The sequence below is a fragment of the Dyadobacter sandarakinus genome, from assembly GCF_016894445.1.
Lineage (GTDB): Bacteria > Bacteroidota > Bacteroidia > Cytophagales > Spirosomataceae > Dyadobacter > Dyadobacter sandarakinus.
In genome coordinates this window covers 3,925,038-4,386,410 of the sequence record NZ_CP056775.1, presented here as the reverse complement: position 1 = coordinate 4,386,410, position 461,373 = coordinate 3,925,038, and the positions used below count along the sequence as shown (strand labels likewise).

Annotated in this window: 397 protein-coding genes, 2 tRNA genes and 1 riboswitch (2 of these 400 running past the window's edge); of the genes, 202 read left to right on the top strand and 197 right to left on the bottom strand. The window is 48.3% G+C overall.

What is annotated here, in order from left to right; genetic code table 11:
- From HWI92_RS17770 to HWI92_RS17745, 6 genes are all read left to right on the top strand, one after another.
- On the top strand, positions 1-242 hold the 3' portion of the coding sequence (locus tag HWI92_RS17770; RefSeq protein ID WP_204657772.1) for a hypothetical protein. Its footprint begins 142 nt before the window's first position; 242 of the gene's 384 nt are visible here — the last part of the coding sequence; the start codon falls outside the window, past its left edge; its stop codon occupies positions 240-242.
- Positions 239-949 (top strand): P-loop NTPase family protein, encoded by a 711-nt coding sequence (locus HWI92_RS17765; RefSeq protein WP_204657770.1) that lies wholly within the window; start codon positions 239-241, stop codon positions 947-949. The genes HWI92_RS17770 and HWI92_RS17765 overlap by 4 nt, the downstream gene beginning before the upstream one ends.
- Before the next feature lie 281 nt (positions 950-1,230).
- Positions 1,231-1,461 carry a hypothetical protein gene (locus tag HWI92_RS17760; RefSeq protein ID WP_204657768.1) on the top strand — a complete coding sequence of 77 codons (231 nt, stop codon included), beginning with the start codon at positions 1,231-1,233 and terminating at the stop codon, positions 1,459-1,461.
- Between the two features lie 216 nt (positions 1,462-1,677).
- Positions 1,678-2,007 (top strand): plasmid mobilization protein, encoded by a 330-nt coding sequence (locus HWI92_RS17755; RefSeq protein ID WP_204657766.1) that lies wholly within the window; start codon positions 1,678-1,680, stop codon positions 2,005-2,007.
- Positions 2,004-2,792 carry a relaxase/mobilization nuclease domain-containing protein gene (locus HWI92_RS17750; RefSeq protein ID WP_204657764.1) on the top strand — a complete coding sequence of 263 codons (789 nt, stop codon included), beginning with the start codon at positions 2,004-2,006 and terminating at the stop codon, positions 2,790-2,792. The genes HWI92_RS17755 and HWI92_RS17750 overlap by 4 nt, the downstream gene beginning before the upstream one ends.
- 163 nt (positions 2,793-2,955) lie before the next feature.
- Positions 2,956-3,396 carry a very short patch repair endonuclease gene (locus HWI92_RS17745; protein WP_204657762.1) on the top strand — a complete coding sequence of 147 codons (441 nt, stop codon included), beginning with the start codon at positions 2,956-2,958 and terminating at the stop codon, positions 3,394-3,396.
- Here HWI92_RS17745 and HWI92_RS17740 read toward each other — a convergent pair.
- The 13 genes from HWI92_RS17740 to HWI92_RS17680 all read right to left on the bottom strand — a co-directional run bounded on the left by HWI92_RS17740 (position 3,393) and on the right by HWI92_RS17680 (position 20,290).
- The gene (locus HWI92_RS17740) at positions 3,393-5,201 is read right to left on the bottom strand and encodes an ATP-dependent nuclease (protein WP_204657760.1); all 1,809 of its coding nucleotides are present in this window, start codon (positions 5,199-5,201) and stop codon (positions 3,393-3,395) included. The genes HWI92_RS17745 and HWI92_RS17740 overlap by 4 nt on opposite strands.
- A 63-nt stretch (positions 5,202-5,264) precedes the next feature.
- On the bottom strand, positions 5,265-6,899 hold the full coding sequence (locus HWI92_RS17735; RefSeq protein WP_204657757.1) for a response regulator receiver domain: 1,635 nt from the start codon (positions 6,897-6,899) through the stop codon (positions 5,265-5,267).
- A gap of 1 nt (position 6,900) precedes the next feature.
- Positions 6,901-9,882, bottom strand: coding sequence for an ATP-binding protein (locus HWI92_RS17730; RefSeq protein ID WP_204657755.1), 2,982 nt, complete (start codon positions 9,880-9,882; stop codon positions 6,901-6,903).
- Positions 9,840-10,952: a DNA cytosine methyltransferase gene (locus HWI92_RS17725; protein WP_204657753.1), complete on the bottom strand. Its 1,113-nt coding sequence runs from the start codon at positions 10,950-10,952 to the stop codon at positions 9,840-9,842. Before HWI92_RS17725 ends, HWI92_RS17730 begins: the two co-directional genes overlap by 43 nt.
- 532 nt (positions 10,953-11,484) lie before the next feature.
- On the bottom strand, positions 11,485-12,156 hold the full coding sequence (locus tag HWI92_RS17720) for a hypothetical protein (protein WP_204657751.1): 672 nt from the start codon (positions 12,154-12,156) through the stop codon (positions 11,485-11,487).
- 2 nt (positions 12,157-12,158) lie between these two features.
- Positions 12,159-13,427, bottom strand: coding sequence for a site-specific integrase (locus HWI92_RS17715; protein ID WP_204657749.1), 1,269 nt, complete (start codon positions 13,425-13,427; stop codon positions 12,159-12,161).
- Between the two features lie 280 nt (positions 13,428-13,707).
- Entirely contained in the window at positions 13,708-14,358 is a 651-nt protein-coding gene (locus HWI92_RS17710; RefSeq protein WP_204657747.1) for a hypothetical protein, read from the bottom strand.
- Between the two features lie 33 nt (positions 14,359-14,391).
- Positions 14,392-14,817, bottom strand: a complete 426-nt coding sequence (locus tag HWI92_RS17705) for a hypothetical protein (protein ID WP_204657745.1) — start codon at positions 14,815-14,817, stop codon at positions 14,392-14,394.
- 199 nt (positions 14,818-15,016) lie between these two features.
- Positions 15,017-16,540, bottom strand: coding sequence for a DUF6973 domain-containing protein (locus HWI92_RS17700; RefSeq protein WP_204657743.1), 1,524 nt, complete (start codon positions 16,538-16,540; stop codon positions 15,017-15,019).
- A 400-nt stretch (positions 16,541-16,940) separates the two neighbouring features.
- Entirely contained in the window at positions 16,941-17,135 is a 195-nt protein-coding gene (locus tag HWI92_RS17695; protein ID WP_204657741.1) for a hypothetical protein, read from the bottom strand.
- 132 nt (positions 17,136-17,267) lie between these two features.
- Positions 17,268-18,002, bottom strand: coding sequence for a class I SAM-dependent methyltransferase (locus HWI92_RS17690; RefSeq protein ID WP_204657739.1), 735 nt, complete (start codon positions 18,000-18,002; stop codon positions 17,268-17,270).
- Positions 18,003-18,021: 19 nt separating this feature from the next.
- Positions 18,022-18,270 carry a hypothetical protein gene (locus HWI92_RS17685; protein ID WP_204657737.1) on the bottom strand — a complete coding sequence of 83 codons (249 nt, stop codon included), beginning with the start codon at positions 18,268-18,270 and terminating at the stop codon, positions 18,022-18,024.
- 127 nt (positions 18,271-18,397) lie between these two features.
- Entirely contained in the window at positions 18,398-20,290 is a 1,893-nt protein-coding gene (locus HWI92_RS17680; protein ID WP_204657735.1) for an amidophosphoribosyltransferase, read from the bottom strand.
- 310 nt (positions 20,291-20,600) lie between these two features.
- Here HWI92_RS17680 and recO point away from each other — a divergent pair, with 310 nt between their 5' ends.
- Positions 20,601-21,296, top strand: coding sequence for a DNA repair protein RecO (gene recO, locus HWI92_RS17675; protein WP_204657733.1), 696 nt, complete (start codon positions 20,601-20,603; stop codon positions 21,294-21,296).
- Between the two features lie 89 nt (positions 21,297-21,385).
- Positions 21,386-22,084 (top strand): DUF4488 domain-containing protein, encoded by a 699-nt coding sequence (locus tag HWI92_RS17670; RefSeq protein ID WP_204657730.1) that lies wholly within the window; start codon positions 21,386-21,388, stop codon positions 22,082-22,084.
- Between the two features lie 341 nt (positions 22,085-22,425).
- On the opposite strand, the gene lptB is transcribed toward HWI92_RS17670, so the two are convergent.
- Both lptB and recJ read right to left on the bottom strand, forming a co-directional pair.
- Positions 22,426-23,157, bottom strand: coding sequence for an LPS export ABC transporter ATP-binding protein (gene lptB / locus HWI92_RS17665; RefSeq protein ID WP_204657728.1), 732 nt, complete (start codon positions 23,155-23,157; stop codon positions 22,426-22,428).
- Positions 23,154-24,890, bottom strand: a complete 1,737-nt coding sequence (recJ, locus tag HWI92_RS17660) for a single-stranded-DNA-specific exonuclease RecJ (protein ID WP_204657726.1) — start codon at positions 24,888-24,890, stop codon at positions 23,154-23,156. The genes lptB and recJ overlap by 4 nt, the downstream gene beginning before the upstream one ends.
- 123 nt (positions 24,891-25,013) lie before the next feature.
- On the opposite strand from recJ, the gene ruvX reads away from it, so the two are divergent.
- The 3 genes from ruvX to HWI92_RS17645 are packed head-to-tail and all read left to right on the top strand — an operon-like array spanning position 25,014 to position 26,866.
- Positions 25,014-25,427, top strand: coding sequence for a Holliday junction resolvase RuvX (gene ruvX, locus HWI92_RS17655; RefSeq protein ID WP_204657724.1), 414 nt, complete (start codon positions 25,014-25,016; stop codon positions 25,425-25,427).
- A 42-nt stretch (positions 25,428-25,469) separates the two neighbouring features.
- Entirely contained in the window at positions 25,470-26,054 is a 585-nt protein-coding gene (gene def, locus HWI92_RS17650; protein WP_204657722.1) for a peptide deformylase, read from the top strand.
- A 17-nt stretch (positions 26,055-26,071) separates the two neighbouring features.
- Positions 26,072-26,866 (top strand): amidohydrolase, encoded by a 795-nt coding sequence (locus HWI92_RS17645; RefSeq protein WP_204657720.1) that lies wholly within the window; start codon positions 26,072-26,074, stop codon positions 26,864-26,866.
- Between the two features lie 7 nt (positions 26,867-26,873).
- Here HWI92_RS17645 and gatC read toward each other — a convergent pair whose 3' ends face one another.
- Positions 26,874-27,161 (bottom strand): Asp-tRNA(Asn)/Glu-tRNA(Gln) amidotransferase subunit GatC, encoded by a 288-nt coding sequence (gene gatC, locus HWI92_RS17640; protein ID WP_204657718.1) that lies wholly within the window; start codon positions 27,159-27,161, stop codon positions 26,874-26,876.
- 525 nt (positions 27,162-27,686) lie between these two features.
- Here gatC and HWI92_RS17635 point away from each other — a divergent pair.
- The 6 genes from HWI92_RS17635 to HWI92_RS17610 all read left to right on the top strand — a co-directional run bounded on the left by HWI92_RS17635 (position 27,687) and on the right by HWI92_RS17610 (position 33,649).
- Complete coding sequence (locus HWI92_RS17635) at positions 27,687-28,526, top strand: MotA/TolQ/ExbB proton channel family protein (RefSeq protein WP_204657716.1); 840 nt, start codon at positions 27,687-27,689, stop codon at positions 28,524-28,526.
- A gap of 63 nt (positions 28,527-28,589) precedes the next feature.
- On the top strand, positions 28,590-29,204 hold the full coding sequence (locus HWI92_RS17630; protein WP_204657714.1) for an ExbD/TolR family protein: 615 nt from the start codon (positions 28,590-28,592) through the stop codon (positions 29,202-29,204).
- A gap of 25 nt (positions 29,205-29,229) precedes the next feature.
- A complete protein-coding gene (locus HWI92_RS17625; RefSeq protein WP_204657712.1) occupies positions 29,230-29,805 on the top strand; it encodes an ExbD/TolR family protein in 576 nt (191 codons plus the stop codon).
- Between the two features lie 26 nt (positions 29,806-29,831).
- Entirely contained in the window at positions 29,832-30,656 is an 825-nt protein-coding gene (locus HWI92_RS17620) for an energy transducer TonB (RefSeq protein ID WP_204657710.1), read from the top strand.
- 218 nt (positions 30,657-30,874) lie between these two features.
- Complete coding sequence (locus HWI92_RS17615; RefSeq protein ID WP_204657708.1) at positions 30,875-31,831, top strand: substrate-binding domain-containing protein; 957 nt, start codon at positions 30,875-30,877, stop codon at positions 31,829-31,831.
- Positions 31,832-31,924: 93 nt separating this feature from the next.
- A complete protein-coding gene (locus HWI92_RS17610) occupies positions 31,925-33,649 on the top strand; it encodes a tetratricopeptide repeat protein (RefSeq protein WP_229248232.1) in 1,725 nt (574 codons plus the stop codon).
- Positions 33,650-33,711: 62 nt separating this feature from the next.
- On the opposite strand, the gene HWI92_RS25345 is transcribed toward HWI92_RS17610, so the two are convergent.
- Positions 33,712-33,918: a hypothetical protein gene (locus HWI92_RS25345; RefSeq protein ID WP_229248230.1), complete on the bottom strand. Its 207-nt coding sequence runs from the start codon at positions 33,916-33,918 to the stop codon at positions 33,712-33,714.
- Positions 33,919-34,041: 123 nt separating this feature from the next.
- Between HWI92_RS25345 and HWI92_RS17605 the strand changes: the two genes are divergently transcribed.
- Both HWI92_RS17605 and aroC read left to right on the top strand, forming a co-directional pair.
- Complete coding sequence (locus tag HWI92_RS17605; protein WP_229248222.1) at positions 34,042-35,412, top strand: BatD family protein; 1,371 nt, start codon at positions 34,042-34,044, stop codon at positions 35,410-35,412.
- A gap of 5 nt (positions 35,413-35,417) precedes the next feature.
- Positions 35,418-36,503 (top strand): chorismate synthase, encoded by a 1,086-nt coding sequence (gene aroC / locus HWI92_RS17600; RefSeq protein WP_204657702.1) that lies wholly within the window; start codon positions 35,418-35,420, stop codon positions 36,501-36,503.
- A gap of 334 nt (positions 36,504-36,837) precedes the next feature.
- On the opposite strand, the gene HWI92_RS17595 is transcribed toward aroC, so the two are convergent.
- Both HWI92_RS17595 and HWI92_RS17590 read right to left on the bottom strand, forming a co-directional pair.
- Positions 36,838-38,181 (bottom strand): Gfo/Idh/MocA family protein, encoded by a 1,344-nt coding sequence (locus tag HWI92_RS17595; RefSeq protein ID WP_204657692.1) that lies wholly within the window; start codon positions 38,179-38,181, stop codon positions 36,838-36,840.
- A 29-nt stretch (positions 38,182-38,210) separates the two neighbouring features.
- The gene (locus HWI92_RS17590) at positions 38,211-39,197 is read right to left on the bottom strand and encodes a formylglycine-generating enzyme family protein (RefSeq protein WP_204657690.1); all 987 of its coding nucleotides are present in this window, start codon (positions 39,195-39,197) and stop codon (positions 38,211-38,213) included.
- 129 nt (positions 39,198-39,326) lie between these two features.
- Between HWI92_RS17590 and HWI92_RS17585 the strand changes: the two genes are divergently transcribed.
- A complete protein-coding gene (locus HWI92_RS17585; RefSeq protein ID WP_204657688.1) occupies positions 39,327-41,198 on the top strand; it encodes an ABC-F family ATP-binding cassette domain-containing protein in 1,872 nt (623 codons plus the stop codon).
- Positions 41,199-41,248: 50 nt separating this feature from the next.
- Positions 41,249-41,881, top strand: a complete 633-nt coding sequence (locus HWI92_RS17580) for a DedA family protein (RefSeq protein ID WP_204657686.1) — start codon at positions 41,249-41,251, stop codon at positions 41,879-41,881.
- Between the two features lie 5 nt (positions 41,882-41,886).
- On the opposite strand, the gene HWI92_RS17575 is transcribed toward HWI92_RS17580, so the two are convergent.
- The gene (locus tag HWI92_RS17575; RefSeq protein WP_229248220.1) at positions 41,887-42,153 is read right to left on the bottom strand and encodes a helix-turn-helix domain-containing protein; all 267 of its coding nucleotides are present in this window, start codon (positions 42,151-42,153) and stop codon (positions 41,887-41,889) included.
- A gap of 360 nt (positions 42,154-42,513) precedes the next feature.
- Here HWI92_RS17575 and HWI92_RS17570 point away from each other — a divergent pair, with 360 nt between their 5' ends.
- On the top strand, positions 42,514-43,086 hold the full coding sequence (locus HWI92_RS17570; RefSeq protein WP_204657682.1) for a hypothetical protein: 573 nt from the start codon (positions 42,514-42,516) through the stop codon (positions 43,084-43,086).
- Here HWI92_RS17570 and HWI92_RS17565 read toward each other — a convergent pair.
- Positions 43,044-43,574, bottom strand: coding sequence for a gamma carbonic anhydrase family protein (locus HWI92_RS17565; RefSeq protein WP_204657680.1), 531 nt, complete (start codon positions 43,572-43,574; stop codon positions 43,044-43,046). The genes HWI92_RS17570 and HWI92_RS17565 overlap by 43 nt on opposite strands.
- A 148-nt stretch (positions 43,575-43,722) precedes the next feature.
- Between HWI92_RS17565 and HWI92_RS17560 the strand changes: the two genes are divergently transcribed.
- Complete coding sequence (locus tag HWI92_RS17560; protein WP_204657678.1) at positions 43,723-44,283, top strand: YqgE/AlgH family protein; 561 nt, start codon at positions 43,723-43,725, stop codon at positions 44,281-44,283.
- 6 nt (positions 44,284-44,289) lie between these two features.
- Here the strand turns inward: HWI92_RS17560 and HWI92_RS17555 are convergent, their stop codons facing one another.
- Entirely contained in the window at positions 44,290-44,511 is a 222-nt protein-coding gene (locus tag HWI92_RS17555; RefSeq protein ID WP_204657676.1) for a hypothetical protein, read from the bottom strand.
- Between the two features lie 158 nt (positions 44,512-44,669).
- Here HWI92_RS17555 and HWI92_RS17550 point away from each other — a divergent pair, with 158 nt between their 5' ends.
- From HWI92_RS17550 to gcvP, 3 genes are all read left to right on the top strand, one after another.
- Positions 44,670-45,926, top strand: a complete 1,257-nt coding sequence (locus HWI92_RS17550; protein ID WP_204657674.1) for a metallophosphoesterase — start codon at positions 44,670-44,672, stop codon at positions 45,924-45,926.
- A gap of 100 nt (positions 45,927-46,026) precedes the next feature.
- Positions 46,027-46,230, top strand: a complete 204-nt coding sequence (locus HWI92_RS17545) for a hypothetical protein (protein ID WP_204657673.1) — start codon at positions 46,027-46,029, stop codon at positions 46,228-46,230.
- Between the two features lie 134 nt (positions 46,231-46,364).
- Positions 46,365-49,259 (top strand): aminomethyl-transferring glycine dehydrogenase, encoded by a 2,895-nt coding sequence (gene gcvP, locus HWI92_RS17540; protein ID WP_204657671.1) that lies wholly within the window; start codon positions 46,365-46,367, stop codon positions 49,257-49,259.
- A 74-nt stretch (positions 49,260-49,333) separates the two neighbouring features.
- Here gcvP and HWI92_RS17535 read toward each other — a convergent pair whose 3' ends face one another.
- The 15 genes from HWI92_RS17535 to HWI92_RS17465 all read right to left on the bottom strand — a co-directional run bounded on the left by HWI92_RS17535 (position 49,334) and on the right by HWI92_RS17465 (position 65,653).
- A complete protein-coding gene (locus HWI92_RS17535; RefSeq protein WP_204657669.1) occupies positions 49,334-49,852 on the bottom strand; it encodes an NADH-quinone oxidoreductase subunit J family protein in 519 nt (172 codons plus the stop codon).
- A 33-nt stretch (positions 49,853-49,885) separates the two neighbouring features.
- Positions 49,886-50,479, bottom strand: coding sequence for a NuoI/complex I 23 kDa subunit family protein (locus HWI92_RS17530; RefSeq protein WP_204657667.1), 594 nt, complete (start codon positions 50,477-50,479; stop codon positions 49,886-49,888).
- Positions 50,480-50,492: 13 nt separating this feature from the next.
- Positions 50,493-51,572: an NADH-quinone oxidoreductase subunit NuoH gene (gene nuoH / locus HWI92_RS17525; RefSeq protein ID WP_204657665.1), complete on the bottom strand. Its 1,080-nt coding sequence runs from the start codon at positions 51,570-51,572 to the stop codon at positions 50,493-50,495.
- Positions 51,573-51,598: 26 nt separating this feature from the next.
- Positions 51,599-52,714: an NADH-quinone oxidoreductase subunit G gene (locus tag HWI92_RS17520; protein ID WP_204657663.1), complete on the bottom strand. Its 1,116-nt coding sequence runs from the start codon at positions 52,712-52,714 to the stop codon at positions 51,599-51,601.
- A gap of 28 nt (positions 52,715-52,742) precedes the next feature.
- Positions 52,743-54,083 carry an NADH-quinone oxidoreductase subunit NuoF gene (gene nuoF / locus HWI92_RS17515; RefSeq protein WP_204657661.1) on the bottom strand — a complete coding sequence of 447 codons (1,341 nt, stop codon included), beginning with the start codon at positions 54,081-54,083 and terminating at the stop codon, positions 52,743-52,745.
- A gap of 31 nt (positions 54,084-54,114) precedes the next feature.
- Positions 54,115-54,621 (bottom strand): NADH-quinone oxidoreductase subunit NuoE, encoded by a 507-nt coding sequence (nuoE, locus tag HWI92_RS17510; protein WP_204657659.1) that lies wholly within the window; start codon positions 54,619-54,621, stop codon positions 54,115-54,117.
- 43 nt (positions 54,622-54,664) lie between these two features.
- Positions 54,665-55,891, bottom strand: coding sequence for an NADH dehydrogenase (quinone) subunit D (gene nuoD, locus HWI92_RS17505; RefSeq protein ID WP_204657657.1), 1,227 nt, complete (start codon positions 55,889-55,891; stop codon positions 54,665-54,667).
- A gap of 17 nt (positions 55,892-55,908) precedes the next feature.
- Positions 55,909-56,409, bottom strand: a complete 501-nt coding sequence (locus HWI92_RS17500; protein WP_204657655.1) for an NADH-quinone oxidoreductase subunit C — start codon at positions 56,407-56,409, stop codon at positions 55,909-55,911.
- 5 nt (positions 56,410-56,414) lie between these two features.
- Positions 56,415-56,957, bottom strand: coding sequence for an NADH-quinone oxidoreductase subunit B (locus HWI92_RS17495; RefSeq protein WP_204657653.1), 543 nt, complete (start codon positions 56,955-56,957; stop codon positions 56,415-56,417).
- A gap of 24 nt (positions 56,958-56,981) precedes the next feature.
- Positions 56,982-57,356 (bottom strand): NADH-quinone oxidoreductase subunit A, encoded by a 375-nt coding sequence (locus HWI92_RS17490; protein WP_204664659.1) that lies wholly within the window; start codon positions 57,354-57,356, stop codon positions 56,982-56,984.
- Positions 57,357-57,552: 196 nt separating this feature from the next.
- The gene (locus tag HWI92_RS17485; RefSeq protein WP_204657651.1) at positions 57,553-59,685 is read right to left on the bottom strand and encodes a T9SS type A sorting domain-containing protein; all 2,133 of its coding nucleotides are present in this window, start codon (positions 59,683-59,685) and stop codon (positions 57,553-57,555) included.
- A gap of 160 nt (positions 59,686-59,845) precedes the next feature.
- Positions 59,846-63,016, bottom strand: a complete 3,171-nt coding sequence (locus HWI92_RS17480) for a sialate O-acetylesterase (RefSeq protein ID WP_204657649.1) — start codon at positions 63,014-63,016, stop codon at positions 59,846-59,848.
- Between the two features lie 75 nt (positions 63,017-63,091).
- The gene (obgE, locus tag HWI92_RS17475; protein WP_204657647.1) at positions 63,092-64,099 is read right to left on the bottom strand and encodes a GTPase ObgE; all 1,008 of its coding nucleotides are present in this window, start codon (positions 64,097-64,099) and stop codon (positions 63,092-63,094) included.
- Between the two features lie 20 nt (positions 64,100-64,119).
- Positions 64,120-64,701, bottom strand: coding sequence for an adenylate kinase (locus tag HWI92_RS17470; protein WP_204657645.1), 582 nt, complete (start codon positions 64,699-64,701; stop codon positions 64,120-64,122).
- 157 nt (positions 64,702-64,858) lie between these two features.
- Positions 64,859-65,653, bottom strand: coding sequence for a T9SS type A sorting domain-containing protein (locus HWI92_RS17465; protein WP_204657643.1), 795 nt, complete (start codon positions 65,651-65,653; stop codon positions 64,859-64,861).
- A 167-nt stretch (positions 65,654-65,820) separates the two neighbouring features.
- Between HWI92_RS17465 and HWI92_RS17460 the strand changes: the two genes are divergently transcribed.
- The 4 genes from HWI92_RS17460 to HWI92_RS17445 all read left to right on the top strand — a co-directional run bounded on the left by HWI92_RS17460 (position 65,821) and on the right by HWI92_RS17445 (position 72,651).
- Positions 65,821-67,620, top strand: coding sequence for a sensor histidine kinase (locus HWI92_RS17460; protein ID WP_204657641.1), 1,800 nt, complete (start codon positions 65,821-65,823; stop codon positions 67,618-67,620).
- Between the two features lie 84 nt (positions 67,621-67,704).
- Positions 67,705-70,350 carry a valine--tRNA ligase gene (locus HWI92_RS17455; RefSeq protein ID WP_204657639.1) on the top strand — a complete coding sequence of 882 codons (2,646 nt, stop codon included), beginning with the start codon at positions 67,705-67,707 and terminating at the stop codon, positions 70,348-70,350.
- Between the two features lie 156 nt (positions 70,351-70,506).
- Entirely contained in the window at positions 70,507-71,841 is a 1,335-nt protein-coding gene (locus tag HWI92_RS17450) for a DEAD/DEAH box helicase (RefSeq protein WP_204657637.1), read from the top strand.
- 69 nt (positions 71,842-71,910) lie between these two features.
- The gene (locus HWI92_RS17445; RefSeq protein WP_204657635.1) at positions 71,911-72,651 is read left to right on the top strand and encodes a tetratricopeptide repeat protein; all 741 of its coding nucleotides are present in this window, start codon (positions 71,911-71,913) and stop codon (positions 72,649-72,651) included.
- 83 nt (positions 72,652-72,734) lie between these two features.
- Here HWI92_RS17445 and HWI92_RS17440 read toward each other — a convergent pair whose 3' ends face one another.
- Both HWI92_RS17440 and HWI92_RS17435 read right to left on the bottom strand, forming a co-directional pair.
- Positions 72,735-73,817, bottom strand: coding sequence for a DUF5074 domain-containing protein (locus tag HWI92_RS17440; RefSeq protein WP_204657633.1), 1,083 nt, complete (start codon positions 73,815-73,817; stop codon positions 72,735-72,737).
- An 11-nt stretch (positions 73,818-73,828) separates the two neighbouring features.
- The gene (locus HWI92_RS17435; RefSeq protein WP_229248216.1) at positions 73,829-75,811 is read right to left on the bottom strand and encodes a TonB-dependent receptor plug domain-containing protein; all 1,983 of its coding nucleotides are present in this window, start codon (positions 75,809-75,811) and stop codon (positions 73,829-73,831) included.
- A riboswitch (cobalamin riboswitch) is annotated at positions 75,811-76,002 on the bottom strand. It overlaps the preceding gene by 1 nt.
- Positions 76,003-76,075: 73 nt before the next feature.
- Between HWI92_RS17435 and HWI92_RS17430 the strand changes: the two genes are divergently transcribed.
- The 3 genes from HWI92_RS17430 to HWI92_RS17420 are packed head-to-tail and all read left to right on the top strand — an operon-like array spanning position 76,076 to position 77,214.
- Positions 76,076-76,633 (top strand): thioredoxin family protein, encoded by a 558-nt coding sequence (locus HWI92_RS17430; RefSeq protein WP_204657631.1) that lies wholly within the window; start codon positions 76,076-76,078, stop codon positions 76,631-76,633.
- A gap of 3 nt (positions 76,634-76,636) precedes the next feature.
- Positions 76,637-76,825, top strand: coding sequence for a type II toxin-antitoxin system HicA family toxin (locus tag HWI92_RS25650; protein ID WP_374757905.1), 189 nt, complete (start codon positions 76,637-76,639; stop codon positions 76,823-76,825).
- Positions 76,822-77,214, top strand: a complete 393-nt coding sequence (locus HWI92_RS17420; RefSeq protein WP_204657629.1) for a helix-turn-helix domain-containing protein — start codon at positions 76,822-76,824, stop codon at positions 77,212-77,214. The genes HWI92_RS25650 and HWI92_RS17420 overlap by 4 nt, the downstream gene beginning before the upstream one ends.
- Here the strand turns inward: HWI92_RS17420 and prfA are convergent.
- Positions 77,211-78,284: a peptide chain release factor 1 gene (gene prfA, locus HWI92_RS17415; RefSeq protein ID WP_204657627.1), complete on the bottom strand. Its 1,074-nt coding sequence runs from the start codon at positions 78,282-78,284 to the stop codon at positions 77,211-77,213. The two genes, HWI92_RS17420 and prfA, sit on opposite strands and share 4 nt — an antisense overlap.
- 111 nt (positions 78,285-78,395) lie before the next feature.
- Between prfA and HWI92_RS17410 the strand changes: the two genes are divergently transcribed.
- Positions 78,396-78,974 (top strand): hypothetical protein, encoded by a 579-nt coding sequence (locus HWI92_RS17410; RefSeq protein WP_204657625.1) that lies wholly within the window; start codon positions 78,396-78,398, stop codon positions 78,972-78,974.
- 15 nt (positions 78,975-78,989) lie between these two features.
- On the opposite strand, the gene HWI92_RS17405 is transcribed toward HWI92_RS17410, so the two are convergent.
- The 3 genes from HWI92_RS17405 to HWI92_RS17395 all read right to left on the bottom strand — a co-directional run bounded on the left by HWI92_RS17405 (position 78,990) and on the right by HWI92_RS17395 (position 81,905).
- A complete protein-coding gene (locus tag HWI92_RS17405) occupies positions 78,990-79,865 on the bottom strand; it encodes an aldo/keto reductase (RefSeq protein WP_204657623.1) in 876 nt (291 codons plus the stop codon).
- 31 nt (positions 79,866-79,896) lie between these two features.
- On the bottom strand, positions 79,897-80,253 hold the full coding sequence (locus HWI92_RS17400) for a hypothetical protein (protein WP_204657621.1): 357 nt from the start codon (positions 80,251-80,253) through the stop codon (positions 79,897-79,899).
- 164 nt (positions 80,254-80,417) lie between these two features.
- Positions 80,418-81,905 carry a xylulokinase gene (locus HWI92_RS17395; RefSeq protein ID WP_204657619.1) on the bottom strand — a complete coding sequence of 496 codons (1,488 nt, stop codon included), beginning with the start codon at positions 81,903-81,905 and terminating at the stop codon, positions 80,418-80,420.
- Between the two features lie 297 nt (positions 81,906-82,202).
- Between HWI92_RS17395 and HWI92_RS17390 the strand changes: the two genes are divergently transcribed.
- The 3 genes from HWI92_RS17390 to HWI92_RS17380 all read left to right on the top strand — a co-directional run bounded on the left by HWI92_RS17390 (position 82,203) and on the right by HWI92_RS17380 (position 85,272).
- On the top strand, positions 82,203-83,666 hold the full coding sequence (locus HWI92_RS17390) for a M20/M25/M40 family metallo-hydrolase (protein WP_204657617.1): 1,464 nt from the start codon (positions 82,203-82,205) through the stop codon (positions 83,664-83,666).
- A gap of 118 nt (positions 83,667-83,784) precedes the next feature.
- Positions 83,785-84,594, top strand: coding sequence for a 4-(cytidine 5'-diphospho)-2-C-methyl-D-erythritol kinase (gene ispE, locus HWI92_RS17385; protein ID WP_204657615.1), 810 nt, complete (start codon positions 83,785-83,787; stop codon positions 84,592-84,594).
- A gap of 66 nt (positions 84,595-84,660) precedes the next feature.
- A complete protein-coding gene (locus tag HWI92_RS17380) occupies positions 84,661-85,272 on the top strand; it encodes a cytochrome c oxidase subunit 3 (RefSeq protein WP_204657613.1) in 612 nt (203 codons plus the stop codon).
- Positions 85,273-85,296: 24 nt separating this feature from the next.
- Here the strand turns inward: HWI92_RS17380 and HWI92_RS17375 are convergent, their stop codons facing one another.
- The 4 genes from HWI92_RS17375 to ettA all read right to left on the bottom strand — a co-directional run bounded on the left by HWI92_RS17375 (position 85,297) and on the right by ettA (position 91,254).
- Entirely contained in the window at positions 85,297-86,871 is a 1,575-nt protein-coding gene (locus HWI92_RS17375; RefSeq protein WP_204664654.1) for an OmpA family protein, read from the bottom strand.
- Positions 86,872-86,914: 43 nt separating this feature from the next.
- Positions 86,915-87,511: an LOG family protein gene (locus HWI92_RS17370; RefSeq protein ID WP_204657611.1), complete on the bottom strand. Its 597-nt coding sequence runs from the start codon at positions 87,509-87,511 to the stop codon at positions 86,915-86,917.
- A 33-nt stretch (positions 87,512-87,544) separates the two neighbouring features.
- The gene (locus HWI92_RS17365) at positions 87,545-88,927 is read right to left on the bottom strand and encodes a UDP-N-acetylmuramate--L-alanine ligase (RefSeq protein WP_204657609.1); all 1,383 of its coding nucleotides are present in this window, start codon (positions 88,925-88,927) and stop codon (positions 87,545-87,547) included.
- Positions 88,928-89,586: 659 nt separating this feature from the next.
- Complete coding sequence (ettA, locus tag HWI92_RS17360; protein ID WP_204657607.1) at positions 89,587-91,254, bottom strand: energy-dependent translational throttle protein EttA; 1,668 nt, start codon at positions 91,252-91,254, stop codon at positions 89,587-89,589.
- Between the two features lie 72 nt (positions 91,255-91,326).
- Between ettA and HWI92_RS17355 the strand changes: the two genes are divergently transcribed.
- The gene (locus tag HWI92_RS17355; protein WP_204657605.1) at positions 91,327-92,607 is read left to right on the top strand and encodes a DUF349 domain-containing protein; all 1,281 of its coding nucleotides are present in this window, start codon (positions 91,327-91,329) and stop codon (positions 92,605-92,607) included.
- A gap of 20 nt (positions 92,608-92,627) precedes the next feature.
- On the opposite strand, the gene HWI92_RS17350 is transcribed toward HWI92_RS17355, so the two are convergent.
- Positions 92,628-93,662: a LacI family DNA-binding transcriptional regulator gene (locus tag HWI92_RS17350; RefSeq protein ID WP_204657603.1), complete on the bottom strand. Its 1,035-nt coding sequence runs from the start codon at positions 93,660-93,662 to the stop codon at positions 92,628-92,630.
- Between the two features lie 280 nt (positions 93,663-93,942).
- Here HWI92_RS17350 and HWI92_RS17345 point away from each other — a divergent pair, with 280 nt between their 5' ends.
- The 5 genes from HWI92_RS17345 (at position 93,943) to HWI92_RS17325 (ending at position 99,179) form a co-directional block, all read left to right on the top strand.
- Complete coding sequence (locus HWI92_RS17345; RefSeq protein ID WP_204657601.1) at positions 93,943-94,554, top strand: RNA polymerase sigma-70 factor; 612 nt, start codon at positions 93,943-93,945, stop codon at positions 94,552-94,554.
- A gap of 139 nt (positions 94,555-94,693) precedes the next feature.
- Entirely contained in the window at positions 94,694-95,887 is a 1,194-nt protein-coding gene (gene uxuA / locus HWI92_RS17340; RefSeq protein WP_204657599.1) for a mannonate dehydratase, read from the top strand.
- Positions 95,888-95,899: 12 nt separating this feature from the next.
- Positions 95,900-97,333 carry a glucuronate isomerase gene (gene uxaC, locus HWI92_RS17335; protein ID WP_204657597.1) on the top strand — a complete coding sequence of 478 codons (1,434 nt, stop codon included), beginning with the start codon at positions 95,900-95,902 and terminating at the stop codon, positions 97,331-97,333.
- A gap of 126 nt (positions 97,334-97,459) precedes the next feature.
- Complete coding sequence (locus HWI92_RS17330; RefSeq protein WP_204657595.1) at positions 97,460-98,455, top strand: sugar kinase; 996 nt, start codon at positions 97,460-97,462, stop codon at positions 98,453-98,455.
- Between the two features lie 58 nt (positions 98,456-98,513).
- Positions 98,514-99,179, top strand: a complete 666-nt coding sequence (locus HWI92_RS17325) for a bifunctional 4-hydroxy-2-oxoglutarate aldolase/2-dehydro-3-deoxy-phosphogluconate aldolase (protein ID WP_204657593.1) — start codon at positions 98,514-98,516, stop codon at positions 99,177-99,179.
- Positions 99,180-99,258: 79 nt separating this feature from the next.
- On the opposite strand, the gene HWI92_RS17320 is transcribed toward HWI92_RS17325, so the two are convergent.
- The gene (locus tag HWI92_RS17320) at positions 99,259-100,431 is read right to left on the bottom strand and encodes a DUF748 domain-containing protein (RefSeq protein WP_204657591.1); all 1,173 of its coding nucleotides are present in this window, start codon (positions 100,429-100,431) and stop codon (positions 99,259-99,261) included.
- Positions 100,432-100,546: 115 nt separating this feature from the next.
- Between HWI92_RS17320 and HWI92_RS17315 the strand changes: the two genes are divergently transcribed.
- Positions 100,547-101,269: a DUF3784 domain-containing protein gene (locus HWI92_RS17315; RefSeq protein ID WP_204657589.1), complete on the top strand. Its 723-nt coding sequence runs from the start codon at positions 100,547-100,549 to the stop codon at positions 101,267-101,269.
- Here HWI92_RS17315 and HWI92_RS17310 read toward each other — a convergent pair whose 3' ends face one another.
- The 6 genes from HWI92_RS17310 to HWI92_RS17285 all read right to left on the bottom strand — a co-directional run bounded on the left by HWI92_RS17310 (position 101,270) and on the right by HWI92_RS17285 (position 111,089).
- Positions 101,270-102,748 (bottom strand): tagaturonate reductase, encoded by a 1,479-nt coding sequence (locus HWI92_RS17310; protein ID WP_204657587.1) that lies wholly within the window; start codon positions 102,746-102,748, stop codon positions 101,270-101,272. It abuts the gene before it with no gap.
- 106 nt (positions 102,749-102,854) lie between these two features.
- Entirely contained in the window at positions 102,855-105,371 is a 2,517-nt protein-coding gene (gene lon / locus HWI92_RS17305) for an endopeptidase La (RefSeq protein ID WP_229248206.1), read from the bottom strand.
- A gap of 119 nt (positions 105,372-105,490) precedes the next feature.
- On the bottom strand, positions 105,491-106,027 hold the full coding sequence (locus tag HWI92_RS17300) for a DUF6702 family protein (RefSeq protein WP_229248204.1): 537 nt from the start codon (positions 106,025-106,027) through the stop codon (positions 105,491-105,493).
- Positions 106,002-107,318: an RIP metalloprotease RseP gene (gene rseP, locus HWI92_RS17295; protein WP_204657584.1), complete on the bottom strand. Its 1,317-nt coding sequence runs from the start codon at positions 107,316-107,318 to the stop codon at positions 106,002-106,004. The genes HWI92_RS17300 and rseP overlap by 26 nt, the downstream gene beginning before the upstream one ends.
- Positions 107,319-107,454: 136 nt before the next feature.
- Positions 107,455-109,284, bottom strand: a complete 1,830-nt coding sequence (locus HWI92_RS17290) for a MutS-related protein (protein WP_204657582.1) — start codon at positions 109,282-109,284, stop codon at positions 107,455-107,457.
- Positions 109,284-111,089: an ABC transporter ATP-binding protein gene (locus HWI92_RS17285; protein WP_204657580.1), complete on the bottom strand. Its 1,806-nt coding sequence runs from the start codon at positions 111,087-111,089 to the stop codon at positions 109,284-109,286. The genes HWI92_RS17290 and HWI92_RS17285 overlap by 1 nt, the downstream gene beginning before the upstream one ends.
- Positions 111,090-111,314: 225 nt before the next feature.
- On the opposite strand from HWI92_RS17285, the gene HWI92_RS17280 reads away from it, so the two are divergent.
- The 5 genes from HWI92_RS17280 to HWI92_RS17260 are packed head-to-tail and all read left to right on the top strand — an operon-like array spanning position 111,315 to position 115,370.
- A complete protein-coding gene (locus tag HWI92_RS17280) occupies positions 111,315-111,884 on the top strand; it encodes an RNA polymerase sigma factor (protein ID WP_204657578.1) in 570 nt (189 codons plus the stop codon).
- Positions 111,865-113,331, top strand: a complete 1,467-nt coding sequence (locus HWI92_RS17275) for a porin family protein (RefSeq protein WP_204657576.1) — start codon at positions 111,865-111,867, stop codon at positions 113,329-113,331. Before HWI92_RS17280 ends, HWI92_RS17275 begins: the two co-directional genes overlap by 20 nt.
- 53 nt (positions 113,332-113,384) lie before the next feature.
- Positions 113,385-113,891 (top strand): QcrA and Rieske domain-containing protein, encoded by a 507-nt coding sequence (locus HWI92_RS17270; RefSeq protein WP_204657574.1) that lies wholly within the window; start codon positions 113,385-113,387, stop codon positions 113,889-113,891.
- Positions 113,892-113,904: 13 nt separating this feature from the next.
- Positions 113,905-114,798, top strand: a complete 894-nt coding sequence (locus HWI92_RS17265; RefSeq protein WP_204657572.1) for a DUF5777 family beta-barrel protein — start codon at positions 113,905-113,907, stop codon at positions 114,796-114,798.
- Positions 114,799-114,800: 2 nt separating this feature from the next.
- Positions 114,801-115,370, top strand: a complete 570-nt coding sequence (locus HWI92_RS17260; protein WP_229248202.1) for a YceI family protein — start codon at positions 114,801-114,803, stop codon at positions 115,368-115,370.
- Between the two features lie 34 nt (positions 115,371-115,404).
- Here the strand turns inward: HWI92_RS17260 and HWI92_RS17255 are convergent, their stop codons facing one another.
- A complete protein-coding gene (locus HWI92_RS17255; protein ID WP_204657570.1) occupies positions 115,405-118,767 on the bottom strand; it encodes a glycoside hydrolase family 2 TIM barrel-domain containing protein in 3,363 nt (1,120 codons plus the stop codon).
- A gap of 178 nt (positions 118,768-118,945) precedes the next feature.
- On the opposite strand from HWI92_RS17255, the gene HWI92_RS17250 reads away from it, so the two are divergent.
- A complete protein-coding gene (locus HWI92_RS17250; RefSeq protein ID WP_204657568.1) occupies positions 118,946-119,713 on the top strand; it encodes a type III pantothenate kinase in 768 nt (255 codons plus the stop codon).
- Here HWI92_RS17250 and HWI92_RS17245 read toward each other — a convergent pair.
- Positions 119,703-120,140 (bottom strand): gamma-glutamylcyclotransferase family protein, encoded by a 438-nt coding sequence (locus tag HWI92_RS17245; protein ID WP_204657566.1) that lies wholly within the window; start codon positions 120,138-120,140, stop codon positions 119,703-119,705. The genes HWI92_RS17250 and HWI92_RS17245 overlap by 11 nt on opposite strands.
- 112 nt (positions 120,141-120,252) lie before the next feature.
- On the opposite strand from HWI92_RS17245, the gene HWI92_RS17240 reads away from it, so the two are divergent.
- Both HWI92_RS17240 and HWI92_RS17235 read left to right on the top strand, forming a co-directional pair.
- Positions 120,253-121,698 (top strand): TonB-dependent receptor, encoded by a 1,446-nt coding sequence (locus HWI92_RS17240; protein ID WP_204657564.1) that lies wholly within the window; start codon positions 120,253-120,255, stop codon positions 121,696-121,698.
- Between the two features lie 44 nt (positions 121,699-121,742).
- A complete protein-coding gene (locus tag HWI92_RS17235; RefSeq protein ID WP_204657562.1) occupies positions 121,743-122,114 on the top strand; it encodes a DUF5618 family protein in 372 nt (123 codons plus the stop codon).
- A 44-nt stretch (positions 122,115-122,158) separates the two neighbouring features.
- On the opposite strand, the gene accC is transcribed toward HWI92_RS17235, so the two are convergent.
- From accC to HWI92_RS17190, 9 genes are all read right to left on the bottom strand, one after another.
- The gene (gene accC / locus HWI92_RS17230; protein WP_204657560.1) at positions 122,159-123,502 is read right to left on the bottom strand and encodes an acetyl-CoA carboxylase biotin carboxylase subunit; all 1,344 of its coding nucleotides are present in this window, start codon (positions 123,500-123,502) and stop codon (positions 122,159-122,161) included.
- A 36-nt stretch (positions 123,503-123,538) separates the two neighbouring features.
- Positions 123,539-124,024, bottom strand: coding sequence for an acetyl-CoA carboxylase biotin carboxyl carrier protein (gene accB / locus HWI92_RS17225; RefSeq protein ID WP_204657558.1), 486 nt, complete (start codon positions 124,022-124,024; stop codon positions 123,539-123,541).
- Between the two features lie 87 nt (positions 124,025-124,111).
- Positions 124,112-124,678, bottom strand: a complete 567-nt coding sequence (gene efp / locus HWI92_RS17220) for an elongation factor P (protein WP_204657556.1) — start codon at positions 124,676-124,678, stop codon at positions 124,112-124,114.
- A 63-nt stretch (positions 124,679-124,741) separates the two neighbouring features.
- On the bottom strand, positions 124,742-125,737 hold the full coding sequence (locus tag HWI92_RS17215; protein ID WP_204657554.1) for a beta-ketoacyl-ACP synthase III: 996 nt from the start codon (positions 125,735-125,737) through the stop codon (positions 124,742-124,744).
- 90 nt (positions 125,738-125,827) lie between these two features.
- Positions 125,828-126,766, bottom strand: a complete 939-nt coding sequence (gene plsX, locus HWI92_RS17210; RefSeq protein ID WP_204657552.1) for a phosphate acyltransferase PlsX — start codon at positions 126,764-126,766, stop codon at positions 125,828-125,830.
- A gap of 132 nt (positions 126,767-126,898) precedes the next feature.
- Positions 126,899-127,093: a 50S ribosomal protein L32 gene (rpmF, locus tag HWI92_RS17205; RefSeq protein ID WP_204657550.1), complete on the bottom strand. Its 195-nt coding sequence runs from the start codon at positions 127,091-127,093 to the stop codon at positions 126,899-126,901.
- Between the two features lie 70 nt (positions 127,094-127,163).
- Positions 127,164-127,745, bottom strand: coding sequence for a YceD family protein (locus HWI92_RS17200; protein WP_229248191.1), 582 nt, complete (start codon positions 127,743-127,745; stop codon positions 127,164-127,166).
- 79 nt (positions 127,746-127,824) lie between these two features.
- Complete coding sequence (locus tag HWI92_RS17195) at positions 127,825-128,457, bottom strand: NeuD/PglB/VioB family sugar acetyltransferase (protein WP_204657548.1); 633 nt, start codon at positions 128,455-128,457, stop codon at positions 127,825-127,827.
- Between the two features lie 84 nt (positions 128,458-128,541).
- Complete coding sequence (locus HWI92_RS17190) at positions 128,542-129,198, bottom strand: hypothetical protein (RefSeq protein WP_204657547.1); 657 nt, start codon at positions 129,196-129,198, stop codon at positions 128,542-128,544.
- A gap of 113 nt (positions 129,199-129,311) precedes the next feature.
- Here HWI92_RS17190 and HWI92_RS17185 point away from each other — a divergent pair, with 113 nt between their 5' ends.
- On the top strand, positions 129,312-130,799 hold the full coding sequence (locus tag HWI92_RS17185) for a M61 family metallopeptidase (protein WP_204657545.1): 1,488 nt from the start codon (positions 129,312-129,314) through the stop codon (positions 130,797-130,799).
- A gap of 10 nt (positions 130,800-130,809) precedes the next feature.
- On the opposite strand, the gene HWI92_RS17180 is transcribed toward HWI92_RS17185, so the two are convergent.
- Positions 130,810-131,721, bottom strand: coding sequence for a TIGR01777 family oxidoreductase (locus HWI92_RS17180; protein WP_204657543.1), 912 nt, complete (start codon positions 131,719-131,721; stop codon positions 130,810-130,812).
- Between the two features lie 51 nt (positions 131,722-131,772).
- Positions 131,773-132,582, bottom strand: a complete 810-nt coding sequence (locus HWI92_RS17175) for a lysophospholipid acyltransferase family protein (protein WP_204657541.1) — start codon at positions 132,580-132,582, stop codon at positions 131,773-131,775.
- A gap of 228 nt (positions 132,583-132,810) precedes the next feature.
- On the opposite strand from HWI92_RS17175, the gene HWI92_RS17170 reads away from it, so the two are divergent.
- Positions 132,811-134,271 (top strand): M48 family metalloprotease, encoded by a 1,461-nt coding sequence (locus HWI92_RS17170; RefSeq protein ID WP_204657539.1) that lies wholly within the window; start codon positions 132,811-132,813, stop codon positions 134,269-134,271.
- 77 nt (positions 134,272-134,348) lie between these two features.
- Here HWI92_RS17170 and HWI92_RS17165 read toward each other — a convergent pair whose 3' ends face one another.
- On the bottom strand, positions 134,349-136,829 hold the full coding sequence (locus HWI92_RS17165; protein WP_204657537.1) for a glutaminase family protein: 2,481 nt from the start codon (positions 136,827-136,829) through the stop codon (positions 134,349-134,351).
- 90 nt (positions 136,830-136,919) lie between these two features.
- On the bottom strand, positions 136,920-139,028 hold the full coding sequence (locus HWI92_RS17160; RefSeq protein ID WP_204657535.1) for a protein-disulfide reductase DsbD family protein: 2,109 nt from the start codon (positions 139,026-139,028) through the stop codon (positions 136,920-136,922).
- A gap of 149 nt (positions 139,029-139,177) precedes the next feature.
- Here HWI92_RS17160 and argB point away from each other — a divergent pair, with 149 nt between their 5' ends.
- The 9 genes from argB (at position 139,178) to HWI92_RS17120 (ending at position 152,285) form a co-directional block, all read left to right on the top strand.
- Positions 139,178-139,963, top strand: a complete 786-nt coding sequence (gene argB, locus HWI92_RS17155) for an acetylglutamate kinase (RefSeq protein WP_204657533.1) — start codon at positions 139,178-139,180, stop codon at positions 139,961-139,963.
- 17 nt (positions 139,964-139,980) lie between these two features.
- A complete protein-coding gene (locus HWI92_RS25725; RefSeq protein WP_510186004.1) occupies positions 139,981-140,244 on the top strand; it encodes a DUF4143 domain-containing protein in 264 nt (87 codons plus the stop codon).
- Positions 140,245-140,350: 106 nt separating this feature from the next.
- Entirely contained in the window at positions 140,351-141,652 is a 1,302-nt protein-coding gene (locus HWI92_RS17150; RefSeq protein ID WP_229248190.1) for a c-type cytochrome, read from the top strand.
- 34 nt (positions 141,653-141,686) lie between these two features.
- The gene (locus HWI92_RS17145; protein ID WP_204657529.1) at positions 141,687-145,031 is read left to right on the top strand and encodes a VCBS repeat-containing protein; all 3,345 of its coding nucleotides are present in this window, start codon (positions 141,687-141,689) and stop codon (positions 145,029-145,031) included.
- 2 nt (positions 145,032-145,033) lie between these two features.
- Entirely contained in the window at positions 145,034-146,353 is a 1,320-nt protein-coding gene (locus HWI92_RS17140; RefSeq protein ID WP_204657527.1) for a vanadium-dependent haloperoxidase, read from the top strand.
- Between the two features lie 128 nt (positions 146,354-146,481).
- Entirely contained in the window at positions 146,482-149,817 is a 3,336-nt protein-coding gene (locus tag HWI92_RS17135) for a SusC/RagA family TonB-linked outer membrane protein (protein WP_229248189.1), read from the top strand.
- A 40-nt stretch (positions 149,818-149,857) separates the two neighbouring features.
- Complete coding sequence (locus tag HWI92_RS17130; protein WP_204657525.1) at positions 149,858-151,555, top strand: SusD/RagB family nutrient-binding outer membrane lipoprotein; 1,698 nt, start codon at positions 149,858-149,860, stop codon at positions 151,553-151,555.
- Between the two features lie 150 nt (positions 151,556-151,705).
- Positions 151,706-151,960 carry a glycine zipper 2TM domain-containing protein gene (locus HWI92_RS17125; RefSeq protein WP_204657523.1) on the top strand — a complete coding sequence of 85 codons (255 nt, stop codon included), beginning with the start codon at positions 151,706-151,708 and terminating at the stop codon, positions 151,958-151,960.
- Positions 151,961-151,994: 34 nt separating this feature from the next.
- On the top strand, positions 151,995-152,285 hold the full coding sequence (locus tag HWI92_RS17120) for a hypothetical protein (protein ID WP_204657521.1): 291 nt from the start codon (positions 151,995-151,997) through the stop codon (positions 152,283-152,285).
- 6 nt (positions 152,286-152,291) lie between these two features.
- On the opposite strand, the gene HWI92_RS17115 is transcribed toward HWI92_RS17120, so the two are convergent.
- From HWI92_RS17115 to HWI92_RS17100, 4 genes are all read right to left on the bottom strand, one after another.
- Entirely contained in the window at positions 152,292-152,804 is a 513-nt protein-coding gene (locus tag HWI92_RS17115; RefSeq protein ID WP_204657519.1) for a thioredoxin domain-containing protein, read from the bottom strand.
- 2 nt (positions 152,805-152,806) lie between these two features.
- Complete coding sequence (argH, locus tag HWI92_RS17110) at positions 152,807-154,144, bottom strand: argininosuccinate lyase (RefSeq protein WP_204657517.1); 1,338 nt, start codon at positions 154,142-154,144, stop codon at positions 152,807-152,809.
- Between the two features lie 493 nt (positions 154,145-154,637).
- Complete coding sequence (locus tag HWI92_RS17105) at positions 154,638-156,515, bottom strand: T9SS type A sorting domain-containing protein (protein ID WP_204657515.1); 1,878 nt, start codon at positions 156,513-156,515, stop codon at positions 154,638-154,640.
- Positions 156,516-156,600: 85 nt separating this feature from the next.
- Positions 156,601-157,692: an RtcB family protein gene (locus tag HWI92_RS17100; protein WP_374757904.1), complete on the bottom strand. Its 1,092-nt coding sequence runs from the start codon at positions 157,690-157,692 to the stop codon at positions 156,601-156,603.
- 147 nt (positions 157,693-157,839) lie between these two features.
- On the opposite strand from HWI92_RS17100, the gene HWI92_RS17095 reads away from it, so the two are divergent.
- Positions 157,840-160,260 carry a TonB-dependent receptor gene (locus HWI92_RS17095; RefSeq protein WP_204657511.1) on the top strand — a complete coding sequence of 807 codons (2,421 nt, stop codon included), beginning with the start codon at positions 157,840-157,842 and terminating at the stop codon, positions 160,258-160,260.
- A gap of 108 nt (positions 160,261-160,368) precedes the next feature.
- Here HWI92_RS17095 and HWI92_RS17090 read toward each other — a convergent pair whose 3' ends face one another.
- Complete coding sequence (locus tag HWI92_RS17090) at positions 160,369-161,229, bottom strand: alpha/beta fold hydrolase (protein ID WP_204657509.1); 861 nt, start codon at positions 161,227-161,229, stop codon at positions 160,369-160,371.
- Positions 161,230-161,334: 105 nt separating this feature from the next.
- Positions 161,335-164,292, bottom strand: coding sequence for a CBM96 family carbohydrate-binding protein (locus tag HWI92_RS17085; protein ID WP_204657508.1), 2,958 nt, complete (start codon positions 164,290-164,292; stop codon positions 161,335-161,337).
- Positions 164,293-164,553: 261 nt separating this feature from the next.
- Between HWI92_RS17085 and dgoD the strand changes: the two genes are divergently transcribed.
- The 6 genes from dgoD (at position 164,554) to HWI92_RS17055 (ending at position 170,975) form a co-directional block, all read left to right on the top strand.
- Positions 164,554-165,702, top strand: coding sequence for a galactonate dehydratase (dgoD, locus tag HWI92_RS17080; protein WP_204657506.1), 1,149 nt, complete (start codon positions 164,554-164,556; stop codon positions 165,700-165,702).
- A 281-nt stretch (positions 165,703-165,983) separates the two neighbouring features.
- Positions 165,984-166,808 (top strand): tetratricopeptide repeat protein, encoded by an 825-nt coding sequence (locus HWI92_RS17075; protein WP_204657504.1) that lies wholly within the window; start codon positions 165,984-165,986, stop codon positions 166,806-166,808.
- Positions 166,809-166,826: 18 nt separating this feature from the next.
- Positions 166,827-167,495 carry a YiaD family glycine zipper/OmpA-like lipoprotein gene (locus tag HWI92_RS17070; protein WP_229249403.1) on the top strand — a complete coding sequence of 223 codons (669 nt, stop codon included), beginning with the start codon at positions 166,827-166,829 and terminating at the stop codon, positions 167,493-167,495.
- A gap of 275 nt (positions 167,496-167,770) precedes the next feature.
- A complete protein-coding gene (locus HWI92_RS17065) occupies positions 167,771-168,622 on the top strand; it encodes an SDR family oxidoreductase (protein WP_229248184.1) in 852 nt (283 codons plus the stop codon).
- 1,148 nt (positions 168,623-169,770) lie between these two features.
- Positions 169,771-170,778: an acyltransferase family protein gene (locus HWI92_RS17060; protein ID WP_204657502.1), complete on the top strand. Its 1,008-nt coding sequence runs from the start codon at positions 169,771-169,773 to the stop codon at positions 170,776-170,778.
- Between the two features lie 50 nt (positions 170,779-170,828).
- Positions 170,829-170,975: a DUF2256 domain-containing protein gene (locus HWI92_RS17055; RefSeq protein ID WP_204657500.1), complete on the top strand. Its 147-nt coding sequence runs from the start codon at positions 170,829-170,831 to the stop codon at positions 170,973-170,975.
- Positions 170,976-171,069: 94 nt separating this feature from the next.
- Here HWI92_RS17055 and HWI92_RS17050 read toward each other — a convergent pair whose 3' ends face one another.
- Positions 171,070-171,618, bottom strand: coding sequence for a putative antibiotic biosynthesis monooxygenase (locus tag HWI92_RS17050; protein ID WP_204657498.1), 549 nt, complete (start codon positions 171,616-171,618; stop codon positions 171,070-171,072).
- Positions 171,619-171,813: 195 nt separating this feature from the next.
- Between HWI92_RS17050 and HWI92_RS17045 the strand changes: the two genes are divergently transcribed.
- Entirely contained in the window at positions 171,814-173,454 is a 1,641-nt protein-coding gene (locus tag HWI92_RS17045) for a carboxylesterase/lipase family protein (RefSeq protein ID WP_229248176.1), read from the top strand.
- Positions 173,455-173,540: 86 nt separating this feature from the next.
- On the opposite strand, the gene HWI92_RS17040 is transcribed toward HWI92_RS17045, so the two are convergent.
- The 3 genes from HWI92_RS17040 to HWI92_RS17030 form a co-directional block, all read right to left on the bottom strand.
- A complete protein-coding gene (locus tag HWI92_RS17040; RefSeq protein ID WP_204657496.1) occupies positions 173,541-173,930 on the bottom strand; it encodes a hypothetical protein in 390 nt (129 codons plus the stop codon).
- 139 nt (positions 173,931-174,069) lie between these two features.
- The gene (locus HWI92_RS17035) at positions 174,070-174,396 is read right to left on the bottom strand and encodes a helix-turn-helix domain-containing protein (RefSeq protein ID WP_229248166.1); all 327 of its coding nucleotides are present in this window, start codon (positions 174,394-174,396) and stop codon (positions 174,070-174,072) included.
- A 1-nt stretch (position 174,397) separates the two neighbouring features.
- The gene (locus tag HWI92_RS17030) at positions 174,398-174,730 is read right to left on the bottom strand and encodes a type II toxin-antitoxin system RelE/ParE family toxin (protein ID WP_204657494.1); all 333 of its coding nucleotides are present in this window, start codon (positions 174,728-174,730) and stop codon (positions 174,398-174,400) included.
- 193 nt (positions 174,731-174,923) lie between these two features.
- Between HWI92_RS17030 and HWI92_RS17025 the strand changes: the two genes are divergently transcribed.
- Together HWI92_RS17025 and HWI92_RS17020 are read left to right on the top strand one after the other, a co-directional pair.
- On the top strand, positions 174,924-175,094 hold the full coding sequence (locus tag HWI92_RS17025) for a hypothetical protein (protein ID WP_204657491.1): 171 nt from the start codon (positions 174,924-174,926) through the stop codon (positions 175,092-175,094).
- Positions 175,095-175,103: 9 nt separating this feature from the next.
- On the top strand, positions 175,104-177,233 hold the full coding sequence (locus HWI92_RS17020) for a type IA DNA topoisomerase (protein ID WP_204657489.1): 2,130 nt from the start codon (positions 175,104-175,106) through the stop codon (positions 177,231-177,233).
- Positions 177,234-177,277: 44 nt separating this feature from the next.
- Here HWI92_RS17020 and HWI92_RS17015 read toward each other — a convergent pair whose 3' ends face one another.
- Positions 177,278-177,670, bottom strand: a complete 393-nt coding sequence (locus tag HWI92_RS17015) for a DoxX family protein (protein WP_204657488.1) — start codon at positions 177,668-177,670, stop codon at positions 177,278-177,280.
- 113 nt (positions 177,671-177,783) lie between these two features.
- Here HWI92_RS17015 and HWI92_RS17010 point away from each other — a divergent pair, with 113 nt between their 5' ends.
- The 6 genes from HWI92_RS17010 to HWI92_RS16985 all read left to right on the top strand — a co-directional run bounded on the left by HWI92_RS17010 (position 177,784) and on the right by HWI92_RS16985 (position 184,512).
- On the top strand, positions 177,784-178,134 hold the full coding sequence (locus HWI92_RS17010; RefSeq protein WP_204657486.1) for a winged helix-turn-helix transcriptional regulator: 351 nt from the start codon (positions 177,784-177,786) through the stop codon (positions 178,132-178,134).
- 341 nt (positions 178,135-178,475) lie between these two features.
- Entirely contained in the window at positions 178,476-180,926 is a 2,451-nt protein-coding gene (locus HWI92_RS17005; protein WP_204657484.1) for an ABC transporter permease, read from the top strand.
- A 125-nt stretch (positions 180,927-181,051) separates the two neighbouring features.
- Complete coding sequence (locus tag HWI92_RS17000) at positions 181,052-182,179, top strand: serine hydrolase domain-containing protein (RefSeq protein ID WP_204657482.1); 1,128 nt, start codon at positions 181,052-181,054, stop codon at positions 182,177-182,179.
- A gap of 81 nt (positions 182,180-182,260) precedes the next feature.
- A complete protein-coding gene (locus HWI92_RS16995) occupies positions 182,261-182,767 on the top strand; it encodes a tetratricopeptide repeat protein (RefSeq protein ID WP_204657480.1) in 507 nt (168 codons plus the stop codon).
- Positions 182,768-182,843: 76 nt separating this feature from the next.
- Positions 182,844-183,272 (top strand): hypothetical protein, encoded by a 429-nt coding sequence (locus HWI92_RS16990; protein ID WP_204657478.1) that lies wholly within the window; start codon positions 182,844-182,846, stop codon positions 183,270-183,272.
- A 79-nt stretch (positions 183,273-183,351) separates the two neighbouring features.
- The gene (locus tag HWI92_RS16985; RefSeq protein ID WP_204657476.1) at positions 183,352-184,512 is read left to right on the top strand and encodes an alpha/beta hydrolase family protein; all 1,161 of its coding nucleotides are present in this window, start codon (positions 183,352-183,354) and stop codon (positions 184,510-184,512) included.
- A 104-nt stretch (positions 184,513-184,616) separates the two neighbouring features.
- Here HWI92_RS16985 and HWI92_RS16980 read toward each other — a convergent pair whose 3' ends face one another.
- Positions 184,617-185,045 (bottom strand): hypothetical protein, encoded by a 429-nt coding sequence (locus HWI92_RS16980; protein ID WP_229248158.1) that lies wholly within the window; start codon positions 185,043-185,045, stop codon positions 184,617-184,619.
- Positions 185,046-186,125: 1,080 nt separating this feature from the next.
- Here HWI92_RS16980 and HWI92_RS16975 point away from each other — a divergent pair.
- Together HWI92_RS16975 and HWI92_RS16970 are read left to right on the top strand one after the other, a co-directional pair.
- The gene (locus tag HWI92_RS16975; protein ID WP_204657472.1) at positions 186,126-186,701 is read left to right on the top strand and encodes a DinB family protein; all 576 of its coding nucleotides are present in this window, start codon (positions 186,126-186,128) and stop codon (positions 186,699-186,701) included.
- Positions 186,702-186,797: 96 nt separating this feature from the next.
- On the top strand, positions 186,798-188,435 hold the full coding sequence (locus HWI92_RS16970; protein WP_204657470.1) for an ABC-F family ATP-binding cassette domain-containing protein: 1,638 nt from the start codon (positions 186,798-186,800) through the stop codon (positions 188,433-188,435).
- A gap of 11 nt (positions 188,436-188,446) precedes the next feature.
- On the opposite strand, the gene HWI92_RS16965 is transcribed toward HWI92_RS16970, so the two are convergent.
- From HWI92_RS16965 to HWI92_RS16955, 3 genes are all read right to left on the bottom strand, one after another.
- The gene (locus tag HWI92_RS16965; RefSeq protein WP_204657468.1) at positions 188,447-189,091 is read right to left on the bottom strand and encodes a nucleotidyl transferase AbiEii/AbiGii toxin family protein; all 645 of its coding nucleotides are present in this window, start codon (positions 189,089-189,091) and stop codon (positions 188,447-188,449) included.
- Positions 189,092-189,132: 41 nt separating this feature from the next.
- Positions 189,133-189,588, bottom strand: a complete 456-nt coding sequence (locus tag HWI92_RS16960) for a helix-turn-helix transcriptional regulator (RefSeq protein ID WP_204657467.1) — start codon at positions 189,586-189,588, stop codon at positions 189,133-189,135.
- Between the two features lie 182 nt (positions 189,589-189,770).
- Entirely contained in the window at positions 189,771-191,021 is a 1,251-nt protein-coding gene (locus HWI92_RS16955; protein ID WP_204657464.1) for a T9SS type A sorting domain-containing protein, read from the bottom strand.
- A gap of 387 nt (positions 191,022-191,408) precedes the next feature.
- Here HWI92_RS16955 and HWI92_RS16950 point away from each other — a divergent pair, with 387 nt between their 5' ends.
- A complete protein-coding gene (locus HWI92_RS16950; RefSeq protein ID WP_204657462.1) occupies positions 191,409-191,654 on the top strand; it encodes a DUF3253 domain-containing protein in 246 nt (81 codons plus the stop codon).
- 95 nt (positions 191,655-191,749) lie between these two features.
- On the opposite strand, the gene HWI92_RS16945 is transcribed toward HWI92_RS16950, so the two are convergent.
- Positions 191,750-192,835, bottom strand: coding sequence for a winged helix-turn-helix domain-containing protein (locus HWI92_RS16945; protein WP_229248156.1), 1,086 nt, complete (start codon positions 192,833-192,835; stop codon positions 191,750-191,752).
- Between the two features lie 18 nt (positions 192,836-192,853).
- On the opposite strand from HWI92_RS16945, the gene HWI92_RS16940 reads away from it, so the two are divergent.
- Positions 192,854-193,978: a sialidase family protein gene (locus HWI92_RS16940; RefSeq protein WP_229248154.1), complete on the top strand. Its 1,125-nt coding sequence runs from the start codon at positions 192,854-192,856 to the stop codon at positions 193,976-193,978.
- Between the two features lie 63 nt (positions 193,979-194,041).
- A complete protein-coding gene (locus HWI92_RS16935; RefSeq protein ID WP_204657460.1) occupies positions 194,042-195,145 on the top strand; it encodes a beta propeller repeat protein in 1,104 nt (367 codons plus the stop codon).
- A gap of 143 nt (positions 195,146-195,288) precedes the next feature.
- Here HWI92_RS16935 and HWI92_RS16930 read toward each other — a convergent pair whose 3' ends face one another.
- Entirely contained in the window at positions 195,289-195,864 is a 576-nt protein-coding gene (locus tag HWI92_RS16930) for a Crp/Fnr family transcriptional regulator (protein ID WP_204657458.1), read from the bottom strand.
- 16 nt (positions 195,865-195,880) lie between these two features.
- Complete coding sequence (locus HWI92_RS16925) at positions 195,881-196,234, bottom strand: hypothetical protein (RefSeq protein WP_204657456.1); 354 nt, start codon at positions 196,232-196,234, stop codon at positions 195,881-195,883.
- 421 nt (positions 196,235-196,655) lie between these two features.
- Here HWI92_RS16925 and HWI92_RS16920 point away from each other — a divergent pair, with 421 nt between their 5' ends.
- Positions 196,656-198,659 carry a T9SS type A sorting domain-containing protein gene (locus HWI92_RS16920; protein WP_204657454.1) on the top strand — a complete coding sequence of 668 codons (2,004 nt, stop codon included), beginning with the start codon at positions 196,656-196,658 and terminating at the stop codon, positions 198,657-198,659.
- Between the two features lie 581 nt (positions 198,660-199,240).
- Here the strand turns inward: HWI92_RS16920 and HWI92_RS16915 are convergent.
- The 15 genes from HWI92_RS16915 to HWI92_RS16845 all read right to left on the bottom strand — a co-directional run bounded on the left by HWI92_RS16915 (position 199,241) and on the right by HWI92_RS16845 (position 220,441).
- Entirely contained in the window at positions 199,241-200,374 is a 1,134-nt protein-coding gene (locus HWI92_RS16915; RefSeq protein ID WP_262897705.1) for a cysteine desulfurase family protein, read from the bottom strand.
- Positions 200,375-200,393: 19 nt separating this feature from the next.
- Complete coding sequence (locus HWI92_RS16910) at positions 200,394-202,451, bottom strand: TIR domain-containing protein (RefSeq protein WP_204657450.1); 2,058 nt, start codon at positions 202,449-202,451, stop codon at positions 200,394-200,396.
- A gap of 1,008 nt (positions 202,452-203,459) precedes the next feature.
- Positions 203,460-204,734, bottom strand: coding sequence for a relaxase/mobilization nuclease domain-containing protein (locus HWI92_RS16905; protein ID WP_204657448.1), 1,275 nt, complete (start codon positions 204,732-204,734; stop codon positions 203,460-203,462).
- Entirely contained in the window at positions 204,722-205,111 is a 390-nt protein-coding gene (locus tag HWI92_RS16900) for a plasmid mobilization protein (RefSeq protein WP_204657446.1), read from the bottom strand. Before HWI92_RS16900 ends, HWI92_RS16905 begins: the two co-directional genes overlap by 13 nt.
- A gap of 762 nt (positions 205,112-205,873) precedes the next feature.
- Positions 205,874-207,205, bottom strand: a complete 1,332-nt coding sequence (locus HWI92_RS16895) for a metallophosphoesterase family protein (RefSeq protein WP_204657444.1) — start codon at positions 207,203-207,205, stop codon at positions 205,874-205,876.
- Between the two features lie 123 nt (positions 207,206-207,328).
- Positions 207,329-208,063, bottom strand: coding sequence for a DUF2971 domain-containing protein (locus HWI92_RS16890; RefSeq protein WP_204657442.1), 735 nt, complete (start codon positions 208,061-208,063; stop codon positions 207,329-207,331).
- A gap of 108 nt (positions 208,064-208,171) precedes the next feature.
- Complete coding sequence (locus tag HWI92_RS16885; protein WP_204657440.1) at positions 208,172-208,873, bottom strand: hypothetical protein; 702 nt, start codon at positions 208,871-208,873, stop codon at positions 208,172-208,174.
- 285 nt (positions 208,874-209,158) lie between these two features.
- Positions 209,159-210,421, bottom strand: coding sequence for a site-specific integrase (locus HWI92_RS16880; protein ID WP_310589481.1), 1,263 nt, complete (start codon positions 210,419-210,421; stop codon positions 209,159-209,161).
- 206 nt (positions 210,422-210,627) lie between these two features.
- Positions 210,628-210,703 (bottom strand) — tRNA-His (locus HWI92_RS16875).
- A gap of 103 nt (positions 210,704-210,806) precedes the next feature.
- Complete coding sequence (locus HWI92_RS16870; protein ID WP_204657438.1) at positions 210,807-211,406, bottom strand: superoxide dismutase; 600 nt, start codon at positions 211,404-211,406, stop codon at positions 210,807-210,809.
- Between the two features lie 63 nt (positions 211,407-211,469).
- Positions 211,470-211,886 carry a nucleoside deaminase gene (locus tag HWI92_RS16865; RefSeq protein WP_204664634.1) on the bottom strand — a complete coding sequence of 139 codons (417 nt, stop codon included), beginning with the start codon at positions 211,884-211,886 and terminating at the stop codon, positions 211,470-211,472.
- 109 nt (positions 211,887-211,995) lie between these two features.
- Entirely contained in the window at positions 211,996-215,154 is a 3,159-nt protein-coding gene (locus HWI92_RS16860; protein WP_204657436.1) for a T9SS type A sorting domain-containing protein, read from the bottom strand.
- A gap of 78 nt (positions 215,155-215,232) precedes the next feature.
- Positions 215,233-218,253: a serine hydrolase domain-containing protein gene (locus HWI92_RS16855; RefSeq protein WP_229248152.1), complete on the bottom strand. Its 3,021-nt coding sequence runs from the start codon at positions 218,251-218,253 to the stop codon at positions 215,233-215,235.
- Between the two features lie 221 nt (positions 218,254-218,474).
- Complete coding sequence (locus HWI92_RS16850) at positions 218,475-219,185, bottom strand: ATP-binding cassette domain-containing protein (protein ID WP_204657434.1); 711 nt, start codon at positions 219,183-219,185, stop codon at positions 218,475-218,477.
- A 140-nt stretch (positions 219,186-219,325) separates the two neighbouring features.
- Positions 219,326-220,441 carry an acyltransferase family protein gene (locus HWI92_RS16845; protein WP_204657432.1) on the bottom strand — a complete coding sequence of 372 codons (1,116 nt, stop codon included), beginning with the start codon at positions 220,439-220,441 and terminating at the stop codon, positions 219,326-219,328.
- A 275-nt stretch (positions 220,442-220,716) separates the two neighbouring features.
- On the opposite strand from HWI92_RS16845, the gene HWI92_RS16840 reads away from it, so the two are divergent.
- Positions 220,717-221,118: a hypothetical protein gene (locus tag HWI92_RS16840; protein WP_204657430.1), complete on the top strand. Its 402-nt coding sequence runs from the start codon at positions 220,717-220,719 to the stop codon at positions 221,116-221,118.
- Here the strand turns inward: HWI92_RS16840 and HWI92_RS16835 are convergent, their stop codons facing one another.
- The 4 genes from HWI92_RS16835 to HWI92_RS16820 all read right to left on the bottom strand — a co-directional run bounded on the left by HWI92_RS16835 (position 221,119) and on the right by HWI92_RS16820 (position 227,266).
- Positions 221,119-222,786 carry a complex I subunit 4 family protein gene (locus HWI92_RS16835; protein WP_204657428.1) on the bottom strand — a complete coding sequence of 556 codons (1,668 nt, stop codon included), beginning with the start codon at positions 222,784-222,786 and terminating at the stop codon, positions 221,119-221,121. It abuts the gene before it with no gap.
- Positions 222,787-222,816: 30 nt separating this feature from the next.
- A complete protein-coding gene (gene nuoL / locus HWI92_RS16830; RefSeq protein ID WP_204657426.1) occupies positions 222,817-224,775 on the bottom strand; it encodes an NADH-quinone oxidoreductase subunit L in 1,959 nt (652 codons plus the stop codon).
- Positions 224,776-224,838: 63 nt separating this feature from the next.
- Positions 224,839-226,065: a serine hydrolase domain-containing protein gene (locus tag HWI92_RS16825; RefSeq protein ID WP_229248145.1), complete on the bottom strand. Its 1,227-nt coding sequence runs from the start codon at positions 226,063-226,065 to the stop codon at positions 224,839-224,841.
- Positions 226,066-226,141: 76 nt separating this feature from the next.
- Entirely contained in the window at positions 226,142-227,266 is a 1,125-nt protein-coding gene (locus HWI92_RS16820) for a hypothetical protein (protein ID WP_204657424.1), read from the bottom strand.
- Positions 227,267-227,472: 206 nt separating this feature from the next.
- On the opposite strand from HWI92_RS16820, the gene HWI92_RS16815 reads away from it, so the two are divergent.
- A complete protein-coding gene (locus HWI92_RS16815) occupies positions 227,473-228,546 on the top strand; it encodes a phage tail-like protein (protein WP_204657422.1) in 1,074 nt (357 codons plus the stop codon).
- Between the two features lie 133 nt (positions 228,547-228,679).
- Here HWI92_RS16815 and HWI92_RS16810 read toward each other — a convergent pair whose 3' ends face one another.
- Positions 228,680-229,045 (bottom strand): hypothetical protein, encoded by a 366-nt coding sequence (locus HWI92_RS16810; protein ID WP_204657420.1) that lies wholly within the window; start codon positions 229,043-229,045, stop codon positions 228,680-228,682.
- A gap of 244 nt (positions 229,046-229,289) precedes the next feature.
- Between HWI92_RS16810 and HWI92_RS16805 the strand changes: the two genes are divergently transcribed.
- The 3 genes from HWI92_RS16805 (at position 229,290) to HWI92_RS16795 (ending at position 239,131) form a co-directional block, all read left to right on the top strand.
- Positions 229,290-232,526 (top strand): CBM96 family carbohydrate-binding protein, encoded by a 3,237-nt coding sequence (locus HWI92_RS16805; RefSeq protein ID WP_204657418.1) that lies wholly within the window; start codon positions 229,290-229,292, stop codon positions 232,524-232,526.
- Positions 232,527-232,599: 73 nt separating this feature from the next.
- Positions 232,600-235,839, top strand: coding sequence for a CBM96 family carbohydrate-binding protein (locus tag HWI92_RS16800; RefSeq protein ID WP_204657416.1), 3,240 nt, complete (start codon positions 232,600-232,602; stop codon positions 235,837-235,839).
- A gap of 76 nt (positions 235,840-235,915) precedes the next feature.
- Complete coding sequence (locus HWI92_RS16795; protein WP_204657414.1) at positions 235,916-239,131, top strand: CBM96 family carbohydrate-binding protein; 3,216 nt, start codon at positions 235,916-235,918, stop codon at positions 239,129-239,131.
- 106 nt (positions 239,132-239,237) lie between these two features.
- Here the strand turns inward: HWI92_RS16795 and HWI92_RS16790 are convergent, their stop codons facing one another.
- Positions 239,238-241,769, bottom strand: a complete 2,532-nt coding sequence (locus HWI92_RS16790) for a PAS domain-containing protein (RefSeq protein WP_204657412.1) — start codon at positions 241,767-241,769, stop codon at positions 239,238-239,240.
- A gap of 134 nt (positions 241,770-241,903) precedes the next feature.
- Here HWI92_RS16790 and HWI92_RS16785 point away from each other — a divergent pair, with 134 nt between their 5' ends.
- The 5 genes from HWI92_RS16785 to HWI92_RS16765 all read left to right on the top strand — a co-directional run bounded on the left by HWI92_RS16785 (position 241,904) and on the right by HWI92_RS16765 (position 249,470).
- The gene (locus HWI92_RS16785; RefSeq protein WP_204657410.1) at positions 241,904-242,323 is read left to right on the top strand and encodes a ribosomal maturation YjgA family protein; all 420 of its coding nucleotides are present in this window, start codon (positions 241,904-241,906) and stop codon (positions 242,321-242,323) included.
- A 130-nt stretch (positions 242,324-242,453) separates the two neighbouring features.
- Positions 242,454-244,145 carry a right-handed parallel beta-helix repeat-containing protein gene (locus tag HWI92_RS16780; protein ID WP_204657408.1) on the top strand — a complete coding sequence of 564 codons (1,692 nt, stop codon included), beginning with the start codon at positions 242,454-242,456 and terminating at the stop codon, positions 244,143-244,145.
- A gap of 167 nt (positions 244,146-244,312) precedes the next feature.
- Complete coding sequence (locus HWI92_RS16775) at positions 244,313-244,723, top strand: response regulator (RefSeq protein WP_204657406.1); 411 nt, start codon at positions 244,313-244,315, stop codon at positions 244,721-244,723.
- A gap of 179 nt (positions 244,724-244,902) precedes the next feature.
- Positions 244,903-246,162 (top strand): MFS transporter, encoded by a 1,260-nt coding sequence (locus tag HWI92_RS16770; protein WP_204657404.1) that lies wholly within the window; start codon positions 244,903-244,905, stop codon positions 246,160-246,162.
- Between the two features lie 227 nt (positions 246,163-246,389).
- Positions 246,390-249,470: a CBM96 family carbohydrate-binding protein gene (locus HWI92_RS16765; RefSeq protein WP_204657402.1), complete on the top strand. Its 3,081-nt coding sequence runs from the start codon at positions 246,390-246,392 to the stop codon at positions 249,468-249,470.
- 147 nt (positions 249,471-249,617) lie between these two features.
- On the opposite strand, the gene HWI92_RS16760 is transcribed toward HWI92_RS16765, so the two are convergent.
- The 5 genes from HWI92_RS16760 to HWI92_RS16740 form a co-directional block, all read right to left on the bottom strand.
- Positions 249,618-250,193 carry a pentapeptide repeat-containing protein gene (locus HWI92_RS16760; protein WP_204657400.1) on the bottom strand — a complete coding sequence of 192 codons (576 nt, stop codon included), beginning with the start codon at positions 250,191-250,193 and terminating at the stop codon, positions 249,618-249,620.
- A gap of 111 nt (positions 250,194-250,304) precedes the next feature.
- On the bottom strand, positions 250,305-251,558 hold the full coding sequence (locus HWI92_RS16755; RefSeq protein WP_204657398.1) for a hypothetical protein: 1,254 nt from the start codon (positions 251,556-251,558) through the stop codon (positions 250,305-250,307).
- Positions 251,559-251,579: 21 nt separating this feature from the next.
- Complete coding sequence (locus HWI92_RS16750) at positions 251,580-252,479, bottom strand: hypothetical protein (protein ID WP_204657396.1); 900 nt, start codon at positions 252,477-252,479, stop codon at positions 251,580-251,582.
- 10 nt (positions 252,480-252,489) lie between these two features.
- Positions 252,490-253,062, bottom strand: coding sequence for a hypothetical protein (locus tag HWI92_RS16745; RefSeq protein WP_204657394.1), 573 nt, complete (start codon positions 253,060-253,062; stop codon positions 252,490-252,492).
- On the bottom strand, positions 253,049-253,579 hold the full coding sequence (locus tag HWI92_RS16740) for an RNA polymerase sigma factor (RefSeq protein ID WP_204657392.1): 531 nt from the start codon (positions 253,577-253,579) through the stop codon (positions 253,049-253,051). Before HWI92_RS16740 ends, HWI92_RS16745 begins: the two co-directional genes overlap by 14 nt.
- 208 nt (positions 253,580-253,787) lie before the next feature.
- Here HWI92_RS16740 and HWI92_RS16735 point away from each other — a divergent pair, with 208 nt between their 5' ends.
- Complete coding sequence (locus tag HWI92_RS16735; RefSeq protein ID WP_204657390.1) at positions 253,788-255,212, top strand: B12-binding domain-containing radical SAM protein; 1,425 nt, start codon at positions 253,788-253,790, stop codon at positions 255,210-255,212.
- 24 nt (positions 255,213-255,236) lie between these two features.
- Here HWI92_RS16735 and HWI92_RS16730 read toward each other — a convergent pair whose 3' ends face one another.
- Positions 255,237-256,157 (bottom strand): helix-turn-helix domain-containing protein, encoded by a 921-nt coding sequence (locus tag HWI92_RS16730; protein WP_204657388.1) that lies wholly within the window; start codon positions 256,155-256,157, stop codon positions 255,237-255,239.
- Positions 256,158-256,253: 96 nt separating this feature from the next.
- Entirely contained in the window at positions 256,254-257,120 is an 867-nt protein-coding gene (locus HWI92_RS16725; RefSeq protein ID WP_229248136.1) for an SDR family NAD(P)-dependent oxidoreductase, read from the bottom strand.
- Positions 257,121-257,311: 191 nt separating this feature from the next.
- Here HWI92_RS16725 and map (HWI92_RS16720) point away from each other — a divergent pair, with 191 nt between their 5' ends.
- Positions 257,312-258,076 carry a type I methionyl aminopeptidase gene (gene map / locus HWI92_RS16720; protein ID WP_204657386.1) on the top strand — a complete coding sequence of 255 codons (765 nt, stop codon included), beginning with the start codon at positions 257,312-257,314 and terminating at the stop codon, positions 258,074-258,076.
- Positions 258,077-258,153: 77 nt separating this feature from the next.
- On the opposite strand, the gene hmpA is transcribed toward map (HWI92_RS16720), so the two are convergent.
- Positions 258,154-259,356 (bottom strand): NO-inducible flavohemoprotein, encoded by a 1,203-nt coding sequence (gene hmpA, locus HWI92_RS16715; RefSeq protein ID WP_204657384.1) that lies wholly within the window; start codon positions 259,354-259,356, stop codon positions 258,154-258,156.
- Positions 259,357-259,465: 109 nt separating this feature from the next.
- On the opposite strand from hmpA, the gene HWI92_RS16710 reads away from it, so the two are divergent.
- Positions 259,466-259,903, top strand: a complete 438-nt coding sequence (locus HWI92_RS16710) for an RrF2 family transcriptional regulator (protein WP_204657382.1) — start codon at positions 259,466-259,468, stop codon at positions 259,901-259,903.
- Between the two features lie 67 nt (positions 259,904-259,970).
- Here the strand turns inward: HWI92_RS16710 and HWI92_RS16705 are convergent, their stop codons facing one another.
- Positions 259,971-262,178, bottom strand: a complete 2,208-nt coding sequence (locus HWI92_RS16705) for a S41 family peptidase (protein ID WP_204657380.1) — start codon at positions 262,176-262,178, stop codon at positions 259,971-259,973.
- 303 nt (positions 262,179-262,481) lie between these two features.
- Between HWI92_RS16705 and HWI92_RS16700 the strand changes: the two genes are divergently transcribed.
- The 5 genes from HWI92_RS16700 to arr all read left to right on the top strand — a co-directional run bounded on the left by HWI92_RS16700 (position 262,482) and on the right by arr (position 267,685).
- Positions 262,482-263,072, top strand: coding sequence for an HD domain-containing protein (locus HWI92_RS16700; protein WP_204657378.1), 591 nt, complete (start codon positions 262,482-262,484; stop codon positions 263,070-263,072).
- A 56-nt stretch (positions 263,073-263,128) separates the two neighbouring features.
- Positions 263,129-263,500, top strand: a complete 372-nt coding sequence (locus HWI92_RS16695; RefSeq protein WP_204657376.1) for a hypothetical protein — start codon at positions 263,129-263,131, stop codon at positions 263,498-263,500.
- 114 nt (positions 263,501-263,614) lie between these two features.
- Entirely contained in the window at positions 263,615-266,014 is a 2,400-nt protein-coding gene (locus HWI92_RS16690) for an ABC transporter permease (RefSeq protein ID WP_204657374.1), read from the top strand.
- 199 nt (positions 266,015-266,213) lie between these two features.
- Positions 266,214-267,113, top strand: a complete 900-nt coding sequence (locus HWI92_RS16685; protein WP_204657372.1) for an SDR family oxidoreductase — start codon at positions 266,214-266,216, stop codon at positions 267,111-267,113.
- A 128-nt stretch (positions 267,114-267,241) separates the two neighbouring features.
- Positions 267,242-267,685: an NAD(+)--rifampin ADP-ribosyltransferase gene (gene arr / locus HWI92_RS16680; protein WP_204657369.1), complete on the top strand. Its 444-nt coding sequence runs from the start codon at positions 267,242-267,244 to the stop codon at positions 267,683-267,685.
- A 12-nt stretch (positions 267,686-267,697) separates the two neighbouring features.
- On the opposite strand, the gene HWI92_RS16675 is transcribed toward arr, so the two are convergent.
- Positions 267,698-268,144 carry a DUF2141 domain-containing protein gene (locus tag HWI92_RS16675; RefSeq protein WP_204657366.1) on the bottom strand — a complete coding sequence of 149 codons (447 nt, stop codon included), beginning with the start codon at positions 268,142-268,144 and terminating at the stop codon, positions 267,698-267,700.
- A 280-nt stretch (positions 268,145-268,424) separates the two neighbouring features.
- Here HWI92_RS16675 and HWI92_RS16670 point away from each other — a divergent pair, with 280 nt between their 5' ends.
- Both HWI92_RS16670 and HWI92_RS16665 read left to right on the top strand, forming a co-directional pair.
- Positions 268,425-269,000, top strand: coding sequence for a porin family protein (locus HWI92_RS16670; protein WP_204657364.1), 576 nt, complete (start codon positions 268,425-268,427; stop codon positions 268,998-269,000).
- 167 nt (positions 269,001-269,167) lie between these two features.
- Positions 269,168-269,779: a TetR/AcrR family transcriptional regulator gene (locus HWI92_RS16665; protein ID WP_204657362.1), complete on the top strand. Its 612-nt coding sequence runs from the start codon at positions 269,168-269,170 to the stop codon at positions 269,777-269,779.
- Between the two features lie 137 nt (positions 269,780-269,916).
- Here HWI92_RS16665 and HWI92_RS16660 read toward each other — a convergent pair whose 3' ends face one another.
- Positions 269,917-270,345 carry a PA2169 family four-helix-bundle protein gene (locus HWI92_RS16660; protein WP_229248134.1) on the bottom strand — a complete coding sequence of 143 codons (429 nt, stop codon included), beginning with the start codon at positions 270,343-270,345 and terminating at the stop codon, positions 269,917-269,919.
- A gap of 645 nt (positions 270,346-270,990) precedes the next feature.
- On the opposite strand from HWI92_RS16660, the gene HWI92_RS16655 reads away from it, so the two are divergent.
- Complete coding sequence (locus tag HWI92_RS16655; protein ID WP_204657358.1) at positions 270,991-272,670, top strand: T9SS type A sorting domain-containing protein; 1,680 nt, start codon at positions 270,991-270,993, stop codon at positions 272,668-272,670.
- 132 nt (positions 272,671-272,802) lie between these two features.
- Here HWI92_RS16655 and HWI92_RS16650 read toward each other — a convergent pair whose 3' ends face one another.
- Positions 272,803-273,870: an SDR family oxidoreductase gene (locus tag HWI92_RS16650; protein ID WP_204657356.1), complete on the bottom strand. Its 1,068-nt coding sequence runs from the start codon at positions 273,868-273,870 to the stop codon at positions 272,803-272,805.
- A gap of 226 nt (positions 273,871-274,096) precedes the next feature.
- Here HWI92_RS16650 and HWI92_RS16645 point away from each other — a divergent pair, with 226 nt between their 5' ends.
- Positions 274,097-274,678, top strand: a complete 582-nt coding sequence (locus HWI92_RS16645; protein ID WP_204657354.1) for a Crp/Fnr family transcriptional regulator — start codon at positions 274,097-274,099, stop codon at positions 274,676-274,678.
- Between the two features lie 36 nt (positions 274,679-274,714).
- Here HWI92_RS16645 and HWI92_RS16640 read toward each other — a convergent pair whose 3' ends face one another.
- From HWI92_RS16640 to HWI92_RS16630, 3 genes are all read right to left on the bottom strand, one after another.
- The gene (locus HWI92_RS16640) at positions 274,715-275,539 is read right to left on the bottom strand and encodes an alpha/beta fold hydrolase (RefSeq protein ID WP_204657352.1); all 825 of its coding nucleotides are present in this window, start codon (positions 275,537-275,539) and stop codon (positions 274,715-274,717) included.
- 151 nt (positions 275,540-275,690) lie between these two features.
- Positions 275,691-276,518 carry a helix-turn-helix domain-containing protein gene (locus HWI92_RS16635; protein ID WP_204657350.1) on the bottom strand — a complete coding sequence of 276 codons (828 nt, stop codon included), beginning with the start codon at positions 276,516-276,518 and terminating at the stop codon, positions 275,691-275,693.
- Positions 276,519-277,490, bottom strand: a complete 972-nt coding sequence (locus HWI92_RS16630) for an aldo/keto reductase (protein ID WP_204657348.1) — start codon at positions 277,488-277,490, stop codon at positions 276,519-276,521.
- A 177-nt stretch (positions 277,491-277,667) separates the two neighbouring features.
- On the opposite strand from HWI92_RS16630, the gene HWI92_RS16625 reads away from it, so the two are divergent.
- On the top strand, positions 277,668-279,659 hold the full coding sequence (locus HWI92_RS16625) for a T9SS type A sorting domain-containing protein (RefSeq protein WP_204657346.1): 1,992 nt from the start codon (positions 277,668-277,670) through the stop codon (positions 279,657-279,659).
- 133 nt (positions 279,660-279,792) lie between these two features.
- On the opposite strand, the gene HWI92_RS16620 is transcribed toward HWI92_RS16625, so the two are convergent.
- Together HWI92_RS16620 and HWI92_RS16615 are read right to left on the bottom strand one after the other, a co-directional pair.
- Positions 279,793-282,399, bottom strand: a complete 2,607-nt coding sequence (locus tag HWI92_RS16620; RefSeq protein ID WP_229248132.1) for an ABC transporter permease — start codon at positions 282,397-282,399, stop codon at positions 279,793-279,795.
- Positions 282,396-282,734, bottom strand: coding sequence for a PadR family transcriptional regulator (locus tag HWI92_RS16615; protein WP_204657344.1), 339 nt, complete (start codon positions 282,732-282,734; stop codon positions 282,396-282,398). The genes HWI92_RS16620 and HWI92_RS16615 overlap by 4 nt, the downstream gene beginning before the upstream one ends.
- Before the next feature lie 356 nt (positions 282,735-283,090).
- Here HWI92_RS16615 and HWI92_RS16610 point away from each other — a divergent pair, with 356 nt between their 5' ends.
- Positions 283,091-283,810 (top strand): GAF domain-containing protein, encoded by a 720-nt coding sequence (locus HWI92_RS16610; RefSeq protein WP_204657342.1) that lies wholly within the window; start codon positions 283,091-283,093, stop codon positions 283,808-283,810.
- A gap of 12 nt (positions 283,811-283,822) precedes the next feature.
- Here HWI92_RS16610 and HWI92_RS16605 read toward each other — a convergent pair whose 3' ends face one another.
- The gene (locus HWI92_RS16605) at positions 283,823-284,647 is read right to left on the bottom strand and encodes an HAEPLYID family protein (protein WP_204657341.1); all 825 of its coding nucleotides are present in this window, start codon (positions 284,645-284,647) and stop codon (positions 283,823-283,825) included.
- A gap of 165 nt (positions 284,648-284,812) precedes the next feature.
- Between HWI92_RS16605 and HWI92_RS16600 the strand changes: the two genes are divergently transcribed.
- Positions 284,813-285,229: a helix-turn-helix domain-containing protein gene (locus HWI92_RS16600; RefSeq protein WP_204657340.1), complete on the top strand. Its 417-nt coding sequence runs from the start codon at positions 284,813-284,815 to the stop codon at positions 285,227-285,229.
- A 53-nt stretch (positions 285,230-285,282) separates the two neighbouring features.
- Here HWI92_RS16600 and HWI92_RS16595 read toward each other — a convergent pair whose 3' ends face one another.
- From HWI92_RS16595 to HWI92_RS16580, 4 genes are all read right to left on the bottom strand, one after another.
- The gene (locus HWI92_RS16595; RefSeq protein WP_204657339.1) at positions 285,283-285,603 is read right to left on the bottom strand and encodes a hypothetical protein; all 321 of its coding nucleotides are present in this window, start codon (positions 285,601-285,603) and stop codon (positions 285,283-285,285) included.
- A gap of 2 nt (positions 285,604-285,605) precedes the next feature.
- Positions 285,606-286,004 (bottom strand): hypothetical protein, encoded by a 399-nt coding sequence (locus HWI92_RS16590; protein WP_204657338.1) that lies wholly within the window; start codon positions 286,002-286,004, stop codon positions 285,606-285,608.
- A 327-nt stretch (positions 286,005-286,331) separates the two neighbouring features.
- Positions 286,332-286,405, bottom strand: a tRNA-Arg gene (locus HWI92_RS16585).
- Between the two features lie 64 nt (positions 286,406-286,469).
- Positions 286,470-287,108: a hypothetical protein gene (locus tag HWI92_RS16580; protein WP_204657336.1), complete on the bottom strand. Its 639-nt coding sequence runs from the start codon at positions 287,106-287,108 to the stop codon at positions 286,470-286,472.
- Positions 287,109-287,292: 184 nt separating this feature from the next.
- Between HWI92_RS16580 and asnS the strand changes: the two genes are divergently transcribed.
- The 5 genes from asnS to murA all read left to right on the top strand — a co-directional run bounded on the left by asnS (position 287,293) and on the right by murA (position 294,662).
- Positions 287,293-288,729, top strand: coding sequence for an asparagine--tRNA ligase (gene asnS, locus HWI92_RS16575; RefSeq protein ID WP_204657334.1), 1,437 nt, complete (start codon positions 287,293-287,295; stop codon positions 288,727-288,729).
- Entirely contained in the window at positions 288,726-289,235 is a 510-nt protein-coding gene (locus HWI92_RS16570) for a dihydrofolate reductase (protein ID WP_262897673.1), read from the top strand. Before asnS ends, HWI92_RS16570 begins: the two co-directional genes overlap by 4 nt.
- A 32-nt stretch (positions 289,236-289,267) precedes the next feature.
- On the top strand, positions 289,268-292,504 hold the full coding sequence (gene porU2 / locus HWI92_RS16565) for a putative type IX secretion system sortase PorU2 (RefSeq protein WP_204657330.1): 3,237 nt from the start codon (positions 289,268-289,270) through the stop codon (positions 292,502-292,504).
- A gap of 65 nt (positions 292,505-292,569) precedes the next feature.
- Positions 292,570-293,310: a DUF4290 domain-containing protein gene (locus HWI92_RS16560; RefSeq protein ID WP_204657328.1), complete on the top strand. Its 741-nt coding sequence runs from the start codon at positions 292,570-292,572 to the stop codon at positions 293,308-293,310.
- A gap of 44 nt (positions 293,311-293,354) precedes the next feature.
- On the top strand, positions 293,355-294,662 hold the full coding sequence (murA, locus tag HWI92_RS16555) for a UDP-N-acetylglucosamine 1-carboxyvinyltransferase (RefSeq protein ID WP_204657326.1): 1,308 nt from the start codon (positions 293,355-293,357) through the stop codon (positions 294,660-294,662).
- On the opposite strand, the gene HWI92_RS16550 is transcribed toward murA, so the two are convergent.
- Positions 294,663-295,520 carry a 3-keto-disaccharide hydrolase gene (locus HWI92_RS16550; protein WP_204657324.1) on the bottom strand — a complete coding sequence of 286 codons (858 nt, stop codon included), beginning with the start codon at positions 295,518-295,520 and terminating at the stop codon, positions 294,663-294,665.
- Positions 295,521-295,672: 152 nt separating this feature from the next.
- Between HWI92_RS16550 and HWI92_RS16545 the strand changes: the two genes are divergently transcribed.
- Positions 295,673-296,998, top strand: a complete 1,326-nt coding sequence (locus HWI92_RS16545; RefSeq protein WP_204657322.1) for a cryptochrome/photolyase family protein — start codon at positions 295,673-295,675, stop codon at positions 296,996-296,998.
- Here HWI92_RS16545 and HWI92_RS16540 read toward each other — a convergent pair whose 3' ends face one another.
- The 13 genes from HWI92_RS16540 to hisH form a co-directional block, all read right to left on the bottom strand.
- Positions 296,999-298,279 carry a M16 family metallopeptidase gene (locus HWI92_RS16540; protein ID WP_204657320.1) on the bottom strand — a complete coding sequence of 427 codons (1,281 nt, stop codon included), beginning with the start codon at positions 298,277-298,279 and terminating at the stop codon, positions 296,999-297,001. It lies immediately after the preceding gene.
- 78 nt (positions 298,280-298,357) lie between these two features.
- Positions 298,358-299,509: a type IX secretion system outer membrane channel protein PorV gene (porV, locus tag HWI92_RS16535; protein WP_204657318.1), complete on the bottom strand. Its 1,152-nt coding sequence runs from the start codon at positions 299,507-299,509 to the stop codon at positions 298,358-298,360.
- A gap of 101 nt (positions 299,510-299,610) precedes the next feature.
- The gene (gene porU / locus HWI92_RS16530; protein ID WP_204657316.1) at positions 299,611-302,973 is read right to left on the bottom strand and encodes a type IX secretion system sortase PorU; all 3,363 of its coding nucleotides are present in this window, start codon (positions 302,971-302,973) and stop codon (positions 299,611-299,613) included.
- Entirely contained in the window at positions 302,951-303,565 is a 615-nt protein-coding gene (locus tag HWI92_RS16525; protein ID WP_229248131.1) for a SprT family zinc-dependent metalloprotease, read from the bottom strand. Before HWI92_RS16525 ends, porU begins: the two co-directional genes overlap by 23 nt.
- Before the next feature lie 67 nt (positions 303,566-303,632).
- Entirely contained in the window at positions 303,633-303,812 is a 180-nt protein-coding gene (locus HWI92_RS16520) for a hypothetical protein (RefSeq protein WP_204657312.1), read from the bottom strand.
- A 149-nt stretch (positions 303,813-303,961) separates the two neighbouring features.
- Positions 303,962-304,735 (bottom strand): phosphoglycerol geranylgeranyltransferase, encoded by a 774-nt coding sequence (locus HWI92_RS16515; RefSeq protein WP_204657310.1) that lies wholly within the window; start codon positions 304,733-304,735, stop codon positions 303,962-303,964.
- Positions 304,716-305,141: a hypothetical protein gene (locus tag HWI92_RS16510; RefSeq protein WP_204657308.1), complete on the bottom strand. Its 426-nt coding sequence runs from the start codon at positions 305,139-305,141 to the stop codon at positions 304,716-304,718. The genes HWI92_RS16515 and HWI92_RS16510 overlap by 20 nt, the downstream gene beginning before the upstream one ends.
- 99 nt (positions 305,142-305,240) lie before the next feature.
- Positions 305,241-305,579 (bottom strand): phage holin family protein, encoded by a 339-nt coding sequence (locus HWI92_RS16505; protein ID WP_204657306.1) that lies wholly within the window; start codon positions 305,577-305,579, stop codon positions 305,241-305,243.
- Positions 305,580-305,639: 60 nt separating this feature from the next.
- Complete coding sequence (locus HWI92_RS16500; RefSeq protein WP_204657304.1) at positions 305,640-305,975, bottom strand: phage holin family protein; 336 nt, start codon at positions 305,973-305,975, stop codon at positions 305,640-305,642.
- Positions 305,976-305,987: 12 nt separating this feature from the next.
- A complete protein-coding gene (gene hisIE, locus HWI92_RS16495) occupies positions 305,988-306,617 on the bottom strand; it encodes a bifunctional phosphoribosyl-AMP cyclohydrolase/phosphoribosyl-ATP diphosphatase HisIE (protein ID WP_204657301.1) in 630 nt (209 codons plus the stop codon).
- Between the two features lie 18 nt (positions 306,618-306,635).
- Positions 306,636-307,409, bottom strand: coding sequence for an imidazole glycerol phosphate synthase subunit HisF (gene hisF, locus HWI92_RS16490; RefSeq protein ID WP_204657299.1), 774 nt, complete (start codon positions 307,407-307,409; stop codon positions 306,636-306,638).
- 1 nt (position 307,410) lies between these two features.
- Entirely contained in the window at positions 307,411-308,133 is a 723-nt protein-coding gene (hisA, locus tag HWI92_RS16485) for a 1-(5-phosphoribosyl)-5-[(5-phosphoribosylamino)methylideneamino]imidazole-4-carboxamide isomerase (RefSeq protein WP_204657297.1), read from the bottom strand.
- Between the two features lie 12 nt (positions 308,134-308,145).
- Entirely contained in the window at positions 308,146-308,733 is a 588-nt protein-coding gene (gene hisH / locus HWI92_RS16480) for an imidazole glycerol phosphate synthase subunit HisH (protein WP_204657295.1), read from the bottom strand.
- Positions 308,734-309,180: 447 nt separating this feature from the next.
- Here hisH and HWI92_RS16475 point away from each other — a divergent pair, with 447 nt between their 5' ends.
- From HWI92_RS16475 to HWI92_RS16445, 7 genes are all read left to right on the top strand, one after another.
- On the top strand, positions 309,181-310,605 hold the full coding sequence (locus HWI92_RS16475; protein WP_229248130.1) for a M14 family zinc carboxypeptidase: 1,425 nt from the start codon (positions 309,181-309,183) through the stop codon (positions 310,603-310,605).
- 96 nt (positions 310,606-310,701) lie between these two features.
- Entirely contained in the window at positions 310,702-311,436 is a 735-nt protein-coding gene (locus HWI92_RS16470) for a HupE/UreJ family protein (RefSeq protein ID WP_204657291.1), read from the top strand.
- Positions 311,357-313,735: a M1 family metallopeptidase gene (locus tag HWI92_RS16465; RefSeq protein WP_204664624.1), complete on the top strand. Its 2,379-nt coding sequence runs from the start codon at positions 311,357-311,359 to the stop codon at positions 313,733-313,735. The genes HWI92_RS16470 and HWI92_RS16465 overlap by 80 nt, the downstream gene beginning before the upstream one ends.
- 548 nt (positions 313,736-314,283) lie before the next feature.
- On the top strand, positions 314,284-316,227 hold the full coding sequence (locus HWI92_RS16460) for a T9SS type A sorting domain-containing protein (RefSeq protein WP_204657289.1): 1,944 nt from the start codon (positions 314,284-314,286) through the stop codon (positions 316,225-316,227).
- 180 nt (positions 316,228-316,407) lie between these two features.
- Positions 316,408-316,782 carry a PadR family transcriptional regulator gene (locus tag HWI92_RS16455; RefSeq protein ID WP_204657287.1) on the top strand — a complete coding sequence of 125 codons (375 nt, stop codon included), beginning with the start codon at positions 316,408-316,410 and terminating at the stop codon, positions 316,780-316,782.
- A 30-nt stretch (positions 316,783-316,812) separates the two neighbouring features.
- Positions 316,813-319,371, top strand: a complete 2,559-nt coding sequence (locus HWI92_RS16450; protein ID WP_204657285.1) for a PspC domain-containing protein — start codon at positions 316,813-316,815, stop codon at positions 319,369-319,371.
- 64 nt (positions 319,372-319,435) lie between these two features.
- Positions 319,436-320,122 (top strand): head GIN domain-containing protein, encoded by a 687-nt coding sequence (locus tag HWI92_RS16445; protein WP_204657283.1) that lies wholly within the window; start codon positions 319,436-319,438, stop codon positions 320,120-320,122.
- 58 nt (positions 320,123-320,180) lie between these two features.
- On the opposite strand, the gene HWI92_RS16440 is transcribed toward HWI92_RS16445, so the two are convergent.
- Positions 320,181-321,257 carry a hypothetical protein gene (locus HWI92_RS16440; protein ID WP_204657281.1) on the bottom strand — a complete coding sequence of 359 codons (1,077 nt, stop codon included), beginning with the start codon at positions 321,255-321,257 and terminating at the stop codon, positions 320,181-320,183.
- Between the two features lie 98 nt (positions 321,258-321,355).
- On the opposite strand from HWI92_RS16440, the gene HWI92_RS16435 reads away from it, so the two are divergent.
- The 9 genes from HWI92_RS16435 to HWI92_RS16395 all read left to right on the top strand — a co-directional run bounded on the left by HWI92_RS16435 (position 321,356) and on the right by HWI92_RS16395 (position 329,904).
- Positions 321,356-322,201 (top strand): outer membrane beta-barrel protein, encoded by an 846-nt coding sequence (locus HWI92_RS16435; RefSeq protein WP_229248128.1) that lies wholly within the window; start codon positions 321,356-321,358, stop codon positions 322,199-322,201.
- 17 nt (positions 322,202-322,218) lie between these two features.
- The gene (locus HWI92_RS16430) at positions 322,219-322,737 is read left to right on the top strand and encodes an acyl-CoA thioesterase (RefSeq protein WP_204657279.1); all 519 of its coding nucleotides are present in this window, start codon (positions 322,219-322,221) and stop codon (positions 322,735-322,737) included.
- A gap of 54 nt (positions 322,738-322,791) precedes the next feature.
- On the top strand, positions 322,792-323,160 hold the full coding sequence (locus HWI92_RS16425) for a Rid family detoxifying hydrolase (protein WP_204657277.1): 369 nt from the start codon (positions 322,792-322,794) through the stop codon (positions 323,158-323,160).
- Positions 323,161-323,490: 330 nt separating this feature from the next.
- Complete coding sequence (gene gltX / locus HWI92_RS16420) at positions 323,491-325,041, top strand: glutamate--tRNA ligase (RefSeq protein WP_204657275.1); 1,551 nt, start codon at positions 323,491-323,493, stop codon at positions 325,039-325,041.
- A gap of 100 nt (positions 325,042-325,141) precedes the next feature.
- Positions 325,142-325,390: a hypothetical protein gene (locus tag HWI92_RS16415; RefSeq protein WP_204657273.1), complete on the top strand. Its 249-nt coding sequence runs from the start codon at positions 325,142-325,144 to the stop codon at positions 325,388-325,390.
- 50 nt (positions 325,391-325,440) lie between these two features.
- Positions 325,441-326,220 (top strand): TIGR00266 family protein, encoded by a 780-nt coding sequence (locus tag HWI92_RS16410; protein WP_204657271.1) that lies wholly within the window; start codon positions 325,441-325,443, stop codon positions 326,218-326,220.
- A 152-nt stretch (positions 326,221-326,372) separates the two neighbouring features.
- Positions 326,373-327,119, top strand: coding sequence for a DUF6443 domain-containing protein (locus tag HWI92_RS16405; RefSeq protein WP_204657269.1), 747 nt, complete (start codon positions 326,373-326,375; stop codon positions 327,117-327,119).
- Positions 327,095-329,629, top strand: a complete 2,535-nt coding sequence (locus tag HWI92_RS16400; protein WP_204657267.1) for an RHS repeat domain-containing protein — start codon at positions 327,095-327,097, stop codon at positions 329,627-329,629. Before HWI92_RS16405 ends, HWI92_RS16400 begins: the two co-directional genes overlap by 25 nt.
- Positions 329,626-329,904, top strand: a complete 279-nt coding sequence (locus tag HWI92_RS16395; RefSeq protein WP_204657265.1) for a hypothetical protein — start codon at positions 329,626-329,628, stop codon at positions 329,902-329,904. The genes HWI92_RS16400 and HWI92_RS16395 overlap by 4 nt, the downstream gene beginning before the upstream one ends.
- Before the next feature lie 184 nt (positions 329,905-330,088).
- Here HWI92_RS16395 and HWI92_RS16390 read toward each other — a convergent pair whose 3' ends face one another.
- A complete protein-coding gene (locus tag HWI92_RS16390) occupies positions 330,089-330,421 on the bottom strand; it encodes a helix-turn-helix domain-containing protein (RefSeq protein ID WP_204657263.1) in 333 nt (110 codons plus the stop codon).
- A 195-nt stretch (positions 330,422-330,616) separates the two neighbouring features.
- Here HWI92_RS16390 and HWI92_RS16385 point away from each other — a divergent pair, with 195 nt between their 5' ends.
- Positions 330,617-330,895: a hypothetical protein gene (locus HWI92_RS16385; RefSeq protein WP_204664864.1), complete on the top strand. Its 279-nt coding sequence runs from the start codon at positions 330,617-330,619 to the stop codon at positions 330,893-330,895.
- Complete coding sequence (locus tag HWI92_RS25645) at positions 330,850-330,978, top strand: hypothetical protein (RefSeq protein ID WP_374757880.1); 129 nt, start codon at positions 330,850-330,852, stop codon at positions 330,976-330,978. The genes HWI92_RS16385 and HWI92_RS25645 overlap by 46 nt, the downstream gene beginning before the upstream one ends.
- A 338-nt stretch (positions 330,979-331,316) precedes the next feature.
- Here HWI92_RS25645 and HWI92_RS16375 read toward each other — a convergent pair whose 3' ends face one another.
- The 5 genes from HWI92_RS16375 to HWI92_RS16355 all read right to left on the bottom strand — a co-directional run bounded on the left by HWI92_RS16375 (position 331,317) and on the right by HWI92_RS16355 (position 339,692).
- Positions 331,317-332,888: a RagB/SusD family nutrient uptake outer membrane protein gene (locus HWI92_RS16375; protein WP_229248126.1), complete on the bottom strand. Its 1,572-nt coding sequence runs from the start codon at positions 332,886-332,888 to the stop codon at positions 331,317-331,319.
- 39 nt (positions 332,889-332,927) lie between these two features.
- Complete coding sequence (locus tag HWI92_RS16370) at positions 332,928-336,446, bottom strand: TonB-dependent receptor (protein WP_374757879.1); 3,519 nt, start codon at positions 336,444-336,446, stop codon at positions 332,928-332,930.
- Positions 336,447-336,611: 165 nt separating this feature from the next.
- Positions 336,612-337,610, bottom strand: coding sequence for a FecR family protein (locus HWI92_RS16365; protein ID WP_204657257.1), 999 nt, complete (start codon positions 337,608-337,610; stop codon positions 336,612-336,614).
- A 139-nt stretch (positions 337,611-337,749) separates the two neighbouring features.
- Positions 337,750-338,331, bottom strand: coding sequence for an RNA polymerase sigma factor (locus tag HWI92_RS16360; protein ID WP_204657255.1), 582 nt, complete (start codon positions 338,329-338,331; stop codon positions 337,750-337,752).
- A gap of 254 nt (positions 338,332-338,585) precedes the next feature.
- Positions 338,586-339,692, bottom strand: coding sequence for a Gfo/Idh/MocA family protein (locus HWI92_RS16355; RefSeq protein WP_204657253.1), 1,107 nt, complete (start codon positions 339,690-339,692; stop codon positions 338,586-338,588).
- Positions 339,693-339,909: 217 nt separating this feature from the next.
- Between HWI92_RS16355 and HWI92_RS16350 the strand changes: the two genes are divergently transcribed.
- From HWI92_RS16350 to HWI92_RS16320, 7 genes are all read left to right on the top strand, one after another.
- Positions 339,910-341,952, top strand: a complete 2,043-nt coding sequence (locus tag HWI92_RS16350; RefSeq protein ID WP_204657251.1) for a DUF3858 domain-containing protein — start codon at positions 339,910-339,912, stop codon at positions 341,950-341,952.
- Between the two features lie 53 nt (positions 341,953-342,005).
- The gene (locus HWI92_RS16345; RefSeq protein ID WP_204657249.1) at positions 342,006-343,892 is read left to right on the top strand and encodes a DUF3857 domain-containing transglutaminase family protein; all 1,887 of its coding nucleotides are present in this window, start codon (positions 342,006-342,008) and stop codon (positions 343,890-343,892) included.
- A 122-nt stretch (positions 343,893-344,014) separates the two neighbouring features.
- The gene (locus HWI92_RS16340; RefSeq protein WP_204657247.1) at positions 344,015-344,953 is read left to right on the top strand and encodes a dihydrodipicolinate synthase family protein; all 939 of its coding nucleotides are present in this window, start codon (positions 344,015-344,017) and stop codon (positions 344,951-344,953) included.
- A gap of 30 nt (positions 344,954-344,983) precedes the next feature.
- Positions 344,984-346,465 carry an aldehyde dehydrogenase (NADP(+)) gene (locus HWI92_RS16335; protein WP_229248124.1) on the top strand — a complete coding sequence of 494 codons (1,482 nt, stop codon included), beginning with the start codon at positions 344,984-344,986 and terminating at the stop codon, positions 346,463-346,465.
- Between the two features lie 160 nt (positions 346,466-346,625).
- On the top strand, positions 346,626-347,627 hold the full coding sequence (locus tag HWI92_RS16330; protein WP_204657245.1) for a 4-hydroxyproline epimerase: 1,002 nt from the start codon (positions 346,626-346,628) through the stop codon (positions 347,625-347,627).
- Between the two features lie 182 nt (positions 347,628-347,809).
- Positions 347,810-349,066, top strand: a complete 1,257-nt coding sequence (locus HWI92_RS16325) for an NAD(P)/FAD-dependent oxidoreductase (protein ID WP_204657243.1) — start codon at positions 347,810-347,812, stop codon at positions 349,064-349,066.
- 77 nt (positions 349,067-349,143) lie between these two features.
- Positions 349,144-350,559, top strand: a complete 1,416-nt coding sequence (locus tag HWI92_RS16320; RefSeq protein ID WP_204657241.1) for an APC family permease — start codon at positions 349,144-349,146, stop codon at positions 350,557-350,559.
- 51 nt (positions 350,560-350,610) lie between these two features.
- Here the strand turns inward: HWI92_RS16320 and HWI92_RS16315 are convergent, their stop codons facing one another.
- From HWI92_RS16315 to HWI92_RS16295, 5 genes are all read right to left on the bottom strand, one after another.
- Positions 350,611-351,993: an aminopeptidase P family protein gene (locus HWI92_RS16315; protein ID WP_204657239.1), complete on the bottom strand. Its 1,383-nt coding sequence runs from the start codon at positions 351,991-351,993 to the stop codon at positions 350,611-350,613.
- A 131-nt stretch (positions 351,994-352,124) separates the two neighbouring features.
- On the bottom strand, positions 352,125-352,286 hold the full coding sequence (locus tag HWI92_RS16310) for a hypothetical protein (protein ID WP_204657237.1): 162 nt from the start codon (positions 352,284-352,286) through the stop codon (positions 352,125-352,127).
- Positions 352,283-352,744: a DUF6934 family protein gene (locus HWI92_RS16305; protein WP_204657235.1), complete on the bottom strand. Its 462-nt coding sequence runs from the start codon at positions 352,742-352,744 to the stop codon at positions 352,283-352,285. Before HWI92_RS16305 ends, HWI92_RS16310 begins: the two co-directional genes overlap by 4 nt.
- A gap of 68 nt (positions 352,745-352,812) precedes the next feature.
- Positions 352,813-353,976, bottom strand: coding sequence for an NRAMP family divalent metal transporter (locus tag HWI92_RS16300; RefSeq protein WP_204657233.1), 1,164 nt, complete (start codon positions 353,974-353,976; stop codon positions 352,813-352,815).
- Positions 353,977-353,999: 23 nt separating this feature from the next.
- Positions 354,000-357,761 carry a hydantoinase B/oxoprolinase family protein gene (locus tag HWI92_RS16295; RefSeq protein ID WP_204657231.1) on the bottom strand — a complete coding sequence of 1,254 codons (3,762 nt, stop codon included), beginning with the start codon at positions 357,759-357,761 and terminating at the stop codon, positions 354,000-354,002.
- Between the two features lie 247 nt (positions 357,762-358,008).
- Here HWI92_RS16295 and HWI92_RS16290 point away from each other — a divergent pair, with 247 nt between their 5' ends.
- The gene (locus tag HWI92_RS16290; RefSeq protein ID WP_204657229.1) at positions 358,009-358,281 is read left to right on the top strand and encodes a nucleotidyltransferase domain-containing protein; all 273 of its coding nucleotides are present in this window, start codon (positions 358,009-358,011) and stop codon (positions 358,279-358,281) included.
- An 81-nt stretch (positions 358,282-358,362) separates the two neighbouring features.
- Here HWI92_RS16290 and HWI92_RS16285 read toward each other — a convergent pair whose 3' ends face one another.
- The 3 genes from HWI92_RS16285 to HWI92_RS16275 all read right to left on the bottom strand — a co-directional run bounded on the left by HWI92_RS16285 (position 358,363) and on the right by HWI92_RS16275 (position 364,039).
- Positions 358,363-362,115 (bottom strand): PVC-type heme-binding CxxCH protein, encoded by a 3,753-nt coding sequence (locus HWI92_RS16285; protein ID WP_204657227.1) that lies wholly within the window; start codon positions 362,113-362,115, stop codon positions 358,363-358,365.
- Between the two features lie 35 nt (positions 362,116-362,150).
- A complete protein-coding gene (tnpA, locus tag HWI92_RS16280) occupies positions 362,151-362,612 on the bottom strand; it encodes an IS200/IS605 family transposase (protein WP_204657225.1) in 462 nt (153 codons plus the stop codon).
- A gap of 302 nt (positions 362,613-362,914) precedes the next feature.
- Positions 362,915-364,039, bottom strand: a complete 1,125-nt coding sequence (locus HWI92_RS16275) for a Gfo/Idh/MocA family protein (RefSeq protein WP_204657222.1) — start codon at positions 364,037-364,039, stop codon at positions 362,915-362,917.
- A gap of 270 nt (positions 364,040-364,309) precedes the next feature.
- Here HWI92_RS16275 and HWI92_RS16270 point away from each other — a divergent pair, with 270 nt between their 5' ends.
- Entirely contained in the window at positions 364,310-365,737 is a 1,428-nt protein-coding gene (locus HWI92_RS16270; protein WP_204657220.1) for a glycoside hydrolase family 125 protein, read from the top strand.
- A gap of 66 nt (positions 365,738-365,803) precedes the next feature.
- Here the strand turns inward: HWI92_RS16270 and HWI92_RS16265 are convergent, their stop codons facing one another.
- The 6 genes from HWI92_RS16265 to HWI92_RS16240 form a co-directional block, all read right to left on the bottom strand.
- On the bottom strand, positions 365,804-366,079 hold the full coding sequence (locus tag HWI92_RS16265) for a hypothetical protein (RefSeq protein WP_204657218.1): 276 nt from the start codon (positions 366,077-366,079) through the stop codon (positions 365,804-365,806).
- An 82-nt stretch (positions 366,080-366,161) separates the two neighbouring features.
- Positions 366,162-366,374 (bottom strand): hypothetical protein, encoded by a 213-nt coding sequence (locus HWI92_RS16260; protein WP_204657216.1) that lies wholly within the window; start codon positions 366,372-366,374, stop codon positions 366,162-366,164.
- Between the two features lie 421 nt (positions 366,375-366,795).
- A complete protein-coding gene (locus tag HWI92_RS16255; protein ID WP_204657214.1) occupies positions 366,796-367,962 on the bottom strand; it encodes a PepSY-associated TM helix domain-containing protein in 1,167 nt (388 codons plus the stop codon).
- A 24-nt stretch (positions 367,963-367,986) separates the two neighbouring features.
- Positions 367,987-370,461 carry a TonB-dependent receptor gene (locus HWI92_RS16250; protein ID WP_204657212.1) on the bottom strand — a complete coding sequence of 825 codons (2,475 nt, stop codon included), beginning with the start codon at positions 370,459-370,461 and terminating at the stop codon, positions 367,987-367,989.
- A gap of 202 nt (positions 370,462-370,663) precedes the next feature.
- On the bottom strand, positions 370,664-371,482 hold the full coding sequence (locus HWI92_RS16245; RefSeq protein ID WP_229248120.1) for a sugar phosphate isomerase/epimerase family protein: 819 nt from the start codon (positions 371,480-371,482) through the stop codon (positions 370,664-370,666).
- 130 nt (positions 371,483-371,612) lie between these two features.
- Positions 371,613-372,047, bottom strand: a complete 435-nt coding sequence (locus HWI92_RS16240) for an META domain-containing protein (protein WP_204657208.1) — start codon at positions 372,045-372,047, stop codon at positions 371,613-371,615.
- Between the two features lie 304 nt (positions 372,048-372,351).
- Between HWI92_RS16240 and HWI92_RS16235 the strand changes: the two genes are divergently transcribed.
- Positions 372,352-373,215, top strand: a complete 864-nt coding sequence (locus tag HWI92_RS16235) for an AraC family transcriptional regulator (protein ID WP_204657206.1) — start codon at positions 372,352-372,354, stop codon at positions 373,213-373,215.
- A 151-nt stretch (positions 373,216-373,366) separates the two neighbouring features.
- Here HWI92_RS16235 and HWI92_RS16230 read toward each other — a convergent pair whose 3' ends face one another.
- The 4 genes from HWI92_RS16230 to uxuA (HWI92_RS16215) all read right to left on the bottom strand — a co-directional run bounded on the left by HWI92_RS16230 (position 373,367) and on the right by uxuA (HWI92_RS16215) (position 377,765).
- Positions 373,367-374,803: a Gfo/Idh/MocA family oxidoreductase gene (locus HWI92_RS16230; protein WP_204657204.1), complete on the bottom strand. Its 1,437-nt coding sequence runs from the start codon at positions 374,801-374,803 to the stop codon at positions 373,367-373,369.
- Between the two features lie 31 nt (positions 374,804-374,834).
- Entirely contained in the window at positions 374,835-375,674 is an 840-nt protein-coding gene (locus HWI92_RS16225; protein WP_204657202.1) for a ThuA domain-containing protein, read from the bottom strand.
- 71 nt (positions 375,675-375,745) lie between these two features.
- The gene (locus tag HWI92_RS16220) at positions 375,746-376,558 is read right to left on the bottom strand and encodes an SDR family NAD(P)-dependent oxidoreductase (RefSeq protein ID WP_204657200.1); all 813 of its coding nucleotides are present in this window, start codon (positions 376,556-376,558) and stop codon (positions 375,746-375,748) included.
- 10 nt (positions 376,559-376,568) lie between these two features.
- Complete coding sequence (uxuA, locus tag HWI92_RS16215) at positions 376,569-377,765, bottom strand: mannonate dehydratase (RefSeq protein ID WP_229248118.1); 1,197 nt, start codon at positions 377,763-377,765, stop codon at positions 376,569-376,571.
- 186 nt (positions 377,766-377,951) lie between these two features.
- On the opposite strand from uxuA (HWI92_RS16215), the gene HWI92_RS16210 reads away from it, so the two are divergent.
- A complete protein-coding gene (locus tag HWI92_RS16210) occupies positions 377,952-378,509 on the top strand; it encodes a Uma2 family endonuclease (RefSeq protein WP_204657196.1) in 558 nt (185 codons plus the stop codon).
- 25 nt (positions 378,510-378,534) lie between these two features.
- Here HWI92_RS16210 and HWI92_RS16205 read toward each other — a convergent pair whose 3' ends face one another.
- From HWI92_RS16205 to HWI92_RS16185, 5 genes are read right to left on the bottom strand one after another with little or no spacing between them, the layout of a single operon-like run.
- Positions 378,535-379,905, bottom strand: a complete 1,371-nt coding sequence (locus tag HWI92_RS16205) for a DUF3748 domain-containing protein (protein ID WP_229248116.1) — start codon at positions 379,903-379,905, stop codon at positions 378,535-378,537.
- A gap of 6 nt (positions 379,906-379,911) precedes the next feature.
- Positions 379,912-382,125, bottom strand: coding sequence for a hypothetical protein (locus tag HWI92_RS16200; protein WP_204657194.1), 2,214 nt, complete (start codon positions 382,123-382,125; stop codon positions 379,912-379,914).
- A 10-nt stretch (positions 382,126-382,135) separates the two neighbouring features.
- Positions 382,136-383,326 carry a sialidase family protein gene (locus HWI92_RS16195; RefSeq protein ID WP_204657192.1) on the bottom strand — a complete coding sequence of 397 codons (1,191 nt, stop codon included), beginning with the start codon at positions 383,324-383,326 and terminating at the stop codon, positions 382,136-382,138.
- Positions 383,327-383,360: 34 nt separating this feature from the next.
- Positions 383,361-385,613: a ligand-binding sensor domain-containing protein gene (locus HWI92_RS16190; protein ID WP_204657190.1), complete on the bottom strand. Its 2,253-nt coding sequence runs from the start codon at positions 385,611-385,613 to the stop codon at positions 383,361-383,363.
- Entirely contained in the window at positions 385,610-387,535 is a 1,926-nt protein-coding gene (locus HWI92_RS16185) for a PfkB family carbohydrate kinase (protein ID WP_204657188.1), read from the bottom strand. Before HWI92_RS16185 ends, HWI92_RS16190 begins: the two co-directional genes overlap by 4 nt.
- Before the next feature lie 476 nt (positions 387,536-388,011).
- On the opposite strand from HWI92_RS16185, the gene HWI92_RS16180 reads away from it, so the two are divergent.
- Positions 388,012-388,551 (top strand): RNA polymerase sigma factor, encoded by a 540-nt coding sequence (locus tag HWI92_RS16180; RefSeq protein WP_204657186.1) that lies wholly within the window; start codon positions 388,012-388,014, stop codon positions 388,549-388,551.
- Between the two features lie 72 nt (positions 388,552-388,623).
- Here HWI92_RS16180 and lgt read toward each other — a convergent pair whose 3' ends face one another.
- Entirely contained in the window at positions 388,624-389,463 is an 840-nt protein-coding gene (lgt, locus tag HWI92_RS16175) for a prolipoprotein diacylglyceryl transferase (RefSeq protein WP_204657184.1), read from the bottom strand.
- A gap of 49 nt (positions 389,464-389,512) precedes the next feature.
- Between lgt and yidD the strand changes: the two genes are divergently transcribed.
- On the top strand, positions 389,513-389,722 hold the full coding sequence (gene yidD / locus HWI92_RS16170; protein ID WP_204657182.1) for a membrane protein insertion efficiency factor YidD: 210 nt from the start codon (positions 389,513-389,515) through the stop codon (positions 389,720-389,722).
- 2 nt (positions 389,723-389,724) lie between these two features.
- Here yidD and HWI92_RS16165 read toward each other — a convergent pair whose 3' ends face one another.
- Together HWI92_RS16165 and prmC are read right to left on the bottom strand one after the other, a co-directional pair.
- Positions 389,725-390,678: an AAA family ATPase gene (locus HWI92_RS16165; RefSeq protein WP_204657180.1), complete on the bottom strand. Its 954-nt coding sequence runs from the start codon at positions 390,676-390,678 to the stop codon at positions 389,725-389,727.
- 36 nt (positions 390,679-390,714) lie between these two features.
- Entirely contained in the window at positions 390,715-391,578 is an 864-nt protein-coding gene (gene prmC / locus HWI92_RS16160) for a peptide chain release factor N(5)-glutamine methyltransferase (protein WP_204657178.1), read from the bottom strand.
- A gap of 91 nt (positions 391,579-391,669) precedes the next feature.
- Here prmC and ribD point away from each other — a divergent pair, with 91 nt between their 5' ends.
- The gene (ribD, locus tag HWI92_RS16155; RefSeq protein ID WP_204657176.1) at positions 391,670-392,761 is read left to right on the top strand and encodes a bifunctional diaminohydroxyphosphoribosylaminopyrimidine deaminase/5-amino-6-(5-phosphoribosylamino)uracil reductase RibD; all 1,092 of its coding nucleotides are present in this window, start codon (positions 391,670-391,672) and stop codon (positions 392,759-392,761) included.
- Here the strand turns inward: ribD and HWI92_RS16150 are convergent.
- Positions 392,733-393,506 carry a shikimate dehydrogenase family protein gene (locus HWI92_RS16150; protein WP_204657174.1) on the bottom strand — a complete coding sequence of 258 codons (774 nt, stop codon included), beginning with the start codon at positions 393,504-393,506 and terminating at the stop codon, positions 392,733-392,735. The two genes, ribD and HWI92_RS16150, sit on opposite strands and share 29 nt — an antisense overlap.
- A gap of 172 nt (positions 393,507-393,678) precedes the next feature.
- Here HWI92_RS16150 and HWI92_RS16145 point away from each other — a divergent pair, with 172 nt between their 5' ends.
- The 4 genes from HWI92_RS16145 (at position 393,679) to HWI92_RS16130 (ending at position 403,873) form a co-directional block, all read left to right on the top strand.
- Entirely contained in the window at positions 393,679-398,517 is a 4,839-nt protein-coding gene (locus HWI92_RS16145) for a S8 family serine peptidase (RefSeq protein ID WP_204657172.1), read from the top strand.
- 295 nt (positions 398,518-398,812) lie between these two features.
- A complete protein-coding gene (locus HWI92_RS16140; protein ID WP_204657170.1) occupies positions 398,813-401,419 on the top strand; it encodes a family 20 glycosylhydrolase in 2,607 nt (868 codons plus the stop codon).
- A 31-nt stretch (positions 401,420-401,450) separates the two neighbouring features.
- Positions 401,451-402,701, top strand: coding sequence for an MFS transporter (locus HWI92_RS16135; protein ID WP_204657168.1), 1,251 nt, complete (start codon positions 401,451-401,453; stop codon positions 402,699-402,701).
- Positions 402,702-402,712: 11 nt separating this feature from the next.
- Entirely contained in the window at positions 402,713-403,873 is a 1,161-nt protein-coding gene (locus tag HWI92_RS16130; RefSeq protein WP_204657166.1) for an AraC family transcriptional regulator, read from the top strand.
- Positions 403,874-403,889: 16 nt separating this feature from the next.
- Here HWI92_RS16130 and HWI92_RS16125 read toward each other — a convergent pair whose 3' ends face one another.
- From HWI92_RS16125 to HWI92_RS16090, 8 genes are all read right to left on the bottom strand, one after another.
- Positions 403,890-405,929, bottom strand: a complete 2,040-nt coding sequence (locus HWI92_RS16125) for a M13 family metallopeptidase (protein WP_204657164.1) — start codon at positions 405,927-405,929, stop codon at positions 403,890-403,892.
- Positions 405,930-405,966: 37 nt separating this feature from the next.
- The gene (locus tag HWI92_RS16120; RefSeq protein WP_204657162.1) at positions 405,967-407,457 is read right to left on the bottom strand and encodes a peptide MFS transporter; all 1,491 of its coding nucleotides are present in this window, start codon (positions 407,455-407,457) and stop codon (positions 405,967-405,969) included.
- A 157-nt stretch (positions 407,458-407,614) separates the two neighbouring features.
- Positions 407,615-408,523 (bottom strand): DUF8428 domain-containing protein, encoded by a 909-nt coding sequence (locus tag HWI92_RS16115; RefSeq protein WP_204657160.1) that lies wholly within the window; start codon positions 408,521-408,523, stop codon positions 407,615-407,617.
- A 149-nt stretch (positions 408,524-408,672) separates the two neighbouring features.
- The gene (locus HWI92_RS16110; RefSeq protein ID WP_204657159.1) at positions 408,673-409,455 is read right to left on the bottom strand and encodes a TPM domain-containing protein; all 783 of its coding nucleotides are present in this window, start codon (positions 409,453-409,455) and stop codon (positions 408,673-408,675) included.
- 4 nt (positions 409,456-409,459) lie between these two features.
- Positions 409,460-409,900: a TPM domain-containing protein gene (locus HWI92_RS16105; RefSeq protein ID WP_204657158.1), complete on the bottom strand. Its 441-nt coding sequence runs from the start codon at positions 409,898-409,900 to the stop codon at positions 409,460-409,462.
- Positions 409,901-409,949: 49 nt separating this feature from the next.
- Positions 409,950-410,531, bottom strand: a complete 582-nt coding sequence (locus HWI92_RS16100) for a LemA family protein (protein WP_204657157.1) — start codon at positions 410,529-410,531, stop codon at positions 409,950-409,952.
- Between the two features lie 134 nt (positions 410,532-410,665).
- The gene (locus tag HWI92_RS16095) at positions 410,666-411,853 is read right to left on the bottom strand and encodes a deoxyribodipyrimidine photo-lyase (RefSeq protein ID WP_204657156.1); all 1,188 of its coding nucleotides are present in this window, start codon (positions 411,851-411,853) and stop codon (positions 410,666-410,668) included.
- A gap of 102 nt (positions 411,854-411,955) precedes the next feature.
- Entirely contained in the window at positions 411,956-413,980 is a 2,025-nt protein-coding gene (locus HWI92_RS16090; protein ID WP_510186001.1) for a CHU_0125 family OmpA-like outer membrane integrity protein, read from the bottom strand.
- 263 nt (positions 413,981-414,243) lie between these two features.
- Here HWI92_RS16090 and rpsL point away from each other — a divergent pair, with 263 nt between their 5' ends.
- From rpsL to HWI92_RS15895, 39 genes are all read left to right on the top strand, one after another.
- On the top strand, positions 414,244-414,657 hold the full coding sequence (gene rpsL / locus HWI92_RS16085) for a 30S ribosomal protein S12 (protein WP_015813784.1): 414 nt from the start codon (positions 414,244-414,246) through the stop codon (positions 414,655-414,657).
- A 114-nt stretch (positions 414,658-414,771) separates the two neighbouring features.
- Entirely contained in the window at positions 414,772-415,239 is a 468-nt protein-coding gene (gene rpsG / locus HWI92_RS16080) for a 30S ribosomal protein S7 (protein ID WP_138282754.1), read from the top strand.
- Between the two features lie 232 nt (positions 415,240-415,471).
- On the top strand, positions 415,472-417,592 hold the full coding sequence (gene fusA / locus HWI92_RS16075) for an elongation factor G (protein ID WP_204657154.1): 2,121 nt from the start codon (positions 415,472-415,474) through the stop codon (positions 417,590-417,592).
- A gap of 137 nt (positions 417,593-417,729) precedes the next feature.
- Complete coding sequence (gene rpsJ / locus HWI92_RS16070; RefSeq protein ID WP_015813787.1) at positions 417,730-418,035, top strand: 30S ribosomal protein S10; 306 nt, start codon at positions 417,730-417,732, stop codon at positions 418,033-418,035.
- 262 nt (positions 418,036-418,297) lie between these two features.
- Positions 418,298-418,918: a 50S ribosomal protein L3 gene (gene rplC, locus HWI92_RS16065; RefSeq protein ID WP_204657152.1), complete on the top strand. Its 621-nt coding sequence runs from the start codon at positions 418,298-418,300 to the stop codon at positions 418,916-418,918.
- Between the two features lie 5 nt (positions 418,919-418,923).
- The gene (gene rplD, locus HWI92_RS16060; protein WP_204657150.1) at positions 418,924-419,553 is read left to right on the top strand and encodes a 50S ribosomal protein L4; all 630 of its coding nucleotides are present in this window, start codon (positions 418,924-418,926) and stop codon (positions 419,551-419,553) included.
- A gap of 2 nt (positions 419,554-419,555) precedes the next feature.
- Positions 419,556-419,843 carry a 50S ribosomal protein L23 gene (gene rplW, locus HWI92_RS16055; protein ID WP_204657148.1) on the top strand — a complete coding sequence of 96 codons (288 nt, stop codon included), beginning with the start codon at positions 419,556-419,558 and terminating at the stop codon, positions 419,841-419,843.
- A 37-nt stretch (positions 419,844-419,880) separates the two neighbouring features.
- Positions 419,881-420,705 (top strand): 50S ribosomal protein L2, encoded by an 825-nt coding sequence (rplB, locus tag HWI92_RS16050; RefSeq protein WP_204657146.1) that lies wholly within the window; start codon positions 419,881-419,883, stop codon positions 420,703-420,705.
- Positions 420,706-420,715: 10 nt separating this feature from the next.
- Positions 420,716-420,994, top strand: coding sequence for a 30S ribosomal protein S19 (rpsS, locus tag HWI92_RS16045; protein WP_204657144.1), 279 nt, complete (start codon positions 420,716-420,718; stop codon positions 420,992-420,994).
- Positions 420,995-421,046: 52 nt separating this feature from the next.
- On the top strand, positions 421,047-421,427 hold the full coding sequence (gene rplV / locus HWI92_RS16040) for a 50S ribosomal protein L22 (RefSeq protein ID WP_204657142.1): 381 nt from the start codon (positions 421,047-421,049) through the stop codon (positions 421,425-421,427).
- A gap of 18 nt (positions 421,428-421,445) precedes the next feature.
- Entirely contained in the window at positions 421,446-422,267 is an 822-nt protein-coding gene (gene rpsC, locus HWI92_RS16035) for a 30S ribosomal protein S3 (RefSeq protein ID WP_204657140.1), read from the top strand.
- 42 nt (positions 422,268-422,309) lie between these two features.
- Positions 422,310-422,735 carry a 50S ribosomal protein L16 gene (gene rplP, locus HWI92_RS16030; protein ID WP_031528746.1) on the top strand — a complete coding sequence of 142 codons (426 nt, stop codon included), beginning with the start codon at positions 422,310-422,312 and terminating at the stop codon, positions 422,733-422,735.
- A 35-nt stretch (positions 422,736-422,770) separates the two neighbouring features.
- Complete coding sequence (gene rpmC / locus HWI92_RS16025; protein ID WP_204657138.1) at positions 422,771-422,965, top strand: 50S ribosomal protein L29; 195 nt, start codon at positions 422,771-422,773, stop codon at positions 422,963-422,965.
- A gap of 13 nt (positions 422,966-422,978) precedes the next feature.
- A complete protein-coding gene (rpsQ, locus tag HWI92_RS16020; protein WP_204657135.1) occupies positions 422,979-423,242 on the top strand; it encodes a 30S ribosomal protein S17 in 264 nt (87 codons plus the stop codon).
- 2 nt (positions 423,243-423,244) lie between these two features.
- On the top strand, positions 423,245-423,613 hold the full coding sequence (gene rplN, locus HWI92_RS16015; RefSeq protein WP_204657133.1) for a 50S ribosomal protein L14: 369 nt from the start codon (positions 423,245-423,247) through the stop codon (positions 423,611-423,613).
- A 44-nt stretch (positions 423,614-423,657) separates the two neighbouring features.
- A complete protein-coding gene (gene rplX, locus HWI92_RS16010; RefSeq protein WP_204657131.1) occupies positions 423,658-423,999 on the top strand; it encodes a 50S ribosomal protein L24 in 342 nt (113 codons plus the stop codon).
- A gap of 42 nt (positions 424,000-424,041) precedes the next feature.
- Positions 424,042-424,602, top strand: a complete 561-nt coding sequence (rplE, locus tag HWI92_RS16005; protein ID WP_204657129.1) for a 50S ribosomal protein L5 — start codon at positions 424,042-424,044, stop codon at positions 424,600-424,602.
- Positions 424,603-424,624: 22 nt separating this feature from the next.
- Complete coding sequence (gene rpsN / locus HWI92_RS16000) at positions 424,625-424,894, top strand: 30S ribosomal protein S14 (protein WP_204657127.1); 270 nt, start codon at positions 424,625-424,627, stop codon at positions 424,892-424,894.
- A gap of 75 nt (positions 424,895-424,969) precedes the next feature.
- Entirely contained in the window at positions 424,970-425,368 is a 399-nt protein-coding gene (gene rpsH, locus HWI92_RS15995) for a 30S ribosomal protein S8 (RefSeq protein WP_204657125.1), read from the top strand.
- A gap of 20 nt (positions 425,369-425,388) precedes the next feature.
- Positions 425,389-425,946 (top strand): 50S ribosomal protein L6, encoded by a 558-nt coding sequence (gene rplF / locus HWI92_RS15990; protein ID WP_204657123.1) that lies wholly within the window; start codon positions 425,389-425,391, stop codon positions 425,944-425,946.
- A 30-nt stretch (positions 425,947-425,976) separates the two neighbouring features.
- Positions 425,977-426,330 carry a 50S ribosomal protein L18 gene (rplR, locus tag HWI92_RS15985; RefSeq protein ID WP_204657121.1) on the top strand — a complete coding sequence of 118 codons (354 nt, stop codon included), beginning with the start codon at positions 425,977-425,979 and terminating at the stop codon, positions 426,328-426,330.
- 14 nt (positions 426,331-426,344) lie between these two features.
- Positions 426,345-426,860 carry a 30S ribosomal protein S5 gene (gene rpsE, locus HWI92_RS15980; protein WP_204657119.1) on the top strand — a complete coding sequence of 172 codons (516 nt, stop codon included), beginning with the start codon at positions 426,345-426,347 and terminating at the stop codon, positions 426,858-426,860.
- A 29-nt stretch (positions 426,861-426,889) separates the two neighbouring features.
- On the top strand, positions 426,890-427,069 hold the full coding sequence (rpmD, locus tag HWI92_RS15975; RefSeq protein ID WP_204657117.1) for a 50S ribosomal protein L30: 180 nt from the start codon (positions 426,890-426,892) through the stop codon (positions 427,067-427,069).
- A gap of 13 nt (positions 427,070-427,082) precedes the next feature.
- The gene (rplO, locus tag HWI92_RS15970) at positions 427,083-427,529 is read left to right on the top strand and encodes a 50S ribosomal protein L15 (RefSeq protein ID WP_204657115.1); all 447 of its coding nucleotides are present in this window, start codon (positions 427,083-427,085) and stop codon (positions 427,527-427,529) included.
- Between the two features lie 58 nt (positions 427,530-427,587).
- Positions 427,588-428,901, top strand: a complete 1,314-nt coding sequence (secY, locus tag HWI92_RS15965; RefSeq protein ID WP_204657113.1) for a preprotein translocase subunit SecY — start codon at positions 427,588-427,590, stop codon at positions 428,899-428,901.
- Between the two features lie 9 nt (positions 428,902-428,910).
- On the top strand, positions 428,911-429,702 hold the full coding sequence (map, locus tag HWI92_RS15960) for a type I methionyl aminopeptidase (protein WP_204657111.1): 792 nt from the start codon (positions 428,911-428,913) through the stop codon (positions 429,700-429,702).
- 17 nt (positions 429,703-429,719) lie between these two features.
- Positions 429,720-429,938 carry a translation initiation factor IF-1 gene (gene infA / locus HWI92_RS15955; protein ID WP_015813810.1) on the top strand — a complete coding sequence of 73 codons (219 nt, stop codon included), beginning with the start codon at positions 429,720-429,722 and terminating at the stop codon, positions 429,936-429,938.
- A gap of 38 nt (positions 429,939-429,976) precedes the next feature.
- Positions 429,977-430,093: a type B 50S ribosomal protein L36 gene (ykgO, locus tag HWI92_RS15950; RefSeq protein WP_015813811.1), complete on the top strand. Its 117-nt coding sequence runs from the start codon at positions 429,977-429,979 to the stop codon at positions 430,091-430,093.
- A gap of 5 nt (positions 430,094-430,098) precedes the next feature.
- Complete coding sequence (gene rpsM, locus HWI92_RS15945) at positions 430,099-430,476, top strand: 30S ribosomal protein S13 (protein WP_204657109.1); 378 nt, start codon at positions 430,099-430,101, stop codon at positions 430,474-430,476.
- Between the two features lie 45 nt (positions 430,477-430,521).
- A complete protein-coding gene (gene rpsK / locus HWI92_RS15940; RefSeq protein ID WP_138282777.1) occupies positions 430,522-430,917 on the top strand; it encodes a 30S ribosomal protein S11 in 396 nt (131 codons plus the stop codon).
- A gap of 75 nt (positions 430,918-430,992) precedes the next feature.
- Positions 430,993-431,598: a 30S ribosomal protein S4 gene (gene rpsD, locus HWI92_RS15935; RefSeq protein ID WP_204657106.1), complete on the top strand. Its 606-nt coding sequence runs from the start codon at positions 430,993-430,995 to the stop codon at positions 431,596-431,598.
- A gap of 121 nt (positions 431,599-431,719) precedes the next feature.
- Entirely contained in the window at positions 431,720-432,709 is a 990-nt protein-coding gene (locus HWI92_RS15930; RefSeq protein ID WP_204657105.1) for a DNA-directed RNA polymerase subunit alpha, read from the top strand.
- A 72-nt stretch (positions 432,710-432,781) separates the two neighbouring features.
- Positions 432,782-433,339: a 50S ribosomal protein L17 gene (rplQ, locus tag HWI92_RS15925; RefSeq protein WP_204657103.1), complete on the top strand. Its 558-nt coding sequence runs from the start codon at positions 432,782-432,784 to the stop codon at positions 433,337-433,339.
- A 135-nt stretch (positions 433,340-433,474) separates the two neighbouring features.
- Positions 433,475-434,581 (top strand): glutamine-hydrolyzing carbamoyl-phosphate synthase small subunit, encoded by a 1,107-nt coding sequence (gene carA / locus HWI92_RS15920; protein ID WP_204657101.1) that lies wholly within the window; start codon positions 433,475-433,477, stop codon positions 434,579-434,581.
- Between the two features lie 163 nt (positions 434,582-434,744).
- Complete coding sequence (eno, locus tag HWI92_RS15915) at positions 434,745-436,016, top strand: phosphopyruvate hydratase (RefSeq protein ID WP_204657099.1); 1,272 nt, start codon at positions 434,745-434,747, stop codon at positions 436,014-436,016.
- 54 nt (positions 436,017-436,070) lie between these two features.
- Positions 436,071-436,406, top strand: a complete 336-nt coding sequence (locus HWI92_RS15910) for an FtsB family cell division protein (RefSeq protein ID WP_204657097.1) — start codon at positions 436,071-436,073, stop codon at positions 436,404-436,406.
- 39 nt (positions 436,407-436,445) lie between these two features.
- The gene (gene gpmI, locus HWI92_RS15905; protein WP_204657095.1) at positions 436,446-437,978 is read left to right on the top strand and encodes a 2,3-bisphosphoglycerate-independent phosphoglycerate mutase; all 1,533 of its coding nucleotides are present in this window, start codon (positions 436,446-436,448) and stop codon (positions 437,976-437,978) included.
- Between the two features lie 18 nt (positions 437,979-437,996).
- Positions 437,997-438,641, top strand: a complete 645-nt coding sequence (locus HWI92_RS15900) for a hypothetical protein (protein WP_204657093.1) — start codon at positions 437,997-437,999, stop codon at positions 438,639-438,641.
- A 325-nt stretch (positions 438,642-438,966) separates the two neighbouring features.
- Positions 438,967-439,920, top strand: a complete 954-nt coding sequence (locus HWI92_RS15895; RefSeq protein ID WP_204657091.1) for a DUF8428 domain-containing protein — start codon at positions 438,967-438,969, stop codon at positions 439,918-439,920.
- Positions 439,921-439,975: 55 nt separating this feature from the next.
- On the opposite strand, the gene HWI92_RS15890 is transcribed toward HWI92_RS15895, so the two are convergent.
- The 4 genes from HWI92_RS15890 to HWI92_RS15875 all read right to left on the bottom strand — a co-directional run bounded on the left by HWI92_RS15890 (position 439,976) and on the right by HWI92_RS15875 (position 443,548).
- Positions 439,976-440,866, bottom strand: coding sequence for a PPK2 family polyphosphate kinase (locus HWI92_RS15890; protein WP_204657089.1), 891 nt, complete (start codon positions 440,864-440,866; stop codon positions 439,976-439,978).
- A gap of 26 nt (positions 440,867-440,892) precedes the next feature.
- Positions 440,893-441,477, bottom strand: coding sequence for an RdgB/HAM1 family non-canonical purine NTP pyrophosphatase (gene rdgB / locus HWI92_RS15885; protein ID WP_204657087.1), 585 nt, complete (start codon positions 441,475-441,477; stop codon positions 440,893-440,895).
- A gap of 88 nt (positions 441,478-441,565) precedes the next feature.
- Positions 441,566-442,465, bottom strand: a complete 900-nt coding sequence (locus tag HWI92_RS15880; RefSeq protein ID WP_204657085.1) for an FKBP-type peptidyl-prolyl cis-trans isomerase — start codon at positions 442,463-442,465, stop codon at positions 441,566-441,568.
- Positions 442,466-442,513: 48 nt separating this feature from the next.
- The gene (locus tag HWI92_RS15875) at positions 442,514-443,548 is read right to left on the bottom strand and encodes a DHH family phosphoesterase (protein ID WP_204657083.1); all 1,035 of its coding nucleotides are present in this window, start codon (positions 443,546-443,548) and stop codon (positions 442,514-442,516) included.
- A gap of 194 nt (positions 443,549-443,742) precedes the next feature.
- Here HWI92_RS15875 and HWI92_RS15870 point away from each other — a divergent pair, with 194 nt between their 5' ends.
- Positions 443,743-444,162: a nucleoside-diphosphate kinase gene (locus HWI92_RS15870; RefSeq protein ID WP_204657081.1), complete on the top strand. Its 420-nt coding sequence runs from the start codon at positions 443,743-443,745 to the stop codon at positions 444,160-444,162.
- 66 nt (positions 444,163-444,228) lie between these two features.
- Here HWI92_RS15870 and HWI92_RS15865 read toward each other — a convergent pair whose 3' ends face one another.
- Positions 444,229-444,744: a fasciclin domain-containing protein gene (locus HWI92_RS15865; RefSeq protein WP_204657079.1), complete on the bottom strand. Its 516-nt coding sequence runs from the start codon at positions 444,742-444,744 to the stop codon at positions 444,229-444,231.
- Between the two features lie 133 nt (positions 444,745-444,877).
- Between HWI92_RS15865 and HWI92_RS15860 the strand changes: the two genes are divergently transcribed.
- The 8 genes from HWI92_RS15860 (at position 444,878) to HWI92_RS15825 (ending at position 454,777) form a co-directional block, all read left to right on the top strand.
- The gene (locus HWI92_RS15860) at positions 444,878-445,474 is read left to right on the top strand and encodes a 3-keto-disaccharide hydrolase (RefSeq protein WP_229249399.1); all 597 of its coding nucleotides are present in this window, start codon (positions 444,878-444,880) and stop codon (positions 445,472-445,474) included.
- A 176-nt stretch (positions 445,475-445,650) separates the two neighbouring features.
- The gene (locus HWI92_RS15855; RefSeq protein WP_204657075.1) at positions 445,651-447,099 is read left to right on the top strand and encodes a histidine kinase; all 1,449 of its coding nucleotides are present in this window, start codon (positions 445,651-445,653) and stop codon (positions 447,097-447,099) included.
- A complete protein-coding gene (locus tag HWI92_RS15850; RefSeq protein WP_204657073.1) occupies positions 447,083-447,859 on the top strand; it encodes a LytR/AlgR family response regulator transcription factor in 777 nt (258 codons plus the stop codon). The genes HWI92_RS15855 and HWI92_RS15850 overlap by 17 nt, the downstream gene beginning before the upstream one ends.
- A gap of 317 nt (positions 447,860-448,176) precedes the next feature.
- Positions 448,177-448,941: an undecaprenyl pyrophosphate synthase gene (uppS, locus tag HWI92_RS15845; RefSeq protein WP_204657072.1), complete on the top strand. Its 765-nt coding sequence runs from the start codon at positions 448,177-448,179 to the stop codon at positions 448,939-448,941.
- Positions 448,942-449,012: 71 nt separating this feature from the next.
- Positions 449,013-451,541, top strand: a complete 2,529-nt coding sequence (bamA, locus tag HWI92_RS15840) for an outer membrane protein assembly factor BamA (protein ID WP_204664616.1) — start codon at positions 449,013-449,015, stop codon at positions 451,539-451,541.
- A 52-nt stretch (positions 451,542-451,593) separates the two neighbouring features.
- On the top strand, positions 451,594-452,238 hold the full coding sequence (locus HWI92_RS15835; protein ID WP_204657071.1) for an OmpH/Skp family outer membrane protein: 645 nt from the start codon (positions 451,594-451,596) through the stop codon (positions 452,236-452,238).
- 11 nt (positions 452,239-452,249) lie between these two features.
- Complete coding sequence (locus HWI92_RS15830) at positions 452,250-452,897, top strand: OmpH/Skp family outer membrane protein (RefSeq protein ID WP_204657070.1); 648 nt, start codon at positions 452,250-452,252, stop codon at positions 452,895-452,897.
- A gap of 281 nt (positions 452,898-453,178) precedes the next feature.
- Positions 453,179-454,777, top strand: a complete 1,599-nt coding sequence (locus HWI92_RS15825) for a hypothetical protein (RefSeq protein WP_204657069.1) — start codon at positions 453,179-453,181, stop codon at positions 454,775-454,777.
- A gap of 5 nt (positions 454,778-454,782) precedes the next feature.
- Here the strand turns inward: HWI92_RS15825 and HWI92_RS15820 are convergent, their stop codons facing one another.
- Together HWI92_RS15820 and HWI92_RS15815 are read right to left on the bottom strand one after the other, a co-directional pair.
- A complete protein-coding gene (locus HWI92_RS15820) occupies positions 454,783-455,526 on the bottom strand; it encodes a lipoprotein signal peptidase (RefSeq protein ID WP_204657067.1) in 744 nt (247 codons plus the stop codon).
- 45 nt (positions 455,527-455,571) lie between these two features.
- Positions 455,572-456,774 carry a proline dehydrogenase family protein gene (locus HWI92_RS15815; protein ID WP_204657065.1) on the bottom strand — a complete coding sequence of 401 codons (1,203 nt, stop codon included), beginning with the start codon at positions 456,772-456,774 and terminating at the stop codon, positions 455,572-455,574.
- A 186-nt stretch (positions 456,775-456,960) separates the two neighbouring features.
- Here HWI92_RS15815 and HWI92_RS15810 point away from each other — a divergent pair, with 186 nt between their 5' ends.
- Positions 456,961-458,055, top strand: a complete 1,095-nt coding sequence (locus HWI92_RS15810; protein ID WP_204657063.1) for a chorismate mutase — start codon at positions 456,961-456,963, stop codon at positions 458,053-458,055.
- Between the two features lie 71 nt (positions 458,056-458,126).
- Here the strand turns inward: HWI92_RS15810 and HWI92_RS15805 are convergent, their stop codons facing one another.
- Entirely contained in the window at positions 458,127-458,726 is a 600-nt protein-coding gene (locus tag HWI92_RS15805) for a thymidine kinase (protein WP_204657061.1), read from the bottom strand.
- A 101-nt stretch (positions 458,727-458,827) separates the two neighbouring features.
- Here HWI92_RS15805 and HWI92_RS15800 point away from each other — a divergent pair, with 101 nt between their 5' ends.
- On the top strand, positions 458,828-459,937 hold the full coding sequence (locus HWI92_RS15800; protein ID WP_204657059.1) for a DUF8457 domain-containing protein: 1,110 nt from the start codon (positions 458,828-458,830) through the stop codon (positions 459,935-459,937).
- Positions 459,938-459,975: 38 nt separating this feature from the next.
- On the opposite strand, the gene HWI92_RS15795 is transcribed toward HWI92_RS15800, so the two are convergent.
- Both HWI92_RS15795 and HWI92_RS15790 read right to left on the bottom strand, forming a co-directional pair.
- Positions 459,976-460,824, bottom strand: a complete 849-nt coding sequence (locus HWI92_RS15795; protein ID WP_204657057.1) for a hydroxymethylglutaryl-CoA lyase-like TIM-barrel protein — start codon at positions 460,822-460,824, stop codon at positions 459,976-459,978.
- A 29-nt stretch (positions 460,825-460,853) separates the two neighbouring features.
- A protein-coding gene (locus HWI92_RS15790; RefSeq protein WP_204657055.1) for an NAD-dependent epimerase/dehydratase family protein crosses the window boundary here: on the bottom strand, positions 460,854-461,373 show its final stretch. Its footprint extends 542 nt past the window's final position; 520 of the gene's 1,062 nt are visible here — the last part of the coding sequence; its start codon lies off the right edge, out of view; the stop codon is at positions 460,854-460,856.

Genomic DNA, 461,373 nt, shown 5'->3' with positions numbered 1-461,373 from the left:
AGCAAGGAATTGTCAATGCGGCCGATATCAAATACTGTCGCCACTATTTTGGGAAACGGCAGGCTGAGAACGAGAGACCAAACCTGGTCGCGGACATGCCCCCTCGGAATAATTCGAATTCGCTAATTATTAGCAAGGAGGTCAACACCATCCAACCTGATCTTGAAGAAGTTGATTGGACGGACGTGGACGAAATAAGTGTGGCAATGGAAGGTATTAAATCAAAATTCACAAAAAGATGAAACAATTAAATTTTATCCTTCAAGCGAAGGGAGGAGTGGGTAAAAGCCTGCTAACATATCTGCTTGCGGTTGCTGAGCAAAATTCTGAAAGGTCGCTATTTGTTGATCTTGACAGCTCAACCGGTACGTCGACCCGCCAGCTGAGATTTTTGGGCGATTTGCGGACAGAGGCGGTTTCGCTTCTCAATGAAAAACAAGTACTGGTAAGGGACAGCCTTATCTCGTATCTCGAAAGTCTCGCCGAAACGGCTTTTGACCGTATCTATTTTGACCTCGGTGCGCCCGAATCGGAGCAGCTTCCCGCATTAATTGAACGGGATATCCCATTTAAGGATTTCGTCGACGAATTGGGCTGCAAAGCCAACTTCCATATTGTTATTGGCGGTGGTGGTATGTATAAATCGAGCGTCGATTATTTGCACAAGCTTCTGAGGGCTTTGCAAAATGAGTTTAAAGTGACCGTCTGGCAAAGCATTACCACGTTCAACAATATTGCGCAGCTCGGCGAAGAGTTGGAAAGGAATTGCAAAGCCCTGGGATTACGATTCCGGAAGTTTGCCGACTTTGATCCCGGGTCAAATTTGGGCAGCCATATACTCGACGGCATAAGGAAAGGTTACAGCATTGGCGAATATCAGACCGGTGCAAAGCTGAGATTGAAGGAAGAACTTAACGACCATTTCAAAGATGAGCTCAACAATCAGTAAGGACGCAATCACAAGAATGAGGGGCGCGTATCAGGCTAAATATGGCTTTGAAATGGATGAATGGACGGCGGTAATGCTGACAGAGCTGCACGAGCACTTTCATGACTGGCAAAAATGTTGCGCAATCCAACAGCGAAATTGGGAAAGCGGCTCATTTGATCAAAGGGCAAATCAACCAAGTGCATTTCAAAAGTGACCGGCAGGCATTTTGATTTGGCATGTCTCGGCTTTTGCCTCCGTCATTGGTCACTTTGGTAGGAATATTATTGATCGCCTATTTCGTGAACCAGGGAGAGAAATACCAGGCTATTGCCCGGTTCCAAGACAGTTACCCTGATTTCGCTCAATTTCGAGAGCTGATTCAGAATGCAGAAGTGCATGAGGAAAAGAATGCCACGTATCTGGTACTTCGCCCTGCTACCGATATCACTTCAATGAAGGTCGGAGAAGAGTATCAATACCACAAAGAGCAAAAATTGGTTTTGGTTCCGCTTCATATTGATAATCAGTAATTAACGATCTGATTTCGACTTTTTTCGACCAGGTTCGACCGTATTCGGCCGGTTTCTAACCTTTCGACTGGCTTTCATTAAGCAAGCCATGTGTTTGTAACTACAATTTCTGCGCTTCGCTCCGAATTTGCAGTTACAAACACACCGGTCGTTCCTCCCTTGTCTTGTCGGGGTGACACCCCGAACCCCCAACAATCCATCAACTTATCGACAACTATGAAAGAGCATTTCGACAATGCGGCTGATCGGCCGCGTCAATCCAAAAAGACGAATAAAGATCGCACAATCCCGCTGCGAGTTACGCAGAGTCAGTACGCGACAATTAAATCGAAAGCAATGTTAGCAGGGTTTTCCGTGTCCGAATATTTACGGAGGCTGGGCATCGGCCATCCGGTCGAAGCCAGGTTCAACAAAGACGAGAAGCGAAACTTAGTGGGTATCGGCAGAAACCTAAACCAGTTAGCCGCAAATGCCAACAACGGCTTCTTTTATCATAAGCCGATTATGGAAGTTTTGGAGCAGCTTAAACGGATCCTGGTGAAATGATAGCGAAAACAACGATAGGGGCAGATTTCCTGGGAGCGATCTGCTACGGTGCCGGCTTGCGCGTCAATGGGAAGGAGATAGAAGAGAAATCGGAGCTGCTTTTGACTCATAACCTGGTTTCAGAAGATCCGAAGGGAATGGCGCTGGAAATGCAGCGGGAGGCGGAGTTCAGCCGGTGTAAGAAACCAGTTTGGCATACTTCACTTAGCTGGAAGCCGGGAGAGAATCCGAGTAAAGAGCAGATGATTGAGGCGGCTAACCGGTATTGTGAGAAGATGGGTGCAAGTACGGAGGATCATCAGGTAGTGGTGTTTCAGCATCATGATCGGCCGCATAAGCATGTTCATGTGTACATTAACCGTGCACCGGTCGGTGGAGGAAAAGCTCTCGAAACATCGCATAATTATGCGCGGAATGTTCGGGTGTGTAAGGAGATATCGAAAGAGTTGGGTTTTACAAAGGTAATAAGACTGGAAGCTGGAAAAATGCGCCAAGTTGGAGACCACCAAGCAACGGCCCAAAAAGTGATTAATGTTGCAATTAGGAACGCTCTGAAGCAAAAAACTACTACTTTCGAAGATTTAGAGCGCCAGCTGATAGATAAGGGAATAGAGTGTAAGTTTGCTATGGAAGATGGAAAATTGAAGTACACTAGTTACCACTATTCGGGAATATCACTGAAGGGGCAGGACGTTGGATTTTCCGCAAGGCAGTTGCAAAATTTATTGGAGGAGAACTTTCAAAAGGGATTGAATCGCGGAAATCGACTTAAGCCAGTCCTATGATCTCCACTTCTGTCTACGGGAGTGTTATAGATTCGCGCCTCCTTTCCATCCAAAACGAAATAGTGGCACTATCCTTTATGAGTCAATAATTGCGGCGTTCAACAGCCTTCAGGTATAAGTCTGCCATGACAAGCGTTTTAAAAATATACAAGTTAAAAGAGTAATGTCAGACGTTCACAGTCCAGAACAGCGTAGTTACAACATGTCGCGGGTAAAGGGGAAAAACACCAAACCTGAACTATCCGTCCGAAGGTTTCTTTTTGCAAACGGATTCCGCTACCGGCTCCATAGTAAAGACATTTTCGGAAAGCCTGACATCATTCTCCGGAAATATAAAACCGTCATATTCGTTCACGGGTGTTTCTGGCATGGTCATCTTGGCTGCAGGCGAGCCTCCTTACCAAAGACAAATACAACTTGGTGGCTATCTAAGATTAGCCAGAACTCTTTACGCGATGAAAGGACGGTGTCCAAATTAAAAGAGCTTGGATGGAAAGTTGTTGTAGTATGGGAATGCGAATTGCTATCGTCCACCAAAGATGACACACTTAGTGCTCTAAAAGATTCTCTTCTAGCCACGAAAACTGAGAAGGCCAATTGTTAACGTTCTTTCATTGCTAAAATGACTCTCTCCACCTCATGATACCCGTCATTTTGTTCTGCTATCCAATAGTTTAAGAACAACTTATGAACTGATCTGATTTCGTCTGCTTTACTGGACCCAAACATCAACTCTGCTAGAATTGAAAATTTTGTTTTTGCCGATGTCGAATGGTCCAATTTCTCGACAAAAGCAGTCATTTGACTTTCGTTTTGAGCAACGATAGATAGTTGTTGTTCGGCCTTTCCGCGATTCCAAATTATGTCTTCTGGAATCCTACCTGGTAGATAAAAGACGTTTGTTAGATAAAAGTCAAGATATAGCTTTTGCAGCTGAATTTGTTGATCTGAATTCCCTGAGCCCGACAAGCTGTCAACAGAAAACGTGATCCTTTCAGCCGTTTGGTGGGATATCTTCCTTTGTAAAAAATTGACCGTTAAATCTGTGGTTGCTGCCGTTCGCCAGTCGAAATGCTCGGAGCTGGGCTTTTGGTCGCCATCAAAAATGACAAAGTTTTGAGATTTACTTTCGCGGCAGAAAATTTTGATAAATTCATTTTTGATTACCGATTCACCTCCAGGATTATAGGTAACATTGAATAAGTTTGAGACTTCTTCGCCCATATTTTCTAATACCGCTGAGACAATTTCTTTCGCAAGGATGTCTTCTACTGTTATTGTTTTTCTTGCTTCAATAGGAAACTCTATATGATAAAATGCTTCTTCCGGCGTTAAATCTTCCTTGACAAGAAATCTGCCATTTCCCGGATTTTGAAAAAAAACCTTTATTGCTTCTTTGGGCAGCCCTTTGATTATAGACGGTGAATGGCTAGTAAGTACAATTTGATGTTTCCTTAATTTTATCTGATTTAATAGAAATAGTTTGAGCCGTGATTGGGCTCCGGGATGTAGCGATACTTCGGGCTCATCAAGCAAAATAAGCGAATAGTCTTTCGCATCAAGAATTCGAAGTACAAGCCTCACGATGGCAACTTCTCCGCTTCCCGCGAAAGCTTCAGAGTATTCAGCATGAGCGGTTTTAAATATAACCGAATAACCCACGTTACGGAAAAAAGAGTGCTCGAGAAACACGCCACTACTATATTCCTTCCCAGAGATAAATGAGATCCATTCGAGCTCCGAATGAGCGAGCTCTCTTTTACTTTTGTTTACAGCTCCTGACTTAGAAAAATAAGTCTCTATTTGGCCAGAAAGAACCTTTTTTAAGTAGGAGGACTTCTTTCTTATAAACTCCTGCTTGTTTTTCGACTTGATACCTTTTACATTTCCAAAATAGAAAAATTTGTCAAAGGCACTTAGCTCTGCTCTGAAATCGATATAGACTACATGTTTTGCGATCGGTTTATCTCTGTCGTTTCTTTTGGGGACCTTTTTCATGCCGGCCCATGTCAAGGGTCTACTTGTTTCCCAATAATTTGGATCCTCTCCTCGCCTAATTCTAGCTTTTATTACTTCCTTTATCTTTTTATCTACATCTTTGTATGAGTACCAAAAAGAATGCCGCTTCCTTTGCTCGTTGTAGTAAGTTACGGGATCAACTTCTGTATCAAACCAAAATTCGTAAGGGGTATGGTTAACTGGTGCCCCATATAACGCGTGAAGGCATGTACTCTTACCACAACCATTTTGGCCAATAAAGACTGTCAATGGAAAGGTAAAGTTGATTCTTGTATCTAAATCGACATTTCTATAAAATGGGAACTGAATAAAGTCAATATATTTTTTAACTTGCCCATTCGCTTTTAATGTTCGAATTATACGGATTACATCAGATAAATCAATATCCATCCAGAGCTTGATCAATAGTTGGAAACAGTCTTTTAGGCGACATTTTCATACAAAATATGCGATCTAGGAGCTCCTTCTTAGCCATTCAGAAGGGTTGTATCCTACTCGTGAGAGTTGGCTGCTGAAAATATTCGAAATGCTTTGAGCAACATCACTCTTCAATTCTGCGAGCCAGACCATATTTAAATTGTCTCCCTTCCTGAATTTTATAATGCCGGCTTCTACAAAAGACGAAACGTTTCCTTGGCCGTCTGATTTGAACTCAACAAGTTTTGAGTTATATACCTCATATTTAACTTTAAGGTAAATAGGGTCGGCATGATTTATCACTATCTGAAAATCACTGATATCGCCGATATTTAACTTCAGTAGTAAAAAGGCCCTCTTATTTGTGGAAATTCTAACACTGTCACATTTGGGCTGCATGCATAACCAATAATTTCCGCGATTTCCTTCCTCCTTTAATACCGTGCCTTGCGTTAAGTAGTATTGAGAAACTTGATATTGGGGCTTAATTGTGGTTAACACAGCAAACTGAATATTACTCGCTGTGGCTTTCTCTGCATTCGCCTCGAAGGTCGATATAAGATTCTTATGACAGTACTTTTTGAAGTAAATTACTTGGTCAATGGGATGAGTGTTTTTTAGAAATGTTTGCTCGATCCCGTTTTGAATAACCGATTTCAAGACTGGCTTTGATATTTCAGGATTAATGCCGATTTCAGGGATCTTATCGGCATCGTCAAAGACAAATGGATAATTGTCTTGATTGTAAGTGTGATCGATGTAGTTTGGTAGTATATTGTCACGCAACTTTGTAGTTATTTCGCTGCTTTTTAGTATAGATTTAATATCACTACCAATGATATCTATCAATAAATCTTCAGCGTCCTTGGGATCTGGAAGTAATGCTTTATGTGTGAGGTACGCTGGATCCAACTCCTTATTGTACGACCCAAGCAATAAAAATGTTTTTGCGCGAACCATGGAAATACACTGGAGAGCAGTTCCCAAAACAAGCCCATCTGTTAGCTTTGCGAACTCTCTGTTTACTATACTTGGCAGGTCTACTAAGGCAACAGTTTTTTGACGTACTTCCTCAGACAAATGCCTATTCTGCGGGGATTCTTTAAAATAGATCGAAATACGAAAGTTTTTATTTTGAAAGCTAAGATCCGTATCGTTGGACTCAAAGCTAATCCCCAACTGTGTCAGCTTCTCTTTTATAGGGTCGTAGATAGCATCAATATCTGACTCTGCGGTTAATATTAGTATTAGCTTTGGAGAACTGTACTCATTTCTCTGTAAAATCTTTTCAATCAATTGCAATGCATATCGTCCCCTCGATTCCTTTTCTGCAACATCAACCTCGTTGTCTTCTTCGGCGGCAATGGCGTGTCCATCAAGCGGGTTCTCGTCTTGTAAAATTATCCTCCAGTCAAGAACATTTACATCGGAGCTATTAGCTAGGTTTATTATATCATCTTCCTCTTCCGGCTTCTGATATTGATAAAATGAGCATGACTTGCCGGATGGTGCGAATGCTTTAGTGATTACATTAGCATTTAGACGATGATCTATGTCCTCATTAACGGGATCTTCGACGTTATTGAAAATCGGCTGATCATCTACAAAACATATTGTTTTTATAAATTTGTCGGCAATCTCGATCGAGTCATTTACGTAGTCCTGGGGCATATTATTTGAGGGGTTTAATTGCAAACGTAACGGTCATATCCTTACGAGGTTCACTGAGAGAGATATCATAGCTGGCATTCCTCAGTACTTCTTTTGATATCTGAAGTCCCATGCCTCTCCCTCCAGCTTTTCTCGAGAACCCAAGCTCAAATATCTTCTCATAATCATTGACAGCTACCTGCGGGCCGTTATTGGAGATATAGAGAGTGCCATCGTCAGTTGCATGTAATCTTATAACTCTGGGTCCGTCGTCGGCTTTTGTCTTCAGCCAGTGAATCGCGTTGTCAACGACGTTTACAAACACAGGATAAAATATTGATCTATATCCATTAATACGGCTTTGCGAAAATCCTTTTGTTCTATTTAGTTGAATATTATGCCGCTCTATCCTCCCTTTAAACACGTCTTGCAGGAAAACGTATATTTCTTCGCACCTTATCACTTCTTCTCGTCTGTAAAGCCTTCGATTAAAGGGTGTCAAAAGGGAGAGATAGCTATCTAAGTGTTCAAAATTTGACCTTATATTTTTATACGTAGTGTCAATTTTTGTATCGATATCGGCCCATCTTTTTAGATCTCTTATGCCCGATCGAAGTGAATTAACCGTACTATTGAATTCATGATGAATGATATTGACAGCAAGTCCAAGTTGAGTCAATTCAATATCGGCGTACATTTTTTCTTTAACCTCTTCAAGTTCTTCCTCAATAGCATCCGTTATCTGAGCGTTGGTTATTATCTTCCCTTGCTCATCTTTTTCCCAATAAATGTTATCCAGTTGGTGAATAATATTTTCTAGAATTAAGTTTGCGTAGTCCTTTTCTTCAATTATTGGAGACTCAATGGATCTAATACTTTCAAATATTTGACTGTCCTCGGACTCTGTAAGTTTAAGGGTTGGTAGTTGAAGCTTGGCACTTCTGATGGTCTGCTCCAAATTTTCCATCAATTCCTGGGTTAATTTCCTAACTCTTGATGAGACTTCTTCGGCAATACTCCTTGCCTCATCATATCGTTTTTTAGTAGTGTCTTTGGCTTCGTCGGATATCAACTCGACATGCTTTTCAATCCTTTTTCTCTGGCTAACTTCCAGCTTAAATGACTTTTGATAGTCACTTACAAGATGATCAACGGCAGCTTCGGCTTCCAAAAAATATTTATTGCTTATGCTCTCGTATTCCTCCAGATATACCTCCCAATTTCGTCGATTTTCTTTAGATAGCACAAAGCCTCGAGGAGCTAGAATCTTATTTCGCATCCTTAAATATACTAAGCTTTTTCGAGCCTCAAACTCATAGTTTATTAATGCATTGCTTGCGTCGTCGACGTCTTTAATTGAGGAAATAGATTGTAGGTTTTTTCGCGTTTTTGTAAGTAGATCCGCGATGTCTTTTTGAATTTTTCCATTTTGAACGTTTTGAAAAAAGGCATTAAGTTCAGCAACAAATTTGTCTTTTCGCTCCTTTGCTCTTTTTTCTCTTTGTTCCCTGGCTCGATACATTTTTTCCCGTTCCTTTCGTAGCGAAAGGAAAACATCGGTGGACTCGCCACCTTTTTCCCTGAAAAAGTCGGCTGCCAATTGCACAAAGAAATTCTTGAGAATACTTCTTAGCTGACGATAGGCTTGATTTTCTATGAAGCCTTCCCTCCCTGCTTTTTCTGTCAAATTGTCATTGAATTCTTTGCTAATGTTAACTGTACCTATAATTCTTCGATAAGAAAAAAAGTAATAGGAGGCGCTTTTGGATCGATTCCGCTCAAAATCCAAAAAATCATAGTTGTTATCCCCGTAGGGTAAAATCCTAATGCCGTCCTTGTAAATGTACAGCCCGCCATATCTATTAAGCTTACTTTTTAGCTGGCTATGTAGAATTGGATCAAGGTAGGATTGCTTGTGATCACCTTGTAAATATGCGCAGTCAATCGAGAATCGGCCACAGGCCGTTCTTTTGAAACTATTCTCATTCCAAATTATTTTGTGATCCGAAAATTCGTGATCATAGATTGTAACATCTCCTCTGAATTGGCCGAAATCGTCAAATTCACCTCTGAAGTGATGGTCAACTTTTTCGAACTCATGAGGGCTTATGAATGCGTCCTCACCTATTAGGTCAAAATAGGTGTCATCATTACCTCTGTAATCTCGGAAAGCAGTTTTTACTGAGGGCTTTGCATGTTGCGGTGTGATGGTATTGGTAAACCCAACAAGCATTTTCTCTAATGTGGATGCCTCATCTTTGTCTTTGTCGTTACCGTCAATATTAGCATTTAGACTGTCATCACATGAGCCTATATAAAAATGTGTTCCCGAATGGTTTTCTAAGGATAAGGCTCCCGGCAGGCTTTGCATCAAGCTTAGTGGATCCACTCGAAAGTTTTTGATTTCGGTAATCAGGTCGCGCGCATTTTCTTTTGTGATGTCACTATTTCTGAATAAACTAAGCAATGAGAGAATTGACTCATTTTTCATTGCTTCAACATCTGCTAGAGAAGGAATAATGCTACCTGAAAATTCCTTTACCGGAATTACAACCTGATCTAAGTTTATCCCTGGGCTTTCAAATAAAGCCCAATTAATAAATGCAGCAACGGTGTTCCCAAGCTCTCCGTTACGAATAGCTCTCGTGACTATTAGTACTTGCTTGCCAATAGAGGCTATGGCTAGCCTCCCAATGCCTTTCTCCCCCATTATTGGGCGTAAGGGCTTATTTGAATCTGTGGGAGGCAGGGGGATCTTGTGATTCGCAAACTTGCTTTCAGTGGCTAGGACCAACCATCTGTTCTCGAAATCTTCCTTCGTCATTCCCAAGCCGTCGTCTCTGAGAATGAAAATTTGGTCTTTTCTTAAATAGTCGACCTCTACATGATCTGCATAGGCATCATGGGCATTTTTGAATAGCTCATTTATGGCTGTCGGAATTCCAGCAATCTGCTGTCTGCCTAAGAGATCAATTGCTCTTGCTCTGGTAACGAATTTAGCCATTTATCCCAATGCTGTTTAATAGATTCTCCAATGGCTTCCGATAATTTTGGAGGCACTGCATTACCAATCATGGTTGCAATGGTGCCTTGATTTGAAGAGTAAAATTGATAATCTAGTGGAAACGACTGTAATGTAGCTCCCTCCCTGAGTGAGAGTGCCCTATCCTGATCGGGATGTGAGTAGCGACCTGTACTTGTGTAAATAAATCTGGTTGTAATTGTAGGTGCTGGCCTATCCCAAAATAGTCTGCCGTAGACATCATAGTGCCCATTGTGATTCTTATAGCATTCCAATTGAAGTTCGCTATCATTCTCCCAAGCTTTTCTAGTGCCTCCGTTGTGAGGGACCTGTCTTACTCTTTGTAGGTTTAAGTCTGATAGCTTAGCACATGAATGCTGAAATCTAGTCTCATCTTTGTTTCCGGCTTCTATTTTTGGGAATATTTCGAAGTTGCCGATTGCTTTTTGAACGGTTACAATTGAATTTTTCGCACGAACCTGTCTTGGGAGCTCGATTTGGTAATTTGACAGACGTGTTGCTAATAGCACGAACCTGCGTCTATTTTGAGGAACACCAAAATATTTTGCATTTAGTACATTTTGATCGAACGTGTAACCTTCTTTCCGTAAAGCTTTTTTAAAGAGATGTAGTGGACTCCCTTTCTTTGTCTCTAAACCCGGGACGTTTTCGATGAAGACAAACCCTGGCCTGTAAAACAAGACAAATTCCTTGAAATCCTCCAGCAAGAGTCTTCCCGACTCCGATTTGGTTTTATCTGATTTAAGATTGGAATAGTATTGACATGGACTGCAACCAACGAATATGAGATTATCTTCGTTTCTTTCAATGGGCAAGTATTCTTGAAGTTTCTCGGGTTCAAGGTTTGAAACGTCTTTATTGATAAACTTGGCATCATTGTTCAGTTCATAAGTATCCTTGAATTTAGGGTCGATGTCAATACCGCCAAGCACCTTAATCCCAATATTCGTAAAGCCACAAGTCACGCCACCCGCTCCACAAAAAAAATCAACGGCCTTTAAATCAGATGTTTGTGTTATCCTACTAGGCATATATATTAAGAAGATATTGCGAAGGCTATGTTCAAAATTGCAAAATACAAAAATAATGGTTGAGATTTTTTACCACTTACTTTACGGTGGGAGTTGTTCTTCAGACTTGCTTGGCGAGAATGTTCGGCTTCGAGCTGCTAGTGACTTTTGATGTCATATTCTCTCTTTATTGTGGATCAGTGGCATAACAGTATCTGAACTGTCAAGTAATCTTTGACGGTTTACGGCTAACATTATTCCATTGCTCTTTAGACATCAGTTACTTTATTTGCGCTATTTCGTCTAAGCGTAAGTTCTTGGTAATTAGTTCGCTAAGGTACATTCGACGTTCTTTTAGACGAATTTCTGTGATCCAGTTGCCATTTTCAACTGTCCTGTGTCTAAGGTATGTCAAGCATCCCTAACATTTCCCTGGCCTTTTCAGTACACTCAGCCTATCGCAGTTATCTCAAATTTTGCGACAACCGTAGGCCAATCAACCTCCGCGCCAAATAAGCAAGGGTGTGCAACTGCTCTGCAGTGTCTCTCTGAACTAGAATTTACTCGAAAGAAATTTTCGTATCTCAATAATCAGTGAATTGGGTAAATAATCCTCCGGCACATTCTCGGTTACTTTTCTAGCAAGTGTACTTCGTTTCCCTTTCTTAAATGGCGTGAAGTTGCGCAAAAGAGCAACAATGTCCTCTTGGTTGGCATCGAAAGTGCTATCCTCTTTTGTGCCATAGAAGATGGTCTTCATGAGAGCAATGAGTGTTGGCTTGGGAAGAAGTGTGTAAATGTCAACCTCTTCTTCGCATCTGGGAGTCACCGTGTTTTCTTCCAGCTGTGGATTGACTTCAGCCAGCAGGCCTTCCAATATGGTTTTTTCTTGTGCAGAATAAGGTTGTGTCAGTCGAATGGGAATTTCATTTACGAAGAAATCCAGAAACTCGAACTTGTCCGGGTAGGCTTCATAGTGATACCGGAAGCATCTGAGAGACTGGCTGAAAGTGGCGAGCCTCACCAGTTTCGAGAAGATCGTGTTTTCATACAAGGTTGTACTGGGTTCCGACGGGAAAACCAAATGAAATTCATTAAGCTGGTCAACGACATCGTACTTAAAATATGGAACAAGGGGTATGTCGTCTCCTTTCATTCCCAGAAACGTTTCTCCTAGTCTCTTTGCTGTCGAATATTTCCCGACTGGTTTCTTACTTTCCTCCATAATCACTCATCTTTAAACCGCTCCTTCCAGATCTCTGAAAGCTGCCGCGCGTACTGTTTTTTGGTTACCTTGATGTATGTTAAAAATGCTTTTTCGGTCCGGTGGCCGGTGATTGCCATGATGGCGTAGGAGGGAGTGCCGGCAAGATACTCATTGGTTGCAAATGATCGCCTGGCTGTGTGGGACGTAATTAACGAAAACTTACTCACCTTTTTCTGCGTCCGGACTTTTCCTTTCTTTTCGAATAAAGCCACGTCATCGCTCAGATTGGCCTTTTCGCCGATTTCTTTGAGATATTCATTCATCTTTTGATTAGATATTACCGGAGGCAAGTTGTTCGGTGTCTTGCCCTTGTATTTCTCCATTACCTTCCTGACGATTGGGTGGATCGGGATTTCTAGGTATTCGTCTGTCTTGATCGTCTTAGTTTTCAGGTATTTGAAATCAGGCGAAATATTTTCGGCTTGTATAGCCGTGAGGTCGGAGAAGCGAAGGCCTGTGAAGCAGCCAACGATGAAGAGATCCCGCACTTTTTCCAGCCTGGACTCGGCTGATAGATCAAGCTTCATCAGGAGCTTGATCTCATCTTCATTTAGGTAAATCGAATCCACCTCTTTACGGGGTGTCGAAAACCGCCGACTCTTGAACTCGATGTTGTCATTTTCCTTGCGCTCGGTCGCCTCGTTCAGGAAGAACTTTAAGAAGCCGGTGTGCTTATTCTGCGTGTTCTCATTGTATTTCTTGACCTCAACCATAAACCTTTTGAAATCGTGGTAGAAATCGAGCGTGATGTCGTTGAACGCAATGGTCTTCTTCTTCGCATCCGTCTGATAGGCTGTCAACATTTTCAAATGCGAGCGGTACGTCTTGATCGTATTGGCATTCTTAAATCCCTCTACGGACTTGATGTATTTGGTGACGAACTCGATCAGGCCGGGCTTACCTTTCTCCGGAGCTGCTTCATATTTATCAGTCCTTATCTCGCGCTCAAATAGCGGTTTCAGGTCGGCGGGAGTGATCGACAGTTTCTGGTAAAGCCGCTGCTGGTATATCTTCTGAACTTCATTTCGCCACCGATCCAGGTTAGCGTTGAGCTCCAAATAGGCTTCATGACTGGCTTTTGCCTTCTGGTTTTTGGCGTCCCAGGATTTGGGCTTTATAAACTGATTGGTAGAAACCACAACCTGCTCAGTTCCATAGCGGAAGTACAAGGATATCAGGCAATTGCCATTTGGTTTTGGTTTTTTGAGATAGTATTTTGTAGTAGCCATGCAGCCGACGACTTGATTTACACAAATCTATCTTAACTGAATTGGTTTACAAAATGGTTTACGACAAAATTACTTTTTAAGGTTGCATGTTACTTGGTTCAATTTTATATATTTGCCATTAGTAGCTCAGAATCAGAATATTTTAACGAAAAGCTCATGAAAGTAGAAATCAAAGGTTCGATTCCGTCCATCACCACAGAATGCATAAAGCCTTGATCATGATCAAGGCTTTTTTGTTTTGGTAAATCTGATTCGTGCATTTCACGGCATTTGGGGTATATCAATCCGGGTAATTATCTATATAGCCCGTGTAAGTCGCAAATATTTCTTTTTGTGATTCGTCAAGCAGGTAACAGAATGAGACTTCCGGTATGCTATACCCAGCAGGGTATTGATAGGCTTTTTTTACGAAAATAGTTAGACAATCCCGCTCCCATATATAAGCTGAATGGCCCTGATTTTCAAAATACCGGTAATTGCCCGGATAGAGTTTTTGTATCTCTGCAACAATTTCCTGATCAGTTTTACAACTGTCACCATAAAGTTCGAATGCAACACCGTAAACTGGTTTTCTTTTTACTTTATCCGATAGTTGAGCAGGCTTTGTCCATTCATTATCATAATCAAAAAACCATTTTGCAGAGAAATTTTTGCCACCCAAGGAATCTGTTTGTAACCACATATAGTTTGTGGAAAATTGCTTCATAGGTGCTTTTAATGCACTGCTCACTCTCATTGGAAATTGAAAGTAAATACCCCGGTAACTCAATTTTGTTACTTCACCACAACTTTCATCGTCTTCCCAGTCTTGAAATGATAAAAACAAGATAAAAGAAACTACTAAGAAAGCTACTATTAATTTCCCTAAGATCGAAAGTAGCGTACTTAGGACAAGTACAGCCGATTTTAAGATGTACAAAAGTGTTTTCATGTGTGTAATTGTTTAATTCGCAGCGTGGAGCCATCAATCCGGAAAGCCGTTAATGTAACCAGTATATTTTCCGTACGTACTTGCCTCTGAAGAACTGATGCCATAACAAAAAGAGACTTCCGGTATTGAGTTGCCTTCTGGATCATCATATATTCTTTTGACAAAAATAGTCAGACAGTCCCGCTCCCATACATAATACTTATATCCCCACTCCACAGTATACGTGTAATTTCCCGGATACATTTCCTGAATTTCGGCCACAATTTCCTGATCAGTTTTGCAGCTATCCTCATGTAGTTCAAAAGCAACTCCATAAATTAATTTGTCTTTCACCTCACTACTTAATTCTTGCTTAATATTCCATTCTGAATCTCTATCAAAGAACCATTTACCTGAGATATTTCTGTTTCCGATTGAGTCAGTTTCAATCCAAGTGTAATTTCTGGTAAATCCACTCATTGGAGTTTTTAATACACCCCGTACTTTCAATGGAAATTGAAAATTAATTTCTCTGAATTTTACTTGTATTACCTGATCACATGTCCCGTCAGTTCGGAAAATGTAAATCACAATGTTATACAGAACTAGAAGTGAAATCGCTATAAATATCAGTCGTATCATCGATAGTAGTTAATATTTAGGTTAATGATTTTATCTTCTAGGGACAATTTGGATCTACATTACTGGTACTTACCAAAGTACTGTTTTTAACAAATACAAACCCGTGAGTTCCTTGATTTACAGCCGTTTTGACACGTGAGATCCATTCTGATGGTGTTCCAGTATTTCCAAATACAGTAAATATCGCACTACCCGCAGCATTGTTCTTGTAATCCATTTCTGTATCCTTGCCTCCCTGCCCTTCTTCATGAGCGAAAGCAAGTGCTACTGCTGAATTCTGCGTGAAAGTTTCGGCATTGTAAATCAGAAATAGTGCATGCTTAAATGCATTTCCTTTACAGTTCCCGCATGTTGCTCCACATAAATTATAGTTTGCCAGCGTGGCTGTTTCAGCAGCATAAGCATTGGACGCATACATTAGCCTCATTAGAAACTTATATGGATCATAATTGTCCGCCAAAGCATTTAGTGCTTGTTTTTCTGATGGTGTTAATGCGGAGCCAGTAAGTGTTGTGATTAAACTTTCAAAGTCTTTTTTAACCATGTCTCCATATGCCGATAGCAAGTTTTTCATTTTGGTTATCATAATTGCTCCTTGCGAATTTAATACAGCAACTTCCGTAGGTGTAAAGGTCACCCCCTTTCCTGCCGCAAGACTAATTAGTGGTGCTACATTGGCATTGGCTGCCACCGGCGGAGTGGGTGCAGGTGGCGCTGGTTTGCATGGGGTAGTCATGGTCCGTAAATTACCGTTGTCACACGGGTCATAACCGCCACCCGGATTGGGAACTGTGCCACCACCACCACTGCCACCAGTGCCTCCGCCAAATGGAGGGATGTATGTATCAATACAAGTAGTTACTGTATTGTAGAGATATTCGATATGATATTGACTGCCAGCGGCACAAGCACAGGAAGCATGCTGCATGTTATGGCAGCACAAGTGTTCTATCGTCTCTGATAATACCATTACGGACGTGCAAACGGGGAGGAGGTTTACTCTTCCGCCGGATCTTGCGTCGGATGGAATATCATCGTAGTCACTCAGGAACACTCTTCCGTAAAAGCTGCGTTTGCGATTACTCCTGTATTCCTTGATCCAGTTTTTGTCAGGGAAATACCAGGCGAGATAGGCCTTAACACCTGCATCTGAGGAATCTATAATGATGTTCCGGAACACTTCGCCGGTATGTTCTCGCCGGTATACGGGAATGGTGTAGGTCGTGTGTTGATTAACTGTGATCTTCCGGACACTGTCCGTTGTACTGGGTAAGGTGCGTATCGGAAACAGGGGAAGTTCGCTTGTACGGGAACCTGCTTCCGCATTCAATCTGAAATGGTTGTAAAGCGCTTTGTCTTTTAGGTTTTTGACTTGCTGAAGAAATTCATTGTAGCTCAGCATCTTGTTTTCCGTTGCCGCATTCTTATTTGCGGCGCTTTGCTGGGGAGCAGCTTTGTTGTCCGTATCATCGCGGCATGATTGGTTGAAAATGGATAATGCAAATGCAATAAGAACTAAAATGTAAGCGGAAACCGGTCTGAAAGGAGAGAATTGCTTCATAGAAATAAGTTGTAAGTATGGATCATCGAGCCTCTTTGGGAGGCGGAGCGTTAAAGATCCTATACTTCACAAACCCTGATGAAAGCAATGAACGAGCGGCTACTCGCGGCTTATCGAAAGGTGAAATAGCAAAATAGTTTTATGCTCGCATTAGCAGAAAATGCTTGCCTTTGAATGGAAAACCAAATTTGATAGAGATGAGAATACAACTGGTATGATGTGCCTAGTCTTATTATGTCGACTTGGCTTATGCTATTTTTATTGAAGTTCTGAGTATGAGCAGGCATACATGAACTTCGGATCATCACATACGAGGAATGCGAGATTCAAATCAGTTTTATTCTGTGCAACTGGCTTATTGTAGAGGGACTTGTATCAACAATTGATCGGCTTGCGGAGTTTAAAGCATTGTAACAACCTGGGTAGGCTGGTACTTGTTGTCAGAAGACCGGATGAGCAGCCAGTAGATTTCGAACGCCGCCAGACCAAGAATAATGAGCAGAATAACCCACTGAATAACCGGTCGTGGCTTTTTCCTGGCTCTGACGTGTTTCTGCGGGAAACCAAAGTACTGGGGAGAAGAAGCTTGTTCCATAGCTGCCAGGTTGATTGGTGAACAAAATTCGTGAATATCGCCGCAGAACAATCGGCGAACATTGACAAATGTGCAAAAAAAGAGGCTGAACTGATGCTCAGCCTCGTTGATTTTTTATTACTCTGATCAACGTTATTTCAATATCGAAAGGTTTTTGCCAGTTTTATGAGTAAGTACGGCATAGGAACTTGGTTTTACTCCCTTTAAAAAAGGAATTGTCTTAATAATAGCAAATTTCAATTTCATGATATAATAGGAGGTGTTTTTCTTTTTATGCATAAGTTGTAACACCTCATCATTATAGAAATAGTTAATATCATTCATGATTTCGAAATTTTCAGATTTTAATAAAAACCTGAATAATGATGGTGTATATATATTGATATGTCCGTAAGAAAGAAAATGATCTAATTTACGATCAACATAAAATGAGAAATCAATGGGAACTTCAAAAATCTGATACTTGGATACGCGCTTGATTTCACGGAGCAATATCCTCTCATGCTCGACATGTTCTAAGACATGAGAGCAAATTACCAGATCAAAATGATCATCAGGATAGGGAATCTGATAGCCATTGAACAACAATATGTCATTCAGATTTTGTATTTTTTTTGATTTAATAAGTTCTATGCCACTTTCTGAAATTTCAATGCAGTTCAAATTTTTACTAAAATCCCATTCTGATAGCCATTTTAAAATACTTCCCTCACCCGCACCTACTTCCAAAACACTTTTAAACTGAATGGATTTTGATAATTCAACTATATTGAGCGCCTTGTACCGTGCACCTGTATTTCTCCATTTAACTGAACTTTCATCATACTGATTTGAATACGAGTCTTTTATGTTGTTTGATAACTGCATTGTCTTTGTAGATATTTTCTTAGAACATGAAAGTACATAAATGATTTATAGGAAATATCTGATAAGTCTGCACTTCGAGATACGTCACTACTTGTGTGGGTTGAGGAATGTTATCCTGATTACGGAAAACAAACCAGTAAACTTCAAAAATGGCGAGGACGAGTATGGCTACGAGAATAACCCACTGAATAACCGGCCGTGGCTTTTTCCTGGCTCTGACGTGTTTCTGCGGGAAACCAAAGTACTGGGGAGAAGAAGCTTGTTCCATAGCTGCCAGGTTGATTGGTGAACAAAATTCGTGAATATCGCCGCAGAACAACCGGCGAACATTGACAAATGTGCAAAAAAAGAGGCTGAACTTGATGCTCAGCCTCGTTGATTTTTTATTGCTCTGATCAGTAAGCTCTTTCCAGCTTGCCTTCGTAAGAGTTGGTAAATGCTTTGTTCACTACTTTATTTCCGCCGCGCGTAGGGTAGTTTCCTGTAAAGTACCAGTCGCCGGGATGCTGCGGACATGCTTTGTGAAGGTTTTCAACGGTTTGAAATACAACAGCAAGCTCTGCATCCAGATCTTTCGGGCGAATGATTTCAGCGATCTTTGCCGAAATTTCTTCATCTGTAAATGGCTCGTAAAGCGCCTTCACGTAGTTGGTATCGTAGGCATTCTGCGTAGCGATCGCCGTTACACTGCGCATGTACACATCTTCGAGCAAATGATCGAGATCGCGCTCTTCCAGAAGTTTCAGCACTGCGCGGTAAGCAACGAAATCTTTCATCCGCGACATATCAATACCATAACAATCCGGAAAACGAATTTGCGGAGCAGACGAAGCTACTACGATCTTTTTCGGCTTCAGCCGGTCCAGCATCGTAAGAATGCTTTTTTCCAGTGTAGTACCACGTACGATCGAGTCGTCAATGATCACAACCGTATCCACATTTTTACGCACAACTTCAAAAGTGGTATCATACACGCTCGAAACCATATCATCACGCAAAGAATCGGCAGTAATGAAAGTGCGCGATTTTACATCTTTGGTTACCAGTTTTTCAATGCGCGGCCGGAAGGAAAGCACCCGTTCAAGGTCGGCTTCGAAAAGGATCCCTTCCATGATCGCCTGTTTCCGCTTTTTGGCAAGATATTCCTCCAAGCCTTCAATCATACCCAAAAAGGCAGTTTCGGCCGTATTGGGAATGTAGGAGAAGATGGTATTTTCAAGATCGTAGTTGATCTCTTTCAAAATCTGCGGGATCAGCAGCTTGCCGAGCTGCTTCCGCTCGTAATAGATATCCGGATCGGTACCCCGCGAAAAGTAAATACGCTCAAAACTGCATGAACGTTTTTCCAGTTTAGGTAAAATCGGCAGCTCATTGTACTCACCATGCTTGTCGATTATCAGGGCTGAACCGGGAGTAATCTCCTGAATCTGCTTATAGTCTACATTAAATGCAGCTTTGATCGCCTGTTTTTCCGATGCAACCACTACCACTTCATCATCTGCGTAGTAGAATGCAGGCCGGATACCCGCTGGGTCACGGATTACAAAGGAAGCACCGTAGCCCGTAAGTCCGCACATGGCATATCCGCCATCAAAATCGCGGCATGAGCGGTAAAGCATCCGCTGCAGGTCGAGATTGTCTTCAATGACATCTGAAAGCGTAGGATTTTCATAAATACCTTTGAACCGATCAAACACGCGCTGGTTTTCTTCGTCCAGGAAATGTCCAATTTTTTCCATTACGGTTACGGTATCAACTTTCTCTTTGGGATGCTGGCCAAGCGACACCAGCTTGCCAAAAAGCTCATCCACATTGGTCATGTTGAAGTTGCCCGCCATCACCAGATTACGGCTCCGCCAGTTACTTTGGCGCAGCATCGGATGGCAGTTTTCCACTTCATTGGAGCCGTGGGTACCGTAACGCAAATGTCCCAGCCATACTTCGCCGGTAAAAGCCAGGTTTTCCTGCAGCCATTTGGCGTCATTGGCACGGTCGCGGTGGTTTTTCAAACCCTTGCGGAATTTCTTATGAATCTTTGAAAAAATGTCAGTAAGTGGCTGGGTTTCTACGGACCTGTACCGGCTGATATAGCGTTTTCCAGGCGGAACATCAATTTTGATGTTGGCTACTCCGGCACCGTCCTGCCCACGGTTAATTTGTTTTTCCATCATTACCGACAACTTGTGCACTGCGTAGAGCGGTGTTTCGTACTTGTCTATGTAATATTGATAGGGCTTTCTAAGACGGATAAGTGCGATCCCGCACTCATGCTTGATGGCGTCGCTCATAGGAAGAGAAATGCGTTAGAAATATTTTTGTTTGCCACTGTGCAAAGTGTATTCCTGAATACCAGCCTAACGAATTTGCATGCTTGTTTAGTTCGCAGGGAGTACAAAGGTACAAATCATCAGACTTAAAAAATTTCAAATTTGCCTTAATTTTCCAGACAGTAAACCAGGCGTCGGCACAAAGGTTTTCAGTACAGATTTTACACGAAAATATCTGCATGCTATATTGAAAAACACAAAATGATGCCAGGCGTAAACCGAACTATGCCTGTCTAAATGTACTTATTTTTATTCCAAAGCGATCATTCGTATGCTGTTTAAAACCCGGGGAATTGTACTGAGCTACATACGATATCGCGAATCGTCGATCATTGCGCGTGTTTACACCGAAGAATTCGGGATGCAGACCTACGTTGTAAATGGCGTGAGGAGCAGCAAATCCAGGGGAAACCGCATTGCTCTGTACCAGCCGCTTACCTTGCTGGATATGGTCGTTTACCATAAGAATAAGGAAGATACCATTCACAGGCTGTCGGAAGTGAAGTGCTATGCACCTTTTCTGACCCTGCCGTATGATATTGTGAAGTCAGGACTGGCGCTTTTTATTACCGAGATCCTGGGCAAGTCGCTGCGGGAGGAGGAGAGTAATGTGCCTTTGTTCCAGTTTATCGAAGACGCCGTTCTGTACCTGGACAAGGCGGATTCCGGGTTCGAGAACTTTCATATACAATTTCTGATGCAGCTTGCGTCTTACCTGGGTTTTGGGGTCGAAACGGTTCAGGATCTGGAAAATGAGCTTGTGGCAGGACGTTTCTCACAAGTGCCCGATACAATTGAGCGAAATGCCATATCTGAACTTTTAACGCATTATTACGGCTTGTCCATTCCTCTGGACCGGGTTCGCAGGGTAAGGATCCTGGAAATGCTTATTTTCTTTTATAAAATACATCTGGACTCGCTGGGGGAGATTAAATCCCTGGAGGTACTGAAAGAAGTGTTAAGATAAACCGCTCAATGCGCGAAGTAGCCATCATGCATATTTGATGAAGGTGGCATAATTTTGATGGTTCACGCTTTACCATCAATCTGTTTTTCATGAAAAATCTGATTTTTACCTTGTGCCTGCTTCTGCCGCTGCTCGGCTTTTCACAGGTGCCCAAAGGAGCCTGGAAATCGCAGGAGCCCACAGGCAGTACCTCTACACTCATTGTGGCTGACAATTATCTGGTGATCGCTTCTTACAGTGTCGGTAATAAGTATTTTGAAAGGGCAGAAGGTGGCCCTTTTACGATGACAGGCGATCAGATGGTTTATACACCGGAATTCAATTCAGCAGATACCAACAAAATTGGTATACCGGTTACATTCACTGTTACTGTGAAAGAAGGAATACTGACGTTGCGGTACGAGGAGGCGATGGTCTGGATGAAGGTAGACGATGCCGCTTCTGCTCCTATGGCCGGCAGCTGGCACATTACCCGCCGCGACAATGGTGATGGTCAGCTTACGCCCATTCACGAGGAAGGTACCCGTAAAACATTAAAACTGCTGTCGGCAACGCGCTTTCAATGGTTCGCCATTGATCCGGCCAAAAAAGCATTTTATGCCACTGGTGGCGGTACCTACACGATCAAGGATGGTAAATACAAGGAGAATATTCAATTTTTCTCAAAGGACAACAATCGTGTAGGCTCATCCGTAGAGGCCTCTTTCAAATTTGAAGATGGAAAGTGGGAGCATACAGGCAAAGGAACCGGCGGTAAACCCGTGCATGAGATCTGGGAAAAAATATAGCTGCATCTATTTAGATTTGTTCAAAATAATTCAAGCTATTTTTTGAATGATTCTAAATAGGTTCTACATTTGCCTTATCAACGTATTATTTCAATGAGCGCTTTTTCACTGACTGAACCGGGTATGCCGGTCACTGAGCAGGACTTCTCAGTAAAATTCTTTCTCGACAATTCGGAATGCATATTCAAGAAATGCTGCGAGAAGTATAAGAAGAAGGGAAAACATTGTAAAAAATGCCCTAAAAAGTAGCTCTGAACGAGTTTGAATAATACAGTTCATGGTGAATAATTGTAAGAGAGGGAATGCCGCAGAGCGTTCCCTTTTCTATGTTACGCACCGGTTCAGATCTTTCTCTTCAGTTCAAAGTTCTGCCCCAGGTATACGCGGCGTACTACTTCATCCTCTGCCAGTTCCTCGGCACTGCCTTGTTTCAATATTTTTCCTTCAAAAAGCAGATAAGCCCTGTCCGTAATGGAAAGTGTCTCATTTACATTGTGGTCCGTAATGAGAATGCCGATGTTTTTATGTTTGAGCCTGGCAACAATACTCTGAATATCCTCGACCGCAATAGGATCTACGCCGGCAAAGGGTTCATCCAGCAGTATGAACTTGGGATCTACAGCCAATGAGCGCGCAATTTCCGTACGGCGCCTTTCTCCTCCCGACAACACCATGCCCTTGCTTTTCCGCACATGGGTCAGGTGAAACTCTTCCATCAGCTCTTCTACCTTTTCCTTCTGCTCGGTTTTTGACAGGGAAGTCATTTCTAGTACCGCTTTCAGGTTTTCCTCTACAGTCAGAGTCCTGAATACCGAAGCTTCCTGAGCCAGATAACCCAGCCCGAGACGTGCACGTTTGTACATCGGCAGATTTGTGATGTCGGTATTATCAAGATAAACCTTACCACTATTAGGCTTTACAAGCCCTACTGCCATATAGAATGAAGTAGTTTTTCCTGCGCCATTAGGCCCGAGCAGCCCCACGATCTCGCCCTGCTCTACCTGGTAACTTACATTATTATTGACAAGACGTACCCCGTATTTTTTAACGAGATTTTCGGTTCTTAAAATCATGCGGTCTGCTGTTCGGGAACGTGATGAATCCTGATGTCTTTCAGGGAAAGTTGTAACGTTTTTTTATCACGAAATGTATTTTCTTCTAGGCTGTAACAAATGGAAAACGGTTTTCCATTAACAAGATCCGGGAAAAAACGCGCGAGCCCAAAGCCGACTGCGGTGAAAATGGAAGAGTTTTGTTGTTTCACATCAAACTTGATGTGCTTTTCCTTCATAATCACCGGTTTTCCTGCCAGCATTACATTCCTGGATTCAAACACCGGAGTCATGTTGCCGGGACCAAAGGGTCCCATTTGCCTAAGTATATTGTAGAACTTGGGGCTGATGTGTTCCAGGTCCAGCGGCATATCAATATCGATCACGGGAATAAGCTGGTCCGGCAGAATCTTGCTGCTCACAATCTCATTAAAGCGTGTCTTGAATGCTTCCAGGTTATCCAGGGGCAAGGTAAGTCCGGCTGCAAAGGTATGGCCGCCATATTGTTCAAGCAGGTCAGCACATTCTTCAATCGCTTCATACACATCAAAACCAGGTACCGACCTGGCTGAACCTGCGGCTTTTCCGTGTGATTGGGTCAGGATAATCGTGGGACGATGGTATTTTTCAATGCACCTGCTGGCCACAATTCCGATCACTCCTTTGTGCCAGTCCTCGCGGAACAAAACCGTGCTTTTGGCCGATGAAAGCCAGGCGTCATTTTCGATCATAAACAATGCCTGCTCGGTCATATTGCTGTCGAAAGTGCGGCGGTCCGTATTGTGCTTGTTGATTTCGAGTGCAAAGTCAGCTGCCTCTTCATCATCTTCACAAAGCAGCAGCTTTACAGCCTCCCGTGCATGCTTGATCCGGCCGGCTGCATTGATGCGCGGTCCAATCCCGAAAACACAGTTGGTAATGTCCAGCACACCGTTCAGGCCGGCAATCTGCATCAAAGCTTTGATGCCGGTTCGGGGTGAGGCATTGAGCTGCTTTAATCCGTAATAGGCTAATACGCGGTTTTCACCGGTGATGGGCACAATGTCAGAAGCAATGCTGACTACAACAAGGTCGAGGTACTCAAACAGGGCCAGTTCATCAATATTATGTTCCTGACAAAAAGCCTGCAATAGTTTGAAGCCCACGCCGCAGCCGGTAAGCTCTTTATAAGGATAGGCGCAGTCTTCTCTTTTCGGATCAAGTGCTGCTACTGCGGGTGGCAGTTCATTGCCGGGGCGGTGGTGATCGCAGATAATAAAGTCGATGCCGCGTTCCTTTGCTGCCGCTACCTTGTCTACAGACTTAATGCCGCAATCGAGGGTAACAATCAGCGTGAAGCCATTTTGTTCAGCATAGTCGAGGCTTTGCCAGGAAACTCCGTAACCTTCTTCGTACCGGTCCGGAATGTAGTAGTCGAGGTTTGCGTGGTATTTTTTTATAAATCCATAAAATAGCGCAACAGAGGTAGTGCCATCCACATCATAGTCGCCATAAACAAGGATTTTTTCACCTGCCAGAATAGCGTCCGAAAGTCTCTTCACTGCTTTATCCATGTCCTTCATCAGGTAAGGATCATGCAAATGCCCGATTTCAGGTCTGAAAAACTGCCTGGACTGCTCAAAATCATAGATTCCACGCTGTACAAGGAGCATAGCAAGTGGCAGACTGATGTTCAGGGATTGGGTAAGTCCGAAGGCAAGCTGCTGCTGCTCTTCGGCGAATGAAGGTTTGTGTGTCCAGCGTTTTTCGATCATAAGACAAAGATAAAGGGATTATTGCTAGCTGCTGCCAAAATGTATTATCCACCGGCAGCCGGGAAAAAGCTATCGGAAACCTAGTATCTTTACAGCCTGTCTGTTCACCAAACGTAATACGCAATGCCACGTCTTCTAGCTATCGACTATGGTTCAAAGCGCACCGGAATTGCGGTTACGGACCCCTTGCAGATCATTGCCACAGCGCTTGAAACCGTAGCAACACACCAGCTGCTCGATTTTCTGAAAAAGTATACAGCACGGGAGCAGGTAGAAGCATTTATTGTAGGAATGCCACGAAAGCTGGATAACAGTGACAGTGAAAACGCAGCCCGCGTCAGAAGCTTTATAAAGGTGCTGGAAAAAAACTTTCTGGATGTACCTATATATACACATGATGAACGCTTTACGTCTTCCATGGCGTTGCAGTCTATGATTGCGGCCGGTTCAAGCAAGAGCGACCGGCGCGACAAGGGCAATATTGATAAGGTAAGCGCTACCATTATATTACAGTCTTTCATGGAGGGACGCCGGTAGCCGGGCCTTTTTTTAACAATTAGTACAAACAAGTTCAGTTTTATGATTTACCCTATTGTAGCCTTCGGCGATCCCATACTCAGAAAACCAACGCGCTTTATTGAGAAAGACGAAATGGATTTGAAAAAACTATCCGATGACATGTTCGAGACCATGCACGGAGCAAGCGGCGTTGGGCTTGCCGCTCCGCAAATTGGGTTAAACATCCGGATTTTTGTGGTGGACGCTACTCCTTTCAGTCGCAAAGACGATGAGGATGACGACGAACCGGATCTGTCGCTGGCTGATTTCCGCAAGACTTTTATCAATCCTGAAATACTCGAAGAGGTAGGTGAGGAGTGGGCATTTGAAGAAGGCTGCCTGAGCATTCCGGGCATCCGGGGCGATGTATACAGGCCCGAAACCGTACGCATCCGTTACCGTGATATTGAATGGAATGAGCATGAGGAGGAGTATTCAGGCATGGCTGCCCGGATCATCCAGCATGAGTATGACCATTTATTAGGTAAGCTGTTTGTGGATTATCTTCCTACGCTCAAAAAGCAATTTATTAAAAAGAAACTGAGCGACATCTCCAAAGGCAATGTAGACGCGGATTACAGAATGCGTTTTTCTTCCCGTAAATAGTTTTAGCTCCGACTTGCATGACATCTCTTTCAGATACTACAACATTAACAGCTGCACTGATTCAAACAGATCTGGTTTGGGAGGATGTTACTGCCAACCTGGCCAATCTTGAAGAGAAAATCAGTGCGCTGGATGAAGTTGATGTCATTGTACTGCCCGAAATGTTCAATACGGCATTCACCATGAATACTTCTGTGGCGGAGCCGATGAACTTTACGACGACGCGGTGGATGAGGCAGATGGCGGAGTTGAAGCAGGCACTGGTAATCGGGAGCTTCGCGGCAAAGCAGGGTGACCAGTTTTTCAACAGGCTGGTTTGTATGAAGCCCGACGGCTCGTTTCAGTTCAGCGACAAGCGTCACCTTTTCAGGATGGGGGGAGAAAATGAGGCTTACACACCCGGTGATGTGCGCCTTATTGTAGAATGGAAGCTCTGGAGAATTTGTCCGCTGGTATGTTACGACCTGCGCTTCCCGGTATGGAGCCGTAACAATGCAAGTGACCCTTATGACGTACTGGTTTATGTGGCCAACTGGCCGGCAAAGCGGGCATATGCCTGGAATACCCTCCTGAGGGCACGGGCTATCGAGAACCAGGCTTATGTATTGGGGGTAAACAGGGTAGGTGTTGACGGAAAACAGATCCATTACCAGGGTGATTCTGCTGCACTCGATTACCTTGGTGAACCATTACTGATGCTGGCTGATGCCGAAGGCGAAAAAGTTGTCCGGCTTTCACGGGAAGACCTGGACAAGTACAGGCTGGCATTTCCCGCATTAACCGATGCCGACGGGTTTGAGCTTCAACGCTGACCTTGGTCTACTCGATTACCTTCGGCACTTTAAAGTAAGATGTAGTACGGGCTGGTGCATTGCCGAGAGCCTCTTCCCTGCTGAGCAAGTTTGTGCTTATATCCTCGCGCCATTTGTTTTCTTCATCGAGTATATGAGTGAGCGGCTCCACGCCTTCAGTATCAATTTCATTTAGCTGCTCCATCCAGGTAAGTACCGAATCCATGCTTTTCAGCAGTGAGGCCTCTTCCGACGGAACTATGTTGAGGCGTGCAAGATGAGCGATCCTGGCCAGCGATGCCTGGTCGATTTTCATATGTTAAGAATTGGTTAAGTTAAACGTACTGCTACATCTGAAAGTCAAATTTACTCCATTTTTGCAAGAATGCTCGGAAGGGGCTGCTCTGCGAAAATTTAAAAATGTTGTCAGGGCTGATAGTAGGAGAAAAATAATATTTGCTTTTATCCGGGAATTCTGAAATATTTTGAACCAGCACTCCGGTCCCGGAAAAGGCCCTGGATGTATTAAGTGTAAAGAGTACAATTTTGTAAACGCTTGCAAGAACAACTATATCTTTATGAATCAGTATAAAATATATGTTCCGTCCTAAGGTTCAATAGGTTCAATCTTAAAAATATACAATTTCTCCAAGGTCAGACAAAAATTCCTGATAAAAATGTGACGAAAAGCTTGCTTTTTTTTAAAAGGAAAACTCATACTTTTGTAGAAGTCGATACTCCAAAAAGCAATCAAAATTTTATTTTACAAAAACCAGTTTTAACCAAAAGTTTTATTTAATTCACAACCAAAATCTCAATTTAACCTTTAAAAGTAAGTCTGATGGAAAAGAAAGCTACAAGTCCGGCACCAGCTGCAAAGCCTGCTGCGGCAGCAACTAAAGGCAAAGGCGGTTTGAACCCGGCATTGGTAATCCCTCTACTATTTGTAATTGCACTTTGTGTTTACCTTTTTGTTCTTGGTGCACCTGAGCACTTCAAGGATGGGGATCACGCAAAAGGCCCGATCGATGGAGATTACTACGGAATCGTTTACAAAGGAGGTCCTATCGTACCAATTTTGATGACATGTTTCCTTATCGTATTAACATTTACAATCGAGCGTCTGATCACTTTGAACAAAGCGAGTGGTTCAGGCAGCATCGACGCATTCGTTCGTAAGTTGAGAGGTCTTCTTGACAAAAATCAAATCGAAGAAGCGATCAGAGAGTGTGACAAACAAAAAGGATCAGTTGGTAACGTTATCAAAGCAGGTCTTTTGAAATACAAGCAGCTGACTACCGAAACTGCTCTTGATAAAGAACAAAAGCTGGCGGCTCTTCAGAAAGAGATTGAAGAAGCAACAACGCTTGAACTTCCAATGCTTCAGAAAAACCTGACGATTATCGCAACTCTGGCGGGTGCATCTACACTCTTGGCCCTTCTTGGAACGGTAATCGGTATGATCAAAGCGTTTGCTGCATTGGGTACTTCCGGATCTCCTGACTCTGCTGCACTTGCAACAGGTATCTCTGAGGCCCTTATCAATACCGCTCTTGGTATCGGTACTTCTGCAATCGCGACAATTTCTTACGCTTACCTCAACAGCCGTGTTGACGACCTTACTTACAGCATTGATGAAATCGGCATGAGCCTTCAATCAAATTTTGCTGCACATTATTAATAGTTTGTGAACTATTTAATAGTAAGGTTTCGTTAATATATAAAAAACTTATATATTTGAATTATGGGAAAGGTAAGGCCTAAGAAGCATGCTCCGCATACGGATATGACCGCGATGACTGACGTGGCGTTCCTGCTGTTGACGTTCTTCATTATGACGGCAACTTTCAAGTCGAATGATGCGGAAATTACTACTCCGACATCTATTTCGCAGATCAAAGTGCCCGATGATAAGATCATGATCATCAGTATCGATCGGGAAGGCAAAGTTTTCTTCGGCGTGGATGCTCAGCCTGTACGGGCGGCAATGCTGGAGAATATCGGACAAGCAAAAGGAGTAACCTTTACAGACACTGAAAAGGCAAAATTTGCGATCCAGTCCAGCTTTGGTTTTCCTTTGAACCAGTTAAAAGCATGGCTCAACATGCCGAAAGACCAAATGAGCCAGGTAAAGCAGCCGGGTATTCCTGTTGATTCAACAGGTGCCAGCGAATTGGCAGACTGGGTTTATGCAGCCCGGAAAGCAGACAGCGGCTTGCGTATTGCATTGAAAGGGGACAACGTTGCGAAGTTCCCTGCGTTTAAGGATGTACTGGCTAACCTGCAATCACAGAACATTAACAAGTTCAACCTGATTACAGGCAGCGAACAGGCTCCTGCCGGTTACTCAAACAATTAATGTTATTATTTAACAATCAGAAGAAATGGCAGCAATTGAAGAATCCGGTGGTGGGCATGGTAAAGGTGATGGTAAGGTTCGCGGTAAGAAAATGTCCACCCGTGTGGACATGACCCCGATGGTGGACCTGGGATTTTTGCTTATTACTTTTTTCATGCTTGCGACAACTATGTCAAAACCTACTTCCATGTCACTGGCTGTGCCTGACAAGACGGAAGAAAAGGAAGAGACTGAGCCACTGAAAGCGTCTAAAGTTTTGACCCTGTTCATGGGTGAAAATGATAACGTTTACTATCTCGATGGTGTAGCAGCTGATGACGACAAAGCGGAGAGTTCTCTCAAGACAACCCGCTACGGGTATGATTTGAGAAATGTAATCTTCTCCTCGCAGAAGCGCATTAATGCAGCTAATCCGAAAGATGAAAAAGGAAATGATGCTTTCGTTGTAGTAATTAAGCCAACACCAGTATCTACCTATAAGAACATGGTGGATGTCTTGGATGAAATGGCAATTACCAAGTCTAAGCGTTATGCATTGGTAGATAACCTGACAGATTCTGAAAAGAAGATTTTAGGTGATCGTATCAAACCTAAAAATTAAGTTTAATCAGTTAAAAAATTAGCACCATGGCAGAGTTAGGCCCGAATGCAACGCTAGATGATATAGTGTTTGCCAATCGAAATAAGGCGTACGGTGCGTTCGAACTCCGTAAAGGATATCGTGCTGATGTCACCAAGGCTACACTGATCGGAGCTGCTCTTTTTGTCCTGGCAATGTTTACGCCGTCAATCATCAACAAGTTGACAGCAGGTCAGGAAAAAGAAGATGTGATGGTAGAGGTAGACTTGATGAACATCCCGCCGCCGCCCATTGACCCAGCTGAACCACCTCCGCCGCCGCCACCACCCGTGGAGCAGCCTAAGGTGAATACTGTAAAGTTCTTGCCTCCCGAGGTTAAGAAAGATGAAGAAGTACCGGAAGAGACTCCTCCGCCAACTGTTGAGGAGATCAAGGAAGCAGTAGTTGCCGACAAGACCATTGAAGGTGATCCTAATGCCAACGAGATTATTGTAGCACCCGAAGCTGTGGCTGCGCCAAGCAAAGGAACAGTAGTTGAAGCGGCACCAGAGCCCGAGAAGGTATTTACAGTGGTTGAGCAGCAGCCTGAATTCCCAGGAGGTACTACTGAGATGTACAAGTATCTTAGTAAAAACATCAAGTACCCGAGTGCGGCTTCTCGTGCAAACGTTTCAGGCAGGGTTTTCATGACCTTCGTTGTAAACACTGACGGAAGTATCCAGGATGTTGCTGTATTGAAAGGACTTGGTTTCGGCTGTGATGAAGAGGCAATCCGCGTTGTGAAAGCAATGCCAAAATGGAAGCCAGGTAAGCAGTCGGGACGTGCGGTTCGTGTTAAATATAACCTGCCAATCAACTTCCAGCTGGAGTAACAAATGAGGGAGAAACCATTGCATGAGAAGATCGGTGATCTTACCTCGGTGTTAATGGCTCTGACATACATTGGAGGAGGGGTCTTTTTGATCTTCTCCTCCTTGTCTTTTAGAATGTTACCTGTTGGTAGTGCACCCAGGTTAGCATTTGCTGGCATACTTATTTTGTATGGGGCCTACCGAGGATATAGGGTCTGGCGTAAACGAAACAGGGAATTATGAACTTCCGGGTAGTAGGCACGAGCCTTGGATTGTTACTTGGCGCGGCTGGCTTTTTGGGTTGTAATCCATCTTCCGACCAGCTTGACAATCCTAGAAATGGTACAATAACGATAGCTTCTGACGAGTCCTTTGAGCCCTTGGTAAATTCTCTTACCAAAGCGTACGAAGGGATATACCCGGATGCACATTTTGTAGTGGATTACAAGCCTGAGCAGGAAGCAATCCGGCAGTTACTGCAGGATAGTGCCCGAATCATATTTGCCACACGTCAGCTGAATGAGAAGGAGCAGGATATTATCAAGCAGCAAAAAGGATCACACCGCTTCCAGCATATAGCTACGGATGGTCTTGCGCTGGTGGTTGGGAAAGCCAATTCAGATACCCTGATCACCATGTCGGAAGTTGCAGGAATTATCCAGGGCAAGATTACAGATTGGTCACAATTGAAAGGCGGAAATCAGCAAGGGGCAATTACCCTCGTGTTTGATAACGCCAATGCGAGCAACCTCAACTACGTTCTGAATAAATTTGGGGTAAAAGACATCAGCAAACTGCGGATAATTGCAGCAGGTTCAAATGAGAAGGTAATTACTGATGTCAGGAGCAATCCGCTGCATTTAGGTTTTATCGGTGTCAACTGGATCAGCGATGGTAATTCATTGTCGTCTCAGGAATTATCCAAGGACATACGCGTGATGGGTGTTTCAAAAAAAATGAACCCTGACTCAATAAGTGATTATATTCAGCCGTTTCAAAGCGGTCTTGAATTTAAAAGATACCCGCTCTACCGTGATCTGTACATCATCAGCAGAGAAGGTTATTCAGGGTTGGGAGGAGGCTTGATGACGTATATTGCCCGTGATGTAGGAGGACTTATTATCCAAAAAATGGGACTTTTGCCAACTGTGCCTTATCCGAGAGAGCTGGAAATTACGACAGGCAAGGATTTTTAAGTAACTAAAGACAATTTGAACAGATTTGGAGTTTGTTATTGAAAAGCCAAATTTTTTATCATTATTTTAACCGGGTAAAAAATGAACAGAAACATGAAATTGAAGTTAGCAGCATTTGTATTTGGCCTTCTGGCGTTCGTCGGCGTGCAGGCACAGACTGTCCAGGACGGTCTTGCATTGATACACGGAGAGCGTTACAATGAAGCAGGAGAACTTTTCAAAAAACTGGCAGAAAGTAGTAATTCAGCGGATAACCAATATTATCTCGGATACTACTACTTGAAAACAAACCAGCTTGACGAAGCACAAAAAGCTTTTGAAAAAGGCCTGACTATAGATGACAAGTCATATTTGAATCAGGTTGGTCTTGGAACAGTAGCATTAGGTAAGGGTGATCGTACCAAAGCGAAAGAACTGTTTGATCAGGCAGAGAAGAAAAAAGGTAAAGATGCCGAAGTATTGTTCAGAATAGGTGAGGCTTACACATTGTTTGAAAAACAAAATGACCCCGCCGAAGCAATTCGTCTTCTGGACCTGGCGGTAAAAAGAGACAAAGACCTTGCTGATGCATATATCGCGAAAGGTGATGCATTGATGCTGCGTAATGAAGGCGGACCTGCTGCAACTGCATATGAATATGCATTGACTGCAAAACCGAACTACCCGGTAGCTTATAACAGCATTGGCCAGATTTACCTGCGCGGTAAAAACTACAACCTTGCTCTTGAAAACTACAAAAAAGCGATAGAAGCAGATGCAAACTTCGCTCCGGCTTACAAAGACCTGGCAGAACTTTACTTCTTCGCTCAGAAATACAAGCAGGCTGCTGAAAACTTCGATTTGTATATCCAGAAAAGCGGAACTACTGATCCTGAGATGAAGTTGCGTGCTGCGCAGTTTGCCTTCACAGCTGATGATTATGCAAAATCACTGCAGTTGCTGGAAGACATTAAAGGAAAGATCAACAATCCGATCACACTGCGTATGTACGGATGGTCTTACTTCAAGACTAACCAACCTGATCAGGCAATCCAAAACCTGAATGAATTTATTAAAGTTGCTCCTGACAAAGTTATCGGAGATGACTACAAGTACCTGGGCCGCGCTTACAATCAGAAAGCAACTACAGGTACTGGCTACGATTCAACAGGTATGTCGTACATCATGAAAGGTGCTGATATGGATACCAGCAAAACAGAAGCTGCTGCGACTTACAAAGAACTTGGCGGACTTTTCTATGCTGCGAAAGATTACCAGAATGCTGCTACTGCCTACGAAAAGGGAATTGCACTTGATACTGCAAAAGCAACAGCAAACGACTACTACTACGAGGGTCTTGCAAATTTCCAGTATGCAGGTTCCATTACGGCACCTGGTGCAGCAGATGCTAATTTTGCTGATAGTGCAACTATTGCAAACAATAAGAAGGCACTGTACATGAAGTCGGATTCGATTTTCACAACTGTGACGCAAAAGTTGCCTGACTGGCCTTACGGATACTACTGGAGAGCCAGCTCGCTTTACAATGCATATGATCGTACGGAAAATGTGGAAAAAGGAATTTCTGCTCCGCATTATCAAAAACTGATTGAGCTTGCAGAAAAGGATCCTGATCCTTCCAAGTACAAAAACTATCTTAAAATTGCATACAATTACCTGGCATTATACAGCCAGAACACATTGTCTGACAATGCAAAAGCGAAGGAGTATTGGGAGAAACTCTTGAAGATTGATCCCGATAACGCTACTGCCAAAGAAGCTCTCGGCATTGCCATTGCTCCGGCAGCAGGTGGAAAAACAGCTCCTAAAAAGCAATAAACAGAAATGCCATAAAAAAACCGGATCGGGCAACGATCCGGTTTTTTTATGGCTTATAAGATCTAGCTTGAAGGTGTAAGTCGGGCAAAACAACTGTTTAAGACATGTAAATGAACAGCGGAATAATTATCATAACACCATTGCCTTAGTCTTGTTACCTCGGCGGGCATTAACATTCGGATTGCTTTTCTTAGTTCTTTTTCAAATAACCTGCGATCGAAGCTCACTTTCTGCAGAATAATTTTAATGTATTCAAGCATCGAGGCCATGGGATAGTTAGTTTTGTGGTTTAGAGCATCTAATTAGTTTAAGGAATTTGCCAACAAAATGTAAGATTCCTAATAAAGGTAACGAAATACAGAATGAAGTTATATGCGATAACAAATATATTTTTGTGTTTTTTCGTTAATGCTTTTGCTCAAAGTCCGGCCAGTAATGTGACCATTGAGTTTGGCAGCAAGAATCTTACACTTGACCAACCTTTCCTGATTTCCGTAGTAATACGTGACTCTGAGAGCAGGCCTTCCATCCTGTTTCCAGAAATTAAGGATCTGGAAAAACGGAGTAAAACTGCTACAAGCTCGGTAAGTACCGTGGACGGCAAAAAAGTTGTCATTCAGACAATCACCCAAGAATATTATGCCACGAAGCCCGGAAACTATCTCATTCCCGAATTTAATATTACTGTCAATGCTACGCGGCTGCATTCTGAGGAGACCATGATCGTTTTCGGAAAGGCACAATCCGCTGAGGCATTGGAGGATGATAGCAAGGTGACAGTGGATGCAGAACTTGAAAGCAACAAAGAAGATATTTTCATTTCTGTTCAGACTGACAAAAAGACTGCCTACATACGGGAGGGTTTTGCATTGAGGGTGTCGCTCTACATCGCCGAAAACGCACCTGTAGAAATGGAATTTTACCGGTTTAATGAACAATTGCAGTTTATCCTCAAAAAGCTTCGTCCGGCAAACTGCTGGGAGGAAAATGTAGGTATTGAAGAAATCGTTAAAAGACGCGTGCAGATCCGCGGCAGAAGCTATACAGAGTACAACATGTACCAGGCCAGGCTTTTTCCTTTTACCACAGAGCATGTCAACTTTCCGGCAGTATCACTCGACATGCTTGTGAATGATCATGAGGGGGCTGTAAATGTAGAGAACAAGGTCATCCGGAAGTTCCGGTCGAAGCCTTTCTCTGTTTTTGTAAAACAACTACCTGATCACCCCCTTCGCGACCAGGTAGCGGTGGGGCAGTACCACCTGAAAGAACAGCTGTCCGGCGAACTGGTATATCCCGGTGAAAGCGTCCGTTATGTATTTAAGGTAGAAGGTACCGGCAATATAAAGGCCATACCCGCCCCGATCATTCAGGCAGGCTCCTCACTGGACATTTATCCTCCCGAAGTAAGTCAGGTCATCAGGCGTACTTACCAAAGCGTGGCAGGCGAAAAAGCATTTGACTACTTTGTAGTACCCAAGAAGGACGGTAAGTTTATTTTAGGCCGGTATTTTCAATGGATATACTTTAATACTGCGGATCAGGCATATGATACATTACGCTCTTCCAAAATGCTTGAAGTCAAAGGAGAGGACTATCAGCTGGCAAATTTGTCGCTCAATGGCTCACCAGGCTTGTATGACAATCTGGAAAGTTTGGACAGTACACAAGAATCAATCAGTTATAAACAGCTATTAAAGGATGCAACCAACATCATTGTTGTAATTTTACTGATTACAATGATTTGGGTTTTCAGGAGATAAATGAAATGGGAAGTACTTACGGTAAGATATTTAAAATAGCCACATTCGGCGAGTCACATGGTGCGGCTATCGGCGTAATCGTAGAAGGCTGTCCGGCAGGAGTGATTTTCAACACTGATTTCATTCAGAGCGAGCTTAGCCGCCGCAAACCGGGACAATCCCGCATTACTACGCAGCGCAAGGAAGCGGACGAATTTGAGGTGCTATCCGGAGTTTTCGAAGGAAAAACGACAGGTACGCCCATTGCCATGATCATCCGGAATGAGGATCAGCGCAGCAAGGATTATTCCCACATTGCAGCACAATACCGACCATCACACGCAGATTATACTTACCAGGTCAAATATGGCGTGCGCGACTACCGGGGCGGAGGCAGGAGCTCAGCGCGCGAAACAGCTGCGAGAGTAGCCGCCGGCGCGCTTGCAAAACTGCTTTTGAACCAGGCAGGTGTCAAAATAACCGCATACGTTTCCCAGGTAGGTACGCTGGCGCTCAGCAAAGCCTATCAGGACCTGGACTTGTCGGAAGCAGAAAACAATGCCGTACGCTGTCCGGATCCTGAAGTTGCCGGGCAAATGTTTGAATACATTGACAGTGTGCGTAAGCAAGGAGACTCCGTAGGAGGCATTGTAAGCTGTGTGGCTACGGGCGTACCGGCAGGCTGGGGTGAGCCGGTATTCGATAAGCTTCACGCCGAGTTAGGTAAAGCCATGTTAAGTATCAATGCCGTGAAAGGCTTTGAGTACGGCAGCGGGTTTGAAGGCGTCCGGATGCTGGGGTCAGCGCACAATGATGCTTTTTTTGTAGATGAAAATGGCAGTGTACATACACGTTCCAACTATTCCGGGGGCATTCAGGGCGGTATTTCCAATGGAGAAGATATTTACTTCCGTGTTGCATTCAAGCCGGTAGCTACGATTATGCAGGATCAGGAGAGTATTGATCAGCATGGAGACGCGGCTGTGGTGCAGGGAAAAGGGAGACACGATCCGTGCGTGGTACCGCGTGCAGTGCCTATCGTAGAGGCGATGGCGGCGCTGGTACTGGCAGATTTATACCTTAGGAACAAAAGCAGCCGGGTAGATCAGTAACCCCTGTTTTTGCGGCGCCTCTGATTAAGGCTCAATACCAGCCAGATCGTACCGACAAACTCGACCGCCAGGCCGCATAAGGTAACCGGATTGCTGAATTGTACTTGTGATGATTTTAGGAAAGAGCCGGTGACAAGAATTAACATTCCGGCCAGGAGGAGTAGTGCAGCGCTTCGTAAGTCAAATCTCACTGACTATAATGTTGGTTCAACAATAAATGCTCCAGAGGCATCGCTGATCCAAAGTAATCATTTGCCGGCGTAAATGCGAATTTTGCCCGGATCAATTTCCTTTAAAACAATAAAGGCTCCCGAAGGAGCCTTTATTGTTTTAATCAGATAACCTGAGTTTTTCCTGGTATCGCCACCGGATACAAACCGTCCGGACCGGGAAGAACTTTCGGAGATGCATCCCATGCCAGCTTGTCTGGGAACAGGTTAATATCAGACTTAATCGCCTCATCCCACGTAATCAGCTTACCGGAGTAGGTTGCCATACGGCCCATGATTGCAGTCATTGTGCTTTTGGCACCATTTTCAGCATCTGCAAACTTGTACTCACCCTTCGCGATCGCAGCAAACAATTCGTCGTGCTCAACCTGATACGGGTTTTTGTCGCCTTTATCGTCATGCTGATACATGACACTGCCTTTGTAATCTTTCAGGATTGTTTTCTTGCCATCAAAGCTGTCGATGCGTCCTTTTGTTCCTACAAACGCTTCGTCAACCCTGTTCCAGGTGCCTTCAAATTGCCGGCACTGGCTTGAAATGGTAGTACCATCCGCATAAACAAGGTCAAGTGTATGGTGATCAAAAATTTCACCATAAGCCTTTCCTGTGCGGACCTGGCGACCACCCGTTCCCTGGATTGAGACCGGATACCCATTTTTCACCCAGTTGGCAACGTCAATGTTGTGAACATGCTGCTCATTGATATGGTCGCCGCACAGCCAGTTGAAGTAGTACCAGTTTCTCATCTGGTATTCCATTTCAGTCTGGTTAGCCTGGCGCTCCTTCATCCAGGGGCTGCTGCCTACCCAGTATACCTGGCCGCCTACGATATCACCCAGTGCACCATCGTGAATTCTTTTGATAGCCTCACGATAGTTAGCCTGGTAGTGGCGCTGCAAGCCTACTACTACATTCAGTTTTTTCTTTTTGGCTTCTTCTGCCAGTTCCAGCACCTTACGAATCCCCGGAGCATCAGTAGCTACCGGTTTTTCCATAAAAATATGCTTGTTATTTTTTACAGCTTCTTCAAAATGCGAAGGACGGAAACCCGGAGGCGTGGCAAGGATAACCACATCCACATCTTTCAGCGCAATCGCTTTTTTGAACGCATCAAAACCAACGAATTTCCGATCATCAGGAACATCGACTTTCATTTTAATGTCGACAGGCGCACCGGCTGCATTCTTGTATTTTTTTGCCGTCAGGTTTTTGTAAGATTCGTCAAGACGGTCTTTAAATGCATCCGCCATGGCCACAATCTGTACATTCTGAGTTGTGCTGAGTGCTTGTGCCGCCGCACCGGTACCTCTGCCACCACAGCCGATCAATGCCACCTTGATAGTGTCATCAACAGAGCTGTTATAAGCCTGGCCTTTCAGCGGATTAATCAAGGCGCCACCGGCAATAAGGCCGGATGCCTTCAGAAAATTACGCCTGTTTTGTTCCATTTGAGTAAAAAATTAAGAGTTCGAATATATCAGTAATCTTCAATCAGCTTAGGGCTGTAATAAGCTTTGATTTCCTCAGGAGAAGGAGTTTTGACGGGACGCACAATGCGGAATCCTACAAAGGAAGCGCTCGTCATCCACCATTCGCTTTTTGGCAGCTGCGGGTCCAGCACTTTCCAATCCGCCTTGGAGCCTACGCGCGCTGCACTTCTCAGGTCTACCGGTTCGTCGTCCCAGGAGCCGCCTCTTACCGAAGTCGGGTACAGTTCTGTAACAGGGGCAAATGCTTCGTTGGCAGGTCTTTTTGCATAATAATCCGGAATGTACTGGTCAAGTGTCCACTCCATTACATTGCCGTGCATATCATAAAGTCCGAATGCATTGGGCTTTTTCTGACCTACTTTCTTGTAGGCAGCATCGCTGTTTTTGCGGTACCAGGCATATTCGCCCAGCTGAGCTTCGTCATTTCCAAACGAGTAGGCTGTTTTAGAACCTGCCCGGGCAGCGTATTCCCACTCTGCTTCCGTAGGCAGGCGGTAGAAAATGCCCGTTTTTTCATAAAGCCATTTGCAAAAGAAAATGGCAGCATATTGTGTCATGTTGATGGCAGGATAGCCAGAGCGGCCCATACCAAAAGACATGTCTACGTAAGGCGGGCTGGGGCGTGTACTTGCGTCCGTTTTCTGAACACTTTTGTCTGGATCAGGGTAGCGGGCAGCCATTTCCTTTTCCATATTTTTGAAAGCATAAAGGTCATATATGTCCCAGATCACTTCGGTTTTGCCCATCCAGAAAGGCTCAATCTTAACCTTGTGCTGAGGGCCTTCGTCTGCTTTGCGCCCTTTTTCCGAGGCAGGGCTTCCCATCATAAATTCGCCGCCCGGAACTGCGACCATGTCATAAACCTGTGTACTTCCTCCGATTTTCTGAGTGTAATTTTTGAAATCTGCATTCTGCGCAACGGCCTGGAAACAAATGGAGATGGTAAGGATTAGGTGAAGAAATTTTTTGGACATGATTAGAAAACGTGTTCTATAAAACCATAAGTAGATATAAAGAGCAATATTAGCCTATTTACCCTTTGAAAGCCAATTTTTTGTTTAAGATCTGTCCTACCTTTACGGCATCGAATAGTAAGTTTACCTATGAATTATCTTTCAGCAGAAAATATCGCCAAATCCTTTGGGGATCAGTGGCTTTTCAAAAATATTAACTTCGGGATCAGCAAGGGCGACAAGGTTGCATTGATCGGGACGAATGGCGCGGGGAAAACTACCTTCCTTAACATACTCACCGGCAAGCTGCCGGCCGACGAAGGTGAAGTAAGCATCCGGAAGGACATCCGGGTAGGATATCTTGATCAGAGCCCTTCTTTCAATGAGTCACTTCCGGTGCTCGAAGTTATTTTTTCTTCCAATAACCCCATTGCGCAGGTTGTAAAGCGTTACGAGCACGCCATTGAAACAGGCGATCATGATGCCCTTGAAAAAGCAATGGAGGATATGGACAAATTTGCAGCCTGGGATTTTGAATACCGCACCAAGGAAATCCTTGGCCGGCTTGGCATTCACGATACGGAAAATGCCTACGGAAACCTGTCGGGCGGGCAGCGCAAGCGGGTGGCAATGGCCAAGGTGCTTTTGGAAGATCCCGACCTGCTGATCCTCGACGAACCTACTAACCATTTGGACCTTGATACGGTTGAGTGGCTTGAAAACTACCTGAACACGTCCAATACGACCCTGCTGGTGGTCACGCACGACCGCTACTTTCTGGATACCGTGTGTAATCAGATGCTTGAACTGGACAATGGGTCGGCATACACCTATAAAGGTAACTATACCAATTTCCTTGAAAAGAAGGCTGAGCGTGAGGAAATGGAGGCCGCAGCAGTAGACAAGGCCCGGAACCTGATGCGCAAGGAGCTGGACTGGATACGCAGGCAGCCCAAGGCACGCGGTACCAAAGCTAAATACCGCATTGATGCTTTTGAAGAACTGAAAGAAAAGGCCAGTCAGAAGAAAGTGGACGTACAGATGGACCTGAATGTCCGCACTTCACGCCTTGGTAGTAAAATCATTGAGCTGGACCATGTAACAAAGGGTTTTGACGGCCGGGAGCTGATCCGGGATTTTGAATATACCTTTCGCCGTGGCGACCGCATTGGTATTGTCGGCAAAAACGGGATGGGTAAATCGACCCTCCTGAATATGATTACCGGCGAGCTGCAACCCGATCAGGGCCAGGTAGTAAAAGGAGAAACCGTACAGTTTGGCTACTATCGTCAGTCTGACCTTGTTTTTAATGAAAATCAACGGGTTATTGATATTGTAAAAGACGTGGCGGAAGTTGTTCAGCTGGGTACCGGAGAAACTGTGACCATTGGCAACCTTCTGCAATCCTTCCTGTTTTCTCCTGCCAAACAATACGATTTCATTTCAAAGCTAAGCGGTGGAGAGCGCCGGAGGCTGCAATTGCTGCTCATCCTGATCAAGCAACCCAACTTCCTCATTCTCGATGAGCCGACCAATGATCTGGATATTGCTAGTTTGAATGTGCTGGAAGAATTTCTGCTGAACTTCCCCGGTTGTCTGGTCATTGTTTCACACGACCGGTACTTCCTCGACAGGCTCGTCCAGCATATTTTTGTGTTCGACGGCGAGGGCCAGATCAGCGATTTTCCAGGAAACTACACCGAGCTCCGCGATTATCAGGACGAGCAGGAAGCTGAGAAAAAAACCGTTTTGCCGGCAATAAAGCCTGTGGTTGTACCTGAGGTTCCTAAGGAAATCATTCCAGTGGGGAAAAAAAAGCTAAGCTATAAGGAGCAAAAGGAGATGGAGCAGCTTGAAAAAGATATCGAGCAAATCGAAAGCCGTAAGGCTGCTTTGGTGCAAAAACTGAATGCCGGCGGCACTCACGCTGAGCTGTCTGGCTGGTCGACGGAAATTGAAAACCTGGCCGAACAACAGGCAAATAAGGAAATGCGCTGGCTTGAACTTTCTGAAAATGCTTAAATTTGATCGCCCCGGTACGGACAACCGGGGCCTGTCAAACTAAAAACCTTATGGATTCAATTGTTGAGTTTTTCCGGTATCTTCTTAATTCTGAGGAACTGATCCGTACCGGAGGCCTGCTGGTAATCACCATTATCGTTTTCGCCGAAAACGGCCTGTTCTTTGCGTTTTTCCTTCCCGGAGACTATCTCGTTTTTCTTGCGGGTGTGTTCTGCGGCACGGGCATTCTCGATGTTCCGATTGGTATCCTGCTGGTTTGCATGTTTACAGCCGCTGTTCTGGGATCTCTGCTCGGGTACGTTTTCGGAAAGTATTTTGGTAACACTTTTGAAAACCGGCGCGACTCTTTCTTCTTTAAAAAGAAACACATTGACACTACCCGCAGCTATTTTGAGAAATATGGCAGCAGGACACTGATCATCAGCCGGTTTCTGCCCATCGTCCGTACTTTCGCGCCCATACTGGCCGGTTTGGTCCGGATGCCTTTTGCTTCATTTTTAATTAATAATGTGATTGGAGGAGCCATCTGGATCGGCGCACTGACTGGCGGCGGCTTCCTTTTCGGTGAGCGCTTTCCCTGGATCGTCGATTACGTACAGTATGTGATCCTTTTCTTCCTCGCAATCACCACTTTCACTGTTATCAAGGGTTACCTCAATGCCCGGAAGGAAATGGTAGAGTAAACTTTTCAAAGCACCAGTGATGCCTTTTTGACCCCGGATGGATTACGCCCGGGCAATGCATCTTTCCCGTGAATGAGTACGAGCATAACCACTGTAATATCCAGGTCTAGTCGCGCCGACATGTTGTAAATAATCTGAATATCCAGTCTGCGCTTGTTATTTTCTATTCTGTTGATCACCGATGCGGATACGGAAAGAATGTTTGCCAATGTTTCCTGAGAAAGTCCGGTCCATTCCCTCAGCTTCCTGAAGTTACTTCCAAAATCGATCATAGTGTGTCTGATAGTAAGTGGATTTGGCAAATTTAAACGCTTTTTGAAATCTGCAAACCGAACCTGCATTTGCGCACGAATTATGTGCGGAAACTGCAGGTTTTCATGCTAAAACCGCACAAGAGCCTGAGAAGTATTTGCCGTACCTTTGTAAGGTTGGTTCCCGGTGAGCGAAGCAACTTTTCTTATTACTTAAATGCTGATCGGTAGCCATGAAAAACCCGGATCGTAATCTATTTTGGTTCTTGCATGGGCTGTGCCTGAGGAATTTGACAAATGTATGAAAGGCAAATATGTTTGTCTGGTCGCATGTATTTGAGTGTATTAGCAGTCAACATGCGAATGCCGGCTTGCATTTACATGAGTAACAAAAGCTGCGCGTGGATGTTTACCTGGTTGCTATTTCTGGCACTAACCCCAGAAATCACCGCCCAGAAGAAAAAGCCATTCTTCGAAATAAGGTCCGTAGATACCTGGGAAGTTACAAAGGTTAAACGCGGAGACTTTCTGCATTGTATTTACAAAGATCCTCTTGGGCAGGAGCTATTTGCTTTTGGCGCAGTGGCTACTATCCGTCAGGATGGGGTCGTGCTCAGGAAGAATCGCTTTATGAAAGGAAGGGGCGAATTCATTTATTTTTCTGACATCACCAATATTGAAAAAGTACGGCTTGTGAAGCGATCCATTCCATTGTTATGTATGGCTGGTTTTATTTTGGGCGAAATGATGATTATCGACGGAATTCCGGATGCGGTCATTCATCCACTTACAGGCATTGCTGCCGTGGTAGTCCTTACTCACGTCATGAAGCACAAGCGCAAATCACTTTACCGCAACCGCATTCCTGATGCAGTTATTGTGGTTCCTCCGGCTTCCGGTAATCAGGAAGTTCATGGTACAGAGCCCTCTTCTTCCCTGAACCAGCCTGAATAAGTAATGTAATTATCTGCCGTTCTCCGGATCATCGCGTCATGTTCCGGCGATACATCTTTCAGGTACCTGGCCGGATTTCCCGCGTAAATAGTTCCGGGAGGGATTTTTTGGCCCTGTGTCACAATGGCGCCAGCCGCAATAATGGAGCCTTTTCCCACGATCACACCATCCATTACAATTGCCCCCATTCCAATCAGCACATTATCTTCAATGGTACATCCATGAACAATCGCATTATGACCAATTGAAACATGGTCACCGATGGTCGTGGCAAACTTTTGGTAGGTACAGTGCACCACTACGCCATCCTGGATATTGGTATGATGCCCAATCCGGATGCTGTTTACATCACCCCTTACCACAGCGTTAAACCATACGGTGCAATGTGTACCCATTGTAACATCGCCCACAATTACAGCATTGTCTGCAAGCCATCCGCCTGCACCAATCTGAGGCGTAAAACCGCGAACTGACCTGATCATTGCCATTTTGAAAATATTTTTTGTTGTATGTGAATTACTTTTGTAAGCCGGTTCGTAAAGTAGTGAAAAGCTTTGTGGCAGCTGCTGCCTTGCTGCACGTTTGTTGTAGAAATTAGATATATTGTGTTTTTGAACTAGTCTTATCTTCCGGATAATGTCTTTTGCCATGAATGTTTCAAAAGGAAGCTTGTTGATTGCCAAACCTTTTCTGGGAGACCCGAATTTTGAGCGGGGAGTCATTATAATGTGTGAGCACAATGATCAGGGGAGTTTCGGGTTTGTCCTTAATCAGACTACCGATCTTTTTCTCGGAGATGTACTCGACGAAACCATTTACCAGGATATTACCCTGCATTTGGGCGGCCCAGTGGAAAAAAACACCCTGCATTTCATTCACCGCCGGCCTGATCTGATCACGGGCGGAAGTGAGATCATGCCCGATGTTTTCTGGGGCGGCGATTTTGACCAGGTAAAAACACTGTTGAACCTTAATACCCTGAAACCCGAAGATGTTCGCTTCTTCATCGGTTACTCAGGGTGGAGCGGCGGCCAGCTCGATGAGGAGCTTCGTCAGGATTCCTGGATTGTTTCCAATACGAACTCTAACTTCCTTTTCTCAACTCCTCCCGGGAATTTCTGGCGGGAAATACTTCGGAATATGGGTGGTGAATATCGCTCTATTGCTCATTATCCCATTGATCCCCGGCTCAACTAGGGGTTTCTAATTGGGTGTATTAAGGCCCTGTACCGATTCATAATCTGACCGGATGCGTCCTACTTCCCGCGTCAGGAACGTTTGAAGCTCTTCATTGAACACCTTTTTGTCATCTTCATTCAGTGAGGCGTAAAGGTCTTTCAGTTCCTGGTTAATGGCGGCGCGCTCTTCTGCATTCGATGCATTGATCGAGCGCAGGTGAAATCTTTTAAAATCGAATTGACTCATAAGCTTGTTATTTATAACCGGCAGTATCGCTGCCGCTGTAAAAATAATCGTTAATCCTCACGATTGTTCCGGTACTGTATATTTTGCCTCATCTCTTCGTCCACCCCGAACGAGAACCATAGCACACGTGTTAACAAGGCTATTACAGAACTTATTCAATGGGCAGAACTTACGTTTTTTTAATTCTTACCGTCATTCTGGTCGCTATCGACTGGTATGTCTGGCAGGGTTTGAGGGTGGCCATCCGTCACTTTTCACCTGTAACACAACGCTGGATTGGGGGAGGATACTGGATATTTACGGCCGCTACGCTGATTGCCTACCTTGTTATGCAGTTCCTGCCGCCTGATTATTTCAAGAGCTCTACAAGAACTTTCGTCATCGCATTTATTGCCGTTCCTTATTTATCCAAGCTCCTGGCAGTACTCATCCTGCTGGTAGACGAGGTACGCCGCTTGTTGCAATGGATGATGAGCTTTTTCTTTCCCTCTGCCGCCCCTGTTCCGCAGGATCCGGGAGAGCCGGCCATTCCGCGGTCAGAGTTTCTGGCCAAAACTGCGATGGTTGCAGGCGCGGGACTGATGGGCACATTCGCATATGGAATTATTTCCGGAGCACACGATTATCGCATCAGGAGGATCCGGGTGCCTCTGGCCAACCTGCCGCGTGCCTTTCACGGCATTCGCATTGCGCAGCTTTCCGATATTCATTCTGGTAGCTTTTTCAATAAAACGGCTGTGAAAGGGGGAGTAGAGATGTTGATGAAGGAAAAGCCGGACCTTGCATTTTTCACAGGCGACCTGGTCAACGACCGGTCTACGGAGGTACAGGATTACATTTCTATTTTCGACAAAGTAAAAGCGCCTCTTGGCGTGCATTCGGTTTTAGGAAACCATGATTACGGCGACTATGTACAGTGGGAAAGTCGTGATGCCAAAATACGTAACCTTCAAAACCTGCAGAAAGCCCATCAGCTCTTAGGCTGGAACCTTATGCTTGACGAAAGCAGGAGTATCCGGGTAGATGGTGAAGAAATTGGTCTGATCGGGATACAGAACTGGGGTGCGGGTAATTTTGCCAAATACGGGAACCTGGCCAAAGCACACCAGCGTACCGACCAGTACCCTGTAAAAATCCTGCTCTCGCATGATCCCAGTCACTGGGAAGCGCAGGTTTTGCCCGACTACAAAGACATTGACCTCGCACTGGCAGGGCATACCCATGGAATGCAGTTTGGTGTTGAAATCGGCAAGCTGAAATGGAGTCCGGTACAATACCGCTACAAGCAGTGGGCAGGGCTTTATGAAGAAAATAATCAGTATTTGTACGTCAACCGCGGTTTTGGGTACCTCGGATATCCTGGTCGGGTCGGCATCTTACCGGAAATAACCATTCTGGAATTGGTAAAAGCGTGATTTAGGGTGTAAATTGAACCTGGCTCCGGGCCAAAATGGCATAATGATTTGCAATGAATAGCGTTCCAATAAAGAACGTCTGCCACAGAAAATTGATCTTATGAAAAAAATAGCGGCACTTGTCCTGCTTTCGGGCTTTATACTCAGCATTTCCGGTCTTGAACAAGTAAGGGCTGAACCTGCAGGGACCAAAATGGAACTAATGGGTAAAAAGAAGAAATTCAAGGGCTACAAGAAGCCCAGATCTAAAAAAATCCTGGGTATTTTCAAGCGCAAGTCAGACTGCGGATGTCCTAATCACTGATCCTGAAAGGAACCTTATTTTGTACATAATCAAGAGTAAGCAAGCCCGTCAATCCCGAAAAGAATTGATCGGATTTGCTTACTTTTGTGTTTAAAGATTATACCTAACATTGGCATGGCCAATACACAAGCCGAATGAAAATCAATCTTCGAAATCAGGATAAATTTGAAAACCGCCACCATGGGAAGGATGCGGACGAGTTGCAGGAAATGCTCAAAACCATTGGAGCGGCTTCTCTCGATGAGCTGATAGACCAGACATTACCGGCTGCCATCCGGCTGTCGAAAAGTTTAAATTTACCAAGACCAAAAACGGAGCAGGAGTTTCTGCAGGGGATCAAAAAGCTGGCAGGTAAAAATGCCGTGCTGAAATCCTACATAGGTACTGGTTATTACGATACAATTACACCCAATGTAATTCTCCGGAACATTCTGGAAAATCCTGCATGGTATACGGCCTACACGCCTTACCAGGCCGAGATCGCTCAGGGACGACTTGAAATGCTGCTGAATTTTCAGACGGTTGTCTCGGATCTTACAGGCATGGAGATTGCCAATGCCTCGCTGCTGGATGAAGCTACCGCTGCTGCCGAAGCGATGACCATGCTGCACAGCCTGCGTCCTGCTCCCAGAAAGAAAGCAAATGCATTTTTTGTTTCAGAGCTCTGCCATCCGCAGACCATTGACCTCATCAAGACCCGTGCAAAGCCTATCGGGATTGAGGTAGTAGTGGGAAATCACGAGACGGTTGATCTGACGGATGAGAGCCTGTATGGTTTGCTGGTGCAGTATCCTGCTACCGACGGGGATGTTATTGATTATACCAATTTGATTGCCAGTGCGCATGAGCTGAACCTGACGGTGGCCGTAGCTGCCGATCTGCTCGCTCTTGCATTGCTGAAATCACCCGGTGAAATGGGTGCAGATGTGGTGGTAGGTTCATCTCAGCGGTTTGGTGTGCCTATGGGCTACGGCGGACCACATGCTGCTTACTTTGCTACAAAAGATACCTTCAAACGCCACATTCCAGGCCGTATTATCGGAGTGTCCGTGGATCAGGAAGGTAATCGTGCATTACGCATGGCACTTCAGACCCGCGAGCAGCATATTCGCCGGGAAAAAGCGACGAGTAACATTTGTACGGCACAGGTACTGCTTGCAGTGATTGCCGGTGCCTACTCGGTGTACCACGGTCCGGAAGGTATTCGCAGCATTGCAGCCCGCGTTCACGGCCTTACAACCTTATTTGTTGAAACATTGAGGACTTTCAACTATGCGGTTCTTACGGATACATTTTTTGATACAGTTACCATACAAACCCCGCTGGCGCCCAAGCTGAGAGAGAATGCGCTGAAATGGGGGATGAATCTTAGGTACAACAATGACACCAGCGTATCGGTATCCATTGATGAAGCCAAGACCTTTGACGACGTGATTGCGTTGCTGAATGTATTTGCGGAGGTTTCTGGATTTCAGGGGGAGATGATTATTGACGACGAGCTTGAAATATCCATTCCTGAAAATCTGGCAAGAACAACGCCTTACCTGACGCATCCTGTTTTCAATACACATCATACCGAGCACGAAATGCTCCGGTACCTGAAATCACTTGAGAACAAGGACCTCTCGCTGGTACATTCCATGATTTCACTTGGAAGCTGTACGATGAAGCTGAATGCAACTGCGGAAATGATTCCGCTCACCTGGCCTGAGTTCGGTGCTATTCACCCGTTTGCGCCTACCAATCAGGTAGGTGGTTATGCACAGCTTGTGAGTGAACTTAATACCTGGCTTTGCGAAATTACGGGGTTTGCGGCTATGTCTTTCCAGCCCAACTCCGGTGCTCAGGGCGAATATGCCGGATTGATGGCGATCCGGGCTTATCATGAAAGTCGCGGCGATTTCCAGAGAACTGTTGCATTGATACCTTCCTCTGCTCATGGTACCAATCCTGCTTCTGCTGTGATGGCAGGAATGAAAGTGGTGGTGACCCGCTGTGACGAGCGTGGTAATATAGATGTGGCTGACCTCCGTGCCAAGGCTGAGCAGTATGCCAATGAGCTTGCCTGCCTGATGGTGACTTACCCGTCAACCCACGGTGTTTATGAGGAAAGTATTATTGAAATCTGCGAAATGATCCATTCATTTGGCGGACAGGTGTATATGGATGGTGCCAATATGAATGCCCAGGTTGGATTGACAAGTCCGGCTTCCATTGGGGCAGATGTCTGCCATTTGAATTTGCATAAAACATTTTGTATACCTCATGGCGGCGGCGGCCCCGGTGTGGGTCCGATTGGCGTTGCAGAACACCTGATGCCTTTTCTGCCGGGCCATGTTAAATTCAGCACACAGCCGTCGTATTTGCCGGAAGGTGAAGCGGGTGCGGTATCTGCAGCACCTTACGGAAGTGCGAGCATTCTCACGATTTCTTACGCTTATATTGCGATGATGGGCGGAGAAGGGCTGACCAATGCTACCCGGTATGCAATCCTGAATGCAAACTATGTGAAAGAAAGATTGAGCGGCCACTTCGAAGTGCTATATACAGGAACAAATGGTCATTGTGCGCACGAAATGATTCTGGATTGTCGCGGCTTCAAGGCAGCAGGAGTAGAGGCGGAAGATCTTGCCAAGCGTTTAATGGACTATGGATTTCATTCGCCTACGCTGTCCTTCCCGGTCGCAGGCACACTGATGATTGAGCCAACCGAATCGGAATCAAAAGCTGAACTGGACCGTTTTTGTGATGCAATGATTGCGATTCGTAATGAGATCAGGGAGATTGAGGAAGGTACAGCAGATCGTACGGACAACGTTTTGAAAAATGCACCGCATACTTCAAGAGTTTTGCTGAGCGAAAACTGGAACCGTTCTTATACCCGTGAAAAAGCTGCATTCCCACTTCAGTATCTGCGCTTCAATAAATTTTGGCCAAGTGTAAGCCGGGTGGATAGTGCCTACGGTGACCGGAACCTGATTTGCTCGTGTATACCGGTAGAAGCTTACTCGGAAGCAGAAGTAGAGTAAATTTCAGGACAAGATATATGCATTAAAAAAGGGCTTTCGTACGAAAGCCCTTTTTTATGTCTGAATAGATAAATTTAGAAATGCCTTTCTCCAATTTCTCTTTTACCAAGCATTACCGCCCCGACCATAGCAACCAGCAAGAGAATCGATGCCAGCTCAAACGGAAGCAAATAATCCCTGAAAAGCAGGCTTCCCAGGTTTTCAATCATGCCCACCTGCGAGTCAAAAGTTTGCGGATCGTAAGTAGGGATAACCGTTTTGCGGTAGGCTCCGAATAAAATCACGAATATGGTACCTCCTACAATGGTGGCAGCTACTTTCGCCAGGTTTGTCTTAGAGTCTTCCTGATCCTGTTTCATGTTGAGGAACATGATAACAAACAGGAAGAGTACCATAATAGCCCCGGCGTACACGATGATGTTTACCGCTGCCAGAAACTGTGCATTCAGCAGAATGTAATGTCCTGACAAGGTAAAGAAGGTCAGGATGAGGTATAGCACACTGTGGATCGGGTTGCGGGATACAACAACCATCACTGCACTAAGCACTGTGAGAAAAGACAAAAAATAGAAAAAAGATACGGACGAATTCATAATAAGTGATCGGCTGAGAGTCTGTGCAATTTGTCAGGGAATGGCGCGGGGAACAACATTGGTCGCCTCACCATGCGCCCTTTTAGCATCGAGCACGTGTGCTTCTTCCTTGGTCCAGGCTTCGCGGGTATAACGGTTATTCATGTCTTCAACCAGCAGGTCTTTTCCCCAGATCACCTGATCACGTTCAGCAAAAACAGGTACAAATTCGTCATGACGAAGATAGACTGCCTGTTTGGGACATGCCTCTTCGCAAAGTCCGCAAAAGATGCAGCGCAGCATATTAACCTCGTATACGGCTGCATATTTTTCTTCGCGGTACAGCGATTCTTCACCTTTCTGACGCTCTGCCGCTACCATTTGTATGGCCTCAGCAGGGCAGGCTACGGCACAAAGCCCGCAGGCAGTACAACGTTCGCGGCCATCGGCATCTCTTTTGAGGATGTGCCGGCCACGGAAAACAGGTCCGAGGTATCTTTTAACCTCAGGATATTGGATAGTCACTTTTTTTGCAAAAAAGTGCTTGATGGTAATCGCAAGCCCAGTCGCAATCGCAGGCAGGTAGGCGCGTTCCATCAGCGTCATTTCTTTATTGCTTACTTGCTTGGAGCGGTTCGTCAGTTGCATGGCAATGCCGGATTTAGTTCAGCCAGGATGTAATGACCGGTTTAAGGAACAATACTGCGGCCCCGGTGATGATGATATTGAAAATAGCCAGTGGAATCAGTTTCTTCCAGCCCAGATTCATAAGCTGGTCGTAGCGGAAGCGCGGGATTGTCCAGCGTACCCACATATAGAAAAATACAAAGAATAAAGCTTTACCAAAAAATACTGCCGTGCCGATCAATGTGGCGACATTGTGGCCTGTTTGGCTGCCCAACGCTGCGGTAAGCTGTTCGTACACCCAGTCCATACCAGGATAATTGTATCCGCCAAAGTAAAGCACGGAAATAATCGATGACGAGACGAACATGTTGATGTACTCTGCAAAAAGATAAAATCCAAGCTTCATACTTCCATATTCGGTATGGTAGCCACCTACCAGCTCCGTCTCGCACTCAGGAAGGTCAAACGGTACCCTGTTACATTCTGCGAAAGAGCAGGTGATAAAGATCAGGAACCCGAGCGGCTGATAAAATATGTTCCAGTTGGCACCATGCTGCTGTGCCACAATTTCACCCAGTGAAAGGGAGCTGCTCATCATCAGGATCGCAATTAGGGATAGTCCCATGGCTACCTCGTAGCTGATGTTCTGTGATGCTGCACGAATTGCGCCCAGCAGGGAAAATTTGTTATTGGAAGCCCAGCCGCCGACCATAATGCCGTATACACCCAGGGCTACAACACCAAAAACGTACAGAATACCAATGTTTGATTCTACACCCTGCAATGCTACTTCATGACCGTCAAAGCGGAAAGTACTGCCAAATGGAATTACTGCACTTGCAAGCAATGCCGTCAGCATCGCTAAACTTGGCCCGGCGATAAAGAGCCATTTATTTGCCAGAGCAGGAATAAAGTCTTCTTTAAAAAACATTTTTCCCGCATCGGCCAGGGGCTGTAACAGTCCGCCCGGCCCTGCGCGGTTAGGTCCCATCCGGTCCTGGATAAAACCCGCTACCTTGCGCTCAGCCCATGTGGAGTACATAGCAATTACCAGCGTAAGTACAAACACGGAAAAGATGGTCGCCGTCTTGATCAGAAATTCTACTAAATCCATTATATATCTTGTTAAATCAAGAATGATCAGTTGTTATTGGCCAGCAAAGAACGGTGATTTGCTTTATCGTTATTTTCCACGCTCTGGTGACGAATGGTTTCTTCGTCGGTCACGTACTCCCGTCCGTCATCAATTTTCTTGAATTGGGAGGCAGCCAGCTTCAATGCAAAATCAGGCTTTTTCACCAGATTGGATCCATATTTATTAGCCGAAATCACCGAGCTTCTCTTCACTTTTGATGGACCTTCAAGTACCCATTCGCTTGTTTTTTTTCTTTCAAAACGGCAGGTATTGCAGATGAATTCGTTGACTTCGCCCCAGGTGTTTTTCCGGGCTGTAACACGGATCACTTCATCACCCCGGTACCAGAGCGTCACTTTCCCACTGCATTTTTCACAGTTACAGTGCGCATCCTCAGGTTTGGTAAACCATACCCGGTTTTTGAAACGATAAGTCTTGTCGGTCAGAGCGCCTACGGGACACACATCGATGATATTTCCGGAAAAGTCATTATCGATTGATTTCTCAATATAAGTACTGATTTCCGAAGCATCGCCCCGGCCCATAACACCATGCTCACGCTTGTTGGTAACCTGATCAGCCGTGTACACGCAGCGATAGCAAAGGATGCATCGCGTCATATGCAGCTGTACGTAGGGGCCGATATCTATTTTGTCAAAAGTCCTGCGCTCTTCCTCGTACCGGGTTTTGGCTGAACCATGCTCAAATGCAAAATCCTGCAAATGACATTCCCCGGCCTGATCACAGATCGGGCAATCAAGCGGGTGGTTGATCAGCAAAAACTCAACAATTGCTTTGCGGGTATCCAGTACGCCAGGGTTCGTGGAATTTTCAACAACCATCCCATCCTGAACCTGCGTAATGCACGAAGGAACCAGCTTGGGCATAGGCCTCGGGTCTTTGGCAGAGCCTTGTGACACCTTCACCAGACAGGCCCGGCACTTACCGCCGGATGCCGGTAGAGGCTTGTAGTAACACATAGCCGGCGGAACAATATGAGCCTGCGCATCGTCTGCTTCCGCAATTTTGCGGGCAGCCTGCAGAATGGTCGTTCCGGGTTCAACCTCTACTTCAATTCCGTCGAATGTAATTTTCAGTAACTGCGGTTTTATTTCTTCCATGACGGTACATTATTCTTTGTAAATAACATCAGGCAACTGCGAGGTCGCCCATGTAAACTGCACCCGGACGGGATGCTTCCTGAGGGTTGGTGATGTGCCATACAAACTCATCCCGGAAATGTCGTATGGCGCTGGCAACAGGCCAGGCCGCAGCATCACCCAGCGGACAAATCGTATTCCCTTCAATCTTCTTCGAAATATCTACCAGCAGGTCGATATCGTGCATGCTTCCATGCCCATGCTCAATGCGGTGCAATACCTTTTCCATCCAGCCGGTTCCTTCTCGGCAGGGGCTGCATTGCCCGCAGGATTCGTGATGGTAAAAACGGGCAAAGTTCCAGGTGTTCCGGACAATGCAGGCTGTTTCATCAAACACGATAAAACCTCCTGATCCCAGCATGGTACCTGTGGCAAATCCACCGTCCGACAGCGACTCATAGCTCATCAGCCTGTCTTCGCCATTGGCAGTTTTGGTGATCAGATGAGCGGGCAGGATAGGGACAGAGGAGCCTCCTGCGACCAGCGCTTTCAGATAGTGGCCGTCGCGTACACCGCCGCAGTATTCGTCAGAGTTCAGAAACTCATCTACACTTACGCCCAGCTCAATTTCGTACACGCCCGGCTTGCGAATATGTCCCGATGCAGAGATCAGCTTGGTACCTGTACTCCGCCCGATACCAATCGCCGCATATGCATCACCTCCATTGTTGATGATCCATGGCATGTTGGCTATAGACTCTACGTTGTTAACCACCGTAGGACTTTGGTAAAGACCTTTTACAGCAGGAAATGGTGGCTTGTTACGCGGATTTCCCCGTTTTCCTTCCAGAGATTCCAGCAAGGCGGTTTCTTCGCCGCATATATAGGCACCTCCTCCCGGTTGCACTACCAGTTCCAGGTCATAGCCGGTACCTAATATATTTTTACCCAGAAACCCCTTTGCAGTTGCTTCGGCAATAGCCTGTTCCAGAATCCGAACTACATAGAGCAGCTCGCCCCGCACGTATATAAACGATTTATGGGCGCCCAGTGCAAAGCTGGAAACGATCATACCCTCGATCAGTAAGTGAGGGATTGAGCGCATCAGGTGGTGGTCTTTGAAAGTACCGGGTTCAGACTCGTCCGCATTGCAGACCAGGTAGCGGGGTATGCCCTCAGGCTTAGCCAGGAATCCCCATTTCATACCCATTGGAAAGCCCGCACCTCCACGTCCGCGTACTCCGGACTTTTTAGCCTCTTCCACCACTTCGTCGGGCGTCATGGTTTTCAATGCTTTCTCAACAGCAGCATAACCACCGTGCTGACGGTACACATCAAAGGTCTCGATACCCGGGACATTGATGTGCTCTGTTAAAATCTTTTTCGCCATTTAAGGATAGTATTTGTATGCTGCGACGCAATTATCTGCTCAGGTCAGCAATAATTTCGTCAACGCGCTCATTCGTCAGGTTCATATAATATTTTTCACGGATCTGAAAAACAGGTCCCCAGCCGCAGGCAGCAAGGCACTCCACTTCTTTCAGCGTAAAGTTGCCATCGGGCGTGGTTTCACCTGCGTCAATGCCTAGCTTCTGCTTCAGATATCCATATACGTCCTCACCACCCATCAGGCAGCATGGACCGGTACGGCAATATTCAATAACGTGTTTACCCACAGGATCCAGGTGGTACATGGTGTAAAAAGTTGCCACTTCGTACACTTCCACCGGTTTAATACTGAGGATGTCCGCCACATAGTCCATCACCTCATTGCTCAGCCATCCCCATTGTTCCTGGGCAATATGTAAAACAGGCAAAAGAGCCGATTTTTGCCGGCCCTCGGGATAACGTGCGATAACTTCTTTTACTTTTTCGAGCCGCTCCGGTGTGAATGCCACAACGTTGGACGTTTCGGTTATATCTGCCATAGGTCTTGAATGAACCTTTGAGGGTAAAAAATTCTGGGGTTAACTATGCGTCCAGCTCTCCGGCTATGACATTCAGGCTGCTCATTGTCAAAATAGCATCGGACAATGTACTGCCTTTGCACATTTCAGGATATGCCTGGTAATAAATAAAGCTTGGCCTGCGGAAGTGAAGCCTGTAAGGAGCACGTCCTCCATCACTGATCAGGTAAAAACCCAGTTCTCCGTTTCCACCTTCCACCGCGTGATATACCTCACCGATAGGAGCATCAATTTCTCCCATAACGATTTTAAAATGGTAAATCAGTGCCTCCATGTTCCTGTAAACCTCATTTTTCGGAGGCAGATAGTATTCCGGTGCGTCGGCATAATAAGGTCCCTCGGGCAGATTGTTAATAGCCTGCTCCACAATCTTCAGACTTTGCCACATTTCTTCATTCCGGACCATATAGCGATCGTAAGTGTCACCATTCTGGCCCACGGGAATAATGAAATCAAAGTCTTCATAGGAAGAGTAAGGATTCATTACCCGCACGTCATAATCCAGCCCAGCTGCACGCAGGTTTGGACCTGTAAAACCGTAAGAAAGTGCTCTTTCCAGGGAAATCGGTCCCACATTAATGGTACGATCCATGAAAATCCGGTTGCGGTTAAGCAGCTTTTCGAGCTCACGCAATACCGGTGGGAACGATTTGATAAACTCGTGAATCTTACGGATGGCAGTGCTCGAAAGGTCGCGCTCCATACCACCTACGCGGCCCATGTTGGTAGTCAGCCTGGCACCACATACTTCTTCATAAATTTCATATACTTCCTCCCGCTTTTGCATAACATACAAAAAACCGGTGAAAGCACCTGTATCAACACCCAGGATACTATTGCAGATAATATGATCCGTGATACGCGCCAGTTCCATCATAATCACGCGGATGTACTGCGCACGCTTCGGTACTTCCACACCCAGCAACTTCTCCACTGTCATGTGCCAGCCAAAGTTGTTGATTGGGGAAGAGCAATAGTTCATCCGGTCTGTCAAGGTCGTAATCTGATAAAACGGACGTCTTTCTGCAATTTTTTCAAATGCCCTGTGAATATACCCGATGGTCTGCTCGCCCGAAACGATTTTTTCACCATCCATTTTCAGGATGTTTTGGAAAATACCGTGGGTAGCAGGGTGGGTAGGTCCGAGATTGAGGGTGGTCAGATCTTCAACCAGCTCAGGTAGCTCGGTGTTGGTAGGCACGTTATGGGGTAATAGCTCAATATCTGCCATGTTCTCTCAAAGTAGGGTCATCGTCCAAAAAGAGCATCAGTCTTGTCGTTGCGCGTCGCATCTTCAAGCGCGTGCTCCTTTCTCATTGGAAAATAGTCCATTTCCTCAATGTTGAGGATACGGATAAGATTGGGGTGGCCGTCAAAAATAATCCCGAAAAAGTCGTAGGTCTCCCGCTCCATCCAGTTGGCTGCGGCAAACAGCGGCGTAAGCGTCGGAATGTGCAGGTCTGCTCCTGAAAGTGATACCTTGATACGGATCCTGAAATTATGTACCAGGCTGTGCAAGTGATACACGACCATGAATTCTTTTCCGGGCACGTCCGGATAATGTATTCCCGTAAGGTCGGTCAGGAAAATGACCTGGTAATGCTTATGCTCCTGCAAAAATGAAATAACCGGGATGATTTCTTCCCGGGTGGTAGATACCGTGAGTAAGCCATAAGGCTCTTCGAAATCAAAAACCTGATCTCCGAATTTACCCAAAAGTTCTTCAGCTACCTCCTGGTTGCTCAGCATACGTTTTACTGGATATTATATGATGCTAGTAATTCCTGATATTCGTCGGTATTCCGTCTGCGCAGCTTTTCATTCTGGGCAAGATGCTGAATGTGCATCAGGCCATCGATGATCTGCTCCGGCCTGGGCGGACAGCCTGGTACGTAAACATCTACCGGGATAATACGGTCAATGCCCTGGAGTACGCTGTATGTGTCAAATATTCCGCCGCTCGAAGCGCAGGCACCTACTGCCATAACCCACCGGGGCTCGGCCATCTGCAGGTAAACCTGTTTTACGACAGGAGCCATTTTTTTGGCGATCGTACCCATTACCATCAGCAGGTCAGCCTGGCGGGGTGAAAAGCTCGGGCGCTCAGACCCGAACCGGGAGATATCATAGTGGGCACCCATGGTCGCCATAAATTCGATCCCGCAGCATGAAGTTGCGAATGGCAGCGGCCAGAGTGAGTAGCTTCGGGCCAGCCCGATTGCTTCGTCAAATGATGTTGCAAAAAAACCAGAACCACTATGTCCTTGCGGAGCATCTACAATTGTTACCTCTTTCATGATTTTTCCGGATTAATGTTCAGCTTATTCCTCCCAGTTCAACACACCCTTGCGGATAACGTAGTAAAAGCCGGAAAGCAGCAATGCCATAAACAATAACATTTCAATAAACCCGAACATTCCCAAACCCTTGAAATTTACTGCCCAAGGGTACATGAAAATCACTTCAACATCAAAAAGAACAAAGAGAATAGCGACGAGAAAGTATTTTACAGAAATTGGTGTCCGGGCGTCACCAACGGACTCAATACCGCATTCAAAAGGATCGTCCTTTAGTTTGCTCTTTCTGCTGGGTCCGATAAGGTGTGTTACAATCATTGTACCACCAATAAAACCGGCTGCCAGGAAGAACTGGACCAAAATCGGCAAATAGTCGGAAGGAAGATATGTATTCTTCATTGATAAAGTTAATTCAGAGGCCAGTGAGGCGGAAAAACGATTAGGTAAAGAATGGTTACTTTTAACCGTATTCTCAAAATTAGCCTTTGCAAATTTATCAATCAAATACTTTTCTTGATCTTTAGTCTAATTAGTATCATACTAAATAAGCCCCGGAGTGCCGGGGCTTATTTAGTAAAAAAGAAAGATTTTCTATTTATCTGATAACAATCTGTTTTGTAAGGCTCTGCCCTTGTCCGGTAACACGGATGATGTATTTCCCGGTCGGAAGATTGCTTACATCAACCTCAAACCTGCTGTTAATAAGCCTCGAAGGAATGTATTTGATGACCCTTCCGAAAATGTCATAAAGCGTGATTGTCGCATCCCGGATGTTGTCGCGCGATTCAATATATACAAAGCTGCTCTGGCTTGGATTGGGGTAGATCACGACATCGTTTTCTTCATTGGTTTTGAATTCCCTCGACGCCGAATCAGAAAAGCAGTTGATTGATGTGTTATTGTTTAAAGTGTAGGTAACCCGCGCTCTTACCGAGTAGGTACCGGATTTCAGGATTTTTACCAGATCGGCAAGCGTGTCTGATTCCGTGCCCGGCCTGCGCCACAGGAAGGCAGTATTCAGCCCTGTTTCACTGATGCTTGCTGTAACACTGAATGGACCCGATGGTTCAATAACCGGCTGCGGCACTTTCTCGCGGATCAACAGCGAGGAAGGATTGGATAAATCGGATATGCACCCGAAAATATTGGTGCCCTGTACCACATAGTTGCCGGCTTCACTGATGCGTGCCGCGGCGCCTGTTGCAAGCGCTGTGTTGGAGCCTTGTTTGTACCATGTATAAATGTCGCTGCCTTCCGATACTGAGAACTGAAAGGAGGAATCAGCACAAGCCTGCTGTTGTCCGCTTTGAAGAATGACCGGCTTTACAGGTTTCGCATCATTATTGAGCACCACAACCGAAGTAAGTATCGAATTTCCGAAACTATCTCTTACAGTAGCGCGATAGGTTCCGGCTTTGGTAACTACAATGGAACTGCTCTTTTCACCCGTACTCCATTCGTAAGAGGCAAAATTGGATGGTAATGTAATCGTCACGCCATTATTGGTAGTCGTACAGGCCGCCGTAATTTTTGGAATGCCGGATGGCGCCACAGGAAGTACAGTCGAAAAAAAGTTGGCATTCAGGCTCTGGTTCCATGCATTGGCAAGGATCGTGAGTGCTTCGGTACCGATGAAGTGGATTCCGTCGGGACGGTTAGGTACCAGCGGGTCAGTTTCAGGGCCTGGGTAAGTAGGGTTGAACTTCGTATCCAACACCGCATTTTGGGCAGCTATAATCTGCGGATAAACTTTGGAAGGAACATTAGGGTCCAGTGAAGCCCGGCTTGTTCTGGCGATCACCCAGGTAATTCTTTTATTCGTATCCGAATTCAGTTTGTTGATCACCTCCTGCAATCTCTCCCTGTACAATGCAGCAGGTGTACCAAATGCTCCGTCAGTCTCTCCCTGCATCCATAACACCGAGCGTACCCCATATTGGTTGATGTAGTTTTTGGCAGCAATCCTGAGGTTGGCATAAGGCATCTGAGGAGCATATTGGTAGCCATAATAGCTTTTGGTAGGCCTGCCCTGCGAACTTTCCGACCAGTTTTCAACCGCCGTACCTTCCCAGGCTGTGTTGATAAACATAACCGGCAAATTGAGCCTTGATACAAGCAAGTCGCCCAGGATACCCCAGCACCAGGCAGATTGCCCACGCGGTGACATGGTTTTTACATTCGTTATTTTGGAAAAAACAGGAGGAGTTGGGTCCGTCAGCAGGTCGTGGTACTGGCCAAGCTCATCATTTTCGTAATTGGAAATATAGATAACCCTGTCATCAACTGCGGACGGGCCAGGGTAAGCTTTGAGCCCCTGTGCATTGGACTGGCCGGCAATCACGAAAACTTCGCCCACGCCTACACGCGCCAGCACGTCACGGCCTACTACCTTACCGTCAGCTATCGCGCGGACTTCCAGCGCATACCAGCCACCGTAAAGTGTAATGTTTCCATTGAAAACACCGCCAGCAGGCGCTACCTGTAAATCCTGCCACGGAGTTTCAACACCCTGACCTTCCACAACGGGAACTGCCCGGACCTCTACCTTGTCCATGGGTATCGTAAATGTGCCGGTAACCGGAATAGTCCTCTGGCCTGTGATGTCACGCTGATAAACGGCCTGATACGAAGGGGTTGTAATCTTTATCTGAGAAAATACTGCTGATGAGGTAAATAAAATCAACAGTAATGCCTTTGCCACTACCCGGAAAGAAATTCTGAAATGCATTGTAAAGCTGATACAGGGTAAAATTTCTATATGCTCTTTTGGAGTTAAACTTTTATTTGTCAGGGAAATTTGATGACGCAAAATGGTCACAAAGGTAAATGATATTTTCTCTAAAATAGCATTATTCCCCTTTTTTGCGCTGATGAAATAAGGCTGTGAGCTAGCGCGCAATCACCAATTTCTGAGATGCAGTCAGTGCAGTGGATCTGAGCTGGATTACATAAAGCCCGCTTGAAATTCCGCTCAGATCAAACGTGTATGCCTTATCAAACTTTTTGATCTTGAAAGTTTTACGGATAACACCATGACTGTCTATGATCAAAATCTCAGCATTTGGAATGTCCTGAACAGTCTCAATGGTAATATCTCCGCTAATTACCGGGTTAGGATGTGTCACAAATCCGGGATTATGCGAGTCCGCATTAAAGTAGTACGGCTTGGAAAATTCAGACAGGCAGGTGAGCGTCGGGCTGTAAACAATGGTATTGCTTACACTGTATGCACCGGAACGTATTGCCTTAATGGTAGCCGAAGTCTCTGTCAATGCAGCGCCATTGTATTTCCAGGTGTAAGTGCCCGCTTCCAGGTTGTTTTCTGAGACCAGCGTATAAGCCCCTGTCTGCCGCACGACCGGCACGGTGGGAGCCGGTTTTACATCCACAGCAATCGTTTTTGAATAAGGCGAGAAACAGCCTTTATCATCCTGAACTTTGGCAGCGTACGCTCCTGATTGGGCAACGTGAATGGTGTCGCCCTCAGCCCCGTTATTCCAGTAAAAATAGCTGCCCTTGTCCGCTTTCAGGATCACAAGGTCACCGTCGCAAAAAGTAGTTACACCCAATGCCTGCACAGTAGGCGAAGGCGGCAAAGGGAGTGTCTGCGTCGTAATTTTATTGCTGGGATCGGAAAAGCACTGGAACTCATTGATGGTTTGAACAGAGAAAGTACCTGCATTTGTAACTTTCAACGTCTGGGTAGCAGCGCCATTGCTCCATAAAAAGCCGGCAGCAGGGCTGGCATTCAGGTTTACACTCAGGTCTGCACAAAAAACCAGCGGTCCTTCCGCACTGATCGTGGGAGTAGGAGGGAGCGGATTAGCAACCACTTTTACCGTAGGGGAAGCCGGCGACACACAGCCGTTCTGATCTCTTACAGACAATGTATAGTCGCCCGTTTGCCTGATTTCCATCTCCCGTCCGTTATATCCGTTACTCCATAGGTAAACGTAAGCTTCGCTGCTGCGCAGGGTGGTATAGTCCCGCTCACAGAACGTAGTTGGCCGCAATGCACTAATTGTTGGCATGGCCGGCAATGGATTTACCTGAATGCTCACAGGATCTGAGGTCGACTCACATCCGTTGATATCGCGCTGCCGGAGTGAGAAACTGCCGCTTTGCGTAACAGCAATCGAAGCAGACGTGGCTTCCGTACTCCATATATTTCCGCTTTGGTAATTCGAGGTAAGTGTAACGATACCGCCTGCACAAAAAATAGCAGGGCCGTTGAGGGATACAACCGGCTTGGCAGGCAATGGATTTACTTTTACCGTAATGGGATCAGACTCGGGTGAAAAGCATCCCAGGTTATCTTTGGCCCTCACCCGGTAATCGCCCGAGTTACGGACAATAATAGATGCGTTGTTTTCGCCGTTAGACCAGATACTGGTTACCTGGGCATTGGACTGGAGACTTACCTGGCCGCCTTCACAAAATGTAACTGCGCCCGAAGCCACAATAGTTGGTTTTTCAGGAAGGGGAGAGGTAAGTACTTGTATGGACATCTTTGCCGAGGTTGCCTGGCATCCGTAAGCATTTCTGGTCGTCACGAAATAGTCACCCCCGGAGGTTACCTGCAGATCCGTGTTTGTAGAGCCGGTATTCCATGTTACGTTTTCGGATGTACTGGCTATCAGCGTGGCCGTATTGCCAAGACAAACAGGATTGCTGCCTTGCAGGGAAATCGTCGGCTGGTCCGGAAGGATACGGTCGTTGATCCGGATTTCGGGAGAAAAAATATAATTACCCCGCCCATCCCGCGCTGAAACGCGGTACGTTCCATTGGATACTTCTATGTTGCTGGAAGTTTGGCCGTTTGTCCATTGGTACGAACCCAGCCCACCTGACCCAGCATTCAAAGCAATGTTTCCGTTACCTATACAAACAGAAGTTACCCTGAGCGGGCTCATTCCTTTATAAGGCTCCGAATTATTGAAAAACTGGTCGTTCAGCTTGGCATTCCAGGCTTCTCCAAGTTGTGTGAGTCCATAGTCACGAAAGTGAACTCCCTCGTCACCGTCTACCCTTGGAATCTGAATCTGATCTGTATTGGGGCCTTCAAATACTGCTGGAACATTCCTGATCACCTTGCGCTGGCCGTCGAGTACACCTGCATCAGAACCATGAAGGTTATCATAGGAAGTCAGTGACACCATCCAGGCAATCTGCTTGCCCGATTCATTCCGGCCGGCTTCAATTACCGCCTGTAAGTCAGCAGCGTAGCTGTCCGGACTTGTATTGGTAAAATTATCAGCTTCACCCTGAAGCCAGAGTATGCCCCTCAGACCGGTAATAGGCGTATATCGCTGCAATACCATCCTGAGATTATTGTAAGGCATGCCAAAAGGTTCAATGGGTACACCCGAATACACGGAGTAGCCAATGCCATTGATACTTTCCCGCCAGGCGCGTACAGCCGTACCATACCACGCAACATTGTAAAAAAGAATAGGAACTTTGAGGCGGCTCGCCAGCAGGTCACCCAGCTTACCCCAGCACCAGGCCGATTTTCCGCGCGGACTGATCTTGGAATCTGCATTAACATGTATAAACTGGGGATAGGGAAGCTCGTCATTCTGGTAAGGCGGATCAACGTTGTTGTAGTCAATCGTATTCACCCGGTCATCCTGGGCACCGGGTCCTCCGTAGCCGTAGTAACCCTGCCCGTTGGACTGGCCTGCAATCATAAAAACTTCCCCGATTCCTACATGACCCACCTGCCCGGAAGCCACTACCTGGCCACCTTTCATGCCCCTTACTTCGAGGCTGTACCAGCCCCCGGCTGCATCAATGCTGCCCGAGTAAAGTCCGCCGGAAGGATTATCGGAAATGGTAATCCAGCCAGTGCTGTTACCTTCATTGAGCGCATTGAGTTTTGCCTCAATCTTATCAACTACTTTGGTGTAGCTGCCTGCGATGTAAATAGTAGCCGAGTTGTTTTTATCTCTTTGGAATACGGCACGATCGGAAGGATAATCTACGCTGATCTGTCCAAATAGTTCTAACGAAGTCAAGCTGAGTACTACCCAAAAACAATACGGTAGATAGTGTTTCATAGTGATAGAGTATGCTTACAAATAACTTTCAGGATACACAAGATGCATGAAAACATCGCGCCTGCAAACTAAAAATTAGTTTACGGAAAACGGCTGATTGAGATGTTTCCATATTTTGTCTTTTAATTGTTCAATACCTTCCTGGGTAATTGCAGAAATTAAAAGTACATCCATTCCGTCCGGCAGCTCATCCTGCAATGAGGCACGTTCCTCATCCGTCAGCAGATCTGCCTTAGAAATAGCTAGTAACCGGTCTTTGTCTAGAAGCGAGGGGTTGTATATTCTTAATTCGTTCAGAAGCGTCTGATACTCTTCCCTGATATCGGTGCTGTCTGCGGCTATTAGAAACAGCAGAATGGAGTTACGCTCAATATGGCGCAAAAAGCGTAGTCCCAGCCCGCGTCCTTGTGAAGCTCCTTCAATAATGCCGGGAATGTCGGCCATCACGAAAGACTTGTAGTCGCGGTACGACACTACGCCCAAATTAGGTACCAGGGTTGTAAAAGGATAGTCCGCAATCTCAGGGCGAGCTGCGGATACGGCTGAGAGCAGGGTCGACTTGCCGGCGTTGGGAAAACCCACAAGTCCCACATCAGCCAGTACTTTCAGTTCAAGTATTACCCAGGCTTCCTGCCCGGATTCGCCCGGCTGGGCGTATTGGGGTGTTTGGTTGGTGGGAGATTTGAAGTGATCATTGCCAAGGCCGCCGCGGCCGCCTTTGAGCAGGATGAGCTCCTGCCCGTCTTCGGTAATTTCAAAAAGCTGCTCGCCGGTTTCGGCATTGCGGGCAGTTGTACCCAGGGGTACTTCAAGGATAATATCTTTCCCGATGGCACCGGTGCGGCGTGCGCCTTCCCCGGCTTTGCCGTCAAATGCCTTGACGTGCTTGGTATATTTCAGGTGGAGCAAAGTCCACAGCTGCGCATTTCCTTTGAGGATAACGTGCCCACCCCGACCGCCATCGCCGCCGTCAGGTCCACCCTTTTCGACGTGCTTTTCACGTCGGAAGTGCATGGAACCTGCGCCGCCGGCGCCGGAGCGAACATTGAGTTTAACGTAGTCGATGAAGTTGGAAGAAGCCATGTGTATAGTATCCGGGCATGTTAAGCCTGTGTGAGCTGAGAGATCGTATCCGTAATCTCCTCAAAAATAGATTCAATTTCACCTATGCCTTTTACAGCGATGAATTTACCCTGCGCGTCATAGTAATCGGCTACGGGGGTTGTTTTCAGATTGTATTCCTGAATGCGCTTGCTGATCAGTGTTTCGTTCTGATCATCAGGCCGGCCGGAAGTTTTGCCCCGGTTCAGCAGGCGCGTCAGCAGCTCCTGGTCATCTACCACAAGCGCGATCATTACCGAGATACTTTCCTGGTAGGTGGCCAGGAGCGCATCCAGTGCCTCAGCCTGGGTAACTGTTCTTGGAAAACCGTCAAAAATAAAGCCTGCAGCATCGTGATGCTCCCTGAGCTTGTTGTCGATCATTCCGATCACTACTTCATCGGGCACCAGAATCCCCTTATCCATCAATGTTTTGGCCCTCAGTCCCAACGCTGATCCTGCCTGGATTTCAGAACGCAGCAGGTCGCCGGTTGAAAGATGGATCAGGTTGTATTTTGCTATAATTTTCTCACTTTGAGTGCCTTTCCCGGCACCCGGAGGGCCAAACAATATAAGATTCAGCATAGTAGCTTTGGAGAATTGATGTCAATTAAGTTTGGTGAAATTTGCGCAAATTTACAATTCTTACTAAAAGGCTCCTTATACGCCGGGATAATTTTGAAAATAAAAATCCCCTTAATGTTTCTGATTAAGGGGATTAGGATGATTACTGAACAACTTGTCAGGGTATGACCACCCTTTTAACCGTACCATCCTCATTCTGGACAACGCTGACGAACACCGTACCCTTGATGTTCTTTTTCAGCTCTACCTGCCCTACAAACTCGCCTGAAAAGTCCTTGATCTCCCTTTTACCCACTTCCTTACCTTTCACATCAGTTACTGAAATGGTCACGTCGCCTTTTGCAGGCACCGAAAACCGGACATTCAGCACGCCATTATCGGGATTGTTCGGGTAAATGCTCAATGCGCGTACACTGGCGGGCTTCATTGCATCCTTTTCCCAGCTTTCGGCCATTTTGTCTCCGAAATTTTCCATATCCTTCATGAAGATTTTGGCTTTAGGGGTAAAATCGCGCTCAAAGTTCCGGTACTGCTGCCTGAACTTATCGGCATTGTAACTGAATGTTTTGGCAAGATCATCATCCCATTCATAGTTGAAGGCCAAAACGTCACGGTCATCCCGGTGATCCATAATGGTCTTTTTCTTACGTTGTGAAAACTGGCGGTCCCCGTCGTCGAAAGTGATGGAAATGCGCTGCTTCTTATTCTTTTCAACACCCAGCGAATCCAGTACTTTATCAATAAAGGCATCCCGCTCTTTGTCTGACATGCTGCCTACCTCGTAGGTTTTATCAATATTTTTTGTCTTTCCGTCCTGATCCTCCGAAACCTGGATGCGGACCTGGGCTTTTTTCTCACTTTTGTCGGCCTGCGCCCAGGCACTGGTAAGCATTACAGGTGATGCAGCAAGGAAAAAAGACAGTGCGATCCTGGTCAAAACAACAGCTTTCATAGTAAGTAGTGATTTGTATTTGAAGATATTACAAGGGTACTGGAGCCGTTTGCGCAGGGTTGTTAAATAATGTTAAATGAAAAACCCAGCCTCTCAAATGCGCTATTTTTGTTTGGGAAGAATGTCGGGCTCCGCAAGCCTGACGTTGCATGGAGAACCAAAAGTTTATGACCAAACGTAAAATTCAGATCATAGTAGGGCTGATGTGCCTCGCGCTCATCGGGCTCATCGGATTTCAGTTTTACTGGATCAGAGAGGCCATTGCAATCCGCAACGACCAGTTTAACCGGAAGGTGGCAGAATCGGTACAGGAAGTGGTACACCGGCTGGAAAAGCAGGAAATGATGTACCTTCTGCAGCGGCGCATTGAAACCGAGCAGCAAAAAAGCAAGCTCGAACGCATGGCCAAGCTGCGTACCATGCCAATCAGAAAAGCAGTTTCCGAAAAAACGGCCAGAGTGCAGGAAGCTCCCGCAGCCACCCGGCCGCGCATGCAGATCGCCATCGGCGCAAACGGAGAGGAGATCCAGATTATCACCGAAGCAGTTCCTACGGATGTGCTCAGCCCCAATTTTAAGGTGATGGTGGATCATCAGCAGCAGATCATCGAAGAATTTTTCCAGGCGCAGCAGTTTGGCATGGCCGGCATTGACGACTTTATGCGGCGCAGGCTGGACGATGAACGCAGGCTTGGCAATGCATTTCAGGGGGTGTATGATCCTAAAATGCAGAAAGGCGGTAACCGCGACTCCGTAGCCGCCAGGCAGTTCAACAGGAAGGTTGTACCTGCAAGATCAGGCAGGGGAAACATGCAAAGATCCAGGGAGCTGCTCAGCTCGGGACAGCTCGACAGGGCTGATCTGCTGAAAGAGGTGATGAAAGAGATTATTTACACCACAAGGCCCATTGAGCAGCGCGTCAACCGGTTTTTGCTGGACACGTTGCTGAAAAAAGAATTTCTGGAAAATGGTATTGCCCTTCCGTACGAATTTGCTGTGCAGGGCAGGTCTCCCGAGAGTTTTGTTTGTTCCACTGTTAACCTGAAACCTTCGGAATGGGAGCAGAAATCCTTTCGCGCATCCCTTTTTCCCAATGAATCCATACAGGCGCCCAACTCACTCTTTGTATATTTTCCCGATCAGCAAAAGTACATTCTGAGCAATATGGGCGTGATGTTTGGCGGCTCGGGCATACTGATCGTCGTGATCATGGCTTGTTTTTATATGGCCGTGACCACCATCCTGCGCCAGAAAAAGTTGTCCGACATCCGGAATGACTTCATCAACAACATGACCCACGAATTTAAAACGCCCATTTCGACCATTGCGCTGGCAGCTGAAATGGCACAGGAGAATTCGGGTACAATCAGTGCAGCCAGCGCGGGCTCCCGGCTCGACCGCTACCTGGGTATTATCAGGGAAGAAAACAAGCGGCTCGGCACCCATGTTGAAAAAGTACTGCAAATGGCTTTGCTGGATAAAGGGCATGTTAAATTGACACTCAGCGAGGTCAATGTGCACGACCTGATTGAAAAAGCACTGAATGTGCAAAGTGTACAAATCGAACAGCGCGGCGGCGATGTGGAACTGGATTTTGAAGCGCCGGATGAAATCATCCGGGCAGACGAGGTGCATTTAACCAATATCTTCAATAATCTCATCGACAATGCGATCAAGTATTCACCTGAGGTACTGCACCTCAGCATTGCAACCCGCAATGAGCATGGTGGAGTAGCCGTGTCCATTTCTGATAGGGGCATCGGTATGAGCCGCGATCAGCAAAGCCGAATTTTCGATACATTTTACCGGGTACCAACCGGCAATGTGCATGATGTAAAAGGATTTGGGCTTGGACTGAGCTATGTCCGCAAAATGGTAGAAGCGCACAGCGGCACGGTACAGGTGCACAGCAAGCCGGGTGAGGGCAGCACTTTCACCGTTTGGCTGCCAATCCGCAAAGAGGCCTGACCGTTTAGAATTTTCACCTGCAACCCCTAACTTGCCGCTTTTTCCAAACGGCCAACAGCTGCTACAGCACATTCTTTTATACAAATGATTTCCAAAACGTATGCCCCGCAGGAGATAGAGGATAAATGGTACTCCTATTGGATTGAAAACAAGTTTTTCCAGTCTAAACCCAACCCGGACAAGGAGCCTTACACCATTGTAATACCTCCGCCCAATGTTACCGGCGTGCTGCACATGGGGCATATGCTCAATAATACCATCCAGGATATCCTGATCCGTAAGGCCAGGATGGAAGGAAAAGAAGCCTGCTGGGTTCCCGGTACCGACCATGCATCCATCGCTACGGAGGCCAAGGTTGTAGCCATGCTTAAAGAAAAAGGTATTAACAAGAATGATCTTACCCGTGATGAATTTCTAGAATACTGCTGGGAATGGACGCACAAGTATGGCGGGATTATTCTTAAACAGCTGCGTAAGCTGGGCGCTTCCTGCGACTGGGACCGGACCCGGTTTACCATGGAGCCCGACCTCTACGATTCGGTAATAGACGTTTTTATTGACCTTTATAACAAAGAAGATATTTATCGTGGCCATCGCATGGTTAACTGGGATCCGCAGGCGCGCACTACGGTGTCAGACGAGGAGGTGATCATGAAGGAGGTCAGTCAGAGGCTGGTTTACCTGAAATATCCTTTGGTTGGAGGACAGGAGGAGGGGAGTATGGAGGATGGGATAGTAATTGCTACTACGCGGCCGGAGACGATCATGGCGGATGTGGCGATTTGCGTTAATCCCAATGATGAGCGTTACCGGCATCTGGTCGGGAAAATGGTGGCTATTCCGCTGATCGGGCGTGCTATCCCTGTTATCGCCGATGATTATGTAGAAATGGAGTTCGGGACGGGATGCCTTAAAGTGACGCCGGCCCATGATATCAATGATTACGAACTTGGCAAGCGGCATGGTCTCACGATCATCGACCTGCTGAACGAAGATGGTACCCTGAATGAAAAAGCGCAGATCCTTGTGGGGGAAGATCGTTTTGCAGCCCGTAAGAAGATCATTAAAATGCTGGAAGAGGCAGGAAATGTTGTTAAAATAGAGGAGTACAAGTCGAATGTGGGCCACTCGGAGCGGACCAATGCTGTGATCGAGCCCCGGCTGTCGGAGCAATGGTTTCTGAAAATGGAAAAAATCAGCAAGCCTGCCCTCGATAATGTCATGGATGATACCATTCAGCTGATTCCCGCCAAATTCAAGAATACTTACCGGCACTGGATGGAAAATGTTCGCGACTGGAACATCAGCCGCCAGCTCTGGTGGGGGCACCGTATTCCGGCCTACTACCTGAAAGACGGTACGATCATTGTTGCCAAATCAAAAAAGGAAGCCCTGCGCAAAGCACAGCACGAGTACCAGCTTTTTGCATTGACGGAAGAAGACATCACCCAGGACCCCGACGTACTCGATACGTGGTTTTCGTCCTGGCTGTGGCCGATTTCTGTTTTCAATGGAATTAAAGAGCCTGATAATGAAGAAGTAAGCTACTACTATCCTACCAATGATCTGGTAACCGCCCCTGAAATCCTGTTTTTCTGGGTAGCGAGGATGATCATCGCGGGTTACGAGTACAGAGGGCAGTACCCGTTCAAAAATGTGTATCTGACGGGCATCGTACGCGATAAACTGGGCCATAAAATGTCCAAGTCGCTGGGCAACTCGCCCGATCCGATTGATCTGATCGAGCAATATGGCGCTGATAGTATCCGGACGGGTATGCTTTTCAGCTCCCAAGCCGGTAATGACCTGCCTTATGATGAAAAGCTCGTAGAGCAGGGACGTAATTTTGGCAATAAGATCTGGAATGCATTCAGGCTGGTAAAAGGGTGGACTGTTGATGAGGCACTTGCGGCGCCGGCAAGCTCACAGCTGGCGGTACAATGGTTTGAGAGCAAGCTGAACCAGACTATCGCGGAGGTAGATGATCATTTTTCCAAATTCCGTATTTCGGATGCGCTGAATACAGTATACAAGCTGATCTGGGATGATTTCTGCTCACAGTACCTGGAAATGATCAAGCCCGGCTACGAGCAGCCCATTGATCCTGCTACCCTGGAAGCTACGCTTGAATTCTTCGACCGGCTAATGCGCCTGATACATCCTTTTACACCCTTTATTTCAGAAGAAATCTGGCAGAATATCCGGCAGCGGGCGGAAAATGATTCCATTTGCATTGCTCCCTTCCCGAAGGCAGGTGAGGTCGATAATGCTTTGCTGAATGATTTTGAAATTCTTTTTGAGGTCATTTCTTCGATCCGTAATATCCGTAATGCCCGCAACATGAGTCCCAAAACAGCTTTGCCGCTGGCGGTACGTTCTGACAATCCGGGACGCTACGAGCGGCTGGTTGAGCTCATTACCAAACTGGCGTACGTGGAGCCCGTATCCTTTGTAGCAGAAGAGGCCGAAGGCACTTCTTTCAGGGTCAGGTCTGATGAGTTTTTTATCAACCTTGCCGATGAGATTGACGTGGAAACCGAGCGTGAAAACCTGCTGAAAGAGCTGGAATACACCCGCGGCTTCCTGGACTCCGTGCTGAAAAAGTTGTCAAACGAGCGTTTTGTACAGAATGCAAAAGGTGATATCGTGGAAAAAGAACGCCAGAAACAAGCCGATGCAGAAGCCAAGATCGAGACATTGAACGAAGCACTCGCGCGCTTGAGTAACTGATCTTTTAAAGAATATAGATTTCCAAAGCACGATCCTCCCGGTCGTGCTTTTGTTTTTGTAAACAACCCCTCATGTACTCCTGTGTCACGCACCTGATCCGTGCCCGGCAGCGTGCCCTGCTGCGGGTAGCCGGGTTTTGTTTTGTACCTTTGCGCAATGCAACCGACGCAAAACCTATTTGAGCAGTTCAAGCTTAACCGCCAACTCCTGAATGCCATAGAAGAAGCAGGCTACACCGAGCCTACACCCATTCAGGAGCAGGCTATACCGCTTGCCCTGGCCGGGCAGGACATTTTAGGCATCGCGCAGACGGGTACCGGCAAGACCGCTGCCTATACTTTGCCGCTCCTGATGCGTATCAAATATGCACAGGGTCAGCATCCCCGCGCAATCGTACTGGCACCTACCCGGGAGCTGGCCATGCAGATCGCCGAAGCTGTGGCTCAGCTGAGCAAGTATACAGACATTCGTACGGTGGTACTTTACGGAGGAGTAGGACCAAAGTCACAGATTGAGGCGTTGCGACAGGGAGTTGACATCATTGTGGCAACACCAGGCCGGTTTATGGACCTGTATTTTCAGGAAGAAATTGTGGTAAAGCACCTGACTGCAATGGTGCTGGATGAGGCCGATAAGATGATGGATATGGGCTTTATGCCGCAAATCCGCAAGCTTTTGGAGATCATACCAAGGAAAAGGCAGAACATGCTGTTTTCGGCTACTTTCTCTGATAAGGTCGAAAACCTGTCCCATGAGTTTCTTGAATTTCCGACGCGCATTGAGGTTACACCTCAGGCGACCACTGCCGAAATGGTGGACCAGGCATTGTACGAGGTGCCCAATTTCAGGACCAAGATCAACCTGCTGGCATACATGCTGAAAGATCATACTGCGTTTACGCGGGTACTGATTTTTACCAGAAGCCGCGAAGTGGCCGGGCTTGTTCACCAGAATCTGCTGGGGCGTATCGTTAAGGAAGACGACCTTCGCGTGATCCACGCCAACAAGGGGCAAAATACCCGGATCAATGCAATGGATGCTTTTCGTGAAGGTTCGGTGCGGGTAATGGTAGCGACGGACGTAGTTGCACGGGGCATTGATATCACAGAGGTTAGTCACGTGATCAATTTCGATGTGCCGCTGATTTATGAAGACTATGTGCACCGCATCGGGCGTACCGGCCGGGCCAATCATGCCGGTCATGCGATCACATTCATGACCATGGCCGACGAGTACCACATTGCTAAAATCGAGAAGATTATCCGCATGGAAATCCCCCGGCGCGAGCTGCCTGCGGAAGTGGAAATTGCACCTACGCCATTTAATGAGCAGCAGGATATGCTGCGTGAAATCGACAATCAGCGGAGGCGCGATGATCCTACTTTCAAGGGGGCATTTCATGAGAAAAAATGGGTGATACAAGGCGGGAAAGCAGGTGGGAAAAGTACAAAAAACCGCCAGAATGCTTCAAAAAGAAGTAAAAGGCGATAATGCAATACATTGTCGAATATTCCGTTTAACTTGGACAATAGAAAAACTAGTTTCTCTATTAACCTTCTTATGAAAGAGTCAGTTGTTTTTTGGCTTCTTGCACTTGTGCCGGCCTTTAGTTTTGCCCAGAATACCCATTTTGCCAGTGCAGCGCCGACTACAGATACCAACGTTGCCCAGAAGAAACCATTAGATTTAAAGGAGCGCAGAATACTTCCCCTGTTTGGTGAAATCAGCAAAACTTCGGAGCAGATCGACCAGGAAATCCGGTTCCTGAGCGAGTGTGATAAGTCCTTTACAAACCGGACCGAGGCCAGCAATTTCTTTGCAGCCCGTGCCTGGGAATACCTGCAGGAAGGTGCATTGGATACGGCCTGCTACCGCTTTAACCTGGCCCAGCTGCTCAACGATAAGAATGTAGATGCGTACTGGGGACTGGGTGTGGTGTCTTACCAGCGTGAAAACTGGGTGGATGCCAAACGTATGCTGAGCAAAGGTGTCAATATCCAGGGTGACAATGTGGCCCTGCTTGTGGACCTCTCCACGGTTGACCTGAAACTATATGCCATTACCAGCCGAAAGGAGGAACTTGACGAGGCAGCCCAGCTGCTGAAGCACGCCACGCAAATTGATTCAACCTATGCATTAGGGCAGTACAACCTTGCATTGCTGCATTATAATCTTAATGAATTTGATAAGTCCTGGGAGCACCTGCATAAGGGCCGGACGCTTGATCTCTCCCAAATGAACCTGGATTTTGTAGAGCTTTTAAAAGCCAAACAGCCCGATCCGCAAGGTTTTTTCAAGTAAAATCATTTTTTAAAAGCAACAAAAAAGTCTTCGCTGTCCATAGCGGAGACTTTTTTCTTATTGTGCAAAAGAGAAAAACGGAACTAGCGGAAGTAAAAGCCCGTAGGCGCTACACCCACCCGGATCGAATCCACCAGTGTGCCGTCTGTACGGTAGCGGATCGCGTAACCTGCCTGGGCGTAGGAGGGAGTTACTGCGGCATAAATCAAGCCTTGTGCCGGATCCACGGTAAGACCGGTAAAATAGCGGTTGATAAATGGAGCAGCCGTATTAACCTGGGTATCGGCAATACCAAACTTGTACGTTTCGCCATGTGCCACAAAGTTGGCATCGTAGTACGAAAGCACGTAGTAGATCGTCCGCCCATCTGCACTCAGTTCGAGGTTTCCTGCTGATTTGTTCGCCGTCGGTGTCAGTACCAGGTTTGCTTCGGCCGCATAGCTGTCTGCATTGATCCTCACTGCCCGGCTGCCTGCTGAAAGCCACAGCTTTCCATTTGCATCAATACCGACCGGCGCAGGAGAAGCATCAAAGTTTACGGTTTGTGCTACTTCGTCCGTGGTTGTGTTGATCACCGTCAGGCTTTTGCCGCCGCCGTATGATACTACTCCCACATACACTTTGTTGTTGTGGTAAATCAGGTTTTCAGGCCCCGACGCGATATTGATCTTTTTAATGACCTTATTGGTAGTCAGGTCCACGATCGCGATATAACCTGTCTTGTACGAGTAGTCGGGATTAGCGCCCCAGCATGTAATGTACGCTTTGTTGGCACCGTTTGTGACTACTTCACGGGGGTTTTCTATGTCAGGAGCGCCCAGGCTTGCTACCGACTCAAAGGTATTGCTGTTTACAATCTCAATTTTGTCCTGTCCTGCTGCAGTATTATCAACAAGAATAAGTCCGGTTTCGCCCTGTACTGTGTAGCCCTGTACGCCGCCGCCAAGCGTGCGACCGTTTACTTTGGAAAAAAGGTCTGCTTCCGCTGTATTTTGTTCCCTGGCAAAGTAGGATATTGCTCCATTGTTCTGCGTAAAGTTTCCTTCATTGATCGCAAAAACGCCCCGTACATAATCACCTTTTGGTGCGGGGTCGCTTTGGTTACAAGACCATAAAACAGCAGCCATTGAAGTAGCCAGCAATACGCGGGTAAGTTGTTTTTTCATATAGTTTAAAATTAATAAATACTTGATTTTTCGGGATTCTTATAGCTCACTACCAGACTCAGTGCAAAGTTCCGGCCCGGCATAGCGAAGTTTCTTACGTTGAGATAGAAGACATTGGCCATGTTGTTAACCTGCAACTGGCCCTGTATGTTAACGTTTTTTATCAAAACGGTATGGGCTAGGATTAAATTGGCCAGTGCGTAGCCGTCAAGATACTGGGCATTGTCAAAAGTAGTGAACCGCCTGCTCAGTGCCTGTCCCTGCAAGCTCAGGCGGGTAAGTTTCCTTTGTATAAATGCACTCACGTTTCCCGAATGCAAGGGTACAAACACCAGCTGCTTGCCTACAATATCGGCTGCATAAGCATCATAGGCTTTTTCCTGGTAGCTCTTGTTCAACGCGTATCCGGCATCCAGGCCATATTGCCATGCTTCTGAATTGTACCGCCAGCCAGCTTCAACCTCCAAGCCTTGTGTAAGTACCTGCTGAAGATTCTCAACCCGGTAGTTTTTGGACGGATTCCAGTAGGTCCAGTCTTTGATCCGGTTGCGGTATGCTGCCAGGGATAGTTTCAAAACATGTCCGTATGCGGTACGGTACTGTTGCTCAATGCCTGCTTCATAGTTCCAGCCGTGTTCCGGTTTGATGTCGGGATTGCCCAGGTCTTTCCAGTAACGTTCATTCAAAGTGGGCACACGATAGCTGCGTGCAATGGAAGCGCGGGCTGTCAGATTGTACGTAGCCGTACCCGCAAGCCGGTACTCGGCCGCAGCGGAAGGTGTAAAAGGTACATGGTAACCTGTTACCATTGCCTGCCTCAGATTACCTGAAAGCAGCAACCTTCGGTTTGCCTGCCAGCGGGTAAGTACAAAAAGGTCGGTCCGGTGTTCAGATACGGCATCCTGGCCATAACCGGGAACCCGGGCGCGGTAATAGGCCCATTCCACTCCGGTTTTTACATGCAGGCTGCCGGTTCCTGCCGCCCATTCAAAATCCCGCTCTACCCGGTTGGCAAACCGGTCGCTTACAGAATGGTCGGGATGGTTAAAATCACCTTTGGCATAATCAATGATGTCACGCACCAGTGCAGTCCGGAAAACCCAGTTTTTTAGCTCGTACCGGATCATGCTCCTGTAAGCCTCTGTCAGCGTAAGCTCCCGGCCCTGCAACTCGTCGGGCGTAAGTACCAGCCTGTTTTTTGTAAACCAAAAATGAGCAGAAATACGCTGCGCATCGTCTGGCCGAAAAAACAGATCCTGCACAAAACCTGCCTGGCTGGTTTGGGAAGGAAAGAGACTGTAACCATTCCGTTTGGTATAGGGGAATTCGTTGTTTTGTAAACTACCATTGAAGGCTGTTTTTCCCGAAAACCGCCCGTCGGTACTGCTGTACCTGGCACCTGCCTGCGCCTGGTAGTTGTGAAAACGGTCAATCTGACCGCCCGTAAATGCATACAGCCTTTCCTTTGCCGGAGTACTGCCAAGCAGGATGCTGCCGCCCACGGCATCGCTCCCTACAATGCTGGCCGCCGGGCCGAACTGTACGGAAAGCTGGTCAAAGCCAGCGACTGGAATTGTAGAAAAGTCGGTCTGTCCGAGTATGGGTGAATTAATGTTTAGCCCGTTCCACAATACGGCTGTATGGCTGGCAGACGTACCCCTGAATGAAGCGGTATTGAGCTGGCCGGGCCCGTAGTTTTTGAATGCAACCGGAGTTTTCAGCGCCAGCAATTCTCCTATGTTCTGAAAACGGAATTGTTCAAGTGCAGCCGAATCAATACGGCGGACTTTGAGCCCGCCCATAAAACGCTCCTGCGAAAATCCGGTAATCTGCACGGTATCCAGACTGACGAGCGCCTGCTGCGCAAACAGAAACCCTCCGGAACCCAGTCCCATAAAAGTCAGTAATGCAATACAAATAAACCGGTTAAAAGTCACTCCGGGCACACGGGGATTGATGGCGATCCCTGGTTTTTCCTCCGAAAACCGGAACACAAATGAGTTAAGCTGGCAGGTCTCCTGGCTCGTCTTGCCCGTCCGCGCCTTCCCGTTTTCACAGTGGCAATGCAGATTGGACTGGCTTGAAGTGACTTACAGTTGCGGGGACAGCTCCCGATTCAGACGGGATTCCCTTTTAAGCCAAGCTGTTGAAAGCAGCAGCTGGCACCAGAGCATGACAAAGGTACGGTGGAATGCACTGGGAAAAAAGTAAACTATTCGGTGGCAGAATTGTGTTATGTTGTAATATAAAAAATCAATATGAACAGGACCAGGCTTTGTTTTTCCATTGTCATGCTGTCGCTCGCTGTGCTGACCAGCTTCCGGGCTGAAAAGCCGGTTGAAAAAGAAGGTATTCAGTGGCTTACGATTGAAGAGGCTTATGCTAAAGTGCAGCAGCAGCCCAAAAAGGTGATGATAGACCTTTATACAGACTGGTGCGGATGGTGTAAAGTGATGGACCGGGAGACGTTTAAAAATAAGGCGGTCATTGATTACGTCAACAAAAACTATTATGCCGTAAAGCTGGATGCGGAGCAGAAAGAAAAGATTACGTTGGGCAAACAACAGTTTGAATACCTTTCTGAAGGCGGGCGCGGGATCAACCAGATTGCACTTGCGCTGACGAACAACCAGCCCAGCTTCCCGACCACGATTTTCCTGGATGATCAGTTTCAGATGATCCAGCCGCTTGCCGGTTACCTCAAACCCAAGGAATTTCATCAGGTCATCACCTTTATCGGCGGCGATTTCCATAAAAAAGAAGCTTTCGAAACCTACAAGTCAACTACTTACGCGAAGCTTTTTCAGGCGAAGTAAAGCCTGATTTCAGATACTCACATTCTTCTATTTGGGTGGATTGAATACAGGCAAAGTGGAAGTCACATTATCATGAGGCATCCGGCAAAGCCCGGACAGTTGGTAGTACCCTATCATGTCGGCAAGGAAGTGAAAAAGGGATTGCTGGCAGCACTTCTCAAACAGGCTGGTATCGAAACAAAGAAGAGATGAAGAAACCGAAAATCACCATGGACATTGTGAAGGAAGATACGGGGTACAGCGCCTTTACTTCTGTCAGGGATCAGTTTATCGGTACGCAGGGAGATGATTTTGATCAACTCAAACAAAATATCTTAGAGGCCGTTAACCTTGCATTTCAGGAGCAGGGATTTACTTACGCTATGGATGAGATTATCCTACGTCCGGATCTTCCCAGCTTTTTTAACTTTTACAAAGTATTGAATGTAAAAGCATTGAGCGAGCGAATCGGCATGAACCAGAGCTTGCTCGCTCAATATATCAACGGTGCCAAAAAGCCTTCGGCAAACCAGACAAAACGTATTTTGCTGGGTGTACAGCAAGTTGGAAAAGAACTCTCTTCGATACAGTTTCTGATTTAAACTGTTTCTCCTTCCTGCATTCTCTCGGCATTTTCAGCAATCCGCAGTTTTTCGATAAATTCCTCAATATCACCTTCCATTACCGCAGGAAGGTTGTATACCGTAAGGCCGATACGGTGATCGGTAACGCGGCTTTGCGGGTAGTTGTAGGTACGGATCTTATCGGAGCGGTCACCGCTGCCCACCATGGATTTACGTTGCGAGCTGATGGCATCATTGTGTTTTTTCAGCTCAATTTCATACAATCTTGAACGCAGTACGCTCAATGCGCGGTCCTTGTTTTTTAGCTGGGAACGTTCGTCCTGGCAGCTTACGACCAGGCCCGAGGGAATGTGGGTCAACCGGACTGCGGAGTACGTGGTGTTTACAGACTGCCCGCCCGCTCCGGAAGACTGGAACGTATCAATACGAACATCATTCATGTTGATCGTCACGTCCACTTCTTCGGCTTCGGGGAGTACTGCTACCGACGCTGCCGACGTGTGAATACGCCCCTGCGACTCGGTTTGAGGTACCCGCTGCACGCGGTGCACGCCCGATTCAAATTTCATTTTTCCATATACATCCTCACCTTCCACCTTACAGATGATCTCCTTGTAGCCGCCGTTGGTACCTTCGGTAAAATCCATAATGGACGAGCGCCATCCCATTCTTTCGAAAAAGCGCTGGTACATCCTGAACAGGTCACCGGCAAAAATTGCAGCTTCGTCGCCACCGGTGCCGCCTCTTACTTCCAGAATGATATTCCGGCTGTCATTGGGGTCTTTTGGAATAAGCAGTTCTTTGAGCACATCTTCCACGACGGCTACCTTCGGTACCAGTTCGTCCAACTCCTCCTTGGCCATTTCACGCAGTTCCTCGTCCTTTTCAGTAGCAATGAGTTCCTTGGTACCCGCAATGTCTTTCAGCAGTTTCTGATAAATTTCAAATTGCTCCACAATCCGGCCCAGGTCCTTGTACTCCTTGCTGAGCTTGGAATACCGGCTGGAATCAGAAACTACTTCGGGCTGAATGATTTGTTGTGAAACCTCCTCGAAACGTTCTTTAATGGATTCTAATTTATCAATCATCTCAGTGAATATCTTTGCGCTCGTCGTTAAAGGCACAAAGATACGTAATTTAGCGCAACCAGCATTTTGGAGAAAAGAGCCTTAAATGCTTTCAAAAAAGCGAAAATAAAAATGAAGCATATCTTATGGATTGCAGCCGTGGCCATGTGCCTGACGAGCTGCGGCAATGAAGGCCGGATTGAAAATACCAAAGAGCTGTCACGCGAAATCAAAGCGTCTCAGATCAAGCGGGTTACCAATACGCAGCTTGTATACTCCGCCGATGAATGGGGTAAAAAGATCGCCCGGATCGCTGAAAAATCACTGACAAGTGAAATTGCCAAGGATCCCAGCCATGCACAGGCAGCCTGTGCGGATCTTTCCACCATGCCTGTAATTGCTGCTCTGGAAAAAGAATATGGCGTGCAGGTATCACTCCTGGGCTCAGCCGATTTGAAAAACCCGGCCCTGGCACCCAAAGAGCGCGAAATTCTGGAAGCCTACCAGTACAGTGCCCGCAGCGGAGCCACGGCCAGTGACAATCTCCAGCAGCTGAATGATACGCTGCTTGTGTACAATGCACCGGTGACGGCAGGGAGTGCAATACGTAAAACATGCCTTACCGCCCAGGATTCTACTTTTGCAGTGTGGCGGCTACTTTTCAGCAAAAAGGAAATTATCCGCAAGCTGGATGCCAAACAGCTGAAATAAGTCCAGCCGGGTTTGTTACTTTCCTACGACTTTATAGATATCATACCAGTCTTCATGGCTCAATTTGATTTCTGAGGCACTTGCTGCATTGCGGATCCGGCTTTCTGACAACGAGCCGATAATCGGCAGGGTACCCAGCTTCATCAGCCAGGCTACGGCAGTTTGCTCAATGTTCGCGTCGTACTTCCGGCTGATTTCCTGCAATTTGGCCCGTAGCCGCACTGCTTTTTCATCGGAACCATTCAGGATTTTTCCACCTGCCAGCGGCGCCCATGCCAGCGGCTTGCTGAAACGCTGCTTGATAAAGTCAATGCGGCCGTCTTCAATAGCAGCCGTATTCATCAGATTGAGCTCAATATGGTTGGTAACGATCGGAATGCGGAGGTAGGAGGCAAGCAGCTGGTGCTGAAATACCGTAAAGTTGGTCACGCCGATATGCCTCGCCTTCCCGGAAGTAACAACCTCTGCCAAGGCAGCCGCAGTCTCTTCGGGATCAGAAAGAATATCACTTTGATGCAGCAGGAAGATATCGAGATAGTCTGTCTGAAGTCTTTTCAGCGAACCTTCAATGCTTTTGAGGATATGTTCGCGGGAGTTGTCGTAATACGTAAGGTAGCCGTTTTCAGACTTGCGGATACCGCATTTGCTGAAAAGCACAATGTCTTCCCGTTTAAAAGATTTCTGCCGGATGAGCTTACCGAAATGCTCCTCGATGGTAAAATCGCCATATACGTCGGCGTGATCGAAAGTGTTAATGCCCAGTTCCAGGCAAAGGCTTACCGTTTTTTCTATCTGCGAAGTAGTGACGGAACCTTCGTCCGTCCAGCGCCAGAAACCATAAATAGCTTCTGAAACTTTCGGTCCGGAATCACTAAGACTAACTTTTTTCATACGGCATTCATTTAAGTGCAAATGCAAATATCTACTTATCCATCCTTTTATCTTTCACGATCAGGTAAAAATCATTTTCCAGCTTAACATAGCTATAATCGTATACGAAGCGGTAAATGCTACCTTTCGGGCAGTGGTGAAGGCTCGTGATCAGGTCAAAATCAAACCCTTTGTGGACCAGCGTGCTTCTGGTGATTTTTGATTTGTCTCCCGGGCAAAGCTCTTCAAGTATTCTCCGGTTTTTACGGAGCTGGTTGTTCATGTTTCTGACTACATTGTATGCGTCAGAGTTCAGGCGGTTGTTGTGACTGTTGCGGCACAGGTCCGAGCAGAATTTCTTGTCAATACGGCCCAAAAGAGGTTTTTTGCATTCAAGGCAAAGTCTCATTACGGTCTTATTTTAAACTCCCGGCAACAATGTTCCGGGCGCGTGTGCATAGATCTTCGTTTGCAATATAGCAAAACACCTGAAAGGATTTGAAGTGCGTTTTTTTGTGTGCAAACAAAAATAGCCGGTCTGCACCGGCTATTGAGGTAACTTTATAATAAGCTTTACATCAAACTTTTTTCGAGGACCAGCTTCCATTCGCGGTATGCTTCGCGTGTACTTTCCTGCAAAACCGGATCAGGCTCAATGGTTTTCAAAGCAGACAAACCTTCAAAAGCTTCTTTCCTGTTTTTATAATAACCCAGACCAAAACCTGCCGCACGTGCCGCGCCCTGTGCTCCGTCTGTATTGTAAAGCTCCACGGTAGCGCCCGAAACATTCGCGAAAGTTTCCCTGAAAATGGGACTGAGGAACATATTTGCCTCTCCTGCGCGGATGTTATTCAGCGATACACCTACGGTTTCCATGATCTCCATGCCATAATACAGAGCGAAAACAATGCCTTCCTGTGCCGCCCTGGTAAAATGTGCGGCTTCGTGCCGGCTGAACTGGATGTTCTTGAAGGTAGCCCCGGGGTCGCGGTTTTCGAGCATGCGCTCGGCACCATTTCCAAAAGGGAGACAAAGCAGGCCGCCTGATCCTACCGGTGCTGCCGCAGCCAGTGCATTCATTTCGGGGTAGGAGATATTCCCTTTAAAAAGGGAGTTGCGCAGCCAGCCATTGAGGCTGCCGGTGCCATTTACACAAAGCAAAACCCCGTACCGCGCCGCTTCCGTGAGCGGATTAACGTGCAGAAACGTATTTACCCTCGACTGGTGATCAAACTTGATCTGGTCGCTGACCCCGTACACGACACCCGAAGTGCCCGCCGTGGCAGCTACTTCACCGGGTTCAAGCACGTTGAGTGAAAATGCGTTGTTGGGCTGGTCACCTGCCCGGTACGTCACCGGAATGCCTGTGCGCAGGCCAAGTTCCAAAGCTGCACCGGCCGAAATCCTGCCCTGCTCGCTGAACGTAGGTTGTACTTCTGCAAGCAGCCCTGAGCTGAAACCGAAATAGTCAAACAGAAAGTCGGCGGGACGGTTGTTTACAAAATCCCAGGATATTCCCTCTGATAAGCCCGAGGGAGTGGTAACCACCTCGCCCGTCATGCGTGCAGCCAGGTAATCGCCCGGAAGCATAAATTTGTGGATCCTGGAATAAATTTTAGGTTCATGCTCCTTCACCCAGCCCAGCTTGGAAGCCGTAAAGTTGCCCGGAGAATTGAGCAAATGTGGAAGCACATATTCCTCCCCAAGCGATTGCATGGCTTTATTCCCGATTTCCACAGCCCGGCTGTCGCACCAGATAATGGAAGGACGTAATACATTCAACTGCTCATCCACCACCACAAGTCCGTGCATCTGATAGGAAATCCCGATTGCACCCACTTCGTCGGGAGCAATGCCGGCTTTCTGCATGACGGCGCGCGACGCCAGGCAGGCATTTTCCCACCAGAGCTCAGGGTGCTGCTCGGCAAATCCGGGCTGAGGAGCGGCAATGCTCATTTCTCTTTCGGGATAAAATGCGGAGGCCGCAACTGCTCCGGTGTCGGCGTTCACCAGACAGGCTTTAACTGATGAGCTGCCCAGGTCGAATCCTAGAAGATACATGGTGGATGAGAGTATGGTTAATGGTTAATTCCATCGCAAAAAAATATAAAATTTTTCAAATAAATGTCAGATTTCCCACATTTAAAGTGTGAAACTTACACTTAAACGGCGTGATCCCGCTCAGTGTGGAAAAAGCGCTTTCCTGTGGCTGCCGGCGTCGAAAGAATTCCATTTCAGACCCATATAATTTAGACGCGGGAACCTGTTTAAGGTCTATTTTGTGTTTATCTTGCAATGAGTTAGCCCTCCCGTGTTCTTGGCGGGGTGGCGTTATATAAACATCCTTTATCGGGAAATATGAAAAGAGCTTTACAAATTCTTGTCTCTGGCGGGTTTATTATGTGTTGTGCCGGCTTTCGGGGAGACGATGGCAGGTGGGAAAAAGCGTTCAGGCGGCTGGATAATGAGGTGAGAACCAATAGCAAGGCATATGCAACCCTGGGGGACGCCACCAAGTCCATAGGCCATCGGCTGACAGGCAGCGTCAATGGAGAAAAAGCGGAGGATTATGCATTCAGGTTGCTCAAAAGCTATGGATTTACGGATGTAAAGTACCAGCCTTTCGAAGTAGAGGCCTGGATGCGCGACACGGTAACACTTTCCATTGCTCCCGGTAGCAGTGACAATTTCAGGGAAGTTCCGGTGGTATCCCTGGCACATTCACCCGTGGAAGCCAACATGCAGGGTGAGATCGTGGATGTAGGTAACGGACTGGAAGAGGATTTCGAGGCTGTGCGCGAGAAAGTCAAAGGAAAAATTGCTCTGGCGAATATCAATCTTGCAGGTGTAACGGGCAAAAAGAACCTGCATAGGTCTGAGAAAACCGCACTGGCGATCAAGTATGGTGCCAAAGGGATGATTATGGTCAATGGTGCTCCCGGCAAAATACTCCTTACCGGCACTGCCTCTGTAACCGGCGCCATTATTTCCATTCCGGCAGTTTGTATATCTAGTGACAGCGGTAATGAAATCCGCAAATGGATGCAGGACGAAGGCCCTCTCGAAGCGCACATCAACATGCAGAACATTTCCAAACCCATTAAAGCACGGAATGTCATTGCCACGCTCAAAGGAAAATCGGATGATAAAGTCATCATCGGCGGCCACCTCGACTCCTGGGACCTGGCGACGGGTGCCATCGATAATGGTATCGGCTCTTTTGCCGTAATGGATATCGCAAGAACATTCAGGGCATTAAAATTCAAGCCCGAGCGTACAGTGCAGTTTGTCCTGTTTATGGGAGAAGAACAAGGCCTGCTGGGTTCCAAGCATTTTGTGGAAGAACTGAAAAAATCGGGGGGTATAGATAAGGTCAGCTATATGATGAACCTCGATATGACCAATGATCCGCAGGGACTGAATGCCTTTGGAAGGGATGAGATGAACGAGTTTTTTGGGACCATCGGCTCCACAATTCATCATATTGACCAAAATTATAAAAACGAGTCGCTCAACCGCGCCGGCCTGCACAGCGATCACCAGCCGTTTATGCTGGAAGGCGTGCCTGTGGCCGGATTGTCCGGACACCTGGATCCCTCGGTGCTGCAATGCTACCATGCCGATTGCGATGATTTCGATCTGGTCAACAAAGAACAGCTTGAAAATACGGTGCGCATTGCATCCATGTATTTGTATGCACTCGCCAATACCAGCAGCATTGCCGTAAAACGACTCTCCGACAGCAATACACGGGATTACCTGATTTCGCAGGGACTCAAAGAAGAGCTGGTGATCGGGCAGGAGTGGCGATGGAAAAACTAGCATTCACGGTACCGGCCGGAACATACGTTCCGGCTTTTTTTATGTACAAAGTCCAATGAACCTGCCGGATGTTGGCCCGATCTGCGCATATTTGCGGCCCTGAACATTTGCAGATCCCATGCTCGTTTTTCCTAATGCCAAAATCAACATTGGGCTGAATATCACCGAAAAACGCCCCGACGGCTACCATAACATAGCATCCTGCTTTTACCCGGTAGGCTGGTCCGATGCGCTTGAAATCACCCCGTCAGCACAATTCACTTTTACGGCTGAGGGTATCGGTATACCTGAAGATGGCTCCGAAAACCTGTGTGAAAAGGCCTACCGGCTGCTCGCCGCGGAGTATCAGCTCGGCCCGGTACACATGCACCTGCTCAAAGGAATTCCGGTTGGTGCCGGCCTGGGTGGAGGGTCAGCCGATGCTGCATTCGCCATCAAGGCACTGGATCAGTATTTTGATCTGAAAATTTCTTTTGAAAAACAGCTGGGTTTTGCACGTAGATTGGGTAGTGACTGTGCTTTTTTCATTCTCAACAAGCCAGCCTACTGTTTTGAAAAAGGCGATCGTTTTGAGGCTTTGGAGCTGAACCTGACGGGAAAATGGATTGTTCTGGTTAACCCGCGCCTGCATATTTCTACCGCTGAGGCATATGCCGGCATCAGGCCCCAACAAACCGGGGAGGATCTGCGTACGTTATTGAGCAGGCCGGTATCTGAATGGAGGGGAAGAGTAAAAAACGATTTTGAAGCAACCCTTTTTCCAAAATACCCTCTTTTGCAGGAGATCAAGAACACGTTGTACCAGCAGGGAGCGTTATATGCTTCTATGAGTGGATCGGGGTCCACGTTGTACGGGATTTTTGATTCTGAAACAGATTTGAAAACCATTTTCAGCGACTATATAGTGTGGCAGGGTTTTCTGGGGTAACTTCCCGGAAACATTCAGGCATAAAGATTGTTCACAGGGGCGTTCACAGCCGGAAAGATGAGAAAGATGAGTCCAAAACACACCACCAGAACAAGGGAAAATCCTTTCACCCGGCGACGCGAGCCTCTGGGGTTTATGCTATGGCTGGGCGTTGTGGGCAGCTCACTGGTTTTTACAACCATTTTCATCATTTTTCTTTTGCATGCCCGCAAAGAAAGCAGCCACCTCATTGCCCTGCCCGACATGTTCTGGCTGAGTACGCTGGTGATCATGTTTAGCAGTATCACCCTCCATGAGGCTAACCTGGCTTTTACCAGCGAGCGCTTTCTGCATTACCGGGTTTTTCTGGGATCTACCCTCATTCTCGGGCTGAGCTTCATGCTGCTGCAGATTACCGGATGGACGGAGATGATGAATGCGGGTGTTTTTAAAACTGTCAACACAGCCGCCGGATTCGTGTACCTGCTTACCGGCCTGCATTTGCTGCATATTCTTGCAGGAGTTTTCTACCTGATCAATCTGTTCAGAAAAGCTGTCAAAAACAGGACGTACGTGGATTCTTTTGTGTACAGTGTGAATCCGCCCAACCGTCTTCGTATCCGTCTTTTTACCACTTACTGGCACTTTACCGGCGCACTCTGGCTGGTCGTGTTTCTCTTTCTTGTAGTGCTTTACTAGAAATGAGGGTAGCCGCAAAGCTTCTTACTTTTTCAGGATCTTGAACTCTACGCGGCGGTTTCGCTGCTGTCCTTCGGGGGTATCATTTTTCGCTACCGGCACGGTTTCTCCATAACCTTTACTTGCGACACGGTCGGGCTCAATGCCTTTTCCGATCAGGTATTCGCGAACACTGTCAGCCCTGTCCTGTGATAGTTTCTGGTTGAACTCCGCCGTACCTACGTTATCGGTGTGACCGCCCAGCTCAATGCTTAGTGACTTGTTGTCCGTCATGGTAATCGCTATGCGGTTCAGTTCGGGGTAAGATTCGCTGCTGAGGGCTGACTTACCTGTCGCAAAGAAGATGTTGTTGAGCCTTACGATCTGTCCTTCCTCGATGGGAATAAGCTTCAGGGATTTATTGCTGATTTCCTTGTACCCTTTTTCTTTTGAAGTGGAGTCGGTCAGGTCTACGTTTTCACCCTCTGCAATAAAGTTGGGCGCTACGGCACGCATGCTGTATTTCTGGCCATATGGCAGTACCAGCTTGTAATCACCGGTAGTAGGGTTGGTAGTGGCAGTACCTACTTCCTCTCCGGTTTCCAGGTTTTCATAAATAATGGTGGCTTCTACCGGCTTGCCTGTTTTGGAGTCGATTACTTTCCCGCTTACCATTACTACCGGGTCAGATGCCGGGATGTTGGCGATCGGCGCTTCGGTACTATCGCCCTCTGTGGGTTTGGGCCGGAGGTTGAAGCGTACAATGTCGCCTTTACCTTCTGTACCTTCAAAGGAAACCATGTAGGCATAATCACCCACAGCCGAGATCGTGTAATAGGCGTCGTAGCCCGGCGTGTTGATCGCCGCACCCAGGTTTACAGGCCGTGACCAGCGTTTCCACGTCCGGTCGATCCGCTTGCTGTAATAAATATCGTTGCTTCCCTGCCCGCCTTTACGGTCGCTTGAAAAGTACAGTGTAACACCGTCGGGTGCCAGGAAAGGAGTGGTTTCTGTAAATTCTTCGGTATTGATCTCTGCGCCCAGGTTTACGGGCTTGCTCCATGAGCCGTCTTTTTGCTTGAATGTAACATACAGGTCGTCCACTTTGCTGTTCTTCTTTTCACTGAAAGACATCACAAGCGTTTTGCCGTCATTGGAAAGAAACCCGCAGTCAAACTGGCCTTTGCTGATCTTGGCATAGCCCGGAATGTCGAGTTTATTGGGTGGTGTCCATCCCCGCGCCGTTTTCTTGCTGGTCGAAAATCCCCTGGTTTCATATACCCCGTTTTTATAGGAACCTTTGATGAGCAGGGTATTACCGTCGGGAGTAATGCTGTAAAGACTATTGTAATCCTCCTTGTTGAGGGGAGGTGGCAGCCTGCGGGCAGCAGACCAGTTTTCATTTCTCAGCTCCGAGTACCAGATATCCTGACTTCCCTTGGTACCGCGGGTATTCTGTGGGTGGCTTACGCGGGAAAAGTACAGCGTTTTTCCATCCGGTGAAATAATGGGACTTATCTCATTATACTCCGTATTGATCGTTTTACCAAGATTTTCCAGCTGGGCGCTGGCACAAACAGGTATCAGAAAAAGGCTGGTCAGCAGTAGTGAAATACGCATCGTGTTGAAAGTGTGTTCGGGCAGGTTTGGATACATTGTCCGGTTAATTTTCGCTAACATATAACGAGTTGTCGAGCGGCTTATTTTCAGGATTTTCCAGGATGAAGGTTTCCATCTTTTCCAGTAACCCGGCCGCGCTGTTTGCCACTACGAGCAGCCTGCGGTTACCGGGCTGTAAAAATCCTTCTTCCACCATCTTGTCAAGCTGAAGTAAAAGCAGGTCGTAAAATCCGTTGATATTGAGCAGCCCGATGGGTCCTTCAAAAATCCGGAGCTGTGACCACGTAAGGATTTCGAAAAGCTCGTCAAATGTTCCGTATCCGCCCGGCAATGCAATGACGCCGGCAGACAGCGACACCATCTTGGCTTTACGCTCGTGCATGGTTTCTACCAGGTGCAGCTCGGTAAGTGTTTTATGGGCAACTTCCAGCTTGGCCAGAAAGTTGGGAATGATACCGGTTACCGAGCCGCCATTTTCCATAGCACCATCTGCTACCCGGCCCATGAGGCCCATGTTTCCTCCTCCGTAGATCAGGTGAATGTTTCTCCGGGCCAGTTCGGCACCCAGGGAGTAGGCAGCTTCGGCGTATACAGGGTTTTTGCCCGGATTAGAGCCGCAATAAACAACGATGGAGTGCATTTAAATGGAATAATATTGTTTGAAAAACCAATGTTAATTCGCCAGTATCTCGTCTGCCAGTGCTTTCAGGTCAAGCTCACCAAATGTACCCGAACTCATCAGCAGCAGGTTCGCATTTTGCCAGCTGATTGTTTTCAGGAAATCAGCCAGAGCAGCGGAGTCGGTAAATACTTTCAGGTCATCACGCCTGAAAGCCGTCCGGATATCCTCCTCTGAAATTGCTTCCAGCCTTTTATGTTCAACGGTTAATGGATTGAAATACACAACTGCCACATCCGCAGCTTTCAGCTTTCTGCGATACTGACCCAGAAATGCCTTGTTGAGACTGCTGAATGTATGCAGCTCGGCACAGGCAACAAGCTGCCTGTCCGGGAACTGTTCTTTGAGTGCGGCAGTGGTGGCTTCCACTTTGGAAGGGGCATGTGCAAAGTCGCGGTAAATATGCACGGTTTCATTGCTTCCCAGCAATTCGAGCCGCTTGGCCGCACCTTTGAAGGATTGTATGGCAGCATAAAATTCCTCGTCGGTAATACCGAGCCGCTCACATACAGCCCGGGCGCCGCTGATATTTTTCATATTGTGGTTCCCGAACACCAGCACGGGTACTTCGCCCTGCGCAGTGATGAGTACCGTCCTGCCGTCTTCAATTTTGTACGGATGCGCCACATACGCAATGCTGACTACATCCGGCCGCTCTTTTTGTCCGATCACATCGAGCATATCATCCGTTTCGTCGAAAATAATGGAGCCTGCTTTCGGCAGTGAGTCGGCCAGCAGCTCAAACTGCTTGACATACGACTCCCAGGTTGGGAACACATTGAAATGGTCCCAGGCAATTCCGCTGATTAAAGCAATATGCGGCTGATAATGCATGAACTTGGGAGTAGGATCCACCGGCGAGGTAAAATACTCGTCTCCCTCAATGACGATGAGCGGCGCGTTTTCAGACAACTTTACCATATTGTCAAAGCCTTCGATCTGGGCGCCTACCAGGTAGTTGAACACCCGGTTATTGACGCGGAGCACGTGCAGGATCATGCTGGTAATCGTGGTTTTACCATGACTTCCGGCTACTACTACACGCTGTTTATGCTGACTTTGTTCAAAAATATATTCCGGATAGGAGTATACTTTCAGGCCAAGTTCCTGGGCTTTCAGCAACTCGGGATTGTCCTGGCGGGCATGCATTCCCAGGATTACCGCGTCGAGGTCGGCCGTAACTTTCTCTGGAAACCAGCCTGTAATGGCAGGCAGCAGCCCATACTTTGCAAGCCGGCTGGACGAAGGTTCGTAGATCTCATCATCCGATCCTGTTACAATGAATCCTTTCAGGTGAAGTTCAATGGCGAGGTTATGCATAACGCTGCCGCCGATGGAAATGAAATGTATTTTACGCAAGGATGAAGCTGGATTCATTGAACATGAGTGGATATTTTGGAGCGAAAGTTAGTAAGTTTTGATGTTCGGGCAAATGGAACATGCTGATGCTTTAACACGCAGGGAGCGTTAAGGCTGCCATCTGTTTTTTACAAAACGGATAGTTTACGTACCAGCATCGTTTTTATTTAACAAGAATGAACAGACTTCCTTGCCTGTACATACTATGCAGCACACCTGTATACCAGGGCCGGTAAAGCCTGCCTGAACTGGCCGTCCGGCATTTTCTAGTGCGGCTGAAATGGAATGATCAGGAAAAAGGCAGAAAGTTAAAGCCTGCAAAGGAACGCTTACCGGCAGGACAGGCATATAGCGATTGATGACGGCTTGTCACCATCAGGAAATCAGGCTGATCACACGGAGGTATCGTGCATCCTATACGTACCATAGTGCCTGGAAATGAATGATTTATAAAAGAATAAAGTGCCCAAAGCTGTACATGCAATGCATCATGCAGAACCCTGAGGTAAGCCAAGCATGTGTGTCATGTGTTACAGGGGCAATAAGTGGTATTGTGAAGGGAAGATACGTACATAAAACTAAATGTCAAGAAGTGCTGAATAAATTCGATAGTTCACGACAAAAATAGTGCACTGCCTCCTGGCAGTGCACTTGATCTTATTCTTAAAAATAGGCTGCTATGCCAGCTTTTTGTACTTGATCCGCTTTGGAGTGGCATCGGTACCAAGTCGTTTGCGGCGGTTTTCTTCGTATTCTGAAAAGTTTCCTTCAAACCAGTAAACCTGTGAATCGCCCTCGAAGGCCAGTATGTGCGTAGCTACACGGTCGAGGAACCATCTGTCGTGGGAGATGATCACGGCACATCCTGCAAAGTTTTCAAGACCTTCCTCCAATGCCCGGAGCGTATTTACGTCCAGGTCGTTGGTAGGCTCATCGAGCAGGAGCAGGTTTCCGCCTTCTTTCAGTGTCATGGCCAGGTGTACGCGATTGCGCTCCCCGCCCGACAGGTTACCTACTTTTTTCTCCTGGTCGCCTCCGCCAAAGTTGAAGCGGCCCACATAGGCGCGTGCATTGGCCTGCTTGCCGCCCAGCATGATCCAGTCGTTTCCGTCGGCCACGCTCTGGTAAACCGTTTTGTTGGGGTCCAGGTTATCATGTTCCTGGTCTACATACGCCAGCTGTACCGTATCACCTACATCAAAATGCCCGGTCATGGGTTTGAGCTGGCCGGTAATGAGTTTGAAAAGCGTGGTCTTGCCCGCTCCGTTAGGCCCGATAATCCCGACGATCCCATTGGGTGGTAATGCAAAGCTGAGATTCTCGTACAGCAGCCGGTCTCCGAAACCCATGGAAATGTTATGTGCTTCAATGACCTTATTACCCAGGCGCGGACCGGCAGGAATGAAGATTTCCAGCTTTTCTTCTTTCTCCCGGGCTTCTTCGCCTAGCAGTTTTTCGTATGCTCCCAAACGTGCCTTCGACTTGGCCTGACGTCCTTTGGCACCCATACGCACCCATTCCAGCTCACGTTGAAGTGTTTTCTGACGTTTGGATTCTGTTTTTTCTTCTTTTTTCAGGCGCTCCTGTTTTTGTTCCAGCCATGACGAGTAGTTGCCTTTCCAGGGAATGCCTTCACCCCGGTCGAGTTCAAGAATCCAGCCTGCAACATTATCCAGGAAGTACCGGTCGTGAGTAACTGCGATGACGGTTCCCTTGTATTGTCTCAAATGCTCTTCCAGCCACAATACCGACTCAGCGTCAAGGTGGTTGGTAGGCTCATCAAGCAAAAGTACATCGGGCTGACGAAGGAGGAGCCTGCACAAGGCCACCCTGCGTTTTTCACCACCCGACAAGGTAGCAACGGAAGTATCTGAAGGCGGGCAGCGCAATGCATCCATGGCCACTTCCAGTCTGTTATCGAGGTTCCAGGCATCAGCAGTGTCGAGTTTTTCCTGAACTTCGCCCTGCCTTTCCAGTAGTTTATCAAAATCAGCGTCTTCTTCTCCAAACGCCTCGTTGATCTGGTCAAATTCTTTCAGCAGGTCCACGATTTCCTGAACACCCTCTTCCACTACTTCCCTGACGGTTTTTGACGGGTCCAGCTTGGGCTCCTGTTCAAGCATTCCGACTGAATATCCGGGGGAAAATACCACATCTCCCTGAATGTCCTTGTCGATACCGGCGATGACCCTGAGGAGGGTGGATTTACCGGAACCGTTCAATCCAAGCACCCCGATTTTGGCACCATAAAAAAATGACAAATAAATATTTTTAAGAATGTGCTTGTTGGGAGGGATGATTTTGTTAACCCCCGACATTGAGAAAATAATGGTTTCGTTACTCATTTTTTGTTTAATTTGTGCGTAACAAATATCGTTATATATCCCTACACTTAGCAGATAAAAAAAATTGAAAGGATGGAAAATGCCACATTGAATGATGAATACGGCTACGTTAAAGAAGGCAAAGTATTTTTAAGGGGGTACCTCGATTTCCCCGACCGGCAAATTGGAGAAGTAAAGAGAACAGAGCAGGAAGCGATTGATTATTTTAAAAATCGTTTCAACATTGTTCTGAACAAAGTGGAGCAACTGGAACAGGAAATTGACCAGGCGCTGAATAAAGGTTCCTATCTAACGAAGCTCATTCAGCTGCAACGCAAGCTGAAAGGATTTGACGCCCTGGGCGATTTTGTCCCGCTGCTTAAAAGATTGGAAGAAAAGGAGGAATATCTTAAAAGCCTGATCGAAGTTAACCAGCTTAAAAACCTGGAAATCAAGCGTGCGCTGATTGAAGATCTGAAAGCAGCCGCGGCGATCACGGATTATGCAGCAGCTACCGACCAGATACAGGAAATAAAAGCTAAGTGGATCCGCACCGGTCCGGTGGAGAAAGAATACCAGGAGGAGGTTGAAACCACGTTTCAGACCATCCTGGACGACTTCTTCCAGCGCCGCCGCGATTACTTCGACGAGCAGAACAAGATCAACCAGCATCGTATAGAGGAGTACGAAAAACTGATCAAGATTGCGAAAACGCTCAGCTATGCGAAGGATCTGGATGAAGCCTACCAGAAAGCGCGCGACCTGCGCAATGCCTGGAACGGCATCGGAGAGGTTCCGCCGAAGCGTTTCTTCAAGGTCAACAAGGCTTATCGCCACTTCCTGAAACTGTTTTACGACAAATACAACCTCGCCAAAGGTATTGAGCCCAAAGTGCGCGTTGACCCGCGTATCCTTGAACAGCAAAAGCTGCTTGCCCAGGCCGAGGCGCTGCTGAAACAGCAGGATATTATTGAAGCCTCACAGGAAGCCAAAGTCCTGCTCAGCAAATGGAAGGAGATTAAGGTACCTTTCAAGCTGGCCGACAAGGATTTGGCAGAGCGTTTCCGTATGATCTGCGACAAGATTTTTGAACTCAGCTACCTGGCCAGGGTGATCAGCAGAAAATATCCTGCATTTGAACTCAAAAGTCCCGAGGAACAGCTTCGTACCAAGTACCGCGAGCTTGAATGGCTTGCCAAACGGGAGAAGAGCGACCTGGAATTTGCAATCCTTGAATTTGACAGAACCGCAACGGGTAACCCTGAAATAGACAAGCAGGCTGCGGGACGCATCAATATCCAGAAACGCAAGGTGCAGATGAAAGAACGCATCCTCGCAGAATTTGACAGAAAACTGAAAACCATTACCGGGTAATACTTCCGGATACGCTCACGCTAGGAGCCGACAATTTCACGTAACGACGACTTATTGATCACAAGATTCGATCGCAGTACCCTGGTCTCATATTCGGCCGGGGTACTTTTGCTTTCAATCAGGTCGAGTAAGAGGGAAGTGGCCTGCTGCCCCATTTCAAAAGAAGGTTGCGTGACAGAACTTACCGGCGGATCGAGCAAGGACGACATCGCCAGATCGCAAAAACCAATCACGGCAACATCGTCGGGCATTTTATAGCCAAGCTGCCGCAATGCCCAGTGCACACCCATTGTTATGCGGTCGCTGGCACCAAAAATAGCGTCGGGACGCTCACGGAGCGCCATGAGCTGGTATGTCCGCTCGGTGCCGCCTGCCTGCGTGATTTCACTGTGGCGTACCCATTCCTCCTGAAATGCGATCCCGTGTTTGCGCAATGCATCCTTATACCCTTCCAGCCTGAACCGCGTAATCGACACTTTCTCCGGACCTGCTATGTGCGCAATGCGGCGGCAGCCACGCTGAATCAGGTGTTCCGTAGCTTCAAAAGCACCTTTGTAGTCATCCACCCGTACCTTATGCGTTTGCATGGCATCACTTACACGGTCAAAAAACACCACAGGAATCCCCTGTTCCTGCAATGCCACAAAATGATCAATGTTCTCCGACTGGCTTGAAATAGCTACCACAAGTCCGTCCACACGCCGGGAGGCGATGTGCCTTGATGCTGACAGTTCACGTTCAAGCAGTTCGTGGCTCTGGTAAATCATCGTATGGTACCCGCGGCTGTATGCGATATCCTCAACGCCGCCGATTGCCGACGAATAAAAGCGATTGGCAATGTCCGGCACAATCACGCCGATGGTCTGCGTGCGGTTTTTGAGCAGGCTGATGGCGATGGGATTAGGGTAATAATTCAGCTTTTCGGCCAGCTCCATAACCTTCCGCCTGGTCTCACTGCTGATCTCACTGCTGTCCCGCAGCGCGCGCGATACGGTGGACTTGGATACGTCCAGTGCTTTTGCAATTTCTTTGATGGTAACGGAGACACGTTTCATACCGGCATGCAGGAATAGTACAACAAAGGTGTAAGTGGTAGTACAAGCCGGTAAGATGGCCGGGTTGCATAAATATACAAAACATAGCAGAGTTCCGGGAAAATCCACGCAACCGGGAACGGTTCCGGGAACGGTTGCGTAAATTGATTGATTTTTTTCAAGATAAATTTTTGCGAATCAACGATCGGCTTCATAAACTAGGTATGAGGTTATGACTGACCTTTTGCGCTGCACCACTGACAATCCAGGAATTTTACCAGAAACCTAACCCAAGATCCACATGGAAGCTCAAACTTCTGCCTGCCCGGTACCTGCTGCTTTTGCGCAAAAAAACCTGCTTGAAAATCTTTTTGGAAAAGTAGTGGCCACGGGTGATTACCTGGCCTTCCGCGAGCTTTTCAACCGTTATTACTGCACGCTCTGCAACTATGCCATGCGCGTGGTGAGTACCCGCGAAATGGCCGAGGAAGTAGTTGCGGATGTTTTTGTCAAACTCTGGAAAAACCGCGAGCAGATAGAGGTACATACTTCCTTTCAGGCCTACATTTACCGCGCAGTACGAAACCAGGCGCTGGATTATCTCAAACTGCGCGTACACCGCCAGAATGAGCGCGAATCACTCGAATCCGTGCAATGGAATTTATCACATGCAGATCATTTTTCGCCGGCAGAAGAACTTTCATTCAATGAGTTTTTTAACCACGTTGAGGATTGCATCCGTGCATTGCCGCGCCAGTGCCAGCTTATTTTCAGACTGAGCCGGGAAGAAGGCCTGCGTTACCGCGACATAGCCGAACGCCTCGATATTTCTATCAAAACGGTGGAGACCCAGATGAGCCGGGCTTTAAAAGTACTGCGGGAAAGAGTGCCCGAGCATAGGCTGGTCGCTTAGGAGCTTTGGAAAGCCGGCTTTCGGCAGTCGGCTTTTTTTATTATACTGGTGCGTAGCATTTATTTAATTTAACAAATAAAGAAGGTCGATCACTGCAAGCCGGCTGCTGACAGCCGGCTGCCGACCACCCGGGTAACCTATGGCATTAGAACAAACATGGCGCTGGTTTGGGCCGAATGATCCGGTATCGCTGCCGGACATCCGGCAGGCCGGCGCGACGGGCATTGTAACAGCCCTGCATCATATTCCCAACGGGCAGGTTTGGGATATTTCTGAAATCAATGAGAGAAAAAGGCTGATTGAAGCCGCAGGACTTACCTGGTCGGTGGTGGAGAGCGTGCCCGTACACGAAGCAATAAAAACGCGGACAGGGGATTTTGAGACTTACATCCGGAACTACCAGCAGACACTCCTGAACCTGGGACAATGCGGCATTGATACGGTTTGTTACAACTTTATGCCTGTACTCGACTGGACGCGAACCGACCTGGACGCCCTCATGAAGGACGGCTCCACAGGATTGAGGTTTGATGCATCACAGTTTGCAGCATTTGACCTGTACCTGCTTGGACGCGAAGCAGCGGCGGATATGTATACCGAAGAGCAGCAGTCCGGCGCCAGAGCCTGGCTCGATGGTGCGACAGAAGAAGAGGTTAATAAACTGGTCCGCAATATTATAGCGGGTTTGCCCGGTTCGGAAGAAAGCTTTACCATTGAAGCATTCCGGGATGTACTGGCTACGTACCGGAACATCGGTGATCTTGAACTTCGTACGCATTTGTACCAGTTTGTGCAGGCGATCGGCCCGGTCGCTGAGCAGGCGGGTGTGCGGCTGGCAATTCACCCGGACGATCCTCCATACCCGATCCTGGGCCTTCCGCGTGTGGTAAGTACCGAAGACGATGCCGCCCGGTTGCTGGAAGCTTACGCCAGTGAGGTGAATGGGCTGTGTTTTTGCACGGGATCCTACGGCGTGCGGCCTGATAATGACCTGAGCGGGATGGTGCAGCGACTTGGTAGCAGGATTCATTTTATCCATTTGCGCGCCACAAAAAGGGAAGAAGACGGAAGCTTTTACGAAGCCGATCACCTCGATGGCGACGTGGATATGTATGCAGTGATGAAAGCATTGCTGCAGGAGCAGCAACACAGGCAGGAAGGCGGCCGCAATGATCTGCGGATGCCTTTCAGGCCCGATCATGGCCACCGCATGCTCGACGACCTGGGCAGCGGCAAAAAGACCAATCCGGGTTATACGGCCATCGGCCGGCTGCGCGGACTGGCGGAACTGCGCGGACTTGAGTATGGCATTGAAAGAAGTTTTTTGAAATAAACCCTGAGCAAAATGGCATCCATCACGAACCCGGTGCAGAGAACCTTTATCCGGGAAGATTTTCTTCTGCGTTCCGAAACTGCGCGCATTCTTTACCATGACTACGCAGCGGATATGCCGATCATTGATTACCACTGCCACCTTCCACCGGACCAGATTGCAGAAAACCGCCAGTTTGAAAACCTGACCCAGATTTGGTTGTACGGGGATCACTACAAATGGCGGGCAATGCGGGCTAACGGAGTGGATGAACGCTACTGCACCGGCGAGGCGGGTGACTGGGAAAAGTTTGAGCAATGGGCTGCGACCGTACCGTATACCATGCGAAACCCGCTGTACCATTGGACACACCTGGAACTGCTCAGGTATTTCGATATTGACATTATCTTGAATAAAGATTCAGCCCGGGAGATTTATGATGAATGCTCGGCCAAGCTCAGGCAGCCTGATTTTTCTGTCAGGGGTCTGCTTGAAAAAATGAATGTAAAGGTGGTTTGTACCACGGATGATCCTGCGGATTCGCTGACATACCACAGGCAAATAGCGGCTGACAGCTTTGGTACGCAGGTTCTTCCGACATTCAGACCGGATAAGTCCATGCTGCTGATTGATACGCCCCAGGAATTTATCCTGTATCTGAAACGCCTTGCGGATAGTACCCAGGCGGGAAACATCACGAGCTATGAAGGATTACTGGCAGCACTGCAGAACCGCCACGATTTTTTTGCGTCCATGGGCGGGCGGTTGTCTGATCACGGACTTGAAAATATCCCTTCTCATTTTGATGAAAACCTCGCCCGGCAGGCTTTTTCAGAAGCATTGAACGGGCAGGTGCCTTTACCCGCAGCCAGGGAGGCATTCAAGACAGTACTTCTTTTTGAAATGGCAAAAATGGACCATGCAAAAGGCTGGACGCAGCAGTTTCACCTGGGAGCATTGCGTAACAACAATGCACGCATGCTCCGTGAGCTCGGCCCGGATACAGGCTGGGATTCGATTGGGGATTACAGTCAGGCACGGGGACTGTCGCGGTTTTTTGACCAGCTTGACAGTACCGATCAACTGGCCAAAACCATATTGTATAACCTTAATCCTGCTGATAATGAGGTTTTTGCTACCATGACAGGAAACTATAATGATGGTAAAATAGCAGGTAAGATGCAGTTTGGTTCGGGCTGGTGGTTCCTGGACCAGAAAGACGGTATGGAGCGGCAGATGAATGCATTGTCCAATATGGGTTTACTAAGCCGGTTTGTAGGCATGCTGACAGATTCGCGCAGTTTTCTCTCGTATCCGCGACATGAATATTTTCGCAGGATCCTTTGTAATCTGATCGGTAATGATGTCGAAAACGGGGAGTTGCCCGGTGATATTCCGTGGCTTGGAAAGCTGGTGCAGGATATATGCTACTACAATGCAAAGGAATATTTTGGTTTTAAGATCTGATAAAATCAAAACCAACGAGATAGCCCGGTCAGGTGATTGGGCTATTTTCTTTATTTTTGGACGGTAATCAAATTCAACCTAACAAGCTGCGCCCTGTCACGGTGACGAAAGCAGTAAAGCATTAATATGGCTCAGATAGTCTCTTTCGGAGAAGTCCTCATGCGGCTTTCAACTCCCGGTTTCTCACGTTTTGAACAGGCACGACAACTTAATGTGACTTATGCCGGCGGCGAGGCCAATGTTTCCACCGCCCTGGCATACTGGGGGCATCATACGGCCCACGTCACCCGCTTTCCCGATTCTCCTATTGGCCGGGCTGCGGCCCAGTACCTGCATTTTCATGGTGTGGACATTTCGCATATCGTTTATGGCGGGCCGCGTATGGCGGTTTATTTTCTGGAAACCGGTGCTGCATTGCGCGGAAGCCAGATCGTTTACGACCGGGCCAACTCTTCACTGGCTGAGGTAAGCCCGGCGGATGTGGATTGGGAAAGTATCCTGAAAGATGCCAAATGGTTTCACTGGGCGGGCATTACGCCGGCCTTGTCACAGGGCGCTGCGGATACCTTGCTGGAAGGAATCAAAGTAGCCCGGAAATACGGACTCACGGTTTCGGGGGATATTTTTTACCGGGCCAACTTATGGAAATACGGTAAAAAGCCCTCAGAGATACTGCCTGCACTCACAGCCGGAACCGACATTGTAATTGCCAACAGTGAAAATATCAAAGAGATTTTCGGTATTTACGGAAACGATTTTAAACAATCCTGCGTCAATCTTCAGCAGGCTTATCCGCAGGTAAGAATGGTTGTAGATACCAAAAGAACCTCCATCAGTGCCTCGCACAATCTATTGCGCGCCTATCTCTGGAATGGTACCGAACTGCTTGAAACGGAAGACGTCGAGATTAATCCCATCGTGGACCGCGTAGGCGGGGGCGATGCATTCATTGCAGGGCTGATCCATGGTCTGATTACCTTTGATGATCAGCAGAAAGCCCTTGAATTCGGCGTTGCTGCCTCAGCCCTTAAACATACCATTGAAGGTGATGCACTGATCTCGACCATCGCCGAAGTAGAGGCGATCAGACAGGGAGAGACTTCCGGACGTATCAAAAGATAAGCTGCTATAGTACCCAAAAAACCAACAAGCCGCCGGACACGGGCCGGTGCATGCTGATATGGATAAAGAAACAATTCTGATTTTACTCAATGAAGTGGGCATACTTCCGCTTTTTTACGATGCCGACGTAGAAGTGGCCAAGGAAGTGATCAATGCCAGTTACCGGGGCGGTGCCCGGGCATTTGAGTTTACAAACCGGGGTGAGAATGCGTACAATGTATTCACTGCATTGGTGGCATATACCAAAGAGAGCCTGCCCGGTATGGCTATGGGTATCGGTACAATCTACGATGCCGAAACTGCTCAAAAGTACATTGATGCCGGTGCTGACTTCATTGTCACGCCCTGCTTGAACCCTGCGGTGGGTGCAGCTTGTCTGAAAGCCAACATTCCCTGGATTCCGGGTGTATCCACGCTCACGGAGATCTACAATGCACAGCAGGCCGGGGCGGAAGTGGTAAAGCTTTTCCCGGGTGAGGTGGTAGGATCAAAGTTTCTGCGGGCGATCCGCGGGCCTATGCCCAAGGTCAAAATTATGGTGACCGGCGGCGTGCAGCCTACGTCCGAAAGCATCAATGAGTGGTTCGGTGCCGGTGCCTATGCGGTAGGTCTGGGATCTAACCTGTTTCCCAAAGATGTGCTTGCGGCAGGAGATTATGGCTGGATCGAGCAAAAGGTAGCCGACAGCATTGCGCTTGTGAGTGCATTCAGAAAAGGAAGCTGAAATTATGGCTCAGTATACCTGAGTTCAGGATAAGAACTCAGGTATACTAGTCAGCTTACCGTTTTTTTATCAAAAAACATTAATCCTTTTTGCGTGCTTCGCGGGCTTCTTTTCTCTTCTCTTTACGCGCTTTCCGCTTTTCTTTCCGGGCTTCTTTTTTCTCTTTCCGCTTTTCCTTCCGGTCTTTCCTTACCTGCTTGATCGTATCTTTCAGATTGAGTGACGAGTCGTATTCGGCCTTAAAGGCCTCTACGTAGGCATTCCGGAGTACATTGATGACAATCGGCCAGAGGTCTGTGGAAATATTGCCAATGTCGCCTTTTAAGGGAATGCGCGTAGCTACCTGGTCCCGTTTTTTATTTTCAAGGATAAATGAGCCTGTTTCTGCCAGCAACTCCCGGAAAAACTGGCCTACGTTCCGGTTCTCTTCTTTCAGCTTGAAGATCTTCATATCCTTCGTCAGTGGTTTCAGATAGCCTTCCAGCTTGCCATCCTTCATTTCCATTTCACTGACTACGGTCAGGGAGCCTTTTTCAAAATCAATGTTACCATACTGTCGCGAGAGATTGTTCAGCTTCACAAGCTGCAGATCCTGCAAACGCATGTTGTAATCAAAGTCCGGGATTTGTTTCAGCAGCATCATGTTGGCATCAAAAATGAGCTTTCCGCCGAATCCCGGCATATCTCCCGTCGCGTGCACCGGGGAGGGAAGTTTTCTGCCTTTTTCTTCCACATTCCGGATATTCTCGATTTCCAGGTTAAAGTTGTTCAGGGAAAGGTCTGTCCTGGGCTGCGTGACAATGCTGGTGAGGTTAATCCTCCCATCATTAATCACAAAACGGTTTATTTCAATGGGTAACAGGTCTTTGATCACCTGTGTCCAATCGTTTTCCTTACCCGTCTGGCTGGCACTTTCGTTATCGCTGAATGCAAAGTTGACCTCCGGGCGGGTACATTTTACCTCTGCCACGAGTTTTCCTTTGAGGATCGGCTCCCACTGTATGGCCAGGTCCATCTGCGGAATGCTGATAAATGGTTCTTTGATCTTCCCATTGATCTTGCGGATGTTCATGCTGTCAATCTGATAGGCACCCCGGATCAGGTGGATGTCCACATCGGAAATATGCCCTGTATAGCCGTCCATATCAGCGAGCACTTTATTCACATATCTCAGCACAAAGTAGGGGAGCAGTAAGCGGGCTATGATCAGGAGTACCACTACTCCGATCATTATTTTGGCGGATTTTTTCACTGTGTGGACGTTTTCAGATAAGAGCTGGTTCAAAAATTTTACAGCAATGCCAAAAAATGATACCAATACTTTTTAATTTTAAAAGTGAGTAACCGTTTTACGTTTAGTCATTTATATGTTTACCGCCGCAATAATTTTATCACTGACCTTCACCTTGCTCGGTTTTTTCGTAACCGTCAACAATGCGAAGTACATCCTCTCCGGATACAATACCATGTCGGAGGCGGATCGTGCTAAAATGGATATTGAGCAGTACCTGCGCTTTTTCAAGCGTTTTCACCTGATTCTGGGCGCTACGCTGCTGGCCGGCTACCTCATTCTTCAAAGCATTAATAACAACTGGGCAAGTGCTTACCTGATCCTGTACCCACTGCTTTCCTATGTTTTTCTGATTGGGAAAGGGGTGACTTTTTACCACGGCACGAGCGGTCAGCGGGTCGGAACTTTTGTAGGGATGGCCATACTGGTGGTGATTACCATCGCCATAGGCATGCAATTATTTGCCAGTTTGCGTAACAGTGAGGTATTTCTGACGATCGATCAGGTGCAGATTAAAGGAATGTACGGTATCAGGATCGATAAGGACGATATTACCGGCATCGCGCTGGTGCGGGAGCTGCCGCCCATTTCGCATAAAACAAATGGTTTCGCGGCAGGAAATTTTGCGAAGGGCAGCTTCAAAACAGTTGACGGGCAGCCTGTGAGGCTTTACGTAAACAAAAAAGCGAAGCCTTTCCTGGAAATCAGAACTACCGGGCACGAAGCTGTGTATTACAGCTCCGATGAAATGCCCGCAGTAGACGTATACCGCCAGCTGCGTACCTGGCGGATAGAATAATCAGAGTTCTTCGGGCGAGATGCCGGTACCTTCCAGCATATAGCCCTGCACCGCATCCAGAAAGCCCGGAAGCAGCGTCAGGTCCGTTCCCCATACAGAAACATCCCCCAGTACCTGCGCAGCCAGGTCAGCAGGTGAGGCTGCATTCTTCCACTTTTCATCAAAATATGCAGCCGAGTCGCACCGGATGGAGTAAGGCTCCCCATTTCTTTCACCGTAATAAGCGCCATTTTTGTGATAAACAGGCTTCATAAATCTTAGATACGCTGCAAATCCTTCTGCAAATCGCTGCGGTACCCGCTCGCTGTGCCGGTAGTGGTTCAACAGCGTAGGGATGTTGCGCATTTTCATTTTGGCGGTATACTGCACCGTGATATCTACCAGCTGATGACGGATAAATGGATTTCGGAAGCGGTCAAGTACCTGCTCTCCGAAGGTTTGTGCCTGGGCAGGATCCACTTCGTAAGGAATGGCTGGGGCCAGTTCTTCCAGCATCAGCCCGCGAACAAAGGCGGCTGCTTCCGGATCGGCCTGGGTTTGTGACACCAGGTCAAAACCTTTCAGAAAACAGTAACCTGATGTAAGCGTATGAGTGCCATTGAGCAGGCGAAGTTTCAGTTCTCTGAACAAATCAATGTCTGGCGCGACAATCACACCAGAATCTGCCTGTGCAAAGCTGAGACGTGATTTTACAAAATCATTTCCTTCGATTGCCCAAAGCCGGTATACCTCAGAAACAATAAACAGCTCATCCTCAAAGTCGTGTTTTGCCAGGATCTCTGCGACTACGGACAAGTCGGGCTTGCCGGGTACAATCCTGTCTACCAATGAATCGCAAAAATAGTTGTCTTCTTCCAGCCAGCGTCGGAAAGAAGCGTCCAGCCCGTGCCTCGAAGCTTGTTCCAGTACGATCTCGCGCAGGCGGGTGCCGTTTTCAACGATCAGCTCGGTGGGTATGATAATCATCCCGGTTCCGGCATCGCCGCCAAGTGCATTGAAACGTTCGAGCAGGTAAGCGGTAAGTTTTCCTGGGAAAGACGCAGGAGGACTGGCAAAAATGTCATCTTCTACCAGTTGAATCCCCACTTCAGTTGTGTTGGAAATAACAATGTTCAGCTCCGGATTGCGTGCGCAGGCCAGGATGTCAGACCAGTTTTCGCTTGCTGTAAGCGTGCGGCTGATGGCGGTGTTGATGATAAATTCGTCTGTCTCTGTCCCATTTTCAATGCCACGGATGCTGTGGGAAAAGATATGCTGCTGCTGCTCAAAGTCGCTGGTCGTACCACCCGTCGATTTTACAACCACAATACGCCCATTGAAAATCCCCTGCTCATTTGCTTTATGGATAAAATAGTCGGGCAGGCCACGCAGGAGCACACCCGTACCAAACTGAATCACCTTTTCGGGCAGGGATAAAAGACGTTCGTAGTCGGGGACGAGTCCCGGGCGCTGGGCCAGCAGTTGTGGTGAAAGCAGCATTGATCTCAATTTAAAATCCAGTATATGGGACGGTTTTTCCAAATAACCACCCCTAAGCAAAAGAGACGCCCGAAAGCGTCTCTTTTCTTGTATGTCCTATAAAAATCTATACCCCAAGGGTTACGTAGCCGGCTTCTTCCTTCTCTTTCTTCTCGTCGGGAAAAACAAACTGCGTTGCATTTTTTACTTTTTCGGGGAGCAATGCAATGTTCAGCACCTCATCAACCTGGTCTACATAATGGAAACTAAGGTCCTTGATGTAGTTGGCAGGTACTTCCTCCACATCCTTTTTGTTTTTGATACAAAGAATAATCTCCCGCACACCTGCCCTGCGTGCTGCAAGGATTTTCTCCTTCACACCGCCCACTGGCAGCACCTTGCCGCGCAGCGTAATCTCTCCGGTCATCGCAATGTACGGCTTCACTTTCCGCTGCGTAAATATAGATGCCATGGAAGTAGCCATCGTGACACCGGCAGACGGTCCGTCTTTGGGGACAGCACCCGCAGGTACGTGCACATGGAGATCGTAATAGTTAAAAATGCGGTAATCGATACCCAGGCGGTCGGCATTGGCTTTGAGGTAGGAGAGGGCAGCTACGGCCGATTCCTTCATCACATCACCCAGCTGACCCGAGAGCGTCAGGTTACCTTTGCCGCGGCTGAGACTGGTTTCAATAAATAATATTTCGCCGCCTACGGAAGTCCATGCAAGCCCGGTAACCACGCCTGCAAAGTCATTATCCTGGTAAAGGTCTTTATCAAAGATCTCTGCACCGAGATACTTTTCTATCTGGGCCGCCTTGATCGTACGCGGGTACTCCTGCTCCATCGCCACAGACTTCGCCACTTTCCGGATTACCGTCCCGATCTTTTGTTCCAGGTTCCGTACGCCCGACTCGCGGGTATATCCTTCAATAATGCGCAGCAATGCACCGTCTTCCAGCTTGATATCATTGGATTTCAGCCCGTGGTCTTTGCGCTGCTTGGGAAGCAGGTACCTTTTGGCAATCTGCAGTTTTTCCTCAATGGTATAACCGGTCATCTCAATGATCTCCATCCGGTCGCGCAGGGCGGGATGAATCGTATCCAGACCATTCGCTGTCGCTACAAAAAGCACTTTTGAAAGATCATACTCCACTTCCAGGTAATTGTCCGTAAACGAAGCATTTTGTTCAGGGTCAAGCACTTCCAGCAAAGCCGAAGAAGGGTCGCCCCGGTAGTCGGAGCTTACTTTATCAATTTCGTCTAAAATAAAAACGGGATTACCTGAGCCTGCTTTTTTGATATTCTGGATGATTTTCCCGGGCATCGCACCGATATATGTCTTGCGGTGACCGCGAATCTCAGCTTCGTCGTGCACACCGCCCAGCGCCATGCGGATGTACTCCCGGTTCAACGCCTTTGCAATGGACTTGCCCAGGGAAGTTTTACCTACGCCCGGAGGGCCATACAGGCAAAGGATCGGTGCTTTCAGGTTACCTTTCAGTTTCAGCACTGCGAGGTACTCTATGATACGCTCTTTTACTTTTTCAAGACCAAAATGGTCTGCATCAAGAATCTTCTGAGCGCGTACCAGGTCAAAATTGTCTTTGGTAAAATGCCCCCACGGAAGCTCTATCAAGGTTTCAAGATAGTTGAGCGTTACCGGGTAGTCGGGTGCCATGGGATTAATGCGCTGTAACTTACTGAGCTCTTTTTCAAAATGGCTGCGCACGGTGTCCGGCCACTTTTTCTGGGTAGCTTTCAGCCTGATTTCGTCCAGGTCGCGCTCGGGACTGTCCATTCCAAGCTCGTCGTGCAGTACCTTGATCTGCTGGCGTAGAAAATAATCACGTTGCTGCTGATCAATGTCGGAGCTTGCTTTGGTCTGGATCTCACGTTTAAGTTCCAGCATTTCAATCTCCCGCATCATGTATTGCAGCAGCAGGGTAGCTTGTTTGTGACCGTTTCTTTCTTCAAGCAGCTTTTGCTTGTCAGCGACTTCCACATTGATGTTGGAAGAAAGAAAATGGATCAGGAAAATCGGGCTTTCAATATTATCAAGTGCGATCCGGGCTTCCTGAGGAATTTCAGGGTTGAGGCGCATGATCTTATGCGCTCCGTCACGCAGGGACTGGAGTAATGCCTTGGACTCTTTTTTATTGGGACTTGCAAATAAATCTTCAATGGATTTGACCTCTGCGGTAAGATAAGGCTCTTCATGCACCACCGTCATGATTTCAAAACGCTGCCTTCCCTGTACGATGATCGTCACGTTGCCATCCGGCAGGGTGATCATTTTCAGGATCTGCGCAACCGTACCGATGTTATACAAATCCTCCGCAGTGGGGTCCTCCTTGTTGGGAGCAGCCTGTGTTACAGCACCGAGGATCCGCTGGTTGATGTCGGAGTTGCGGTATATTTTTTTGACTAAACGAATTGCTTTCTGGCGTACTACGGTCACAGGGATTACCATTCCCGGGAAGAGAACAGTTTGTCTGATAGGTAATATGGGAAGTTCATTCGGAAGTTCGAAGGGCTCATCGGACCCGTCCGGTCCACCCAATGGCACAATTTCTAAGCTATCCATGTCCGAATCGGACATCAGCAGCCGACTATATAAATCAGAAGGTTCAAATTTCATAGGCGTTCTGTCAAATTGACAGATAATCATATCCCAATATATAAATAATCAATTTCCGAAGAAAGGGATTGTAAAACAAAATAGCCATGCCAGCGTCTTGCCTGACAGCTGCCGTTTTGCTACAAATTGTGTATTGTCTGACCTTTTTTGAAGAGGTAGGTCTTCTTTTCGGAAGTAAATTTGACATTGGTCATATTCACCTGATCGTCAAACACTTCCATTAAGGTACTGTTTTGAAGACGACAACCGGCGAGTGTTCCCTGATAAGGAATTTCGAGGTACACCCAGGTAGCGTCTTCCTCCTGTTCCTTTCCGATGTAATGCAAAGCCGCAGGCTTGCGGGTCCCATCCGTCAGTACAAACGATTTCCGGATGTACCGCTCTACCAGCGGGTCATTTTTGTCACCATTTTTGACGAGAATACGCTGCCCTGCACTTTCTGTCAATGCTTTTTCCAGATCGTCCGTAAAGATGCGGATGCTGATTTCGAAAGCCTTCTGAGCAGGATTGTACTGCATCTGGGTTACACTGACGTGGTATTCGTGTAGGGAAGCAGCCAGGAGAAATGGGAGAGAGAGGACGGCAATAATCACAAAGAACCTTCCTCTCAGAAACCCATTATTTCTTTTATCAGAAAACTGCTTTCCAAACATCATTGAATATCGCGAAGGCCATTAAACCCAGCAGGAGCACCATCCCTACTTTCTGGGCATTTTCAAGGAACTGGTCGGAAGGCTTGCGTCCTGAAACGATTTCGTAGGACAATATGACCGCATGCCCGCCATCCAGCGCGGGGATCGGCAATGCATTCATGAATGCAAGTACCATGGAAAGAAGACCGGTAAGACGCCAGAAACGCGACCAGTCCCAAACACCGCCGAACATCCGGGCAATGCCGATCGGGCCGCTCAGTGCCTTCGACGGTGAAACTTCTCCCCTGAATATTTTACCAAAACCTTTCAGGTTATTGTAAACCACTGCAAAAGCCTCTTCTGTTCCTTCACTGATAGCCTGCGGCAATGTGAATTCCACAGACGTATATTTCAGCTGGGATTGAGGATAAAATCCGATGGTACCTTCGGGAGACACCTGCATCGGCAGTGACTTGCGTTCGCCGCCACGATCCACTACCAGCGTTACATTGCGGCCTTTCAGCTTTTGCAGCTCGGCTTGCAGATTATGGAAAAACGGTACCGGTGTATTGTTAATGGAAATTACCTTATCACCTGTTTTGAGACCAGCCTTTTCAGCAGGAAGGTCAGGAACCAGCTCGCCGATTACAAAAGGCTCCACGGGAAGGATAAAGTTGCCTTTCTCCTCAGGGTCTGCAAGTTTTTCGATAAAGTTATTCGGAATATCAATTTCTACCTCGCGGCCATTACGGTCGACCGTATAGGAACTGTTGCTGCCCAGGAAAACTTCCGAGCTCACGACTTCCTTGAAGTTGGAAAAGGGTTTTCCATTCACACGAATGATTTTATCGCCCGTTTTCAACCCGATCTCCTGCGCCAGCTCACCGGCTACAATGCCATGCTTGTTGACTTCGGAAACTGAAAGGTACTTTTCACCCTCGTGGTAGGCAATGACGATGAAGATAAAGATACCGACGATCACGTTTACAAAAATACCGCCGAGCATCACGATCAGCCGCTGCCAGGCCGGCTTGGAGCGAAACTCCCAGGGCTGGGGCTCCTTATTCATGGCCTCGGTATCCATCGACTCGTCGATCATCCCCGAAATTTTTACAAATCCTCCCAGCGGAATAGCGCCAATACCGTATTCTGTTTCACCTCTTTGTATGCTGAATATCTTTGGGGGAAAACCGATGAAGTACTTTTCAACCCGCATCCCGAACATTTTCGCAGCGGCCATATGCCCCCACTCGTGCAGACCTACCAAAATGGACAAACCCAGTATGAGTTGTCCCGCCATTATTAATACTTCCATTCAGGTTCTCTTTTCTAAAATTGTAATGATCTGAAACTGATACCTAAGCACCCTGAGGGTTTGGGCAATTAGTACTGTAAACGTAAATGTGCTCAGTAAAGTTACGTAATAACCCGACAACGTCAGAATATGCAGCTTAATTACCCCTGCCTGCTCCGGTCGTCAGATCGATGTCGATGCCCATCATACGCATCAGTTCAGAGGCATTGAAGCTCCGGCAAATGCCCTCATGCAGCCGGTAGTCGAAGTGCAGCCGGCCATCTTCCACATCGGACCGGAAATGAAAGTTGTGCACGAAGCGCTCGGTCGCTCCCCACTCTCCCAGTTCAAGATCGTGCGTGGAAACCAATCCGGATGCATTCCTGGTATGCAGCTGCCGGATCAGCGCCTCTGCTCCCCGGTGACGGTCGGCAGAGTTGGTACCTTTCAGGATTTCGTCCAGCAGATAAAACACCGGACTGCCGCCCGGCTCTGCTGCCAGTTTGAGCAGGCTTCGCAGCCGCTTTAATTCTGCATAGAATGAGGACGTACTCTCTTCCAGGGAGTCCTGGGTACGCATGCTGCTGAAAACGCGCAGAGGCGTACAAGTAAACGATACAGCTGAAACAACTGCACCCATTTGCGCCAGCACAATATTGAGACCCAGGGTACGCAGAAATGTACTTTTTCCCGACATATTGGAGCCTGTCACCAGTACCGTATGCCCTGTACCTTCCATATCAAAACTATTGCTTACACGTTTTCCGGCAGGAATCAGCGGATGGCCCATGTCACGGGTTGCAATGCGTACTTCCGGCATACGGGTTACCTCAGGAGCAACACAGGCCGGATTTGCAAATGCATAGCCTCCCAGGCTGCCGATCGCTTCCACATCGGCGAGTACGTCCAGCCAGTCGTTCAGATGCGTCTGATGTTGTTTTTTCCAGCTCTCCAGCGCAGCCAGGCAATGCAGGTCCCAGAAGACCGGTATTCCCACGAGTATGCCAAAAAAGGGATTGTTGCGGTAATCCAGCCGGCCAAACCACGTGCCGGCCTCTTGGAGTGCAGCCGGCGCATTTGCAAATTTTTCTCTGCGCACAGACCACCAAGCCGCGCTGAATGGCGCATCACCGGCCAGTTTGAGCAGGTCGGCATAAGCAACCAGGGTTTGTCCGAGAGCAGTCGTGCGATTGGTTACAGATGCGATTGTTGCCTGAAACTGTCTCAAAATCACCAGGTGCAGTGCCAGGCTGAGAACGACTGTCCAACCGGGAAGGATGTGAAAAATAGCCAGTGCGGCGATGGTCAGGGTTACAACGCTCCACCAGCGCCAGCGCAATGCTTTTTCGAGATGATGCGGGAGCGGTTCAGACGTCCACGCCCGGAACTCGCTTACCTGTCCGGCGGCATTTTTGTGCAGCAATGCCGTGGCTTCCCAGGTTTGTACAAAATGCGGATGACGGCTCAGCTCCGAGGCGGCCTGCTGGCGGGCCGCTATTTCATCCGGCTCAGCATGGTTCAGCAGCCAGTGGGCAAGTCTGCGGCTTCCCTCGGCTGTGCGCGTATGATTGAGCAGCTTGTATAGTGAGTATGCACCGAAAATGTCAAGGTCGGAAGCAAATGCATGGTCTTTCTGCTGAAACTGCACACCCGTATCTGCTCTGATGAACCGGTATTCAAGGCGTTCAAGCTCTTCTTCATTCACAGCGGCCAGGTTGTGCCGGAAGTCACGCTCGCGCCGCGTCACCTGCTGCCGGCGCATCAGCCACAGAAATACGGGAATTAATACTGCAACACCGATACCCCAGAATGGCTGGCCTGTACGGTTCCATAAAAAGATGCTCAGCAGAATGCCCGCAAACACAGCAAGGCGAAGGATTGCAAGCTGGTTGAACCGGAGCGCAGCGGCTTGTTCAAGCTGCCGGGCTTCTTTTAGTTCTTTTTCAAAAAAATCCCGGGGGGATGTGCTTATGCTGTGTGGCTCCATTAAAGGTCTTCGGCGGTTTCAAACTGCAATCTGATCAGGTTGGCGTACAATCCGTTGTCCACCAGGCTTAACTCCTGGTGCGTACCTGACTCTGCAATTTTACCTTCACGGATCACATAAATCATATCTACTTTACGAATGGTCGCCAAGCGGTGAGCAATGACAATCGTAGTCCGGTTTTTCATTAATTCATCCAATGCTACCTGTACCAGCTTTTCCGACTCTGCGTCCAGCGAGCTGGTGGCTTCGTCAAGGATCAGGATTTTGGGGTCTTTCAGGATCGCCCGTGCGATGGCAATGCGCTGCCGCTGGCCGCCGGAGAGCTTGATGCCCCTTTCACCCACTACGGTCTCAAACTTTTCAGGAAAAGAAAGGATAAATTCCAGCGCATGCGCACGCCGCGCCGCATCATAAATCTCATCCCGTGTTGCCGAAGGTTTTCCGTATGCAATGTTTTCATAAATCGTCCCCCCGAAAAGCATTACCTCCTGCGGAACGACGGCTATGTTTTTCCTGAGTTCTGAAATGCCAAAGGAAGTAATTGACTGACCGTCAATGCTGATCTCACCCGATTGAAAATCGTAAAAACGCATCAGCAGCTGCACAATGGTAGATTTGCCCGCACCGCTGTACCCGACCAGCGCAACTTTTTCACCTGCACGCACATGGAAGGAAATGCCTTTTAGTACCGTCAGGTCGGAGCGGGAAGGGTATGAAAAATGTACATTGTCGTAAATGATCTCACCGCGTACCCGCTGTGTATCAGGATTGTCTATTACCGACAGGTCGATTTCAGGTGTTTCTTTCAGAATTTCAAAAATCCGCTCGGATGCTCCCACAGTTTTGTTGAGCTGCGCGTACAAGTCGCCCATACCGCTGATAGAGGCGCCTATAAAAGTGGTGTACAAAATAAATGTAAACAGGTCCGACAGTCCAAACTCACCCGATTGCACCAGCCCTGCCCCGTACCACACCACACCCACAATGCCGCCGAACAATGCAAAAATGATGAAGGAAACAAACCCGCCCCGGAACCTGGCCGCATATAGCGACAGGTCTACTACTCTTTGCAGGATGGTTTTGTAGCGGTTTACTTCCAGCGGCTCATTTGTAAATGCCTTTACCACATTCACGGACTGTAATGTTTCTTCCACCACCACATTCGCAGCCGCCAGCTCATCCTGGGCGATCTTGGACAGCCGCCGCATATGCCGCCCAAAAAACACCGAGGCGATCACAAGGAGCGGGAAGGTGGCAAGCATAAACAGCGTGAGCTTCCAGGAAGTATAAAAAAGAATGGAGATCCCGACGATCAGCGTGGCAATTTGACGGAAAATTTCAGCCAGGGTAAAAGAAAGCAGTCCCTGCAGTTGGGAGACATCGGAAGTAATGCGGCTGGTGAGCTCGCCTACCCGCCGCTGTTCCAGAAAGCTGATGGGAAGCGTAATAATTTTACTGAAAACATCCGAGCGGATGTTGGTCATGGCCATTTCGCTCACCTGCGTAAACAGGTAAATGCGGAAAAATGAAAATACCGCCTGGCAGATCAGCACCACAAAAAGGAAAAGTGTGATCTGATTGATGGTATAGGGCGATTTTCCTTCAATGACTTCAATGATGCTGCCTACCAGCTTGGGAAATGCCAGCGAAGTACCTGTGGACAAAGCCAGAAAGATCATCCCGATGAAGAACCGCCAGCGATAGGGGCGCAGGTATCCAAAGATATCCAGTGTGATCCGCAAACCTTCCCAGCTGATTTTCCTGACGGCAAGGGGGGCATCGGTCCCGTATTTTTTTTCACTCATTGTAATATAAAGATCGTGTATGGTATAAGACGCACGAGGCGGAAAAAACCTTTGTCCGGTATGCGGCCTCAGGCCAAAAGTAGCTAATAAAAGCGAGCCTTTTGGGTGTGGTTGCCGGGTAGCTGCCCAGGCTTGTTGCGGAAGGTTAAAAAAAAGTTGAAATTGTTTGAGGTGTTCAAGCAACCTCCGGCGAGCATCGTACGTACTAGTAAAAAAACGAATAGCATGCCCGAGTATAACTCCGCCGTTCTTCAAGAACTACTCGACGGCTGTTTACAAAAAAACCGCCGCAGTCAGGAGCTGTTGTATAAACAGTTCTACGGCTATGCTATGAGCATTTGCTTACGCTATACACGCAACCGGGAAGAAGCAAAGGAAATACTCAACGACGGTTTTTTTAAGGTTTTTACGAAGCTTGAAAGTTTTGATTCAAGCCGTCCTTTTAAAACCTGGCTGGGCAGGATCATGATCAATACAGCCCTTGACCACTACCGGCAGGAAGTGCGCAGGGATGTAATGGATGATGTGGAAGCCGCAGAGCAGGTGTCCGTGGACGAAACGGTGATCAGCAAGCTGGCTCATGATGAGCTGGTAGCGCTGATACAGAAGCTAACCCCCTCTTACCGCATTGTTTTCAGTTTGTACGTCATTGACGGCTATACACACGAAGAAATTGCAGAACAACTGAAGATTACGGTTGGAGCGTCAAAGTCAAACTTGTCGCGTGCAAGAGAAAAATTGAGAGAAATGTTATCCAAAATCAAAGTTGACGATTATGATAGAGTTGCCAGATGACGAACTGGACAAGCTCTTCAGAAAGTCATCGGAAGAGCTTGATCCGCAGTACGAACCAGATGACTGGAATGCCCTCAGAAGTCGCCTCGACGAGCATGATGGGAGGACTGTGGGAGGATGGCTTCGTAAATGGTGGCCCGCCGGGCTGCTTGCGCTGCTGATTCCTGCGGGAATATTGATGTATTATTTGTTTCAAAATACAGACCGGAAAGAAGCCGGCAATGGAAGGCCTGCCATCGTCCTGGCAGAAAAACAGCCGGCCGAAAAACAGCAACAGGCTGAAAAGCACACGGCACCGGATGCAACCGTAACATCGGAAAAAGCACCCAAACCGGAGCATGCCCCGGCCGCCCATGAAAAAGCAGAGCTTAATGCAGCGCAGTTGAAATCCGGACGGCCTGCTGCCGGCAATGCAGCTCCTGCCACAGCATTGGTGCGTAAATCAAAAATATTGCCCCGTGGCCGGTCTGAGGCAGGCGGAGTGTTCTTGGAGCCCGACCGCTCCAAAGCGGGAGGAGGCGACGGGGCATTAATTATTTCGGACATTCCTTCTCGGAAAAGGGTATGGGATAGGGAGGAACGGAAGAAGGGAGAGATGGAGGAAGGGAGGAATGGAGTAAGGGATGAAGGGAAGAGGGGAGGAATGGAGGATGTGAAGAGAGGTGTAATGGGGGTTGGAGTTGAGGGGGTGGCGTTGGATAGTGCTTTGAGAGTTGAGCGGGTGTTGGTAAGTGCGGATATGTTGCGGGCGAGGCCGCTTGTGTGGACTATGCGTGAACCTGAGGTGGAGATCAAACCGGTAGCGGGGCAGATGCAGGATTCCAGCGCAAGTGAACAGGAGCGGCCGGCCGTCCTATCGCCGAAATGGGCTGTGCGCGTGGGGTACTCGCCGGATCTGACAACAGTTGGATTTAACAATCTTACGAGGGTAGGGAAAGCTTTTTCTTTGCTGTTTGAATACGGTATCAGCAAGAAGTTGTACCTGCAGACCGGGGTGGTACGAAGTGAAAAGGATTACTCTGCCGGTGCAGGCGAGTACGAATTCTATGACTACGTTACAGCTGTTAACACGCCTTATGATGTGGACGGCATGTGCACGATGTTCGAGATTCCGCTTGGCATACGGTATGATCTCGCTCAAAAGGCGCATTCGAGATGGTTTGCCAGCAGCGGGTTCTCCTCCTATTATGCACAGAAAGAGAAATACATCTACCATTATAAGGATTATGTGCATGGCCAAAAGTCAGGTTGGCAGGGGAAAACGGGCTTGTTCCTGTTCAGTCATCTCAATGCCTCTATAGGCTACGAGCGTTCCATTACCCGCAAGCTGTCCATTCTGGCAGAGCCCTATGTACGCATACCGCTCAAAGGTGTGGGTTACGGCAAGGTTAACCTGCTGACGACAGGCGCCTGGATCTCCCTCCGGTATACACCAGTTTTCAGATAAGATCCGCTTCTTCCTGCTCAACTACTCATTACTATTAACTCAATTATATCACTATGAAAATCACCAAGGAAGAAAGCATGAAAAGGGGCGAGTTCCTGCGCAGCTTCGGGCTCAGTACCTCAGCCCTGATGGCCTTTTACTGCATGGGTACACTCACCTCCTGCGGTACCGATCAGGAAGATCCTGAGCCGGTTCCCGGCACCGGCAGCGGCTTTACCAATGGAATCAGCGGAACTGCCTCGGGCAATGCTGTTAACTTCAGCATTGATCTCACTCACGCTTCTTACAGCAAGCTTAAAACGGCCGGCCAGTACAGTGTGATCGGCGACGTGCTGGTAGCATTCACGGCGGACAGCTCCTACATTGCCTTGTCCAAGACCTGCACGCACCAGGGCTCGACGGTACGTTACCGTACGGCGCAGAATGATGTATTCTGCGACTCCCATAATTCGGAGTTTTCACCGACCGGTGCTGTGGAGCAGGGTCCGGCAGCCGCGCCGCTCACAGCCTATAAGACCACTTTGTCGACCGACGGCAATACACTGACCGTTAAAGCTTAACCATTGAACACGCATGAAATCACTCCGTCTGATCTTCATTTTTATATGCTCGGCAACTGCATCCTTTGCACAGGATGATCTGCTGGGAGAACTTTCAAAGCAGGATAGTGCAACCAGGATGCCGGTAACAGCCACATTTAAATCCACCCGGATCGTCAATGGGCATTCTGTTGAAACAATGAAAAAAAATCACATGGACTTCCGGATCTCACACCGGTTCGGACGGCTGAATTCAGGGGCTTACCAGTTCTTTGGTCTCGATCAGGCTACGATGCGCCTCGGATTTGAGTACGGGCTTACGGATCGTTTTATGATTGGGCTCGGACGCAGCACCTCCCAGAAAGTTTATGATTCTTTTGCCAAATTCAAGCTGCTTCAGCAAAGTACCGGCGCAGGAAGTATACCCGTATCCGTTACCCTTTTTGGTGGGCTCACAGCAGCTACACTGAACAAGGAACTCGTATTTCAGGACAAGATCACGTACTCGGCGCAGGTACTCATTGCGCGAAAATTCGGAGAGCGGCTTTCACTGCAGTTATCACCTACTTACCTGCACCGCAACCATCCGGTAGTAACGGGAGATGAAAAAGTACTGCTTGCATTGGGCTTTGGAGGGCGGTACAAATTGTCGAAAAGGGTGTCGCTCAATGGAGAGTACTTCTGGACGGCCCGGGAAAAAAACACGATTACAGCGCCCTATCATGATTCTATGTCGTTCGGGGTGGATATTGAAACAGGCGGGCACGTTTTCCAGCTGCATTTCACCAACTCCCTGGGTATGATCGAGCAGCAATTTATAGGAGAAACTACCGGTACCTGGGGCAAGGGAGATATTCATTATGGCTTTAATATTTCCCGGACTTTCAGTTTTGATAAAAAAAGTAAAGGGTCAGGTAAAACGTATTGATCATGAAACTGCGGATTTTAGGCATGGTGTCCGGCACCATGGTCACGATTGCTTTGTCCTGCGGACAGGTTAAGGCACAGGGAGGAATGTTTGCAACGAATGCGGGGGTTACACGCTTTTCGTCCGAGACACCACTTGAAAATATCAATGCGGAAAACAAAAAATCACAGGCGATCCTCAATACCAGCAGCAATGAGCTAGCCATCCGGATGAACATGCGTGACTTTGTTTTTCCCAACAAGCTTATGCAGGAACATTTCAATGAAAACTACATTGAGTCGGAAAAGTATCCGGTCGCCACGTTCAGCGGAAAGGTGGACAAGGCGCCCGACTATACCAAAGACGGAACGTACGACGTCACTGCCACCGGCAAGTTTACCGTGCATGGAGTGACCAAAGAGCGCAGCATAGCAGGGAAAGTGAAGGTAGAAGGGGGCAAAATCTCCATCAGCTCCGATTTCGACGTGGCCCTGACCGATCACAAGATTGAAGTGCCCCAGGTAGTATTTGTAAAGATAGCCCAAGTCATCAGTGTGAAAGCGCAATATGTTTTGACTCCTTACAAAAAGTAAGGGCCCGCCTGCCGGCAATGCCGGCAGGCTATTTTTACCGTCTCCTCCTGCGGCCTGATTTTCTTTTACGCGCGGGAGCTTTGCGCACGGCTGCTTTTCTTACAACGGTTTTACGTACCGGCTCTTCCTCTTCCAATGATTCTTCTTCCACAGTACTTTCGTCTGCACTTACCTGTGCCGATAACGCGCCACGAGCCAGATAGGGCAATGTATTGTTAAACTGCTGGCTTATATCCTGTCCGCTCTCAATCGCTTTGAGGCGGAATCCGTAAGTGTAGCTGCGGGCAGGAAGCTGGTAACGCTCCTCCACTGTTTGCCCGGTGCCAGTAACAGTTCCCAATCCCATTTGTGCCAGGTCCAGATTGACGCTCGTGGTCGTATTCCTGGCGAGTACAGCCCCTTTTTTTTCGGAAAGCATCAGGTCGCTGGCGGTGTAGTCGTGCACGTTAATGCTCAGTAGCGAATCGGCTGCAGCGGCCAGTCCTGTTCCTTCAGCATTGGTGATCGCTGCCCAGCGAACGTTCGTTTTTTTTCCATTTTCCTGGGGTGAGATGTATGGAAAATGCTGCTCTGCCACAGAGCCGCTGTATACGCTGATTTTTCCGCTAGCTTTCCTGTCGGCATAGGTTTCGTAGGGGCCGTTTCCATACCATTGGAGTTTGTTGAAAGCGGCAGGCATTTGAAACTGGACGCCAATACGGGCCAGTGAGGGCCACTCACCTGTACTTCCGCCAAAGCTGTACTGCACATGTACATCGCCGGATGCATACACGGTATAGATTGATGTTACACTAGTTTCACCCTTCAACCCGCGGAGCTGCTGCCTGATTTCCACCCGGTATACCTGGCTTGTGATCCGCCGGGTCTGCATGCTGGATGAAGCAACGTTCAGCGAATCCAGGCCGGCATTGTGCCAGCGTGCTGCCATACTACCGGTGCCTCCATACACGTCATTACGAACGGGTACCCGCCAAAACGACGGCCGGAAGCCTTTTTCCAGCATTTCTTCCTTTTTGTTTTTAAATGAAATAATACCTCCTGTGTTTTTGTCAATGGTTACGGAAAAGTCCTGCCCCGAAACCATGACCCTGCCCGAGCTTACCTGCGTAATGCGCAACGGACGGTTCTGGTACAGGCTGATTTGCGGTTTCTCCGGACTGGTATTAGCGATCGGGATCTGCTGCCAGGCTACTTCAAAACCCTTTGCTGCCCAGGGGGTAGGTTCTTTCAGGCGCAGGCTGAGATTGAGGAAGTACTCTGCTCCGGGTTTGCGGGTAACTTCATAGGGTATCGCATAGGTTTGCTTTTGTTTCGGCGCCGTGGGCAGGTTGGTCAGGGTATTTGATTTACCAATGATCTTCCCATTTTCCAGTACTGACCACACCAGCTCGAAGTTTTGCATTGACAAAAAGTCGTACTGGTTACTGATCGTGATATTTTTTTCTCCATTACGCAAGGTATCCGGTGCATCAAAACGCACAGATTGAAAAACCTTCCTGACTTCTGAAAGCTCAGGCTGCGGCGTGCGGTCGGGTGTTACCAGACCATTGTCTGCATGGTCATTATCAGACTGATTAAAATAATCCCAGTAGAATGTACCGTCAGGGTTTTTCATTTTCAATCCCTGGTCTGCCCAGCTGCTGATGAAACCGCCCTGCATGGAAGGATATTTGTCGATGACATCCCAATAGGCTTTCAGGCCACCCAATGCATTGCCGGCAGCCCGTGCATATTCACCCAGGATAAGGGGCCGTGTTTTGTCTTTTTTGATCAGCTCCTGCATATCCTGTATGCCGGGATTCGGGCCGGATATGATGTCAAAGCTGTTGAGGGACGTGGGTTTTGCGTCTTTTTTTTCATCGTAAAATACCGGCCGGGTAGGATCTGCCAGCCTGATGAAGTCGGCCAGGGCGGTAAAGTTGCTGCCCATTCCCGAGTCATGTCCCAAAGACCAGATAATGATAGAAGGATGATTTTTGTCACGCTCCATCATGGCATTACCACGCGCCAGGAAGGCCGGCTTCCAATCCGGATTGTCGGCAAGGCCAATGTTTTTATTCCACGGCCCACTACTTTCAATATTGGCTTCGTCCATCACGTACAATCCGAACTCGTCACACAGGTCGTACCAGTACGGATCATGGGGGTTATGCGCAGTGCGCACCGCATTAATATTGTGCTGCTTCATGAGGACAACATCCCGGAGCATGGTTTCGCGGCTCAGCGTGCGTCCGTTTTCAGGGTCCGATTCATAGCGGTTTACGCCTTTGATCGTGATGGCTTTCCCATTTACAAGCAATTGTCCGCCTTTTATTTTTACATCCCTGAATCCCACCCGCTGGCTTGCAACTTCCAGTACCTTCCCGTCTGAATTCATGAGCTGGATCGTGAGGGTATACAGCTGCGGCAGATCCGCACTCCATTTGGCGGGGTTCGGTACGGGTACTTCGAGCCGGAGCGCTGCTTCCTTAAACGGTTCCAGTGTACCTACCATCTGGCTAACCGGGGGTACTGCCACGTTTTTGGCAGCATCGTACAAGGTAAACAGTACCTGGTGGGCGTAAATGGGCGTATCCCCGTAGTTTTTCACAAATGCACTCAGCCTCAGAACCGCATTTTCATGCGATGCATCCAGCTGCGTTTTTACATGGTAGTCGGCGAGTACAACTTTGGGCAGTACCAGCAGATTTACATCCCTGAATATGCCCGCAAGCCGCCAGTTATGCTGGTTTTCGAGGTAGCTGCCGTCCGACAAGTTGATTACCTCCACGGCAAGGTGGTTGATGCCGGCTTTTACATCCTGCGTAATATCAAACTCAAACGGCGTCATACCATCTTCATGATACCCGATCGCTACACCGTTCAGCCACACGTAGCAGGCGGATTGTACACCCTGAAACTGCAGGAAAAATTGCCGGGATTTCACATCGTCTTTGACCGTGAAGGTAGTCCGGTACATGCCTACTGCATTTGTATCGCTGTCAATGCGCGGCGGATTGGGTTTAAACGGGTAAGTAGGACTGGAAAAAACCGGGCGATCATAGGGGCGGTTTTCGCGGGCACCCACGATTTGCCAGCTGGAAGGCACCGGCATGTTGTCCCAGCCATTGTCGGACAGAGCGGGATCGTAAAAGTTTTTTAATGCCTTGGAAGGGTGGGAAGCCCACCTGAATTTCCAGTTACCGTTCAGGGATTGTACCAGCGGACTGGCCGGTAGTCGTTCCAATGCACTTTTCTCGTCGGGATAAGGAGTGAAGTCAGCACGCGGGCGCTCGGTATTGACGCTGATTACCTGCGGGTCCTGCCACTCGGGGGTGGTTTGGGCACGTATCGAATTGACGGCCGACAGCAGCACGAATGTAACTGCCCAAAGCCGGTAGTGTATGCATGAATGCATTGTAGTAGGTTGATATGCAGTAACTAAGGATTTTTACGACCATCCTGCCGGGAGGGCTGCCGGTCATTTCCGGGTTAAAATTAGATATATTCAAAAATAAACCGCTCGCAAATAAACGCCTGCTGAAGTTTTATCAGGAGAATGCCCTTAATTTGCCGCCTCACGAAATTGCTGAGCTATGCTGTTGGCTGTTGATGTTGGCAATACGGATACTGTTTTCGGATTGTACCAGTCGGGCGATTGGGAATACATCTGGCGTACCCGCTCATTGGTAGAGGAAAATGAATCTCATTATGAATCGCGCCTGCGCCTGCACTTCCTGGAAGCAGGGCTGTGGTATGGCGATGTGGAAACCGTTGTACTCAGCAGCGTGGTGCCAGCCCTCACACCCGTAATCCTCAAAACGCTTCGCGCCATGTTCGGGGACGAGGTAGTTGTGGTAGGTCCTGATATTTTTCCCGAATTGAATATTGCCATCGACCATCCCCACGAAATTGGTGCAGACCTGATCGCTAATGCAGTAGCAGTGATGTCAAGGTACAACCAGCACTGTGTGGTAGTGGATTTCGGGACGGCGCTCACATTTACTACAGTGTCAAAAGACCGCCAGATATTGGGTGTGGCTATTTTGCCGGGACTGGTGACGGCTGTAAAAGCATTGTTTGCCAACACTGCCCAGCTTCCCGAAGTACCCTTGCAGCTTCCTGCTACGGCTATCGGGAAAAATACCACAGAAGCGATCCAGGCCGGTATTTTGCTGGGTTATGAAGGTCTTGTGAAATCATTGCTGCAACGCATCCGTGCGGAACTGGGCGGTGAATGCATTGCGGTAGCCACCGGCGGCCTGTCTTCCATTATCGATACGCTGGAAGGTGAATTTGTCGAGATCGACCGGCTACTGACGCTGGACGGTTTGCGGATCATCGGAGAGCGTGTCAGGGCTTGACCCAGTCGCGGAAGTTGCCGCTTTTCAATAACGACAGGGTGTGTACGGGCTGGTTGTACAGGTATGTCCAGCAAAGCAGCTGATCGCCTGTGTCGCAGGTAATGTCCACTTTTTTGCGCAGGTACAAACTGCTTTTTTCATCTTCGGAAACATCTTCATATTCGTCGAGCTCAGTAAGCAGCGTATCAGGCGCATGCAATCTGAACACTTCTCCGTATACCTTCGAAATGCTGCTCTCATCCCGGATCGCACCCGGGTACCAATCAACAAGATAAAGGCTGCCGGGCATGGATCCGGCACTGAGGTAAGTACCTTCTTCTTCAAGTTTGCGGGCAAAAAGATTAGCAAAGCCGCGCATCAAGGTGCCGTAAACAAACAAGTATTGGGGCAGATCGGGTGTGTCCGCGACACTGTTCGGGCCTGGCATTTGTTTTAGAATTATTCGATCCTGAAATATAAACCGCTGCCTACTGTTATAGTAAAAGGTGGTATTATTCTTATATTTACAAATAGGCTTTTCAACTTACTAAGTTACAGTTATGTACGAAAAGAATCTGGGTACGAAACAAAAAGCATTGAGAATCAACCTGGACCGCAGGATTTACGGGTCTTTTGCGGAGATAGGAGCGGGGCAGGAAACAGCGGCTTTTTTCTTCAAGGCAGGGGGTGCTTCGGGCACGGTAGCCAAGACGATGTCTGCCTACGATATGACTTTCAGTGATGCAATATATGGGACAGAAGAGGGCGGCCGGTATGTGGTGGAGTCGCGCCTGATGAAGATGCTGAACCGCGAGTACAACCTGGTGGAAAAGAGGCTCTCAGAAAAGCGTGGTGAGGACAGTCACTTCTTTGCATTTGCCAATACTGTAGTAGCGCTCAACTTCCAGAAAACCAATGAGTCACATGGATGGATTGGGCTTAAATTCCAGCTGTCGCCCATGGGGCCGACCAACTTTGTGGTGATTCACGTGCGTATGCGCGATGATGAAAATGTCCTTCAGCAGCAGGCATTGGGTATTATTGGGGTAAACCTCATTTACGGTTGTTTTTTCTATTACAGCTCGCCCGAAACGTTGCTGCTCTCCTTAATGGACGACCTCACAACGGACCGGATCGAGATTGATATGGTCCGGTTCAGTGGTCCCGATTTCGAGGGTGTTGATAACCGGCTGATGAGCCTGCGCCTGGTGCGAAACGGATTTACCGATGCGGCTCTTTTCGGGGCGGACGGAGGCGTACTGCAGCCATCCGAAGCACTTTATAAAAAACACATCCTGATGATGCGCGGGCGGCTTCGTCCGATCACGAATGTGCATATCGATCTGATCAGCAATGGGCAGAAGCAATTTCTGGCCGAGCCTGATGTGGACGAATCGAAGGTTGTACTTATTTCCGAGCTTACGCTACATAATCTGAAATCGGGGGACAAGGATATTGATGAGAAGGATTTTCTCGATCGTGTGGATATCCTGTGTTCGCTCGGGCACATGGTAATGATCTCGAATCACCACGAATATTACCGGCTGGTGGCTTACCTGTCGCGTCTTTCGAAGCTGAAAGCAGGATTACTGCTGGGCAGTCCGAGTTTGCAGGATATTTTTGACGAAAAGCATTATGAGTTCCTGCCGGGAGGCATTTTGGAATCATTTGCGACGCTTTTCAGCCGCAAGGTCAAGCTGTTTATTTATCCCACATTGCAGCCGGATGGCTCTGTGTATAGTTGCGAAAATTTCCGCATCCCTGATCATCTCAGACCATTGTTCCAATATCTGATCATCAACAATAAAATTGCGGATATTGTAAACTACAATAAGGAGCACATGCATATTACTACCGACAGCGTGCTAGAAAAAATCAAGCGCGGCGAGCCCGGCTGGGATAAGCTGGTACCCGAGAATGTGGCGCACATCATTCGTGAAAAATCGCTTTTTGGCTTGCCCGCTGAGGAAAGTAACATTACCCCGGAAGTCCAGTTACAGGATTAGGCGCGGATTTCGGAGAAGTATTGATTTTACTAAAAACTATACACATGAATGATCATCCCGAAATTGACCGCTATTTATCCAATGCCCGCGAAATACTGAGTACCAAGGCTGATAAGGCCGGAAATGAATACCGCGACATCAAATATGTACAAATGGCTTCGGGCACGGCGTACAATGCTGCTTTGATGATTGCAGACGAATACCTCAAACGGAAGGAAGGTGCCAGGTTTGTGAAACCCAAAAGTATTGAAGAATACAGGGATCGTTTGCGCAAGCATAACAAAACCATGCTGTCGTACCTCAATGAAGCTTACGATACGCTGCACCTGGCAGGATATTACCATGGAACTCCGTCTGTACGAACGATTCGGGAGGGGCTGGACGTGACCCAAAAGATGTTTGCAATGATCAGGTAAAGGTTTAAAAACAAGAAAGTCGGCCAGCGCCGACTTTCTTGTTTTTATAGGGTACTGAAATCAAAAGTTTCGAGGTACTTGGTTGTGAAGTTGCCCGATTTGAATCCAGGATCGTCCATCAGCTTGATGTGGAAGGGAATGGTCGTTTTAATTCCCTCAATTACAAATTCCTGCAATGCACGCTTCATCCTGGTAATTACTTCCTCCCGTGACTGTCCGCTGACGATCAGCTTGGCGATCATGGAGTCGTAATTGGGCGGAATGGTATAGCCACTGTAAACATGACTGTCAATGCGGATACCGTGACCACCCGGAAAATGAAGGTTGGTAATCTTTCCAGGAGCAGGACGGAAGCTCGCACCCGGATCTTCGGCATTGATGCGGCATTCCATTGCATATAGCTTAGGGGTGTAGTTCACGCCTGATATGGGTTCTCCCGCAGCTACTTTAATTTGTTCCTTGATCAGGTCAAAATCAGTAACTTCTTCCGTAATAGGATGTTCTACCTGAATACGGGTATTCATTTCCATGAAGTAGAAGTCGCCGTTCTTATCTACCAAAAATTCAATGGTACCTGCACCTTCGTAGCCGATCGCCTGTGCACCTTTGATCGCAGCGGCGCCCATTTGTTCCCGCAATTCCGGGGTAATAATGGGCGAGGGGGTTTCCTCAACCAGCTTCTGGTGACGGCGCTGGATGGAGCAATCACGTTCAGAAAGATGGCAAACCTTTCCATACTGGTCACCAATGATCTGAATTTCAATATGGCGGGGCTCTTCTACAAACTTTTCAAGATAAAGACCATCATTCCCGAAAGCTGCGGCCGATTCGGTACGCGCATCATTCCAGGCTTTTTCAAATTCGTCGGGCTTGTTGATGATCCGCATCCCACGTCCGCCACCACCGGCAGTTGCTTTGACGATGACGGGGTAGCCAATGCCTTCTGCCAGCTTTTTGCCCTGCTCGATAGATTCCAGCAGGCCCTCAGAACCAGGTACTACCGGAACACCGGCCTGGATCATGGTTGCTTTGGCAGTAGCCTTGTCGCCCATCGAGTTGATCTGAGCAGCGGTAGCACCAATGAATTTGATGCCATAATCCGCACAGATCTGCGAAAATTCCGCGTTTTCGGATAAAAATCCGTAGCCCGGGTGAATGGCATCAGCGCCGGTAACTTCGGCGGCTGAGATAATATTTTGTATGCTTAGGTAAGACTGGCGGCTCGGGGGAGGGCCAATGCATACAGCTTCATCTGCAAAGCGGACATGAAGGCTGTCGCGATCAGCCGTGGAATACACTGCTACGGTTTTAATCCCCATTTCCCGGCATGTCCGGATCACGCGCAGGGCGATCTCACCTCTGTTGGCAATGAGTATTTTTTTAAACATTGACGTTCAATTAAGTTTTACAGACCAACCTATGCCTTATACAGGCTCAACCAGGAACAGCGGTTGGTCAAACTCAACAGGGGTCGCGTTTTCAACCAGTACTTTTACAATTTTTCCTGAAATTTCACTTTCAATTTCGTTGAAAAGCTTCATCGCTTCAATCACGCATACAACTTTGCCCGGCTTCACTTCATCACCTACACTCACGAATGCAGGAGTTTCAGGGTTTGATGCCCGGTAGAATGTGCCGATCATAGGCGATTTGATGGTCAGCAGGTTGGATGCTGATGCAGGCGAAGCAGGTGCCGCCTCCGTAGGTGCAGACTGGCCCAGAGGCGCAGCTGGTGCAGGTGCGGAGTAAGACGGTGTTGAAACAATCGCCTGAGGAGCGCCAAGCGGAGCTGCCGGAGCAGTGCCGTAACGCTTTACTTTGATTTTGAGATCAGTTGTTTCAATATTCACTTCATCAAGGCCCGACTGGGCGATGAAGTCGATCAATTTTTGAATTTCTCTGGTTTCCATGTAGTCAAATTTAAACGGTGCAGCTTAAACCGCCGGAACGTTATGGGTTATCTTTTAAGAGTAAATAATGCCTAAATGTATTTAAAGTCAGGATTTTACTCTTTCAACGTAGTCGTAAGTCCGCGTATCTACCTTGATTTTCTCTCCCTCCTGGATAAATAAAGGCACCATGATCCGAGCGCCTGTTTCCACTTCAATGGCTTTTTTGGGCGAGTTGGCAGTGTCTCCTTTTAATCCGGGCTCGGAGTAAGTTACGGTAAGCTCAACAAATGGCGGAAGCTCGCAGGTGAGCGGAGCTTCGTTTTCTGTGTTGATCAGGATTTCAACTTCCTGTCCTTCTTTCATCAGATCCGCATTTGTTACCAGTTTCTCGTCAATCAGTACCTGATCAAAAGTTTCGGAATTCATGAAGTTATAACCTACTTCATCTTTGTAAAGAAACTGGAATTTATGTCTCTCCACCCGCACAGGAATAATGGTTGCGCCGGACGAAAACGTATTATCCAGCACTTTGCCGGTGGTCAGACTTTTTATTTTGGTACGGACAAATGCGTTTCCTTTTCCAGGCTTCACGTGTTGAAACTCGATCACCTGAAAAAGATCGTGGTTAAAATCGATCACCAATCCGTTACGCAAATCTGCAGTAGTTGCCATTTTGAAAATGATATTAATTGTATTTGTGTAAAATAAGGCCTTTGCTTGCTGGTAGCGGCCCTATCAACCGTTATATGCCCATTTGAGGTACATAGCACCCCAGGTGAAGCCGCCGCCAAAGGCTGCCAGAATTACGTTGTCACCTTTTTTCAACTGTGACTCGTAGTCCCAGAGGCAAAGCGGGATGGTTGCAGAAGTGGTATTTCCATAATGTTGGATGTTTACCATCACCTTGTCCATTCCTACGCCCATGCGATTGGCTGTGGCCTCAATAATGCGTTTGTTGGCCTGATGCGGCACGAGCCACGCTACGTTGTCGCCGGTCAGCCCATTCTTTTCCATGATCTCGGCTGAAATGAAGGCCATATTGGTCACGGCAAATTTGAAAACCTGCGAGCCGTCCTGAAAAACATAATGCCAGCCCTTGTCAATGGTCTCGTGGGTGGGTGGGTAGCGGCTACCGCCGGCTTTCTGATGCAGGTAAGGAGCGCCCGCGCCATCTGACCTGATAATGGAGTCAATGATTCCATTGCCTTCGGTATCGGGTTCCAAGAGTACAGCACCGGCACCATCCCCGAAAAGGACACATGTTTTGCGGTCTGTATAGTCTACGATCGCCGACATTTTGTCGGATCCTACAACAATGACTTTTTTATATTTTCCGGTTTCAATGAACTGAGAACCGAGGGTAAGTGCATAAACAAAGCCCGAGCAGGCTGCCTGTATGTCAAAACTGCCCACATTGCGGATACCGACCATATCACAGATCAGATTGGCAGTACAGGGAAACACGTAGTCTGGCGTGGTAGTGGCACAGATCAGCAGCTCAATCTCTTCAGCACGTGTATTCGTTTTGGCGAGGAGGCCCTTCACAGCTTCCGCTCCCATATGTGAACTCCCTAAACCCTCTCCTTTGAGAATACGCCTTTCTTTAATGCCCGTCCTGCTAACAATCCATTCATCACTCGTCGCCACCATGGTTTCCAGTTCGGCATTCGTCAAAATATAATCAGGTACGTACCCTTGTATCCCTGTTATAGCGGCTTTGATTTGGGTCATGATAAAAATTAACTATTCAAAATCCGAATAGACTTTGGTAAAAAAGAAAGTATCTGCTTACTCATTAACGTGGTTGTCGGTCTCAGAAAATCAGTTCAGGGCTTGGGCAATATGCAAATATGCCTTGGATTTGACCTGCTTGTAAGCCCACTCGATCATATTTTTAATAGCAAGCGGCGAGGAAATTCCGTGTGCGATCATCACATTGCCGTTGACACCGATGATAGGACTTCCTCCGATAGACTCATAATTGGTCTGATCTATAAAGTCGTCCTGAAAGCCCCTCTTTTTGGATATTTCATAAAGGGACTCACCCAGTTTAAACAGGATATTTCCTGTAAAACCATCAGTTACGATGACATCGGCCTTATTGGTAAAAAGGTCTTTTCCTTCAATATTACCGATAAAATTGATGCGTTTGTTCTGCTTTAATAAAGGATAGGTTGCCTGGGAAGTGAGGGAGCCTTTCTGTTCTTCTTCCCCTATGTTCATCAGCGCCACTCTGGGGCGCTCAACCTGAAAGGTATATTGTGCAAAAATAGAGCCGATCTCACCAAACTGGGCAAGTACTTCCGGTTTGCAGTCGGCATTGGCACCAATGTCAAGCATGATGGAGTAGCCGCCGCCTACCTGGGGTACAAACCCCGCAATGGCAGGTCGCAGAATGCCCTCAATCGCTTTGATGCTGAACAGGGCTCCCACGTGCATGGCACCCGTGTTGCCCGCACTGCAGAAAATATCTACTTCTCTTTCTTTCAGTAATTTAAACCCTACTCCGATGCTGGAATTTGGTTTTTGGGAGAGGGCTTTGGTAGGATGTTCGCCCATCTCGATAATATCTTCCGCGTGAACTACGTCGATATTAACAGGAGTGAAATTATGCTGGTTAAAAATGTCCCAGATGATACGCTCGCGGCCAATCAAAACGATTCTCGCTTCTGATGGTAGTTCGGAAGAGGCTTGGATAACCCCTTCAACAATTGCTTGCGGAGCTAAATCTCCCCCCATAGCATCTACCGCAATTTTCATTTACACGCAGTTATTTTAGACAAATATGTACGAAATCGAAGGTGTAAATTTAGCAGATGTGCCGTAGTAAAAAAGAATTTCGCAACAACTTTTATAGGGCTGCTGCGAAACGGATACACTCATCGACTGAAACTAAACCGATTTGGTATAGTTTTCAACTACAACTTTTCCTTTGTAAACCAGGTTGCCTTCGTGAACGTGTGCACGGTGCATCTGGTGGATTTCTCCGGTTGTTGAGTCAGTTGTCAATTGCTTTCCTGTTAGGAAGTCATGCGCTCTGCGGCTGTCGCGACGTGTACTGGAATGTCTCCGTTTAGGATGTGCCATGATACTTTATGTTCTAATGTTAATATGCTGTTTTTATTTATGGTAATATGTGGCATTGCTGCCATGATATTCAATTGTCGTTGCCCTTGATCTTTTTCAGGGCTTCCCACCGGGGGTCAACCGGAGCATCATCTTCACTTTCAGGAACGTCGTCGGTGCTTTCGGAAGAGTAAACCAAAATGCCATCTTCTCCTTCTTCATCGCTTTCGTCCTCGTCGGTCCGCAGGTCAGGGTGTATTTTCTTGACAGGCAGCGACAGGGCAATAAAATCAAAAATGTAGTTTGCTACATTCACCCTTGCCGTATTCCGGTTAATGATCTCAATCTCATCAGTCAGTTCCTCATTGTGGTCGCCGTACTTGAGAATGATGCGCTCATTAATGTCAAAATGCTCATCAAACGGTTCCAGGCTGCGGTCGCAGGTCAGGGTAAGTTCCCCTTCAATGTGGAATCGCAGCTGTATCATGGTGGCCGACTTGATCAGAACAACGTGTGTTTTGAACCGTCCGTGCTCAACAAGATCCTGTTCCAGTTCTTCAAAAAAAGCATCGCCAGATTCCATGTCATAGTCATACTGTTTGTCCTCCAAACCGTAAATGTCTATGTTGTATTTACTTAGCTCTTTCACTTTCTCTATCAAAAAGGAGTGCAAAGGTAATGCGTTTACCTAAAATAAAAAAGCTGCATTTCAATTTTGTTGAAATGGCAGATCAAACGTTTTCCTGTGAAATTCAGATTTTTCGGGCTGGATTTCCGAAGTAGGTTGCGCCAGCAGGTACGTTTTCAACAACAACCGAACCCGCACCGATACGCGCATTTTTACCTATGGTAATGCCTGAAACAATGATTGCACCCGATCCCACAAAAACACCGTCGTCGAGGCGTACACGGTCGTTGATGATCGCGCCGGTACCAATTGTGACATAATCGCCGATGTGAGAATTGGCATCAATCACAGCTGCAGTCTGCACCAGGCAGTGATGTCCCAGCACCGATTTGGGTCCGATCGTTACCCGGGCTGCGATCAGATTTCCGTGGCCGATCACAGCCATCTCTGAAATGACGGAGGTGTCGTGTATGGCATTGACAGGCATGGATTTACATTCTTCCACGAGCGTATCCACCAGGCGCTCGCGCACGGAGCGCTCACCAATTGCTACGAAAGCTTCGCATTTGGGACCGATAATGTTGAGGAAACCGGTATCATCTGTGTCGCCCAGCACACTTACTTCGCCGAATTGCTTTCCATGCAGGTCTTTATGATCATCAAGCAGGCCGTACACCAGTACATTGTTGCGCCTGAAAATGTCGAGTGCCTGAACGCCCAGGTCGCCGGCTCCAAATATGATAACGGGATTTTCCATGTTCTCCGATGGTTTTGATTTTGACAAATCTTTTTAAATAAGCATCAAAAATCAAACCTGCGGTCAAACTTGATCCCTGGCTGTTTACAAAAATGTGATCCTAAACACAAAAGGACTGGCATAAGGTGAAATATTGTTGCCGTAGTCGTCCAGCTGGTTGTTGTAGTTAAAGTTGTATAGTACCGTAAAATGCACAGCTTTGATAAACTTGCCGCCCACAGGCTGGGAATAAGCTGCACCAAGCATGGGAGAGGCAAGCCACTTGCGTACGTCATATTTGGTAAATGTATCTGTCTCCACATTCATGGCTTCCAGCTCGCCGATGAGGTTGACCATCGGAACAACTGAGTACATCAGGAATGCGCGCCCGCCATAGTAAAACTGGTTTACGCCAAAATACCTTGACTTGTAGTACATGCCCGTAAGTCCCACGCCGGCTACCAGTTTTTCGGTCAGTTCGTAGCCTGCCATAGGCGAAAGGTTAACATTCGTAACGGTTCCAAGGCTGAGCCCGAAGCTGCCGCCCAGCCGTACCCTGTCAATAAAAGGAAGCTGTTTAAAGTCCACTTCCGGTTTTTTCTCCCTGACCTCCCGGTTTTCGGCAGGCTGCTTTTCTTCGGTTACGGGATTTTCGTTGCGAAGTGAGTCGGGGCGGTAATAATCATTGTCCTGTGCGTATATAGCGTGACTGAGGAGTGTGAGCGTACAGCATGTGAACAGGAGGAGAATTTTACTTTTCATCTTAAAATCATTTATTTTATCCTAACGAAAAATACTAACGCAGAAATCCCGGATTTTGGTTTATGCCGCCAAAAGGGTTCCCCAGCGTAGTTCAACACTTTCCCCGGCGATTTATGCATTACAATATTACGGTACCTGATCCGCAGTCGCACCTTCTGAATCTTACTTATACCATCCCGGACATTAATGCTGAACAGATTGAGATCCAGCTTCCCGCCTGGCGTCCCGGCCGGTACGAAATACAGAATTTTGCCAAAAATATTCAATATATGGAAGCGCGCACAACCGGCGGCCGGCGGCTTCCTCTCTTTAAAGTCACCAAAGATCGCTGGCGGGTTGTAACAGAAGGCGAAAAACAGGTTGAAATCCATTACAGGCACCACGCTGCCATTCAGAATGCCGGCAGCAGTTACGTAGATGATGAGCTCTGGTATCTCAATTTTGTAAATTTCTGCATGTATACCGAAGGCCGGATCGACGAACCCTATACTGTAAAGCTGCATTTACCCGGCGATTTTGAAATGGCATGCGGCCTGCATAAGCTGGGGCTCAATGAGCTGGCGGCTGATAATTTTTATCGACTGGCAGACTGCCCGCTGCTGGCATCCGCCACTCTGCAGCAGCGCGGCTATACCGTCAGAGGGGTACATTTTCATATCTGGATGCACGGAAAGCTCCGTCCTGACTGGAAAAGGATTGAGCGTGATTTCAGACGGTTCTCACGTGAGCAGATCGCCACGATGGAGGAGTTCCCTGAAAATGAATACCACTTTATCAACCTGATCCTGCCCACTGCATTTTACCATGGGGTTGAGCATTTCAATTCCACCATGATCGTGCTGGGGCCCGATGATGAAGGTGAAGGACTTTACGGCGACCTGCTTGGCGTGAGCTCTCATGAGCTTTTTCATACCTGGAATGTTATCCGCATCAGACCCAAAGAACTTTTACCTTACGATTTTACCAAAGAAAATTACTTTGAAACCTGCTTTGTCGCAGAGGGATGTACTACTTACTACGGTGATCTTTTCTTACGGAGAGCGGGCATATTTGACGACGATGCCTACATCCGGGAATTGCAGGTATATATGAAGCGCCATTTCGAGAACAGCTCCCGGGCCGCCCAGTCACTGACAGAATCCTCATTCGACCTGTGGCTTGATGGATACGAGAAAGGTATTCCCGACCGGAAGGTATCTGTATATCACAAAGGTGCGCTCGCCGCCATGATTCTTGACCTGTATCTCCGTAAGGTCACCAACCACGCCAGGTCGCTGGACGATGTGATGCGCATATTATGGTCGCGTTTTGGCAAACCGTTTATCGGATACAGCCTCCATGATTATTTCAATGTTGTGGAAGAAGTAGCAGGCGAGTCCCTGGAATGGTACTGGCAGGAATGCATTCTGTCCAGCGAACCTCTTGAAAACAGGTTGAATGAAATGCTGGCCTTTGTCGGTCTGCAAATGTCGGTGTCAGACAATGGAAATGTGCAGTTGAACGTGCTCGATGATTTTCGCGCGAAGATCCACCGCGATCAGTGGCTGCATACCAAACAGGTACTCACGGCTCAGGAGCGGCAGGAGGAAGAGGAGGAGTAAGGACGCTTGCTCAGCCCAGTTCTTTTTTCAATGCGGCTTTCAGGTCCGGGAAGCTGTATTGAAAAGACGTTTCACCAGCCACACGATGGTTTACGGCATAGTTGCTTCCCAACACCACACTGGACATTTCCCCCAATGCTGCTTTCAGCAAGAAACCGGGCACATTGGGCAGCCATTGCGGTTTGTGCAGTACTTCGCAGATTTGCCTGGTAAGTACTGCATTGGTCACGGGCTGTCCGGCCACGGCATTGTAGGGACCTTCCCAGTGCTCGTTTTCCAGTGCGTCAATGTACATCCGGCAAATATCCTCAATGTGTATCCAAGAGATCCATTGTCCGCCTGACCCCAGTGGCGCACCAAACCCGAACCGGGCAGGAGCGGCTATCTGAGGCAATGCACCTCCGTCTCTGGAAAGTACCACACCGGTCCTCAGTTTCACGGTGCGCACGCCCATATCCCTGATTGCATCCGCAGCTTTTTCCCAGGCCACACATACCTGTCCCAGGAAATCAGCGCCGGGCAGGTCGCCCTCTGTAAGCCGGGTATCGCCCGTATCTTTACCATAGTAGCCGGTTCCTGATGAGGAGACAAATGCAGCCGGCCTGATGCCGCGCGCATCCAGGGTTTCGGCCAGCAGTGCCAGGGTATCTGTACGGCTGTGGAGAATATATTTCATGCGTTCCTCCGTCCATCTTCCTTCGGCTACATTGGTACCGGCAAGGTGTACCAGGTAATGAACATCTTCGAGTGCGGCCGGGTCAATGTACTTTCTGGCTACATCCCACTGGTACACCTTTACTCCGGTTACAGGCTGCGTACCACGGCTGAGGTGTGCCACTTCATAGCCTTTTTCAAGCAGAAGGGCAGTCAGCCTTTTGCCGATCAGTCCGGAGCCTCCGGTGACCACTACCTTTTTTTTCATGATATAAAAAATGAGATGTACCTGCCGGAAATGCGTAAAAAGTATTCCACTTCAATAAAGCGGATGATTGTCTCCGGGTGCTTCCTGCTCAATTGCTTTGGTGATGCGCTCCACCATTTGTTCGACAGGCTCGTCGGGCAGGAAATGCATAGGCGCCTTAAACCGGACGCTCAGACGTGTATTTCGTTTTTTTAAACGCAGCCCTTTTTTATCAAATGCTCTCCTGAAACCATTGATCACCACGGGTACTACAATGGGCTGATGTTCCCTGATAAGGTGCGCGGTACCTTTTCGGACGGGTGCAAAGGGCTTGGTAGTACCCTGCGGGAAGCTGATCACCCAGCCATGGCCGAGCCCTTTCCCGATCTTGTCACCTGCCGAGTTGTCGAGCTCGCGCTGCACATTCTCTCCATTAGCCCGCCACGAACGTTCCACGGTAATGGCGCCGCCGATGCTGAACAGCCGCGGCAGTATCCCGCCTTTCATGGTTTCGGAAGCTGCCACATAATAGCAGCGTGCACGGGGCGCAAACAGGTAAAAAGGAGGCGAAATGGTATCCTTATACCCCCATTTTACCGCACAGAAGATGTGGTAAAATGCAATAACATCTGCAAAGTAGGTCTGGTGATTGGAGAGGAAAAGTACGCCATTATCGGGCAGGTCCAGCAGGTGCTCGCTACCCTGTACCTCGATCTGGTTCACGGCGGTGTACCGGTAGTAGGTAAACCACCCCATAATGAAAATGAAGAACCTTTTGATGATCAGAAAATTACCGAAAGGGTCCTTTTCAAAAATGCCGAAAAAGTCCAGCCCGATAAGCCAACGTGGTAAAAGGCTGTAAGTTTTCTTGGAAAAATTCATAGGTTTTTTTCGTGATCCGGCTTTCTGGCCAAAGCCACAAAATGGTTTGTTCGTGGTGTCGGGCTGTAAGATAACCAATATGGTTTGTTTAAATAAAATATCCGTGCTCAGAGACATTCGCGCAGCTGTCACATACCGGATAGTGGCATGATTCTTTAAATAATTGAAGGATTAATCTTATTTTGGCCGCCTCCGTTTTGTATAACCCATTTGTTCTCTTTCAAAAAAATGAAGTACGGATTTAAGATCGTTACAGGCTTGCTCGTAGCAGGAATGTTCACCGGCTGTTCAAAAAACCCGGTCACAGGGAAGAAGGAAATTATCTTCATGTCCCAGGAAAAGGAAATTGCCCTGGGTGCCGAGTCACACCCCTCTATTGTAGCTACAATGGGGATTTATGATGACAAAAACCTGCAATCGTTTATCAATGAGAAGGGTCTGGCGATGACCAAAATCTCCCACCGACCGGATTTGCCCTATAAATTTTACATCGTCGACTCGGATGTGGTGAATGCATTCGCGGTGCCTGGCGGTTACGTATACTTTACAAGGGGTATTATGGCTCACTTCAACAATGAAGCCGAATTTGCAGGCGTACTGGGTCATGAAATCGGGCACATCACAGCCCGGCATTCGGCACGGCAGCAGACCTCGCAGATACTCGGGCAGGTAGGCTTGATGGCCGGAATGGTATTTTCTGAAACAGTCCGCGGACTGGCCGACCAGACTCAGCAGGCACTGGGACTGCTGCTGCTCAGTTATAGCCGGGAGCATGAAACGGAGTCGGATAAAATAGGCGTAGAGTATTCCAGCAAAATCGGCTACGATGCCCACCAGATGGCTGATTTTTTTGGTACATTAAAAAGAATCAGTGAAAAAAGTGGTCAGACGATCCCTACCTTCCAGTCTACGCACCCTGATCCGGGCGACCGTATGAACAAGGTGGAAAAACTGGCTACCCAATACCAGACCGAGCATCCGGCCAAATACAATGTAAACCGCGATACTTACCTCCGCAAGATTGAGGGAATCATTTACGGACCCGATCCACGGCAGGGATTTGTGGAAAAAGGCCAGTTTTACCATCCGCAGCTGAAATTCCAGTTTCCGGTACCTTCGGGCTGGCAGTACGAAAACTCGCCCGCACAGTTCCAGATGGCATCCAAAGACGGAAAGTCTATGATGTTGTTTATGCTTGCCGAGGGTAAGACGCTCGAAGCTGCGGCGGATGCAGTTGTAAAAAATTACAGTCTGCAGGTTGTAGAAAGCAATAAAACGACGATCAACGGAAATCCCGCAATTGCAATGGTTTCCAACCAGGTAGCTCAGGCGCAAGGCGGACAGGCACAGGCTGCGGCCAGCAGTGTTCAGGTAGCCACCTGGCTGATCCAGTACGGCGGCAATATATATGCGATCCACGGCGTATCGGCACCAGCCAACTTCGCAGGCAATGCAGATCAGTTCAGGTCGGTAGCCCAGGGTTTCAAGTCGCTTAGCGATGCCAGTATCCTGAACCGCCAACCCGAAAGGATCCGCATCAAGACCGTGCAGCAGGCCGGAACTTTGAAAGATGCGCTGAAAAGCAATGGTCAGCCCGATAATCGTTTTGACGAACTCGCAATTATTAACGGGATGGGCCTCAATGACAAAGTCGAAAAGGGTATGCTGATTAAAACACTCAGCAGGTAAGCCCGGGAGATATTGAACAAAAAAAGCCTTCGTAATCCATTACGAAGGCTTTTTTTGTTTGTAAAGTCAAAATGATTTCACTTCCACTTTTCCCCGAGTACCTTCATCCAGTATCCTCCCACCACCGACCGTGCCCGGAAGCCGACGGACTTTCCGTCCACGGTTTCATGCCAGTCTGACAGCGGAATGCGGTCGGGCGTTTCCATGGCATATTTGTACACTGGCTTGATAAATGCGTCAAAATCCTGCTGGTTGGTGGCCAGTGTAGCAGTCCAAATAATCCAGTCGGACTTGCTGTACGTCTTGCGGCTGTCAAGCGGGAGTCCAAAAGGCTGTTGTTTGGTCAGGTAATATTTAATCTCCTTTTCGGCAACGGTTTTCGGAAATACATTCAGTTGCAGCAGCTCGTTCCATACGATATTGTACTTCTGGCTCCATGTACCTTTTTTGTCGAAAGTCAGCGCATAATGATCGCCGTCTGTCGACAGGTCCATCCACTTTTGCGCAAATTCTTTTGTCAATGCATTTACCTCAGCAGCTTCTTTGTTGTCGCCCAGCTGCTCTGCCATTTTTGCATAACATGCCAACCCCATAATCGCCTTGATCGACAAGTTTGCATTCCGTGCAAGGTGACCGGCAAAGTCATCCGTACAAAGCTGGTTGGCTGGATCAAACCCTTCCTTTTTGAGGTAATTTGCCCATACAGACAGTGTTTTCCAATGCTTTTTAGCAAATTCCGTACTGCCTTCCGCCTTGCAGATCGCATAGGTAAGCGTCAGCATATTGCCGGATTCTTCCACCGGCATATCCTCACCATAAGTCTGTCCGTTTGCTACGGGGTACGTGCCTACATCATGTGCCGCAAATGGCTTGGTCCATTTACCGCTTTCCGAGTAATAGAAAATCGGTTCGAGCATGCCTTTTAATAATGTCGGGTTGTAGAGCAGGAAGAGCGGTGCCGACGGATAGGTCACATCCACCGTGCCGATGGATCCGTTACTGAAATTTTCCTTGGACAAAAACAGGGGAGTTCCGCTGGGGTCCGCCACCAGTTTGTGCGCAGCAATTGCCTGCCGGTAAGCAAGTACGCATAGTTCCGCATACTGCTTTCCGCCTGCCTTCAATGCATCCTGGTATACCATTTCGTCCGTTGCTTCACATTGTTTCAGGATTTTGTCAAAATCAGTGTCAGCACTTTTCAGCTCAGCATGAATATTGCTTTTTCCATCCTTATTCCACCACGGGCGCAGGTTCTGACCGAAATATGCAACCGAGTACCCGTCATCATAGCCCAGCATAATGTGCAGTGATTTTGCAGCGGTACCCACATTTTCCGAAGTTACAATCCCCATTGCGCGGGTATCTGCGGCTGCGGCAATGGTTTGGCTGGCAGTTACCGCGCCTGTTTTCGAGAATGATCTGGTCAGTTCTTCAGGCGAGCCGATACCTGCACTTTTAACACCCGACATGCCGGCTGCCAGGTAAGCGCGGCCCCAGTCAATGCGGACGTCATCGCCTTTTCTGGCCAGGAGTTTTTGCTCCACATTGCCCAGCGAAAGCAGGATAAGTCCGTTTTGGCTCTCCTTTTTACCATCCACCTGCTGACTGGCATCATTGGTAGCCCACAATCCTGAAACCGTATTCAGGATCTGAACCTGGTGCGTTTTGCCGTCAGTAGCTTTCAGCTCATATGCCACGTAGTTGACCGGGCGGGAAACCAGGTGCATGTCATTCAGGATCAATGGTGCCACAAAGCTGACTTTAAGCTGCACAGGACCTGCCTCGAAATTGTAAATGGATTGTGTGGGTTTCATTTCAAAGCTCGTTTGCTTTGCTGCGAGTACCACATTGCCACCTTTGGGGGCAATCTCGTCGGCCAGCCCGACGTCTATATAGCCCGGCCCGACGCCATTTTTGCAATGTACCGCCAGTATATTCTTTCCCTTTTTCAGCGCTTTCCGTGCTGCGGGGCTGATGGGCTTAAACTCGTAGTCACTTGTAAAACACGGCCCGCATTCATATGCAGGAACACCATTGATAAATACCTGTACATCGTCATCATGAAAAATATTCAGGGTAGGCTTTTCAAGATCGGCCGCGGCAAGGCTGAACTCCCGGCGGTACCATACTTCCTGCTGAAACTCGGTTCCGGTTTTCAGCATCGCATCGTTTTTCTCGCGGGTTGAAAATGGCGCATCACCCGACTTCCAGTTGGCGGCACTATAATCCTCCTTGTACCAGTCAGCCGATGCGGGCTGCTCGGTAGTGAATCTGGAAGTGTAAGCTGCTTGCTTTGCGACCGGTAAAATGGTTTTCATCACAGGCGCAGCTGCACCCATAAAGCGATACGTTTTGCCGTCCACACGAATGAGTCCTTCCATAGGCTGTGACTTTCCCGTCCAGTGTTTGGTAGCGGAGCCGGCCAGCTCGTCACCAAATGACCACACACTGGTATAAGGGTCAATGGTTACGAGAGGTGTAGCGGGTGGGCGGAAGGTTTGGGCAGATGCAGTAAGTGCTGCGCAAAGGAGCAGGCAGGCAGACCAGAGTTTAGGCATGGGAACAGGTGTATTTTTGAAAATAAAAAAGGGATCCGAATCGGATCCCAAAGAAAAGGCTTAAAACGCAAATGTCTGAGCAGGCGCTTATCATTTCCCGAATGCCGCTTTCCCGCTGTCCAGGAATGCGGCAAAATGGGCGGGATTTAGATCATAATTTTTGGGTGCCACGAGCAGCTTGCCCTCGTGGTCCACGAGGCAGTAGTGCGGCTGGGCATTGTTGTTGTATTTCACGATCTGCAAATCGGCATTTTGTGCTCCTATCGTCTTTTTGACTTTGTTGTCGTAGCTGGAAGTATACCAATCCGATTCAGGCAGCTCGGTTTTATCATCGACATACAGGGCCACAATCACATAATCGTTGCGTAGTCTTTGTAAAACAGCCGGGTCCACCCATACGCGGGCTTCCATTTCGCGGCAGTTAACGCAGCCATGACCAGTAAAGTCGATAAATACGGGCTTATTGACCTTTTTGGCATAAGCCAGGGCTTCTTTGTAATCAAAAAAACCTTCGAGCTCATGCGGCAGATGGAACAGATCGGAGTACTTGCCCGAGATGCCCGCAGTAGCAGGCCCAGTGCCGGATGATCTTTTATTTAAATCAAAGTCCAAAGTAGACTGGGGCGGGAGGTAGCCTGCCAATGCTTTTAAAGGCGCACCCCACATGCCCGGGATCATGTATGTTACAAAAGTAAAAGTGACGATCGCCATCAAAAGTCTGGGTACGCTCACATTTTCCAGGGCTGAATCATGCGGGGTCCTGATTTTTCCCAATAAGTAAAAGCCCAGCAAGCTGAAAATCACGATCCAGAATGCCAGGTAAATTTCACGGTCGAGCAGTTCCCAGTGGTAAACCTGATCGGCTATGCTGAAAAACTTCAATGCCAATGCCAGTTCAAGAAACCCGAGACAAACCTTGACGGTATTAAGCCACCCGCCCGATTTCGGCAGTGATTTGAGCCACTGCGGAAACAATGCAAAGGAGGTAAACGGGATTGCAAATGCAGCCGAAAACGCTGCCATACCCACAATCGGCTTCACTACTTCGCCCCCGGCGGAGGCTACCAGCAGGCTGCCCACAATCGGGCCGGTACAGGAAAATGACACCAGTACCAGTGTAAATGCCATAAAGAAAACCCCGGCATATCCACCCTGGTCAGCTTTCTGATCCATTTTGTTTACAAATCCGCTGGGCAGTACAATTTCAAATAATCCCAGGAATGACAGCCCGAAAAGAATGAAAATCCCGAAAAAAAGCAGGTTGGGCAACCAGTGCGTGCTGAGAAAGTTAGCAAATGCAGGTCCGTTCAGCCTGGATACGACGGTACCTATCAATGTATAAATGAGGATAATGGATGCTCCGTACAGGAATGCTTTGAATTTTCCTTTCTGCTGGTTTGTAAAATAGCTCACCGTCATCGGAATGATCGGGAAAACGCAGGGAGTAAGCAATGCAACAAGTCCGGACAGAAAGGCTGCCAGTGCAAATGCCCACAGGGAGCCGCCGGCGGCTGCGCTGCCGGAGTCGGACAGCGGCGCTGCGGCCTTTGCGTTTTTTGACGTATCGCTCCGGGCGGATTGGGCGGTAAATTCCGTATCTACGGGTTGACCGGCGGCTGTGGCCGTAACCGGCTCTGCAACTTCCGAGCCAGCGGCTCCCGGAGTGGATACTCCCGGAGCGGTAGCTCCCACTGATGTGCCTTCCGGCGCGCCTGCTGATGCCACTACTTTCAATCCCTTGAATTCAAAATCGTCGTTTCCGGGAATGCAGAGCCCCGTCACGTGGCTGCAGGTCTGGTATTCGGAAGTGCCTTTGATGAGTGGCTGGTCGGAAAGAACTTTAATGGTTTGCGTAAAAACACCTTTTTTCTCAAAATAACGCACATTTCCATTCCAGACTTCTTCAAACTTGGTTTTCGGATTTACCGATTTCAGCTTACCGACCGGCTCAAAGGTTGCATTTTTTTCAAACGTGAAAGAAGTAAGCATCGGGCCCAGATCAGGGTCGAAGTCGGAAGCATAGAGGTACCAGTCTTTGTCGATGGTTGCCGTAAAAACAAGATCAACCGTCTCACCTTTTTTTACTTGCGGTTTTGAAAACGTGTAGGTCCATTTGGCTTTTGCCGTTTGCAGCTGCGCAAGCGTCAGCAGTGGAAGGAGCGTGAATAATGAGAGAAGGAGGATGGTAAAACGTTTCATATTATATCTATTAAGTCAATAGACTTCTTAGTTCGTTAGTAAGTGAACGTAATTTTGCCAAAAAAATTCAGCTATTAAAATTACCGTTTTGTCCCGGACAGCTTTCGTTTATTTTTGCCAGCTTTGAGCCAAATCCAAATTCCGTTTTCATGTCACAACCCTTATATGTAATCAAGATCGGCGGCAACGTGATCGATAATCCGGAAGCCTGTTCCCGTTTTCTGCGGAGCTTTGCACACATAAAAGGCCCTAAAATCCTGGTGCACGGCGGAGGAAAGATCGCCACACAGATCGCCGCCCGGTTGCAGATCGAGACCCGGATGGTAGAGGGCAGGCGTATTACCGACAAGCCCATGCTGGACGTGGTTACCATGGTTTATGGCGGATTGGTGAATAAAAACCTGGTGGCCCAATTACAGGCACTCGGCTGCAATGCCATTGGGCTTACCGGTGCCGACGGTGGCATTATCCGCTCGGTCAGGCGACCTGTCAAAACAATCGATTACGGCTTTGTGGGCGATATTGAAGCGGTAAATGGCGAACAGATCCATGCAATCCTGGGCAGCAGCCTCATTCCTGTGATTGCGCCGCTTACGTACAGTACCTCGGGCGACCTGCTCAATACCAATGCGGATACAATGGCATCCGTAACAGGTGTGGCCATGTCGGAGTTTTATGAAGTAAATCTGATTTATTGTTTCGAGAAAAAAGGGGTGCTATCCGACCCGGACGATGACACAGCTGTCATTGCAGCGCTCAACCTTGACTCCTACCACTTCTATAAATCGACGGGAGTAATCAACAAAGGCATGATACCCAAGCTTGATAATGCATTTGATGCATTGCAGGCAGGTATCTCAAAAGTCATGATCTGCCATGCCGATGATCTTATTGAAGCCATTGACTCAGAGGCAGGTACAGCAATTACGCTGTAAATCTTGTAAATTTAGGAATCCAATTCCTAAATTTACAAGATGATTCCTCGCGCGACTATTCGCAGCATGAAATAGACCTGCTCATCCGGGATGGTGTTGACCTGAAAGCGGTTGAAATCAAGTCGGGCAAAACAATCCAGCCCGACTTTTTTAAGGGATTAAAAACCTTTGAGAAAATGGCTCCCGCTGCCAGCGCTCACCTCGTGTACGGGGGCAATGACTTTCAGGCAAGAACCGGCGCTACTGTGTATCCAGTCAGTGACTTGGGGAAATTGGCGTAGTTTGCAGGATGTATTTATTAAATTTTTTTAAAATAAATATACTCTTGCTAAATTGCATGAAAAACCCACTCTGTTCCAAATGTTGTTTCGAAAAGGCCTTTGTTTAGTGCTTTTGATTTGGTGTGATGTATGCCTTGGTCAGGTTCCGGAATTTTATAAGGACGTTCAGCCGATTATCCATACCAACTGCGTACCCTGCCACCGTACCGGCGAAGCAGCTCCTTTCCCGCTGATTACCTTTGACGATGTCACCAAACGTTCCAAGTTTATCAGGCAGGTAGTAAGCTCGCGCTACATGCCTCCCTGGAAAGCCGACAATCATTTTAATTCTTTTGCAAATGACCGCTCCCTGAGCGATAAGGATATCAAGACCATTGTTTCGTGGATTGACGGCGGGGCACCCAAAGGTAAACCAAACCTGAAAGCTGAACAGGATCTGCAGGCACGTGTCAGCGCGGGTACTGCCTACAAACGGAAGCCCGACCTGACGCTGAAAGTCAAAAGCGGCTTTCAGGTAAAGGGAGATGCCCAGGAACGTTTCGTGATGTTCAAAATTCCTTTTGAGATGGCGGCCGACGCCAACGTGGAGGCTGTCGAGTTTACCTCCAACAACAAGAAACTGATTCACCACGCCAACTTTGCTATTCATCCTGTTGCCGATCCGGCTATCGACCTGCATAATTCCGTGGATGTGGTCGACCTGAGCGGTCCGGATGCTGATAAGTACTACGAGTGGGTGAAGTACAAGAAAGAAATGACCTACTACGGCGGCTGGATCCCGGGTACTACCGTGGAAACCTATCCCGAAAATATGGGCTGGATCATGCCTAAAAGGGGAGTAGTACTGGTAACTGTCCACTTCGGACCGTCGTCCGTGGATGCAGAAAGTATTGACGGGATTAATCTGTTTTTCAAAACGACCCCGATCAAGCGGAAAGTAAAGGTGATCAGTCTGGGATCGGGCGGGATAGGTGAAAAAGACATTACGCCTCCCATGATGATTTTTGCAGATGAGATCTCAAAGTTCCGGCTGCGCATCGCCAACAACCAGCCCGACATCTCGCTGCTGTACGCCTGGCCGCATATGCATTACCTGGGTAAAGAGTTCAAGGCCTATGCCACCACTGCGGCAGGCGACACGATCAGGCTTGTGCATGTACCTGCCTGGGATTTCCGCTGGCAGGAAATTTACAAATACAAACAACCGCTGCTGCTGCCCAAGGGGGCGGTAGTGCATGTGGAGGGTACCTACGACAATACCAAAGACAATCCGGCCAATCCGCACAACCCGCCACAACTCGTCATGTCTACCGGGAACATGCGCAGCGACCAGGAAATGATGACGCTGATCCTGATGTATGTGGAGCATGAGGCAGGGGACGAAAACCTGTTTTTCAAGTGGAACTGAGCTTTTTTTGAACGCGTGCCCCAAATTGTGCTGAATGGTAAGACTTTACACGCTGCTTTTGTTGCTGCTGGTTTGTATCCCGGGAGTTTCTCAAACCACCTTCGTGCTGCTTCCTGCCAGGGATACAAAGGTTGATTTCGTCAATAAAATCCAGGAAAATGACTCCCTGCACATTTTCCGCTATGAGTACCTGTACAATGGAAATGGTACAGGCATAGGCGATTTTGATAACAATGGCACGCCCGACATCTTCATCTCCGGAAATACCGTAGCCAATAAGCTGTATCTCAACCGGTCAGCCAATGGGAAAATTACCTTTGAAGATGTAAGCAAAAAGTCGAGGACGGAAGGAAATGGTACCTGGGCCACGGGCGTGACCATTGCCGATGTGAACGGTGACGGACTGGACGACATCTACGTTTGCCACTCGGGATTTTACCGGAAGCTTTCGGACAAAAACAATGAGCTTTTTATCAATCAGGGTGTAAAAAACGGTGTTCCGGTTTTTAAAGAAATGGCGGTGGAAGCTGGCCTGAATGCGATCGGATCACAATCCACGCAGGCTGCTTTTTTTGATTATGACAAAGACGGTGACCTGGATATGTTCCTGCTCAACCATTCCAACCATACCGTCAATCCTTTCCTGAATACCCGCGAGATCCGCGCGACGCCCAACCCATACTTTGGTAACAGACTGTTTGAAAATATTTCGGAAAAAGGAAAGCTGAAATTTGTGGATGTGACCCGGAAAGCGGGTATTATCAACAATGCACTGAACTTTGGTCTGAGTGTGGTGGTGTCCGATATTAACCAGGATGGCTGGCCCGACCTTTACACGACCAGCGACTATACGGAGGTGGATTGCTACTATGTCAACAACCGGGACGGGACTTTCACCGAGTCATTGAAAAAATCATTTACCCACGTTTCCAAGTTTTCCATGGGTGCCGACGTGGGCGATTTCAACAATGACGGAAAGCCGGATGTACTCACGCTCGACATGCTGCCCGAGGACAACCATCGCCAGAAGCTGCTGAAAGGTCCGGATGTGTACGACCAGTACCATCTGCTGCTCGACAGCGGCTATTACCACCAGAACATGCGTAATATGCTGCACCTGAACCGGGGCCTGGACGATCAAGGCAATGCAAGGTTCAGTGAAATAGGGCAGCTGGCAGGTATTTCGAATACGGACTGGAGCTGGGCCGGGCTGCTGGCCGACCTCGACAACGATGGCTGGAAGGATATGCTTATTACAAATGGTTACCTGCGGGATTTTACCAATATGGATTTCCTTAAATATACCGTTGCCGATGAGCAGATGAAGGAAGTTGCAAAAGGAAACCTGGATTTCAAGACGTATGGGCTGGTGCAGAAAATGCCCTCGAACAAGCTCAGAAACTATCTTTTCCGAAATACTTCCGGGGCGGGTACCTATGCATTCGAAGATGTTTCAAAATCCTGGGGCTTTACGCAGGAAAATGTTTCCAATGCAGCTGCCTATGCCGATTTCGACGGGGACGGCGACCTGGATCTGATTATTTCCAATATCAATGAGCCTGTTTCTGTTTATCAGAACAATACGACGCAGAAAGGACTGACGATCAAACTAGCCGGCTCGGGCACTAATACCCGTGCATTGGGCAGCAAGGTTTGGGTGTATGCCAATGGTACCACCCAATTTGCGGAAGCTTATCCGGTGCGGGGCTATCAGTCTACCGTGACCTCAGACCTGCATTTCGGTCTGGGAAAAATGACGCAGGCCGACTCGGTTAAAGTTCAGTGGCCGTCGGGAAAGGTTAGCTTTCTGTCCAAAACGGACGGGCAGCTGGTAATCCTGAAAGAGGCGGAGGCTGGTACGGAGCAAATCAGTGCTGAAAAACCAGCCTCAAAAACGCTGCTGCAGAAAACGTCCGCCGCACAGGCCGGGATTGATTTTGTACACCATGAAAACGACTTTGTGGATTTTAAAGTGGAAGTACTGCTGCCTTACCAGCTTTCCAGGATGGGCCCGGCGCTGGCTGCCGCAGATGTTGACGGGGACGGACTTGAGGATGTTTTTATGGGCGGCGCTTCCAATCAGTTTGGTGTGCTGTACCTGCAAAAAAGCGATGGTACTTTCGGGGGTGCACCCGTGCAGCCATGGCGCCAGAATGCAGCTTGTGAGGAGGTAAGTGCATTATTTTTTGATGCGGACAAAGACGGCGACCAGGACCTGTACGTAGTGACGGGCGGGAATGAATTTGAGGAAAATGCACCGGAGTACCGCGATCACCTGTACATCAACGACGGTAAAGGTACTTTTCACGAAGAGGTACTGGCGCTGCCATCCATGCGTAATCCCAAACAATGCATTGCAGCTGGCGATATCGACGGTGATGGCGATATGGACCTTTTCATTGGTGGCCGTGCCGTACCCGGCGCGTTTCCGGTACCTGCGAGGAGCTACATCCTGAAAAATGACACCCAGGGTACAAATGTCAGGTTTACAGATGTTACCGCTGCATGGAATGCTGAGCTGCTAAGTCCGGGAATGGTTACTGCGGCGGTTTTCGCCGATTTTGACAAAGACCAGAAACCCGACCTCCTGCTGGCCGGAGACTGGATGCCTGTGCGTGCTTTTAGAAATAATGGAAACATATTCCAGGCCATGGAAGTACCTGAGCTGAAAAACTCCGACGGCATGTGGGCAGCGATATATCCCATTGATCTTGATCGTGACGGGGATATGGACTTTGTGCTGGGAAATGGCGGTTTGAACAATCAGTATAAAGCCAGTGCTGATCAGCCTGTGATGATCTGCTATGATGATTTTGATAAAAACGGTACGATAGACCCGGTATGCACTTACTTCATCGGTGACAAAAGTTATCCTATGTTTTCCCGGGATGAAATGCTTGACCAGATGGCGGCTTTAAAGCGTAAGTACACCAGCTATGCATTGTATGCCGATGCTGCCATTGAGGATGTATTCGGCAGGGAAGCTGTGGAAAAAGCCAAAAAGGTGTACTGCAAAGAACTGAGCAGTATCGTACTGGAAAATAAGGGCAATTTCCGTTTTGAAAAACATTCCTTGCCCGCAGAGGTGCAGATGTCGAGAGTAAGCGGCATTGTGGCAGCTGATACAGATGGCGACAGCCGGCCTGAGTTGCTGCTTTCCGGTAACTTTTTGCCTTATCGCGTGCAGCTTGGACCCTGTGACGCATCGGTAGGTACCGTATTGCGGCAGGTAAAGCCATTTGAGTTTGAGCCCGTGGCACCCGGTGTATCGGGTTTTTGGGCGGCGGGTGATGTGAGAAGCAGCATTCTGCTAAATGGGTTACGTATATTGGTTGGCGTTAATGATGGGGAGCCTTTGATTTTTGATCTGAAAAAATGAGAATGAGATTAAGAAAAGTACTCTTACAGTGCTTTGCGGGTGTGTGCATCGGAATTTCAGCATTGATCAGCCCTGCTTATTCCCAGCAGGTACCTACCGCACTGCTGCACCGTGCCGAGAAAAACCTGACCCGGACCATTGTTCATGATATTTTTTCACCACCCGTGGCAAGCCGCATTTACCTGTACGCCAATACTGCCGCCTACGAGGCGCTCATTCATGGAGACAGGGCCTATAACAGCGTATACGGTCAGGTCAAAGGCTTTCCCAATATTCCGGCAATTCCGGCAGAAGGGAAGGTAAATCACGAGCTGGCAGCAACTTATGCTTTTTTCCAAACAGGCAGCCGGCTGGTTTTTTCGGAACATTTACTCCTGGACAGTGTGCGGGTTATTCTGGCTGCATTTGGTGAAAAAGATTCTACCGTTTATAAAAACTCCCTGAAATTTGGTCAGGCAGTCAGCGACAGTATCATGGTATGGTCTGCCACCGATAATTACGCTGCCACCCGCCGCAAGCGCCGCTACACGTACAGCAGGGAAAAGGGAAAGTGGACACCCACACCGCCGGGTTACATTGACGCTGTAGAGCCTTATTGGAGTCAGATCCGCCCCTGTGCGCTGGATTCGGCCGCACAGTTTAAGCCAGTGACACCTCCTGCATTCAGTACCGACACAAGCAGTGCATTCATGAAAGATGTGCGCGAAGTATATACCAAAACACAGAAACTCTCACAGGAAGAAGTACTTATCGCTAGTTTCTGGGATTGTAATCCTTTTTACCTCAACACCCAGGGACACCTGAACTTCGCAACCAAAAAGCTTTCTCCGGGCGGGCACTGGATTTCCATTGCGGGGCAGGCTACGGAAAGTGCCCGGAAGAGCTGGAAGGAAACCGCTGTGGCGTACCTGTGTACATCCATTGCGCTGTTCGACGGCTTTATTAGTTGCTGGGACGAGAAGTACCGCAGCCAGATGATCCGCCCCGAGACGGTAATCAATGCATACATGGATGAAAAATGGCGCCCAATGCTGCAAACACCGCCTTTTCCCGAATATACGAGTGGTCACAGCGTGATTTCTGCTGCCGCTGCAACGGTACTTACTGCCTGTCTGGGGGATGCATTTGCATTAAATGACGATACAGAAACTCCCTATGGTTTGCCGGTGCGGCATTTCAGATCATTCAGGCATGCCAGCGACGAGGCAGCCATCAGCCGGCTCTATGGCGGCATTCATTATCGGTCGGCAATCGTCAACGGACAGCGTCAGGGAGAACTAATCGGACAGCATGTCCTCCAAAAAATTCTGTTAAAACGGTAAAACAGCAAACAGTCTACCAGTTTTGTCGATTATTTATTAAGTTTTTTTAATAAGTGTTATCTTTTTGTTAATAAATATATCTATTTTTGAAACCTTTAATCCACCTTTTATCAATTATACAGTTTACCATGAGACCAAAGTTTACTGCTTTTGCATGTCTGGTAACATTGCTTCTGCTTCTGACAGGAAGTAACTGGAGTATGGCCCAGGACAGAAAATCCGTTACTGGAACGGTGTTCGACAAGGATCAGAACCCCTTGCCGGGCGTGTCATACCTTGTGAAAGGAACCAGCACAGGAGGATCAACAGACGCAAATGGAAAATTTACCGTAAGCGTACCGAACAGTTCGGCCGTGCTTGTATTTTCTTCCATCGGATTTACTACCAAAGAAGTTCCGGTAGGGAATGCGAGCCAGCTGACCGTTAACCTGGAAGAAGATAACAAAACCCTGAATGAAGTGGTGATTACCGGTTTCGGTATGACAACCGAAGCCCGGAAACTGGCTTATTCAGTTCAGTCGGTACAAGGAAACGACATTACCCGTACTGCGAACGCCAACATGGTAAATGCGCTGCAGGGTAAGGTTGCGGGTGTGATGATCAACCAGGGAACAGGTGGTCCTATGTCATCTTCACGTATCCGTATCCGTGGTAATGCCTCTTTGAGCCCCAACACACAGCCTCTTTTTGTAGTGGACGGTGTGCTGATCCGCCCGGGAACTACGGGTGCTGACTCGTGGGGTGCAGGACAGGATTTTGGTAACATCATGAAAAACATCAACCCGGATAACATCGAGTCGATGACCGTGTTGAAAGGTTCGGCTGCAAGTTCCCTTTACGGATCTGAGGCTTTGAACGGTGTAGTGGTTGTACAAACTAAAAAAGGACGTCAGGATAAAGGTTTGGGTGTAACCTACAACCATACTTCTACTTTTGAGACTGCTTACAAATTCCTGGACCTTCAGAACCAGTTTGGTGCAGGTCTGAGCCCTGAATTTATCAAGGGAACAGACGGCGTAGACGAAGTTGACCGTGCAAACTTCCCATGGTCATACGGCCCTGAATTTAAAGGACAGACCGTACGCGACCTGGATGGCAGAATGGTAGAATGGAAAGCAAACGATCCATTGAAATTTTTCCAGACCGGTAAATACATCAACCATAACATAGTAGTAGAAGGCGGAAGCGATCGCAGCTCTTTCCGTGCATCTTTCTCTACTTTGAAAAACACTTCCATCATGCCTGCGGGTACTGAGTTGAAGAGAAATAACTTCAATATCAGGGGAACGCAGAAAATTGGGAAGATCCTTAACCTGGACATCAGCGCGGATTATACCGACAACGATATGGTGAATCCGATCCGTCAGGGTGGTAACTATAACCCGGTTTTCCGTTTTGTATACAACCGTCCGCGTTCTATGGACATCGATTACTGGTCCAAAAACTACCTGGATCCTGTTTCAGGTGGTCGTCGCCAGGGAACTGCTGATCCTTATAACATCACGGAATTTATGTTCCAGACTTTCCAGTTTAACCAGTCACGCAATGAGAAGGTTTTCCGTGGAAACATTGACCTTACTGCAAACCTGACTGACTGGTTGACTTTGCTGGTACGTGGTAACGTTCAGACTGAACTTTATACAGGTAATAACAAAGATCGCGGAGCAGGTGTAGGTTTTACAGGCGGTGAATATGGTGAGTATTCAGAAAACAAATCGCAAAGCCGTTTCCAGGGTTTGCTGAGCGCAAACAAACAGCTTAATGCTGATTTCAACCTGAGCTTCACATTGGGTGGAGAAACCAACAGGCTGATCGGTGGACGTTATTACAGGGCTAATACAACCGGCGGTCTTCGCGTTCCGGATGTGTTCTCACTTGCCAACACAACCAACCCATTGAACCTTCAGTACCCATTGACCCCGTCAAAACGTATTGATGCACTTTACGCCTATGGTGACCTGACTTACAAGGATGCGTTAACACTTTCTGCAAGCTTCCGTAATGACTGGTCTTCCACATTGACGTATGCTGACGGAAGCGGAGACTATACTTACTCCTATCCTTCAGTAGGTCTTTCATGGATTGCAACAGAATCATTGAAAAACCTGCCTACCTGGTTGTCATTCGGTAAGCTTCGTGCCAGCTTGGGTTACACAGGTGGTGATACGGATGCATGGGCTACAAACCAGACAGGTATCTACCAGCCAAGCGGAACCTATACCCAGGCTGACGGATCATTGGTAAATCTTTCCGGTTTCCGTGACAATACTTTGCCGAATTACGGGTTAAAGAACCGTTTGGCACGTGAGGTTGAATTTGGTGCAGACATCCGTTTCTTCAATAACCGTCTGGGCATTGATGCAACTGTCTACAACAAGATCACGAAAAACGAAATCCTCAGCCTTGCTACTACTTCTGAATCAGGTGTAAGCAGCCGGGTAGTAAATGCAGGAAGGATCCAAAACAAAGGGGTGGAGATCTTGCTGACTGCAACGCCTGTAAAAAACAGTAAATTCGAGTGGAATACAAGTGTGAACTTCTCACGTAACCGCAATAAAGTGCTTGAACTTGTTGAAGGTACGGATACTTATACCCTTGGACTTGGCTTCGGAGCTGATGTATCGTCAGTGGCACGTGTTGGTAAGGATTACGGAACCATCATTACTTCTTATGCTTTTGCAACCTATCAGGGTGAAGCGGGCAATCCTTCCAACGGAAAACGCGTTATTGGTGCCAACAGCTCGGCAGAAGGTGGTATTGCTTACCTGAGAAGCGGTGCTTACCAGGGCCAGGGTTCCAAAGAACTTGGTACTGTAATGGAGAAATTCCTTGCGAGCAATGTGAACTCATTCCGCTATGGAAACTTCACTGCTACTGTTCAGGCTGATGCTAAAATCGGTGGTCTGATGTCATCGGCTACGCACCAGTACGGTTCGTCAACAGGTGCATTTGCATTTACACTTCCGGGACGTAACACTTCCCTGGGCGGCGTTTCTTACACCGATGCAGATGGCAACCCGAAAACAGACGGTATTATCCCGGACGGCGTGCTTGCTGACGGATATCAGGTAAATGTAAATGATCAGCTGGTTGATCTGGGCGGTATGCCATATGCTGAGGCGGTTGAAAAAGGCTACCTGAAACCAATCCCTGCATATGCTTACTATTACAACCTTACCCAGTGGGGATCAGGTATTCGTGAATTCTCAACATTTGAAAACTCATGGGTATCCCTGCGTGAGATCTCTATCGGATATAATGTTCCTGCCTCATTGCTGGGCAAAGCAAAAATCCAGTCACTGCGTGTAAGCCTTGTAGGACGTAACCTGGGTTACCTGTACAAAACGGCGAAAGACGGTGTGAACCCGGAAGGACTTTACAGCAACAGAGCAGGAGAATTCATGGAGTATGGTGGACTTCCGTTGTCGCGTAACGTAGGTGTATCAGTAAATATCGGATTGTAACCCGATCTATCGCGATTAATCCAAAACAGAAACTATTAACATGAAATTTTTAAAGCATAAATTAATATTGCTGGCGGCCGCAGGATTTCTTTCTTCCTGCGAAAAGGAGGCATTCGTGGACATCAACAAAAACCCCGATGCACTCACGGCAGTACCGCCTCAGAACCAGTTCCTGAATGCGACAATCAGCACCCACAGTGCCGACTTCGAGTTCTACTACGATATGTACCGCAGAATCATGCCATGGATGCAGTATAATACTGACCAGAATGGAAACCAGGGTGCATTTACGCAAAACTGGGACAACTTCTCGCAGCGGTATGGCCGGTTGTACAATGGTGTAGGCGACAGATTGTATGATCTCGAACAACTCGTGACGAAGCTTGAAGCGAATGATCAGCCACGGTATGTTCACATGATCCAGATGGCCCACATTCTGAAAGCCAACTATACTTTTTACGTTTCTGACATCTACGGCAGTATTCCTTACACCGAGGCTTTCCAGGGACGTTACGGCGGTACTTTGCAGCCTAAGTATGATACGCAGCAGGAAATTTTTACAAAGCTGGATGCTGAGCTGAAAACGGCTATCACTACGCTGAAAACTGCCCAGCCAATCGCGCAGTTTGACATCGGAGCTTACGATCAGTATTTCCGTGGCGATGCTCAGAAATGGGTTAAAGCTGCCAATGCATTGCGTTTGAAAATTGCAATCCGTATGCAGAAAGCTGACGCTGCTGCCGGAAATGCAATCATTACTGAAGTACTTGGTTCGCCTGCCACTGACCTGATGAGCAGCAATGCCGATTCATGGGTTTTTGTATCCAATGCAGCATTTACAGGAACAGGTGACGGTGGTAACTGGAACCCTGGAACACTGCGTGCAGCCAAACCGATGGTTGACTTTATGTGGAACACCAAGGATCCGCGTATCGATGCATTTTTTGCACCAAACCAGTATTCGCAGGCTAACATTGATATCCTGATCAAGGATAAAGTGCTGCCCGCAGGTACAAAGGAAGGAAGACGCTATGTAGGAAGCTTCCCGAGCCCGGATGATGCAAAGATTACTGCCAACATTCAGAAGTATTATACGCCGAAAATCATCCCTTCTACTAAAACTACGGTGGACACATTGTCGTACCTGCAGCCACGGTTGTTCAGTGCAGGACGTAATGATGCGAGTGGAAATGCAGGAACCGGATTTTCTTACCTGCCTGTGATCACTTACGCCGAAGTTTGCTTTTTGCGCGCTGAATTGGCCCTGAAAGGCATTGGTACAGGTACTGCAAAAGATTGGTACGAAGCCGGCATAAAAAGCTCGATCCAATGGTATGATGAAATTGGAAAAGGCAGCAAGCTGAATGACTACTCGCCTGTGACCGAAGACGAAGTAACAGCATACCTTAAGCAGCCAGGTGTTGCTTTCGAAACAGCAAAAGCCATGGATCAGATCGCCAGCCAAGCTTATCTGCACTTCATGAAGCAGCCTCAGGAAGGCTGGGACCTTTGGAAACGCACAGGATATCCTAATGCTAATTCGATAGTTCCTTTGGTTCCTGTGAAAAATCTGGGCGTAACACTCGTAATTCCACGTCGTGCGCCACTTCCGCTGATCACTGAAACTGATCCGAATGCTGCCAACAAGCAGTCGGCCTATGCCGCCATGCAGCAATTGCCAGGCTTCGGAACCAGCCCTCAGGATGCAACCGGCCGCGTATGGTGGGATAAGCCCTGATCTTAATTTTTCAGATTTAGTTAAAATGGAAAACGGCAGACCACTTGGTCTGCCGTTTTTTGTTGGTGAGCGGCCAAAGGATTGTTCAAACAAACCAGTTGCTCAAACATATGGAGAGGACACCTTTTGTGTTCTTAAAGAAGTGGGGATTTGCTGTTTATTGCAGGTAATTATTTAAATTTCTTCGCGAACGTGAATTACATGAAAACTCAAAGGCATAATGTAACCCGTCAAAATAGCAACCCTCTGGTGACAGGAGTTGCAACAGGTTTGTTTGCCGGAGCTCTGGCTGGTCCGGTAGCTGCGCTGATCGGCTCCTTAGTGGGAGCATTTGCCGGGTTCTTCTTTGATAATCCTCAGCGCCTTACGCGCTTACTTCGTTCCTCCAAAAAAGATCGGAACTAACCTCCGTTTTTCCGAATCTTCTTACACTGGTAAAATGAGCCCATTTCTCGTTGGCTACCTGCCGCCGCTTGTTCTGGCGTTAACAGGTGGTTTGTCTTATTGCATCTTCATATGTTCTAAGTATAGCCTCCGGAACATCAATGAAAAGGATCTTCTTCTGGTCATGTTTGAATTTGCAACCATTATCTCGGCTATTAAGATTATTGTACTCGCGCTGGATGAGCGTATACCTTTGGACAATAATTTTGACCGAACTTACCTGGTCGTAGGCGGCGTGCTTACCATTGTTGTTACCTTGAAAGACATTACTTCCAAATTTCACTAGCTACACCTATAAATTAATCAGGCAGCCAAATGCCTCCGTTTTGCTGACGAGTACCGGATCACCTGCCAGAGCGGCGTCGAGTGCATTGCGGAGGTAATGTTCCGTAGCTTTGGGCCGGCTTTTACCCAGCGCATAGTACCAGTTGTCGATCGCGCCCTGGTAAACCGGCAGCCCGGCCGCATTTAATACGACTACCTCAGGCATGACCGTAGCCTTGTACCTTTTGGATTGCTGCAGCCCCGGATCTTTCCGGCCTGAAATCCCGGCATTGTACTTTTTCAGAAAAGCGCTGATATCGGCGTCCTTGATCGTCTGCATTGGGAAAATGGCTTCAAATGCTATATCCTTCCCGGCATAATCTCCCGTGATTTTTTTGATTTCGGCCATATAGGCGTTGGTGACCGGACATTCGGGATCCAGGAAAAAAATGACCCTGAACTTTGCAGGCGCATGCGGCAGCGCATTTTCGCTCAGCAGCAGGCTCCCAAGCAGGAGCAGAAATTGTGCCCTGTTTATCATACTCAGCTATTCAATAATTTTTCCAAAGCCACTTCCACCTTCCCATAACCAAATGCTGCAACTTCCTGCTCCATGCGTGTCGTGATTTCTGCTGTCTGCAGGTTGCCGATACTGCCTTCATGCGTGTGGTGAAGGTCACGTGATGGCGAGTAGCTTCCGTCGCCAATCTCCGCACCCACCTGTTTATACGCATCCCTGAAAGGTACACCCTGGATCACGAGTTCATTCACCCGCTCCACACTGAAAAGCAGGTCATATTTCGGATCATTCAGCAAGCCGGTTTTTACCTGCATATGTTCCAGCATGAAAGTTGCGATGTCCAGGCAGTCGAGGATTTCGTCGAAAGCAGGCATCAGGATCTCTTTCAGCAGCTGCATATCGCGGTGGTATCCAGACGGCAGGTTGCTGAGCACCATGGTTACCTCCATAGGCAATGCTTTCATCCGGTTGGTTTTGGCACGCAGCAGCTCGGCCACATCCGGATTTTTCTTGTGCGGCATAATGCTGCTGCCGGTGGTGAGGTCGTCCGGCAGTACGATAAAGCCAAAGTTCTGACTGTTGTACAAACAAACGTCCATGGCCAGGCGCGAAACTGTCGCCGCGAGCGAAGCGATCGCCGACAATGCTGCTTGCTCCGTACGGCCGCGGCTCATCTGGGCGTATACCACATTGTGGTGCATACCTTCAAAACCGAGCAGATCGGTGGTGAGCTGCCGATTCAATGGAAAAGACGAGCCATACCCCGCACCCGATCCCAGCGGGTTGCGGTTGGCGAGCCGGTACGCAGCATTCAACTGAATGACATCGTCGATCAGCCCCTCTGCATAAGCCCCGAACCACAGTCCGAAAGACGACGGCATGGCAATCTGCAAATGCGTGTAGCCGGGCAGCAGATCATTTTTGTGCTCCTCTGAGCGACGGGTAAGTATGCTGAAAAGCTTTTCAGTCGCTTTCACCACATCAAACAACCTTGCGCGGGTATACAGCTTCATGTCTACCAGTACCTGATCATTGCGGGAGCGGCCACTATGGATCTTTTTGCCGGTATCCCCCAGCTTGCGGGTCAGCATCAGTTCTACCTGAGAATGCACGTCTTCCACCCCTTCCTCGATCGTAAAACTTCCACTCTGGATATCAGCATAGATGACCCTGAGTTGGGATTTCAATGCAGAAAGGTCTCCGGGAGTCAGCAGGCCGATGGTTTCGAGCATGGTAGCATGGGCCAGGTTGCCCAGCACGTCAAAGGCTGCGAGGTTCAGGTCCATTTCACGGTCGCGTCCGACAGTAAACCGTTCAATTTTTTCAGAAGTAACCGTATTTTCTTTTTGCCAGAGTTTCAAAGCAGATAAACGTAATTGGGGATAAATCGTATTAGCTGATCAAATTTACTGCCTTGATTGGCAAAATCCCATTTAAATAGTCAGAGGCTGCGTGGAGAGTCTAAAAAGCAATGGTGCATCAAATTCATCCATCTCAATGCAAACATTTTATATGCTGGAATAAGCATTTGTTTATAAGCAAAAAACGCCGGGCACTGCCAGATGTTTTTGCACATAATCCTAAGTTGTTCAAAGTGACTGATACTATATCAGTTTTACAATTCCGTGATCAGAAATCCGGTGAAGTAGCTCACTGCGGGGTAATCCGTCAAGTTCACGTAGTCACCAGAATCCTGGGATACAGATGCAAATATTCTATTCCGTTTAAACACGACATTCATACACTTGCCCAAGACCAATCAAAACCCCAGCTCTGATCATTAAACCTGCATACATCCAAAAAACACTCCGCTACCTCAGCTTGCAGGTGTTGCTGCATATGGATCAACAAGCGTCATGGCTGCACTGCTACTTTGCGCGTGGTCGTGTTGCCGTTTGTCAGACTGATTTTTACAAGATAAAAGCCCGGTTTCAGCGTGCTTGCGCTGATGTGCTGTACTGGCCTTTTTTCTGCCTGGTACACGGTTTGCCCCTGTGTGTTCAGCACGGTTACAGCTGCTACTTGCGACCAGTCGGCAGTTTGTAAATGGATAGTACCGGCAGCAGGATTTGGATAAATAGTAATGCCGGGATCGGAAGTGAATTTCAGGTGCTGCATGGCAGAGTAAGAAAACGAGCCGTCTTTATCCAACATTTTGAGACGGTAATAGTTGTCGCCGGTATCCGGAGTGCCGTGCAAGTACTGGTAGGAATGCAGCTGGGTGCTTTCGCCTTGTCCCAGTATGCTGGTGAGGTGCTTCCAGGCTTTCGCATCGGTACTATGTTGCACTTCAAAGCGGCCACTGCGGCTTTCAGTGGCAGTGTGCCAGGTGAGTAATGCGGATGTATTTTCCTTTAAAACAGAAAAAGCATAAAGGTGAACAGGCAGGGGAGCTTCCGGGGCAAGTTTGACAAGCCAGAAGTCGCGATCACCCCCTTTACCAGGTGCAGTTTTGTCCCCGCTCACACCCGACAGGGATTGTCCCGCAACGAGGTAGCCGCCATCCGGCGCATTGCATATTTTAATACCCAGGTCGCTCCCGGCACCACCCATAGGTTTGTCCCAGACTTTATTGCCCGAGGAGGTCAGCTTTACCACCCAGTAATCTTCTTCTGCTGCATCCCGCGACAGGTCGGCATTGGCAAGGCCGGTGGTGGAACCCGCGATCAGGTAGCCACCGTCGGGGGTGAGGGCGATAGACGAGGGCGTACTGGATCCTGGCAGCGATCCGCCCAGCGTTTTGTCCCACTGAATAGTCTGATCGGCATTCAGCTTTATGACCCAGAAATCAAACCGGCCTTTCTGACCTTCGCTCTTGTCGCCGCTGGCTAGCCCGTCAGAGCTTCCTGCGAGGATCAGTCCGCCGCCTGTGATTTCCTGCATAGCCAACAGTCCGTCCTGTCCGGCACTTCCGATTGTTTTGTCCCACGTCCTGCTTCCGTCTTCGCCTATCCTGATAAGCCACATATCCTGGTTGCCCCTGCCATTTTCCGATTTGTGCACGGTACTGCCCGAGTAGGTATTTCCGCCGAGCAGATAGCCTCCGCCGGCAGCTTTGGTGATGCAGGTAATGGTACTCAGCTCATCCGTAGTAAAGTACGTTTTGTCCCACTCGGTGCTGCCTTCAGAAGATAATTTTACAATCCAGAAACCAGGCTGCGGCTCGGTTTTGTCCCCCGAGCTGCCCGCAGGACCACGGCCGCCCAGCAGGTAGCCGCCGTCCTCTGTCTGGATCATGGCAGCCAGCTCATCGTTATCCTCGGTCCCGATCGTCCGGTCCCACTGCCTGGTACCCTCGGCATTGATCTTGACAATCCAGAAATCCGTCTCATAGGGCGGATGATTGGGCTCGGACTTATCGCCATTTGCGCCGGTATAGGAGTGCCCGCCCAGAATGTAGCCACCATCGGATGTTGGTCGTACCACCTGCAGAACATCATACTGATCGCCGCCATACCGCTTGTCCCATTGCCTCGTTCCGTCAGTAGCAACCTTTACGATCCAATAATCGCTCAATCCCAGGCTACCCTCACTTTTGTCCCCACCTGCTTCCGAGTCCGACGAGCCGCCGAGGATGTACCCGCCGTCGGAAGCGGGGCTGATAAATTGGAAATAATCTCCTCCGTTTCCGCCGATCGTCTTATCCCATTGAATAGCCGGTTGAGCAAAAAGACCGGCAGGCAAGGCAAAAAACAGCAGGAGCAAGCAGTGACCCGGGCTAAAAGTTTTCATATATTTAGCGTTAAGTGGTTGACTAGCTGCAAGTAACAGATTTTTGCCGGAGATTGCCAGTAGTAATATATTACGCCCGGGATGGTTAATCTTCGGCTTTTTCCCTGGCGTCGGCCATTCTTACAATCCGGGGCTGAAACCTGGCAAGTACTTCCACCAGATCGGCCTGTGCGGCCATTACTGCGTGAATATCTTTGTACACCATAGGAGCTTCATCCAGGCCGGCGCCGATCAGGGTTAATCTTTTTTCGAGCAGGTTCCGGTCTACATCGGCTTTGCTGATGGTTTTGAAAGCTGCACTCCGGCTCATGAGCCGGCCCGCACCATGCGAGGCTGAATGGATGGAAGCGGCATTGCCTTTCCCGCGCACCACAAAACCCGGTGTACTCATGGATCCCGGAATTACGCCCAGTACACCTTCACCGGCGTGTGTAGCACCTTTTCTGTGTACAAGCACATCTGTACCGTCGGCCAGCTTTTCTTTCCAGGCAAAATTGTGGTGATTTTCAATCCGGCTTACAGGCTGAATGTTCAATGCGCGAGCTATTTTATTATGTATCTCGTGATGGTTGGCGGATGCGTAATCACCAGCCAGGTTCATGGCCATCCAGTATTCTTCTCCTTCGTCGGTATTCATGTCCAGCCATGCCAGGTGTTTCGCTTCCTTGGGCAGCAGCGTTTTCTTCATTGCAATTGCTGAATACGTATTGGCAATGCTCCCCCCGAATCCTCTTGACCCCGAGTGGGACAGCAATGCGAGGTAATTTCCGGCTGGTATACCTTCCAATGCATTTTCAGAGACGGTCAGCTCACCCCATTCTACGAAGTGGTTTCCGGTACCGGACGTACCCAGTTGTGCATAAGCCTTATCTTTCAGGCTTTTCACAGTTTTGAATGCATGCCATTCCGGACGGTCAAACAGGCTGGTGTCGTAGTGTACTTTGGTTTTACTGCCGATCCCGAAATGCGTATGATCAAGGAGCAGGTTTTTCAGCTTTTCCTTTTCCCTGTCTACCAGCACGGCGGGCAGGTCAAATATGCTCAGGCACATACGGCAGGCAATATCCACGCCCACGGCATAGGGAATGATCATATCGGCCTGCATGGCCAGCACCCCGCCAATGGGCAGGCCATATCCCTGATGCGCATCGGGCATTAAGGCGCCTGCTACCAATATGGGCAGCGTAGTATATGAAGGCAGGGGAGCGGCATATTCTGGTCATCCTGCCGTAGCTGCCCCTGCAAAAAGTCACAAATAGCTTGGAAGTCTTCTTTGTAGAAAATACATTTGCGGATTAATTTATATTCTGTCTAAATAAGTTTAATGAAACTTCTTCTATCTTTCTCGTTAAGTCTTCTGTTATCATTTCAGTCCTTCGCCCAGACGGGCAAAGTGCGCGGAACTGTGTTGGACAACACGAAAACAGGCCTGCCGGGCGTCAGTGTGGTTGTCAAAAATACCAGCCTCGGAACCACAACCGATCACACAGGTGCATTCGAAATCTCAGGCATTACGGACGGTGTATATGTGCTGTCGGTCTCTTCCATAGGCTTTAAAACCAAGGAGATACCTCTGACTATTTCGCAGAATGAAGTGGATCTGGAAACCGTCATTTTGTATGCAGGCGACGAGATCCTGCGCGAGGTTGTTGTGGAAGGCGAGCGGGAAAACAAATTTTCGCGCAGCAAAACCGCCTACGTTTCCAAGCTGCCCCTGAAAGATTTTGAAAATACACAGGTTTACAGCACCATTACCAACTACCTGCTGAAATCCCAGATCGTTACCAACTTTGACGACGCCCTGAAAAATGCAACCGGTGTCGAAAACCTCTGGACTTCAACAGGACGCGGGGGCGATGGGGCCGGGTACTTTTCACTGCGTGGATTTTCTGTACAGCCCAAGCTGGTCAATGGCTTGCCGGGACTTACAAACGGAACGATTAATCCTGCCAACATCGAGCGCATTGAAGTACTGAAAGGACCCTCTGCTACCTTATTCGGGAATGCGGTGAGCTCTTACGGAGGGCTTATCAATGTGGTTACCAAAAAACCTTATGTAGGTACCGGCGGCGAGCTTTCTTTTACCACAGGTTCCTTTGGATTAAACCAGATCACGGGTGATTTCAACACGGCATTGAGCAAAGAAAAAAATCTGTATTTCAGGCTGAATACCTCATATGCCACCGAGCGCAGCTTTCAGGATGCGGGTTTCAGGAGATCCTTCTTTGTAGCCCCTTCGCTTTCTTACAAAGTGAACAACAACCTTTCCTTTTCATTTTACGGGGAGATCACGCAGGCGGAGCAAACCAATCCTATGTTTTTATTCCTGAACAGAAGTGCCCCGCAGCACTCGAGAAACATCAGGGACCTGGGTTACAACTACAAGCTTTCATTTACAAGCAATGACCTGACCCTGCAAAATCCGACGCAGAACTACCGCGTCGAAATGGATTATAAGCTGTCGGACACCTGGCAGTCACAAACCCTGGTGTCAAAAAGTGCAACTTCTACGAAAGGTTATTATACGTACCTGTTTGATTTCGGCGTGCTGGAAAACGATACTTTTTCACGCTTCCTGAACAAGCAAAATGAATATACCGGGACGTCGGATATTCAGCAGAATTTCATCGGTGATTTTGGGATCGGTACGCTAAGAAACAGGGTAGTACTGGGACTGGATTATTTCTCGGCCATTTCAACAAGTAACGGTACGGGCTATGCATTTTACGGAAATGTGACCCCTCAGGGCGGCGTAAGCGGTGATAATCCGCTTACCGAAAAAGTTGAAACAACCGAGTACCCGCTTTCCACTGCCGGTGTGGACGCCGTACTGGCATCGCAGCCGGTTTCCAATGCCAAATCAAAGTATGGCATTTATAGTGCGTATGCTTCCGACGTACTGAATCTGACCAGGACGTTGTCGGTGATGGTAGGTCTGCGTCTCGATCACTTTGACAATGCAGGAAGTGTGATCACTTCGGACGATAACTACAATCAGACCACATTGTCGCCCAAATTCGGAATTCTTTACCAGCCGGTTGCCGACAAGGTATCCGTTTTTGCAAACTACCAGAACGGTTTTACGAACGTAGCACCGGCACTTGTAGGCAATCCGGAAGATGGTCCGCAAACCATCAAGACATTCCGGCCCGAGCAGGCTAACCAGATCGAATTCGGGATTAAAACCAACATCATCAAAAACACGCTGAATGCGACCATCAGCTACTATGACATCCGGGTAAGCAACCAGGTAATTACCGACCCGGCCTCGCCTTTCAATAAAATCCAGGGTGGAGAAGTGTATAGTAAAGGATTGGAAGTAGAGCTGAATGCAAATCCTGTAAACGGGCTGAACATCAGGGCTGGTTATAGTAACAATGACAGCAAAATTACGAAATCGGACAACAATGATATCCTGAACACACGTCCGCTCGAAGCAGGCTCCAAGCATACCTACAATGCATGGGCCAATTATGAAGTATCCTCCGGCAAGCTGCGTGGATTTGGACTGGGCGTGGGCATGAACGGAGCGAGTGAAAGGTATGCGATCAACTATGCCTCAACCGGCAACTTTATGCTTCCGGCTTACACGGTCGCCAATGCATCCCTGTTTTTCCAGGCAGAACATTACCGCATCGGCTTAAAGCTGAACAATGCATTTAACAAAGAATATTTTAAAGGCTGGTCTACGATCGCGCCTCAGACGCCACGTGCCTTGCTGGCCAACTTTACCTACACTTTCTAGGTATATTTTAAAAGATCCTGCAAGAAAAAGCGACTGGGAGACATAGCTCTTCCGGTCGCTCTTTCTTTGCATGCTTGTTTTCCAAATATGGCAGCCGGCCTTTCAGCATCATCCGTTCAGGAAGTCGTAAATAGCGTGACTGACCTTCTCAGGCTCTTCATGGTGCAGCCAGTGCGTGGCCGTTTCAAAAACGATCAGCTTACCATTGCGGCATTTGCCGATGCTTTGTTCGGCCATAACAGCGGATAGCGCCGTATCTTTTGCGCCCCAGAGCAACAGTACCGGTACTATGATTTCGGCACCGGTATGTACAGGAAATCTGAAATAAGCCCTGTACCAGTTGATCATCCCGGACAATCCGTTTGGCTGCTTCCACGACTTTTTCAATGCAGATATATAATCCCGCGGGAAAGTGCCGGGCCGGGCAGTTTTAACCATCGCCAGTTCGAGCGCTTTGTAGTTGAACAGGCCGCAGAGTCGTTCGGGTATGATCCCGAGCTGGAAAAATACCGCATACCAGCTTTTCAGCATTTGCTTGGGGTTTTTGCGGAGATTATTTTTCATGACCTGCAAATGCGGCATGTTCAGGATGATGAGCTTTTTGATCAGGCCGGGATGGTTTTGAGCAAGTACCCACGCCACACCGCCACCCCAGTCATGCGCTACGATGACGACCGGGTCGGCGGTTACCGAGACGATTAATGCAACGATGTCATTTACCAGGATCTTTAATTGATAATCCTTGATGTGAAGCGGCTTTCTGCTGAGGTTGTATCCACGCTGGTCGGGAACGATGACGTGGTAGCCTTTTTCCGCAAAAAACTGCGCCTGCTTGATCCAGGCCTGGCTGAATTCAGGAAACCCATGCAGGAAAAAGATCTTTTCACCCGTGTCAGGTCCGAGGTGTCCCACGTGCAGCATAATTCCGTTGACATACTGGTATTCATACCTAAACTTTACTGGCACCATGGTTTGCATCGGCTGCGGTTTTTTGAGGGTAAACAGGCTAAGAACATCGTGCCAGCAGGCCGGCGCGATGTTTGAGCAGCCCACTTTTTACAGGATCGAAATGGCTTATTTTACAATCATCAATTTCAAGGTCTCCGCAGCCGATTCCGACTGGATTTTCAGTAAATACAGCCCGGTACGAAGCATTTGACCCGATATCTCGGTTTCGCGGGTCTGTACATCCATATTGCTGCTTTCCAGCGGAATTACTTCCTGGCCCGACTGGCTGATGGCCCTGTACGAGGTTTTTCCGTGGTGCTGATCCGATACCCTCACCCTGAACGTACCCGCAACAGGATTCGGCAAAATGATGGAGCCAGCCTCTGCCGGAAGGATGTTTAAGGCTGTATTCTCCGCGGCCGCGGCTTTGCGGTAAGTATCAGAAAATCCTTCCCGGGTCACCACGATCAGCTTCGGTGCATTTCCGGACGTATTTTCCCTGCTATCAAATGCCAGCCGGCGGTTTTTTGCCGTAGGATTTTTCAGTACAAAGGATACAAGCCTGTCCGTTTCTGTCTGTTGCCGCACATACCTGGTAACATCCACTTCATAAAAGTCCTGCGTACTGTTCACATTCACATAACCGTCTGCCGCGGCGATGCCCTGGGGCGCATTGTTCCAGGTAATGCCGGTTTCGGTCCATGCATCATTGTCGACACCATATACCGACAGGTTTACATTCGTTCCGGCTTCTGCATTGTTTCCGTAAATGCGCAGTCTGGCAGCGTAAATGTCTGATAAGTTCAATGTTGAAAACCGCAGGTATGTGTTGCGGTTGACGCCGTCGCCGGGCCCGCTTTTCACATCGAGCACAGGCAGGGTACCCATGTTCTGATTTGCAAAACTGCCGTCCCGTACCGTCGCATCGGCCAGTACCGGCAGTTCCAGCTCAGTAGAGAACTCGGCCAGCGGGATTATTTCCAGTGCAGCCAGCGTAGGCAGGTCGGCCGCTCCTGCTGAAAAACCGAGGTTTACAGTACCGTCGCTGATGATCGCCGGAAATACTTCACGCGTCATTTTCATCGGAGCGCCGGCATGCGCCACCACATTGTAGTCTGTGTAAATGCGGTATCCTTCGAGATCAATGTTGAACAATCGCTGGCGTAACTGGAGCGGCCGCCCGCCCGGCGCTCCGAACCAGATTTCCGCAAAATGAAGTACGATCATGTAGTCGCCGTTTTTGACGGGTACATTGTAGCTGAATGTAGCAGAGCTCCGCTCACTGCGGTAGAGGCCGTCATCATTTGTACCAATAATATCACCGGACGGAATGGAATGAACACGGTTTACACCGCCATAATACATATCGGCACTGAATGTCCGTCCGTCACTTGTGGTAAAAGCATTTCCACCTGCATTGATGCGCACCGTAGTACCTTTGCTGGTACTGAGTACCGTAAGACTGACAGAAAAATGCGCACTGACGTACCCCGCAGCCGAAGCGGTTACCTCAGCTGTATATACGCCGGGTACAAGCCCCCCTGCATTGATCCCGAATGAGAGGGTGCCCGTGGAAGCCTGCGGAAGTACAAGCCAGCTGCTGTTGGGTGATTTGGCAAGCGACAGGGCGGGTTCACCCTGCAAGGCTGCGAGCATCACCGCCTGTGGTGGCGCAGAGGCACCCTGGTTAACCGTAAAGTTCAGCTGGCTGGCCGAAAAGGAAAGCATAGGTTTACCAGCCCCGGAATCCAGCTTTACAATCCAGAAATCGTTCTCACCACGGGCATTTTCACTTTTCTCATTTCCGGCACCTGAAAACGACGTTCCGGCAACAACATAGCTGCCGTCGGCAACCCGGGTAATGGCAAAAGCCAGATCCTGGCGGGAGCCGCCCAATGTTTTGTCCCAGTGTTTTGAACCGTCGGCCCCCAGCCTGACCACCCAGAAATCTTCCTCACCCCGGTGATCTTCCGACTTATCGCGGCCCGCATCACTGAATGTGTAACCTGCCAGCAGATAGCCGCCATCGGGTGCCTGGATGATGGAGGTCAGCTGTTCGGAGTTGGATGTTCCCTGGTGGTTGACGCCACGGAAAAACTTCTCCCAGACCTGATCGCCGGCTGCATCCAGCTTTACAGCCTGGTAACCCAGGCTTTGGGGCTCGGTACGCACACCTACGATATATCCATTGTCGGCAGTGTGGTGTATTTCTGAAATGTAGCCATTCACACTGTGTGCCAGTTTCCTTTGCGATTGTACAATGCCAGTGGTACTCAGTTTGAGGATCTGCCAGCCGGAAGCAGTGCCCCGTGACAGTCCGATCAGCGTATATCCGCCTTGTTCATTGATATCCATGCCGCCCAGCTCGTCCCAATCCGTTGTTCCCAGCGTTTTATCCCACACTTTTGTTCCGTTTGCGGTAAGCCTGACAATCCAGTAGTCCTGCGAAATGCCTGTGCCGATCGCCGGATTTGTCTTGTCTGCACCGACGGGTGACCCCGATGTCCCGGCTGCAATGTACCCGCCATCAGCAGTTTGTATTACTGATTTAAGGATCTCGGATGAAGTACCGCCCAGCGTCCGGTCCCACTGCCTGGCGCCGCTGGCACTGAGTTTGACCAGCCAATAGTCGCCGCGTGTGCCGGTAGTACCGCTCCGGTCGTTTTCGGACTTGTCCCCGCCTGCATCCGACTCCGACCAGCCGCCGAGGATGTATCCGCCGTCTGTGGTTTGCTGCACGGTCACCAGGTTGTCTATCCCTGTGCCGCCAAAGGTTTTGTCCCACTCCTTGGTACCATTTGCACGCATCTTGGCAACCCAGTAGTCTGCATTGCCGCGGGCTGCCTGGGACTTGTCGGCGCCTGCTCCCGAGTAGGAGATGCCTGCCACAATAAAGCCGCCGTCACTGGTGGGGTTTACAGCTCTGGCTTCGTCAATGTAAGTACCGCCGAGTGTTTTGTCCCATACGATTGCAGGCTGGCCGGAAACCGGCAAGGAAAACAAAGAAATGCAGAGCGTGCAGGCAAAAAGCAGCACAGCGAAATTCGCAGGTCCCGAGGGTGATTGCGTGAGAAATGTTTTCATGGGCACCATGATTCTGATGATGTGAAAGTTGAAAATCCATCCGGCAAAATAGGAGTGTCATGAAGGTGTAGGAAACTGATTTTAAGTTAGTTATAATAAGTTTTAATTGATAGTGATACATACAAGAAATTTCGCGCAGGCACGACCGGATTGCTGCCTGCATACTTTGCGATATAAACTTTTCACAACATACTTTTAGCTTTGAGGGAATACGCTGGCTGTTTGCTTCCAGGCTTTCTGCATTTATAAAACCGGTAAAAAATGAAAATTAAAAGTTACGAGCTGTTCCAGGTGCCTCCGAGGTGGCTGTTCCTGAAAATTGAGACGGATGAAGGCATTATTGGCTGGGGTGAGCCCGTGATCGAGGGCAAAGCCGCAACCGTGAAAGCCGCCGTGATAGAATTAATGGAAACACTGATCGGTAAAGATCCGATGGACATTGAAGGGCATTGGAACACCATGTACCGGGGCGGGTTTTACCGCGGCGGGCCGATCCTGATGAGCGCCATAGCGGGCATTGACCAGGCATTATGGGATATCAAAGGCAAGTTTTACAATGCACCTGTTTACCAGCTTCTCGGAGGCAAATGCAGGGATAAGATCAAAGTATATTCCTGGATCGGCGGCGACCGGCCCGCGGATGTGGCCAATGCGGCAAAGCTGTCTTTTCAGAATGGTTTTAAAGCCATCAAAATGAATGGTACTGACGAAATGCAGTACGTGGATTCATACGAAAAAATAGACCTGGTGCTGGCGCGTGTAGGCTCGATCCGTGATGCGGTAGGTTATGGACTGGATATAGGGGTAGACTTTCACGGCAGGCTGCACAAACCGATGGCCAAGGTACTTGCCAGGGAATTGGAGCAATTCAGGCCGATGTTTATCGAGGAGCCCGTACTCCCCGAAAACAATGAGGCACTGCGCGAAATCGCCAACCTTACGAGCATTCCGATCGCAACTGGAGAAAGGATGTTCAGTCGCTGGCAATTTAAAAACCTGCTGACTGACGGCTATGCCGACATTATACAGCCGGACCTTTCACATGCCGGCGGGATTACAGAGTGCAAGAAAATCCTCTCGATGGCCGAGGCGTTTGATGTGGCTGCGGCGCCGCATTGTCCGCTCGGGCCTATTGCGCTGGCAGCCTGCCTGCAGGTGGATGCCACCTGCCACAATGCATTTATCCAGGAGCAAAGCCTGGGGATCCACTACAACCAGGGAAGCGACCTGATGGATTACCTGGAAGACCGGACGGTATTCGATTACGAGGGTGGATTTGTGAAAATACCCTCCGGTCCCGGACTCGGCATTCAGGTGGATGAGGCGCAGGTGCGGAAAATGGCGGAAACAGGGCATAACTGGAAAAACCCGCTGTGGTCGCACGAAGACGGCAGTGCCGCAGAGTGGTGATTTTGCCGGAATAAACCGTTGTCTTTCCGGCCCCGGTATTTTTTTGTTCAAAGGAGGCTTTTTCGCAATAGCAGAAAAGAGCTTCCTTTCTTTTTGTCTGTCAGTGATTTATGAAAAATCCGGTACTCGCAGGCAGTTTGTTTCTGTGTAAAAAGAAGAAACAAGACGATGGTGCTGGAACAGATTTATATCACACGTTTTGACAGTAAAAAAAGAAAACAGATCCGGGACAGGGTCCGTAATGAGTTTACAATGCTGATCAACCGACACACGGGCATTTCATGATGAATACGAAAACAATCCTACTTTTTACACTGCTGACGCCCGCATCCTTACAGGCCCAGCAGCTGATTACCATGTCCAACAAATGCTTCCGGGAAGTACAGGCCGGCAACAGGCAGAACAGCGATGGACAATATGAGGAGGCACTGGCCACTTTTACCAAAATACTTAAAGACTGCTCTGCGAAGGATGCCAAAGAAGAAGGAAATGTGGGCCTGGCAGTGGCTTCCAATGGTTTGAAACAGTACGAGTCTGCGGTGACAGCAGCCAACAATGCCATCAAGGTCAGCAAAAAGAAAAGTGTCATGGCCTACTATGCAAGGAGTTATGCTTACGATAACCTTGGCCGGAAAGAAGATGCCAGGGCTGACCTCGAAACCATTACCAGTCTTACAAAAAAGAACAAAAACGTAAAAGCACGGGCAGCCATGTACGCACGTCTTGCCCAGCTGGATTTTCAGCTTAACAAGTCGGCAGAAGCAGATTCAAACCTGACCAGAGCCATGGAGATCGATCCTGAAAATCCTGCTTTTTACATACAAAAAGGAGATATGCTTGTAAAAGCGGAACAGTACGACCAGGCATTCAATGCATACGATAAGGCTGTGAACCTGGGGAAAAACGATCTGGAAATATACCAGATCAGAACAGAGGCCCGTCTGAAAGAGATGCATCAGAAGTATGGGACTACGGACATCAAGGAGCTGTCGGGCAGGATGACTGCTCAGGAAAAGCGAAATCTTTGTGCAGAGTCACAGAAAGCCTCAGAACTTGGTCTGAAGAATTTGCAGCTTGACCTGCTGTCCAGCATGATTTGTGAATAATTAATTTGAAAATCAATCATTTCAGTTGTGAAAAAAAGCGTAATAGTAGTAGCATTTGCATTTCTGTTTGGCTGTAAAAGCCTGAACAACACACAAAAAGGAACAGGTATCGGCGTAGCGGGCGGCGCTGCGGCCGGAGCTGCAGTGGGTAAGCTCGCAGGGAACAATACGGCCATCGGGGCGCTGATCGGGGCAGCTGTGGGCGGATCGGCGGGGTACCTCATTGGCCGGCACATGGACAAGCAGGCGGAGGAGCTGAAGCAGGCCATTCCCGATGCGACGGTGGAACGGGTAGGAGAGGGCATTAACCTGACATTCAATTCGGGCTTGCTTTTTAAGCTGAATTCGGCGGAACTCAGCAATGATGCAAAACAGGAGCTCAACAAAGTTGCGGGCATTCTGGCAAAGTACGACGATACGCAGATCCTGCTCGAAGGACATACGGATGATACCGGCTCTGACGATTACAATATGAAGCTATCCAAGCGCCGCGCCAAGGCAGTATCGTCTTATCTCGAATCACAGAATCTGCCTTCATCCAGGCTGAATACGAAATGGTACGGCGAAGCCCAGCCGAAGTTTGCAAATGACAGCGAGGCCAACCGTGAAAAAAACCGCCGCGTAGAAGTGGCGATTTATGCAAATGAAAGCATGAAGAAAGACGCAGAAAAAGGAGATCTGAAATAAGGATTGATGCAAAACACAAACATCCCGGCAACATTTGCATGTGCCGGGGTGTTTGTGTTTTGTGTCGAGGGGTAATTTACCTTTCCAAGAGGATTTTGACATTTTCGGCCGAGGTGTCGGACTGGATTAAGCCTTAGACTTTGCTGTTGACGCGTTCATCCTGCACGATCAAGGCATTAATGACTATGCGTATGTTCTTCTCTGGTTTTGACCAAACACACAGTCTGGCGGATTTTGCATTGTAGTGATCCGCTGCGATCTCCGGCAGGGATGATATGTGGCAGACTGCAAAAGCAGGAAAAATCGGAGCATTTCAGGATTTTAAAATCCTGAAAATCGGTTTGGATGAAGACTTCTGGTCAGAAGATCGTATTCTGCAAAAATCTATTTACAAGCTTCAAATTATGAATGTATCCAATAACAAGATCCTGATTACGGGCGGGGCCAGCGGTATCGGGCTGGGACTGGCTGAGCGGTTTATCCAGGAAAATAATACGGTGATCATTTGCGGCAGGCGCGAGGATGCGCTCCGTGAAGCTGCCGCTAAGTTTCCGCAGCTGATCATCAAGCAATGCGATTTGTCTATCGAGGCTGAGCGGATTGCACTTTTTAACTGGGTGACCGAAAATCACAGCGACCTCAATGTGCTCGTCAACAATGCCGGCATACAAAACTGGGTGAATATCGCGCAGGACGATTTTTTTGAGAAGGCACAGCAGGAGGTTGGGATCAACATCCTCGCGCCGCTGCACCTTACCGAGCTGTTCCTGAAACTGAAATCCCTCACGACCATCATGAACGTCACTTCCGGGCTTGCGTTCGTTCCGTTTTCGAAGGTGGCGGTTTACAGCGCTACGAAGGCGTTTTTCCGCTCATTTACCTTATCACTGCGGCATCAGCTGAAAGAGTCGGGCATTGAGGTGGTGGAGATTATCCCTCCTGCATTGAACACCGAGCTGGGCGGAAAAGGCCTGCACAACACTGCGCCGCCGGTCAGCGACTTTATTGAGTCCATTTTTGAGCAGCTGAAAAATGGCAGCAACGAACTCACATTCGGGACCAGTGAAGGCAGGGCAAAAGCCAACAACGAAACGATTGCCGAATATTTTAGCAGGTTAAATCCCTGATGGCCGTGCAAACAGGTACATGTTGGTACCTGTCTGATCACAGTGCCATTTAGTTTTTTCTGATACAAACAGCCGAATGCAGAAAGCTCTGGACCAACTCCGGGGCTTTCTGCATTTAGTGGCAATGCAGCATGTGCCTGTCATTTTTCCAGGTGCCGATTTTTATTGGATAGACACTGCTTTCATCCACTTGTAAGATCAAATGTTATTGATAATTCTGTGCAATAAAATGCCGGAATGAGATTGTAACGGCGAAACACAGCGACTAAAAAGACCGGGTATTTTCCGGTATTCAATCCTAATTTAATGCTAAATAATTAAGGTAGAATCAAATTTTGCCAAGGATATATAATTACCGGTTAATAAGAAAAATATTTATAACTAATCAGCATTGTATAGGTTCATACGCGGGTTGCAAATACCATGGATTTGTAATTGCAATTAAAAACATATTTACAATTCTGAATTAAAAAATTGTCTTGTGAATTACCGGATTTTGCAGCTGTACTATCTTGCCTCAAACTGTCGTAAAATGCCACATTGTTTTAGCTATGTATTTTTATCCCGTACGAGATAGCTGTAACAGATTTGTATATTAGCTTTAAAGTAATACTGCAAATAGCCGTCTCAACTACTGCAATGCAGCTGATATGCAATTAATTCTATGTGATTTATAAAACTAGTATATCAATGTAGGGCCTTATGTGCCAGGAGGTTATTACAAAAAAATAAAATGACTATATGCGTGAAATGTAATTGTAGTTTTATAGTTTTGCCGCCTGTTAATATTTCTACGAATGGAAACAGGACCTGTGAAAGTTAATCATATAAATTTTTGGTAAACGGTTACTTGCCGAAATTTACCGGCTTGCAGCAACTTCATTTCAGGATTAAGAAGTAATAAAAAATACGAACTTTTTTCGAGCATACAGACCCACTCACCTCGTTAAAAATGCTGCATTAAAGCAGACATTCAAGCGTCCCGAATCAAAATACCCGGAATACAATGCTGGCATTTATGAACATAATTGCTAATCCATACTGTGGATAATCTATCCTATGCAGATCTTATATTTTCATTGGCACACAGCGGATTAATGAACGCATTTTAACTATTCATAAATCATCAGTTTTATCAAACATTTAAAATGAATTCAATCAATTTTATTCATGTTTTGCGGGCATTTGCTGCATTTCTGATTGTTAATTCTCACTCAGACAAGCTCTTTCCCGCAGGATTATCCGCACTGGGTACAGGAGGCAGCATCGGAAATGCGATCTTTTTCTTTACCTCGGGCTATACGCTTTCGCTGGGAATCAGAAAGAAAGGCTATGATTATCTTCCCTGGCTCAAAAAGCGGATTGTGCGTCTTTATCCCAGCTTTCTGGTGTTTACCCTGTTTTCACTGGTTGTCCTGAAAGAGGATTACCGCTGGTATGATTGGTTGTTTTTTAACGGATCGTGGTTTTTGCAGGCGATTGTAGTTTATTACATTGTCTTTTTTCCCCTGATCAAGTACCTCGATAAATACCTGGGTATCATTTTGATCGTCAACTATATTGCCTTCGCCTGTTTTTTCCTGTTTACTTACGATCATGCCAGCTGGACCATCGATTTCATGGATAATCCAACCAGGGCTCACTGGATTTACTACTTTATGATCATGCTGCTCGGGGCAATTGTGTCTAAAAATGACAGTATCTTCAGCCGGGTTGGAAAACTCCATTTACAAGAGCAGAAAGTAGGCTGGCTTGCATTGATGCCCGTTCTGCTGATCAGCGTAATTGTTTTTTACATTCCCAAATACCTGTTTACCAAGCTCCACTTCGACGGTTCGATTCAGTTTATATATCCGGTACTGCTCGTCATCATGACATATGCATTTTACCTGATGTCACTGCGGGTAAGCGCTTACCTGAATACCAGTGCTTCCACGTCTTTCAATCAGAAAATCATATTCGTTTCTTACCTGACACTGGACATATACATTGTACATTTCTCTATCGTCCACGCTATCGGGGATTCCAGTATTATGTTCCCTATGAATTATATATTCGCGATTGTGCTGATCGTATTATCCTCTTACATTCTCAAGAAATCGTCGGACAGGTCGCTGGATTTCTTTTCGAAAGACAAATCTGAAACCAGTAATTAAAATCCGGGAACAGGATTTGTGCTGCCTGTTCAAAAGGGTAATTGTATTACATGAAAAAGCAGCACCTGCCGCAGAAAATATGTGCCGTATGCGGCCGGCCATTTACCTGGCGGAAAAAGTGGGAGAAAGTTTGGGACGAAGTTAAATACTGCAGTGATCGCTGCCGCAAATCCAAACCGGCACAGCATCCGCTATAATAGCATGAGGCGGAATTAGCGTAAATGGTAACCATTAATAAACACGTATACAGAAAAAGGCTTTATTGCCTATATAGGCAGGATAAAGTCCATGCTAAGCCTGGCCCGCCTTACTATCTTTTGAATTTCCTGAAAGCCAGGGTTTAAGCATCTTTGTAATTTGCGGCATGACAACCCAGGTCAGCATGGCCACCATGCATCCGGCCACAATCAGCGTCCTGAATGTAGGGTGAAGTCCCTGGATGTAAGGTCCAAGCGTATAGCTCAGGAGTAAGCTGGTAGGATATACCCCGCAAAGCGTCGCAGCTGCCATTTTCCATCTCGGAGGAGCCCCGGGTGAGCGAAACCAGGCTTCCAGGCCGGTAAGTTCGCGATAGACCGGCTCCTCGGTCAGGGTGGATGCATAAGCCTCCCACTCCCTGAAAAGTTCGGAGTTGTAGAAAGCATCCCGCTCACGCTGGTCTGCAAACGTCCGTAATATCCCTATCTCACGGTTGTCACTTCCCGGCAGCGCTGTGATCATGGCGGCTCCATGTACACCGCCGTGCAAAAAAGAGTCGCCCAGAAAGTGCCGGAGCGCATCTTTAAACTCTTCTTCTTTCCCGGGAAGTACTTTACGCGTAATCGCTACATGAATAGCCATGGGATGTGTTATTCTAAAATGTTCGTGATTGTCAGGCAATGTTTAAAAATGCAAAAAATGTGTCTGAAGAGCGCTGCCCTATCAGGTTATTTAAAGAAAAGACAGAATTCCAATATTATTTCTTATTATCGTCTTATCGTACGACCATGTGGTTTTACGATTGACACAGGCCTGTATTTTACTATTTTCCAACCTATGAAAGCGATTATAATGACCATTCTGGCGGCACTGCAGCTGACGCATTTTGCAACCGCCCAGACTCAGAAAGAAGCTCCCGCCCCAACAGCCAAAACAGTGAATGGAACCGTTGAGGGTGTGCAGGAGCAGTCGGGTATCCGGGCATTTAAAGGTATTCCTTTCGCTGCGCCTCCGGTGGGTGCACTTCGCTGGCGCGAGCCGCAACCGGTCAAAAACTGGCAGGGTGTGCGCAAGACGATCAAGTTCGGGCCGAGGGCTATGCAAAATGCTGTTTTTGGTGATATGGGCTTCCGGTCGGATGGAATGAGTGAAGATTGCCTGTACCTGAATGTGTGGACACCCGCCAAGTCCGCAAAAGAAAAACTGCCCGTTCTGGTTTATTTCTACGGCGGCGGATTTGTGGCTGGTGACGGTTCCGAAGGTCGTTACGATGGAGAGAGCATGGCACAAAAAGGCATTGTGAGCCTGACCGTGAACTATCGTCTGGGCGTTTTCGGGTTTTATGCCTCAGAGGATCTGACCAAAGAATCGCCGCACAAAGCATCCGGAAATTATGGCTACCTGGATCAGGCAGCTGCATTGGCATGGGTGAAGAATAATATTGCGGCATTCGGAGGTGATCCCAACCGGGTTACCATTGCAGGAGAGTCGGCCGGATCGCTGTCGGTCAGCGCATTGATGGCTTCACCCCTTTCCAAAAATCTGTTCGCGGCAGCGATCGGTGAAAGTGGGTCGGTGCTGGGCACGCTGCCTCCGGTGCCGCTAAGCCAGGCGGAGCAGGCGGGCGCGAAATTCAATGAGCAGCTGGGCAAAAAAACGTTGACGGACATGCGCGCCATTCCTGCAGAAGAATTGTTGAAAGCGACTGCCGGCCCGGGAGTTCCCCGGTTTTCTTCGGCTGTGGACGGCTACTTTTTTCCTGAACCGCCTTTGAAAACATTCCGGGAGGGCAGGCAATCGCAGGTACCCTTACTGGCAGGATGGAATACGGAAGAGATGAATTACCGCATGGTTTTGGGTAAAGAAGCACCTACCGCAGCTAATTATACGACGGCAGTCCAAAAGTTGTACGGCGAGCAGGCAGAAAAGGTCTTGAAGGAATATTCGGCCTCGTCGGATGAGGAAGTGGAGCAGGTGGCGACGGACTTGGCTGGCGACCGTTTTATTGGTTTTGGTACGTGGAAATGGATTGATCTTCAAAGTAAAACCGGCGGGGGCAAACCAGTTTACCGCTACCTGTACGGTCGTCCGCGTCCGGCTATGAATGCCGAAGCAGGGAATGTGACTGCGAACCTGGCAGGCGGCGTTTCCAAAAACACGGATGCCGCTGCTCCAAAAGCCCCGCTGCCCAAAGGGGCTGTCCACTCGGCCGAAATTGAATACGCCATGGGCAATTTGTCGTATAATAAAGTTTATGCCTGGACGCCTGAGGACCAGAAGGTATCTGCGACCATGCAGGAGTATTTTGCGAATTTTATCAAAACCCACAATCCGAATGGAAAAGGCCTGCCCGAATGGAAGCCGGTAAAAGCGGAGGGAGATGCACCTTATATGTACATTGATGTGGATACGAGGCTGGAAACAGACAAGCACAAAGGCCGCTATTTGCTGATGGATGAAATGGCTACGAAGAATTAGGTATTTGTGTTATACAAAATGGAAAGGCTCCCGGATCTGATCCGGGAGCCTTTTTGGACCCACTTGTCAAACTGCGCACCCATTTTTCAGCGCTCAATGCCGAATTCTACCCCACCATTCTGGTCTTTCTTATAAACTGCAATGACATTATCCTCATACTTCTCATCAAAATGCGGCTCAGTGCTGGTTAGGTTGGCCGGCACTGGTTTGGCTGCATTGAAGAAGTAAACCGTGGTCGTGCCATATTTGGTGTAGGGCATCAGGTCGCCATACTTTTTCATTTCCTCCATGATCGGCTCTCCGACAGAAACAGCGTAAATGCGCGTGATCGGGCCGGTATTATTTTCATTGCGATAGGTCGCAACTTCCTTAAAATTCCCTTTCAGATCGCTTGTTTTGGGCAGTGTGGCAGAGTCGTAAACGATATAACCGCCAATGAGAAAGATGACGAGCAGGAAGATGAGTTTTTTGTTCATGCTCAAAAGTACAAGAAATGTGGGTGGGAGTGAGGGTTTTTAAGCGACGGCTTTGCACGTGTTATAATTCTACCCGCATTTGTTTGGGAAGATAAGAGAGGGAGGTCTTCGTGAAAGTGTGCGGTGTGAGTAGATTGTATTATATCAATTTCAAATACTGATCTTCCAAAGTAACATTGAAATGAATCTCAGCCTTCAAAGCCTTAAATACTTTCATAATTGTATCAATAGTTGCACTATTCGTGCTACTTTCTAACTTGGAAATTTGAGATTTTTGCACACCGACAAGCCGGCCTAACTGTTCTTGCGTTAAGTTGCGTTCTTGCCGTGCACTTTTTATCATTCGTCCCAAAATATCCATACGAAGTTCATATTCGTATTCATCCCGTTCAGTAGTTCCGACCTTTCCGATGTATTTGTCTTTCATCTCGGTCAGTGAGTATGATTTCATTTCTTTGGCTGCCATTTTATTTATTATTAAAGTACGTTGATCTGATCTTTATTGCTCGTTCAATTTCTTTTCTTGGGACTTTGTCTGTCTTTTTAATAAATCCGTGGGTAGCAATTACCAAAGTATTTTTCCCATCTGTTTTGTCCCAGAATGCAAGTAGCCTTATTTGCAATCCCCCGTAAGTAGTGCGAAGTTCCCAAATATCATTTTTCAATTTTTTTAGAAGCTTTGGGTCGTTGGTTTGTTCAGCGACATCAATGTTGTAAAACACTTTTTTCGCAGCTTTTACATCAAGGCTAGCGATGAATTGGTTGGCTTCTTCCAGAAACCGGGTTTGAAAATAGTGCATGTGTTGTCAATACCAGGACAGTAAAGTTTCCAAATATTGCAACAATTCATTAAAATGGCAATAGGGTACTGTACTTTTCAGCATCAACTAGCAATCCAACCTTCGTCCTTTTACATCAGTTGCTTTTTTTGTGGACAGGCCAAACGCCCCTTTTTCGTACTTTCGCCCGAACTGCTGCAAACCAATGAATTCAATGAATCCGATCTGGGCGATTGTCGCTATTATCTTGGGTGTTACTTTATACAAACAGTTTGATTTCCAGACTTTTCAGTTTGAAAATACACCTTTGGCGATCATTTATCTGATAACCTTTATGGCATCTGTTTTCTTTTTGATCAAAGGTTGGAAGCAGTCGGCGAAGTAACTTTGCATTATGAAAGTGTGTATTGCCGAAAAGCCCAGTGTGGCCAGGGATATTGCGGGAGTGATCGGTGCGAATCAGCGCCGGGACGGGTATTTTGAGGGAAACGGATATCAGGTGACCTGGACCTTCGGGCATTTTTGCACCTTGAAAGAGCCCCACGACTACACCGAGCGCTGGAAAGCATGGCGGCTGGAAGATCTGCCGATGATCCCGCCTAGCTTTGGTATCAAGCTGATCGATAATGCAGGTGCGTTAAAGCAATTTGGCGTGATTGAAAGTCTGGTGAGTCAATGCGAAGAGGTGATCAACTGCGGGGATGCAGGGCAGGAGGGCGAGCTGATCCAGCGGTGGGTGCTGCTGAAAGCCAAATGCAATGTGCCCGTGAAGCGGCTCTGGATCTCGTCGCTCACCGAGCAGGCGATCCGCGAGGGTTTTGAGAAGCTGAAAGACAGCGAGATTTACAACAATTTATACGCAGCCGGCAGCGCCCGCGCAATCGGCGACTGGCTGCTGGGCATGAATGCGACACGCCTGTTTACCAAAAAATTCGGGCAGGGAAAGGTAGTGCTGAGCATCGGGCGGGTGCAGACACCTACGCTCGCGCTGATCGTGCAGCGGCAGAAGGAGATCAATGCATTTGTTTCGGAGGAGTATTGGGAGTTGAAAACCATTTACCGGGAAACAGAATTCACGGCGACCATCGAGCGGCTTAAAAGTGAAGAAAAAGCGCAAAAAGGCCTCGCTTATCTGTTGCAGCACGATTTTGAAATCACTGCATTTGAAAAGAAAGAAGGCAGAGAAGGAAACCCGAAGTTGTTTGACCTGACTTCCCTGCAAGTGGAGGCCAATAAAAAGTACGGCTACTCCGCCGAGGAAACCTTAAAGCACACCCAAAATCTTTACGAAAAGAAATTCATTACCTATCCCCGCGTCGATACCACTTATCTCTCGGAAGATATCTATCCGAAAGTCGAGGGCATTTTAAGAGAACTTACCTTCTACGCTGAATTCACAGCTCCGCTTTTGTTAAAGCCGATTCCGAAATCAAAGAATGTTTTCGACGATAAAAAGGTAACCGATCACCACGCGATTATTCCGACCGGTGTCTTGCCCAATCATGTTAGTCAGGATGAAAAACGCATTTATGACCTCGTGGCCCGGCGGTTTATTGCTGTATTTTATCCCGAATGTAAAGTTTCGAATACAACGATTTTGGGGAAAGTCGGTCAGGTGGAATTTAAGGCGACGGGCAAGCAAATCCTTGAACCGGGCTGGCGGGCGCTTTATGCAAATGATAAAAAGGAAAACGACGCGAAAAAGGAAGAGGAAGAAAAGGTAATGCCCAATTTTGAGGTAGGCGAAAGAGGTCCGCACGAACCCCGCGTGCACCAGGGAAAAACCACACCCCCCAAAGCCTACACAGAAGCTACCCTGCTGCGCGCCATGGAGACAGCCGGCAAACAGGTGGAAGATGAAGAAATGCGCGAGCTTCTGAAAGACAATGGGATAGGCCGCCCGTCCACGCGGGCCAATATCATCGAAACACTGTTCAAAAGGCGTTACATTGAAAAGAAAAAGAAGAACATTGTAGCGACACAAACGGGCATTGACCTCATTGATACCATTGAAAACGAGCTGCTGAAAAGTGCAGAGCTCACGGGCAACTGGGAACGTAAGCTGCGGCTGATCGAAAAGGGTGATTATTCCATGGAAACCTTTAAGCAGGAGCTGATCCAGATGGTGGTGGACCTGACGCAGGAAGTGAAAAACAACCGCGGAAAAGCAATCAGCGTGACAGCAGACGCGCCTGCTGAAATTATGATTGAAGAAAAAGAGAAAAAACCCGCCAAACCCAGAGCGCCCAAGGAGGAGATCAATATCGAATCACTCACCTGCCCGAAATGTAAATCGCATTTGCTCAAAAAAGGAAAAACGGCTTACGGGTGTTCCAATTTCCAGGCCTGCGGATTTAAGATTCCATTTGAATTTTTAGGTAAAAAACTGACCGACAAGCATGTCTTTGATCTCCTGAGCAAAGGCCGTACTGCCAGGATTAAAGGATTGCAGATTCCCGGAAATCCCGAGCCAATCGACGCAAAGCTCGTCATGAACGGGGATTTTAATTTTGAAGTAGGCTGAATCAGCTTACCAGCCTGTAGAACCAGGCAGTTTAAAGAGGTAAATCATACCATCCGCCAGCGGGCCCAAAGCACGAACCCCGCCAAAGCGGCGAATACTGCATTGATGCCGGTTTGAGAAGCTTCTCCTCGTATCACATGAAAGCCCGCTGATGCCAGCATCAATGCAATAATGCCGACAGCTGCTGCAGAGATAAGCCATTTTCGTTTTTTGAAAAAAAGAGGCAGTATGATACCAATGCCTGCAAGGAGATCTGCAAATCCGGCGACTACCACCAGAGCTGGATAAGTGGCAGTCCAGGGCCACATTTCAGCCAGTACCTGGCGAGGTGTAAAAAGCTTTGTGAAGCCGGCCCATAAGAAGCCGGCGGACAGCAAAACCTGGACTGTCCAAAGTGCGGCAGGAAGCATACGGTAAGATTTTACGGTTGGTTGCATAGAAGTTGCATGTTTGAGACAAGGGTAAAACTACCTTATCTTTGCTGTCATTGAGATAGCACTTTCCATTTGGATAGCACTATCCGATGTGATAGTAATGCTGATAATCAACTATGCTGACCAACGGAGGTTGCCCTAAAACGATGTTATCCATTCAGGATGCGCTTGAAGCGCTCGAGGGACGGTGGAAGTTGTTGATCTTGTTCTGCTTGTCGGCCGGACCGCGACGGTTTCTGCAAATATCCAGGGAAGTGCCCGGCATTACTGATAAGGTGCTCTCCAAAGAGTTGAAATCGCTGGAAAGCAATAAGCTGATTACGCGCCAGGTATTTGATACTTTTCCGCCTACGGTGGAGTACACCATTACCGAACATGGCCTTTCACTCGAAAAAGTACTTGAAGAGCTGCATTACTGGGGACTGGCACATCGAAATGTTGTAATGCACGAGGACAGGCAGTCCTGATATTCCTGTGCTTGCCGTCACTACTCATCATGAAAGCCTGCTTGGTTTTCAAGAATATTATTGGCATTCAACGTCTTCAAACTTCCATTTCAGTACTCTGCCGAAAGCGCCTGTAGTAATGGTTTGTCCATCCGGCAAGGTAGTAATCACTCGTGCAAGCTTCCAGCTTTCCGCGGCTTTATGAAAAAGTATCTGAAGGCATTGTCCGGCCACCGGCATGCTGTTCATTTCCGAACATCGACAACTGCAATAATATCGCTTTGGGCGCTGTGAAGCTGCTTACGCATAGTGGCACTGGTTTATACAGATCTCATCAGCATTGCCATCTTTTCAATACTGATATGATCCGGAATTACTTTAAAATCGCGCTGCGGAATATGTGGAAAAGCAGGACTTTTTCACTTGTCAATCTGACCGGCTTGGCTACCGGCATGACGGCCTGCCTGCTTATTCTTCAGTATGTGAACTTTGAGCTTAGCTTCGACCGGTTTCATAAGGACGGATCGCGCATATACCGGATCGCGAACGATCGTTTTCAGCAAGGCAAACTTGTGCAGCATGGTACGATCACTTATCCGGCGGTAGGAGCCGCCATGGCCAGTGATTTCAATGAAGTGGAAGGAGTGACTACCCTGGGTAATGTCGGAACTTTCAATCTTCAGAAGGATCGCCGGATTTTTCAGGAGAAAGCTATTTATGCTGATGCGGAATTCTTCTCCATTTTCACATTTCCCCTGCTGGCCGGTGATCCGCGCACAGCACTCAGGGAGCCGCGTTCCATTGTAATTTCCGAAAGCAATGCAAAAAAAATCTTTGGAGCTTCTCCCGATGCATACGCAAGTCTGATCGGGAAAACATTGAAGGTGGATACCGACAATGAGCCTTACCGGGTCACCGCTGTAATGAAAGATTTTCCGGCGGCTTCGCACCTGGAATTTGGTGCGTTGATGTCCTATGAAACACTGGCAAAAACCTGGGGCGAGTGGGTCAGGAACAGCTGGGAGAATTCGGATATGTGGCACTATGTCAAGCTCCGTCCGGGTGTGGACGCCGCAGCACTGGAACGCAAACTGCCTGCATTCAGCCAGCGGCATTTTAAGGGTGACAAGGTTTCGGGAAGTGTTGAAGCATTCAGCCTGCAACCACTACTGCGTGCGCATCTATTTTCAAATTATGAGTACGAAATCGGCAAGGTCAATAACGGGAAGGCAGTCTGGACCATGCTTATCATTGCAGCTTTCATTCTTGTGATCGCCTGGATCAACTATATCAACCTTTCCACGGCCCGCTCGCTCGAACGGGCGCGCGAAGTAGGCGTGAGGAAAGTGGCAGGCGCTACTTCCGCGCAACTTACCTGGCAGTTTATGGCGGAATCCATTGCGCTCAACCTTTTTGCCGCAGTGCTGGCCATTGTACTGACAATGCTTTTCCAGCCAACGCTCAATCAGCTCATCGGTAAGCCTCTGTCGTTATCGCTACTGGCAGGGGAAGGATTTGGCGGATATTATCTGCCTGCGATCCTGCTGGCCGTATTTGCTGCGGGCATATTGCTCTCCGGCTTTTATCCTGCTTTTGCATTATCACGCTTCAAGGCGATTCAGGTGTTAAAAGGAACATTCAAGAGAACGTCGCAGGGTATCTGGGTAAGGCAGTCGCTGGTGGTTTTTCAATATACGGCGTCTATCATCCTGATTGTCGGAACGTTCATCGTTTTCAGGCAGCTCAAATTTATGCGAGAGGAAAAGCTGGGCTTTGTGATGGATCAGGTGCTGGTGGTGCGCGGCCCGGAACTCACAAGCTGGGATTCGACGGCTATTGACCGTATCAATGCATTCAAGACCGAGCTCGAACGCATTCCTGCAGTACAGCAGGCCAGTGCGTCCGGCAACATCTTCGGCAACCGCCTGGGCCGTATTTTCAACATCAAACGGTCGGGGTCCAATCAGGAAAAAGGAGTGACGTTCAGCATGATGGCAGTCGATCCTGATTTTTTTGAAACATATCAGATCAACAGGCTGGCAGGACGTAATTTCCTGCCCACGGACTCGAATGTGGATGGCGCCAAAGTGAAAAATGCAATCCTGAACCTGACGGCTGTCAGGTTGCTCGGATTCCGCAGTGCAGAGGAGGCTATCAATCAGAAATATGTTGTAAACGGAAGAGAATGGGAGATTGTCGGGGTTGTGAGCGACTTTCACCAGCAATCGCTCAAACACGCCATTGAGCCCATTGTTTTTGCGCCATTTTACTCCATGGGAGGTTTTTTCTCCATGAAAATGAGTGCGCCCGAGGCAGACGCGACGATCAGGCAGGTGAAAGCGCGCTACGATTCCTTTTTTCCGGGTAATAATTTCAATTATTTCTTCATGGACCAGAAGTTCAATGAGCAGTACCGGGACGACCGTGTTTTTAGCCAGGTTTCCACATTTTTCTCCATGCTGGCTGTCCTGATTGCCTCACTGGGCATTTTTGGTTTGTCGTCCTACACCATTGCCCAGCGTACCCGGGAAATTGGCGTTCGGAAAGTGCTGGGTGCTACGGTTGCAAGTATTGTAACCATGCTCTCACAGGATTTTATCAAACTGGTACTCATCGCCATTGTCATTGGCTCGCCCATCGCCTGGTATGCGACCCGGCTCTGGCTGGATGATTTTGCTTATAAAATTGCGATCGAATGGTGGATGTTTGCAGTGGCCGGCACGGTGGCCATCCTGCTGGCCTTCGCTACCGTCAGTTCACAGGCGATCAGGGCCGCGCTGACCAATCCGGCAAAGACGTTGAAATCGGAATAAGTTATAAATAAAAAAGATTTGCCTTTTATAGGTATTTGTTAGCCGCCAAATGCAGGATGAATTATCCGGAAGTGCATAATTATACATTGGCGTGTGCAGGTTCATCTATAAAAATCAGATTCTAAATGGGAAGTATTTTTAAAGTCCTTCTGATACTATTTATATTATCAGGATGTTCACATTCCCGTCACGAATTTGGAGGTAAGAATAGTGAAGAAGCAATTATTCTGGAACTGGAAAAAATCATTGCCGAAAACCTGCCCAATGACAGGAGTATTTCCGGGGCTATTGTTAAAGGAGATAAAGTTATCTGGTCAAAAGGGTTTGGAATTGCCGATGCAAAAACGCATGCATTGGCCGATACGGCTACCATTTACCGTGTTGGATCCATTTCCAAATCATTTACGGCATTTTTGATGATGCTTCTGGTCCAGGATCGCGTAATTCACCTGGATGATCCCGTCGAATTATATCTTCCTGAAATCAAAAAGCTGAAGGGATATCCGGATGCTAAAAAGATTACCTTTCAACAACTTGCTACGCATACGTCCGGACTGATGCGCGAACCTGAACTGCCCACGGCAGCATCCGGCCCAATCGGTAAATGGGAAAGTAAAATTTTGGAAGCGATACCTGTTACCTCCCTGGAATCCCAGCCTGGTGAGAAGTTCGGCTACTCAAATATCGGCTACGGAATACTTGGACTGGCACTTTCACGAGCTGCGAAAAAGCCATTTACGGAATTAATTCAGGAAAGGATTTTTGTGCCTTTACACATGAATTCCAGTTATTTTATTGTTCCAAAAGAAAAACTTTCCAATTTATCGACGGGTATTCAGGAGCTTGATAATGGATATCTGGATACAAAAACACCACTTGAAGAACATAATGGTCGCGGCTATAAAGTTCCTAATGGAGGCATCTATTCCACGCCCAATGACCTGGCTAAGTTTATGATATGTGTCATGAGCAATACAACCTGCCTTTTGTCCCAAAACAATTTGAAGTTGATGCAAAGCCGGATGATTGGCATTGGAGAAAGTAATCATTACGGGATCGGATTTTTTATTAATCAGGAAGATCAGCTGACAATCATTAATCATGGCGGAGCCGTATCCGGTTATACGGCAAACTTTGCTTTTGCGAAAGGAAAGAAATATGGGATTATTTTTGCGAGGAATTATGCGCAGGGAGAACCGGACATTTTCCAGCTGCCCGGCGAATTGCTGAAAGCACTGAATAAAGTGCATTAATTTCCGGAATTGTTCTGCCGGACAAACAGCCAATGTGCATTCATTGTAAATTTGAAATGCAACCTTTCTGCCCGGGATACCATGAGCACTCCTATTGTACGACAAACTGCCTGGATTTCGCTGTTGCCTCAACTGGGCTTTATGGGATTTTTGATGCTGCTGTACTATGCAGCTGGCACAGACCAATTTATCATTTTTGGTGCTGGTACTTATCTTGTAATTTCCAGGTCCCTCCGGTTTTTTCTTTTAAAACATCACAGGCAAGCTGTTGCACTTGTAAAAGCGGGTGATTTCAGGGCTGCGATTTCGGGTTTTCAATCCAGCTACAATTTCCTGAACAAATATCCCTGGATTGATCGGTACCGGTATCTGACGCTCCTGAGCTCGTCGAGACCTTCATACAAGGAAATGGCTTTGAACAATATTGCTTTTTCTTACAGTCAGATCGGGGAAGGAGAGAAAGCAATTTTATACTACAATCAGATGCTGGCAGAATACCCGGAAAGTGAGCTTGCAAAAGCTGCATTGAATTTTATCAGTTCCATCCGGGATCGTGACGCTCCGGGGGAGAATCCGGAGGGCATGTAGCCGGCTATAAAGCTCGGGAATGTGTTTCCACAGGGGTGGTTTGTGACGTTGTATCCTTTACCTGAATCCGATACTTATGACCAGATTATTGACATCCGTCTTGTTCCTGATTGCGCTGACCGCGTGCAAAAAAGATAGCATCGCGCCGGTAGAAGAGATTGCCGCAATCGTCGGAAAATGGCGCATTGTGAAACAGCAATACAACATAGCCGACTCGACGGTGACGGAAGCGGTACCCCGGGGAAGTTCCTGGGTCTATGTATTTCGGGCCGACGGTGTACTGGTAAATGAAAACGGGTATAAGCCGTGCTGTATTCCTGAGCAGTATTCTTTGAATGGAAAGGAATTTAAGCCTGAGCCTGCCAACCCGGCCATTTTCGACCCTTTTTGTGCAAATGTATATTGTGTATCCTGTCCGGAAATGAGCATTACGCATACCACGCCGGATACGCTGGTGATTGAGACATGCAGTAAGGATTTTAAAACATTTGTGCGGGAGCAGTAGGCGGCCGGCGAAAACAGGGTGCCTTTTACTTCGTATCTTGCAGCTTGTATTTTATCAAAATCCGACATTTCATTTTAATATGTTCCTTTTCAAAGCAGCTCCTGTTTGCCTCTTCTGTTTGCTGGTTTCCGTCACATTTGCACAGCAATCTCCCAAAAGTATCACTGCGAAAGAGGCTGTTGCCGAAACAGAAAAGGTGATTTCAGATTATAAAGAAAAGTACCGGTCAACCGCCAGTGCAGATAGGGAAAAAGGAAATATCGTGATCGGCACTGACAGCCTGCTGTTTACGACCAAAATCTTTGGTGAAAAGCCGGCCGATGGCCGCAGCATGTTTATTTCTATGCACGGCGGAGGCAACGGTCCTGCATCGATGAATGATCAGCAGTACAAAAATCAGCAAAGGCTTTATAAACCTGCCGAGGGCGTATATTTCGTACCCCGGGCACCGTCCAACACCTGGAATATGTGGCACCAGGAGCCCGTGGACGGCTTGCTCGAAAGGGCAATTCTGGATGCCGTGGTAATGGAAGGCGTCAATCCAAACAAAGTGTATGTGATGGGATATTCGGCCGGTGGGGACGGTGTGTACCAGCTTGCCCCGCGCATGGCCGATCATTGGGCCGCAGCAGCGATGATGGCCGGGCACCCCGGTGATGCCGCGATCCTGAACCTCCGCAATTTGCCGTTTTTCCTGGCTGTGGGCGAAAAAGATGCTGCCTATAACAGGAATACATTACTGACCGAATGGGCCAACAGGCTGGATTCGCTGCAATCGACTGACAAAAGCGGCTTCGTTCATGATGCGCACTTGATGGCCGGCATGCCGCATTGGATGAAACAGCAGGATACAATCAGCATCGCCTGGATGGCGAAATACAAGCGTAATCCTTACCCCCAGAGGATTAATTGGATTCAGGATGATGTGGTGCGCCAGCATTTTTACTGGCTCTCGGTTCCACGGGGTTCGGCTGTAAAAGGCCACACGGTTTTTGCATCCTATCACGGCCAGGAAATCGATATCCAGCGTAATGATAATGATACTCTATACATTCAGCTGAACGACAAGATGATGAACCTGGACAAGCCGGTGATCATCCGGCAAAATGGTAAAGTGCTTTTCAAAGGAAAGTTAGCCCGCAGGAAAGCGCTTATTCAACAGTCCTATGCAGATCGCCGGGATGCTGATTATGTCTTTAGTGCCGGGGTTGTGGTGGCAGGTAGGGTATTGGTGATGTGATATTTAGTAGGGGCTGAAAAAAGGTGACTGGAAGGCTAGTGCTTAATGGTATAAGTGGACCTGAGTAGCGTTTGATTTCTAATCTTCCAGGTTAGTAAAACACCTCAGGACTCATTCACCCGTTTCAGCTCCTTAACGTCCTCAATGTCCTTTGCTCTTCCCAAAGTTTCTTTATCTTCGATCAAATCGTCAAAGCTGATAAAAGAAATATCGACACCCTCGGATTGAACCACTTGCTTTTTTGCGAATGATACTCTGAATTTTAAAGGCGCTTTGATGTTTGGAAGCAGATCAAGCGTGTAATCCTCGAATTCAAACCTGAAAAACGAATTTCTGGGATCAGGAGCTTGCTCTTCCCGAAATCCGGTCACATCTATTCCAAGCTCCTCCAAGGCTTTCAGGAGGTTGAAGTAGTTTTCGTAGGTGGGATTGTACCAGAAATCCAGGTCAGGTTTGTCGACAACTTCGCCCTTCATTGTCGTTGATTTCCTAAAATGACCATGAAGTGCCATGGCAGTGCCGCCAACGATCATGTATTCGACTGAATGTTTGTTGAAGATCTCGCAGATGCAGCGAATGATGCTAGTATAATCCATCTAGGGCATCATTTCTTGCTGGAACCAGCCTTGACGTACTCCTGTCTTAGGGACTTCATTGAGCGCTCAAAACTATCATGACGTTCCATTGACTTTGCAGACGATGGGTCAGAGGGCTTTGAAGATGACTTCAATTCCTGAATGCTTTTGTATTTGGCTGACTGGTTCATAAGGATCTCTCAACACTGTAAAGTGAAAGTTACGAATGTATTACAATAAATCAATGGGAAGCATTCAGTGGGCTGATAGTAAGTATATTGAGGCTACGTTAAACATTTTAAAGTGATGATGTCCACGCAGCCAGCGTATACCATTCATTCTCAACTTACCAAAGCGGTAAGTATCAAAGATGGAATCATCAAAAACAAAAAAATCAATAAGCATCCTGTTACGCCAGTGCCGCTGGTTTTGGTCAATGCGGGATTATGATATAGTTGTTGATATTTGATTTTAATCGTGTGGTCCAGTTCGTTTCCCTGAGCACGAGCTGATGATATTCTGACAGCAGATATACCGACGACTCGAATGAATTATTAATTTTTGATTTGTTTGGAGGCATAGTGTAAATGCTCAGTTCGATGAAGAGGTTTTCTGTTGCGGACTAATATAGTAATCTTTATTCGCTAACCGGCTCTAACCATTGCCAAGCAGCCCCTTCGTCTTCCCATCCAACTTTTCCCCTATATTTGCCCTGCGAACTTTATTAAAATCTTATGGTGCTCATGTTAAAACTTGGGTTTGAAATACCGTCTTGGAGAGGCATACGGGTGCGAGTCCCGAGACCTGTCATTAGCACCAGCTTTGATGAAGTTCGCAGTGACCTCTCCATTTTCATTCACCTTAATCCATTTAGGATATGCGAACTTCAAATGGTTCACGATCCAGCGCTTTATGATTTGAAGGTACTTTGGGAAGGGTTTGAGAAATTGGGAGAAAAAGCTTAATCATTCGGGACTGCGGTGGCAGTCCTTTTTTGTTGTCCTCAACACCCGAACCATAGTAAATTGTACCCTATTTATGATCAGCAAGACCAGTGCAGCCATGTCGGTAAAAAGACAATTTCATATCACTTTCGGACATACCAAGGATCATTCGATCGACTATCTGACCGGCATATTGCTGGACTCGCGATTGACGACGGTTCAAAGCATTGAAAAACTAACTGTTTCGCAACTTGACTGGCAATATGCACCGGGATGGAACACGATCGGTGCGCTTCTGTCCCACATGGAAGCGATTGAGCATTTTTTCCGGATTGAGTTTGTGCTCGGTAGAAAGCTGACCACAGAGGAAAATGGCCATTGGACACCTGCGCTGGACATGGGCGAGCATCTTCCCAAGCTTATTACAGGCAAATCCGTTGACCAATACATGCACGAGCTGACAGCATCACGCCAGATGCTCGTTGACGCTGTCCGTCATTTAAGTTTTGAAGAATTTACAAGAAAAATTGAGGGTTACTACGATGAACAAACCGGTTGTAATCTGGCTTGGGCCTTGTATCACATGATGGAAGATGAAATTTATCACCGCGGGCAGATCAGCATGATTCGTAAGCTCTATGCCGCGCATCATGGCTCCGGGGAGGGTTAATGATGTTCACATGCCAGGCCCGGAAGGCTAAAAACTTACAATATTCGTCTCTTTCAACTGTATCCTCGTACCTTTGCGGCTTCAAAAAATGAGACGATGATTACAGTTGAGAATTTGGCCGTTGAATTTAGCGGTTCTGTGCTTTTTAGTGAAGTTTCCTTCGTGATTAACCCTACTGATAAAATTGCCCTGATGGGTAAAAACGGTGCGGGAAAATCCACCATGATGAAGATCATTGCGGGTGAACAAAAAGCCAATCGCGGCCATGTGCGTGCACCCAAGGATGCGGTAATCGCCTATTTGCCGCAGCATTTGCTCACCGAAGACAACTGTACCGTTTTTGAAGAAGCGGCCAAAGCATTCAGGCAGGTTTTTGAAATGCGTGCCGAAATGGAAAAGCTGAACCTCGCCCTCGAAACCCGCACGGACTACGACAGCGATGAATATATGGCCATCATTGAGCAGGTGACTGAACTCGGTGAAAAATATTACCAGCTCGAAGAAGTGAATTATGATGCGGAGGTGGAGAAAGCCCTGAAAGGCCTGGGATTCAGGCCGGAAGATTTTCAGCGGCAAACCAAGGAATTCAGCGGCGGCTGGCGCATGCGCATTGAGCTGGCCAAAATACTGTTGCAAAAACCCGACCTTATTTTGCTCGATGAGCCGACCAACCACATTGATATTGAGTCGGTGATCTGGCTGGAAGATTTCCTGGTGAATAAGGCCAATGCCGTGATGGTGATTTCCCACGACCGTGCCTTTATCGACAACATTACCAACCGCACCATTGAAGTGACGATGGGGCGGATCTTCGATTACAAAGCCAACTATTCGCATTACCTGGTACTACGCGAAGAGCGCCGCTCGCACCAGATCAAAGCATACCAGGAACAGCAGAAAATGATTGCCGATAACATGGCATTCATCGAGCGCTTTCGCGGAACCTACTCCAAGACCAACCAGGTTTCCTCCCGCGAACGCATGCTGGAAAAACTGGAAATCATTGAAATTGACGAAATCGACAATTCAGCCCTGAAACTCCGTTTTCCGCCTTCACCACGTTCGGGCGACTATCCGGTTACGGTAAAAGATGTTTCGAAATCCTATGGCGATCAGGTGGTGTTCAAAAATGCCAGCATGACGATTTCCCGCGGTGAAAAGGTATCATTTGTTGGCCGGAACGGAGAAGGTAAATCGACCATGATCAAAGCCATTATGGGCCAGATCGATGTGGACGGAACCTGCCAGCTGGGGCATAATGTAAAAGTCGGCTACTTCGCCCAGAACCAGGCATCCTTGCTGGATCCGAACCTGACTATCTTCCAGACCGTAGACGAGGTTGCAGAAGGTGATGTAAGAACCCAGATCAAGAATATCCTGGGTGCATTTATGTTTCAGGGTGATGATATTGACAAAAAAGTAAGCGTACTGTCAGGTGGAGAAAAAACGCGGCTTGCGATGGTGAAGCTGCTTCTGGAACCTGTGAACCTGCTCATTCTCGATGAGCCCACAAATCACCTGGACTTAAAGTCAAAAGACGTTTTAAAAGAAGCACTCAGAAACTTTGACGGAACATTGGTGCTGGTTTCCCACGACCGCGACTTTCTGCAAGGCTTATCGCAAAAGGTTTTTGAATTCAAAGACAAACGCGTAATCGAGCATTTCGAAACGATTGATGCATTTCTGGAAAGAAACCGGATGAAGAGCATTGCAGATTTGCAGCTGGCGAAGTAGTGACAGGCCTTTTAGCGCAACCTGTCAACCGCCTCTTCAATATCTTCTTTGATAAACTCCCAGTACTTACCCCTCAAACAGATGGGGTTGAAGTCATCATTGGCCTGTGTGAAATCGGTAAGGTTTTTCAGGATCCGTGTTTTGTCGTGAATATACTTGTAACGTTGTTGGTGAAGAGCCAGCATGGAATCAATGTTGTACTTTGGTAAGAGCTCATGTAAATCCCAGAAGTCCTTTTTTCTTCCGCCCCGCTGTATTACATCCATTTTCATGGCTATGATTTCTTCAACAGTCGCCATTCTGATGCCATCCAGAACCAAAGCGGGTTGGATGAACGGGTCGGTGTAATAAACATCGAGTTTGATAACATTGCTGCGGTCAGTACCTACCGTATAAGACCTGCCTATTCCGGGCAGGATATTTGCCGAATAGCTTACATAAGGGAATGTATGGTGTAAACAATGCTCTAATACTTCAAACGCTATACTTCCATAAGGAGCATCTGTAAAGAGATCAATATCCACAGAAATCCGGTGCCCCAGTTGCAGGCTGAGCGAGGTTCCACCCACCAGCCTGAAAGGATTAAAGGGCTTTGCTGCCATTAAGGTGGAAAGGCAGTTACCTAACAGATCATTTACAGTATTGTAATACAGCATAGCTATTTATGGCGTGTGGACTAATCTTAGGGCAATTTTGTTTAGCTATTTTGCAGTACCGACTGTACTTTCTCCTGCCCGTAAAACCGGGTAAGTTCTTGTTTTTCTTCATCATCTCCCCGTTCACAAACTCTCTTAATTACAGCATTGGCCTGTTTTTCCCAGTCAATTTGTGAAATGTTCGTATCCCAAAAGAGTGATTTTCTCAAAACGGCCAGATTCGGAGTCTTGCGCCCGAGCTTTTCTTTTTCCTTATGAATGTCATAGTAAGCTTGCAGCAACACCAATGTTCCTTCTTCCAGGTCAAGGCCTTTTTCAATCCTTAGTGCCAATGCGGTATTGAGGTTGCGCTTGCCTTTAAGTATAGCATTAAAACTCTGAGGATGCTCCGCTATTGATAAAGCAAAAGGGCGTTGCTTGATGGATCGCTTTTTGAGCTCCCGGTCTAGCACGATTCCCGGATGAATACCTCTATATTTTTCAAACTGCTTTTCCATATTTTAAATGTAAACAAATTTGCTTATATATTCTGTTTCAACCTAGCACAAATAGCAGCTATCCCACCACCGGCATACCTGGACTTTCAGATACAAAATATCAATGCAGCTGAAAAGTAAAGGCCTGTAAACAACTGTTTACAGGCCTTTACTTTTTAATAACCCAATCTTCCCCGGATGTTCTACATTTTTGGTGCGATGACCACCTTCTGCAATGCTTCGTTTCCATTGGAGAAACTGACCCGGATGAAGTAAAGTCCCGGGGTGAAATTCCGTGCATTGATGTACTGCGCCGGGTTTTTTCCTGAACTGTATACAGCTTTACCCTGATTGTTTACAACCTGAACATTGGAAACACTCGTCCAGTCACCCGCCGTCAAATGAATGGTTTCGGCGGCAGGGTTCGGGTAGGCGGTGATGCTGCTTACCAGATCAAAACCCACATGCTCAACTTTCGACCATGTATATACGTTGTCTGAATCAATCATTTTCAGCCGGTAATAATTGTCACCCTGAGCGGGGTTCGTGTGGGTAAACTGATACGTTTGCCGCCCCGCATGCTCCCCAGCTGCCCTGATAACAGCCAGGTGGTTCCAGGTTTTTGCATTTGTGCTGTGCTGTATTTCAAATCGATCACTGCGGATTTCAGAGGAAGTTTCCCAGCTGAGTTGGGTAACCGTGTTTTCCTTGCGAGCTGTAAACTTTGTCAGAGTGACAGGCAGTGAACCGGTTTCCGCAGGTTCAAAATCAATATTATCAAGACCTAAAAAAATATAATTAAAGCCAAGTTCGTCTGTGGCAATAAAGCGGAACTCATCGATATTCTTCCAGCTCTCACCAAATACCAGCCTGCCGGAGTTAGAACCACCTTTATTATATTCCTCATGGGTAAACACGATTTGAGACGTTGAATTTCCGTAAGTACCGCCTTTTGTCACATCAAATCCATCCACACGTGCCACTTCCACACCATCATTATATCCCACAATGCTGTAAACTTCGGCCGACGCACCGTTTGAATGGTCGTAAAATTCGGCACTTAAAGCGCTTAGCCGAAAGTCGATCGTCTGGGTAATAGACCTGATACGGGCGACATTCCCGGTTTCGGACCCACTTCCTAAAAATACAAGTGCATTGCCGGTGAACGCAGGCGTGGGTATTCCTGCATGTACTTTTTCGTCGACACCCACCATACCATCACCACTAATTGCAAATTCGAGGCAGTCGATGGACAATGACGAAGGATATTCTGTATTCGTAAATCCTTCAAAATCTTCATCCTCGGGCGTAGACGGGCAAGGTGCGGCAATCCTTGTGGAAGCGTGATGACTTGCAGTACGCTGAACAGCCTTTTGCCGGAGCTGCACAACACTTTGCGCCTGCGAAACCATGGAAACAGAAAACAGGGATAATAAAAGGTAAATTTGCTTCATGCTGAATTGTTTGTTAGCTACAATGACCAGCAATGATAATACGTAATGACAAATTATTTTGTCACTACGTATAAAATATTTCTATAAGTACTACTTTGAAGATCTTCTTTTGAAATCGGCAGAAATTTGTCCGGAGGAAGGCACAGATTTTTTTTCTACTCGTTATTTCTTAACAATCCGGAAAGTATCAGTGCGCGATTGTCGAACGAAACTTTCATAAGGTGGCGTGGGATAGATGACCTTTTTATAGTTTGGACCAAAACCGAGCGTTCGGAGTTGGTCGGTACAGGACTGCGCCGCCAGCTTTCCGGATATTCCGGCGCCGCGAGTATCTTTTCCGGTATGAGCATAATGGTTCTCTCCTCATTCTAAAACGTTTCAAAAAACATGCAGCATCACGAGAAAATAGCAACAACAATTCTGGCTACCGCCATGCATCGCGGCGCGGAGAAAAGTACCTGTCCATCCGAAATTGCCCGGATGCTATTTCCTGACGACTGGCGAAATCACATGAAAGAAGTACGCGAGGTAGCCATCGAGCTGCATAACAAAGGCAGCGTGGTCATTACACAAAAGGGAGTGCCTGTGGATGTGGAGCATATCAAAGGGCCGGTGCGGATCAGGATTGTTTGAAATAACGTTCTTACCGGCGAGGTAATGATTTTGCACAATGAAGTGTCCAAAGTTTGGAAAATGCCTGCGGTTTTAGGCAGTGGTAACTTAATGCATTAACCGGGCAGCGACATTTCAAGCTTATACCCTTTCCCATGAACATTCGTTATCCGCAATTCCGGATCAAGGCTTAATTTCTTTCGGAGTTTCGACACAAACATGTCCAGGCTGCGACCGGTAAAAACCCCTTCATTGATCCAGACTTCCTGCATCAGCGTTTCGCGCGGGGTGAGCTCACCGAAATTTTTGTGAAGCAATTCCAGAACCTTGCATTCCTTGTCTGTGAGCGTAATCGCCTCGCTGCCCAAAAGCAGGCATTGCGCTTTTACATTAAACAAAAAATTTCCGAGCGCAGCCAACTCCGGGATGGGCTCATTGGATAGGGTAGGAGTGTGATTTTGGTCCGGTATCGGTCTTGAATTTTTTCCAAAATGCCCCATCAGCAGGGTAGCACTCAGTAACACGAGAATGCCGCCATAAACCAGATGGATTAATGGAAAGTCAGAGCCTTTCGTTTGTGATTTCTCAGTCGGCTGGTCAATATGAGGGTCAACGGTTGCTGTTTTTGATTCTTCAGGGTTTTGATTGGCAGCCTGCCTATCCGCTTCAACTGATTCTGTCAGCTGGTTGAGGTCAGGTTTATTCTGTTTTACGTTTTTATAAAAATTCGGAAAGGCAAATTCGATTGTATAACACCCTGCGGGCTGACTTCTGCCACTGCAAGACAGGATGTCTGGCGAGGTATTATTTACCTGAAACCCATATACAATGCTGCCTTTCATGCAATCATGTACTGTAACGGTGTAACCCGACGGAAACTGTGCTTTGGGAAGCAAGCGCTGCGACAGCGCCATGAGAGAATCGTGGTTAAAAACGAATTCATTTTCGAACCTAAGCAGAAATGTGCCTTCCTTAATTTCGGTAACGGGTAATACGCGTGAGGTTGAGTCACCTGCCTGCAGCAGCAACTGATGACCAGCTTGCCGGATCCTGAGGTTGACTTGCTTCCCCCGTAAGTCGTGGGCCGAATGTTCGGTAAAAGATGAGGTGAAAAGAAAAACAGCAAGCATCACCGTGGCAATGCCGAACGACACGACCGGCCGGTGAGTAAAAAAGCCAGTAAAAGCAGAATTTACACGCATTTACATTTCTTTTTACAATTGACTGACAAGGTTTTACAGTTGATTTGCAAGCGCGGACAAGCAGGTGCCTACATTTGGTTTTGTGAAGTTAAACACAATTTTATTCTATTATTTCACCAAATCAAGTTAGTCATGAAAATTCATAACCTTGCTTTCCTGCTCCTTTTTCAATGCTTATTTGCCTTTGATCTGGCCTTAAAATCTTCACAATCATCCTCACTCCCGCCTGGGAAGCAACAACTAAAAATAGAGAAATCAAAAGCCGCCAACTTCATTTTTAAGTCTGCTGATGGCGGACAAACCTGGGAGGACATTAGCGAAGGGTTACCTGAGAATTTATCGGAGGACGGTATCCCGAGAGATGGCTTCCTTGCAAATGATCACGGGATCTATCTGCGAGCTGGGAATGGAATCTATTACAGCGAACCAAATTCCACTGCTCCTTTTTGGAAAAAAGAGCTTTTTCCAGACAATCATAACAGCATTGTTCCCGGCAAAACCGGCATGCTTACCTTCAATTATGGTGGCCAGTTTCTGCAGAAAACAAAAGAAACGGGTTTATGGTCGCCGGTCTATACGGATTTCCCGGGTAAGAGCGTCCGCACCATTTTTGAAACGGGAGAATCCGTTTTCATTGGTTGTGACTGGGGACTTTTTAAGTCTGATGACAATGGAAAAAACTGGAATCGGGTTTATGACGGAGGTTGGGTAATGAAACTCGCAGAGTCAGACGGAGTGCTCCTGGCCACAAGCCAGACGGGCATAATCCGGTCGATAGATCAGGGTGAAAACTGGGTAAATGTGATTGAAGAGGGCGGAGTGGGCATTGCTATCGAGCGCATCAAAGGTGGGTTTGCCGCGATTACCTGCAATACAGAGACGGAAACAAGAAGAGTGCGGACATCCTATGACGGCGGTAAAACCTGGCAGCCTGTTGATGCTGCTCTTCCGCCCAGCCTCTACATCGCCTCCATTACCGAGGTGGGTGAATACCTGTTTTGTGGTCACCCGGCAGGTATTTACAGGTCCTCAGACAAGGGTAATACATGGCAACTGGCACTTCATTCAATCGAGGATAAGGTCTTCAATTTAGTTGTTTCGGGCAGCGTGATTTATGCCATACCAAAAAGTGGGGGATGTTGAAAGCAGCGCAAAGAATCACAGGTATATTGAAATCTGTCAGTTTCAACAATCAATTTAAATGAAATGAAAAAATCACTTGTATTTATTCCGGCTATCGTGCTTGTATTACTGCTGCTCAATTCTTTTGTAGTAAAAGAAAAGGAAGCAAAAAAGAAACCAGTTGAAAATGCCAGAACAGCGGGAATTACCAACATCATTTTCCAGTCTGCTGACGGCGGACAAACCTGGCAGGATATCAGTGAAGGATTGCCTGAAAAATTGCAGAAAGAAGGTATAGGCGGAGATGGTTTTTTTGCAAATGACCGCGGGCTTTATTTACGTGCTGAAAATGCAGTTTATTACAATGAACCCAATACCAAAACTGCTTTCTGGACCAGGGAGATGTTCCCTGGTAAACAACGTAACATTGTCCCTGGCAGGAATGGGATACTTGCATATACGATCCGGGGGCAATTTTTGAAAAAAATAAACGGAACGGGTGATTGGTCGCCCATGTACACGAATTTTCAGGAGCAAGCTGTACGCCTGGACAGTACGAATGATTGGGTGTACAAGACTTATAAAGAGAAAGAAGTGCGCACCGTTTTTGAAACTGCCCGGGGTACAGTTCTCATTGGCTCCAGCAACAGTCTTTTCAGGTCCGCTAACAATGGAAAAACCTGGAAACAGTTGCATGTGGGGAACGGTAGAATGAGATTGGTAGAGTCAAACGGTGTACTCCTGACTACCAGCAAAGATGGAATATTGAGATCAACGGATGATGGTCAAACCTGGGACCGTGTGATGAGTGAAGGCGGTCTGGGCATTGCAGTGGAACGTATTGATGGGGGATTTGCTGCCATCGTAAACAACCCCGTAACCCAGACAAACAGCATACACATCTCCCTGGATAGCGGGAAAACCTGGAATGTCATAGGCGAAGATTTGCAACCTTCCTGGGGTAGTTTATTAATGAAAAAAATGGGCTTGCCTCAATCGTTCCCGGATATTTTATCGATCAAACAAATGGGTGAATATTTAATATGTGGCCGTACCGACGGCATATTCCGGTCATCTGATAACGGTAAGACATGGCAACAACTATCACCTCCTGCCGTAAAAAATTATGGCTTTAATTTATCGGTTTCTGGCAACGTCGTTTATGCCATACCAAATAAAGGATGTTGAAAAAACTGGACTGATGAAGCGGTACATTTTTCGGTAAAAATTCAAAAATGCTTTTTGTTAGAATGCCGGAGTTTCTACCGGACTCTCAGAAAAATGGTAGAGATTGAAGGACTGTTGACGACAGTCCTTTTTTGTTAACAAAATCAGACTCCGCTTTCCTTACGCATCATGCTCAGGAATGCAGGCGTGATGCCCAGATAACTGGCAATGTGTTTTTGGGCAATACGCTGTTCCAGGCCGGGGTGGCGCTTGCGGAATTCGAGGTAGCGTTCTTCGGCGGTTTTGTAAAGTTGGGAGGTGATGCGGCGCTGGTAAAGCTCAAAGCCGTTTTGGTTAAGGACACGAAAAAAGCGTTCAAACTTTGGAATGGTTTGAAACAACTCTTCAAGCTGCGGTAACGAAATGCAATATACGACGCTGTCTTCCAATGCCTGAATTGAATTTACCGCAGGTTTTGCATTGAAAAAGCTTACGATATCGCAGGTCCACCAGTTTTCGGGGTAAAAACCGATGATATGGTCTTCGCCGCTCTTATCGGTGTAAAACATGCGCAGGCAGCCGTGCTTCACGAAATAAATGTACCGGTCGATCTCCCCCGCATGCAGCAGCCAGGTGCGCTTTTTCAATTCCTTGAGCTGAAAAAAAGCAAGCGCCTGCTCCTGTTCATGGGGGGCAAGCGCTATATGCATGGCAAAGTTATTCAGGATCAGCTGGTGCATGCGCTAAAAATAAGCATTACAACGCAAACGGGCGCGTCATATATAATTTCAGATCGGCGAGCGCAGCCAGGCGCAATGGTTCTGCAATATCGCGGTAAGCATCGCTTTGCGCCACGGTCAAAAATGCCTCGACGCTTGCATATTCCACGAGCAGAATGGCGTCCCAGTCTTCGCCTTCATCAGCGATTACGCTCACCAGCACATCGCTCAGCAGATTCACTTTCGCTTCCATCCCCAGCATTCCCATCACGCGGTGAAATGCAGGCAGGTATTCTTCAATGTACAGGCGGCGGTCTGTGAATTTAAGCATATTCAGCATCAGAACCGGTCCTGTGCCTGGCACGGTGTCCGGAAGAGTTACCACTCTCATGTGAGTTGTTCTATGTTTTTCAAATTTTTCATAGCACAAAGGTCACCTGACGGAGGCAGGAAAAAGTTTAACTAGTTGAAGATTTTGCGAAGCAAGATATTGTATATCGGGAAGTGATGGGACGAAGTCGCGGTGAGGGAGTTGGTTTTGTCAAGACACAAAAAAAGGTCCTGAATTCTCTGGCGGATTGAGACGCGTGCAAGTGGAAAACTCCCGGAGCCGGATTACTTCAAATAGTATGATCTCCATGCAAATCCATATCAACTACAATACTATTATGAAGCAAAATTTTTCCTAAGTAATTCTATATCAAAGTCGTACTGAGATTAAAATATTGCTTTTTTAAAGATCTGGTAGAACGAATACAGTAAAGACAAGTGAAGCAGCGATTATATGTAAGTTCATCTAACCATTCATCAACATGCAAACATTTACAATTTCTGCTGTTCAGCTTCATTTAAAAGAACAGAAATACCTTCAAAAAAACATCGAAAAGTCTATTGGTTTGGTTAAAAAAGGACCACTGGGCGGGGTGGGAGGCTTATCGCTTTTCCTGATGTTGCTATTTTCTGCAAATCTTGCTGCCCAGACCAACATTCAGTGGGATAAAACTTTTGGGGGCGATCAGGGAGAATTCTTTCAGTCTATTGAGCCCACTTCGGACGGTGGTTATATTATTGGTGGCGTATCCCAGTCCGGTATCAGTGGCAACAGAACAGCTGCGAGCAAAGGAAGTGCCGATTACTGGATCGTCAAAATTGCAGCTGATGGTACCAAAATGTGGGATAAAGCCTATGGAGGTTCTGATTGGGACGCTTTGAACTCAGTTAAACAGACAGCCGACGGGGGATACATTTTGGGCGGTCATTCCTACTCTCCGGCCGGATTTGATAAAACGGACGACAACCATAACTCAGCTGAAACAGATTACTGGATCGTAAAAATTTCATCCGACGGTACCAAGGAGTGGGACCGGTCGATAGGCAGTGAATTCTTTGAGGAACTTAGGGAAGTGCAGCAAACTACTGACGGCGGCTATCTGCTTGGCGGTAGTTCAAGTTCCAGCAGACCGGGCGGCGATAAGACAGACGCTCATTACGGTGGTGACTTTTGGGTCGTCAAACTGGCTGCGGATGGTACAAAACTTTGGGATAGAAGCTATGGCGGACGTGATGCGGAAACATTGCAAACCATCACACCTACTGTCGATGGAGGCTTTATCTTCGGTGGCAGTTCTGTATCTGATGCAAGTTGGGACAAGACAGAGGATTCTAAAGGAGGATCTGATTACTGGGTGATGAAAACGGATGCAAATGGAATAAAGCAGTGGGATAAAACCATCGGAGGGAACGGTTCTGACTGGCTTAATTCTGTTGAGCAGACTGCAGATGGGGGGTATATATTAGGTGGAACCTCATCGTCAGGCATTAGTGGCGATAAGTCCGAAGGAAAACGTGGAATTAATGATTACTGGGTTGTGAAGCTTAATGCTGCCGGCACCGTAGAGTGGGACAAGACCATCGGTGGGACGACATTTATCAACGCTGATGCAGAAATACAAGGTGAAAGCAGCCTATACTCTGTGAGACAACTTGCCGAGGGCGGGTACATTCTGGCGGGAGATTCCAACGCGGCTGTCAATGATGACAAGACGCAAGCATCGAAGGGTGACAAGGATGTGTGGCTGGTAAAGATTTCATCCACTGGTGCAATCGTATGGGATATGAGCATAGGAGGCGAGAACCTGGATTATTTTCCAAGGCTAATAAACACGGAGGATGGTGGTTTCGTGCTGGGAGTACAGTCAGAGTCCGGAGCGACCGGTGACAAAACCGGACCAGCCTGGGGTAACAGGGACTTTTGGATAGTAAAGCTGACGGCAGACATTAACCTGCCTGTTTCCTTAACAAATTTTTCAGTCTATGCCGAAAATACTTCAGCGCTGTTAAGCTGGCAAACGACTATGGAAACTAACAGCGATCGTTTCGAAGTGCAGCACAGCACGAATGGAAAAAGCTGGAGTTTATTAGGCACAGTTAGTGCAAAAGGGAAAAGCAATGAACTTAGGAGTTATCAATACATGCACACCAGTCCGGCGTCTGGTGAAAACCTTTACCGGCTCAAAATTTTCGATAACGACGGTACTTTCGCTTACAGTAAAATCAATAGCCTGCGTTTTGACGAAAATCTTTTGGTCAACGTTTTTCCAAATCCCACTGCCGAAATATTGACCCTGAAGGTGGCCGACTGGTCAAAAGTGACATATGTCGAGATCATCAACGGACAAGGAAATTCCGTGTATCACTCAGGGGCGATACCATTACAAAGCATCAGTGTAAAGGGGTTGCCCAAAGGACTTTATTTCCTGAGAATAATTCTGAGTGACGGAAGTAGTGTAACCAGGAAAATAGCAATTGGCAATTGAAGATAGTTGGTGGAAGACCATCATATCTGCATTATGCTAACATTGCCTTAGGGGTTGGTTGAGATCTAATTAATCCTTTACAAAAATGTCCGCACCTGGCCGACGGATCCTTCTTCAACCATTTATTATTAACGCTAATCAGCACAACTTTTTGAAATTACTCAGGTATTTGATTGCTGAGTTGGAGACGGGTCTCGAACTTTGCCTTTAATCGGCTCGTAATCAACATTTTGTCTCCTGTATTTGAAGTGAACTACACGAAAGACTCACTATTTTTTATACATATAGTACAATAGTATATTTGTTATGTATAATTCTTTTGGCGAAAATTGACTGGTTTAACGGTGATTTTCGCTGGTTTTGGGGTGAGTTTTCGGGTGGTTTCTTGTGTTCAAAGTTTGGAAAATGCCTGTGGTTTTTGGCGGTGGTGACTGCGATGTTGCTGGGCGAAGTTACAACATTTCGAGTGTTTTTTTGAAGGTGCTCGGTCCAGATTTTGCTTGGTGCAAGTGCTGTTTAACCTCTCCAAAAATGACTTTGAACGACGCCATTAATTAGACCTCAAAATTGACAAAACAAAGTCACGTTAATAGCCCCCTAGTTACCAATTTAAGCTCACTGATCACAGATTCAATCTCATCTTCCGTAGTAAACCGTCCAATACTAAGGCGCAATGTATTTCTTGCAGAATGCACACTTTTTCCCATTTTTATCATTACATGGCTAGGTGCTCGATCGTGGTTATCGCACGCAGATCCTGTTGACAAGGCAATGTTATTAATGTAATCCGTTAGTCTTAGACCTTGTTTGACAGGGAAGCTCACGCTAGATATATTTGGGATCCTTTCTAATTGATGCCCATTTACAGTAATGGCCGGATGTATACTCATTAATGCAGCTTCAAGCCTTTTTCTAAATTCATAGATTCTATTAGCATCCGTTTCTCTTTGAACATAGCTAATTTCAGCAGCCTTTCCCAATCCGACAATGCCAGGAACATTTAAGGTTCCTGGCCTTAAACCTAGCTCTTGCCCACCACCATGCAGGATAGGCTGAATTTTAGCTTCATCCTTAACAAACAACCCGCCAACCCCTTTCGGTCCATAAATCTTATGAGCCGAGAAACTTAAAAAGTCTACGCCAAGTTTACGCACATCTAAGTTAAATTTACCAAATGTTTGTGAGGCGTCCGTGTGAAACAATATCTTCCTTTCTTTTAAAATTTGGCCAACACCTTCGATATTGCTAATAACTCCGGTTTCGTTGTTAGCATGCATAATTGATACTAGTTTGGTAGAATCCTTTATACTGGCAACTATATCTGCAACAGTAATTTGGCCATCGCTATTTGGATTAATAAAAGTTACTTCAACACCACTCCTTGCTAGGGCTTCTAAAGGAGAAAGGACTGATTTGTGTTCGATCGAAGATGTTACCACATGTATATTTCTAGTAGCGCCTGCGGACTGTGTGGCCTTGATCGAACCAAGAATAGCTAAATTATTAGACTCCGTTGCGCCAGAAGTCCAGACAATTTGCGAATCAAGGCAGTTTAAATTTTTAGCAACCAACCTTCTTGCCTCATTAACATGACCATTTGCTTCTTCTCCCATTGAATGACTCGTATTCGAAGGGTTTGCAAAGTGACTGTTGAACATCGGGTACATGGCTGCTAGGACTCGTTCATCGCACTGTGTACTAGCAGCATTGTCCATGTAGATCATTTCATCGAGATTAAGATTTCCTATAAATCGGACCATGGTGCGCCTTTACCCCACCCTCACCGTTTCCATGATCAGAGTACCAACAGTTCACTATATGAACTTTGAGGTCCTTTGGCCAAGTAAATAAATCGAAAGCGAGGCTAGCACCCGAAGAAACCTCGTCTTTCTCAGAAGCCAGAACAAAATCAAATATCCAAAAGTCGGTCTTAGTTGGATCTTTTTGATAAACGTAACTAAAAAGATCAAAGTAGTGTTGAGCCATAAGTAAAGTGCAATTCGGAATAAACTGTTCATCGCGCAAATAGCCAAGATAAACCAGGTCTCCTTTAAGATTTCTGTATTCCACCTTTGAATTAACACTATTAATGTCAACACTGAATTTATCCTTTGTGGATTCGTCAATAAGCGCCTGTTTAATTCGCTTACTGGATTCATTTCTGGTTTTGGTGAGCAGAAATGATTTTACATTTTCTTCTGGAACGTCATATGATAAATTTTTAATTTTAAGTTCCTCTACGACTCGTCTTCTTTTTTCTTTGAAGTCTATTACAATATCGATATCGTTCTCTACGCAATCTCCGTAGCACTTTACGAATTGTTCATTCCCATCTACAGGCCTGAAATCATTGATGAATGCATTTAAAAATATATTCGATTTAACACTATTGTAGCTTTCGTTTTCAAGCAACCTAGTTAAAAATTCCAAGGCCCTGAAGTCCGTCTTTAGCCTATTCAGATTGTTTATCTTACGCATCTCAACGTAAGAGGTCTCAATCGCTATAGACATAGCAGCAAACTGTAGATCACTTTCAACAAGCAGGTGATTGAAAATATCATCGATGGTACGAGATAAATCTTTGAAATAATACTTGTCAATAAATTTGTTAATTGGAAGCGCATAATTTGACCAAATATCATCAAACCTAGACCTTCTAAATTCAAGGTTTTGATTGTTGCATTCTATTACGCACACTTTTCCGCCTTCTTTATTAATATGTTGAATCGGTGATACTAGACTTTTCTCCACAATTGCAAAGTCATGCAATCCATCACTAAACATGGCAAAGTCGTTCATTCTCTTAATCAAACTTACAAACCCTTCATCCTCAATACAGAAAATTCGAGTTTCTGATATACATTCGGATCCCTTATTGATATTCTTGTCTTCAAATTCGAGTACATGGCGAAGTATCTTAATGATTTTTGGACTTAAACTATTTCCAGAAACCACGAGGATTCGACGAAATAATTTGCATCTCTTTTCTCTATGCAGTGAAGCTTGACTACTAAGTATCTGCCGAGATATATTTTGAACCTGCGTGTCGACAGAGTCCATCAACTCCTCCCATCTATGTATGGCTAAATCAAATGCACGAAATTCCGAGAAGTTCTGCTTTTGAAACATGTGTAGTAGTAGGTTGAACGAGCGACTATACTCTATTGGATTCCCTTGTCTTATCTCGGGTTCTTCCTGATTCATGAAATCAGAAAAAAATCTATTTTCTGATACAATATTCTTGTTTTGCGAATGACTTTTGATGTTATCAAAAATCTCTTCGGATACATCTCTAATTTGTGTGTCAGTAATGCCCATTCCATGTTCCTCATCCGAGCTTCTCGTGTATCTGATAGTAGTTAGACCCCCTATGTCAGTTAATATTTGAAGATTTACGTTAGATGGCGCAACAACGAAGCATTTTTTTGTTCCTAAATATGAAGCAAAGAGACCGTACTCAAAAATAACATTGTCTCTTGTTATGTTTTGTATTCCAAGAGATTTTTCTATGTTACTTAAAACACCCTCTGAGTTTATTTTATTAACAAAATGATAATTTTTTCCTCTAATAATTAGATCGTCGTCGTAGAAAAGAAATATTGCGTAGTCATATGACCTAGAGGCTTTAATCAACTCCTCAATTGTCGTAGTCCCGTTAACAAAAATTCCAGTATCATTCCATAACGATATGTCTAAATCATACTGATTCAGTTTTGCAATTTTTCGTAGTTCAGCTCTTATTTTTGAAGCATATAGTAGTGAGATAGTTGAGGAGGCAATAAATACTTTCATTGTGCTAGTTTGAGTTTACTTTCTGAAAAGACATTCGAACTAAAAATTACCATATGGATTACGTCAGCATTGGCTTTCATATGAAAATGGACACATGATGACGTATGTCACCTATCGGACAATTCGGACATCCGACCTCTGCTACTGTGCTGGCCCTGTAATAGAATGTTAGTGATTACTGAAAAGCACCTTTAATATGAGCGATTTAGTGATTTAAAACAAGTTTAAAATCGAATTTTATAATAGCGGTGTGTTGCAAATACCGAATATCGGGAATGGCAGTTAAAAGTAGTCTTCCACACTGCGGAAGGAAGTCTCGATTATATGTTTAACAGTAAATGGCAAGTTTGTCTTGGCGATTGCAATGCCATCAGAATTTTAAGAAGATATTCGGTAAATCTTTCGCCTTACACTTGCTTTGGATGGGTCTGTAAGGTAAATAGTTAGCATTGGTGAAAGCAGTAAACGAAACCAATTGACGGACTAAGGGGAGATTCTGGTGCTGGCCGACCTACAATGCTAGATGATCTTGAAAAAAGTGCTAAGATTTGAGATACCCTACTCCTCACCAATTAATGCTTTTACTTGGTTCACCTTGTCTAATCTAAACAATTCTTACCTTGCTCAAGATCACGCCAACTCTCGCTTTGGAAGCTAGTTCCTCTTGTATTAAACCAACTACACGTAGGCGTTGCTTCAAGAATGCTGAAAAGTTTTGTTATGTTGTACTCTTCTAGGTATAAATGGTAGTTTTAGCTGTATTATATAAATCGGGTTTATAGTTGACTGTACCCCCATGGTTAACTATAATATTATTGTTTTTACATCAGCGCAATCGCCCATCTCACTCAAAGTAAAAAGTGACGGGGTTTACCCCTTGGCTGCAAATCCATAAGGCGGTTTAAGGAGCGGCTTTCGCCGCGGTAAATAGCCGCATGGATTTGCCGTCGTCACTTTTTGCTTTGTACCTTTCGTTGCGCTGTGGTGCAAGCGCACTTCTTCAATAAGTCAAAATCCCATCGAAAACCCTTTCTGCTTCTTCCGTTTCGGCTTCTTCAACTGATGCGGCGTGTACTCGCCGTCTTTAACAGGAGACAACAAAGAATCAAGAGACTTATCATTCTCCAACGACCTACTATTTCCGACATGATAAACATTATTTGCACTAGCAGCCTGGCCAAAATCCATTCCTATCTTTTGAGACTTTTGCTGATGAAGAGAAAAAGGATCCTCGATGCATCGCTCGGTAATTCCCTTCGCGCTATACTGCTTGCCCAACGCACTTCCATTGAAAACACATTTAGTACGGTGGTCCAAATATGTGATCCCGTACAGCTTGCCGTCCTCATTTTTCCGGATCACCGTATCGATCCCGTCTTTTTGAAGAATGTTAATTAGCCTGGGCAATGACACGTTTTGTTTGCCATACAATGTGAAATCAATCCTATTCTTAACACGTAACGAATCCTTCATACGGTTTGAATTCATCTCATTATATAGAAAACGCACTTTTAGCTTCCTATGTGTTGGCTTGAAATGAAAGTCGCTTGCTTTGATGGGCACCCCAACCCGATTTCCATCTTTATCCAGCACACGGTATAAGATGCCATTGTTCTTTCTGATCCGCGAACCTTCTGAGCCAATATCCGCTGCAACATTATATTGGTTGAGCACTGCATTCAATTCTCCCATTGTGGTAAACTTGTATTCGTTCAAAACCTTGTCGAGCACATTGGTAATGGCCTTCTTGGTTTCTGATTTTCCATACTCTGCTTTGATGCTGACGGGCTTCAAATTAAACTCCTGCGCTTTTCGGTCTTGTGCCTTCACCAAACCAAAATCTATCTCAATCTCCTTCCTAGTTTTTTCCGATTGATTTTTGCCCAGGTTGTGCAGTGATATTCGGCTGCCATCAGCTTGGATGTTGGTCGTCACGATATGCACATGCGGGTGACCCGCATCCCGATGCTCGTATACGAGGGCAGGTTGTTTCTCAAATCCAATACCTTTTAAATAGGTTTTCGAAATCTCCGCCAGCTGCTCTCTGCTCAACTTTTCCGACGGATCGAAGTTCAAAGACACGTGAACCGTATTGACCTTCGTCCTTTTGTTCAAAGCCAGCTGCCACTGAATCCGGTTCAGCTTTTGATCAAAACTTAGGGCATCCGCATCCTTGGGATAATTGATAGCCGAAATGCATTCCGCATTTCCCTGTTCCAGTTTGTTCTCATTGTATAGCAGTACTGACCGAAGTCGGCTGCTGGTGTGGATCACTGCAACCATCGATCTGCCATTTTATCGGTTTGCGATTTGATCTTGTCCAGGACTGAAAACAGAAATGTCTTTTCAGCTTCGTAGCTGACGATCCAATTTCTGAATTCTGAGATTTGGTTGACCGCGTTGAGGCGTTTGGTCGCCTGGTTGAAGTTGTTGCCAAGCCGGTTTAGCTCATCCCGCAGCTCTGACAATTCACCGATCATCTGATCTTGCGAACCGTTCCTTTCGATCACAGTTACCGGTCGGTTGAAGATCAAGAGCCTTAAAAATTCACTTAATTTCCGGCATGTGGTGCGGCTGCGTTTGGCTTCCAGATTAGCGTATTCTCTGGGTGTTAACCGGAAGATTACAAGCTTTGTCTTGTTCGGTTTTTCTTCTTTCATCACGATCCTATCTACACTTTCAAACATTAAAAACTCCTTCAAAAACCTGAACCGACTTTGGAGGGGAAGGCCAGATCGGGTGCGCAGCAACCGGCGATTGTATTACAATCGTACATCTGGCCAGACGCGCAAAGCAGGCGGCTCATTTGGATTTCAAAGTCTTTGAAACCAGATGCTGAGCCGATTTGTGAATCTAGTTTATTGAAATGGGATTTACCTATCCTGTGTAAATTTGCCTTAGGATCAGGAAGGGTTTCAGGCTGATAGTTGTCCGTTCAAAAAAAAACGAGAATGGTCGAAAAAAGTCGAAATTGTCTGTGGTTGTTTGAGAATTCTTGAAAATGTTCGAGTTTGTTCGATACCAGCACTAAGTACATCAGGTATATATCAGTCGAAAGATACCATTTATGAGTCTGGTGAGCTGATCAAAGCAGTTTGGATGTCACTATCAGATATTCAGCAAAAGTCTATCGAGAGACTTTCCAAAAAAATGCATCTGCTGCAGTATGATGACTTATAGTAAGGTTGGTTTTATGCGACATTATCACCTTACATATGCGACCTTTCCGTGTTTTCTCATTAGTTTAGTTGAATACCCAATCTACGCTTCTCCACCGGACGGGGGATCTTAAGTATTGTATCGTTAGTCACATCTCCGTGCACTAATAAGGGAGTCAATACGACCATTGATCTTGTCCATTTGCACCTGGGCCTCGTTAATATCCACACTGTGCTGATAACCCGCCTAACTAACGCTGTAAACTACGGGTGGAGCCCTTGCTGCATTGCTTTATGTGTTAAAATTCGATACTGTTCTGGAAAGTTGTCTAATATGTATTGTGGATCCAGTTTTCTCCGAACGATTGTCTTCATTCTTTGATGTATTAAAACAAATGTGGATATTCCACTATACGCATCTTTGGTTCCATAAGTCACGATACAATCATCATCCTTCAAAACTCGTGAAATAAGATGAATATTATCTTCACGAGGGGGTATATGACCGTTAACGATAGTAACATATTCAAAAAAATCTCCAACTCCTAGTGATTTTCCATCAATATCCTCCATTGGGTAATTAGTGGAAAGATGATCTAATTTGCTTTCGGACTCGTGATTATCAAGCTTTTTGTTTAGAAAAATTGGAAGAGATCCTTCTAAACTTTGCTTCCAGGGCTGTAAACCTGATTCTCTCGAATCAAACGTATATGATACGTGTTGAATATTGTAGATATCTTCAATCTTGATCAGCCTGAATCCATTTTGGTAATTACTTCCCGCGTATGTCGCAGGGCCACCAAAATGATACATCCCATTTGCAATCCTATCCGGATGCCTTATCTCTGCATGTTCATGTCCAGTCAAAAGAATATGGCATCGGTTAGCCAAGTAATCTTGAACGTTTGGCCTAGAGGTATAGGAGTGGGACTCATGTTCATTTAACCAGTTAAATGGATGATGAGCAACTGCGACGGTTAAGACTGCATCTTCATTTCCCTTTACGATAGGCAACTGATTCTGAGCCTCGAGTAATCTCAGGAATGGATATCCAATCCATAATTTGCCCCTATCTGAATCACGGCAATACCAAGCCGAATTCAAAGAAATAAATCTAAGGCCTTTCAGAATTCGCTCTCCAACCAAAGAAGAATCCGAACTTCCTATCTTGAAAGCGGGAATGCCTAATTTTTGACAAAATTCGACAAAATGTGTAAATGGTGCTTCAAGTACTGGATCTATTGGAATCGTCAGCCTTTTATCTGCATCTTCTGACGAAGTCGGCACCATAATGTTTAGACATTTAGCTCGTTCAATGTCATGATTCCCAGGGCATACTACGATGTCGTTCGATGAAAGACCAGTAACATTCAACAAGCGCTGTATCCAGATCGAAGCGTCTTCGTAATCACTTTTTACTCCTGACCACCCGATATCACCCGATATAACGATTATTGTTGGTTTCCAAATATCTGGAAGTTGCTCTATTGAATCTATTATTCCATTTAGCGTTAATAATCTTTCCGCTCTTTGATATTGCGACTGTATATTCCATCCAAAGTGTAGATCAGTCAAGTGCAGTATGATATTGGCCATCTGTCTTAAAAATAAATCTTTGTTATTTGAGATTGATTTAGAATTCTACCGTTTGTTCTAAAAGTTAGGATGATTTTTCAACAGGCATAAATTGATGAAGATATCAAGCAAATATTCAGTGACCTATCTATCAAGATTAAAATATAATTCTGGTATATCATAGAGCAAAGATTTAACTACTCTCTTTTTAAATCCTAGGTTTCTCAGAGCATCCTTTGACTTTGAAAAATGGTTATAATCCATTCGTGGATCAAATACAATATCACTTATAAGATCGAATGGATCAATTGAGAATGAAAAAATATCATCGTTGTGAGTGCCTTGAGAATTATATATGATTCGCACTTCATTCTCATGTTTGAAAGGCGTCCGCTTAAAAAGCAAACTTTGTGCCTGGCCCACTCCGGTACTGTCTAAAATTAAATTTGATGCATTATCCAAAAGAAATGTTTTAAGATCCTTTGTATTATAGTAGTTAACTTTTCCGATAAAACAGCTAATCGAAGCATAGTCACCTAATGATCTGTAAAGTGCCGTGAGCAGCTTTCTAGGTGTAGTTGTTATACGGGCTCCACACTTATTCGGAGAATAAATCCGCCAAATAGCATCGCTTTCCCTGGTCCTGGTCCAGCATTGGCCGTAGAAATGATCGCGAAATTTTACTGAGAATTTTTGACCGTCTGGAAGCAGGCCCGTTGAATTCATAATAAAGTTTTCAAATGGATCATCCCATTTCTGTGGCCTAACAAGTACATTAATTTTATCATTAAATAGCTCAAATAGTCTATCCTCCGTGATAACTCGGTATATTGGACGATCAAGTTCTCCAGATTTGAAATTTAAAACGTTATTTGTCATGTAATTTTCGTTTTCGAGACACTACTTACCCTTAACTCAGAGTGAAGATGTAAAAAAAGGCTCATTTGTCTCACTTCATTTCGCATTCGCAACTGTCCCTAGTGCAGATTAAAAATGATCTGCACGATAAATTAATTGTGGTGCTAATGGATGAACAACTTGTAAACAATCATAGAATTCGTATCCCAGATCAGAAATCCTATATGTTACGATTAAATACGATTTCCCGGAAAGAACTTGCTCATTTTTTGTTTCGGTTAATAAGCCGTATTCTGTCAATTTTGGAGCCAAAACATCTACAATGTATCCGCCATCGTTCATGTTTAACTCTCCCATTGCCATTAACATTAACGTCTCACCTCCGGATAATCCTTTATTAAATTTATCGTAATGTTCTTTGAACTGAGTAATTATTAAAGTATCAGGTGGAGCAATACCTAAATTATCCATTTTTGAAGTTCGGACTCTTAGCTTCTGATTTAGCTCACGATACAGCTCCTCAAATGTATAATCCCCGATTTGAGTATCCCAAATCGGATTTCTGGGAACAACAGCCCGCTTCTTCCTCCAATTCTTCACAAAAAGAAGAACCAGCCAAACAATCAAAGTAGTTAATAATCCAACCCAAAGAGGAAAGGAGATTGGGTATTCTATAAACGTCAAAAAACCTTTTTTATCAACCGATTTCCAAATGAATGCACCAATACTAGCTATTAGAGGAATAATCCAAGGGCGCACATAATCCCAAATGACATTTGCAATCACTTTTGACCAAACAGAATCCTTCCAGAATTTCCAAAACCAATCCATACGTACTCGCACTTATATTAATTTTTGTCGTAATCTTCATGCTGAGCTGTTATGATCAAAAATTGTCTCAAAGACTCATGTATTTCAAAGATATTGTATTTTGAATATTGATGTAACTTTTTGAGACGATATATATAAAGAAATATGGCTAAATATAGATTCAGTCTCAATCTCGTAATACCTCCGTTTAATTGGACTTTGTAAATTTACAAACAGATTCATTAGTTGCGTCATTTGCGGTAACCGAAATGCCGAGTTGGAAAACCCGACATTTCGCTCCTCCTACTACAACCCCTTCAACCGCTCCCGCAACCCCTTCATATCCTCACTAATCTTCACGTCCAAAATCTTAGCATAAATCATAGTCTGCTTTAAAGACCGATGCCCCAGCATTTTCGAAACCGTCTCAATCGGCACCTTATTACTCAGCGTCACCGTGGTGGCAAAGGTATGCCGCGCAATATGAAAAGTCAGCGTCTTGGAAATCCCGCACAGAGTCGCAATCTCCTTTAAGTACGCATTCATCTTCTGATTGCTCAAAACCGGCAGCACAACGCCAGCCGCGCAGCATTGCGGATGATCCTTATACTTCTCAATAATTTCCAGTGCCGTATCCAGCAGCGGAATACGTGTAGGCGCATCCGTTTTCTGGCGGGTGGTGTCAATCCATGGCTCGCCATCCATTCCGATGACAATATCAGTCGTCTTCAATTGCTTCACATCCACATAGGCTAGCCCGGTGTAGCAGCAGAATAGGAAGATGTCCCGCACCTGGCTGATTCTTTCCACCTCAAAGACCTTTTCAGTTAGTCGTTTCAGTTCGTCCCTGGATAGCGGGTTCTTGACAACTTCCTTCTTTGTCAGCTTAAATCCTTGAAACGGATCCTTTTTCAACCATTTGTTATTGACGCAGATCAGTACAACCTTTTTCAGATTGCTCATGTATTTGATCGCCGAGTTATGATTGCAACCTCGTGCACTACGGAGCCAAAAATTGAATTCAGTGATAAATTCATAATTTAAATCCCTGATCGCCATATCATCCTTCTTGTATTTCCATTTGATAAAGGAAGCCGTGTGTTCCTTTGCCGTCTTATAGCGCTTCAAGGTGAGCGGAGCGAACTCTTGGCCGACCAGTGCTTCCATTTGCTCGTTATGACGCTGGAAGACTTCAAGGATAGTGCGAGTCTCATTACTCTTTCCGAGCAAAACATTCTTCAATGCTTCGGCTGTTAATTCCTTGTCATCCTCGATCAGAATCTTTTTCGCTTGAAAAACTTTTGAGCTCAACATGTCCAAATACGCGTTAAGCGTGCGGGTGTCTTCTTTCTGACCGGTGGCTCTGCCTGCATCCACGTTCCATCTGGCGGGGCTCCAAAGCTGTTTTGTGGACATTTCGACGGGCTTGCCGTCGACGGTAATTCTGAGGTAAACATAACGTAAACCATCCTTCTGATTCTTGGCTTGTTTTAGATAGAAAAACAGGCCGAAAGTTTTTTCCAACATGACGCTAACATTTAAGTGGTTAAATATCGCGTTACCAGCCATTCCAGACAAGATGTTTACGGCGTAAACAGGCTGTCAATCAGAAACTTACGGGCATTTTCCAGCGTCTTTTTTCGTCAAGCGTTGAACTACACGAATGACGCTAGAAAACATGGGAATTTTTGCATTTTTTGATATGATCTGAAAAACAAAAATGCCCGCAAATCATTGATTTACAGGCATTTTGTTTGACTTTGAACTGTTTTCAAGGGAGGGAGACGGGTCTCGAACCCGCGACCTCTAGAACCACAATCTAGCGCTCTAACCGACTGAGCTACAACCTCCGTTTTTCGAGGAGACAAAAGTAGCAAAAGGTTTACAGCTTGCAAGAGATTTTATCGAAAAATTTACCGGCTGCAAACCCTTTGCCTATATATCAGGCGATTAATTACGCCGAGTAAAGTGCGTCAGCGGCCTTCCAGTCTACAACGTTCCAGTATGCGTCGATGTAGTCAGGGCGCTTATTTTGGTATTTCAGGTAGTATGCATGTTCCCAAACGTCCAGACCAATAATCGGTGTGCCTTTGGCTTCGGCGATGTCCATCAATGGGTTGTCCTGGTTAGGCGTCGAAGTGATCGCTACGCCATCGCCTGATTTGATCAGCCAAGCCCAGCCTGAACCGAAACGGCCCGTAGCTGCTTTTTTGAACTCGTCTTTGAAAGTGGCAAATGATCCGAATTTCGCATTGATTGCTTCCGCCAATTTACCAGTTGGTTCGCCGCCGCCGTTTGGTGAAAGTGATTTCCAGAAAAATGCGTGGTTCCAGTGACCGCCGCCATTGTTGCGAACCGATGCCGGAGCTTTGCTGATATTCGAGATAATTTCTTCTATACTTTTGCCTTCCAGCTCAGTACCTGCTACGGCTGCATTCAAATTGGTAACATAAGCCTGGTGGTGACGGTCGTGGTGGATTTCCATGGTCAATGCATCAAAGTGCGGCTCCAATGCATTATTTGCGTAAGGTAAGGGATCAAGTGTAAACGCCATTTTTGGTGTAGTTTAATGATTAATGATTTAAGTATATCATTTTTCTAACAGCAGAACAGGGCTTTATGTTCTTAATGTCCTAAAAAATTTGAGCAGCAGATCCTGCGATTCGGCCCCCATTATACCGGTTGTAACCCTTGTTTTGGGATGTAAAATCGGCTTGCCCAGCAGTGAAAATCCGCGTTTTATATCGGGCGCCGCATACACCACGCGCTTCATCTGTGACCAGTAAAGTGCCCCGGCACACATCACACAGGGTTCAAGCGTAACGTACAACGTACAATCCACAAGGTATTTGGAGCCCAGGTGATCTGCCGCTGCCGTGATGGCAATCATTTCGGCATGTGCAGTTACATCGTTGAGTTTTTCCGTCTGGTTGTAGCCTTTTCCAATGATCTTTTCTCCGGCTGTGACTACGGCGCCCACCGGAATTTCACCGTCTTCGTAAGCCAGTTGCGCCAGTCGCATTGCTTCGGCCATAAAGTAGTGATCGAGTATGTCAGCTTGTATGTTCAAGGTTTATTTAAATTAAAAAACGGGGCATCCATTGTTTCCAATAAATGCCCCGTTGAGGTTGCTACTGTAATATTTATGGTTTCAAAACCCGCTGTACCGTACTTAGGTCACCATTCTGCACACGCAGCAGGTACAGGCCCGAAGGCAGGTTGGAGAAGTTAACCTCTGTAATGTTGCTCCGCAATGTGCTTGATGACCGCTGACGTCCGTTGAGGTCGAGGATCTCTGCTTTTGCTTGCCTGCCCGAAAGTGTTCCCGTAATTTCCACCGTGCATGAGCCCTGAACCAGCGTCGGATATATCTTTACCCATGCGGCAGCAGCAGCAGGCGGCTCTACGCCCAGAATCGGATCTACCTGTATCCTGGCAGAACCCGCACCTTTGCCCACACCGCAACTGTTGGAAACTGATTTAATGGTATAAAACGAAGTCGTCCGCGGTGCAACCTTGAAATTGAATGAAGAAGCACTTGTAGTGAACGTCGAGTCTTTCACACCGTCGCTGAGCACAAAAGTCCAGGGCGACCGGCCGGTAATTTCGGCTTTCAGATTGGCAGTTTCTCCTGCGATGATCGTCTGGTTACCCGAAAGTGTCGCCACAGGCAGCGGACTGGCTGTGATATTGATCGGGCTGACGCTTCCTTTTACGGTAAAATCGGCATTGGCTCCGATACTCACCACCCGCACAAAATAGCTGCCGCCTGTCGTTGTATCCGGAAATGTGGCAGTAATAAGGCCACCCGCCGTCACAGACGGAACTGTCCAGAACCTGGCATCCTGGTTTACCCTCGAAATCTGAACCCTGAACTGGTTACCGGCCGGGAACTCGCCCGATTGCTGGAAAGGCACGTTAAACGATTTGCCCGCGCACGCTTCCGAAGCGGACGGACTGCCTGTAGAAATGGTCGGTACGCGCACGCTCACGACCGCACTGCCGATCGGTGTGCCTTTACCGCAGTCATTTGACACTTCCGCTACCGAGTAAGTGGTGGTCTTGGTAGGTTTTACCGGCAATTGCACGGTCGCCTGGTTTGTCGTGTCGGACTGGCCGCTCGACAATGCATAAGCCCATGGTCCGTCACCCGTAAAGTTCAGGGTAATGGTCGCTGTGCCACCAAGGTCAATGTTTGCATTGCCGCTGATCGTAGCGGAAGGGCGCGCCTTGATATGGATTTTGATTTCTTCTTTTGGACTTTCACAGCCATTGGTGCCGGTTTGTGTTACATAAAAAGAATAATCTTCCACCTTCTCTGTGTAAGGTGTGAATGGGAAACCCTGCCAGTCCGTGCTGTTTGCCTCCCGGTACCATTTCAATACCGTTCCCGTTGCATCCAGGATCGGGGCTTCCGCATTCTGGCAGTACGACAGCGATGTGTTGGTTTGCGGCTTTGGAGTAGTGTTTATCTTAACATCTATTTTCGTACGTGTACTTACACATCCTGCGAGCGTCTGGCCCACATAGTAGGAAGTTGTTCCGCCTACCAAGGTAGAAGGTACAGGAGCTGAGGTGGTACCTGTGCCGCCTGTTGCACTGGAACCATACCAGTACAATGTTGCCTTGCTCAGTGCAGTAGCCGTCAATGCTTTTGCGGGTGTAAACTGGCAATATTCCACCGTGGGCGCGTCAATGACCGGCGCTGCGGGTAAGGTTTTTACCACTACCTTTTGTGAAGACCGCACGCTTTCACAACCTTTGGCCGACTCCTGCGTCACGTAATAAATTACCTGGGCAGCAGTTTTCAGATTAACAGCGGGTGTTGTTTTTACACCGGTTCCGCCTGTTGCAGCAGTGTACCAGTTCAGCGTGTTGCCCTGAGCCGCCTTGGCATCAAACGTGTAGGTCTTGCCGGAAAGGTCCTGGCATACCGAATCAATCAGTGCAGGGATGGTTGCGGGAGTAGGGTTTACTACCACGTCCAGTTTGGCACGCGGACTTTCGCACACCAGTGATCCATATGTATTCGCCTGGGTAACGTAGTAGGAAACAGAAGCGGCAGCCGTTGTGGCCGGGGTAGGTGCGGTAGCTGAGCCGGTTCCCCCGGTTGCTGTGGTGTACCATTTGTAAGGATTACCACTTTCTACGGTTAGTGCCACAGCCTTTTCGCCTACACAGTAGCTTGTGTCTGCCACAGTAGGTGCTTTGGGGGATTCTTTAACAGTTACCGTCACTTTCACCCTGGAACTTTCGCAGCTGTTTGAGGCGGTCTGGCTAACATAATAAGTGGCAATGCCCTCATCGTCGGTGTCCGGGACGGGAGCTGAGAGCAGTGCAGTGCCGCCTGCGGAAGCTGTGTACCATTTTAGTCCGGTGCCGCTGGCTGTCAATGCTTTCGCATCTGAACCCTGGCAAAGTGTTACTGCACTCTCGGCCGCCGTAAGGGTAGGAGCAGCCGAAATAGCTTTAACTGTCACTTCAATTTCAGCGCGCTCACTCTCACATCCATTGATGGTTTGGGTCACGTAATAGCTCCTGGTACCTGTGGTAGTGGTCGACGGAGTAGGGGCAGTTGCTGAGGCGGTTCCACCGGTAGCTGTGGTATACCATTTCAGGCTGGTGCCGGTAGCGGTCAGCGCATCAGCATCCTCTTTCTGGCAATATGAAATATCTTTAACAACCGGTTTTGCAGTGTTGCAAACCGTTACGGTAACCTTAATTTCTGTACGCTCGCTTTCGCAACTGCCCAGCGTCTGGGTTACAAAGTAGCTTTTGGTGCCTGCAGTTGCAGTGGAAGGTACAGGCGCAGTTGCAGAGCCGGTGCCCCCGGTTGCCGAGGTATACCATTTCTTGTTAATACCGGTCGCATTGAGCGGCGCGGCGGTGTCACCCTGTTTATAAGTTACATCAGAAGCTGCGGGTGCAGCAGGAGTGGCATTGATCGTCAGGGTTTCACTATCCGATCCGACTACATCGGGTGACTCTGCAATGACGCGTACCTTGTATAGGGCGCCGGGCACCACATTGGCAGGTATTACTAAGCTGATGGGAGACGTCGTGCCTGTTCCCAGGTCGGTACTTCCGATGTAACCACCCAGTATGTTCGAGAGCTGAACTGTAAACTTTGTACCTGCTGGGAAGGTCCCTGTTTTGGTAAAAGCAACCGAAATAGAGCTGCCGACACAGACCGGATCCGGGGTCACAGCTCCCGTGGTGATTGTTTGGGCAAATGAAGAAATTACTCCTGATAATATGGCAATGCAGGCAAAAACTCCCTTTTTAATAAATGTTTTTTTCATGTAATCGTCAAAATATCTTTTCCCTGACCGTAACGTTTGGTAAAGTTAGAGATATTTTCCCAATACATTCCCACGTGCTCAGGGGAGTTCGCTTTTCCTTTCTGTGAGTGCAGTATACACGATATCCTGTATTTTCCGGCGGGTTCTCTGTGTAGTAATGGAGGAGTTTTCAGGGTCCGGATTCACCCTGTTTGACAAAAATATAAACACCAGGCTTTCGTCAGGATCCACCCATACCATGGTGCCCGTAAACCCTGTATGCCCGAAAGAATTAGGCGATGCCTGGGGCGATACATAGGAGCTGCCACCATCAAAAGGTGTTTTGTCCCAGCCAAGTCCGCGGTGGTGATTTTCGTCGTACATTCTTGCAAACAGCGGCACCGTTTCCTGCTCGTAAAAACGCCGCCCGGCATAGTTCCCTTTCCAAAGGTTCATCTGAAACAACACTGCCAGGTCGCGAGCGGTACCAAATAGTCCGGCATGTCCTGACACGCCTCCCACAATCGCAGCCATCTGGTCATGCACAGTTCCCTGCAGCAGCTGGCCCCTGAACCGGTAGTCCTGCTCGGTAGGTGCAATCTGTTTTTCAGAAAAATGCCGGAGCGGGTTGAAGCCCAGGTACGCGAGCCCCAGCGGCTCATAAATATTGGATGCCACAAACGTATCCAATGCCTGACCAGTAACCCGCTCTACTATTTTTTGCAAAGTCAGGAAACCCAGGTCGCTGTACAGGTAGCCGTACGATCCCGAGCGTTCCCGGCGGTTGTTCATCGGCGATTGTACCACCCACTTCCACACCGAGTCGCGGAGTGCCCCTTTGGCAAACAGCTTGGGTGCCACCTGAAGATAGTATGCGGTATCCTGCCGTGAGCTGTAATACTCCGGCAGCAGTCCGCCCGCGCTGGTTTTGGTCCGGTCCCAGAGCGATGGATAAAAAGATTGTAACCCTGAGCGGTGCAGCAGCAGGTCGCGCACTGTAAAATTCTGCTTGCTGGTGCCGGCAAGCTCAGGCAGGTAATAGGATGCTTTCTGGTCGAGGTCGATCTGCTTGCGGTCGTACAGCAGCATCACTGCCTGCAGGGTTGCGGATACCTTGGTGAGCGACGCGAGGTCGTAGATGGTTTCGCTGGTAACACGCTCCGGGGTACGGTAGCTGAGTGCGCCAAATTGTTTTTCATAAATGATTTTCCCCCTTCTGGCCACGAGTACTTCACAGCCTGGAAAAACATGGTCACTCACGGCCGCTGTAGCAATTTCATCAATTTTTTTGAGCCGGGTACCGTCCATTCCCACACTCTCGGGCGTACCGAATGCAATGCGGTTGATGGATGTAGTGCTCAGCCCGCTGCCATAGCGGTAATTAAGTACCGATACCGGCAGCCTGCCTTTGGAGCTCAGAGCGCCAAAAATAATCTGCGGCACGGTTTCCTGCATTTCGTTCCCGTCCTGACTGGCATTGATCAGCACATCAGTTTCCGGAAAGTACTGGATGGCATAGGGTGTTCCGAAAATGCACAGGACAACCTTCTTGTTCTGCAATTTGAGCTGGGTAACAAAGTCGGTCATTGACGGTGTTACGCCATAGTTCTTTTTAGGATTGGATGAAATGCCGTGTACATCCACAATGACGGTATTGTACGGTTGCAGGTAACCCAGCATCTGCGTCATGTCATCCTGGCTGGCCACACCGTTGTACAGGTTATAGGCACGCATGGGTTTGTACATCGCCAGGGTTTTCTGAAAGGCGAAGTTGCTTCCTTCACCCATGCTTACCACGGCCATTTTGTCGTCTGCTACCGATCCTACCGGAATGAGGTTGTTGTCATTTTTAACAACCGTCACAGATGCTTCACACAGCTCGCGGTACAGCTCCCTGCTTTTTTCATTATTAAGGTCAGCGTAAAGATTGTTTACATCAATGGGCTGGTACCTGGCCAGTCCTGCCCAGTATTTGGCCTGCAAAATGCGTTTTACCTTATCGTCAATGATCTTTTCACTGATCACGCGCTGGCTGATGGCGTCTTTTACTTTGGTAACCGTTTCTGCAATGCTTTCGGGATAAAGCAGTACGTCATTGCCGGCGATCAATGCTTTCAGGTTTACGTCTGCGGCTTTTCCGTTTTTCAAAACACCGCGCATGTTCATCGCATCTGTAAAAACCAGACCTCTGAAATTCATTTCTTTCCGAAGCAAACCAGTGATGGCTTTGGACGACAAGGAAGTAGGTGTATTAGGCGTACTGTCCAGCGCAGGTACAAAAAGGTGGCCGGTGAGTACGCCCATCAGACTGTCTGCAATCATTTCCCGGAAAGGGTACAGGTCCACCTCACTCAGTTGCTGGGCCGAATGGTCGAGTACGGGTAATGTAAGATGTGAGTCGGCATCCGTATCGCCATGGCCGGGAAAGTGCTTCGCCGTGGCAATCACCCTGCTGTGCTGCAGGCCTTTCATATAGGCGATCGCTTTGCGCGTCACATTTTCTTTTTCTTCCCCGAATGAGCGGATACCGATCACCGGGTTAGCCGCATTGCTGTTGATGTCGGATACAGGCGCAAAGTTGATATGGATTCCGAGCCGGCTGCATTGCTGCCCGATATCACTGCCCATTTTATACACCAGTCCATTGTCCTGGATAGCACCCAGTACCATTTGTTTGGGGAAGGAAATAGTGCTGTCCAGACGCATGCCAAGTCCCCATTCGCCGTCGATACCGACGAAAAGCGGCACTGCCGAGTGTGACTGGTAGCGGTTGGTAAGCTGCGCCTGCGCTACCGGCCCACCCTGAAAGAAAATCAGCCCGCCGATGTGGTACTCGTCGACCAGCTTGTCAATGTATTTGTAATGTGCTTCGTCCCGGTTTGAAAACGCGGCTACCATAAACAGCTGTCCGATCTTTTGCTCGATGGTCAGCGATTGGAGCGTGCTGTCCACCCATTCATTTTCGGGCAGTACGAGTACAGGCTCCCGGTGCTTTTTGGGCGTACGGGTAACTGGTTCCGGAGTGTGTTCCGCAGCCACAGGTACTTCTTTGCGGTAGCCCATGAGCTTCCATGCTACGGACACCACCGAGCTGAAAATCACCAGTAATACGACAGACAAAATGATTCGGAACCGGTTGAAGAACCGGCCAGGATTATTGATCTTCACTGGGTTAAAGAGGATTGTTAGGTAACACTTTCAACTTATGCACTAATTCAGGGAGTTTATCGATAGTTACAATAATAACAAATTGCGATCGCTTTAAATCCTATTAAATATTTTTTTAAGGCAATTCTAATATTTGTTTTAACAACTATAAAAGGCAGGTAAGTCCGGGCTGCTTACAGGGAAGTAAGGTTCCGGAAAATGGATTCCAGAGACTCGCCTGTTGCCCGCAGCTGGTTTAAAGTACTGTCACTGACAACCTTGCCTTTATTGATAATGATCACACGGTCGCAGAGTGCCTCTACTTCCTGCATGATGTGCGTTGAAAAAAGAACGGTCTTGTTTTGACCGGCACTGCGTATTACTTCCCTGATTTCCTGGATCTGGTTGGGATCAAGGCCGGTGGTGGGCTCGTCCAGGATCAGTACTGAGGGATCGTGCAAAAAAGATTGCGCAAGTCCTACGCGCTGGCGGTAACCTTTGGAAAGCTGCGCAATTTTCTTGCGTTTCTCAGCTTCCAGGCCACACATCGTAATCACATCCTCCACCCGCGCTTGTAACGCTTTCCCGCTCATGCCGTACAGCTTGCCCGAAAAAAGAAGAAATTCAGTTACAAACATGTCCAGGTACAAGGGGTTGTGCTCGGGCAGGTAGCCAATAGCCCGGCGCGCCGGCATCGGACTCTGCACCACATCATGCTCCGAAACGCTCGCCTGACCGGAAGACGGTTTGAGGTAGCCGGTGAGTATTTTCATGGTCGTGGACTTACCCGCACCGTTCGGGCCGAGAAAACCCACGATCTCTCCCTTTTTCAAGGAAAATGAAATACCATCAACCGCCCGCTGCGATCCGTAGGTCTTGGTGAGGTTAGTGACTTGGATGGACATGGTGGGTTGGTTAGTTAGTTAGTGAGTGAGTGAGTGAGTGAGTTAATGAGTTAGTGACTGAATGACTGAATGACTGAATATTTTTAGTCCAATGACCTAATGACCTAATGACCCAATGACTCAATGACCCAATGACTTCCTTAAACCTTCAGAAATAACTTGTTCCGGAATAACAGATACATAAATACCCATTGTACCATGATAATCGCGATTACTTCGCCCATGGCTTCTACAGGGTGGGGGAAGTAGGAGAGGATGCCGCCGAAAAGTGCATGCGCGGTGTAGGCGAAATCTATAAAGCGTCCAACCATGTAAATCACAATGGAGTTCATCCCGATCACGACAAAGAAAAGCGTCCATTTTCTGAAATTCATGACATCCACGATCCAGTAGAACAATGCAAGCAGCAAGGTACTGAAGCCACCGGCGCATAGTACGAAGGAGCTGGTCCAAAGGTTTTTGTTGATCGGGAAAAAATGATCCCAGACCACGCAGAGCAGCAGGCTTACAATACCGGCAAAAATCAGGTACACGACTTTGGATTTGCGGGCGATGATCTCGTCGCTTGTTCTCAGCAGCTCGCCGGCAAAGATGCCCATCAGCCCGGTACCAATTGCCGGAATCGCTGAAATTAGTCCTTCCGGATCATGTATTTTGAGGTAAAGCCTGCCCGGAATAATCAGGCGGTCAATGTAGCTGGCCGGGTTGCACTCCATGGTAAGGGTGCCGGGTTCGCAGCCGGGTACCGGGAAAAACATCATGAATGCATAGTAGCCGAGCAGCAGTCCGGCAAACCAGGCCCAGCGTGCTTTGGGGCCGGTATACAGGTAAATAATCTGTGCAAACATACCTGCAAGACCAATGCGGCCGAGTACGCTGGGGTACCGCATTCTGGCCCACTCGGTATGGAAAATACCATTATTATAAATGATGCCAAGAAATACCAGGATCAGTCCGCGGCGGATTACCTTCCCGATCAGCTCGGAGGGAGGAACGCCCTTTTCCAGCCGGCTTCCCAGTGAAAATGGCGTGGAAACACCCGCCATAAAAAGGAAGGTCGGGAAGATGAGGTCGTAAGCCCGGAAACCGTTCCAATCCGGGTGCGTAAACTGGTGTGCCATAAAAATAGCCCATGACCAGCCTGTGACTTTGGCCAGCACTGCGAAGATCTCTTCGCCGCCCGTGATCCAGAACATATCAAAACCGCGCAGCGTATCCAGCGACAGCAATCTGTGAGAGGGGGTACTTTCTTTCATTACAAAAGATGGGGTAAGGGAAATAAAATTTGGGAATAGGTAACTCTTTTAGAATAAAATCTAAATGCTAGTACCCGAAAGTTCGCAAAAAATACTATTTCATCCTTGTCACTAAAATATATTTATTCAAATAAGCCTGTAAGTCAGTAAAATAGTCAAAGAATGAGTATCCGGCAGAGTGACCATGAACGTGCCTTCCAAAAATAGAATTTCCGGCTGTATATGGCCTTTCGGCCTCACTGCGTTATAAGCATCAAATTTTTAATTGTAATTCAATGAAAAAACTCCTGACGATTGCATGCATACTGGCCGGACTGTGGCTGGGCGGCTGCGCCACATCCGGGTCCTCTGCTACGGGCGACAACTACCAGACTGAAGAGCCGGTATATAACAGCAAGCTCAACAACCGCCGGCTCGAAAAGAACATGGAGCAGTTTGCGGAAGAGCTGCAACTTACAAAGCGGCAGCAAAAACAGCTGAAAAAGATCGATCGCCGCTACGCAAAAATGGAGCGGAAAATGAGAAGAAAGGATGATACCCGGCGCCGGGACCGCAAGCGGCTTCAGGAAGAGAAACGCCGGGAAATGATCGAGGTACTCACAGCCGGTCAGCAGCAGAAATTACAGGAACTGTCACGCAAGGGCAGGTTCAGCCTGGATCAGATTTTCGGGAAGTAATTACCGCAATCCTTCCAGCCAGGCCTGTACGGCCGGGCCTGTCATGTTGAAGAGGATACCCGGAAGGATACCGATCAGCACGGTAATTACGGCCAGTGGAACCAGCAGTGCTTTTTCACGGAGAGTAAGATCTGTCAGCACGTGACTGGTTTCATTCCGGTACCAGTACGACCCAAAAAACATGCGCTGGTATGTCCAGAGGAAATAGCCGGCTGCGAGCACGATCCCAAGTGTGGAGAGCACCGGGATCCAGACCGGCAGCGTGGTAGACTGGAATGCGCCCATCAGCGTAAAAAGCTCTCCCACAAATCCCGAAAACCCGGGTAGTCCGAGGGAAGCAAAGAATGCAATGCCTGTGAGCACGGTAAATTGCGGCATGACGCTGATCAGACCCCGGTAGTTTTCGATGCGGCGGTCGTGGGTACGGTCATAAAGTACCCCGGTAAGCAGGAAGAGCATCGCCGACAGGATACCATGACTCACCATCTGGTAAATGGCACCATTGATGCCCTCTGCGGTAAAGGCTGCAATCCCCAGGAGCACAAAGCCCATGTGTGATACTGAAGAATAGGCGATCATTTTCTTAAGATCATTTTGCCCGAGTGCATTGAAGCCGCCGTAAACAATGGATACCATCCCTAAAATGGCCAGTGGTACTGTGCTGTACGATGCTTCCAGTGGGAAAAAGCCGTCAACAATCCGGATGAAACCGTACCCGCCGATCTTTAACAGGATTCCTGCAAGCACCACGGATATAGGTGTGGGAGCTTCCACGTGGGCATCGGGCAGCCAGGTATGCACCGGCACGACAGGGAGCTTGACCGCAAATCCGATGAACAGGAACCAGAATGCAATGAGCCGCACGGGCAGGTGAAGGATAAAGTACTGGGATGCCAGGTTGAGCAGCGAGCCCGGAATGTAATTATCGGCGTCGGCCAGGTAGGAAAACCGGAACGTATGCACCATCTGCTCGGGCGCAATTTTGCCCTCGGCAAGCCATGCCTGTATCTGCGGGATTGTTTCGACAGGAATGACGTCTTCCAGGCCGAGCATGCCCACCAGCCTGGCGGTTTCAACCGGATCAATCACGGAAAGGTACAGGCCGATCATGACAATCAGGATCAGCAAGGAGCCCAGAAAGGTATAGACAAAGAATTTCAATGCAGCATATTCCCGCCGCGGACCACCCCACAGACCGATCAGGAAATACATGGGAAGGAGCATAAACTCGAAAAACAGGTAGAACAGGAAGAAGTCCTGTGCCAGAAAGCACCCGATCACGCTGCCGCTCAGCAGGAGGTACAATGCAAAGTACGCGCGGGTTTTATGGTTGATGTTCCAGGAACTGATGATGCCGGCAAACAATACGATCACGGCCAGCAGTACCAGCGGAAAGCTGATCCCGTCCACGGCCAGCGCATAGTCCACAGATATGACACCCAGCGATCCGATAGGCAGGGTAATCCAGTCGGAGGTTTCGGAAAGCTGGAAGCCGGGATTGTGGTTGTCAAAAAGAAAATACATTCCTGCGGTTACCACCAGCTCAATAACCAGGGCTGTAAGTGCAATGATCCTGTAATCGGAATCGCGGGTCGTGGGCCAGAAAGCCACAGCCGCAGCACCGAAGATTGGAATAATGATGAGTAAAGAAAGTATATGGTCGAGCATGAAAACAGGATTAATGCGGATGCGACAGGCTTATGCGACTACCAGCCACAATATCAGTAAAAAAACGCCAAGCGCGGTGGCAATGTAATAGGATTGTATCCGGCCATTCTGAATGCTGCGTGCTACCTGGCCGGATGAACGTATAGCGGCTACCGTCAGGGTTACTGCGCCGTCTACAATGTATTTGTCAAATGTGGCAATCATATGCGCCAGTACCACGGCACCTCTGCCTACAAAATCAACGAATGCATCTATGCCACGTTTTTCGAGCTTTTGCAGCCTGCCGGCAATCCATGAAAAGGGTGCAATGAAATAGTGTTCCGAAGAGTAATCCCTTAGGCAGTTAAACATTGTACGCTTGCGTGCAGCTTTTTCGGTGGCAGGTGCGTGCAGGCTGAATGGATCCGCAGCAGTAATTTCCCGGTAAGCCAGTAAAATAGAAACGATCGTAGTCAATGTGGCTACTACCGGTATCCAGCCAAGGTGTACGGCTTCGTCCAATCCGAGCCATTCGAGAAACCAGCCGGCAGCAAATGGGTTCCATGAAAACCAGATGAAGAATGACAATGCAGCCAGCAGCGCCATCGGCAGCCACATCACAGCGGGTGACTCATGCGCGTGAACAGACGGGAATGTTGTAAACCTTTTTTCTCCAAAAAAAACCAGCCATACCTGGCGCGTCATGTAATAAGCAGTAAGCCCGGCCGAAAAGATGACAAGTATAGGAAAAATGTAAGCTGCCGCTCCATACTTTTCAGCCCATAAAAAACCTTCGGTAATGATCGCATCTTTGGATAAAAACCCTGAAAACAAAGGCAGACCTGCCAGCGCCGCCGCACAAACTGCAAAGCAGATGAAGGTGATGGGCAGTGCCCGCCGAAGCCCGCCCATCGTGCGCATATCCTGCGGATCAAAGCCCGCAACAGGATCAGCGGGCGTCACCGCATGGATCACCGAGCCGGCGGAAAGAAAAAGTCCGGCCTTGAAAAACGCGTGCGTAGTCAGGTGAAATATGGCTGTTTCCCAGCTGCCGAAGCCCACCGCTACAACCATCAGCCCAAGCTGTGACATGGTGGAGTAGGCCAGGACACGCTTGATATCCCAGGCGCGTACTGCCTGTACGGCGCCGGTGAGCATGGTGATTGTGCCGATGAGTATGATGACCAGCTGTGCATGCGGCGTAAGGAGGAATGCAATCCGGGCCAGCAGAAAAATACCCGCCGCCACCATGGTTGCCGCATGGATCAGTGCCGATACAGGTGTAGGACCTTCCATCGCATCGGGCAGCCAGCCGGAAAGTGGAAACTGGGCAGATTTGCCTACACAGCCTCCAAACAGACACAGGCCGATGCCCGTCAGGATCATTGGATCAAGCGCAGTGATTTCTTCAGATATTACTTCAAAGTCGGTAGAGCCTGTATAGTAAAAGAGCAGTAAAATGCCGGACAGGAATGCTGCATCACCGATGCGGTTGAGCACAAATGCTTTTTGCGCAGCCCATACCGCCCGCGGCCGGAAGTACCAGAAGCTGATAAGCAGATAGGACGAGAGCCCCACCAGTTCCCAGAAAATATACATCACAATGAGACTGCCCGAAAGCACGATCCCGATCATGGAAAAAAGGAAAAGCTGGATAAATGCAAAGTAGCGGTGCAATGCACGATCGCCATGCATGTAGGCAGTGGAATAAAGCTGCACGAGAAGCGCGACAAAATGCACAACTGTCAGCATCAGGCACGTGAGCCGGTCAAAGCGGAGGGCAATTTCAATGGAAGTTTTGCCAATGACAGCCCAGTTGAAATGCAGGGTATGGGTTGCCTCAAGGTCAGCGTAAATGAGGCTGACGGCCAGACCTGCGGCCGTAAGTGCCGCGCCCATCCAGCCGGCGACGTGATTAAGACCTTTGCCCCCGAGCCAGAGCAGGAGAAAACCGGCAAATGGTAAGCCCAACAGCAGACAAGCAGGTAAAATGTATGCGGTTTCGGGCATTGGGACTCCTATTCGTTGGTTTGCGGGCAAATATCCTGAATTCGAAGCCGAATTCAAATAAACCTAAACGTCTTTCTCGATATCCTCGATCTTGCCCGGGCCATGGATTACTTCCAGCAACTCACGCAGGTCGTAGGTGGAGCGGTTATAGGTATTGCCGAGCACAATGATCACAGCCTCGTCCTCAGGGCACACCCAGAGCATGGTATTGTACCCTTTCCACCAGCCGCCATGGTAAATGAACCGGGGCGAGTTGTCTTCCTTGATGTGCATTCTGAATCCGTATCCATAGTTGCGGATACCGGCATGCTCAAAGCTGCGCGGCTTGAAAGCCTCATCCAGCAGCTTTTTATCGAGCAGCATTCCCTGCATAAGCCCGTTGTAAAAACGGTAAATATCATTGGTTGTGGAATAAAGGCCTTTGTCGCCGACAACATCATCATAGTAATCCTTTTCAAGGCGGCGGCCATACTGGTGTCCCACGGTACGAAGCTGCGTAGCCACGCTCGTAGTATCGGTGACGAGGTAGGTGTTGCGCATGCCGAGCGGGGCGAGGATCTGGTTGTGCAGGTACACGCCAAACGGCTCACCCGTCACTTTTTCCACAATCGCAGCCAGCACGCAATAGTTGGTGTTACAATAATTAAAAGAGCGGCCGGGATGGTTGTAAGGCCGGGGTGTGGGCACTACTCTGGCATACCAGTCCATAATATCCAGGTTGTCGGGGTACTTCTGACCGTGCCGGATGCTGTCGGGAAAGGAGTAAATATAATTGGGCAGTCCGCTGCGGTGGCTCAGCAGCATGTCCACCTTTACCCCGTGATAAGGAAACTCAGGAAAAAACCGCTGTACCGAATCATCCAGGCTTACTTTGCCTTCCTGGATCAATTTCAGGACTGCTACTGCGGTAAATGGCTTGGAGAGGGATGCCAGCTGAAAGCGGGAAGCAGCGGTAAGTGAATCCTTTTCCTTTAAATGTGCAAAGCCGAATGAGCCCTGGTAAAGTATCTGGCCTTTTTGCACAACCAGCACGTTTCCATTGAAACCCGCACGCCTTTTCTTCTGAAAAATATGGTCGATTCTGGCAATTTTAAGGGCAGTCGCTGCGTCCGGATTTTTAACGGTGACAGGGTCAAGCTTTGCAATCTTTACAGGATCGACAGCGGCCAGCTCGTGCGCCGACTTGTTTTTCCTGACCAGTCCCCATGACACAATCACAACTACAATGACGGCCAGTACCGCCAGCACCACTTTCGGCTGCACTTTTCTGAACATAGGCTTTAAGGCCATATTATTTTAATAGGGGAACGCTGCTACGGATGGAAACCTTTTTGTACACTATATTACAAATTAAAAGGACAATAATTTAAGGAACCAGAACTTTCACTTCTTCTTTGTGTTCCCCATTTCCGTGCGACAGGAGGTATATCCCCGGCAGCAGCAGGCTAACAGGCACAATATCAATGTAACCAGAAGAATTAGCTGTCACCTGGGCAGGTATTCTGCGACCCTCCTTATTTCTCAGCACCAAAGTTGAAATATCCAGGTCGGTACCCGCAAGACGGATCAGTCCGGGGCTTGCCGGATTGGGCGCCGGCACCAGCTGTTTCCGCATCGTGCCCGTTGCTGCACTGACGGCATAGGACCATGTGAAAGTACCATCGCGGTCGGTGAGGCGGAGGCGGTAGTAGCTTGTGCCCGGCAGCGGATGGTTGTCCGTATACTGGTATGCGTTACGCCGGACTGTTTCGCCGGATGCGGGGATGCGGGCAATGGGTTCAAAATGCTGCATATCTACGCTGCGCTCTGCTGCAAAATAGTCACTGTTTTTCTCCCAGGCTGTTTCCCAGGATAATGTCACCTGATCATTTGCAGTAGCAGCCCGCAGGTAGGTCAGGCTTATAGGCAGCACAATGGGCAGTACCTGGCCGCCGATCACGACGTCATCAAACCAGAGTACGCCCAGTGTGGCATTGGTTGCATTGTAGCCGCAGAGGCGGATGGAAAAGTTAGCAGCCGTGAGGTTCAGGAATGAAACCGGGATGGTAAAGTTGTAAAATACATCCGCATTGGGGAGGTTGCAGGTGGCTACATCAGCCGCAAAGCCGTCTGCGCTGGTGCGCAGCTTTACCTGCGTAGTGCCCGTGGGAGAGCGCCTCAGCCTGAACGAAATACTGGTAATATCGTACTTGAATGCATTGACCTTCAACCCGAACTCCATGCTGCGGCTGACGGAAAATCCTGCGGGCCAGGGCCGTACAATGTAGGCCATGCCGCCGTGCCCGTCGGGGCTGTAAATGGAGGCCAGCGCGTAGGTATTGGGGCCGCCGAGCAGGCTGGCATCCTGGGGTGTGAAGTTGGCGTGCGACGAGCTGCCGGCCTGGGTGTTGTCCATGGTCCATTTGGCCTGGAAGGGCTGGGCTGCTGCAGGCTTGCTGCACAGCAGGCAGAGCAGGGCCAGCAGGCCAGCGTAAGGGTTTAATGCATACATGATCCGGAATTAAAGAATGGTGACTGGATTGAGACGGCTGTTGGCTGGTTGAGTCACATACATGGAAATGCTTCCTCAGAGCCTGTTAAGGCAAAATTTGCCGCAGGCTATCCCGAACCTGCCGCTGGTTCATTGGTTTTGCGGGAGAGCAAGGCAGCGGTTTACCTTACCCGAAAGTTTTTACAGAAAAATCAACCGCAATAAAAATGAATAGTAACCCTACACAACTGCTCCGCGGCTTGCGCATGATGGTTGCCGGCCTGTGTCTGAGCGTGCTGCCCGGGGCAGGCAGCCTGGTACTTGCACAAGGCGTGGGCATTAATACCACTACGCCTGACCCCAGTGCTGCGCTGCATATCCAAAGTAGTAACAGCGGCCTGCTGCTGCCACAGGTGAACCTTCAGAGTGTAACGGACAAGACAACCATCCCCGCACCCGCACCCGGGTTGCTGATCTACAATACCAATCCTGCATTGGATGGAGCAGGTTTTTACTACAACAACGGCACCAAAACTTTACCCAACTGGACCAACCTCAACCAGTTTAAAATCCCCTACTATGTTGCCGCCGAGCACAATGGAGCCGCTTTTCAGATTGATAATTATAATGGTGCATTAGGTAGTGCTGCTATTAAAGGTTATAGTTCGGGCAAAGGAATTGGTGTTTTGGCCGAAAGTGATCCAAGCGGATATGCATTGGTTGTAAATGGTGATGTTAAATTATCAGGAGGCAATCTTAATCCTGCTGCAGGAAAAGTACTTACTAGTGTTGGTAGCGATGGTTATGCGACGTGGCAGGATCCGAAAGTGGCTCCAAAGGTTGCTTTTAAGGCGAGTGGGGTGAAAGGTGGAGGGAGTGAGAAGACCGCAAGTGGTAATTTTGATACTAAGATTCCTTTCGCATCCGAAGAGTATGATTTAGGGAATAACTATAATGATGTCAATAGCAATCCACATAGTACGTTTATAGCACCCGTTAATGGTATTTATCATTTTGATGTCAAGTTGTTATCTAATATGCCCGATGGAACTGGAAATGATGGCGAACATTATGTAGGGTTGAAGCTAAACAAAGATGTAAATGGATCGATTTCATTGGTAGCAGCCGAGTCTTCCTTTGGGACTCAAACGTTGTTCTTCAACAATCTGTCTGTAGATGTGAAACTGAACCAGGGAGAAAGAATATTCGTCGTCGTCACCAATTTAAATGGAGACTATATCTATCTACATACTGAACCTTATAATACCTACTTCTCCGGCCACCTTGTAACACCGCTATAAAGAGCCTCATAAAAAGGGTAAATGGGAGTTTGAGAATCCAGGGCAGCAATGCCCGGGTTTGGTTATGAATGCGCAAAGGCACCTGGTTTTACCGGGTGTCTTTGTTTTTGTGTATCTGTAAAACAAATGAACCTCAGCGAAGGAGCGCAGCCCGCAGCTTTTCGCTTTCATGGGGGTTCAGTGTAAAGTTTCTTCTTGCAATACGGTCTGTAATGACCGTTTCACTGAGCTGCAACTGGATGGTAATTTCGGGCCGGGTGAGCCAGCCTGCCTCACTTTTTTTCAATGCTTCTTTCCACAATGGCAATGCCAGGTCATACCCCGGATTGGTAAACCCGAAATGCAATACGGGTACACCCGCAGTTTCTTCCCAGCCAAATGCAATGCGGCCCGGCTCATCCAGCAGGCCGTCTTCAAAAAAGGTATTTTTCAGGATTATTTTCAGCATGTCCGCAGCAGGCAGCACCCGCACGCGATCATCATCAGTGGGTTTTGTCATCTGTATTTCAGGTCATTATAATTCGCCGGAACCATGCTTCCAGTGCCTTTATTCCTGAATATAAAAAAATGTTTGTCAAACGGCAGTATTGCGGGGGCTTACAGGTCTAATCGTACATAGCGGGAAGGTAAAGTGCATTCGGACCATACCTCGGAGATGCTGAAAGTGCTGGTAGCGGAGTAAAAATCATAACATACCGGCCCAGGCCGGGTTTTAATTTCTAACATTTATCCTGATCAAACATATGGCATCACAAATACGAGGTACGTTACATTTTTATATTGATTTCCGGCAGCTACTGCTGATGTTTTGCCTGTTTATTTCTGCTGCCAGCTATGCACAACCCGCCATTGAATGGGGGAAAGCGTATGCGTATCCGCTGACTAACAAATTCACCTCCGTAGTAGCCACAGCAGATGGCGGATATGTGGCAGCGGGTGATGCAAATGGATACATGGGTCAGGCATTTTCATCGAAAGACTTCCGGGTCGTCAAGATCTCTGCCCAGGGTGCTGTACAATGGGAAAAGTTTTTCAGAGCCGATCGTATGGATGAAAATCCCAGGATTATACTCACCCAGGATGGTGGCTACCTGCTCGCCGGAACCTCCCAATCCAATAAAAGCGGCGATAAGTCTGAAAACGACAGGGCCGTGTCGGTGGACAGCCGGGGCGATTTCTGGGTGATCAAACTGGCGCCAGACGGGACGAAGCAATGGGATAAAACGATCGGCGGCAGCAACCGTGAACTCCTGAAAGCCGTAGCTGCTACCAATGATGGTGGATTTCTGCTGGGCGGGTCTTCTTCATCGGGTATCAGCGCTGAAAAAAGTACTGCCTCAAAAGGAGATTCTGATTTCTGGCTTGTCAAAATGGATGCGGCCGGGAAGGTTTTGTGGGATAAAAGTTTCGGCGGAAGCGGTCAGGATAGCCTGTATGCCATGAAACCAACTGCTGACGGCATTATCGTGGGCGGGACTTCCAATTCTGTTTTGAGTGGGGATAAAAGTCAGAATGCCGTGGGTGCGACGGACTACTGGCTCGTAAAGCTTTCCACCGACGGAACCAAACTTTGGGACAAAACCATAGGCGGCTTGTCTGCTGAAAGTTTGACAGACCTGGCTCTCACATCCGATGGCGGTTATGTTTTGAGCGGAAGTTCTACTTCGAATATTGGAGGAAATAAAAGTGAAAACGGCCGCGGTGCAGAAGATTACTGGGTCGTCAAAACGGATGGTTCGGGCAATGTTCAGTGGGATAAAACAATTGGTGGTACCAGTTACGACGTGCCCGCTAAAATCATTCAGCATCCAAAAGGCGGGTACGTGCTGAGCGGCTACTCCACCTCGGGTACTTCGGGCGACAAGTCGGAGCCTTTGAAGGGCATTGGGTGTATCTGGATGGTGAGGCTGGACGGCGGTGGTAAAAAGGTCTGGGAAAAAACAATCGGGTCTGCCGGTAAGGATAATTTCACAAAAACCGGCGACCTGATCGTCACACCTGACGGTGGGTTTTTGATCGCTGCGGAAGCAAAAAACAGGAACCGGACTGCGGATATGCCTGAAATTACCGACGACATAGAAAGCTGGATAATCAAGCTGCTGGCAGAGGATAATGATAAAAAGCTGCTTCTCTCAGCCAGTGAGGTCAAATTACTAGGAGAACCGACTAATCAATACAATCCGGTACAGGTTATTACACTTACAGCCAGCGACGGAACGCTTCCTCCGTTTACATTACAGCGGTCAGACAAAAATTGGCTGAACGTTTCTGCTTCCGGCGCCAACATCAAGTTTTCCGGAAATTCGCGGATCCTGAATCCCGGCGCAACGTCTTCCACCACGATCACGATTACAGCCCCCGGGTATGCCAGCGTTTCTGTCATTGTCCGGATCTCTGAGCGCCGCGCACCCTACATTTCTCCGATTGCTCCGATTACGGTCATTGCCAATCAAACCGCCAGGTTTAAAGCCATTGCCCGGGCTAATCCCGGCGAGTGGGTTTTGTTCTCATTGATTGGAGCTCCGGATGGTGCCATCATGGATACACTGGGCAATTTCAGCTGGACTCCTCAGCGGGCCGGTTTGTATAAGTTTAAGGTTAAATCCCGCACCAGTGCAGCTCCCGTATTTGAGTCCGAACAGAGCGTAGAGATCAAAGTTCTTCAAGCTGATCCGGAAGATATCGTCCGCATCAATGCAGGTGGCGGCGACTATACGACAGCAGACGGACGTCTTTTTCAAGCTGACAAATATTACTCAGGTATAGCCGGCACCAGTGATGGCAAGGAGGGGGACATTACAAATACGATTGACGATGATCTATACCGCACCGCCCGCTGCTCGCCCCAGTTCCAGTATGCCATTCCGGTGAAGCCGGGGGTTTATAAAGTTACGCTGCATTTTGCGGAGACCTACTGGGGCACATCTGCCAAAGGACAGCCGGGTGCAGGAAGCAGGGTCTTCAGCGCTTCTGCCGAAGGCACTACCTGGCTCTCAGGCTTTGACATTTTCGCTGTGGGCGGAGGTGCTTTCCAGATGGTGCAGCAAACCACTGAGATTGCGGTGACGGATGGTTTTCTCAATCTGGATTTCACGGCATCAGCTGACAAGGCCCGGCTTTCAGCCATTGAGGTATTGGGGGTTGAAAGTACTCAGGTAGTTGCCTTGCTGCCCGAGGAGGATGCGTATGTCCGCGGTGGCAGCTATGCCGATCAGAATTTCGGCAGCGAAGCCGGGCTGGATGTAAAGGGAGGAAGCCGCGAAGACCTGAACCGCGCAACTTATCTCAAATTTTCCCTAGCGGGCATCAATTCACTGACCAAAGCCCGGCTGCGGATCTATGGCTACAATCATGAACCGGAGCTGGGGTCTGTGGTGACTGTCGATATTCACACGCTTGATAATGATGATTGGAATGAAAATACGCTCACCTGGAATACAGCACCGCAGGGTATGATGAAGGAGATTGCTATTTTCGGGGCATACAGTACTGCCAGATATTACGAACTCGATGTGACCAAGTATGCCAAATCATGGGCAGCCGGCGATAAGGTGATTACCCTCGTCCTTCGCGACAATAATAAGGGAAAGAAACGGGTGATCTTCAACAGCAAAGAGCATCCTCTCAACCCACCCCAGCTCATCATCACCACAACGGATCCTTTGCCCGGCATAGCCCGCATAGCCGCAGCGCCGGCTTTTGAAACGTCAGAAATAGAAGCTGCCAGCTCAACCATTTTCCCCAACCCCGTCCAGAAACAAATCTCCGTAAAAATCAGCCCGCAGCACCACGACAACATTTCACTCAGCCTGATCAATGCATCTGGCCGCATCTATCCATTAAAAACCAAAGAAGCCCCAAGAGGCGGAGCCACAGCTGAGGCGGATATTTCAAACCTGTCGCTGGCAAAAGGCATTTACCTGCTTAAAGTACATTCGGACAATGCTTCGGAAGTGCTGAAAGTGCTGGTGGCGGAGTAAGATTTACAGCATACCGGCCCGGGCGTGGTTCCGGGCCGTATTTTAATTCTTAATATTTATCCCGGTCAAACAAATGATTTTACAACTACGATGCCTTTCACAATTCATTTCTAAACTACCCGGAATAGCACTGGTAGGTTGTCTTTTTCTTTCTGTTGCCAGCTACGCCCAGCCGGGCATAGAGTGGGGAGGTGGGTATGGAACGGGACCGGCCAACAGGCTGACGTCCGTTGTTGCAACGTCCGACGGCGGCTACATAGCAGCAGGTAATAGCTTAGGTAGCACTAATGGATATGACTTAAACAACGATTTCCGGGTAATCAAGATTTCTGCCCAGGGTATCCTTCAATGGGAAAAGTTTTTCAGAGGCATTAGTCCGGACGAAAACCCCAAAGTCTTACCCATATCCGACGGCGGCTTTCTCATGGCCGGAACCTCCCAGTCGAACAAAAGCGGTGATAAGTCTGAAAACGACCGGGCCGTGTCAGTGGACAGCCGGGGCGATTTCTGGGTGATCAAATTGGCCGCAGATGGGACCAAGCAATGGGATAAAACGATCGGCGGCAGCAACCGTGAACTTCTGAAAGCCGTAGCTGCTACCAGTGACGGCGGCTTTCTCCTGGGCGGATCTTCTTCATCGGGGATCAGCGGCGAAAAAAGTACTGCCTCAAAAGGAGGTTCTGATTTCTGGCTTGTCAGGATCGATGCGGCCGGGAAGGTTTTGTGGGATAAAAGTTATGGCGGAAGCGGGCAGGATAGTCTGTATGCCATGAAGCCGACTGCGGACGGCATTATATTAGGCGGAACTTCCAACTCAGCTGTCAGTGGAGATAAAAGCCAGAATGCAATAGGCGCAACGGACTACTGGCTCGTGAAGCTTGCCGCCGACGGGACCAAACTCTGGGATAAAACCATAGGCGGCTTGTCTGCTGAAAGCTTGACCGACCTGGCTGTAACTTCCGATGGCGGGTATGTTTTAAGCGGAAACTCAACTTCGGGTATCGGAGGGAACAAGAGCGAAAATAACCGTGGCGGGGAAGATTACTGGGTTGTCAAAACGGATGGTTCGGGCAATGTTCAGTGGGATAAAACAATCGGTGGTTCCGGCTATGACGTGCCTGCAAAAATTATTCAGCATTCGAAAGGCGGGTACGTGCTGAGCGGCTACTCTACCTCGGGTACTTCAGGCGATAAGTCGGCACCTTTGAAAGGAAGTGGAAACATCTGGATCGTGCGGCTGGATGATGCGGGTAAAAAAACCTGGGAAAAAACAATTGGATCCGACGGGAAGCAGAACTATACAAAGACGGGTGATTTTATCAGCACGGCAGATGGTGGGTTTTTGATCGCCGCTGAGGCAGTGAACAGGACTGCGACTGTGGATATGGCAGAAACCACCGATGGAATAGACAGCTGGCTCATCAAGCTGCTGGCAGAGGATAATGATAAAAAACTGCTTCTGTCGGAAAGTGAGGTCAATTTCGTTGGAGATCCTACCAATGCTTTCAGACCGACAAAGACACTTCAGTTAACAGCAACCGGCGGTCTACTTCCAACATTTAAAATCAAACAGTCTGACAAAAACTGGCTGAAAGTCTCAGTTTCCGGAAGCAATGTTAAATTTACCGCAAATGGGACAATCATATATATGGATGGATCAGCTTCTTCGACCACCATTGGGATTAGTGCTCCGGGATATGCCCGCCTGATCGTTCCGGTCCGGATTACACAACGTCGAGCGCCTTCTATCGCACCCATTGCTCCCATTACGGTCAATGTCAATCAAACGGCCAGGTTCAAGGCAATTGTCAGGCCGAACCCCGGTGAGCGGGCGATCATATCATTAGTCGGAGCACCGGCTGGCGCCATTATGGATTCTTTGGGCAATTTCAGCTGGACACCCCAGCAAGCCGGTTTTTTCAAATTTAAAATTATTGCCCGCACCAGTGTAGCCCCTGTATTTGAAAATGAGCAGAGCATACAGATTAAAGTCCTGCAAGCTGATCCGGAAGATGTAATACGTATTAATGCGGGCGGCGGAGATTACACGACAGCTGACGGACGGTTTTTTCAGGCGGATAAATATTATTCCGGTGAAGGCGGCACCAGTGATGGCAAAGAGGGAGACATTGCCAATACGATTGACGACGATCTGTACCGCACCGCCCGCTGCTCGCCCCAGTTCCAGTATGCCATTCCGGTGAAGCCAGGGGTTTATAAAGTGGTACTGCATTTTGCGGAGACCTATTGGGGTACATCCGTCAAAGGACAGCCCGGTCCGGGAAGCAGGGTTTTCAATGTCTCGGCGGAGGGTACAACCTGGCTTTCGGGCTTTGACATATTTACTGCGGGCGGAGGCGCCTTCCAAATGGTGCAGCAAACCATTGAGGTGGCTGTAACCGACGGTTTTCTTAACCTGAATTTTAATGCATCCGCTGATAAAGCCAGGCTCTCAGCCATCGAGGTATTGGGTGTTGAGAATACACAGGTAGCGGCATTGCTACCCGAGGAAGATGCCTATGTGCGGGGCGGCAACTATGCCGACCAGAACTTCGGCACTGAAGCGGGGCTGGATGTAAAAGGAGGAAGCCGCGAAGACCTGAACCGCGCCACTTATCTTAAATTCTCCCTGGCAGGAATCACCGGAATTACTAAAGCCCGGTTGCGCATCTACGGCTATAATCATGAGCCGGAGCTGGGGGCATCTACAAATATTGACATCCACATGCTCGACAATGATAACTGGATCGAAAATACGCTTACCTGGAACACGGTACCACAAGGTACCATGGAGGAGATCGCCGTTTTCGGGGTAAATAGCACGCCTGGGTATTACGGGGTGGACGTGAGCAAATATGCAAAGCTATGGGCAGCCGGGGATAAAGTCATTACGCTGGTACTTCGCGACAATAACAAAGGAAAGAAGCGGGTGATCTTCAACAGCAAGGAGCATCCTCTCAACCCTCCCCAGCTGATCATTACCACGACGGATCCTTTGCCCGGCATAGCCCGCATAGCCGCAGCGGCGACTTTTGAAACGCCGGAAAACGAAGCTGTCAGCTCAACCATTTTCCCCAACCCCGTCCAGAAGCAGCTTTCCGTAAAAATCAGCCCGCAGCACCACGACAACATTTCGCTCAGCCTGATCAATGCAGCCGGACGCACATTTCTCCTAAAAACCAAAGAAGCCCCGCGTGGCGGGGCCACAGCTGAGGCGGACATTTCGAATCTGGCATTGCACAAAGGTATTTACCTGCTCAAAGTGCATTCCGATAATACATCCGAGGTGCTGAAAGTGCTGGTGGCGGAGTAAGATTTACAGCGTACCAGCCCGGGCGTGGTTCCGGGCCGCTTTTTTCAAATTTTAAAAAATATAATGTGTAAATCAGATGCATCAACAATTACAATTTCCGGGAAGATTAGCCCTGAATATTAAAAAATCATTACTGACCGCCTGCTTGCTCTGTGCGGGTACGCTCCACGCCCAGCCGGGCATTGAATGGAGTCGATTGTATTCCAAACCGGGGGATGACAAATTCACCTCCATCATGAATACTGCGGATGGTGGATACGTGGTGGCAGGAGAAAATACGAGTAAGTTGCCGGGGGATCTGGGGTATCTGGATTTCCGCCTGACCAAGGTTTCTGCAACAGGCGCGCTTCAATGGGAGCAATCATTCGGAGGCAACAAGCATGATCAGGACACCCGTGTAGCGCTTGCTCCGGATGGTGGTTATTTACTGGCAGGTACTTCCCGGTCCAACAAAAGCAGGGATAAATCGGAGAACGACCGTGCGCTGTCACCGGACAATGCAGGCGATTTCTGGATCATCAAGCTGTCAAAAGACGGGACTAAACAATGGGAAAAAACGATTGGCGGCGACAATCAGGATTTGCTGAAAGCCGTCAGTCCAACTCCCGACGGAGGTTACCTGCTCGCAGGGTCGACCCTGTCCGGTACCAGCGGTGAAAAGAAAACTGCATCGAAAGGGTCTTACGATTTCTGGCTTGTGAAGATTGATGGTAATGGTAATGTTCAGTGGGATAAGAGCTTTGGCGGCACAGGTGACGATCAGTTGAGCGCCATGAAACTGACTAGCGACGGGGTTATTATTGGCGGAACGTCCGATTCGCCGTTGGGAGCGGACAAGACGCGTCAGGCATTTGGTAAAAATGACTTCTGGCTTGTTAAGGTTACTTTTAATGGTGATAAAATTTGGGATAAAACGATCGGAGGAAATGATACGGACGTGCTCACCGATCTGGAAATCACTTCTGATGGCGGGTTTATCATATGCGGAAATTCAAGGTCCGGGATTTCAGGAAATAAAAGTAAAAAAAGCCTCGGGCTGGATGATTACTGGGTTGTCAAAACCGATGCGCTGGGTAATGTACAATGGGATAATGCATTGGGAGGCACCTCCTATGATTATGCAAGTTCGGTCATACCGCTCCCCGAAGGCGGTTACGCAGTGAGCGGCTATTCCTATTCAAGACTGAACGGAAACAAAACGGCGCCCCTGAAAGGACTGTACTGTGTCTGGCTGATCAGGCTGGATGCAAGTGGGACGATGGTCTGGAATCAGACATACGGAGCCTCCGACTACCCCGATTTTGCTGTTCCTGCCGATATCACGCTGGCCGCGGATGGCAGTTTGCTGCTCGCCGGCCTGGCCAAAGTTGAATCTGGTACAGCTGATATCCCGATGCCTTCCGCGGGGAGAGATGCTTGGCTTCTCAAACTACAGACAGAGGGAAATACCCGTCAGCTCCAACTTTCAGACAGCATTGTCAATTTTTATGCAAGCCCTTCCAGCCTGGCGCCAACCCGGACGCTGACCGTGAGCGGCAGTGTGGATCCCTATGTCATTACACCGCCCAGCAGTCCGTGGCTGAGCGCCACGGTTACCGGTAATAATGTGGTGGTGGCTGCCAATGCGGCTGGTTTGGCTGGCGGAAGCTACTCCGCGAATGTGACCGTGGGCGCAGCAGGGTATGCAAGTGCAACCGTTTCCGTGAAGCTGGTCGTGCGTATTGCACCGGTCATTGCGTCGATCCGTACCATTACAGTGCCTGTGAATCAGGCCGCTATGTTTACGGCCAGGGCTGCCGTGAGTGAAGGGGAGCGCGCCATTTTTTCATTGACAGATGCTCCTGCCGGCGCGCAGATGGATACTTCCGGCAGATTTATCTGGACGCCGTCCACGCCGGGAACATACATTTTTCGTGTAAAGGCAAGTACCAGCAGGACGCCCGTGCTTACCTCGGAACGCGAAGTAAAAATAGTAGCATTGGCCGGCAATCCTGATGATGTGATCCGCATCAACGCAGGCGGAGGCGACTATACGACGGCCGACGGTAGGTTTTTTCAGGCGGATAAATATTACTCGGGTATTGATGAAATCAGCGATCGGGAGGTTCCGGATATTGCCTACACGGCAGATGATGAACTGTACCGCGTGGCGCGCTGCTCGCGCCAGTTTGATTACACAATCCCGGTAAAAAGGCCGGGTATTTACAAGATCGTCATGCATTTTGCGGAAACATACTGGGGGGTAGCGGAAAGACGGGAAGGTCGGGGTAGCCGGCAGTTCTATGTTTCCATGGAGCGTCAGCAGAAGCAGCATCTTTATGATATTTTCACCTTGGCTGGCGGAGCCTTGAAGGCTACCCAGGCGACGCTGGAGGTTGCGGTAACGGACGGGTTTCTCAATCTGTACTTCAATGCATCCGATGATAAGGCGCGTCTTTCGGCACTTGAAATTATATTCGTTAAGCCCCTGCAGGTAGTGACTTTGCAACCTACTGATGATGCCTACGTCAGGGGAGGGAGCTATGCCGATCAGAATTTTGGCAGGGAGTCAACGCTGGATGTGAAAGGGGGGAGCCGTAACGACCTGAACCGGGAAAGTTACATGAAGTTTTCGCTGGCGGGTATCAGTCAGGTGACCAAAGCATATCTACGGATTTATGGGTACAAGCATGAAGCAGGCCTTCCTTTGCAATTCCGGGTTTTTGCGCTTGAAAATGATGACTGGAGCGAAAATACAATCACCTGGAATGATGTGCCGGCCGGTAGTATGAAAGAAATAGACAGGCGTGTCATCACCGAAACAGCTTCCTACTTTGAATTTGACGTTACTGAATATGCCAAATCGTGGGTTGCCGGCGATAAGATGATCACCTTTGTGTTGCAGGACAGTGATAACCGTAAGCTGCGAATGGTCTTTAATAGTAAGGAAAATGGCTCTAATCCGCCCGAACTAATCATTTCTACGACGGATCCTGTTTTAAACACAATCCGCCTTGCCGCAAACCCTGGTTTTGAAAAGCCCGTAAGTGAAGTGACAAGCTCAACCATTTTCCCCAACCCCGTCCAGAAACAGCTCTCCGTAAAAATCAGCCCGCAGCACCACGACAACATCTCGCTCAGCCTGATCAATGCAGCGGGCCTTACATTTTCATTAAAAACAACAGAAGTCCTAAGATGCGGAGCCACAGCTGAGGTGGATATTTCCAACTTATCGTTGAGTAAAGGCATTTACCTGCTCAAAATACAATCAGACCATGCATCAGAAGTGCTGAAAGTACTGATATCAGACTAAAAAAATACAGCGTACCAGCCCAAAACAACCCAGGCCGGTACGCTACCATACCTGACCACCCCTGACAACACCTGACAATTCCTGACAACCCCTGACCCAACCTCCCCTAAACCGGAAAATAAATCCGAAACGTAGCACCCTGTCCTACCTGGCTCATGGCAGTAATCGCACCACCATGATTGGTTACGACCCTTTCACAAATCGCCAGGCCTATGCCTGTACCGCCAAATTCGCTTTTACCGTGCAGCCGCTGAAACACCTGGAAGATCCGGTCGAGGTATTGCTCATCGAAGCCGATGCCATTATCAATCACCTCAATCAGGTGGTAGGTACTGGCACTGCGCGCCGGCGCAGCTGTCCGCGGCAGCTCGGCTAATGTTACCTTGCTCGCCTTCACATGAATGGAAGGTGCCTGACCCGGGCGGCGGAACTTCAATGCATTGCTCAGCAGGTTTTGAAAAAGTTGCCCCAGCTGCATCGCCTCTCCCGAAATAGTAGGCAGGTTGTCAACCCTGATTTCCGCTGCACTGTCTGTGATTGCCAGTTCCAGTACATTTAGTACGTTATCAATAACTTTGTTCAATGCAACTGGCTGATGAATGCCGCGCCTGGTTGAAATGCTTGAAAAGTCGAGCAGATCCCTGATCAGTATCGACATCCGGCTGGCTGCCGATTGTACGCGTTCAAGGTATATGGCCGCTTCTCCGGTCTGCGATTGGTAGCGCGTTTTTAGTATATCGCTGAACTGCTGGATCTTCCGCAGCGGCTCCTGCAGGTCATGGCTGGCGACGTATGCAAATTGCTGCAGGTTTTCATTCGAGCGCAGCAATTGCTGATTGGCTTCTTCCAGTTCTTCATTGATCGCCATATACTCTTCATTCTGAGCGGCGAGCTCCTCGTTCAATGCTGCCAGCTCCTCGGTCCTGATCTCAACCACCTGTTCGAGCTCCTGCTGGCGGCGGCGCTCATCGGTAACATCCTGGGCAGTACCGACCAGCTTGTAAGCTTGTCCTTCGATGTCGTACAGTACCTTGCCCCGGGCATGGATAATGCGCTCGGGGCTGCCTGAAAAGGGATTGAGCCGGTACTCGGCATCATAGGTACCCGTAGAGCCGGGTTCCAGCGCATGACGTATGGCACTTTCCACATCCATCCGGTCTTCGGGGTGGATCGGGTTATATACTTCGGGCAGCTCAATCTGGCCGGCACTGAACCCAAACCATTCCCGGATCGTATCCGAGTAGCTTACCTGGCCGGTTGCAAGGTTGAGCTCCCAGGAACCCAGGCGCGCGAGTGCGATTGCATCCCTCAGGCTGGCCTCGGCCTCTACCAGCTGCTGCTGCGCCACCACCAGGTCGGTCACATCAGCAGCGGTATTCATCACGCCATATACATTCCCCTCCGCATCAAAGAGGGGCGTGAAGTTATATTTGAAATAAAATGATTTAAGCTGCCCTTCAATCATCAGATCTACGCGCTGATTGTGTGCATAGTACGGCTTCCCGGTCATGTACACCTGGTCAAGCTGCTCGTAAATGCCTTTATCGGCCAGTTCGGGCAGTACCTCGGCATACCGCTTGCCGACGATGTCCGTACCTTTTCCCCAAACATCAATAATGGATTGGTTTACCAGCTGTATAAGCATCTCCCGCCCCACATATACGCCGATCGGGAAAGGTGCACTTTCCACAACGCTCCGCAGCCTAGCCTCGCTGATTTCCAGCTTTTGCCGGGACAATACCTGTTGGGTCATATCCTGGCAAAGGATAATTACGCCGGATATATAGCCGTCCGCTTCCTTGTAAGGCTGGTAAACAAGGTCCAGGTAACCTTCTTTCGGTCCATCTTCCGACACAACCGAGTAAGGCTGGTGAAAAAGGTACAGGGGGTTTCCGGTTGACCGGACTTCCTCGATAATGCCATGAAAAGGATCGCGGGCTTCGGGGATTACATCAAACAGCCTGCGGCCCTGAAGTTCTTCGGGCTTGCGGTTGATCAGCTGTGCATAAGCCTGGTTGACGATCTCCACGCGCATTTCGGGACCTTCCAGCAGGATAATGCCCATGGATGCATCCCTGACCAGATTCTGAAAACGCTGCTGCGACAGGATGAGCTGCCGGGCATTTTCAATTTCACTTGTTTTTTCGGAACAGGTCAGCAGCACTCCGTCAATATTTCCCCCGTCGCTCGTCAGCGGGCTCAGGCTGTAATCCCAGAAAGACGAAGATGTATGGTCGATTTTGTAAAAATCAAGTGGCTGGTTTCTCAGCGTTACGGCCCTGCCGTCGGCAGCTACCGTGCGGGCTGGCGGTACAACCTCCGGCCAGATGCCCTCAGCGAGCATGGCAGCCGGCTGCCCGAATGCATGGGGGCGGCGTGCACCGAAGAGTTCGTGAAATGTATCATTATAGAGGGTAATGAGCTCCGTACCCCACAAAACAGCCATCGGGAGCGGGCTGTTCAGGATCATTTGTACCAATGTGCGCAGACTTTGAGGCCAGCGATCAGGTACTCCCAAAGGAGAATCCTGCCAGTGGTACCGGCGGGCAAATTCGCTCATCCGGTCATCAGCTGAGAAAAAGGTATAGGTGCTTTGATTGAATGGTTTTTCCACAAATTCGAGATTATGTAACGGCAAGTTAAAAAATCCAGACTGATGTCTGGCAAATTCTCAGGGGAGGAACCCTTCCCACGGCGGTAATAGAAAGTTAATCATGATTGTGATTCCTGTTTGATTATCGGTTTTATTGCATGCACCTGGTTTATGAACTTATGCGCAACCATTTTTCTTCACCTGTTTTTTTCCGGAGCCGGCTGGTTTACGGATCTCTCACGATTGCCATCATGCTGGCTGGTTTTTTGTCGCGGCGGTTGTTGGGGCAGTATTCATTTGTCAGGCTTTACGTGGGCGATGTACTGTGGGCCATGATGGTGTTTTTCGGATTGGCCTTCATTTTTCGGCGATGGCTGGTGCGAAGGGTAGCCGCCGCTGCATTGTTGTTTTCGGTATGCATCGAGCTCAGTCAGCTGTACCATGCGCCCTGGATTGATGCTATCAGAAGAATGCCACTGGGCGGCCTGGTACTGGGTTTTACATTCGTCTGGAGCGACTTACTTTGTTATAGTCTGGGCATTGTACTCGGTGCGCTTGCCGAACTATTTTTGATGGATGCTTCCGGAAAAGTGAAGTAACCATACATTCATGGCAGAATAGTAAGTAAATGATTCATTTTCACTTCAATGCACAGGTAGATTACCCGTTTAAGCACTTAATAAACGAGGTGTTTTCCGGTAAATCTTACAGTTTGTCTAAAAGAAGAATATGAAAAATCATTTACAAAACCTTGCCTTTACGGTACTGATGATAATCAGCATTGCAGCCTGTAAGAATGCCGGCATCGAAACCGTATCTCCGGCCGCAGACGGTACAGAAAATTCAGGTTTGCGTGTAGCCGCAGGCACGACGTACTATGTGGATAATGCCAATGGAAGTGACAGCCGGAGCGGTACATCCCAGGGTAATGCATGGAAAAGTGTTTCAAAGGTAAATTCGGTTGTGTTTCAGCCGGGTGACCGCATTTTATTTGTTGCAGGCGGCAGCTGGACCAGGCAGCTGCATCCGCAGGGTTCGGGTACCAGCGGAAATCCGATCAGCATTGGCAGCTACGGATCGGGCAAAAAACCCCGGATCAATGGCGCGGGTGTTACAAACGGTGCTGTCTATTTCTATAACCAGCAATACTGGGAAATTAACGATCTCGAAGTAACCAATTTTGATCCGGCAGAGGTAAATGGGCAGAGCCTGGAAACCTGGGAGTCAAATAATACAACCAAATACGCCAATGCAGCCCGGCCGAAGCAGGTAGTCAATCGTGCGGCATTGAAAATAGGTATTCTGATTGCGGCACAGGATGCGGGCGAGATCCACCACATTTACCTCAATAACCTCGAAGTTCACGGCGTGAACGGATACATCAATCAGGCCGATGAAAACAGCAAGTATAACGGTGGCATGTGCTTCCGCATCACCGGCACTGCCACCCCGACCTGGTTCAATGACATACTCGTAAATAATTGCAGCATCCATGACGTGGACAGGACCGGATTATGGTCGGAGTCGACCTGGGCCGACCGGACGCTGACCGTAAACACCAACTGGAAACCTTCACTCAATGTGGTTTTTAAAAACAACACGTTCAGCAACACAGGTGCGAATGCCATGATCATTCGTGTTGCAGACGGGCCTTTGATGGAGCATAACGTGTTTGATCATTGCGTGATCAAGGCATCAGGGAATGCAGCATTTAATTTCAATACCGACAATGCAGTATGGCAGTTTAATGAGTCGCGCTATACCAAGGCAAATGTGGATGATGACGATGCGGGTGGGATTGATTCGGACTATAAAACTAAAAATACCATTATCCAGTACAATTATATACACGACAATGATTACGGAATCCTGATTACGGGCGGTCCGGGGAGATTCAATGATAATACCATTATCAGGTATAATCTGTTTATCAAAGATGGCAAATACAGCCACCCCGTTGATGGTAAATTCATGCTGAAATTGTCGGGCAATGCTACCAATACGTCGATCTACAATAATGTCGTGGATATTGGTCCGAGCCAGACAAATACAAAGATGGTTCGTTTCCACGACTGGGCCGGCTGGCCGTCTAATACGAATTTTTACAATAACATTTTTGACAACAGCGGTACCGGCACCACTTACAGTTTCGGCGGAAGTACCGGTAATGTTTTTGACTACAATTCTTTTTACAAAAACCAGGCAGCAGGCCAGCCCGTGCAGGTACATCCTATTGCAGGAGATATCAGGTTCGTCAATGCGGGAATACCGGATCCAAACGGCTTCAAACTGAAAGCAGGATCGGCCGGCTTATTGAGCGGGAAAGTAATTTCGGGCAATGGAGGCAAGGATTATTTTGGGGATACGGTATCCGCTTCGTCGGCTCCGAATATCGGCGCATATAACGGGCCGGGTTTGTAATTGCCGATCTGTTTTTTAAAAGAAATATCAATCCGCGTTTTCGTCCCGGACCGCATTCAAAAACCGCCGGTCGCGGCAGCGGCTAGCATGGTATTAATGCAGTGGATGGTGTATCTGGCCTGCATACCCGCGGGTCAGATTACATCACTTTTTAACAACTGACATCCATGCAGGACGAACCTATTTATTACATAGGAGGCGATGAGGAAGACCAGCATCAGGTAACCCGTGCGCTTGCGGAAATTGGTATTCCCAACAAACTCGTCCACTTTGAAGATGGTCCGCAGCTAATGGACCACATGCGCACAACACACACGAAGCCTTTTCTGATTCTTTGCGACCTCCGGCTGCCCGGCATGTCGGGATTGGAGCTCCGGGAGGAGATCAACAACGACAGGAAGTTGAGAAGCATGTCGATCCCGTTTATTTTCCTGTCAGAGTCCGTGCCGCCGCGGGACGTTGAGCGGGCCTATCTTTCACTTGTGCAGGGATTTTACCAAAAGCCATCCGATTACGACGAGCTCAAAGAGCAGCTGCAGATCATCTGCCAATACTGGGCAAGAGCCATACGGCCGTAGCTGAGAAGTGCTGATGCTGTGTACTTGTCGCTCAAATGGTGTTTGCCTGTCCGCAGCTGCTGGTAAGGTTTTTACAACCCTGACATTTTCCAATCGTCGGGATGATGGATCCAAGCTGATACCAGGCCCGGTGAGCAGGTGCAAACGCAGCAGCAGGCTGTTACCCATCAACAAACTTCATGAAGATTGCCGCATTAAGTGCTTTTGAAAGCCGTAATTACAGGTTATACTTTGCAGGACAGACGATTTCGCTTTTAGGTACCTGGATGCAGAAAACTGCGGTCAGCTGGGTAGTTTACTCACTGACCCACTCCAAGTTCATGCTTGGTGTGAGCATCTTTGCTACCCTTTTTCCGTCTGCAATGCTTACCCCGCTCGGGGGAGTCGTATCGGACCGTTACAACCGGTACCGGGTGTTGCTCGTCACGCAGGTACTGTCCATGGTACAGGCGCTGGCATTGACGCTGGTGGTTTATTTCAAGGATTATGCGATATGGGAAATTATTGCGCTGAGTGTAATGCTGGGCCTGATCAATGCATTTGATGTACCGGCCCGTCAGTCGCTGGTATACGAGCTGGTGGATGATAAAAAGAACCTTCCCAATGCCCTGGCGCTGAATTCATCCATGGTCAACCTTTCCAAGCTGCTCGGTCCGGCTATTGCCGGCGTGGCCATTGAGCGGTTTGGTGAGGTGGTTTGTTTTGGCGCCAATACTTTCAGCTTTATTGCGGTAATCAGTTCCCTGCTGCTGATCAGGCTGCCCAGGTTTACGCCGGTAAAGCATACCAAAAACATCCTCAGCGAACTTGCCGAAGGACTGGTTTACATCAGGCAGACCCCCGAGATCCGGTACATCATTATCATGCTGGCACTGGTGAGCCTGCTGCTGCTTCCTTTCACCAGCCTGATGCCGATTTACGCAAAAGATATTTTCCGGGGTACAGCTTCCACATTCGGTCTGCTCGACAGCGCTATTGGTTTTGGTGCATTGGGCGGAGCAATTTTTCTGGCGACATTGCCACCCGGCACCAACCTCAGCAGGATACTTGCCGTTAATACATTTGTTTTCGGCACGGGGCTGATTCTTTTTTCATACACCAGCCTGTATGCCCTGGCGCTGGTGTTCATTGCCATCGGTGCATTCGGGATGATGTCGCAAACTACCATCAGCAACACGCTGATACAAACCCTGGTAGTGCCGGCCATGCGCGGGCGGGTGATCAGCATTTTTGTGATGGCTTACTCAGGAGGTGTACCCATCGGGAGCCTGGTGGTCAGCTATGTTTCCCAGCATATCGGTGTACAGGCTACGGTATTGGCACAAGGTATACTGGCATTGCTCATCGGTATGCTGCACGTGCGCTACCTCCGGAAGAACAAACCCAACCGCCGGGTGGCCACGACCCGCAATCTGAATGAGGAAATCCCCCAGGTGTAGCCGGGGATGCGCCGCCTTTATCTCCGATATATGACCTCCCCGCAGTATGCCGCGCTTCGGAAGGAATGAGATTTTAATCTGCTCAACGTATTTCCCGGTACGTTCATGACCACTTAGTAAATACATGGCCTGTTTTACACCAATGGACCCACTCCGGGTTTGCCATGCATGTCTATTGCGTCCGAAAATCTCTTTGTTTGTATCTATTTACAGTTAATTAATGTTTTATGAAGAAACTTCTCCTACTCAGTTCCTTACTGATCATCAATTTGTACACATCCCTGAGCATTTGGGCGCAGCCGGCAGTCCAGTGGGACAAGACCCTGGGCGGAAAAGACGATGATTACCTGATGTCTGCCAATCCAACCTCCGATGGGGGATTCATTCTCGGAGGACGATCCGGAAACAATTCCAGCAAAACCGGGGAGCGATCCGAAGCAGGCCGCGGAAATACCAATTACTGGATCATCAAGCTGGCTGCCGATGGTTCCAAAGAATGGGACAAAACATACGGCGGAAATTATATCGATATCCTTTCGGTGGTAAGGCAAACCCCGGATGGGGGATATATCCTGGGCGGTTACTCTTATTCGGACGCCAGCGGGGACAAAACCCAGGGAAATGGTGGCCAGAGCATTCCCGGCGAACGTCAGGCTGATTTCTGGATCATCAAAATATCTGCCAGCGGAGCAAAGCAATGGGACAGAACGATCCTGAGGCGGGGGGATGAGCAGCTCAGTGACATCAGGCGGACTTCCGAAGGTGGCTACCTGGCTTGGGGAAGTAATTATTTCGTCAAACTGTCAGCCAGCGGGGTGCAGGAGTGGGAGCGCGCAAATACTTCATCGATCGGCAGCGACCGGGCAGGTAAGATCGAAATGCCAGACGGCGGGTTTACCATGGCTAATGTTGTCCCGGGCGGGTTCAGTATCACCAAATTGAATGCAGCCGGTGTGCAGCAATGGACGAAAACGTATAAAAGCACCGGCACAGGTACGGTAACTTCATCTCCGGTACTCAGGGTACTGGCAGACGGATACCTGCTCGGAGGATCATCCGATTACGGAAAGGGTGGAGACAAATCCGAAGCCGGGCGCGGGGGCCGTGATTACTGGATACTGAAAATTGCTTCCGACGGCCGCAAAGTCTGGGACAAACGTTTCGGCGGTCCGGAGAATGACGAGCTGAAAGCCATTGAGCCCACAGCCGATGGCGGGTACATGCTGACAGGTGTTTCCAACTCGAACATCGGCGGCGACAAGTCTGAAAAAGCCCAGGGCATTCAGGATGCATGGATCGTAAAAATCAGTGCATCCGGAACAAAACAATGGGAGCGGACCCTGGGTGGGAAAAAATACCAGCTGTACGACATATACCGGGGTACAAGCCAGTTACGGCTCAACAGACAAAATCCGGATGGAAGCTATGTGCTGACAGGATCATCCACCGGGCTTGCCAGCAGTACCAAGACAGGCGATGCATTGGGTAGCTGGATCATAAAACTGACATCGGCAGGCACCAAAGTTTGGGATAAGGTAACCGGCGGGTATGACAACAGCAGCATACTGAGCACCGCGGACGGAGGTTACCTGTTTGCAGGATCATCATCATCGCAGCCGGGTGCGATCAAAACCGAAAGTTCAAGGGGCGGGCTGGACTACTGGATCATCAAACATGCAGCGGAAGCAGCCACCAAAACGTTTACACTTCCCAGTCAGTCGCTTTCTTTTACATACAAACCCGGTGTCACTACGCCTCCGCAAACCCTGGCCGTGAAGACCAGCGGAACTAAGCCGGCACTGCGTTTTTTCAAATCAGCAAACAGCCCCTGGCTGACCGTACAGCAGAACACAGACGGTAACCTGACTTTCCGGGCTGATGGGACTGGCCTTGCTGCTGGCATTTACGAGGTGCTTGTGACGCTTTTTGCACCTGATTACAGCCGGGTGGTACTTCCCGTAAAGCTGGTGGTAACCAGCCAGGAGGCAGCCAATACAACACTCCGGATCAATGCAGGAGGCGGAGCTTTTGCTGCATCCGGCGGCAGGCAGTTTGTGGCTGATCAGTATTATTCGGGCATTGACCGTACCAGCCCGGTAAGCAGCGGCGATATTCTCAGGACGACGGACGACGAGCTTTATCAGACAGGCCGGTGCTCTCCTTCATTCAGCTATAAGATCCCTGTCCCGAACGGTAATATCAGCGTGATCCTGCATTTTGCCGAAACCTGGTTTGGTGTGCCGGGCCGGGGCGCGGGCGGCGCAGGCAGCAGGCGGTTTCATGTAAACATGGAAGGTATCCGCAAACTGACCGACTATGACATCTTTGCAGCAGCAGGCGGCGCTATGAAAGCCGTCATGCGGACGGTCCCTGTGATGGTAACAGACGGTGTGCTCAACATTGATTTTCTGACCGGCTCTGCAGATCTGCCCAAAGTGTCGGCCATTGAAGTACTGGTGACCAGTGCCATACTACCTGTGGTTGCCGATGCCTACATTTATGAAAATGAGCCTTTCAAAAACTATGGAAGCCAGCCTTCGCTTGAAGTCAAGAATGTGGAAAAAAGCTATGTGCAAAGACGGTCTGCATTTCTGAAATTCCCCATAGGGACAGTGGGTGAGGTAGGGTCGGCCAAACTGCGGATTTATGGTCATAACCAGGAAGATACGAAGGTGGTGAGCCTGCACGTGTACGGGGTAGACGACGACAGCTGGCTGGAAGACCGTATTACAAAGGAAATTGCCCCGGAAGCATCTACGCCTTCGCTGGGCTTTGCAGGCGTGGATCATGTTTACAGGTACTATGAAATAGATGTGACAAGCTATGTGAAATCCCAGCAGCAAACCGGCGACGCGCTGGTAAGCTTTTTACTGCACGATCCCAATTACCGGAATACCAGGCTTGTTTTCAACAGCCGGGAAAGCGGCTCCAATCCGCCGCAGCTGGTGATCCGGACCACGCAGCAGATGAATGCGCTCGCCAGGAGCGGGGAAGAGCCGGTGGAAGCTGTGCTGGAAGAAGATACGGAGAAAGGGGCAGAGCGCTCGGCGGTTTTCCCAAATCCGGTTACATCCCGGTTTACCGTACACGTATCCTCCGGACATAGTGATGATATTTCCTTTGAAATGGTAAGCCTGTCGGGTATCAGCCGTAAACTCGTCGCCTCAGAATCTGTAAAACCGGGGCATGATACCCAGCTTGATATTTCAAATCTTGGTCTGCGTGGCGGTGTGTACATGCTGAAAATACAGTCGGGCTCAGCAACGGAAGTATTAAAGCTGATGATGGCAGAAGGCAGTCAGCCCTGATCGATCGTTATTTTTGAATCAAATAAAAAACCTGATCCTATGGTCTGTGCCTCGGGATCAGGTTTTTTTGCAGCAGCCGGTGCGTTTCAGCGTGGTTCTGATTGTGCAGGTAGCGCTGTACATGCTGGCCTGTACCTCCGGCGGACCTCAGTACTGAATATCAAGATTGTACTTCGTCAGCAAGCCGGGCAGGCTGTGTACGGTAAACTTCGTCTTTTTGAGTGTATTGATTTCAGGATCGATAGAGAAGTTGTAATTCGTAGTGAAGTCCAGTCCGCTAAGGTTGGTATACGAAAATATCGCCGCATCCAGGTCGCAGCGCTCTATGGTACATTTGGACAAATCTGCATTGGAAAAGTTGACCCCGTGCATTTTACAATTCACAAATGTGCTCTGGTTCATTTTCCGATTGTCAAAACTGGCATAATCCAGGTTGCAGTTTTCAAATGCAACCGAGAAACCGAATGTCTTGGTGTCATTGAAATTGATACCGACGAGCTTGCAATCATTGAACCTGACGTTCTGTATCTTACAGTTTCTGACCATGGCGTTGCTCAGGTTACAGGAATGAAAAACGCACTCCATGAAGTCGGTTCCGGCTAATTTCAGAAAGGAACAATTTCTGAATTCCACATATTCGTAGCTGGCTTCCAGGTCGCTGCTGCCAAAGTCTTTATTCTCAATGAGCGTGTGCTCATGCCGGGCGGCTATTTTCCGTATCATCAGGTTTTTCTAAACGGTGGATCGCAGCCGGGAAACAGATTTTCGTTCCGGTGCGCTTTCAAAAATGGCTAAAAAGCACCTGACAAAAAAAAGCCGGCTGGAAATTCCTGCTCAGAATGTAAACCCGATAGTCATTCTGGATGATAAATAAGGTCTTGCAAAAAAGAAGCTTTCAGCGCCCGCAGCAATGGGTTTCAGGTAAAACAGGGAAGCATCAATGTACAATTTCCCGAACAAGCGCTGCTGGTAACCCAATGCCGGCGTTACACTGAAACCAGTGCTTACACGGCTGACCTCCGGAACCGACGGGAAGTCGCTCCTTGAATGAGCTTTGTTCCTGCCGTAACCTCCCGAAAAGGCAGCATAGGGTCCTGAAAGATTGCTTCCTCCTTTTCCACGGCGGGCCTGAAACTTCTGAAGAAAATAATACCGTAAACTTAAACCTGCATTTAAAGCAGTGTTCGTATTGTAGGTTTCACGGAAAATAGCCTGGTGAGCGAGGTAAATGCCTGCATCTGCCTGCACTGAAAATGAAGTTTTTCCTAATGCTCTTTCATAGGCAAGCTCCGACCGTACAACCTGGTTTCTGAGTCCCAGAACGAAGTAGGGTGCCTGTACTTTCCACTGTCCGCGAACCAGTTCATCACAGAATATAACATCACAAAGCGGAGCTGTGGCTGATTTTTTCCAATCACCCACAGCAAGGCCAATGTTGAACCGGCTTCCGAGCACGAAGTTCTCAGGGGCTACAAAAGCTGAGGAGCTTTGATAGTTGGAAAAGTATCCGGGTTCTCTCTGGTAAAGACCCAGCGCAAAGTCTGCAAAGCCATGGTTCAGGAAACGGGTTTGAAAACCAAATAAGAGCGCCGCCCTGCCGGTATTCGGATTTGGAAACCGTGCGGACCTATGCAGCAAGTGCTCGTACGAAGCTCCGATATACGCGCCGCTGAAATTATTTGCATTGAGTCCCTTGTCGATCCGCTTTTTCATGTTGTAGTACCAGCGCATTCTTGCATTTGCCCAGACATCCACATTGCGGTAGTCAAACCTGACCATTTCATGTACCAGGCCGGTATTATAGGGATTGAGCACCGTAAAAACAGATGCTTCAAGGGACAGTGAGGGCGTAAGTTTGTATTCATAGCCGAGGTGAAAACCTGCGCCCTGCAATTCGGAGCCTGTAACCGAAAGCTTGAAAATCTGCCGGGTCGGCACGCGGGTCATAAATACATTTTCATACCGGTCGATAAAGCGCTGCCTGACCAGGGTGTCAGCGTCTTGCGAAAAGAATACCTGTGTGCTGTCCTGTGCACGGGCCAGCGGGGTCATGCTCCCGATGAGCAGCACCAGCAGAAAGTTTTTCATGAAAGAAGGTTTAAAATGCAGCTACCGGATGGTCACATGACCGAATTCGGCGTTGATGCTGACGTTGGCAAGTTGATTCCGGTTGAAAAATGCCTCCTTAAAGTCCGCTGTATTGCGTTTCCATTTGAAACCATTGGGCAGCTTCATGGTAGCATAGGCACTTTGTATGGTGTAGTCGAATGTCTGCCAGTTCCTGGCCAGCAAGGTTATTTCTGCTTTTTTTGATCTGATACCCAGGCTGGTCAATGCGGCGGCCGGGTATATTTCGGCGTCACCATAGTCGGCATCCAGCCGCACTACTCCTGCCACCTGGTTGAGGCGCAGCCTGGTGTGGTCGCTTGTGAAGCTGAAAGTACCCGAAAGGTCCGTGGCCGTCAGTTCGCCGAAGGAGGTATTCAGCTGGCCTTGTCCGCTGAGGTTCAGCAGGCTGGTCGTACAGAAATCTGCTTTGAGCTGGATACTGTTGCTAAGACCTTTGAGGGTGATCGTGCCGAACGAATTTTTCAGGTCAACCCCGCAGGAAGCCGGCAAATGGATCACATACCGCGCCTTGATGTTGGAAACAGGTTTGCTTTCTCCTTCTTTCAGCACAATGTAATTTCTCAGGAAAAAGTCCCTTCCGCGACCGTCGGCGATGTACTGCACCTTGGACAGGTCGGAGGCAGCCATGCTTTTTTCAGGATGCCTGGCCGAAAGTTCGAGTACGATCGTGATTTCGGCCTTGTCCCAGGTGGTCATTTCAATGTCGGCCTTTTCAGCTGTAATGTGTAACATGCGTACAGCCGGGCTCCGGACGGTTTTTTCAATGGTTTTGGTAGCTACCTGCAATACTCCCTGCGCACGGGCAACACCGGAGAGCGAGAGCACCGGGAGCAGTACTGCGCACAGCATGTATTTATAAAAACTAAGGTGCGGTTTCATGTGCATTGTTTTAAATCAACTTGGCCATTTCATTCAAAATACCGGCTTTTTGTTCTTCCAGGATTGTAACCTGCCTGATCAGCGAGGCTTCCGTATTATAGGCCCCGATAGCTCTTTTCAGCTGGACCGAAGCATCGTTCAACTTTTCATATTCTTCCTGCAAACGTCTGTAATCCCGCGTATTGCAAACGATCGTTTCGGTTTCACAATAAGCTTTGAGCCTCAGGTACTGGGCATCCGCAAGGCTCGGTTCACCTTGCTGAAGACGTACATCCGCTTTTTCAGTCGAGTACGATATGCCGCGGTTCCATCCTTTCTCGTAGGTCAGCCATCCCAGGCACAGGCCGCCTGCAAGGAGTGCCGCGGCATACCACCATATCAATGCAGGTTTTTTTGCAGGAGCTTTCGCGGCAATGAGCTCCCAGAGCATACCGTCGGGCTCATACTCCGGCAAAGTATCCAGTGCCTGCTTCAATGGTTGTTCATTCAGTTTTTCACGCAGGTCCAGCCAAACCTGGTGACCCGGTTCGTAGGCAGGCAGCCGACCGATCGCATTTTTCAGTGTGTCCTTATTTTTTTCCATGTCCGTATCCGTATGAGGTGAGCATGCCCCGGAGCTTTCTTTTGGCATGAAACAATTGTGATTTGGAGGTTCCTTCGGAAATATTCAGCATTACTGCGATTTCGCGGTGCGTGTATCCCTCCACTTCGGCCAGCACGAAAATGGTGCGGAAACCATCGGGCAGCGACAAGATCGCGGTTTCAAGATGGGCTGCATTGATATCGTGATCGCCCCAGTCAATGCTTTCTTCCGGATAATCATCCACATTCTGCCACAAAACCACCTTTTTCTTTTTGGTCGATTTACGCACCACGATCTGCCGGATCCAGGCACCGAGTGTCGATTCACCGCGAAACTGATCGAGGTGGCGGAACACTTCCAGGAATGCATCCTGGATCACATCATTGGCAGCATCAAAGTCGCCCGTAATGCGGTAGGCTAGCGTATACATTGCTTTTTTATACCGGTCATACAGTTGCCGCTGTGCAACCCGGTCGTGCAACAGGCAACCCGATACCAGTTCCGCCTCTGATGTCATAGATGATCTTTAAGGTATTCAGGTTAAAGAGGCCGCCCAGGTGCCCAAAGGTTGTATGTCCTGAAAATTAAGCTTTACCAGATTTTCCTTTTTCCTGTAAATGCGCCGCAGAACCCTGGTCTAAAAAAAACCTGGAATGTAAGGTGTCATTTCTTACAGAACTTTCATTTACTTTGTAATGCAAAGTACTTTTAAACTATGTAAATTCATGAAAGTAAAGATGATCCTGCCGGCATTGACCGAAGCCGAAAGCCCGCTCTGGAGACCCATCAAGTACTCGCTTTTTCCGCCGCTGGGCCTGGCGACACTGGCTGCATTCCTGTCGCCCGATGACGAGATCGACCTGCAGGATCAGCATGTGGAGCAGCTGCGCCTGGATGACGAGCCTGACCTTGTGATGATCCAGGTGTATATTACCAATGCATTCAGGGCTTATCGCATCGCTGACCATTACCGCCGGAAGGGTTGCTACGTGATACTCGGAGGCCTGCATGTGACCTCACTGCCTGAGGAGGCGATGGCGCACGCCGACAGTATTTTTATCGGTCCGGGTGAGGACACGCTCCCGCGCTTTCTTACCGATTTCAGGAAAGGTGCTCCGCAGCGGGTGTATACTTCGGATAACCGCACCCTGGCGGGTATTCCGCCGATCCGCCGCGATCTTATCAAGCGGCATCTCTACCTGGTTCCCAATTCCATCGTGGTTACCAGGGGCTGTCCGCACCACTGCAATTTTTGTTATAAAGATGCTTTTTTCGGGGGAGGCAAAACTTTCTATACCCAGCTGGTAGACGAGGCGCTGGCCGAGATCGACCGGCTGCCGGGCCGACATCTGTATTTCCTGGATGATCACCTGCTTGGAAATACAAAGTTTGCAGCGGCGCTTTTTGAAGGGATGCGCGGCATGAACCGGGTTTTTCAGGGGGCGTCAACCGTAGACGCCATTTTGAGGGGAAACCTGATCGAGAAGGCTGCCGATGCAGGGTTACGGAGCTTATTTGTGGGTTTTGAAACCTTTTCACCGCAAAATCTCAAACAAAGCAATAAGAAGCAAAACCTTGAAAAAGATTACACAAGAGCCGTAAACAGGCTGCATTCGCTGGGCATTATGATCAACGGAAGCTTTGTTTTCGGGTTGGATGACGATGACCGCGACGTATTCAAACGAACCGTGGACTGGGGAGTAAACCACGGCATTACCACAGCTACCTACCATATTCTGACGCCCTATCCCGGCACGGCATTGTACCGGAGTATGGATGCCGAGGGCCGCATTCTCACCCATGACTGGGATCGTTACGACACGCGGCAGGTTGTTTATCAAACCAAAATACTACGTGCAGAGGAACTGGAAGCAGGATACTGGTGGGCTTACGAAAATTTTTACAGTTGGAAAAACATTGCGAAGTCCAGCCTGCACCACGATACGGTAAAGCACATAGCCAAGCATTTCCTGTATACCGGGGGCTGGAAAAAGTTTGAGCCGCTCTGGAATTTTATCATCAAAACCGGCGGTCTGAACACCATGCTGCCACTGCTGGAATCCATTTTGTCCAAAGTAAAATCCCGGGAAAACGGCAGCATAGTCCCGCCAGTTCCGGAAAACACGCTGGCCGGGCTGGTTGATTCATGAAGCGCAACCCGGAAAGCCGTATTTTCAGTTAAATGATCGCCTGAATTCCAGGGGAGAAAGGTTCGTCTTTGCTTTGAACAGCTTGCTGAATGACTGGGAATGTTCAAACCCGAGTGTGTAAGCCACTTCCCGCACCGTAAGGTTGGTTGTCGAAAGGTTTTCCTTCGCCTTTTCGATCAGTTTGTCGTGAATGTACTGTTGAGCATTCTGCCCGATCAGCGAGCGCAGCATATCACTCAGGTAGCTGGGCGACAGGTTGACTTTTTCGGCCAGGTAGGCGACGCTGGGCAATCCCTGATTTACGGATAGCTGATCTCCAAAATATTGATCCATTACCTCTTCGAGTTTCTGAAGGAGGTCATGGCTGATTGCTTTCCGGGTAATAAACTGCCGCTTATAAAAACGATTTGCATAGTTGAGCAGGAGCTCGATCTGCGAAATCACCACATCCTGGCTGAAATCGTCGATCCGGCTGCCGAGCTCTTTTTCAATCATTTTGAAAATGTCAAAGATCGTTGCCTTTTCCTCCTCCGACAGGTGCAGTGTTTCCCTGGTGGAATAAGAAAAGAAGCCATACTGCCTGATATTTTTGGCAAGAGGATACCTCAGAAGAAAGTCAGGATGGATGAGCAGTGTATACTCCGAACATGCGCTGGCATCGTTATCGTGGTTGCCCACTACCTGGCCCGGAGCGGCAAACAACAAGCCGCCCTCGTCAAAGTCATAGTAGCTCTGGCCGTATCTTAGTTTGCCGTGCAGCTTGGGTTTATAGGCTATTTTGTAAAAAGTCAGCACATGGTAATGCGGTATCGCTGACTCATTCACCTGCGTGTAGGTACCATTGATCAGGCTCACCAGCGGGTGCTGCGGTTTGAGCAGGCCAAATGCCCGGTGCGCCTCGGCCAGCGATTCTATTTTCCTGGGGCTGTTTTCTTCTTTGTTCATGAGGCTGATTTGAAAAGGATCACCGGTAACCTGATAGGGCCGGTGATCAGCAGCGATTCTTTAACGATTTTACTTTCCTGCCGGTTCGCGGCCGGATCAGCCCTGGGCAGCTATGGATACAGCCTCCCAGGCCTCCCAGGTAGCCAGTCGCTCTGCATAGACTTTCCGTACACCGGGCAAATTGTGGCTTCCCAGGAAAACCCGCAGCGGCGGCTGTGGTGCGTCAACAATCTTGAAGAGTGCCTCCGGGGTCGCATTCGGATTGCCGCGTTCCAATCCCCTCAGCGTACCGAAAAACTCCTGCTTATAGTGACCGTAAATGTCCAGACCCTGTGAAAATTTGAGTGATTCCTGGCTCCCGAATTCAGTGGCATAGGCGCCGGGTTCGATGATCGTCACGTGAATTCCGAACTGCTCGATTTCCGCCGCCAGACTTTCGTGAATGGCTTCAAATGCCCATTTTGACGAAGCATAGTAGCCGATCACCGGCAGGGTTACATGGCCGAGGTTACTGGATGTGCCCAATATATGGCCGCTTCCCTGTTCTCTCAGCAGCGGCAATGCAGCCTGGATCACCGCCACCGGACCAAGTATATTGGTTTCGTAAAGTGCCCGGATATCGTCTGCGCTGGCCTCCTCAATGGTAGCAACCAGGGAGTACCCTGCATTGTTAAGCACAACATCGAGCCGGCCAAAATGTGCGTGTGCCTGGGCCACGGTTGCCCGGACCTGCTCCCGGTTGGTTACGTCAAGTTCGAGTGTCAGTACGTTTTCGCCATACTTTTCATTCAGGTCGGCAATGCTTTCGAGCTTGCGTGCGGTGGCCGCTACCTTGTCGCCGCGCGAGAGGGCAGCCTCGGTCCATACGCGGCCGAATCCGCGGGAAGTACCTGTTATAAACCAGACTTTTGGGGTTGTTACAGCAGACCGTAGTCCCGTATTTTCATTTTGCGATTCCATCATTGTGTTTCTTGATATGTAACAATGCATCAAAGTTCTTCTTATGCAAGCAGCGATGTGTATGCAAATTGAGGGGATATGTAGCCGGATCGGGAAAACTATATTTTTACAAAATTCATTATATGTGTATCGGGTTGCAAAAAGTGCAGCAGCCTGGTATCCGAAATACAGACATTCAACATTACATTACCATTATGTCCATTACAAAAGAGTCAGAACTGGAAGGCATGCAGCAGGCCAGCGAAGCCGTAGCATACACATTGAAGCAGATGACCAGCTATGCGGAGCCCGGTATGACAACCAGGGAGCTTGATGATTTTGGTGCAAAAATATTAAGCGGATTCGGGGCAAAATCGGCTCCGCACACAACCTACGGATTTCCCGGCTGGACTTGCATCAGTGTCAATAACGAGTTTTGTCATGGCGTTCCTTCCGGTAAGAGAAAGTTAAAAGAAGGAGACCTCGTCAACATTGATGTATCCGCAGAACTGAATGGTTTCTGGGCTGATAACGGAGGTTCTTTTGTGCTGGGTCCGGATCTGAACCATCACCAGGCCCTGGTGACCGCATCCCGCGAAATCCTGGTTAAGGCAATCAGCAGCATAAAAGGGGGTGTCAGGATCGCCGATATCGGGTACCTGATGGAATCGGAGGCTAAAAAGCGTGGTTTCAAGGTGATCAGGAATCTGGCTGGTCATGGCATCGGAAGGGCGCTTCATGAGCAGCCCGACGAGCTGATGAATTACAGGAACAAATCTGACCAGAGACGGTTTAGGAAAAACGCCGTGGTTGCTATCGAGACTTTTATCTCAACAACATCATCCTACGCAACAGAACTCAGCGACGGGTGGACGATGGTGGGAAACAAAGGCGGGTTTATGGCACAGCACGAACACACGATCGTCGTCACGGACAAAGCCCCTCTGATACTCACAGCCATGAACGGAATATTCGATTGATATTGCGGATTAAATGATTTGCCCATAACCCGGTTTTCCCATGTCCTTCCCAAAAGAAAGGACATGGGTAACGCAGCTCAGACAACCAGCGTAGCCGGGCCGAATTCCTCAAAGTGGATCGCCTCCCGGACAATGCCGTTTGCGCTTAGATAATCGAAGTGCTTTTTAATGAATGCGCCCGGGCCGCAGATGTAGTAGTCGGCATCAGGGGCCAGCACCTGGCTGAGCTTGCCAAGGTCAACAAAGCCCTCGTAGTACCCGTCTTCCATGTCCTGCTCCATGGTGTCGTAAAAGGTATGTACCGACATCGCACCATGCTTTTCACCCAGCTCGCGCACCAGGTCCCTGAATGCGTGTACCCGGAAGCTCCGGCATCCGTGTATCCAGGTTACGGGTCTTTGCTTCCCGGCCGAGATGAGGTAATCCAGCATGCTCATAAATGGCGTCACACCCACGCCGCCGCTGATGAAGACGATGGGATTGGTTTTGTCGGGGTTCAGGGTAAAATCGCCTGAGGGGGCTGCCACTTCAATGATCGCGCCTTCTGCTATGGAGCTATGCAGCAAATTGCTGACATGCCCCTCCGGGCGCAGCTCATTTCCATGCTCTTTTTTGACCGAAATACGGTAATACCGCCCGTTCGGCGCGCACGAAATGCTGTACTGCCGGGGCTGGAAAACGTTAAGTTCAGGTACAAACAGGCGTACGGTAATATATTGTCCGGGAGCAAAATCGGCTACGGCTCCATGATCGGAGGGATACAGGTAAAATGAAGTGATCTCCTCCGATTCCCTGGTTTTTTGCTGAACTACAAAAGGCCGCCATCCGCTCCATCCGCCTTCTTTTGCCACTGCATTGCTGTACAATCCCGCCTCAACCCCGATCATCATGCCCGCCAGCTGCTGGTAGGCAACTCCCCAGGCATCAATCAGCGCGGGTGATGCGGCATCGCCCAGCACTTCGCCGATGGAAGCCAGTAAATGTTTGCCTACGATGGCATACTGCTCCGGCCTGATATCCAGGCTTACATGCTTGTTGGCGATCCGGTTTACTGCCCCTGCCAGTACCCCGGGATTATCAATGTGCTCCGCGTAGGCCAGTACAGCCATCGCCAGCGCAGTAGGCTGGGCACCTGTATGCTGATTAGCTGCATTGAACACGTTTTTCAACTCCGGATTTTGTGTCAGCATGCGGTTGTAAAAGTAGGTGGTCAATGCAACTCCGTTTGCTTTCAAAACCGGCACGGTAGCTTTTACAAGTTCTCTTTGTTCATTTGTCATGATGATAAATATATAAATACCTTTTTATCTTTTATTCAAAGTTAGATCAAATCTATTAGAGGACAAGAATATCTTTATTTATTTTTGATCCTAAATTTTCAGGTAAACGATGGCTGTATTTTCAAAAACGTGCGAGTATGCGATCCGTGCTGTGCTGTACATTGCCCACAGGTCGGCCGACGGAAAGCGGATCGGGATCAGGGATATAGCTGCGGGCATTGACTCCCCGGAAGTATACCTGGCCAAGATCCTGCAGGATTTGAGCAGGAAAGGCATTATCAGTTCGGTTAAAGGTCCAAACGGGGGTTTTTACATGGATAGCAATGCACTTTCCAGGCCTTTGAGCGATGTTGTTGAAGCCGTGGACGGCAATGGCCTTTTTACGGGATGTGCACTGGGACTGAAGCAATGTTCTGAAATCCGGCCCTGCCCCCTGCACGATCAGTTCAAGGTAATCAGGGGGCAGATCAGGGACCTGCTGAATACCACCAGCATCGGCGGGTTCAATCAGGAGCTGCTTCAGGGGGCATTGTCACTGAAAAAGTAAAACCCTGCGTACAAGCAGCTGCCCGGATTGTGAAGACAGCTGCTGGTGTTGCTTTATTAAGAAATACCTATTTAAGAATTTCTAAAGCCTTTTCAAGCAATTCATCGCGTCCTTCCCTGATGCCTGCAATGGTGGGTTTTACCTCCATGTCGGGAACAATACCGACCTGCTGGGTTTCACGGCCGTCGGGATAATACACACCGATCCCGCTTATGCCGGTACGGATATTACCGGGCAGCACAATGGGCGATACATTCCCGTCGGCGGCCGCAGTGGTACTTCCGATAATGGTGATATCCGGTGCTGTGGAAAATGTCATAGCAGTATATTCAGCCTGGCTCAATGTACTTTCATTGACAATCAGCACGATTTTACCCTTGTAATAATCCGGGTTCGTTTTGCCGGTTTTCAGTTCGGGCGTAAAGGTGAATAATCCGGGCACCTGCATACTTCCATGCGTAAATTTTACAAATGCACGGGCTTCGGGCAGCAGGAATGGTGCAAAAGTAAATACCATGAAGTCGGCAGGGTAGCAACGCATATCAATGATCAAGCCCTTTGTTTTAGAGATTTCCGGTAAAATCTCCGGCAGGTAGCTGTTTTTGTACCTGCCCGGAAAAAGATAAGCCACGTCCGGGCGGATCAGTTTAAAGCAGGTATCCTTCTTGTTGAAGTTGGCATAAATGTTGATCTTCTCTTTCGCATAGGCAGGAACCTGCACATCCATCGTCCTGGATGCCCGGCTGATCCGGACGGTAATCAGGGAATCATTGCTCCGCAGCAGGTGGGGTGCCATGTTCCTGAGGCGGACGGGCATGTTGGAGCCGGCTGTATAGGGCAGCTTTTCCCGGATGATGTTGCTTACATTTTTTTCATTGATCTGCTCAATGACGTCCCCAACCTGAAGACCAGATTGCTTCGCAAGCGATTGATCATAAAAATCGGTCACTACCGGCTTGCCTTCTGCAAAAGAGAGCGATGCTGCGGCATACCGGCGGCCAAAATATGCATCCAGCGCCGGACTTTGATTGTACAGGTCAGCGTGCGTGTCTTTCACCCTTGTGATCAGCTCAAGAGCAGCCAGCTGGTAAGCAGTCTCGTCGGTTGCATTCACAAAGCGGGGCACAAATTCGGTCAGCACGGCATGCCAGTCTTCCCTGATCAGGTGTTTGTAGGGAAAGTAGTATTCGATCATGTTCCAGTACCGGAACAAGCTGAGCAGCCTGAACCCGGCATCCGGAAACGCCATACCGGCATAAGGTTGTTCATTTCTGAAATCGGGATTTCCTACTCCGGGTTGCAGGCCAATATAGTAGCTGTCTGCGGTTCTGGAGGCGTTTCTGATCGTATCGAGCAATGCTTCCACGTCTTTGCCGAAGCCTGCATTTTTGATCCAGCCGAGCCCGGGTTTTAAAGCAGCGCGTTCATCAACGGTGTAGTCCGACCCGCCTCTGACCGGACCCAATCCGGATATCCACTGGTACAATGCCTTTTGTTTGCCGGCAGCCGGAACGTTGCCCGTCACCTGCGGCAGGATGCGGAACAGCTCGTAATCCCAGTTGTGGTCGCCGCTGGCAACCGCAGGGTGGTGGTATTTCAAAAATCCCCAAAGCTTGCCCAGGTTACTCAGTGTGGTAATTTGTGCTGGTGACAGTTTGCCCACCGTGTAGCGGGAGCCTGCATCAAATTCCTTGTCCGACAAAGCAGCAGCCGGTTTTCTGAGCGGAGCCCTGGCCAGGGGTATACCATCTATTAACACCTCGAAACGATCAGCCCACAGAGATCCCTGACCAACCAGTAAAGCGCCGATATGTATTTTTGCAGCATTGGGAGGATAGGGAAGCTTGACGCTGTATTGCTGCCAGTCGCGGGTACCCCGGATGCCCTGCGATTGCATATTTTCAAACTGCAGGGTGCCCGCATTCCCGTCGATCCGCAGCATCAGACCGATGCTCCCCGTCACGCTGTCGAACTTCATGTAACCCCTCAGTTCGATCTGTTTTCCCTCGTATATGGCTGGCAGCGTACTTGCAGCACAGCCGAAAGTGCCGGGTTTGATCTCGGCCGGGGCTTTCAGAAGCACCGACCGCCTGCCCTCAAAATGTTGTGCACTGTCGGTAGTTACCTGGTAGCCAACTCCCCACTGCATCCATTTGTCAGGCAGTTTCTGGCCTCGTAATACCTGTTCAAAGTCAAGATTGAATTCATCACTGGTTTGCGCCTGAGCAGATAAGACGAAGATTAAAAAAAAGGGGAGAAGAAGTTGTTTCAGCATAATCCGTACAGGTTGTTCACGGGAATAAAGTAACCTGTTGTTTCCTTCCTACTTGCCGGCTTATTTACCGGAAACAGGATGTGCTCCCGGTTACCGCATTCCGGGCGGGTTAATCTTCAATTTTGGAGAGGATGCGCAGGATTATTTACTTTCCGAGCCTGCCTGAATTTACAATAAGGGGTATGTTTTTGTAAAAAATGAGCAGGGTATTTGCTGGTAAATCCAGTCTTGAAAAGAATTAACTTTAATCTCGATTATCTCCTGCCAGCATTTTACATTTGATCATCATTAAAAATAAAGCCGATGGAATTTACGGATCTGTTGAAGCAGATTGAGTTTATAAAAGAAGTAGATAAGCTTAAATACATTCTTCGCAAGACCAAGCTGATCAACAGCGACCGCAACGAAAATGATGCGGAACATAGCTGGCATTTATGCCTGATGGCTTTTGTGCTGGCAGGTCATGCCAACTTTCCGGTCGACCTGCTCAGGGTTATTAAGATGCTGCTCATCCATGACATTGTTGAGATAGATGCCGGGGATACGTTTATTTATGATACACAAAAGAGCCACACCAATACCGAGGAGGAAAGAACGGCTGCCAATCGCATTTTCGGGTTGCTGCCTGATGAGCAGGCCGGTGAGCTGATCGCCATTTGGGAAGAATTTGAAGCGGGAGAAACCCATGAAGCAAAGTTTGCCCGTGCCATGGACCGGCTGGAACCCTTGCTGCAGAATACATCCAATCAGGGTGGTACGTGGAGTGAGTTCGGTGTGACGTACGAAAAAGTATTTGCCAAAAAACAGGTGATCCGTCAGGGATCCGAAACCATCTGGCAGTATGCCGAGCAGCTTATTAATGACAGTGTTGAAAAGGGTATCCTGAAAAAGTAGAGATCCGGCATAATGCCTGAGCCGGCTACCAAAAGCAAGCTATAATCCGCAGTACAATGAATCTGAAGAATCTTGCAAATGCCTTTTTGCTGCCTGTATGTTTGATGGGTTGCAGTGACGATAAAGCGGAAAGAAAGCCGCTTTGTACCGAAAATCTTAATGCCATTGTGGTTGCAGTTGCCGGAAGTCCGCTCACCGGCTTCTATACGGTACGGCTGGCCACTTCGGATACCATCAGGCCGGTCCGAAATGCATTGACGGGTAATAACTATTTAGTGCTGGATGATTCTTTTCGGGCTGTCATTGCCGGGCAGCAGGAACAATTTCAGTTTACCGGTATCCGGGGTGACTCCATGATCAGGGAAACCTACGTGATCCGAGCGGATGAATGTCATGTATATAAAGTCAGCGGAAGAGCATCACTTTGATGGCTGCGAGCACCAACTATTTTCTCTATTTTATCTGGTTAAAAATACTTTCTGTTATATATAACAAATTTATATATAATTGATACCTTAGGTGTAGGACTAAACAAACTTCCTATGCTCATACATTTCCTATCGTTTGGCTGGCGCCGGATTTGGCGTGAAAAGCAGGTCAACATCATCCGGATTGCAAATCTGAGCATTGGACTGGCCAGCGGGTTGGTGATATTCCTGGTCGTCAGTTACATGCTTACTTTCGACCGGTACCATCCGCATGCCGACCGCTCTTACTGGATTGTCACGGACATTCACCGGGAGTCGACCATGCAAACCGATGCTGCGCCCAGACCCTTGGCGGATGTGCTCAGAAGGACTTACCCGTTTGTCGAAAGTGCTGTACGACTGGAAACGATCTTTGGCAGGATGATGAGTGTACCTGACGGCAAAGGAGGATGGGCAAAAAAATTCAACGAAGCCAGGAACATGTGCTTTACGGAGCCCGAGTACTTCAATTTGTTTGGTGTGGAGTGGGTAAGTGGAAATCCGGAAACTGCCCTGTCTTCTCCCAATACCATTGTGCTCAGCGAACGTTACGCCGAGAAATATTTTAATACACCGCTGCCTCTTGGCAAAACGCTTAGGTTTGACAACCGCGTTAATCTTACCGTCACAGGCATCATCAAAAATCCGCCGGCCAACACCCAGCTCCGCTATGACGGCCTGATTTCCTATGCCACTATTCCGGCGCTCGAATCACAAGCTGCAATGCAGGACTGGCTGGGTCTTCAAAGCATGTGCTTTGTGCTGATGCGTCCGGGGGCAGCGGTGGATCAGCTGAACAATGCATTGAAAGTGGTGAGAAAGAAATTTTTGCCGCCCGCCGAGTCGGATCACTTTTCCTACCATGTACTTCCCCTCACGGATCTGAATCATGAGCGCAGCGGGATGGCGCCACGGCCGGTACTGTATGGACTGATTGCCGTAGGCTTGATGCTGGTGGGTGCTTCCTGCATCAATTATATCAACCTGGCTACCGCACAGGCATTGCAGCGCTCGCGGGAAGTAGGCGTGCGGAAAGTGGTGGGCAGCAGCCGGTACCAGCTGCTGAAACAGTTTATGGTCGAAACAGCACTGATCACCATGCTTTCGGTTGCCGTAGCACTCATCCTGACGCAGCTGGCCATGCCGGTTGTAAATCAGGTCCTCAATGACCAGGATGAAACACTCAAACCCACCATTTCCATTGCCGACCTGATGGATCCCGCAGCATTGCGCTGGTTTTTGCCGCTTTTGCTGATCGTAATGCTGTTGTCCGGTTTGTATCCGTCCCTGGTACTGTCCGGCTTTAATCCTGCCAGGGCACTTGCCGGGCGGCTGGGCAGGGCGGCTGGTGGGCTGAACATTCGCCGGGCGCTTATCACGGGCCAGTTTCTGCTTACACAGCTTTTCCTGATCGTGGTGCTGGTGATTACCGCACAGTTGCGTTATATGCAAAAGACTGACTGGGGGTTCAGTCACGATCGCATGCTGGCAGTATGGTTGCCGCAGCAGGTACCTGCACAGCATCAGCGGCTTGCCGAAGGGTGGCTCGGCGTGCCGGGCGTCCGGTCGGTTTCTTTCGCGAGCGATCCCCCTGCTTCGCCTTACAATCGTCCGGTATCTTTCAGCTACCACACTGCCACAGAGCCTGAATCTTTCGAAACGCGGATCAGGGCAGTGGATGAAAATTACCTTAGTGTGTTCGGGCTGACCCTTGTTGCAGGCCGCAACTTTGATGCTGCTGACACTGCCGGCCGGCAGGTGCTGGTGAGTGAAAATCTGGTCAAAAGACTGGGCCTTACGTCTCCCACTCAGGTCATCGGCAAGTCGATGCGGGTTAAAGATGCCGAGCGTACCATTGTGGGTGTTGTAAAAGACTTTCGCAGCGGCGACCTGCATTCGCCGGTTGTTCCGGTTACCCTGATCCACGACCTTGGTCATACTGCCATGGCCGTACTCTCCTTTGAGGCAAAACCGGCAGCTTTACCCGAAAAAGTCATTGAAGGAGTTTGGGATAAGGTTTTGCCTGACCAGCTGTACAAATCTTCGTCGGTCAGCGGCATGCTTGCGTCGTTTACCAATATGGAAAGTCTGCTGGCAGGATTTGTTCAGATCTTCGCCTGCATTGCCATTGCCATGAACTGCCTGGGCTTGTACGGCCTGGTTACCTTTATGGCCGAGACCAGGGCAAAAGAAATCGGTATACGCCGGATACTGGGCGCGCGCACCGGCCAGATGCTCTGGATTTTCGGCAAAGAGTTCAGCCGGCTGATGGCAATCGGGTTTATCATTGCTGCACCGCTGGGCTGGTGGCTTACTGCAGGCTGGCTCCGGCAGTATGCACACCGGATCGAGGTGGATGGCTGGCTGCTGCTGGCTACCATTTTCCTGATGGCCGTCATTACAACCATCACCATTCTTGGCCACGCTTTGAAGGCAGCCGCAGCCAACCCCGTCAATTACCTGCGGGCACAATAGGTAAGGTTATGAAGATCATGACAAAATAAAAAAGAGATTGTTCGCAGGCTGATTTCTGAGAAGTTGCGGTATGCCGGCAGGTATCCTGATTTCACGTTGGCAAAGTTTTATTAGAAACTGCTGGCATAACAGTGAACTGTGAAAAAGGCCGGGAATTTCCTGGTCTGTATCAACAACTTCTTATTATAACTTCATCAATATGTCTGAAACAAGTAATTCAACACTACAAAATCCAATAAGCAAGTATCCTCAGCCTCCTTTCAACAAGCAGCCTCAGCAGGTGCCGGGACTGGCTTTGAAGATGGATCCCCAGCCGGATCACGGCGAGAAGACCTACAAGGGAGCCGGAAGGCTGGCAGGCAGAAAAGCCCTGATCACGGGAGGAGACTCAGGGATTGGTCGTGCGGCTGCAATCGCTTATGCCCGCGAGGGAGCCGACGTGGCAATCAACTACCTACCGGAGGAACAGGCTGACGCAGACGAAGTAATTGCACTCATTGAGGCGGAAGGTCGCAAAGGATATGGTATCCCGGGTGATATCACGCATGAAGCCTTTTGTCAGGAGCTGATTGCACAGGCTGTGGAAAAATTGGGAGGATTGGATATTCTGGTTAACAATGCAGGGCACCAGCAGGCAGTGGATTCCCTGCTCGATCTTTCCTCAGAGGGTTTTGATGCTACCATCAAAACCAACATTTATGCGCCTTTCTGGATTACCAAGGCGGCCTTACCACACCTGCCCGCAGGCTCAGTGATCATTGCAACTTCATCCGTGCAGGCGTATGATCCGTCCGAAAACCTCTTTGATTATGCCCAGACCAAGGCAGCCAATGTGGCTTTTGTAAAGTCGCTTGCCAAGCAGCTCGGACCGAAAGGCATTCGTGTGAACGGAGTAGCACCGGGTCCGGTGTGGACGCCTCTGCAGGTGAGCGGCGGTCAGCCACAGGACAAAATTGAGGAATTTGGAAAAACAACACCACTTGGAAGACCGGGCCAGCCTGCCGAACTTGCATCCATATACGTGCAGCTTGCTGATCCGAATGCCAGCTACTCTACCGGCCAGATTTACGGCGCGGCGGGTGGCAGCGGACATCCCTAATTTGCAGGAAATATTATTTAAAAAAGCAGGCACGATGAAAGTCGTGCTTGCTTTTTTGTTTTATAACCAGTTATTAGCAGCTCGTTTCCGAAATACCTGTATCACCGATCAATCCCAATACTTACACTATGGAACAGGCCAGCACACAGCATGAAGTTCAGACTCCAATCCAGAATGCTTTTTCCCAGACCTTTTTTCATGGAACAAAAGCAGATCTGAAAATCGGGGATCTGATAACGGTAGGGTTCAATTCTAACTTTGTCGATAGAAAGTTGAAGCACATTTATTTGTCCGCAACCCTGAATGCAGCGGTTTGGGGCGCGGAACTGGCATCCGGAGAGGGGCGTGAACGCATTTATCTGGTAGAAGCAACCGGTCCGCTCGAAAACGACCCCAATGTGACGGATAAGAAGTTTGCCGGTAATCCGACTATGTCATATCGCTCCCTGCATCCATTTAAGGTAATCGGAGAAGTGACAACTTGGCAAAGCCATACGTCTGAACAAATCCGGGCTATGAAGGACGGACTGGAAAAGCTGAAACAATTGGGAAACTTCGTGATAGAGGAATAGAATTACCCGTAGCTAGAAGTTACGGAGCTTGCACTCTACCGCCACGGCAGAGGTCTTTACATCGAATTTGAAATCATCAAAATCAGGCTTGCTTACTCCTGAAAGGTAGAAGTTGGAAAATCCGACTCCTTCTTTGGGTATGCCCACAAAGTTTTTGTCCAGCTTCCCGTTTTTATTCTGATCATCAATCAGTGCAATGCCGTAGGTACCGGCAGGCAGGTCAAAATTTACCTTTAAAATACCATTACTGACCGAGGTTTTGGAAAACTGATGTTTGAATGCAGCTTTCTCATCCTTAAAGTTTTGCTGATTGGTAAACACGGCAACCAAAATCTGCCCGTCCCGGGATTTAATATTGGAGATCGTCATGCTGATGTTCTGCGCCTGTACCAGTGCGGCAAGCAGGCAAAAAGCCAGCGTCAGAAAACCGGTTTTTCCGGAAAGTGTGGATGCATGCATATAATTAGGATTGCTGTTTATCTTGGTTAACCTCATTATCGAAGCATCAGGTTAAAAATTGTGCCAAAAAAAATGCGCTGCGGGTCTGGTGAGGAAGAACCCTCCGCCGGACAACTTACCGGTAATTATATACCCAGGTGGGCTGCCTGCTCGGCTGTTTTTGGACCATAATGAGAATATAGTCTAAAAATCGCCAGGAATAATCCTGTCTACATATGGACCATTCTCATGGAACGGGTTTTTAGACTATATATGAAAAACAGTCTAAAAATATCCCATCATGAAAAAGTTAATTCTAGCTTCGTTTTTCGTACTGGCATCTGTCAGCGCATTTTCACAAAAGTTCAGCATTGGTCCAAAAGCTGGTATCAACCTTAGCAATTATACCGGAGGAAATATTGACTCCGACGCCCTGTTCGGGTACCACATTGGTGGAATGCTCAATTACGGATTTGGTAATGTATTCTCCATTCAGCCGGAAGTTTTGTTCTCCACGCAGGGAGCGAAAGTGCAGAGCGGCAGTGCCCGTCGTGATTTCAAGATCAGCTACCTGACGGTTCCCGTGATGTTCAAATTCAAGACGAGCGGCGGATTTTTTGTAGAAGTAGGTCCGCAGGCTGGTTTCAGGACATCGTCCAATGTGCCGGATCAAACGATCAACAATTTTGCAAAAAACCTTGATCTGGCAGCAGCTGGCGGCATTGGCTACCATTCTCCGATCGGGTTGGGCGCAGGTATCAGGTACATTGCCGGACTTTCGAAAGTGGGTGATTTCTCAGGACAGAATATCAATCCTGATTTCAAAAACAGTGTTATCCAGGCAAGTATATTCTGGGCAATTCCTTTGGTGAAATAGTTTCACCGCACGTACTCAGAGTTAATTAAATGCATGACTGCTGCCTTGATTACAAAGTAGCGGTCATGCATTTTTTTGAGACCGGCAGTATGGTCACTTTGAGGCTTGCTTTACCATTTGAATGTCAGACTTGTGATTTGGATGTTTTTAAAACCGGTTATTTTCTCATGTTAAGTACCAGAGAGGAAATTTTGCGAAATAAAATCCTTGCGGGAGCAGACAGGCTTTTCCGTGAGAACGGGCTGGCAAAAACGACAATGGAGGACATTGCCCGGGAAGCCGGCAAAGGCAAAAGTACCCTTTACTACTATTTTAGCAGCAAGGAGGAGATTTTTGATGTGATTGTGCAGTCCGAAAAAGACAAGTTTTTTACCAGGGTTCAGGATGAAGTATCAAAAGTGCCTACTGCACGCGAAAAGCTGCGTGTACTGACCCGGATGCGGTTTGAGAACATCAAAATCTGGGTAAACCTTTATAATGTAATGGTCCGGGAGTTTCTGCAGGCGCTGGGGGACGGTACAGACAATGCTGTGGCACATTACCGCCGGCAATATGACCAGAAGCTGGTGAAAATCATCAGCAGCATTCTGCAGTATGGCATCGTGAGTGGGGAGTTCAAGGTGTTATCCGACACGGAGATCGAACTGTTATCCTTTGTTATTACAAGCGCCATACATGGCATTGAGATGGATCTGGTGATGTACAATCGTGTTGAGGAAGTTGTTTCAAGAACGGATTTCTTCCAGGACCTACTTGTTGATGGTCTTAAAAAAGCGTAATTCTAGTGGTGCCCGGCAGTATTTATAAATATCCGGTTTCCCCACACTTACAATCATCAGATCCCGATTACCGGTCTTGACCCAATAAAAAAAGCCATCCCTTTTCAAGGATGGCTTTTGCTTGATTATTGTTGAAATCAGGCTTTTGCAGCGTCACGCAATGCTTTGATGCGATCGTGAGCGGCATTGATTCCCTGTGCCTGGCTTCTGATGACGTCTACGGACCCCACCGGAAGATCGGTGCTTTCCAGAGCTTCTTTATAAGCTTTTTTAATGGCGTCTTCTCCGCGCTCAGCCTCTGACAGGATGCTCGCACGGTCGCTGCCGCCAAATAGTGCTTTTACGTCAATCCATGCACGGTGCAATGTGCCGGCTACGCTGTTATCAGTTTCTACTTCTTCTACCGATCCTACGATAGCTGCCAGCTCCTGACCGTTTTTGCGGCTTTGCTGTGCATATTCCTGAAATATCGCTTTGAGATCAATGTTTTCATCATTGATGTCTGCAATTACTTTTTCAAAACCTGCTACGCGGTCGTTATTCAGTTCAATCAGTTCGTTTATCAAGCCAGTTGCGTTTGTTGTTGCGGCCATAACAATTTTTAAGTTTGATGATATGGGTGAATATGCGAATACCGTGCCAGAGCCTTGTGAATGCGTGCCATAAATGCTATTTTCTGCATTTACAAATCATCAGAAACCAGTTTTCCGCTGCTTTCCGGGAAGCTGACTGCCGGGCTGCGCTTGTAAAATAGTTAAAGGTGGCCTTGTGAGCCACCCTTCCAAATAACGTCGAGAAAATCGGATAAAATTTTCAAACACTATCAGAAATTTAATGCCACTTTCACCCGGGTTGGGACAACAGCCCGAAATTTAGTGGTGCGTTTATTCCTGGCTGGGGTCAGCAAAAATTTCATGATTAGGCACATTGAGACGGAGCTCCTGCAGCCATGTTGAAGTGAGTAACAGACTACCCATGGCCCCACGTCGAACTTGTTGAAAACTGTGGTCAGTTTTTTCCGGAGTAATAATTGGGCACCTCCGTAATCCGGAATGTACAATCCAGATCCTTGTTGCTGCAACCATTTCCGTTTTAATCCTGCCTGTAATTCCTGGTACTTATTTAAGTAACATTTTCAGTATAAGCCTGTTAATGTCAATCTTTTATAGCTAAAATGCCATACTCGGGTCTCAAACTTACCTTACACAATCATGAAAGCAACATTACTCGTTCTGACTTTACTTTCCTGGGCCGGTATGCTCAGCGCGCAATGCCCAGACAGGGACATCGTTCTGGAAACCCAGAGTGCCGTTAATAATTTTTCTACGACGTATCCGGGATGCACAGCCCTTAAAGCCAGCTTAGTCATCAGGGAAGATGACATTAGTAACTTGCAGGGTCTGCAGGGAATTACAAGCATTGCAGGTGACCTTGCAATTAACGACAATGCCACACTCCCCAACCTCCTGGGCCTGGAAACCCTGCAAACCATTGGCGGTAGCCTGTACACCTATAATACAGCGCTTACTAATCTGAGCGGACTTGAAAACCTGACCGCCATCGGAATGGATCTTACCGTGAATACAAGTCCCAGGCTCACCACACTGGCAGCTTTGAAAAACTTGCGCAGCATCGGCAGGAACATTGACCTCTATGATTTGGGGTTAATAAATCTGGATGGACTTGAAAACATCACTTCGGTAAAAGGTTCGGTATTCCTGAATACCCTCCACGAACTGACCAGTATACAGGGATTTGCCAGCCTGGGCGACATTGACGGCTCGCTTTCCATCCTGGGAGTCTCGAAGCTTGAAGATCTGGCAGGACTGGAAAAGCTGGACAGCATCGGCAGTACGATACCCGGGCCTTCCATTTACCAGGGATCCCTGACGATCATGGATGCACCTGTTACGGGCTTGCAGGGACTGAAAAGTCTGGTTTTTGTAGCCCAGGATCTTATATTTAATCAAACTGCGCTGCCTGATCTCAAAGGTCTCGACAGTCTTTCCACATTGCTCGGCTCGCTGGATCTGACCAAAAATGCCCTGCTGGAAAATGTCAATGGATTGGAGCAGCTCAGCAGTATCGGGGAAAATCTGACCCTGACCCAGAATCCCCTGCTCTCCAATCTCACCGGTTTAAAAAACCTGGTGTCAATCGGAGCTCGGAATCAAGGCCTTGTGAGCAGATTCCTTACCATTACCGAAAACCCCCAGCTGGCAACCTGCAGTCTGCTGCCGGTATGCAATTACCAGCAGGAACAGGGCGAGGATTTCATGCTGATCGAGGGAAATGCGCCGGGTTGTGCCAGCTACAATGACGTGTATTATGCCTGCCTTGCGTTGCCGGTCACCTTGCAAAACTTTGATGCGGCAGCCAGGGAGGAGCATGTGCTTTTGCAGTGGACTACCGTCTCCGAAATCAATACAAAGCAGTTTGAAGTGCAGCACAGCCTGGATGCAAAATCATGGAAAAAACTGGGAATTGTTTCCGCCCAGGGTAAAAGCAGCGTTGTGCAAAAGTATTCCTTTTCCCATGAACAACCTCTTCCGGGTTCCAATATGTACCGGCTCAAAATGGTTGATCTGGACGGTAGCTTTGCCTATTCCAGCATTGCCAACGTGCACTTTAAGCCTTCCGTGCAACTGGTTGTTTTCCCCAATCCGGTATCATCCAAACTTTTCATGCATGGCATCAATCACTCGGAGGTCAGGGAGGTGGAGCTATACACACAGGCAGGCAAGTTGATCCACAGGGGTGCTTACGATCATCAAAAAGGCATTAATGTGGAAAACCTGTCAGGCGGCCTGCACTTTGCGCGGGTCGTACTGGCAAACGGCCAGGTGGTGAGTGCAAGGATTCACAAAGAAAAGGGGGCAGGCAACCATTAAGCCGCGTAGGTCAGCCGGATTAATGCATAGCCGTGCCCAAGTTGAATTTTTATCCTGATATATATGCATGATGACCGGCAACCTTCCCGGCTGCCGGTCATCATGCATATGAAAGCTTGGCTGCGCAGTTTACTAGGGAATCAGCTGCTCTGTGCGGAGCTTTTCAAACAAATCAAAGAATGAGTCACGGGTATCCTGGTAAACCGTGAAACCGAGTTTGCGGCTTTTGGACATGTCGGTCATCACTTCCATCGGCCGGCCCAGGTCGAGGTCGGTGTGCCATGGCGAAGCCAGACGATCAATCCTTGTTTCCTTAAGATTATATTTCAGCGCAATTTCCTTCCAGATCTCAGCATCGCCTGCCATGGCTTGTTCAAGTGGATGAATCATCTGGTCGAAACCTACAGGCTCAATTTCAAACCAGCCGGCTATTTGCTTCCAAAGCCATTTCCAGCGAAACACATCCCCATTTGCAACATTGAATGCTTCATTTTGAGCAGCTTTGGTGGTAGATGCCCAGATCATATGCTCAGCCAGGATCCTGGCATCCGTGACGTCCGACAAACCATTCCATTGTTCGGATGAGCCCGGGAAATGGAATGGCTTTCCGGTTTCCCGGCAAACAGATGCGTAAACTGCCAGCGTGGTTCCCATGTTCATCAGGTTGCCGACAGCTTTGCCGATCACCGAATGAGGGCGGTGAATGCTCCACGAAAAATCATCCCGGGCTGCCGCTGCATACACTTCGTCTTCCTGTGCATAATAAAAATTTTCCAGGTCGAGCCGCGGATGTTCTTCGCGCACGGGCGTTTCGGGTAAAGTACCGGCCTGGGCGTATGCTTCGAAGGGTCCGAGATAGTGTTTGAGGCCGGTAACAAGCGCAACATGCTGTACGGACTTCCTGGGAGCGAGTGCATTCAGTAAGTTGCGGACCATAGCGCTGTTGACGCGGATATTTTCGGCTTCCGTATCGTTTCGCATCCAGGATGTAATGAAAACGTGTGTCGGGGCGAGATCTTGGAGGCTGGCATTCAGGTCATCGGGATTAAGAAGGTCTGCTGATACAGGTATGAGTCCGCTGAGGCCGGTACCGGCATTACGGGAAAGGCCATAGGTTGTCCAACCTTTTTTGATAAGTGTTTCGGCCAGGTTGCTGCCGGTTATGCCGGTGGCACCTACTACCAGTGCAATGTTTGTCATCTGCTGAGTATTAAATGATTAGTACTTATAAAGCTTTGTGTTTCAACATCTTTGTTAGTTCACGGCTTTCCTCTGTTTCCCTGCAAAGGTACCCTGCCCGCACCTGCGGCGGATTGATCTGCATCAAGTAATGCGGTTGATGCAGATCAACTCGTGCAACGGATCTTGTAATACATCACTCAGGATCAGAACCTATCTTTGTTGTACAAAAAATGCAACCGGTCTTATGATCCATGTCCTTTTCAGTCATATTGAGGATAAAGTGCCGCTATCGGCGCATGATAAAGAAGCGATCCAAACTTTTTTTGTACCCAGAAGATTAAGAAAGCGGCAGTACTTACTGCAGGAAGGAGATGTTTGCCGGCATTTGGCATTTATCGCCAAAGGATTGCTCAGGACCTATCATGTGGACAGCCGGGGCGACGAGCACATGAGCGTTTTTGGCTGGGAAGGCTGGTGGCTGTCTGACTTCAACAGTTTTCTGACGGGTGCACAGTCCGTATTCAATATTGATGCGATCGAGGATTCGGAGCTGCTCATGATTTCACGGGAGGATTATGAAGCACTTACACTGGCGGTGCCGGTGATGGACCGATATTTTCGCATTCTTTATCAAAACAGCATTGTAACCAAAGAGAAGCGCCTGATGAGCTCTATCAGTCATTCTGCAGAAGAAAAGTATGTAGCCTTAATGTCCTCCAATCCCAAGATGATACAGCGTGTTCCGCAAAATCTGATTGCATCCTACCTGGGCATTGCACCGGAAACCCTTAGCCGTATCAAAAAGAACCTTGCTACGCGTAAATAGTACCTTTCTGCATGATACCCGGTATGTAATACGGGGTTACTCTTTCAGGAAATCAACAACGGTCCGGCACAGCATCTCGCCTTTTTCATCCGGCATTTCGTGACCAACGTTCGGGTAAATGCATAGCTGGCCCTTCCGGAGCAATCGATAAATATTAAGGCTGTGATCCAGTTTGATCATGTCCCTGTCGCCCCGGATCAGCAGGACAGGTACGTCAATGCCCGCAAGCTGATCGTCTGAAATCTTGATCTCGCGTTTCCACATCTTCTGATTGTCCTCCCAGAATTTAACCCATTGATCGGACTGGGGATTGAGGCGCTGGTAATTCTGCAGCCAGTCCTGATCTTCCTTCACAGCTTCCACGGTATATTGTTCGAGCAGGGCGCGGCCTTCGTCCGTCAGGCCGCTGGATTTGGAATTGGAGGCGCCGCTTACCACTTTCCTGATCTTGTCGGGTCTTTTTGCTGCCAGCAGCAATGCGGTGTTTCCTCCCATACTCCAGCCCATCACGTAAGCACTATCCAGTTGTAGCTGGTCAATGATGTCTGAACAATAATCGGCCAGCAGTTCACCGCTCAAACTGTCTGCCTGCCCGGATCTGCCATGTCCGGGCGCATCCGGGACAATCACCCGGAAGTGCTCCGAAAGGTTCGGTATCATGCCGGCTAAATGCTCGATTGATCCCAGGCCCGGATGCAGGAGCAGGAGCGGAGTGCCCTTTCCATATATTTCGTAGTAAATTCTGGTGTTGCGTATCGTCAGGTATTTCCCCTGGTTTGAACCGTATGGTACGGATTTCCGGTGCGGTTCGCAGGCCGCAAGAAGAAGGCTGAGTACAAGAAAGTAGGAGAGTCGCTGCATCCTGATGGATTAAATGAGATATCCGGTAAACCATTGCTCTCCATTACGCAGCTTTATTATAAAATGTTGAGTCCTGAATATGAAGCATTTCAGCGGATTAAGCCGGCTTTCACCAGTCTGCAGCATTCACGCTGTTTGGTGCGTCCGTACATCAGTTTTGCAAAACACCATGATGCAGCGCGGTAGGTGCCTTTCCAAACTTTTTCTTGAAGGAATGTGAAAAATGGGAGAGGCTTTCAAACCCCAGGTCGAGGTAAATGGCCGAGGGTTTCTGATGTTTGGTTTCGATCAGGTGCCTTGCTTCGGTCAGGCGTTTGTCCAGCAGCCAGTGACGGGGCGGCGTACCGAAGGTTTTCAGAAAATCACGTTTAAAAGCCGCCAGGCTGCGGCCGGTAAGCTGTGCAAACTTTTCAACGGGAACATTGAAGTGGTAGTTGCTCAGCATGAACTTTTCCAGGTCTATTTTGCTGGGTTCCGAAAAGCCGAACAGGAAATTCTGAAGCCCTGGCAGGGCAAGCAGCAGCAACTTGACGCCTTCCTTTACTTTCAGGATGCCCATTTCGTCTGTCATGGCCGCGCCCGAGCTTCGTGCGTAAGGCACGATCGACTGAAAGTACCCCTGCAGGAATTCATTGGATGGAATGAGCATATTGGGCGGACCGATGTATTCGCGCTCTGCTTCCAGCTTCTCTTCCAGTACAATCCTGCGCAGCAGGTCTTCCTGCAGGGATATGACGATTGTTTCATAGTGACCACCGGGTACCGGGGTTTTGGTGAGTGTACCCAGCTGGTTTTTGCCTATCAGCAGCATTTGTCCCCCGGCCATCGAGATTTTCTGCGACGAGGTTTCGAGGGTAAACTGTCCCGAAACCTGCAATACCAGGGTATGATGGTTCCAGAAACAAACCTTTTCCCTACGCTCGGCGGAGAGGTACGAGTAGAAGATTACACCCGGGAGGATTTCGGCTGGACTGGTCATTTAGCGCTGTAAGTAAGTGCCGCCAAGTATAGCACCTGCTGCAAAAGTAGTATTTAACGTATTCATTTCGTCCGGCGAAAATACAATATCCATGGCTGCCATGTTTTCCGGCAAACGTGACCTGCGGCTCATGCTCACCAAAGGCATGATATGGTCTCCCTGCGCATTTACCCAGGCGATGGCGGCCTGTGTAGGCGTGCATCCTTTACGGTCGGCCAGTTGCTTCAGGACTGCTGCTTTTTCCAGATTATTGATCAGATTTTCACCCTGAAAACGCGAGAAATGATTGCGGTAGTCATTTTCCGCCAGCGGGGCTTTCAGTTCGCCTGTGAGCAATCCTTCGGCCGTATTGGCAAAAGCCACGATCCCGATTCCCAATTCTTTTGCTGTGGGCAGCAGTTCGCTTTCAATTTGCCGGTCGGCCAGGGAATACCCGATTTCCAGGGCACTGATAGGGTGAATGCTGTAGGCTTTGCGCAGTTGGTCTGCTGTAATTTCTGATACGCCAATGTAACGTACCTTTCCTTCCTTCACAAGGTCGGCAACGGTTCCGATGATGTCTTCCACCGGCACGCTGTTATCCATCCGGCTGGGCTGGTACAGGTCAATTGTTTCAATGCCCAGGCGGGTCAGCGAATAGTTGATAAAGTTTTTGATCGCGATAGGGCGCAGGTCCAGCCCGAGCCACTGACCATTGTGAAAAATGGCGCCGAACTTTACACTGATGAATGCCTCTTCACGTCTGTCTTTGACGGCTTTGCCCACCAGCATTTCATTATGGCCGGCACCATAAAAGTCGCCGGTATTTAGAAAGTTGATACCATTATCGAGTGCCTCATGGATCGTGGCAATACTTTCTGTTTCGTGTGGCGTGGAGCCGCCCCAGATGGATGACATGCGCATACAGCCCAAACCAAGTTTGGACACGGACGGGCCATTCTGGCCCAGCTGGATTCTTCTGATGTTTTTCATGATACAAATATCACATCCGCCAGCCTGCGTCCAGTTGCTTCCACGGCTCAAACATTTTGTCTGTACGGCTCAGGGACAGCCATCACAGCCCGGCTCACCTGGCAGACTACTGCCGGTTCTTACAACAAGCGGTTTGAGGTACAGCATGGTAAAAATGAGTGGTCGTGGAATCACATCATGACATTGAAATCGCAGGGCACCGGTATACATGACTATGCATTTACGCACAATCTGCCCGCAGCAGGCGAAAACCGCTACCGCCTCAAAATGATTGACGTTTACGATAATGTTACCTATTCCGAGATCAGAACGGTGATGTTCGACTCTTCGGAGATCAGCTTCCCGAAATTGCCCGTGGTGCAATGGGACAAAGCCTATGGTAATACTACGCAGCAGGACGGAGTTTCGGATTTCAGCAGTATGGTCAAAACGTCGGACGGTAACTACGTAATGGCCGGTCAGTCGAGCGCCCGCGCAGGGAGAGATCATCCCGACATGCGGGTGATGAAAATTAATCCGGAGGGACAAACCGTCTGGGAAAAACTTTTCATTGCAGACAACGACTCATGGGCAAGTTCGGTCATTGAAACGGCTGACGGGGGCCTGATGGTAGCTGGCACTGCAGGGGGTACAGCAGGTGGTGACAAAAGTGAAAACGACAGGGGCGGCAGCGATTTCTGGATTGTTAAAATGACAGCGGACGGCACAAAGCAATGGGATAAAACCTTTGGCAGTCCATCCTATGACGCCGCCAGCGTCATTTTGCAAACTGCCGATGGCGGTTATATCATCGGAGGCAGTACTTATAGCTCTCCAAAAGGCGGAGACAAATCCGAGGATTCGAAGGGTGAACTGGATGAGTACTGGATCGTTAAAGTTTCGGCGCTGGGTGAGAAAGAGTGGGACAGGACTTTTGGTACTGACGCATTTGATTATTGCAGGTCTATCCGGCAAACCGCTGACGGAGGATACCTGGTCGGCGGCTACACGGCTCCGATGACCGGCGGTGACCAGACGGTCAGGGGCGGCCGTGACATCTGGGTTATGAAGTTATCATCAACCGGAACCCAGGAGTGGCAAAAAATATTTGGGGGAAGCGGTGATGATATGCTTAGTCGTATTCTTCCTTATACAGACGGTAACTATATCCTTGCCGGCAGCTCATCTTCTCCCGAAGGCCAGGGCAAATCACAAGACAGTAATGGAGCATACGATTTCTGGCTGATCAAGATTGATGATGGCGGAAACCAGCTCTGGGACAAGGTCATCGGCGGAGCTGCTGATGACTATCTTACCTGCATCGAACGCACCGGTAGCGGCGAATATCTGATTGGCGGAACAACAAGTTCCGGTGCAGGTTTTGATAAAACCGAAGATCTCAGGTATCATGATGACTCTGATCGCATTGGCGACTTCTGGCTGATGAAATTCTCATCTGCATGGGAAAAGATTTTTGACAAGACCATCGGCGGCGACGGAGGGGATTACCTGAACGCAGTGGTACAAACAGCTGACAACGGTTACCTGCTCCTGGGACAGTCCAGTTCGGGCCTGCAGAGCATTCCCGGTGACCGGACTGTTCCGCGAAATGGACTTGCTGACCCCTGGCTCGTGAAACTTGCGCCTGATAGTCCGCTTCCTGTCACACTTACCACTTTTACTGCCCAAAAAGAAACCAGCACCACGCTGCTCACCTGGCAAACGGCCACCGAAATCCATAGTGATCATTTTGAAATTCACCACAGTATGAATGGAAAAGCGTGGAACCACATCGGGGCGGTGAATGCATTGGGCGAAAATGAAGGATTGCATACTTATCAGTTTGTCCATCCGAGTCCTGCAAATGGTGACAACTACTACCGCTTGAAAATGATCGATACGGACGGGACTTTTGCATATTCAAAAGTGGAGCGGGTGAGCTTCAAACTTGGTTTTAAGGTAAATGTTTATCCCAATCCCGCAACGGAAATGATCCACCTGCAGACCCCGGACTGGACGAAAGTTAAAAGCGTGGAGATTGTGAATGTGCAGGGAAAAGTAGTTTACAAATCAGGTAAAAAACCTGTACAGCATCTGAGTGCGGAGGCATTTGGGGCAGGTTTGTATTTTGTAAAAATCACAGATGTAAATGGCAGCGAAACTTCCCGTAAGATCGTTGTAGCCCGGTAGGTTGTACATTGTTGAATAATTACCTGATCATCACTAAGAACATTGTAGAAAATAGCCGGGCCGTATTACCACGTAAACAAAGAAGGGTTACTGCATCAGTGACCCTTCTTTGTTATTACTCTTGGGAGGTACTTTACTCGCTCCGCAGACTTGTCACCGGATTCATCAGTGCGGCTTTGATGCTCTGAAAACTGATGGTGAACAATGCAATGCCCGTCGCTGCGATCGCCGCCAGTGCAATGACCCACCATTCAAGGGTTGTCTGGTAGGCGAATCCCTGAAGCCATTTGTTCATGGCGTACCAGGCGATCGGAGATGCGATTACGATGGCGACCAGTATCAGTTTCAGGAAATCCTGGGAAAGCAGGCCCACCACCCCGGCAACAGTTGCGCCCAGGACTTTGCGTACGCCGATTTCCTTGGTGCGCTGCTCGGCCATGAAGGCAGACAATCCGTACAGGCCCAGGCAGGAGATGAAAATGGCCAGGCCGGCAAACAGGTTGAAAATGTTACCCATCTGCTGCTCGCTGCGGTACAGGTTGTCAAGGTCTTTGTCCAAAAAGCCGAATCTGAATGGAAATGAGGGGTTGAGTTCCTGGTTTATTTTTTCGAGTGCCTTAATTGTTTGTTCGTTACGACCGGCAGTCGTGCGGACCATAACGACACCGCCCCACGTATTTTTCCGGAGGATGAGCGGCTCCATGGCATATTGCAGCGATTTGAAATGAAAGTCTTTGATTACCCCGATAATCGTCCCCTTCATACCGCCCAGAGAAAGACTTTTTCCTACCGCGTTTCCGATGTTCATGCCCATGATCTGCATGGCTTTTTCATTGATCATGTAGCTGGAACTGTCGCCCGCAAATGATTTGTCGAAGCCACGTCCGGCCAGCACTTTTGTTTTAAAAACCCCAATGAAATTTTCATCCACATCCAGAGACGGAAAGACAACCTGATTGGCAATGGTTTGTCCATCCCAGACAACGTCTACACTTCCGGATTCAACGGCAGTGGGCAGGTAGGAGATGATGGTGAAATTTGCTGTGAGCGGATTTTGCTCCAGTGATAGTTTTAAAGCCTGCTGTTTTCCCCAAAGGTCGCCGTTCATCGGCAGGTACAGCATATTGGATTTGTCAAAACCCAGGTTCCGCTTTTTGATAAAATCGAGTTGCTTGTAAACCACCGCCGTACCGACCAGCAGCACGATGGCCACTACAAATTGCGTAACGACCAGCGCATTCCTGAAAATCAGATTTCCGCCGGCGACCCTTAGCTTTCCTTTCAGGACTTTTACCGGAGCAAAACCCGAGAGAAATAATGCAGGATAGCTGCCCGAGAGCAACCCCGTCAACACCGCAATGCCGATCAGGCTCAGGAGCAATTTTCCGTCGAGCAAATGGATGGAAAGACTTTTCTCGGTCAACATTTTAAAGATGGGAAGCATCGCAAACACGATCCCAATCGCGATGACCAGGGACAAAAATGAGAAGATGAGCGATTCCCCCAGGAACTGAAAGATCAGCTGATAGCGATTTGCACCCACCACTTTCCGTAATCCCACTTCCTTGGCGCGCCGCTCAGAGCGCGCTGTAGCCAGGTTCATAAAATTGATGCAGGCAACCACCAGAATAAAAATTGCAATGACGAAAAAAATGTTGACGTACTGGATGTTACCATGTCCGGCTACATCCAGCTGGTAGTTGGAATGCAGGTGAATGTCCGTCAGTGCCTGCAACTCGAAATTAAGTTTAATGACCTGGCCATGCGCTTTGAAGATCGAGAAAATCTGCCTGATCAGGTTTTGCCGGGCCGGTGCTGATGCTGCGGTTTGGGCGTCCAGTTCGAGATAGGTGAAAAATATGAAGTTGTTCCAGGTATTGTTTTGCAGGTCCGTGCTCGTCCTTGCCAGGGTTTTCATAGGAATCAGGCAGTCGAATTGCAGGTGCGAATTAGGGGGTGTATTGGCCAGGACGCCATCTACTGTAAAGTTTTCTTTGTTGTCAATGCGGATGGTTTTACCAACTGCATTGCTGGTGCCGAAATATTTTACAGCCATTTCTTCTGTGATCAGAATCGTTCCCGGATCGTGCAGGGCGGTGGCTTTGTTGCCGGCCAGGAGCGGAAAGGAGAAAAAGGTCAGGAAGTTGGAGTCGGCATAGATGACCCGTTTTTCTTCCAGTTTCTTTTCACCTGCTTCAAAAATCATTGGTATCCTTTTGCTGATCCGTACCCCGCTTTTAATCTGGGGCAATGCAGCCTGAAGGTTGGGCGCCATGCCCGCAGCACTCACAGCCGCCCTGAAATCCCCCGCACTGCAGGTAAGCCTGAAAATCTGATCGGCCTTTGAATGGAAGCGGTCGTAACTCAGCTCATTCTGAACCCAGAGCAGGATCAAAATACTGCAGGCCATGCCGATGGATAGGCCGGCAATGTTCAGGGCAGCATAAGCTTTTTGGCGGACAATGTTTCGCCAGGCGATTTTGAAGTAGTTTTTTAACATATCAGGGCTAAGAGAAAATGATGGTTCATACTTTGAGTAGGTGCGGCGCCTGCGTACAAAGGGCGGAAGTACAGACGCGACATTGAGCAGATAGCGGAGCAGCGCCTGGGTTTTTCCTGCATGCAGGTAGGCATAGGCATACAGCTCATCGAGGTCTCCCTCTACTTCTTCAATCGTATTGTCCGGATGCAGCCAGCGAAGCAATGCTTTTGCCCAGCGGGGGGGGTGGGGCGTGTTCATATTCCGCTCAGTTTGAGGGAGGCATCCGGTATGAGCTTCCAGAGCTTGTTGCGCAGCTCCTGTATGTCGGTCAATGCGGTTTTTCCGAGGGTAGTTAATTGGAAAAGGCGTTTTCGCCTGCCCCCGCGCTCATTTGTTGCGCCGCCCAGCCCGGAGGTCACAAAGCCCTTTTCTTCCAGGCGGATCAATGTATTGTGTACTGCGCCAAAAGTGACGATCCGGCCTGTTTGCTGCTCAATTTCCTGGCAAACCGTCACGCCGTAAGCGTCACCTTCCAGGATCGCGATCATCAAAAGCACGAGCTCTTCAAATTCACCCAAATACGTCCTCCGCATCTCAGAAAATGATTAGTTTATATTTTATCGTATAAATGCATGCCATATTTAAAAAGGCCGAAATTGGGCTGATAATGCATTCGGGATTTACTCCGGGAAAAAATGTTGTTCACGCCGGGACAGTGCTGTGTCCGGTAATGAACAGTACAGGGCGGGAAGGTTGCAAGTTGCTGGAAGTTGAAAATGGTAGATTTCAAAACCGGGAAATGACAAGCTTCTTGCTCAGAGACTTGTTATTCCGGCAGCACGGTATTGGCGGATTGGCATATACAATCCAGCGATTGAGAGCAATGCTTTGTCACGATCCTGCTCACGTGTATTATTCTGCGTAACTTTGAACTGTTAGAAAACACTCCATGTCAGAAAACGTACACACGCCGGCAGAGCAGGATCGGATCGCGGCGCTTAAAGAATATGAAATACTCGATTCGATCTCGGAACAGGAATATGATGATATTACAGCGCTCGCATCGCTGATCTGCCAGACGCCGGTTTCACTGATCAGTCTTATCGACGATTCCAGACAATGGTTTAAATCCAATCACGGACTTTCTGTCCGGGAAACGCCGCGCGATTTTGCTTTTTGTACGCATACGATACTGAATCCCTCACAGGTTTTTGTTGTCCCCGATTCGCGGGAGGATGCCCGGTTTGCGGATAACCCGCTGGTTACGGGTGATCCGCATGTTATTTTTTATGCCGGCGCACCTTTGATCGATAGCAATGGTTTTGCGCTCGGCTCGCTTTGCGTAATTGATCACACACCAAAGTCACTGTCAGAAACGCAGCTTAGCGCATTGCAAATTCTGGCCAAAAACGTGGTCAACCTGATTGAGAACAGGAAAGTACAACGCTCGATGAAGGTTTTGCAGAAGGTACTCGAGCTGCGCCACCAGGAAACGGAGGACATGCGGGAGTGTATCCAGGGATTGATTTCCGACAATCTTTATCCTGCACTCATGGACGCAAGAGCAATGAGCGGCAACATTCAGGATCGTACAAAAGACGCACTGACTGCAAAGCTTGACGTAGCCCTCGAAACCACTCAGCGGATTCAGAAGGAAGTTCAGGAGTAGCTGGAAAGCTGATTACCTTTTCCGTTTTGGCTCAAAGATAATCCTGGCCATAAAGCTCATACCATTGTCCCGGAAGTTGGCAGGAATACCGGTGACAAGGCCCAGCGCCAGGTTAGAGGCCAGTACCAGTTTCATTTGCGGGCGAATAACAGTGTGACTGCTTGTCGCGGAAGATTCATCATTGACCTCGACGCCCACAAAGTGCCCACCCGGAAGCACATAATGCATGCTCGCATTGATCTGATAAAACAACTCCCGTTTTGATTCTTCCGGCGTAAACTCCCATTCCGGGCCGGTATAGATCATGGTATTGATCCGCTCTCCCCACTTTTTGGCAACGATAAAAAACGGGCTCACCGAGTTGCCTTTCAGCATTCCCCGGCCCCGATTGATGGAGTAAAATGAATGCGCGCGAAATTCGTGCATATAACCCGCCGCCATCGACATTTGCTGCTGATCAGAAACCAGGAAAGTATACTGGGCAGCCAGTTTCAGACCCTCAACGCGGTTTCGCGGCATTGCAGCGCCTTCCTGCGGCTGGGCAGGGCGGTAAAAAGCAAAGGGAACCTCCACTTCCAGACCAAGCCGGTTGACGGGTGAAAATTCGTATTCGACAAATGAATGGTTGACGGTGTAATCCTTGTGGCCCTCAATGCCGTATCCCACGTTCCATTCTTTTTCTCCCTTCCGGGCGCCCAGGTCACGGATCAGGTCCATGTAAAGCGGCTCCGCGTGGCGAATTTTCAATGGTTTTGGTTTTGAGATAGAATCAACCTGCGCCAGGGCTGGCAGCATGATGGAAGTAATCAGTAGTGTTGTGATGATGAAGTTTTTCATGCCTTTTAATTGTTTTTTAATACAATGTTAAAGGTCAATTCTGGAATCAATTGGGAAAGAGGTGTTTGGGTGGAACGTGTAGCTTACACCGGCAAGCCTGTAAATTACCTCGAAACTTTTGGCGGCATTTATATAAATTGTCGGTTCAACAAAAAACCTTTCCGCATGACACATACTACCTCCAACCCCAGGATCCACGAAGGCCGGAACCTGAAACGCTTCCGCGAAATGCTGGGGATCAAGCAGGAATTCCTCGCCTTCGAGCTGGGCGAAGACTGGAACCAGCAAAAAGTTTCTTTACTCGAACAAAAGGAAAAGATCGAATCCGGTATTTTGGAGCAGGTAGCGGCCATTCTGAAAATCCCTGCTGAGGCGATTAGAAACTTTGACGAGCAGCAAGCTGTGAATATTATCTCAAATACATTCGATAAAGTTGAAAACTCGTTCAACTTCGGTACATTTAACTTACATCCACTCGAAAAAATTATTCAGCTTCACGAAGAGAAAATTGCGCTTTACGAGCGGATGCTGAAGGAGAAGGATGAGATGATGGGGCGGTTGGAGAGGTTAATAAAACCTTAGCTTTCAAAGAAAATATAGTGCCACTTTTAAGCTCCAACGCATTGACAATATCACTAAATGTTTTGTGCAGCAAATAGCAGCTGGCCATCCGCATTGGAACCAACTTTGTAAACCGGGTTTTCAACTTTTATATAGGGATCGTTACTTACGAAAAGAATTCCCTCATCAGGAAAATTGGAAATGAACTTCTTGGTCGCTTTTACTTCCGCCAGCATATATTCGGCTTCTTTAAAAACCCGGGAAGGGGCAACGTCAATGATATGCTGATTTGATAGTGCATCAAACGCATATTGGAACGACATTGAATTATCAGCCGCATAAAGTTCGTCTATCAGCTCGATGACCAGGGACTGAGAATCTGAATAAGTAGCCATAATCATTCAAATATGTTTTGTAAGAGTGTGGTCAAACTGCGTGCAAGGCCAAACGAAGCCTGGCCCCAGGCCTTATCCATGTAATTTTCCTGATAATCCGCCGTGACACGGTTTTTCTTTAATGCCCGCATTTCCCTTATAAACTTACCGGCTCCGACTTTATCCCGTAACTCGATCATTTCAAAGGTTTCATTGATCATCCGGTCATGTGAGCCTTGCCGGTCCAGCTTGTCTCTATCACGGTAAATGTACGTATTTTCGGTTTTGTGAATATGAAGAATAAGCTGGAAAACAGCATAGTACGAACAATGTATGCTACTGCAAAAGTGCCCCGGGCCGGTCAACAGGAATTCTGCGGCTAAAAGATTCTCACGATGCCTTTTCAGATAAGTATTGTTCATAACAACGCCACGAAGCTATTCTGTACATAGTTTTATTTTCAGATTTACTTTTTGAACGTTGGTTGTATTATGCATAAAGTAAAGTTTTCACAGAGGCTTACTTAAATGTCCGCCCAGGCGTTTATCCTGCGGCATAAAAAAAGCGCCCATCTCACGAAAGGCGCCTTGCTTGTGGTCACGTAGGGATTCGAACCGCCCGGAGGCCCGCGGCACCGGCCGCCGGCCCAAACCTCCTGATCCGTACCGCGGTCGCGCACGACTCAGGTACTCAGCCTGATTGAATTAGGCATAAAAAAAGCGCCCATCTCACGAAAGGCGCCTTACTTGTGGTCACGTAGGGATTCGAACCCCAAACCTCCTGATCCGTAGTCAGGTGCTCTATCCAATTGAGCTACGCAACCAATTCCCGAATGGGAGTGCAAAGATATGTAAGAATTTATTTGAAGCAAATCATTGCCTGTTTTTTCAAAAGAAAAAATAAACCGTAGCCGAGCTGACCGCCGCGCCACACAGAAAACCAGCCAGTATTTGCCCGGAATTATGGGCATTGAGTTGCAGGCGGGCACTCAGCACACAGCCTCCGATCAGGATGGTAGCAAGCAGGGACGGCAGCAGGGCTGTCTCGTTGAACCGGATTATCATCCCCGAGAGCATGGCTATCGCCCCGCCGATCCCGGTCGCATGGGCACTCACTTTCCACGTCAGGCTGATCGCAAATACTACAAAAAGTGACACTGTTACACTGCCCAGGATCACTGCTATTTTAGGGGCGAGTTCTGCGATCGGTTCGAGTTTCCAGCCAAACAGGTAGGTGGCCAGGGCATAAACCAGTACGCACATCAGGTACGGCAAGCGCCGCTCGGCCAGATTATCTACCTGCAGACTGCTGATTATCCTCGCTTTATGCATATAAAATATCGTCACCGCCGGCACAACGAAGGTATTTACAAAAATCAGCAGCAGTAAACTGCTCATGCCTGTCAGTTCAAATGCATTTACACCCAGCAGGTCCGGCGTCACAAAAAAGAGCAGCAAAAACAAGTAGGTGGTCAGTAGCAAAGGGTGGAAAACTACTGAAAGGGTGATCGCGAGGCGGTTATTCAAAATGATATTCTTGTTAAAGGCAGATTTTGACAGACAAAAGTAAATTCAAAAACCACGTTGTCCAAAGGGTGGACCAGGGTCAAGTAACTGGCTGTACCGGTAGGTTTTCGTAGTCTAATTTGTAATTTTGCGCCTCAATCCCGCCAGTGGGGCTATTTATTCGCAATTAAAGATTGACATTAAAATGGGACCGTTGCAGATCAAAGAATTACTTCAGACCGCTCCTGAACAACAAACTGTTACCCTCAAAGGCTGGGTCAGGACCAAGCGCGAAAGTAAAAATGCCATTTTCATTGCCCTCAACGACGGCTCTACCATTCATAATATCCAGGCAGTGGCCGAGCCGGGCCAGTTTTCCGCTGAGCTGCTTGCGGCTATCACTACCGGCGCCTGTCTTAAAGTTACGGGCCAGCTGATCGAGTCGCAAGGTTCGGGGCAGGCGGCAGAAGTCAGGATCACCGACATTGAGATCTATGGTGTTGCGGATCCCGATAAGTATCCTCTTCAGCCTAAAAAGCACTCCCTCGAATTTTTGCGTGAAATTGCGCATTTGCGGCCCCGTACGAACACATTCAGCGCTATCCTGCGCATTCGCCATGCGCTGGCATTTGCGGTACACCAGTATTTCAATGACAACGGATTTTTCTATCTGCATACACCCATCATTACCGCTTCTGATGCAGAAGGTGCGGGTGAGATGTTCCGCGTGACCACCCTCGACCTGGATAAGCTGCCGCGCACGGACGAGGGCAAGATCAATTTCAAGGAAGACTTTTTTGGGCGCGAGGCAAACCTGACAGTTTCGGGTCAGCTGGAAGGCGAGCTGGGTGCACTGGCTCTGTCCAAGATTTATACCTTCGGGCCGACCTTCCGGGCCGAGAACTCCAATACAACGCGCCACCTGGCCGAATTCTGGATGATTGAGCCAGAAATGGCATTCTTCGAGCTGGAAGACAACATGAACCTGGCGGAGGATTTTATCAAGAAAGTGATCAGCCACGCGCTGGTACATTGCAAGGATGATCTTCATTTTTTACAAAACCGCCTGGCGGAAGAAGAGAAAGGCAAGCCTCAGAACGAACGTTCTATCCCGCTCCTCGAAAAGCTCAGCTTTGTGGTCGATAATCCTTTCGAAAGGCTTACCTACACGGAGGCCATTGAGATCCTGCTTAAATCGAAGCCGCATAAAGAGAAAAAATTCCAGTTTCCGGTGGGTTGGGGAATTGATCTTTCCAGCGAGCACGAGCGCTACCTCGTTGAAAAACATTTTAAAAAACCCGTCATCCTGACCAACTATCCCAAGGAAATCAAGTCGTTTTACATGAAGCAGGACGAAGATGGCAAAACCGTTCGCGCGATGGACGTACTTTTTCCCGGGATTGGAGAAATTATCGGCGGCAGCCAGCGCGAAGACAGCTACGAAAAGTTGCTGGGACGCGTACACGAGGTTGGTATTGATCCGCAAAACCTCTGGTGGTACCTTGAAACCCGCCAGTTTGGTACGGCGCCGCATTCCGGCTTCGGGCTTGGCTTTGAGCGCCTTGTATTGTTTGTGACCGGTATGGGTAACATCCGGGATGTAATCCCTTTCCCACGCTATCCAAAAAGCGCAGAATTTTGACCATTACCACGCAAATAAATCTGATTGCGGCAATGAGCGAGAACAGGGTAATCGGCATCCAGAACCGGTTACCCTGGCATTTGCCCGACGAGTGGGCACATTTCCGCAGTGTCACCGAGGGCAGGCCCTTCGTGATGGGCCGCAAAAGTTTTGAAGCGCCCGATGCCCTGCATTCTTCCTACCGCAATATCATCATATCTTCCAAAAAGCCGGACAATCCACAGTCCGGTATCGAATACGCCCTGAATATTCCCACGGCACTTGCGTTACTTTCCGGCGAAGAGGAAGTCTTTATACTGGGAGGTGCCACCGTTTTCCAGGAAATGCTGCCGCTGGCCCACCGGCTTTACCTAACCATTGTTCACGCGCAGCTCGAAGGCGATGCGTTCTTTCCCGCTATTCACGAGGCAGACTGGGAATTGATAAGTTCTGAGTACCATGGTGTTGATGAGGCCCATGCGTACGCTTTTTCCATGAACCTCTACGTTCGTAGATCGGGAAAGTAGCCCAAAGCCTTTCGGCTGCATTCATGCAGCTTATGAGAGGTTTTTTCGCACGCACACTACTTTTTTACATCGGCATTTCTTTCTTCAATGCGTCGGCGGCGCAACAGTTGGCAGGAAACGAATGGATTGATACTGCCCGGACTTACCTGCGCATTCCGGTTGTCAGCGACGGAATGTACCGGATTTCAGCCGCAGCGCTTGCGGAAGCAGGCGTACCCGCGGCTACGGTGCCGGCCGGTACATTCCGGATGTACCGGCGCGGCCGGGAAGTTGCGATAGAAGTCCACGCTGCTCCTTCCGGGCTCCTGGATTCTACCGGGTACCTTATTTTTTACGGTCAAAAAAATGACGGTGCTGCTGACTCTTGGCTCTATGCGGCTCCTTCCGCTATACCGAATGTGCATTACAGCCTCTTCACAGACACTGCGGCCTATTTCCTGACTTGGGATGGCCCCGCCGGATTGCGGATGGATACTGCGGATGTTGTAGCCATGCATCATACAGCCGGTTATTATCTCGCAGAGACATTGCAGCTTTACACCAGTTACTATGCTCCCGGCCCATTTTACCCGCCGGGTTCCAATTTTGAAAATGGCTCAGCCTTGTCGGGATATGACCATGGAGAAGGCTGGACAGGCCAGGAGATCATGCCGGGCCAAATGCACGAACTATCGGCAGATTTGCAGCATCCCACTATCGAGAGGTTTGATGAAGCTACGGTAACATTGTGCCTTACAGGTCGCTCCCCGGGCATGCACCGGGTGGAAGTCTGGTCTGGAAAGGGGATCCATAAAAAACGAAAACTAGGGTTGGCAGAGCTTTTTGATTTTGAAACAAAGCAAACGGTCTTCTCCCTTAATGCTGAGGATCTTACCGGTTCCACTCAGGTTTGTCTCACCATTATTCCTGTTCAAAGTACAGGCAGCTTGTCGGTTTCCTGGCTCAAAGTGCAGTACCCGCAGCATTCAACACCGGGTGATACAACATCACAGCAGGCAATTTTTCCGCCCCCTGGTTATCATGCATTGAAAATATCGGGTGAAGAACAAGCCTATTTTGATTGTACCAATCCATTGGCACCCAGGCGGCTGCTGCCTGCCGGCGGTAATATTCCTGCGGGCAAAGGGCCAATTGTAGCGGTACGCAGCTACCGACCAATTCCTAAATCCGCGCTAGTTAATTTTTCCTCCTGGGATCGTGATCATACGGATTACCTGATCATCACGCATCCTTTGCTCAGGAGGCTGGGGGAGAACCAGGACCCGGTGCTTGCCTATGCCGGGTACCGTGCCTCCGCAGCGGGTGGAAGCTACCGGCCTTGCATTGTTTCCATTGAAGATGTGTACAATACGTTCAATGCAGGTGATCCGGGACCGGCGGGGATCCGGAAAATGGTCCGGTGGTTTCAGGAAGGAGGTAAGTTAAAGTTTGTTTTCCTGATCGGGCATGCCACAGATCCTCAGACAGCGCGTAAATCCCCGGAGGCCAGCCAGCTCAATATGGTGCCCAATGCAGGCTGGCCCGGTTCCGACTGGCTATTGGTAGAAAATGGCGATGGCCAGCCGCTGGTACCCGTAGGCCGGCTCAATGCTGTCAGTCCTCAGCAGGTATGGGATTATCTGCAAAAAGTGAAGGCCATGGAAGCTCAGGCCAGCAATGCTGAGTGGCGCAAAAACGTACTCCATCTCAGCGGGGGCCGCTCTCCGGAAGAGCTCAGGGCATTCAGGGAGTTTATGGATACGCTGAGCTGGAATATCGGATTGTCGCCGGCTGGTGCGGCAGTTCAGCATATGGCAAAACAAACGATGAGCTATACTGAGCCGGCAGGTGCATTTGATCCTGTAAACAGGGGCGTATCCCTGCTTACCTACTTCGGACATTCGGGATTGGACGTCACCGATTTTGATATTGGCCTGGCTGGTGCCCCGGGAGCAAAGTATGCCAATCACCCCCGCTACCCAGCCGTGATCGTGAATGGTTGTGCGGCAGGCAGTATATTTCATTCGGATCATACATTGAGCCAGCACTGGATTTTTGCGCCGGGCTCAGGAGCTGTGCTTTTTCTGGCACATACGTTTAATGGTACGGCCCACAGCCTGATGCGTTACACAAAATGTATTTACGAGGTACTGGCTGATCCGCTTTTTACCAGCGAGCCTTTCGGAGTGATACTGCGGGAGGCGATGATCCGTAATCAGGCGCGCAATTCCGATATTTTTGATCAAATCACAATGCAGCAAATGCTCCTCCACGGAGATCCTGCGATCCGTATTTTTCCTGCCAGGCTACCCGACTATGTGCCTGTTTCCGCACAGGTACTGGAAAAGAAAGACAGCATCAGCCTGCTTGTGCAAATACGCAATGACGGAAGGTACCGGCACGAAAAGGGCATACTGGAAGTAAGGAGGCAGCAGACGCGGGAGACTTTCCGGGCTCCATTTACAGCTATGCCAATTACAGACAGTGTCCGGATGCTGATTCCTTCCGGCAGCAGGCTGACAAGCATTGAAACCTGGGAAATCACGATTGATCCGGACAGCTTGCTGGCCGAAGAGGAGGAGACAAACAATAAAATCGTTGTAAAAACAGCAGATAAATTACATACAGATACCGGAGAAGACCGGATTGCGCCTGTACTGGACGTTCTGATAGATGACAGGAGGCTGGCCAATCATGATTTTGCAGCCAGTATGCCTGTATTTTCCTTTACATTGACAGACGACCGGACCTTGCCGACAGATACTTCCTGCTTGTCGGTATGGCTGAGGCGGCAATGTACAGGGTGCGAATGGAGCAGCATTCCGATGAAAACATCGGTTCTGACCACTTTGTCGGACAAAAACCTGAACATTAAACTATCGCCTGAAAGTCCGCTGCCTCCCGGAACGTACGAGCTGCTTGCAGATGTGCGGGATGGCAGCTACAACTTTGCGGCACCGTACCATGTTCTTTTCGAAGTAGGTGAAATTGCTGAAATTAGGCTTATCGAGGTTTCGCCCAATCCTTCTGCCAGCTGGTACAGGTTTGTAGTCCAATGCAGTGGTCTTACACATCCCGCGGATTTACATATCGTTGTTACCGACTTAAAAGGACATACGGTTGCTTCGCTTTTTTTGAAGCTTCAAAACGGGCGGAATGAATGTTTCTGGGATCCGGGACTGGCCCCTGCGGGTACTTTGCTGTACCGTATGGATTGTAATCCGAAGTTGCTGCGTGTCACTCCTGATGCAGCACGAATGATGACCGGGCGGTTGTTATGGACCGGGTAAGGGAATAGCCGCCTTTGGTTTACGTAAATTCTTGTTATTTTTGTTCATGATTAAAATTCAATCCCTTGAAAGAATACGGCAGTAACGTACAGAAATTGGCCGAGCACATCGTGAAGATGGAGGATAAGGCGAAACGCAATCTATATGCGCACATCCTTGTGGAGCTCATGCGGCAGATACATCCAAACATGAGGGACAACCAGGACTATACCAATAAGCTCTGGGACGACCTGTACATTATTTCCGGTTTTCAGCTTGACGTGGACAGTCCATTCCCGCCACCCTCTGCGGAGGCACTGGGAAAAAAGCCGCTCAAAGTGGGCTACAACCAGCAGAATTTGATGTACAGGCACTATGGCCGGAATATAGACCTGCTGTTGGAAAAAGCGGTTCAAACTGAGAACCAGGAAGACAGGCTGGCATTTGTTTCCTACATATTCCGGCTGATGCGGTCATTTTTCAGCACCTGGAACAAGGATAACCCCGAAGATAACGTACTGCTCGGACAGCTGGAACAACTCAGCAAAGGGCAGCTTACCGAAGAAATCGAGTACATTCGTACTAACGGGCCTGTTGAGGCTGCTCCCAAAGACCGGAACAACGGAGGGAGCCAGGAACGTGGCCGCGGAAATAATATGCAGGGCGGAAACTTTAAGGCACAGGCCGGCCACAATACCGACAGGCAGGGCGGTAACAACAACCAGGGCAATGCCAACCGCAACCGGCAGAACAACAAGTTTTCAGGCCGGAACAATAACAACAACAATAATAATAACAACCGAAACCGCAAGAAACCTGGAAACTGATCCAGGTTTAATTTTATCCAGTCTACTGCCCACTGCATTCAAATATGGCTTCATTTAAAATTACCGGAGACAGACGTCTGAAAGGCGAAATTGTGCCGCAAGGTGCCAAAAACGAAGCATTACAGATCATCTGTGCTGTACTGCTGACCAAAGAGCCGGTAACGATTCATAATATTCCCGACATCCGTGACGTCAACCAGCTGATTAATCTCCTGGGCGATCTGGGTGTCCGCCGCACCCGCCTCAGCGAATCGTCAATCCGCTTTGAGGCCGATGATATTAACCTTGATTACCTCGAATCCGATTCTTTCCGGCAAAAGGCAGCTGCATTGCGTGGCTCCGTCATGTTGCTCGGACCTATGCTGGCCCGTTTCAGAAAAGGCCGTATTCCGCGACCCGGTGGTGATAAAATTGGACGCAGGAGGTTGGACACGCATTTTCTGGGTTTTGAAAAACTTGGTGCGGCATTCAGCTATGATGAGGAGGATGGCGGTTTTTACCGTGTTGATGCAGCGAATCTGAGGGGTACCTATATGCTTCTGGACGAGGCATCCGTAACCGGAACTGCCAACGTTCTGATGGCCGCGGTGATGGCCGAGGGAACCACCACGATCTACAATGCAGCCTGTGAGCCGTATTTGCAGCAGCTTTGTAAGATGTTGAACAGGATGGGGGCGAAAATATCAGGTATTGCATCCAATCTGCTGACCGTTGAAGGAGTTACCCAGCTGCATGGTACCGAGCACACCATGCTTCCCGACATGATTGAGATCGGCAGTTTTATCGGGCTGGCTGCCATGACAAAGTCGGAAATAACGATCAAAAACTGCCAGATACCGCAACTTGGCATTATTCCTGATGTTTTTAAGAGACTGGGAATTGAGATGGAGTTCCGCGGCGACGACATTTACATTCCGTCACAGGAGCATTACCGCATTGAAAATTATCTCGACGGCTCTACACTTTCTGTCGCTGATGCACCCTGGCCGGGCTTTACACCCGATTTGCTGAGCATTATCCTGGTAACCGCCACTCAGGCGCAGGGTACTGTGCTGGTACACCAGAAAATGTTTGAAAGCCGCCTGTTTTTTGTAGATAAACTGATCGAAATGGGAGCGCAGATCATCCTTTGTGATCCGCACCGGGCTACTGTTATTGGTCATAACCGCGAAACACAGCTGCGCGGCATTCGTATGACTTCACCCGATATTCGTGCCGGAGTGGCGCTGCTGATTGCAGCCATGTCGGCAAGAGGCGTGAGTATAATCGATAACATCGAGCAGATTGACCGGGGTTATCAGCATATCGACACACGCCTCAATGCCATAGGCGCTGAAATTGTTCGCTTGTAACTACTTCTTTTTACCGTAGCTGCACAAGCTGTTATCTGCTTTTACGTAGTACGACTTATAATTGGCAGCTTTCGGGTCCATACATCCTTTCAGGTTCAGGAGCTCTACTTTCCTGAACTCGACAGGGTGGCTTTCACTTTGCAGCGATATCGATCCGTGATCGAGCAGTTTGCCGTCAACCATCAGGGAAGGATCATTTCCACTCACGTTCCCGCCGCCAAGCTGAGGTTTGTTATATTCCAGCACCATTTCTCCATTGGCATAATGCTGGATCAGCGAGTCGCCAAGAACCAGTACTTCGGCGCGTACCCACTGGTCTCCATTGTAGGTTTTTGATTTTGAATTTACACAATGCTGCGTAACCAGCTTGCCATCGATCACCACGTTGGTACCGGGCGTACACAGGTTGCAGGTAGTGCGTTCTTTACCATTGCCGCCCAGCAACTGTACTTCAATGGATGCCGGGAAATCCTGGTCTTTGCCCATGGTTGAAGCGGGTTGCCCATGAACCATGACACCACTGTTGCGCCATGCCCAGCCTTCACCTTTGGGCGCCTGCTCACCTACAAACCGGTATTCCACAGCAATCCGGTAATAGGAAAAATCCCCTTTGTAGAAGATATGACCATATTTTTGTTTAAAATCATCATATTGGTCGTAACGTACCACCATTTTCCCATCCTCGATCCTGAACGTATTGTTATAATTATCATTCAGTGCGTAGCCACGGATCTTAATATCCCAGCCATCCAGGTTTTTACCATTGAAGAGCTGCTTCCACTCTTGTTTGTCTGTATTTTTTTGTGCAAAAGCGCCTGCACAGATCAGGCTCAGCAGAATTGTGAAAAGAATTTTCATTGAATGGATCAATTAAACAGAAACAGATAATGATGAAGGCCGGTACCTGGCATTATATTACTATACGTTTACAGCAGCGCGGCCGGGTAAATATACGATTGGCGCACTGATTTCCGGGCTGGCGTTTGTAACAAGGTTGTTCCAATTTCTCTATGAGCTTGAAAACGAAGAAAAAAGTAAGCATCTTCTGGTTTCGCCGTGACCTGCGGCTGCATGATAACGCAGGACTTTATCACGCACTCAAATCCGGCTATCCCGTTGTGCCGCTGTTTATTTTTGATAAAATCATTCTTGATGATCTGTCTGCAAATGATCCCCGGTTAACCTTTATCTATCAGGAAATCGAGTCCATTCAAAGCCAGTTGCAGGAGCTTGGGGCGGATATTATGGTGGAATATGGAAAGCCGGAAGAGATCTGGGAAAGGCTGGCTGCAACCCTGGACATTGCGGAGGCATATACCAACAGTGATTACGAGCCATATGCAATTGAACGCGACACAAAAGTTGGCAAGATCCTGGAAAGCAGCGGCGCTACGCTGAAAGCTTACAAGGATCAGGTCATTTTTGAGAAAAAGGAAGTAATGACGGGCCAGAATACGGTTTATACCGTCTACACACCTTACAGTCGCGCCTGGAAAGAGAAGCTGAATGATTTTTACCTCTCTTCCTATCCCAACAAAAAGTATTTCGGCAACTTCCTGCACTGGAAAAGTAGTAGTATACCCAGTCTGAAATCCATGGGATTCGAGAAGTCAGATTTGGAATTTCCCTCGCGCCAAACACCCGACGAGAAGGTCGAACACTACGCGGAAAACCGTGACTTTCCGGCCAAAGATGCGACGAGCAGGCTGGGATTGCACCTGCGTTTCGGGACGATCAGCATTAGGAAGCTTGCACGTGAAGCGCAGCAACTCAGTCCTACTTACCTGAATGAGCTGATCTGGCGGGAGTTTTACCAGCAAGTTCTGTGGAACTTCCCGCATGTAGGCAGAGGCAAATCGTTCAAGCCGGCCTTTGATCACATCAGGTGGAGCTATGATCAGGAGCTATTTAAAAAATGGTGCGACGGGCAGACAGGATATCCGATGGTAGATGCCGGCATGCGTCAGCTCAATGCAATCGGCTTTATGCATAACCGTCTCAGGATGTTGACAGCCAGCTTTCTGTCCAAGCACCTGCTGATCGACTGGCGGCTGGGGGAGGCATACTTTGCTGAAAAATTGCTCGACTATGACATGGCTGCCAACAATGGCGGCTGGCAATGGAGTGTGGGCTCAGGCAATGATGCCGCGCCTTATTTCAGGATTTTCAGCCCGGATGCCCAGCAGAAGAGGTTTGACCCGAATATGGAATATATCAAAAGGTGGGTTCCCGAGTTTGGTACAAGTGCGTACCCCGAGCCCATTGTTGATCACAAGGAAGCCCGGGACCGTTGCCTTGCAGCTTACAAGAGAGCATTGGATACAGACAAAAAATAATTATTTGCCGCCGGCAATCACAATCGTCATCTCGTCCGGGCGCAGGTATTTGTGCGCCATTTCCATGACATCCGTACTGGTGGTCGCATGGATGCGACTGATATAATTCATGAAAAAATCAGTAGGCAGCTTGTCTAGGATCAGGGTTTTCTGACGGTCGGCTACTTCAAACGCTGTATTGAGTGAGCCCGCAAATTCACCGGCCATAAAGTTTTTCACAACCGATAGCTCCTCTTCACTGATGACCTCGGTTTGAAGCCGGTATATTTCCTTTTTGATCTCGTCGATCGTTTGCTGGGTGAATTCCTTTTTTACATCCGTTCCGATCATGAAGTACCCTGCATTCCTCAGTGTTGCCACATGGGACGAGATGCCGTAGGTCAGTCCTTTTTCTTCGCGAATGTTTTTCATCAGCCTTGACCCAAAGTAACCTCCAAGGATTTCATTGGTCACAAGCATTTTAAAATAATCCGCATGATGCCTGTTAAAAAGGCGTTTCCCCATTCTGATAGACGACTGTACACTTTCCAGACGGTCAATCACCATTTCTTCGGTTGGGTGGGATGAAGCCAGTGAGTGGATAATCTGGCCGGTGGGTGCTACGATCTGGTTTTTGCCAAAGAAGTTCTGAATGTGACCAATGTGAGAGTCATCGATCTGGCCTGCCAGCACGACGGTGAATTTGCCATTTTTGATAAACCGGTCGTAATGCGCTATGATATCTTCCGAAGGCAGTGCTATTATCTCCGCCTCATCCTGGCTTTTTCCGTAGGGGTGCAAACTTCCGAAAAGCTGTGCCCTAAACTCTGTAGTAGCAAGATAGGCCGTCTTCTCCTTGCTTACACGCAGATTCTGGACGGTAATATTTTTCAGCTCTTCAAGTTCTTTGTCTGGGAAAGTTGCTTCGCCAATCAGCTCGCTGACCAATGCAAGTACCTCAGGCAGAAACCGGGAGAGGCAGTACACGACAATCGCTATACGATCGGAATTGTGGCTCATTTCTGTAAATGCCCCGAGCTTGTCAAATGCTTCGTGGATGGCGGTGCTCGTTTTTGAGCGCGTCCCTTCCGGCAGCATTTTGATCGCAAAGTACGATGCACCTGATCGTTGCTCATGCCATGTACCAGCCTCGAAAATACATTCAAGCCGGATTACAGGCTGCTCGCCGATGTTGATCACGTGCAGTGCAATGCCATTATCAAGTATATAGCTTTGGGGTTCAGGCAGACTTACGGTATTGATAACTTTGAAATCAGGAGCAACGGTACGGTCGAGAGGCATTTGAAATTTTGCTAAAATAAAAAACGAATGACGTTGCAATAACGCCATTCGTTTCGAGAAATCTTATTGTTCTTTCTGCTAGTTTTCTTCGTCGCCTACATCAAGCTTTTCGGCCTTGTTCAGCCCTAGGGCGAGCGTAATGCGAAGTGTTTGTGCCAGCGGACTTCCTTGTTTTACAGGAAAAAGGTATGCAAAATCAATGGCATATTTTTGTGCAAACTTGATACCCGCACCTGCTGTAAAGAATTTGCGGTCACCCTTGTTTTTGTTTTCGCCATAGTAACCACCGCGTAATGCAAAGATATCATTGTACCAGTACTCAAGACCGGTAGAGATGGCCACTTCCTGCATCTCCTCTTTGAAACCATCGGGCGCATCAGAGAATGATCCGAAGACGCCTTTCAGCAGTGGGCGGGCGTTAATGTCCGTACCATCAGGAGTAGGTACCATCAGCTTGGTAGCATCCACAATAAAGTTGAAACGATTGCGGCCGTCTGCGGTAAAGGACAGTCCGCCGCCCAGCTTGAATGTAGTAGGAATAAAGTTTTCAGTATCAGTTCCGGAACCATAGTTGATTTTACCTCCCAGATTGGAAAGCACTGCTCCCAGAGACCAGGTAAATTCACTGCCCGTATCTTCGTTTTTGATCACATTGCGATAGTAGGCGCTGATGTCACCAGCCGCTACCCGGGCCGGATTCAGCGAAACATTGCCAATTACTGCAGTTCCTGCAAGATTGGACGAGATATATTTCAAAGTCAGAGCCATCGAAAAGTTCCGGCCGAGCTGACGGGAGTAAGTACCATTGATAGCAAGTTCGCGTGAGGTAAAGTATCCGTTTTGAGCTCCGGTTGAAGTACGAAGGTCAAGCTCTCCATTGTTGAAGTAGTTGACGGACAATGCGACAGCCTGGTTGGTACCCAGTTTTTTGTAGGCTGTCAGGTAACCCAGCCACATATCGTCTACGAGGTTTCTCAGCCAGGGAGTGTACGATGCAGAAACACCAAAATCTTTGGTATTGTAAGGCAGCTTTGCAGCATTCCAGTAGGTAGAGTTGGCATCAGGGCTTAATGCTACGCCGGCTTCTCCTAAGGCAGCACTCCTGGCGTCGGGCGCAAAAGTCAGGAATGATAGTGGTGATGCGGGAATTCTCCTGAGTGTGTCCTGAGCCTTAACGGTGCCCAGTGTGAGAACGAATAAAGAGGATAATGTGACAAAAGTAAGTTTCATAGAAGTTGGATTTGCGGTAGGAAGTGCTTTAAATCAGCTCCTTTAATGCGTCAAAATTACGATGAAAGATATTTTTTACTAGAAAATTGAAAAGTTTATTACTACGGCGATCGTATCAGTTTGCCCGATTTCCGATCGCTGGAATTGTCTTTTAACGATCTGACCTCAGCCTGAAATAGCAATAAGGAGTTTCGAGGAGGCAGGCTTCCGGGCGGTATGATCATGACTTCCCGCACCGTTTCGCTGCTATTATAATACTGTTGACGGAAAACACCAAGTTTTTGTCCATTGTTCAACAAAATGTTAAAAATTATTTCTACATCCTCTCCCGACCTACTATGACTTATCTCAAATGAAAGATCTTTATCAAATGGGTTAGGAAATACGTTCAGATTGTTGAGCTTGATGCCGGCGGCTGCGCCTACCTGAAAAGCGAACGCTATTTCAGATAAGTTAGTATATACATCCCACACTTTTACGCGTGCATTGTACAGGCCCGCCGGAAGGTTCTGAAAGGGATAAACAACCAAACCTGAGCCCGGATCATCGAGGCTCGCCGTGAAGTAATCGTTGAGGACAATGGTGAGTGTATCATTAAGTGTGACCGTGATATCGTGACCAATTCCTGCACTTGAAATATTAATCCCGCTGCTATCGCGAGCTTTGATATAAAGGATAGGCGAGGGGCCCGTACGGTCGCCATCCCGGAATGCCTCCTCATCCAGGTATGCAGTGACTGTGGGCGGAGTTGTGTCGTCGCCTACCTGAGCACTGCCTCCCACAACGATATCCAGCTGACTGCCAGCCTCTGCAAGCGTATCGCCGGCAAACGCGTAAACATCCACGCGGCCGGTGCCTGTACGGTAATCAATGTCCCTCGGTACGGTAAAGCGCATCGAAAACTGTCCGCCTCTGACACTGGCCGTACCATCAAAAAGTTTGCTGGTAAACTGCCTGTACTCCCCGGAGGCACCTTCATTTCCCAAGGTCCTGAATGGACTTTCCTTGTCGTAAACTACCATCCGGGCAGTTCCGTTAAAAAGTGAATCTTTGGTGTTACTTCCTGGCAAAAGTACCTCTCCTGCTAGCAGCACCGTTTGAAGCGCACGCAATGTATCGGGCTTTGTGGTCCAGCGAATGCCGCTTTCCGGGCGTGCAAGCCGCATGGAGGGATCTCCCAGCAGGGTGAAGTTCCGGTTGAGGCTGCCTGCCAGTGCTTTGTTTTTGGTGTCCCTGAAAATATCGCCCATCCTGACACCAGGCCCGTCACTGACCAGGGTCTCATAAAATGCACGGCTCAAAGTGTAATTGGTACTGGAATACACCGGCCGCGTGGTACTGATGGCACCAATAGCGGCTCCTTTCGGGCTTAATACCATAATCTCTGCCCCTGACACAATTGCCGGATCATCGTACCGCCCGAAGTCACAGGTTGCGGTCAGCAGCAGCGGAAGGTTGCTGATGCCCCTTGCCGCCTGCATATCGGCGAGGGTAAGGATTTGTTCCTCAGCCCAGCCACTCACGCCTCCATGACCGATATAATTGAGGATCAATGTGCCCTGGTCAATATGCTTTAGGATTTCTGCATTTACCTGCGGAGCTTTCGGGCCCTGCTCGGTTGTATTTTGTTCAAATGCATCTATAAACGTGCGGGAGGGCAGGAAATCGCGCTGAATCAGATTTGCAAGCTGATCGGCATGCTGCTGGTGAATGTTACCGTCACCATCGTCAGCCACAAATTGTACTTTACTTTTCCACAAACCCGGCGCCAGGCGGTCATACCGGATCAGCTTGTCAACAATCGTTTTGGCTTCTGCGGCGTTTTTGGCCGGAAGACGGCCTATACCAATATCCAGCGTGTGATCGCCCGTCAGGGCTTCTGTCCAGGTACCTTCACTTTTTTCAAGAAAGCCGAAATAATCATCGGAAGAATACGTGTACACCGGATTGAGTGATTCGCGGCTTTCGTAGACGGGTACCCAGTTGCCGCGCTGCTGTACTGGCTGATTGAGCAGGTTATTTTTGTAATCGTAAGTAGCATCCCCGAAAAGCAGCAGGTAGCGCAGTTTGCCGGGTGATTTTTCGTACAAATACCGTACAAAATTCCGGATAGCAGTAACGTCCGGCTTGCCGCCTGCAAACTCATTGTAAATCTGCCGGGTGGTTACGACGGTGGCAGCAATCCCGTCATGGTCTTTCCGGTATGTTGCCAGCCGCGCAGCTTCATTTTGCCACTGCGGTGGGGTTACAATCAAAAGCTTGGGAACATCTATGAAGGTGAGATTTTGATTGGTAATTTTCTCCCATGAGGCTGGCTCAAATGCCAGGGTGCTGCTGAACCCGGCAACTTTGCGGGAGGCTGGCGCACCTGGGTATGTAAAGTCAAACGTGCCGGCCGGCATAGCGTCGACAATCATGGCAGGATGCACCATGTCCGTAACATCCCAGAGATTCCAGCCTGCTGATGTATTGGTGAACCGGTAAGTTACCGTGTCTGATGAGGGAAGTAAATGGTAAAGCTGCTGTGTGTCGTAGGAGCTGAAATTCCTTTTTGTTTGTAAACTGATATAGTTGAGGTAACCCTGAGCCGAACTCTGCCCGTTTTTCTCGTAGGTAATTCCTGCATTGTATTCCGTTGCAGGAACAGCGCCGGCGGATGTAGTAAATGTTTTGTCCGCACGGATGCCTTTGATGTCGTAAGTACTGGCACTTACGGTACCAATCGGAACCTCGCCCAGGACTGTTCCATTCAGCGACCATTTGAACTTTGTAGTGACCTGCGCGGCTCCCACTGCCGAAGTATTAACCCTGATCTCTGACTGCGGAATGACCCCGGGAATTGTAGCAGCTACTGTAATGGTACCTGAGCCCAGGTATTCTCCCCACCATTCCCGGCCCGATTTCAGCAGGTTGGTTGTTTCCTGCTCATGGTACCAGTAATCATCAAAATGTGAGACAAGGCGGGCTGAGGGTTTTGCAGGATAGTTGGCAGGCACGATTCTAAGCCCATTTTGCGCGCCGATGTTCAGAAAGTAAAAAGCAGTGTCGGAATACACATGCAACTGGTGGGAGAGGGAAGCTGAGGCAGTGTCGTAAGTCACAATGTGCGGACCTTCTGCATAGAAAAATGCTGCGTCCCCGGCATCAAACCGATTGTCAGCCTCTCCGGTGACTTGTACAGCAACTTCGTTCAGCATGGAGATTCCGGCGGCATTACTTTGCGGCAGCATGCCGGCTGGTCCTCCCAGTATGCGTATCGTTTTGGGATCAATGCCACCCGGCTCTATGCCTAATTTGCGAAGAAACGGTGCATCCAGCTTGTAAATGCCTGATTTAGTTACCCCTATCCGGTACCAGTCCCCGGTTGAAAGCGGGGTAAGTTCCTGGCAGTATGCGGCTTGTACAGTGAGCAGGAATCCTGCCAGAAGTGCAAGAAAAAGGCTAGCATGCTTCCACCAGGGCATGTGCCGGGATGGTATATAGCCTGCGGGAAATCTTGTCCGTACAAAGTACCCTCGTCCTGCGGACCGAGCCCCGTATGAATTGTCTGTTTTGAAAAACAAAGTTTGTTCCTTCATTCAATTGTACCAATGCTACTTTTCCTGGCGTAAGGGATTGTACGTCGTACTTGCGGATTGCCTGGATTAAGGCAGGATCGCCGCCGGTGGTAGCACCCGGATTTTGGGAATAACGTACCAGTGCATGGAGAATGTCTTCCGGGAAGATACTTTCATTCATGACAGGCTGCAACAATGCCGAAAACGCCTGCTTCCATTCTTTACCATGCGGAGCGGGCCGCTTTTTGCCACGTCCGCGATACTGGTAATGCACCACGCAGTGAGCTATTTCGTGCAGGTAAGTGATCAGGAAATTATAGGGGTTCAGATTTGCATTGACGGTGATCCGGGGGGGCACTCCCGGCTTTACCGTAAAGTCGCCCAATCTGGTGCGACGTGGCCTGGAAAGCAAAAAATCAAAGGGATACTGTCTGCGCAGGGCTTCACAATAGTCAATGGCTGGTGCAGGGATGTACGAGCCGATCGAAGTATTTTTCATACCTAAATAAAAAAAGAAAAGCCCTATTTTCATAGGGCTTTTCAGAAGTTCCGTCTCGTACGGACAATTACTTCACTGAATCAGCAGAAGCAGAGTCTGTAGTTACTGAATCAACAGCCATTGTATCAACTGCAGGAGTTTCAACAGTTACAGCAGTTGTGTCAGCTGATTCGTCAGCAGGTTTGCTAGTACAAGCAGCGAAAGTTACCATCCCGGCAACGAACGCGAAAGCGATGAATTTTTTCATTTCTTGGGTGTAATTAAGGTTCATTGCAAAGGTAAAATGAATATTCTGAACAATCCCAACGTTTAGGATTGTATTTTTTCAAGAACTTAAAATTTCCTTAGAAAAGTCTTTAAGCTCTTCAATTTGTCCAATTTATTCTGCTATATATATTAAGCAACTTCTATCTTGCTGTTGAAAGCTTTCACGCAGGCAGCTACTTCGGGCAGGAGTTCCGGATTTTTTTCAATCCCATTTCCCACTACAATCACGTCTGCTCCTGCATTTAGTGCCTGGTCAGCTTTTTCGTAGGAGTCGATGCCGCCTCCGACGATGATAGGTGTGTCAACCGTGCCGCGTACCGCCGCAATCGTTTCAGCAGTGACGGGAAACTGAGCGCCGCTGCCTGCGTCGAGGAACATATACTGGAGACCCAGGTACTCACCGGCAAGGGCGGTACATGCTACGATGCCGGGCTTGTCGCGGGGCAGGGGAGTGGTATTGCTGATGTAGGAAACTGTGGTAAGCCGGCCGCTTTCAATAAGCATATAGCCGGTAGGAAGTACTTCAATGCCGCTGCTTTTGAGCAGGGGTGCCGCGATAACGTGCTGTCCGATCAGCAGATCGGGGTTGCGGCCGGAAATGAGGGAAAGCAGCAGGATGGCATCTGCAACAGGATCAATATGCAGGCTGCTGCCCGGAAAAAGGATAGCCGGGATGTCCGTGTATTCGTGAATGGCCGCTACCAGGCGGTCGATTGCATAGTTGGTAATCAGGCTACCGCCTACAAAAAAAAAGTCGACGCCGTGCGTAGCCGCGTATTCCAGAAAATTCGGGAAAGTATCAAAGTTTACTTTATCAGGATCCAGGAGCACCGCGAAGGATTTCCTTTTCTCTGCTTTTCGGATGTGAAGGAGGTCTGCAATTTTACGATCCGCTGTTTTCATTCGGTTTTTGATCATCTGCAACTAAATGTTTCAGCCTTTGACGTGCCCATTCGAGTGCGATCGTCCAGGCCAAGCTTTGAACGGCTTTCCCTACCGCAAATTGCTTGCTCTTCTTTGGCTTTACCTCTACTTCTACCGGACGCAATGCATACTCGTCAAATACAGGCTTCGGCTTTTTGGGCTTGGGCAGCAGTGCATTCATCAGCAGGTAGCTGGTAGCAATTGCACCGCCAATTACCAATGCTTTTTTTCCATAATCGCCTGCATCACTTTTCAGGCCCGTCCACTGTGTTTCAAGCTTGTCGCGGTAAAGATCCGCATTCAGGATCAGATCCTGTTTTTCTTTATCCGTATCCGAAGAGAACGGTTTGGTAATTTTAACCGAAGAATCTATAGGAGAATTCATCTCTTTCCTTTTTAAACTGTGATCGGGATTAATTTAAAAGGAACCCAAAAATAGCAATTTGAATGGAAAATTTTCCCCATTACAACTATTTCATCCGGTTCAGCCTTCTTTGATACTCACAAATTTCACAATAACGTTACGCACCACACGGATCACTGCATCGCGGAAAACAATGGACAGAACCAGCAGAAGCGCGAAAACACCGAGCAGGATTACAAAGCCAAGATAGTCGCTGTTGAGCCACTTGTTGAGGAACGTACCTAGCAGGATAATGATCAGAATCAGTACGGTAAGGCCGATACAGAGCAAAATTGCACCATATACGCCCATGACGGCGGCCCGCTCAATCTTGTCCCGGGTTTCGATCTTAAAAAGGTCGATCCGCGTTTCGAAGTATTTGAAAAGCGTGTCTTTGATATCTTCCAATTGACTTATCATAGCAGTATTGGTCTTGTCATGTACATCAGTAATGCTCAGTATGAAGCATTTTTCACAACATTAATCCAAAAACATACCAAGAATGGAAGAAACAACGGAAACGATGAGGCCAAAGAATAAGGCAGAGATAAATCCATCAATCTCGAACCCGCTGACGAGATAGGTGGCAAGGTAAATAATGAAGACGTTGACGACGAAATAAAACAGGCCGAGCGTCAGGATGGTGATAGGGAGCGCGAGTATTTGCAGGACAGGCCTGAGGAAAGTATTGAGGATACCAAGTACAATGGCTACAACAATGGCAGTGCCGGTATCTTCAATGAATACGCCCGGTACTAATTTGGACGCTACCAGTACTGCCAACGTGCTTATTACAAGTCGTAAGAGTAATTTCATATCGCAGCCGATTTATTTGTGACGGCTGCGAAGTACGTTAATTACCTCATCTAAGTCAATGTTTTTCTGTTCCAGGAGAATCAGGAGGTGAAAAAGCAAATCGGAGACTTCGTTCATGAAAAGATCATTGTCCTCATCCTTTGCTTCGATGACAACTTCCACCGCCTCTTCGCCTACTTTCTGCGCAATCTTGTTGATTCCCTTCCTGAAAAGACTGCTGGTATAAGATGCTTCGGAAGGGTTCAATTTCCTTTCGCGGATCACCTGTTTCTGAAGATAGTTCAGGAACGAAGCTTCTCCGATCTTGGTATGCTGCACATTTTTTTCCCCAAAGCAGGTATCTGCCCCGGTGTGGCAAACCGGGCCTGCGGGCGTTGCCTTGATCAGGAGGGTATCGCCGTCACAGTCCACATTGATCTCATTTACGAAAAGGAAGTTACCCGAAGTTTCACCTTTGGTCCAGAGTCTTTGCTTGGTACGGCTGAAAAATGTCACGGTACCCTCGCGCCTGGTTTTCTCAAAGGCTTCTTCGTTCATGTAGCCGAGCATGAGTACTTTGTCGGAGTTGGTATCCTGTATTACAACCGGAACCAGCCTGTCAGCTGATTTTTCGAAATTGATCGTATTGAATTCGTTGCTCATATCAGTTTGCACAGTGGGTTAAAGGGTCATCCTCATCGGCAGCGCTCTGCCATGCAAATATTGCTTGAGGTCGGGGATATCTATCTCCCGAAAATGAAAAATGCTGGCTGCAAGTCCTGCGTCAGCCTTGCCGGCTGTAAAAACATCATAGAAGTGCTCCATATTTCCGGCTCCGCCCGAAGCAATCACCGGAATGCCCGCATTACCCGAAATCCTGGCCGTAAGTTCCAGTGCAAAGCCGTTTTTTGTACCGTCCGTGTCCATTGAGGTCAGCAGGATCTCGCCGGCACCGCGGTCTTCAACTTCCCTCGCCCAGGGTATCGTCCTGATTTCAGTCGCCTTGCGGCCGCCGTGGGTATGGACGATGTGCTCACTACCGTTTTCGGTAGCTATATAACGCGTATCTATTGCAACTACAATGCACTGACTGCCAAAGTCGAGTGCAAGCCGGTTGATGAGGTCGGGATTGCGTACGGCCGCGGAGTTGATTGATACCTTATCGGCGCCGGCATGCAGCAATGCGGATACATCCTCCACCGATGATATGCCTCCGCCAACAGTAAATGGAATGTTAACGGTATGCGCAACCCGCCTTACCAGGTCGATGAAGGTGGAGCGACCGTCGATCGTAGCCGTAATATCGAGGTACACGAGTTCGTCGGCTCCGTGGGAGGCGTACAATGCACCCAGCTCCACAGCGTCGCCCGCGTCGCGCAGATTGACAAAGTTTACCCCTTTTACTGTACGTCCGTCTTTTACATCCAGGCAGGGTATAATGCGTTTGGTCAGCATATCAGACTGTAAATTTTTGTAAGTCGCTGAGAGTTATACGATTTTCATAAATCGCTTTTCCGATAATGACACCATAGATCCCCATTTCTTCAAGCTTTTCAACATCTTTCATTTCACTTACGCCCCCGCTTGCAATGATCTTCAGGTCGGGGCACTTATCCTGCATGTTTTTATATAAATCAAAAGAAGGCCCCTGAAGCAGGCCGTCCTTGGCAACATCTGTGCTGATCGTGTATTTAACACCCTTTTCTACATAAGCTTCCACAAAGTCGTACACCCAGATCGAAGTTCCTTCTTCCCAGCCGCTTACCGCAATTTTCTCCTGCTTTGCATCTGCCCCGAGGATTATTTTTTCTCCGCCGTAAGCAGACAGCCAATGCTCAAACAGGTCGGGTTGCTTTACAGCAATACTTCCTCCGGTTACCTGCTTTGCCCCGCATTCAAACACCATCCTGATATCATCATCGGATTGTACGCCGCCGCCAAAGTCCACATGCAGCCGGGTTTTGCCTGCTATTTTTTCAAGGACTTTCCAGTTAATCACCTTTTTGGCTTTGGCGCCATCCAGGTCCACAAGGTGCAGGCGGGTAAGCCCGGCATCTTCAAACTGAAGAGCTACTTCAAGTGGATTTTCATTGTAAATGGTTTTCTGTCCATAGTTACCCTGGGTCAGGCGCACGCACTTGCCTTCAATAATGTCGATAGCGGGTATAATCTCAATCATCAGGGGGAAGGGTTATATTTTCAAAAAGTTTTCAAGAACCTGCTGCCCGGCATTACCACTGATCTCGCAGTGGAACTGGGCGGCGTAAAAATTATCCTTCTGCAGCATCGCGCTGAACGGTTGAATGTATTCGCAGGTAGCCACGGTATATTCACAAACCGGCGCGGCAAAGCTGTGTACAAAATAGACAAATGCATTATCGGGCAGCCCGTCAGCCAGCTTTGTGTTGTAATGCCCGATGTTGTTCCAGCCCATATGCGGTACTTTCATGCCCGTTGCTGCCGGAAACCGTTTAACATCCACATCAAAAATACCCATGCATTCGGTATTGTTTTCTTCCGAAAACCGGCACATGAGCTGCATACCAATGCAGGTTCCCAGCACGGGCTGTTTCAGGGAGGGGATGAGCTGGTCGAGGCCGGTCCTGCGAAGGTAGTGCATGGTCGTGCTGGCTTCGCCCACGCCCGGAAAAATCACCTTGTCGGCCGAGCGGATCTCCTGCTCATCGTCCGTATAAAGGTAGCCGGCGCCGATCCTGTCGAGGGCGTACATGACCGACTGCACATTGCCTGCGTTGTATTTGATTATGACGGTTTTCATTCAGGTAAAAAAGGGTAATAATGTGTTCAGGCAACAAAAAAGCCCGATTTGAGATCGGGCCTTTTTTGGGGATACTATGTATTCAACCTTATTACAACACTACTTGCAAAAACAGATCACCCAATTCGTCCGACAGCCGTATGGCATTGATGAAAGTGATGATGTGTTTGAGCGTTTATCATACTACAAATGTAAGCCATTTTCGTAAAAAAGGAACGTGACCATCTGAAATATTATATTAAAATTTGCTTAGAGACATCCGCAAATAGCGTATGAAATGTAACCGGCAGGTTCTCTGTTTTTTGATGAAGCGCCCATCAACCTTGCCCATGCGGTAAGACATTCCTTTTGTACCTTGCAGGGCATATCGGACGGAAAACTATGTCAAGATCCATTTTTCAAATCTTTTTCTCTTTTGCAATTTTGATTTCCACACAACCCGGGGCCATGTCCGAAGATCTGGCGGACCGCCTCTTTAAAGCCCACAAAAACTATCGCGAAGCAACGCTCGTTCAGCGCAGGTTCAAGCAGAAAGACATTATTCCGCTGATCAGCAAGCGGGTGGGAAATCCGCTGTACGCCATTGAGGAAGTTGGGCAATCGTTTGAAGGCCGCACAATCCGCATGATCAAGGTAGGAAAAGGCAAGAAGAAGGTGCTGCTCTGGTCGCAGATGCATGGGGATGAGCCTACTGCCACCATGGCCACGTTCGATATTTTTAATTTCCTGGAAGGTAAAAACGACGGTTTCGACGATTTCCGGAAGGAGCTGCTTGAAAAAACAACCCTGTACTTTGTGCCAATGCTCAATCCCGACGGTGCCGAAAGGTACCAGCGCCGGACCGTACAGGGCATTGATATGAACCGCGACGCCGCCGCCCGGCAAACACCTGAGGGAGCCATTCTAAAAGGGTTGGTCGACAGGCTTAAACCCGATTACGGCTTTAACCTGCACGACCAGAGTCCGCGGTACTCTGCGGGCCGCAGCCCTAAGGTGGCAACGATTTCGTTCCTGGCTACTTCCTACAACTATGAACTGTCCGTGAATGATGTGCGGGAACGTTCCATGCAGCTGATTGTGGGCATGAATAAGGTACTGCAAAGGTACATTCCCGGCCAGGTAGCGCGCTATGCGGACGATCACGAGCCGCGTGGTTTTGGTGACAATGTGCAGAAATGGGGGACCACACTCGTGCTGATCGAGTCCGGCGGATACGTAGGCGATCCCGAAAAGCAATACATCCGACAGTTGAATTTTATGGCAATCCTCTCCGCATTGGGCAGGATAGCCGATCATTCTCTGGCCAAAGAAGACCGGGACGATTACCAGAAAATACCCGAAAACGGAAAATGGGTGTATGACCTGGTGGTCAGGAATGCAACGGTACGGCAGTCGGGGAAGGCATTTACGGCCGACCTGGGTATCAACCGCAATGAGGTCAATTATTCCAATGCAACGAAGTTCTTTTATTACAGTAAAATCGAGGAGTTCGGCGACCTGCATCCGCAGTATGGCAGTGAAGAGCTGGATGCTACCGGCCTCACCATTGAAAAAGGAAAAGTTTATCCGACGGCATACCGGAATGTGAGTGAAATCGGCAAGCTCAATGCATTGACCCTGCTCAAACAGGGGTACACCTACGTCCGGCTTGCTGCGGACGGAAACAGCCGCGCCCTGGGACTCTATTTTACGACCACGCCCCTGCACGTGCTCCGGGGTGGGCAGGCGGCACCTTCGGGTACGCCCGGACTTGGTAATACCGCAACTTTCATCCTTAAAAAAGGAGCTGTTGTTAAATATGCAGTAGTCAACGGATTCGTGTACGACCTCGAAAAGTTTGATGGTACCAAAGGCCAGGGGATCATTGAGTAACCCGCCTTGCAATCATGCATTGAAAAGAATATCTTCGGACTGGCATTTTTGTCTTGACAATTATTTGTCAGTCAATGCACCTTTTATTAAATCTTGATGTCAGAATTTCAGGCTTATTTGTTGCTCGGGTTTAACCACATTACCGATTCCCGGGGTTACGATCACATTCTTTTCATTATGGCATTGTGTACCGTGTACACGCTGGTAGACTGGAAAAAGGTAGTTATTCTGGTGACAGCATTTACCATCGGGCATTCCGTTACGCTGGCACTCTCCACGCTTGGACTGGTGAATGTGGATAAAGACTGGATAGAATTGCTGATCCCGGTAACGATTGTCATTACAGCAGTTTTTAATTTTTTTTACAAAACCCCCAAGAGCCATGCTGCTCAGCCGGAACGTACTTCTTCATTCAGGTATGTGATTGCACTGGTGTTCGGGCTGATCCATGGACTGGGATTTTCCAATTACCTGCGCGCACTGCTCGGTCAGGAAGCGGAGATCACAAGTCCTTTGCTGGGCTTTAATATCGGCCTCGAGCTGGGCCAGCTGATCATCGTCTTCATTGTACTCTGCATTGCATTTGTGGCCATTGAGCTGTTGCGGGTACAGCGCATGAGCTGGGTGAACATTCTTTCGGGCATTATTGCAGGAATGGCATTGTCCCTTATTTTAAACAACGAATTTTTCAGAAGTCTGACCACAGTCAACACAACTACCGCAAGCCTAGCATATACCAATACCCATGATGATGAGAAAAACGCTGCTCCCGTTACTTACCCTGCTGATCACTGTGGCATCCTATGCCCAGCAGCTGCCTACGTCGCCTAACTACAAGGCCAACGACCGATTTGAACAACTGGGCACTGTGCTCCCAACGCCCAACTCAACCCGTGCCGCTTCCGGCGCACCGGGACGCGAGTACTGGCAGCAACGCGCCGACTACGATATCAAAGCCGAGCTTGACGATGAGAACCGCAGCATCAAAGGCACGGAAACCATTACTTTCTTTAATAATTCCCCGGATGAGCTTAAGTACATCTGGATGCAGCTCGACCAGAACCTTTTCAAGAAAGACGGGATCGGGGCTATGTCGCGTACCGGTACCATCAATGAAAAAGGAATGAGCACCAGCCAGCTGCAGGCGCTCAACAATGGCCGCGGCTCGTCCCTGGACGCTGATAAGGAATATGGTTACAAAATCGCATCCGTAAAAGACAAGGCCGGCAAGGCACTTCCTTTTACAATCAACAATACCATGATGCGTATTGATCTGCCAGCGGGCATGAAGCCTGCTACCAGCATCGTGTTTTCGGTGGAGTGGAGCTACAATATTACCGAGTACTATGGCCGGAGCGGTTACGAGTATTTTCCAAAAGACGGAAATGCCAACTATTTCATTGCGCACTGGTTTCCCCGCCTGGCTCCCTATGATGATGTAAATGGCTGGAACCACAAGCAGTTTCTGGGTCAGGGTGAGTTTGCGCTGATCTTTGGTAACTATAAAGTTGCGATTACGGTACCTGCTGACCACGTGGTGGCAGCCAGCGGCGAATGCCAGAACTATGCACAGGTACTTACTGCCGCACAGAAGCAGCGCCTGAAACAAGCCGAGACTTCAAAAACACCGGTTATGATCGTGACGCAGGCTGAGGCGGAAAAGGCAGAAAAGCGTGAAAATAAAAATCCGGGCAAGAAGACCTGGATTTACAAGGCTGACAATGTGCGTGACTTTGCATTTGCAAGCAGCCGCAAGTTTATCTGGGATGCGATGCAGCAGGATGTTTACAAAAGCGGCCGCAAAATCTGGTGTATGTCGGTGTACCCAAAGGAAGGTAACCCGCTATGGGAGCAATATTCGACACGCGCAGTAGCACATACCCTCAAATCTTACGGTGCGCGTACATTTGAGTACCCTTACCCTGTGGCCATATCATGTCACTCGATTGCGGGCGGAGGAATGGAGTACCCCATGATCAGCTTCAATGGCGGAAGGCCCGAAGAGGACGGTACTTACAGCGAAGCCACGAAATACGGAATGATCGGCGTGATTATCCATGAGGTCGGCCACAACTTTTTCCCGATGATCGTGAACTCCGATGAGCGCCAGTGGGCCTGGATGGACGAGGGTCTGAATACATTTTGCCAGTACCTTGCTGAAAAAGAATGGGACTACAACTTCCCTACACGGCGGGGCGAGCCCAATCAGATCACGGACTATATGTCTTCGGATAAATCCGTATTGACACCGATCATGGCTTCCGCGGAAAATGTGATCGGCCTGGGGCCCAATGCCTACGGAAAACCAGCTACGGCACTGAACATCCTGCGCGAGACGGTCATGGGCCGCGAGCTTTTTGATCATGCATTCAAAGAGTACGCAACAAGATGGCGCTTCAAAAGCCCGACACCTGCTGATTTTTTCAGGACGATGGAAGATGCTTCCGGCGTGGACTTGGACTGGTTCTGGAAAGGCTGGTTTTATGGTACCGAGCCTGTGGACCAGGATCTGGTGAGTGTCGACTGGTTTAACATCGACACGCAAAATCCGGAGATCGAAAAAGAGCTGGCGCGCAAGGAAGATGCCCGCCGGAAGACGACGATGAGCAAGATCCAGGATGCCAAAACCAAAGGAGAAACCGTAGTAGCTCAGGACTCGACCATGGCCGACTTTTACAACCGGTATGATCCGTTTAAAGTGACCGATGCTGACCGCCAGAAATACGAGCAGTACCTGTCAACCCTGACCGAGTCGGAGAAAGATCTGATCCGGAACAATACCAACTTTTATACATTGTCCGTCAAAAACAAAGGCGGACTTCCCATGCCTGTGATCGTAAAAATGGACTTTGAGGATGGTACGGATTCTGTGGCCGTATTTCCTGCGGAGATCTGGCGCTTCAATGATGCCCAGATCAACAAGGTGATTGCAACCAAAAAGAAGGTGGTACAATGGACACTGGACCCATACTTCCAGATCGCCGACATTGATACTGAAAATAATGCATTCCCGAGAGTTGCCAAACCTACGAGGTTCCAGATTTTCAAGCAGCAGCAAATGAGGCGTACGCCCAATCCGATGCAGCAGGAAGGTACGGGAGCAGGAAAGATTACGACTCCTAAGAATTAGTATTCCGGATTGGTATGGTCAAGGGCTTGTTGCGGGTACGAATCCCTGCGACAAGCCCTTTTTCCTGAAGGTACCACTCAGGCCAGATGCTAAAAAAATGCAAATATTTATGCCTTTGAGAATCAGAATCGAAGCATTTTGTAAATGGTCGATTACATTTGAAACAAAAACCGACAGGTTTAATGTTCAGCATAGTATTAATTGGAAAGGCTGCACACAGCGGTATCAACTACACTCCCTGCACTTTCAAAATATCATCAACTATCAGTATGCACGTACCTTCAATTTTCCGAGCAGAAAATAGTATTCAGACTGATTTACAGGCTTTTCACTTACCAAAATTCCGCTTTTGATATTTTCTCCTTCACTTCGTAAAACGTGTGCAGGTGTATCGCACCTGCCGGCTTTCCGCACACTCAGACATTATACCCGTCTGATTTCCAAATAAAAACAACCTTTCCGCAAGCGCAGTATTTCGGACTGCTATGCAAAAAAGAAAGAAAGGGCTATCTAAAATTTGAATTCCAAGGCAAACAAAACAACTACATATGAAATTCGCATTATGCCCTTTTCTGTCCGGGATCAAGACAGTTGTGAGGTGTTCAGGGATGATTCTGGGGATTGGGATGCTGGTCCTGACTACCTGTCGGGCACAAACTACTCCCAATTTACAATGGGAGCGCGCAAGGGGAGGAAGCAGGCTGGATCAGCTTTTTGCCTTGCAGCAAACCGCTGACGGCGGCTACATTGTCGGTGGTGCATCGGAGTCAGGGATCAGTGCCGATAAGTCGGAAATTACCCAGGGCGACAGGGATTTCTGGATTCTGAAACTGGCACCGGATGGCAGCAAGGAGTGGGACAAAACTTTTGGTGCATCCAGCGAAGATGTACTTTATTCACTCCAGCAGACGCGTGACGGAGGGTACATCCTGGGCGGGTACACCTATGGCGCAGGCGGCGATCTGTCGGGCGTGGTACGAGGCGGGTCGGATTACTGGGTTATCAAGCTTTCTGCAGACGGCACAAAGGAGTGGGACCGGGTGTTTGGCGGTGATTCCTTTGAAATTCTCAGGGGCGTGCAGCAGACCAGCGACGGTGGCTATATTCTTGGCGGGTATTCCAATTCGGGGATCAGCGGGGATAAAACAGAAGACCGGCGGGGAACCATGCAAACAAATGATTACTGGGTGGTAAAAATTTCCGCCAATGGCACAAAGCAATGGGACAAGACTTTCGGCGGAGGCCTGAATGACCAGCTCTACGCAATCCAGCAAACCAGGGATGGTGGCTACATCATGGGAGGGACCTCCACGTCAGGTATGGGGGGCGATAAGTCGGAAACCAACCAGCTGTCCGGAGAATATGAATATGACAGTGATTACTGGATTGTTAAAATCGCTGCAAACGGTACCAAGCAATGGGACCGGACGCTGGGTGGAGACGGAGCAGAGGATTTGCGTGCATTAAAAGAGACTTCAGACGGCGGGTTCATCCTTGGTGGCCAGTCCGAAGCCATAGCGAGCGGCGATAAAACCGAAGAGCCCAAAGGAGCCTCGGACTACTGGGTGGTAAAGCTGTCGCCGGCAGGAGAAAAGCAGTGGGACCGTACCATAGGCAGTGCCAGCCGTGACGAGCTGCATGCCCTGCTGCAATCGCCGGACGGCTCATTCATACTTGCTGGATCGTCGGAGTCGTGTGCCTGTGGTGATAAAACGGGAAAAAGCCGGGGGAGCTTCGACTACTGGGTCGTAAAACTTTCTATGAACGGTACTACTGTAATCTGGGATAAAACAGTGGGTAGCAAAGGTGCGGATAACCTCCGGGCTGTGGCACCTACTTCGGATGGAGGTTACCTGCTGGGTGGATATACGGATGCAGGCGCAGGCGGAGAGAAAAGCCAGGTGTCCCGCGGAAGCTACGACTACTGGATTGTAAAGCTCGAAGCAGACCAGCCACCCCTGCCTGTAACCCTGATAACATTTGCAGGCCATACAGAGGGTAACATGGCTGAGCTCAGCTGGGCTACTACTTCCGAAACACAGAGCAGCTTTTTTGAAATACAGCAAAGTACCGATGGTAAGTCCTGGAACAAGCTTGGCATCGTAAATGCAAAAGGAGAGAGCAACAGTCTTGTCAGCTACCAGTATGCACATGCCCGTATAGCAGCAGGCAGCAAAAACCTGTACAGGCTCAGGATCGTGGATGCGGATGGAAAGTTTACCTATAGTAAAATCATCAGCCTGACATTCGGGGAAGTAGAAAGGGTAAGTATATATCCCAATCCCACTTCCGAAATACTGTCATTTCAGGGCTCTGACTGGAAACAGGTACGCAAGGTGGAGTTGATCAACAGCCGGTCGGCAGTTGTTTATTCATCTGCAAAACCGGTCAGGAGTATAGATGTAAGCCGCTTGCAGCCAGGGTTGTACTTCGCCAGGGTTGTACGGAAAGATGGTACTAGCCAGCTCCATAAAGTGGTAGTAGCACACTGACAAAAGACTTTCCAGGAATATAGCCGGTCATACCTAAAAGTTGCCATTCATAACAATGGTAACTTTTTTTTAACATGGTACCTTGCATCACAAAGTACCTGTGTATACCTTTGTAGTGTTAGATCTCAGCATCTATCTATTAGCCATGAACGAGTCATTTTAATTAACACATGAAAGCACATGAATATTGAAAATGCCCAGGTGCAGATGCGCAAAGGAATTCTGGAATTCTGCATCCTGCACATCATATCGCGGGGCGAAGTATATGCCTCCGATATGTTGGATGAACTGACGTCCGCGCACATTATGGTGGTGGAAGGTACGTTGTACCCGCTTCTTACCCGGTTGAAAAACTCGGGCTGGCTGGATTACAAATGGGTGGAATCATCGTCTGGTCCGCCGAGGAAATACTATGTTTTGACGGAAGAGGGGAAGATTTTCCTGAATGCCATGCAGTCAACCTGGTTTGAGCTGGCCGAGTCGGTGCAAACCGTGATCAAACGCACGGAAGACATGGGAAAAGCTGCATCGCATGATTTATCCGACCCTAACTGATTTCATTAAAGACATTCGATTATTTCAATCATGAAAAAGACCATCAGCATTAATATAGGCGGCGTCATATTCCATATCGAAGAGGATGGCTACGAGAAATTGAAAGTTTACCTTTCGTCCGTGCAGCGCTACTTCTCTTCTTTTGCCGACAGCAAAGAAATCATCTCAGACATTGAAAGCAGGATTGCAGAACGTTTTTACAACAAACAAAAAGCCGAAAACAAGCAGGTAATATCCCTGGCCGACGTAGACGAGCTCATTGCGGCGATGGGTACCGTGGCTGATTTTGAAGCCATTGAACAAGCCGAAGATATCCTTGCCGATCCGCTGGAAACCGCAGCGAGGACTGCTCATACCCACACGCAGATTCCCCGTGAGGAACCTTCTGCAGCGCCTTTTCCGCCCAAAACGGAGGCCCCACGGACATCAGCAGCTCCCAGAAAGCTTTTTCGTGACCTGCGGCGCAAGCTGATTGGTGGTGTGGCGGCAGGACTTGCGCACCATTTTACGATAGATCCGATCTGGGTGCGCCTGGCCTTTCTTTTTGCAGTAATCGGACTGCCCGCAGGCTCAGGCATGCTGGACCTGAACATGGAAGATGCATTTGGGCCGTTTTCAGCTTTTGTAACGCTGGTATACATTGCCATGTGGATAGCTTTTCCAGGATCGGTTACCCTGGAAGAAGATGCCAAGATCAAGAAGTTTTACCGTGATCCGGACCGTAAGGTTGTAGGCGGTGTGGCAGCGGGTGTGGCTTCATACTTTGGGGTAGACCTGGGTGTTGTACGTTTTATATGGGTATTGTCGATCCTGCTGTTTGGTACAGGTGTGATCATTTACATCGTACTTTGGGTGATTGCGCCGGCTGCAAAAACATTGACCGAGAAAATGGAAATGCAGGGCGAGCCGATTACGCTCTCCAATATCGAATCCAACATCAAGCAAAGCCTTAATCTGGATGAAAAAGCGGGAGAAGAGCATATTGTAACCAAAATCCTGCTCTTTCCTTTTCGCGCGATTGCACTGATCATTACGGCAGTAGGTAAGCTGCTGAGGGGAGTAGGGCCAGTACTGCGCATCTTTATTGGTGTGTTGCTTGTGGCAATGGCCGTCATGTCGCTCCTGGGACTGCTGATTGGGGGCAGCGTAGCATTCGGGCTTGCCAGCTTTGCTACTTTCGACGATCTGCCTGCTCCATTCCTGATCTTCCAGGAACTGCCGGGCGTGGTGGTCTTCTCAGGACTGCTCGTGGCAGCAGTACCTTTAATCACGTTCCTGCTGCTGGGACTTACCCTGTTGTCCAACAAGAGAGTTGTAACAGCTTCGGTATGGCTGACCCTCCTGGGACTTTGGATCGTGGGCATCATCGGGGCTACGATTGGTGGCGTAAGCTACCAGCGTAACTTTGCCAAAAGGGGAGAAATATTGCAGACAAGCTACTATGCCTTCCCACAGGGCACCCTCACACTCGACAGGAGGGAGGATCATGAGGAGGAAAACATCGGGACCAGCATCAAGCTCACGGGGTACAATGCCTCCACAGACAGTCTGCGTCTTGAAAAAACAATTTATGCAAGAGGAAGAACAAGAGAAGATGCCCGCAAAAATGCCGAGGGTATCCAGTACAATCCTGAATTCAGGGATTCGCTCATGATTTTTGCGGAAGGTCCTGCATTGGGCACAAAGGGACCATTCCGCGACCAGCACATTGATCTTAACCTGAACATTCCATATAATAAGACATTCAGGATCACGCGTGACTTCTACTATCAGCTTTCACATTGGGAAGACAATCATAAAGCCCTCACCAAATACAACCTGGAAGGCGATGAAGTGATATGGAAAAACCTGCTGTGGACCATGCGTCCCGATTCAGGGCTGATATGTGTCAACCTTCCTGCCCAGTTTCTGAATACGGAAAGCAATCAGGAAAATCAGGAAAATGAAGATATGTCAATCAATTATGACAATGAAGACAGTAATGTGGACCTGGGCGAAAGAGGCAACTACATCAAGCAGTTCACGGTTGGTACCTTCAATAAAGTACAGGTTGCGGGTGCATTTTCAGTAATTGTGCGGCCAGGCTCCGAGTTCAATGTCAGTGCCGATTCGGACAGTCAGGAGGACGTGGATAACCTTTCGGTTTATACGGAAGATGGTGAGCTGCATATCAAGCGGAAAGACGAGTTCAGCATTTTTGACAGCAACAAATGGAAGCGGGTAGGGCTGGTTATTACAATGCCCACGGTGGAAGGTGTTGCCATTACAGGAGCAAACCGCGCCCGGATCGTTGATTTCACAGGGCTGAACAAGCTCAACGTGGATGTTTCCGGAGCGTCCAAAGTAGAGGTAAGTGTGGAAACGGTAGAACTGGACGTGGATATGTCGGGAGCATCCAAACTGTACCTGAAAGGCTCGGCACGCAATGCGCACCTCGAAGCCAGCGGCGCGTGCAAAATGACCGCTACCGATATGCGCATTGAGCAGGCAGATGTAAAAGCATCCGGCGCCTCCAAAATCGAGCTCGGCCACATTCCGCAGCTGAACAGTAATGCAAATGGCGCCAGTAAGATTAATGCACAGCAATAACGTGCTCGTGCAACTTTTGTCACCGGTACGCCATCTCTTGTAAAAAACCTAATCTTTGAATACGATGAAAAAAGCTTTCTTACTTCCCATTTTTGCCCTGATCATCACCATTGCATGCGATGCCCAGGATACCAGAAGTTTTTCTGCCTCCGGCTTTACAAAGGTGTCCATGGGCAGTGCCTTCCGGATTGACGTGAAACAGGGAAAACAATTCAGCATTCATACCAGCGGCCGCCGCGAAGACCTGGAAGAGCTGGAAGCGTCTGTAAAAGGCGGCACATTGCACCTGGGTTACCGCAACAACAGCTGGACCAAAAGCCGCAAGCAGGTGAATGTCAGCATTACCATGCCTTCGCTGGAAGGTGTCGATTTTTCGGGTGCGTCCAAAGCGACCGTAGCACCATTCTCAGGTGTTAAAAGTATGGATATTGAAGTTTCAGGGGCCTCGCAGGTAACCATGGAAGTATCGGCCCCCAAGGTGACCTTTGATCTTTCGGGTGCCTCTTCGCTTGTACTGACCGGTAAAGGAGACGTGCTGGATGGTGAAGTGTCGGGGGCTTCGTCCTTCAAAGGCCGTGATTTTTCAAGCAAAACCGCCAATATTGAAGCTTCCGGTGCCAGCAGTGCGCATGTCATGGCAAGTAACACTGTCCACGCTGATGCCAGCGGCGCCAGCAGCATCCGCTATGCCGGCGATGCCAGAGACGTGCATTCAAATACCTCGGGTGCAAGCTCGGTAAAGCGGGAGTGATCCATCGTTTGTCAAGCGTGCAAAAGCCGGCTCAGGTCACCTGGGCCGGCTTTTGTGTTTATGGGCAGTTTTCGTACATGTAGCTTGTTGTACGGACAAAGCCCGACGATGACAGCGATTGCCAGGTATCCCCGGTTGGATACCCTGAGCTGTTGAAAGTATAAGAAACCTTGGTATTGTACCGCTGCTCAGATCCGCCGATGGTACTAACACTATTAATTTCCTGAAGATTATTTTGTCCGGCAGACGTCTGGATTGTGATAATCGGTTCAGGAATTCCTTTAAAATCCTTCGGTATCAGCCAGTCAGGATTTTTCTGCTGATCATATTTAAATGTATCAGTGTAAACATTGCTCGCATTGACTGTTCTTACAAAAACTTCATTTCCATTGGCGTCAGAAACAATGGTGTACTCTGCAAAAGGGATCAGCTTGATCGTCCTGGTTCTGCTCACCGGATCATAAATTGTGACGTCTGAACCTGTTGCATTAGATCGTGTGTAGCCTCCGTCCGCTGCAAATGCAGTGGTGTAAACACCTCCTGATGAAGTTGTCTCAATGGTACTGGCAAGTGTGCCCCCGCTGTATTTCCATACTTTCGAGCTTTCGCTTTCAGTCACCTTTTTATTGACTTTGTCGCCGATTAATGTTTCAACAATTTTGGTAGATGATGACACGACTTTGCCGGCCTCATACACGAAACTTGTTGTTGAAACAGTTTCAACACTGATTTCATAATATGGCCCAAAGTCGCCTCTGCTGAACCGCCTTTTATTCTTGTTGCTTTGGAAAGCTGTGTGGGTTGCGGTTTTCAGAAAATCGTCTCCATCATAGTTCATCACATACTTTTGAACATTCCCGGACGATACGTCTCCGGCTTGTGAATTGTTGTCCGAGAAGGTATATGTAATTCCATACTCCGCTTCCGCTAATTTGCCTTCCTCGTCCAGTTTCACACTTTTGTATGACTGCTGCTTGGCCGATCCGTCCCCGTTGTTTTCGGTTCGCTGAAATCCCGTGTAGCGGCAGGCCGCAGCCTCAGGATGATCTTCGGTTGTACAGGAAAAAAAAGTAGATGTGTTGAAAAGGAAAATGATTGTCCATTTAAAAATACTTCGGAAGGAGTAATGCTGCATAATTGTATATAACAGGAACGGAGTTTGCGTATTCTTACAATTTGGGATAAAAGGCTTTCTTTTACAAATTGCATGGACTAACCGGAACGACGCGCTATATGATGAAGAGAAATTATACCTTGCTATGGGCCTTGCTGATGTTGTCGGGCGTAAATGTTTCGGCTCAAAAAAGAAACCTGTCTGGCCATAAATACATAAACCCGTTCGGCGTACTGAGTCTCACAGGCGGGCTGGGGATCGCCTACTATACCGGCGACCTGAGGGACGGGGTGAATATGAAGCACCTGGGCCTGGGCCCTTCGATTTCACTGGGCGCATTGTACCGCCTTACCGAACATGTCAGTGCACGCGGCGAGCTCCGGTTTTACCAGGTATCCGCTGATCAGAAATATTCCAAAAACTACCAGAACAACCTTTCTTTCCGTACCCGCAATCCCGACCTGAACATTGGGATCCAGGCAGAGCTTTTTTCCTTCAATAATCAACCCAAAGTAAATCCCTATCTCTTCGGCGGACTCGGTTTTACCTTGTTAAACCCGAAGGCAAAGCTGGATAACCAATGGTACAAGCTGGCACCATTACGGACGGAAGGGGTGAAATACAGCCGGCTTCCACTTGTTTTTACTGCCGGAATCGGTGTCTCTGTGAAAACGACGAACAGGCTTAGTCTGGGTGCAGAGCTTTGTAACAACTTTGTCAACTCCGACTATCTTGACGATGTCAGCACCGTTTATCCCAATCCTGATCTGCTGCCCGGCGACCTGGCCAGAAGGCTCTCCGACCGTGCCCCTGAAATCGGCGAACAGCCCCGCCAGCCCGGCTGGAACCGGGGAAGTGCCAAAAACAAGGATAGTTATCTTTTTTTACAAATGCGCGCTACCTACCTGATCGGGAACCGGCAGCAGGCATTGGAAAGAAAAAAAACGCGCTGCCCGAAATTCTGATCCCTTAAACCTGCAATATGTTAAAGCCGAAATCCCCGCGCCAGTCAGAAGTAACCATGACTGAAATGGTTTTACCCAATGATACCAACACCCTCAACAACCTGATGGGAGGCAGGCTGCTGCACTGGATGGACATTTGCGCAGCCATCTCAGCCCAGAAGCATTCCAACCGGATCGTTGTGACCGCTTCGGTGGATAATGTTTCATTTGCAGAGCCGATCCGGCTCGGAAACATTGTGACCATGAACGCCAAGGTGACGCGCGCATTCAACTCGTCCATGGAAGTATTCCTGGAAGTCTGGGCGGAGGATATTCCGGCTGGCGAGCGCGTGAGCACCAACCGGGCATTTTACACCTTCGTAGCCGTGGATCAGAACGGCCGGCCCATTGAGGTGCCCGGCCTGGAACCTGAAACGGAGCAGGAGCATGATCTTTATTTGAGTGCATTGAGGCGTCGCCAGCTCCGGCTTGTGCTTGGAGGGCGCATGAGCCCGGCAGATGCTACTGAGCTGAGAGCGCTATTTAAGGCAGAATAAATCGTTGTTGCCTCCATATTTTGGTAATTTTGCGACAACAATCCTTTATTGCTCATGCCTAAAAAGATCATATTTTCAGATAAAGCACCTGCACCCATCGGCCCGTACAGCCAGGCAGTGCAGGTGAACGGAACCCTGTACGTCTCCGGCCAGATCGCCGCTGATGTTGCCGGTTCCGGAGATATCAAAGCCGAAACCGGCATGGTAATGCAAAACATCGGACATATCCTCGGGGCAGCAGGTCTCGGGTTTTCCAATGTGGTAAAATCAACCATCTTCCTGAAAAACATGGACGATTTTACCTCCGTCAATGAAGTCTACGGCAGCTTTTTCACCAAAGACCCACCCGCCCGCGAAACCGTCCAGGTAGCCCGCCTGCCAAAGGATGTGAATGTTGAGATATCAGTCGTGGCGGTGGAGTAGGCATTGATAGTCATTTGTGGTCATTTGTAGTCAGGGGTGGTCAGGGTGGTCAGGGGTAGTCAGTTTTAGTCAGGAGTGGTCATTCATTGTCATTGATGGTCATTTGGTGTAAAAACAATACATGACAACAAATGACTACCAATGACAACCAATGACAACCAATGACAACCAATGACTACAAATGACTATCAATGACAACAAATGACAATCCCTGACCACCCCTGACAATCCCTGACAACACCTGACCACCCCTGACAATCCCTGACAACACCTGACCACCCCTACCCCCCAACCCCCAGTTCTAATTCAACTTTCGATCAAATCATCAAAATGACCAAACCAACAGTACGGGTAAGATTTGCCCCTAGTCCGACAGGGCCGCTGCATGCGGGAGGCGTGCGAACTGCTTTGTACAATTATCTTTTTGCCCGTCAGCAAGGGGGGCAAATGTTGCTGCGCATTGAAGACACCGACCAGAACCGCTACGTGCCCGGAGCGGAAGCATATATATTGGAAGCATTGCAGTGGCTGGGCATACAGATTGACGAAGGCCCGCAGCAAGGCGGCCCGCACGCACCCTACCGCCAGTCTGAGCGGAAGGAAATGTACCGGGAGTATGCTGAAAGACTTATTAGTGAAGGCAAGGCTTATTATGCATTTGACACTGCCGAAGAGCTTGACGCCATGCGCAAGCGGCTCGAAGCTGCCAAGGTAGCTGCTGCCCAGTACAATGCGATTACCCGGTTGGAAATGAGCAATTCGCTGACACTTTCGGCTGAGGAAACGAAAAAAAGGCTCGAAAGTGGCGATCCCTATGTGATCCGGATGAAGATCATGCCCAAGGAAGATGTACGGTTTAACGACCTGATCCGCGGCTGGGTAGTGGTACATTCATCACAAATTGACGATAAAGTCCTCCTGAAATCTGACGGTATGCCTACGTACCACCTCGCCAATATCGTGGACGACCATTTAATGGGCATTACCCACGTGATCCGGGGTGAAGAGTGGCTCCCCTCGGCACCATTGCACGTTTTGTTGTACAGATATCTGGGCTGGGAGAGTACCATGCCGCAGTTTGCACACCTTCCGCTGCTGCTCAAACCCGACGGGAACGGCAAGCTCTCGAAGCGGGATGCGGATTTAGGCGGTTTCCCGATTTTTCCGCTCGAATGGAAAGATCCGTTTACCGGCGAAAGAGCCAGGGGCTTCCGGGAAGAGGGATACCTGCCGGCTGCTACGGCCAACTTCCTGGCTTTGCTCGGCTGGAATGCCGGTACTGAGCAGGAAATGTTCAGCATGGATGAGCTGGTCAAATCATTCAGTTTTGACCGCGTACACAAGGCTGGAGCAAGGTTTGATATCCAGAAAGCAAAATGGTTCAACCAGCAATATCTGAAACAACTTGACGACGACCAGGTTGCCGGCGAGCTGGGGACTATTTTTCAGCAGCGCAATATAGAAGTGTCCGCCAAGCAGCTGGCACAGATCGTGCATCTCCTGAAAGACCGTGTGCATTTTGTACATGAGATTGCCGACGAATCCGTCTTTTTGTTCCATGCGCCTGAGGAGTACGATCAGGATGTTGTTGTTAAAAAGTGGAACGAGGAGGCAGTTACGGCCATAACCGGTTTTAAGGATGCACTGGCGGAGGACACCGGTGACTTTGCGGCCGAGCATATCAAGCATGTACTTTCGGGTACAATGGAAAAGCTCGGTATTAAAATGGGGAAAGTAATGCAGGCATTGCGCCTGGCGATCACAGGTGCAGGCCACGGCCCCGACCTGATGATCATCATGGAGATTCTTGGGAAAACCGAGGTAATTGCGCGGCTCGAAACTTCGCTCAACCGTTTGCCTGCCCAGATTCGCCTGGCATAATCCCTCCTGTGCCGTCCACGTCAAAATGAGTTGAATGCAGAGCAGGCGTATTATATTTTCGTAACAATTGAAAACAGGCTGTCTCACAGCTTCCATACACATGGCTAAAAAGAAACCAACCGATACAAGCCGCCCGGACACGGAGAAGCCGCGGGTCCACAAAGACCTGGAAGGTTTTGACATTCAGATCAATTCGTTCGGGGAAATTACCACGAGCTTTGATATGGATCGTATCAATGAATTTTTGAACAAGAATGTGGATGATAAGAAGCTCCGCGACCGGGAGGATATTCCAGGCAGGAAAACCCGCAAAACCAAGCGGAAGACTTCGGAGGAGGAAGAGGAGTAGCCTTTTTTGACCTTTTTCAATATGTATCGTCAACTTAACGCTTATGCGAAATGATCTCTCACGAAATTGATTACAGGATTATCGGCGACGATATCCAGGTGGTTGAAGTTGAGCTCGACCCAAACGAAACTGTTATTGCAGAGGCAGGTGCCATGCTTTTTATGGAAGACGGCATTCAGTTTGAAACCAAAATGGGCGATGGCTCAGAGCCTAACCAGAGCATTATGGGTAAAATCTTTCAGGCAGGAACCCGCATGCTGACCGGCGAGTCGCTGTTTATGACCCATTTTACAAACCGCGGCATCGGGAAAAGGAAAGTGGCATTCTCGGCTCCGTACCCCGGAACCATCATGCCGATAGACCTTTCCAAAATTTACGGTAACGAGCTGATCGTCCAGAAAGACGGATTTCTGTGTGCCGCCATGGGTACCAGCATGAAAATCCATTTCAACCAGCGTTTCGGGTCAGGCTTGTTTGGAGGTGAGGGTTTTATTTTACAAAAACTGAGAGGCGACGGTATGGCATTCGTACATGCCGGGGGCGTCGTGATGGAGCGCCAGCTCAACAATGAAACCCTGCGCATTGACACTGGTTGCGTGGTAGCATTTGAGCAGTCGCTGAGTTTTGATATCCAGCGTTCAGGAGGTTTGAAATCGATGGTTTTCGGGGGAGAAGGGATGTTCCTGGCTACTTTGCGCGGAACCGGCCGTTGCTGGATCCAATCCATGCCGATATCCAAACTCATCCAGCGGCTTTCGGCTGTGGGGCCTAATGCCCGCAAGGAAAGCGGCTCGGTGATCGGCGGACTGGGCAGTCTTTTTGAAGATTAGAAACAAGCATTTGATAAAATCGGGAGGCATTACATGCCTCCTTTTTTGTTTTATACCGGTAGAAAATTGTGCTGCCGCTTGCTCATCGCTTTGTAGGCGTTGAAAAAGATTTTTTGTTTTTGAAAAATCTTTTTCAACGGTAATCCCTCCATATGAAGCGATTTTACTTCGTTTTTATCCTCCTGCTGGCCTGCTTTCCCGCCCACTCCCAGCAGACGAACTCCCGCAACTACATCCTTCATCGCACCTTCAAGCAGTCAGGTGCTGCGCCCGATGATGTCAGTAAAGTCGTCACCCAGGTGCAGTACTTTGACGGGCTGGGCCGGCCTGTCCAGCGCGTGCTGGTTGGCCAGAGCCCTTCGGGCCAGGATTTGGTAGAAACCTCTGAGTACGATGCAGCCGGCAGGTTGTTTAAGAAGTATCTGCCTTATGCGGTTTCGGGCAAAGGTGCCTTTCAGCCCAATGCCGCTGCCAGCGGCACGGCCTGGTATTCGGCAAACCCGGCTGGCTTGCTGGGGACAGATCTGGGAAGGCCATATGCTGAGACCTTCTTTGAGCCTTCTGCTCTGGGCCGGGTCTCAGGCCAGCGGCTGCCTGGCGATAAAAGCGCAGCTTCCATCGTCAAGCGCAAGGTGAACAGCGCCAATCAGGTCAACCGCTATGATTATGATGTGGCCTCCAACAAGATCATCCAGGTGGGACAATATGCACCCGGGACCCTGGTGTATTTGAACACCACTGACGAGCAGGGCAATGTAGTCAACGAGTTCACCGACCTGTTGGGACAAATGATCTGCCGGCAGGTGATCGCTGCGGCGGGTAGCACCTTTCGACCTACTACGTCTTTGATGATCTGGGCCTGCTGCGGGGCATTTTGCAGCCCGCCTACCAGGATGTAGCCTCGCTCACTGATCATGCATTCACCTACGACTATGACGAGCGCCAGCGGCTGATCGTCAAACGTGTGCCCGGCCAGGGCGCTACCGAGCTGGTCTATGACCAGTATGACCGGCTGGCACTATCGCGCGATCCGGGCCAGCTCGGCCGGGGCGTGTGGGGCTTTACCAAGTACGATGCTTTGGACAGGCCCATTGCCTCCGGGGAGATTACTTCTTCAGCCACCCGCACCGACTGGTCAGTGATCGTGGATGCCTTAACCCAGCACCATGAAGAGCGCGCGAATGCAGGCATTGCAGGTTATACTTTGGATAAGACTGCGCCTAAGACGGCCAGTGAGGCTGATCTGCTTTCCATTACCTTCTATGATGATTACCAGTTTTCCAAAGCAGCAGGACTGGCCTATACCCCTGTCTACTATCCCGCCTGCAACCCGGCTGTAAAAGGACAGCTGACCGGCAGCCGCACCCGGATGCTTTCAGGAAGTGGGAACCTAGGCAGCTGGCTGACTGCTGTGACCTACTATGACACCGAGTACCGGCCTATCCAGGTGAGCCGGGAACTGTATGAGCTGGGCGCTGGCGCTGTCGAGCGGGCATCAACCCAGTACAAGTACGATCTGGCCCCCATAGCTGCCCAGCAAAAAACCGAGCAGCTACTTTCGGGCAATATCGTCAATACCCACCTTGCCAGCTACACCTACGACCATGCAGACCGGCTGCTGGACGTGAAAGAAAAAGTAACTGCGGGTGCTGGTACAGCCGAGGCTTACACCACCGCCCAGCGCTACAATGCCTTGGGGCAGCTGCAAAGCAAGTGGCTGCATTCCACAGACGGCATCCATTACCTGCGAAAAACCAATTACACCCACAATATTAGAGGCTGGCTTTCAGAAGGGAAAACCGTCTACAAGAAAAACGAAAACGGCCCTGAGCTGCCCTACTTTGGCTTTGGGCTCACCTACCAGAAAGCAAACACCTACACCAACGGCAACATTAGCCAAATGCAATGGGCCAACCCCGATGAAGCCAGCTTTACCAAAGGGCTCACCTTCACCTACGACGGGGCAAACCGCCTGACGGGCTCGACAGGAATCAACGGCTATGCCGATACAGAAAGTAGCATCACTTACGACAAGAACGGTAACATCAAGACGCTGAACCGCGCCGGAGCGGCTACTGACAACCTGGCCTATACTTACACCGGCAATCGGCTTTCGGCCGTCAGCGACAACTCGGCCAGTAACACCGGGGTGAAGTCCGGCAGCAGCACCTTTGCCTACGATCTGAACGGGAACATGACCAGCGATGGCACCCGCGGCGCGGCTTTGACCTACAACCAGGTTGATCAGCCTAAGAGTGTCACCATCGCTGGCAAAACGCAGGTCTACGATTATGATGCAAGTGGTGAAAAGCACAAGTATGCCGCAGATACGATCACGCTTAAATACGCAGGTGCCTTCGAGTACCGGCAGGTGGGTGCTAATAACAACTTCTATCGGCTTAGTTTAAGCGAAGGCCAGGCCGTGATGCGGAATGGTAAGCTGGTCTTTGAGTACTACCTTAAAGATCATTTGGGGAATGTCCGGGTAGTCTTTGATCAAAAAGGGAATGTGTTGCAGCGGACGGATTATTATCCTTTTGGGCTCGAAATAGATCGGAAGAACCCGGTGCAAATGCCCGCCGTCAGAAATGCGATCAACCGTTACAACTTCCTGGGACGGGAAAACCAGGTCGGCACTGGTTATATCGACCTTGTCCGCAGGTTCTACGACCCTACAATTGGCCGCTTTATCCAGATCGACCCCGTCATCGAAACGCAGGAACATCTTTCGGTCTACCAGTATGGATGGAATAATCCTATCTTGCGAAGTGATCCTAACGGGGATATGCCGGAATGTTGCGGGGGAATTGGTGATTTTCTGACAGGTGTAGGGCAGGCAATCAATGAAAATATGGGCTGGGGCAACCCGATGACTGCCCAGCCTGGCTATGTAGATTCCTACAATGCTGGAAGAACAGTTGGGCACTATGCTTCAATAGTGATTGGAGCAACCGGAGTTGCCGGGGGAGCTGCTGGAATAGCGGCATCAGGAGGCATAGTGGGCGGCAGTGGCGGTGCGGCGATTCCAGTGGCGGCGGTAGTAGCGACTGGATCGGCTGGTTTGGCTGCTCTAGGTAACAAGGTCGCCGTAAGTGCCATTGATAATCTTAAAAATGACAAAGGAAGGATTAATGCGAATGCATATTCTGACCGAACAGACAAACAACTTCAAAGTTCTAAATCAAGCTACGAAAAGCTCATAACGGAACATAAGCAAAAACTAAATGACTTTAAATCAGATCCACTTGGTAAAAGTGATCCAAACAAGCTAAAAGAAGCGATGAAGGGAGGGGCAGATGCAGTTAAAAAATTTTTGCAGGGACGAGTTGAATCATTAAATAAGCAAATAAAGAAGCAAGAAGGGGAGCTAAATAAAATTAATCAGGAAATTGACCGCAGAAATCAATGATTAAAGTAAAAAAAGAGCAACTGAACTATTTTTTTCAAAAAATAGTGGATTTTCTACCTTCTGAAATCGATTTATCGGAAGATAGTTATTGGCTTATAGGAAGCGATAACTGGACAGATTTTAGCAAGGATGTGCCAGCGGATGTCGGCTCACTAACGGACGATTGGCATTTTCTGAGTCAATTGATAAACGAAAAGAGACAAGTAGCTAGTGCTGACTTAGATAGGTTGTCATCGATCCTTAGAGCGATAAGTCAGGAAATTAATCCGATCTGACTAGGCGGAGCGGAGCCTTTATAGGTTTATCTAAGAGTCGACTCCACCCGTAAAGTGCCCATACGGTTCAGAAACGGGGTTTACTTGTAAAGAAATTCTGTTGAGATCAAAAAGAAGCCCCTCAAAGCGTGTCCTGACGGATGGGTTTTGAGGGCTTCTCGTATTGTAGCAAAGTGGAAATCAGCTACACGGCGTACTGCTTTTTGGCATTAAAATCACGTATCAGTGCATCAATGACCATAAAGATCTGCATGCGGTCGGCGTCGGGCATCTTGGCCATCTGTTGCATACGATTGAGCGTTTGCTTGTCGAGTTCCATATCTGAATTCCCCACCAGGTAATCCACCGACATCTGCAACGCATCTGCCAACTTGATGGCCACCTCTATCAAAGGTTTTACTTCCCCTCTTTCATACCTGCCTATCACGGGGGCATGTACACCAATGGCCTTTACCAGTTCCTCCTGAGAGGATTTTTTGGCTTTGCGGATACTTAAAAGGCGCTCTCCAAACACCATAAAATGCCTGATTAGAATATATTTTCTGTGTATTGAGCAGAGTAGTAGTTTTATCTCTTTGATTAAAATGCCTCAGCAAAGAAGCATAAGTATACCTCCGACACCCTGACGCTTAAATATGCAGGTGCCTTCGAGTACCGGCAGGTGGACGCTGCTAACAGCTTCTACCTGCTTAGTTTAAGCGAGTGACAGGCCGTGATGCGGAATGGTAAGCTGGTCTTTAAATACTACCTTAAAGATCATCTGGGCAACATCCGCATTGTTTTTGATCAAAAAGGGAATGGGTTGCAGCGGACGAATTATTATCCTTTTGGGCTCGCCATCAACCTCGATGGAGCGCAGCCCAAAGTGCGCAATGGCGTAAACCGGTATTTGTACAATGGCAAGGAGTTACAGGTCGGGAGTGGGTTTCTGGATGATGGGCCAGGATGTATATGCCAGAGGTTGGACAGTGGAATGGCATGGATCCATTAAGTGAAAAGTATCCCTTTGAGTCTCCCTACAATCATGCCGGTAACAATCCGGTGTCCAATATTGACCTCTTTGGTTTAGATTGATTTATCAAGGCAGACGGAACTATACAATTTAACCCTAATGTAAAAATCGAAAAAGGATGTAGGTACATGACAAACCTACATTAGCAAAGCGTACACTTTCAACATAAGCAACGGAAGTGTAAGTTGTGAAAAAACAGAAGCATTTTTACACAAACTAAACTGATGCCTATAACCAAATCTGGAACAACTTAACAAATGCGCTACCGCGCATGGAGATCCAGGACATCCTGAAAGCCTTCCTAGATAGGCTCAAACAGAATACACATTATCTTACCAAGACCCTTCAAAACAAAAAGGTCCGGACGGATACCGCCCGGACCTTGCTTCAATACCTGTTACTAGTTATAACCGGGATTTTGTGGGGACAGGCTAGGATTGTTTTTCATCTCCTGAATACCCAGCGGGAATAGCAAATGTTTTTCCTCCAAAGCAGCGCCGCCACTTACGTTGAGGTTACGATGTCCGACAAAATTGTCAAACCCTTTGGTCGTTTCGTTGAATACCTTGCGCAAACGTACCATATCGAACCAGGTAATGCCTTCGTAAGCGAATTCATACCAGCGCTCTCTCCATACCGCTTCGCGGAACGTGGTCTGCGTGTAAGTACCCAGTGCCGGTGTTTTCAGCTGTGCACGGTCGCGGATGCGTTTGAAAGCATCGTATGCTTCCTGAGTCGGGCCGCTTACTTCATTCTGTGCTTCTGCATAGATCAGCAGCACTTCTGCGTAGCGCATCTGGTTTACATTCAGGTTGTTCAGACGGGTAGGGGTAATGCCCGGGCCGCCCAATGCATTGACGTTGAAGTATTTGAACACATACGGAGCACCCAGGTCAAACTTCTCACCGGTACCGTTGGTATAGTACGTCGTGTAAAACCAGCCTTCCTGGTCTTTGGTACGAAGATCGCCTGTTTCATAAGAGTTGTAGAATGAAAGCGTAGGCACTGTACTTCCCGTTCCGCTTGGTCCCGCGTAGGTAACCGCCTTAAAGTTCGGGAAGAAGTCATTCAGCGGGAAACCAGCTACTACAGAATTGTACTGAATCTGGAACAGGTGCTCCACGCGGTTTTTCAAACCTTCCTGATGCAGTTCCTTGTAGGTACCGAACAGGTTCAGCGTCGACGGGTTGGCTTTGGAGTAGTTGATCACTTCCAGTGCTTTATCAGCCGCCAGCTTGTAATGCGATGCTCCTTTTTGCAGCGGGAAGCCTGCCATCGTCAGGTACACTTTCGCCAGGTATGCTTTTACAGCCATTTTGGACACGCGTCCATCGTTATTAAAATCCGCCAGTCCGGCCGCTTCCGCAGCCTGAAGGTCTTCTAAGATCAGGTTGTAAACCTGCTCCTGCGGTGCTCTCGGCGGAAAGAAATCCTCCGACTCGGCAGTTTGCGGTTTGGTCACCAGAGGCACATCTCCCCATAATCTTACGGCGTAGAAATAAGCCCATGCACGCAGGAAGCGGGCTTCTCCGATCAGGCGGTTTTTCTGCTGTTCACCACTCCCGGCAGGAAATTGGATCGTCGGGATCTTTTCAATGGCCAGGTTAGCATTCGCGATTACGCGGTACAAGCCGTTCCACCAGTTGCTGATATGACCTGTGTTGCCATCGTAAATGAGGGCATACAGGTTGTTCAGGTCCGAATTCTGGCCTGTTTCAGTAGTAGCTGTTCCGGTTGGGGCTTCCAGCATTTGCCAGTTGGCCGAGAAGATACCCGCACCGTCACCAATGAAGCGGGTTTCGGCATAGGCAGCAGCCACTGCAGCTTCGGCGTGGTCAGGAATGGTGTAGAAGGTATCCGGTTGCAGGTTGGACGGGTCCTGCTCGTCGAGGAAGTCGGAGCAGGCTGTCGGGCCCAGCAGGATTGCCCCGCAGAGCATTAGCTTATAGAAATTCTTGTTATTTAGTTTCATGCTGAAATTCATAATAAAATGATACAACGGTTCAGGTTGTTAGAATGCGATCTGAATACCTCCCAGGTAAGTGGTTGGTTTCGGGTAGCTGTGCCAGATCATCCCCTGCGAGAATACGTTGTCGGAATCACCACCGCGGATCGGAGTCTGTTCAGGGTCACCAAACGGATATTTGCTGATGATAAAGAAGTTCTGGGCAGAAACGTACAGTCTCAGCTTGCTCAGTTTCATCTTGCTCACCAGTTCCGAAGGCAGGTTATAGCCCAGCAACAGGTTACGGCCGCGAATGAATGAACCGTCGAAAATCCAGCGGGTATCTACGTTGGTTACATACCCGGCTTTGGTATCACGGATTTGCGCAATAGGCGTATTCTGGTTTTCAGGAGTCCATGCATCAAGTACCGTGGTGTAGCTGTTGGCCAGTGCCTGGCGGTCTTCGCTTGCGTGCAGGTTCATGTCCATCAGATCGTTTCCGTACGAGAACTGCAGATCGAAGGTCACGTCAAAGTTTCCGAAACGCAGGTTGTTGGCAAATGATCCCCAGCCTTTTGGAGAACCGTTACCAATAATGCTGCGGTCAGCATCTGTGATCGCTTTGTCACCATTTCTGTCAAGATACTTGATATCGCCTGGCAGCATGGTCAAGTTACCGCGATAGCTCTTGAATTCAGCAGCCTGTGCAGCTTCGGCTGTGCTCCATGTGCCCAGACGGGTCAGACCCCAGAATGCACCTGCCGGCTCACCGATACGGATGATGCTGGTTTGGTTGGTGATCGAAGGACCGCCCACCCCGAAGATGTCAGATGGTGTGGCCAGCGACAATACTTTGTTCCGGTTGAACGAAATGTTGAAGCTGGAAGTCCATGTGAAGTTCTGTTTTTCGATGTTCGTGGTATTCAGACCAAATTCGAAACCTTTGTTCTCCATGGAACCGATGTTCTTTCTGATGGTACCGTAGCCACTGGTACGTGGTACAGGCGCATCTAAAAGCATGTCGGTGGTTTTGCGATAGTAGTAATCTGCTTCAAGTGAAATTCTGCCTTTCAGGAAGCTGATTTCCAGACCACCGTCAGTTTGGGCCGTTTTTTCCCAGCGCAAATCATTGTTGGCAAGCCTGTTGATACCGGTTCCACCAATACGGGTATCGCCGTAAACTGCTGCATAGTTGGATCTCAGAAGTCCCAGTGACGAGTAGGGAGGAATTTCCGAGTTACCTGTCAAACCATAGCTGGTACGAACTTTAAGGCTGGAGATAACTGTGTTTCCTTTCAGGAAAGGTTCATCAGACACTTTCCAGGCCAGAGCCGCAGAAGGAAAGAATGCGAATTTGTGGTTATCACCGAATTTGGAAGAACCATCCGCACGTCCTGTCACAGTAACCAGGTACTTGTCGAGCAAGGTATAGTTCAAACGCCCGAAGTACGAGTTGAATGCAAAACGCTGCGCACCCGACACGTATGGGTTGGACGAAGGTGCTACCGAACCTGCACCTAGGTTGTCATAGGTATAGTAGTCAGTAGAAAAATTCTGTGCACCTACACCCGTGGTAGCTACATTGGTTTCCTGCCATGAAATCCCTGCAAGGGCATTTACGGAGTGGATGCCAAACGATTTGTTATAAGTCAGCAAGTTCTCCCATGACCAGAAAGTCTCTTTTCTGGTTTCTTTTCTTGCCGTACCCAATTCATTCGGCGTCAACGTACGTGTTTGCGACTGGTTTACTTCCTGGTTGATCACGTTCACACCCAATACCGAGCGGAATTCAAGACCTTTGGCCAGGGTAATGTTTCCGTAAAGGCTACCCAGGGTAGTTTGCGTATTCAGGTTGTACTTGCGTCCGTACAGCCGGTGTACCGAGCTGAATGAACCTTCCGCACCGGGATAGTCGCGGTTGTTGGCATAGGAGCCATCCGGCCATTTTACTGGCAGGAACGGAAAGTCTTCCACCATCTGGCGGGGTACTGCGTCGTTGATATCGACCAGGTTTTCAGCCTGGCTGTTATAGCTTAGTGTACCACCGAGGCGCAGCCATTTCTTCACCTGATCATCAATGCTGAACCGTGTTGCATAACGTTTCAGGTAGGATGTTTTGATCAGACCCTGGTCATCACGGTAGTTAAGCGACAGCGAGTAGGTAGTTCTTTCGTTTCCGCCGCTGAAACCCAGCTGGTGGTTTTGGGAAACACGGTTCTGCGTTGACTCACGGAACCAGTCTGTGTCGTAGTTCGGAGAGAATGTACCGTCTGCATTTTTAGTAAATACGTCAGGGTGAGCTGCTGCAAGCTGTGCACGGCGTACAAGTGGATCGTGGGTTTTGTATTTACCTGCTTTCCAGCCTTCCGGATCAAACTTCTCCATGTTGCGGTAGGAGAGGTCTTCCACATCCATGTACTGTTGCGCATTCAGCACTTTCGCTCTTTTCGGGCCCACGGTGGGTACGCTCAGGTCAAGACCGTAAGTGATCTGGCTCTCGCCCGATCTGCCTTTTCTGGTAGTAATGAGGATAACACCGTTGGCGCCACGCGCACCATAGATTGCAGTGGATGATGCATCTTTCAAAACCTCTACGGATACAATGTCGTTCGGGTTAATGAAGTCGATTGCCTGGCTTTGCTGGTTCTGGTTTCCTTGCGGAAGCATTACGCCGTCCACTACATACAACGGGTTGTTGGAAGAGTTGATCGAGCTGAAACCACGGATACGCACGTTGGCACGTCCGCCCGGCCGGCCGGAGTTTACGTTTACCTGTACACCGGACACTTTACCCTGAAGAGCCTGGTTCAATGAAGGAGCAGGACGCTCTCTCAGTTGCTCTTCTTTCACGGAGCCTACAGAGCCGGTCAGGTCAGATTTGCGCGCTGTACCGTAACCGATAACAACCACTTCGCTCAGCGCTTTGGTATCCGAAACCAGTGGAATATCGAGCGTGGTACGGGTGCCTACCTGAACTTCCTGGGCTACATAACCCACAAAGCTGAAAACCAGGGTCGCGCCCTGATCCGGCACACTAAGGGTATAGTTACCGGAAGCATCCGTTACAGTACCATTGCTGGATCCCTTTACAACTACGTTTACGCCGGGCAGTCCTTCATTATTCTGCTGGTCCGTTACGCGTCCTTTCACTGTTTTGTCAATGGAAGAGCTGGCCAGCATGCTGGCTTTGTTCACGAGCAGGGAAGTACCCATGCTGCTTTCATTGCCTTTGTAAAGCACAATCTGATCTTCTTTCACTCCGTAAGTGATACCATGAGGTTTCAGCATTTCGTCCAGTACATCGGACAGCGCTTTGCCCTGTACATTCATGGTCACCTTCATATCGTTTTTAACGACACGGCTGCTGAAAATGAACTTCACCTTGGTTGTCTGTTCCAGCTGAAGCAATGCGCTGCGCAGCGAGGCGTCCTTTACCGAAAGCTCGGTTTTCTGGTTCAGGAAATTTTGTTCCACGAAAGCAGTCGCCTGTACGCCAAGGCTGGCGAGCGACAGGAGCAGGAGCAGGATGGAGTTTCGCATGTCCCTTCGCCGGGACATACTGGGCATGGAATTGTTCCTTTTCATAATGTTAGGTTGTAATAGATAAAACTTTGAGCATCTTAGTTGGTCAGGTCTGAATTAGCCGAAGCCGGCACGAAGCGCATTCACGTAATGTTCTTGATCATATCACGCAGGGTTTTAATTGTTTGTAATGAACGATGTGGGTTAAATGTTACTGGATGCAAATGGTCAGCAACCCGGACCCGTAAGCCGGATTACATTGTTTTGGATGGTGTAGCTGGCGCCGATCGACTCACACAGCAGGTTGAGGATTACCGGCAGCCGGAGATTGGTAAAATCCGCACGCAGAAAGCAGTCTTTCATGCCCGGATTCTGAAATTCAAAATGTACCGCGAACATTTCTTCGAGCTTCGCAGTCACATCCTTCATCGAAGCCCAATCAAAGTTGATCGTGACCGGTTCCCAGAGCTGATAAGGCACAATGCTCGGTTTCGCAAAGTCGGCCAGCCTTCCTGATACAGGATCAAACCGCACCTGCTGCCGCGCTTTAATGATCCTTTTGTCCGTCGGCCCGCTTACTGCCACGGTGCCCGTCACCACCGAAACCTCAAAATGCCGGCTGGTGGTCCGGGCCTGCACATTAAAGCTGGTACCGAGCACTTCCGTGGTCATTTTGCCGGTGCGGATAATGAACGGTCGGGTTGTATCCCGTTTCACTTCAAAAAACGCCTCACCTTCCAGCTCGATCTGCCTTCTGGAGCGACCATAATCTTTCCCAAAGCTGATTCGGGATGCCGGATTAAGCCAGACCTTGCTGCCGTCGGGCAGGACTTTCAGTTCAATGCTGGCGGTGGGATTGGCAAGACTGGTGAGCGCGGCCAATATTACGGGGCGTTTTTGCGACGCTACAATGGCAGCAGGACGCTGCTGAAGCCACATGATGGTGGCAGCCACTGCTACCGAGGCAGCTGCATACCATATCCACGAGCGTAATCGGAATACGCTGCGGCTTGGCTGGCGGGATTCAGCCTCTGTGATTTTGCTGCTGATTTTCCTGAATACCGAATGCGCGTACTGCTCTTCACCGGCGGCAGGAAATACCTGGTCCACATCAGGATTGTTTTCCTGCGCATGGTACCATGCCTCTACCTGCAAGGCTTCGTCAGGGGTGCAGGTTCCACTGAGGTATTTATCCAAAAGTTCAGGCGAGATGTAGCGGTCTCCCATAGGCTTATTTATTTTGGATAATAATTAATTGGTTAAGTACAACTGGTGCCTTTTTCTACAAGGACGCAGCAGAGGGGGCAATACCTTAGTGGGTTTATAAAAAAAGTGAAAATGATTTAAGAAGAAGCAAGAAGCTTTGTCAAAGCACTGCCAGGAGTGTATAAAGAAGCGTCGAGAAAGACAGGCAATATTCCTGTAACTGCTGCCGGAGGGTAGTACGGGCTTTCAGCAGGTGGCTCTCAATAGTTTTGGGTGAGACGTGGGTTTTGTCGGCTATTTCCTGGATAGAAAAGCCGTTTTCAAATAAGGTATAAACATTCCGGCACTTTTCCGGAAGGCTCGACACACGCAGGTCGTAGGCTATTTTCAGTTCATTATAGGTTACTTCCTCGTCTGTGGCATGCACGTACAGCTGCTCACTCACATCTGCCGGGAGCTCGGCCAGCTTGTTGTTTTTACGGTAAAAAGAAATGACGGCATTTCGGAGTGAAGTATGCAGGTAGGCATCCACTTTTTTCTCAATATTCACCTGGGCGCGTTTCAGCCAAAGATTGACAAACAGCTCCTGGACAAGCTCTTCGGCCTGGGTGTGATCATGGATCCGTTTGTAAGCATCATTGAGGATACGGTAAAAGTACCGGTGGTACAAGCGTTCGAATGCCCCGGCATTATCCTGCTTTATCTCCGCAAACAGCTCTTCATCAGTAAAATTTTCAAACATGCTCCTCTGATTGTTCATACAGTTGAGTATCAAACTAAAGGATTTTTTATTGACAATTTTATGGATTCTATGACATATTCAGGAGGGTTGGCAATATTAGGACAATTAACTGGAATATTTTAATGGCTGCGGAATAAACAACCTTTTAAAGGCATTGCAAACGTTTGCAAAAATAAAAGCCCCGGAAACACCATCCGCATCTGCGCGGACCCTGTTTCCGGGACTTTAGAAGAAAATACGATCAGAAATCCGGCCTAAACCAGGATACCCTGTTCAAGGACTACAGTTTGTCCGGTACGCACCGACTCATCGCATGCAAATGCGATCTGAAGGCTGGTGACAGCATCCTGAAGGTGGTCCGTAAGGTCGAGGTCTTCGTGAATGGCTTTCAAAAAGTAACGCTGCTCACGGTTGCAAAGCTCCTGGTGATCGGGCTCGTCTTCCAGGTTAATCCAGGTATCTTCCTGTACAAACTCGTCCTGATCGTTCAGGGCAGCATGGTGTATGCGGATAGACTCCGTTTTGGTATGTGCTTCCACAGACGAGGATTTTCCAGCGCCGCCTGCATCTTTGGCTACAATGGACGCAGATCCTTTGGGTCCGATCACATCTTTTACAAAAAATGCCGTTTCACTGATCATTGGTCCCCAGCCGGCTTCGTACCAGCCTACCGAGCCATCTTCAAACCAGATCTGAAGCTGCCCGTAGTTATAATTTCCAGCCGGAATATCTTCGGTCAGCCGCGCACCGATCGCATTCACGCGCAGTGGCTTCGAACGCGTCATCTGGCACATCACGTCAATATAGTGCACGCCGCAATCCACAATCGGGCTGAGGCTTTTCATCAGGTTCCGGTGCACGCCCCACATATACCCGTGGCTTTGCTGGTTGAGGTTCATCCGCATGACCAGGGGTTTGCCTAGGTTTTGCGCCTCTGCCACAAAGCGCTCCCAGGAGGGATGCACGCGCAGGATATAGCCTACTACCACTTTCTTGTTGGCTGCCTTAGCTGCTTCCACTACCCGTTTGGCACCTTCAACCGAAGAAGCAAGCGGTTTTTCAATAAATACATGCGCGCCTGCTTCGAGCGCCATGATGGCAAAATCCTCGTGCGTGTCGGGGTAGGTAGAAATACAAACCGCATCGGGCTTGGTTTCGGTGAGCGCAGCTGCATAGTCGCTGTACAGGCTGTACCCGCCACCCAGCTTTTCATTCAGCACTTCCTTGCTTTTGCCGGTTGACACAATGCCGCAGATCTCGAAGCCGTCGAGCAGCTGGTATGCAAATGCATGGGATGCTCCCATGTTGCCACAACCTACGACAAGTACGCGGAGTGGGCTTTTGTTTTCAAATGATGACATAGTAACCGGGAATCTGATTGATATAGGTTGACAGGAATAGTAGGAACAACAAAGAATAGCTCCCTTTTGTGTCAAAAATAGGCATTTTTCTCCGTTTTGCCCATTTATGAAAGCTTGCCCGTAGCATCACCTTTACCGTTAAATAATATTTTTTCGGAAAATTAATTTTCATGCGCAATACTGCGGCTTAGTTACTACTCCTTCTATCAATTATTTCATGATTCAATGCTTCATTGGGCGCACACTGCCTTGTGTCCGGCGCTGGTATGCGCAAGTTTTCACCCTGCTGTTAATCAGCTCTCTCACCGCTTCCGCTCAGGAAGATTTCAAACCCAAGTTCGGCAACATCGACAAAGCCGCTCTGGAAATGACCGCCTACCCCGGCGATAGTACTGCCGAGGCCGTGTACCTGTACGATTTCGGGGAAGTGTATTTCAAATACGACACGTACCGGGGCTTTTCAATGGTTATGAAATGCTGGGCCCGCATTAAGATTCTCAAAGAGTCTGCGCTGGATCGTGCTTCTGTTTCCATTCCGTTTGTTGACGGCAGCAATGTGGAACGCAGGGAGACCATCGAGGAGATTCGCGGCAGTACCTACAATCTGGAATCCGGACAGGTCGTCGGTACCCCGCTGGACAGGAAATCGATTAAACGCGAGCGGCCTGCAGAGGGACGCGGAATGGTCAATTTCAATTTACCCAATGTAAAGAAGGGCTCGGTGATCGAGTACACTTACGAGCGCACAACTCCCATTAATGTCAGCGACCGGCCTGATCCCTGGTCTTTCCAGGGTAGTATTCCCATGAAATGGAGCGAATTCCGGATCACCATACCGGATTACCTCGTGTACAATACGCACATGAGCGGCTACATTCCGCTGGATATCAGCGAGCAGGAGCGCGTGCCGGTAAATGTAGGAGTCACCAAGCTCGACGGTCATGGCGTGGCCTACCGGTTTGCTGTAAAAGACTCGCCTGCATTCGTGAATGAACCTTACATTACGACACCCTCCGACTACATATCCAAAATTTCGTTCGAGCTCTCCACCATTGCAGTGCCGGGTGAAATGATCAAAAACTACTCACAGACGTGGGAAAATGTAGATAAATCGCTGAACGATATGTCGTGGTTTGGTGGGGAGCTGCGCAAGTCTTCCCACCTGAAACCCGCCAGACAGGAAATTGCCGCGGCCTCTGCCGATCCGCTTGAACGCATGAACCTGGCATACGCCTACATTCAGCAGCATATGAAGTGGAACGGCAACAATGGCCTGGCGTCGGCTGACGGTGTGAAAAAAGCATTTGACAACAAGCAGGGCAATGTGAGTGCAATTAACCTGTCGCTGATCTCACTGCTCCGCGAGCTGGATATCGAGTGTAACCCTGTGGTGCTGAGTACGCGTTCCCACGGCCGTGTGCGGGAACAAATTCCGTTAATGGAAATCTTCAACTATGTGATTGCATCAGTGGAAATAAACGGCAAAGAATACCTGCTCGATGCTACGCAGCGGTATGCCCGGCCCGGCATGCTGCCCGAACGTGCACTGAATGGATTGGGAAGGCTGCTGCCACGCAATGGCCGGGGCCGGTTTATTGAGGTAAAACCACAGGAATCAGACAGTAAACTGGAAATTGTGACCGCCTCGATTGATCCGGACAAGGGTATTCTCAAAGGCAGTTACAACATTTCGTACGGCGGCTATGAAGCATTGCGCTGGCGCGAAAAGTACTCTACCGAGCCGGATGACAAGTACCATGTTGACCTGAAAAGCGGGTTGCCGGAGTGGAAATTTGAAAATATCGTTGTCAAAAACAAGGTAGAAAGCCTTGCAGATGCGGTTGGTGTGAACTGTGATTTCGTTTTTGAAGATCAGAATGCTTCCGAAGATCTCTTCTATTTCAATCCTGTGATGACCGGAGGCTGGAAAGCCAACCCGCTCAAATCAAGCGACCGCATTTATCCGCTCGACCTGACTACGGGCATTTCCTCTTCGTACATCGGGAATTTCTCTCTTCCGGCGGGTTATGTGCTGGTAGACCCTCCCAAAGCAGAGGTGATCCTGCTCCCCGAAAAAGCCGGCAGGTTTTCGTACCAGGTCCGGCAGGTGGAAAACGTGATCCAGGTGCACTCGACCCTGCTGGTAAACAGGACCAACTTCTCTTCAGAGGAGTACCACGATGTAAAGGAATTTTTTGAGCGTGCAGTGAAAAAGCATAGCGAGCCGCTTGTCATCCGCAAAAGCACAGCCAGCAAATAATCATGAAGAATAGATTCAAAATACTGTTGAGCGTACTCTTTTGCAGTGTATGTATGTTTCCTGCATTCGCCCAGCAAGACTATAGTATCGCCAAAATAAACCCTGCGCTTCTCGAAGGTGCCGATGCGGTCATCCGCTTTTCAGAAACGCAGTGGGAGATTCTTTCCAAGGCCGAGGCGCGTTCAAAAGTTCGGATTGCCGTGACCATCCTGAACGAAAGAGGGGAGGAGAAGTACAACAGCTTTCAGGTAGGATACGACAAGTTTACCAAAATCACTGACATCAGCGGAAACCTGTATGACGCATCCGGCAAGTCTGTAAAAAAGCTTCGCGCGAATGAAATCGCTGATTTTGGACAAGGCGACGGGGCCGACGACATTACCGATTCCCGTATGAAGTCGGCGGACTTTGGGCGCAAAAGTTACCCGTACCCGTATACCGTGGAGTTTTCCTATGAGACCCGGGACAGGAATATGATGTTCTACCCCAGGTGGATGCCTGCCTCAAACCCCAAAGCTTCTGTCGAACTTTCGCGTTTTGTGATCAAAGCCCCGGCCGGTTTTGTGTTCCGGTACAAGGAATACAATGGTGCTCCCAAGGTGGTGATTACCAAAAATGTAGATAATGCGGATCTGTACGAGTGGCAAATGGCGCAGCAGCCTGTCGAGAAAAAGGATGATATGTATCCGCTGCCACTGACTGACCGTATTCCGATGGTCATCGCCGCGCCTGCCGAATTCGAAATCCAGGACTATAAGGGAAATTTCAACAGCTGGGAGGACCTGAGCCGGTTTTACTACACGCTCAATGCCGGCCGCGACAAGTTGCCGCCCGCAACGATTGCCGAGATCGACAAGCTGGTAAAGGATGCCAAAACAGACCATGAAAAAATCCGCCTGGTTTACAAATGGATGCAGGCGCGCTCCCGCTATGTGAGCATTCAGCTTGGTATCGGCGGCTGGCAGACGATAGATGCGCTTACAGTTGCCGGCAAAGGGTATGGCGATTGTAAAGCATTGACCAACTTCACCATCGCTGCATTGAAGCAAGCGGGTATTCCTGCCTATGCGGCATTGATCCGCTCAGGTCGGGAGGCCAGCATGATGGAAGATTTCCCAAGCAGCCAGTTCAACCACGTGATCGCCTGCGCGCTCGCCGGGAAGGATACCCTGTGGCTGGAATGTACCAGCCAGAAGGTGCAGCCCAATTTTATGGGAACATTTACCGGCGGAAGGTCTGCGCTGCTGGTAATGCCGCAAGGCGGCAGGCTCGTAAGAACGCCTGATTACAAAGCTGCACAGAATACCCGCACCAGCCGTGTCCGGGTGAATCTGGAACAGACAGGCACCGGGCAAATCGAAACACAGGTGCTTTATACGGGTTTGCAGCAGGAGCTGCGCTCGGCGGTGCTGCACGGCATCAACAAGGAGGAGCAGAAAAAATGGCTCATGCAGCAGATCAACCTGCCCAGCATGGACCTGCTGCGTTTTGAGCTGAGCGAAAGCATGGCCGGCGAGCCCGAAGTAACCGAGAAGCTCAGCATGAATGTGCGCAATTGTGCTACCAAAACGGGCACCCGCCTGTTTGTAAAACCGAGCCTTATGGCCCGCTCGTTTGAGCTGCCTGCGGATACAGACCGGGCGACAGATTTTTACCTGCCGCATTCTGCATACAACTTTACGGATGTGGATACCATTGCTTACACGATCCCGGCGGATTATGCATTGGAAACAAGTCTGCCTGCTTTCAAAATCGAGTCGACCTTCGGTTTGTACGAAATGAAAAGCAGCCTTTTAAACAACCAGCTCGTTTGCTGGCGGAAAGTTGTGATCAACGGCGGGCGCTATCCTTCGAAAGATTTTGCAGCCTGGGTTGATTTTCTCAAAAAGATCAGGAAAGCCGACCGTGCGCAGGTCGTGTTTGTAGAAAAAAAGACCTGATCCTTTCATTTACAAATGCTAAAATCCAGACAGATCTGGTCAATCCTCCGGGCAAATTAGAGTCCGGAGGCTGCTATCTTTGTTGAAAATTGTATATTTTAAATTTTTAAAATAAAAGCAATATGAACAAGGAAGCATGGCAAGGCATATTCCCGGCGCTGGTTACCCCCTTCAAGTCGGATGATACCATTGATTTTGAGATGTTTGGTAAAAACCTCGCCGCACAGGTAGAGGCCGGGATCGCAGGCGTTATCGTTTCGGGCTCGCTGGGAGAAGCCAGTACCCTCACGCGGTCCGAGAAAATGGAGCTCGTGAAATATGCCAAACAAGCACTTTCACCCTCAATTCCCGTGGTACTTTGCATCGCCGAGCAGTCCACTGCCGAGGCTGTCAGCATTGCCGGAGAAGCGGAAAGTATCGGTGCAAGCGGCCTGATGGTACTGCCTCCCATGCGCTACAAAGCCGATGACGTGGAAACGGTCACTTATTTCCGCACCATTGCGCAAAGTACCTCCCTTCCATTGATGATTTACAACAACCCGGTCGATTACAAGATCGAGGTAACGCTGGATATGTTTGAGGAGCTTGCCGCAGAGCCGAATATTCATGCTATCAAAGAATCTACCCGTGACGTGAGCAACGTGACGCGTTTGTTCAACCGCTTCGGCGACCGCTTCAAGGTTTTCTGTGGTGTGGACACGCTGATCATGGAAGAGCTGATGCTGGGCGCAGACGGCGTAGTAGGTGGATTGGTAGATGCTTTTCCGAAAGAAACCGTCGCAATATATAACCTGGTGAAAGCGGGCATGTACAAGGAAGCACTTGCTGTATACCGCTGGTACCTGCCTTTGCTGGAACTTGACATTCATCCCAAGCTGGTTCAGAACATCAAATTTGCTGCTGCCAAAGCAGGTATCGGTTCCGAGTATGTACGTGCGCCGCGCCTTGTTCTTCAGGGAGCTGAGCGCGAAAAGGTAGAAGCGATCATTGATAAAGCCATCGAAACCCAGCCGACCTTACCCGATTACCTGAATCTGACAGCCGACTCCTATCTGGCGTAAACCGGGTCTGCAAAAAATCCATCTGCTATTATGAGTATTTCCAAAACAGAGCTCGACAATTTGCTGCAGAAGACACAGGCGGCATTTGTTGAAATACAAAAATACCCGGTGGCGCGCCGCGTACATCTTATGCGCACCATCGCTGACGAAATCGAAGCACTTGGTCCTGAGCTGATAGCAACTGCCGCGCGCGAATCAAACCTGCCGGAAGGCAGGCTGACGGGCGAAAAAGGCCGGACGATCTTTCAATGGAGGAGCTATGCCGAGGCTGTTGAAAAGGGGTACTCCCTCGACGCGACCATTGATACCGCCAATGCCGCGCGGACTCCTCCCAAGCCTGACATCCGTAAAACGAATGTAGCCCTCGGGCCGGTGGCTGTATTTGGCGCCAGTAACTTTCCTTTTGCATTTTCAACAGCGGGCGGCGATACGGCCAGTGCCATTGCCGCCGGCTGTCCGGTTGTGGTAAAAGCACATCCCGGTCACCCCGACACATCCCGGCTTATGGCTGATGCAATTTCAAGAGGTGTTGCAAAGAGCGGTTATCCCGAAGGCACATTTTTACATATTGTGTGCGAAACCAATGAAGAAGCCCAGGCGCTGGTCAGTCACCCGGTCATCAAAGCCGTTGGCTTTACAGGGTCCAACCGGGGTGGTATGGCATTGGTTGAAATTGCCGCCAAACGCAAGGAGCCGATCCCGGTTTTTGCAGAAATGGGCAGCATTAATCCTGTTTTTCTTTTACCTGGAAAACTGGAAAACGAAGCTGACCAGCAAGCCAGGCAATATGCTGCCTCGCTGACCCTGGGCGTCGGGCAGTTTTGTACCAATCCCGGCCTGGTCATCGCTGAGGAAGGCGCCGGACTTTCACAGTTTATCCATGCACTGGAAGAAGAAATCGTCAAGGCATTGCCGGCCAGTATGCTGAATGCAGGCATTGCAAAAGCCTATGGGATCAGCCGTGAGAAAGTGCTCGGACTAGCGGGCGTGGAAGTGCTTGCAGAAGCGGGTACAAATGCAGAAGAAGGTCAGGGAAGTGCAACCGTAGCCACGGTTTCGGCCATTGATTTTCTGCTCAACGATGATCTTCAAAGTGAAGTGTTCGGTCCTTTTGCATTGATCATCCAATGCAAGACGCCCGAACAAATGGTAGAAGTTGCTTCCAGGATACACGGACAGCTGACCGCAACTTTACTGGCTACCAATGAAGACCTCGCAACTTATGCAGATCTGATAGCGGTAGTGCAGGATAAGTGCGGCAGGATCATTTTCAATAACTTTCCTACGGGCGTGGAAGTATGCAAAGCCATGCATCACGGTGGTCCGTTCCCGTCATCGAGTAACAGCCAATACACTTCGGTAGGTCCCGACGCGATCAGGCGCTTTACCCGTCCGCTCAGCTTCCAGAACTGGCCCGACCAGTTTCTTCCCGAAGCGCTGCAAAATGCAAATCCGCTGGGCATTTGGAGAACAGTAGATAATGAAGTGACGAAAGAGGGAGTGGGGAATTAGGAGTTGGCTGTCGGCAGTCGGCTATCGGCTTTCGGCTTTTCTTTCATGATTGGATCGAAAGCCGACAGCCGAAAGCCGACAGCCGAAGTATAAAACCAACAATCCAACTCCCGCAATAAAAAGCCGACGACTGGTGGCCGGAAGCCAAAGTACATAACCCATGCGCAAAACATTTTTCTGTATCGATGCCCATACCTGCGGGAATCCGGTACGTGTAGTAGCAGGCGGCGGTCCGTTGCTCGAGGGCAACAGCATGATGGAGCGCCGCCTTCATTTTTTAAGAGAGTTTGACTGGATCCGGAAAGGCCTCATGTTTGAGCCCCGTGGCCATGACATGATGAGCGGGAGCATCCTGTACCCGCCGGTTGACCCCGCCAATGACATTGGTGTCCTTTACATTGAAACGAGTGGCTGCCTGCCTATGTGCGGACACGGGACCATTGGTACGGTAACCATCGCCATCCAGGAAGGTCTGGTCATTCCGAAAGTACCCGGAAAGCTCCGGCTGGAAACACCGGCAGGTCTGGTTTTGGTGGAATACAGGCAGGAAGGTAAACGTGTTACTTCGGTGAAGCTGGTCAATATCAAGTCCTTTCTGGCCGCCGAAAACCTGGTGGTAGAATGTCCTGATCTGGGACAATTGTCGATGGATGTATCCTATGGAGGGAATTTCTACGGGATTATCGATCCGCAGGAAAATTTTAAGGGATTGGAGCACTACACCGCCGACCAGCTGATCAGCTGGAGTCGTGTGCTGCGCAGCCGCATGAACGAGCAGTACAAGTTTGTACATCCTGAAAATGAGCATATCAGCGGCCTGAGCCACATTCTCTGGGCCGGTGCCGTGCTGGACGAAACTTCCACAGCCAGAAATGCAGTGTTCTACGGTGATAAAGCCATTGACCGCTCTCCCTGTGGTACCGGTACCTCAGCCCGCATGGCACAGTGGCATGCGCGTGGCAAGCTCAAAAAAGGTGATCAGTTCATTCACGAAAGCATTATTGGTTCCAAGTTCATCGGTACCGTGGAGGATGAGGTTACCATCGGCAATAAACCCGCCATCATCCCCGGTATAGAAGGCTGGGCCGTTGTTACAGGTTACAACAACATTTTCATCGACGACGAGGAAGATCCGTATGCGTATGGATTTCAGGTAATTTAGGGGAAAAAGGAGTAAGGGAGTAGGGAGGAAAGGAGAAGGGAGTAAGGGAGAATGGAGGAAGGAAATTGCATTTACAAAATTATTCTTTTTCCATCCTCCTTTTCTCCTTTCCTCCATCCTCCTTCCCTCCATCCTCCTTTCCTCCCTACTTCCACCTTCCTTTCTCCCAAACTTTAAAGAAAATGACTAAAAAAGGAACTGTGCTGATAATAGGCTCCGGAATTATGGGGCTTTCTTCGGCTTATTATTTGCTTAAAAGTGGTTGGCAGGTGACCTTGATCGATAAAGGTGATTTGTCGGACAATTGTTCGCAGGGCAATGCGGGCATGATCGTGCCCAGTCACTTTATCCCGCTGGCAGCGCCCGGAATGATATCGAAAGGAATCAAATGGATGTTCAACAGCAGAAGTCCGTTTTACGTAAAACCCTCACTCGACCTGTCGCTGATTTCCTGGGGATTGAAGTTTATGAAAGCGGCTACCCCGCAAAATGTGGAGCGTGCCGCCCCGCATCTGCGCGACTACCACTTGCTGAGCAAGGCGCTGTATGAAGACCTGGTAAAAGATGAGGATTTTGATTTTGGCCTGGAAGAAAAAGGCATTCTCATGCTCTATAAAACGGCCAAGGCCGGAGAAGAGGAAATCCATGTGGGCAAGGATGCACAGAAACTGGGTCTGGATGTACAAATGCTTTCCAGGGAGCAGGTGCAGTCCATTGAGCCAAATGTGCAGCTGGATGTGGCAGGTGCAGTGCATTACCAGTGTGATGCGCATTTATATCCCACAGCCCTGTTTCAGCAGCTTTTAACAAACATCAAAGACAAAGGTGCCAAGGTGATCACGCATGCAGCCGTAACCGGCTACGATATGCAGGGCGGGCAGATCAAAGCCGTAGAAACCTCGCAGGGCAGGTTATCCGCCGACCTGGTTGTGATGACTGGCGGCTCGTGGCTGCCTGAGCTGGCCCGGAAGGCCGGACTCTCGATTCCCGTGATGCCGGGCAAGGGGTACTCCTTCATGCGTGAAAATACGGCGCATCCGATCCAGCATCCTGCATTGCTCATTGAAGCGCGCGTGGCAGTAACGCCTATGAACGGGCAGGTACGCTTCGGCGGTACCATGGAGCTGGCACCTCTGAATGACCGGATCAACATGAACCGGGTGGAGGGGATTGTCAATGCCATTCCGCAATACTATCCCGAGCTGATTGTGCCCGTACCTCCCAAAGAGAACATCTGGTACGGCTTCCGGCCTTGCTCTCCCGATGGCCTACCTTATCTGGGATACAGCAAAAAGGTCAGTAATCTAATCGTTGCGGGAGGTCATGGGATGATGGGTATCAGCCTGGGGCCTGCTACGGGTAAAATCGTCGCCGAGCTGGCCGGTAAAGCGCCTGTGTCGGTAGAAGTAGGACTTTACGATCCTGAAAGGTACAATTAGATTCGGGACAGGGCTGCCTGCCGCCTGGCTGATCGTATTTTTCCATATATTATGATTTCAAAACGAAACAGCCCTTTATGTCGCAGGAAAACACTTCCTTCAAACCCTCACTAGGATTAATAGATGCCACAATGCTCGTCGCCGGTAGTATGATCGGGTCGGGCATTTTTATTGTCAGTGCAGACATTACGCGCAATACCGGCAGCGCCGGCTGGCTCATTTTCGTGTGGCTGGTTACCGGGTTCATGACGCTCACTGCTGCATTGAGCTACGGCGAGCTGAGCGCCATGTTCCCAAAGGCCGGTGGCCAGTACGTGTACCTTAAGGAAGCTTATAATCCATTGATCAGCTTTCTCTATGGATGGAGTTTTTTCACAGTAATACAAACCGCCACAATCGCTGCCGTGGCCGTGGCTTTTGCCAAATTCACCGCCTACCTTCTTCCGCAGTTCAGTGAAGACCTGGTTGCACTCAATCTCGGCATCGTGCAGATTTCCCCCGCCCAGCTGCTGTCCATTGTCGTCATTGTGCTGCTTACATTTATTAATACGCGCGGGGTAAACAGCGGAAAAATAATCCAGACAACCTTTACGCTTACAAAGCTGCTGAGCCTGCTTGGTCTCATTGTATTTGGATTTGCTTTCCTGAAACCGGAAGTGTGGGCTCAAAACTGGGACAGCGCTGCCATGTGGGATCTGCACAAGCTCAATATCGACGGCTCGGTAGAAAGTTATACAACCATTGCAGCTTTCGGTGCCATCGCTGCGTCCATGGTCGGCTCGATTTTCAGCAGCGATTCGTGGAACAACGTGACCTTCATTGCGGGGGAGATCAAGAATCCGCAGCGCAACATCGGGCTGAGCCTGGCATTGGGCACGATCATCGTTACCGTCATTTATGTACTTACCAATATCATGTATACCGGCGTGCTTTCTTTGCAGGACATTGCGTCCTCGGACAAAGACCGCGTGGCTGTCACAGCATCCCACGAGATTTTTGGAAGTGCGGGTACCATTATCATCGCGGTCATGATCATGATTTCGACCTTCGGCTGCAATAATGGGCTCATCATGTCGGGTGCACGGGTGTATTACTCGATGGCCAAAGACGGCCTCTTTTTCCCGAAAGTAGGACAGCTTAACAAGAATGCCGTACCCGAATTTGGTCTCTGGATCCAATGCGTAATTGCATCCCTGTGGGCGCTGAGTGGCAAATACGGCAACCTGCTGGATATGATTTCCTTCGTGGTCGTGGTATTTTATATGCTCACCATTATTGGCATTTTTATCCTGCGCAAAAGCAGGCCTGATGCCGAGCGCCCGTATAAGGCATTCGGGTATCCTTTTCTGCCCGTTATTTACATTATCATGGGCATAGCATTCTGTGTGCTGCTTATTATTTACAAACCTGAGTATACGTGGCCCGGGCTCATCATTGTGCTGCTGGGCATCCCAGTCTATTATTTTATAGGTAAAAAACAGATAGTGCCCTAAGGCTTTACAGCATGCATTTTCCGCAGGTTAGGGGATGGTTTATGACAGCCCCTAACGCAATGCTTCTATTTCTGCGATGGTCTTGGGCAGGTGTTTTCCCAGGATCCGGTGGCCGGTTTCGGTGATCAGCAGGTTGTCCTCTATACGGATTCCTGTAAAATCACGCAGGCTTTCCAGCTTTTCATAATCAATGAAGTCCGCGTGTTTCTTCCCGGCCTTCCAGCGGTCGATGAGCGTTGGAATGAGGTACAAGCCAGGCTCGACGGTAAGTACAAATCCGGGTTCAAGCGCACGCCCAAGCCGCAGTGATTTCCATCCGAAAGCGGTGCCCTTTTTCAGCTCATCAGAGTAGCCTACATACTGCTCGCCCAGATTTTCCATATCGTGCACATCCAGGCCCATCATATGCCCGAGGCCGCACTGGAAAAAGAGCGTATGCACATCCTGGTCGACAGCTTCGGCAGGATCGCCTTTGACCACACCGAGCTGTTTGAGCCCTTCGAGCAGCTTTACGGATGCCAGCGCATGCACGTCCCGGAACAGTACCCCGGGTTTGCAGGCAGCAATAGCCGCTTCCTGCGCATCGAGTACGATCTGGTACATTTCCTTTTGCAGGGTTGTAAAATGCTTTCCCACGGGAATGGTGCGCGTGAGATCGCCGCAGTAATGCATGGCAGTTTCCGCACCGGCATCACACAGGCCCAGCTGCCCTTCCTGCATGGCGAGGTCACGCGTATGCGTGTGCAGGATCTCTCCATTTACTGTCAAAATGATCGGGTACGAAACATCGCCTCCGCGGCCGATGGCCATGCTCTGAAGACGGCCGGCGACTTCCCTTTCGGTCATGCCGGGACGCGTGCTGCGCATGAATTCCAGGTGCATGTCAACAGAGGTATTCACGGCTTTTTCAAGCTCTGCCACTTCCTCTTCCGACTTGTACGAACGCAGGGAAACAATGGCTTTGATGAAGGTTACCGATGCTCTGGCAGAAGCCTCGGCAGGTGCGATATGCAGCCACTCCTGCAATTGCAGGCTGTGTTCGGCACGGTAAGGTGGCAAAAAATGTACTTCCCGGCCTGAATTTACGGCATTGGCAAGGTATCCTTCAAGCGCATTCAGAGGCTTCACTTCCGTAATGCCAGCCTGTGCGGCCTTATCGGCAAGAGGTTCCTTGGGGCCGGTCCATACGATATCGTCCAGTGTAAGCTCATTTCCGAAAACCACTTCCCGATCGTTATCAATGTCGATGACGGCGTGAATACCTGGTACATCCAGACCAAAAAAGTACAGAAAGCTGCTGTCCTGCCTGAAAGGATACACATTGTCGCGGTAGTTCATCCCCGACTCTTCATTGCCAAGCAAAAGGATCAGTCCGTTGCCGACCTGGGTTTTTAGCTGTTGCCGGCGGATAGTGTAGGTTTTTTTAGAAAACATAAAGTTGCTTTTTCTTTTCAAATCCCGATCTGCAAACATAGTGGTTTGGCGGGGAATGCATGTGGGTTTCAGTCCAACAAAAAAGGACGCGGTATAGCCGAGTCCTTCATATGATTGTAAAATCTGATGATCTAGCGCTGTGGCAGCAGTTCTTTTGGGAATGGATGCTTTTCGAGGAATTCGTTGGCTCTTTTTAACTTTTCCGGGAACAGCAATTTGCCATCCACAGGTTTTAAGTTCTCCAATGAAAATTCAGGATTAGAAGTAGTGCTTGATGTTTGGGCATTTTTCATGTGAAATAGTGGTTAGTTGTCCTGATAATCGAAAAGCCATTGTATTCTTTTTGTTCCTGAAATCTTTCCCAGTCTCCGGATGCAATGTGTCCAAATATAGCAAAATCCGCACTGAACGTTGCATTGTAGTTCGCGAAAATCATACGATAGAGCCGGTTCCTGGACATGGTACTACCTGTGATAAATATCTCGGCATAAGGATGTTTGTCGGTAAATGCATAAACAATAGCTGCGACTGTGGAAAAAACTTTCCCTATATCGCGATTATCACTCACAATGCTGTCATTTAACCCATTCAGTGATGGGTCGTAATCGCCCAAAGCCATTGTAAAAACAGTAGGGTTGTTCGTATGAGAAAATTCTACAATCTTTTTGATGACGCCCCTTGGCCCTACACTCTCAAATGTGAAAATCAGCTTTTGCTCGTCTGAGCAATAATTATATTGGGGATATTTCATGCATCAGGTCTGACGAAGAATAGCATCTCCGTTTAGACGTGACTTTTTTAGGAAGTAACAGTTTTTCTCTAAAAAAATGCAAAAGCCAGCCCCAGCAAAACGCCAACAATAATCCAGCCTGCTAACTGTAAGGCCAGCGGATGTTTGTAGGTGCCCATCAGGCGCGACCGGCGGCTAATGACAAGCAGGATGCTCAGCGCGACTGGCAGGACAAATCCATTGAGTGTTCCGACGAACACCAGTATCTGCACAGGCTTTCCCATCCATAAAAAAATAATTGCCGAAAGAAGGATGAATGCAATCGTGAGCAACCGGTGATGCCTGTCGAGCAGCGGATGAAATGAACGCACAAATGAAATGGAAGTGTAGGCCGCCCCGACCACCGAAGTGATTGCCGCTGCCCAGATCATCAGCCCGAACAACTTACGTCCCGCACTCCCTGCTACAAACTCAAACACAGATGCAGGCGGATTATCGGGGTTGAGTGTGGCGCCCGCATATACCACTCCCAATGTAGCCAGGAAGAGCAGGTAGCGGATCAGAGCAGTGAGCAATATACCCGTAGCCGCGCTGCGGTTTACCTTAGGTAATGCATTGATGCCCAGTAATCCTGAGTCGAGCAACCGGTGTGCCCCGGCAAAGGAAATGTATCCGCCCACAGTGCCGCCTACGAGCGTGAGGGTAGCCATGGCATCAAATTGCCTCGGTGCGATGGTGTGTAAAAGCGCCGGACCCAGCGGAGGCTGCGAGCTTGCAACAATGTACAGGATGAGCAGGATCATCAGCATGCCGAGTATTTTGGCAAATGTGTCCATGGCACTGCCGGCTTCTTTAAAAAGAAAGATCCCGATTGCGAGCACTGCGCTGATGATAGAACCTGTCTCGATGGGTATGCCTGTCATGGCTTCGATCCCTAATCCTGCGCCTGCAATGTTGCCGATATTGAATGCCAGCCCGCCGGCAACGATCAGAAAAGCAAGCAGCCAGCCGAGTCCGGGGAACAATGCATTGGCCAGCTCGGGAGCGCGCCTGCCCGATACGACGATAATCTGCCAGATGTTAAACTGCACGCAGAGATCAATGATCACCGAAAGCAGGATCACAAAGCCAAAGCTGGTAGTCAGCCTCTCGGTGAAAACAGTGGTCTGGGTAAGAAAACCGGGCCCGACGGCGGATGTCGCCATGAGGAAGGCTGCTCCCAGCAGTGCATTAGACTTACGTTTTTGAATCATTTTCTTGCCACGGATACACGAATTTACACGAATGCGCCGAAGCCGCCTCCGCCCGGGGTTTCGATGGTCAGCGTTTCACCTTCCTGTACCCTGATACTGCAGATGCCGGGTAGGCGGGTTTGTTCGCCGTGGGTACCGGTGAGCGTGTGTGCTCCCGTGAGGCCGGGGCTTCCGCCGTCCAGGCCATAGGGAGCATACTTCCGGTGCTGCCCGAGCAGCGTGACCTGCAAAGGAGCAAGGAACCGGATTTTTCTGATGATACCATCGCCGCCTTGCCACTTTCCACTGCCGCCCGAGCCTTGCCGTACACCAAATTCAAGCAGGCGGACAGGGTACTTGCGTTCGAGTTGCTCAGCATCCGTAATACGGGTATTGGTCATATGCTGGTGTACCGCCGAACGTCCGTGAAATCCCGGCCCCGCGCCGGTACCTCCGCCAATGGTTTCGTAATAGCCGAAACTTTCGTTGCCAAAAAGGAAATTATTCATGGTTCCCTGGCTGCACGCTGCCAGCTTAAGGGCTTTCAGCAGGGTGTCGACCAGGCGCTGGCTGACTTCGGTATTGCCGCCTACTACCGCCGGACATTGCAAAGGATCATCAGAAAAGTTCGGGTGCAGGAAGCTGTTGTCGGGTAAAATAATTTCAACATGGCGCATCAGTCCATCATTCAGCGGAATTTCCTTTCCTGTAAGCAGGCGCAGCACATACAGGATCGCACTGTGAATAATGGAAATATTGGCATTCAGATTATTGGGGTGAACGGGCGATGTGCCTGTAAAGTCAAACACCTGCTTCTCCGGGGATATGGTAATGCGTACCGCAGTGCAATGGTCATCGTCGAGCATCTCGGTAGCCGAAAACTCCTGCCCGGAAAATGATTGCAGGGCTTGTTCCAGTTGCTGGCTGGTCCTGTTTTTCAGCAGCTTCATGTACCTGCGCACCTCATCCAGGCCATGCACTTTAACGAGCCGCAGCAGCTGTTCGCTGCCCTTTCTCAATGCCGAAAGCGCCGCGGCAATATCGGCTTCATTGGCATTGAACGACCGGGTAGGATAGGGGCCATTTAAAAACAGCTGCCGGAGCGTATCCCATTGAAATTCACCTGAGCGGACAAGGTACTGCGGCAGGATCACCACGCCTTCTTCGGCCAGGCAGGTGGCATCCGGCGGCATGGAGCCGGGCGTTCTGCCGCCTACCTCGGCATGATGGGCACGGTTGATGAGGTAGCCTGCACATTGTCCATCATTTGTGAAAACACCCGAAATAAGCGTAATATCAGGTAAATGGGAGCCGCCATACCGGGGATGGTTGGTAATGACCACGTCGCCGGGCCCGATGCTGATCGCATCCCGGACAAGCCGGCCACAGATTCCCATACTTCCCAGATGCACCGGAATGTGCTGTGCATTGACGAGCAGCTCACCATCAGGATCCAGGAGCGCGCACGAGAAGTCGAGCCGCTCTTTTACATTGACTGAAAATGCAGTCCTCTGCAGCTGTACGCCCATCTCTTCGGCAATGGCTTTGAAGCGGTTGGTAAAAAGCTGCAGGGCGACGGTTTCGGTATAAACCCCGGCAGGTGCTGACTGGTCTGTATACCTGAATAAAACGGCATCGCGGTTTTCCTGGATAACCAATTTCCAGCCGGCTGGGATGTAAGCGGTAGATGTACTGTTGAGCAGCACTGCCGGACCTTCCAGCTCAGCCCCCGGTTGCAGCTCGTCCCAGTCGTACAGGCCCGTTTTCTGATCTGTATTTTGTTGAAAAGCCTGCTTTACCATGCGGAAACAGGTTGCAGGAGTACCTTTTTTCAGGAGTGTGAATGCAGGTTGCTGACTGGTTTTTGCCTGCATCTTCACCTTGATACTTTCCAGCTCAATGATCAGGTTTTCCGGAAAGTAGCCGAATTGTGCGGTGTACAGGTCACGGAAGCGGCTCAGGGTCTGATCGTTTTCAAAAGGAACTTCAATGGTATTTTCCTGTCCTGAAAAGCGTAGGTAAACGTGGCAAAAAGCAAGCTCAGTATCACTGATACCTTGCTCTCTCAGAAGGTCAGCACCATCCTGCATAAGGGTTTGCATGTGCAGGGTAACTTCGTGCCCGGCTTCATTCCAGCTTTTTAGTATTTGTTTTGATAAAATAAAACTGACGACCGCCTCGCCCATACCTACTGCACTGAACAAACCTGCATCGTATGGGATGATCACTGTTGCTATACCGAGGAGCTCGGCCAGCTGACAGCTGTGCAGCCCGCCTGCGCCGCCAAAGGTAATGAGGGCAAATTCGTGGGGTGCAATGCCTTTTTCAACTGAGATTTTACGGATGGCATCGGCCATCTTTTCATTGGCAATGCGTTCCAGCCCGGCAAGTGCTTCGGCTTCGGTGGGTAACCTGCCGGTGTGAGCAGCCACCGTGTCCAGCAGCTGCGACAAGGCATCCTGTGCAGCTGCGGGATGTACCGGTATCCCAAACCGGAATGCGTCCAGCTTGCCCAGGAGAAGGTTTACGTCGGTAATGGTGAGCGGACCGCCGGCACCGTAACAAGCCGGGCCGGGACTGGCACCTGCACTTTCGGGTCCGACCTGCAATGAAAAACCATCAAACCAGCACACCGACCCGCCGCCTGCTGCAACCGTTTCAATGGCCATGGTTGGATTGTGAAATTCGATACCATCGATCTCGGTGATGTATTTGAGTTCGGGCTGGCCATCTATTAATGCTGTGTCCGTGCTGGTACCACCCATATCAAAGGTGATCGCTTTGCGGAACCCGAGCCGGTTTGCTGCATTTGCTGCTGCCACCATTCCGCCTGCGGGCCCGCTGAGCAGGCTGTCTTTGGCGCGAAATCCAGCTGCTTCTGCCAGGCTGCCCGTACTTGCCATGACTTTGAGGCTGCCTTCCGGCAAAGCATTTTTGATATTTTGCAAATACGAATCAAGTACAGGTTCCAGGTAGGCATTCACGACCGTTGTTTGCGTGCGGCGGAGGTAATGTTCAAACGGGGACAATGCTGCCGAGGCGGATATATAATGCTGGCCGGCAGCTTTGAGGTGGGTTGTCACAGCCACTTCGTGCGCATTGTTGCGATGCGCATGCAGCAGCGACACGGCTACCGACTGGTATGTAGCATCAATAGGTAAGCTGGTTTTCTCCCATGCTGTGATCACATTTCCTCCGGCATCCAGCCGCTCGTCAATTTCAAGTACGCCGGAGTGCAGCAGCCTGGGTTCGGGAATATTAAGCTGAAAAAGCGAAGGTCTTTGCTGTGTTCCGATGTACAGCAGGTCCCTGAAACCTTTGGTAACTACCAGTAATGTTTTTGCACCTTTCCGCTCCAACAATGCATTGGTCGCACGCGTGGTGCCCAGCCGCATTTCGAGGGGCGGGAGAGGGTCTGGGAAGGGTGTAAGGGTAAGTAAACGTGCTGCAAGCACTGGGGCTTCTTCGCCGGTACTGATTTCAAAATCGGCTTCGCTGGTAAGTGGAAAGTCATTTTCAAGCGTGAAAATGCGTGACCGGAAGTCGGTACTGCTTATGGTGCTGTACACATCCTGCCCCACGAGCCGGAACCGGAAACCGGCCAGCAGCTCATCCGGGAAAGTCCAGCCAGCCTGAAAATGAAATTGCGACGGGCCCGCCTTTCCGGTGATTTTACCACGCAGGCAGGAGCTGCTGAGCACTTTTATCCGCTGCAAGGTACCCTTAGGAGATACTGCCAGACAATCCGTAAATGTTCCCCCGGTATCGGCAAAGATCTTCCAGTGCGGGGTTTCAGTGGTTTTCAAGATGGGGTTATAGTCAGGAATGATCAGGTCGACAAGTTAATTCGGAATATGAGTTTTAAAATGTAAATTGTTCAGGAAAAATTTTTATTAACAAGATAATGGATAAAGAGAGACACACTAAGTTGCAAGCAAGCATTAAGCCTTACCAGCTCAGTGAGAACATGCATGAAAGGCTGAGCCTCGCGGAAGATGACTTGGCAAATAACAGGACTATTCTTCACAGCGATGTAATGGAGGAATTATATCAGTGGATAAAGGAGAAGCAATAGAGCTTGCGAGAACATATGTCAGATTTGTGCGCCAGTCATACCCGGTGAGCAAAGCATTTCTCTTTGGGTCATTTGCAAAAGGTAACTTTCATGCCGACAGCGACATTGATGTTGCTATGGTGCTGGACTATTCAAATGATATCATTGAAACGCAGATCGACATGATGAAGCTACGCAGGAAGATAGATCTACGCATTGAGCCGCACCCATTTACGTTTGGCGATTTTCAGCTTTCCAATCTGGTAGCTTAAGAAATCATGAAAAATGGCATTGTGATATAAAACAAAAAACCTCAGCCATCGCTGAGGTTTTTTGTTTTACTATTTCAAATATTACAATCCTTCTTTATCCTTCACCACTTTCATCACCCCTTTCATCAGGCGCCAGTGGCCGGGGAAGGTGCACACAAACGGGTAGTCGCCTACCTGATCCGGCACCACGAATTTGAGGCGGAAAGTTTGTCCGGGATTGACAAGCGGGGTTGCGGCGAGTACCTGCGGAATGTTGGGAACGTAGTTCTTCTCGGCACCATCCTTGGCAGTAATCATCTTATCCGCTGCTGCGCCGATGATCTCCGTGGATTTGGGCCTTCCGATCACCACATTGTGCTGCATGGCATCCGGGTTTTCAAATACAAGCTCCACGGTTTTACCGGCCACAGCCTTGAACTCCGTCAGGCTGAACTTCATTTCTTCACGAATCGCCTTGATGTTCACGATCTGCACGTTCGGATCTACTGCAACGTCTTCCTTAATGCCATATGATTCCAGGAACGTGGTCAGCTTGTCGCCCAGGTCGTCGGATACACTGGTTTTCAGAGATGCAAACAAAGGCTTGTCTGCTTCTTTCAGCGTTTCCTTTCTCTTCGGGTTCCAGGCACCGAGCATGCCTTTGAGTACTGCGTTACGTGCCTGCTGGTCGAGTGTCTGCGATGTTTTTACCAATGCAACTACCTCATCGCCGGTTGCGAATGATGTAAATCCACGTACAGATCTTTCCAGTGCAAAGTCGGACAGGCGATCCAGGCGGCGTACTTCGAAGGTTTTGCTCAACGTATTATTTTTGATCTCATCCTTTTCGGGTACTACATTGTCCACGTCAATGGTGGCGGTAATGTTCACCTTGCCTGCTTCATCGGACGTAAATCCGAAAGAGCTCCGCCACGGACCGTTGTTACCCTCGGTGAGCATGATGGTTTCGCCCGGAGCAATGCCTTTGGACAATTGGCGGCTGATGTAGTTGGTGTTCAAAGACCGGCTTCTGATACCTACGTTTACCACAGGTACGAGCTCTTTGGGAACGGCTACGCTTCCCTGGTTCGTAATTTCAACTACTACCCTGGCATACTCACGTACATACGGAGTTACCGGCTCAATGCGGATATTCGTAATCGCAAGCTCTGCGGATCCCTGTACGGTCACCTGGTTTGCAGTCTGATGTTCGTGGTGCATGGATGCATGGTCTACCGGCTTCTCAGCCTGTGGCTTGCCGGCAGCTGCATTTCCGCCGGTATTGCTGACACGTTGTGCAAGGTACTTTTCACGCAAGACACCATTATGAGAGTTCAGGATCGCTGCGAAAGCATCGGGCATCCAGCGGTCATCGGCCTGTTTGTACGTATCCATCAAGGACAGAACTGCTTTTTCGGTTTCCGGAGTAAGCGGAATGTCAGCAAAAGCCAGCAAAGTGTTCAGAACAACCAGCGGCTCATTGTCGTGCAATGCATCCACTGCCAGCAGCGACTGAGCAGTAGCCGGCGTACGCGGCAGTACCTTTACGGCAGTTTTGCGTACTTCACCCGACGGATGTTTCAAAGCATCGGTCACAGCGCTGAGTACCTGCGGATCTGAAATCGCATTCAGGCCTTCGAGGGTCCATAGAGCATGGATTGCAGCCGTATTCAGTCCCAGCTCGTCAATGGATTTATCTTTTACAAGTTCAACCAGCTTAGCGACCACATCCTTATTGCCCCTTTCTACCAGCAACCGCTGTGCATGCTGGCGCCAAAGCATGTTGTTGTTTTTCAAAGTTGCTACCAGCTCGTCCGGACGATCCTTGCTGAGCTTGATCGGCGTGTACTTAGGTGCATTTTTCCAGCCAATGCGGTACAGACGTCCGTGTGTAAAATCACGCAGGTCGGTTTCGTAGGCATTACCCTGACCATTTTGCGAACCTACGGGTGTAGGGTTATGCTGGATGATAAAGCTGTACCAGTCGGCTACCCAAACAGCACCATCCGGACCAACTTCTGCAAACACGGGAGATACCCATTCATCAGCACCTGCAAGCAGGTTGAAGCCCAGAACGTCTTCATAGTCGGTGCCCTTTTTGGCCATAATATTCTGGTGCAGCAAGTGGCCGGTAGGCTCGGATACAAATGCAACCTTGTTCCAGTAATTTTTCGGAAATGCACGTGCGGTATAAAAGTTATGACCTGCTGCTGCTGTAAATCCGCCAAAAACGTCTACCTGACGCACTTTCGGAGTAATGGGCTGCATGTCCTTATGGGTATCGGTACTGCGGCTGCCATTGTCTACCCGGCTTTTGCCGAAGTAGCGGTTCGGAATGGCGCTGTACCAGCCGTGCGAGTTGTTGGCCGTAGATCCAAAAAGGTCACCGGCCTCGTTGAAGCCCAGTCCCCAGGTGTTATTGGAAGTTTTTGCAACCAGTTCCATATCCGTACCATCCGGTTTGAAGCGGAACAATGCCTGACCAAAATCCAGTGAATCTGCATTGCCGAACTTGCCTTTGAAGCCGGAGTATCCCACGGATCCGTAAACCCAGTTGTCAAAACCATAATGCAGGTTGGAAGGACCTGCATGCGTATCTCCGGTACCAAAACCCGAAAACAGGATTTTCTTCACATCGGCTTTGTCATCACCATTGGTATCCTGCAAAAACAGCATGTGCGGCGCCTGCGAAACGATCAACCCTCCATTGGCAAATACAAGCCCGGTCGGGATGCTCAATCCGTCTGCAAAGCGGGTAAACTTGTCGGCCTTGCCATCATTGTTGGTGTCCTCACAGATCAGGATGTAGTCGCTTCCGCCGGTATCCTTGCGTTCATTGGGATAATCCTTGGTAATCAGCACGAAAAGTCTTCCTTTTTCATCCCATGTCATTGCAATCGGGTGCATGACGTCGGGTTCGTGCGCAAAAACATCCAGCGTAAAATCAACAGGGATCTGGATATGTTTAACAGATTCTTCGGGCGAAAGCGGCAGCTGCTGCATCTGCGGGCCGGGGCGCTGCTCATAGTTGGGCAGCTTGACTGCACGGTACTCAAACGGTTTAGGGTTCAATGCAGCCAGCGACTTGCGTGCATCATCATTGACTGCCCAGAGAATACCTTTTTCGAGCAGATCCTGAAATCCGGCCACTGACCAGGTACGTTCATCGTGCCCGTAGGCAGTATAGAAAATGCGTCCTTTGCCGTGCGTCCTGACCCAGGTGTAAGGCTCGGTTTTTTGTCCGGGCTTGTCTTTTTCCTGATCCGGCTGAATGGTACGCTCGGTGAGAACAATGTTATCGGGCTGCAATAGGGTATGCAGGTAAGTTTCGTCCACCGTTTTGAACGGCTTCACACCCGCGATGGCAGGATGATCGGGCTTGGTCCATACAGGCTGGATGCTATCAAAAGTATGGCGCCAGAACTGGCCGCCGATTAGCTTCACCACCTCAGGATTGTTGCGGAAGCAGTACGACGCGCAGTGTACCGGGATAAAACCTTTTCCGCTGGCCACGTAGTCGAGCAATGCTTTGGCTTGCTGCGGTGCGATGGAGTCCCAGTTGGCGTAAAGCATGAGGGCATCATACTTGTTCAGCGTTTCGGCATTCAGGTCGTTCAGGTTGTCCGTATAGGTAAAATTAAAACCTTTGGGACCCAATGCGGCCATGATCTGCGGAACACGCTCGGCAGGCTTGTGGTGCCCGTTGTCACCCAGAAAGAGGATTTCAAGGCGGCGCGCCTTACCGGCCTCGCTCTTGGCCGAGGAGCTCTTCACCGCTGCATTCCGGGAAGAAGGCTGTGAAGCACATCCCAGAATTACAAGGCCAAGGAAAAAGGATAGGATTTTGGTTTTCATTTGGTGTTTGGTATTAAAATATAAGGTCTGAGTAACTACTGCTCAACGAAATCAAATAAAAATGCCGGCTTGAAATCTACCTGAAAGTCGCTCAGCATTTTTATATATTCTTCCTTGAATGTTTTGGTGCAATGGTGTTCTTCTTGTCGGTCAATGTATTTGATTACGGCATCAATTTGCGAACGGCTGTAAGAAAAAGCACCGTAGCCTTTTTGCCAGGCAAATGTGGACAGGCCAAAGTTTTCTTTGATAAACCTGTTTGAAGAAGTCTTGATTTCCTCAACAAAGTCAGGCAAAGAGGTTGATGGGTTATATCCGATAAAAATATGAATATGGTCCGCCATACCATTAATCGCCAGAGGCTTCGACTTTTTGTGATTAATAATTCCGCCAATGTATTCGTACAAACGTTTTTTCCAATTTTTGCGAATCAGGCTTTCTCGGCCTTTGACGGAAAATACAAGATGCACGTATAGCTGTGTATAGGTATTTGCCATTTTTAGTGTGTTTAAATATTATAGTATGGTCGCAATAGCTTCCTTAACTAAACAGGTGCAGAACACCAAAAGAGTTGTAGCACTAAAAGCACATTATATCAACAAAGCAAGTGCGTAGCACCGCAAGAATATGATTATAAACTCGCATTTCTGAGCTGGTCAATCTTACGGTGCTACGCACCTTTAAATAACAAAATCACTCCTTTTGCTACAACTCGGGCGGTGCGCTGCACCTTTTGAATATGAACTTTCGCATGCTACTGCTACTACAACTCTTGCGGTGCGCTGCACCTTTATTATCACTACACGCTCTTAAAATCCGGGAGCTGTATCAATGCACCGCCCTGCAAAGCCGACTCGTGCGCAAGAATCCCTACGCTGGTCCAGTTAGCCGACTGCCATGCATTCGGGAACGGATCGCGGTTTTCGATCAGGGCGCTGATAAACTCGTGGGCCAGATGCGGGTGCGAGCCGCCGTGGCCGCCGCCCTGTACAAACGATAAATGCGCATTGTCGTCCAGGTTGTACACGCCGTGTCCTGTAAAGTGACGGATTTCCTCGGGAAGGTAATGTGCATAATCCGGCGTCGTCACCTTTTCAGGGATCTCGTGCTCAGGCTTTTTAGCGGTGTGGATCACCGGATCTTCGCCTTCAATAAGAGGCCATTCAAAGGATTTCTTGCTCCCGTACACCTCAAAGCTTTCGCGGTACTGGCGCGCCACATCAAATAAGGAGCGGTACACATAGGCTGACAAATCGCTGTCCTTAAACTTAATATGTGCAGACTCTACTGCAAAGGGTGAATTGTGGATCTTGGCCAGGTCTTCGGAAATAGTACCCGAGCCGAAGCACGATACATACTCTGCTTCTAGTTTGAGCAAACCGGCTACCGGGCCCACACAGTGCGTAGCGTAATGCATCGGGGGCAGTCCAGGCCAATAGTCAGGCCAGCCTTCCATGTCCTGTTGATGGCTGGCTTTCAGGAACTGAACCTTGCCGAGCTCTCCTTTTTCGTATAATTCTTTCACAAAAAGAAACTCGCGGGCATATACCACGGTTTCCATCATCATGTATTTTTTGCCGGTTTCCTTGGTCGCCTTCACGATCTCCATGCAATCTTCCACGCTCGTTGCCATGGGTACGGTACAGGCCACGTGCTTGCCCGCCCGCAATGCTTTCAACGTTTGCTCGGCATGGTTGGGGATAGGGGAGTTGATGTGCACGGCATCCACATTGGGATCGGCCAGCAGGTCGTCGTAGTTGCTGTAACGTACTTTGATGCCATACTGGTCACCAACTTCATTCAATTTTGATTCGGTACGCTGGCATATGGCGTACATATTGGCATTGGGATGTTGCTGGTAAATGGGGATAAACTCGGCTCCGAAGCCAAGTCCGACGATCGCAACATTAATTTTTTGGGACATAAAGGTTTATTTAAAATTCGGTAATAAGAGGTCTGTTACTTTGGTGCTGGTACAGGCATGAAATCAGCAATACAATTTTAAAGTAAAATAGTGCTAAAAATTGCATAAGTTTTGATCAGAACTGACTTTATTTTGACCACTATTTTTGTGTTCTTCTATTTTTAAAGCAAAATAATGATAAAAAAGAAAGGATTTGGCAGAAATCCTGTGTGCCTGATTTTTACCTAACTTGCCCCATTCAAATTTTCAAAAACTCACATTTCCTTTTCTATGGTTCCCAGGAGAACATTCATGAAAACAGGGGCACTGGCGGTTGCAGGAGCGGCAATCTCGCAATGGTCTTTTGCCCGGAATGCCGATACTTTCCCAGTGGTGCGCATCGCTGCCGACAAGCGCAAGTTTACCAGCAAGGCCGTGGAAGCCACCATTACCCGCATGAAAAAGGTGATCAAGGATCCCGAGCTGGCGTGGCTGTTCGAAAACTGTTTTCCCAATACTATTGATACGACGGTCCACTACAATCCTGTAAACGGAAAACCGGACACTTTTGTGATTACCGGCGATATTGATGCCATGTGGCTGCGCGACAGTACCGCGCAGGTTTGGCCCTACCTGCCGCTTTTGAAAGAAGACGAGCACCTGAAAGATATGGTCGCAGGACTGATCAACCGTCAGACCAAATGCATCCTGATTGATCCCTATGCGAATGCATTTTACGACCGCCCCAAGGAAAGCGAGTGGACCAAGGATCAGACCGATATGAAGCCGATGCTGCACGAACGCAAGTGGGAGCTGGATTCGCTTTGCTATACGATCCGCCTGGCTTACAATTACTGGAAAACGACCGGCGACACCAAGCCTTTCGATGCAGAATGGACGCAGGCCATGGGGTTGATCCTGAAAACGTGCAAAGAACAGCAGCGCAAGGAAAATCGTGGTCCGTACCATTTCAGCCGGGTGACGGCCTGGTCTACGGATACGGTACCGGGCAATGGGTACGGAAATCCGATCAAGCCTAATGGTCTGATAGCAAGTACATTCCGGCCTTCCGACGATGCGGCGGTTTATCCGTTTTTTATTCCTTCCAACTTTTTTGCGGTGGTGTCTTTCCGGGAGGTCAGTGAAATGCTGCAGAAAACGGGCAAGGATGCCAAGCTGGCCTCGGACTTTAAGGCGCTGGCCGATGAGGTGGAAGGTGCATTGAAAAAGTATGCGGTATACCCGCATCCGAAGTTCGGGGACATTTATGCATTTGAGGTGGATGGGTTTGGAAATTACCTGCTGATGGACGATGCGGGTATTCCCGGTCTGATCAGCCTGCCTTACCTGGGAGCCGTGAATGTGAAAGATCCGGTTTATATTAATACAAGAAAGTATGTTTTGAGTGACTCCAATCCGTATTTTTTCAAAGGAAAAGCGGGAGAAGGACTGGGCAGTCCGCACACGCTGGTTGATCAGATCTGGCCGATGGGCATTATTGCACGCGCGATCACATCAACGGACGACAAGGAAATCGAGGCGCAGCTCAAACAGCTCAAAACCACGCACAACCATACCGGCTTCATGCACGAATCTTTCGACAAAGACAGCGACGCAAAATTTACCCGAAGCTGGTTTGCCTGGGTGAATACGTTGTTTGGGGAGTTGATTTTGAAATTAGAAAAGGAACGCCCGCATTTGCTGGCGAAGGTTTACTAGCATGTAAAAATCCCCGAGAGGGGATTTTTACATTACCATAATGCAAATAGAGGAACACTCTTCCTGCTATGTACAAGTTCTGTCAAGCTTGGCAATCAATGTTGCTACCCGTAATTGATTAACAATATGCTCGCGCATTTCGGGCGTGACCTGTGTTAGGTTGTCCGTAAATAGAAATGCTTCTACCATCATGTGCAGCGACTCGATGATCTCGGCGCTGCTATCTGTCCTAAAAAACTCTTTAATAATCTGTTGTTGTGCAATCATTACATCTTCATTACAATCAAAGGTAGATTTCATACGAGTATGAGCATTCGTTTTCAGATCTTGCAGTGTGTTCATCGTTAACTTTTATTTGAGTTAGGATATCGTAGCCTCTATGAAGTTATGGTGGGAAAACTCCACACAAATTTTGCAAATTTTTTTATTTCAACTTAAAGGTGATTATGGTCTTTTCAGTAATCTCACCAAAGTCAGCCAGTATCTCCTTCATACGCTTTTGTGAAATACCTTTTTTGAAAGTGTAATCACGCCATGCATTTCGATACTTACCTTCCTTTGTTTCTGCCGGAAGTGTCGGATAGATGTTTTTTAGCCACCAATCAAACGTCTCCTCAACAGAGGAAAATGTTTGCATGCTTCAAAAGTACAAACTTGGTGGAGATTTTCCACAAGAGCTCAAATGTTATTTCAGAAAATTGGGATCAGCCACTGTCACCCTGAGCGGAGTCGAAGGGGACCTGGCGACAGCGTTTGCCCGTCGACCGCGCGACGGCCCGGTCTGCTCAGGGTGACAGTGTGATTGTCTGCCAACCTTTATCTTTGAATGAGACTACGATTAAGCTGAGTTTTGGCTGAGCTTGGTTTTAAGGCTTTTCACAAGAACTCAAATGTGCTCTAAAAAATTAGAATCAGCTACTGTCACCCTGAGCGGACCGGGCTGCCGGGCTGTCGAAGGACAAACGTGGTCGCTGAAAGCCCTTCGACTCCGCTCAGGGTGACAGTATTATTGTCTGCCAGCTTTTGGAGCTATCAAAAGGTTACTTGCCGGGCAACAATCACTCCTGGGTTAAAACCTTGGCTTGCACGCGCTTTTTCCCGTATAAAGCCTTCACTTTCTTCGGCTTTTTACTCTTAAACTTCCTCCCAATCCAAATCACAATCCCCGTGACCGGCAGGGTTGCCGCGACCAGGGCCGCCAGGAAAGCCAGGATTTTGGTGGGCCAGCCCAGCAGGCTGCCGGTGTGGATCGGGAATACCAGTCTGCGGGCTTTGAAGCCGCGGCTTTCGTTCTCGTAAAGCCTGCGGCTGATCAGCGCGCCGCTTTTTTGGTCGAAGTACAGGAAGCTGACAATGTTGTCTACTGCCGCCTCATCGTCGCGGCGGGATACGGTAACAGCCTGCTTGCCGGATTTCCCGAAAGTCATCGCGATGCTTCCACGGTGCGGAAGCTCGCGGATCGTTTGGGCGTATATTTTTTCAAAAACTGCCTGGTCCTTTTTAGCATGCGGCAGATTATCAGGAGCTTCTTTTTTGGTAGGAGGTTTGCCGTCAAAAGCCATTTGCAGTTGCTCATTGACCCAGGGATAGCTCCATACCAGCCCTGTCAATGCAATCAGAAAAATAAAGGGAAGTACATAAAAGCCTGCTACTGCGTGCAAGTCCCAGTTGAGGCGCTTGAACTTTGCACCCCATTTAATGGTAAACCGTTGCTTGCGGTTTTTGCGGTTGGGCCACCAGAGTACCAGTCCCGTGATCATGATCACCAGGAAACAAACGCACGAAATGCCCGTAATCACCTTGCCGGTTTCTTCCAGGCAAAGGTACCTGTGCAGCCGCAGTACCACGCTGAAAAAGGCTTCATGCTCATCCCTATCGCCGGTGATCCGGCCGGTATATGGGTCGATCGCCACGGAGAAGCCCTCTTTTTCCTTTGTTTTAAGATTAAAAACAATCGTCCTGTCGCGCTCCTGCTCCATCGTAATCCGCTGGATTTGCTGCTCGGGATATTTATACGAAACAATACCTGCCAGGTGGTCCAGAGGCAGTCTTCTCTCGGTTGCATGCGCCTCCACCAGATGGAAGTCGGGATAAAGCACCGGTTCCAGCTCCTCTTCAAACACAAGCAGGCAGCCCGTCAGGGCCACCACAAAAACCACAAGGCCGGAGATCATCCCCAGCCATAAATGCAGTTGCGCAGCAATTTGTTTCAGTATGTTTTTCACGGTTCAGGAGTTTGCATGCAGTGGTTAAAAGGTATAGGAAACAGTCACCATAAAGTTGCGCGGCGAGCCCGGGAACAGCCGCAGATAGTCATAGCCGCCTACCCAATACGTCTTGTTGGTCAGGTTGTTCAGGTTGACCTGAAACTGAAACTTGTCGATTTTATAATACACAGCCCCATTTAGCAGGGTATAGCCAGGGATCGTTTGTGCAGAGTTGATAGACAGGTTGCGTTCTGTCACAAAGTTTCCTCCCAAACCCAGCCCGAGTCCGCGCAGGGCCGGCAGGGTGAAGGTGTATTTGGTCCACAGGCTTCCCTGATTTTTCGGGGCATTGGGTTTCTGCAGATTGACAAGCACCTGGTCGGCAGCGCGGGTTCCGGCATCGGTGATTTTGGCTTCGTTATGGCTGTATGTTGCTATGATATTCCAGTTGGGCAGGATGTTGCCGGTAACATCCACTTCCACACCCTTCGACTGCTCTTCACCGATCTGCTGCATAAGGTTCGGGTTGTCGGCTGCATTGGCCGAATACAGCGTATTGGTTTGCCTGATCTGATAGTACGACAGGTTGGCAGTCAGCCGGCTGTCGAGCCACTCGGTTTTCAGGCCAGCCTCTGCCAGACTGCTCCGGATCGGGTCAAAAGGCCCGCCTGAAAGTGGATCGCTTTGCACGGTCGCATCCTGCGGATTGTATCCTTTGGTGTAAGTTCCGTATAGGTTGATGTGGCTGTTGACGGAGTACACAGCCCCGATCCTCGGGAGAAATGCGTGCTGCACCACATTGGTTTCATCCGTTTTGGTGTAGTTTTTCTTATCAATGTACGTATCGTAACGCAGCCCGAGCAGCACATGCAGCCTGTTGATCTTTACCTGTTCCTGTAAATACAACCCGTGCAGCTGGTACTGTACCGGCGTAGTTGCGGCATTGGCAGTAACATTGTAAGTGTACTTGGTCGGATCTTCCAGGTTGTTGTTTTGCAAAGTCAGGTCATAGTGCGAGATGTTCGGTCTGGGGATGCTGCGGGTTACGCCATTTTCTGTATAGTTGTAAAAAACATATTTTTCGGGCGTTTTGGCATTGTAGGCCGCCGCTCCTCCGGCTTTGAGCAGGTACCCGCTCGCGGTTTGTTGTCCTGAGCCTTTGGGCGTTTCGGACTGGATGAAATCGTATCCTGCCACCAGCTTGTGCTCGGCAATACCCGTGTTGAAATTGTGGTTAAAAAAGAGCGAAACATTATCCATAAACGACTTGGTTTTGCGCACAAAAACCTGCCGGGCCACCAGGTTTTCAATGGGTGCTCCCGCCGAGTCCACGCCATTGACATTGCTGCTGCGGTGTTCGAGAAGATCTTCGGAGTAGCCGGTGCGCAGGTAGGCCAGGTTGAAGGAGGTGTTTTGGGTAAACTGATGGTTGAGCGAAGTCGTGATCAGGTAAGTTTCTTCATTCAGATAATCATTGACCGCATTCAACGAAGTCTTGATAGAGCTCGAATACAGGTCATTGCCTTTCACCGACTGTCCGCGGTCGAGGCGGCTGTTGGAGCGGCTGTACACCATGTCAAAGTTGATGCGGGTTTTGGTAGTCGGCAGGAAGGACACCGAGGGTGCTACGATAATGTTTTTGTCAAATTGCAGGTTGCGGAAGCTCTGCGCATTGTTGTAGCCCACATTGATCCTGTACAATAAAGTTTCCTTATCATTCATTGGACCTGTAAAGTCGGCCAGCATGCGGAGCGTATTGAAGCTGCCCGTCGAAAATGTCAGTGATTTCTGTGGCGTGGTCAGTGGCTTCTTGGTGACCCGGTTGATAGTCCCGCCCGGCGAAGTATTGCCGTACAATGCGGAGGCTGCACCTTTAATCACCTCCACTCTTTCCAGGTAATTGACCGGCGGCTGCTTCCAGAAACCCGAAAACGTACGCAGTCCATTGACCAGCTGTGTTGTACTGCCCCCATTCATGCGAAAGCCACGTATTGTGAGGTCGTCGTAAAAGGTAAACTGGTTGACGCCACTCATATTTTTTACTGCATCGCCCATCAGGAAAGTCCCCTGGTCGCGCATCACTTCCTTGGTGATGTAGCTGATTGCCTGCGGTACCTCGCGTACCGGCGTAGCTGTTTTGCTGGCAATGAATGAAAGGTCATTTTTGTAAGTAGTCTCCCGCCTTCCTGTTATTTCCACGGTTTGAAGCTCCTGTGAGTCTTCCAGGGCGGTCAGTTCCACTGTAACGTTTTCACCGGATGCGAGAGTAACACTTTTATCTATACGTCTGAACCCAAGCCCTGTACCCACAAGCTGGTACGTGCCCGGCTGAATGCCTGTAAGCTCAAAATCCCCGGACACCGAAGTGACAGTACCTTTGCCTGTGCCTTTTAAAACCAGGTTTACAAACTCGACAGGCGTGCCGGCCCCGGTTTTGACCTGACCTTTAATCACGCCCGTTTGTGCAAAACCCGAAAATGCAGAAAGAAGAAGGAGAAGTAGTAGACAGTGCTTCATTATACCGAAACAGGAAAAGAATATGTTGGGACAAATCTAGTCCTATTTAGACTAATGCCAAATAGACATATTTGGAAAGATGGAGAACAATGCTATTTCCTTAGAAAAACAGCATGATCTCTTCAGAAAGTGAAAAGAACTTAAAGGGTGATAAACAAAAAAGCCGGCATGAAGCCGGCTTCCGAATGTTTTATGGTTCCTGCTAATGCAGGGTGTTTCCTTTGATAAATGCCAGTCCGTCACGCATAAGCTGCTCTTCGGAATCAAACATTTTACGCCATATATTGGCTACCGGCAGCTTGGGGCTGAATGCCTCAATGCTCAGCCAGCCATCGTACCGGATGTCTTTGATCGCTTTAAAAATACCTTCCCAATCCACATTTCCCTTGCCCGGCGTAGAGCGGTCGTTTTCGGAAAGCTGGATAAATGAGATGCGGTCGCCTGCCTTGCGGATCGTATCGCCAATGTTCTTTTCTTCAATATTGGCATGAAATGTATCAAACATGATCTTGCAGGCGGGATGGTTTACCTCGTCTACAAACCGGATCAGTTCATCGCCGCAGCTTGTCAGGTACAGCTCAAACCGATTGAGGTATTCGAGGCCCAGCGTAATATCCAGCGACTCGGCATAGTCGGCCACTTCGCGGATGCCTTCAATGCCCCACTGCCACTCTTCCTGCGTTGCCGGACTGCCGGTAAAAACCCCGAGCGCAGAGTGGAAGGGACCCATCAGCCGTGTGGCACCCAGTACCAGGGAGCAATCGAGCACTTTCTTCAGGTGATCGATCGTGCTTCGGCGCATGGCAGGATCAGGACTGATCAGGTGCGTATCCGGGCCACATATCGTGTCTGTTTCACATTGCAGGCCCAGATCATCCAGCTTTTTCCGGAAGCTGAACCAGTGTTCGGGATTGGTATTAAAAATGGGTACCTCTACGCCGTCAAATCCAATTTCTTTGATCAGTTCAAGGGTAGGAAAAAGAGTGTCGTCAATCTGGTTCCCCCAAAGCAGGAGGTTCATGCTGTATTTCATTTACGCGCAAATTAGATCCGGGCTGCGGCCAGGGTAATTGATGATTGCAATGGTACAATAAAACAGCACCATTCACCTCATTGCATTTGACTTGTACTGGCTGAAAATTGACTTCCCGCTATCGTAAACGTGCTTTGTTAAAAATCAGCGCATTGTTGTTTTCATAATATAAAACCAGTTTCTCGGCAGACAGATCGTACTGGTTTACAGCAGGTAGGGCATTTACAAAAAGGTCGCCCCAGGAAGTTTCGGCCCGCTCGGTACCGCCGCCGCCCAGCTGAATTTCGTTGTCCTGAGAAGTTTCGTAATATCCGGTCAGGAAGTTGGTTGAAGAGGTGGCTTCCAGCTCACCTTTGTCTTTAAACAGCAGGCTTACTTCCATTTGCCCCTTGGTCAGGCCTGGCTTGCGGATGGTATCTTCATTTTGTACCACACTTTCCAGAACCCACTTTCCGGTAAGCTCCATGTTGCTGTTGATCGTAGTTGTTTTTCCACAACTGAACATGCCTGCTGAGGCAGCTAAGAAGATCGACGGTAGCACAAGTCTTTTCATATTCTTTCAAAATGTTCAAAATAGAGGTTAGAGCATGGAATTTTACTCAGGTACGGGTTAACGAACCGGAGCGGGCAGTATATTGTAAAAAGATCATACCAGCCTGCGGCAGCATCATACACATCAGCCTGCTTTCTTTTTACAAAATCCGCAGTACTGTTTAATCTATACGTTTTTCAGAGTGCCGCAGATGGAGTAGCGGCGTGCGACAGCCCGAAGTACAGGTACTGTTGATGGGAATTAACTGTATTTTGATGTAATATTGCGTACGATCTTAAATTTTCAGGTAAAATAGGGTATACCTATGAAGGCGCCCATTCATAAGAATATAGAAAGCCAGGTACATACCGTGACGGTACAGGAACTCCGCGAGCCGCACTTTGACCCTAACTGGCACTTTCACCCGCACTACCAGCTGTTCACCGTAATGGAAGGTACCGGCAAGCGCCTCATCGGTGATTCTATCCAGACTTTCGGGCCGGGTGATACGGTATTCCTCGGACCCGACGTGCCGCATCTCTGGCGGAGCGATCCGGCTTATTTCGAGGCGGGATCGGCCCTGGGGACGCATGGTATTGTGGTGTACTTCCAGGAAGATTTCCTGGGAAAGGATTTTCTGGATAAGCCTGAAACGCTGAGCTTGCGGCAGCTCCTGGGAGAGGCAAAAAGAGGCATTGAGTACCGCGGGGAGCTTCGGGAGCACATCCGTCAGCAACTGCTCGCATTTACCCGGTCAGACGGACTTAAAAACATTATCCGCCTACTTTCCCTGCTGGATCTGCTCGCACACGACAACAGTAGTGGGCAGCCTATTTCGAGTTACGGGTACGTCAATACGTACAAGGTGTCCGAGACGGAGCGCATGCAGAAAGTCCATAATTATGTGTTGCAGCATTTTTTTCAGGAGATCAGGCTTGGGGATGTTGCATCGCTGGCCGGCATGACGGAGGCGGCTTTCTGCCGGTACTTCAAGGCACGCGCCAACAAGACCTTCATTGATTTTGTAAATGAAATCCGCATTGGGCATGCCTGCAAGCTGCTGCTGGAAGATAAGTGGACGATCGCGCAGATTGCCTACGACAGCGGCTTCGACTCGCTCTCCAACTTCAACCGGAACTTCAAAAAATACATTGGCCACACCCCCCGCGAATACAAGGGTAATTATTAAAAACAGAAAAGAGCTTCCACCCCGAAAGCTCTTTCCTGTTTTATTCCTCCCTCATCCCTTCCTCCTTCCTCCCTCTATTCATCCTTCCTTCATCCATCCTCCCTTCATCCATCCTCCCTTTATCCTTCCTCCCTTCATCCATCCCCCCTATTCACCCCTTCACATAATTCGTCCCATAAGGTGCCCGCTGTACCCGCGAGAGGGTTGCATTTGCTTCCGCGTCGCCGATGTATTCTTCTTTTTCAGGGTTCCACTTCAAGGTTTTGCCAAGCTTCATTGCAGTATGCGCAATAAGGCAGGCCGTGCAGGAACGTTGGGCAATTTCGGCATGGCTGATCGTCTGCTTGCCATTCCGGATGCATTCGAGCCAGTTCTGGTGCTGCTCGGGACTTTCGTATAAATGTACTTCGTTAGGCTGGATCACCGACCCCAGGATTTTTGGGTCACTGGCATAGAAAGCTTCGTTTTTCGAACTGCTCTGGGCTGCCACAGGATCAGAGGCTGTCACTCCCACATTGCCCCGGGATACAAATATCCAGCCGTCGGTACCTTCAAACTTGATCCCATTGGGATTGGTGCCGCCTATTTCCATCACCACTCCATTCGCATAAGTAGCATGCACAAGAAAATCGCCGTGAACATCCCATAAGCCGGAGCCGGGTGCCGGAAAGCCGGCCTTGCCCGTAATTTCAAGCGGGCCTGTGAGCTCCGTGTCCATGCCCCAGTGTGCAATATCAATGTGGTGCGATCCCCAGCCGGTGATCATTCCTGCGCCAAACTGTTCCAGCCGCAGCCAGCCCGGACGGTCGTTAATGTCGGTTTGGGAGTGTACGCGATCGAGCGTGTAATAAACTTCCGGCGTCGAGCCGAGCCACATATCATAGTTGAGGTTCTCGGGAACAGGCATTTTGGCGGTATTTCCACCCGCAGGATCGCCTGGCAGACCCACGTATACCTTGGTCAGTTTCCCGATTCTGCCGTTCCGGACCAGCTCGCAGGTGCGTTTGAACTGTGGCCAGGGATTCATGGACCGCTGCTGGCTTCCCAGCTGAAACACCACTTTCTTCTTTTTGATCATATCGGCCATCATCCGGCCTTCCTTAATCGTGAGCGAAGTGGGTTTTTGCATGTAAATGTGCTTGCCAGCCACTGCGGCTTCCATCGCAGGCTGTGCGTGCCAATGGTCGGGCGTGCTGATGATCACGGCATCGATCTCCTTATTGGCAAGCAGTTCTTTATAGTTGTCGTAAGTTTTAACATTCACATAATCCGCTTTCCCGGTCTTATCCGCGTACTTTTTCTCAATCCAGGCTTTCCCTTGCACAAGCCTGTTTTTATCGAGATCAGCTACGGCCATCACATGCGCCATATCATTTTTCATGACCTCCGGTAAATCGTGACCGGTAGCAATGCGGCCGATGCCGATCTGACCGATCTGGATTTTATTACTGGGCGCATTTTTACCAAAAACACTCGCCGGTACAATGGCCGGGAACATGGAGGCAGCAATAATGCCCGCGGTACCGCCCGCAGTGGTTTTCAGGAATGACCGGCGGCTTGGCTGGTTTACTTCGTCAGTGGATTTCATGGTGTGTAAAGGTTAAAGTGAATGTTCAGGATCAGTTTGTGCGAACAGGATCATTGGGTGTTTTTGCATATGCCTTGCTGTAATTGCGGGATTTTTGCGGGCCGATTGCCCATTCAATTGCACCCAGAATGTGCTTTCTGAGATCCTCACGCTCATAGTCTTCTTTCTGATGGCCCAGCGAACTGTAAAATGCCCGCCCGCCATCATACGTATGCCACCACACCGAGGGAAACACCGTCCCAAAAGTATCCAGCGCCTTACCCTCAGGCTTTTGAATGGTTTTATGGTCATTTACGGCCAGTACGGTCAGGTTTACGGCCATTTCTTTTACAAAATAAAACTCGTCTTTCTCGCGCTTCCAGGTAGCGGGCAAATGTGCCAGCGAGGGATTTTTAGGATCGAGTACCTGTACTGAAAACGCCTGCCCGGGTTCATGCCAGAAGAACGTCCCGCCCAGCATATTCTTGAACCACCGCCATTTGCGTTCGGTACCTGAGGCCGAGTGCAGCCCCACGAAATTGCCGCCTGCCTGTATGTAGCGCATCAATGCCACGCGCTGGTCATCGGTGTCGAAAACGTCATTATTGGTATTGGAAAAGATCAGCGCATCGTATTGCTTGAGATTTTCGTCGGTAAACTTTGCGGGGTTGCTGGTACTATCCACGGCAAAGCCATTTTGCTGGCCAAGTTCCTGTATCGCTTTCACCGAGCTTGCGATATTGTCATGCACATAGCCTTTTCCATTTTTAGTATAAACCAGCACCCGCACCTTGTTCCATTTGATTTTTTGTCCAAAAGAGGAAGGTGCGCAGGTCAGGGAAAATGCTAAGGCAAGAAGAACCAGCAGCTTATAGGGGATACTAATTTTCATTTTGGAATCAACTAAAACTTGTGGATACTTGGTCAGTTTGCTAAAAAGCGTTGGCGGGAAAGTGATCTACCTTAAAACCCGATTGAATTTCCACCGTCCACGGGCAAGGTGGTGCCGGTAATAAACCGGGCTGCATCCGAGCATAAAAAAGCGGTTGCCCAACCCACATCTTCCGGCTTGCCCCAGGTGCCCATTGGTGTGCGGTCCATTGCCTTGTCGCGGCGCGACGGGTCGCCGTTCATGGCCGTAAGCATCATGGGCGTTTCAATGAAACCAGGTGCCACGGCATTCACGCGGACATTGTAGGGAGCAAATTCGGTAGTCAGCGCTTTGACTATCCCGCCCACGGCCGACTTGGACGCGGTGTATGCAACTACCCTGTCGATTCCGTACAATGCAGCCATAGAGGTGATCATGACAATGGAGCCGCGCCCGCGTGCAATCATCTTTTTCCCGCATTCACGTGTCATCGTGAATACAGCATGCAGGTTGGTTTGTATGATACGGTCAAAATCCTCGTCGGTCACTTCCAGTGCGTGTTTTTTCATATTCACACCCGCATTGTTGATCAGTATATCAATTTCTCCCGCCGTATTTTCAATATCCTCCACAAGTTGCGGCAGCGATTTCAGGTCCGTAATATCATTGACAAAATACTGCGCATGATTGCCCAGAGCGGTTGCTGCTTCCTGCAATACGCTTTCGCGCCGGCCCGTAAGCACTACCCGCGCACCGGCCTGAGCAAGCGACTGGGCAATGTAAAAGCCAATTCCGCTCCCCCCGCCAGTAACAACGGCCAGTTTGCCTTCCAATGAAAAAACATGCGGAAATTGCAGGGTAGTACCGGCAGCCGGGCGGATGTGAGTGGTGGAATTTGTTTCCATAAGCATGGGATCAGATCATTTGAGCGGATGAGCATTCGCGGGTGATTGCCAGTTCAAGGCCGCGCAGTTCGGCAAGCCCTTTGAGCCGGCCGATGGCCGAGTAGCCGGGATATGTTTTTTTATGTAAATCGTCGAGCATTTGAAAGCCATGGTCAGGACGCATGGGTATGGACGTTGCTACTCCGGAAAGCTGCCTTTTTTGTTCCTCCTGTACCAGAGCTTTGACGACCCGGTACATGTCGGCGTCACCATGCAAATGCGGCGCTTCGTGGAAGTTACGCGGGTCGGCTTCCCTTTTTGTAGCGCGCAAATGTGCAAAGTGAATGCGGCTGCCGAGGCGCACTGCCATGCCCGGCAGGTCATTATCCGGCCTTACACCCAGTGAGCCCGTGCAGAAAGTAATTCCATTGGCCGGAAGATCACAGGCTTTCAGCAGCTGCATAAGGTCGCTTTCAGTACTCACAACCCGCGGAAGACCCAGAAGCGGCCGGGGCGGATCGTCGGGATGAATGCACAGGTTCATGCCAAGTTCCTGGGCCAGGGGCACTATTTCGTGAATGAAATAATACAGATTTTCCCTTAAACCTGCCTCGCCGATGTGCCTGTATTCATCAAGCAATGCCTGGAATCCGGCCAGTTCAAACGCTTCTTCGGAGCCGGGGAGTCCAAGCAGGATTGTATTGGTAAGGGTTTCGGTTTCTTCTCTCGTCATGCTGTTCAGTTTCAGCAAAGCAGCTTGTTGCGTAGCAGTGTCGTAATCCCCGGCGGCATCCGGACGACGGAGAATGTACAGGTCGAAAATCGCAAAGTCTTCCCACACAAACCGGAGGGTTTTATGTCCTTCCGGCAGGGTGTAATCCAATGCCGTACGCGACCAGTCGAGCACGGGCATGAAGTTGTAGCATACCGTTTTTATGCCGCATGCAGCCAGGTTCCGGAGAGACTGTTTGTAGTTTTGGATGTATGAATCCCTGGCAGGCAGGCCTTTTTTGATAGCTTCATGAACAGGCAGACTCTCTACGACTAGCCAATGCAGGGGCGTATACCGGTCGTTTCCAGCCTCAATGCATGCAATCCGCTCGCGGATCGCTGCCACAGACCAAATATCTCCCACGGGAATCTGATGCAGCGCACTCACCACGCCGGTACAACCCGCCTGGCGGATGTCCATCAGGGATACCGGATCGTGGGGCCCAAACCAACGCATGGTATGAATCATAGGAAAATGCTGGAATCTCGTGAATACACATGAGACGCGATCCTGATAGCTTTCCCTGACAGGCTTTGGAATACACCGGGTATGCTGCTTTGCAGAATAATTGCTGGCTGCCGCAGGATAACTGGGCAGATTTCTTAGTGTAAAATCGTTATTTTTGATAAAACACAATTTGATATGGAAGCGGTAATCGACAAAGTCCTGTACACTCCCGAAGAATATTTCACCTACTGTGAGACCCACGAAGGGCAATTTGAATTCGTAAACGGAGAAATTTTCGAGATGTCAGGAGAAACTATTACTGCTAATCAAATAGCTGGAAACATCCATTTCTACATGCGCGGTCTTTTGCAAAACGGGTCATACCTATTTATGCAAAATGCTGTCAAACTAAGAGTCGAGGAAGAAAAGGTCTTTCGGATACCCGACTTCTTTATCGCTAAAAAATCGGGGAACCAGCACAAGTTTGCTACTGAACCACTTCTTATTGTGGAGGTTGTCTCGGAAAGCTCTGCTAAAATGGACAAGACGACTAAGTTGAATGAATATCGCACGATACAGTCTTTGCAATACTACCTTATTGTTGAGCAGGAGACATGTCTGGTTGAGGCTTACATCCGTGAAGGAAATCGCTGGTATGTTGAATTCTATGATCAGATAGATCAGGTAATTCTTCTGCCATATTTCAAAGCAGAACTGCCTGTCAGCAAGATTTATGCTGATGTTGATTTTTAATAGGCATAGGTTCGTTTAGTAATTACTATTCAAAGCGCTTCACAAAAATCTGCTGGGTTGCCTTCCCGTTTTCGTCTTTTACAGGCTTGTTAAATGCAAGTACCTTTCCGTCATGCGACCAGACGTGGCTTACCGGTGCAGCTGCCGAAGGTTCGGTAAGTATTTCAATTCGGTCCGCAAAGGGTTTTTCGCCAGTTTCACAAAGTACAATCCTGTTTTCGTATACATAACTTACATGCTCTCCATCGGGATGCCAGCGCAGGTACCCCGTCACGCTGGTTTCGTGCCTGGTGAGCTGGGTAGCCGGTCCTCCAAATGGTGACAGCAGGAAAATCTGGTCAACACCATGCACATCGGCAGCAATAAATGCAAGCTGCGAGCCATCGGGCGACGACCTGACAATGCCTTTGCAGCCGGGATGCAGGCTTTCGGCGGTGTACGTCAGGCGTTTCCAGACTGTGCCTTTTGGTGGCATCGGAAAGTCATCCTTCGTGCCTTCCAGCGGACCAGCTTCGCCAGGTTGCGTGATATCATCGGGAATATTTACAATAAATACCTCGCTCACTTCCCGGCCGCTCCTGCTCCGGACCGTACCCAGAAATGCCCGGGCTATCTGGCGCTTTCCATTGGGTAGCAGGTAGCCATGCGTACCCATCCAGCTGTCTCCCGCCGCGTGACTGATTTCGTCACTGCCGGGTTCAGGCTCCGGCACCACGTGCACTACCAGCACACTGAACCACGCTCCCGACACATTTTCCGTATTTTTATCAACCTCAACCGTTCGTATCTGTTTTGAAACACCTATTGTCCGCAGGTTGCGCCGCTGCCCGGTGCGGTCCTCCAATGCTTTTAAAACAGCATCATTGTAAGTGAACCCGATCCACTGCCCGTCTCCACTCCATTCATGCCGGTGAGTGCCTCCGCGCAATGCTCCCGGCGTAAACGGATCCGTGACGTCGCGCGCGTCCATATAGATGGGTACGTTAGGGCGGGAATCTTCAATAATTACCCCTGTGCGCCTCCACTGCTGGTACGGATTGTCCTGCGTGGCCGGCAATCCATGGATGAACACCACCGCATTTTGCACAGGGCTGTAACTCACTGCTCCCGCGCCCGGGCCCCAGGGTGTATTTCCGGAAATCTCAAAAAGTACCTGCTTTTCTCCTGTTTCGATATTCACCCGCTCAATCCTGCCCGAAGCTGCAATGCCGCCCTCGTCCGTGCGGGTGTCGTACGCCAGCCACTTGCCATCCGGAGAAAAATTGTCATTGTTGTCCAGGTCATGGTGGTAGGAGAGGTCGTGGGTGACCTGGGTTTCTTGGAGATGGTCGTAGTTGCAGGCAGGCATAGATAAAGTAACTGCTAAGGTACAAAGCAGGGTAAATACATTTTGCATAAAAAACTATTGCTGAGGTGCGCTGATCACGCCCAGGTACCGGCCCATCCAGTAAGGCAGCAGCCAGATATCCCCGGCACTGTGCTCCGATTGACCATTGCCTCCGTGATCGAGTGCAAACATGTTTCCATTATGGCGCTGTATGGGCCGCTCGTCCGGAGGCAGCACTTCTTTGGTTGTTTGTTTGCGGAAGTTCATTTCGATCTTTTCAATATCCTTCCGGTGACTGTTCCTGATCTCCCAGTCGATAAGGTCAAGCGGGTGCTCCTGCAGGTACCAGGCAGCCTCTTTCAGGTCAAACTCCCGCGTGCCCGTGAGCGCCGTGAAAATATTCCAGGCTCCTTCCTTTTCGGGACGCTCGGCCTGCCAGTGGTCAATGATGGATTGCCTGTACTTCGTTTTCAGCGAATCATTCAATGCATAGCGGTACAATCCCCAGTAGCCCAGGAAGTACATTTCGTCATCGGAGTGGTTCCAGCCGTCGGACATGTGCTTGGCATGCTCGTCGGCATCATCCGGTGCCATCCCGATCACACGCATAGGGCGCATCATATTTTCAAGATAGCCATAGCGGGTCATCAGCTCCATGGCCTTGGCCTTGTACTTTTCTTTTTTGGTAAAATGGTAAGCCGTCTGCAGCATGGCCACGATATTGGACGAGTTGAGCTTGCGGTCGCCCACATTCACCGGAAAGGAATTGACATAATTCGGGTTCCATTTGCCCCACATGGTCGGTTTCCCGTCATAGTCGATCAGGTACATATCATTTTTCAGGATGTGCGACATAACGGTATCTATCAGCACCACAGCCCTGCTTTTCAGAGCGGCATCATCCACGAGCTCTGCCATCGCACCAAATGCAAATATGTGACCAATCACTTCGTCGCTGCTCGTGGTCGACTTCCAGTCCCATTCCTTGTCGGGTGCATGCTGCCAGCGCTCGGGATCACCAAGTTCGGCAATGTGCCCGCTACGTTCAAAAGAGCGGGCCGGAAAGCCGGGTACAGGATTAATGCTGTACAACCGTTCCAGGGCATCCAGCGACTCCCGGCAGTTTTGCAGTGCCTCAGGCTCCCTGGTCACCGCATACCGGAAAATCTCGCCACCCAGGTACATGGACGTCCACAATCCGTCATTGTCGGAGTCTTCCAGAAAGCCCGTACCGATTTTGCCATGCTCCATATTGACCACGGTTGCATTGAATCCATTGCGAATATGCCTGGCCCGGACCTGCTGCTCCATACGCGCAGCTTTTTCGGACAGTGTCATTTTTTGAAAACAAATTTGCCCCAGTCCCTTGCTTGTGAGCACCAGTACCGAGTTAGCAGGACCTTTTTCTATATCCAAAACCGCATTGCCCGGAAGCCAGCGCTCACCATAGTAGTAATCAAACCTGCCGTCCGTACGTAGCGCAAATGCGCCCTCATTTGTCCCAAACCACATTTTTCCTCCTACATTCCTGACTGCGGTAATCTTTGTCACGGGGAGTTTCTGCATGAGGTTGCCACCTTGCTTTTTTAGTATATCAAAAACAAGAAAACCATCCGTGGTCCCGATGTAGATACTTTGGTCGAGCTGATCAAATGCTGTAAAATTGCTGCCACTGAGCACTTTGGATAACTTCTGATTGGCCGTAGTAAAGAGGTACAATGCATTTTTACCCAAAATCCAGAAGTCTGCTGCGCTAGTGCTGCCAAGCAGGCCCACGATGGCGTCATCGGGAATACTTCCGCTCCACAGCGTTTTGGAGTCGCGTACCAGCTGCAAAGCTTTGCCGTCAGACACCAGAAAAGTAAAGTCCCTGCTGCCGGCGAAGAGATTTGCACCTTTCAGATGATGATGGCAGAACAAAGACCCGGCCCATGCATTGCTGATGACAGCCTGATCCGTCAGATATATCAGCTGATCATTGTAGGAAGTCAGGTTAGTGATCTTTTTGTCTTTCATAAACCGGTACTGATTATCCGCACCTACTGTACCGGGATACTGAAACCGCCCGTCGCGCGTATTCTGCAGTCCTTCCGCTGCCAGCATCTGGATCACTCCATTGCGGTCGGCGGCGACTTCCAGCAGGGAAGTTTTGGTGGTATCGGCGTAAAACTTAATGCTGTAATCCTGCCAGAAAGGCTTGTCACTATGTACAGGCTGACCGGTATTTTGTGCCGGAAGCAGGTAGGGAAGGGTAATCAGGATAAAGAGTGAAAGGGTAAATTTTTGCATGATAAAACAATTAAAGATTGGATTTAGAAATCTGTAAAGGATCAACGGTAACATACCTGATTGTCTTTTTTCCTTTGGCAGGGTGGTGTGAGTAGGTGATCCGCAACAATCCGTCTGCGGTCTGGATCATACACGGGTATGAAAAGCTGCCCTGCCGGGAAAGATCATTTTCAAGATAGGTCTTCCATTTCCACGTTTTGCCTTCATCATCGGACAGCATGAGGGTAAGCTGGTACCTTCCCTCACTGATATCATTACCCAGAAATGCCCATCTGCCGTCTTGCAGCGTCAGCGCTTCCACGCTGGCTGTATTAGGAATTTCTGTTTTTCGAGAAACAGTCCAGGTTTCACCATTGTCGGCTGACTCGCTCCGATGCACGCGGCAGGGTGCATCTCCGCTGTCGCGCATGAAAGCAATGAGATTTCCATTCTTTTTGCGGATAAGTGCAGGCTGAATAGGGCCGCGACCTACAATCGGCAGACCGGGCCGCCAGGTACTTCCGTGATCTTCCGAAATGGCGAGCATGGACATATTGAAGCCATCGGAATAAAGCGGGAGCAAGATTTTTCCGGTGGGTTCCACAAGCGGTTTGATGCGCGTCATCCAGCCGATGCTGCGTTTGACGGGATCTTTGGCGGCTTCTGCAATCAGGTTATCGTACCGTGGTGCATACCCGGCCCAGCCATGGTGGTCATCAGGGAGTTCTTTGAATTTCTTGACAACCTCTTCGGCAAAGCGGGCGTCGGGTTTCAGTAAAATGTTATCCTGCCAGTTCCAGACCGGCGCACCCGCACCGGCATAGTCGGTGGAAGTCCTGAGGCGAAGGATGGATTGTTCCCAAAGGTTGGCCTGCACGGCAATCCAAATCAGAAAAATTTTGCCCCGGGCATTGAGAAAAAGTACCGGGTTACAATCAGGAATATGCGGTGTATCGGCCATCAGAAACGGTTCGGACCACTTGATTGTGCCTTTTTTCAATCTTGCACCCATTATCCGCACATCATCTGCATTGCGCTCGCCGCTCCCCTGAAACCAGGCTGCAAGCATATCTCCGTTGGGCAGACTTACCAGGCTGCTGCCGTGAACGTGCTGCTCCTGATGCGGGAAAATATTCATTTCCTGTGTGATGGCCGGACGCTGTGCATAGAGCAGGTGGGCGTTCAGGATGGTTGCGGTGAGAAGCGTAATCAGGTTTTTCATTTTATGCCACAAATGCACGGATGTACACGGATTGTTATTTTGAAATTTGCCCCAGGTACCGGCCCATCCAGTAGGGTAGGAGCCAGAACACAGGCTCGCGCTCAACCTGCGGATTCCCGCCGGCCAGCGTCCACGGATTTTTATCCCACCGGACAGTCATACGCAGGCTAGCGGGTTGAAGCGGACTTACCTGCCGGTCGTCCAGCACGGGCGTTCTCGTCATGGTCACATCTTCGCGCTTGCTGTGGTCAATTGGCCAGTCGATCAGGTCGAGGGGTGTATCCACGAGGAAGTTCACAGATTGCTGAACCTCTTCGTGCCGGTTTGTACAATAGTTATAAATGAAGTTGATCAGGGGATTCTGGTCACCGCGCCGGAGCTGATACCATTGTTCCATATGCTTTTTATAAAAGGACACCCGCTCCGGATCTTTCTCGCATTTGATCAAAATCGGGTATACATAGGCTTGCAGAACCAGGTCGAAATAGATCAGCCAAGCCGGGTTCTGGCTGGTGACGGCGGACATGTTTTTGAGATACTGCTCCTTTTTGATCAGATGCAGGTATTGTTGCTCATACCGGGCATAGCCTGTCATGAAATAGGCAAGTTTCAGAAAGGCAAGCATTTCCATGGAGTTCTGGTTGCGGTCGGGCAGCCACTCGGGATCGCGGTTGAGCTGGTCAGGCGACCATACCGACCAGCGTGTAGCCTTGCCATCCACATCGGCAAGGTTAAGCTTGTTTTTGATCAGGTAATCAACAATGCGACTGACGTGGGCGGCTATGACTTTTTTCTCGGCGGCATCAGCAGCAAGGGTATAGTAGAAGTAATAGCCAAACATGTGGCCGCACATTTCATCACTGCTGGTATCGCCTTTCCAAAGCCACTTCCCGTCAGCCGACTTGTGCCACCGGACCTCCACGGGCTTGAAGCGCGGCTCTTTGACCAGCTCATCGGCCAGTTCCTGCCTTGTATAGGTGCGGTTTCCATCGTGCATTTGCTTCCAGCCGGAGGGAATGATGGTTCTTGCAAAAAAGCCTTCGGTACCGGTCACTTCCTGCAGGAGTTTCAGAAATCCGAATGCCTTGTGCGCATTGGTCCTGGCTTGCGGATCTTTTGTAGCCGCATACCGAAAACTTTCCATAGCGAGGTAGTTGCCCGTATACTCACCGTCGTTATCATCGTCTTCGGGCTCCCAGGAGGCGGTATCGCCGGGAGTTCGCAAATGCGCCTGCCCGGCAATCCAGGGCGCCCTGATATGTCTTTTTTGAAGTACATCCTGAAAGTACAGCTCTTTTTCCGCCAGCGTCATACGCTTTTTCCTGATGGCACTTACGCCCTGAGGTGTCGCAATCCAGGCGGTACCTTCCCGGTCAAATGCAATATCATTCACATGGTCGTCCAGCAGCCACCTTCTCGAAAAACGCAGGGAGTGCGAACCATCGGGCAGGTACCGGACAACTCCGGTTTCAGTCCCGACCCACATCGTACTGTCGGGCGCATGACGGACGGTCGTGACGAACACCGAAGGAATGCCGTCTGCTACACGCAATTCCTTTTCCCTGGCATTAGTGTTCCGCACGGTCACGCCTCCGAGTCCGCCTACCCAAAGCTTGTGACCGGCATCGTATGCAAGTCCTTTTGTGTATCCGCTGATCAGCTGATCTGTTTGGTAAAAGTGGGTGCTACTGCTATCCTGCCAATGAAAAAGGCCGGCGTCGGTAGCAATCCAGAGCCCGCCTTTTTCATCAGAAACCACGTCCCGGAGGGAACGGGCAGCCAGCCCTTTCTGCGGGATGAATTGATCCCCTTTTTGCAGCCACATTCCCTGAGGGCCCATGGCATACATACCCTCTTTCGCGGCACATAGCATGGATATGGGGCCTTTGGGGACATCATGTTTTATCGTTTTTCCATTTTGATAACGATATAATCCATCCCACGCGCCCAGCCACACCATGCCCTTGCTGTCGATTGCGACGCGGTAGGCAGGGCCGGGATCATTGCCTAGCGGAATGCCTGTCCAGGTACGGGTTGTTTTTTGTTTGGTAAAAAAACCTGCTGCCGTGGCGATCCAAATGTTTCCGGCCGGGTCTGCTGCAATGCTTCTCACCTCATTCGTGCCGGCCCCGGCACTTACCGGATAAGCATCGTGGTACTCCTGCCAGAAAGGTTTGTCCTGCCAGACATTGTCTTTCGTATCGTCAGGCTGCTTTTGCTCACAAGCCGTGGCGATGATCAGAAAAGGGCATGTCCAGGCAAGAAAGCGGGAGAATAGCCGGATCATGCGGTGGTAAAGTTTTTACTTTCCTGAAAAAGCATGTGCAGCAGGCTGTGGTACTGTGAAAAATCGGGGATGAGCAGGTGGGCGCCGGCTTTGATGAGCCTGGGGCGTTTGGCAGGATTATGGCCGAAGCGCTGCACTTCATTGCTGGTGATACCAATGGAAATACCACCTGCCCGCCGTCCCTCACGGATTTCATCGGGGCCGTCGCCAAAAACTGCCAGCTCGCGGCCATGCAGGTTGTGCTCGCGGATGATCTTTTCAATGATCATCTTTTTGGAAAACTTGGTATAGTCGCGGAGTGCGCCGTAAATGCCGCCGTCAAACAAGTGCGCATAGCCGAGTGCCGATGCCTCGCGTCTGACGTCCTCCTCATCCGTGCCGCTGGCGAGGTACAGGGTTACTCCCCGGCTTTTGAGCTCCTGCAAAAAAGCTACGGCACCTTTGAGCGTAAAATCTTCCTGCCCAAGCTGCCCGCTGTTCAGTTTTGCGATGCGAAGGTTCACCATTTCCATCAAGCCTTCATTATACAATTCCTTGTACCGGAACTTGTCCAGGATCTCGTTTTCAGGGACAAAACCGAACTCTCGCACGAGCTCCACCAAACCTTCCATTTGATAGATGGTCTGGATCCCCGTGGTTGCATGAATAAATTCTTTTACCCGGTGCCGGACTTTATGAAACGCAGCAGCATCTACCGTCTCATAGTGCGCACCCAGGATGGAGCGCATCATGACAGGCTCCATAATCTCTTCCCAGCCTTGCCGGAACGTACTGATGGTACCGTCATGGTCAAAAACTGCATGGCGAATGTGGCCCAGCCTGCCCAGGACCTCAGGTACGCAAAGCTCGAACTCCGTACCCGGCATGAAAACCGCGGCACGGTCATTGGCAGCCAGGTCGGCCTGGTAAATGTAATCGGGTTCACGGCTGATGTGAAGGATCTCTCCGGCATTGGCAGTACCGGTCGTAAACAGCTTTTGTACGGTAACTGCGGCCGCAAAATTTGCAAACTCAGCAGCTTCGGCAGCGGGCACCTGCGCAGCCATGCACAGGGTAATCGCACTGATGGCCGTATCGCCGGCACCTACGGTGTCCAGTTTTCCTTTCAGCTGCAGGCCTGGTAGCGTATGCTGGCCGAGGTTGTCAAATGCAATAATGCCCCGCTCGCCACAGGTTACAAAGACGGGTTTTTGCGTATGGTTCTGCATTTGTTTTCCATACACAAGCACATCGGATAGGGGGATGTGATCAGCCGGGCTGGTAACCACACCAGCGAGTGCGGCAATTTCATGGTCATTGACTTTCAGGAACGTATTCCGGAACCGGGCATTGAAGTGCCGCGAATCCATCATTACGATTTTGTGTCGATATTTATCAAAAAGCCTGTTGGCACCCTCGATAAAGGATTCATTGTTGATGCTGCCGGTAATTTGCTGATTAAAGATCAGCGCGTCACACGCACGCAGGGCATCTTCCATCGCGGCAAGCAGCAAGTGGTCTGTCTCAATGCTCCTTTTACTGTAGACCCCGAAATCGATGCGCGGCTGCTCTTCTCCCGAATCAAGTCTTTTGAGGTAGCTGTATGTACTGAAATGTTCGGTTTGGGTAAACAAAGATGTGGTATCCGCTCCCAGATTTTGCAGCTGTCGTGCCAGCTCCCGTCCGTGCATATCTTCCCCGATCACCCCGATCACCCTGATTTCGGCCGGACAGAGTGCCGCCAGGTTGGCTACCACATTACCTGCACCCCCGGGCGAGTAGTAATCATGGGATACAGCCGCGGCGGGCAGGCCGGTTTCAATGGAAGTTTCGGATCCGCGCTCGTCCATGACCCAGTAAGCGTCCAGACAAAAATCGCCGTACACGGCAATGCGAACGGATGAAATCTTTTCAAGAATGCTGGTGATCTGGCTTTGTTCCATGAAAAAAGGCATTAGGAAGTTCGGGAAGCAAACGGGGCTGTTCCGGCTATTATACTCCCGGCACTTGCGGGCAGGCTATTGAAGGCAGGGCGATTCAGCCTGATTGTTAAAAATCGTAAAGAAATGCAGGCCGCATCTGTTCAGACTTGCCCGAATGTCTGTCATAAACAGTCTGGAAATGCCCGTTTAAGAAGGGATCAAAAAATTATTGTTATAGAATGGTTAAATCCACAGGTTTTGCGCAAATTGAAGATAGATTTACGCAAGTTGCGATAGTTGCACGGGAATAATCAGTGTAGATTTAAAAAGCCAATCGACTCAACGCCACACGGAAGGATTTATTAGTAGAAACCGTATTCGCGGAATTTACAATTGTCATCAGCAAGTTACGACATCCATTACCAAGGAATTTTCCAGAATGTCCATACTGATTACGCTTGAACTCTTACCCTTTCTTACCGTAAAAAACTACTGCCGTGGCTTATCCCGATGAATGTACCCTCACCAAAGTAACGCAAGGCGACGAAGCTGCCTTTGCGGAACTCTACAACTATTACAAAGCGCCTGCGCTCCGGTTTACTTTTTCCCTGCTGAAAGACGAGGAAGAAGCCGAAAACATGGTGCAGGACGTATTTATTAAGATCTGGGTAAAGCGCGCCCAGATCAAGCCTGACTATAATTTCAACTCCTACCTTTTTACGTGTCTGCGGAATATGGCATTTGACCATTTCAAGAAGATGGAAAAGAGCGAGCAGCTGCGCAGGCATTATATGGAAAACATGAACCTTGCAGCAGAGGATGGTAAGGAGGAGGATGAAAGAAGGATCAGCCTGGTGCAGGCAGCGGTAGAGTCACTTTCGATTAAAAGAAAGCTCATCCTCCGGTTGAATGTGGAAGAGGGGAAATCATACCAGGAAATCGCGGAGTTTCTGCGTATTTCCAAGAATACTGTAAAAAACCAGCTGGTAAAGGCAAAACAGATCCTGAGGGAGAAGGTAGATCTGGCAGCTGTCTGAACAAGAAAGAAACCTTACCCGGCCATAAACAAAGAAACAGAAGCTCAGGCTTCTGTTTCTTTGTTTACATTCCTAGTGTACAGCTGTTTGCTGAGGTATCCGGGGACTTTTGGCCTGCCAGATAAAGTAGATGCCCAGCAATACCACGGGTATGCTCAGGATTTGTCCCATGTTGAGGGCATAATTAGCTTCAAATGCCTCCTGATTTTCTTTCAGGAATTCGTACAGGAACCTCAGTGTAAATACCCAGACAAAGAAAACACCTACCATCAGCCCGCGTGGCGTGGCGGCTTTGTATTTGTTCCAGATGGCGAAGAGGATGAATGTCAGCACAAAGCAGGAGATGGATTCATAAAGCTGCGCAGGGTGCCGCGGAATTTTCAGAAACTCTGTATTGCGCAGAAAAATAAAGCCCCAGGGTACATCTGTCGGTTTTCCCACGATCTCGGAATTCATCAGGTTGCCGAAGCGGATAAAGGCACCGCCCAGTGCAATGGTAATGACCATACGATCGGCCACCCAGAAAAACGTTTGTCCCTTTGCCTGCCGGGACCGGCTGTACAGGTATAATCCGGTTATAATCCCGATCACAGCTCCATGGCTGGCGAGACCCGCATAGGGTGGAAGGATCACTTCCAATGGATTTTTAAATAACACCTCCGGCTCGTAAAACAGAAAATGCCCGATCCGTGCCCCGAGGACCGTGGAGAGCACCATATATAATGTAAGCGCATCAATATCTTCGAGTGTTTTGCCCTCTTTTCTGAAAATATGGATCATGATCTGCTGCCCGATCAGGAAGCCGGCAGCAAACAGCAGACCATACCAGCGCACCGGAAACGGACCAAAACCTATAAATTCGGGGATTGTGAGGATTTCGGGACTGGCATCCCAGAGAATATACGAAATCATGCGATCGGAATGTTTACTTTCAAAGATACTATTTAGCGCAAGAACATAAATGAAATTTTTGCTCGTGGCACTGGTGCGGATTTACCAGGGCGTATTGTCTCCGTACCTTCCCAATGCCTGCCGTTATACGCCCACCTGCTCCCAGTATATGATTCAGGCTGTGCAGAAATACGGCGCTGTCAAAGGCGGCTGGATGGGGCTGAAACGCATTTCGCGCTGCCATCCCTGGGGCGGGCACGGGCATGACCCCGTCCCCTGAACTTACCCGATTGCTACTTTCCGGAGAATAGAATCGATGATCGTGGTGGTGCGCACATTGTCGGCTTCGGCCTCGTAGTTGAGCAGGATCCGGTGGTTCATGATGTCGGGCGCGAGCTCCTTGATGTCCTCAGGAAGTACATAATCCCGTCCTTCGAGGTAGGCCAGCGCCTTGGCGGCACGGTTAAGGTTGATCGTGGCACGGGGGGACACGCCAAACTGAATGTAGCGGGCTTCGTCGCGCAGACCATAGTCGAGCGGGCGGCGGGTGGCAAATACCAGCTCGATAATGTACCTTTCCAGCGTATCGGACATATTTACCCGGTTCACATTTTCCCTGATCGCAAAAATATCCTGCTTGTTCAGGATCGCGCGGATCTGGTAGTCAAAGTTGATATCCGACATCCGGCGCATGACTTCCAGCTCATTGGTCTTGTCAAGATAATCCACAAAGACCTTCATCATAAATCGGTCGATCTGAGCCTCGGGCAGGGGATAGGTTCCTTCCTGCTCCACGGGGTTCTGCGTGGCAAGTACCAGAAAAGGTTTATCGAGCGGGTAGGTTTCATCCCCAATGGTCACCTGCTTTTCCTGCATGGCTTCCAGCAGTGCGGACTGCACCTTTGCCGGCGACCGGTTGACCTCGTCGGCCAGGATGATATTGGAGAAAATCGGCCCTTTTTTAACCTCGTAATCACCGATCTTAGGTTTGTAAATCATCGTCCCGATCAAATCGGCAGGCAGCAGGTCGGGCGTAAACTGTATGCGTTTGAAGTCGAGGTGGAGTACCTGCGACATGACATTGATGGTCAATGTCTTGGCAAGTCCCGGTACACCTTCCAGCAGAATATGGCCGCCGGTAAAGAGCCCGATGAGCAGGCGGTTGAGCAGCTTATCCTGGCCCACTACAACCTTACCCATCTCGTCCAGTACTTCCCTTATTTTCTCTATATACATGGATAAATGTTTAACATAAACCCTTTTCAGGGTAGATCACGACGCCCATATCGCCCGCACAAAGCGATCTTTTCCATTGATATCACGCAGGATCTCAACGTTTTTGTAATTCCTTTCCTCAAATACCTCCTTTGTTCCCGGCCCGAAATGCTCGTTGATTTCCACATAGCATTTGCCATTTTCTTTTAAATGGTAAACACCAAAGTCGGCGATGGCCTTATAAAAAAGCAAAGGGTCACTATCCTCCACAAACAACGCTACCTGGGGTTCAAAACGCAGTACATTGGGACGCATATGCTCCTGCTCGGAGTAGGTCACATAAGGCGGGTTGCTTACCAGGCAGTCGAACTTGATAATATCTCCCGGCAACGGAAAAGTTACATTGAGCATATCCTGCTTGGCAAACTTCACGTCGGCAATCAGCTGGCGGGCATTTTCGCGGGCTACTTCCAATGCTTCGTCGGATACGTCCCACGCATGTACGGTCACATGCGGCAGGAAGCGCGCCAGCACAATGGCGATACAGCCGCTCCCGGTGCCGATATCCAGGATAGATATATCCTTATCGGGCTCAGCATAGTCGCGGGTTACCATCCTCACCAGCTCTTCAGTCTCCGGACGGGGAATCAGTACCGACGAAGAAACCCGGAATTCGAGTCCGCAAAACTCCGTGGAGCCGATGATATGCTGCACGGGCTCATTGTTATTCAGTCGCGAGATAATGCTTTCCCAATCGGGCTGCGCAGTAGTAGGCGGGATCGGCCGGTCGACCAGCACATCAATGTTCCGCAGGCGCATATAATGTTCCAGCAGCATAAAGGTGATGGCCTGCGCTTCTTTCTCGGGATAAACTTGAATGGCTTTTAATATATGTTGATAAAGCTGACGTGCCGAAGTCATTTTCAGGTGTTTTTAATGCAATGTCGGAAAGTTAGCAAATTATGGGAACTCCCGAAAGCTGCATTCCGTAAGCCCTTTGTATTTTTGGGATATGGAATCGGATGTTCAATGGATGCAAAGGGCGCTGCAGCTGGCTGCCTACGGAATGGGAAATGTGAGCCCGAACCCCATGGTCGGCTGTGTGATTGTGCACGACGGCAGGATCATCGGCGAAGGCTGGCACCGGCAATATGGCGGGCCGCATGCAGAGGTACGTGCCGTGGAAAATGCAGATCATCAGGGCAATGCGCATCTGTTGGGCGAGGCTACTGCATACGTCACGCTCGAACCCTGCTCTCATTTTGGTAAAACCCCGCCCTGCGCCGACCTGCTGATCGCCAGAAAGCTGAGACGGGTGGTCGTATGCAATGAAGATCCCAATCCGCTCGTGGCCGGCCAGGGAATGCAAAAACTGCGGAATGCGGGCATTCAGGTGGAGAGCGGGCTGCTCTCGGAAGAGGGGGCAGCGCTGAACGTGCGATTTTTTACCGCCATGCGGCAGCACAGGCCTTATGTAATCCTCAAATGGGCCGAAACTGCAGACGGGTTCCTCGGGTATGACAATGGACTTCCGTTAAAGGTCAGCGGCGAACTTTCCAACATGCGCGTGCACCAGTGGCGAACCGAGGAAGACGCAATCCTGGTGGGGTACAAGACGGCGTGGATGGACAATCCAAGGCTCAATGTCCGTAAATGGGTAGGGCACGATCCAGTACGCATTGTACTTGACAGATACCTGCAGCTGCCTGCCAGCCTGAACCTTTTCGATCAGTCCCAGCCTACACTGGTGGTCAATCGCCGGGAAGCAACGCCTTTGCCGGCCGAACCCGAGCGGTACGCCACTGCCCACACTGTTGGCTACCTGAAAGTGGAACCCGGTATGGACGAGATCGGCGAAATGCTGCGCGGGCTTGTCAAAAGAAAAATACATTCCGTATTTGTGGAAGGCGGAGCGGCCGTCATCAACAGTTTCCTGCAATCCGGGCATTGGGACGAGATCCGGCGGTGCCAGGGATCATTTGCAATCGGGGAGGGGGTCAAGGCACCTGTACCGGCCGGTACGCTCTGGCATAGTGAGCAGGTACAGGGTGATTTATGGTCTTTCTACTCGGCAGCTACACACTCCAGATATTCTCCTCAGTAGTCCAGATTTCCCAGGCTTTCTCTGCCTGAAGTTCGAGCATTTTCAAGCCATTCTGTACCACTGCACCATGGGCGGCGCCATTTTTCAGGAAAAGGGTTTCGGCAGGGTTGTACACAAGATCATACAGGAAATGACCTTTCCCGATCCAGTCGTAATTCACAGGCGGGCATTCTTCGGTTTTGGGGAAAGTACCCAGTGGAGTTGTATTGATGATCAGCAGGTGACTTTTGAGGATATCTTCCGTCAATGCCTCGTACAGGATTGAATCGTCGCTTTTTTGCCGGGAAACGGTGAGGTATTCCACATGCAGATCCTGCAATGCAACCTGTACCGCCTTGGCAGCGCCTCCGTTTCCCAGAATCAGTGCCTGAAAGTTGCTGCATGTTTCGCCCCGCCGGTCGAGCCATTCCACGAGCGACTGCCGGAAGCCATAATAGTCTGTATTAAAGCCCTTGGTACTGCCGTCAGCATAGATTTTGATGGTATTCACAGCCCCGATCCGCTCAGCCGAGGAGTCATCCAGGTCGTCGAGGTACGCAATTACGTCTTTTTTGTAGGGAATGGTTACATTGAGGCCGCGCAGCCCTGATTTTTTTTTCAGGAGTGCAGGCAGCTCATCCAGTGACTTCATTTCAAACAGTTCATAACTGCTTTCCCTGATCTTTTCCCGGGTAAACTTGTCGGTGAAGTAGCGTTTGGAAAACGAGTGCGTGAGCGGGTATCCGATAAGGCCGTATAAATTCATGTGGGTCAATGTTTCGGGAAGGCGCGAAGTTAGTCCAGCAGGCAGGCATTTACAAGATTTTGAAGCATACCTCCATTTGAAAAGGCTGCGCGACCAAGCAGATGTAATATTTAATTTGTAAAATTTTATAAATTAAAGTAGAATTATCCTTTTATGGAATGCATTGAGCTGTATGAATTGGAAGTACATTTACCACACACTGATTACCTGCATGCTGGCACAGCTACCCACCCGGGCGCAGGCACCCGCAGACTACTCCATCCACCTGAGGGGCGGCACATTCACGCCTGAAAATAACCTGGTAAATGCCCCTGGCCTGCGGCTGGCGAGTTTGCAAAGTCCCGGAGATTCCATTGCATTTTGCATTTTACAATTTGAAAAAATACTGACGCAGGCTGAAAAAAGCAGCCTGGCAGCTTCGGGAGTCTACATCCTCGACTACATTCCCAACCTTGCCTATTCCGCGCTGGTACGTACCAATACCAGCGCAAATACTCTCACAACCATGCGCGGGAGGGCGATAGTACCTTTGCAGCCGGAACAAAAAATGGCTCCTGCGCTGGTGGCCGGCCAGGTTCCGCCGCATGCAGCCAGCGTGCCCGGGCAGGTGGATGTATGGATCAGTTTTCCCAAAATATATACCGCCATGCAGGTCAGAAGCCGGCTCCTGGCGGCAGGCTTTACCATATTGTCGGACAAGCACCAGGCCTACCACATTCTTGAACTACGCGTGCCCGCCGACCGGCTGCGCGCACTGGCTGCATTGCCCTTGGTAACCTACGTTCAGCCGGTACCATCGGCGGATAAAGGTTTTAACAATAAGACCACCGCCAATGCCCGGGCCAATATCCTGAGCTCATCCCTGCCCGGCGGCCGTAACCTGCATGGAGAAGGTGTGGTGATCGGGATCGGGGATGATTCCAATCCGCTGCAGCACGTGGATTTTAATGGAAGAATAATCAACCGCAACCCTGCGGATGGCGGCTCACATGGTATCCACGTGATGGGAACGCTGGCAGGTGCGGGCATTATGAACGAGCGTTACACGGGTTTTGCACCCAAGGCGACCCTCGTAGTGCAGGAATTTTCGAAAATCCTGGCCAATACCGCCGCCTATGTGCAGGATTATGGCATGGTAGTGACCAACAATTCGTACGGCGGGGATGACAATGATTGTTCTACATTCGGTACTTACGACCTGTATGCGCAAATGCTGGATGAGCAGGCATTCCGGTTCCCGCATCTGCAGCATGTATTTGCGGCGGGGAATAGTGGAAATATCACCTGCAGTCCTTATCCCGCAGGCTTCGGCAACATCCTGAGCGGCTACCAGACGGCCAAAAACGTGATCACGGTAGGCAGTACTTCCGAAACCGGCACAGTGGCATCCGGCAGCAGCCGCGGGCCTGTGCGCGACGGACGATTAAAGCCTGAAATTACTGCCCAGGGAATCAATATCACGTCCACCATTCCCGTCAATTTGTATGGTAATGCAACCGGAACCAGTATGGCAGCGCCGGCTGTGGCAGGCGGACTGGGGCTTTTGTACCAGAGATACCGCCAGCTGCACCAAGGTGCCGATCCGCGAAATGCATTGATGAAAGCACTCATTTGCAATGCAGGGACAGATAAGGGAAACGAAGGTCCGGATTTCAGATATGGGTACGGGTGGCTGAACCTGGCCCGGGCTTTGGAAATGATGGAAGCCGGATGGTACCGGAATGACTCGGTGGCTCATCAGCAAACCCAGGTGCACACGATTGCCGTACCCGTGGGGACAGCCCAGCTGAAGGTAATGCTGTACTGGAACGATCCCGCGGGTAACCTGCTGTCTGCACAAAATCTTGTTCACGATCTCGATCTGAGCATAACGGATCCATATTCGGCCACGACATTACCGCGCCTGCCCGATCCCGCACCTGGAAATGTGAGCAATGTGGCTGCAACCGGCGCCGACCATATCAATAATATGGAGCAGGTGGTGATCGACAATCCTGCGTCGGGCACCTACACTGTGAAAGTGGCAGGTACATCTGTGGCTCAGCATCCTATGCAGGAATATGTGGTCGTTTATGATATTTTACCCAATGTTACCCGGCTTACCTATCCCATCGGGAACGAGCGGCTGAAAGATGGCGATGCATTTTACATCTCCTGGGATGCCAATGGAAACGGAAACGGCACATTTACAGTCCAGTACTCACTCAATAACGGGGCACAATGGACAACCATCGCTCAAAATCTTGCCCCCGGAATAAGGCAGGTTGCCTGGACCATTCCGGCCAATACCCGGAGTGACCAGGCACGTGTAAGGGTGACAGACAATGGATCAGGCAATACTTCAGTAAGCGAACCCTTTACCATTCTTGGTGTGCCTACATTAACACTTTCAGCCGGGCAATGCGAAGGGTATGCGGCTATTGACTGGACCCAGGTTGCCGGCGCAACAGACTATGAGGTAATGCTCCTGAACAAGGGCGAGATGCTGCCCGTAACCGTCACCGCGGGTACCAGCTACGTTTTCAGTGGTTTGTCCAAAGACTCCACCTATTACTTTGCTGTGCGGGCGAGGCTCAATGGAAAGCCGGGAAGGCGGGCGTTGGCCATTTCCCGCAAGCCTGACTCTGGAACCTGTACGGGTACTATCTCGGATAATGATCTGGCGGTCAGTGCGGTCATTTTCCCGGCGGGATCAGGGCGGCTGCTGACATCTTCTGCGTTGAGTAGCAATGCATTTATCAAAATAAAAATCAAAAACCTGGATGATGCAGACCATGCGGGGCCTGTGCAAGCGGGTTTTTTCCTGAATGGCGTGGCTGGACCTTTGGAAACGATCAGTCCGGCAATTGAAAAAGGAAAAACGTACGATCACACTTTTGCATCCAGTGTGAACCTGGCGGCGGCAGGCACGTATGTACTTAAAGTTTATGTGAAAAAAGCAGGGGATGCAGTAGCAGTTAATGATACATTGACACGCATTTTCAGGCAGCTCGGCAACCCTGCAGTCGTGCTGCCTTTTACGGATAACTTCGAGGCACTTGCACCGCAGTCCGTCGGGGCGGGACAGCAGGGGCTGGCGGGTTCCGACCGGTATGACTTTACGGCCACTACGGATGCAGGACGGTTGCGGACTTTTGTAAATACGGGCATTGCTGCGTCGGGCAGCAGGGCGCTGACCCTTGATGCCAACCGTTTTTACAGTGCCGGTAATGCCGGGTACCTGTGGGGGACATTCAATCTGAGCAACTACAGCATTGCGGGCAGTGATGTACGTTTTGGTTTTAAGTATAAAAACCACGGACAAAAGTCCAATGCAGCCAATAAAGTATGGATCCGCGGAAAGGATACCGATCCCTGGATTGAGGCATACGACCTCTTTGCCAGCCAGAATACACCCGCCGATGGTTATAAGACTTCGCCGGGCATTGAAGTCAGTAACCTGCTTTTTCAGAATAATCAAAATTTCTCGTCCAGCTTCCAGGTCAGGCTGGGACAGTGGGGCAATACCCTTACCGCAGACAGCAGCAGCGGTGCAGGTTACAGTTTTGACGATTTTGAACTTTTCACGGTCACAAACGACATACAGCTGCTGGCCATACAGCATCCCGGGGCAGATGCCTGTGCACTGGACAATGCAGCGGAGATTACCGTACAGGTAAGAAACAGCTCGGCAACCGACCTGACCAATATTCCGGTCAGCTACCGCATTGACGACGGGCAGGTAATCAGCGAGCTGGTCCCGTCTATCCCGAAAAGGACAACGATCTCATTTACATTCAGTGCCAAAGCCAATCTGGCAGCCTACGGCAAACACAGGGTGCGGGTGTGGTCATCGCTGGGATCGGATACTTTCGCGGATAATGACAGTACCGGAGTGGAGCTGTACAATGCACCTGTGGTAACTGCATTTCCCTATGAGCAATCTTTTGAAAGCGGCGATGGCTACTGGCACAGTGCCGGGCGCAACAGTTCCTGGGCGTACGGCACGCCGGGTTCGCCCAAAATCACCCAAGCTGCCAGTGGGACAAAGACCTGGAAAACCAATCTCACGGGGAAATACAATGATCGTGAAGATTCGTACCTGTACTCGCCCTGCTTTGACATTGCGGGTATGCAGTATCCTTACATTGATTTCAATCTGGCGCTCGATATTGAAGATTGTGACCCCGATCCCTGCGACTTTCTTTACCTGGAATATTCAGGCGACGGGGGCGCATGGACGAGGCTGGGCACGGAAGGATCAGGTGTAAACTGGTACAATAAAACGTACTCAGGAGCAGGTGTATGGAGCATAAAGGATGAAGTGCAGTGGCGCAGGGCGGGCATGCGCCTCCCGCAGGGACTGTCGGGCATCCGGTTCCGCTTTGTGTTCCATTCAGATGGGTATACCGGTTATGAAGGGGTGGCAATTGACGATATACGGGTTTACAACAATACGGCCCTGCCCGTGAACCTGCTTGCATTTACGGCTGAAAAGAAATTGTCCGAGGCCGGAGAAGCTGCCTTTTTGAAATGGCAAACGGCTCAGGAACAAAACTTTGATCATTTTGTCGTGGAAGTGGCTGCGGGTGATACTGCTTACCTGGCAGGGCATTTCAGGGTGATTGGCAGGGTCGCGGGCGGAAGGTCAGCTTATGCATTTGAACACAGGGGCACGGCGCAGAGCGGACGTAATTATTACCGCCTGCAAATGGTGGATAAGGATAGCAGTAGCGCTTATTCGCAGGTGCGGGTGCTCGACTTCCGTAGCACGCCGGAGTGGATAGCATTGCCCAATCCTGCATCGGGTGAGTTTTTTGTGCAGGGTACGGCAAAAGCAGGTGAAAAGGTGCTGATCCAGGTATATGATGCCGCCGGAAAGCAGCGCAGGAAGCAGCAGTTTACAGCTTTGGGAGGCAGGCAATTCTTTCGTATGGATCTGACCGGTGCGGATTGTCCCGAAGGATTGTATATGCTGGAAGTGCTTGCAGGAAGGGAAAAATATGTTTTAAAAGTGCTGAAAGTACATTAACCGTCAGTCCCGGAATGACGGTCTGCTCCATTTATTCCTGGGAAAAGAAAGTCGCCTGGAAAAATGTGGATGCCTGAAGAACGCACTGCATACAGCATACTATCCGGTTCCGGATTGATACCCGCATGGCTGTAAACGTTTCGATCTCGCAAAACTCCTTTTAAATTGCGTAGTTTAAGCGAATATTAAGGCATTGGAGGGGATTACTGGTATGATCTGTAAAAACACCAGTATTATTCCTGAACCCGGCCTTGCCTTGCTCCTTACCATTTCATAACCCGTTTTTTCATTCAAAATGAAGCAGAAGCTACTTTACTATCAGTTTGTTTTCCTTTTTATCCTGACGCTGGCCGCGTGCAGCCGCTCGGGAGATGTCACCCAAGAGCAAGCTCAGAAGATCGGGGTTTCCTGGAAGCTTGTGAGCAACTTTACCGAGCCCGATGGCGGCTTTGATGCCCGGTTTGTTCTTAAAAACAGCAGTAACATCACGCTGGATGCGGCAAACTGGAAGTTGTTTTTCAACATGTCGCCACGGCCAATACAGTCTAACAAAACACCTCAGCCGGCCGTTGTGGAGCATATCAATGGCGATTGGTACCGGATCGTAGCAGGGAAAGATTTCAAGCTTGCACCGGGTGATTCCATTACCATCAATTACAGAGGAACCGAAGGTGTGATCAAAGAGACGGATGCGCCCATGGGGTTGTATTTTGTTTTTTATGATAAAGAAGGAAAAGAAAAAGACATCGTAGAGGTAACGGATTACAAGGTTGAACCATTTACTACAAAAGAGCAGATCCTGCGCGGAAAGCGTGATCTGAGGCAGGTACCTACGCCGGCAACCCGGTATGCAGCCAATCTCAAATTCAGCAGGGTTGGTGAGGAGCAGTTACATAAAATTATCCCGACTCCGGTGAGCATGAAAGCCGGTGAGGGAACATTCGCACTGAGCGGTGTAACCCAGGTATTTTACCAGGATGGTCTTGAAAATGAAGCGAAGTACCTGATCGGAAAGCTAAAAACATTAACCGGTGCCGACCTGCCGATCCAGGCCGGGCTGCCGCAGACCAGCGCTCCTGATGCCAATGCCATTATCCTGCAAAAAGGGGCTGTGAATGTAAAGGGAATTACAGCCGAAGCCTACAAGCTGAACATCGACGCAAAAGGAGTTGCCATCACAGGCGCTGATGCTGCGGGTGTTTTTTATGGTGTCCAGAGCCTGCTGCAGCTTGTGCCTACGGAAGCTTACCTGAAAGAAACACCATCTCTGGGACTGGGTTATGTGCAAATAGAAGATGCGCCCCGCTTTCATTTCCGCAGCATGCACCTGGACGTAGCGCGCAACTTTCAGACGAAGGAATCCGTCAAGCGAATTCTGGATCTGCTGGCTTCCTATAAGCTGAACCACATGCTTCTGTACATTACTGAAGATGAGGGCTGGCGCGTGGAAATTGACGGATTGCCGGAGCTGACCGAAGTAGGCGCGCAACGCCAGCATACCTCGGGTATGGCAGCATCTGCCCTGCATCCAAGCTACGGATCGGGTCCGTTTGCCAAAGACAAGAGCAAATATGGCAGCGGATATTATACCAAGGCCGACTTTATCGAAATCCTGAAATACGCAAATGAGCGCCACATCAAGATCATCCCCGAGCTAAACTTTCCGGGACATGCGCTGGCGGCGATCAAGTCTATGGAGGCGCGGTACGAAAAGTTCATGAAGGAAGGCAAGGAGAAGGAAGCCAGCGAGTACCGCCTGATCGATCCAGAGGACAAGTCGGTATACCTTTCTGCACAGGCTTACAAAAACAATGTGGTAAGTCCCGCGCGGCCTTCTACCTATCATTTTTACGAAAAAGTAGTAGACGAAATTACGAAACTTTACCAGCAGGCCGGGCTTACGCTGGATACCTTCCATACGGGTGGTGATGAGGTAGCTGATGGTGCCTGGACCAAATCCCCGATGGCTGCCAAACTGATGAAGGAACATCCGGAAATCAAATCTTACCGCAACATGCAGACCTACTTTTTCAGAAACCTGCTGCCGCTTCTGGAAAAAAGAAAACTGAAAGTACATGGCTGGGAAGAAGTAGCGCTCACCAAAACCGAGCAGGGTGCATACCTGGCCAACCCGGAGTTTGTAGGTCACCAGGTGGTGCCCTATGTCTGGAATAATGTGTATGATGTAGACCTTGGCAACAGGCTCGCCAATGCTGGCTACCAGGTCGTACTCTGTAATGTGACCAACTTTTACTTTGACATGTCGTACGACAATGATCCGAAAGAGCCGGGCCTGTACTGGGGCGGGTTTGTGGACACGCGCGACAACTGGCTTTTCTCGCCCTACAACATGTTCAGGACTACAGAGGAAACCTCGATGGGTAAGCCGATGAAGGAGGAGTTTGCGGGCAAGCAGGCAATGAAGCCCGAAGCCCGCAAAAATGTGATCGGTGTGGAATGCCAGCTTTGGTGCGAAACGATCAAAGGCCGGGAAATGATGGAATACATGATCCTGCCCAAATTGTTCGGCTTTTCGGAAAGTGCATGGACTGAGCGGAACTGGGAAAACGTGACGGATGATGCAAGTTTCAAGAAAATGACCGATCAAGGCTGGAATGTTTTTGCCAATTCCATTGCACAGCGGCATCTACCACGCTGGAAGACCATCAATGGCGGCTACAACTACAGGCTTCCAATGCCGGGTGCCATCGTTGAAGGCGGTATGCTTAAAGCCAATACTGAGTTGCCTGGCCTGGAAATTCGCTACACCACCGACGGCTCCGAGCCGACCGTAAAATCTGCTTTGTACAAGGACCCCGTGAAAGCAGCAGGTACGATCAAGCTGAAAGCTTTTGACATGGCGGGCTGGGCGAGCCGGACGAGCGAAGTCGCGGCGCAGTAACCATTGTAACTATCCGAGCCGAAAAGCCCTCATGAGAAGAAACCCGCTTATCGTCGTCCTGATTCTGCTGATCTTTTTTGTTATTTCCTTTCTGACGAATATCCTGGGACCTATCATCCCGGATATTGTCAGGAGCTTTGGTCTGAGTATCGGGCTGGCGGGGTTCCTGCCTTTTGCATTCTTTGTGGCATACGGGATCATGTCGATCCCGGCCGGGCTGATGGTTGAAAAATATGGAGAAAAGGTGGTGCTGGTCACCGCCTTTTTTCTTGCATTCGGAGGTGCATTGCTGTTTGCCATTTTGCCGGGCTTCGGTATCGCCCTGCTCTCACTTTTTCTGATCGGGATCGGAATGGCGATGTTACAGGTGGTCATCAACCCGCTGCTGCGGGTGGCAGGCGGGGAAGAAAAATTCGCGTTTTTCTCGGTACTCGCCCAACTTTTTTTCGGAGCTGCATCGTTTCTGAGCCCGCTGCTGTATAGTTACCTTGTACTGCATGTGCATTCGGGTGAGTCAGGTTTTTTGATAAATATCTTGAATAACCTGGTACCAGCCGATCTGAAATGGGTGTCGCTGTACTGGGTTTTTGCGGTAATTGCGCTGATGATGATCCTGGTGATTGCGGCTGTACGCCTGCCCAAGGTTGATCTGCGGGAGGATGAGCGTATGGACGTAGGCAGCTCATTTTCCGAGCTTGCTGCCAACCGGACAGTATGGTTGTTTTTTCTGGGCATATTTGCCTATGTAGGTACTGAGCAGGGTATTGCTAACTGGATCTCCCAGTTTTTGCAAACGTACCATTCGGTAGATCCGGCAACCACGGGCGCCTCGGTAATATCCTACTTCTGGGGCCTGCTTACGGTGGGATGTTTACTGGGACTACTGCTGCTCAAACTGGCCGACAGCCGCCGGGTACTTGCAATTTTTACAGCATGTGCCGCAGTTTGTCTGCTCTCTGCATTGTTTGGTCCTGTCAAAATCGCGTTGTATGCATTTCCGCTGGCGGGCTTTTTCGCATCGGTGATGTACTCGGTAATTTTTTCACTGGCGCTGAATTCGGTGCCGCGTCATCATGGAACGTTCTCGGGGATTTTGTGCGCGGGCATTGCGGGCGGAGCGGTAGTACCTCTGGTTGTGGGTGGCCTGGCAGAGCTGACCGGGCTGCGGCTGGCCATGCTGTTCCTGCTGCTTCCGCTGGGGTATATTTTCAGCATTGGTTTCTGGTCCAAGCCATTGGTCAACAATGAAACGGTTTCCAGCCTCCGGGAACTGTTCAGCTAGTTTAATCAGCAATGCACAAGATCATCCTCCTGCTCGATTTTGCCGAAGCTTACAGTAAAAACCTGATGCGTGGGATCAATGCCTATTCCAAAGAATTCGGTCCCTGGATTTTTTGCCGCATGCCTCTTTTTCATCGGGAAACGGTGGGTATGGAGGGAATCCTGAAATGGGCGCTGGAATGGGGAGCCGACGGAATCATCGGTCAGCTGTATAATAACGAGATTGAAAAAATCGTGCAGGCCGGTATCCCGGTGATTGCGCAGGATTTTAAGGAACGTTTTACCGAAATCCCGAACATTACGGGTGCTTACCGCGAAGCCGGACAGATGGGCGCTGAGTATTTCCTCAAAAAAGGTTTTAACAACTTCGCATTTTACGGTTTTAATAACATTGTCTGGTCACGGGAGCGGGCTGAGGGTTTTGAGGCACAATTGCGCCTGAAGGGCCATAAGGTTCATTATTTTGAGCATAAAAAATCCCGCTCTACCGAACTCTGGTTTTATAAGCCGAGCTCGCTGAGCCGCTGGCTGAAATCGCTTCCCAAGCCCATCGGTCTGATGTCCTGCGACGATAACCAGGGGCAGCACATCACCGAGGCCTGCCGGCATGTGGGAATCCGGATTCCGGAAGAAGTGGCTGTACTTGGCGTGGACAATGATGAAATGATCTGCGACCTTTCGGATCCTCCTTTATCGAGCATTGCGCTGGATGCGGAAAAAGGCGGCTACGATGCGGCCCGGCTCATGGATCAGATGATCCGCAACGGTACTTCCGGGTACTACGACATTGTTGTAAAACCGATGCAGGTGATTACCCGGCAGTCGACGGACATTTATGCGACCAATGACGATCATATTGCGTCCTCACTGAAATACATTCACCAGAATATTGATAAAAACCTGCATGTGGAAGAGGTTGTGAGGCAGGTACCCTTGTCGAGAAGGGCGCTGGAAAAGCGGTTCCTGGAAATTACAGGGTATCCCATTTACAAATATATCTTCAACCTGCGCATTGAAAAATTTACGCAAAAACTGCTGGATACCGACATGTCAGTCTTTGAGATCGCGCTGGATATGGGACTTACAGACAGCAAAAATATAGCCCGCCAATTCAGGCAGGCTAAGGGGTGTACACCCAGTGCTTACAGAAATAAATATATGGCCGGCAAGTAATGCCGGCCATTTTGTTTTACCAGATTGTAATGCGGGAAGAGTCGGGCAGGGCCATTTTGCTGCCGGCTCCGCAGCCCCAGGCCGCCTGGAACTCTTTCAAATGTGGCAGTGGGCCGTTAATCCGGTCTTTTGCCGGTGCATGCGGGTCGGTCTGTACCTGGTTCCGCAATGCGGCATCGGTTGTGTTCATGTGCCAAACCTGCGCCCAGCCCAGGAAAAAGCGCTGTTTCCAGTTGAACCCATCAATCGGTGCAGGTTCTTTTCCATTAAACGATTTTTCGAGTGCATGGTAGGCGAGGGTAAGTCCGCCAAGGTCGGCCACATTTTCCCCGATCGTCAATGCACCATTGATCTTGAATCCGGGCAGCGCTTCAATTCCGTTGAAATACTCAATGTACCTTCCGGTGAGTTTGTCGAAGTTGGCGCGATCCGCTGCATTCCACCAGTTTTTCAGGTTTCCTTCATCATCAAATTGCGAGCCCTGATCGTCGAAACCGTGTGTGAATTCATGACCAATGACCGCGATAATACCGCCATAGTTAATCGCATCGTCCGCATTGCGGTTATAAAATGGCGGCTGCAGTATACCGGCAGGGAACACCACCTCATTGTTGAGCGGATTGTAGTAGGCATTCACCGTCTGGGGTGTCATGAGCCACTCTTTTTTATCTACTTCCTTACCGATCTTTTTCACCTGCTCATCATTGGCAAACAAAGAAGCTTCCACCACATTCTGGATCAGTTTGTTGGGGACAATATTGATTGAAGAGTAATTTTTCCAATTGTCGGGATAACCGATCTTGTAGGTAAATGCTTTGAGTTTCTTCCGGGCCTTGGCCTTGGTGGAGTCGCTCATCCAGGTCAGCTTGTCAATGCGTTCACCGTATACCGTCCGCACGTTCTCAATCATTTCAGAGACTTTCTTCTTATCCTCTTCGGGGAAATACTTGGCGGAGAAAAGCTTGCCGAGCGGCATGCCCAGCAGGCCGTCGGTAGAGCGGATCGCTCTTTCGGTACGGGCTTTCTGCTGCTTGGTACCGCGCATTACGGTGCTGAAAAAACGAAAGTTTTCCTGGTCGAACCGTTTGGGCAGGTAACCCGCAAAGCGCGACAGGAGCTGCCATTTTGTATACATTTTCAACGTCGCAACCGGCGTTGATTTCAGCAGGGTGTTCAGGTTTTGCAAATACGCTTTATTTTGTACCACAACGCTGTCGGCCTTGATATCCTGCTTGTCTGCATACGTTTTCAGGTCAAAGTCGGGCACAAGCTTTACAAATCCGTCAAACGCCATTTTGTTGTAGGTCTTTACCGGGTCGCGCAGTTCCACATTGGTGAGCTGTAATTTGGCCAGCTTGGTCTCAAATGCCAGGATCGTCTGTCCGGGGGTAGGATCGGCCCAGGCAGCCAGTGAAAACATCTTGTCCACATGTTTTACAAACTCTTCCCGCACTTTTACCGTACTGGAGTCTGTCCGTTCGTAGTAGCTTTTTTCACCCAGGCTCAGCCCACCCTGTCCTTCATACAGTACATTGATCTTGCTATTGCGGAGGTCGCCTTCCACCCCAAAGCCAACAACAGCCGGCACGCCGATCTTTTGCAATTCCCCTGCTACGGCAGGCAGATCATTCAGGGCCTTGATGTCGTCAATTTTATTGAGATATGATTTTAACGGATCCAATCCCTGCTTTTCAATGGTAGCCGTATCCAGGAAGGAATGGTAAAAATCGGCAATCTGCTGTTCTTCGGAGCCTTTCCTGAGATCCGATTTCTTAACGATTTCATCAATAATCCCTCTGAGCCTTACCTCCTTGTTTTCTTTATCAAGAATTCCGAATGCACCCCAGCGGCTTTCGGTACCGGGAATGGGATTCTTCTTTTTCCAGCCATTATTGGCATAGGCGTCAAAATCATCGCAGGCTTTGGAAGTGGAATCGATGGAAGACACATCGAAGCCGGGTACCTTGGCTGCTTCCGATTCGTCACTTTCCTTTTTGCAACCTGCAACCATCATGGCCAGCGCGAGGGCCGGGTAACGTAGACTGGCTAATTTCATCTTGGAAATATTTGTGTTTGAAGTATGAAATGCAATATTAATGGATACCGCCCATCCAGTTTTTCACGGGCTTCCAGAATACAAACAGCAGCAGGCCGAATGCAGTCGTGAAAATGGCCACCTGGTTGAACAGTGCAGGCATTTGCATGATATTTTTTTCATCAAATCCCCCTGCAAATAATCCTGCTATCAGGTTGCCGAGTGAGGCGGCTACAAACCATATTCCCATGAGCTGGCTCACATAGCGCCGGGGTGCGAGCTTGGTGTAGGAGCTCAGTCCTACCGGGCTCACACAAAGCTCGGCGACAGTATGCAGGAAGTAGGTAAATGTAAGAAAGAACGGAGAGGCAAGTTCGCCGGTGATGGCTATGTTGGATGCAGCTACCATCACGAAAAAGCTTAATCCAAGCAATGTAAGACCAAATGCAAATTTCACCGGAGCAGTAGGGTTTTTGCCGCGAGCCGACAGGTAAATCCACAAGCTGGCCAGGATGGGGGCCAGTACCAGCACAAAAAACGGCTGGAAATTCTGGAACCAGCTCGAAGGAACTTCCCAGCCGGCAACGGTACGCTCGGTATGCCGGTCTGCAAAAATCTGCAGTGATGTACCGGCCTGCTCGTAACCGGCCCAGAACAAAGCTGCTGCGAGATAGAAGATGATCAGAACAAAAACCCGCCTTTTCTCAACGTAATTAAGACCGCCGGCAATCAGGATGTACAGAAAGTAGGATGCCGATATGGCTACGATGATGATACCTGCTCCCTGTGCAAGACCCTGGGCAGTTGTCATGTCCAGCTTGCCGCTGATCTGCAGTGCTATCAGGAATATGACCAATGCCGCAATCAGGCCGTAGCCGATGGCTTTATTGGTGCCGGAAACTGGCACCGACTCTTCCTTAAGTTGTCTTTGGCTCGGAGCTTCGCCCAGACCTACGAGGTAGCGGGCACTTCCGTATTTGAAAACGATCAATCCGAGCAACATACCGATAGCAGCTGCGCCGAAGCCCATGTGCCAGCTTACTTTTTGTCCCAGGTACCCGACAATCAGAATGCCGAAGAACGAACCAAGGTTAATGCCCATATAAAAGATGGAAAACGCTGCATCGCGCCGTGCGCCGCCCTCGGGGTAAAGCTCACCTACGATTGAGCTGATATTGGGTTTGAGCAGGCCTGTACCCATAGCCACCGTGACAAGCCCGAGAAAGAAGAGGAATCCGCCGGCCGGTACGGCAAGAATGATGTGCCCCAGCATAATGATGATCCCTCCATACCAGATCGCCTTTTTTTGCCCGAAAATATTATCTGCCAGCCAGCCGCCCGGGAGTGACAGCAGGTATACCGAAGCAGTGTACAAGCCGTAGATAGCGGTACCTTCGGCTGCATTCATGCCCATTCCGCCGCTGATATTATCCAGTAAAAAAAGGAGCAGGATGGCGCGCATGCCATAATAACTGAAACGCTCCCACATCTCGGCAAAAAATAGAATATAGAGACCGCGGGGATGTTTTTGTGATAATTGTGAGGGCATATAAAAATAATTTTTTATTTGGTTTTTTGTCGCTTGTGTTATGATTTATTGCGCAAGATAGGAATAAAGGGGTAAACTTTCCGAGCGGGTAAAACAAAAGCGGCAACCTGGGAAAAACCCGGCTGCCGCCCGAAAACACAATTTTGTAAATACTGGATTACTTCACTGAAAACGAGCCTTCGCCGATCGGGTAACCCTCCGCATAGAGTTCAATGGTGTATTTTCCCGAAGTAAAAGGTGTTGCCCGATCGTACAGGATGCTTACGTCCTGGTTGTTGTTGCCATAGGTCACATCCTTGCTGATGGTGTAACCCTGTTCTTCTCCATTAAGCTGGAATACACCGGAGCCTGTGCCGGTATCGGAGATCGTGGCACCGGTCGGATCGATGATCCGCATGTAGATTGTCTTAAGATCCGTGGCAGTAAGCGGGTTTTTTTCAAGGATAAAATCAACCCGCACTTTGTCAATTCTTTTGGACTTGATGTTCTCGCCTTCACGCACTTTTCCTTTTGAGGATACTGCAAATACTTTAACATTCCGGGCCCGGAGTGCCGAGGCGATACTCACTTTCGATTCCAGTTCCGTATTGCGGGTAACCACGCCGCTGAGGGAGTCGCGTACAGCCCGCCGGCTGGTTTCCAGCTCGGTGTTGGTCTGGGTTAATGTTTCATTCTGACTCAGCAGCTGCTGGTTTTCCTCTCTGAGCTGAGCGATCTCCGCATCTTTTTTGGTTAGAAACTCCTCATATTGCTTCACTTTCCTGCCCATGGTCACATTTCCTTTGCGCAGGGCAATACGGTCATTTTCGAGGGCAGCCTTTACTTTCTGCAGCTCTTCAATGTCTCCGCCCAGGCCCTGTACTTCAAGAATGCGCGCATCAAGCTGCTTTGAGATGGAATCGAGTTTGATTTCGGCCTCAGCCAGTTCGCTTACACGTCTTTCCAGGTCTCCTTCCTGTTTGGTGGTGAGGGTACGTTCGTTGTAGTAAAGGTACCCGAACACGGCAGCTACAATGGTCATCAGGATCAGGCCGATCAGCAGGCCGGTATTATTTTTGTTTTCCATAAACGTTCATCTAGGTTAAATAAAAGGTTTTTCAGCATTCTTGAAAAAGCTATGCCACACTATACGTCACTTTATTTAACGGGAAAAACAAAGCCGGCCCTGACAAGGAACCGGCAGATAATAACTTACAACCGAAAATATATTTGTCTCTAATAATCGCCTCCGGCGCCGCCACCTCCAAAGCTTCCGCCTCCGAAGCCTCCAAACCCGCCGCCGCTACCGCCGCCAAAGCCGCCTCCCCAGTTTCCGGAAGAGCTGCCGCGGCCTGAGTAGTTCGTATAAGGCCAGAAAATAGGTCCGCCGAAACCTCCGAACCCGCCTCTGCCGCCTCCGCCACGGTTATTGCGGTTTCGTAAAGCCATCAGCATAATGATAATAATCACAATGGCAACGATCCAGATGGGGGAGATGCCTTCATTGTTTTCTTCCTGCTGTGGATCGGCCTTGTACTCACCGGTCGCATATTTGAATATGGTGTCTACACCCTTATCCAATCCTTCATAGAACCGGCCTTCACGGAACTCGGGCGTAATTACCTGCGAAACGATCCGCTTGGCTACTGCATCGGGGATAGCTCCTTCCAGGCCGTACCCCGTCGCTATGAAAATCTTCCGATCGGAAGGAGCCCAGAGCAGTACAATCCCATTATCCTTATCCTTTTGCCCCACACCCCATTCACGGCCCAGCTTGAAGGCATAATCCCCGATGGGGTACTCGCCCGTGGTAGGTACCACCACGATTACGATCTGTGAAGAAGTTGAATCGTTGTAGGCAACAAGCTTCTGTTCAAGCTGCCCGATCTGGGAGGCATTCAGCTGTTTTGCAAAATCATTCACCAGGCGCGGAGGATTCGGCCTTTTCGGAATATCCTGTGCAAACACCGGTACTATAAACAGGCAAAACAGGAATGATATCAGCAGGTACTTTTTCATAATGTCAGTTGCCAAACGAGATGTCGTCCGGAAGTTCGTTGATATCATCTGACCGGTAAGGAAAATGTGTTTTCAATTGGATACCGGCTTCTTCAATGCCTTCGCAAAGGCCTTCTGTAAACTGATTGTTCCTGAACCGGGCACGCAGCAGGTTTTTGGTACTATCCCAGAAGTTGTGGGCGACTTTCTTGTAAATGCCTTCATCACCCAGCACTGCAAACTTCCTGTCTTCGTAGGCGAGATAAAATAGCACTCCGTTTCTTTCAGACGTCTGGTGCAGATTAAGCTTAACAAATACCTGCCTGGCACGTTCCATGACATCAGGCTCTGGGCATTTTTTCTCAATATGCACTTTTACCTCGCCGGAGGTCTGTTTTTCGGCTTCCCGGATTGCAGCAATAATGCGCTCCTGCTGCTCGTCATTAAAAAGAAGTGAGTCGGACATAGCAAATGAGGAAGAAAAAAGCCTGTCAGCGCGACAGGCTTTCTGATGGTCAGAATTGTACCGTCGGAGCTTTGTCTGCGCCGGCTGCGGCGGTGAAATATCCTTTCTGGGAGAATCCGAATATGCCTGCAAAAAGGTTGGTCGGGAAAGTTCTCACTTCCTGGTTGTAGTCTTTAACAACCGTATTGAAATCATTTCGGGCCACCGTAATCCTGTTTTCGGTACCTTCCAGCTGCGCCTGCAGTTCCAGGAAGTTCTGATTAGCCTTCAATTCCGGATAACGTTCCACGGAAACCAGCAGTCGTGACAATGCACCTCCCAGCTGATCCTGTGCGCTCTGGAACTTGGCGATGTTTTCAGGAGTAAGCTGGTCAGCACTGATGGTGGTTTGCGTAGCTTTTGCACGTGCTTCAATTACGCCGGTCAGTGTACTTTTTTCAAATTCAGCGGCACCTTTTACCGTATTTACAAGATTCGGAATGAGGTCAGCCCGGCGCTGGTACTGACTTTCCACTTTTGCCCAGCTTTCTTTTACTACTTCATCCTTGCCGACGAGCCCGTTGTACTTGCCACATCCGACAAATCCAAATATCAGAACGATAACGATAACTGCAATCAGTCCTTTTGACATTGTTTATTCAGTTTAGAGTTAATGAAAATTGTATTCGAAGTTGACCAAAACTAGCAAAAACCGTACTAAAAACTACATTGCCGGTCGGCACTGGCCATGTTGCTATTGTTTGCAGGGCTGGCTGGTATTTGATTTCAGCACTTACCAACCCCTGAAATATTGTTCCAGCGACCCCAGTTGACAGCAACTTTGTAGTCTATAAGGCAACTTTCGTAGTACATAGCACCCCATGTCCAGTTCACCTGTAGAGTATCGGCCAGGTAAGCCGCAAGCTTTTCCCGTTCCGGCAGGGTAATATGTCCGGTGCGGTTCAGTTGCGTAACCAGATGGTTGATTTCTTCATCAGGAGTCTGTCCTTGTATCCACTTTTCAAATGTTTCCCGATCATTCGACCATTGTTTTTCAAAAGTATGGGTCACGCCGCTTGGCTTGAACAGCCTGGGCCCGTAGCGCAGGAGAATCCAGTTGAAGTAGTCACGGGCAAGTAAGTTGCGAATCAGCATGGCCGTGGCGGAAGAGGAAGTATCTAATGTGCCAAGTTCGTCATAGATCGTAGCGGCAGACAAGCACCCCACAGACAGCCAGTCAGACAGGTGCGTGTCGATGAGCAGTTCCGGCGATTCGTGGTGGTACCTGCCCAGCAAAATATCTTCCCGGACGGATTTCAATAAAGCCTGGCCTGTCAGTTCGCCTCCTCTGGACGAAGCCTGAGCATTGGCCAGGTCGGCATCGGATACACCCAGCTCTGAAAACGAAGGCATTTCACCTGCTTCAAAATCGGCCGGAATGTTAAAAGTGGCAGGTTCTTCAAAAAGCTTCCGGCCGCTTACCTGATTTTTGGATAACTGGTAGAAATCGTCAAAGCAAACCGGCAGTCTTGCTATGGTAAAAGGCAGCTTTTCGGCCGGAACCAGTGTATCCATCCAGTAGAGCTCGATATCCACATTGCCTACTTTGAGGTTTTTGCTCAGGGATGATTCAATGCGGGTTTCCTGAGGGGCAATTTCTTTGCTGGCATATACATGGGATGCCTGGTACTGCTCGGCAAGCTGCGACACGATTTTCTCAGGTTCCCCCACACGGATCATCAGATCTCCGCCCTTTTCACGAATGTTCCGGCGCAAATCTTCAACAGCTTCCATCAGGAAACGAGTCCTTAAAGTGCCGGTACGCCTGAAACCCAGCTTGGTAGTTTCAAATTGCCTGGGGTCGAAAACATACACCGGTATGATCTCGTCCCCGGCATCAATTGCTGAGCGAAGTGCTTCATTATCAAACAGCCGCAGGTCATTTCTGAACCAATAAATGATGCGTCTAGCCATTAATTTCAAACTATATATATGAACGTTAAAGGTGCAATGATACAAAAAGCCCGCCAGTGAACGCTTGTTCCATGGCGGGCTTGTGCAGAAAACGGATAGAAGCTAGTAGCTCAGGATCGTAAATTCTGTTCGACGGTTACGCTGGTGCTCTTCTTCGGTTTTTGCATTGGGTACGATCAGCTCACGTTCACCATAACCTTTGGCTACCATACGGTCTGCATCAATGCCACGGGAGTTAAGATAACTTACCGCAGACTCAGCCCTGTTTTGGGAAAGCGTCATGTTGTATGCGTCTGTGGCTCTTGCATCCGTGTGAGAGCTGAGCTCGATCTTCATGGTCGGGTTATCTTTCAGGATCTGCACCAGCTTGTCGAGTTCAATGGCGGCATCAGAGCGGATGTTATACTTATCGAGATCGTAGTAAATATTTTCCAGCACAAATGTCTTGTTCAGTTCAAGCTTGTCCAGCTTGACCGTCACATTGTATGTTGTATCCGTCAGTTCTTTGGTCAGGAAAATGGGAGGAATGCTTTTTCCATCCATCGAAAACGGCTCCCGCCTGGTGATATAGCCTTTCCGCTCTACCAGCAGTACATATGATTTTCCTTCCTCTACGGGTTGTTTCCCGAATTTACCCTCTGTATTTGATGGCAGCTGGCTGATCTGGACATCTGCTGTATCGGCTAGTATATGAACAATCGCTGAATCGAGAGGAGCAGGGGTTTCTGTGTTGGTCAGAACGTTACCAGCAAGGAAATACCGTACTTTCTTGGGCTTGCCATTGATGTAGTTCGGGTTTTTCGGATTCATGGGATCATTCGGATCATTGTTCCGGGCGATCTCGGTGCTATCCGGCTCCTCCGGTGCGGCAAAGTAGTAAATGTCATCATCTCCTTTTCCACCTTCCCGGTTTGACGAGAAAAATCCTGCTTTCCGACCTTTGAGAAAAGCAATACCAAAATCATCCTGCGGGCTATTGAACGGAATTCCCAGGTTTTCTATGGAAATAACTCCCTGTGACCGCGTTGCGGAAAAGAGATCCAGTTTACCAAGCCCCGGATGCCCGTCGGAGGCAAAATAAAGTTTACCATCTTCGGCGACATAAGGGAACATGTCGTCTCCGGAGGTATTGATATCGCGACCCATGTTTACAGGTTTACTAAACCTGCCCGAAGCATCCATATTGGTGCGGTACAGATCAATTCCGCCTGCACCACCAGCGCGGTTAGATGCGAAATACAATGTTTTTCCATCTCTTGAAAAAGCGGGCGAACCGTCCCAGGCCAGCGAATCATTCACGGGCAAAATCGCAGGCGCCGTCCATTGCCCATTGACATTTCTGCTGAGATAAAGATCGACATCGGCAGTACCTTTTTTCTTGCCGGTGTTTCCTCTTGCAAATACCAGCGTTTTTCCATCTGGCGAGAAGGCAGGTGATCCTTCATTGGCATCCGGTGCAAATATGTCCCCACTAAAAAGTACCGGGTTGCCCTGAGTAGCACCTGCATCTTCTGCGAGTGTTACTTTGTATAAACCCAGCATGGGCTGGCCATTATTCTTGTAAACCTTCTCTTTTTTTGACGAAGAAAAAACAAGCTCATTACCGACTATGGCGGGTGAAAACTCAGAGCCTGCTGTATTCAGGGGAATGTCCTTCAATTCAACCTGCATCTTTTCAGTCCTGAGCAGATTCGCTATTCTCAGGATTTCTACCTCACGTAAGGCCCTTTCCTGTAAGTTAAGCGGCGTGTTGGCCGCCTTCGCATAAGCAGAAAACTGGTTGGAAGCTTCTTCATACGCACCGGTCGTTTTCAGAGCGTAGGCATACTGGTACTGTGCATTGGGATCTGTAATTCCGCCTTCAATAGCTTTTTTGTAGTAAGGTACCGACTCCTTAAAGCGGTTGGAAAGGCGGTAGGATTCGGCGATCAGGAAGTTGGTTTGTACGGGTTCGTAATTAGCTTCCGCAGCCTTCTGGAATCCTTTTATTGCAAGTTCGTACTCACCATTTGCAAACTTCTTCTGCCCGTCCTTGTAGGCCTGCATGGCAGAGTTACAACTGGTTAGCACAAAACAAAGAGTAGCCGGATAGATGATCAGGGTAAAGCAACTCCTCAAAAGTTTCATAGAGTAAAATGTCAAATCAAATGAATTTGGAGCGTACATCGATTATCAGAAAAGACAATACTAATAAAGAACGCTTGTAAATAAAATTCCGGATACAGGCCACAAAGATTTTTTATATTCCCGTAACGCGGAGTTGGTCAAAAAAGAATTAGTAACGTTTTGGAAATCAAGGATAGTATTTTACTTTTGCAGTCCGATTTTTCGGGAAAACTGTTTAACAGACAAAGTCTGGTGTACTAACCGGATCAAAATCAAACTATTAAATGCCTACTATTTCACAATTAGTCCGTAAAGGTAGAGAGACCATTACATGGAAATCCAAGTCTCCGGCTTTGGATTCATGCCCTCAGCGCAGGGGCGTGTGCACAAGGGTGTACACTACTACGCCTAAAAAACCGAACTCCGCTCTTCGTAAAGTTGCGCGTGTTCGCTTGTCAAACAACAAAGAGGTGAATGCCTACATCCCGGGTGAGGGTCACAACCTTCAGGAGCACTCGATCGTTCTGATCCGTGGCGGAAGGGTTAAGGATTTGCCGGGAGTTCGTTACCACATTATTCGTGGAGCATTGGATACCGCAGGTGTGAACGGACGTAAGCAACGTCGTTCGAAGTATGGTGCAAAACGTCCGAAACCAGGTCAGGCTCCGGCAGCACCAACAAAAGGTAAGAAAAAATAAAAAGTAACTCTCTCTGCTTTTATTAAGATTTTAATTGATAAAAGGGAAGTAATCCGGTGCGTGGCGCCGGGTGAATAAGTTGCAAAACGAAACCTCGTATAACATTTAACAACAATGAGAAAGTCCAAACCTAAGAAAAGATATATTCTTCCGGATCCTAAGTTCAGGGACGTTCAGGTAACCAAGTTTGTGAATAACCTGATGTTTGAAGGAAAGAAAAGCATTGCTTTCACTATTTTTTATGATGCATTGGAACTGGTTGAGAAAAAAACCAGCGAAAATGGTCTGGAAACATGGAGAAAGGCATTGAACAATGTTACTCCTTCTGTGGAAGTTAAAAGCCGCCGCGTGGGTGGTGCTACGTTCCAGGTACCAACTGAAGTTCGTCCTGAGCGTAAGCAGTCTCTTGGTATGAAATGGCTGATCAACTATTCCCGTAAACGCGGTGAAAAAACAATGGTAGACCGTCTTGCCGGTGAGATCATTGCAGCGGCTAAGGGTGAAGGTGCTGCGGTTAAAAAGAAAGACGATACGCACCGTATGGCGGATGCAAACAAAGCATTCTCACACTTTAGATTTTAATTCGGATCTTGCGTGTACTTCAAGCCGGTTGCCTCCTGCAGGCGACCGGCTTATTTTTTGTCGGAAATCAAAAGGTTAACAATCCAAAAAATAACACGCACTGATTGTTTTTATAATCAACTATTTATACTTTTGCGCTTCGAATTTCGGAATGTCCGCAGGATAGCACCGGGATTTGCCGCTTCTTTATCGGATTGCACATCGAATATAATATAACACATCACCATCTGTCATGGCACGTGATTTAAGATTAACAAGAAACATTGGTATTGCTGCGCACATTGATGCCGGTAAGACAACGACAACGGAGCGTATCCTGTACTATGCAGGGGTAAGCCACAAAATTGGAGAAGTGCATGATGGTGCAGCTACCATGGACTGGATGGAGCAGGAGCAGGAGCGTGGTATTACAATTACATCCGCTGCCACTACTGTTAACTGGAATTACCGTGATGAAAAATACCATATCAACATCATTGATACGCCGGGACACGTTGACTTTACAGTTGAGGTAAACCGTTCTTTGCGCGTTCTGGATGGATTGGTATTCCTTTTCAGTGCAGTGGATGGTGTTGAGCCTCAATCTGAAACAAACTGGCGTCTTGCTAACAACTACAATGTAGCACGTATCGGGTTTGTAAATAAAATGGACCGCTCAGGTGCTGACTTCCTGAAAGTTTGTACTCAGGTTAAAGAAATGCTGGGCAGCTATGCTGTGCCTCTTCAATTGCCGATTGGTGCTGAAGATTCATTCCGTGGTGTGGTTGATCTGGTTAACTTCCGTGGTATTGAGTGGAACGAAGCCGACAAAGGTATGACCTTTACTGAGGTGCCTATTCCTGACGATATGATCGAGGAAGCTACCGAATGGAGAGAAAAATTGCTTGAAGCAGTTGCTGAGTTCGATGATACTTTGATGGAGAAATATTTTGAAGATCCGAATTCGATCTCAGAAGATGAAATCCTCGCTGCATTGCGCGCTGCAACGATCAGCATGAAGATTGTACCGATGGTTTGCGGTTCTTCTTTCAAAAACAAAGGCGTTCAGACGATGCTGGATTACGTGATGGCTATTCTGCCTTCACCATTGGATCGCGAAAGCATCATTGGTACAGATCCACGCACCGGTAACGAAATCAGCCGTCAACCTTCAGAAAAAGATCCTTTCTGCGCACTGGCGTTCAAAATTGCGACTGACCCCTACGTAGGTCGTCTTTGCTTCATCCGTTCTTACTCGGGCGTGCTTGAATCAGGTTCATATGTATTGAACAACCGGTCAGGTAACAAAGAACGTATCTCACGTATTTTCCAAATGCATGCTAACAAGCAAAATCAGATTGATAAGCTTGAAGCAGGTGATATTGGTGCGGTAGTAGGGTTTAAAGATATTAAAACAGGAGATACACTTTCTGAGGAAAAATCACCGATCGTTCTCGAATCAATGGTGTTTCCAGAGCCTGTAATTGGTTATGCGATCGAGCCTAAGAAAGCCGCGGACAGCGACAACTTCTCGAAAGCAATCACTAAACTGATTGAAGAAGATCCGACACTTCAGGTTGAATCGAACGAAGAGACTGGTCAGACGATCATCAAAGGTATGGGTGAGCTGCACCTTGAAATTATCATTGACCGTATGCGTCGTGAATTCAAGGTGGAAGTAAACCAGGGAGCTCCTCAGGTTGCTTACAAGGAAATCCTTACCAAGAACTTTGAACACCGCGAGGTTTACAAAAAACAAACGGGTGGTCGTGGTAAATTCGCCGATATTGTATTTGAAATCGGACCACGTGATGATAACGAAGAAGGTAAAGAACCAAAAACTGGTTTGCAGTTTGTGAACGAAGTTGTGGGTGGTGCTATCCCCCGCGAATTCATCGCTCCTGTTCAGAAAGGTTTTGAAGCAGCAATGGTTAATGGTGCATTGGCAGGCTATCCTTTGGATTCGATGAAAGTGCGTTTGTTCCATGGTTCATTCCACGATGTCGATTCAGATTCACTCTCTTTCGAATTGGCTGCCAAAATTGGTTTCAAAGAGGCTGCCCGCCATGCGGGATCGAAATTGATGGAACCGATCATGCACGTTGAAGTGCTGACTCCTGATGAGTATACCGGTCCAATTACTGGTGACCTTAACCGTCGTCGTGGAATTATGAGGGGTATGGACTCTCGCAATGGAGCTCAGGTTATCAAAGCTGATGTACCTCTTTCAGAATTGTTTGGCTATGTTACCGATCTTCGTACTATGTCTTCAGGCCGTGCGACTGCATCTCTGACATTTGCTTACTACGAGATTGTTCCTAACAATATCGCAGACGGTGTTATTGAAAGAGCAAAAGGTTTGGTTAAAGCGTAATGAATGATCCGCTGCCTGAGTAATCGGGTAGCGGATTCTTTATATAAATTAAGTCAGTGAAGTAAATGGTTCTTTCACTGGCAGATGATCAGGGTTATCTCTGATTAATTTTTCTGAACCGGAAACAATCCATTCAAATGAATCAAAAAATCAGAATTAAACTGCGGTCATTTGACCACAACTTGGTTGACAAATCGGCTGAGAAAATTGTAAAGGCTGTAAAGGCAACTGGTGCGGTAGTAAGTGGCCCTATTCCTTTGCCTACAAAGACTGAGAAGTTCACTGTATTGCGTTCTCCGCACGTTAATAAAAAATCACGTGAGCAGTTCCAGCTTTGTACTTACAAACGTCTGGTAGATATATTCTCTACAAGTGCGAAAACAGTTGATGCATTGATGAAGCTTGAATTGCCGAGCGGAGTTGATGTAGAAATTAAGGTTTAGAAAGTCGGCTTGCGAATAAGCCATTACATAATTGGATGAAGGTCTAGGTTCCATCTGGAAACCACATCTGAACTCTTTTACTTGTCAGGTTTAGACCTTTGATATGTAAAAACCCGAGGTCAGATGTTTATGTAACGTCTGACCTTTTTTGCTGATTATCAGTAAGAATAAATAATAAGCTGCTTGGATGCTGGAATTTGATTTCCTACCTTTGCAGTCCGTTTTAAAAGATTAGTTTTTACCCTGCTAAATTATTTTCAAAATGTCTGGTTTAATTGGTAAGAAGATCGGAATGACCAGTTTGTACAATGCTGACGGGCAGGCTCTGGCATGTACAGTTATTCAGGCTGGTCCTTGTGTTGTTACACAAGTAAGATCTGATGAAAAGGATGGCTATAAGGCTATTCAGTTAGGGTTTGGAGAGAAAAAAGAAAAAAACTCTTCACAACCGTTGATCGGTCACTTTAAAAAGGCCGGTACGACTCCTAAGCAAAAGCTAGTTGAGTTTAAGGAGTTTGATGTTGAGCATGCGTTAGGCACTTCTCTTTCGGTACAGGATGTATTTGAAGAAGGCGAATTCGTGGATGTTGTCGGTTCTGCCAAAGGCCGCGGCTTTCAGGGTGTTGTTAAGCGTCATGGTTTTGGTGGTGTAGGCGGTCAGACGCACGGACAGCACAACAGAGCTCGTCACCCAGGTTCAATTGGTGCTTGTTCTTTTCCATCGCGTGTTTTCAAGGGAATACGCATGGGTGGACGTATGGGTAACCATCGTGTAAAAATTCAGAACCTGCGCATTCTGAAAGTGATTCCTGAGCAAAACATTTTAGTAGTGAGCGGCTCAGTACCTGGTTCAAAAAATTCATTTCTAATTATTGAGAAATAGCACCAATGGAACTGTCTGTAATTAATATAAAAGGAGAGGATACCGGGAAAAAAGTGAGCATGCCCGAGAGCGTTTTCGGCATTGAGCCCAATACCCATGCTATCTATCTCGATGTGAAATTGTATCTCGCGAATCAGCGTCAGGGAACTCACAAATCGAAAGAACGTGCAGAAGTAAATCGTTCAACCAGAAAGATCAAGCGCCAGAAAGGTACGGGCGGTGCTCGTGCAGGTAGCGTAAAGTCGCCTGTATTTGTAGGTGGTGGACGTATCTTCGGACCGAGACCACGGACTTACGGCTTCAAGATCAACAAGAAAGTAAAATCCTTGGCACGGAAGTCTGCATTTGCAGCAAAAGCTAAGGCTGATTCAATCTCGATTCTGGAAGCATTCAACTTCGATTCACCTAAGACGAAGTCATATTTGAATGTGTTGAATTCACTGGCTCTTACAGGAACAAAGACCTTGTTGATTTTGCCAGCAATTGACAACAATGTCTATTTGTCTAGCCGTAATATTCCTAAGGCAAAAGTGACCACCGTAGAGGCGGTTAATACTTATGATCTTCTGTATGCAGACCGCCTGTTAATAAGTGAATCTGCTTTGTCTATTTTGGAAACCCAACTGAACAAATAAAGATGAGTGTACTGAAACGTCCGATTATAACCGAAAAGGTTACGGCTCAGGGAGGTCAGGGAAAATATGCTTTCGAAGTTTCCCTTGGTGCCAATAAAGTGGAAATCAAGAAAGCTGTTGAAAAGCTGTTTGGGGTTACCGTAGAAAGCGTTCACACCATGCGTAGCATCGGTAAGAGTAAGTCTCGTACTTCGGGAGGAAAATTTGTTAGTGGAAAAACTTCAACGATTAAAAAAGCAATCGTGACAGTAGCAGAAGGTGAGATCATCGATATCTACGGCGAAGCTTAATTAGTTGAGTTATTCAAATCTTTGAAGCGTTTAGCAAATGGCAGTTAAAAAATTAAAACCTACAAGTGCTGGTCAGCGTTTTCGCTCAGCTCCTGTGTTCGACGAGATCACAACAGCGAAACCTGAAAAGAGTCTTCTGGAAACCATCAAGAAAACAGGTGGTCGTAATAGCCAGGGACATCGCACAATGCGATATATAGGTGGCGGTCATAAAAGAAAGTACCGTGTGATTGATTTCAAAAGAAATCGCCAGGATGTTTCTGCAACCGTTACTACAATTGAGTACGATCCTAACCGTTCAGCCCGCATTGCTTTGGTGCAGTACGAGGATGGTGAGAAAAGATATATCATAGCTCCTAACGCCCTTAAGGTTGGACAGGTAGTTGTGGCGGGTAGCAGTGTTGCTCCTGAAGTGGGTAATGCTCTTCCACTCGGATCAATGCCGATTGGTACCATTGTTCATAATATTGAACTTACACCAGGTAAAGGTGGTCAGATCGCCCGTAGTGCTGGCTCATATGCGCAGCTTGTGGCTCGGGAAGGCAGATATGCGATTCTGAAAATGCCATCAGGTGAAATGAGGATGATTCTTTCTACTTGTATCGCTACTGTGGGAACGGTATCTAATGCAAGCCACATGAATGTTTCTCTTGGAAAAGCTGGTCGTAGACGTTGGCTGGGACGCCGTCCACGAGTAAGAGGTGTTGCAATGAACCCTGTGGATCACCCGATGGGTGGGGGTGAAGGCCGCTCATCAGGTGGACAACCTCGTTCTAGAAATGGTCAATTTGCGAAAGGCTTGAAGACTCGCGACCGGAATAAGTACTCTGAGAAATTAATCATAAGCCGACGTAAAAAATAATAAGATCTAAATGGCACGTTCATTAAAAAAAGGCCCATATATCGACTTTCGTCTGGAGAATAAGGTTCAGGCAATGAATAGCTCAGCTCGTAAGTCGGTTATTAAAACCTGGTCCCGCCGTTCAATGATCTCTCCTGATTTTATTGGACACACATTTGCGGTTCACAATGGAAATAAGTTTATTCCGGTTTATGTGACTGAAAATATGGTAGGGCATAAGTTAGGTGAGTTCTCGCCAACCCGGAACTTCCGCGGTCACACAGCGAAGAAAGATAAAGGTAGAAAATAGATATTAAAAGAACGCCTGACCGAACTTCGTAAAGGCGGATACCTGAAAGAACATGGAAGCAAAAGCTATATTAAAAGATGTCCCTACTTCGCCTCGCAAAATGAGGTTGGTAGCAGACATGATTCGTGGCCAAAAGGTCAGCAAGGCATTAGCGTTGCTGAAATTTCAACCAAGGGCTTCTTCGCCGTTTTTACATAAAACGCTGCTTTCTGCGGTAGCTAACTGGCAACAACTGAACGAAGATGCCAAATTGGAAGATGCAGATCTTATCGTAAAAACTGTCTTCGTTGATGGCGGTCGTATGTTGAAACGGTTACGTCCTGCACCTCAAGGTAGAGCTCACAGGATTCGCAAACGTTCAAACCACATTACAATTGTTGTGGATGACGCGTCTGAGAATGTAGTTGAACAGTCAGTTATTACCGAATCATAAGTAAACGATTTATATCGAATGGGACAAAAAGTTAATCCTATAGGTTTAAGACTCGGGATTGTCAGAGGATGGGAATCCAGCTGGTATGGAGGTAAGGACTTCTCTGACAAGCTCGTTGAGGATGAAAAGATCAGAAATTATATAAAAGCCCGTATTCCAAAGGGTTCAATTTCTAAGGTAGTAATCGAGAGAACACTTAAGCGTATCACATTAACAATTCACACGGCTCGTCCTGGGATTGTAATTGGTAAGGGAGGAAGTGAAGTCGATCGTATCAAGGAAGAGCTCAAAAAGATTACAGGTAAAGATGTTCAGATTAACATTTATGAAATAAAAAGACCTGAAATCGATGCGAAACTTGTAGGTGAGGCGATCGCTCAACAGCTGCAAGCACGTATTTCTTATCGTAGGGCAATGAAGCAATCAATTGCATCTGCCATGCGTGTTGGAACACAGGGAATAAAAATCCGACTTGCAGGTCGTCTGGGTGGTGCTGAAATGGCAAGAACTGAGGAGTATAAGGAAGGTAGGATTCCTCTGCATACACTTCGCGCTGATATTGACTATGCTATTTCAGAAGCTCAAACCATTTACGGTAAAATTGGAATTAAAGTCTGGATTTTCAAAGGAGAGCTTTACGGAAAACGTGATTTAACGCCAAGCGCTGCAACTGCGGCTTCTGACAGAAGTGAAAGAGGTTCTGGTGAGCGTGGCGGACCAGGTTCTGGTGATCGCGGTGGCCGGGACAGAAGAGGCGGTCGTAACGACGCACCTCGTTCAGGAGCTGAGGGCGGTGGTGATGCAGACCGTCGTAAAAGGAACAAGAACAAGAAGAAGTAGTAAGATATTTTCCGGATTAACCGGTTTAAATAGATAGGAATCATGTTACAGCCGAAAAGAACGAAATTTCGCAAGCAACAGAAAGGAAAAGGTTCATACAACGGTTTGGCAACACGCGGACATGAAATCGCTTTTGGATCATTTGCAATTAAAGCACTTGAGCCAGGTTGGTTGACCGCTCGCCAGATTGAGGCAGCTCGTATTTCTGTTACCAGAGCTATGAAGAGGGAAGGCCAGGTTTGGATCAGAATTTTCCCTGATAAGCCGATTACAAAGAAGCCTGCTGAGGTTCGGATGGGTAAAGGTAAGGGTGCTCCTGAGTATTGGGTAGCTCCTGTTAAACCGGGAACTATCATTTTTGAAGCGACAGGTGTTGCTTTGGATACTGCAAATGAAGCATTGCGTTTGGCTGCCCAAAAACTGCCAATCAAGACGAAATTCGTAGTACGTCGTGATTATCAGGAATAGGAATTCACGTATTAGGAATATTTAATAAAGAAGCAATGACTAATAAAGAGATAAAAGACCTGTCGCAAGATCAATTGAAGGAGCAAATTGCTCAGGAGAGAGAGCGTCTGTTGAGGTTGAAATTTGCCCACGCAATTTCACCCATCGAAAACCCTCTTCGGATTCGCGCCTCACGTAAGGAAATTGCAAGGCTGTTAACCGAGCTGTCGGTAAAAGAGAACCAGCAGTAAACCACTTTGAAAAATGGAGGCAACTAAAAGAAATTTACGTAAAGAAAGAGTAGGCAAAGTAGTAAGCAACAAGATGGATAAGTCTTGCGTGATTACTGTTGAGCGTAAAGTAAAGCATGCCAAGTACGGTAAGTTTATGACAAAAACTACCAAGCTTATGGTACATGATGAGACTAACCAAGTTGGTATCGGTGATACAATTTCGGTTATGGAGACTCGGCCGCTGAGTAAAAACAAGCGCTGGAGGTTGGTAGAAATCCTTGAAAAAGCTAAGTAATAATGGTACAGCAAGAATCAAGATTATCAGTAGCAGATAACAGCGGTGCTAAAGAAGTACTTGTTATACGAGTACTCGGAGGTACAGGCAAACGCTATGCATCGGTTGGCGACAAGATAGTAGTGACTGTTAAGTCAGCCCTGTCTTCAAGTAACATGAAAAAGGGAACAGTGTCCAAAGCTGTTGTCGTACGCACCAAGAAAGAGGTTAGAAGAAAGGATGGTACTTACATCCGCTTCGAAGATAATGCAGCTGTGTTGCTCAACAACAATGACGAGCCTCGCGGAACGCGTATTTTCGGACCTGTTGCCAGAGAGTTGCGTGAAAAGCAGTTCATGAAGATTATTTCTCTCGCTCCGGAAGTGCTATAATAAGGAAGTCGCAGTATTTCTTCAAAATATAAGAGAATACCTCAATGGAAAGTAAAGTTAAAGGGGCACCCGCCAAGCTGCATATCCGCAAAGGAGATACTGTAAAGGTAATTTCCGGAAACGCAAAAGGTGAAACTGGTGTCGTAAAGCAGGTTCTGGTGGGCAAGCTTAGAGCTACCGTGGAAAATGTGAATATGATCACAAAACACATCAAGCCTAATGCACAGAACCCCCAGGGGAGCATCGAAAAACGTGAAGGCGCAATTCACATCAGTAATTTGATGGTGGTTGACCCTAAAACCGGTGAAGCAGCAAAAACCGGGCGTAAAGCTAATGACAAAGGAAAGCTGCAACGGTTTTCTAAAAAGTCGGGAAATTTTATATAAGAGTTAAAAGTGGGTCGGAAATCCACGCTAATTCAATTGACAATGGCACAGCCTAGATTAAAAGAAAAATACACGAACGAGGTAGTTGAACAGCTTAAGAGCAAGTTCCAGTACAAGTCAAGTATGCAGGTTCCTCGCCTGACTAAAATTGTGATCAACAAAGGTATTGGCGCGGCAGTTGCTGATAAGAAATTGGTAGATACAGGAGTTGAAGAGCTAGGCTTGATCACAGGCCAGAAGGCTGTAGCTACATTATCCAAGAAGGCTGTTTCGAACTTTAAACTTCGGGAAAATATGCCGATTGGAGCAAAGGTGACTCTTCGCGGCGACAGAATGTATGAGTTCCTTGACCGTCTGACTACCATCGCAATGCCGCGTGTTCGCGACTTTAAAGGTATCAGCGACAAAGGATTTGATGGAAGAGGTAATTACACTTTTGGTGTTAAAGAACAAATCATCTTCCCTGAGATTAGTATTGAAAAGGTGAGTAAAATCACTGGCATGGACATTACGTTTGTGACTTCATCGAATTCTGATGAAGAAAGCTACGAATTGCTCAAAGCCCTAGGCATGCCATTCGTTAATTCAGGGAAACAAGGATAAATAATACAAGACATTACTGACAATGGCAAAAGAATCAGTTAAAGCTAGGGAGAGAAAAAGACAAGACTTGGTTACCAGATATGCTGAAAAGCGTAAAAAGTTGAAAGAAGCAGGTGACTGGGTAGGTCTGGATAAGTTGCCGAGGAATTCCTCAGCGGTGCGTTTGCATAACCGGTGCAAGATCACTGGCCGCCCAAGGGGTTACATGCGTAAGTTTGGTATTTCCAGAGTATGTTTCCGTGATATGGCGTCCGATGGCAAGATCCCCGGAGTGACAAAATCAAGTTGGTAATATACTTTCAATTCTGATTTCAATTACTTAACTTTGCACTCCCATTTTGAGGGGGTGTTTAAATCTAGTCAAAAGATGTTAACGGATCCAATAGCAGATTATCTTACCAGGCTTCGCAATGCAATCAAAGCGAAACATCGGGTTGTCGAGATACCTGCATCCAATATTAAGAAAGAAATAACGAAGGTACTATTCGATAAGGGGTACATTCAGAGTTATAAATTTGACGAAGTAGGCCCTCAGGGTACCATTAAAATTGCCTTGAAATACAATCCAGTTACCAAGCAATCTGCTATAGTAAAGCTGGAAAGGATTAGCAAGCCTGGTCTGCGTAAATATGCGGGTTCGACTGCACTGCCAAGGGTTTTGGGAGGTTTGGGCACAGCTATAGTGTCGACATCGAAGGGTGTAATGACGGATAAAGAGGCAAAGACATTAAACGTCGGCGGCGAGGTATTGTGTTTCGTTTACTAATCTGTAAAAGATAATTAAGAATGTCACGGATAGGAAATAAAGTAATTATCATACCGTCGGGAGTTTCGGTGTCAGTTGGGGAGGGTAATATCATCTCCGTTAAAGGACCAAAAGGAACGCTTACGCAAGTTGTTGACAGCGACATTAATGTGGCTGTTGATGGCAATGAACTTAGAGTTTCACGGCCTACTGAACAGAAAAGACACAAAGCACTGCACGGCCTTTACCGCTCTTTGTTGAACAACATGGTAATAGGAGTGGATAGTGGTTACAAGAAGGAGCTTGAAATTATAGGTGTTGGTTACAAGGCAAACGCAGCCAATAATGTGCTGGAACTGCAATTGGGCTATTCACATAATATTTTTATGGCTGTTCCGCAGGAAGTAAAGCTTACTACAACCTCGGAAAAAGGTCAGAATCCCAAAGTAATCTTGGAAGGTATTGATAAGGAGCTTCTGGGTTCAGTAGCAGCCAAGATCAAGTCGTTACGTAAGGTTGAGCCTTATAAAGGTAAAGGGATTCGTTTTGTCGGTGAAGTTGTACGTCGCAAAGCGGGTAAATCGGCTTCTAAGAAGTAAACAGGTACCATTTAACAAAAGTTATATATAATGGCTAGCGTAAAGGCAGATAGAAGACAACGCCTTAAATATCATATCCGGAAGAGAGTAGCGGGTAGTCAGGAACGTCCAAGATTGTCGGTGTTTCGTTCAAATACGGGTATTTATGCCCAGATTATTGATGATATCAAAGGCATTACTCTTGCGAGTGCTTCTTCTAAGGATTTGGAAGGAAAGAAAGAGAATACTAATATAGAGATCGCTCAGCAAGTTGGAAAGAAAATAGCTGAGAAAGCTCAGGAAGCAGGCATCCAGGCGGTAGTGTTTGATCGGAATGGATACTTGTATCACGGTAAGGTAAAAGCATTGGCCGACGGAGCCCGTGAGGGTGGCCTCAAATTCTAAGAATCTAAAAGACTATGTCTACAAATGCAAGACCTTCAAAGGTCAACGAGTCTGACTTGAAAGAAAGAGTAGTTGCAATCAATCGTGTAGCTAAGGTTGTAAAAGGAGGACGTCGTTTCAGTTTTTCTGCAATCGTGGTTGTTGGTGATGGTAACGGTGTAGTTGGTTATGGTTTAGGTAAAGCCAACGAAGTTACTGACGCAATTGCGAAAGGGGTTGATGATGCCAAGAAAAACCTGATTCAAATTCCAATGCTTAAACATACTGTGCCTCACGAAATGGAAGGCAAGTTTAGCGGCGGTTTTGTTTTGATAAAACCGGCAGCTCCGGGAACAGGTGTACTCGCAGGCGGACCAATGCGTGCCGTACTGGAAAGTGCTGGTATCAAAGACGTGTTAGCCAAATCGAAAGGTTCGTCTAATCCTCACAATGTTATTAAGGCAACCATTGACGCGCTTCTAAAAATGAGAGCTCCGCATCAGGTTGCTTTCCAGAGAAGTGTGAAATTGGATAAAGTATTTAACGGATAGTCCCGAAGGGCATCTTTACTAATCATATTATGTCGAAGGTTCGTATCACACAAATCAAAAGTACAATTGATCGTCCCGAGAATCAGAAGCTTACTATTAAAGCACTGGGGCTTGGAAAGCTTAACAGATCGGTTGAAAAGGAGAACAATGAGGCTATTGCGGGTATGATCCGTAAGGTTAATCATTTAGTAAAAGTTGAAGAAATTTAATTCTATATAGGTTATGAATCTCAGTTCTTTAAAGCCTGCCGCAGGATCTGTTAAGGTAGGGAAGCGAGTTGGACGCGGACAAGGTTCTGGAAAAGGTGGTACGGCTGCTCGTGGACATAAAGGTGCACAGTCGCGCTCAGGATATAGTCGCAAGCTAGGCTTTGAAGGTGGGCAGATGCCACTTCAAAGACGCTTACCTAAGTTTGGTTTTAACAATATCAACCGTGTTGAATATAAAGCATTGAATTTAGATGCTATTCAGGCGCTTGCAGAGAAGTTAGGTGCAACGGTTATCAGCATTGATTTACTGCGTGAAAATGGTTTGTGTGCGAAGAAAGACCTGGTTAAAGTACTAAATCGTGGAGAAATTTCTTCTTCATTGGAAGTTCAGGCGCATGGTTTTTCTGCATCTGCTATCGAATCTATCGAAAAAGCGGGAGGAAAGGCTGTTCAACTTTGAGTAGCCTTTAGTTAAGCAGCTTAGCTGGTTGATGTGAATGTTAATGTAAGCCCAAGACATGAAGCGATTTTTTGAAACATTACAGCATATATTTTCAATAGAGGAGTTGAGAACAAGAATTCTCAACACTCTGTTGTTTATAACGATATTTCGTCTCGGGTCCTATGTTGCATTGCCTGGTGTAGAGCCAGACCAAATGAACGTATCTGCGCAGGGATTGCTAGGCTTGCTTGATACTTTTCTAGGTGGAGCTTTTAGTAAAGCCTCCATATTTGCATTAGGCATAATGCCTTATATCTCTGCTTCAATTGCTATTCAGCTGTTAACTATGGCCTTGCCATATTTTCAGAAGATGCAAAAGGAGGGCGAGTCTGGCAGAAAGAAACTTAATCAGATTACGCGTGTTTTAACCATCCTTGTGACGCTTGTTCAAGGAACGGCTTACTTGAATACAACCGTACCTGACGAAGCTTTATTGGTATCAAGAAACCTGTTTTCGATTTCATCCGTATTTGTTCTTACCGCCGGAACAATGTTCTGTATGTGGCTTGGAGAGAGAATCACTGACAAAGGAATTGGAAATGGTATCTCTATGCTAATTATGATTGGTATCGTTTCAAGATTTCCAGGAGCTATCTACAAGGAATTCGTTTCAAGAGGTAGCGGTCAGATTCTGCTTTTTGTGTTAGAGATTGTCGCCTTGTATTTTGTGATTATGGGTGCAGTTATGTTGACGCAGGCTGTTAGACGAATTCCGATTCAATATGCAAAGCAGGTTGTAGGAAATCGTGTTATGGGTGGACAGCGTCAGTACCTTCCTTTGAAGCTGAATGCTGCGGGTGTAATGCCTATCATTTTTGCCCAGGCGTTAATGTTTATTCCGTCTCTCGGAGCTTCATATTTTGCTGAGAAGAGCGACTTCGCAAGTAACATTGCAACAATTTTTGCGAACTATACTACCTGGCAGTACAACTTGTTGTTTGCTTTCTTGATTATTGTTTTTACATTCTTCTATACCGCTATTTCAGTAAATCCACAGCAAATTGCTGATGATATGAAAAGAGGGGGTGGATTCATACCGGGTGTTAAGCCAGGTCAGCAGACTTCGGAATATATTAGTACTATCCTGGACAGAATAACTTTTCCAGGGGCGTTAATGCTCGCGATTGTTGCGATTCTTCCTGCATTTGCAAGTCTGCTTGGGATTTCGACTGACTTTGCTCATTTCTTTGGCGGAACTTCTCTACTGATTATGGTAGGTGTTGTGCTTGATACATTACAGCAGGTTGAAAGTTACTTGTTGATGCGTAGGTATGAAGGGTTGATGAAATCAGGCCGTGTAAAGGGTAGGACTGAAAGCGTTGCGATTTAATTTACTAAAATGATTTATCTGAAAACTGAAAACGAGATTGAGCTCATAAAAGAAAGTGCTCAGGTTTTAGGTAAAGCGCATGCCGAAGTTGCACAGGGGATTAAGCCTGGTGTCGAAACCAGAAAGTTAGACTTGATTGCTGAAGAATATATCCGGGATAATGGTGGTATACCCTCATTCAAAGGATTCAATAATTTTCCTGCATCATTGTGTATTTCAGTTAACGATGTTGTAGTCCATGGTATTCCCGGATCGTACGTACTGCAAGAGGGTGATATCGTATCAATTGATTGTGGTGTGAAGTTAAATGGTTTCCATAGTGACAGTGCTTATACTTACCCGGTTGGTGATGTATCAAGTGATGTTCAGAAATTGCTCACTGCAACCAAACAATCACTCTATAAAGGCATTGAGCAAGCTGTGGATGGATTGCGGATGGGTGACATCGGATTTGCTATACAAAACTACGTTGAAGTAAGGAACTACTCTGTTGTTAGGGAGTTGGTTGGACATGGGGTAGGGAAGGAGTTGCACGAAGGCCCTGAAGTTCCAAATTATGGTAAAAGGGGTAAGGGAGTTAAGTTGAAAGAGGGGATGGTACTTGCTATTGAGCCCATGATCAACCTCGGAGCTCGCTCAGTAAGTCAGGAGAGGGATGGATGGACCATCAGGACAAATGACCGGAAGTACTCAGCTCATTTTGAGCACACCATAGTTGTTAGAAAAGGCAAGGCTGAGATTCTTACTACCTTTGAATATATTGAAAGTGTTACGGCTGATACTAGCCTGATGGTACAATAAAGTAATTAGCGCTACGAATGGCAAAACAGGCATCGATTGAACAGGACGGAGTAATTTTAGAAGCACTTTCCAATGCAATGTTCAGGGTGGTTTTGGAAAATAAGCATGAAGTAATTGCACATATATCGGGTAAGATGAGAATGCACTACATTAAAATCTTACCTGGCGACCGGGTTAAACTTGAAATGTCTCCCTATGATCTTTCAAAAGCACGGATTACCTACAGGTATAAATAGGTTACGGATACTGAATTAACATATAAGTTTATTTTAACATGAAAGTTAAAGCATCGGTTAAAAAGCGCAGTGAGGACTGCAAAGTAATACGCCGCAAGGGTAAAGTCTATGTGATCAACAAGAAGAACCCTCGCTATAAACAAAGACAAGGATAATTATTATGGCACGTATTTCAGGGGTAGATATTCCCGACAGAAAAAGAGGCGAGATCGCTTTAACATACATCTTCGGTATCGGACGTAGTTCTGCTAAGAAGATTCTTGAAAAAGCTGGTGTTAATCTGGATAAGAAAGTACTAGATTGGTCTGACGACGAATCGGGAGCGATCCGTTCCGTTATCGCGGGAGAGTATAAAGTAGAAGGTGCTTTGAAATCCGAAGTACAGCTTAGTATCAAGCGCTTGATGGATATTGCTTGTTATCGCGGCCTTCGTCACAGAAAGGGATTGCCATTGCGTGGTCAGAGAACAAAAAATAACTCCAGAACTCGTAAGGGTAAACGTAAAACAATTGCTAATAAGAAAAAAGCAACTAAATAACAGGAGTTAGACATAGTTCTCACCGAGAACCTTCTATTTTAAGAAATGGCACAAAACAAAAGGAAAGATAAAGCCAAGAAGAGAGTTGTAGTGGTTGAACCTGTCGGACAGGTGCACATCAAGGCCTCTTTCAATAATATCATCATCTCCATTACAAACAGCAACGGGCAGGTAATTTCCTGGGGTTCCGCAGGTAAGATGGGATTCAGAGGTTCTAAAAAGAACACTCCATATGCTGCACAAACTGCTGCACAAAGCTGTGCTCAAGTTGCATTCGACCTTGGTATGCGCAAGGCTGAAGTGTTTGTAAAAGGCCCTGGATCTGGTCGTGAATCTGCAATCCGGACAATCCAGAATGCGGGTATTGAGGTGACAACCATCCGCGATATCACGCCGCTTCCTCACAACGGTTGCCGTCCTCCAAAGCGTCGCAGAGTTTAGTATAATATATCCATTGGTAATTTGGACACTGGGGTTACTGAATGGTTTTTCAATTTCAATAATAATTAATAGTTAATGGCACGTTATACAGGTCCCAAAACCAAAATCGCAAGACGTTACGGAGAGCCCATCTTGGGTCCAAGTAAAGCGCTTGCAAAGAAGAATTATCCTGCAGGTGTTCACGGAAAAGGTCGTAGACCGAAAAAGTCCGAGTATGCTTTGCAGTTGATGGAGAAACAAAAGGTTAAGTTCATTTACGGTATTTTGGAAAGACAGTTCCGTAACTTGTTCGAAAAGGCTTCTGTTAAAGATGGCATCACAGGTGAGAACCTTTTGAAATACTGTGAAGCTCGTTTAGACAATACAGTTTACCGCCTGGGCATTGCTCCCACTCGCCGTGCGGCCCGCCAGCTGGTATCACATAAGCATATCCTGGTAGATGGAGAGATTGTAAATATACCTTCTTACTCGCTACGTCCAGGTCAGGTAGTTACAGTTCGTGAAAAATCGAAATCATTGGAGGCAGTTAGTGACAGCCTTGCAGGCCATAGTGCACGCGGCTTCAACTGGCTCGAATGGGATGGACAGCAATTGTCCGGCAAATTTGTAACTTACCCGGAAAGGGAGCAAATTCCAGAGAATATCAACGAGCAGCTAATCGTTGAATTGTACTCTAAATAATCTTCATTTTAAGCACATCTGGTTTCAGATGTGCTTTTTAGCCGGAAACGGCATTTTGCGATCGCAAAGGTAACGGTAGCGTGATCAACTATCATTTACTACTATAAAAGGAGCAAATACTATGTCAATATTAGCTTTCCAAATGCCTGATAAGGTCGTCATGGAAAAAGCAGACGACTTTCACGGGTTGTTTGAGTTTAAGCCTTTGGAGAAAGGATATGGAGTAACTATAGGCAACGCCCTTCGTAGGATCCTCTTATCATCTCTGGAAGGATATGCTATAACCAGTGTGAAGTTTCCTGGAGTACTTCATGAATTTTCGTCTATCGAAGGTATAGTTGAGGATGTTACAGAAATCATCCTGAACCTTAAAATGGTTCGTTTTAAGAAAGTTTCTGATGTAAGTGAAAGTAGAATTGTAGTTAACCTGAAAAATGTTTCAGTGATTACAGCAGGAGATATTGGCAAGTTTACCAATGCTTTTGATGTATTAAACCCGGATCAGGTTATTTGCCATATTGACGATCAGAAGGAATTTGAAATGGAATTGCTTCTGGACAAAGGCCGCGGATATGTTCCGGCTGATGAGCCAAGAGCTAATGAGCTTCCTTTTGGGCACATTGCAGTGGATTCCATTTACACACCGATTAAAAATGTAAAATACAGCGTAGAAAATACGCGTGTTGAGCAGCGCACGGATTACGAGCGCCTTTTGATCGATATACAAACAGATGGTTCCATCCATCCGGAAGAGGCTCTTAAAGGTGCTGCCAATATTTTGATTCAACACTTTATGTTGTTCTCGGATCAGACAATGACCTTCGAGAAGCAGAAAGCGGAAGAGGATAATCAGGTGGATGAGGAGATGCTGCGTATGCGTAAGCTGCTTAAAACATCTTTGTCAGAGCTGGATCTTTCAGTTAGGGCTTATAACTGTCTTAAATCAGCTGACGTTAAATCATTGGGAGATCTTGTTAAGCTCGAAATCTCAGATATGATGAAGTTCCGCAACTTTGGTAAAAAATCTTTAACAGAGTTGGAACAGCTTGTAGCCGACAAGCAATTGACATTCGGCATGGACGTGTCTAAGTACCGTCTCGAAGAGGATTAATTCAAATTCCTATATCAAGTATGTATTCTGTAGCGCGCCAGCCGCAGCTCGAAGCAACTAAACAACAAAACAATGAGACACGGTAAAAAAGATAATCACCTGGGAAGAACTGCCTCGCACCGCAAGGCAATGCTGTCTAACATGGCTTCTTCATTGATTATCCACAAAAGAATCGAAACTACGCTTGCAAAGGCGAAAGAGCTCCGCAAATATGTTGAGCCTCTGCTGACACGGGCGAAAGAAGATTCAACTCACAACAGACGTATCGTTTTTTCTTATCTAAACGATAAAGAGTCTACAAAAGAGCTTTTCGGAGCAGTATCAGACAAAATAGCTGCACGTCCAGGCGGATATACCCGGATTATCAAACTTGGAAACAGGCTTGGTGATGCTGCTGAAACCGCATTGATCGAGTTGGTTGATTTCAATGATGCATTGCTGCTTGCGAATGCAGACAAACCTGCAAGAACTCGTCGCAGCAGAAGGGGTGGTAAAAAAGAGCTATCTGCCGCAGAGACAGTAGCTGTTAAAAAAGAAGATCATCCGATCGTTGCTGAGAGTGAATCTACTCCTGAGGAGCCCAAAGCAGAAGAATCTAATGGTGCTGAGCAAGGAACCGAAAAAGAGTAATTAACTAAGTGATAGTATCACATTATATTCAAAAGGGTTAAACGTTTACGTTTAACCCTTTTTTATGGATTGGATTTACTAATTTTGCGTCCGGTTTACAAAGCTGGTCCTAGCGTTTAACAGTAAAAACATATTATGACTCAGAAAAAGGAAGCGCTTTTGTTGCTGGAAGATGGTACAGCATACAGAGGTTTTGCCTTGGGTAAAACGGGTACCACCGGGGGGGAAATTTGCTTTAATACAGGCATGACCGGTTACCAGGAGATTTATACTGACCCATCCTACTATGGTCAGATTATCGTAAACACCAATTCCCACATCGGAAATTACGGTGTACAGCTGAAAGATGAAGAGGAGTCTGCGTCGGTGAAGATCCGGGGAATGGTATGTAACACCTTTTCACAAGTATACTCCCGCCACACAGCCGACTTTTCTCTGCAGGAGTATTTCGAAAAGTCCAACATTGTGGGTATCAGCAATGTGGATACCCGGCACCTCGTTCGTCACGTGAGGCAGAGTGGTGTGATGAACGCGATTATTTCCTCGGAAATTCTGGATGAGCAGGCACTTATGGATGAGCTTCATAGGATTCCTTCCATGTCGGGTCTGGAACTTTCGTCCGAGGTTACCACAGATTCTACTTATTATGTAGGACAGGAAGAGGGCAGCCAGTGGCGGATTGCGGTGATGGATTACGGTATTAAAAAGAGTATCCTTGAAAACCTTACTTCAAGAGGTTGTTACTGCAAGGTTTTTCCGGCTAAAACACCTTTTGAAGAAGTGATGGAATGGAAGCCCGACGGGTTTTTCATTTCAAATGGTCCCGGAGATCCTTCTGCGATGTTATATGCAGTGGAAAATGTAAATAAGATGATCAAAACAGCGAAGCCTTTATTCGGTATTTGCCTGGGTCATCAGTTACTCGCCCTGTCCAGTGGAATCAATACCTATAAAATGCACCAGGGTCACAGGGGCCTGAATCATCCTGTGAAAAACCTGATTACCGGTTTGTGCGAGATTACTTCTCAGAACCACGGTTTTGCAGTGGATCCTGATGAAATTGCAAATCATCCGGATATTGAGATTACGCATGTGAATCTCAATGATAATACCATTGAAGGAATTCGCAGGAAAGACTACCCGGCATTTTCTGTGCAATATCACCCAGAGGCATCGCCCGGGCCACATGATTCCAGGTATTTATTTGATGAATTTGTCAGACTGCTTCGTGCATCCAACTGATACAAAGGCTTCCTTCGGGGAGCCTTTTTTTATTTCGTGTATATGCAGGCTTCATACTTTTTTAATCCATCGTAAATGGGCCACGGCTTATGGATGACGATTTTTTTGTGTTATTTTGTAGCGTTAACATAATACCATTTCTAATCAAAACGATAAGCTGCAAATGAGTACGATTCAGTCAGTACATGCAAGACAAATTCTGGATTCAAGAGGAAACCCGACGATAGAAGTAGATATACGTACAGAGAACGGCTACTTGGGACGTGCTGCGGTGCCTTCCGGAGCTTCTACAGGTAAACATGAGGCTGTTGAACTTCGCGATGACGACAAGAGTGTGTATGTGGGCAAAGGCGTGCTCAAAGCAGTTGAAAATGTAAACGACATTATTTTCCCTGAGCTGATCGGATGTTCCATTTTTGAGCAAAACCTGATTGACAAAATCATGCTCGAACTGGATGGTACTCCTAACAAGGCGAAACTGGGGGCAAATGCAATATTGGGCGTATCCCTCGCTGCTGCGAAAGCTGCTGCGCAGGAAGCTAATCTGCCGCTTTACCGCTATGTGGGAGGTACTAACGCAAACACGCTGCCAGTACCCATGATGAACATTCTTAACGGGGGTAGCCATGCTGATAATTCAATCGACTTCCAGGAGTTTATGATTATGCCGGCCAAAGCCGATACTTTCTCTCAGTCACTAAGAATGGGTGTAGAGGTATTCCATACGTTGAAATCAGTTCTTAAATCCAAAGGATATTCTACTAACGTAGGAGATGAAGGTGGTTTTGCACCTAACATCAAGTCCAATGAGGAGGCTATCGAAGTTGTACTTCAGGCAATCGAAAAAGCAGGATATAAGCCAGGCGAAGAAATTTTCATCGCTATGGATGCAGCTTCTTCCGAGTTCTATTCTGATGGTTTTTACCACTTTAAAAAATCAGACGGACGTAAACTGTCGTCTGAAGAAATGGCAGACTACTGGACACAATGGGTTGCTAAATATCCGATTATGTCCATCGAAGATGGTATGGACGAGGACGACTGGTCGGGCTGGAAGGCACTTACAGATTCGATCGGTAAAAAATGCCAGCTGGTAGGTGATGATTTGTTTGTGACAAATGTAACCCGCCTTGCACAAGGTATCGAATCACAGATTGCAAATGCTATTCTTGTAAAAGTAAACCAGATCGGCTCATTGACTGAGACCATTGATACGGTTAACCTTGCAAAAAGAAACAGTTATAAAAACATTATGTCTCACCGTTCGGGCGAAACTGAAGATTCGACGATTGCTGATCTTGCAGTTGCATTGAACACAGGACAGATTAAAACAGGCTCGGCCTCACGTTCGGACCGTATGGCTAAATACAACCAGCTTTTACGTATTGAAGAAGAACTGGGTGAAAGTGCATACTTTCCGGGTCTCAAATTCTAAATCTGATCGAATAACCGGAGCCATAAGCTCCGGTTTTCGTTTAAGGCTATGTCGATGCCAGATAAACCATCCAACTTTTCCGTAGCGGCGCTGCGTAACTTTTATGTAGCTACGCTGGTCGCCTGGCTTGTATGGATATTGTTCCTGGACAATAACAACATCCGGGTTGTTCTGTCAAACCGGATGAAAATGAAAGAGCTTGAAAATGAAAAGGCGGTTTTAACCGAAAAGATCAAGCAAAAGAAAAAAGAACGGAATGAGGTTTTCGGAAGCCCGAAAATGCTTGAAAAGTGGGCCAGGGAGAAGTTCAAAATGCGTAAGCCTACCGAAGAGGTGTACGTCATTGTGGACGCAAATAACAAGCCGGTGGAAAGCAGCAGCGAAAAGTAGCCGGTTCGTGAAAACACAGACATTTAAATTCATCATACATTGAGCAATAAAGTAATCCTCATCATCATGGACGGCTGGGGAATCGCCAAGCAAGGCGAGGAAAATCGTTCGGCTATCATTGCGGCCAATACCCCATTTTACGACAGCATTCTTCAACAATATCCTCACAGCAAACTTCAGGCAAGTGGCCTGGCAGTGGGTTTGCCCGATGGACAGATGGGGAATTCAGAAGTTGGGCACACCAACCTGGGAGCAGGACGTGTGGTGTACCAGGATTTGGTGAAAATCAACCTGGCAGTAACCGAAGGAACCCTTGCACATGAAAAAGCACTGGTTGACGCCCTGGATTATGCCAAACAGAATGACAAAAAGCTGCATTTCATCGGACTTGTGTCAGATGGGGGCGTGCACTCTCATATAGAACATCTCAAAGGTCTTTGTGCGATTGCAGCGGACCATGGAATCAGTAAAGTGTTTGTTCATGCTTTTACAGACGGCAGGGACTGCGACCCTAAAAGTGGACTTGGTTTCTTAACCGAGCTTACCGAAAGCATGCAGCATACGACCGGCCAGCTTGCGAGCATTACCGGGCGTTACTATGCCATGGATAGAGACAAAAGATGGGAGCGCGTGAAGCTGGCTTACGACGCCATGGTGCATGGTGAAGGTAAGCATGTGCCGGCTTCCGGTATGCTCGATGCCGTTCGCGAGTCCTACGAGCAGGGAGTAACTGACGAATTTATCTTGCCGATCGTTTCAGTGGATGCGCATGGAGCGCCGCTGGCAGTGATTGAAGACGGTGATGTGGTCCTTTGCTTTAACTTCCGTACAGACCGTGGCCGGGAAATAACCGAAGTACTTACCCAGCAGGATTTCCATGAGCAGAACATGCATAAGCTCAACCTCCGGTACATTACAATGACCAACTACGACGATACCTACAAAGGTGTTGATGTAATATTTGATAAAGACAACCTGAACAATACCCTGGGCGAAGTATTGGAAAAAGCAGGCAAAAAGCAGATCCGCATCGCCGAAACAGAAAAGTACCCCCACGTTACTTTCTTTTTCTCAGGAGGACGCGAGCAGCCATTTGAAGGCGAAAGCCGGCTTTTGTGTCCGTCACCGAAGGTTGCCACGTATGATCTCCAGCCTGAGATGTCTGCATTCGGCATCCGCGATTCCATTGTTCCTGAGCTGCAAAAAGGTGAAGTAGATTTTGTTTGCCTCAACTTTGCCAATCCGGATATGGTAGGCCATACCGGGGTTTTTGAAGCGGCAGTAAAGGCTTGCGAAACGGTCGATCAATGTGTACAGGCTGTTGTGACCACCGGTCTGGAACATGGCTATGCATCTATCATCATCGCTGATCACGGTAATTCCGACTACATGTCGAATGATGACGGATCACCTAATACTGCCCACTCATTGAACCTGGTACCTTGTATTTTGGTGGACAAAGACAGTCATAACATCTTGAAAGATGGTAAGCTGGCTGATATTGCACCTACAATACTGGATTTGATGGGTATTCCGCAGCCGGAAGAAATGACAGGAACGAGTATCCTGTAAACTTAACTTTTGAACTCCATGTTCTATGCAGAGGGCCGATGGCTCTCTGTTTTTGTTTTGGCAAGACTTGTGAAAATTACCTGCATGCATTCGATTCCCCGACTTTTGGTTTTTCTGGCATTTACCTTCATTATCCTCTCTGGTTGTGAAAAGCATGAGAAAAGCACCGATCAAAAGAAAGTATACTTCGATCTGAAAGGATTTATTGATAATCAGATCGTTTACTTATCTGAAAAAAAACCTCCTCTGATTAAACATGCCATGCTCGATGGAACGCAGGAGGACCATACCATTAAAGTCGTGGACTGGAAAAAGGAACTTGAATTGTTTATGCAGGCAGATATCAATAAACCTGCTTATAACAACAGCTATTCGGTGGACAGTTCACGAGCAAATTTTTTGCACTATTCTTTAAAAACAACTGAAAAGCTGCCGGTGCGTGACCTGCAAATTCAACTGGATAGCGTGACCCGGGTACCTGTATTTGTAAAAGCGCTTCTTCAGTCAGAAAACAAGATTTATAAGTCTGAGAAAACTATTCAGTTGCATTGTACCAAAAAAAACAACCTTTGGGGAATTAGCGGGTACGCTGTTACCGGCTATCAGAAGTTGGTTTTAATGGACAAACGGGAATTTAATATTACAGCTGAAATAGGATTATAGCGGGTTTGTTTCAAAAAACTGTTTGTAGTGTAACACCATATTTTGGGTAAACATTACCCAAAACCCTGATCAGCGAAAGTGCCGGGCCGAGCCACTACAAACATTGACTCGTGATAATTATACGTACAGGAAAAAGGCTCTGCTTCATTGCAAGGCCTTTTCTGTTTACAATGCAGCCGGCAGAAGTATGTCTGAACCCTGGTATTTGACCCATTTCCCCTCTAAGGCATGAATATTGGACTTTCTGCAACATACCATGTAAACCCGGAAATCATTTTTAACCTGGTAACATGCAAACTAAATCAAGCAAATTAAATCCATTACAATGCAACAAGAACAGAAAAACAAGCAGAGCATAGCTTGGGCAATGGTGGTTGTCCTGGGGCTTGCTACGGCCATGTTCGGCTATCTTTTTACAACTCAGAAGCAGGAGTTGTCGCAGCAGGAATCCATGGTAGTTGAAAAAGCAAGGGAACTGGCTGTTACCAAAACGAAGCTCGACTCAATCTCGACCGTACTCGACGCGAAAATTGCAGAAGTGGAAAGACTTGGCGGTGATGTAACCGAACTGACCAAGGTGAAAGCGCAACTGGAAGCTGACAAACTTGCTTTCAGCCGCAGCAAAAAGATCGAAGTAAGCAAGTACCTTGGCAAAATCAAGGAATACGAGCAGTTCCTGACTGAAAAAGATGAGATGATTGCTCAGCTGAAAGCCGAGAATGAGCAGCTAGTTGCTTCCAATGATTCACTTAGTACACACGTAGGTTCACTGACCAGCGAGCGTGAAAGATTGATCCAGCGCCAGGCCGAACTGACTGATTCTGTTGTAACTTTTACAGCTTCTAACAGGGAACTGAGTGACAAAGTGAGCAAAGCAGCTGCATTGCGTGCTCAGAACCTCAAAATCCTCACTGTTAATTCAAGAGGAAAAACCAAAGAAAGAGAAGAATACAAAGCCAGCCGTGTAGACAAACTGAAACTGGTTTTCAATCTTCCTGAAAACGAACTGACTGCTCAGGAGCCCAAAGATATTTATGTGCGCGTTCTTGATCCGGACGGTGCTGTGATCGCTGACGATGCAACTGGTTCAGGCGAGTTTGAAGTAGACGGTGCACCTTCGAAGTTCACAACACGTGAGTCGATTGCATACCAGAACAACAACCAGAAAGTGGAATTGCTATACGACAATTCTACCCAGTTCCGCCCGGGCAAATACAATGTTGAGCTTTATGCGGAAGGTTACAAAATCGGTGGCGGTAACTTCACTATCAAGAAATAGAGATTAATTCACACCATGCATAGCTATGAAAGGCAACCTTTACGGTTGCCTTTTTTCATTGCTCATTTTGTGCATTGATGACATCAATAAAGTGATGGAGTTCCTCGGAACGTGCCTGATCTTCCGGCGGAAAGTCCATCTTCATCTTTTTGAGTTCGGCGGTAAGGACCTTTGCAACTGTCAGCCTCATGTTTTTCTTGTCATCGGCGGGAATGACGTACCACGGAGCCTTCTTGCTGGCAGTACTGTTAATGCAATCCTGATATGCCTCCATATATTCATTCCACTTATCCCGCAACTTCACATCCTGCTCTTCAAATTTCCAGTTTTTGGACGGGTCCTGAATACGTTCAATCAACCGCTCGGCCTGCTCTTCTTTTGATACATGCAGAAAGAACTTAATGACCCTGATACCATTCCGGTGCAGGTATTTTTCCAGATGCCGGATGTCTGAGTAGCGCTGCTTCCAGAGTTTCGGCAGATCGCTTGTCAACTCTGCAGGAAGGCGCTGTGCATTGATCAGGATGCTGGGGTCAACTTTCACGACCAGTACTTCCTCGTAGTAGCTGCGGTTAAAAATGGTAATCGTTCCCCGCTGCGGCAGCACTACATTGCTTCTCCACAGAAAATCATGTGAAAGCTCGGTTTCAGTAGGTCTTTTGAATGAATGGATTTTAACGCCTACCGGATTTACGCCCGACAATACGTGTTTGATGGTGCCATCCTTTCCCGCTGCATCCATAGCCTGAAAAATGACCAGCAAGCCGTAGCGGTTGTGCGCATACATTTTACTTTGCAGCTCATCGAGCTCTTTGGCTGCATCTTCCTGCATCTGTTCGTATTCTTCCCTGCTCTCATAAATGTCGGGAAAGCGGGTTTTTGTTTTTTTGATATCAAACTTGCGGGTACCGTCGTAGCGGTGATCTTCCAGATTAAACTTGGACATAACTGGCGTGGTTTGTTGATGAACTTCTAGTTTTCCTGTTTGTCTTTCAAAAACTCTACCAGCTTTGCAAAGGCACGTCCGCGATGGCTCAATGCAGCTTTTTCCTGCATGCTCATCTGTGCAAAAGTAACTTCAAAACCTTCCGGCATGAAAACAGGGTCATATCCGAATCCCTGGTCGCCTCTTTTCTCTGAAATGATGGTTCCGTTGATAGTTCCTTCAAACTGCTGATAATCCCCATTGATACACAATGTGATTACTGTGATAAAGCGAGCGCTACGATCGTCGAATGGTGCCAGATTTTGCAGCAGCAGGTTCATGTTATCGTCGGGCATACGCTGAGGGCCCGCATACCGGGCAGACATTACGCCCGGCTCACCGCCAAGCGCCTCCACTTCCAGGCCGGTATCGTCCGCAAAGCAGTTAATGCCAAAGTTTTCCCAGACGTACCTTGCTTTTCCTACCGAGTTTTCACTGATGGTTTCGTAAGGTTCCGGAATGTCATCGTAGCAGCCGATTTGTTCAAGTGTTACCAGCTTGAACTCCTGTCCGAGCATAGCCTGTATTTCCTGTAGTTTGTTGGCGTTGTTGGTTGCAAAGCAAAGTTTCATACTTGATCTTCTGGTTTAATCCTGGTGCATTTTACATAAAAAAAGCGGCTGCCTGGTAAAGCAGCCGCTCTTATAAAGCTATAATGGATTATCTCGCCGGCATCTGAGGAGCAGCTGGACGAGCCTGGCCTTTGCTGAAATCGATCAGTTCCATTTCAAACTGTAGTACAGAGTTACCCGGAATTGGGCCGTAAGCCTCAGGTCCGTAGCCGAGCCCGGAAGGAACCAGCAAAAGACCTTTTTCACCTTTTTTCATCAGCATAATGCCTTCTTCCCAGCCTGGGATTACCATTCCTGTACCTACCTGAAGTTCCAGTGGTTTGCCCTGGCTTTTAGAGCTGTCAAACTCTTTTCCGTCCAGAAACTTGCCTGTGTAATGTACTTTCACATTGTCACCAGCAGTCGGGCTTGGGCCTGTTCCTTCGGTTTGCGGCACATAAGTAAGGCCCGAAGCTGTTTTCCGTGCCTTGCCTTTCAGGTTATTTTTGGTAAGATATTCGTCGATAATTTTGGCATCGATCGCTTTTTGCTTCACTCCTGCATCAGCCTGCTGCTTCTGGAATTCTTCAGATGTCAGTATGCTCAATACCTTCACTGTAAAACTCAGTTCAGAGCCTTTTTTGATCATAGGAGGCATCTGCTGCCCGATTTTTGAAAACAAAGTATCTGCATTGATCAGGAACTTGGCGCTGTCACCTGTTGAAAGCAAAGTAAGTCCCTCTTCAAAGCTTCCTTTGTACGGACCAGCCTGCAATACCATTTTTACAGGGTTTTTATCTTTATAAGTATCGCGCAGTGTCGAGTCTGTTCCGTTTTTCAATACAAGATGAAAAGAAATAATGTCTCCCAGCTTTGCTTTGCGGGCATCATCGTCGTGTTCAAAAAGCTGGTACTTCAGTCCGTTTTCGGTAACCTGTGTGCGGTATTTGTTGCAAGCGGCTGCGAGGATAGTTATGCCGATCGCATAACCGATTGTTTTAAATTTCATTTTTTTGAATTTTGTAATACGGATAAAAATTGAAGTGGATTGTCTACGTTAATCTACATTTAAAAGTTCTTGCTGATAATCCGGAAGAATGCTGAGGAAATAGTCGAGTGTTTCATTTACCGGCTTTTCAGATCTTCCGCCGGATGCATTCTTATGGCCGCCTCCGCTAAAGTGAGCGCTGGCAAGGTCTCTTACCGAGAATGTACCTACTGAGCGAAACGATATTTTTACCTCTCCCTTACGCTCAATGAACATGGCCGACATGACCACGTTTTCGACCTGCAGGCCATAATTGACAATGCCTTCGGTCTCTCCGGTACTGGAATTGAATTTCTGTAACTCGGCCTCCGTAAGCACCATGTAGGCTGTCCGGAACTGAGGGAGCACAGTTAGTTTTTGTGAAAGTACATAGCCCAGGAACTGCAGGCGCGACAAAGGTGCATTGTCGTAAATCATCCTGTGTACCCTGCTCGAATCAAATCCTGTACGCATCAGCGCAGCCACGGCCAAGTGTACAGCCGGCGTAACATTCCCGTGCCGGAATGATCCGGTATCGGTCATAATGCCTGCATACAGGCACTCAGCCATCGGAATGTCAAAAATCTCTTCTGCCGGTGCATGGTTTTCCATTTCACAAACCAGCTCATATACAAGTTGTGCGGTAGCTGCGGCCGCCGTGTCCCAGAACATCCATTTGGCAAAATGTTCCGGTTCAAGGTGATGGTCGATCATCAGCTTGGGGGCAGCAGCATCTGCTACCACCCTGCCCAGATCTTTGAGCCGGGAAAGTGCAGAGAAATCGAGGCAGCAAATAAGGGTAGCCTGCTCAATCTTGCGCTTGCATTTGACTTGCTCGCCAGCCTTTTCATAAATCATGACATGCTCGATGCCGGAAAGCCATTTGAGGTTGGCAGCATACTCCGTAGGGCTGATCACTGTTACTTCATGTCCTTTCCGGGTGAGGTAGCTGGCCCAGCCAAGTGACGAGCCCAGCGCGTCGGCGTCCGGGTCCCGGTGCATCGTAACGATGATTTTCTGCGGGTTGGACAAAAAAGAGCAAAGCTCTTCAAGAGATTGATTCACAGTTGCTTACTACGGAAAGGAATTACTTGGACTTCATTGAGTCCACAAAATTAACAAAAGTGTTGGGATTTGCTTACTAAGGCATCATAAAGGCTGATTTTCAGCGCCGATTTGTCGCAGGGGCAGATAGGATCTCAAATAATCGGTGTTGCAAATTAAAGTAGTAGTTTTGCAGCAAAATAAAATCAGCAAGTATGCCAACGAATAAAACATTTACCATGATCAAGCCGGATGCCGTAAAGGATGGTAATTCCGGTTCTATTATCCAGATGATAGAAGCGGCCGGGTTCCGGATCGTTGCTTTGAAGAAAACGCAGATCAGTCAGCAGCAGGCGGGCCAGTTTTATGCTGTGCACGAAGAGCGCCCGTTTTATGAGGCTTTGTGTAAATATATGTCGTCAGGTCCGATCATCCCGATGATTCTTGAAAAGGAAAATGCAGTTGCTGACTTTCGTAAGCTGATCGGTGCAACCAATCCGGCCAATGCCGAAGATGGCACAATCCGCAAGTTGTTTGCCAAATCAATGGAAGCAAATGCCATCCATGGTTCCGACTCAGATGAAAATGCCACCATCGAAGGCAGCTTCTTTTTCAGCGGTACAGAGCAGTATTGATATTTGATAAAAATGAAAATAGCCCGGCTGAAAGCTCAGCCGGGCTATTTTTTTTATAACAAAAATTTACCGGAGTGGCACTACCACATTGTCGATCACATGGATCACGCCATTATCGGCATTCACATCATGAATGATAATTTTTGCCGCATTCACGGACACGGTACTGTCGATCTTAGTAATGAAAATCTCCCGCCCGGCCAGTGACTTCAGTTTTCCCGCTGCAAGCTGTTTGAACTCCAGGGCATTTGCTCCTACCAGGTGACTTTTCAGGAAAAGCATTGCAGAGTCCTTGGGTAAAGCAGTGATTGCGGAAGAACCGAGTATGTTCGCCCGCAGAAAAGCAGCGTTACTGGGAGCAAAAAACGTCAGCTCAGTGGTGCGCAGCGCATCCTTCATGCCGGTATAAAGGACTACATCACGGAGGATGCTGAATTGTTCATTTTCCAGAATCACATCGGTAATTGTTTTTGGCTTCACCCTGTCCTCATCCTTTTCCTGGCACGATACCATGGTCATCGAAAAAAGGGCCATCACCAAAAAAAATGCCCCTCCAAGCCTTACAGCACCATATTTTTTCATAGCTTTCCAAGTGGTTAATTTTCCCAAATCTAATGGAAAATGCATTTTGACTACATCTTCAACCGTATTTTTTAATCCTAATCTCTTACTTACTATGTTGAAATTTAAACAAATGTCTGTAATCCTTGCAGGCATGCTGCTGGTCAATTCGGCCTTTGTCGTGATGAACGAACCGGCACCCGTAGCTGCAAAAAAGCCCGTCAAAATCTTCAACGGGAAGGATCTTACCGGCTGGAAAATCAATGGTACTGAAAAATGGTTCGTGGAAAAAGGCGAACTGATCTGTGAAAGCGGCCCTGATAAGGGATACGGATATCTTACCACTAACAAGTTCTATAAAAACTTTGACCTTTCCCTGCAGTTTCTTCAGGAAGCCAATGGAAACAGCGGTGTGTTTTTCCGCTCCACGGTCGATGGTACCAAAGTGGCAGGCTGGCAGGTGGAAGTAGCACCGCCTAACCATGATACCGGAGGCGTGTATGAATCTTACGGTCGCGGCTGGCTGGTACAGATCCCCGATGAAAAGGAAGGCTTCCTGAAAATGGGAACCTGGAATACCCTGAGAATCCGGGTGAATGGCGATCAGGTTCAAACCTGGCTCAATGGTCATCCTATGGTTGACTTCAAAGATGAAAAGATAGGTGCTGCCGATGGTTCGCTGGCATTGCAGATCCACGATGGCGGCGGTATCCGCGTACGTTGGAAAAACATTGAGGTAGAGGAGCTGTAAAGCGCATACTCATGTGCATGGCGCCGCGGTTCATGACCGATAATGGATAGTTTGTCCGAATTTAGATAAAGACAGGCTTCGTGGTGGATAGCTTTGTATTGTGCCCGTCACAGTAGGCTGTCAGCCACGAAGCTTTTTTATTTAAACCAGAAACGTAACCCGAAATCGCCGTGAGTATGGAAGAGAAGAAAACCAGGCCGCTGCGCATGACAGCATCCTCACTGAATGGGCGGGACTTCAGTAACATGGACCTGGAAGGTGCTGATTTCAGTTTTTCAAGCCTGCAGGGCGCAAATTTTGATGGTGCCAATCTGAAAAGTGCCACCCTGCGATTTGCCTCGCTGGACCGTACCACGTTCCGTAACACCGACCTTCGTAATGCCGACCTCAGTTTCAGCAGTATGGCAGGAGCAGATATGGGCGGTGCGAGGGTAGAAGGAGCCAATTTCAGTTTTACATCGCAGGGCAAAGCTATTTCGTGGCAGGATTTCAGCCTTATTGGTATGATCCAGAACCAGGGGTGGATAGGTACGGTGGTAGCTACGGTTCTGGGGGCGATTATACTTTATGGTATCAATGCAATCGTCTACTTTACTGCCGAAATCTACTATACCCACGAACCCGTCCGGGCCAGGCTGTACCAGTACCTGATCGGGCAAAATATTGTAGCCGGACTATTTACGGTTTTCCTGACGCTTGGCCTTACTGCCTGGCTTGATCATCTGCTCCGGAGTTTTCCGGTAAAGCATTTGCTGCTGTCGGTTTCCGTGGTTTTACTGAATATCTGCCTGAGCCTGGCGATGTACTACTTCTTCGGCGACATTGTGCAGGATTATGTATTAAAGTACCCCAATGAAAGAGCTCAAAGCGCACCCTGGTGCTGGTACATGATCGGCCCGCTGGCCATCGCCAATGTATTTTACTACCTAAGCCGCGAAGGCAAGCAGATTTCCCGGAAGATATCTGATCAGGAATTCCAGCTGCTCAATCTTGAAAAATCCAAAACCCGGGCGGAGCTGGATGCATTGCAGGCTCGCATTAACCCGCATTTTCTATATAATGCCCTCAATAGTATTGCCAGCCTGGTACACGAGGATCCCGATAAGGCAGAAGAAATGACACTGCTGCTCTCCAAGCTTTTCCGGTATACGACCGGCCGCAAGACGAATGATTACTTCAATACCATCCAGCACGAGCTGGAAATGGTCGAAACTTACCTGCAGGTTGAAAAGGTAAGGTTTGGTGACCGGCTGCGGTTTACGGTGGAGGTTGCGGATGAAAGCCTGAAAGAACTGCAGGTGCCCAAGTTCATTCTTCAGCCGATTGTGGAAAATGCAATCAAACATGGCATCGCGAAGGTAGCCGACCAGGGCAATATCGTAGTAAGGATATATGAAGAAGCCCGGGCTTTACATTTGTGTGTTCACGACAACGGACCGCTTTTTCCTGAAAATATGGGAGCAGGCTATGGAATGAGAAGTATTCAGGACAAGCTCAAACTGCTGTACGGCGAACATGCCGCCCTCGAACTGCACAACATTCCTTCCAAGTCGGTCAATATTTGCATTCAGAAACACGCCATAGAGCGGCAGCAACAATCCAGCCAACATGCAGTTCCCTCTTAAAACCATTCTCATCGACGACGAGCCGCTTGCCCTCAGCAGGCTGCGGAGGTTACTTGAAAAGCACGCCCAAACATTCAATATCGTGTCCGAAGCGAAAAACGGGGCAGAGGGTCTGCTGGAAATCGACCGGCATAATCCCGATGTTATTTTCCTGGACATTGAAATGCCGCTGCTGAACGGTTTTGAAATGCTGTCCAAGCTCACCAAAATGCCACTGGTCGTGTTTTCCACAGCATACGACCAGTACGCGATCCGGGCTTTTGAAGAAAACTCCGTCGACTACCTTTTGAAACCTGTTGAAAATGATCGCCTGCTGAAAACAATCGAGAAGATCCGTAACATCACGAGGGCCGGGGATGCTTCTGCCGAAAACCCGTATTCTGAAAACCTTTTTAAGCTCCTGGAAGCCATGAAGCCTAAAAAGGAGATTTTTTCATTGTCTGTAAAAACAGGCGACAGAATCCTTTTGATACCCCTCACAGAAATTACGCACTTTGAAGCAGAAGAAAAGTACGTATTCCTTAATACCCTCGACGGGCAGAAATACCTGCTTAATTTTACGCTTACTTCTCTTGAAGAAAAACTTCCCGGACATTATCTCCGAGTCAGCCGCGCCGGCATTGTGAACACCCACCACATCCGCGAAGTCCAAAAGCATTTCAATGGAAAATACGTGGTCACCATGCGCGACCGCAAGGCTTCGCAGCTCACCAGCGGCAGTACATACAGCGAAGTTATTCGTCATCTCCTTGATAATTAATCATCTTAGCATGGCAAAAGGGGTGAATTTAGGATTTTGAAGACGCAAGACTTATTCCTAAATTGCGCCCTTGTTTCGTTTACCTTTACAAGTAAAAGAGGTTAAACTGCTGCTCATCAAGTACTTCGTGGCATCGCTTCAACTTTTTTTCCTGGGTTGGCATGTTTCCCGGCACACTTCGGCCGTCCCGTGCGTAACTGGGAGATGAGCAAGCTGATTCCTTTTAGCCGTACCAAAGGTGAAATCCAATGGAATTGAAAAGATCCTACTATATTGTTCATTTGTTTGTTAAAAAAGGTTAAAAGGGATCACGAATAATGAAGGAGCTCATCGATACGGGCAATCTGCCAAAGCACATCGCCGTTATCATGGACGGTAACGGAAGGTGGGCCCAGAACCAGGGAGCTGCCCGCGTTTTTGGTCATCGCAACGCAATCAAAGCTGTGAGGGAAGTGACGGAGGGTTGTGCAGAGCTGGGAGTTTCTTTTTTAACGCTTTACGCATTTTCAACGGAAAACTGGGGCCGCCCTGAGTATGAGGTCAGGGCATTGATGGAGCTGCTCGTGCAGTCTATCCGGAATGAGCTGCCTACCATGCAGAAGAATAATGTAAAACTGGATACGATCGGTGACACGGACAGCCTGCCCAAAAGTTGCCGCAACCAGCTGGCTGAGGCAATTGATGAAACCCGAAGCAATACAGGGCTTAATCTGATCCTTGCATTGGGGTACAGTGGTAAATGGGACCTTGCCCAGGCAACCCGCAAGCTGGCAGACGAAGTGAAGGCCGGAACACTTTTACCTGGTGAAATCAATGAAGAAATGATCGCGGCTCAACTCTCGACCGGCCAGCGACCCGACGTGGACTTGATGCTCAGGACCGGCGGGGATCATCGGATCAGCAACTTTCTCCTATGGCAGCTGGCTTATGCCGAGCTGTATTTCTATGAAAATCTTTTTTGGCCGGACTTCCGGCGTGAACATCTTTATGAAGCCATCGTTTCTTTCCAGAACAGGGAAAGGCGTTTTGGCAAAACCGGAGATCAGGTAAAAGCAAATAGTGCTAAGAGTAAAACAACATGAACCTTCTGATTAATTTGAAAAAAGCATTAGCACATTTTAAGCTTTTCCTTCCCATTTTCCTGCTCACCTGTATGGGAGCGCAGGCTCAGCGCGTGGGAATCGGTACAGGAGCCCGGGGTGCCAGTGCGCCCACTAACCTCGGCATTGACCCGGAAAATCCCAAAGAGTATACCATTGCAGAAGTAACTGTATCAGGTACACAATTCCTTGATCCCAACTCCATGATCTCCATTTCCGGACTTAAACCGGGTGACAAGATTCGTGTGCCGGGTCCGGGTATTACATCTTCCATCAAGAAAATGATGGATTTCGGAACATTGGATGATGTTGAGATTCTTGCTACGAAAGTGCAGGATGATAAAGTATGGCTGAACATCCATATCAAGGAACGGCCGCGTCTTTATAAGGTTTCGTTTTCAGGAGTTCGTAAAGGAGAACGGGAGACACTTAATGATAAGGTGAAACTGATCAAAGGTCGCGTGATCACGCCTACGGTGATCAAGAACACGCAGCTTGTCATCAAGAAATATTACATGGATAAAGGTTTTTACAACACCAAAGTGAAGGTGCTGCAGATTCCCGATTCCACCCGCGGACAGGCTACGCTGAACTTTGCTATTACAAAAGGCAAAAAAGTTAAGATTTCGAAAATCAGTATTGAAGGAAATACTGCGATCAGCGATAAAATGCTGAAACGCAAGATGAAAGGTACCAAGCAAAAACGCATTGGCCGCCTTTTTAATCCTTCCAAGTATGTACCCAAAAAGTACGATGAGGACAAGGAAAAACTGATCGCTTACTACCGCAAAAATGGTTACCGCGATGCTACCATAGAATTTGATACCATTAAAAATGGTGACGAGACCATCAGCATTGACATGCGCATTGATGAAGGTCCCAAGTACTATTTCCGCGATATCAGCTGGTCGGGTAATTATCTTTATACCAATGCCCAGCTGAGCGAAAGGCTGGGGGTAAAAAAGGGCGACGTTTACAACCCTGAAGAGCTGGATAAAAAGATCAATGGTATTCCGGGCTCGGATGTGAGTTCCTTGTACATGGACGACGGATACCTGTACTTCCGCATCGATCCCGTCGAAAGAGCCGTGGAAGGTGATTCTATCGATATCGAACTGCGGATGTTTGAGGGCAAGCAGGCTACGATCAACCGCATTTTGCTGAATGGAAATACCAAGACCAGCGACCGGGTGGTACTGCGCGAGCTATTCACTTTGCCGGGCCAGAAGTTTAGTAAAACTGAAATCATCAACACCCAGCGGCAACTTGCCCAGATGGGCTATTTTGACCCGGAGAAAATCCAGATCAATCCTATCCCCAACCAGGGTGACGGTACCGTAGATATTGAATATTCAGTTGAGGAAAAACCTTCTGACCAGATCGAGCTTTCCGGTGGATGGGGTGGATACATCGGATTTGTAGGTACGCTGGGACTTGTGTTCAATAACTTTTCTCTGAAAAACATTCCTAACCGGGAAACCTGGCGGCCACTGCCTTCGGGTGACGGACAGAAGCTGTCGTTGCGATTCCAGGCAAATGGTAAGCAGTACCAGACCTACTCTTTGTCTTTCAGTGAGCCATGGCTGGGCGGGAAGAAACCCATTAATTTCGGGGTTTCACTGCAGCGTACTGTATACCGTCTGACGGATTACAGTTCTATTTACGGCAACCTTTATGGAAATGGTTCTAATTCACGGTCTATCAATTACCGGGGCGGATACTATAACAATGGTATCACCTTCTCGTTGGGTCGTCGTCTGAAAGAACCGGATCGTTACCTGGTGATGTCGCACTCGCTTTCATTGCAGCGGTACCGCCTGGACAGCCTTGATATATTCCGGATCGGTTATAGTTCGGGTATCTCAAACAACATATCGTTCAATACCACCATTTCAAGAAATACGCTGAGCGATTTCCAATTCCCGAGAAATGGTAGCAATATATCTCTGAGCGCAACTTTCACGCCACCTTATTCTATATTCCGGAAAAAGGATTTCAGCGACGTAACCGATACCTATCGCTGGGTAGAATATCATAAATGGATGTTTGATGCGAGTTACTATGCAACGATTACCGGAAAGCTGGTACTGAGCGCAAGAACGCACATGGGTTTCCTGGGGGCTTATGGCAACAAGGTTGGGTATAGTCCATTCGGCCGCTTTATCGTGGGTGGGTCCGGATTGGCAGGTCAGGGTTCGTTCTCACTGGCTGACCAGGATATCATCGGATTAAGAGGTTACCAGGATCAGAAAGTAGGACCGCTTGCAGCGAATGGTTATCCGGCATCGGGTGGCGGTATTGTCTACAACAAATATGTAATGGAACTTCGCTATCCGGTTTCCCTCAATCCGCAGGCTACAATTTTCATCCTGGGTTTTGCCGAAGGGGGTAACAACTGGGGAACTTACAAGGAGTTCAATCCATTCGATCTGAAACGTTCAGCAGGGGTAGGAGCCAGGATATTTATGCCTGCATTTGGTTTGCTGGGTATCGACTGGGGTTATGGATTTGATAAAATCCAGGGTTCGCCTACACGCAGCGGACCTCAGTTCCACTTTACAATCGGCCAGCAGATCAGATAATATTGTTCACGGCGTATTCGTTAAGAAGTTTGCAAATTATGAAGAGCCTCGCATGAATAAGTTTTTTATTTTACTAGTTTTGTCAATTCTATATGGATCAGTGACATCCGCTCAGAAAATCGGGTACACTGATATGGAGTTCATCACAAGTAAAATGCCCGAGTACCAGGCAGCACAGGCCGAAATGAAGAAGTTTTCGGAAAGCTGGGCAAAAGAAATCCAGGATAAGTTTGCTGAAATTGACCGCATGCAGCGCGCCTACATGGCAGAGGAAATACTGCTTACTGAGGAGCTGAAACGGAAACGTCAGGGCGAAATCCGGGAGAAAGAGCTGGAAGCCGGGGAGTACAACAGCAAGATCTTCGGAATGGAGGGATTGTTATTTCAGAAGAAAAAGGAGCTGATGAAGCCGGTACTTGAGAAGGTACAGCGTGCAGTAACCAAAGTCTGCAGTCAGCGGAGGCTGGATTTCATGTTTGACAAATCCAGTGATGTGGGCATGTTGTTTACCAATCCCAAGCACGATTATTCTGACTACGTGCTCGAAGAGCTTGGAATTGATCTGAAAGGAAACAAAACGGCGAGTAATGATAAAGTAGTGCCGGCCGACCAGCCTGAACCTGCTTCGGGCACTACTACCAGGCAAAGCAACGCACCGAAATCAAAACAAAAGAGTACAACCAATAAACTTAAATAAGTAACAAAACAATGAAACAAAAATTGATGGCTATTTTGGTTTTGACGACCATCATCTCCACCCCTCTTTTAGCTCAGACCACCCCTGCAAGCGGAAGTTCAAAAATTGCTTATACGAATGTGGACTATATTCTTGGCCGCCTGCCCGAAAGCAAGGTGATCCAAAATCAACTCGAAGTAACCAAAGCACAGCTGGATAAAGCATTGCAGGAAACTTACAAGGAAGCACAGGAGAAATACGAGGCGTACCAGAAAAATGGAGCCAATATGACGGACGTAATCCGGGCTGATAAGGAGAAGGAATTGCAGAATCTGCAAACCCGTATTCAGGAAATGCAGTCAAATGCACAGACATCGCTTCAAACCAAACAATCCCAATTGCTTGAACCGGTTTTGAATAAAATCAATGGTGCAATCCAGGAAGTTGGTAAAGAAAATGGTTTCCTGTATATCCTGAACATGGACGCAGGTGCCGGCTCAACCCCGATCATCCTTTACGCAGCATCCGAAGAGCTGAATGCCAGCAACCTGATCCTGAAAAAATTGGGTGTGGACCCTGACAAGGTGGATGCCGCTCCGGCAGCAACAACACCATCAGCTACAAAGCCAGCAGCAACAACGCCGGCTACTACTCCGGCGGCAACTCCTAAGAAAAAATAAGGAACAGTCAGCTGAACTTAAAATACCGGCAAACGGTCTTTCCAAAGACAGTTTGCCGGTATTTGCTTTTTAGAAGCAAAGAAAAGTATATCCTGCTTAAATCATATTTTCAGGAAAGTTGCATTCGCTGGAAAAGTGCAAGGCATGCAGGCGCAGTTTTTTTGAAACGTGCATTGTTCAATTTTAAAGGCGATCACAGCGCATTCTATACGCTATTTACTAGTTTTGCGTTCTGATCGAAGCATTCTTCAACCCTTTGGATTAATTACATTATCGACGTTATGACTATTACTGATATTCATAAATTACTGATATTTTTTGCCGGTATTCTTCTCGCCAATCAGTCGCACGCGCAGGATAATATCAAGACCACGACGTCAGGACCATTACAAATTATCTTCCCCACAGAGTCGGAATGGAATGTGCTGCAGGAGGGAAAGGAGATCAACTTTCATTTACAAACTAAAGGCGGCAAAAGTGACTCTGTCAGGTACTCCATTGCCAGCGGGCTTGCCAAGGATATGAAATTCGATTCGCTCGGGCATTTCGTATGGACGCCGGGATATGAGATTGCAGACCGCATTAATACGGTTAAATCATTTCCGGTGATCTTTGAGGCGCAAAATACGGCCGGAGAAACCGCTTCCCGCGAAGTGATTTTTAAAGTAATGCACGTAAACCAGCCACCGCAAGTGGATGAGCTCCGCCCATTTTACGTCCAGTATAAAACCCAGAATGTATATAAAATCGACATGGCCGCCGTACGTGATCCCGACGGCGATCCGATCGTTTTTGTGCCGATCCTGGAAGAAATGCCGGAGGGGATGAAGCTGAGTGCCGCGGGTGAGATCATCTGGGATCCGTCGGTGAATCAATTTACTGTGCTTAGGAAAGGGGCTAAGTACATGGAATTCTATGTTGAAGATCAGCCTTCAAAAACCCGTACGAAAGGTCGCCTGAAATTGGAAATTACGCAGATGGACCTCGCACCCGACTTTACGATCATTCCGCAGAATACAGTGATACGGAGTGCCGAAAACAACCGGATCAATCTGCGATTTACATTGTCGGACCCAAATGGGGAAGACGATATCTCGACTTTCAATTTCATTTCGGAAAACAAGAGAGTGCCTGCCGAAGCTTTGGTAAAGAACACACCAACAAGCTACGAGTTTATATGGGAGCCGGGTTTTGAATTTGTAAAGGATCCTTTTGATACGCTTGCATTCAACATTACCTTTTATGTGCTTGATAAGGCGCAGAACAAAAAAGAAAAGTCTGTGCGCTTTGTTATAAAAAACACCGTGGACGAGAGTGTGCGTGACGCTTACGTGTACAACCTGTATCGTGGTGCATTAATAAACGCCTGGAACCTTTTGGAACAAATGACCGAGAAAGAGGGGGAATTGAAAAAGGCTTATGCCAGGGCAAAAAAAGGAAAACGTAGTCGCTCGCTTGTCAATGCATCATTAGGTGCAACTACGGGTTTAGCACCTGTAATTGCGAAAACAGACCAGAATGTACGCGGGTATATCACAACAATCGGGGGTACCACTGTCGCTACTGTGGGTACCTTGGAAGCTACTGAGGTAATCGGAAAGTCTGTAAACGGATTATTGGATCGCTTCAATTATGTAATGCAAAAGAAAAATGAACTGCAGAACAAAGGCGATGTTTTTGCGAGAGAATACGGCCAGAAATCGGCCAGAAGGTCGCCGGATTTCATACGTAAGCTTGACGAATTTAAGTCACTGATGAACCTGAGCGGATTGGTTGCACTGGAACTGGACGCGAATTGGGAGAGCAAAAAAGAAGCGACAGATGCCGCTTTGAAGAAATCATTCAGAGATTTTATACCACTTGCAAAAGACGAGAGCTAGTCATATTACCTGACTTCGTCCCGCTTATCTTTTTCATTCTCCACTTCCGTCGATGGCAGAAGTGGAGTTTCTGTTTCCGGGTGATGCATGGAAGTTCCGGCGAGTGTCTCATTAACTTCGCCCAGCTGCTCCGAGGTTGCTTCGTGTTCTTCGTGGTCCTGATCATGATGCGTAGCAAAGCTTCCCTGGAAGATCAAGATGCTGCACACACCCAGGAAAATACAGGAGTCCGCAATATTAAAAATAGGCGTAGAATAGTACTGGCCACCCCATACCGGCACCCAGTCGGGAATAAAGCCCTCCCAGAAATCCACAAAAATCATATCAATAACTTGTCCGTGAAACCAGGGTGTAGGCGAGCCGTAAGGAGCATTGTCGAGCAGGACACCATAAAAGGTACTGTCAATCACGTTTCCGACAGCTCCGGCCAGGATCATAGATAATGCCCACAGCAAGCCCTGTGCAGCTCCGGTACGGGCTAGATGTACAAGGTACCAGCCGATTGCAAACATGGCAACCAGCCTGAAAAGTGTCAGGAACAGCTTGCCGTATTCATGCCCCAGTTGCATTCCAAAAGCCATTCCCGGATTCAGTACATAGTGCAACTTCAGCCAGTTGCCTATCAACCCGATCTGTCCGGAGAAGCCCGGCTGCATATAATGGTGCACCAGCAGCTTGGAAGCCTGGTCAATTACAATCAGCAGCAGACTAAATAGCAAAAAGGGAAGCGGGTTTCTCGACTTGATCATCGGGTGTTTTGCAATATTTTTTTCAATGCGAAGGTAACAAGTTAGTTATAAAGAACTGATTCCTCTCCGTTTCAATTCACTTTTAACCAACAAAAACTCCCTGCTGCTCTGTCCGGCAATGGAGGTATTTTCGGCGGCCCGCCTGATGAGGTAGGGGAGTACTGCGTCGATGGGGCCATAGGGTACATATTTGGCAACATTGTAGCCGGCCTTGGCAAGATTGAATGAAATATTATCACTCATGCCGAGTAATTGTGCAAACCAGATGCGCTCGTCATCTTTCTTAATGCCTAATTTCAGCATTTTTGCAGCGCAGTACTGGGAGCTGTATTCATTGTGGGTACCCAGGCAAATGGAGATATATTCCAGGTGATCAAGGCAGAAGTCGATCGCCAGATTGTAATCGTCGTCAGTAGCCTCTTTCGAGACGTGAATGGGATTAAAGTACTCGTTTTCACGGGCCCGCAGCTGCTCTTTTTCCATATAAGCTCCCCGCACCAGCTTTCCTCCCAGGTAATAACCCTGCTGGCGCGCCACAAGATATGCCGTTTTCAGGCCATCGAGCGTGTCGTGCCGGTAAAGCTGATAGGTGTTGTAAACAATCGCTTTTTCCCGATTGAACTTCTCCATCATCTGGTAGGCAAGTGTGTCGATGATGCCCTGCAGCCAACTTTCTTCCGCATCTATAAAAATGCGTACGTTCTTTTCGTAAGCAAATGCACAAAGTTTTTCAACGCGCTGGCGAACGCGTTCAAAAGCTTCCTTCTCGTTTTCACTAAGCGAATCGTGGCGTTGTACCTTTTCCAGGATCTCCGAAGAGGCAAGGCCGGTAACTTTAAAAACCGAAAACGGGATGGTGCGGGAAGCGGCTGCTTTTTCTATCGTTCTGAGGATTTCAGCCGTCGTTTCGTCAAAGCTGCTTTCCTTGTCTTCACCCTCCACCGAGTAGTCCAGAATGGTGCCGATTCCGGACCTTCCAAGCATGTCAATGGTAGGGTCGCAATCGTTAATTGTCTCACCACCACAGAATTGTTCAAATATGGTGGCGCGGATCAGATTTTTTACCGGTAAGTTCAGTTTTAGTGCGAGCTTTATAAAAAAAGTGCCTAAATTTACCACCCGGGCCTGATTCATGAGGCTGAACAGCCAATACGTTTTCCTCAGTTTAGCATCGGATTTGGAAGCGAAAGCGACTGAAGTATCTTCAAAAAATACAGGTATTTGATCTTTTGGTGAAGAAGAAGCCATTTTTATTGCACGTTTTTCTGCATGATTACCTGAAAATTTCACTTGCGAATCATAGCCAGAACAATACGTTTGAACAGGTAACGCGAACCGTTTTTATATCAAATGTACGGTCAATCATATAAATACACATACTACAGGGTTCAAAATTATTAGTTATCAATTATTATCAAGGACAAGTTTTTGAATATGAACGCTTCTTTAGATATCCTTCCGTTAAGCAGTTGGATCAATACCGGGGGTAAGCCGCTGGTAATCGCCGGGCCTTGCAGCGCAGAGACCGAGGAACAAATGTTAGAAACCGCAAGCCAGATCAGGGAAGAAGGATTTGCCCATGTGATCCGCGCGGGCATTTGGAAACCGAGAACCCGGCCGGGAAGCTTCGAAGGAATGGGAGAAGCTGCATTGCCGTGGCTTCAGCAGGTAAAAAAAGAAACCGGTCTGCCGGTTGCTGTTGAAGTGGCTACGCCCCAGCACATTGAGCTTGCATTGAAATATGGTGTTGATATCCTGTGGGTAGGTGCCCGTACAACGGTTAACCCCTTCAATGTACAGGAACTGGCCGACGCACTGAAAGGCATTGATGTTCCCGTATTGGTCAAAAATCCTGTGAATCCTGATCTCCAACTATGGATCGGTGCACTGGAACGTTTGAACCAGGCTGGCGTCAAAAAACTCGGTGCAATTCACCGTGGATTTTCAAATGCGCAGGAAACGAAGTTCCGTAACTCCCCGATGTGGAACATCGCTATCGAGCTGAAAACATTATTCCCTGAGCTTCCGGTAATAGGCGATCCCAGCCACATGGCGGGTAAGCGTGCATACTTGTACGAGCTGGCACAGCGTGCGCTTGATTTGCATTACGACGGGTTGATCATCGAATCGCACCGTGATCCGGACAAAGCATGGTCTGATGCGGCACAGCAGCTTACACCTGCCTCTTTGGGACAAATGTTGCACGACCTGCATGTTCGTAAAGAGTCATACGGAAGTGATTACCAGTCACAGCTGGAAATTATCCGTGGCAAAATCGATAACCTGGACCGTGAACTGCTTGAAACATTGGCTGCACGTATGTCACTGGTTGAGAAACTTGCGGAATATAAAAGAGATAATAATGTAGCTGCTTACCAGGTAGACCGTTTCCGTGAAGTTTTGGAAACACGCGCGGGTTGGGGCAAAAGCATGAACCTGTATGCAAACCTTGTGGACGAACTGTTCAAGCTGGTGCATATGGAATCCATCCGGAAACAAACCGAAGTGATGAACCAGGTGAGTGCCTAGACGCTAGCATTGCGATATATAGAAGAAGGCTGTCCGGTAGGGCAGCCTTCTTTTTTTGTTTAAACTAAATACTACAATGAATGATATGCAGCTTCTCCCAGGTTAAAGCACCTCCGGCACCGGGCTTCGTACAAGTCTGTCTCGCCCAGCAGTACTCGCTCGCTCGAAGGTGAAAGGCGGTACGAATGAGAAGCCACCTCTCCACAAACCATGCATATCGCATGCACCTTGGTTACATATTCCGCAATAGCCATCAACTGCGGCATACACCCGAAAGGTTTACCCAGATAATCCATATCCAGCCCTGCTACGATCACACGCTTTCCTGCATTTGCCAGTTCGTCACATACGGCGACTACGGATTCGTCAAAAAACTGCGCTTCATCCAGCCCCACGACCTCACAGTTGCCTGCCAGCTGACCTATTTCGGAAGCCGAAACCACCGGGATAGACGAAATTGAATTGTCATTATGCGAAACAATGTTCTCAGCGTGGTAGCGTTTATCCAAAGCTGGCTTGAAAATCTGAACTTTCTGCTTCGCGATTTTTGCCCTGTTGAGCCGGCGGATCAGTTCTTCGGTTTTACCGGAAAACATAGATCCGCAGATTACTTCGATCCACCCGTTTCTGATATTCTGGCTTCCTCTTTGGTGCGATGGTTCTACAAACATGTTTGGTGTTGAGCAGTCAGGCTTAATGCCTATTTTATATATATTTACAAATCAAACACATTTTTCTCAAACACAATTGCTGACAAAAGCTCATCTTCGTTATGCCGGATATTTTGAATTCAAACGCGCTTAACCAGTATGCTACCCGGTTTACAACCACCGTCCTGAACGAAGTTTACCGCTCGGATGATATTGTAACCGGCGCCGGTCTGCTGAAACTGACACCAGTCCGGCAGGTTAACCTGGGTATTTTGAACAGGCTTTTTGAAGAGTGGAAGCAGAATGCTGAGGCATTCAGAAGCGTTTATTTTGACTTCTCCAATGAAGAGGTAAAGGAAGCGTTGCAGGCTTTTATGAACACTGCTTCACAGCACATTGCCGTGAGGCGGTCAGACCTGGAACCACTGCTGTCGGCATCGGTGAAAGAATCGCTTGTTCTCCTGCTCACTCCCCAGCAATACTTTGAAGAAAAGATCAGGAGCGGAGATGTGGAATTTACTACGGGCAGTGCTGAACAGCTGGTCAAATACACGCACATCCACAAACCTATGGCCGAAGCACTGCTCGCCCGCCTGTCTGACAGCGGCTCGGATGCGGTATATCAGACGCAGGCTGTGGGCTGGGTATATGAACTCAAAAACAATCCGGAGCTGCTGGACGATACCGAAACAATCCTGATTGAATTCTCAGATATATTTCCCGTGAACCTTGCGGAGATCCAGGGAACTGAGGCCGGCAAGTCTGTGCCGCCGGTCGAAAAACAGGAATCAAAATCGTTTTTTGACAGTGCATTCAGTGAGGCTGATGCCGTAGCTGCCCCGCCCGTCAATAAATTCCGCACAGAAGCCGGTACTGCCGTAGCAAGTGAAGTACCGCCAAGAGCCAACACCTACGAACGTGATACGCTGAACAGCCGCTTTAAGGTAGAGCTGCCGAAGGCCAAAGAGGAGGATGCCTATGCCAAAGTACCCATGCGTGTAGAAAACCTGGCCAGCGCGATTCCATTGGGGCAGCGGTTTATGTTCATCAATCAGCTTTTTAATAAAAATACTGAGCACTTTGACAAGGCCATTTACGAGCTGGATGCCGTCAAAAGTTATGAGGAAGCCCAAAATCTGATCTGGCACCGCTATGCGTCCAAGTATGCATGGGATGTGAATGGCGAGGCAGTGACGACACTGCTGTCATTTGTAAAAAGAAAATTTGCATGAAAAAAAGGTGTGGGAAACCACACCTTTTTTGTTTGTTGCTATGCTGCAACCAGCTCCCTGAACATGCTTCGTGCTGCTTCCAGTCTGGTCAGGTCCAGGCTGAGCAGCTCGCCCCGTTCCTTTGCAAATGCAACCAGGTTTTCTGTTGCCATATTTCCGACCAGCTCGTCTTGAGCCATGGGACACCCTCCGTATCCCAGCAATGCACCATCAAAACGCCTGCACCCAGCCTGGTAAGCAGCTTCCAGCTTTGATTTCCAGTTTAATGGTGTGGAATGAAAATGCGCTCCGAATGCAATTCCGGGTCGTGAACTGATCAGGTTTGTAAACAAGTAGCGGATATCCTCCTCCCTGGCTACACCGACTGTATCGGCCAGAGAAAATATTTTTACATGAAAAACAGAAAGCCGGTCAATCCACTGTAGCACCAGTTCAGGATGCCAGATATCTCCGTAGGGGTTACCAAATCCCATTGAAATATAAATTACCAGCTCCTTTCCTGCCGCCTGACAGATTGCTGCAATGCTTTCCACTTGTTGCAGGGATGCTGCTATGCCTGCATTTGTATTCAATTTCTGAAAAGTCTCAGAGACGGAAAACGGGTAACCTACATGCGTGATCTGCCTGAATGCACAGGCTTCCCGCGCACCCCGCTCATTCGCTACGATCGCCAGAAGGCAACTTCCGGATCCTGCCATGTCCAGTGCATCTGCAATCTCAGCCGTGTCCCGCACTTGTGCAACTACTTTGGGCGACACAAAGCTTCCGAAATCAATCATATCAAATCCAACCTGCAGCAACTGGTTCAGGTACCGGACCTTATCGGCTGTTGGAATAAATGCATGAAAGCCCTGCCAGGCGTCGCGGGGGCATTCGGTTAGGACCATGTTAATTAGTGATTTAATGGATCAATGCCTTACTTCAGTATCGGCGCCAGATCAGCTTCATTTTCTTGGAGCCAGGCGGCGATTTCTTCTACGATCTGGCGGATGCCGATTTCAGGTTTCCAGCCGGTGAGCTGGGTTACGCGGGTGTTGTCAGTAACATACAGGCGGATATCAGCTGTCCGGTTTTCGGGTACTACTTTAATCGGGATGGTTTTTCCGGTGACTTCCTGACAGATTTTCGTGAGCTCCTGCAAAGATGCACTGCTTTCAAGTCCGCCCCCTGCATTGAGTATTTCTCCGTTTACCTGGTCGAGATGATGAAGTTGCCAGTCGATCAGCCGGTACAGGTCGGCTACGTGGAGCATGTCGCGTATCTGCTTGCCCGTTCCACCATAGCCAAAGTAGCCGAGCTGCTGCTCGAAGTAATGTTTTGCAATCCAAAGTACCATCACACCCTGGTCAACCTTACCCATCTGCCACGGGCCCGTGAGTACGCCGCAGCGGTTAATGACGGTTTTCAGATTGTAAAATTCATTGTATTCCTGAATG

Excerpts from the sequence above, each read along its gene's own strand:
- HWI92_RS17765 (WP_204657770.1), top strand. The coding sequence starts at position 239 with ATGAAACAATTAAATTTTATCCTTCAAGCGAAGGGAGGAGTGGGTAAA.
- HWI92_RS17755 (WP_204657766.1), top strand. The coding sequence starts at position 1,678 with ATGAAAGAGCATTTCGACAATGCGGCTGATCGGCCGCGTCAATCCAAA.
- HWI92_RS17750 (WP_204657764.1), top strand. The coding sequence starts at position 2,004 with ATGATAGCGAAAACAACGATAGGGGCAGATTTCCTGGGAGCGATCTGC.
- HWI92_RS17745 (WP_204657762.1), top strand. The coding sequence starts at position 2,956 with ATGTCAGACGTTCACAGTCCAGAACAGCGTAGTTACAACATGTCGCGG.
- HWI92_RS17740 (WP_204657760.1), bottom strand. The coding sequence starts at position 5,201 with ATGGATATTGATTTATCTGATGTAATCCGTATAATTCGAACATTAAAA.
- HWI92_RS17735 (WP_204657757.1), bottom strand. The coding sequence starts at position 6,899 with ATGCCCCAGGACTACGTAAATGACTCGATCGAGATTGCCGACAAATTT.
- HWI92_RS17730 (WP_204657755.1), bottom strand. The coding sequence starts at position 9,882 with ATGGCTAAATTCGTTACCAGAGCAAGAGCAATTGATCTCTTAGGCAGA.
- HWI92_RS17725 (WP_204657753.1), bottom strand. The coding sequence starts at position 10,952 with ATGCCTAGTAGGATAACACAAACATCTGATTTAAAGGCCGTTGATTTT.
- HWI92_RS17720 (WP_204657751.1), bottom strand. The coding sequence starts at position 12,156 with ATGGAGGAAAGTAAGAAACCAGTCGGGAAATATTCGACAGCAAAGAGA.
- HWI92_RS17715 (WP_204657749.1), bottom strand. The coding sequence starts at position 13,427 with ATGGCTACTACAAAATACTATCTCAAAAAACCAAAACCAAATGGCAAT.
- HWI92_RS17710 (WP_204657747.1), bottom strand. The coding sequence starts at position 14,358 with ATGAAAACACTTTTGTACATCTTAAAATCGGCTGTACTTGTCCTAAGT.
- HWI92_RS17705 (WP_204657745.1), bottom strand. The coding sequence starts at position 14,817 with ATGAGTGGATTTACCAGAAATTACACTTGGATTGAAACTGACTCAATC.
- HWI92_RS17700 (WP_204657743.1), bottom strand. The coding sequence starts at position 16,540 with ATGAAGCAATTCTCTCCTTTCAGACCGGTTTCCGCTTACATTTTAGTT.
- HWI92_RS17695 (WP_204657741.1), bottom strand. The coding sequence starts at position 17,135 with ATGGAACAAGCTTCTTCTCCCCAGTACTTTGGTTTCCCGCAGAAACAC.
- HWI92_RS17690 (WP_204657739.1), bottom strand. The coding sequence starts at position 18,002 with ATGCAGTTATCAAACAACATAAAAGACTCGTATTCAAATCAGTATGAT.
- HWI92_RS17685 (WP_204657737.1), bottom strand. The coding sequence starts at position 18,270 with ATGGAACAAGCTTCTTCTCCCCAGTACTTTGGTTTCCCGCAGAAACAC.
- HWI92_RS17680 (WP_204657735.1), bottom strand. The coding sequence starts at position 20,290 with ATGAGCGACGCCATCAAGCATGAGTGCGGGATCGCACTTATCCGTCTT.
- recO (WP_204657733.1), top strand. The coding sequence starts at position 20,601 with ATGCTGTTTAAAACCCGGGGAATTGTACTGAGCTACATACGATATCGC.
- HWI92_RS17670 (WP_204657730.1), top strand. The coding sequence starts at position 21,386 with ATGAAAAATCTGATTTTTACCTTGTGCCTGCTTCTGCCGCTGCTCGGC.
- lptB (WP_204657728.1), bottom strand. The coding sequence starts at position 23,157 with ATGATTTTAAGAACCGAAAATCTCGTTAAAAAATACGGGGTACGTCTT.
- recJ (WP_204657726.1), bottom strand. The coding sequence starts at position 24,890 with ATGATCGAAAAACGCTGGACACACAAACCTTCATTCGCCGAAGAGCAG.
- ruvX (WP_204657724.1), top strand. The coding sequence starts at position 25,014 with ATGCCACGTCTTCTAGCTATCGACTATGGTTCAAAGCGCACCGGAATT.
- def (WP_204657722.1), top strand. The coding sequence starts at position 25,470 with ATGATTTACCCTATTGTAGCCTTCGGCGATCCCATACTCAGAAAACCA.
- HWI92_RS17645 (WP_204657720.1), top strand. The coding sequence starts at position 26,072 with ATGACATCTCTTTCAGATACTACAACATTAACAGCTGCACTGATTCAA.
- gatC (WP_204657718.1), bottom strand. The coding sequence starts at position 27,161 with ATGAAAATCGACCAGGCATCGCTGGCCAGGATCGCTCATCTTGCACGC.
- HWI92_RS17635 (WP_204657716.1), top strand. The coding sequence starts at position 27,687 with ATGGAAAAGAAAGCTACAAGTCCGGCACCAGCTGCAAAGCCTGCTGCG.
- HWI92_RS17630 (WP_204657714.1), top strand. The coding sequence starts at position 28,590 with ATGGGAAAGGTAAGGCCTAAGAAGCATGCTCCGCATACGGATATGACC.
- HWI92_RS17625 (WP_204657712.1), top strand. The coding sequence starts at position 29,230 with ATGGCAGCAATTGAAGAATCCGGTGGTGGGCATGGTAAAGGTGATGGT.
- HWI92_RS17620 (WP_204657710.1), top strand. The coding sequence starts at position 29,832 with ATGGCAGAGTTAGGCCCGAATGCAACGCTAGATGATATAGTGTTTGCC.
- HWI92_RS17615 (WP_204657708.1), top strand. The coding sequence starts at position 30,875 with ATGAACTTCCGGGTAGTAGGCACGAGCCTTGGATTGTTACTTGGCGCG.
- HWI92_RS17610 (WP_229248232.1), top strand. The coding sequence starts at position 31,925 with ATGAAATTGAAGTTAGCAGCATTTGTATTTGGCCTTCTGGCGTTCGTC.
- HWI92_RS25345 (WP_229248230.1), bottom strand. The coding sequence starts at position 33,918 with ATGGCCTCGATGCTTGAATACATTAAAATTATTCTGCAGAAAGTGAGC.
- aroC (WP_204657702.1), top strand. The coding sequence starts at position 35,418 with ATGGGAAGTACTTACGGTAAGATATTTAAAATAGCCACATTCGGCGAG.
- HWI92_RS17595 (WP_204657692.1), bottom strand. The coding sequence starts at position 38,181 with ATGGAACAAAACAGGCGTAATTTTCTGAAGGCATCCGGCCTTATTGCC.
- HWI92_RS17590 (WP_204657690.1), bottom strand. The coding sequence starts at position 39,197 with ATGTCCAAAAAATTTCTTCACCTAATCCTTACCATCTCCATTTGTTTC.
- HWI92_RS17585 (WP_204657688.1), top strand. The coding sequence starts at position 39,327 with ATGAATTATCTTTCAGCAGAAAATATCGCCAAATCCTTTGGGGATCAG.
- HWI92_RS17580 (WP_204657686.1), top strand. The coding sequence starts at position 41,249 with ATGGATTCAATTGTTGAGTTTTTCCGGTATCTTCTTAATTCTGAGGAA.
- HWI92_RS17575 (WP_229248220.1), bottom strand. The coding sequence starts at position 42,153 with ATGATCGATTTTGGAAGTAACTTCAGGAAGCTGAGGGAATGGACCGGA.
- HWI92_RS17570 (WP_204657682.1), top strand. The coding sequence starts at position 42,514 with ATGAGTAACAAAAGCTGCGCGTGGATGTTTACCTGGTTGCTATTTCTG.
- HWI92_RS17565 (WP_204657680.1), bottom strand. The coding sequence starts at position 43,574 with ATGGCAATGATCAGGTCAGTTCGCGGTTTTACGCCTCAGATTGGTGCA.
- HWI92_RS17560 (WP_204657678.1), top strand. The coding sequence starts at position 43,723 with ATGTCTTTTGCCATGAATGTTTCAAAAGGAAGCTTGTTGATTGCCAAA.
- HWI92_RS17555 (WP_204657676.1), bottom strand. The coding sequence starts at position 44,511 with ATGAGTCAATTCGATTTTAAAAGATTTCACCTGCGCTCGATCAATGCA.
- HWI92_RS17550 (WP_204657674.1), top strand. The coding sequence starts at position 44,670 with ATGGGCAGAACTTACGTTTTTTTAATTCTTACCGTCATTCTGGTCGCT.
- HWI92_RS17545 (WP_204657673.1), top strand. The coding sequence starts at position 46,027 with ATGAAAAAAATAGCGGCACTTGTCCTGCTTTCGGGCTTTATACTCAGC.
- gcvP (WP_204657671.1), top strand. The coding sequence starts at position 46,365 with ATGAAAATCAATCTTCGAAATCAGGATAAATTTGAAAACCGCCACCAT.
- HWI92_RS17535 (WP_204657669.1), bottom strand. The coding sequence starts at position 49,852 with ATGAATTCGTCCGTATCTTTTTTCTATTTTTTGTCTTTTCTCACAGTG.
- HWI92_RS17530 (WP_204657667.1), bottom strand. The coding sequence starts at position 50,479 with ATGCAACTGACGAACCGCTCCAAGCAAGTAAGCAATAAAGAAATGACG.
- nuoH (WP_204657665.1), bottom strand. The coding sequence starts at position 51,572 with ATGGATTTAGTAGAATTTCTGATCAAGACGGCGACCATCTTTTCCGTG.
- HWI92_RS17520 (WP_204657663.1), bottom strand. The coding sequence starts at position 52,714 with ATGGAAGAAATAAAACCGCAGTTACTGAAAATTACATTCGACGGAATT.
- nuoF (WP_204657661.1), bottom strand. The coding sequence starts at position 54,083 with ATGGCGAAAAAGATTTTAACAGAGCACATCAATGTCCCGGGTATCGAG.
- nuoE (WP_204657659.1), bottom strand. The coding sequence starts at position 54,621 with ATGGCAGATATAACCGAAACGTCCAACGTTGTGGCATTCACACCGGAG.
- nuoD (WP_204657657.1), bottom strand. The coding sequence starts at position 55,891 with ATGGCAGATATTGAGCTATTACCCCATAACGTGCCTACCAACACCGAG.
- HWI92_RS17500 (WP_204657655.1), bottom strand. The coding sequence starts at position 56,409 with ATGCTGAGCAACCAGGAGGTAGCTGAAGAACTTTTGGGTAAATTCGGA.
- HWI92_RS17495 (WP_204657653.1), bottom strand. The coding sequence starts at position 56,957 with ATGAAAGAGGTAACAATTGTAGATGCTCCGCAAGGACATAGTGGTTCT.
- HWI92_RS17490 (WP_204664659.1), bottom strand. The coding sequence starts at position 57,356 with ATGAAGAATACATATCTTCCTTCCGACTATTTGCCGATTTTGGTCCAG.
- HWI92_RS17485 (WP_204657651.1), bottom strand. The coding sequence starts at position 59,685 with ATGCATTTCAGAATTTCTTTCCGGGTAGTGGCAAAGGCATTACTGTTG.
- HWI92_RS17480 (WP_204657649.1), bottom strand. The coding sequence starts at position 63,016 with ATGAAACACTATCTACCGTATTGTTTTTGGGTAGTACTCAGCTTGACT.
- obgE (WP_204657647.1), bottom strand. The coding sequence starts at position 64,099 with ATGGCTTCTTCCAACTTCATCGACTACGTTAAACTCAATGTTCGCTCC.
- HWI92_RS17470 (WP_204657645.1), bottom strand. The coding sequence starts at position 64,701 with ATGCTGAATCTTATATTGTTTGGCCCTCCGGGTGCCGGGAAAGGCACT.
- HWI92_RS17465 (WP_204657643.1), bottom strand. The coding sequence starts at position 65,653 with ATGAAAGCTGTTGTTTTGACCAGGATCGCACTGTCTTTTTTCCTTGCT.
- HWI92_RS17460 (WP_204657641.1), top strand. The coding sequence starts at position 65,821 with ATGACCAAACGTAAAATTCAGATCATAGTAGGGCTGATGTGCCTCGCG.
- HWI92_RS17455 (WP_204657639.1), top strand. The coding sequence starts at position 67,705 with ATGATTTCCAAAACGTATGCCCCGCAGGAGATAGAGGATAAATGGTAC.
- HWI92_RS17450 (WP_204657637.1), top strand. The coding sequence starts at position 70,507 with ATGCAACCGACGCAAAACCTATTTGAGCAGTTCAAGCTTAACCGCCAA.
- HWI92_RS17445 (WP_204657635.1), top strand. The coding sequence starts at position 71,911 with ATGAAAGAGTCAGTTGTTTTTTGGCTTCTTGCACTTGTGCCGGCCTTT.
- HWI92_RS17440 (WP_204657633.1), bottom strand. The coding sequence starts at position 73,817 with ATGAAAAAACAACTTACCCGCGTATTGCTGGCTACTTCAATGGCTGCT.
- HWI92_RS17430 (WP_204657631.1), top strand. The coding sequence starts at position 76,076 with ATGAACAGGACCAGGCTTTGTTTTTCCATTGTCATGCTGTCGCTCGCT.
- HWI92_RS17420 (WP_204657629.1), top strand. The coding sequence starts at position 76,822 with ATGAAGAAACCGAAAATCACCATGGACATTGTGAAGGAAGATACGGGG.
- prfA (WP_204657627.1), bottom strand. The coding sequence starts at position 78,284 with ATGATTGATAAATTAGAATCCATTAAAGAACGTTTCGAGGAGGTTTCA.
- HWI92_RS17410 (WP_204657625.1), top strand. The coding sequence starts at position 78,396 with ATGAAGCATATCTTATGGATTGCAGCCGTGGCCATGTGCCTGACGAGC.
- HWI92_RS17405 (WP_204657623.1), bottom strand. The coding sequence starts at position 79,865 with ATGAAAAAAGTTAGTCTTAGTGATTCCGGACCGAAAGTTTCAGAAGCT.
- HWI92_RS17400 (WP_204657621.1), bottom strand. The coding sequence starts at position 80,253 with ATGAGACTTTGCCTTGAATGCAAAAAACCTCTTTTGGGCCGTATTGAC.
- HWI92_RS17395 (WP_204657619.1), bottom strand. The coding sequence starts at position 81,905 with ATGTATCTTCTAGGATTCGACCTGGGCAGCTCATCAGTTAAAGCCTGT.
- HWI92_RS17390 (WP_204657617.1), top strand. The coding sequence starts at position 82,203 with ATGAAAAGAGCTTTACAAATTCTTGTCTCTGGCGGGTTTATTATGTGT.
- ispE (WP_204657615.1), top strand. The coding sequence starts at position 83,785 with ATGCTCGTTTTTCCTAATGCCAAAATCAACATTGGGCTGAATATCACC.
- HWI92_RS17380 (WP_204657613.1), top strand. The coding sequence starts at position 84,661 with ATGAGTCCAAAACACACCACCAGAACAAGGGAAAATCCTTTCACCCGG.
- HWI92_RS17375 (WP_204664654.1), bottom strand. The coding sequence starts at position 86,871 with ATGCGTATTTCACTACTGCTGACCAGCCTTTTTCTGATACCTGTTTGT.
- HWI92_RS17370 (WP_204657611.1), bottom strand. The coding sequence starts at position 87,511 with ATGCACTCCATCGTTGTTTATTGCGGCTCTAATCCGGGCAAAAACCCT.
- HWI92_RS17365 (WP_204657609.1), bottom strand. The coding sequence starts at position 88,927 with ATGAATCCAGCTTCATCCTTGCGTAAAATACATTTCATTTCCATCGGC.
- ettA (WP_204657607.1), bottom strand. The coding sequence starts at position 91,254 with ATGAGTAACGAAACCATTATTTTCTCAATGTCGGGGGTTAACAAAATC.
- HWI92_RS17355 (WP_204657605.1), top strand. The coding sequence starts at position 91,327 with ATGGAAAATGCCACATTGAATGATGAATACGGCTACGTTAAAGAAGGC.
- HWI92_RS17350 (WP_204657603.1), bottom strand. The coding sequence starts at position 93,662 with ATGAAACGTGTCTCCGTTACCATCAAAGAAATTGCAAAAGCACTGGAC.
- HWI92_RS17345 (WP_204657601.1), top strand. The coding sequence starts at position 93,943 with ATGGAAGCTCAAACTTCTGCCTGCCCGGTACCTGCTGCTTTTGCGCAA.
- uxuA (WP_204657599.1), top strand. The coding sequence starts at position 94,694 with ATGGCATTAGAACAAACATGGCGCTGGTTTGGGCCGAATGATCCGGTA.
- uxaC (WP_204657597.1), top strand. The coding sequence starts at position 95,900 with ATGGCATCCATCACGAACCCGGTGCAGAGAACCTTTATCCGGGAAGAT.
- HWI92_RS17330 (WP_204657595.1), top strand. The coding sequence starts at position 97,460 with ATGGCTCAGATAGTCTCTTTCGGAGAAGTCCTCATGCGGCTTTCAACT.
- HWI92_RS17325 (WP_204657593.1), top strand. The coding sequence starts at position 98,514 with ATGGATAAAGAAACAATTCTGATTTTACTCAATGAAGTGGGCATACTT.
- HWI92_RS17315 (WP_204657589.1), top strand. The coding sequence starts at position 100,547 with ATGTTTACCGCCGCAATAATTTTATCACTGACCTTCACCTTGCTCGGT.
- HWI92_RS17310 (WP_204657587.1), bottom strand. The coding sequence starts at position 102,748 with ATGCTGCTTTCACCACAACTGCTGGCCCAGCGCCCGGGACTCGTCCCC.
- lon (WP_229248206.1), bottom strand. The coding sequence starts at position 105,371 with ATGAAATTTGAACCTTCTGATTTATATAGTCGGCTGCTGATGTCCGAT.
- HWI92_RS17300 (WP_229248204.1), bottom strand. The coding sequence starts at position 106,027 with ATGATGTTTGGAAAGCAGTTTTCTGATAAAAGAAATAATGGGTTTCTG.
- rseP (WP_204657584.1), bottom strand. The coding sequence starts at position 107,318 with ATGGAAGTATTAATAATGGCGGGACAACTCATACTGGGTTTGTCCATT.
- HWI92_RS17290 (WP_204657582.1), bottom strand. The coding sequence starts at position 109,284 with ATGGAGCCACACAGCATAAGCACATCCCCCCGGGATTTTTTTGAAAAA.
- HWI92_RS17285 (WP_204657580.1), bottom strand. The coding sequence starts at position 111,089 with ATGAGTGAAAAAAAATACGGGACCGATGCCCCCCTTGCCGTCAGGAAA.
- HWI92_RS17280 (WP_204657578.1), top strand. The coding sequence starts at position 111,315 with ATGCCCGAGTATAACTCCGCCGTTCTTCAAGAACTACTCGACGGCTGT.
- HWI92_RS17275 (WP_204657576.1), top strand. The coding sequence starts at position 111,865 with ATGATAGAGTTGCCAGATGACGAACTGGACAAGCTCTTCAGAAAGTCA.
- HWI92_RS17270 (WP_204657574.1), top strand. The coding sequence starts at position 113,385 with ATGAAAATCACCAAGGAAGAAAGCATGAAAAGGGGCGAGTTCCTGCGC.
- HWI92_RS17265 (WP_204657572.1), top strand. The coding sequence starts at position 113,905 with ATGAAATCACTCCGTCTGATCTTCATTTTTATATGCTCGGCAACTGCA.
- HWI92_RS17260 (WP_229248202.1), top strand. The coding sequence starts at position 114,801 with ATGAAACTGCGGATTTTAGGCATGGTGTCCGGCACCATGGTCACGATT.
- HWI92_RS17255 (WP_204657570.1), bottom strand. The coding sequence starts at position 118,767 with ATGCATTCATGCATACACTACCGGCTTTGGGCAGTTACATTCGTGCTG.
- HWI92_RS17250 (WP_204657568.1), top strand. The coding sequence starts at position 118,946 with ATGCTGTTGGCTGTTGATGTTGGCAATACGGATACTGTTTTCGGATTG.
- HWI92_RS17245 (WP_204657566.1), bottom strand. The coding sequence starts at position 120,140 with ATGCCAGGCCCGAACAGTGTCGCGGACACACCCGATCTGCCCCAATAC.
- HWI92_RS17240 (WP_204657564.1), top strand. The coding sequence starts at position 120,253 with ATGTACGAAAAGAATCTGGGTACGAAACAAAAAGCATTGAGAATCAAC.
- HWI92_RS17235 (WP_204657562.1), top strand. The coding sequence starts at position 121,743 with ATGAATGATCATCCCGAAATTGACCGCTATTTATCCAATGCCCGCGAA.
- accC (WP_204657560.1), bottom strand. The coding sequence starts at position 123,502 with ATGTTTAAAAAAATACTCATTGCCAACAGAGGTGAGATCGCCCTGCGC.
- accB (WP_204657558.1), bottom strand. The coding sequence starts at position 124,024 with ATGGAAACCAGAGAAATTCAAAAATTGATCGACTTCATCGCCCAGTCG.
- efp (WP_204657556.1), bottom strand. The coding sequence starts at position 124,678 with ATGGCAACTACTGCAGATTTGCGTAACGGATTGGTGATCGATTTTAAC.
- HWI92_RS17215 (WP_204657554.1), bottom strand. The coding sequence starts at position 125,737 with ATGACCCAAATCAAAGCCGCTATAACAGGGATACAAGGGTACGTACCT.
- plsX (WP_204657552.1), bottom strand. The coding sequence starts at position 126,766 with ATGAAAATTGCGGTAGATGCTATGGGGGGAGATTTAGCTCCGCAAGCA.
- rpmF (WP_204657550.1), bottom strand. The coding sequence starts at position 127,093 with ATGGCACATCCTAAACGGAGACATTCCAGTACACGTCGCGACAGCCGC.
- HWI92_RS17195 (WP_204657548.1), bottom strand. The coding sequence starts at position 128,457 with ATGGAAAATCCCGTTATCATATTTGGAGCCGGCGACCTGGGCGTTCAG.
- HWI92_RS17190 (WP_204657547.1), bottom strand. The coding sequence starts at position 129,198 with ATGAAAAGTAAAATTCTCCTCCTGTTCACATGCTGTACGCTCACACTC.
- HWI92_RS17185 (WP_204657545.1), top strand. The coding sequence starts at position 129,312 with ATGCATTACAATATTACGGTACCTGATCCGCAGTCGCACCTTCTGAAT.
- HWI92_RS17180 (WP_204657543.1), bottom strand. The coding sequence starts at position 131,721 with ATGAAAAAAAAGGTAGTGGTCACCGGAGGCTCCGGACTGATCGGCAAA.
- HWI92_RS17175 (WP_204657541.1), bottom strand. The coding sequence starts at position 132,582 with ATGAATTTTTCCAAGAAAACTTACAGCCTTTTACCACGTTGGCTTATC.
- HWI92_RS17170 (WP_204657539.1), top strand. The coding sequence starts at position 132,811 with ATGAAGTACGGATTTAAGATCGTTACAGGCTTGCTCGTAGCAGGAATG.
- HWI92_RS17165 (WP_204657537.1), bottom strand. The coding sequence starts at position 136,829 with ATGCCTAAACTCTGGTCTGCCTGCCTGCTCCTTTGCGCAGCACTTACT.
- HWI92_RS17160 (WP_204657535.1), bottom strand. The coding sequence starts at position 139,028 with ATGAAACGTTTTACCATCCTCCTTCTCTCATTATTCACGCTCCTTCCA.
- argB (WP_204657533.1), top strand. The coding sequence starts at position 139,178 with ATGTCACAACCCTTATATGTAATCAAGATCGGCGGCAACGTGATCGAT.
- HWI92_RS17145 (WP_204657529.1), top strand. The coding sequence starts at position 141,687 with ATGGTAAGACTTTACACGCTGCTTTTGTTGCTGCTGGTTTGTATCCCG.
- HWI92_RS17140 (WP_204657527.1), top strand. The coding sequence starts at position 145,034 with ATGAGATTAAGAAAAGTACTCTTACAGTGCTTTGCGGGTGTGTGCATC.
- HWI92_RS17135 (WP_229248189.1), top strand. The coding sequence starts at position 146,482 with ATGAGACCAAAGTTTACTGCTTTTGCATGTCTGGTAACATTGCTTCTG.
- HWI92_RS17130 (WP_204657525.1), top strand. The coding sequence starts at position 149,858 with ATGAAATTTTTAAAGCATAAATTAATATTGCTGGCGGCCGCAGGATTT.
- HWI92_RS17120 (WP_204657521.1), top strand. The coding sequence starts at position 151,995 with ATGAGCCCATTTCTCGTTGGCTACCTGCCGCCGCTTGTTCTGGCGTTA.
- HWI92_RS17115 (WP_204657519.1), bottom strand. The coding sequence starts at position 152,804 with ATGATAAACAGGGCACAATTTCTGCTCCTGCTTGGGAGCCTGCTGCTG.
- HWI92_RS17105 (WP_204657515.1), bottom strand. The coding sequence starts at position 156,515 with ATGAAAACTTTTAGCCCGGGTCACTGCTTGCTCCTGCTGTTTTTTGCC.
- HWI92_RS17095 (WP_204657511.1), top strand. The coding sequence starts at position 157,840 with ATGAAACTTCTTCTATCTTTCTCGTTAAGTCTTCTGTTATCATTTCAG.
- HWI92_RS17090 (WP_204657509.1), bottom strand. The coding sequence starts at position 161,229 with ATGGTGCCAGTAAAGTTTAGGTATGAATACCAGTATGTCAACGGAATT.
- HWI92_RS17085 (WP_204657508.1), bottom strand. The coding sequence starts at position 164,292 with ATGAAAACATTTCTCACGCAATCACCCTCGGGACCTGCGAATTTCGCT.
- dgoD (WP_204657506.1), top strand. The coding sequence starts at position 164,554 with ATGAAAATTAAAAGTTACGAGCTGTTCCAGGTGCCTCCGAGGTGGCTG.
- HWI92_RS17075 (WP_204657504.1), top strand. The coding sequence starts at position 165,984 with ATGATGAATACGAAAACAATCCTACTTTTTACACTGCTGACGCCCGCA.
- HWI92_RS17065 (WP_229248184.1), top strand. The coding sequence starts at position 167,771 with ATGTGGCAGACTGCAAAAGCAGGAAAAATCGGAGCATTTCAGGATTTT.
- HWI92_RS17060 (WP_204657502.1), top strand. The coding sequence starts at position 169,771 with ATGAATTCAATCAATTTTATTCATGTTTTGCGGGCATTTGCTGCATTT.
- HWI92_RS17055 (WP_204657500.1), top strand. The coding sequence starts at position 170,829 with ATGAAAAAGCAGCACCTGCCGCAGAAAATATGTGCCGTATGCGGCCGG.
- HWI92_RS17050 (WP_204657498.1), bottom strand. The coding sequence starts at position 171,618 with ATGGCTATTCATGTAGCGATTACGCGTAAAGTACTTCCCGGGAAAGAA.
- HWI92_RS17045 (WP_229248176.1), top strand. The coding sequence starts at position 171,814 with ATGAAAGCGATTATAATGACCATTCTGGCGGCACTGCAGCTGACGCAT.
- HWI92_RS17040 (WP_204657496.1), bottom strand. The coding sequence starts at position 173,930 with ATGAACAAAAAACTCATCTTCCTGCTCGTCATCTTTCTCATTGGCGGT.
- HWI92_RS17035 (WP_229248166.1), bottom strand. The coding sequence starts at position 174,396 with ATGGCAGCCAAAGAAATGAAATCATACTCACTGACCGAGATGAAAGAC.
- HWI92_RS17030 (WP_204657494.1), bottom strand. The coding sequence starts at position 174,730 with ATGCACTATTTTCAAACCCGGTTTCTGGAAGAAGCCAACCAATTCATC.
- HWI92_RS17025 (WP_204657491.1), top strand. The coding sequence starts at position 174,924 with ATGAATCCGATCTGGGCGATTGTCGCTATTATCTTGGGTGTTACTTTA.
- HWI92_RS17020 (WP_204657489.1), top strand. The coding sequence starts at position 175,104 with ATGAAAGTGTGTATTGCCGAAAAGCCCAGTGTGGCCAGGGATATTGCG.
- HWI92_RS17015 (WP_204657488.1), bottom strand. The coding sequence starts at position 177,670 with ATGCAACCAACCGTAAAATCTTACCGTATGCTTCCTGCCGCACTTTGG.
- HWI92_RS17010 (WP_204657486.1), top strand. The coding sequence starts at position 177,784 with ATGCTGACCAACGGAGGTTGCCCTAAAACGATGTTATCCATTCAGGAT.
- HWI92_RS17005 (WP_204657484.1), top strand. The coding sequence starts at position 178,476 with ATGATCCGGAATTACTTTAAAATCGCGCTGCGGAATATGTGGAAAAGC.
- HWI92_RS17000 (WP_204657482.1), top strand. The coding sequence starts at position 181,052 with ATGGGAAGTATTTTTAAAGTCCTTCTGATACTATTTATATTATCAGGA.
- HWI92_RS16995 (WP_204657480.1), top strand. The coding sequence starts at position 182,261 with ATGAGCACTCCTATTGTACGACAAACTGCCTGGATTTCGCTGTTGCCT.
- HWI92_RS16990 (WP_204657478.1), top strand. The coding sequence starts at position 182,844 with ATGACCAGATTATTGACATCCGTCTTGTTCCTGATTGCGCTGACCGCG.
- HWI92_RS16985 (WP_204657476.1), top strand. The coding sequence starts at position 183,352 with ATGTTCCTTTTCAAAGCAGCTCCTGTTTGCCTCTTCTGTTTGCTGGTT.
- HWI92_RS16980 (WP_229248158.1), bottom strand. The coding sequence starts at position 185,045 with ATGATCGTTGGCGGCACTGCCATGGCACTTCATGGTCATTTTAGGAAA.
- HWI92_RS16975 (WP_204657472.1), top strand. The coding sequence starts at position 186,126 with ATGATCAGCAAGACCAGTGCAGCCATGTCGGTAAAAAGACAATTTCAT.
- HWI92_RS16970 (WP_204657470.1), top strand. The coding sequence starts at position 186,798 with ATGATTACAGTTGAGAATTTGGCCGTTGAATTTAGCGGTTCTGTGCTT.
- HWI92_RS16965 (WP_204657468.1), bottom strand. The coding sequence starts at position 189,091 with ATGCTGTATTACAATACTGTAAATGATCTGTTAGGTAACTGCCTTTCC.
- HWI92_RS16960 (WP_204657467.1), bottom strand. The coding sequence starts at position 189,588 with ATGGAAAAGCAGTTTGAAAAATATAGAGGTATTCATCCGGGAATCGTG.
- HWI92_RS16955 (WP_204657464.1), bottom strand. The coding sequence starts at position 191,021 with ATGAAGCAAATTTACCTTTTATTATCCCTGTTTTCTGTTTCCATGGTT.
- HWI92_RS16950 (WP_204657462.1), top strand. The coding sequence starts at position 191,409 with ATGCAGCATCACGAGAAAATAGCAACAACAATTCTGGCTACCGCCATG.
- HWI92_RS16945 (WP_229248156.1), bottom strand. The coding sequence starts at position 192,835 with ATGCGTGTAAATTCTGCTTTTACTGGCTTTTTTACTCACCGGCCGGTC.
- HWI92_RS16935 (WP_204657460.1), top strand. The coding sequence starts at position 194,042 with ATGAAAAAATCACTTGTATTTATTCCGGCTATCGTGCTTGTATTACTG.
- HWI92_RS16930 (WP_204657458.1), bottom strand. The coding sequence starts at position 195,864 with ATGCACCAGCTGATCCTGAATAACTTTGCCATGCATATAGCGCTTGCC.
- HWI92_RS16925 (WP_204657456.1), bottom strand. The coding sequence starts at position 196,234 with ATGAGAGTGGTAACTCTTCCGGACACCGTGCCAGGCACAGGACCGGTT.
- HWI92_RS16920 (WP_204657454.1), top strand. The coding sequence starts at position 196,656 with ATGCAAACATTTACAATTTCTGCTGTTCAGCTTCATTTAAAAGAACAG.
- HWI92_RS16915 (WP_262897705.1), bottom strand. The coding sequence starts at position 200,374 with ATGGACAATGCTGCTAGTACACAGTGCGATGAACGAGTCCTAGCAGCC.
- HWI92_RS16910 (WP_204657450.1), bottom strand. The coding sequence starts at position 202,451 with ATGAAAGTATTTATTGCCTCCTCAACTATCTCACTACTATATGCTTCA.
- HWI92_RS16905 (WP_204657448.1), bottom strand. The coding sequence starts at position 204,734 with ATGGTTGCAGTGATCCACACCAGCAGCCGACTTCGGTCAGTACTGCTA.
- HWI92_RS16900 (WP_204657446.1), bottom strand. The coding sequence starts at position 205,111 with ATGAAAGAAGAAAAACCGAACAAGACAAAGCTTGTAATCTTCCGGTTA.
- HWI92_RS16895 (WP_204657444.1), bottom strand. The coding sequence starts at position 207,205 with ATGGCCAATATCATACTGCACTTGACTGATCTACACTTTGGATGGAAT.
- HWI92_RS16890 (WP_204657442.1), bottom strand. The coding sequence starts at position 208,063 with ATGACAAATAACGTTTTAAATTTCAAATCTGGAGAACTTGATCGTCCA.
- HWI92_RS16885 (WP_204657440.1), bottom strand. The coding sequence starts at position 208,873 with ATGGATTGGTTTTGGAAATTCTGGAAGGATTCTGTTTGGTCAAAAGTG.
- HWI92_RS16880 (WP_310589481.1), bottom strand. The coding sequence starts at position 210,421 with ATGGCTGGTAACGCGATATTTAACCACTTAAATGTTAGCGTCATGTTG.
- HWI92_RS16870 (WP_204657438.1), bottom strand. The coding sequence starts at position 211,406 with ATGGCGTTTACACTTGATCCCTTACCTTACGCAAATAATGCATTGGAG.
- HWI92_RS16865 (WP_204664634.1), bottom strand. The coding sequence starts at position 211,886 with ATGGCCGAAGCAATGCGACTGGCGCAACTGGCTTACGAAGACGGTGAA.
- HWI92_RS16860 (WP_204657436.1), bottom strand. The coding sequence starts at position 215,154 with ATGAAAAAAACATTTATTAAAAAGGGAGTTTTTGCCTGCATTGCCATA.
- HWI92_RS16850 (WP_204657434.1), bottom strand. The coding sequence starts at position 219,185 with ATGTCCATCCAAGTCACTAACCTCACCAAGACCTACGGATCGCAGCGG.
- HWI92_RS16845 (WP_204657432.1), bottom strand. The coding sequence starts at position 220,441 with ATGAAAGAAAGTACCCCCTCTCACAGATTGCTGTCGCTGGATACGCTG.
- HWI92_RS16840 (WP_204657430.1), top strand. The coding sequence starts at position 220,717 with ATGAAAAAACTCCTGACGATTGCATGCATACTGGCCGGACTGTGGCTG.
- HWI92_RS16835 (WP_204657428.1), bottom strand. The coding sequence starts at position 222,786 with ATGCTCGACCATATACTTTCTTTACTCATCATTATTCCAATCTTCGGT.
- nuoL (WP_204657426.1), bottom strand. The coding sequence starts at position 224,775 with ATGCCCGAAACCGCATACATTTTACCTGCTTGTCTGCTGTTGGGCTTA.
- HWI92_RS16825 (WP_229248145.1), bottom strand. The coding sequence starts at position 226,065 with ATGGCCTTAAAGCCTATGTTCAGAAAAGTGCAGCCGAAAGTGGTGCTG.
- HWI92_RS16820 (WP_204657424.1), bottom strand. The coding sequence starts at position 227,266 with ATGTATGCATTAAACCCTTACGCTGGCCTGCTGGCCCTGCTCTGCCTG.
- HWI92_RS16815 (WP_204657422.1), top strand. The coding sequence starts at position 227,473 with ATGAATAGTAACCCTACACAACTGCTCCGCGGCTTGCGCATGATGGTT.
- HWI92_RS16810 (WP_204657420.1), bottom strand. The coding sequence starts at position 229,045 with ATGACAAAACCCACTGATGATGATCGCGTGCGGGTGCTGCCTGCTGCG.
- HWI92_RS16805 (WP_204657418.1), top strand. The coding sequence starts at position 229,290 with ATGGCATCACAAATACGAGGTACGTTACATTTTTATATTGATTTCCGG.
- HWI92_RS16800 (WP_204657416.1), top strand. The coding sequence starts at position 232,600 with ATGATTTTACAACTACGATGCCTTTCACAATTCATTTCTAAACTACCC.
- HWI92_RS16795 (WP_204657414.1), top strand. The coding sequence starts at position 235,916 with ATGCATCAACAATTACAATTTCCGGGAAGATTAGCCCTGAATATTAAA.
- HWI92_RS16785 (WP_204657410.1), top strand. The coding sequence starts at position 241,904 with ATGCGCAACCATTTTTCTTCACCTGTTTTTTTCCGGAGCCGGCTGGTT.
- HWI92_RS16780 (WP_204657408.1), top strand. The coding sequence starts at position 242,454 with ATGAAAAATCATTTACAAAACCTTGCCTTTACGGTACTGATGATAATC.
- HWI92_RS16775 (WP_204657406.1), top strand. The coding sequence starts at position 244,313 with ATGCAGGACGAACCTATTTATTACATAGGAGGCGATGAGGAAGACCAG.
- HWI92_RS16770 (WP_204657404.1), top strand. The coding sequence starts at position 244,903 with ATGAAGATTGCCGCATTAAGTGCTTTTGAAAGCCGTAATTACAGGTTA.
- HWI92_RS16765 (WP_204657402.1), top strand. The coding sequence starts at position 246,390 with ATGAAGAAACTTCTCCTACTCAGTTCCTTACTGATCATCAATTTGTAC.
- HWI92_RS16760 (WP_204657400.1), bottom strand. The coding sequence starts at position 250,193 with ATGATACGGAAAATAGCCGCCCGGCATGAGCACACGCTCATTGAGAAT.
- HWI92_RS16755 (WP_204657398.1), bottom strand. The coding sequence starts at position 251,558 with ATGAAAAACTTTCTGCTGGTGCTGCTCATCGGGAGCATGACCCCGCTG.
- HWI92_RS16750 (WP_204657396.1), bottom strand. The coding sequence starts at position 252,479 with ATGAAACCGCACCTTAGTTTTTATAAATACATGCTGTGCGCAGTACTG.
- HWI92_RS16745 (WP_204657394.1), bottom strand. The coding sequence starts at position 253,062 with ATGGAAAAAAATAAGGACACACTGAAAAATGCGATCGGTCGGCTGCCT.
- HWI92_RS16740 (WP_204657392.1), bottom strand. The coding sequence starts at position 253,579 with ATGACATCAGAGGCGGAACTGGTATCGGGTTGCCTGTTGCACGACCGG.
- HWI92_RS16735 (WP_204657390.1), top strand. The coding sequence starts at position 253,788 with ATGAAAGTAAAGATGATCCTGCCGGCATTGACCGAAGCCGAAAGCCCG.
- HWI92_RS16730 (WP_204657388.1), bottom strand. The coding sequence starts at position 256,157 with ATGAACAAAGAAGAAAACAGCCCCAGGAAAATAGAATCGCTGGCCGAG.
- HWI92_RS16725 (WP_229248136.1), bottom strand. The coding sequence starts at position 257,120 with ATGATGGAATCGCAAAATGAAAATACGGGACTACGGTCTGCTGTAACA.
- map (WP_204657386.1), top strand. The coding sequence starts at position 257,312 with ATGTCCATTACAAAAGAGTCAGAACTGGAAGGCATGCAGCAGGCCAGC.
- hmpA (WP_204657384.1), bottom strand. The coding sequence starts at position 259,356 with ATGACAAATGAACAAAGAGAACTTGTAAAAGCTACCGTGCCGGTTTTG.
- HWI92_RS16710 (WP_204657382.1), top strand. The coding sequence starts at position 259,466 with ATGGCTGTATTTTCAAAAACGTGCGAGTATGCGATCCGTGCTGTGCTG.
- HWI92_RS16705 (WP_204657380.1), bottom strand. The coding sequence starts at position 262,178 with ATGCTGAAACAACTTCTTCTCCCCTTTTTTTTAATCTTCGTCTTATCT.
- HWI92_RS16700 (WP_204657378.1), top strand. The coding sequence starts at position 262,482 with ATGGAATTTACGGATCTGTTGAAGCAGATTGAGTTTATAAAAGAAGTA.
- HWI92_RS16695 (WP_204657376.1), top strand. The coding sequence starts at position 263,129 with ATGAATCTGAAGAATCTTGCAAATGCCTTTTTGCTGCCTGTATGTTTG.
- HWI92_RS16690 (WP_204657374.1), top strand. The coding sequence starts at position 263,615 with ATGCTCATACATTTCCTATCGTTTGGCTGGCGCCGGATTTGGCGTGAA.
- HWI92_RS16685 (WP_204657372.1), top strand. The coding sequence starts at position 266,214 with ATGTCTGAAACAAGTAATTCAACACTACAAAATCCAATAAGCAAGTAT.
- arr (WP_204657369.1), top strand. The coding sequence starts at position 267,242 with ATGGAACAGGCCAGCACACAGCATGAAGTTCAGACTCCAATCCAGAAT.
- HWI92_RS16675 (WP_204657366.1), bottom strand. The coding sequence starts at position 268,144 with ATGCATGCATCCACACTTTCCGGAAAAACCGGTTTTCTGACGCTGGCT.
- HWI92_RS16670 (WP_204657364.1), top strand. The coding sequence starts at position 268,425 with ATGAAAAAGTTAATTCTAGCTTCGTTTTTCGTACTGGCATCTGTCAGC.
- HWI92_RS16665 (WP_204657362.1), top strand. The coding sequence starts at position 269,168 with ATGTTAAGTACCAGAGAGGAAATTTTGCGAAATAAAATCCTTGCGGGA.
- HWI92_RS16655 (WP_204657358.1), top strand. The coding sequence starts at position 270,991 with ATGAAAGCAACATTACTCGTTCTGACTTTACTTTCCTGGGCCGGTATG.
- HWI92_RS16650 (WP_204657356.1), bottom strand. The coding sequence starts at position 273,870 with ATGACAAACATTGCACTGGTAGTAGGTGCCACCGGCATAACCGGCAGC.
- HWI92_RS16645 (WP_204657354.1), top strand. The coding sequence starts at position 274,097 with ATGATCCATGTCCTTTTCAGTCATATTGAGGATAAAGTGCCGCTATCG.
- HWI92_RS16640 (WP_204657352.1), bottom strand. The coding sequence starts at position 275,539 with ATGCAGCGACTCTCCTACTTTCTTGTACTCAGCCTTCTTCTTGCGGCC.
- HWI92_RS16635 (WP_204657350.1), bottom strand. The coding sequence starts at position 276,518 with ATGACCAGTCCAGCCGAAATCCTCCCGGGTGTAATCTTCTACTCGTAC.
- HWI92_RS16630 (WP_204657348.1), bottom strand. The coding sequence starts at position 277,490 with ATGAAAAACATCAGAAGAATCCAGCTGGGCCAGAATGGCCCGTCCGTG.
- HWI92_RS16625 (WP_204657346.1), top strand. The coding sequence starts at position 277,668 with ATGACATTGAAATCGCAGGGCACCGGTATACATGACTATGCATTTACG.
- HWI92_RS16620 (WP_229248132.1), bottom strand. The coding sequence starts at position 282,399 with ATGAACACGCCCCACCCCCCCCGCTGGGCAAAAGCATTGCTTCGCTGG.
- HWI92_RS16615 (WP_204657344.1), bottom strand. The coding sequence starts at position 282,734 with ATGCGGAGGACGTATTTGGGTGAATTTGAAGAGCTCGTGCTTTTGATG.
- HWI92_RS16610 (WP_204657342.1), top strand. The coding sequence starts at position 283,091 with ATGTCAGAAAACGTACACACGCCGGCAGAGCAGGATCGGATCGCGGCG.
- HWI92_RS16605 (WP_204657341.1), bottom strand. The coding sequence starts at position 284,647 with ATGAAAAACTTCATCATCACAACACTACTGATTACTTCCATCATGCTG.
- HWI92_RS16600 (WP_204657340.1), top strand. The coding sequence starts at position 284,813 with ATGACACATACTACCTCCAACCCCAGGATCCACGAAGGCCGGAACCTG.
- HWI92_RS16595 (WP_204657339.1), bottom strand. The coding sequence starts at position 285,603 with ATGGCTACTTATTCAGATTCTCAGTCCCTGGTCATCGAGCTGATAGAC.
- HWI92_RS16590 (WP_204657338.1), bottom strand. The coding sequence starts at position 286,004 with ATGAACAATACTTATCTGAAAAGGCATCGTGAGAATCTTTTAGCCGCA.
- asnS (WP_204657334.1), top strand. The coding sequence starts at position 287,293 with ATGGGACCGTTGCAGATCAAAGAATTACTTCAGACCGCTCCTGAACAA.
- porU2 (WP_204657330.1), top strand. The coding sequence starts at position 289,268 with ATGAGAGGTTTTTTCGCACGCACACTACTTTTTTACATCGGCATTTCT.
- murA (WP_204657326.1), top strand. The coding sequence starts at position 293,355 with ATGGCTTCATTTAAAATTACCGGAGACAGACGTCTGAAAGGCGAAATT.
- HWI92_RS16550 (WP_204657324.1), bottom strand. The coding sequence starts at position 295,520 with ATGAAAATTCTTTTCACAATTCTGCTGAGCCTGATCTGTGCAGGCGCT.
- HWI92_RS16545 (WP_204657322.1), top strand. The coding sequence starts at position 295,673 with ATGAGCTTGAAAACGAAGAAAAAAGTAAGCATCTTCTGGTTTCGCCGT.
- HWI92_RS16540 (WP_204657320.1), bottom strand. The coding sequence starts at position 298,279 with ATGCCTCTCGACCGTACCGTTGCTCCTGATTTCAAAGTTATCAATACC.
- porV (WP_204657318.1), bottom strand. The coding sequence starts at position 299,509 with ATGAAACTTACTTTTGTCACATTATCCTCTTTATTCGTTCTCACACTG.
- porU (WP_204657316.1), bottom strand. The coding sequence starts at position 302,973 with ATGCCCTGGTGGAAGCATGCTAGCCTTTTTCTTGCACTTCTGGCAGGA.
- HWI92_RS16525 (WP_229248131.1), bottom strand. The coding sequence starts at position 303,565 with ATGAAAAATACTTCGATCGGCTCGTACATCCCTGCACCAGCCATTGAC.
- HWI92_RS16520 (WP_204657312.1), bottom strand. The coding sequence starts at position 303,812 with ATGAAAAAATTCATCGCTTTCGCGTTCGTTGCCGGGATGGTAACTTTC.
- HWI92_RS16515 (WP_204657310.1), bottom strand. The coding sequence starts at position 304,735 with ATGAAAACAGCGGATCGTAAAATTGCAGACCTCCTTCACATCCGAAAA.
- HWI92_RS16510 (WP_204657308.1), bottom strand. The coding sequence starts at position 305,141 with ATGAATTCTCCTATAGATTCTTCGGTTAAAATTACCAAACCGTTCTCT.
- HWI92_RS16505 (WP_204657306.1), bottom strand. The coding sequence starts at position 305,579 with ATGATAAGTCAATTGGAAGATATCAAAGACACGCTTTTCAAATACTTC.
- HWI92_RS16500 (WP_204657304.1), bottom strand. The coding sequence starts at position 305,975 with ATGAAATTACTCTTACGACTTGTAATAAGCACGTTGGCAGTACTGGTA.
- hisIE (WP_204657301.1), bottom strand. The coding sequence starts at position 306,617 with ATGAGCAACGAATTCAATACGATCAATTTCGAAAAATCAGCTGACAGG.
- hisF (WP_204657299.1), bottom strand. The coding sequence starts at position 307,409 with ATGCTGACCAAACGCATTATACCCTGCCTGGATGTAAAAGACGGACGT.
- hisA (WP_204657297.1), bottom strand. The coding sequence starts at position 308,133 with ATGATTGAGATTATACCCGCTATCGACATTATTGAAGGCAAGTGCGTG.
- hisH (WP_204657295.1), bottom strand. The coding sequence starts at position 308,733 with ATGAAAACCGTCATAATCAAATACAACGCAGGCAATGTGCAGTCGGTC.
- HWI92_RS16475 (WP_229248130.1), top strand. The coding sequence starts at position 309,181 with ATGTCCGAAGATCTGGCGGACCGCCTCTTTAAAGCCCACAAAAACTAT.
- HWI92_RS16470 (WP_204657291.1), top strand. The coding sequence starts at position 310,702 with ATGTCAGAATTTCAGGCTTATTTGTTGCTCGGGTTTAACCACATTACC.
- HWI92_RS16465 (WP_204664624.1), top strand. The coding sequence starts at position 311,357 with ATGAGAAAAACGCTGCTCCCGTTACTTACCCTGCTGATCACTGTGGCA.
- HWI92_RS16460 (WP_204657289.1), top strand. The coding sequence starts at position 314,284 with ATGAAATTCGCATTATGCCCTTTTCTGTCCGGGATCAAGACAGTTGTG.
- HWI92_RS16455 (WP_204657287.1), top strand. The coding sequence starts at position 316,408 with ATGAATATTGAAAATGCCCAGGTGCAGATGCGCAAAGGAATTCTGGAA.
- HWI92_RS16450 (WP_204657285.1), top strand. The coding sequence starts at position 316,813 with ATGAAAAAGACCATCAGCATTAATATAGGCGGCGTCATATTCCATATC.
- HWI92_RS16445 (WP_204657283.1), top strand. The coding sequence starts at position 319,436 with ATGAAAAAAGCTTTCTTACTTCCCATTTTTGCCCTGATCATCACCATT.
- HWI92_RS16440 (WP_204657281.1), bottom strand. The coding sequence starts at position 321,257 with ATGCAGCATTACTCCTTCCGAAGTATTTTTAAATGGACAATCATTTTC.
- HWI92_RS16435 (WP_229248128.1), top strand. The coding sequence starts at position 321,356 with ATGATGAAGAGAAATTATACCTTGCTATGGGCCTTGCTGATGTTGTCG.
- HWI92_RS16430 (WP_204657279.1), top strand. The coding sequence starts at position 322,219 with ATGTTAAAGCCGAAATCCCCGCGCCAGTCAGAAGTAACCATGACTGAA.
- HWI92_RS16425 (WP_204657277.1), top strand. The coding sequence starts at position 322,792 with ATGCCTAAAAAGATCATATTTTCAGATAAAGCACCTGCACCCATCGGC.
- gltX (WP_204657275.1), top strand. The coding sequence starts at position 323,491 with ATGACCAAACCAACAGTACGGGTAAGATTTGCCCCTAGTCCGACAGGG.
- HWI92_RS16415 (WP_204657273.1), top strand. The coding sequence starts at position 325,142 with ATGGCTAAAAAGAAACCAACCGATACAAGCCGCCCGGACACGGAGAAG.
- HWI92_RS16410 (WP_204657271.1), top strand. The coding sequence starts at position 325,441 with ATGATCTCTCACGAAATTGATTACAGGATTATCGGCGACGATATCCAG.
- HWI92_RS16405 (WP_204657269.1), top strand. The coding sequence starts at position 326,373 with ATGAAGCGATTTTACTTCGTTTTTATCCTCCTGCTGGCCTGCTTTCCC.
- HWI92_RS16395 (WP_204657265.1), top strand. The coding sequence starts at position 329,626 with ATGATTAAAGTAAAAAAAGAGCAACTGAACTATTTTTTTCAAAAAATA.
- HWI92_RS16390 (WP_204657263.1), bottom strand. The coding sequence starts at position 330,421 with ATGGTGTTTGGAGAGCGCCTTTTAAGTATCCGCAAAGCCAAAAAATCC.
- HWI92_RS25645 (WP_374757880.1), top strand. The coding sequence starts at position 330,850 with ATGTATATGCCAGAGGTTGGACAGTGGAATGGCATGGATCCATTAAGT.
- HWI92_RS16375 (WP_229248126.1), bottom strand. The coding sequence starts at position 332,888 with ATGAAACTAAATAACAAGAATTTCTATAAGCTAATGCTCTGCGGGGCA.
- HWI92_RS16370 (WP_374757879.1), bottom strand. The coding sequence starts at position 336,446 with ATGAAAAGGAACAATTCCATGCCCAGTATGTCCCGGCGAAGGGACATG.
- HWI92_RS16365 (WP_204657257.1), bottom strand. The coding sequence starts at position 337,610 with ATGGGAGACCGCTACATCTCGCCTGAACTTTTGGATAAATACCTCAGT.
- HWI92_RS16360 (WP_204657255.1), bottom strand. The coding sequence starts at position 338,331 with ATGTTTGAAAATTTTACTGATGAAGAGCTGTTTGCGGAGATAAAGCAG.
- HWI92_RS16355 (WP_204657253.1), bottom strand. The coding sequence starts at position 339,692 with ATGTCATCATTTGAAAACAAAAGCCCACTCCGCGTACTTGTCGTAGGT.
- HWI92_RS16350 (WP_204657251.1), top strand. The coding sequence starts at position 339,910 with ATGATTCAATGCTTCATTGGGCGCACACTGCCTTGTGTCCGGCGCTGG.
- HWI92_RS16345 (WP_204657249.1), top strand. The coding sequence starts at position 342,006 with ATGTTTCCTGCATTCGCCCAGCAAGACTATAGTATCGCCAAAATAAAC.
- HWI92_RS16340 (WP_204657247.1), top strand. The coding sequence starts at position 344,015 with ATGAACAAGGAAGCATGGCAAGGCATATTCCCGGCGCTGGTTACCCCC.
- HWI92_RS16335 (WP_229248124.1), top strand. The coding sequence starts at position 344,984 with ATGAGTATTTCCAAAACAGAGCTCGACAATTTGCTGCAGAAGACACAG.
- HWI92_RS16330 (WP_204657245.1), top strand. The coding sequence starts at position 346,626 with ATGCGCAAAACATTTTTCTGTATCGATGCCCATACCTGCGGGAATCCG.
- HWI92_RS16325 (WP_204657243.1), top strand. The coding sequence starts at position 347,810 with ATGACTAAAAAAGGAACTGTGCTGATAATAGGCTCCGGAATTATGGGG.
- HWI92_RS16320 (WP_204657241.1), top strand. The coding sequence starts at position 349,144 with ATGTCGCAGGAAAACACTTCCTTCAAACCCTCACTAGGATTAATAGAT.
- HWI92_RS16315 (WP_204657239.1), bottom strand. The coding sequence starts at position 351,993 with ATGTTTTCTAAAAAAACCTACACTATCCGCCGGCAACAGCTAAAAACC.
- HWI92_RS16310 (WP_204657237.1), bottom strand. The coding sequence starts at position 352,286 with ATGAAAAATGCCCAAACATCAAGCACTACTTCTAATCCTGAATTTTCA.
- HWI92_RS16305 (WP_204657235.1), bottom strand. The coding sequence starts at position 352,744 with ATGAAATATCCCCAATATAATTATTGCTCAGACGAGCAAAAGCTGATT.
- HWI92_RS16300 (WP_204657233.1), bottom strand. The coding sequence starts at position 353,976 with ATGATTCAAAAACGTAAGTCTAATGCACTGCTGGGAGCAGCCTTCCTC.
- HWI92_RS16285 (WP_204657227.1), bottom strand. The coding sequence starts at position 362,115 with ATGAAAACCAAAATCCTATCCTTTTTCCTTGGCCTTGTAATTCTGGGA.
- tnpA (WP_204657225.1), bottom strand. The coding sequence starts at position 362,612 with ATGGCAAATACCTATACACAGCTATACGTGCATCTTGTATTTTCCGTC.
- HWI92_RS16275 (WP_204657222.1), bottom strand. The coding sequence starts at position 364,039 with ATGTCCCAAAAAATTAATGTTGCGATCGTCGGACTTGGCTTCGGAGCC.
- HWI92_RS16270 (WP_204657220.1), top strand. The coding sequence starts at position 364,310 with ATGGTTCCCAGGAGAACATTCATGAAAACAGGGGCACTGGCGGTTGCA.
- HWI92_RS16265 (WP_204657218.1), bottom strand. The coding sequence starts at position 366,079 with ATGAACACACTGCAAGATCTGAAAACGAATGCTCATACTCGTATGAAA.
- HWI92_RS16260 (WP_204657216.1), bottom strand. The coding sequence starts at position 366,374 with ATGCAAACATTTTCCTCTGTTGAGGAGACGTTTGATTGGTGGCTAAAA.
- HWI92_RS16250 (WP_204657212.1), bottom strand. The coding sequence starts at position 370,461 with ATGAAGCACTGTCTACTACTTCTCCTTCTTCTTTCTGCATTTTCGGGT.
- HWI92_RS16245 (WP_229248120.1), bottom strand. The coding sequence starts at position 371,482 with ATGAACCTCCTGCTTTGGGGGAACCAGATTGACGACACTCTTTTTCCT.
- HWI92_RS16240 (WP_204657208.1), bottom strand. The coding sequence starts at position 372,047 with ATGAAAAGACTTGTGCTACCGTCGATCTTCTTAGCTGCCTCAGCAGGC.
- HWI92_RS16235 (WP_204657206.1), top strand. The coding sequence starts at position 372,352 with ATGAAGGCGCCCATTCATAAGAATATAGAAAGCCAGGTACATACCGTG.
- HWI92_RS16230 (WP_204657204.1), bottom strand. The coding sequence starts at position 374,803 with ATGAAATCCACTGACGAAGTAAACCAGCCAAGCCGCCGGTCATTCCTG.
- HWI92_RS16225 (WP_204657202.1), bottom strand. The coding sequence starts at position 375,674 with ATGAAAATTAGTATCCCCTATAAGCTGCTGGTTCTTCTTGCCTTAGCA.
- HWI92_RS16220 (WP_204657200.1), bottom strand. The coding sequence starts at position 376,558 with ATGGAAACAAATTCCACCACTCACATCCGCCCGGCTGCCGGTACTACC.
- uxuA (WP_229248118.1), bottom strand. The coding sequence starts at position 377,765 with ATGCGTTGGTTTGGGCCCCACGATCCGGTATCCCTGATGGACATCCGC.
- HWI92_RS16210 (WP_204657196.1), top strand. The coding sequence starts at position 377,952 with ATGGAAGCGGTAATCGACAAAGTCCTGTACACTCCCGAAGAATATTTC.
- HWI92_RS16205 (WP_229248116.1), bottom strand. The coding sequence starts at position 379,905 with ATGCAAAATGTATTTACCCTGCTTTGTACCTTAGCAGTTACTTTATCT.
- HWI92_RS16200 (WP_204657194.1), bottom strand. The coding sequence starts at position 382,125 with ATGCAAAAATTTACCCTTTCACTCTTTATCCTGATTACCCTTCCCTAC.
- HWI92_RS16195 (WP_204657192.1), bottom strand. The coding sequence starts at position 383,326 with ATGAAAAACCTGATTACGCTTCTCACCGCAACCATCCTGAACGCCCAC.
- HWI92_RS16190 (WP_204657190.1), bottom strand. The coding sequence starts at position 385,613 with ATGATCCGGCTATTCTCCCGCTTTCTTGCCTGGACATGCCCTTTTCTG.
- HWI92_RS16185 (WP_204657188.1), bottom strand. The coding sequence starts at position 387,535 with ATGGAACAAAGCCAGATCACCAGCATTCTTGAAAAGATTTCATCCGTT.
- lgt (WP_204657184.1), bottom strand. The coding sequence starts at position 389,463 with ATGATTTCGTATATTCTCTGGGATGCCAGTCCCGAAATCCTCACAATC.
- yidD (WP_204657182.1), top strand. The coding sequence starts at position 389,513 with ATGAAATTTTTGCTCGTGGCACTGGTGCGGATTTACCAGGGCGTATTG.
- HWI92_RS16165 (WP_204657180.1), bottom strand. The coding sequence starts at position 390,678 with ATGTATATAGAGAAAATAAGGGAAGTACTGGACGAGATGGGTAAGGTT.
- prmC (WP_204657178.1), bottom strand. The coding sequence starts at position 391,578 with ATGACTTCGGCACGTCAGCTTTATCAACATATATTAAAAGCCATTCAA.
- ribD (WP_204657176.1), top strand. The coding sequence starts at position 391,670 with ATGGAATCGGATGTTCAATGGATGCAAAGGGCGCTGCAGCTGGCTGCC.
- HWI92_RS16150 (WP_204657174.1), bottom strand. The coding sequence starts at position 393,506 with ATGAATTTATACGGCCTTATCGGATACCCGCTCACGCACTCGTTTTCC.
- HWI92_RS16145 (WP_204657172.1), top strand. The coding sequence starts at position 393,679 with ATGAATTGGAAGTACATTTACCACACACTGATTACCTGCATGCTGGCA.
- HWI92_RS16140 (WP_204657170.1), top strand. The coding sequence starts at position 398,813 with ATGAAGCAGAAGCTACTTTACTATCAGTTTGTTTTCCTTTTTATCCTG.
- HWI92_RS16135 (WP_204657168.1), top strand. The coding sequence starts at position 401,451 with ATGAGAAGAAACCCGCTTATCGTCGTCCTGATTCTGCTGATCTTTTTT.
- HWI92_RS16130 (WP_204657166.1), top strand. The coding sequence starts at position 402,713 with ATGCACAAGATCATCCTCCTGCTCGATTTTGCCGAAGCTTACAGTAAA.
- HWI92_RS16125 (WP_204657164.1), bottom strand. The coding sequence starts at position 405,929 with ATGAAATTAGCCAGTCTACGTTACCCGGCCCTCGCGCTGGCCATGATG.
- HWI92_RS16120 (WP_204657162.1), bottom strand. The coding sequence starts at position 407,457 with ATGCCCTCACAATTATCACAAAAACATCCCCGCGGTCTCTATATTCTA.
- HWI92_RS16115 (WP_204657160.1), bottom strand. The coding sequence starts at position 408,523 with ATGGAAAACAAAAATAATACCGGCCTGCTGATCGGCCTGATCCTGATG.
- HWI92_RS16110 (WP_204657159.1), bottom strand. The coding sequence starts at position 409,455 with ATGAAAAAGTACCTGCTGATATCATTCCTGTTTTGCCTGTTTATAGTA.
- HWI92_RS16105 (WP_204657158.1), bottom strand. The coding sequence starts at position 409,900 with ATGTCCGACTCACTTCTTTTTAATGACGAGCAGCAGGAGCGCATTATT.
- HWI92_RS16100 (WP_204657157.1), bottom strand. The coding sequence starts at position 410,531 with ATGTCAAAAGGACTGATTGCAGTTATCGTTATCGTTCTGATATTTGGA.
- HWI92_RS16095 (WP_204657156.1), bottom strand. The coding sequence starts at position 411,853 with ATGGCTAGACGCATCATTTATTGGTTCAGAAATGACCTGCGGCTGTTT.
- HWI92_RS16090 (WP_510186001.1), bottom strand. The coding sequence starts at position 413,980 with ATGAAACTTTTGAGGAGTTGCTTTACCCTGATCATCTATCCGGCTACT.
- rpsL (WP_015813784.1), top strand. The coding sequence starts at position 414,244 with ATGCCTACTATTTCACAATTAGTCCGTAAAGGTAGAGAGACCATTACA.
- rpsG (WP_138282754.1), top strand. The coding sequence starts at position 414,772 with ATGAGAAAGTCCAAACCTAAGAAAAGATATATTCTTCCGGATCCTAAG.
- fusA (WP_204657154.1), top strand. The coding sequence starts at position 415,472 with ATGGCACGTGATTTAAGATTAACAAGAAACATTGGTATTGCTGCGCAC.
- rpsJ (WP_015813787.1), top strand. The coding sequence starts at position 417,730 with ATGAATCAAAAAATCAGAATTAAACTGCGGTCATTTGACCACAACTTG.
- rplC (WP_204657152.1), top strand. The coding sequence starts at position 418,298 with ATGTCTGGTTTAATTGGTAAGAAGATCGGAATGACCAGTTTGTACAAT.
- rplD (WP_204657150.1), top strand. The coding sequence starts at position 418,924 with ATGGAACTGTCTGTAATTAATATAAAAGGAGAGGATACCGGGAAAAAA.
- rplW (WP_204657148.1), top strand. The coding sequence starts at position 419,556 with ATGAGTGTACTGAAACGTCCGATTATAACCGAAAAGGTTACGGCTCAG.
- rplB (WP_204657146.1), top strand. The coding sequence starts at position 419,881 with ATGGCAGTTAAAAAATTAAAACCTACAAGTGCTGGTCAGCGTTTTCGC.
- rpsS (WP_204657144.1), top strand. The coding sequence starts at position 420,716 with ATGGCACGTTCATTAAAAAAAGGCCCATATATCGACTTTCGTCTGGAG.
- rplV (WP_204657142.1), top strand. The coding sequence starts at position 421,047 with ATGGAAGCAAAAGCTATATTAAAAGATGTCCCTACTTCGCCTCGCAAA.
- rpsC (WP_204657140.1), top strand. The coding sequence starts at position 421,446 with ATGGGACAAAAAGTTAATCCTATAGGTTTAAGACTCGGGATTGTCAGA.
- rplP (WP_031528746.1), top strand. The coding sequence starts at position 422,310 with ATGTTACAGCCGAAAAGAACGAAATTTCGCAAGCAACAGAAAGGAAAA.
- rpmC (WP_204657138.1), top strand. The coding sequence starts at position 422,771 with ATGACTAATAAAGAGATAAAAGACCTGTCGCAAGATCAATTGAAGGAG.
- rpsQ (WP_204657135.1), top strand. The coding sequence starts at position 422,979 with ATGGAGGCAACTAAAAGAAATTTACGTAAAGAAAGAGTAGGCAAAGTA.
- rplN (WP_204657133.1), top strand. The coding sequence starts at position 423,245 with ATGGTACAGCAAGAATCAAGATTATCAGTAGCAGATAACAGCGGTGCT.
- rplX (WP_204657131.1), top strand. The coding sequence starts at position 423,658 with ATGGAAAGTAAAGTTAAAGGGGCACCCGCCAAGCTGCATATCCGCAAA.
- rplE (WP_204657129.1), top strand. The coding sequence starts at position 424,042 with ATGGCACAGCCTAGATTAAAAGAAAAATACACGAACGAGGTAGTTGAA.
- rpsN (WP_204657127.1), top strand. The coding sequence starts at position 424,625 with ATGGCAAAAGAATCAGTTAAAGCTAGGGAGAGAAAAAGACAAGACTTG.
- rpsH (WP_204657125.1), top strand. The coding sequence starts at position 424,970 with ATGTTAACGGATCCAATAGCAGATTATCTTACCAGGCTTCGCAATGCA.
- rplF (WP_204657123.1), top strand. The coding sequence starts at position 425,389 with ATGTCACGGATAGGAAATAAAGTAATTATCATACCGTCGGGAGTTTCG.
- rplR (WP_204657121.1), top strand. The coding sequence starts at position 425,977 with ATGGCTAGCGTAAAGGCAGATAGAAGACAACGCCTTAAATATCATATC.
- rpsE (WP_204657119.1), top strand. The coding sequence starts at position 426,345 with ATGTCTACAAATGCAAGACCTTCAAAGGTCAACGAGTCTGACTTGAAA.
- rpmD (WP_204657117.1), top strand. The coding sequence starts at position 426,890 with ATGTCGAAGGTTCGTATCACACAAATCAAAAGTACAATTGATCGTCCC.
- rplO (WP_204657115.1), top strand. The coding sequence starts at position 427,083 with ATGAATCTCAGTTCTTTAAAGCCTGCCGCAGGATCTGTTAAGGTAGGG.
- secY (WP_204657113.1), top strand. The coding sequence starts at position 427,588 with ATGAAGCGATTTTTTGAAACATTACAGCATATATTTTCAATAGAGGAG.
- map (WP_204657111.1), top strand. The coding sequence starts at position 428,911 with ATGATTTATCTGAAAACTGAAAACGAGATTGAGCTCATAAAAGAAAGT.
- infA (WP_015813810.1), top strand. The coding sequence starts at position 429,720 with ATGGCAAAACAGGCATCGATTGAACAGGACGGAGTAATTTTAGAAGCA.
- ykgO (WP_015813811.1), top strand. The coding sequence starts at position 429,977 with ATGAAAGTTAAAGCATCGGTTAAAAAGCGCAGTGAGGACTGCAAAGTA.
- rpsM (WP_204657109.1), top strand. The coding sequence starts at position 430,099 with ATGGCACGTATTTCAGGGGTAGATATTCCCGACAGAAAAAGAGGCGAG.
- rpsK (WP_138282777.1), top strand. The coding sequence starts at position 430,522 with ATGGCACAAAACAAAAGGAAAGATAAAGCCAAGAAGAGAGTTGTAGTG.
- rpsD (WP_204657106.1), top strand. The coding sequence starts at position 430,993 with ATGGCACGTTATACAGGTCCCAAAACCAAAATCGCAAGACGTTACGGA.
- HWI92_RS15930 (WP_204657105.1), top strand. The coding sequence starts at position 431,720 with ATGTCAATATTAGCTTTCCAAATGCCTGATAAGGTCGTCATGGAAAAA.
- rplQ (WP_204657103.1), top strand. The coding sequence starts at position 432,782 with ATGAGACACGGTAAAAAAGATAATCACCTGGGAAGAACTGCCTCGCAC.
- carA (WP_204657101.1), top strand. The coding sequence starts at position 433,475 with ATGACTCAGAAAAAGGAAGCGCTTTTGTTGCTGGAAGATGGTACAGCA.
- eno (WP_204657099.1), top strand. The coding sequence starts at position 434,745 with ATGAGTACGATTCAGTCAGTACATGCAAGACAAATTCTGGATTCAAGA.
- HWI92_RS15910 (WP_204657097.1), top strand. The coding sequence starts at position 436,071 with ATGCCAGATAAACCATCCAACTTTTCCGTAGCGGCGCTGCGTAACTTT.
- HWI92_RS15900 (WP_204657093.1), top strand. The coding sequence starts at position 437,997 with ATGTTCTATGCAGAGGGCCGATGGCTCTCTGTTTTTGTTTTGGCAAGA.
- HWI92_RS15895 (WP_204657091.1), top strand. The coding sequence starts at position 438,967 with ATGCAACAAGAACAGAAAAACAAGCAGAGCATAGCTTGGGCAATGGTG.
- HWI92_RS15890 (WP_204657089.1), bottom strand. The coding sequence starts at position 440,866 with ATGTCCAAGTTTAATCTGGAAGATCACCGCTACGACGGTACCCGCAAG.
- rdgB (WP_204657087.1), bottom strand. The coding sequence starts at position 441,477 with ATGAAACTTTGCTTTGCAACCAACAACGCCAACAAACTACAGGAAATA.
- HWI92_RS15880 (WP_204657085.1), bottom strand. The coding sequence starts at position 442,465 with ATGAAATTTAAAACAATCGGTTATGCGATCGGCATAACTATCCTCGCA.
- HWI92_RS15870 (WP_204657081.1), top strand. The coding sequence starts at position 443,743 with ATGCCAACGAATAAAACATTTACCATGATCAAGCCGGATGCCGTAAAG.
- HWI92_RS15865 (WP_204657079.1), bottom strand. The coding sequence starts at position 444,744 with ATGAAAAAATATGGTGCTGTAAGGCTTGGAGGGGCATTTTTTTTGGTG.
- HWI92_RS15860 (WP_229249399.1), top strand. The coding sequence starts at position 444,878 with ATGCTGCTGGTCAATTCGGCCTTTGTCGTGATGAACGAACCGGCACCC.
- HWI92_RS15855 (WP_204657075.1), top strand. The coding sequence starts at position 445,651 with ATGGAAGAGAAGAAAACCAGGCCGCTGCGCATGACAGCATCCTCACTG.
- HWI92_RS15850 (WP_204657073.1), top strand. The coding sequence starts at position 447,083 with ATGCAGTTCCCTCTTAAAACCATTCTCATCGACGACGAGCCGCTTGCC.
- uppS (WP_204657072.1), top strand. The coding sequence starts at position 448,177 with ATGAAGGAGCTCATCGATACGGGCAATCTGCCAAAGCACATCGCCGTT.
- bamA (WP_204664616.1), top strand. The coding sequence starts at position 449,013 with ATGGGAGCGCAGGCTCAGCGCGTGGGAATCGGTACAGGAGCCCGGGGT.
- HWI92_RS15835 (WP_204657071.1), top strand. The coding sequence starts at position 451,594 with ATGAATAAGTTTTTTATTTTACTAGTTTTGTCAATTCTATATGGATCA.
- HWI92_RS15830 (WP_204657070.1), top strand. The coding sequence starts at position 452,250 with ATGAAACAAAAATTGATGGCTATTTTGGTTTTGACGACCATCATCTCC.
- HWI92_RS15825 (WP_204657069.1), top strand. The coding sequence starts at position 453,179 with ATGACTATTACTGATATTCATAAATTACTGATATTTTTTGCCGGTATT.
- HWI92_RS15820 (WP_204657067.1), bottom strand. The coding sequence starts at position 455,526 with ATGATCAAGTCGAGAAACCCGCTTCCCTTTTTGCTATTTAGTCTGCTG.
- HWI92_RS15815 (WP_204657065.1), bottom strand. The coding sequence starts at position 456,774 with ATGGCTTCTTCTTCACCAAAAGATCAAATACCTGTATTTTTTGAAGAT.
- HWI92_RS15810 (WP_204657063.1), top strand. The coding sequence starts at position 456,961 with ATGAACGCTTCTTTAGATATCCTTCCGTTAAGCAGTTGGATCAATACC.
- HWI92_RS15805 (WP_204657061.1), bottom strand. The coding sequence starts at position 458,726 with ATGTTTGTAGAACCATCGCACCAAAGAGGAAGCCAGAATATCAGAAAC.
- HWI92_RS15800 (WP_204657059.1), top strand. The coding sequence starts at position 458,828 with ATGCCGGATATTTTGAATTCAAACGCGCTTAACCAGTATGCTACCCGG.
- HWI92_RS15795 (WP_204657057.1), bottom strand. The coding sequence starts at position 460,824 with ATGGTCCTAACCGAATGCCCCCGCGACGCCTGGCAGGGCTTTCATGCA.